422 protein-coding genes, 9 tRNA genes, 1 other RNA gene, 8 pseudogenes, 1 riboswitch and 1 other annotated feature (2 of these 442 running past the window's edge) are annotated in these 461,373 nt (G+C 54.0%); of the genes and pseudogenes, 231 read left to right on the plus strand and 209 right to left on the minus strand.

Translation table 11 applies throughout. The features are described from left to right. The 5 genes from rplK to rnhA form a co-directional block, all read left to right on the plus strand. Positions 1 to 327, plus strand: partial view of a 50S ribosomal protein L11 gene (gene rplK, locus TLL_RS01495; protein ID WP_011056150.1) — the 3' portion only. Its footprint begins 99 nt before the window's first position; 327 of the gene's 426 nt are visible here — the last part of the coding sequence; its start codon lies beyond the left edge, outside the window; its stop codon occupies positions 325 to 327. Between the two features lie 83 nt (positions 328 to 410). Further along, complete coding sequence (gene rplA, locus TLL_RS01500; RefSeq protein ID WP_164921086.1) at positions 411 to 1,127, plus strand: 50S ribosomal protein L1; 717 nt, start codon at positions 411 to 413, stop codon at positions 1,125 to 1,127. 27 nt (positions 1,128 to 1,154) lie between these two features. After that, positions 1,155 to 1,287, plus strand: a sequence feature (ribosomal protein L10 leader region). An 18-nt stretch (positions 1,288 to 1,305) separates the two neighbouring features. Beyond that, positions 1,306 to 1,833, plus strand: a complete 528-nt coding sequence (rplJ, locus tag TLL_RS01505) for a 50S ribosomal protein L10 (protein ID WP_011056152.1) — start codon at positions 1,306 to 1,308, stop codon at positions 1,831 to 1,833. 75 nt (positions 1,834 to 1,908) lie between these two features. Further along, positions 1,909 to 2,307 carry a 50S ribosomal protein L7/L12 gene (gene rplL / locus TLL_RS01510; protein ID WP_011056153.1) on the plus strand — a complete coding sequence of 133 codons (399 nt, stop codon included), beginning with the start codon at positions 1,909 to 1,911 and terminating at the stop codon, positions 2,305 to 2,307. A 73-nt stretch (positions 2,308 to 2,380) separates the two neighbouring features. Continuing rightward, entirely contained in the window at positions 2,381 to 2,860 is a 480-nt protein-coding gene (rnhA, locus tag TLL_RS01515; protein ID WP_011056154.1) for a ribonuclease HI, read from the plus strand. On the opposite strand, the gene TLL_RS01520 is transcribed toward rnhA, so the two are convergent. Beyond that, the gene (locus TLL_RS01520) at positions 2,793 to 3,590 is read right to left on the minus strand and encodes a TIGR01548 family HAD-type hydrolase (RefSeq protein WP_164920669.1); all 798 of its coding nucleotides are present in this window, start codon (positions 3,588 to 3,590) and stop codon (positions 2,793 to 2,795) included. The two genes, rnhA and TLL_RS01520, sit on opposite strands and share 68 nt — an antisense overlap. A 63-nt stretch (positions 3,591 to 3,653) precedes the next feature. Between TLL_RS01520 and TLL_RS01525 the strand changes: the two genes are divergently transcribed. Together TLL_RS01525 and TLL_RS01535 are read left to right on the plus strand one after the other, a co-directional pair. Then, the gene (locus TLL_RS01525) at positions 3,654 to 3,980 is read left to right on the plus strand and encodes a 30S ribosomal protein PSRP-3 (protein WP_011056156.1); all 327 of its coding nucleotides are present in this window, start codon (positions 3,654 to 3,656) and stop codon (positions 3,978 to 3,980) included. A gap of 199 nt (positions 3,981 to 4,179) precedes the next feature. After that, positions 4,180 to 5,256 (plus strand): isocitrate/isopropylmalate dehydrogenase family protein, encoded by a 1,077-nt coding sequence (locus tag TLL_RS01535; RefSeq protein WP_011056158.1) that lies wholly within the window; start codon positions 4,180 to 4,182, stop codon positions 5,254 to 5,256. On the opposite strand, the gene TLL_RS01540 is transcribed toward TLL_RS01535, so the two are convergent. After that, positions 5,253 to 6,614, minus strand: a complete 1,362-nt coding sequence (locus tag TLL_RS01540; RefSeq protein WP_164921087.1) for a TrkH family potassium uptake protein — start codon at positions 6,612 to 6,614, stop codon at positions 5,253 to 5,255. The genes TLL_RS01535 and TLL_RS01540 overlap by 4 nt on opposite strands. 84 nt (positions 6,615 to 6,698) lie before the next feature. Beyond that, positions 6,699 to 6,772 (minus strand) — tRNA-Pro (locus TLL_RS01545). A 103-nt stretch (positions 6,773 to 6,875) separates the two neighbouring features. Here TLL_RS01545 and lepA point away from each other — a divergent pair. Together lepA and TLL_RS01555 are read left to right on the plus strand one after the other, a co-directional pair. Further along, positions 6,876 to 8,687, plus strand: a complete 1,812-nt coding sequence (gene lepA, locus TLL_RS01550) for a translation elongation factor 4 (RefSeq protein WP_011056160.1) — start codon at positions 6,876 to 6,878, stop codon at positions 8,685 to 8,687. A 10-nt stretch (positions 8,688 to 8,697) separates the two neighbouring features. Further along, complete coding sequence (locus TLL_RS01555; RefSeq protein ID WP_011056161.1) at positions 8,698 to 8,853, plus strand: hypothetical protein; 156 nt, start codon at positions 8,698 to 8,700, stop codon at positions 8,851 to 8,853. 6 nt (positions 8,854 to 8,859) lie between these two features. Here the strand turns inward: TLL_RS01555 and TLL_RS01560 are convergent, their stop codons facing one another. Both TLL_RS01560 and TLL_RS01565 read right to left on the minus strand, forming a co-directional pair. Further along, a complete protein-coding gene (locus TLL_RS01560; RefSeq protein ID WP_011056162.1) occupies positions 8,860 to 10,581 on the minus strand; it encodes a transglutaminase domain-containing protein in 1,722 nt (573 codons plus the stop codon). A 14-nt stretch (positions 10,582 to 10,595) separates the two neighbouring features. Next, positions 10,596 to 13,070 (minus strand): ATP-dependent Clp protease ATP-binding subunit, encoded by a 2,475-nt coding sequence (locus TLL_RS01565; protein WP_011056163.1) that lies wholly within the window; start codon positions 13,068 to 13,070, stop codon positions 10,596 to 10,598. Positions 13,071 to 14,728: 1,658 nt separating this feature from the next. Here TLL_RS01565 and ltrA (TLL_RS01570) point away from each other — a divergent pair. From ltrA (TLL_RS01570) to TLL_RS01580, 4 genes are all read left to right on the plus strand, one after another. Next, entirely contained in the window at positions 14,729 to 16,423 is a 1,695-nt protein-coding gene (ltrA, locus tag TLL_RS01570; RefSeq protein ID WP_011056164.1) for a group II intron reverse transcriptase/maturase, read from the plus strand. A 62-nt stretch (positions 16,424 to 16,485) separates the two neighbouring features. Next, positions 16,486 to 16,617, plus strand: coding sequence for a hypothetical protein (locus TLL_RS12995; RefSeq protein WP_269441366.1), 132 nt, complete (start codon positions 16,486 to 16,488; stop codon positions 16,615 to 16,617). Between the two features lie 32 nt (positions 16,618 to 16,649). Next, entirely contained in the window at positions 16,650 to 17,342 is a 693-nt protein-coding gene (locus TLL_RS01575; protein ID WP_164920670.1) for an HAD family hydrolase, read from the plus strand. A gap of 47 nt (positions 17,343 to 17,389) precedes the next feature. Next, complete coding sequence (locus TLL_RS01580) at positions 17,390 to 18,028, plus strand: hypothetical protein (protein WP_011056166.1); 639 nt, start codon at positions 17,390 to 17,392, stop codon at positions 18,026 to 18,028. Here the strand turns inward: TLL_RS01580 and TLL_RS01585 are convergent. Continuing rightward, positions 18,009 to 20,333 carry an ATP-dependent helicase gene (locus TLL_RS01585; RefSeq protein ID WP_011056167.1) on the minus strand — a complete coding sequence of 775 codons (2,325 nt, stop codon included), beginning with the start codon at positions 20,331 to 20,333 and terminating at the stop codon, positions 18,009 to 18,011. The two genes, TLL_RS01580 and TLL_RS01585, sit on opposite strands and share 20 nt — an antisense overlap. 175 nt (positions 20,334 to 20,508) lie before the next feature. On the opposite strand from TLL_RS01585, the gene TLL_RS01590 reads away from it, so the two are divergent. After that, on the plus strand, positions 20,509 to 20,883 hold the full coding sequence (locus TLL_RS01590; protein ID WP_011056168.1) for a DUF4278 domain-containing protein: 375 nt from the start codon (positions 20,509 to 20,511) through the stop codon (positions 20,881 to 20,883). 99 nt (positions 20,884 to 20,982) lie between these two features. Here TLL_RS01590 and TLL_RS01595 read toward each other — a convergent pair whose 3' ends face one another. From TLL_RS01595 to TLL_RS01605, 3 genes are all read right to left on the minus strand, one after another. Further along, on the minus strand, positions 20,983 to 22,080 hold the full coding sequence (locus tag TLL_RS01595) for a glycosyltransferase family 2 protein (RefSeq protein ID WP_011056169.1): 1,098 nt from the start codon (positions 22,078 to 22,080) through the stop codon (positions 20,983 to 20,985). Then, complete coding sequence (locus TLL_RS01600) at positions 22,081 to 22,482, minus strand: DUF3110 domain-containing protein (protein ID WP_011056170.1); 402 nt, start codon at positions 22,480 to 22,482, stop codon at positions 22,081 to 22,083. A gap of 187 nt (positions 22,483 to 22,669) precedes the next feature. Further along, positions 22,670 to 23,329, minus strand: coding sequence for a MotA/TolQ/ExbB proton channel family protein (locus tag TLL_RS01605; RefSeq protein WP_164920671.1), 660 nt, complete (start codon positions 23,327 to 23,329; stop codon positions 22,670 to 22,672). A 158-nt stretch (positions 23,330 to 23,487) separates the two neighbouring features. Here TLL_RS01605 and TLL_RS01610 point away from each other — a divergent pair, with 158 nt between their 5' ends. The 5 genes from TLL_RS01610 (at position 23,488) to TLL_RS01630 (ending at position 28,281) form a co-directional block, all read left to right on the plus strand. Continuing rightward, positions 23,488 to 24,093 carry a sigma-70 family RNA polymerase sigma factor gene (locus TLL_RS01610; RefSeq protein ID WP_011056172.1) on the plus strand — a complete coding sequence of 202 codons (606 nt, stop codon included), beginning with the start codon at positions 23,488 to 23,490 and terminating at the stop codon, positions 24,091 to 24,093. Next, entirely contained in the window at positions 24,090 to 24,413 is a 324-nt protein-coding gene (locus TLL_RS01615; protein ID WP_011056173.1) for a hypothetical protein, read from the plus strand. Before TLL_RS01610 ends, TLL_RS01615 begins: the two co-directional genes overlap by 4 nt. A gap of 83 nt (positions 24,414 to 24,496) precedes the next feature. Further along, positions 24,497 to 24,925, plus strand: coding sequence for a Spy/CpxP family protein refolding chaperone (locus TLL_RS01620; RefSeq protein WP_011056174.1), 429 nt, complete (start codon positions 24,497 to 24,499; stop codon positions 24,923 to 24,925). 191 nt (positions 24,926 to 25,116) lie between these two features. After that, positions 25,117 to 27,765, plus strand: a complete 2,649-nt coding sequence (locus TLL_RS01625) for a dynamin family protein (protein WP_164920672.1) — start codon at positions 25,117 to 25,119, stop codon at positions 27,763 to 27,765. Positions 27,766 to 27,804: 39 nt separating this feature from the next. Beyond that, positions 27,805 to 28,281 carry a hypothetical protein gene (locus TLL_RS01630; protein WP_164920673.1) on the plus strand — a complete coding sequence of 159 codons (477 nt, stop codon included), beginning with the start codon at positions 27,805 to 27,807 and terminating at the stop codon, positions 28,279 to 28,281. A 203-nt stretch (positions 28,282 to 28,484) separates the two neighbouring features. On the opposite strand, the gene lpxB is transcribed toward TLL_RS01630, so the two are convergent. Beyond that, positions 28,485 to 29,648: a lipid-A-disaccharide synthase gene (gene lpxB / locus TLL_RS01635; protein ID WP_011056176.1), complete on the minus strand. Its 1,164-nt coding sequence runs from the start codon at positions 29,646 to 29,648 to the stop codon at positions 28,485 to 28,487. A gap of 2 nt (positions 29,649 to 29,650) precedes the next feature. After that, entirely contained in the window at positions 29,651 to 30,790 is a 1,140-nt protein-coding gene (gene gshA, locus TLL_RS01640) for a glutamate--cysteine ligase (RefSeq protein WP_011056177.1), read from the minus strand. A 168-nt stretch (positions 30,791 to 30,958) separates the two neighbouring features. On the opposite strand from gshA, the gene TLL_RS01645 reads away from it, so the two are divergent. From TLL_RS01645 to prmA, 4 genes are all read left to right on the plus strand, one after another. Further along, positions 30,959 to 31,429 (plus strand): hypothetical protein, encoded by a 471-nt coding sequence (locus TLL_RS01645; RefSeq protein ID WP_011056178.1) that lies wholly within the window; start codon positions 30,959 to 30,961, stop codon positions 31,427 to 31,429. A 734-nt stretch (positions 31,430 to 32,163) separates the two neighbouring features. Beyond that, positions 32,164 to 33,069, plus strand: a complete 906-nt coding sequence (locus tag TLL_RS01650) for a J domain-containing protein (RefSeq protein WP_011056179.1) — start codon at positions 32,164 to 32,166, stop codon at positions 33,067 to 33,069. A gap of 146 nt (positions 33,070 to 33,215) precedes the next feature. After that, positions 33,216 to 34,799 carry a phosphoglycerate dehydrogenase gene (gene serA / locus TLL_RS01655; protein ID WP_011056180.1) on the plus strand — a complete coding sequence of 528 codons (1,584 nt, stop codon included), beginning with the start codon at positions 33,216 to 33,218 and terminating at the stop codon, positions 34,797 to 34,799. A gap of 8 nt (positions 34,800 to 34,807) precedes the next feature. Then, a complete protein-coding gene (gene prmA / locus TLL_RS01660) occupies positions 34,808 to 35,707 on the plus strand; it encodes a 50S ribosomal protein L11 methyltransferase (protein ID WP_011056181.1) in 900 nt (299 codons plus the stop codon). A 6-nt stretch (positions 35,708 to 35,713) separates the two neighbouring features. Here the strand turns inward: prmA and TLL_RS01665 are convergent, their stop codons facing one another. Genes TLL_RS01665 through TLL_RS01690 form a run of 6 tightly spaced genes read right to left on the minus strand, consistent with a single transcriptional unit; the run spans position 35,714 to position 41,290 of the window. Continuing rightward, positions 35,714 to 36,877 (minus strand): glycosyltransferase family 4 protein, encoded by a 1,164-nt coding sequence (locus TLL_RS01665; RefSeq protein ID WP_011056182.1) that lies wholly within the window; start codon positions 36,875 to 36,877, stop codon positions 35,714 to 35,716. A 49-nt stretch (positions 36,878 to 36,926) separates the two neighbouring features. Beyond that, positions 36,927 to 37,724, minus strand: coding sequence for an ABC transporter ATP-binding protein (locus TLL_RS01670; protein WP_164920674.1), 798 nt, complete (start codon positions 37,722 to 37,724; stop codon positions 36,927 to 36,929). Positions 37,725 to 37,736: 12 nt separating this feature from the next. Then, on the minus strand, positions 37,737 to 38,492 hold the full coding sequence (locus tag TLL_RS01675) for a HEAT repeat domain-containing protein (protein WP_011056184.1): 756 nt from the start codon (positions 38,490 to 38,492) through the stop codon (positions 37,737 to 37,739). A 33-nt stretch (positions 38,493 to 38,525) separates the two neighbouring features. Then, on the minus strand, positions 38,526 to 38,831 hold the full coding sequence (locus TLL_RS01680) for an urease subunit beta (RefSeq protein WP_011056185.1): 306 nt from the start codon (positions 38,829 to 38,831) through the stop codon (positions 38,526 to 38,528). 39 nt (positions 38,832 to 38,870) lie between these two features. Beyond that, complete coding sequence (gene pdxH, locus TLL_RS01685; RefSeq protein WP_011056186.1) at positions 38,871 to 39,506, minus strand: pyridoxamine 5'-phosphate oxidase; 636 nt, start codon at positions 39,504 to 39,506, stop codon at positions 38,871 to 38,873. After that, a complete protein-coding gene (locus TLL_RS01690; RefSeq protein WP_011056187.1) occupies positions 39,503 to 41,290 on the minus strand; it encodes a DUF2339 domain-containing protein in 1,788 nt (595 codons plus the stop codon). Before TLL_RS01690 ends, pdxH begins: the two co-directional genes overlap by 4 nt. A 517-nt stretch (positions 41,291 to 41,807) precedes the next feature. Between TLL_RS01690 and TLL_RS13000 the strand changes: the two genes are divergently transcribed. The 3 genes from TLL_RS13000 to TLL_RS01705 all read left to right on the plus strand — a co-directional run bounded on the left by TLL_RS13000 (position 41,808) and on the right by TLL_RS01705 (position 45,262). Beyond that, positions 41,808 to 42,743 (plus strand): septal ring lytic transglycosylase RlpA family protein, encoded by a 936-nt coding sequence (locus tag TLL_RS13000; protein WP_011056188.1) that lies wholly within the window; start codon positions 41,808 to 41,810, stop codon positions 42,741 to 42,743. 33 nt (positions 42,744 to 42,776) lie between these two features. Further along, a riboswitch (TPP riboswitch) is annotated at positions 42,777 to 42,875 on the plus strand. An 11-nt stretch (positions 42,876 to 42,886) separates the two neighbouring features. Next, positions 42,887 to 44,269, plus strand: a complete 1,383-nt coding sequence (gene thiC, locus TLL_RS01700) for a phosphomethylpyrimidine synthase (protein ID WP_164921089.1) — start codon at positions 42,887 to 42,889, stop codon at positions 44,267 to 44,269. Between the two features lie 3 nt (positions 44,270 to 44,272). Further along, positions 44,273 to 45,262 (plus strand): inorganic phosphate transporter, encoded by a 990-nt coding sequence (locus TLL_RS01705; protein WP_011056190.1) that lies wholly within the window; start codon positions 44,273 to 44,275, stop codon positions 45,260 to 45,262. 7 nt (positions 45,263 to 45,269) lie between these two features. On the opposite strand, the gene TLL_RS01710 is transcribed toward TLL_RS01705, so the two are convergent. Together TLL_RS01710 and zds are read right to left on the minus strand one after the other, a co-directional pair. Beyond that, on the minus strand, positions 45,270 to 45,719 hold the full coding sequence (locus tag TLL_RS01710; protein WP_011056191.1) for an SRPBCC family protein: 450 nt from the start codon (positions 45,717 to 45,719) through the stop codon (positions 45,270 to 45,272). Next, complete coding sequence (gene zds, locus TLL_RS01715; RefSeq protein ID WP_011056192.1) at positions 45,716 to 47,155, minus strand: 9,9'-di-cis-zeta-carotene desaturase; 1,440 nt, start codon at positions 47,153 to 47,155, stop codon at positions 45,716 to 45,718. Before zds ends, TLL_RS01710 begins: the two co-directional genes overlap by 4 nt. Positions 47,156 to 47,313: 158 nt before the next feature. Here zds and TLL_RS12615 point away from each other — a divergent pair, with 158 nt between their 5' ends. From TLL_RS12615 to TLL_RS01725, 3 genes are all read left to right on the plus strand, one after another. Then, positions 47,314 to 47,484, plus strand: a complete 171-nt coding sequence (locus tag TLL_RS12615) for a hypothetical protein (RefSeq protein WP_165442172.1) — start codon at positions 47,314 to 47,316, stop codon at positions 47,482 to 47,484. Positions 47,485 to 47,593: 109 nt separating this feature from the next. After that, positions 47,594 to 49,510, plus strand: coding sequence for a sulfite reductase, ferredoxin dependent (sir, locus tag TLL_RS01720; protein WP_164920675.1), 1,917 nt, complete (start codon positions 47,594 to 47,596; stop codon positions 49,508 to 49,510). A 36-nt stretch (positions 49,511 to 49,546) separates the two neighbouring features. Continuing rightward, a tRNA-Cys gene (locus TLL_RS01725) sits at positions 49,547 to 49,618 on the plus strand. Between the two features lie 15 nt (positions 49,619 to 49,633). Here TLL_RS01725 and TLL_RS01730 read toward each other — a convergent pair. Next, positions 49,634 to 50,650 (minus strand): YheT family hydrolase, encoded by a 1,017-nt coding sequence (locus TLL_RS01730; RefSeq protein ID WP_011056195.1) that lies wholly within the window; start codon positions 50,648 to 50,650, stop codon positions 49,634 to 49,636. Positions 50,651 to 50,723: 73 nt separating this feature from the next. Here TLL_RS01730 and TLL_RS01735 point away from each other — a divergent pair, with 73 nt between their 5' ends. The 10 genes from TLL_RS01735 to TLL_RS01780 all read left to right on the plus strand — a co-directional run bounded on the left by TLL_RS01735 (position 50,724) and on the right by TLL_RS01780 (position 67,023). Beyond that, positions 50,724 to 51,551, plus strand: a complete 828-nt coding sequence (locus TLL_RS01735; RefSeq protein ID WP_011056196.1) for a hypothetical protein — start codon at positions 50,724 to 50,726, stop codon at positions 51,549 to 51,551. Positions 51,552 to 51,564: 13 nt separating this feature from the next. Next, positions 51,565 to 52,107, plus strand: coding sequence for a TIGR04376 family protein (locus TLL_RS01740; RefSeq protein ID WP_011056197.1), 543 nt, complete (start codon positions 51,565 to 51,567; stop codon positions 52,105 to 52,107). Between the two features lie 47 nt (positions 52,108 to 52,154). Further along, a complete protein-coding gene (gene aroA, locus TLL_RS01745) occupies positions 52,155 to 53,477 on the plus strand; it encodes a 3-phosphoshikimate 1-carboxyvinyltransferase (protein ID WP_011056198.1) in 1,323 nt (440 codons plus the stop codon). A gap of 312 nt (positions 53,478 to 53,789) precedes the next feature. Next, positions 53,790 to 54,425, plus strand: a complete 636-nt coding sequence (locus tag TLL_RS01750) for a MerR family transcriptional regulator (RefSeq protein WP_011056199.1) — start codon at positions 53,790 to 53,792, stop codon at positions 54,423 to 54,425. 70 nt (positions 54,426 to 54,495) lie between these two features. Next, positions 54,496 to 55,686: a response regulator gene (locus TLL_RS01755; protein WP_011056200.1), complete on the plus strand. Its 1,191-nt coding sequence runs from the start codon at positions 54,496 to 54,498 to the stop codon at positions 55,684 to 55,686. 86 nt (positions 55,687 to 55,772) lie between these two features. Continuing rightward, positions 55,773 to 56,138, plus strand: coding sequence for a response regulator transcription factor (locus TLL_RS01760; protein WP_011056201.1), 366 nt, complete (start codon positions 55,773 to 55,775; stop codon positions 56,136 to 56,138). A gap of 5 nt (positions 56,139 to 56,143) precedes the next feature. Beyond that, positions 56,144 to 56,674 (plus strand): chemotaxis protein CheW, encoded by a 531-nt coding sequence (locus TLL_RS01765; protein ID WP_011056202.1) that lies wholly within the window; start codon positions 56,144 to 56,146, stop codon positions 56,672 to 56,674. Positions 56,675 to 56,872: 198 nt separating this feature from the next. Then, entirely contained in the window at positions 56,873 to 60,037 is a 3,165-nt protein-coding gene (locus TLL_RS01770; RefSeq protein ID WP_011056203.1) for a methyl-accepting chemotaxis protein, read from the plus strand. An 18-nt stretch (positions 60,038 to 60,055) separates the two neighbouring features. Further along, entirely contained in the window at positions 60,056 to 64,357 is a 4,302-nt protein-coding gene (locus TLL_RS01775; protein WP_011056204.1) for a response regulator, read from the plus strand. Further along, positions 64,354 to 67,023, plus strand: coding sequence for a DEAD/DEAH box helicase (locus TLL_RS01780; protein WP_011056205.1), 2,670 nt, complete (start codon positions 64,354 to 64,356; stop codon positions 67,021 to 67,023). Before TLL_RS01775 ends, TLL_RS01780 begins: the two co-directional genes overlap by 4 nt. 42 nt (positions 67,024 to 67,065) lie before the next feature. On the opposite strand, the gene TLL_RS01785 is transcribed toward TLL_RS01780, so the two are convergent. Then, positions 67,066 to 67,138, minus strand: a tRNA-Met gene (locus TLL_RS01785). A gap of 128 nt (positions 67,139 to 67,266) precedes the next feature. Here TLL_RS01785 and TLL_RS01790 point away from each other — a divergent pair. From TLL_RS01790 to TLL_RS01805, 4 genes are all read left to right on the plus strand, one after another. Next, positions 67,267 to 67,641: a DUF4346 domain-containing protein gene (locus TLL_RS01790; RefSeq protein WP_011056206.1), complete on the plus strand. Its 375-nt coding sequence runs from the start codon at positions 67,267 to 67,269 to the stop codon at positions 67,639 to 67,641. A 37-nt stretch (positions 67,642 to 67,678) separates the two neighbouring features. Further along, entirely contained in the window at positions 67,679 to 68,131 is a 453-nt protein-coding gene (locus tag TLL_RS01795; RefSeq protein ID WP_197524126.1) for a diheme cytochrome c, read from the plus strand. A gap of 81 nt (positions 68,132 to 68,212) precedes the next feature. After that, positions 68,213 to 68,953: a TIGR03943 family putative permease subunit gene (locus TLL_RS01800; protein WP_172597933.1), complete on the plus strand. Its 741-nt coding sequence runs from the start codon at positions 68,213 to 68,215 to the stop codon at positions 68,951 to 68,953. A gap of 4 nt (positions 68,954 to 68,957) precedes the next feature. After that, complete coding sequence (locus TLL_RS01805; RefSeq protein ID WP_011056209.1) at positions 68,958 to 69,665, plus strand: OB-fold-containig protein; 708 nt, start codon at positions 68,958 to 68,960, stop codon at positions 69,663 to 69,665. An 11-nt stretch (positions 69,666 to 69,676) separates the two neighbouring features. Here TLL_RS01805 and TLL_RS01810 read toward each other — a convergent pair. After that, positions 69,677 to 69,749 (minus strand) — tRNA-Val (locus TLL_RS01810). 185 nt (positions 69,750 to 69,934) lie between these two features. Here TLL_RS01810 and TLL_RS01815 point away from each other — a divergent pair. Next, positions 69,935 to 70,483, plus strand: a complete 549-nt coding sequence (locus TLL_RS01815; RefSeq protein WP_011056210.1) for a thioredoxin family protein — start codon at positions 69,935 to 69,937, stop codon at positions 70,481 to 70,483. A gap of 3 nt (positions 70,484 to 70,486) precedes the next feature. Next, positions 70,487 to 70,813 carry a hypothetical protein gene (locus TLL_RS01820; RefSeq protein ID WP_011056211.1) on the plus strand — a complete coding sequence of 109 codons (327 nt, stop codon included), beginning with the start codon at positions 70,487 to 70,489 and terminating at the stop codon, positions 70,811 to 70,813. On the opposite strand, the gene TLL_RS01825 is transcribed toward TLL_RS01820, so the two are convergent. After that, positions 70,794 to 71,282 (minus strand): GNAT family N-acetyltransferase, encoded by a 489-nt coding sequence (locus TLL_RS01825; protein ID WP_011056212.1) that lies wholly within the window; start codon positions 71,280 to 71,282, stop codon positions 70,794 to 70,796. The genes TLL_RS01820 and TLL_RS01825 overlap by 20 nt on opposite strands. 19 nt (positions 71,283 to 71,301) lie before the next feature. Further along, positions 71,302 to 72,333 (minus strand): 3-deoxy-7-phosphoheptulonate synthase, encoded by a 1,032-nt coding sequence (aroF, locus tag TLL_RS01830; protein ID WP_011056213.1) that lies wholly within the window; start codon positions 72,331 to 72,333, stop codon positions 71,302 to 71,304. A gap of 69 nt (positions 72,334 to 72,402) precedes the next feature. Here aroF and TLL_RS01835 point away from each other — a divergent pair, with 69 nt between their 5' ends. After that, positions 72,403 to 73,266, plus strand: a complete 864-nt coding sequence (locus TLL_RS01835; protein WP_011056214.1) for a peptidoglycan recognition protein family protein — start codon at positions 72,403 to 72,405, stop codon at positions 73,264 to 73,266. On the opposite strand, the gene TLL_RS01840 is transcribed toward TLL_RS01835, so the two are convergent. After that, the gene (locus tag TLL_RS01840) at positions 73,263 to 74,135 is read right to left on the minus strand and encodes an SDR family oxidoreductase (RefSeq protein ID WP_011056215.1); all 873 of its coding nucleotides are present in this window, start codon (positions 74,133 to 74,135) and stop codon (positions 73,263 to 73,265) included. The genes TLL_RS01835 and TLL_RS01840 overlap by 4 nt on opposite strands. Positions 74,136 to 74,751: 616 nt before the next feature. Between TLL_RS01840 and TLL_RS01845 the strand changes: the two genes are divergently transcribed. The 5 genes from TLL_RS01845 (at position 74,752) to TLL_RS01865 (ending at position 83,007) form a co-directional block, all read left to right on the plus strand. Beyond that, the gene (locus tag TLL_RS01845) at positions 74,752 to 77,400 is read left to right on the plus strand and encodes a dynamin family protein (protein WP_011056216.1); all 2,649 of its coding nucleotides are present in this window, start codon (positions 74,752 to 74,754) and stop codon (positions 77,398 to 77,400) included. A gap of 39 nt (positions 77,401 to 77,439) precedes the next feature. After that, complete coding sequence (locus TLL_RS01850) at positions 77,440 to 78,138, plus strand: hypothetical protein (protein WP_164920677.1); 699 nt, start codon at positions 77,440 to 77,442, stop codon at positions 78,136 to 78,138. A gap of 148 nt (positions 78,139 to 78,286) precedes the next feature. Beyond that, positions 78,287 to 80,872, plus strand: coding sequence for a dynamin family protein (locus TLL_RS01855; RefSeq protein ID WP_011056217.1), 2,586 nt, complete (start codon positions 78,287 to 78,289; stop codon positions 80,870 to 80,872). 96 nt (positions 80,873 to 80,968) lie between these two features. Continuing rightward, a complete protein-coding gene (locus tag TLL_RS01860; RefSeq protein ID WP_011056218.1) occupies positions 80,969 to 81,559 on the plus strand; it encodes a hypothetical protein in 591 nt (196 codons plus the stop codon). Positions 81,560 to 81,684: 125 nt separating this feature from the next. Continuing rightward, a complete protein-coding gene (locus tag TLL_RS01865; protein WP_011056219.1) occupies positions 81,685 to 83,007 on the plus strand; it encodes a TldD/PmbA family protein in 1,323 nt (440 codons plus the stop codon). A gap of 25 nt (positions 83,008 to 83,032) precedes the next feature. On the opposite strand, the gene TLL_RS01870 is transcribed toward TLL_RS01865, so the two are convergent. From TLL_RS01870 to murC, 8 genes are all read right to left on the minus strand, one after another. Next, complete coding sequence (locus tag TLL_RS01870; RefSeq protein ID WP_164920678.1) at positions 83,033 to 83,749, minus strand: heme oxygenase (biliverdin-producing); 717 nt, start codon at positions 83,747 to 83,749, stop codon at positions 83,033 to 83,035. A gap of 98 nt (positions 83,750 to 83,847) precedes the next feature. Further along, complete coding sequence (gene argH / locus TLL_RS01875; RefSeq protein WP_011056221.1) at positions 83,848 to 85,239, minus strand: argininosuccinate lyase; 1,392 nt, start codon at positions 85,237 to 85,239, stop codon at positions 83,848 to 83,850. 15 nt (positions 85,240 to 85,254) lie between these two features. Next, on the minus strand, positions 85,255 to 85,452 hold the full coding sequence (locus tag TLL_RS01880) for a hypothetical protein (protein WP_231833802.1): 198 nt from the start codon (positions 85,450 to 85,452) through the stop codon (positions 85,255 to 85,257). 103 nt (positions 85,453 to 85,555) lie between these two features. After that, on the minus strand, positions 85,556 to 85,810 hold the full coding sequence (locus tag TLL_RS01885; RefSeq protein ID WP_164920679.1) for a diguanylate cyclase domain-containing protein: 255 nt from the start codon (positions 85,808 to 85,810) through the stop codon (positions 85,556 to 85,558). Then, the gene (locus TLL_RS13235; RefSeq protein ID WP_231833850.1) at positions 85,767 to 85,880 is read right to left on the minus strand and encodes a hypothetical protein; all 114 of its coding nucleotides are present in this window, start codon (positions 85,878 to 85,880) and stop codon (positions 85,767 to 85,769) included. The genes TLL_RS01885 and TLL_RS13235 overlap by 44 nt, the downstream gene beginning before the upstream one ends. Positions 85,881 to 86,162: 282 nt before the next feature. Beyond that, positions 86,163 to 87,260, minus strand: coding sequence for a tetratricopeptide repeat-containing glycosyltransferase family 2 protein (locus TLL_RS01895; protein ID WP_011056224.1), 1,098 nt, complete (start codon positions 87,258 to 87,260; stop codon positions 86,163 to 86,165). A gap of 5 nt (positions 87,261 to 87,265) precedes the next feature. Continuing rightward, the gene (gene murB, locus TLL_RS01900; protein ID WP_011056225.1) at positions 87,266 to 88,171 is read right to left on the minus strand and encodes a UDP-N-acetylmuramate dehydrogenase; all 906 of its coding nucleotides are present in this window, start codon (positions 88,169 to 88,171) and stop codon (positions 87,266 to 87,268) included. After that, positions 88,168 to 89,592 (minus strand): UDP-N-acetylmuramate--L-alanine ligase, encoded by a 1,425-nt coding sequence (gene murC, locus TLL_RS01905; RefSeq protein WP_165442190.1) that lies wholly within the window; start codon positions 89,590 to 89,592, stop codon positions 88,168 to 88,170. The genes murB and murC overlap by 4 nt, the downstream gene beginning before the upstream one ends. A gap of 383 nt (positions 89,593 to 89,975) precedes the next feature. On the opposite strand from murC, the gene TLL_RS01910 reads away from it, so the two are divergent. The 5 genes from TLL_RS01910 to fba all read left to right on the plus strand — a co-directional run bounded on the left by TLL_RS01910 (position 89,976) and on the right by fba (position 94,726). Continuing rightward, positions 89,976 to 91,067, plus strand: coding sequence for a Ycf66 family protein (locus tag TLL_RS01910; protein WP_011056227.1), 1,092 nt, complete (start codon positions 89,976 to 89,978; stop codon positions 91,065 to 91,067). Positions 91,068 to 91,607: 540 nt separating this feature from the next. Continuing rightward, positions 91,608 to 91,811 carry a DUF2811 domain-containing protein gene (locus TLL_RS01915; RefSeq protein WP_011056228.1) on the plus strand — a complete coding sequence of 68 codons (204 nt, stop codon included), beginning with the start codon at positions 91,608 to 91,610 and terminating at the stop codon, positions 91,809 to 91,811. A 24-nt stretch (positions 91,812 to 91,835) separates the two neighbouring features. Next, positions 91,836 to 93,239 (plus strand): protoporphyrinogen oxidase, encoded by a 1,404-nt coding sequence (gene hemG, locus TLL_RS01920; RefSeq protein WP_011056229.1) that lies wholly within the window; start codon positions 91,836 to 91,838, stop codon positions 93,237 to 93,239. A gap of 2 nt (positions 93,240 to 93,241) precedes the next feature. Next, complete coding sequence (locus TLL_RS01925; RefSeq protein WP_011056230.1) at positions 93,242 to 93,487, plus strand: type II toxin-antitoxin system HicB family antitoxin; 246 nt, start codon at positions 93,242 to 93,244, stop codon at positions 93,485 to 93,487. Between the two features lie 159 nt (positions 93,488 to 93,646). Then, complete coding sequence (fba, locus tag TLL_RS01930; RefSeq protein WP_011056231.1) at positions 93,647 to 94,726, plus strand: class II fructose-bisphosphate aldolase; 1,080 nt, start codon at positions 93,647 to 93,649, stop codon at positions 94,724 to 94,726. A 139-nt stretch (positions 94,727 to 94,865) separates the two neighbouring features. On the opposite strand, the gene TLL_RS01935 is transcribed toward fba, so the two are convergent. Continuing rightward, positions 94,866 to 94,939: transfer RNA gene (locus TLL_RS01935), tRNA-Arg, on the minus strand. A 118-nt stretch (positions 94,940 to 95,057) separates the two neighbouring features. Between TLL_RS01935 and TLL_RS01940 the strand changes: the two genes are divergently transcribed. Next, the gene (locus tag TLL_RS01940) at positions 95,058 to 96,725 is read left to right on the plus strand and encodes a hypothetical protein (protein ID WP_164920681.1); all 1,668 of its coding nucleotides are present in this window, start codon (positions 95,058 to 95,060) and stop codon (positions 96,723 to 96,725) included. Between the two features lie 24 nt (positions 96,726 to 96,749). Further along, positions 96,750 to 96,831 (plus strand) — tRNA-Leu (locus TLL_RS01945). 4 nt (positions 96,832 to 96,835) lie between these two features. Here the strand turns inward: TLL_RS01945 and TLL_RS01950 are convergent. Next, positions 96,836 to 98,275 carry a TldD/PmbA family protein gene (locus TLL_RS01950; RefSeq protein WP_011056233.1) on the minus strand — a complete coding sequence of 480 codons (1,440 nt, stop codon included), beginning with the start codon at positions 98,273 to 98,275 and terminating at the stop codon, positions 96,836 to 96,838. 45 nt (positions 98,276 to 98,320) lie between these two features. On the opposite strand from TLL_RS01950, the gene TLL_RS01955 reads away from it, so the two are divergent. After that, positions 98,321 to 98,956, plus strand: coding sequence for a TMEM165/GDT1 family protein (locus TLL_RS01955; RefSeq protein ID WP_011056234.1), 636 nt, complete (start codon positions 98,321 to 98,323; stop codon positions 98,954 to 98,956). Positions 98,957 to 98,988: 32 nt separating this feature from the next. Here the strand turns inward: TLL_RS01955 and TLL_RS01960 are convergent, their stop codons facing one another. The 5 genes from TLL_RS01960 to TLL_RS01980 all read right to left on the minus strand — a co-directional run bounded on the left by TLL_RS01960 (position 98,989) and on the right by TLL_RS01980 (position 104,076). Then, on the minus strand, positions 98,989 to 100,686 hold the full coding sequence (locus TLL_RS01960; protein WP_011056235.1) for a hypothetical protein: 1,698 nt from the start codon (positions 100,684 to 100,686) through the stop codon (positions 98,989 to 98,991). A gap of 268 nt (positions 100,687 to 100,954) precedes the next feature. Next, positions 100,955 to 101,359, minus strand: coding sequence for a SpoIID/LytB domain-containing protein (locus tag TLL_RS01965; RefSeq protein ID WP_011056236.1), 405 nt, complete (start codon positions 101,357 to 101,359; stop codon positions 100,955 to 100,957). An 11-nt stretch (positions 101,360 to 101,370) separates the two neighbouring features. After that, positions 101,371 to 102,363, minus strand: a complete 993-nt coding sequence (locus TLL_RS01970; RefSeq protein WP_011056237.1) for an IS481-like element ISTel1 family transposase — start codon at positions 102,361 to 102,363, stop codon at positions 101,371 to 101,373. Next, positions 102,314 to 103,111: a hypothetical protein gene (locus TLL_RS01975; protein WP_011056238.1), complete on the minus strand. Its 798-nt coding sequence runs from the start codon at positions 103,109 to 103,111 to the stop codon at positions 102,314 to 102,316. The genes TLL_RS01970 and TLL_RS01975 overlap by 50 nt, the downstream gene beginning before the upstream one ends. A gap of 83 nt (positions 103,112 to 103,194) precedes the next feature. Then, on the minus strand, positions 103,195 to 104,076 hold the full coding sequence (locus tag TLL_RS01980; RefSeq protein ID WP_231833803.1) for a glycosyltransferase: 882 nt from the start codon (positions 104,074 to 104,076) through the stop codon (positions 103,195 to 103,197). On the opposite strand from TLL_RS01980, the gene TLL_RS12825 reads away from it, so the two are divergent. Continuing rightward, entirely contained in the window at positions 104,062 to 104,229 is a 168-nt protein-coding gene (locus tag TLL_RS12825; RefSeq protein ID WP_231833804.1) for a hypothetical protein, read from the plus strand. The genes TLL_RS01980 and TLL_RS12825 overlap by 15 nt on opposite strands. A gap of 46 nt (positions 104,230 to 104,275) precedes the next feature. Here TLL_RS12825 and TLL_RS01985 read toward each other — a convergent pair whose 3' ends face one another. From TLL_RS01985 to TLL_RS01995, 3 genes and pseudogenes are all read right to left on the minus strand, one after another. Then, positions 104,276 to 105,223 (minus strand): F0F1 ATP synthase subunit gamma, encoded by a 948-nt coding sequence (locus TLL_RS01985; RefSeq protein WP_011056240.1) that lies wholly within the window; start codon positions 105,221 to 105,223, stop codon positions 104,276 to 104,278. Positions 105,224 to 105,285: 62 nt separating this feature from the next. Then, positions 105,286 to 106,206, minus strand: a complete 921-nt coding sequence (locus TLL_RS01990) for a hypothetical protein (protein ID WP_011056241.1) — start codon at positions 106,204 to 106,206, stop codon at positions 105,286 to 105,288. Between the two features lie 195 nt (positions 106,207 to 106,401). After that, positions 106,402 to 107,572 (minus strand): annotated as a pseudogene (locus tag TLL_RS01995) (RNA-guided endonuclease InsQ/TnpB family protein). A 51-nt stretch (positions 107,573 to 107,623) separates the two neighbouring features. On the opposite strand from TLL_RS01995, the gene tnpA (TLL_RS02000) reads away from it, so the two are divergent. Then, entirely contained in the window at positions 107,624 to 108,016 is a 393-nt protein-coding gene (tnpA, locus tag TLL_RS02000) for an IS200/IS605-like element ISTel2 family transposase (protein ID WP_011056244.1), read from the plus strand. A gap of 29 nt (positions 108,017 to 108,045) precedes the next feature. Here the strand turns inward: tnpA (TLL_RS02000) and TLL_RS02005 are convergent. From TLL_RS02005 to TLL_RS02015, 3 genes and pseudogenes are all read right to left on the minus strand, one after another. Then, positions 108,046 to 108,420 (minus strand): annotated as a pseudogene (locus TLL_RS02005) (histidine phosphatase family protein); the annotation flags it as partial. 52 nt (positions 108,421 to 108,472) lie between these two features. Next, positions 108,473 to 109,642, minus strand: coding sequence for a SpoIID/LytB domain-containing protein (locus tag TLL_RS02010; RefSeq protein WP_011056246.1), 1,170 nt, complete (start codon positions 109,640 to 109,642; stop codon positions 108,473 to 108,475). Between the two features lie 37 nt (positions 109,643 to 109,679). Then, positions 109,680 to 110,408: an HpsJ family protein gene (locus tag TLL_RS02015; RefSeq protein ID WP_011056247.1), complete on the minus strand. Its 729-nt coding sequence runs from the start codon at positions 110,406 to 110,408 to the stop codon at positions 109,680 to 109,682. Positions 110,409 to 110,619: 211 nt separating this feature from the next. Between TLL_RS02015 and glmU the strand changes: the two genes are divergently transcribed. After that, a complete protein-coding gene (glmU, locus tag TLL_RS02020; RefSeq protein WP_164920683.1) occupies positions 110,620 to 111,969 on the plus strand; it encodes a bifunctional UDP-N-acetylglucosamine diphosphorylase/glucosamine-1-phosphate N-acetyltransferase GlmU in 1,350 nt (449 codons plus the stop codon). On the opposite strand, the gene TLL_RS02025 is transcribed toward glmU, so the two are convergent. From TLL_RS02025 to tnpA (TLL_RS02060), 8 genes are all read right to left on the minus strand, one after another. Then, positions 111,966 to 112,298, minus strand: coding sequence for a hypothetical protein (locus TLL_RS02025; RefSeq protein ID WP_011056249.1), 333 nt, complete (start codon positions 112,296 to 112,298; stop codon positions 111,966 to 111,968). The two genes, glmU and TLL_RS02025, sit on opposite strands and share 4 nt — an antisense overlap. A 71-nt stretch (positions 112,299 to 112,369) precedes the next feature. Then, positions 112,370 to 112,441: transfer RNA gene (locus TLL_RS02030), tRNA-Val, on the minus strand. A 50-nt stretch (positions 112,442 to 112,491) separates the two neighbouring features. Continuing rightward, positions 112,492 to 113,196, minus strand: a complete 705-nt coding sequence (gene pyrF, locus TLL_RS02035) for an orotidine-5'-phosphate decarboxylase (protein WP_164920684.1) — start codon at positions 113,194 to 113,196, stop codon at positions 112,492 to 112,494. 24 nt (positions 113,197 to 113,220) lie between these two features. Next, entirely contained in the window at positions 113,221 to 113,817 is a 597-nt protein-coding gene (locus TLL_RS02040; protein ID WP_011056251.1) for a DUF3611 family protein, read from the minus strand. Between the two features lie 30 nt (positions 113,818 to 113,847). Continuing rightward, positions 113,848 to 114,684, minus strand: coding sequence for a sulfurtransferase (locus TLL_RS02045; RefSeq protein WP_011056252.1), 837 nt, complete (start codon positions 114,682 to 114,684; stop codon positions 113,848 to 113,850). Between the two features lie 6 nt (positions 114,685 to 114,690). After that, entirely contained in the window at positions 114,691 to 115,842 is a 1,152-nt protein-coding gene (locus TLL_RS02050; RefSeq protein WP_011056253.1) for an NAD-dependent epimerase/dehydratase family protein, read from the minus strand. Positions 115,843 to 115,935: 93 nt separating this feature from the next. Next, the gene (locus TLL_RS02055) at positions 115,936 to 116,934 is read right to left on the minus strand and encodes a hypothetical protein (protein ID WP_011056254.1); all 999 of its coding nucleotides are present in this window, start codon (positions 116,932 to 116,934) and stop codon (positions 115,936 to 115,938) included. A 162-nt stretch (positions 116,935 to 117,096) separates the two neighbouring features. After that, positions 117,097 to 117,495: an IS200/IS605-like element ISTel2 family transposase gene (gene tnpA / locus TLL_RS02060; protein WP_011056255.1), complete on the minus strand. Its 399-nt coding sequence runs from the start codon at positions 117,493 to 117,495 to the stop codon at positions 117,097 to 117,099. Between the two features lie 51 nt (positions 117,496 to 117,546). On the opposite strand from tnpA (TLL_RS02060), the gene TLL_RS02065 reads away from it, so the two are divergent. After that, positions 117,547 to 118,725 (plus strand): RNA-guided endonuclease InsQ/TnpB family protein, encoded by a 1,179-nt coding sequence (locus TLL_RS02065; protein WP_011056256.1) that lies wholly within the window; start codon positions 117,547 to 117,549, stop codon positions 118,723 to 118,725. A gap of 503 nt (positions 118,726 to 119,228) precedes the next feature. Continuing rightward, positions 119,229 to 120,107 (plus strand): 4-hydroxybenzoate solanesyltransferase, encoded by an 879-nt coding sequence (locus TLL_RS02070; protein WP_232018134.1) that lies wholly within the window; start codon positions 119,229 to 119,231, stop codon positions 120,105 to 120,107. Here TLL_RS02070 and TLL_RS02075 read toward each other — a convergent pair. Next, a complete protein-coding gene (locus tag TLL_RS02075) occupies positions 120,097 to 120,831 on the minus strand; it encodes a 2-phosphosulfolactate phosphatase family protein (protein ID WP_011056258.1) in 735 nt (244 codons plus the stop codon). The genes TLL_RS02070 and TLL_RS02075 overlap by 11 nt on opposite strands. Positions 120,832 to 120,850: 19 nt before the next feature. Further along, positions 120,851 to 121,537 carry a photosystem II repair protein Psb32 gene (psb32, locus tag TLL_RS02080; protein WP_011056259.1) on the minus strand — a complete coding sequence of 229 codons (687 nt, stop codon included), beginning with the start codon at positions 121,535 to 121,537 and terminating at the stop codon, positions 120,851 to 120,853. A gap of 339 nt (positions 121,538 to 121,876) precedes the next feature. Here psb32 and lepB point away from each other — a divergent pair, with 339 nt between their 5' ends. From lepB to cruF, 10 genes are all read left to right on the plus strand, one after another. After that, positions 121,877 to 122,446 (plus strand): signal peptidase I, encoded by a 570-nt coding sequence (lepB, locus tag TLL_RS02085; RefSeq protein ID WP_011056260.1) that lies wholly within the window; start codon positions 121,877 to 121,879, stop codon positions 122,444 to 122,446. 823 nt (positions 122,447 to 123,269) lie between these two features. Continuing rightward, positions 123,270 to 124,442, plus strand: coding sequence for an RNA-guided endonuclease InsQ/TnpB family protein (locus tag TLL_RS02090; protein WP_011056261.1), 1,173 nt, complete (start codon positions 123,270 to 123,272; stop codon positions 124,440 to 124,442). 41 nt (positions 124,443 to 124,483) lie between these two features. Then, positions 124,484 to 125,317 carry a DUF975 family protein gene (locus tag TLL_RS02095; RefSeq protein WP_011056262.1) on the plus strand — a complete coding sequence of 278 codons (834 nt, stop codon included), beginning with the start codon at positions 124,484 to 124,486 and terminating at the stop codon, positions 125,315 to 125,317. A 4-nt stretch (positions 125,318 to 125,321) separates the two neighbouring features. Beyond that, positions 125,322 to 126,647: an aspartate aminotransferase family protein gene (locus tag TLL_RS02100; protein ID WP_164920685.1), complete on the plus strand. Its 1,326-nt coding sequence runs from the start codon at positions 125,322 to 125,324 to the stop codon at positions 126,645 to 126,647. Between the two features lie 50 nt (positions 126,648 to 126,697). Further along, positions 126,698 to 127,012 (plus strand): hypothetical protein, encoded by a 315-nt coding sequence (locus TLL_RS02105; protein ID WP_011056264.1) that lies wholly within the window; start codon positions 126,698 to 126,700, stop codon positions 127,010 to 127,012. A gap of 107 nt (positions 127,013 to 127,119) precedes the next feature. After that, positions 127,120 to 127,587, plus strand: coding sequence for a VOC family protein (locus TLL_RS02110; RefSeq protein WP_011056265.1), 468 nt, complete (start codon positions 127,120 to 127,122; stop codon positions 127,585 to 127,587). Next, positions 127,584 to 127,862, plus strand: a complete 279-nt coding sequence (locus TLL_RS02115; RefSeq protein ID WP_011056266.1) for a glutaredoxin family protein — start codon at positions 127,584 to 127,586, stop codon at positions 127,860 to 127,862. Before TLL_RS02110 ends, TLL_RS02115 begins: the two co-directional genes overlap by 4 nt. Before the next feature lie 41 nt (positions 127,863 to 127,903). After that, positions 127,904 to 128,617, plus strand: coding sequence for a potassium channel family protein (locus TLL_RS02120; RefSeq protein WP_011056267.1), 714 nt, complete (start codon positions 127,904 to 127,906; stop codon positions 128,615 to 128,617). Between the two features lie 22 nt (positions 128,618 to 128,639). Further along, positions 128,640 to 129,335 carry an energy-coupling factor transporter transmembrane component T family protein gene (locus TLL_RS02125; RefSeq protein ID WP_164920686.1) on the plus strand — a complete coding sequence of 232 codons (696 nt, stop codon included), beginning with the start codon at positions 128,640 to 128,642 and terminating at the stop codon, positions 129,333 to 129,335. A 70-nt stretch (positions 129,336 to 129,405) separates the two neighbouring features. Further along, positions 129,406 to 130,320: a gamma-carotene 1'-hydroxylase CruF gene (gene cruF / locus TLL_RS02130; protein ID WP_011056269.1), complete on the plus strand. Its 915-nt coding sequence runs from the start codon at positions 129,406 to 129,408 to the stop codon at positions 130,318 to 130,320. Here the strand turns inward: cruF and priA are convergent. Continuing rightward, a complete protein-coding gene (priA, locus tag TLL_RS02135; RefSeq protein ID WP_164920687.1) occupies positions 130,276 to 132,756 on the minus strand; it encodes a primosomal protein N' in 2,481 nt (826 codons plus the stop codon). The genes cruF and priA overlap by 45 nt on opposite strands. A gap of 557 nt (positions 132,757 to 133,313) precedes the next feature. On the opposite strand from priA, the gene pruA reads away from it, so the two are divergent. Continuing rightward, positions 133,314 to 136,256, plus strand: coding sequence for an L-glutamate gamma-semialdehyde dehydrogenase (gene pruA, locus TLL_RS02140; RefSeq protein WP_011056271.1), 2,943 nt, complete (start codon positions 133,314 to 133,316; stop codon positions 136,254 to 136,256). Next, positions 136,256 to 137,413 (plus strand): class I SAM-dependent methyltransferase, encoded by a 1,158-nt coding sequence (locus TLL_RS02145; RefSeq protein WP_011056272.1) that lies wholly within the window; start codon positions 136,256 to 136,258, stop codon positions 137,411 to 137,413. Before pruA ends, TLL_RS02145 begins: the two co-directional genes overlap by 1 nt. Here the strand turns inward: TLL_RS02145 and TLL_RS02150 are convergent. Next, entirely contained in the window at positions 137,407 to 138,546 is a 1,140-nt protein-coding gene (locus TLL_RS02150) for a glycosyltransferase family 4 protein (RefSeq protein WP_011056273.1), read from the minus strand. The two genes, TLL_RS02145 and TLL_RS02150, sit on opposite strands and share 7 nt — an antisense overlap. Positions 138,547 to 138,652: 106 nt before the next feature. On the opposite strand from TLL_RS02150, the gene TLL_RS02155 reads away from it, so the two are divergent. The 3 genes from TLL_RS02155 to TLL_RS02165 all read left to right on the plus strand — a co-directional run bounded on the left by TLL_RS02155 (position 138,653) and on the right by TLL_RS02165 (position 140,947). Then, positions 138,653 to 139,234: a PAP/fibrillin family protein gene (locus TLL_RS02155; RefSeq protein WP_011056274.1), complete on the plus strand. Its 582-nt coding sequence runs from the start codon at positions 138,653 to 138,655 to the stop codon at positions 139,232 to 139,234. A 137-nt stretch (positions 139,235 to 139,371) separates the two neighbouring features. Continuing rightward, positions 139,372 to 140,328 (plus strand): hypothetical protein, encoded by a 957-nt coding sequence (locus TLL_RS02160; RefSeq protein ID WP_164920688.1) that lies wholly within the window; start codon positions 139,372 to 139,374, stop codon positions 140,326 to 140,328. A 70-nt stretch (positions 140,329 to 140,398) separates the two neighbouring features. Further along, complete coding sequence (locus tag TLL_RS02165) at positions 140,399 to 140,947, plus strand: NADPH-dependent FMN reductase (protein ID WP_011056276.1); 549 nt, start codon at positions 140,399 to 140,401, stop codon at positions 140,945 to 140,947. On the opposite strand, the gene hemB is transcribed toward TLL_RS02165, so the two are convergent. The 5 genes from hemB to TLL_RS02190 form a co-directional block, all read right to left on the minus strand. Then, a complete protein-coding gene (hemB, locus tag TLL_RS02170; protein ID WP_011056277.1) occupies positions 140,944 to 141,930 on the minus strand; it encodes a porphobilinogen synthase in 987 nt (328 codons plus the stop codon). The two genes, TLL_RS02165 and hemB, sit on opposite strands and share 4 nt — an antisense overlap. Before the next feature lie 167 nt (positions 141,931 to 142,097). Next, positions 142,098 to 142,646 carry an NUDIX hydrolase gene (locus TLL_RS02175; protein ID WP_011056278.1) on the minus strand — a complete coding sequence of 183 codons (549 nt, stop codon included), beginning with the start codon at positions 142,644 to 142,646 and terminating at the stop codon, positions 142,098 to 142,100. A gap of 5 nt (positions 142,647 to 142,651) precedes the next feature. Next, positions 142,652 to 143,476 (minus strand): type I methionyl aminopeptidase, encoded by an 825-nt coding sequence (gene map / locus TLL_RS02180; RefSeq protein ID WP_011056279.1) that lies wholly within the window; start codon positions 143,474 to 143,476, stop codon positions 142,652 to 142,654. 82 nt (positions 143,477 to 143,558) lie between these two features. Further along, positions 143,559 to 145,001 carry a deoxyribodipyrimidine photo-lyase, 8-HDF type gene (locus tag TLL_RS02185; RefSeq protein WP_011056280.1) on the minus strand — a complete coding sequence of 481 codons (1,443 nt, stop codon included), beginning with the start codon at positions 144,999 to 145,001 and terminating at the stop codon, positions 143,559 to 143,561. Positions 145,002 to 145,044: 43 nt separating this feature from the next. Next, positions 145,045 to 145,362 carry a hypothetical protein gene (locus TLL_RS02190; protein WP_011056281.1) on the minus strand — a complete coding sequence of 106 codons (318 nt, stop codon included), beginning with the start codon at positions 145,360 to 145,362 and terminating at the stop codon, positions 145,045 to 145,047. 141 nt (positions 145,363 to 145,503) lie between these two features. Here TLL_RS02190 and TLL_RS02195 point away from each other — a divergent pair, with 141 nt between their 5' ends. The 12 genes from TLL_RS02195 to TLL_RS02250 all read left to right on the plus strand — a co-directional run bounded on the left by TLL_RS02195 (position 145,504) and on the right by TLL_RS02250 (position 157,825). Beyond that, complete coding sequence (locus tag TLL_RS02195) at positions 145,504 to 145,917, plus strand: STAS domain-containing protein (protein ID WP_197524127.1); 414 nt, start codon at positions 145,504 to 145,506, stop codon at positions 145,915 to 145,917. A gap of 50 nt (positions 145,918 to 145,967) precedes the next feature. After that, positions 145,968 to 146,423, plus strand: coding sequence for a Mini-ribonuclease 3 (locus tag TLL_RS02200; protein ID WP_011056283.1), 456 nt, complete (start codon positions 145,968 to 145,970; stop codon positions 146,421 to 146,423). Between the two features lie 123 nt (positions 146,424 to 146,546). Then, on the plus strand, positions 146,547 to 146,894 hold the full coding sequence (locus TLL_RS02205; RefSeq protein WP_164920689.1) for an ATP synthase subunit I: 348 nt from the start codon (positions 146,547 to 146,549) through the stop codon (positions 146,892 to 146,894). A 41-nt stretch (positions 146,895 to 146,935) separates the two neighbouring features. Beyond that, complete coding sequence (gene atpB, locus TLL_RS02210; protein WP_011056285.1) at positions 146,936 to 147,694, plus strand: F0F1 ATP synthase subunit A; 759 nt, start codon at positions 146,936 to 146,938, stop codon at positions 147,692 to 147,694. Positions 147,695 to 147,777: 83 nt separating this feature from the next. Then, complete coding sequence (atpE, locus tag TLL_RS02215) at positions 147,778 to 148,026, plus strand: ATP synthase F0 subunit C (protein ID WP_024125083.1); 249 nt, start codon at positions 147,778 to 147,780, stop codon at positions 148,024 to 148,026. Positions 148,027 to 148,087: 61 nt separating this feature from the next. Continuing rightward, positions 148,088 to 148,504, plus strand: a complete 417-nt coding sequence (locus TLL_RS02220; protein WP_011056287.1) for a F0F1 ATP synthase subunit B' — start codon at positions 148,088 to 148,090, stop codon at positions 148,502 to 148,504. Positions 148,505 to 148,506: 2 nt separating this feature from the next. Further along, positions 148,507 to 149,046 (plus strand): F0F1 ATP synthase subunit B, encoded by a 540-nt coding sequence (locus tag TLL_RS02225; RefSeq protein WP_011056288.1) that lies wholly within the window; start codon positions 148,507 to 148,509, stop codon positions 149,044 to 149,046. Further along, positions 149,043 to 149,600 carry an ATP synthase F1 subunit delta gene (atpH, locus tag TLL_RS02230; RefSeq protein ID WP_011056289.1) on the plus strand — a complete coding sequence of 186 codons (558 nt, stop codon included), beginning with the start codon at positions 149,043 to 149,045 and terminating at the stop codon, positions 149,598 to 149,600. The genes TLL_RS02225 and atpH overlap by 4 nt, the downstream gene beginning before the upstream one ends. Positions 149,601 to 149,641: 41 nt before the next feature. Further along, positions 149,642 to 151,153, plus strand: a complete 1,512-nt coding sequence (atpA, locus tag TLL_RS02235) for a F0F1 ATP synthase subunit alpha (RefSeq protein ID WP_011056290.1) — start codon at positions 149,642 to 149,644, stop codon at positions 151,151 to 151,153. Positions 151,154 to 151,376: 223 nt separating this feature from the next. After that, on the plus strand, positions 151,377 to 153,908 hold the full coding sequence (locus TLL_RS02240) for a mannose-1-phosphate guanyltransferase (RefSeq protein WP_011056291.1): 2,532 nt from the start codon (positions 151,377 to 151,379) through the stop codon (positions 153,906 to 153,908). Between the two features lie 46 nt (positions 153,909 to 153,954). Beyond that, positions 153,955 to 155,913 carry a two-component system sensor histidine kinase NblS gene (nblS, locus tag TLL_RS02245; protein ID WP_011056292.1) on the plus strand — a complete coding sequence of 653 codons (1,959 nt, stop codon included), beginning with the start codon at positions 153,955 to 153,957 and terminating at the stop codon, positions 155,911 to 155,913. Between the two features lie 214 nt (positions 155,914 to 156,127). After that, complete coding sequence (locus TLL_RS02250; protein ID WP_231833806.1) at positions 156,128 to 157,825, plus strand: ShlB/FhaC/HecB family hemolysin secretion/activation protein; 1,698 nt, start codon at positions 156,128 to 156,130, stop codon at positions 157,823 to 157,825. On the opposite strand, the gene trpA is transcribed toward TLL_RS02250, so the two are convergent. Further along, on the minus strand, positions 157,822 to 158,616 hold the full coding sequence (gene trpA / locus TLL_RS02255) for a tryptophan synthase subunit alpha (RefSeq protein ID WP_164921095.1): 795 nt from the start codon (positions 158,614 to 158,616) through the stop codon (positions 157,822 to 157,824). The two genes, TLL_RS02250 and trpA, sit on opposite strands and share 4 nt — an antisense overlap. Before the next feature lie 149 nt (positions 158,617 to 158,765). Between trpA and TLL_RS02260 the strand changes: the two genes are divergently transcribed. Then, positions 158,766 to 159,995, plus strand: a complete 1,230-nt coding sequence (locus TLL_RS02260) for an FtsW/RodA/SpoVE family cell cycle protein (protein WP_164921096.1) — start codon at positions 158,766 to 158,768, stop codon at positions 159,993 to 159,995. 274 nt (positions 159,996 to 160,269) lie between these two features. Here TLL_RS02260 and TLL_RS13430 read toward each other — a convergent pair. From TLL_RS13430 to TLL_RS02275, 3 genes are all read right to left on the minus strand, one after another. After that, positions 160,270 to 161,036, minus strand: a protein-coding gene (locus TLL_RS13430) for an IS5-like element ISTel4 family transposase (RefSeq protein WP_164920657.1) whose coding sequence is annotated in 2 segments (ribosomal slippage) — positions 160,270 to 160,661 and positions 160,661 to 161,036 — 768 coding nt in all. Because the reading frame shifts where the segments join, the coding sequence is not laid out codon by codon here. Between the two features lie 86 nt (positions 161,037 to 161,122). Then, the gene (locus tag TLL_RS02270; protein ID WP_011056296.1) at positions 161,123 to 162,718 is read right to left on the minus strand and encodes a dipeptide ABC transporter ATP-binding protein; all 1,596 of its coding nucleotides are present in this window, start codon (positions 162,716 to 162,718) and stop codon (positions 161,123 to 161,125) included. 12 nt (positions 162,719 to 162,730) lie between these two features. Continuing rightward, the gene (locus TLL_RS02275) at positions 162,731 to 163,549 is read right to left on the minus strand and encodes a photosystem II manganese-stabilizing polypeptide (protein ID WP_011056297.1); all 819 of its coding nucleotides are present in this window, start codon (positions 163,547 to 163,549) and stop codon (positions 162,731 to 162,733) included. Positions 163,550 to 165,769: 2,220 nt separating this feature from the next. On the opposite strand from TLL_RS02275, the gene TLL_RS02280 reads away from it, so the two are divergent. Both TLL_RS02280 and TLL_RS02285 read left to right on the plus strand, forming a co-directional pair. Then, positions 165,770 to 167,317: a serine/threonine protein kinase gene (locus TLL_RS02280; RefSeq protein WP_011056298.1), complete on the plus strand. Its 1,548-nt coding sequence runs from the start codon at positions 165,770 to 165,772 to the stop codon at positions 167,315 to 167,317. 115 nt (positions 167,318 to 167,432) lie between these two features. Continuing rightward, the gene (locus tag TLL_RS02285; RefSeq protein WP_011056299.1) at positions 167,433 to 167,603 is read left to right on the plus strand and encodes a chlorophyll a/b-binding protein; all 171 of its coding nucleotides are present in this window, start codon (positions 167,433 to 167,435) and stop codon (positions 167,601 to 167,603) included. A 248-nt stretch (positions 167,604 to 167,851) separates the two neighbouring features. On the opposite strand, the gene ndhM is transcribed toward TLL_RS02285, so the two are convergent. Further along, on the minus strand, positions 167,852 to 168,187 hold the full coding sequence (ndhM, locus tag TLL_RS02290; protein WP_011056300.1) for a photosynthetic/respiratory NAD(P)H-quinone oxidoreductase subunit M: 336 nt from the start codon (positions 168,185 to 168,187) through the stop codon (positions 167,852 to 167,854). A gap of 633 nt (positions 168,188 to 168,820) precedes the next feature. After that, on the minus strand, positions 168,821 to 169,180 hold the full coding sequence (locus TLL_RS13435; RefSeq protein WP_164920691.1) for a sensor histidine kinase: 360 nt from the start codon (positions 169,178 to 169,180) through the stop codon (positions 168,821 to 168,823). A 309-nt stretch (positions 169,181 to 169,489) separates the two neighbouring features. Between TLL_RS13435 and TLL_RS02300 the strand changes: the two genes are divergently transcribed. Together TLL_RS02300 and trmFO are read left to right on the plus strand one after the other, a co-directional pair. Continuing rightward, on the plus strand, positions 169,490 to 170,875 hold the full coding sequence (locus TLL_RS02300; RefSeq protein WP_231833808.1) for a cation:proton antiporter: 1,386 nt from the start codon (positions 169,490 to 169,492) through the stop codon (positions 170,873 to 170,875). A gap of 2 nt (positions 170,876 to 170,877) precedes the next feature. Then, positions 170,878 to 172,251, plus strand: a complete 1,374-nt coding sequence (gene trmFO / locus TLL_RS02305; protein ID WP_011056303.1) for an FADH(2)-oxidizing methylenetetrahydrofolate--tRNA-(uracil(54)-C(5))-methyltransferase TrmFO — start codon at positions 170,878 to 170,880, stop codon at positions 172,249 to 172,251. Here the strand turns inward: trmFO and tsaE are convergent. Genes tsaE through TLL_RS02330 form a run of 5 tightly spaced genes read right to left on the minus strand, consistent with a single transcriptional unit; the run spans position 172,154 to position 175,712 of the window. Further along, a complete protein-coding gene (gene tsaE / locus TLL_RS02310; RefSeq protein ID WP_126987182.1) occupies positions 172,154 to 172,612 on the minus strand; it encodes a tRNA (adenosine(37)-N6)-threonylcarbamoyltransferase complex ATPase subunit type 1 TsaE in 459 nt (152 codons plus the stop codon). The genes trmFO and tsaE overlap by 98 nt on opposite strands. After that, positions 172,609 to 173,325, minus strand: coding sequence for a magnesium protoporphyrin IX methyltransferase (bchM, locus tag TLL_RS02315; protein WP_011056304.1), 717 nt, complete (start codon positions 173,323 to 173,325; stop codon positions 172,609 to 172,611). The genes tsaE and bchM overlap by 4 nt, the downstream gene beginning before the upstream one ends. Positions 173,326 to 173,333: 8 nt before the next feature. Further along, complete coding sequence (locus tag TLL_RS02320; protein ID WP_011056305.1) at positions 173,334 to 174,248, minus strand: cell division protein FtsX; 915 nt, start codon at positions 174,246 to 174,248, stop codon at positions 173,334 to 173,336. Further along, positions 174,217 to 174,939: a cell division ATP-binding protein FtsE gene (gene ftsE / locus TLL_RS02325; protein ID WP_164920692.1), complete on the minus strand. Its 723-nt coding sequence runs from the start codon at positions 174,937 to 174,939 to the stop codon at positions 174,217 to 174,219. The genes TLL_RS02320 and ftsE overlap by 32 nt, the downstream gene beginning before the upstream one ends. Beyond that, positions 174,936 to 175,712 carry a WecB/TagA/CpsF family glycosyltransferase gene (locus tag TLL_RS02330; protein WP_164920693.1) on the minus strand — a complete coding sequence of 259 codons (777 nt, stop codon included), beginning with the start codon at positions 175,710 to 175,712 and terminating at the stop codon, positions 174,936 to 174,938. Before TLL_RS02330 ends, ftsE begins: the two co-directional genes overlap by 4 nt. Positions 175,713 to 176,006: 294 nt before the next feature. On the opposite strand from TLL_RS02330, the gene psbD reads away from it, so the two are divergent. Further along, positions 176,007 to 177,065, plus strand: a complete 1,059-nt coding sequence (gene psbD / locus TLL_RS02335; protein WP_011056308.1) for a photosystem II D2 protein (photosystem q(a) protein) — start codon at positions 176,007 to 176,009, stop codon at positions 177,063 to 177,065. Positions 177,066 to 177,125: 60 nt separating this feature from the next. Here psbD and rfbC read toward each other — a convergent pair whose 3' ends face one another. The 3 genes from rfbC to rfbB are packed head-to-tail and all read right to left on the minus strand — an operon-like array spanning position 177,126 to position 179,630. After that, positions 177,126 to 177,674: a dTDP-4-dehydrorhamnose 3,5-epimerase gene (gene rfbC / locus TLL_RS02340; protein ID WP_011056309.1), complete on the minus strand. Its 549-nt coding sequence runs from the start codon at positions 177,672 to 177,674 to the stop codon at positions 177,126 to 177,128. Further along, a complete protein-coding gene (gene rfbA, locus TLL_RS02345; RefSeq protein WP_164920694.1) occupies positions 177,643 to 178,554 on the minus strand; it encodes a glucose-1-phosphate thymidylyltransferase RfbA in 912 nt (303 codons plus the stop codon). Before rfbA ends, rfbC begins: the two co-directional genes overlap by 32 nt. Beyond that, entirely contained in the window at positions 178,551 to 179,630 is a 1,080-nt protein-coding gene (gene rfbB / locus TLL_RS02350) for a dTDP-glucose 4,6-dehydratase (protein ID WP_011056311.1), read from the minus strand. Before rfbB ends, rfbA begins: the two co-directional genes overlap by 4 nt. 149 nt (positions 179,631 to 179,779) lie before the next feature. On the opposite strand from rfbB, the gene TLL_RS02355 reads away from it, so the two are divergent. Next, positions 179,780 to 180,229, plus strand: coding sequence for a nucleoside deaminase (locus TLL_RS02355; RefSeq protein ID WP_172598099.1), 450 nt, complete (start codon positions 179,780 to 179,782; stop codon positions 180,227 to 180,229). A gap of 6 nt (positions 180,230 to 180,235) precedes the next feature. Here TLL_RS02355 and alr read toward each other — a convergent pair whose 3' ends face one another. Next, positions 180,236 to 181,387, minus strand: a complete 1,152-nt coding sequence (gene alr / locus TLL_RS02360; RefSeq protein ID WP_011056313.1) for an alanine racemase — start codon at positions 181,385 to 181,387, stop codon at positions 180,236 to 180,238. 317 nt (positions 181,388 to 181,704) lie between these two features. Between alr and murI the strand changes: the two genes are divergently transcribed. Together murI and TLL_RS02370 are read left to right on the plus strand one after the other, a co-directional pair. After that, a complete protein-coding gene (gene murI, locus TLL_RS02365) occupies positions 181,705 to 182,598 on the plus strand; it encodes a glutamate racemase (RefSeq protein ID WP_011056314.1) in 894 nt (297 codons plus the stop codon). Between the two features lie 77 nt (positions 182,599 to 182,675). Further along, positions 182,676 to 183,398 carry a Bax inhibitor-1/YccA family protein gene (locus tag TLL_RS02370; protein WP_164920695.1) on the plus strand — a complete coding sequence of 241 codons (723 nt, stop codon included), beginning with the start codon at positions 182,676 to 182,678 and terminating at the stop codon, positions 183,396 to 183,398. Here the strand turns inward: TLL_RS02370 and aroC are convergent. From aroC to TLL_RS02400, 6 genes and pseudogenes are all read right to left on the minus strand, one after another. Further along, positions 183,395 to 184,486: a chorismate synthase gene (aroC, locus tag TLL_RS02375; protein ID WP_011056316.1), complete on the minus strand. Its 1,092-nt coding sequence runs from the start codon at positions 184,484 to 184,486 to the stop codon at positions 183,395 to 183,397. The two genes, TLL_RS02370 and aroC, sit on opposite strands and share 4 nt — an antisense overlap. A gap of 14 nt (positions 184,487 to 184,500) precedes the next feature. Beyond that, positions 184,501 to 184,839, minus strand: coding sequence for a HesB/IscA family protein (locus tag TLL_RS02380; RefSeq protein ID WP_011056317.1), 339 nt, complete (start codon positions 184,837 to 184,839; stop codon positions 184,501 to 184,503). Positions 184,840 to 184,850: 11 nt separating this feature from the next. After that, entirely contained in the window at positions 184,851 to 185,789 is a 939-nt protein-coding gene (locus tag TLL_RS02385; RefSeq protein ID WP_011056318.1) for a TIGR01777 family oxidoreductase, read from the minus strand. A gap of 17 nt (positions 185,790 to 185,806) precedes the next feature. Continuing rightward, entirely contained in the window at positions 185,807 to 186,283 is a 477-nt protein-coding gene (locus TLL_RS02390; RefSeq protein WP_011056319.1) for a ChuX/HutX family heme-like substrate-binding protein, read from the minus strand. A gap of 45 nt (positions 186,284 to 186,328) precedes the next feature. Next, positions 186,329 to 187,504, minus strand: a complete 1,176-nt coding sequence (locus TLL_RS02395; RefSeq protein ID WP_011056320.1) for a transaldolase — start codon at positions 187,502 to 187,504, stop codon at positions 186,329 to 186,331. Between the two features lie 100 nt (positions 187,505 to 187,604). Then, positions 187,605 to 188,775, minus strand: a pseudogene (locus tag TLL_RS02400) (RNA-guided endonuclease InsQ/TnpB family protein). 51 nt (positions 188,776 to 188,826) lie between these two features. On the opposite strand from TLL_RS02400, the gene tnpA (TLL_RS02405) reads away from it, so the two are divergent. Further along, on the plus strand, positions 188,827 to 189,219 hold the full coding sequence (gene tnpA / locus TLL_RS02405) for an IS200/IS605-like element ISTel2 family transposase (RefSeq protein ID WP_011056244.1): 393 nt from the start codon (positions 188,827 to 188,829) through the stop codon (positions 189,217 to 189,219). 55 nt (positions 189,220 to 189,274) lie between these two features. Here the strand turns inward: tnpA (TLL_RS02405) and rimI are convergent, their stop codons facing one another. Beyond that, entirely contained in the window at positions 189,275 to 189,817 is a 543-nt protein-coding gene (rimI, locus tag TLL_RS02410; protein WP_011056322.1) for a ribosomal protein S18-alanine N-acetyltransferase, read from the minus strand. Positions 189,818 to 189,857: 40 nt separating this feature from the next. Between rimI and TLL_RS02415 the strand changes: the two genes are divergently transcribed. The 3 genes from TLL_RS02415 (at position 189,858) to TLL_RS02425 (ending at position 191,190) form a co-directional block, all read left to right on the plus strand. Then, positions 189,858 to 190,256 (plus strand): DUF2996 domain-containing protein, encoded by a 399-nt coding sequence (locus TLL_RS02415; RefSeq protein WP_231833810.1) that lies wholly within the window; start codon positions 189,858 to 189,860, stop codon positions 190,254 to 190,256. A 3-nt stretch (positions 190,257 to 190,259) separates the two neighbouring features. After that, positions 190,260 to 190,718 carry a peroxiredoxin gene (locus TLL_RS02420; RefSeq protein WP_164920697.1) on the plus strand — a complete coding sequence of 153 codons (459 nt, stop codon included), beginning with the start codon at positions 190,260 to 190,262 and terminating at the stop codon, positions 190,716 to 190,718. A gap of 142 nt (positions 190,719 to 190,860) precedes the next feature. Continuing rightward, a complete protein-coding gene (locus tag TLL_RS02425; RefSeq protein ID WP_164920698.1) occupies positions 190,861 to 191,190 on the plus strand; it encodes a DUF928 domain-containing protein in 330 nt (109 codons plus the stop codon). Here TLL_RS02425 and TLL_RS02430 read toward each other — a convergent pair. From TLL_RS02430 to TLL_RS02445, 4 genes and pseudogenes are all read right to left on the minus strand, one after another. Next, positions 191,155 to 192,147, minus strand: coding sequence for an IS481-like element ISTel1 family transposase (locus tag TLL_RS02430; RefSeq protein ID WP_165442173.1), 993 nt, complete (start codon positions 192,145 to 192,147; stop codon positions 191,155 to 191,157). The genes TLL_RS02425 and TLL_RS02430 overlap by 36 nt on opposite strands. Positions 192,148 to 192,261: 114 nt before the next feature. Further along, positions 192,262 to 193,113, minus strand: coding sequence for a prepilin peptidase (locus TLL_RS02435; protein WP_164920699.1), 852 nt, complete (start codon positions 193,111 to 193,113; stop codon positions 192,262 to 192,264). Then, positions 193,059 to 193,295, minus strand: a complete 237-nt coding sequence (locus TLL_RS02440) for a hypothetical protein (protein ID WP_164920700.1) — start codon at positions 193,293 to 193,295, stop codon at positions 193,059 to 193,061. The genes TLL_RS02435 and TLL_RS02440 overlap by 55 nt, the downstream gene beginning before the upstream one ends. Before the next feature lie 205 nt (positions 193,296 to 193,500). Beyond that, a pseudogene (locus tag TLL_RS02445) lies at positions 193,501 to 194,136 on the minus strand (DDE-type integrase/transposase/recombinase); the annotation flags it as partial. 462 nt (positions 194,137 to 194,598) lie between these two features. Between TLL_RS02445 and hemL the strand changes: the two are divergent. After that, positions 194,599 to 195,834 carry a glutamate-1-semialdehyde 2,1-aminomutase gene (hemL, locus tag TLL_RS02450; RefSeq protein ID WP_231833851.1) on the plus strand — a complete coding sequence of 412 codons (1,236 nt, stop codon included), beginning with the start codon at positions 194,599 to 194,601 and terminating at the stop codon, positions 195,832 to 195,834. On the opposite strand, the gene TLL_RS02455 is transcribed toward hemL, so the two are convergent. Beyond that, on the minus strand, positions 195,825 to 197,957 hold the full coding sequence (locus TLL_RS02455) for a sensor histidine kinase (protein ID WP_011056331.1): 2,133 nt from the start codon (positions 197,955 to 197,957) through the stop codon (positions 195,825 to 195,827). The two genes, hemL and TLL_RS02455, sit on opposite strands and share 10 nt — an antisense overlap. 216 nt (positions 197,958 to 198,173) lie before the next feature. On the opposite strand from TLL_RS02455, the gene TLL_RS02460 reads away from it, so the two are divergent. The 5 genes from TLL_RS02460 (at position 198,174) to TLL_RS02480 (ending at position 203,588) form a co-directional block, all read left to right on the plus strand. Beyond that, positions 198,174 to 199,025: a circadian clock protein KaiA gene (locus tag TLL_RS02460; protein ID WP_011056332.1), complete on the plus strand. Its 852-nt coding sequence runs from the start codon at positions 198,174 to 198,176 to the stop codon at positions 199,023 to 199,025. A gap of 5 nt (positions 199,026 to 199,030) precedes the next feature. Further along, positions 199,031 to 199,357, plus strand: a complete 327-nt coding sequence (gene kaiB / locus TLL_RS02465) for a circadian clock protein KaiB (RefSeq protein WP_011056333.1) — start codon at positions 199,031 to 199,033, stop codon at positions 199,355 to 199,357. A gap of 75 nt (positions 199,358 to 199,432) precedes the next feature. Then, a complete protein-coding gene (kaiC, locus tag TLL_RS02470; RefSeq protein ID WP_011056334.1) occupies positions 199,433 to 200,989 on the plus strand; it encodes a circadian clock protein KaiC in 1,557 nt (518 codons plus the stop codon). A gap of 4 nt (positions 200,990 to 200,993) precedes the next feature. Further along, positions 200,994 to 201,914, plus strand: coding sequence for an NAD(+) kinase (locus TLL_RS02475; RefSeq protein ID WP_011056335.1), 921 nt, complete (start codon positions 200,994 to 200,996; stop codon positions 201,912 to 201,914). A gap of 60 nt (positions 201,915 to 201,974) precedes the next feature. Further along, positions 201,975 to 203,588 carry an HD family phosphohydrolase gene (locus tag TLL_RS02480; RefSeq protein WP_011056336.1) on the plus strand — a complete coding sequence of 538 codons (1,614 nt, stop codon included), beginning with the start codon at positions 201,975 to 201,977 and terminating at the stop codon, positions 203,586 to 203,588. Here TLL_RS02480 and TLL_RS02485 read toward each other — a convergent pair. From TLL_RS02485 to TLL_RS02495, 3 genes are read right to left on the minus strand one after another with little or no spacing between them, the layout of a single operon-like run. Then, positions 203,585 to 204,181 carry a CPBP family intramembrane glutamic endopeptidase gene (locus tag TLL_RS02485; RefSeq protein WP_011056337.1) on the minus strand — a complete coding sequence of 199 codons (597 nt, stop codon included), beginning with the start codon at positions 204,179 to 204,181 and terminating at the stop codon, positions 203,585 to 203,587. The two genes, TLL_RS02480 and TLL_RS02485, sit on opposite strands and share 4 nt — an antisense overlap. A 4-nt stretch (positions 204,182 to 204,185) precedes the next feature. After that, positions 204,186 to 204,512 carry a 2Fe-2S iron-sulfur cluster-binding protein gene (locus TLL_RS02490; RefSeq protein WP_011056338.1) on the minus strand — a complete coding sequence of 109 codons (327 nt, stop codon included), beginning with the start codon at positions 204,510 to 204,512 and terminating at the stop codon, positions 204,186 to 204,188. A gap of 42 nt (positions 204,513 to 204,554) precedes the next feature. After that, entirely contained in the window at positions 204,555 to 204,980 is a 426-nt protein-coding gene (locus tag TLL_RS02495) for an acyl-CoA thioesterase (RefSeq protein WP_165442191.1), read from the minus strand. 112 nt (positions 204,981 to 205,092) lie between these two features. Here TLL_RS02495 and TLL_RS02500 point away from each other — a divergent pair, with 112 nt between their 5' ends. Beyond that, complete coding sequence (locus tag TLL_RS02500) at positions 205,093 to 206,169, plus strand: WD40 repeat domain-containing protein (RefSeq protein WP_164920701.1); 1,077 nt, start codon at positions 205,093 to 205,095, stop codon at positions 206,167 to 206,169. Between the two features lie 85 nt (positions 206,170 to 206,254). On the opposite strand, the gene sufB is transcribed toward TLL_RS02500, so the two are convergent. Continuing rightward, a complete protein-coding gene (gene sufB / locus TLL_RS02505) occupies positions 206,255 to 207,691 on the minus strand; it encodes a Fe-S cluster assembly protein SufB (protein ID WP_011056341.1) in 1,437 nt (478 codons plus the stop codon). Between the two features lie 132 nt (positions 207,692 to 207,823). On the opposite strand from sufB, the gene sufR reads away from it, so the two are divergent. From sufR to aroQ, 5 genes are all read left to right on the plus strand, one after another. Next, positions 207,824 to 208,483, plus strand: a complete 660-nt coding sequence (sufR, locus tag TLL_RS02510) for an iron-sulfur cluster biosynthesis transcriptional regulator SufR (protein ID WP_011056342.1) — start codon at positions 207,824 to 207,826, stop codon at positions 208,481 to 208,483. Position 208,484: 1 nt separating this feature from the next. After that, the gene (locus TLL_RS02515; RefSeq protein ID WP_011056343.1) at positions 208,485 to 209,363 is read left to right on the plus strand and encodes an alpha/beta fold hydrolase; all 879 of its coding nucleotides are present in this window, start codon (positions 208,485 to 208,487) and stop codon (positions 209,361 to 209,363) included. A gap of 50 nt (positions 209,364 to 209,413) precedes the next feature. After that, on the plus strand, positions 209,414 to 209,755 hold the full coding sequence (psb28, locus tag TLL_RS02520) for a photosystem II reaction center protein Psb28 (protein WP_164920702.1): 342 nt from the start codon (positions 209,414 to 209,416) through the stop codon (positions 209,753 to 209,755). Between the two features lie 121 nt (positions 209,756 to 209,876). Next, the gene (locus TLL_RS13005; RefSeq protein ID WP_024125381.1) at positions 209,877 to 210,005 is read left to right on the plus strand and encodes a hypothetical protein; all 129 of its coding nucleotides are present in this window, start codon (positions 209,877 to 209,879) and stop codon (positions 210,003 to 210,005) included. Positions 210,006 to 210,053: 48 nt separating this feature from the next. Then, complete coding sequence (aroQ, locus tag TLL_RS02525) at positions 210,054 to 210,506, plus strand: type II 3-dehydroquinate dehydratase (RefSeq protein WP_164920703.1); 453 nt, start codon at positions 210,054 to 210,056, stop codon at positions 210,504 to 210,506. On the opposite strand, the gene TLL_RS02530 is transcribed toward aroQ, so the two are convergent. Next, entirely contained in the window at positions 210,496 to 211,035 is a 540-nt protein-coding gene (locus TLL_RS02530) for a YqeG family HAD IIIA-type phosphatase (RefSeq protein WP_011056346.1), read from the minus strand. The two genes, aroQ and TLL_RS02530, sit on opposite strands and share 11 nt — an antisense overlap. A gap of 143 nt (positions 211,036 to 211,178) precedes the next feature. On the opposite strand from TLL_RS02530, the gene TLL_RS02535 reads away from it, so the two are divergent. The 4 genes from TLL_RS02535 to TLL_RS02550 all read left to right on the plus strand — a co-directional run bounded on the left by TLL_RS02535 (position 211,179) and on the right by TLL_RS02550 (position 214,448). Further along, positions 211,179 to 211,676: an HNH endonuclease gene (locus TLL_RS02535; protein WP_011056347.1), complete on the plus strand. Its 498-nt coding sequence runs from the start codon at positions 211,179 to 211,181 to the stop codon at positions 211,674 to 211,676. A 183-nt stretch (positions 211,677 to 211,859) separates the two neighbouring features. Continuing rightward, a complete protein-coding gene (locus TLL_RS02540) occupies positions 211,860 to 212,570 on the plus strand; it encodes a Crp/Fnr family transcriptional regulator (protein ID WP_011056348.1) in 711 nt (236 codons plus the stop codon). Positions 212,571 to 212,620: 50 nt separating this feature from the next. Then, the gene (locus TLL_RS02545; RefSeq protein WP_197524130.1) at positions 212,621 to 213,223 is read left to right on the plus strand and encodes a hypothetical protein; all 603 of its coding nucleotides are present in this window, start codon (positions 212,621 to 212,623) and stop codon (positions 213,221 to 213,223) included. 112 nt (positions 213,224 to 213,335) lie between these two features. Next, entirely contained in the window at positions 213,336 to 214,448 is a 1,113-nt protein-coding gene (locus TLL_RS02550) for an RNA polymerase sigma factor, RpoD/SigA family (RefSeq protein ID WP_164920704.1), read from the plus strand. Here the strand turns inward: TLL_RS02550 and ispE are convergent. Further along, the gene (ispE, locus tag TLL_RS02555) at positions 214,445 to 215,380 is read right to left on the minus strand and encodes a 4-(cytidine 5'-diphospho)-2-C-methyl-D-erythritol kinase (protein ID WP_011056351.1); all 936 of its coding nucleotides are present in this window, start codon (positions 215,378 to 215,380) and stop codon (positions 214,445 to 214,447) included. The two genes, TLL_RS02550 and ispE, sit on opposite strands and share 4 nt — an antisense overlap. 83 nt (positions 215,381 to 215,463) lie before the next feature. Here ispE and TLL_RS02560 point away from each other — a divergent pair, with 83 nt between their 5' ends. Continuing rightward, the gene (locus TLL_RS02560; protein WP_011056352.1) at positions 215,464 to 216,318 is read left to right on the plus strand and encodes a metal ABC transporter permease; all 855 of its coding nucleotides are present in this window, start codon (positions 215,464 to 215,466) and stop codon (positions 216,316 to 216,318) included. Here the strand turns inward: TLL_RS02560 and tsaD are convergent. After that, positions 216,263 to 217,324 carry a tRNA (adenosine(37)-N6)-threonylcarbamoyltransferase complex transferase subunit TsaD gene (tsaD, locus tag TLL_RS02565; protein ID WP_011056353.1) on the minus strand — a complete coding sequence of 354 codons (1,062 nt, stop codon included), beginning with the start codon at positions 217,322 to 217,324 and terminating at the stop codon, positions 216,263 to 216,265. The genes TLL_RS02560 and tsaD overlap by 56 nt on opposite strands. A gap of 215 nt (positions 217,325 to 217,539) precedes the next feature. Here tsaD and TLL_RS02570 point away from each other — a divergent pair, with 215 nt between their 5' ends. From TLL_RS02570 to TLL_RS02580, 3 genes are all read left to right on the plus strand, one after another. Further along, a complete protein-coding gene (locus tag TLL_RS02570; protein ID WP_011056354.1) occupies positions 217,540 to 217,977 on the plus strand; it encodes an Rrf2 family transcriptional regulator in 438 nt (145 codons plus the stop codon). Between the two features lie 63 nt (positions 217,978 to 218,040). Then, positions 218,041 to 219,006: a cysteine synthase A gene (gene cysK, locus TLL_RS02575; protein ID WP_011056355.1), complete on the plus strand. Its 966-nt coding sequence runs from the start codon at positions 218,041 to 218,043 to the stop codon at positions 219,004 to 219,006. Between the two features lie 154 nt (positions 219,007 to 219,160). Beyond that, positions 219,161 to 219,700, plus strand: a complete 540-nt coding sequence (locus tag TLL_RS02580) for a pentapeptide repeat-containing protein (RefSeq protein WP_164920705.1) — start codon at positions 219,161 to 219,163, stop codon at positions 219,698 to 219,700. Here the strand turns inward: TLL_RS02580 and gltX are convergent. Both gltX and TLL_RS02590 read right to left on the minus strand, forming a co-directional pair. Next, the gene (gene gltX, locus TLL_RS02585; protein ID WP_011056357.1) at positions 219,697 to 221,154 is read right to left on the minus strand and encodes a glutamate--tRNA ligase; all 1,458 of its coding nucleotides are present in this window, start codon (positions 221,152 to 221,154) and stop codon (positions 219,697 to 219,699) included. The two genes, TLL_RS02580 and gltX, sit on opposite strands and share 4 nt — an antisense overlap. 58 nt (positions 221,155 to 221,212) lie before the next feature. Continuing rightward, positions 221,213 to 223,312, minus strand: coding sequence for a TIGR00300 family protein (locus TLL_RS02590; RefSeq protein WP_011056358.1), 2,100 nt, complete (start codon positions 223,310 to 223,312; stop codon positions 221,213 to 221,215). 270 nt (positions 223,313 to 223,582) lie between these two features. Here TLL_RS02590 and tig point away from each other — a divergent pair, with 270 nt between their 5' ends. The 3 genes from tig to clpX all read left to right on the plus strand — a co-directional run bounded on the left by tig (position 223,583) and on the right by clpX (position 227,162). After that, entirely contained in the window at positions 223,583 to 225,022 is a 1,440-nt protein-coding gene (gene tig / locus TLL_RS02595) for a trigger factor (RefSeq protein ID WP_231833852.1), read from the plus strand. A 95-nt stretch (positions 225,023 to 225,117) separates the two neighbouring features. Further along, entirely contained in the window at positions 225,118 to 225,807 is a 690-nt protein-coding gene (clpP, locus tag TLL_RS02600; protein ID WP_011056360.1) for an ATP-dependent Clp endopeptidase proteolytic subunit ClpP, read from the plus strand. A gap of 32 nt (positions 225,808 to 225,839) precedes the next feature. Further along, a complete protein-coding gene (gene clpX, locus TLL_RS02605) occupies positions 225,840 to 227,162 on the plus strand; it encodes an ATP-dependent protease ATP-binding subunit ClpX (protein WP_011056361.1) in 1,323 nt (440 codons plus the stop codon). A 17-nt stretch (positions 227,163 to 227,179) separates the two neighbouring features. Here clpX and TLL_RS02610 read toward each other — a convergent pair whose 3' ends face one another. From TLL_RS02610 to TLL_RS02630, 5 genes are all read right to left on the minus strand, one after another. Then, a complete protein-coding gene (locus TLL_RS02610; RefSeq protein WP_011056362.1) occupies positions 227,180 to 227,899 on the minus strand; it encodes an SDR family oxidoreductase in 720 nt (239 codons plus the stop codon). A gap of 199 nt (positions 227,900 to 228,098) precedes the next feature. Next, positions 228,099 to 229,271 carry an RNA-guided endonuclease InsQ/TnpB family protein gene (locus tag TLL_RS02615; protein WP_011056363.1) on the minus strand — a complete coding sequence of 391 codons (1,173 nt, stop codon included), beginning with the start codon at positions 229,269 to 229,271 and terminating at the stop codon, positions 228,099 to 228,101. Between the two features lie 138 nt (positions 229,272 to 229,409). Continuing rightward, positions 229,410 to 230,477: a Fe(3+) ABC transporter substrate-binding protein gene (locus TLL_RS02620; protein WP_011056364.1), complete on the minus strand. Its 1,068-nt coding sequence runs from the start codon at positions 230,475 to 230,477 to the stop codon at positions 229,410 to 229,412. An 80-nt stretch (positions 230,478 to 230,557) separates the two neighbouring features. Next, the gene (locus TLL_RS02625; protein ID WP_231833812.1) at positions 230,558 to 230,800 is read right to left on the minus strand and encodes a hypothetical protein; all 243 of its coding nucleotides are present in this window, start codon (positions 230,798 to 230,800) and stop codon (positions 230,558 to 230,560) included. Positions 230,801 to 230,958: 158 nt separating this feature from the next. Continuing rightward, a complete protein-coding gene (locus TLL_RS02630; RefSeq protein WP_011056366.1) occupies positions 230,959 to 231,291 on the minus strand; it encodes a hypothetical protein in 333 nt (110 codons plus the stop codon). Between the two features lie 391 nt (positions 231,292 to 231,682). On the opposite strand from TLL_RS02630, the gene TLL_RS02635 reads away from it, so the two are divergent. After that, positions 231,683 to 233,203 carry a pyruvate kinase gene (locus TLL_RS02635; protein ID WP_011056367.1) on the plus strand — a complete coding sequence of 507 codons (1,521 nt, stop codon included), beginning with the start codon at positions 231,683 to 231,685 and terminating at the stop codon, positions 233,201 to 233,203. Here TLL_RS02635 and TLL_RS02640 read toward each other — a convergent pair. The 5 genes from TLL_RS02640 to TLL_RS02660 all read right to left on the minus strand — a co-directional run bounded on the left by TLL_RS02640 (position 233,200) and on the right by TLL_RS02660 (position 239,337). Further along, positions 233,200 to 234,441, minus strand: coding sequence for an efflux RND transporter periplasmic adaptor subunit (locus tag TLL_RS02640; protein WP_164920707.1), 1,242 nt, complete (start codon positions 234,439 to 234,441; stop codon positions 233,200 to 233,202). The genes TLL_RS02635 and TLL_RS02640 overlap by 4 nt on opposite strands. A gap of 37 nt (positions 234,442 to 234,478) precedes the next feature. Next, a complete protein-coding gene (locus TLL_RS02645) occupies positions 234,479 to 235,414 on the minus strand; it encodes a DNA polymerase III subunit delta' (RefSeq protein WP_011056369.1) in 936 nt (311 codons plus the stop codon). Then, positions 235,411 to 238,134 carry a CBS domain-containing protein gene (locus tag TLL_RS02650; protein ID WP_011056370.1) on the minus strand — a complete coding sequence of 908 codons (2,724 nt, stop codon included), beginning with the start codon at positions 238,132 to 238,134 and terminating at the stop codon, positions 235,411 to 235,413. Before TLL_RS02650 ends, TLL_RS02645 begins: the two co-directional genes overlap by 4 nt. Before the next feature lie 91 nt (positions 238,135 to 238,225). Further along, entirely contained in the window at positions 238,226 to 238,720 is a 495-nt protein-coding gene (locus tag TLL_RS02655) for a methyltransferase family protein (RefSeq protein ID WP_011056371.1), read from the minus strand. Positions 238,721 to 238,788: 68 nt separating this feature from the next. After that, positions 238,789 to 239,337 carry a 4Fe-4S binding protein gene (locus tag TLL_RS02660; RefSeq protein ID WP_011056372.1) on the minus strand — a complete coding sequence of 183 codons (549 nt, stop codon included), beginning with the start codon at positions 239,335 to 239,337 and terminating at the stop codon, positions 238,789 to 238,791. 1,468 nt (positions 239,338 to 240,805) lie between these two features. Between TLL_RS02660 and ltrA (TLL_RS02665) the strand changes: the two genes are divergently transcribed. Continuing rightward, on the plus strand, positions 240,806 to 242,500 hold the full coding sequence (gene ltrA, locus TLL_RS02665; protein WP_011056164.1) for a group II intron reverse transcriptase/maturase: 1,695 nt from the start codon (positions 240,806 to 240,808) through the stop codon (positions 242,498 to 242,500). 156 nt (positions 242,501 to 242,656) lie between these two features. Here ltrA (TLL_RS02665) and TLL_RS02670 read toward each other — a convergent pair whose 3' ends face one another. Further along, entirely contained in the window at positions 242,657 to 243,688 is a 1,032-nt protein-coding gene (locus tag TLL_RS02670; RefSeq protein ID WP_011056373.1) for a D-alanine--D-alanine ligase family protein, read from the minus strand. Positions 243,689 to 243,760: 72 nt separating this feature from the next. Here TLL_RS02670 and TLL_RS02675 point away from each other — a divergent pair, with 72 nt between their 5' ends. From TLL_RS02675 to atpC, 3 genes are all read left to right on the plus strand, one after another. Beyond that, the gene (locus tag TLL_RS02675; RefSeq protein ID WP_011056374.1) at positions 243,761 to 243,955 is read left to right on the plus strand and encodes a cytochrome b6f subunit PetP; all 195 of its coding nucleotides are present in this window, start codon (positions 243,761 to 243,763) and stop codon (positions 243,953 to 243,955) included. A gap of 226 nt (positions 243,956 to 244,181) precedes the next feature. After that, on the plus strand, positions 244,182 to 245,630 hold the full coding sequence (gene atpD, locus TLL_RS02680) for a F0F1 ATP synthase subunit beta (protein WP_011056375.1): 1,449 nt from the start codon (positions 244,182 to 244,184) through the stop codon (positions 245,628 to 245,630). Positions 245,631 to 245,697: 67 nt separating this feature from the next. Further along, a complete protein-coding gene (atpC, locus tag TLL_RS02685; protein ID WP_011056376.1) occupies positions 245,698 to 246,114 on the plus strand; it encodes an ATP synthase F1 subunit epsilon in 417 nt (138 codons plus the stop codon). 69 nt (positions 246,115 to 246,183) lie between these two features. Here the strand turns inward: atpC and prfB are convergent. Then, positions 246,184 to 247,294, minus strand: a protein-coding gene (gene prfB, locus TLL_RS02690) for a peptide chain release factor 2 (protein WP_126988096.1) whose coding sequence is annotated in 2 segments (ribosomal slippage) — positions 246,184 to 247,218 and positions 247,220 to 247,294 — 1,110 coding nt in all. Because the reading frame shifts where the segments join, the coding sequence is not laid out codon by codon here. 206 nt (positions 247,295 to 247,500) lie between these two features. On the opposite strand from prfB, the gene ftsH4 reads away from it, so the two are divergent. Further along, the gene (gene ftsH4 / locus TLL_RS02695) at positions 247,501 to 249,360 is read left to right on the plus strand and encodes an ATP-dependent zinc metalloprotease FtsH (RefSeq protein WP_011056378.1); all 1,860 of its coding nucleotides are present in this window, start codon (positions 247,501 to 247,503) and stop codon (positions 249,358 to 249,360) included. 237 nt (positions 249,361 to 249,597) lie between these two features. Here the strand turns inward: ftsH4 and TLL_RS02700 are convergent, their stop codons facing one another. From TLL_RS02700 to TLL_RS02710, 3 genes are read right to left on the minus strand one after another with little or no spacing between them, the layout of a single operon-like run. Then, positions 249,598 to 251,064, minus strand: a complete 1,467-nt coding sequence (locus TLL_RS02700; RefSeq protein ID WP_011056379.1) for a TldD/PmbA family protein — start codon at positions 251,062 to 251,064, stop codon at positions 249,598 to 249,600. A gap of 51 nt (positions 251,065 to 251,115) precedes the next feature. Next, positions 251,116 to 251,421: a 50S ribosomal protein L25 gene (gene rplY, locus TLL_RS02705; RefSeq protein WP_011056380.1), complete on the minus strand. Its 306-nt coding sequence runs from the start codon at positions 251,419 to 251,421 to the stop codon at positions 251,116 to 251,118. 14 nt (positions 251,422 to 251,435) lie between these two features. After that, positions 251,436 to 252,779, minus strand: coding sequence for an adenylosuccinate synthase (locus TLL_RS02710; RefSeq protein ID WP_011056381.1), 1,344 nt, complete (start codon positions 252,777 to 252,779; stop codon positions 251,436 to 251,438). A gap of 142 nt (positions 252,780 to 252,921) precedes the next feature. On the opposite strand from TLL_RS02710, the gene TLL_RS02715 reads away from it, so the two are divergent. Beyond that, positions 252,922 to 252,993: transfer RNA gene (locus TLL_RS02715), tRNA-Thr, on the plus strand. A 41-nt stretch (positions 252,994 to 253,034) separates the two neighbouring features. Then, positions 253,035 to 253,667: a Holliday junction branch migration protein RuvA gene (gene ruvA / locus TLL_RS02720; RefSeq protein WP_011056382.1), complete on the plus strand. Its 633-nt coding sequence runs from the start codon at positions 253,035 to 253,037 to the stop codon at positions 253,665 to 253,667. A gap of 87 nt (positions 253,668 to 253,754) precedes the next feature. Here ruvA and TLL_RS02725 read toward each other — a convergent pair whose 3' ends face one another. Continuing rightward, a complete protein-coding gene (locus TLL_RS02725) occupies positions 253,755 to 254,567 on the minus strand; it encodes a hypothetical protein (protein WP_011056383.1) in 813 nt (270 codons plus the stop codon). Between the two features lie 292 nt (positions 254,568 to 254,859). On the opposite strand from TLL_RS02725, the gene TLL_RS02730 reads away from it, so the two are divergent. From TLL_RS02730 to TLL_RS02745, 4 genes are read left to right on the plus strand one after another with little or no spacing between them, the layout of a single operon-like run. Continuing rightward, positions 254,860 to 255,150, plus strand: a complete 291-nt coding sequence (locus TLL_RS02730) for a YggT family protein (protein WP_011056384.1) — start codon at positions 254,860 to 254,862, stop codon at positions 255,148 to 255,150. 31 nt (positions 255,151 to 255,181) lie between these two features. Continuing rightward, positions 255,182 to 257,095 (plus strand): tRNA uridine-5-carboxymethylaminomethyl(34) synthesis enzyme MnmG, encoded by a 1,914-nt coding sequence (mnmG, locus tag TLL_RS02735; RefSeq protein ID WP_011056385.1) that lies wholly within the window; start codon positions 255,182 to 255,184, stop codon positions 257,093 to 257,095. Positions 257,096 to 257,101: 6 nt separating this feature from the next. Then, a complete protein-coding gene (locus TLL_RS02740; RefSeq protein WP_011056386.1) occupies positions 257,102 to 257,926 on the plus strand; it encodes an urease accessory protein UreD in 825 nt (274 codons plus the stop codon). Beyond that, a complete protein-coding gene (locus TLL_RS02745; protein WP_164920708.1) occupies positions 257,923 to 258,768 on the plus strand; it encodes an EcsC family protein in 846 nt (281 codons plus the stop codon). The genes TLL_RS02740 and TLL_RS02745 overlap by 4 nt, the downstream gene beginning before the upstream one ends. On the opposite strand, the gene TLL_RS02750 is transcribed toward TLL_RS02745, so the two are convergent. From TLL_RS02750 to TLL_RS02785, 8 genes are all read right to left on the minus strand, one after another. After that, positions 258,732 to 260,981 carry a cation:proton antiporter gene (locus TLL_RS02750; protein ID WP_011056388.1) on the minus strand — a complete coding sequence of 750 codons (2,250 nt, stop codon included), beginning with the start codon at positions 260,979 to 260,981 and terminating at the stop codon, positions 258,732 to 258,734. The genes TLL_RS02745 and TLL_RS02750 overlap by 37 nt on opposite strands. A gap of 11 nt (positions 260,982 to 260,992) precedes the next feature. Further along, positions 260,993 to 262,339: a glucose-6-phosphate dehydrogenase assembly protein OpcA gene (gene opcA / locus TLL_RS02755; protein ID WP_011056389.1), complete on the minus strand. Its 1,347-nt coding sequence runs from the start codon at positions 262,337 to 262,339 to the stop codon at positions 260,993 to 260,995. A 69-nt stretch (positions 262,340 to 262,408) separates the two neighbouring features. Next, positions 262,409 to 263,938 (minus strand): glucose-6-phosphate dehydrogenase, encoded by a 1,530-nt coding sequence (zwf, locus tag TLL_RS02760; protein ID WP_011056390.1) that lies wholly within the window; start codon positions 263,936 to 263,938, stop codon positions 262,409 to 262,411. 3 nt (positions 263,939 to 263,941) lie between these two features. Beyond that, positions 263,942 to 264,988 (minus strand): class 1 fructose-bisphosphatase, encoded by a 1,047-nt coding sequence (gene fbp, locus TLL_RS02765; protein WP_011056391.1) that lies wholly within the window; start codon positions 264,986 to 264,988, stop codon positions 263,942 to 263,944. A gap of 77 nt (positions 264,989 to 265,065) precedes the next feature. Beyond that, complete coding sequence (locus TLL_RS02770; protein WP_164920709.1) at positions 265,066 to 265,341, minus strand: hypothetical protein; 276 nt, start codon at positions 265,339 to 265,341, stop codon at positions 265,066 to 265,068. Between the two features lie 4 nt (positions 265,342 to 265,345). Further along, positions 265,346 to 265,615 carry a hypothetical protein gene (locus tag TLL_RS02775; RefSeq protein WP_164920710.1) on the minus strand — a complete coding sequence of 90 codons (270 nt, stop codon included), beginning with the start codon at positions 265,613 to 265,615 and terminating at the stop codon, positions 265,346 to 265,348. Between the two features lie 268 nt (positions 265,616 to 265,883). Then, a protein-coding gene (locus tag TLL_RS13440; RefSeq protein WP_164920657.1) for an IS5-like element ISTel4 family transposase occupies positions 265,884 to 266,650 on the minus strand; the annotation gives its coding sequence in 2 pieces (ribosomal slippage) (positions 265,884 to 266,275 and positions 266,275 to 266,650; 768 coding nt in all). A gap of 41 nt (positions 266,651 to 266,691) precedes the next feature. Beyond that, positions 266,692 to 266,925: a hypothetical protein gene (locus TLL_RS02785; protein WP_011056394.1), complete on the minus strand. Its 234-nt coding sequence runs from the start codon at positions 266,923 to 266,925 to the stop codon at positions 266,692 to 266,694. A gap of 221 nt (positions 266,926 to 267,146) precedes the next feature. Here TLL_RS02785 and TLL_RS02790 point away from each other — a divergent pair, with 221 nt between their 5' ends. Genes TLL_RS02790 through TLL_RS02810 form a run of 5 tightly spaced genes read left to right on the plus strand, consistent with a single transcriptional unit; the run spans position 267,147 to position 270,787 of the window. Beyond that, positions 267,147 to 267,755 carry a hypothetical protein gene (locus TLL_RS02790; RefSeq protein WP_011056395.1) on the plus strand — a complete coding sequence of 203 codons (609 nt, stop codon included), beginning with the start codon at positions 267,147 to 267,149 and terminating at the stop codon, positions 267,753 to 267,755. A 48-nt stretch (positions 267,756 to 267,803) separates the two neighbouring features. Further along, positions 267,804 to 269,045, plus strand: a complete 1,242-nt coding sequence (locus tag TLL_RS02795; protein WP_164920711.1) for a hypothetical protein — start codon at positions 267,804 to 267,806, stop codon at positions 269,043 to 269,045. A 14-nt stretch (positions 269,046 to 269,059) separates the two neighbouring features. Further along, complete coding sequence (locus tag TLL_RS02800; protein WP_011056397.1) at positions 269,060 to 269,356, plus strand: hypothetical protein; 297 nt, start codon at positions 269,060 to 269,062, stop codon at positions 269,354 to 269,356. Between the two features lie 8 nt (positions 269,357 to 269,364). After that, positions 269,365 to 270,309 (plus strand): branched-chain amino acid ABC transporter permease, encoded by a 945-nt coding sequence (locus tag TLL_RS02805; protein WP_011056398.1) that lies wholly within the window; start codon positions 269,365 to 269,367, stop codon positions 270,307 to 270,309. Between the two features lie 40 nt (positions 270,310 to 270,349). Next, positions 270,350 to 270,787 carry an ATP-binding protein gene (locus tag TLL_RS02810; protein WP_011056399.1) on the plus strand — a complete coding sequence of 146 codons (438 nt, stop codon included), beginning with the start codon at positions 270,350 to 270,352 and terminating at the stop codon, positions 270,785 to 270,787. A 2-nt stretch (positions 270,788 to 270,789) separates the two neighbouring features. On the opposite strand, the gene TLL_RS02815 is transcribed toward TLL_RS02810, so the two are convergent. The 4 genes from TLL_RS02815 to TLL_RS02830 form a co-directional block, all read right to left on the minus strand. Beyond that, a complete protein-coding gene (locus TLL_RS02815) occupies positions 270,790 to 271,617 on the minus strand; it encodes an FAD-binding domain-containing protein (protein WP_164920712.1) in 828 nt (275 codons plus the stop codon). A 4-nt stretch (positions 271,618 to 271,621) separates the two neighbouring features. Further along, positions 271,622 to 272,350, minus strand: coding sequence for a circadian clock KaiB family protein (locus TLL_RS02820; RefSeq protein ID WP_164920713.1), 729 nt, complete (start codon positions 272,348 to 272,350; stop codon positions 271,622 to 271,624). 4 nt (positions 272,351 to 272,354) lie between these two features. Continuing rightward, a complete protein-coding gene (locus TLL_RS02825) occupies positions 272,355 to 273,695 on the minus strand; it encodes a type IV pilus twitching motility protein PilT (RefSeq protein WP_011056402.1) in 1,341 nt (446 codons plus the stop codon). A gap of 83 nt (positions 273,696 to 273,778) precedes the next feature. Then, on the minus strand, positions 273,779 to 274,762 hold the full coding sequence (locus TLL_RS02830; RefSeq protein ID WP_011056403.1) for an AEC family transporter: 984 nt from the start codon (positions 274,760 to 274,762) through the stop codon (positions 273,779 to 273,781). Between the two features lie 45 nt (positions 274,763 to 274,807). On the opposite strand from TLL_RS02830, the pseudogene TLL_RS13445 reads away from it, so the two are divergent. Continuing rightward, positions 274,808 to 275,998: pseudogene (locus tag TLL_RS13445) on the plus strand (MFS transporter). Here the strand turns inward: TLL_RS13445 and TLL_RS02840 are convergent. Continuing rightward, a complete protein-coding gene (locus TLL_RS02840) occupies positions 275,964 to 277,778 on the minus strand; it encodes an ABC transporter ATP-binding protein (RefSeq protein WP_011056407.1) in 1,815 nt (604 codons plus the stop codon). The pseudogene TLL_RS13445 and the gene TLL_RS02840 sit on opposite strands and share 35 nt — an antisense overlap. Before the next feature lie 447 nt (positions 277,779 to 278,225). On the opposite strand from TLL_RS02840, the gene TLL_RS02845 reads away from it, so the two are divergent. Beyond that, positions 278,226 to 279,830 (plus strand): hypothetical protein, encoded by a 1,605-nt coding sequence (locus TLL_RS02845; RefSeq protein WP_011056408.1) that lies wholly within the window; start codon positions 278,226 to 278,228, stop codon positions 279,828 to 279,830. Positions 279,831 to 279,841: 11 nt separating this feature from the next. Here the strand turns inward: TLL_RS02845 and TLL_RS02850 are convergent, their stop codons facing one another. Together TLL_RS02850 and TLL_RS02855 are read right to left on the minus strand one after the other, a co-directional pair. Next, a complete protein-coding gene (locus tag TLL_RS02850) occupies positions 279,842 to 280,408 on the minus strand; it encodes a hypothetical protein (protein ID WP_011056409.1) in 567 nt (188 codons plus the stop codon). Between the two features lie 12 nt (positions 280,409 to 280,420). After that, on the minus strand, positions 280,421 to 281,020 hold the full coding sequence (locus TLL_RS02855; RefSeq protein WP_164920714.1) for a DJ-1/PfpI family protein: 600 nt from the start codon (positions 281,018 to 281,020) through the stop codon (positions 280,421 to 280,423). A 98-nt stretch (positions 281,021 to 281,118) separates the two neighbouring features. Here TLL_RS02855 and cobM point away from each other — a divergent pair, with 98 nt between their 5' ends. Continuing rightward, entirely contained in the window at positions 281,119 to 281,904 is a 786-nt protein-coding gene (gene cobM / locus TLL_RS02860) for a precorrin-4 C(11)-methyltransferase (protein WP_011056411.1), read from the plus strand. 42 nt (positions 281,905 to 281,946) lie between these two features. Further along, positions 281,947 to 282,219: a membrane protein insertion efficiency factor YidD gene (gene yidD, locus TLL_RS02865; protein ID WP_011056412.1), complete on the plus strand. Its 273-nt coding sequence runs from the start codon at positions 281,947 to 281,949 to the stop codon at positions 282,217 to 282,219. Positions 282,220 to 282,393: 174 nt separating this feature from the next. Here yidD and TLL_RS02870 read toward each other — a convergent pair whose 3' ends face one another. The 11 genes from TLL_RS02870 to lipA (TLL_RS02920) all read right to left on the minus strand — a co-directional run bounded on the left by TLL_RS02870 (position 282,394) and on the right by lipA (TLL_RS02920) (position 296,557). Then, positions 282,394 to 283,146: a histone deacetylase family protein gene (locus TLL_RS02870; RefSeq protein ID WP_011056413.1), complete on the minus strand. Its 753-nt coding sequence runs from the start codon at positions 283,144 to 283,146 to the stop codon at positions 282,394 to 282,396. Positions 283,147 to 283,163: 17 nt separating this feature from the next. After that, positions 283,164 to 284,156: an IS481-like element ISTel1 family transposase gene (locus TLL_RS02875; RefSeq protein WP_165442174.1), complete on the minus strand. Its 993-nt coding sequence runs from the start codon at positions 284,154 to 284,156 to the stop codon at positions 283,164 to 283,166. A gap of 791 nt (positions 284,157 to 284,947) precedes the next feature. Beyond that, on the minus strand, positions 284,948 to 285,055 hold the full coding sequence (locus tag TLL_RS13450) for a DUF29 family protein (protein ID WP_231833814.1): 108 nt from the start codon (positions 285,053 to 285,055) through the stop codon (positions 284,948 to 284,950). Positions 285,056 to 285,130: 75 nt separating this feature from the next. Continuing rightward, positions 285,131 to 285,628: a chemotaxis protein CheW gene (locus tag TLL_RS02885; RefSeq protein WP_011056415.1), complete on the minus strand. Its 498-nt coding sequence runs from the start codon at positions 285,626 to 285,628 to the stop codon at positions 285,131 to 285,133. Beyond that, positions 285,621 to 288,413, minus strand: a complete 2,793-nt coding sequence (locus TLL_RS02890) for a hybrid sensor histidine kinase/response regulator (RefSeq protein WP_011056416.1) — start codon at positions 288,411 to 288,413, stop codon at positions 285,621 to 285,623. Before TLL_RS02890 ends, TLL_RS02885 begins: the two co-directional genes overlap by 8 nt. A 2-nt stretch (positions 288,414 to 288,415) precedes the next feature. Beyond that, positions 288,416 to 291,229, minus strand: a complete 2,814-nt coding sequence (locus tag TLL_RS02895) for a methyl-accepting chemotaxis protein (RefSeq protein WP_164920715.1) — start codon at positions 291,227 to 291,229, stop codon at positions 288,416 to 288,418. Positions 291,230 to 291,262: 33 nt separating this feature from the next. Continuing rightward, positions 291,263 to 291,781 carry a chemotaxis protein CheW gene (locus TLL_RS02900; RefSeq protein ID WP_011056418.1) on the minus strand — a complete coding sequence of 173 codons (519 nt, stop codon included), beginning with the start codon at positions 291,779 to 291,781 and terminating at the stop codon, positions 291,263 to 291,265. A gap of 2 nt (positions 291,782 to 291,783) precedes the next feature. Next, positions 291,784 to 292,146 carry a response regulator gene (locus TLL_RS02905; protein WP_011056419.1) on the minus strand — a complete coding sequence of 121 codons (363 nt, stop codon included), beginning with the start codon at positions 292,144 to 292,146 and terminating at the stop codon, positions 291,784 to 291,786. Positions 292,147 to 292,212: 66 nt separating this feature from the next. Beyond that, complete coding sequence (locus TLL_RS02910; RefSeq protein ID WP_231833815.1) at positions 292,213 to 293,436, minus strand: response regulator; 1,224 nt, start codon at positions 293,434 to 293,436, stop codon at positions 292,213 to 292,215. A 283-nt stretch (positions 293,437 to 293,719) separates the two neighbouring features. Next, the gene (locus tag TLL_RS02915) at positions 293,720 to 295,495 is read right to left on the minus strand and encodes an iron uptake porin (RefSeq protein WP_164920716.1); all 1,776 of its coding nucleotides are present in this window, start codon (positions 295,493 to 295,495) and stop codon (positions 293,720 to 293,722) included. Positions 295,496 to 295,684: 189 nt separating this feature from the next. Beyond that, the gene (gene lipA / locus TLL_RS02920; protein ID WP_011056422.1) at positions 295,685 to 296,557 is read right to left on the minus strand and encodes a lipoyl synthase; all 873 of its coding nucleotides are present in this window, start codon (positions 296,555 to 296,557) and stop codon (positions 295,685 to 295,687) included. Between the two features lie 172 nt (positions 296,558 to 296,729). Between lipA (TLL_RS02920) and TLL_RS02925 the strand changes: the two genes are divergently transcribed. The 3 genes from TLL_RS02925 (at position 296,730) to TLL_RS02935 (ending at position 301,107) form a co-directional block, all read left to right on the plus strand. Beyond that, on the plus strand, positions 296,730 to 297,698 hold the full coding sequence (locus tag TLL_RS02925; RefSeq protein WP_011056423.1) for a protochlorophyllide reductase: 969 nt from the start codon (positions 296,730 to 296,732) through the stop codon (positions 297,696 to 297,698). A 79-nt stretch (positions 297,699 to 297,777) separates the two neighbouring features. After that, positions 297,778 to 299,220 (plus strand): NADP-dependent phosphogluconate dehydrogenase, encoded by a 1,443-nt coding sequence (gene gndA / locus TLL_RS02930; protein WP_011056424.1) that lies wholly within the window; start codon positions 297,778 to 297,780, stop codon positions 299,218 to 299,220. 78 nt (positions 299,221 to 299,298) lie between these two features. Then, on the plus strand, positions 299,299 to 301,107 hold the full coding sequence (locus tag TLL_RS02935; RefSeq protein WP_164921106.1) for an ABC transporter ATP-binding protein: 1,809 nt from the start codon (positions 299,299 to 299,301) through the stop codon (positions 301,105 to 301,107). Between the two features lie 11 nt (positions 301,108 to 301,118). Here TLL_RS02935 and glgB read toward each other — a convergent pair whose 3' ends face one another. The 4 genes from glgB to TLL_RS02955 all read right to left on the minus strand — a co-directional run bounded on the left by glgB (position 301,119) and on the right by TLL_RS02955 (position 305,998). Then, positions 301,119 to 303,419 carry a 1,4-alpha-glucan branching enzyme gene (gene glgB, locus TLL_RS02940; protein WP_011056426.1) on the minus strand — a complete coding sequence of 767 codons (2,301 nt, stop codon included), beginning with the start codon at positions 303,417 to 303,419 and terminating at the stop codon, positions 301,119 to 301,121. 83 nt (positions 303,420 to 303,502) lie between these two features. Further along, on the minus strand, positions 303,503 to 304,597 hold the full coding sequence (locus TLL_RS02945) for a quinone-dependent dihydroorotate dehydrogenase (protein WP_011056427.1): 1,095 nt from the start codon (positions 304,595 to 304,597) through the stop codon (positions 303,503 to 303,505). Positions 304,598 to 304,647: 50 nt separating this feature from the next. Then, entirely contained in the window at positions 304,648 to 305,214 is a 567-nt protein-coding gene (locus TLL_RS12735) for a hypothetical protein (RefSeq protein ID WP_011056428.1), read from the minus strand. 118 nt (positions 305,215 to 305,332) lie between these two features. Beyond that, complete coding sequence (locus TLL_RS02955) at positions 305,333 to 305,998, minus strand: energy-coupling factor ABC transporter ATP-binding protein (RefSeq protein ID WP_164920717.1); 666 nt, start codon at positions 305,996 to 305,998, stop codon at positions 305,333 to 305,335. 84 nt (positions 305,999 to 306,082) lie between these two features. On the opposite strand from TLL_RS02955, the gene TLL_RS02960 reads away from it, so the two are divergent. Further along, positions 306,083 to 308,233 carry an HAD-IIB family hydrolase gene (locus TLL_RS02960; RefSeq protein WP_011056430.1) on the plus strand — a complete coding sequence of 717 codons (2,151 nt, stop codon included), beginning with the start codon at positions 306,083 to 306,085 and terminating at the stop codon, positions 308,231 to 308,233. A 39-nt stretch (positions 308,234 to 308,272) separates the two neighbouring features. Here the strand turns inward: TLL_RS02960 and TLL_RS02965 are convergent, their stop codons facing one another. Together TLL_RS02965 and TLL_RS02970 are read right to left on the minus strand one after the other, a co-directional pair. Next, positions 308,273 to 310,312 carry a putative PEP-binding protein gene (locus TLL_RS02965; RefSeq protein WP_011056431.1) on the minus strand — a complete coding sequence of 680 codons (2,040 nt, stop codon included), beginning with the start codon at positions 310,310 to 310,312 and terminating at the stop codon, positions 308,273 to 308,275. Between the two features lie 74 nt (positions 310,313 to 310,386). Beyond that, positions 310,387 to 312,618: a RelA/SpoT family protein gene (locus TLL_RS02970; RefSeq protein WP_164920718.1), complete on the minus strand. Its 2,232-nt coding sequence runs from the start codon at positions 312,616 to 312,618 to the stop codon at positions 310,387 to 310,389. Between the two features lie 218 nt (positions 312,619 to 312,836). On the opposite strand from TLL_RS02970, the gene TLL_RS02975 reads away from it, so the two are divergent. After that, positions 312,837 to 313,511: a hypothetical protein gene (locus TLL_RS02975; RefSeq protein ID WP_164920719.1), complete on the plus strand. Its 675-nt coding sequence runs from the start codon at positions 312,837 to 312,839 to the stop codon at positions 313,509 to 313,511. On the opposite strand, the gene purE is transcribed toward TLL_RS02975, so the two are convergent. Then, positions 313,486 to 314,007 carry a 5-(carboxyamino)imidazole ribonucleotide mutase gene (gene purE / locus TLL_RS02980; RefSeq protein WP_011056434.1) on the minus strand — a complete coding sequence of 174 codons (522 nt, stop codon included), beginning with the start codon at positions 314,005 to 314,007 and terminating at the stop codon, positions 313,486 to 313,488. The two genes, TLL_RS02975 and purE, sit on opposite strands and share 26 nt — an antisense overlap. A 73-nt stretch (positions 314,008 to 314,080) precedes the next feature. Here purE and queG point away from each other — a divergent pair, with 73 nt between their 5' ends. Genes queG through TLL_RS02995 form a run of 3 tightly spaced genes read left to right on the plus strand, consistent with a single transcriptional unit; the run spans position 314,081 to position 316,788 of the window. Then, positions 314,081 to 315,019 (plus strand): tRNA epoxyqueuosine(34) reductase QueG, encoded by a 939-nt coding sequence (gene queG / locus TLL_RS02985; RefSeq protein ID WP_164920720.1) that lies wholly within the window; start codon positions 314,081 to 314,083, stop codon positions 315,017 to 315,019. A 43-nt stretch (positions 315,020 to 315,062) separates the two neighbouring features. Continuing rightward, a complete protein-coding gene (locus TLL_RS02990) occupies positions 315,063 to 315,962 on the plus strand; it encodes a vitamin K epoxide reductase family protein (protein ID WP_164920721.1) in 900 nt (299 codons plus the stop codon). 55 nt (positions 315,963 to 316,017) lie between these two features. Next, positions 316,018 to 316,788, plus strand: coding sequence for a response regulator transcription factor (locus tag TLL_RS02995; RefSeq protein WP_011056437.1), 771 nt, complete (start codon positions 316,018 to 316,020; stop codon positions 316,786 to 316,788). Here the strand turns inward: TLL_RS02995 and TLL_RS03000 are convergent. The 3 genes from TLL_RS03000 to TLL_RS03010 are packed head-to-tail and all read right to left on the minus strand — an operon-like array spanning position 316,754 to position 318,170. Further along, on the minus strand, positions 316,754 to 316,963 hold the full coding sequence (locus tag TLL_RS03000; RefSeq protein WP_164920722.1) for a hypothetical protein: 210 nt from the start codon (positions 316,961 to 316,963) through the stop codon (positions 316,754 to 316,756). The genes TLL_RS02995 and TLL_RS03000 overlap by 35 nt on opposite strands. Before the next feature lies 1 nt (position 316,964). Beyond that, positions 316,965 to 317,825, minus strand: a complete 861-nt coding sequence (locus tag TLL_RS03005; RefSeq protein WP_011056438.1) for a shikimate dehydrogenase — start codon at positions 317,823 to 317,825, stop codon at positions 316,965 to 316,967. Positions 317,826 to 317,831: 6 nt separating this feature from the next. After that, entirely contained in the window at positions 317,832 to 318,170 is a 339-nt protein-coding gene (locus tag TLL_RS03010) for a P-II family nitrogen regulator (RefSeq protein ID WP_011056439.1), read from the minus strand. 177 nt (positions 318,171 to 318,347) lie between these two features. Here TLL_RS03010 and rph point away from each other — a divergent pair, with 177 nt between their 5' ends. From rph to TLL_RS03030, 4 genes are all read left to right on the plus strand, one after another. After that, the gene (gene rph, locus TLL_RS03015) at positions 318,348 to 319,076 is read left to right on the plus strand and encodes a ribonuclease PH (protein WP_164920723.1); all 729 of its coding nucleotides are present in this window, start codon (positions 318,348 to 318,350) and stop codon (positions 319,074 to 319,076) included. After that, a complete protein-coding gene (locus TLL_RS03020; protein WP_011056441.1) occupies positions 319,069 to 319,680 on the plus strand; it encodes a hypothetical protein in 612 nt (203 codons plus the stop codon). Before rph ends, TLL_RS03020 begins: the two co-directional genes overlap by 8 nt. 171 nt (positions 319,681 to 319,851) lie before the next feature. Continuing rightward, positions 319,852 to 321,381: a YifB family Mg chelatase-like AAA ATPase gene (locus TLL_RS03025; protein ID WP_011056442.1), complete on the plus strand. Its 1,530-nt coding sequence runs from the start codon at positions 319,852 to 319,854 to the stop codon at positions 321,379 to 321,381. Continuing rightward, on the plus strand, positions 321,335 to 322,624 hold the full coding sequence (locus TLL_RS03030; protein ID WP_164920724.1) for an ABC transporter substrate-binding protein: 1,290 nt from the start codon (positions 321,335 to 321,337) through the stop codon (positions 322,622 to 322,624). Before TLL_RS03025 ends, TLL_RS03030 begins: the two co-directional genes overlap by 47 nt. Here the strand turns inward: TLL_RS03030 and hpnH are convergent. Continuing rightward, positions 322,621 to 323,631 carry an adenosyl-hopene transferase HpnH gene (gene hpnH / locus TLL_RS03035; protein ID WP_011056444.1) on the minus strand — a complete coding sequence of 337 codons (1,011 nt, stop codon included), beginning with the start codon at positions 323,629 to 323,631 and terminating at the stop codon, positions 322,621 to 322,623. The two genes, TLL_RS03030 and hpnH, sit on opposite strands and share 4 nt — an antisense overlap. Before the next feature lie 535 nt (positions 323,632 to 324,166). Between hpnH and TLL_RS03040 the strand changes: the two genes are divergently transcribed. Next, complete coding sequence (locus tag TLL_RS03040; protein WP_011056445.1) at positions 324,167 to 326,173, plus strand: Rne/Rng family ribonuclease; 2,007 nt, start codon at positions 324,167 to 324,169, stop codon at positions 326,171 to 326,173. An 8-nt stretch (positions 326,174 to 326,181) separates the two neighbouring features. Continuing rightward, positions 326,182 to 327,066, plus strand: a complete 885-nt coding sequence (locus TLL_RS03045) for a glutaminase (protein ID WP_011056446.1) — start codon at positions 326,182 to 326,184, stop codon at positions 327,064 to 327,066. Here TLL_RS03045 and TLL_RS03050 read toward each other — a convergent pair. The 5 genes and pseudogenes from TLL_RS03050 to rpmH all read right to left on the minus strand — a co-directional run bounded on the left by TLL_RS03050 (position 327,013) and on the right by rpmH (position 329,685). Beyond that, a complete protein-coding gene (locus TLL_RS03050; RefSeq protein ID WP_011056447.1) occupies positions 327,013 to 327,549 on the minus strand; it encodes a protein jag in 537 nt (178 codons plus the stop codon). The two genes, TLL_RS03045 and TLL_RS03050, sit on opposite strands and share 54 nt — an antisense overlap. Before the next feature lie 8 nt (positions 327,550 to 327,557). After that, positions 327,558 to 328,763: a membrane protein insertase YidC gene (yidC, locus tag TLL_RS03055; RefSeq protein ID WP_011056448.1), complete on the minus strand. Its 1,206-nt coding sequence runs from the start codon at positions 328,761 to 328,763 to the stop codon at positions 327,558 to 327,560. 47 nt (positions 328,764 to 328,810) lie between these two features. Next, positions 328,811 to 329,206, minus strand: a complete 396-nt coding sequence (locus tag TLL_RS13455; RefSeq protein ID WP_231833855.1) for a PH domain-containing protein — start codon at positions 329,204 to 329,206, stop codon at positions 328,811 to 328,813. Between the two features lie 24 nt (positions 329,207 to 329,230). Beyond that, positions 329,231 to 329,548 (minus strand): annotated as a pseudogene (rnpA, locus tag TLL_RS13460) (ribonuclease P protein component); the annotation flags it as partial. Next, positions 329,548 to 329,685, minus strand: a complete 138-nt coding sequence (gene rpmH, locus TLL_RS03065) for a 50S ribosomal protein L34 (protein ID WP_011056450.1) — start codon at positions 329,683 to 329,685, stop codon at positions 329,548 to 329,550. The pseudogene rnpA and the gene rpmH, both read right to left, overlap by 1 nt. A gap of 180 nt (positions 329,686 to 329,865) precedes the next feature. On the opposite strand from rpmH, the gene dnaA reads away from it, so the two are divergent. Beyond that, a complete protein-coding gene (gene dnaA, locus TLL_RS03070; RefSeq protein ID WP_011056451.1) occupies positions 329,866 to 331,227 on the plus strand; it encodes a chromosomal replication initiator protein DnaA in 1,362 nt (453 codons plus the stop codon). Between the two features lie 64 nt (positions 331,228 to 331,291). Here the strand turns inward: dnaA and TLL_RS03075 are convergent, their stop codons facing one another. After that, positions 331,292 to 332,464, minus strand: a complete 1,173-nt coding sequence (locus TLL_RS03075; protein WP_011056452.1) for an RNA-guided endonuclease InsQ/TnpB family protein — start codon at positions 332,462 to 332,464, stop codon at positions 331,292 to 331,294. 114 nt (positions 332,465 to 332,578) lie between these two features. Between TLL_RS03075 and ispD the strand changes: the two genes are divergently transcribed. After that, positions 332,579 to 333,283 carry a 2-C-methyl-D-erythritol 4-phosphate cytidylyltransferase gene (gene ispD / locus TLL_RS03080; protein ID WP_011056453.1) on the plus strand — a complete coding sequence of 235 codons (705 nt, stop codon included), beginning with the start codon at positions 332,579 to 332,581 and terminating at the stop codon, positions 333,281 to 333,283. On the opposite strand, the gene TLL_RS03085 is transcribed toward ispD, so the two are convergent. Both TLL_RS03085 and TLL_RS03090 read right to left on the minus strand, forming a co-directional pair. Further along, positions 333,275 to 333,664 carry a hypothetical protein gene (locus tag TLL_RS03085; RefSeq protein ID WP_011056454.1) on the minus strand — a complete coding sequence of 130 codons (390 nt, stop codon included), beginning with the start codon at positions 333,662 to 333,664 and terminating at the stop codon, positions 333,275 to 333,277. The two genes, ispD and TLL_RS03085, sit on opposite strands and share 9 nt — an antisense overlap. A gap of 99 nt (positions 333,665 to 333,763) precedes the next feature. Continuing rightward, entirely contained in the window at positions 333,764 to 334,945 is a 1,182-nt protein-coding gene (locus TLL_RS03090; RefSeq protein ID WP_164920725.1) for an aldo/keto reductase, read from the minus strand. 451 nt (positions 334,946 to 335,396) lie between these two features. On the opposite strand from TLL_RS03090, the gene TLL_RS13465 reads away from it, so the two are divergent. From TLL_RS13465 to lipA (TLL_RS03120), 7 genes are all read left to right on the plus strand, one after another. After that, positions 335,397 to 335,564: a hypothetical protein gene (locus tag TLL_RS13465; RefSeq protein WP_011056456.1), complete on the plus strand. Its 168-nt coding sequence runs from the start codon at positions 335,397 to 335,399 to the stop codon at positions 335,562 to 335,564. A 54-nt stretch (positions 335,565 to 335,618) separates the two neighbouring features. Then, positions 335,619 to 336,002 (plus strand): hypothetical protein, encoded by a 384-nt coding sequence (locus TLL_RS13470; protein ID WP_011056457.1) that lies wholly within the window; start codon positions 335,619 to 335,621, stop codon positions 336,000 to 336,002. A gap of 16 nt (positions 336,003 to 336,018) precedes the next feature. Beyond that, on the plus strand, positions 336,019 to 336,153 hold the full coding sequence (locus TLL_RS13010; protein WP_269441367.1) for a hypothetical protein: 135 nt from the start codon (positions 336,019 to 336,021) through the stop codon (positions 336,151 to 336,153). Between the two features lie 100 nt (positions 336,154 to 336,253). Continuing rightward, positions 336,254 to 336,952, plus strand: a complete 699-nt coding sequence (locus TLL_RS03105) for a helix-turn-helix domain-containing protein (RefSeq protein WP_011056458.1) — start codon at positions 336,254 to 336,256, stop codon at positions 336,950 to 336,952. A gap of 71 nt (positions 336,953 to 337,023) precedes the next feature. Beyond that, positions 337,024 to 338,169 carry a sugar phosphate nucleotidyltransferase gene (locus tag TLL_RS03110; protein WP_011056459.1) on the plus strand — a complete coding sequence of 382 codons (1,146 nt, stop codon included), beginning with the start codon at positions 337,024 to 337,026 and terminating at the stop codon, positions 338,167 to 338,169. Between the two features lie 16 nt (positions 338,170 to 338,185). Beyond that, positions 338,186 to 339,190, plus strand: coding sequence for a permease (locus tag TLL_RS03115; protein ID WP_011056460.1), 1,005 nt, complete (start codon positions 338,186 to 338,188; stop codon positions 339,188 to 339,190). 2 nt (positions 339,191 to 339,192) lie between these two features. After that, positions 339,193 to 340,089 (plus strand): lipoyl synthase, encoded by an 897-nt coding sequence (gene lipA / locus TLL_RS03120; protein ID WP_164921111.1) that lies wholly within the window; start codon positions 339,193 to 339,195, stop codon positions 340,087 to 340,089. Positions 340,090 to 340,223: 134 nt separating this feature from the next. On the opposite strand, the gene TLL_RS03125 is transcribed toward lipA (TLL_RS03120), so the two are convergent. Next, positions 340,224 to 340,754: a Dps family protein gene (locus TLL_RS03125; RefSeq protein WP_011056462.1), complete on the minus strand. Its 531-nt coding sequence runs from the start codon at positions 340,752 to 340,754 to the stop codon at positions 340,224 to 340,226. Between the two features lie 207 nt (positions 340,755 to 340,961). On the opposite strand from TLL_RS03125, the gene TLL_RS03130 reads away from it, so the two are divergent. Beyond that, positions 340,962 to 341,261, plus strand: a complete 300-nt coding sequence (locus TLL_RS03130) for an Asr1405/Asl0597 family protein (RefSeq protein WP_011056463.1) — start codon at positions 340,962 to 340,964, stop codon at positions 341,259 to 341,261. A gap of 414 nt (positions 341,262 to 341,675) precedes the next feature. Here TLL_RS03130 and TLL_RS03135 read toward each other — a convergent pair whose 3' ends face one another. From TLL_RS03135 to TLL_RS03150, 4 genes are all read right to left on the minus strand, one after another. Then, on the minus strand, positions 341,676 to 342,005 hold the full coding sequence (locus TLL_RS03135; protein WP_164920726.1) for a hypothetical protein: 330 nt from the start codon (positions 342,003 to 342,005) through the stop codon (positions 341,676 to 341,678). A gap of 10 nt (positions 342,006 to 342,015) precedes the next feature. Then, entirely contained in the window at positions 342,016 to 343,182 is a 1,167-nt protein-coding gene (gene rpoD, locus TLL_RS03140) for an RNA polymerase sigma factor RpoD (RefSeq protein ID WP_164920727.1), read from the minus strand. 555 nt (positions 343,183 to 343,737) lie between these two features. Further along, a complete protein-coding gene (locus TLL_RS03145) occupies positions 343,738 to 344,433 on the minus strand; it encodes a hypothetical protein (protein ID WP_011056466.1) in 696 nt (231 codons plus the stop codon). A gap of 9 nt (positions 344,434 to 344,442) precedes the next feature. Beyond that, on the minus strand, positions 344,443 to 344,631 hold the full coding sequence (locus tag TLL_RS03150; RefSeq protein ID WP_164920626.1) for a hypothetical protein: 189 nt from the start codon (positions 344,629 to 344,631) through the stop codon (positions 344,443 to 344,445). Here TLL_RS03150 and TLL_RS13475 point away from each other — a divergent pair. Then, a pseudogene (locus TLL_RS13475) lies at positions 344,602 to 344,826 on the plus strand (phosphate ABC transporter ATP-binding protein); the annotation flags it as partial. The gene TLL_RS03150 and the pseudogene TLL_RS13475 sit on opposite strands and share 30 nt — an antisense overlap. Positions 344,827 to 345,443: 617 nt before the next feature. Then, positions 345,444 to 347,132 (plus strand): group II intron reverse transcriptase/maturase, encoded by a 1,689-nt coding sequence (gene ltrA / locus TLL_RS03160; RefSeq protein WP_011056467.1) that lies wholly within the window; start codon positions 345,444 to 345,446, stop codon positions 347,130 to 347,132. 85 nt (positions 347,133 to 347,217) lie between these two features. Here the strand turns inward: ltrA (TLL_RS03160) and cutA are convergent, their stop codons facing one another. Continuing rightward, on the minus strand, positions 347,218 to 347,556 hold the full coding sequence (gene cutA / locus TLL_RS03165) for a divalent-cation tolerance protein CutA (protein ID WP_164920728.1): 339 nt from the start codon (positions 347,554 to 347,556) through the stop codon (positions 347,218 to 347,220). A 69-nt stretch (positions 347,557 to 347,625) separates the two neighbouring features. Between cutA and TLL_RS03170 the strand changes: the two genes are divergently transcribed. Further along, positions 347,626 to 348,720, plus strand: coding sequence for a beta-ketoacyl-ACP synthase (locus tag TLL_RS03170; protein ID WP_011056469.1), 1,095 nt, complete (start codon positions 347,626 to 347,628; stop codon positions 348,718 to 348,720). Here TLL_RS03170 and dxs read toward each other — a convergent pair. The 3 genes from dxs to TLL_RS03185 all read right to left on the minus strand — a co-directional run bounded on the left by dxs (position 348,717) and on the right by TLL_RS03185 (position 351,916). Continuing rightward, a complete protein-coding gene (dxs, locus tag TLL_RS03175) occupies positions 348,717 to 350,633 on the minus strand; it encodes a 1-deoxy-D-xylulose-5-phosphate synthase (protein WP_011056470.1) in 1,917 nt (638 codons plus the stop codon). The genes TLL_RS03170 and dxs overlap by 4 nt on opposite strands. Positions 350,634 to 350,737: 104 nt before the next feature. After that, positions 350,738 to 351,316 (minus strand): hypothetical protein, encoded by a 579-nt coding sequence (locus tag TLL_RS03180; RefSeq protein WP_164920729.1) that lies wholly within the window; start codon positions 351,314 to 351,316, stop codon positions 350,738 to 350,740. Between the two features lie 87 nt (positions 351,317 to 351,403). Then, on the minus strand, positions 351,404 to 351,916 hold the full coding sequence (locus TLL_RS03185) for a cofactor assembly of complex C subunit B (protein ID WP_011056472.1): 513 nt from the start codon (positions 351,914 to 351,916) through the stop codon (positions 351,404 to 351,406). Positions 351,917 to 352,059: 143 nt separating this feature from the next. On the opposite strand from TLL_RS03185, the gene TLL_RS03190 reads away from it, so the two are divergent. Continuing rightward, positions 352,060 to 353,478 carry a sugar transferase gene (locus tag TLL_RS03190; RefSeq protein WP_011056473.1) on the plus strand — a complete coding sequence of 473 codons (1,419 nt, stop codon included), beginning with the start codon at positions 352,060 to 352,062 and terminating at the stop codon, positions 353,476 to 353,478. On the opposite strand, the gene TLL_RS03195 is transcribed toward TLL_RS03190, so the two are convergent. Further along, on the minus strand, positions 353,422 to 356,016 hold the full coding sequence (locus TLL_RS03195; protein WP_231833818.1) for an EAL domain-containing protein: 2,595 nt from the start codon (positions 356,014 to 356,016) through the stop codon (positions 353,422 to 353,424). The two genes, TLL_RS03190 and TLL_RS03195, sit on opposite strands and share 57 nt — an antisense overlap. 223 nt (positions 356,017 to 356,239) lie before the next feature. Here TLL_RS03195 and TLL_RS03200 point away from each other — a divergent pair, with 223 nt between their 5' ends. The 4 genes from TLL_RS03200 to TLL_RS03215 all read left to right on the plus strand — a co-directional run bounded on the left by TLL_RS03200 (position 356,240) and on the right by TLL_RS03215 (position 358,915). Then, positions 356,240 to 357,691 carry a M16 family metallopeptidase gene (locus TLL_RS03200; RefSeq protein ID WP_011056475.1) on the plus strand — a complete coding sequence of 484 codons (1,452 nt, stop codon included), beginning with the start codon at positions 356,240 to 356,242 and terminating at the stop codon, positions 357,689 to 357,691. A 145-nt stretch (positions 357,692 to 357,836) separates the two neighbouring features. Next, positions 357,837 to 358,010: a hypothetical protein gene (locus TLL_RS03205; RefSeq protein ID WP_011056476.1), complete on the plus strand. Its 174-nt coding sequence runs from the start codon at positions 357,837 to 357,839 to the stop codon at positions 358,008 to 358,010. Positions 358,011 to 358,039: 29 nt separating this feature from the next. Continuing rightward, positions 358,040 to 358,462 (plus strand): hypothetical protein, encoded by a 423-nt coding sequence (locus TLL_RS03210; protein WP_011056477.1) that lies wholly within the window; start codon positions 358,040 to 358,042, stop codon positions 358,460 to 358,462. Between the two features lie 9 nt (positions 358,463 to 358,471). After that, on the plus strand, positions 358,472 to 358,915 hold the full coding sequence (locus TLL_RS03215) for a hypothetical protein (RefSeq protein ID WP_011056478.1): 444 nt from the start codon (positions 358,472 to 358,474) through the stop codon (positions 358,913 to 358,915). 28 nt (positions 358,916 to 358,943) lie between these two features. On the opposite strand, the gene TLL_RS03220 is transcribed toward TLL_RS03215, so the two are convergent. The 4 genes from TLL_RS03220 to TLL_RS03235 are packed head-to-tail and all read right to left on the minus strand — an operon-like array spanning position 358,944 to position 363,111. Continuing rightward, the gene (locus tag TLL_RS03220) at positions 358,944 to 359,330 is read right to left on the minus strand and encodes a GxxExxY protein (RefSeq protein WP_011056479.1); all 387 of its coding nucleotides are present in this window, start codon (positions 359,328 to 359,330) and stop codon (positions 358,944 to 358,946) included. Further along, entirely contained in the window at positions 359,327 to 360,268 is a 942-nt protein-coding gene (locus TLL_RS03225) for a GDP-L-fucose synthase family protein (protein WP_011056480.1), read from the minus strand. Before TLL_RS03225 ends, TLL_RS03220 begins: the two co-directional genes overlap by 4 nt. Positions 360,269 to 360,270: 2 nt before the next feature. Then, positions 360,271 to 361,350: a GDP-mannose 4,6-dehydratase gene (gene gmd / locus TLL_RS03230; RefSeq protein WP_011056481.1), complete on the minus strand. Its 1,080-nt coding sequence runs from the start codon at positions 361,348 to 361,350 to the stop codon at positions 360,271 to 360,273. 3 nt (positions 361,351 to 361,353) lie between these two features. Continuing rightward, on the minus strand, positions 361,354 to 363,111 hold the full coding sequence (locus tag TLL_RS03235; protein ID WP_011056482.1) for a TolC family protein: 1,758 nt from the start codon (positions 363,109 to 363,111) through the stop codon (positions 361,354 to 361,356). A 233-nt stretch (positions 363,112 to 363,344) separates the two neighbouring features. Here TLL_RS03235 and TLL_RS03240 point away from each other — a divergent pair. From TLL_RS03240 to TLL_RS03250, 3 genes are all read left to right on the plus strand, one after another. After that, positions 363,345 to 363,436 (plus strand) — tRNA-Ser (locus tag TLL_RS03240). 11 nt (positions 363,437 to 363,447) lie between these two features. Beyond that, positions 363,448 to 363,780: a photosynthetic/respiratory NAD(P)H-quinone oxidoreductase subunit S gene (gene ndhS / locus TLL_RS12675; RefSeq protein WP_011056483.1), complete on the plus strand. Its 333-nt coding sequence runs from the start codon at positions 363,448 to 363,450 to the stop codon at positions 363,778 to 363,780. A gap of 3 nt (positions 363,781 to 363,783) precedes the next feature. Continuing rightward, positions 363,784 to 364,386 (plus strand): HAS-barrel domain-containing protein, encoded by a 603-nt coding sequence (locus TLL_RS03250; RefSeq protein WP_011056484.1) that lies wholly within the window; start codon positions 363,784 to 363,786, stop codon positions 364,384 to 364,386. Here TLL_RS03250 and TLL_RS03255 read toward each other — a convergent pair. The 11 genes from TLL_RS03255 to gyrB form a co-directional block, all read right to left on the minus strand. Beyond that, positions 364,370 to 365,035, minus strand: coding sequence for a cytochrome b/b6 domain-containing protein (locus TLL_RS03255; protein WP_011056485.1), 666 nt, complete (start codon positions 365,033 to 365,035; stop codon positions 364,370 to 364,372). The genes TLL_RS03250 and TLL_RS03255 overlap by 17 nt on opposite strands. A gap of 2 nt (positions 365,036 to 365,037) precedes the next feature. Continuing rightward, a complete protein-coding gene (locus tag TLL_RS03260; protein WP_011056486.1) occupies positions 365,038 to 365,868 on the minus strand; it encodes a M48 family metallopeptidase in 831 nt (276 codons plus the stop codon). A 197-nt stretch (positions 365,869 to 366,065) separates the two neighbouring features. After that, the gene (locus TLL_RS03265) at positions 366,066 to 370,040 is read right to left on the minus strand and encodes a DNA-directed RNA polymerase subunit beta'' (protein ID WP_011056487.1); all 3,975 of its coding nucleotides are present in this window, start codon (positions 370,038 to 370,040) and stop codon (positions 366,066 to 366,068) included. Positions 370,041 to 370,059: 19 nt separating this feature from the next. Then, positions 370,060 to 371,928 (minus strand): DNA-directed RNA polymerase subunit gamma, encoded by a 1,869-nt coding sequence (locus TLL_RS13015; protein ID WP_011056488.1) that lies wholly within the window; start codon positions 371,926 to 371,928, stop codon positions 370,060 to 370,062. Positions 371,929 to 372,003: 75 nt separating this feature from the next. Then, on the minus strand, positions 372,004 to 375,330 hold the full coding sequence (gene rpoB, locus TLL_RS03275; protein ID WP_011056489.1) for a DNA-directed RNA polymerase subunit beta: 3,327 nt from the start codon (positions 375,328 to 375,330) through the stop codon (positions 372,004 to 372,006). Positions 375,331 to 375,727: 397 nt separating this feature from the next. After that, positions 375,728 to 376,423: a DevA family ABC transporter ATP-binding protein gene (locus TLL_RS03280; protein WP_011056490.1), complete on the minus strand. Its 696-nt coding sequence runs from the start codon at positions 376,421 to 376,423 to the stop codon at positions 375,728 to 375,730. An 8-nt stretch (positions 376,424 to 376,431) separates the two neighbouring features. Then, the gene (gene devC / locus TLL_RS03285; protein WP_011056491.1) at positions 376,432 to 377,586 is read right to left on the minus strand and encodes an ABC transporter permease DevC; all 1,155 of its coding nucleotides are present in this window, start codon (positions 377,584 to 377,586) and stop codon (positions 376,432 to 376,434) included. A 9-nt stretch (positions 377,587 to 377,595) separates the two neighbouring features. Next, on the minus strand, positions 377,596 to 378,759 hold the full coding sequence (locus TLL_RS03290) for an ABC exporter membrane fusion protein (RefSeq protein ID WP_011056492.1): 1,164 nt from the start codon (positions 378,757 to 378,759) through the stop codon (positions 377,596 to 377,598). An 88-nt stretch (positions 378,760 to 378,847) separates the two neighbouring features. Next, positions 378,848 to 379,435 (minus strand): pseudouridine synthase, encoded by a 588-nt coding sequence (locus TLL_RS03295; RefSeq protein WP_011056493.1) that lies wholly within the window; start codon positions 379,433 to 379,435, stop codon positions 378,848 to 378,850. A 10-nt stretch (positions 379,436 to 379,445) separates the two neighbouring features. Next, positions 379,446 to 379,632, minus strand: a non-coding RNA gene (gene ssrS / locus TLL_RS03300) — 6S RNA. Between the two features lie 37 nt (positions 379,633 to 379,669). Further along, a complete protein-coding gene (gene gyrB, locus TLL_RS03305) occupies positions 379,670 to 381,592 on the minus strand; it encodes a DNA topoisomerase (ATP-hydrolyzing) subunit B (RefSeq protein WP_011056494.1) in 1,923 nt (640 codons plus the stop codon). Positions 381,593 to 381,718: 126 nt separating this feature from the next. Between gyrB and miaA the strand changes: the two genes are divergently transcribed. Next, a complete protein-coding gene (gene miaA / locus TLL_RS03310; protein WP_011056495.1) occupies positions 381,719 to 382,657 on the plus strand; it encodes a tRNA (adenosine(37)-N6)-dimethylallyltransferase MiaA in 939 nt (312 codons plus the stop codon). Here the strand turns inward: miaA and TLL_RS03315 are convergent. Both TLL_RS03315 and TLL_RS03320 read right to left on the minus strand, forming a co-directional pair. Continuing rightward, entirely contained in the window at positions 382,600 to 383,343 is a 744-nt protein-coding gene (locus TLL_RS03315) for a type 1 glutamine amidotransferase (protein ID WP_011056496.1), read from the minus strand. The genes miaA and TLL_RS03315 overlap by 58 nt on opposite strands. A gap of 6 nt (positions 383,344 to 383,349) precedes the next feature. Further along, positions 383,350 to 384,945, minus strand: a complete 1,596-nt coding sequence (locus tag TLL_RS03320; protein ID WP_011056497.1) for a DUF6930 domain-containing protein — start codon at positions 384,943 to 384,945, stop codon at positions 383,350 to 383,352. Between the two features lie 42 nt (positions 384,946 to 384,987). On the opposite strand from TLL_RS03320, the gene TLL_RS03325 reads away from it, so the two are divergent. From TLL_RS03325 to TLL_RS03345, 5 genes are read left to right on the plus strand one after another with little or no spacing between them, the layout of a single operon-like run. Continuing rightward, positions 384,988 to 385,419, plus strand: coding sequence for a Holliday junction resolvase RuvX (locus TLL_RS03325; protein WP_011056498.1), 432 nt, complete (start codon positions 384,988 to 384,990; stop codon positions 385,417 to 385,419). A 38-nt stretch (positions 385,420 to 385,457) separates the two neighbouring features. After that, positions 385,458 to 387,482, plus strand: a complete 2,025-nt coding sequence (locus tag TLL_RS03330) for a ribonuclease catalytic domain-containing protein (protein WP_011056499.1) — start codon at positions 385,458 to 385,460, stop codon at positions 387,480 to 387,482. 10 nt (positions 387,483 to 387,492) lie between these two features. Further along, entirely contained in the window at positions 387,493 to 387,882 is a 390-nt protein-coding gene (locus TLL_RS03335) for a YkgJ family cysteine cluster protein (protein ID WP_011056500.1), read from the plus strand. Between the two features lie 45 nt (positions 387,883 to 387,927). Further along, a complete protein-coding gene (locus TLL_RS03340; RefSeq protein WP_011056501.1) occupies positions 387,928 to 388,281 on the plus strand; it encodes a hypothetical protein in 354 nt (117 codons plus the stop codon). Between the two features lie 27 nt (positions 388,282 to 388,308). Continuing rightward, on the plus strand, positions 388,309 to 390,078 hold the full coding sequence (locus tag TLL_RS03345; protein WP_011056502.1) for an ABC transporter ATP-binding protein: 1,770 nt from the start codon (positions 388,309 to 388,311) through the stop codon (positions 390,076 to 390,078). A gap of 76 nt (positions 390,079 to 390,154) precedes the next feature. Here TLL_RS03345 and TLL_RS12620 read toward each other — a convergent pair whose 3' ends face one another. Continuing rightward, positions 390,155 to 390,292 carry a hypothetical protein gene (locus TLL_RS12620; RefSeq protein WP_165442175.1) on the minus strand — a complete coding sequence of 46 codons (138 nt, stop codon included), beginning with the start codon at positions 390,290 to 390,292 and terminating at the stop codon, positions 390,155 to 390,157. 154 nt (positions 390,293 to 390,446) lie between these two features. Between TLL_RS12620 and TLL_RS03350 the strand changes: the two genes are divergently transcribed. Further along, positions 390,447 to 391,199, plus strand: coding sequence for a pseudouridine synthase (locus TLL_RS03350; RefSeq protein WP_011056503.1), 753 nt, complete (start codon positions 390,447 to 390,449; stop codon positions 391,197 to 391,199). On the opposite strand, the gene TLL_RS03355 is transcribed toward TLL_RS03350, so the two are convergent. Beyond that, positions 391,186 to 393,495, minus strand: a complete 2,310-nt coding sequence (locus TLL_RS03355; protein ID WP_011056504.1) for a heavy metal translocating P-type ATPase — start codon at positions 393,493 to 393,495, stop codon at positions 391,186 to 391,188. The genes TLL_RS03350 and TLL_RS03355 overlap by 14 nt on opposite strands. 227 nt (positions 393,496 to 393,722) lie before the next feature. On the opposite strand from TLL_RS03355, the gene eno reads away from it, so the two are divergent. Beyond that, on the plus strand, positions 393,723 to 395,003 hold the full coding sequence (gene eno, locus TLL_RS03360; protein WP_011056505.1) for a phosphopyruvate hydratase: 1,281 nt from the start codon (positions 393,723 to 393,725) through the stop codon (positions 395,001 to 395,003). A gap of 3 nt (positions 395,004 to 395,006) precedes the next feature. Beyond that, a complete protein-coding gene (gene rsmA / locus TLL_RS03365; protein ID WP_164921114.1) occupies positions 395,007 to 395,801 on the plus strand; it encodes a 16S rRNA (adenine(1518)-N(6)/adenine(1519)-N(6))-dimethyltransferase RsmA in 795 nt (264 codons plus the stop codon). On the opposite strand, the gene TLL_RS03370 is transcribed toward rsmA, so the two are convergent. From TLL_RS03370 to TLL_RS03400, 7 genes are all read right to left on the minus strand, one after another. Then, positions 395,787 to 396,551 (minus strand): E3 ubiquitin ligase family protein, encoded by a 765-nt coding sequence (locus tag TLL_RS03370; protein WP_011056507.1) that lies wholly within the window; start codon positions 396,549 to 396,551, stop codon positions 395,787 to 395,789. The two genes, rsmA and TLL_RS03370, sit on opposite strands and share 15 nt — an antisense overlap. 185 nt (positions 396,552 to 396,736) lie before the next feature. Beyond that, positions 396,737 to 397,744, minus strand: coding sequence for a biotin synthase BioB (bioB, locus tag TLL_RS03375; RefSeq protein WP_164920732.1), 1,008 nt, complete (start codon positions 397,742 to 397,744; stop codon positions 396,737 to 396,739). Between the two features lie 10 nt (positions 397,745 to 397,754). Next, positions 397,755 to 400,220: a phenylalanine--tRNA ligase subunit beta gene (pheT, locus tag TLL_RS03380; protein WP_164920733.1), complete on the minus strand. Its 2,466-nt coding sequence runs from the start codon at positions 400,218 to 400,220 to the stop codon at positions 397,755 to 397,757. 40 nt (positions 400,221 to 400,260) lie between these two features. After that, positions 400,261 to 400,905: a ribonuclease HII gene (locus tag TLL_RS03385; RefSeq protein ID WP_011056510.1), complete on the minus strand. Its 645-nt coding sequence runs from the start codon at positions 400,903 to 400,905 to the stop codon at positions 400,261 to 400,263. Positions 400,906 to 400,907: 2 nt separating this feature from the next. Then, the gene (locus tag TLL_RS03390; protein ID WP_011056511.1) at positions 400,908 to 402,287 is read right to left on the minus strand and encodes a UDP-glucose dehydrogenase family protein; all 1,380 of its coding nucleotides are present in this window, start codon (positions 402,285 to 402,287) and stop codon (positions 400,908 to 400,910) included. 14 nt (positions 402,288 to 402,301) lie between these two features. Next, on the minus strand, positions 402,302 to 403,258 hold the full coding sequence (locus TLL_RS03395; protein ID WP_011056512.1) for a UDP-glucuronic acid decarboxylase family protein: 957 nt from the start codon (positions 403,256 to 403,258) through the stop codon (positions 402,302 to 402,304). A gap of 525 nt (positions 403,259 to 403,783) precedes the next feature. Next, a complete protein-coding gene (locus TLL_RS03400; RefSeq protein ID WP_011056513.1) occupies positions 403,784 to 405,097 on the minus strand; it encodes a dihydroorotase in 1,314 nt (437 codons plus the stop codon). Positions 405,098 to 405,287: 190 nt separating this feature from the next. Here TLL_RS03400 and nuoH point away from each other — a divergent pair, with 190 nt between their 5' ends. From nuoH to TLL_RS03480, 16 genes are all read left to right on the plus strand, one after another. Then, on the plus strand, positions 405,288 to 406,406 hold the full coding sequence (gene nuoH / locus TLL_RS03405) for an NADH-quinone oxidoreductase subunit NuoH (protein ID WP_126985484.1): 1,119 nt from the start codon (positions 405,288 to 405,290) through the stop codon (positions 406,404 to 406,406). A gap of 29 nt (positions 406,407 to 406,435) precedes the next feature. After that, positions 406,436 to 407,026: an NAD(P)H-quinone oxidoreductase subunit I gene (gene ndhI / locus TLL_RS03410; protein WP_011056515.1), complete on the plus strand. Its 591-nt coding sequence runs from the start codon at positions 406,436 to 406,438 to the stop codon at positions 407,024 to 407,026. A gap of 11 nt (positions 407,027 to 407,037) precedes the next feature. Further along, positions 407,038 to 407,640, plus strand: coding sequence for an NADH-quinone oxidoreductase subunit J (locus TLL_RS03415; protein WP_011056516.1), 603 nt, complete (start codon positions 407,038 to 407,040; stop codon positions 407,638 to 407,640). A 9-nt stretch (positions 407,641 to 407,649) separates the two neighbouring features. After that, the gene (nuoK, locus tag TLL_RS03420; RefSeq protein ID WP_011056517.1) at positions 407,650 to 407,955 is read left to right on the plus strand and encodes an NADH-quinone oxidoreductase subunit NuoK; all 306 of its coding nucleotides are present in this window, start codon (positions 407,650 to 407,652) and stop codon (positions 407,953 to 407,955) included. Between the two features lie 73 nt (positions 407,956 to 408,028). Continuing rightward, positions 408,029 to 409,198 carry an HhoA/HhoB/HtrA family serine endopeptidase gene (locus TLL_RS03425; RefSeq protein WP_011056518.1) on the plus strand — a complete coding sequence of 390 codons (1,170 nt, stop codon included), beginning with the start codon at positions 408,029 to 408,031 and terminating at the stop codon, positions 409,196 to 409,198. A 1-nt stretch (position 409,199) separates the two neighbouring features. Next, positions 409,200 to 410,213: a DUF3326 domain-containing protein gene (locus tag TLL_RS03430; RefSeq protein ID WP_011056519.1), complete on the plus strand. Its 1,014-nt coding sequence runs from the start codon at positions 409,200 to 409,202 to the stop codon at positions 410,211 to 410,213. A 23-nt stretch (positions 410,214 to 410,236) separates the two neighbouring features. Beyond that, positions 410,237 to 410,686 carry a DUF4351 domain-containing protein gene (locus TLL_RS03435; RefSeq protein WP_011056520.1) on the plus strand — a complete coding sequence of 150 codons (450 nt, stop codon included), beginning with the start codon at positions 410,237 to 410,239 and terminating at the stop codon, positions 410,684 to 410,686. Between the two features lie 7 nt (positions 410,687 to 410,693). Beyond that, entirely contained in the window at positions 410,694 to 411,623 is a 930-nt protein-coding gene (locus TLL_RS03440; protein ID WP_011056521.1) for an Rpn family recombination-promoting nuclease/putative transposase, read from the plus strand. A 7-nt stretch (positions 411,624 to 411,630) separates the two neighbouring features. Then, the gene (locus tag TLL_RS03445; RefSeq protein ID WP_011056522.1) at positions 411,631 to 412,536 is read left to right on the plus strand and encodes an Rpn family recombination-promoting nuclease/putative transposase; all 906 of its coding nucleotides are present in this window, start codon (positions 411,631 to 411,633) and stop codon (positions 412,534 to 412,536) included. Between the two features lie 7 nt (positions 412,537 to 412,543). Beyond that, positions 412,544 to 413,437, plus strand: coding sequence for an Rpn family recombination-promoting nuclease/putative transposase (locus TLL_RS03450; RefSeq protein ID WP_011056523.1), 894 nt, complete (start codon positions 412,544 to 412,546; stop codon positions 413,435 to 413,437). Positions 413,438 to 413,444: 7 nt separating this feature from the next. Continuing rightward, positions 413,445 to 414,398 carry an Rpn family recombination-promoting nuclease/putative transposase gene (locus TLL_RS03455; protein WP_011056524.1) on the plus strand — a complete coding sequence of 318 codons (954 nt, stop codon included), beginning with the start codon at positions 413,445 to 413,447 and terminating at the stop codon, positions 414,396 to 414,398. A gap of 299 nt (positions 414,399 to 414,697) precedes the next feature. Continuing rightward, positions 414,698 to 419,806, plus strand: coding sequence for a hormogonium polysaccharide biosynthesis protein HpsA (gene hpsA / locus TLL_RS03460; protein ID WP_011056525.1), 5,109 nt, complete (start codon positions 414,698 to 414,700; stop codon positions 419,804 to 419,806). Positions 419,807 to 419,826: 20 nt separating this feature from the next. Then, positions 419,827 to 420,468, plus strand: a complete 642-nt coding sequence (locus TLL_RS03465; RefSeq protein ID WP_011056526.1) for a hypothetical protein — start codon at positions 419,827 to 419,829, stop codon at positions 420,466 to 420,468. Positions 420,469 to 420,525: 57 nt separating this feature from the next. Next, a complete protein-coding gene (locus tag TLL_RS03470) occupies positions 420,526 to 421,605 on the plus strand; it encodes a PulJ/GspJ family protein (protein ID WP_164920734.1) in 1,080 nt (359 codons plus the stop codon). A gap of 18 nt (positions 421,606 to 421,623) precedes the next feature. After that, complete coding sequence (locus TLL_RS03475; protein ID WP_164920735.1) at positions 421,624 to 422,238, plus strand: prepilin-type N-terminal cleavage/methylation domain-containing protein; 615 nt, start codon at positions 421,624 to 421,626, stop codon at positions 422,236 to 422,238. A 62-nt stretch (positions 422,239 to 422,300) separates the two neighbouring features. Further along, positions 422,301 to 422,903, plus strand: a complete 603-nt coding sequence (locus TLL_RS03480; RefSeq protein WP_011056529.1) for a type IV pilin-like G/H family protein — start codon at positions 422,301 to 422,303, stop codon at positions 422,901 to 422,903. A gap of 85 nt (positions 422,904 to 422,988) precedes the next feature. Here TLL_RS03480 and TLL_RS03485 read toward each other — a convergent pair whose 3' ends face one another. The 3 genes from TLL_RS03485 to TLL_RS03495 are packed head-to-tail and all read right to left on the minus strand — an operon-like array spanning position 422,989 to position 426,081. Then, positions 422,989 to 424,317 (minus strand): cytochrome c biogenesis protein, encoded by a 1,329-nt coding sequence (locus TLL_RS03485; RefSeq protein WP_011056530.1) that lies wholly within the window; start codon positions 424,315 to 424,317, stop codon positions 422,989 to 422,991. Positions 424,318 to 424,362: 45 nt separating this feature from the next. Next, positions 424,363 to 425,379, minus strand: coding sequence for an oxygen-dependent coproporphyrinogen oxidase (gene hemF, locus TLL_RS03490; RefSeq protein ID WP_164920736.1), 1,017 nt, complete (start codon positions 425,377 to 425,379; stop codon positions 424,363 to 424,365). 60 nt (positions 425,380 to 425,439) lie between these two features. Further along, positions 425,440 to 426,081 carry a cofactor assembly of complex C subunit B gene (locus TLL_RS03495; RefSeq protein WP_011056532.1) on the minus strand — a complete coding sequence of 214 codons (642 nt, stop codon included), beginning with the start codon at positions 426,079 to 426,081 and terminating at the stop codon, positions 425,440 to 425,442. A gap of 87 nt (positions 426,082 to 426,168) precedes the next feature. Between TLL_RS03495 and TLL_RS03500 the strand changes: the two genes are divergently transcribed. Continuing rightward, positions 426,169 to 426,429, plus strand: a complete 261-nt coding sequence (locus TLL_RS03500; protein WP_231833819.1) for a L,D-transpeptidase — start codon at positions 426,169 to 426,171, stop codon at positions 426,427 to 426,429. Positions 426,430 to 426,448: 19 nt separating this feature from the next. On the opposite strand, the gene TLL_RS03505 is transcribed toward TLL_RS03500, so the two are convergent. Beyond that, positions 426,449 to 427,621 (minus strand): RNA-guided endonuclease InsQ/TnpB family protein, encoded by a 1,173-nt coding sequence (locus TLL_RS03505; protein ID WP_164920737.1) that lies wholly within the window; start codon positions 427,619 to 427,621, stop codon positions 426,449 to 426,451. Between the two features lie 110 nt (positions 427,622 to 427,731). Between TLL_RS03505 and TLL_RS03510 the strand changes: the two genes are divergently transcribed. After that, positions 427,732 to 427,986 carry a L,D-transpeptidase gene (locus tag TLL_RS03510; RefSeq protein ID WP_011056535.1) on the plus strand — a complete coding sequence of 85 codons (255 nt, stop codon included), beginning with the start codon at positions 427,732 to 427,734 and terminating at the stop codon, positions 427,984 to 427,986. On the opposite strand, the gene TLL_RS03515 is transcribed toward TLL_RS03510, so the two are convergent. Further along, positions 427,983 to 429,320 carry a type II CAAX prenyl endopeptidase Rce1 family protein gene (locus TLL_RS03515; protein ID WP_164920738.1) on the minus strand — a complete coding sequence of 446 codons (1,338 nt, stop codon included), beginning with the start codon at positions 429,318 to 429,320 and terminating at the stop codon, positions 427,983 to 427,985. The two genes, TLL_RS03510 and TLL_RS03515, sit on opposite strands and share 4 nt — an antisense overlap. Positions 429,321 to 429,452: 132 nt before the next feature. On the opposite strand from TLL_RS03515, the gene pheS reads away from it, so the two are divergent. From pheS to TLL_RS03550, 7 genes are all read left to right on the plus strand, one after another. Continuing rightward, complete coding sequence (gene pheS / locus TLL_RS03520) at positions 429,453 to 430,463, plus strand: phenylalanine--tRNA ligase subunit alpha (protein WP_011056537.1); 1,011 nt, start codon at positions 429,453 to 429,455, stop codon at positions 430,461 to 430,463. A gap of 11 nt (positions 430,464 to 430,474) precedes the next feature. Continuing rightward, positions 430,475 to 431,110, plus strand: coding sequence for a ParA family protein (locus TLL_RS03525; protein WP_164920739.1), 636 nt, complete (start codon positions 430,475 to 430,477; stop codon positions 431,108 to 431,110). Between the two features lie 131 nt (positions 431,111 to 431,241). Further along, positions 431,242 to 431,550, plus strand: a complete 309-nt coding sequence (locus TLL_RS03530) for a hypothetical protein (protein ID WP_164920740.1) — start codon at positions 431,242 to 431,244, stop codon at positions 431,548 to 431,550. A 53-nt stretch (positions 431,551 to 431,603) separates the two neighbouring features. Continuing rightward, positions 431,604 to 434,243 carry a bifunctional aconitate hydratase 2/2-methylisocitrate dehydratase gene (gene acnB, locus TLL_RS03535; RefSeq protein ID WP_231833820.1) on the plus strand — a complete coding sequence of 880 codons (2,640 nt, stop codon included), beginning with the start codon at positions 431,604 to 431,606 and terminating at the stop codon, positions 434,241 to 434,243. A gap of 939 nt (positions 434,244 to 435,182) precedes the next feature. Further along, entirely contained in the window at positions 435,183 to 436,337 is a 1,155-nt protein-coding gene (locus TLL_RS03540) for a Re/Si-specific NAD(P)(+) transhydrogenase subunit alpha (protein ID WP_011056541.1), read from the plus strand. Between the two features lie 24 nt (positions 436,338 to 436,361). Beyond that, positions 436,362 to 436,640, plus strand: a complete 279-nt coding sequence (locus TLL_RS03545; protein WP_164920741.1) for an NAD(P) transhydrogenase subunit alpha — start codon at positions 436,362 to 436,364, stop codon at positions 436,638 to 436,640. 5 nt (positions 436,641 to 436,645) lie between these two features. Then, the gene (locus tag TLL_RS03550; protein WP_011056543.1) at positions 436,646 to 438,046 is read left to right on the plus strand and encodes an NAD(P)(+) transhydrogenase (Re/Si-specific) subunit beta; all 1,401 of its coding nucleotides are present in this window, start codon (positions 436,646 to 436,648) and stop codon (positions 438,044 to 438,046) included. On the opposite strand, the gene TLL_RS03555 is transcribed toward TLL_RS03550, so the two are convergent. Together TLL_RS03555 and trpC are read right to left on the minus strand one after the other, a co-directional pair. Further along, the gene (locus TLL_RS03555) at positions 438,021 to 438,755 is read right to left on the minus strand and encodes an HAD family hydrolase (protein WP_011056544.1); all 735 of its coding nucleotides are present in this window, start codon (positions 438,753 to 438,755) and stop codon (positions 438,021 to 438,023) included. The genes TLL_RS03550 and TLL_RS03555 overlap by 26 nt on opposite strands. Positions 438,756 to 438,757: 2 nt before the next feature. After that, positions 438,758 to 439,681, minus strand: coding sequence for an indole-3-glycerol phosphate synthase TrpC (gene trpC, locus TLL_RS03560; RefSeq protein ID WP_011056545.1), 924 nt, complete (start codon positions 439,679 to 439,681; stop codon positions 438,758 to 438,760). 117 nt (positions 439,682 to 439,798) lie between these two features. Here trpC and TLL_RS03565 point away from each other — a divergent pair, with 117 nt between their 5' ends. From TLL_RS03565 to malQ, 8 genes and pseudogenes are all read left to right on the plus strand, one after another. Next, on the plus strand, positions 439,799 to 440,428 hold the full coding sequence (locus TLL_RS03565; RefSeq protein ID WP_011056546.1) for a cryptochrome/photolyase family protein: 630 nt from the start codon (positions 439,799 to 439,801) through the stop codon (positions 440,426 to 440,428). A gap of 186 nt (positions 440,429 to 440,614) precedes the next feature. After that, positions 440,615 to 441,486 (plus strand): annotated as a pseudogene (locus TLL_RS13480) (cryptochrome/photolyase family protein); the annotation flags it as partial. A 261-nt stretch (positions 441,487 to 441,747) separates the two neighbouring features. Further along, a complete protein-coding gene (locus TLL_RS03575) occupies positions 441,748 to 442,923 on the plus strand; it encodes a hypothetical protein (RefSeq protein ID WP_011056550.1) in 1,176 nt (391 codons plus the stop codon). 70 nt (positions 442,924 to 442,993) lie between these two features. Beyond that, positions 442,994 to 443,920, plus strand: coding sequence for an isoaspartyl peptidase/L-asparaginase (locus TLL_RS03580; RefSeq protein WP_011056551.1), 927 nt, complete (start codon positions 442,994 to 442,996; stop codon positions 443,918 to 443,920). 120 nt (positions 443,921 to 444,040) lie between these two features. Further along, on the plus strand, positions 444,041 to 444,754 hold the full coding sequence (ndhK, locus tag TLL_RS03585) for a photosynthetic/respiratory NAD(P)H-quinone oxidoreductase subunit K (RefSeq protein ID WP_011056552.1): 714 nt from the start codon (positions 444,041 to 444,043) through the stop codon (positions 444,752 to 444,754). A 38-nt stretch (positions 444,755 to 444,792) separates the two neighbouring features. Then, positions 444,793 to 445,023: a photosynthetic/respiratory NAD(P)H-quinone oxidoreductase subunit L gene (gene ndhL, locus TLL_RS03590; protein ID WP_011056553.1), complete on the plus strand. Its 231-nt coding sequence runs from the start codon at positions 444,793 to 444,795 to the stop codon at positions 445,021 to 445,023. Positions 445,024 to 445,028: 5 nt separating this feature from the next. Beyond that, positions 445,029 to 445,361 carry a DUF3007 family protein gene (locus TLL_RS03595; RefSeq protein ID WP_011056554.1) on the plus strand — a complete coding sequence of 111 codons (333 nt, stop codon included), beginning with the start codon at positions 445,029 to 445,031 and terminating at the stop codon, positions 445,359 to 445,361. 25 nt (positions 445,362 to 445,386) lie between these two features. Then, positions 445,387 to 446,943 carry a 4-alpha-glucanotransferase gene (malQ, locus tag TLL_RS03600; RefSeq protein ID WP_011056555.1) on the plus strand — a complete coding sequence of 519 codons (1,557 nt, stop codon included), beginning with the start codon at positions 445,387 to 445,389 and terminating at the stop codon, positions 446,941 to 446,943. Here malQ and TLL_RS03605 read toward each other — a convergent pair. Then, complete coding sequence (locus TLL_RS03605; RefSeq protein ID WP_011056556.1) at positions 446,940 to 448,289, minus strand: pentapeptide repeat-containing protein; 1,350 nt, start codon at positions 448,287 to 448,289, stop codon at positions 446,940 to 446,942. The two genes, malQ and TLL_RS03605, sit on opposite strands and share 4 nt — an antisense overlap. 228 nt (positions 448,290 to 448,517) lie before the next feature. Here TLL_RS03605 and TLL_RS03610 point away from each other — a divergent pair, with 228 nt between their 5' ends. The 3 genes from TLL_RS03610 (at position 448,518) to TLL_RS03620 (ending at position 452,245) form a co-directional block, all read left to right on the plus strand. Further along, a complete protein-coding gene (locus TLL_RS03610; RefSeq protein ID WP_322785184.1) occupies positions 448,518 to 449,702 on the plus strand; it encodes a DegT/DnrJ/EryC1/StrS family aminotransferase in 1,185 nt (394 codons plus the stop codon). Between the two features lie 234 nt (positions 449,703 to 449,936). Continuing rightward, entirely contained in the window at positions 449,937 to 450,941 is a 1,005-nt protein-coding gene (locus TLL_RS03615; RefSeq protein ID WP_011056558.1) for a 2-hydroxyacid dehydrogenase, read from the plus strand. Positions 450,942 to 451,039: 98 nt separating this feature from the next. Further along, positions 451,040 to 452,245 carry an argininosuccinate synthase gene (locus TLL_RS03620; RefSeq protein WP_011056559.1) on the plus strand — a complete coding sequence of 402 codons (1,206 nt, stop codon included), beginning with the start codon at positions 451,040 to 451,042 and terminating at the stop codon, positions 452,243 to 452,245. Here the strand turns inward: TLL_RS03620 and TLL_RS03625 are convergent. After that, entirely contained in the window at positions 452,242 to 452,514 is a 273-nt protein-coding gene (locus TLL_RS03625) for a YciI family protein (RefSeq protein WP_164920742.1), read from the minus strand. The two genes, TLL_RS03620 and TLL_RS03625, sit on opposite strands and share 4 nt — an antisense overlap. A gap of 105 nt (positions 452,515 to 452,619) precedes the next feature. Here TLL_RS03625 and TLL_RS03630 point away from each other — a divergent pair, with 105 nt between their 5' ends. Both TLL_RS03630 and TLL_RS03635 read left to right on the plus strand, forming a co-directional pair. Next, positions 452,620 to 453,927, plus strand: coding sequence for a pentapeptide repeat-containing protein (locus TLL_RS03630; protein WP_164920743.1), 1,308 nt, complete (start codon positions 452,620 to 452,622; stop codon positions 453,925 to 453,927). Beyond that, positions 453,927 to 455,207 (plus strand): CCA tRNA nucleotidyltransferase, encoded by a 1,281-nt coding sequence (locus TLL_RS03635; protein ID WP_011056562.1) that lies wholly within the window; start codon positions 453,927 to 453,929, stop codon positions 455,205 to 455,207. The genes TLL_RS03630 and TLL_RS03635 overlap by 1 nt, the downstream gene beginning before the upstream one ends. On the opposite strand, the gene TLL_RS03640 is transcribed toward TLL_RS03635, so the two are convergent. Further along, a complete protein-coding gene (locus tag TLL_RS03640) occupies positions 455,204 to 456,262 on the minus strand; it encodes an extracellular solute-binding protein (RefSeq protein ID WP_011056563.1) in 1,059 nt (352 codons plus the stop codon). The two genes, TLL_RS03635 and TLL_RS03640, sit on opposite strands and share 4 nt — an antisense overlap. Beyond that, positions 456,250 to 457,839 (minus strand): glucose-6-phosphate isomerase, encoded by a 1,590-nt coding sequence (locus tag TLL_RS03645; RefSeq protein WP_011056564.1) that lies wholly within the window; start codon positions 457,837 to 457,839, stop codon positions 456,250 to 456,252. Before TLL_RS03645 ends, TLL_RS03640 begins: the two co-directional genes overlap by 13 nt. Before the next feature lie 374 nt (positions 457,840 to 458,213). Here TLL_RS03645 and TLL_RS03650 point away from each other — a divergent pair, with 374 nt between their 5' ends. Beyond that, the gene (locus TLL_RS03650) at positions 458,214 to 458,624 is read left to right on the plus strand and encodes a hypothetical protein (protein WP_011056565.1); all 411 of its coding nucleotides are present in this window, start codon (positions 458,214 to 458,216) and stop codon (positions 458,622 to 458,624) included. Positions 458,625 to 458,683: 59 nt separating this feature from the next. On the opposite strand, the gene ndhD1 is transcribed toward TLL_RS03650, so the two are convergent. Both ndhD1 and TLL_RS03660 read right to left on the minus strand, forming a co-directional pair. Next, positions 458,684 to 460,273: a photosynthetic/respiratory NAD(P)H-quinone oxidoreductase subunit D1 gene (gene ndhD1 / locus TLL_RS03655; protein WP_011056566.1), complete on the minus strand. Its 1,590-nt coding sequence runs from the start codon at positions 460,271 to 460,273 to the stop codon at positions 458,684 to 458,686. A gap of 48 nt (positions 460,274 to 460,321) precedes the next feature. Then, positions 460,322 to 461,373, minus strand: partial view of an NAD(P)H-quinone oxidoreductase subunit 5 gene (locus TLL_RS03660; RefSeq protein ID WP_011056567.1) — the 3' portion only. The gene runs 919 nt beyond the window's last position; the window shows 1,052 of its 1,971 coding nt (coding positions 920-1,971); its start codon lies beyond the right edge, outside the window; the stop codon is at positions 460,322 to 460,324.

Genomic DNA, 461,373 nt, shown 5'->3' on the forward strand with positions numbered 1-461,373 from the left:
AACATCATGATGTTCTGTAAAGAGTACAATGCGCGCACCGCCGATCAAGTGGGGATGGTGGTTCCCGTTGAAATTTCGGTCTATGAAGATCGCAGTTTCACCTTTGTTCTCAAAACGCCGCCCGCTTCCGTACTGATCCAAAAAGCTGCTGGCATTGAAAAGGGCTCCGGCGAACCCAATAAGAAAAAAGTGGGCAGCATCACCCGTGCCCAACTGCGGGAAATTGCTGAGAAGAAAATGCCGGATCTGAATGCTAACGATATTGAAGCGGCCATGCGCATTATCGAGGGCACGGCCCGCAATATGGGTGTGACCATTACCGACTAAAGCTTTTTGAGTGTGTGCCTGTTGAGTCCTTTGTTGTGTTGGGGGAGAAACGTTGTTTCGTTGGTACCCCGTGGAGGTAAATTCTGATGCGTAAACTCTCGCGACGACTGCGCGAACTCTATGCCAAGGTGGAGGATCGTCCCTACGCTCCCCTTGAGGCCCTACAACTGCTCAAGGAAACGGCCACCGCTAAATTTCCTGAATCGGCGGAGGCCCACATCCGCTTGGGCATTGATCCAAAATATACCGATCAACAATTGCGTACTACCGTGGCGCTCCCCAAGGGCACCGGTCAAACCATTCGCGTGGCGGTGATTGCCCGTGGTGAAAAAGTGACCGAAGCGAGTGCCGCCGGCGCCGATGTTGTCGGTTCAGAGGAGCTGATTGACGAAATTCAAAAGGGGCGGATGGACTTTGACCTCCTCATTGCCACCCCCGATATGATGCCCCAAGTGGCCAAAGTGGGTCGGATTCTGGGGCCACGGGGACTCATGCCATCCCCTAAAGCCGGTACGGTGACTTTTGACTTGCCCCAAGCCATTCAGGAGTTCAAAGCGGGGAAAGTGGAATTCCGCGCCGATCGCAGCGGGATTGTCCATGTGCTCTTTGGCAAAGCCAGCTTCAGCGCCGAGGACCTGCTCGTTAACCTCAAGGCACTGCAAGAAAGTATTGACCGCAACCGCCCGAGTGGTGCCAAGGGGCGCTACTGGCGCAGTGTCTATGTGGCTGCGACCATGGGGCCGAGCATTCAGGTGGACATTAACGCTCTGCGGGAGCTCAAACTGGCCGAAGCCGCCTAAGGAGGACTTGCCTATTGCCCAATCATTGACAACTCAAGACTAAAACCGAAGACCGCAGGGGTCTGGCTGAGACATAATCTTCCTGCCGAGGTTTGCGAAGTCCATCCGTTGCGATTGGGCGATCGCCCCGGCACCCTTGCTGGGGTTTTTCTTTCACTGACTAGAGGAGGTGATGCGCGTGGGACGCACGCTAGCAAACAAAAAAGAAATTGTGGCGGAGCTCAAGGAGCGCTTGAGGGAGTCACAGATGGCACTGGTGATTGACTACCAGGGTCTCAGCGATGCTGAGATGAAGGATTTGCGGCAACGCTTGCGCAAGTGCAATGCCAGTTGCAAGGTTACTAAAAATACGCTGATGGAATTGGCGGTCAAAGAAAGTGACACTTGGCAACCCATAACCCAATTCCTCAAGGGACCGTCAGCGTTCCTCTTGCTCAAGGATGACATTGGAGGCGCAATTAAGGCCTACCAAGAATTCCAAAAGGCCACGAAAAAAACCACCCTCCGCGGTGGGGTCATGGAGGGACGTGCCCTTGACGAAGCGCAAGTGAAGGCCATTGGTGATCTGCCCTCAAAAGAACAACTCATGGCGCAGATTGCCGGTGCCCTCAACGCCGTCACAGCGAAGATTGCCATTGGCATCAAGGAAGTTCCTGCTTCCTTGGCGCGGGCAACGCAGGCGATCGCCGACAAAGGTGCGGCATAGATCGATCCTGTTTTCGGTTTCCCTTGGGAAGCCACCTGTTCTTGTTTGCCAACTTTGAAACGATAGGAGTTTACAATGTCTGCTGCAACCGATGAAATTCTCGAAAAGTTGAAATCCTTGACCCTCTTGGAAGCGGCCGAGCTGGTCAAGCAAATTGAAGAGACCTTTGGCGTCAGTGCCGCTGCCCCTGTTGGTGGGATGATGGTGGCCGCGCCCGTGGCCGGTGCTGCGGCTGCTCCCGCAGAAGAAGTCGAAGAGAAAACCGCCTTCGATGTCATTCTTGAAGAAGTCCCCGCTGACAAGAAGATTGCTGTGCTCAAAGTGGTGCGCTCTTTGACTGGCTTGGGTCTCAAGGAAGCCAAGGAAGTGGTGGAATCCACACCCAAACCCGTGAAAGAAGGTGCCAGCAAAGAAGACGCCGAAGCCGCCAAGAAAGAACTCGAGGAAGCCGGCGCCAAAGTGAGCATCAAGTAATCTTTGGTATTGATTTGTTTCGAGGGTGGTGTTCTGGCCACCCTTTTTTAGTATTTGGAGAGTATAGAGACCCATGACCCATATTCGTGCCATCTATACCGATGGTGCCTGTGAAGGCAATCCCGGACCGGGGGGGTGGGGCGTGGTTATTTACTTTACCGATGGCTCTGTGCACGAGCTCGGGGGACACCACCCGGCCACGACGAATAATCGCATGGAATTACAGGCTGCGATTGAAGCTCTCAAGGCATGGCGCCAACTGGCCCCTGGGAGCGCGATCGCCCTTTACACCGACAGCGAGTATGTCCTCAGGGGAATTACTGAGTGGATTCACCACTGGAAACGGCGGGGCTGGAAAACAGCCGCCAAAAAGCCGGTTCTCAACCAAGACCTCTGGCAGGAGTTAGATGCCCTCAATGATCCCTTAGTCCAATGGCACCATGTCCGCGGCCATAGGGGAGATGTCGGCAATGAACGCTGCGATCTTATTGCCCGCCGTTTGAGTCGTGGGCAGCCAATTGCCCTAAGAACGCTGCCACCACCGCTGGGGTAATGTCGCAGGTGCGTTCAAAAACTGCACTGGCGCCCGCGGCGCGTAGGCGATCGCCATAGAGTTGCCGATCCTCAGGCTTGACATGGGGAGGAATCACTCCGAGGGCAATCCACGGCGTTGTTGCTTGTTCTTTGCGAGCATTGGCAACAGTTTGCATATCCGCCACGGTGTCCCCCACATAAAAGGCGGGAATGGTTTCTTGATCAGTGACCTGACGGTAGGCCATGCGGAGTCCTGTGGGGTCAGGCTTGCCGGGGGCATCTTCCATGGCGATCAACAGGGGCTGAGCCAGCCCCAAACGGTGTTTCAGGACATATTCTGCCGAGTCCCGCGGGGCACCACTGACAAACCCCCAGTGGATCTGCGCTTGATCGAGGGTCTGAAAATAGGCAACATCCACGAGTAGGGGCTCATCTTGGATATAGCCTGACCAATCTTTGCCACTATAGCGCTCCTCAAAAAAGATCACTAAGCGTTTGTAGTCCAAGGGCACTTGGGAACGGGGGCTTCCTTGGCGTTCAAAGTAGCGATAAATGAGTTCGCGGGCTCCTTCCCAGTCATTATTCCAGCAGCCTTCCGCCTTGAGGTCGTCAATTTCCTTTTGACTGGGACGATAGGCACCCCCCGTAAAATGCTCAACGGTATCCGCTAGGGCACGGCGATAGGAACGACTGACGTCGCGAATCACCCCATCAATATCAAAAAAGACACAGGCACAGGGGGTCCTCAACTGTAGCCCTCCAGAAACTTGTATGCAGTTGGCCTGATTGGTTATTATAAGGGATGGTCTTTTGTGAAAATAAGTTTTAGGAGGTTAGAGTTGTCCCGCTTTACCCTAAGAGTGCTTTGGTTAGAGAAAGACGTGGCGATCGCTGTCGATCAAATTGTTGGCAAAGGGACAAGCCCCCTCACCTCCTACTTCTTTTGGCCGCGCACCGATGCTTGGGAACTCCTCAAGGCGGAGTTAGAGAAGAAATCTTGGATTACGGAAGCCGAGCGCATTGAACTCCTCAACCGTGCCACCGAAATCATTAACTACTGGCAAGAGGAGGGCAAAAATCATCCCGTCAGTGAAGCACAAAAACGATTCAGTGATGTTAGTTTTGTAGGCACAGCCTAGGGTCCTCTCAATCCCAGGGTGAATGATTGCAAGTTGAGGAGAAACAAAATGGGAGTTGTTTTGTACTTTGTCATTGTTGCGGGCGCGATCGCCCTGGCGACGATTTTGTTTCACACCCTACGTACCGTGAAGCTCATTTAGCTGCATCCTACCCTCCGGGTATCTCTGTATTGAAATTCTGTATAGGGAGAGAAAATTCATGTCCCACGCTGTCACCTTAATTCGCGGCGACGGTATTGGTCCTGAGGTTGCCGCGGCAGCTCGCACCGCCATTGATGCCACAGGCGTCAAAATTGACTGGGTGGTGGTGGATGCCGGCGTGGCCATGATGGAGCGCTACGGTACCCCCTTGCCCGAAGAGGTTATCGATGCCATCAAAAGTACGAAAACTGCCATCAAAGGCCCAATTACCACCCCCGTGGGGACAGGCTTTCGTTCTGTCAATGTCGAGATCCGCAAGCGGCTCAATCTCTATGCGAACCTACGGCCTGCTAAATCCATTGTTGGGGTGAAAAGCTATTTTCAAAACATTGACCTCGTCATTGTTCGCGAGAATACCGAAGACCTCTACGCCGGGATTGAGTTTGCATACACCAGTCCCGAAGCAGCTAAAGCTCGCGCCTTTTTGAGTGATCTATCGGGCAAGCCGATTCGGGAGGATGCAGCCATTGGTGTTAAGCCCATTTCTGTCCTAGGGAGCGATCGCATCCTGGAGTTTGCCTTCAAATATGCCAAGGCTAACGGCCGCAAAAAAGTGACAGCCGTTCACAAGGCCAACATCATGAAATTTACCGATGGCCTCTTCCTTGAACGTGCCCGCGAAATTGCCAGCCGTTACCCCGATATTGTCTTTGAAGATCGCATTGTCGATAACATGTGCATGCAGTTGATGCAGAAGCCCGAACTCTACGATGTGATGGTGATGCCAAACCTCTACGGCGATATTCTGTCAGACCTTTGTGCAGGGATGATTGGTGGTCTAGGGGTGGCTCCCGGCGCCAATATTGGCGATGAATGTGCGGTTTTTGAGGCGATTCACGGTTCAGCCCCCAAATATGCAGGTCAAAACAAAGCCAATCCCACGGCCTTGATTCTCTCAGGGGTTTTGATGCTGCAACACCTGGGTGAAATGGAGGCGGCACAGCGTCTGCAAGCGGCTGTCGAAAAAGTAATTGCTGAGGGGCGCTTTGTCACCTACGATTTGGCGGCGCCGGGCAAAGAACCCGTAGGTACCCAAGAGATGGCTGCGGCGATTGCCGAGTACGCCGCCCCCTAACCCACTAGCAGATTCTCCTCGGGATATTGAACGTTAGAAGGCTGGGGATCACCGATAATTGCAGCCATTAGCAGCAGGATACCCACCCGTCCAGCATACATCGTTACAATCAAGACCAACTTGGAAAAGATGCTGAGATCACTGGTAATACCAGTGGAAAGCCCAACGGTGGCAAAGGCGGAAACCGTTTCAAAGAGGATATTGATGAAATTCTCTTCCGGGTCGGCGATCGCAATCAGAGTGGTTGAAACCAGCACCGTAAACATTGAGCCAAAGGCAACGGCGACGGCCTTCATGATCAGGGAGGGGGGCACTTGCCGGCGGTAGAGCAGTACCACCTCTTTCCCTTGGAGCGCCGACTTGGTAATCCCTGCCAGAATCCGTAACGTGGTTGTTTTAATGCCCCCTGCCGTGCCACCGGGGCTGCCGCCAATAAACATTAGGGCAATCATAATAAATAGCCCGCTATTATTGAATTCACCAATGTTGACGGTATTAAAGCCCGCTGTGCGCGCCGTAACCGACTGAAACCACGCCAAGAGGAGCTTCTGATCCCAAGAAAAAAGACCAAATCGCGCGGGCGATCGCATCTCCGTCAGGAACAGCATGACTGTTCCCAAAATGAGGAGAGTCGCTGTTGTACTTGTTACAATTTTGAAATTGAGGCTAAACGTCATCTGGCTGGCCTTGCGGATCAAGTAGGCGGGTTTGCCCCAGTAGCGCAGATGCTCCCGTAGCCAAAGGTAAAACTCAAAGATGACCTCATAGCCAATGCCACCAAAAATAATCAGTAGGGAAATCACCAAATTCAAAGGCACTGAGGTTTGATACCCCATTAAACTGTTGCTAAAGAGACTAAACCCGGCATTATTCCAAGCACTGATACTGTGAAACACCGCAAGCCACAGGGCCTGTGGATCCCTAAAGTCTTGGCGAAAAATGAGCCACAGCAAAAAGGTACCCGTCAATTCAAAGAGAAAGGTCAAGCCCAAAATTGAGCGCACCAGTTGCCGTGCCCCCTCAATGCCCCGCCGATCCAAGGCCTGCTGTAACGCTATTTTTTGCCGTAGGTTAAACTTCCGTCCTAGTAAAATAATTAAAAATGTCGTGGCCGTCATGTACCCCAGACCACCCACTTGAATCAAGAGCAGAATCACCAATTGGCCAAAGGGGGAAAAATGGGTGGCCGTATCAACAATGATGTGACCTGTGACACAAACCGCGGAAGTGGCTGTAAATAGGGCAATAACGAAGGGATTCCAATGCCCATTACTGGTGGACCAAGGCAGCCAGAGTAGGCACGTCCCCACCATGATCACTGCTAAAAATCCCAGGCAAATTGTTCGTGGAACCGTCAACATCAATGAATGCGTATGCAAAAGCCCTGAGGCTAATCTATCGCAGGATTGGATTGGCAACAATCTTTTGGTTTACGGTTCTGATCGGGATGACAGGATTTGAACCTGCGACCCTCTGCTCCCAAAGCAGATGCGCTACCAAGCTGCGCTACATCCCGGCAGTTCATTTCTATCCTACCACTGAATTCTCAGCACAATAGGACAGGGACCCTTAGAATCAAGAAAGGAGTTTTTCATTTTGTTAAGGTTGCCCTCGCTGGTATGACCGACGTCCCTGTTTCCCACATTCGCAATTTCTCGATCATTGCCCACATTGATCACGGCAAATCGACCCTTGCCGATCGCCTGCTGCAGTTGACGGGCACGGTGGATCCCCGTGAAATGAAGGAACAGTTTCTCGACAACATGGAACTGGAGCGGGAGCGGGGAATTACAATTAAGCTGCAGGCAGCCCGCATGACCTACACCAGTCGCGATGGTGAAACGTACATCTTGAATTTGATTGACACCCCCGGCCACGTGGATTTTTCCTATGAGGTGTCGCGATCGCTGGCGGCCTGTGAGGGGGCGCTGTTGGTAGTGGATGCCTCCCAAGGGGTAGAAGCGCAAACACTGGCCAATGTCTATCTGGCGTTGGAGCACAATTTAGAGATTATTCCTGTTCTCAATAAAATTGATCTGCCGGGAGCTGAACCGGATCGCGTGAAGGCGGAAATTGAAGAGATTATTGGTCTCGACTGCTCCCAAGCAGTTCTAGCCTCTGCTAAGGAGGGGATTGGCATTGAGGAGATTCTGGAATCCATTGTGCATTTGGTGCCACCCCCGCGCGATACGGTGGACCAACCCCTGCGGGCGTTGATTTTTGATAGCTACTACGATGCCTACCGCGGGGTGATTGTCTATTTTCGGGTCATGGATGGCATTGTCCGCAGGGGCGATCGCATTCGCTTGATGGCCTCCGGCAAAGAGTACGAAATTGATGAACTAGGTGTCCTTGCCCCCAACCAAAAACCCGTGGAGAGTCTCCATGCCGGGGAAGTCGGCTACCTCGCCGCCGCCATTAAAGCCGTTGGCGATGCCCGTGTCGGCGACACGATTACATTGGCACACAATCCAGCCAAAGAGCCTCTTCCGGGTTACACTGAGGCCAAACCCATGGTCTTTTGTGGTCTCTTTCCCACGGATGCGGATCAGTTTGAGGATCTGCGGGAGGCCCTGGAAAAATTGAAGCTCAACGATGCCTCGCTCCACTACGAGCCGGAAACCTCCAGTGCCATGGGCTTTGGGTTCCGCTGTGGCTTTTTGGGACTGCTGCATATGGAAATTATCCAAGAGCGGCTAGAGCGGGAATACAATCTGGATTTAATCATTACTGCTCCTTCGGTGGTTTATCGCGTCACCACGGTCAAAGGGGAAGTGCTGATGATTGATAACCCCAGCCTCCTGCCGGAACCCCAATACCGCGAAAAAATTGAGGAACCCTACGTACAACTGGAGATGATTACCCCCGAAACCTATGTGGGTACCCTCATGGAGTTGGCGCAGTCGCGACGGGGCATCTTTAAGGATATGCGCTACCTCACCCAGGGGCGGACGACCTTGGTCTATGAAATGCCCTTGGCGGAAATTGTGACGGACTTTTTCGATGAAATGAAGTCGCGATCGCGGGGCTATGCCAGTATGGAGTATCACCTCATTGGCTACCGTGCCAACGACTTAGTGAAACTGGATATCCTGATCAATAACGACCCTGTGGATTCCCTGGCGGCTATTGTCCACCGCGATAAGGCCTACCATGTGGGGCGAGCCCTTGTTAGCAAACTCAAGGATTTGATCCCACGCCACCAGTTTAAAATTCCCATTCAAGCGGCCATTGGCTCACGGGTAATTGCCAGTGAAAGCATTCCCGCTTTGCGCAAGGATGTCTTGGCCAAGTGCTATGGTGGCGACGTCACCCGCAAACGCAAGCTCCTGGAAAAACAAAAAGCGGGTAAAAAACGGATGAAGGCGATTGGGCGGGTGGATGTGCCCCAAGAGGCCTTTATGGCAGTATTGCGACTCAAGAATGAATAGGAGGCTGAGAATGTCTCAACGGTCATCGGGCAAATGGGTGGCGATCGTTACCGGTGCAATTTCCCTGCTATTGGGCATTGGCTACTTGGTGTTAGTACAGCTTTTGGATTGGCGCGGCGATTGGCAGCCGGCTCCCTTGGGACTACTGCCCTTGCTCCTGCCTTAGAACTGTTTAGAGAAGCGGGGGCAGTTCACTGTGAATGGTAAAGCGCACATGGTTGAGGGCTAAATCGCCAAGGCGTACCCCGCGATCGCGATAATTTGTGGTCTCAAAGCGAATGCCTTTGCCCACTTCCACGTGGTACCAAGGCAGTGCCATAAAGAACCGCGTTGGGTAGGGACCACGCTCCACAACATCATCGGGATTAGACTCCATGGGCACCCAGCCAACTCCCGGCACATAAAACTCCAACCAAACATGGTTATAGGTAGGCTGGAGGGGAATACCGCGCTTTTGGGGATAGGGGGGGCATTTGTAGCGACCCACCGTACGGCAGGCAATGCCATTCAATCGCGCCAAGGCAAGGAGCACCCCCACGTACTCACCACAGGACCCAGTCCCCCGTTTCAAAACTACATCAGGGGTTTCAATGGTGGGGCGCATGGCATAGCTGAGGCGATCGTACACATAGTTACGAATTTTGAGCATCTTGCGCAGGATATTGGTCTCTGTGCCCACCGCTTCCCGCGCCGCTTCTTGGACAATGGGTTGATCCATTGCCAACTCATCGTTATCGACGAGATACTGTGCTGCAAATTCCGAGGGCAGCGGTTGCGTCTCGTCAATATTGTCAAAACTAAGATGGTACTTCATGCCCCTCACTTCTAGCCAAGCACGCCAGCCAAAAAGGCGAGCTTCGTAGGGACGCAGCTCAGGAAAATCAAACACCGCCACCTGCTGATCCGCCACCGTTTCCAAGCGAAAGGGAGTACCCACGGGTTCGACCCGCAGTAGTTTTTGGCGCGGGGAATTGGCCGGCAGAGCAATCCGCCACTCTAAGTTATCTAGGTGCAAGGCATCAAGGGGAGACAGTTCCTCCACGTAGGCCATCTCAATCAGATAGCCATTGGAGAGGGTGTAATGCTGCTCCCTATGGGTGTGGTAGAGCAGCGGATGAATCAGGCAAATATCACGATAATCAATTTCGAGGGGGGCTTCGCGGTTGTTGGGGTTATCCCGCAGATAGGCTTCTTCACCGCCATAGGCCACCCACAACTGTCCTGTCGCATCAAACGTGAACGCTGTTGGCTGGGCAAAGGGGGTCAAGGCCACCCATTCAACATGGCCACTGTGGCGATCGAGACAATAAATGGATTGCTCTAGGCGATCGCTCACCCACAAATAGCCATCCTTGAGGGCTAAATTTTCACAGCCAATACCCGGGGCACTGAGGCGATACTGCTCTCGACCGGTCTCATCAAAACAGTGGATGTAACCGGATTTTTGACAGGCCACATAGATGCCTGTCTCATCCACCGCCACACCGTAAATGGGATAGCGGCACTCCAGCATCTTTTCTACATGCCAGTCAGGGAGATGACAACGATAGAGCCATGTGTCCCGACAAAACCAGAGGGTCTCGCGATAGAGACAGAGGCCATTGGCATCAAGAAATGGCTCTAGATCGTAGGGATTGAGAATCTCGCTGTGGTCATTTTCACCGTTAATGAGCAAAATAAAGCCCCGCACCCGATCCAAGGCCAAAAAGCTGGCGCCAAGGGTTGCTTGGCAAAAGGGTAAACGAGGCAATTGACGTAACCACAGGGCCTGGGGATCGACCCATGCCAGACCGGAGAGTTGGTAAGCCCCTAGGGGATAAATAGTGCGCCAGTTGTGATCCAGCGCTAGGGAGCTGAGGGTGTTCCCATAACCCTCTGCCGGTGTATCTGGCATAGGCAGCAAATACCCTACTCAACCGCCTGGGGCAATAGCTCACGCCGAGGTTGAGCTTGGATCTTCACTTGACCGGATTCATCCACATCAATGAGGGCAGTGTCGCCTTCGCGGATGCGGCCAGAGAGCATTTCCTCAGCCAAGGTGTCCTCCAAAAGGCGCATAATTGCCCGCCGCAGGGGCCGCGCTCCATAGCTGGGGTTGTAGCCCTCATCAATGAGCCGTTCCTTGAAGCGTTCGGTCACCTCCAAGGTGATGCCTTTTTCTGTGAGGCGCGAGAACACTTCCTTAAGGAGAATGTCGGCAATTTGCTTGACTTCGTCCTTCGTCAATTGACGGAAGACAATAATCTCATCAAGGCGGTTGAGGAATTCAGGGCGGAAGTATTGCTTCAGTTCCTCATTCACCAAGGAGCGAATGCGGTTGTATTGGGATTCGGCGGCATCCTCAGTGCCAAACTCAAAGCCAAGGCCCGCCGCCCCCTTCTCAATCACCTTGGAGCCAATGTTCGAGGTCATGATCAAGAGGGTATTCTTGAAGTCAACGGTACGTCCCTTGGAGTCAGTAAGACGGCCATCCTCAAGGATTTGCAGTAGCAGGTTAAAGACATCGGGGTGAGCTTTCTCGATTTCATCGAAGAGCACCACCGTATAGGGACGCCGCCGCACGGCTTCGGTGAGCTGACCGCCCTCGTTGTAGCCAACATAGCCGGGGGGCGAACCGATGAGCTTGGAGACGGTATGCCGCTCCATGTATTCGGACATATCCAAGCGGATCATCGCCTCTTCCGAGCCAAAGAAGTAGGCCGCCAAGGCTTTCGTTAACTCGGTTTTACCGACACCGGTTGGCCCCGAGAAGATAAAGCTGGCAATGGGACGATTGGGATTTTTGAGACCGACACGGGCACGGCGAATGGCGCGGGAGATCGCTTTCACCGCTTCATCTTGGCCAATGACCCGCTGGTGCAAGGTCTCCTCCATGTGCAGCAGTTTTTCCGACTCGCTTTCGGTGAGCTTGCTAACGGGCACACCCGTCCACGAGGCGACAATGTGGGCAATGTCCTCTTCGGTGACGACGGGGGTCTCCTCTTCACCGTTGGCGATTTCGGCTTTTTTCTGCTGGGCAATGGCACGGATTTGTGCTTTCAGTTCCATCTCGCGATCGCGCAGTTCACCCGCTTTGTCAAAGTTTTGGGCCCGCACGGCATCGTCTTTTTCTTTGAGCACTTGCCGCAATTCGCGATCCAGTTCCTTGGCCGCAGGGGGTAGTTGCGAGTTAATCAGGCGCACCCGTGAGCCTGCTTCGTCAATGAGGTCAATGGCCTTGTCCGGTAGATAGCGATCGCTAATGTAGCGATCGGACAGCTTCGCTGCCGCCTCAAGGGCTTCATCGGAAATTTTCAGTTTGTGGTGCTTCTCATAGCGTTCCCGCAGGCCGTAGAGGATCTCAATGGTTTCCTCAACGGAGGGCTCACCCACCATCACCGGTTGGAAGCGCCGCTCCAAGGCGGCATCCCGCTCAATGTGTTTGCGGTACTCATCCAAAGTAGTGGCACCAATGCACTGCAACTCCCCACGAGCCAGGGCGGGTTTGAGGATATTGGCTGCATCAATAGCACCCTCCGCCGCCCCAGCCCCAATTAACGTGTGCACCTCGTCAATCACCAAGATCACGTTACCGGCTTGGCGGATTTCATCCATGATCTTTTTCAGCCGCTCTTCAAATTCACCCCGGTACTTCGTGCCTGCCACCAAGAGGCCGATATCGAGGGTGACCACCCGCTTGTCTTCAAGAATGTCGGGAACATCTTTGTTGGCAATGCGCTGGGCCAGGCCTTCAGCAATCGCGGTTTTACCCACCCCCGGTTCACCGATCAGCACGGGGTTATTTTTGGTGCGACGGCCCAGAATTTGAATCACCCGCTCAATTTCTTTTTGCCGACCCACCACGGGATCTAGCTTGCCCTCAATAGCCAGCTGGGTGAGGTTGACACCAAATTCGTCCAGCGTCGGCGTTTTGGTACGTCCTTGGCTAGCGCCAGCGGTCACTTCTGCGGTTTCACCCAGCATCCGAATGACTTGGGTGCGCACTTTCGATAGATCAACACCCAAATTTTCAAGGACGCGGGCGGCCACCCCTTCCCCTTCGCGGATCAGTCCCAGCAGGAGGTGTTCAGTACCAATGTAGTTGTGACCCAGTTGACGAGCTTCTTCAAGGGAGAGTTCTAACACTCGCTTGGCACGGGGGGTAAAGGGAATCTCCACCGCGACAAAACCAGATCCACGGCCAATAATTTTTTCCACTTCGATGCGGGCATCCTTGAGGTTCACGCCCATAGAACGTAGAACCTTGGCGGCCACACCGGTACCTTCACCAATCAGTCCGAGGAGAATTTGTTCGGTACCGACAAAGTTGTGGCCGAGGCGGCGAGCCTCTTCCTGTGCCAGCATGATGACTTTAATGGCTTTTTCTGTAAAGCGTTCAAACATGACCCTTCCCCTAATGGCTCCTGCGTGCTGGTAACACTCATCTTAACACGTCCACTTTGGCGTGTTTTTGTATGCCAATTTACAGCCCTTTTTCCAAAATATGGAACAGACTTAGAAGCGTCAAATCCACCCTCAAACGGGATGAACGTCCCTTGACCTACCCTATGGCATCGTCTAGATGCAGGGCTGTACTCTTACTATAGATGTTGACGTGCGACGCGAAAGCTAGCCAGATGATTGTCCCACTAGCCCAACAAGCTAGAACGGGACCGGTTGTTCCCCCAACCGTAGCCTAGGGAGGCATGCGCGACTGGTAACGGTCAGGTATGAAGCCCTCCCGACAACGGAGCCCGAACCGAAAGGTTGAAGCCGAATCCGTGAGGAGGAAGCAACTTTGCCAGCGTCAGGCGATAGGGAGCTAGGCTTGAGGGTATGGTGAACGCAAGTGAAGTGACGCCAGAAGCCTCGTTACTATAAACAGGCCAAAGACGCCGATAGGCCTGAGCCAAAATGGCAAACGGACTGGTTTCACTGCTGTCATCTCAGTGGACGGGGACAATAGTTCCGTCGGGGTAAAGTCACCACCTAACCCCTCGCGTCATCTGGTTGGAACGCGGTAAGCCCGTATCTTCGCCTTGAACATTCAAGGCAGGCAAACCGTAAGGAATGCTGATGAGGGTGCGGGTATGGGATGCAGGAGAAAGCGAATGCTGGTCTGTAACGGACCGGATAGGGGTTGAGGAAACAATCCAACATCACCCCGCCCGAAAGGGAGCAGACTTCCTGCTGGTCTCCCTTTGCGAGATAACCTGTAGAACCTCTTGAATGGAGACAAGGCAGTGCGACGCGAAAGCTAGCCAGATGATTGTCCCACTAGCCCAACAAGCTAGAACGGGACCGGTTGTTCCCCCAACCGTAGCCTAAGGAGGCATGCGTGACTGGTAACGGTCAGGTATGAAGCCCTCCCGACAATGAAGCCCGAACCGGAAGGTTGGAGCCGAATCCGTGAGGAGGAAGCAACTTCACCAGCGTCAGGTGATAGGGAGCTAGGCTTGAGGGTATGGTGAACGCAAGTGAAGTGACGCTAGAAGCCTCGTTACTCCAAGCAGGCCAAAGATGCTGATAGGCCTGAGCCAAAATGGCAAAGCGGATTGGATTCACTGCTTGCTTTTCAGTGAACGGGGACAGCAACTCCGCCGGGGTATAGTCACCACCTAACCCCTCGTGTCATCTGGTTGGAACGCGGTAAGCCCGTATCTTCGCCTTGAACATTCAAGGCAGGCAAACCGTAAGGAATGCTGATGGGGGTGCGGGTAGAGGAGGTGGGAAAAAGCGAATGCTAGCCTGTAATGGGCTAGATAGGGATTGAGAATGCTGGCAGGACATTCAACATCATCCCACTCGAAAGAGGGCAGACTTCCCGCCGGTCCCCCCTTACGAGAAAGTCTATAGAACCTTCCTAATGGTGACAATGCAAATGGCGGTGATCTTGAGTCACTGGTGCGGTCACCAACCTGCTCAAAAGGTAGAGAGGCTGTAGATGAGTATCGTAAAGGTTGCATGCACAACCGGTTCCTCTTAAATGAGGGGTCCTGGGGGGCTCGAGCCGGATGCGGGGAAACTTGCACGTCCGGTTCCTAGGGGGCTAGGGGGCAGCGATGCCCCCCTGCTACCCGACAATGACGGTGGACCAAACCACTGGTGCGGTCACCAACCAAACGGAAACAAGCTGGCACAGCATAAACTGGACCAAAGCCAACCGTGAGGTAAAGAGGCTGCAAGTGCGTATCGCAAAGGCTGTGAAGGAAGGACGCTGGGGCAAAGTGAAAGCTTTGCAATGGCTCCTGACCCACTCGTTCTACGGCAAAGCCCTCGCCGTGAAACGGGTAACTGACAACTCAGGCAGTAGAACACCTGGTGTGGACGGGATAACCTGGTCCACACAAGAGCAGAAAACCCAAGCCATAAAGTCCCTCAGGAGAAGAGGCTATAAACCCCAACCCCTGAGGCGGGTATACATCCCGAAAGCAAACGGCAAACAGCGCCCGCTAGGAATCCCGACAATGAAGGACAGGGCAATGCAGGCACTATATGCCCTAGCCCTAGAACCAGTCGCGGAAACCACAGCGGACCGGAACTCCTATGGGTTCCGCCGAGGGCGATGTACGGCAGATGCGGCAGGACAATGCTTCCTTGCTCTGGCAAAAGCCAAGTCGGCTGAACACGTCCTTGACGCTGACATATCCGGATGCTTTGATAACATCAGCCATGAGTGGCTACTAGCCAACACTCCACTGGACAAAGGGATCTTACGGAAATGGCTTAAATCTGGGTTCGTCTGGAAACAGCAACTCTTCCCCACCCATGCTGGGACACCTCAGGGAGGGGTAATCTCCCCAGTTCTTGCCAATATAACCCTAGATGGGATGGAAGAACTGTTGGCCAAACACCTCAGAGGTCAAAAAGTCAACCTCATCCGATATGCTGACGATTTTGTCGTGACGGGAAAAGATGAGGAAACCCTGGAGAAAGCCAGAAACCTAATCCAGGAGTTCCTAAAAGAACGGGGCTTGACCCTGTCCCCCGAGAAGACAAAAATCGTCCATATTGAGGAAGGCTTCGACTTTCTCGGATGGAACATTCGCAAGTACAACGGGGTTCTTCTCATCAAACCCGCGAAGAAGAACGTGAAAGCGTTCCTCAAGAAAATCCGAGACACTCTAAGGGAACTTAGGACAGCAACCCAGGAAATCGTGATAGACACACTCAACCCAATCATTAGAGGTTGGGCCAACTATCACAAAGGACAAGTCTCTAAGGAAACCTTCAACCGAGTGGACTTCGCCACCTGGCACAAATTGTGGCGATGGGCAAGGCGCCGGCACCCAAACAAACCTGCCCAATGGGTGAAGGACAAATACTTCATCAAAAACGGAAGCAGAGACTGGGTGTTCGGTATGGTGATGAAAGACAAGAACGGGGAACTGAGGACCAAACGCCTAATCAAAACCTCTGACACCCGAATCCAACGCCACGTCAAAATCAAGGCAGACGCCAATCCGTTTCTCCCAGAGTGGGCAGAATACTTTGAGAAACGCAAGAAACTCAAAAAAGCCCCTGCTCAATATCGGCGCATCCGCCGAGAACTATGGAAGAAACAGGGTGGTATCTGTCCAGTATGCGGGGGTGAAATTGAGCAAGACATGCTCACTGACATCCACCACATATTGCCCAAACACAAGGGTGGTTCTGACGACCTGGATAATCTTGTCTTAATCCACGCCAACTGCCACAAACAGGTGCACAGCCGAGATGGTCAGCACAGCCGGTCCCTCTTGAAAGAGGGGCTTTGAGAGGCCTGAGCCGGATGCTGGGAAACTAGCACGTCCGGTTCTTAGGGGGCTAGGGGGCAGTAATGCCCCCCGCTACCCGACTCATTATTTTTGCAGGTGTGGTTGCCCGTATTTTAATTGAGATTTTGTGGGCTGTCCTGTGGCAAGATTCCATTGATGAATTGGCCAGCCTCCTTAGGCGCAAAAGGCGATAGACTACAGTTGCTGATGCCCAAATTTTTCCGCAATGGCTAATTCTTCTGAGTTTTTTGCCGTTGACCCCTCCCAGCGTGCCCTGATTTTCGACATGGATGGGGTCATCTGCCATACGATGCCCTATCACCTGGAAGCTTGGTGCATCTATGTCGATCGCACCCCTGAACTGCGGCAGCACATCAACTTGGAGCACCTGCGGCACATGGGGGGCAAACGCAACGCAGAACTCCTGCCGGAACTTTTAGGGCGATCGCTGAGCGCAGCGGAAATAGAGCGTTGGGGCGCGGGCAAAGAGGCGGTTTTTCGGGAACTGCTGGCACCCCATTTGGAACTGTTACCGGGGTTATTGCCCTTTCTCAAAAGTGCCAAGGAAAAAGGCTATCGCTTGGGCTTAGGCACCTCCGCCTGTGCCGCCAATGTGGAACTAGTGCTCTCCTGTGAAGGGGTGGGTCACTTTTTCGATACGGTGGTGATGGAGCAGGATGTGCAGCGGGGCAAGCCCGATCCAGAATGCTATCTACTAGTGGCGGAGCGGTTACAGGTGGTGCCGCAGTATTGTCTTGTCTTTGAGGATGCCGTGGCGGGGGTTATGGCAGCGGTGCAGGCAGGAATGCTCTGCTGGGGAGTGTTGACAACCCAATCGGCAATGACCCTTCAAGCCGCAGGGGCAGAGGTCTGTATTGAGGACTTTACCGATCCACGCCTTCAACGGCTATTGTCCTAGGGAATTTTCGGCGATGATGGGTACTGGCGCGTTAGGAATCCACCACATTGGGCGTTGATCTGCGCAGTTATGTCTATCTCGATTCTATCCAGCCGCAACACGCGGCCTATTTGGGGACTGTGGCCCAAGGGTTTTTGCCGTTGCCGGGGGACTGCTCCCTTTGGGTGGAGATTTCACCGGGGATTGATGTGAACCGCCTTTTGGATATTGCCCTGAAGTCTGCGGTGGTGCGGCCGGGAGTCCTATTTATTGAGCGACTCTACGGACTACTGGAGGTGCATTCGGGCAATCAGGGGGAAGTGCGGGCAGCGGGACAGGCAATTTTAGATGCCATTGGCGCTCGGGTCCAGGATTGCATGCGGCCACGGGTGATTTCGAGTCAAGTGATTCGCAACATTGATGCCCACCACACGCAACTGATTAACCGCTCCCGTCGGGGCAACATGATTCTAGCGGGACAAACCCTCTATGTCTTTGAGGTGGAACCGGCAGCCTATGCGGCACTGGCAGCTAATGAGGCTGAAAAGGCAGCCCTCATTAATATCCTGCAGATTTCTGCGGTGGGCAGCTTTGGCCGTCTCTTTTTGGGGGGCGCGGAGCGGGATATTCTGGCGGCGGAACGGGCAGTCTTGGCGGCCATGGAACGCTTACCGGGGCGCGATAGTTTTAGCGATCGCCGGGAGTAGGTGCTGCATGGGCCTTTAACTGTCTCTCAAGGTCTTTGATAAAAGGACAAGGGGGACTGTCGTGCAGTTGCAGTTGATCAAACCCTCGCCAATTAAAGTTTTGCCAGTTAAAGGGAGCTTGCTGGGCAGCCGCTAGCCACAGGAGGCGCTTGGCACGGGTCATGGCGACGTAGAGTAGGCGATATTCCTCGGCGATTTTGGCGGCTGTGGCTTTTTTGGAGGCCGTTTGCCAGTTGGGCAGGGGCTGGTGATGGCCATAGGCCCGCAGTTGCGATCGCACCACGTCTATAAAATCCACCTCAGGACTGAGGAACTTAGCATTGGCAGCAACCCAACTCTGACCGGGGAGGGTTCTTTCCTCCAAAAAGGGGACAAAAACCGCATCCCAATCTAGGCCCTTGGCGCGATGCATCGTCATAATGGTCACCTGGCCCGATCGCACTAGGCGGCTATGGAGATCTTCCATCTCCACCGCTTGAAAGCGATCCGCGGCCACCAATTCTTGCCAACGGGGATAGATACGCTCCCACAGTTGCGTCGGTTCCTGCTGGCTCAATTCCCAGATCAGGCGATCAACAGTGGCCAATTCAGCGGCGTCATAGCCCAATTCCTGAGCGCAGTAGGTGATCAAGGGAAATAGAGACAGCTCTAGGCGGGCGTTGAGGAGACAGTGGCAGTAGTGGCGTGCCTTGAGCACCGGTTCTTCGTCAGGGGGGTCTAAAGGCCCGGGGTAGAGGAAGACCTCCGGCTGAGCCGCCAAGCGATCCAAATTTTGGGGTGGAATGCGTTTGCGCTCCTGAAGCACCGTTAGGGCTGCCTTGACCGCTGCAGGAGAATAGGGGCAGTGGAGAAAGTAGAGAATGTCCAGCAATTCCTTGGGCACCTGCGATCGCCGTTCGATGCCGGCCACATCCAGCAGTGGAATGCCTTGAGCACAAAGGTCACTATCAAGGTTGAAGTCAGTGGGCGATCGCAAGACATCGGCAACAAATTCAGCCTGGCGGTTAGTGCGCACCAGCACCGCCACTGAAGCCTCTGGATGCGCCGCCAGCACCTGAGAAATGCGCTGCGCCAGATGTTTAACCGTCTCAACAACCGTTTTTGGTCGGGCAATTTCTACCCCTTGTCCCCAGGGGGCTGGGTTGGCCCCCGATTCTAAACCCGTCGGCGACACACAGTCAATGAATTGCTCACGGAAGGGGGGTTCTTGATCTTTGAGGGCGTAATTGGCCCAGCGCACCAAATAGTTAGCAGCGCGAATGATCAAAGGGGTCGATCGCCCCGCTTGGGTCATTTCATAAAAGGCCTGCTGCTGAGCACATTTGTCACAGAATTCATTAAAGAAGAGAGGGTCTGCTGCCGTAAAAGTGGAGTTAATGGCTTGGTTGGGATCCCCCACCCGCACAAAATTCACTTGCCCGGTGGTGTGGTCTGCCGCTAGAAGGTGTAGTAACTGCGATTGCAGGGGGGTCGAGTCTTGCGCTTCATCCTCAAAGACGGCATACACTCGCTGTTGCCATTCGTGGCGGTACTGGCGATCGCCCTCTAGAAGTCGAACGGCTGCCAAAATCATTTCATCGTAGTCAATTTGCTCCCCCTGTGCCAGATGGTGCTGGTACAGTTCCAAAAGGTCAGCACCAATCTCTAAAAAAGGGTAGGGTTCCGCTTCGGCTGCCCCTGGGGAGCGCAACTGCTGGGACAACTGCCGCAGATCATGGGGCGTCAAAGCCATACTGCGGGCACTGCTAATAACGGTCTGTGCCAACTTCACCAAAATGTCGGTCAACAGTGCACTTTTGCGGCCCTCGTGTTCAACGTTGCTCAGGGGACTGGTATCGCGGCCTTGAATGAGTCGCTCGAGGAGGTTGGGGTGCGATCGCGCCCACTCCTTAACACAGGTGACACAGAGGCGGCGCTGCTCATGCTCACTCATTAAATTTTCACCCCTCGAACGCAGACCCGCTGTGGGGTGACTGGTGGCAATTTTCAAGGCCAAACTGTGGAGCGTCTGCACACTAAAACCATTGCGGGGCAGCCCCATTTCTCGTAGGTACTGGCGGATGCGCACCTTGATATTGGCGGCAGCTGAACGACTGTAGGTGACGACCACCAGTTGCCGCTGTTGATGGAGCTTTTCGCGAGCGATGGCGATCGCTGCCCCTACCGCCATGCCGTGGGATTTGCCCGCTCCCGGCACTGCCGACACCGCCAGCATTCCCCCCTGCCATTCACTGATTTCCCGTTGACCCGGACGTAGGGTGCTTAGGAGGTGACTCACCGTCGGGGAGAGGGGCAACAAGTTCATAGGAGGACTCTTGGGAGAGCAAAAGATTTATTACAACAACTGGCGTTTACCGTATGAATATTGGAAAATCGTATAATAGAATACAGAAAGTTAGGGACAAATGGTCCCTTGAGATACACCACCTACATGCCTAAAGACAAGCCAATAGTATTCACCTAGGAGCCTTGATTTAATTATGCAACTAATCTATCGCGGCGCTAAATACAAAACTTCGGAGCAGCACATTCCCCTCGTTGAATCGGGAGCCAAGGGTCTCTACCGCGGCGCCCCATGGGTGGGGCACAAGCCGGCTGAAACGGTTCCTCAACCCAATCATGTTCTCTGCTGGCGGGGGGTCACCTACCAAACCAACGGGCAGCCAGTGGCCACAACGGCTCCCAGGGTGAGTGCTGCCCCTTCTGTCGTGCCCCAGCGTAAGCGCGACTCCTGGGTCGAAGCCCATCGCCGCGCGATTCTCGAAACGCTGGAGCGGCGGCTGCAAGTGGCCCGCAGTCAGGGCAACCAGGAGCTCATCAGTCTGCTAGAAGAAGAGTGGCAGCAATTTGCCTAAGGTTGGATCACCGAAACCCAAACTGGGGTGCCGTTGGTTACAGCGGCACTTTTTATTTTTTAACTTTTTTATTTTATTTTTTAACTTTTTTATTGGTTTTTATTGAGGATGCGCCTTCCCTTGGCGCAAGGCTGCTGCTTGGGCAAAGGCCGCCGCCGCCCGCTCGCGATCGCCCAGGGCTTCATAGGCACGCCCCAATTGTTCCGCAGCAATTTCGCGCACATAACCCAAAGGAAAAATCATCTGTTTGCTGTAGCCATTGGTGCGCCCCAGTTCAAGGCAATACTCAAAGTAGGCCGTTGCCCCCAAAGGAAATCCCAAGGTCATCAGCCAGCGACCAGCCAAATCATTGAGGGGAGGATAGGTGGGAAACCAAGCCAAACCTTGCTGACACAGGAGTTGCAAGGTATCGTGATCCCCTGTGGCCAAGAGGCGCCGTCCCAGTTGATTGAGGATTTCCGGCAGGGCACCGGGGGCATTCTCAGGCAGTTGGCCGCTGAGGAGGTGGGGCAGCAGGCGGTCAAAGAGTTCCTGGTAGCAGTTCTCCGCTTCAACGGGATTATTCACCGCCTGGTACATATCTGCCAAGGCAAAGAGGAGATGCAAAGGCAGACCTTCGCTGGCACGGATGCGCTCCAAAATCGGGATGTTGCGATCGCGCATCTTGGCTTGAATTTGGGCGGGTTGATAGCCATAGTGATCGATGCGCAGCGTTTCCAGAGTACCAATGGTCAGGGGTGCTGCGGCTGTGGAAACCAACTGTTCATGGAAGCGCCCCTGATAGCGCAGCGTCGGCAGATTGCGAAAGAGCCGCACAATGGCAAAGTCGGAAAATTGCTCCCCCGTGCCGATTTCCCGCCGTAGGAGTTGGTAGGCAGTGAAGGGACTGCCCGCCAGTTGTTGGCCCAGGGGCACCGGCGGCTCCTGCAATGTCACGAGCACCTCATCGGCATCTATCACTAAAATCCAATCGCCCGTCGCCTGTTCTAGGGAGTAATTGCGAGCGGCGGCAAAATCATCCTGCCAAGGAAAGGTAAAGAGGCGCTCCGTAAACTGGCGAGCGATCGCCGGCGTCTCATCTGTGGAGCCAGTGTCAACAACAACAATGTCATCTACCCAGGGCTGAACACTGCCCAGACAGCGTGCCAAATGGGCAGCTTCATTTTTCACAATCAGACAGGCACAAACCCGCACCATCTATAGGAGCTTTTCAAATTGTTGGCGCAGACGATTTAGCTCACTTTCGGAGAACTCACTCTCCGCAGCGGGCGGCACGCGATTTTCCCGTTCCCAGTCGGTTTCTTCAACATTGCGTTCGGGGGGCGCCAAAAAGAGACGCTCAGCCTCATTTGTTGGCACAAATCCCTCGGGAACCAAGTGACAGCTATAGCCTGAGGATTCACAAAAGTCCTCAACTTCCTTGGCATCAATGGCAACGACGCTGGGGGCATGAAAATCCTGGGCCTCTAGGAGCATGGCGTAGCGATTGGCATCGTCTTCGCTTTCAAACATCAGAATAAGGTTGCGATCGCCCAGTTGCAGAGAGTGAATGCCCTCATTTTCAGTTCCCGGGTTATAGAGCAACACGTAAACGCGCATGATGCCTCGCCCATCAAATCTCAACAGCGATTATAACGATTTTAGTTCACCCTACCCGTGGGATTTTTGCGTGGCGGGTCATCGCTGGCGATCGGCACCCCTACTGACTACCCTTACCGCCTACGAACGCCTCTGGGAACGCCTTGACCCAAATGCAAAAATAGATTTTAAGTGAGAACAATGTTTTTTAGAACAAGGTTTTTTCGGCTTCCCCTTTGATCCGCTGCTCAAGCCATGCTTGGCGATAGGTGAGTTCTAATTCATTGCCAGTGCGACGAAAAATTTGTGCCTGCTGCAAGAGAAAAGCTTGAAAGAGCCGCTGAAAGGCAAGGGCAATAATCGCGATCACCAAGCCAGATGCGGTACTAATTAAGGCCTCACTAATGCCCAGACCCACGCCCAGGGTTGCGGGTGTGCCAATATCTCCCAAGCGAATAGAACTGAGGGCACTAATTAGACCGAGCACCGTTCCCAACAAACCCAGGAGAGGTGCCATTGTAATCGTTGCCTCTAGGACCTTTTCGCCTCGCCGCATGGCACTCAGTTCCTCATCAGCCGCAGCCTCTAGAGCCAAGCGAAAGATTTCTGGGTTGGTGTCAATCAGTTGTAAAGGAGTGTAGAGGAAGCGCCCAATGGGTTGATCACAGGCATTGGCTGCTAGCTCAAGCGCTTCTTGCCAATCGTGGCGAGCGGCATCCAGAATTTGCTCTGCCAGTTTGGTTTCTCCTCGGAGAACCATGCCCCAAAACCAAAGCCGCTCAAAAATGGTGCCTAAGGTCAAGATCGAGAGGATCAGTAGTGGCCACATGGCCAGGCCACCACGGTTAAAAATTTCAGCGATATTCACGATCGATTCCCTGTTAGAGCATCCGAGGTTTAGTATAGTCCAGCCCGTAGCAGTAATTGTTTCCCAAATTCTGGCAAAGCGCACTGCCAAGGGTCTTGAACCATTGTCTTTGCTGCCCTGTCTAAATAGGTGATTACGTTCATGGAGCGATACCTCGCATGAGTGTATCTTTATCCCTATCAGCGGCAACCGCATCAACGGCTATCGTCACCCAATCCCCAGTGAACGATCCCGATCGCCCCCTGATTGAGCAGTGCCTTGCCGGGCATCCCAAGGGCTTTCGGGAGCTGTATCAACGCCATCAGCAACGGGTGCGATCGCTCCTCTTTCAACTGTGCGGCGCGGTTGCCCTTGATGATTTGGTGCAGGAGGTTTTCCTGCGGGCATGGAAAGGGCTAAAGGGTCTCAAACACGAGGCCAAGTTTTCCACATGGCTCTATCGCATTGCCTGGAATGTGGCGTGTGACTATCGCCGCCAACTGGCAACGCGTAAATCCCGACATCAGCAATACCTTGACCAACAGCAGCCATTCACCACTGCACCTGATCTGCGGCAATTGCACTATGAAGATTTGGTACAGCGAGGGTTGGCGACATTGCCCCTAGAGTATCGCAGCATTTTGGTCATGCACGATCTCCAGGGCTTACCCCAAAAAGAAATTGCTGAAATTCTGAACATTCCAGTGGGTACTGTAAAATCCCGCCTCTTTCGCGCCCGTGGTAGCTTGCGGACGTTCTTTACTGAAGCCGGAGTCAGCCTATGAAACGTGAACCGCCACCTACCGAGGATACAAATTTGGTTAAGTTTTTGCAGACCTATGCGGGCACGCCCCCGCCACCCCCTCCCGATTTGCAGGAGCGCATTATCAAAGCAGCAGTGCAACAGCACAATTGGCACAAACGCTGTTGGCGACTAGGCTATTTCCTTGGCGTGGGAGCGATCGCCACCACTGCCGCCAGTGTGTGGTTCCTCAAACCCACTGCTCAAGTGGCGGAGCAGAGACCGGCCGATGGCCTAGAAACCTTCATTGCCAGCAACTGGCAAGACCTCTTTGAGAGTGCGGAACCTGCCCTTTTCGAGTAAATCCTCTTGGACTGATTGACTGTATTTTTTGTTTTTTTCTGTTTTTTATTCTTTTGTAAACTTTTGACAGAGGAGAACCAGCCATGTTGAAACAATCCCTTGCTACCCTTTTGCTCTGTAGCACCCTCAGTCCCTTGGCGGTTGTCTTGCCCACCTTGGCCGGTCCGGGTGACGGTGGCATGGGGTGGGGCGCCAAAGTAGAGAATCTCAATCTCACCCCTGAACAACGCCAAAACCTACAGGCGATACGGCAGCGATATCAAAGCCAAATCGAGGAAACCCGCACCCAACTGCGCACTGCTAAAGATGAACTGCGGCGGCTAATGGCCAGCAATGCCAGCGATGAGCAAATCCGCGCCAAACATGCCCAAGTGCAACAGCTGCAGCAGAAACTAGCCACATTGCGGTTTGAAAGCATGCTGGCCACACGGAAAATTTTGACTCCTGAGCAGCGCCAAGCCCTGGCAGAACGCATGCAAAACCGTCAGGGTCAACGGCGACTAGAGCGCTAGGCAACTGTTTTATAGGGCTTTGAGCCCTATTGGCGGTCAGGGCATCAGGCTCTGGCCGTTTTATTTTGATTGTTTTGATTAGTCAAAATCTATGATTGCCTTAATAAAAATTAAAAAATACCAAAATCAACTATTCTGTACTTTGTGTAATAGTGAGTTTAAATCAGTCGAAAAAAACTGCTCAAGGGACTATGGAAGCGCCAAATCTCGTCTACCGGAAATTTCAGGCTGCGAGAGACATCGCCCAAGGGTTCAAAGGTCAGTGGCAGCAATTCTCGGAGCGGTTTATCGATTGCCTTGAGCAGACCCACAAGGCGGGGCAGGTGGAGGCAGGCTTTCTCCAGCAATGCAAAGCTGACATTGCAGCACTTCACTCAAGTTTAGAAGAGGCGTTACAGGCACTCAACGCAAGGCTAGACAGCCCCCTACTCACCCTTGCCACCACCGGTACGACTAGCAGCGGCAAAAGTACCCTTGTCAACTTCCTCTGTGGTGCTGAACTTCTCCCTGTTGCCGTCAGTGAAATGAGCGCCGGCACCGTTACCCTTGAGGATGGCGACGTCCCCTCCCTGACCATTGCAGCCACACCGGGGGCCCTTTGGGAATGCGGCACTTGGGAAAACATTAGTGCAGCCACCATCTATGACAAGCTAGAGGAGGCAATGCAACAGTACCTAGACACCAAGGACAGGAACCCTTCCCTAGCGCCCCCCAAAGCCAACATCACCTACCCCATCCAGTTTCTGCGGCAGCATCGGCACCAGTTGGGCCTGCCCCCTCAAACTCGTGTTCAGCTCCTTGACCTGCCCGGCTTTGCCTATGTGGGGGATGAGCGGAATGCCCAGATTATCCGTGAGCAATGTCGGCAGGCGCTATGCCTTGTCACCTACAACAGCGCTGAAACGGACGCCAAGAAAACCGAACAACTCCTTGAGGAAGTGGTGATCCAAGTCAAAAACCTAGGGGGGTCCCCGGCACGGATGCTCTTTGTCCTCAATCGCATTGATGTGTTTCAGGAGGATAAAGACCCCCAGAAGTCGGAACAGCGCTTTGTGAGCAAGACCGTTGGCCAGATCAAAGATAAGCTTAAAGAGAAGTTGCCGGAGCATGAGGAGGCGATTGAGACGCTGAAGGTGCTGAAGCTGAGTGCCCGGGCGGCTTTGTATAGTCAACTCATCCAGCAAAGCGTAGGGGAAGAACGAGCAAAGATTTGTGAGCGAGTGGACCAACAGCACCAAGTGTTAATTGGCAAAGGCATTTTAGAAGACTTGCCCCGTAATCCAGCGAAATGGACTGATCACGATTGCCAGCGGGTGGCAGAGAGTCTGTGGGAAAATTCCTATGGTCAAGAACTCTTTAAGGAACTGGTTGAGCAAGTTCAACAGCACTTTCCCGAGCTCGTCATTCCCCAAATTGTGGCGGACTTCAACGAGGGTGCAGTAAATAAGGTTCTAGAGTGGTGTACCCAAGAGGTCCATGCCATCTGCAACAGTATAGAAGAGAAGTATCGCCAAGAGTGTGAGAGGCTAGAGGAGACTGGGGTTCAACTTTCAGAGAAACTACGACGAGCAGGGGAAAACCTGAAGGTACCTTTTGAGGAGATGAAAGAGCTCATTACCAGCCATTCACCCATTACCAACCATTCGATTGTGTTATTAGAACCTATTATGCTCGAATTTATTGGAAATAAAGAACAAACTGAGTGCGAACCCGAAGTTGATGATAATGATGATGATGAGTGGTCGGATAAAATACGGCAATGGCGCGATAAAATACAGCAATGGCATAGTCAGGTTGATGATGAGTGGAGGGATAAAATAAAGCTAGATGAAGAAATATTACCTCTGATATACACTTGGAGACGTGAGGTATTCAGCTCAATTGACAAACTACTAGAGCAAGTTTACCTTTCTATACAAGATGGCAAGGTCGATTTTTCAGCGGATGTGAACCTTAAGCAGTTGCCACCCCCTGACCAGAAATACGTGCAGGAACTTGAGGAAAAATTAAGAGAGTTCATTGAATTCATCAACGCTATAGATTGTAACTGTGCAGACGTCGCTGAACAAGGAATGACCATTCGGCAAGAGCCCCAGAAAGATACCAAAATTATCCACTTTCAGTCCATCATCCAAGATATCCAAAAGCGTCTTAGTGAGGTTGTCAAAGTTCTTGTCAAAAGTGTCCTAGCTCGTGAGCAGGGTCGTATTTACGACGCCCTGAGCCTCTTATTTAGAAACCATTTAGAATACCTACAGGAGAGTGCTCAGAGAATTGCCCCAGAGCTTGGGATTCAGTTCCCGATGAGTACTTTAAGTCAAGTTCAGAAAGAACTCAATTGGGGCATCTCTCTAGAAAAAGCCTTTTCTCCAGAAGCAAAAGAGGCGACATGGACCGCTACTGAAAGAAGGAAAACAAGACCTTGGTGGCTGCTCTGGTTGTTCGAAATAGAAACAAAAGTAACTGTACAAAAGTCTGGCTTAGAGCTTGAAGTTCCCAGCATGGCAAAGCTCTGTGAAGACTGGAGCGCTGCCTGTAAAAATCGGGTGTATGAGTGCTTATGGCCTGCATATCTTGATTGGTTTGTAGAGCAAACCAATTTGCTCACAGAACAAGCGAATGAATATCAGCAAGCGGTACTAGAGCGCTATCGCTCTAAATTAAGCGAATGCCACCAAGCGCTCAGCATAGATTATGAAACCCGCAAGCAGTTTTGGGAGCTAATGCACACAAGTGTGGCCGAGCTAGAACAAGAGCGACCTTCTTGGGATAAGATTAAGCAGTCTGAAAATGCTGGAGTAACGTCCGTTGAGCTAAACGCTGAAACTAGCTCAGTATAGGAAATACTCGTTAATCAAAAGTGGCAGGAGGATTATTACATGTCAAAACCTTGGGGGGAGCCCCTTTGTAAACTCCTGAGATGTCAACTCCTGAGACCAAGAGCAGGTCTTTTAGGGTCTTCTAAAGTTCAGGCTTCTATTGCTTTAATTCTCCAAGCAAAGTATGCACCTTCTCTTAAGGAAAATCGAACCATTCATGAACTAAAACTAGATGAACTTTTAGGATACATTGACAAGGCAGCCTACTATTTGGTTGTGAGAACTCAAGAGATAGATAACATCGAGAAAAATTTAAATTTATCTCTTGGGAAATTGGATGATAAGGTATATGAACAAGATATTTACCTGCGCATAGACATCGATCGAGTTCCTGAGGAAATATGCAATGCAAAGAGTAAGCTAGCCATCAAATCCTTCCTTCGAAAGCATGAAAATCAATTGAAATTTAAGAATTTTAAGGTGTCCCGTTTGAAGTTAAGCCTGAGTAGCAGAGGCTTAGAAAAATTCAGTTGTTAACAGCTAGTGGCAGCGCTATGGCATCGCCCCTGGGGAGACTGCAGAAACTAGACCTGGCCGCCCCTCCCATGCCTCTTTTTTGCAGAAAGATGGTCATGGTGGACTACGCTATTAAAACTGGTTGCTGACCTGTTTGACAACCTCTCTGATCTTCAATTGGATAGATCTTAGATTGGATACAAGAGTCCCTCAGCAACCTGAAATTAGCCATTTTGGGGGATTAGATTCAGAATCTCTGTAGCGGCGCGATCGACGACGCCGGCAGTTCCCATGGCCGCTCGCATTTCCGCGTAGCCCGCCTGCATGGCCAATCGTTTTTCCGGGTGATCCAATAGGGCAAAAGCTGCCGCGGTGATGTTGTCAATGGTGGCGCGATCCTGTAGGAGCTCAGGGACAATTTCTCTGCCAACCAGTAGGTTTGGAGGCGATACAAACTGGAGATTGAATTTGAGGAAGCGCTGATAAAGCCACAAACTCAGGGGATGCACACGGTAGATGACCACTTGGGGCACATTCAAAAGCGCTGTTTCTAAATTCACTGTGCCCGATTTGGCGATCGCCAGATCCGCTGCCGCCAGCACTTGCAGTGAGTCTTCCGCAAGGGTGACGCAAATGGGATATTGCTTGAGAACTGCTTCAATGGCTGGGCGATACTGCTGCAGAGACAACGGTAACCAAAAGCGGGCTTGAGGATAGGCCTTAGCGATATTCGTGGCAGCCCCTAAAATCAGTGGCAAGAGGGATTGAATTTCCTGTTTGCGCGAAAGGGGCAATAGGGCGATCGCCAGCTCATCGGCAGCAATCCCCAGACTTTGGCGTGCCACCTCACGACTAGGGGCGGCGGCAATACGATCCAACAGCGGATGCCCGACCCACACCACATTGGCCCCGTGACGGCGATAATAGCTGGCCTCCTCCGGAAAAATGGCTAGCAGGCGATCGCTGAGGGCAACAATCTGCTGGGTGGTCTTGAGGCCATGGGACCAGACCCACTCTTGGGGGGCAATGTAATAGACGATTGGGATGGCAAAGTGCCGCCGAATAAACTGCCCCATGGCAACATTGCCGCCAATGTAATCAATCAAAACCACCAAGTCCGGCGGATGCTGCTGTAGGTAGCGGCGAGCCTTCAGTTGCAGGGCGATCGTGGGTTTGATGAGGGGCAGGGCTTCTAGAAGTCCCACCGAGCCAATGCTCCCCGTATTAAAGAGCACCTTTGCCCCTGCGGCGGCCATGCGATCGCCCCCAAGGGCAGAAATTTCTAAGGGCATTCCCCGCTCTGCCGCCAAGCGATAGAGCGCCTTCACCAGCAGGGCACCCTGCAAATCCCCAGAGACTTCCCCCGTACTAATGAAAAGATGTGCCATACTTAGCCTTGAACCGTTGCCAGCGGCGGACAGAGTTGGTCAGCAAATTCCTGTTCATTGGCAGCCATCTCCTGCACCGCTTGGGCCATGATCTCAGGAATGGTCTGCCCCGCTGCGTATTGTGCCAACCATTGTTGAGCTGTATTCCCTTGGCGCAGAATTTTTTTGATCGGTACCAGAAAGCAGCTAAATCCTTGGGCTTTGGCGATCGGCCACACCTCTTCATAGAGTTCTGCAATCCAAGCGGCGGCTGTGAGTTGCCGGCGATCGCGCCAGTGGGTCAACACCGCCTCAAGGCTACGTTTTGCCGCAAGCTGCTCATTCTCATCTGCCAGTTGGGCCAAGGTCTCGCGATCGCCCCAGCGCAAAGGATCCAGGTCAGGGGTATCGAGCAATTGCAGCAGCCGCGCCTCCAGGAGAGCCGTAATGGCCAGTAGGGCAATGGGATCCGTCACCAAATCACAAATGCGCAGTTCCAGACGGTTTAGATCGTAGGGCCGGCGATCGCCATTAGGACGCACGGCACTCCAGAGATGCCGCACATTTTGCATCGTGCCCTGTTGAAGTTGCGCCTCCGTCCACTCAATAAAGTGGGCATGGCTAGTAAATAGGGGCACTTGGGGGGGCGTTTTGGGAAAGATGGCCCAGCGGGTGGAGTGATAGCCCGTCACCTGACCATCGAGAAACGGTGAAGCAGCACTGAGGGCTAGAAACAGGGGTGCCTCCAGCCGCACAAGCCGACAGGCACGCATCAATGCCTCTGGCTCCCGCAAACCAATATTGATGTGGACACTGGCTGTCACCACCCGGGTGCCGTAGGTTTGCTCAATGTAGGTGTGATAAGGATTCTGGGGGTCAGAACGATAAAAGCGTTGAGTGTCACCAAGACTGAGGGTGCTGCCCGGAACCAGCGTTAAGTCCCCCAAGGATTGCAGATAGGCCCGCAGCCGAAAGCGGGGGCGCAGCAAGTCACAGAGGGCCTGATCATAGAGATACACAGGGGGCGTAGTAAATTCCACATTGCGGCTATCGGGTTCACGCACAAACCCCGGCAAGTCTTTCACAATGCGATCCGACAATCCCACAATCTCGCCTGTGGGTTTACCCGTGTAGAGTTCAACCTCAAAGCCCTTTGACAGCATGGCAGCCCCTTAACTGAGTTGGGTGAGCGGGCAACCCCGCGTAGATGGGGAGTTTTTAGCTACTTAGTCACCATACCACGCTCTCGCCCTTGCCGCATATATGAACATTCGTGAAACTGCCACTGTAAGCATAACAATAAGCACAACAATCTGATACGATAACCTGTAATGCAAACTACACTGGCCAGTAGGGGTTTTCGCATGTTTGGTCAGCGGCGAGTCCAAGCGGATGTGCGTGTCGCGCGTCTCTTAGATCAATTGGGGATCCGTTACCGAGTAGATGAGGATGGCGATTACCGTGTTATTTTTGATCTGGGTAACGGGCGATCGCAACAAGCCTTTATTGACTCGCAGACCCAACAACTGGGCAGCTACGAGATTCGCGATGTCTGGTCAATTGGCTACATCTCCGACGGCCATCTGGACCAAGAGATAGCTAACTATCTCTTAATTGAAAATGCTACTAAGAAAATTGGCGCTTGGGAACTACGCCCCCTTGCTAACAATAAATACATTGCTGTCTTCTGTAACAAAGTCGCCGCTGATTGCGATGCAGAAGCCCTCGATATGAGTATCCGTATTGTTTTACAGGTGGCCGACGAATTAGAGAAAATTCTTGAGGCGGGCGATCGCCTCTAGTTTTGAGTTGTTCTAGCCCATCCTCAGCAATGGTCGCCATCTAGGATGACTCCAGAGGCGAGCTACTGGCTGACTCAAGCCCCCGCCGCCACACCTCAAGGGTGGGTAAATCATTTCAAAGATGGAAAAAGACTTTTTGGTGTGCCCCTGCTCCATATTCCGACTCACGGCCTTGGAACAAGCGCACAAGGAGCCGGTATGCTTCGAAGAGTGTAGCACGACTTCTGGGAATATAATGATGCAGGACCTGACACCTTTTGGGAACTTCCCGATAGCCTCCAGAAATTCAAGAAAAAATTTCGAAATCAACTGCGTAAATTCTATCAAGCCCTAAATGGGCTGAGTAACTGCAACATTGACCCCAATCAACCTAAACTACGGAGCATTGGCACTGTAACCCGTAACCAATGGAAGGAAATAGTTGACCAAAACTGCCGTATCGTTGTGTGCAATGGCAAAGGACAGTTTTGTAAACCTTTTGCGTTGGCAATCCTACACGATCATCAATTGATGAATACTAATAATACTAATCGACAAGGCCAAAGACAGTATGACCAAAATCTGTGTGGGGAAGTTGGTCAGCCCTCGCCGGTTTGGGTTGCTAATTTAGACAGTGATCGAGTCAATTACCAGGTGGTGACTGTTTTTGGCGCAACTGTTGATCCTCGCAAGCGTTAGTTGAATTTACTACAATAGCAAGCCGGAGGTTACGTTCAGATTTTCCCCTAGTAGTCATGAGTCACTACTACAAAATTCTTGGTTTGCAGCCGGGTGCTTCCAAAGCAGACATCAAAGCAGCCTATCGTCGCCTTTGCCAGGAGTGCCATCCCGATAAACTGCCCCCTGAAACTCCGACAAGGGCGCGGCAAGTTGTCGAGGAGCACTTCAAGCAAATCAACGAAGCCTATCACTATCTCATGGAGCATGGCGACTGTCCCTCCTCATCTGTTGAACCAGAACCAGTCAGAGATGTCGGGGCGGTGCGCCCCATTTTTGATCCGGTGCGCATGGAAGCGGTAGCGCAAAAACTAGAGCAAGAGCGATGGGCCATTGAAAGGGAATATGAACGAGCAATCAATGCCATTAACAACCAGCAACAGAAGGAGCTAGCCTACCATGGCCTCAAGCTTGATGATTTAGATGCGATCAGCTCGGCAAGGAAATGGGGCGATCTTATCCAGAGCAGCATTCTATTCTTGGTTGGTCTGTTGGTTGGTAGGATCGGAGGTTTTCTCGGCTTTCTGGGGTATGTATGGGCTTTTTTCTGTTTCTTGTACATGCTGGCAGCGATAGGGACAAAAGCAGTCAGTCCCCGCAAGTACATGATTATGTGCGAAATTAAACGGAAAACTGAGGCAGCCAAAACCGACGCTCTCCAGAAGAAAGAACGACGATTACACCAGCAATCAGCATATATTGATCGCCGTATTGAGCATTTCAAAAATCTGCCCTTAGAGATGCTTTCAGAATCCTTTGTTCAAAATCTCAGTGACGAAGATCAGTTTTTCCTGCTTTTGGCAATGAAACAAAAAGAAAAAGATGATCAATGGCAGCATCTCGTTGGGGCCGGTCTCGGAATTGCTGCAGCAGCGGGAGTGGTCCTACTGCTATCTCAGCTCTTTTTGGGTAAATCATCTTAATTTGCAGGGTGAAGCGCGATCAGGAAGAAAAAGCATATACCACCCTTTTTAGGGGGAGACTATCCCCAAAACGCATCCTACCCCTACCTTGAGCGGAATAAAATGTGATAGCATATCTGCTCTGGCATTATAGATAGTGTTTAGCTATGCCCAAAGTTCTGGTTTCCGATCCCATTGAACAGGTGGGGCTTGATTTGCTTGCCCAAGTGGCACAAGTAGATGTCAAAATCGGCCTCTCAGAGGAAGAACTGATCAAAATTATTCCCGAATACGATGCCCTGATGATTCGATCGGGAACCAAGGTCACGAAAGATGTGATTGAGGCTGCCAACCAACTGAAAATTATTGGCCGTGCTGGGGTGGGTGTAGATAACGTCGATGTGCCTGCCGCCACTCGCAAAGGGATCATAGTGGTCAATTCTCCGGAGGGCAATACCATTGCTGCTGCGGAGCACACCTTAGCGATGATGCTCTCCCTTGCCCGTCATATTCCCGATGCAAATGCTGCGGTTAAAGCGGGTCAGTGGGATCGCAAACGCTTCACAGGGGTAGAAATTTACAAGAAAACCCTTGGCATTATTGGCTTGGGTAAAATTGGCTCCCATGTGGCCACGGTTGCCCGGGCCATGGGGATGAAACTCCTTGCCTATGACCCCTATCTTTCAACGGAGCGAGCTGAACAACTGGGCTGCCGTCTTGTGGAGTTGGATGTTCTCTTTGCGGAGTCAGACTTTATTACACTGCACTTGCCGAAAACTCCCGAAACGCAGCATTTAATTAACGCCAAAACCATTGCCAAGATGAAGCCCACGGCCCGGATTATTAACTGTGCGCGGGGCGGCATTATTGATGAGGTAGCCCTTGTGGAAGCGCTCAAAAGCGGTAGGCTGGCGGGGGCGGCCCTCGATGTTTTTGAAAATGAACCCCTTGAGGCCGATTCTCCCCTGCGGAGTCTGGGAATGGAAGCGATCTTAACTCCCCACCTGGGAGCTTCCACTGAAGAAGCACAGGTGAATGTGGCTATTGATGTCGCTGAGCAAATTCGCGATGTCCTCCTGGGATTGCCGGCGCGATCGGCGGTGAATATTCCCGGCCTGCGCCCAGATGTCCTAGAAAAACTAGCGCCCTATATGCAGTTGGCAGAAACCCTTGGTAACTTGGTGGGGCAGTTGGCTGGTGGTCGGGTCGAGTCTCTGGAAGTCCGTCTGCAAGGGGAGCTGGCCACTAATGAGAGTCAACCCATTGTGATTGCTGCGCTGAAGGGGTTGCTCTCTCCAGCCTTGCGGGAGCGGGTCAACTATGTCAATGCTGGGTTAGAAGCCAAGGAGCGGGGAATTCGCGTGGTTGAGACTCGCGATGAATCGCAGCGGGACTATGCCGGCTCCCTGACGTTGATTGCTAAAAGCCCATCGATGACGCGATCGGTGTCTGGCGCTTTGCTCTCCCACAATGAATTGCGCATCACCAGTATTGATGACTTTCCCATTAGTGTGGCGCCAACCCGCTATATGCTGCTCACACTGCACCGTGATATGCCCGGCATTATTGGCAAGATTGGCACCCAGTTGGGAAGTTTCAATGTCAACATTGCCAGTATGCAGGTGGGACGCAAGATGGTGCGTGGCAATGCGGTGATGGTGATTAGCTTGGACGATCCCCTGCCCGAAGGACTCTTGGAGGAAATCCTCAAGGTCCCCGGTATTCGTGATGCCTATATCGTGAATTTGTAGGCACGGTTGTGGTGCAGCGTTGGTGGGAAATTACCGTCACTTGTCAAGCTGAGGCGGAAGAGCTGGTCTACTGGCGCCTTCAATCCTTTGGCTGTCAAGGAACGGCAACTCAACTACAGCAGGGACGAGTGTTGATCCAAGGCTATGTGCCGCAGCAGCGGGTGAGCTTACTGGACATTGCTGCCCTAGGGGTTTGGATTGAGCAGGATGTGGTGGCGCAAGGTTATCTCTCGCCAAAACTCCACTGGCAATTGGTGAACGAGCAGGATTGGGCCCATAGTTGGCAAGCCTATTGGCATCCGATACCCGTGGGCGATCGCTTGCTGATTTGTCCCGCTTGGGAAATGCCACCCCTTGATAACACTCGCTTGGTGATCAAACTGGATCCCGGCATGGCCTTTGGCACAGGCACCCACGAAACCACCCAGCTTTGCCTTGAAGCCCTAGAGATGCAACTGGATCAAACCTTTGAGCCGCTGCCGCCGACAGTGATTGCCGATATTGGTTGTGGTAGCGGTATTCTGGCGATCGCCAGCCTCTTGCTGGGGGCCCAAAAAGCCTATGCCGTGGATACCTCGGATCTTGCTGTCACCGCCACTCAACGGAATGCAGAACTAAATGGCATTAGAGCCGACCAGTTGATTGTCCACCAAGGAAGTTGGGAGCAAGTTCTGGAGCTCGTCGATGGGGTCGTCTGTAACATCTTGGCGCCCGTCATTATTGAGATTCTGCCCCACTTGCCCGCAATTGTGAAACCCAAGGGCTGGGGTATCTTTAGTGGCATTCTCTTGGATCAAGCAGATCGTGTTGCCGAACAACTGAAACGGCAAGGCTGGAGCTTGGGTAGTGTTTGGCGACGGAACGAGTGGTGTTGTCTCAATGCTCGCTTTGAACGTTTGCCAGATTAGGGGGAGCTAGCTTTTCACCTTGGCTGCAGGTCGCACCAAAGAATAGGCAGTCATCAGTTCTTGATAACAGGCCTCTAGGCGATCCAAGTTGTGACTAAGGCTATAGCGCTCCAGCACTCGTTGACGGGCTTTGTTTCCCAGCAGGCGAATCATTTCCGGATGTTGATAAAAAATGGGCAGCAGCGCTTGCAACTGGGTTTTCACATACTGGGGATTCAAGACAATGCCGGCACCGGTTAGCACTTCACCATCCGCACCGACATCGGTGGCCAAGCAGGCCAAGCCACAGGCCATTGCCTCTAGGAGCGAAAGGGATAACCCCTCAATTTGTGAGGGCAGGATGAAGACATCACAGCCACGTAAAATTTGCAGCCGTTCTTGATCATTGACGATCGCGCCAAGCCAGAGAATATTTTGCTCGGGGCCATAATTCGCCATCAGTGAGGGCATCAGGGCACCCCCCCCCACCATGAGCAACTTACAATCCGAGGGCATTTCTGCTGCACACCAAGCGCGCAGGAGGGCTTCAACATTCTTCTCAATCGCCATCCGCCCTTGGTAAACATAGAGGTAGCGCGCCTTAAAGTCCTCTTTGGCCGTAGAAGGTCCTGGGGTATATTTGCGCGTATCTACCCCATTGGGAATCACTCGCAGAGTCTCAGGGCCGACCCCAAGACGAATCAGCAGTTCCTTTTGTGATTGGGAAAAGACAATCACGCGGTCATAGCGGGCTAAAAAGGGGGCATAGAGCTGGTAAGTCATCAAGGCGGTGCCCGCCGTTAGGGTACGATATTTTTCGCTATAGGCAGGATGAAATGTGGCAACTAGGGGAATCTTTAACTCTTCGCAGATGTCGGGAAGAAAGAAATCAAGGGGAGACAGGGTCAAGGAGGCGTGGACAATATCAGGTTTGAGTTTCTTGAGGGATTCAACCAGAACTTTGTTGGCTCGTAGGGAGGGCAGGGTATAGACTTGCGATTTATAGAGGCAAGGGAGCGTTACATCTGGCATCTCACCTTCGCCCTCAGCTTCCTGTTCATCCTCTTGGGCAAAATGCAGAAAGCTCACCTGATAACCGCGATCCAATAGGCCATTGGTAATTTCACGACTATAGGTGACATTGCCACAGGGGGGAGATTTTTTGCCTAGCCACGCGATATGTAAAGCCACAATTATTGATTCCTTTTTATGTCTTTTATAGGTTATCCATGGGACCTATTTATAAAGCAGCAGTACCCACTTGATCAATGATGCGCATGGGACCATTGACATCGCCGCTGAGAAACTGCCGCAAATAGGGATTATCTGTTGTCTGAATTTCCCTTTGGGTTCCCTCCCAACAAATACGCCCTTGATAGAGCAGAATCAAGCGATCGCCCGTGCGGTCAATCGTACTCTTTTGGTGGGTCACAACAACGTAGGCATGACCGGTTTTCTCCTGTAATTCCCGAATCAGATCCTCAATCACTGTCGAGGCAATGGGATCTAGCCCTGCCGTTGGCTCATCGTAAAGCAGGAGATAGGGATCATCATCGGGGTCTTCCGGATTATCGACAATGGCACGGGCAAAACTGACTCGCTTGCGCATCCCCCCAGACAACTGCGCTGGGTAGAGGTCTTCCATGCCAGAGAGGCCAACCATCGCCAGTTTTTCACTCACAATTTCACGAATGCGGGCTTCGGGCAAACGGGTGTGCTGATACAAATAAAAGCCAACATTCTCAGCAACCGTGAGAGAGTCAAAGAGGGCAGATTGCTGAAAGACCATGCCCATGCGCAGCCGGCACAGACCATCCTGGCGCAAGCCTTGGCGGCGTTCACCGGCCACATAAACTTCGCCCCGATCAGGAGCAAGCAACCCAGCAATAATCCGCAGAATCGTTGACTTGCCAGTCCCAGAAGGTCCCAGAATCACAAGGGCATCCTGGGGATAAATGACTAAATCCACATCACTGAGGACAGGCTTATTGCCAAAGGCTTTGCAGACACCGCGCAGCTCTACTAGTGGTTCGGCCATGTGACCCATCCCTTAGCCAAAGGCTTCTAGTTGTAGATCTTCGATCGCTTGCAGTCCCCGGGCATCCCCCAGCTTAAACAGCGCTGCTTTAGCATCTTCTTGGACGCCCATATCACTGTCTTGGAGGGCAGCAATCAGTTGATCAATAGCTTGGGTGTAAAGGGGCCCAAGGGGAATTTTGCGACAGGCATGACCTAAGGCCCAAGCACAGTTACTGCGCACAGCGGCGATCGCGTCCTGAGCCAAGGCAAGGGCAAGGGCAGGAATGGCAACTGTCGCCGCCTCTTCACTCGCTTCTGCCACCTGACCCAAGGAACTAGCCGCCCATAGGCGCACAGCAGAAATATCCGTTTGCAGGGCGTGAATCAAGGGGTCGAGGGTTCGGCGATAAATTTCTGGCAAGGGAAAGCGGACACCACAGTTACCCAAAGCCCAAACAATGCCTTTGCGGACATAGCCATTCCAGTCTCGCTCCAATTGCTGAATGAGGGCATCCACCGCTGCCAAACTGGGGTTACGGCCAAGGGCATAGGCAGCACTAACGCGAACAAGAGGACAGGGTTCTTGCAGGAGATGGATGAGATAGGGTGTGGCGCGTTCATCCTGCAATTCGCAAAAGGCGCGAGCCGCCAACATCCGCTCTGTGACATCGGCAGAGGTGAGCAGGGGCAGCATGGCTTCAGGATCGGGACGAGCGCTCTCCTCATTCGGTAGCGCCGCTAGTGCATCCTCAGAACTGTCCAGAAGGGGGAAATCATTGTCATCCATACTGTTTAATCTACAGGATGCTTGGAATCCCGACTAGAGCGCACCGTTGACTTCCCCCCGAAAGCCATAGATTTGACGAGTGCCACCCAAGGCCACTAGTTGCACCACCCGCTCGTCCCCCGGCTCAAAGCGAATGGCTGTGCCAGCAGGGATATCTAAGCGCATTCCCCGCGCTTGTTCACGCTCAAACTGGAGAGCCGGATTGACTTCGTAAAAGTGGTAGTGAGATCCCACCTGAATTGGGCGATCGCCGGTATTGGCGACCGTTAAAGTCACCGTTGGCCGGCCAGCATTGAGTTCAATGGTTCCCTCTGCGGGGATCAGTTCACCGGGAATCATCGGGGTCTCAGCCCATCTTTACGAGGTATCCCCCCTATCCTAGGGGTAGAGGCGCACCCGCTGCCAGTGGTCTCCTTGGCGACGATAGCACAGGCGATCGTGGAGGCGATTGGGTCGCCCTTGCCAAAATTCAATGAGGGTCGGCAGCACACGATAGCCTCCCCAATGCTCTGGCCGAGGGACATTTTCGCCGTAGTGGGCTTCCACTGCCGCGAGGCGGGCTTCCAGCTCGGCGTAGGACGCTAAAACCTCACTCTGCTGGGATGCCCATGCCCCCCAACGGCTGCCAAGGGGACGACTTTGAAAGTAAGCATCAGACTCCGCTGCACTAATTTGCTCAACATTGCCCTCAATGCGCACCTGCCGTTCTAGCTCTGCCCACCAAAACACAAGGGCGGCCTTGGGATGGGCGGCTAATTCCCGACCTTTGCGACTGCGATAGTTCGTGAAAAAGACAAACCCGCGATCGTCTACTTCTTTGAGCAACACCAGTCGGGCAGCGGGCATCCCATCAAGGCCAACTGTGGCCAGTGTCATCGCATTGGGTTCCGGTAACTCCGCGTTGACAGCATCTGTCAACCAGAGGCGAAATTGTTCGATGGGATCCTCGGCAGCGTCGCTTTCGAGGAGACGTTGACGACGGTAATCACGGCGTAGATCAGCAATGCGGGTCATGGGTTTTCTTCGGACTTGTTGCTTGGGGATTCTTCACTGATCCTAGAGGATTCCCCGGGCGATCGCCGCCAGAGGGCGCGCAAAAAATAGCTCAGCAGCAAAAAAATCAAACCAAACCCCATAAATAGGAGGACTCGCCACAGGGGCGCAAGCTGGATGAGATCAACAAAGAAAAGCCGCCCTAAAGTAATGATGAGGGTGATTAAAGCCACCGTGCGCACCGCAGCGCTGTCCCGTTGCAAGCCATCGATAAGCAGTCCGACGCCAAAGAGTCCCCAGACAAGGGTGGCTGCCCCCGTACCGAAGGGGGCGAGTTCGTGCTGAATCCAAATCATCGTTACCCCATAGCCCAAGATCCAGTACAGAGGGCGGGTGGGTGGGGGCAAAAAACGCGTACTGACTGCTGCAGCGCCAAGCACCACCAAATGGGTGACAAAAGCCAGATTCAACAGCGGCGGGCGATCGGCGCTGGTAAAAAGCAGTTGACCAACGAAGCTAAGGCTGAGTAGTCCCCACCAAAGATGGGCAATCACCTGCAGGGGTCGCGAGGAATAGCGTTGGCTCAGATAATGCAAAATCAGCCCCTCGATCGCCAGGGGTGCGAGGATAAAGCGATTGCTGGAGTAACGAACAACAATGCCAAAGGCAATCAGCACCAGTCCCGTCAAGCTATAGACCCAGCGCCAAGGTTGCGGCAGGCGTCGCCAGAGCAGACTGGTTCCGAGGTAGAGTACCCCAAAAAGGATAGACACCCCCCCTGTTATCGTTGCTGACCACTCCCAGAGGGCAGCACTCAGGCTGAGGGCAATCACTGGGTTAAAAGGGCCGATCGTTTGACCGTAGGGTTGGGGGGAAGTCTTTTGGGAGCGATATCGCTCCGCTGCGCTGTCGCGATCGCGCCACTGATACCAAGGGGGCAACACCGTGAAGCCCAACCAAGTCAACGCCAGAATCCCCTGTAACACCCCCACCTGATCAACGGGCTGAGGAGTCATTGACAGCCTTAACATCACCCATCCCAGCCAAAAGGCTGACAGCAGGAGCGATCGCCAGCCCTTCACTGCATAAATTGCCCAACTGCCTAAGAGGATTAAAAAGGTGTAACTGGCCAATGCCAAAGGACGACTCATCTCTGGGTTGTAGAGCAACAAGGGGGTCCCTAGGCCGCCAAGGACACCAATCACTGCAAAAATGGCTCGATTTTGGCGCAACGCCATGAAAAACGCCCCTAGGGTCACCAACACCATCAATGGGAAGGCCACCCCCCAAGGCATGACGCTCAAAAACTGATAGGCAGCAAAGATCGTGAGGTAATAGGTTGCCAGGCCACCCCCCTGCAAAAACTGGCTAAAGATAGCTCGCCGCTGCAACCGCCAGCTCAACCCCATCAAGGCAGTGCCGATCACAAAACCCATGGCAACGAGAACCGCATCGGTAATCCAGCCCAATTCAACGCCATAGCGAAAGAGGAAACCCATCCCCAACAGCAGCAGGCCAATGCCGAGACGGTTGAGCCACAGTTCCCAATTTTGCAGCCCGTCAGCCGGGGAAGGCGTTACTGGGCGTAGGGGTGCCAGCGATGGCAACTCAGGTGCTGGGCGCTGGGCCTTGATCGCAGCCGGTTCCTGGGGCGGTGTTGATTGTGTTGAAGGGTCTGGGATTCCAGCAGAGGAGAGGTCTTCACGGAAAATAGCGGTTTGCAGAATCTCAAGCGATCGCTGGAGAGCAGCCACAGCGGCTTCTAAGTTTTCCAGACGACGCCGCAACTCATCCTTGTCTTCCATTATCTGGCTCCTTATGGACGATATCCCCGTTTTATGCGCTGCAGGGGAGGGCAATTCCTTGGGCAATGCACTCTAGAAGTGGCTGGAGAAGCGTGCCAACAGGCGTAAAAGGGAAACAAAATTGGGTCAGAAATCGTCCTGTAACACACAGAAAAGGTTACAAAAAGCAAATTTTATCCTTTAGAATAATTTTTATTTTCGGTGATCTGAGTCACAAAAACATTCGAAAATTAAAAACAGTTTATTAAAAGTTTATAAAATTTTCTTATTTTCTTTCATCAACTGTAAATTCCGTCAATGTGCCAGTCTGCGTCGGTTTCACCGACTTCAGTGCTTTTTTATTCTCTTTCAAAATGTTTGCCACGAACAAAATGCCCGTGATGCTGGATTCTAGGCCTTCGTGGTAGGTTGAGACAGTTCCGCGATGAGAGCGAACACGGCACCAGTAGGGGTTATCCCTGTGTGATGTTGGTGCCCTACTGTCCAGCCGTATGGATGCCCTTTTTAACGGACGCCTATGAAAAAAACGCTTTATGTGGGTCTGACAACAACCACGTTGGCTGTGTTGGGACTGCTTTCCAGTAGTCGTGCAACCACAACCACGCCAGCCCCAGAATCTGTTTCAGCCCCAGCCGCGCCGGCCGTTGCCACCAAAGTTGGGGAACGCCAAGCCACTACTGCAGCGACAACGCGAGCGATCGCCAGTCTCCATCGCCACCAACAGCAAGGCCGCGAAGCCGTAACCGTCTATTTGCGGGGGATTCCTGTACTCACCTTTTTGGGGCAGCAGGTAACAGCCACGGCGGGCGTCAAAGTAGCTGCCGCTAATGGCGCTGGCATGCCAGAGCAAACCACCCTCTCAGAGGCAGCCCAACAGGCAACCCTTCTCACCGCTCGCCTCAATCAGCTCCACGAACAGGGCTTTGACGCCAACCTGGTGCGTGTGCGTTGGGATGCCCAACAACAAAACTATCGCATCTACGCCGATCAAGAACCGCTCCTAACCCTGAACAATCAGGTCATGCTCCCGAATGGTTCACAACGCAGCGATGAAAACGCCCTGCGAATTGCCAACCTGATCCGACGCCAGTTGGGCAATGCCCCTGCTTTAACCAGCGTAGAGGGCAGCCCCAATAGGGTGGTGGCCATGGGGCCAATTCGGATGCAGTTTACGGGCCTTGCCTCCTGGTATGGTCCCGGCTTCCATGGTGCCCGCACCGCTAATGGTGAGCGATTTGATCAAGATGCCCTGACAGCGGCCCATCGCACACTGCCCTTTGGTAAACGGGTACGGGTGACCAATCTCCAAAATGGCCGCTCAGTGGTGGTGCGGATTAACGATCGCGGGCCTTTTACCGGGGGACGGGAAATTGACCTCTCGCGGGGGGCGGCGGCTGCCATTGGCCTCATTGGTGCCGGTGTCGGATATGTACGCATTGACGTTTTGGACTAACCCCCACCCCCTAAGGGCAAAGTGATAGAATGAACGACATGCTAGGGGTGTCTGCGGTCACAGCAGGCTGAGAGCAAACCCTTAGAACCTGAACCAGATCATGCTGGCGCAGGGAAGCTGTCTAGAGAGGATTCCATACAATGGTGCGTAGCGAATGGATTGCTGCCCGCAAAGGGCACGACAATGTCACCCAAATGCATTATGCCCGACAAGGGATTATTACCGAAGAAATGCACTATGTGGCGCAGCGGGAAAACTTGCCCCCTGAATTGATTCGCGATGAAGTTGCCCGCGGCCGGATGATTATTCCCGCCAATATTAATCACCCCAACCTCGAACCGATGGCGATCGGGATTGCCGCCAAGTGTAAAGTCAATGCCAACATTGGTGCCTCTCCCAATTCCTCGAACCTTGAGGAAGAATTGGCGAAGCTGCGTCTAGCAGTGAAGTATGGTGCCGATACGGTGATGGATCTCTCCACAGGGGGAGGTGACCTTGACGCCATTCGCACCGCCATTATTAATGCCTCACCGGTACCCATCGGCACAGTGCCTGTCTATCAAGCCCTTGAAAGTGTTCACGGCAGTGTTGAACGGCTCACCCCTGATGATTTTCTCCATGTGATTGAAAAGCACGCTCAGCAGGGGGTGGACTACATGACAATCCATGCAGGGCTTCTCATTGAATACCTGCCTTTGGTAAAAAACCGCATCACAGGGATTGTGTCTCGTGGCGGCGGCATTCTTGCTAAGTGGATGCTCTATCACCACAAACAAAATCCTCTTTATACCCACTTCCGTGACATTATTGAGATCTTTAAAAAATATGATGTCTCCTTCTCTTTGGGGGACTCGCTGCGGCCGGGGTGTTTGCATGATGCCTCCGATGAAGCCCAACTGGCGGAATTGAAAACCCTCGGTCAACTCACCCGCAAGGCTTGGGAACACGATGTCCAAGTGATGGTGGAAGGCCCTGGCCATGTGCCCATGGATCAAATTGAATTTAATGTGCGCAAGCAGATGGAGGAATGCTCTGAAGCGCCCTTCTATGTCCTTGGTCCTCTGGTCACTGACATTGCCCCCGGCTATGATCACATTACCAGTGCTATTGGCGCTGCCTTGGCGGGTTGGTACGGTACGGCCATGCTTTGCTATGTGACCCCCAAAGAGCACCTGGGCTTACCCAATGCCGAAGATGTGCGCAATGGCTTGATTGCCTACAAAATTGCGGCTCACGCGGCAGACATTGCCCGTCACCGTCCGGGGGCGCGCGATCGCGATGATGAACTGTCGCGGGCACGGTACAACTTTGACTGGAACCGCCAGTTTGAACTGGCCCTTGATCCGGAGCGAGCCCGGGAATACCACGACGAAACCCTACCGGCGGATATCTATAAAACCGCTGAGTTCTGCTCCATGTGTGGACCCAAATTCTGCCCCATGCAAACGAAGGTAGATGCCGAGGCCCTTGCCGAGCTGGAGAAATTCCTCGCCAAGGACAAAGATCAAGTGAGTGCCTCTGCCTAGGGCATGGCCATTGATTTCAAGGGGGGGCTGATGGCGATCGCCCTCCTTTTTGATGTCACCAATGGCTTCCATGATGCCGCCAATGCCATTGCAACGGTGGTGGCCACCCGTGCCCTTTCCCTACGCTCGGCGCTCCTCCTTGCTGCTGTGGCTAATTTTGGTGGGGCTTTCTTGAGTACGCGGGTGGCGCTCACCATTGAAGCAGGCATTCTCCACAGCAGTGCCTTGGGTGGCCATTGGTTTGGCGTGATTAGTGCTGCACTCCTGGGGGCCATGGCCTGGAATTTGCTCACTTGGTATTGGGGTTTGCCCAGCAGTTCGTCCCACGCCCTCATTGGTGGCTTGGTGGGAGCAGCCCTCTTTCAAGTGTCACCCCAGATCATCTATTGGCACGGGATTGTTGGATCGGTGGTCATTCCCATGGTCGTGTCCCCCTTGGTGGCGATCGCGGTCGGCCTGAGTTTCATGACGCTTGTCGAGAAATGGCTGCAATGGCGAGACATTCCCCCAGAACACTGGCAACGGTTGCAGATTCTCTCGGGAATGTTGATGGCAGTGGCCCACGGTGCCAATGATGCTCAGAAAACAATGGGGGTAATGACCCTTGCCCTTGTGAGTTGGGGGAAACTGTCTCCGGATGCCGGTGTACCCTTCTGGGTGATGGCTGCCTGTGCCTTGGCGATCGCCATCGGTACCTATGGCGGCGGCGAGCGCATTATCCACACCACGGGGGAGAAAATTACATCCCTTGACCCTGTCAGTGGCTGCTTAGCTAACCTGAGTGCTGCCTTGACCGTGGCAGCCGCTAGTCTAGTGGGCTTTCCCGTCAGTACCACACAAGTCGTAGTGGGGGCGATCACCGGTGCCGGCTATCGCCAGCAAGGGGAAGTGAACTGGCACGTGTGGGGCCAAATTTTCATGGCCTGGGTGCTGACACTTCCCGGTGCCGCCCTGCTGGCGATGGCAATCTCTTTTTGTCTAGGGCAACTTTAAGCCAAGCTCAGGAAACCTGTGTGGGTTGCATCCGTTGGGCATACTCCCGAAAGCGTTCGAGATCCGCTTGCAGTGTACTTTCAACCACGCGACCCAAGAACAGGCGATCCATAATTTGTCCCAAGACCCCCGGAATTGCATAGGCGACCGAGAGCTTAACAATTGTGCTGCCCTGGCGATCGTAAAAGCGAATTGCCCCCCGATTGGGTAGGCCATCCACGGATTCCCACTGAATAATTTGGTGCTTGACCTGGCGACAAATGCGCGATCGCCAGCTAAAGTGCCAGTTTCCCGTGGCCAACGTCCAGCGGGATAGCGTGGGGTCCTCGGGGGTGATGACCACCGATTCAATCCACTTCATCCACAGGGGCATTTTCTCGAGATCGGACCACAGTGCCCAGACGCGATCGACAGCGGCGGCCACTTCAATCTGGACCGTATGCTCTAACCAACTCATGGGTGACCTCCTGCCAAAATCGCTTGGGCGGCTTGTCGTCCGGACATTGTCGCCCCCTCCATACTGTCAATGTAGTCCTGCTGCGTGTAGCTGCCCGCCAAGTAAAAGTTAGGAACAGGCGTCTTTTGGGGTGGACGATAGGGATCCATGCCGGGGGCCTCGCGATAGAGGGACTGCGCTAATTTGACGACACTGTACCATGTCATGTTGAGATGGCGCGACGAGGGGAACAGTTCATGGACTTGGCGCAGGACGTGTTGGGCAATCTCTTCATTGCTGGCCTTAATGAAGGGATCACCGGGGGTGAGCACCACTTGGAGCAGGGAGCCTTGGCCTTCGCGATAGTAGTCCGCTGGGCTAGTGAGAGCCAAATCGGCAAAGCAGGAAAAATCGGCATCGGCGGTGTACAGCAGGTTATCAATACCCGTTGCTGCCACCTGTTTTTGTTTACGGGGGTCCTGCAATTCCGTAACCCAGCCATCAAATCGCAGTTGCACCGTGGCCACAGGCACGGCCTCGAGCTTAAAGATGTTGTCGAAGGTTGGGTGCGATCGCCACGCCTCTGGAATCAGGCGTTGAATCCCCGGCACATCACAGGCACACAGATAGGCATCCGCCGTCACGGTTTCTAGCGCTTCCCCACGGGGAATGACTAAGCCTTCCACCCGCCAAGTGCTGGCATCCTCGCCGCGAAACAGAATTTCCTTGACTCGTCGCCGCAGATGAATTTTAGCCCCCCGCGCTTCAATATAGTTGACCAAGGGCTTGAGCAGGTATTCCGCTGGTGATCCTTTGAGCATATTCAGCCGTGAGGCAGTTGTTTTGGCGGCAAACATCATAAAGATTGTCAGCATACAGCGAGCGGACATGTGCTCGGTATCAATGAAACCCAAGGCGTAGGAAATGGGATTCCAGAGGCGTTTGAGGCTATTTTCTGAACCGCCATGCCGCCGAAACCACTCCGCAAAACTCATGCAATCTAAGGCGCGAATTTGGCGCATCGCCCCCTCATAGTCCACAAGACCGCGCACCACAGGACTGGTGCCAAGGGCAATAGCATTAAAAAACTTATCGGCAGCGGAGAGTTGACGGGTGGTGAAGAAGGCCTTGAGACCGTTGAAGGGGGCGCCCAAGGGAAAGCGAAAATCCAGTTCCCCCACCTGACCCCCACGATTAATAAAGGTGTGGGTATGTTCTTTGGGCAGGAGGTTGGCGATCGCCCCCACCTTGGTCATCAATTCAAAGAGATTGGCGTAGTTGTAAAAGAAAACATGCAGCCCCATCTCAATGTGGTTGCCATCGGCATCTTGCCAACTGCTGACTTTGCCCCCCACAAAGGGACGGGATTCGTAGATTTCAACCCTGTGACCGGCATCCACCAAATCCACTGCGGCGGCTAAGCCGGCCAATCCTGCACCAACAATGACAACCCGCATCGGTGATCCCAGAAAACTTTACAGATTTTAACATTTTTCGTCCCCCGAGCGGTTTGCCGCGCGTTAAGAAACTTGGCAGAGCCCCTTGGTCCCCAGAACCCTCGTCTATGATCGAGGTAAGTTGAAGTTTTTGAATCGCTCACACTTACGGTGTGCTTATGGCTACGCGTCGTGTCCTTGCCTTTCCCCTCTGGCAGTATTTGAACCAACGCCTATTTACTCCGGGCTTTACCCTGAATCCCAAGCGGTTCTGGCGGCAGTATTACGATGCTTACCTCGAACGCTGCTGGCAAAAGGACTGTGCCTCCAAGGAAGAACCCTCCTGTTAATCATTCCCCAGGTTCGCTAAAATGAGATAGCTCAGTTTCCCGATCAAGATTAGGGACTTTTAGCTGTCGTCATTTTGGTTACCTTCGCCTGGTGGAAGACAAAAATACTATGGTTGCTTCGCCCCCCTCTGCCGATGCCGCACTGAAACGCTCAAAAATTGAGGCTCTTAAGGAACGGAGCCAACACCTGCGAGAACCGGTTGCCACAGAATTACTAGAACCAACGAATCGTTTTAGTGAAGAGGGTGCGCAGATCCTCAAGTTCCATGGCTCCTATCAGCAGGATAATCGCGATAACCGCGTCAAAGGGCAGGAAAAAGACTACCAGTTCATGCTGCGCACCCGCAGTCCGGCTGGCTATATTCCGCCGCAGCTCTATTTAACCTTGGATCGCTTGGCAGAGGAGTATGGCAACCGCACCCTGCGGGCGACAACACGGCAGGGATTTCAACTCCATGGTATTCTCAAGAAGAATCTAAAAGCAGCGATCGCTGCCATTGTCCGCAGTATGGGATCCACCTTGGGCGCCTGCGGTGATCTGAACCGCAATGTTATGGCGCCCCCTGCCCCCTTTCGCGATCGCCCAGAATATACCCTTGCCTATGAGTATGCCCACCGCATTGCCGATCTCCTAACACCCCAAACGGGTGCCTACTACGAGATTTGGCTCGATGGCGAAAAGGTGATCTCCGCCGAAGAGCACCCCGATGTCAAGGCGGCACGGCAGCGTAATGGCAATGGCACCATTTTCCCGAATAATGAAGAGCCAATCTACGGCGATCATTATATGCCCCGCAAATTTAAGTGCTGCGTCACGGTGCCGGGGGACAATTCTGTGGATCTTTTCTCCCAAGATTTGACCCTAGTGGTGATCACCAACCCCCAGGGGCAGCTCGAGGGGTTTAACATCTATGCCGGTGGTGGCTTGGGGCGCACCCACAACAAAGAAGAGACCTTTGCCCGCCTGGCCGATGAAATTGGCTTTGTGCGAGCAGCCGATGTCTACGATGCAGTGAAGGCCATTGTGGCGACGCAGCGGGACTATGGCGATCGCTATAATCGGCGCCACGCCCGCTTGAAATACCTGATCCATGACTGGGGGGTGGAAAAATTCAAGGCCAAGGTGGAGGAATACTTTGGCAAACCCCTCGAACCCTTCCGCCCCCTGCCGCCGTGGCGCTATCAGGACTTTTTGGGCTGGCACCCCCAAGGGGATGGCAAATTCTTCTATGGTTTGTCCATTGCCAATGGCCGCATCCTGGATCAGGGCAACTTCAAACTCAAGTCGGCCCTCAAGAAGATCGTTGAGGACTTTCATCTCCCCCTGCGGGTGACGCCCCACCAAAATCTGCTGCTGTGCGATATCTCTCCCGAGCAACAGGATGCCATTCAGCACCTCCTTGAGGAGCACGGCGTTCGGGATGTCAGTGCCATTGATCCCCTTGAACGCTATAGCATGGCCTGCCCAGCATTGCCCACCTGTGGCTTGGCCATTACCGAGTCGGAACGGGCGATTCCGGGGGTACTGGAGCGGATTCGTCGCCTCATGGATCGGCTGGGGCTAAAGGACGAACATTTTGTGATTCGGATGACGGGGTGTCCCAATGGCTGTGCCCGTCCCTACTTGGCGGAATTGGGCTTTGTTGGCATTGTCCCTGGCGCTTATCAAACGTGGTTGGGGGGGAGTCCCGATCAAACCCGCTTGGCGGAGGTCTACATTGAGCGCTTACCTATTGCTGAACTGGAAACGGTCCTAGAGCCATTGCTGGTCTTTTATCGCGATCGCCGGCAGCAGGGAGAATCCTTTGGGGATTTTTGCCATCGGGTTGGTTTTGCCGCCTTGCGGCAGTTTGCGGCAAATTACGTTCCCACTGCCCCACCAAAGCGCTATCGCGTGGATGTGCGCGCTGATCAATACCAACAACTCAAGGAATTGGCAGCAGCCGAGGGCAGGTCCCTAGCGGCGGTGACCCGTGAAGCAATTCAGCATTACCTTGAGCAATCCCGGCAAAACAAGCAAGGATAGGATGCCTATCGGCTATAATGAGGAATCGCCAAAGAGGGCGGCATAGCCAAGTGGTAAGGCAGAGGTCTGCAAAACCTTTATTCCCCGGTTCGAATCCGGGTGCCGCCTTCCCCATTCCATTGGTTATCCAGCTCGCTGCTCCAGCCAATCTAAGAGTCGATGGATACCCCAGCAGTAGTCTGGATCACCCCAAAGGCGTTGGCACTTGCGATCGCTGGTAAAACCCACGTGACCTCCCTGTTCGCTCAGCAGCAGGGTAAGGGCAGGATTGCCCTCGGCAATCGTGAGCAGTTCGGGCACAAGGGAGGGATCAAATAGGGGATCATCGGCGGCATAGAGAATCCAGAGGGGTATTCTCAATTGGGGCAGCAGCGGCAAGGGACTACTGGCAGCGTAATACTCAGCTACACTGCTAAAGCCCAGGCGATCAATGACGAGGGCGGCGTCAAAACCGGCAATGGTGTCAATCTTGGCAACGGTGTTGAGATCAAAGAGCTGAGGATAAAGGCGATGAAGGTGGCGAGCCAAGTGTTGGAGTTGACGGCTGATGGCGCCTTCAAATTGCCGCCCCCAAAACGTTGTGCCTAGGTAGGCAAGGGAACGATTGGAGTCAAGGTTGGGGCAGATCACCGCCGCACCGCCAATCTCTGTTTTTCCTTGCTGTTGGGCATACCAGGCACCCCAAAGGGCTAGCTGCCCCCCCAAGGAATAACCAACCAACCAATAGGGAGGAGTATAGCCAAGGGCTTGACACTGCTGGGCGATCGCCACAAAGTCTTGCCCTTCATAGAGACCATCACTGGTTAACACTGGAGACAGTTCTGCACTGCGGCCATGGGCACGCCAATCGAAAAGGAGGACATCAAAGCCGCGGGCGATCGCCCAATGGGCAAGGGTATGCAAGTACCATTGATTCTTGAGATCACCCGTAATGCCGTAGGTGGCAATGAGGGTGCCGCGGGCTTGGCCAACCCGATACCCCTCACCGTACAGGGGCACGCCCTCAGCTCCCTGGAAAACATGGCTGGTGTGGGGTTGCCAAGGGTAGAGACATCCCCAGCGTTGGACATAGGCCGTAAAAACGGTGTGGATCACGCCAGAGTGCAGCGGCACTGGTGGCCAATAGGATAGGGATTGCATAGAATTTAGTCATCCATCGTAGGCAAACTGGGCAAAGTTGGGCGTTTGTGGTGATCATTGTGAGGCATAGGCGATGACACAGAGCAATGGTCCAAAGCGGACAGAGCCCTACACCATAGAAACTTGTCTGACGGATGTCCAAGCCAATCGCTTGCTGGATGAAGTCTTTGCCGCCCTGGAGACCAACCCCAATGAGCCCGAATCCCTCGCAGCGGTTTTAGAGCCTAAGCCTTCCCTCCCCGTCCCTTTTGAACCGACGACTCCCCCTTCGGAGCCTTCTCGCTGGCTGCACCGTCCAGAGCCGCCGCCAACATTTTCTTGGGGCGATCGCTTTTTGATGGGGGTAGGCATTGCCTCCTTTGTCCTGGGGGTTGGCCTCTGGATCAGCCTGAATCGCCAACCGGTCGCAGTTGCCCCTGACCCTGGGGTGACCACAACCCCTAGCCCCGCCGACATGGCCTTCGCTGAGTATCTGCAAAGGTCCCTTCAACTCCTGAGCCAGCAGGCCGCCACCCCGACCCCTTCACCCCCCGCGATCGCCAGCAATTCTATGCCCAGCCCCACCACCTCTGCGCCAACCGTTGAGCGCATCTACGTTCCCGTTTACCAAGCCCCCCCAACACCCACGGTGACCCTGCCCAATTTACCAACGGTGACCCCCCCTGAGCCAACAGCAACCCCTGCGCCGCCGCCGGCGCCCCCTCAACATACCCTAGTTGGCATCCTCGAACTGGGGGATCGCTCAGTGGCGCTTTTTCAAAGCCATGGCCAAACGCTGCGCTTGAGTGTGGGCGATACAATTGGCAACGACGGCTGGCAACTGGTGCAGATTCAAAATCAGCGGGCCGTGCTACGACGTCAAGGGGAAGTGCGCTCCCTCACCGTCGGTCAAAGTTTTTAGGGAGGGGGCAGCCATGAGTTTTTTTCGGGACTTGAATGCATTCCTAGAGCAAAAACTCGAGGACTTTATCCGTGCCAATCCTCAGCTTGAACTGAATCTGCTGCTCCTTGAGCTAGACGATCAAGAACGGCAAACCCAAGAGCGCCTATTACGGTTGCAACAGGAAGTCAATACCTGTGAACAGCAGATTTTAGGCCTTGTTTCTGAGATTCGCCGCTGGCGCGATCGCATCCAAACGGCGATGGCCGCTCAGCGCCCCGACCTGGTGGAATTGGCACAGCAACGGGAGGCTGAATTACGCCGACGTGGAGAGCAATTGTGGACCCAGCGGCTCAATGCCCTCCATCAAATTCCCCTTACCCAGCAACTTTTGCAAAAGATTCGCGATCGCCGTCAGGAAGTGATGAACCGCGTTCCTACTACCAGTGCACCGCCACCCCCGCCCCCACCCCCGCCGCGCATCAGCAGTGACCTCAATGATCCAATTGAAGCTGAGTTTCGTCGCCTGGAGCTGCAAACTGCCCTTGAGGAACTGAAACGCTCGATGGGGTTATAGGGCAACAGACGTGGGACAATCGAGAACGCGGTTTTATCAAATGTCCCATGGCGGTTATTCAGATTACATCCGACGACACTTGGCAGATTCAGGCCGATGGCCATCCCCTGCGGGGCACCCTCCAAGTACCGGGAGATAAATCCATTTCCCACCGTGCCCTGATGTTGGGGGCCATGGCAGAGGGCACCACCCAGATCACAGGATTGCTCGTGGGTGAAGATACCTGTAGTACCGCCTCCTGTTTCCGTGCCCTTGGTGCGGAGATTTCGCCTCTCAATGCCACGGCAGTAACGGTGCAAGGCTTGGGAATGGGCCGCCTTCAGGAGCCTGGGGATGTGATGAATGCCGGCAACTCCGGTACAACGATGCGGCTATTGTTGGGGGTATTGGCAGCGCAAACGGGTCGCTTTTTTACGCTGACTGGGGATGCCTCGTTGCGATCGCGACCGATGGCACGGGTTGTCACACCCCTCCTACAGATGGGTGCCCAGATTTGGGGCCGTCAACACCACAGTCGCGCTCCCCTGGCTATTTTGGGACAGCCCCTCGAGCCCATCACCTACTACAGTCCCATTGCCTCCGCTCAGGTAAAATCAGCGCTATTGCTGGCCGCCCTCCACACCGAAGGCACCACCCTTATTCGCGAACCCCACCGCTCGCGGGATCATAGTGAACGGATGCTTCAGGCCTTTGGGGCCCGTTTGAGCGTGGATGAGGCCACCTGTACAGTCAGTTTGGAAGGGCCGGCGGTCTTAAAGGGTCAGAAGGTCATTGTCCCTGGGGACATCAGTTCGGCTGCCTTTTGGTTGGTGGCAGCCTCCATTATCCCTGATTCAGAACTGCTGCTGACCAATGTGGGGGTCAACCCCACCCGCACCGGTATTCTCGATGTTCTTTGGGCAATGGGAGCAGAGATTACCCTTGAAAATGAGCGGCTGGTTACGGGAGAACCGGTGGCAGATCTGCGGGTGCGATCGGCGAGGCTGAAGAGCACCCGTATTGGCGGTGAATTGATTCCTCGCTTGATTGATGAGATTCCCATTTTGGCCGTGGCGGCTGCCTTTGCCGAGGGGGTCACCGAAATTCGCGATGCCGCAGAACTGCGGGTAAAGGAGAGCGATCGCCTCAAGGCCGTGGCCACAGAATTGCAAAAAATGGGCGCTAAGGTCACTGAACTCAGTGATGGCCTCGATATTCAAGGGGGCGGGCCCTTGCAAGGGACCCATTTGGAAACCTACGGCGATCATCGGATGGCCATGAGTCTGGCGATCGCTGCCCTCAATGCCAAGGGAACCAGTGAAATTCACAACGCCAGTGCAGCAGCCGTCTCCTATCCAGAATTTGTAACAGTTCTGCAACAAATTGCTTGATAGCACAAAAATCCCAGTAATTCTTGGGCGACGTTCACTCAACACTAAACGCTGTATGCTAGCATCAAATAAATTGTTTTGGCGTCACCATCGGGGCTGGCCCGATGTTGAACTCTGCCTACCCCTGGGTAGTGGCGTCTTGGTGTTCCCGGCAATCCCTCGACTCAACTGAGCGCCGAAATGATACACAGTCAATAAAATACGGTACCATAATTTTACCTCTACCCTAGGAGCACTGCTGCCTTTAACCTAGGCTTCGGAAACTTCCCTGACTCTCTGTTTTGATTCAAAAAAAGGTTGAGTTTGTTCATTATGGCAACAATTCAAGACTTTGTTCATGTTCAGGATCAATGGTCATTAGATGAGTTGGTGGAAATCGCCAACGAACTCTTGCCCCAGCACCTCCCCCAGGAGGACTCCAAAAACCGTGTTTTGGAAGAGGTCAACCCGCGGCTGGTGCGCCATTACACCTCCTGCAAATTGATTGACCGTCCTGCTCGCATTGGCCGCGAAGGTCGCTACGGCTATCGCCACCTTGTGCAATTGCTGGTGGTGCGACGGCTGTTGATGGAGGGCTATACCGCAGGTGCCATTTACAAACTGGTGTATCGCATGAGCACCCCAGAACTGCGGGCCCTCCTTGAGCAGGGGGTTCATCTTCAGTTGAATCCCCCCCCGATCAACCCAGCTTTGGCCTTTTTGCAGCAGGTACAGGAGCGCTCCGAGCATCGCTATGGGGAGCCCATGCGCGTCAGCCCCCCTATCAGCCGTCGCGAGGTACCGCCCCCGAGCCATTCACCGCAACCCGAGTCTTGGAAGCGCATTGAGGTGGCCCCCGGCTTTGAAGTTCATATTCGCGATGACTTTAACTTTCCCCAAATCAATCGCGATCAGGAAGCCCTGGTGAAGCAACTGGTGCAATTGCTCTCTAGCTATACCCAGCGCTAACGGAGAGCGTTCACTGAGACGAAATATCCTGGGTCGCGGTGAGCCCGCCGGCGATCGCTATAATAGCGCCATGGAAGGATGCCTCAACGATACGGATATTTACACGCTGTGCCAAACCCTTGCCCTTGGCCAGCGCACCGGGGAACTATACCTCGAAGATGATGCCGGTCGTACGTGGCTTCTCTTTTTGAATCATGGTTATTTGGTTTACATTGCCGATCGCCACAGCCACAGCTTAGAGCGGTTGCAGGATCTGCTCTATGGACAGGGCATTCCTTGGCCGAGCCCCGATAGCCTCATCGAAAGTAAAGCCGGTGCCAGTTGGGTGGAATACGAATGCCTGTGGTGGCTCCTTGATCACTGCAAGCTCAGTCAAATCCATAGCGTGTGGCGTGCTCTGCTGCGGGAGAGTCTCTTTGACGTTGTTAGCCTCAATCGCGCCTGGTTCAAGTTTTATAGTGCGAGTCCCCTCACTCCCCAATGGCACAACCTCTCCCTAACGGCGCTGCTGAATGACAGCCTGAGTCATCTGCGGGAATGGAAAAAACTGCATCCAGAATTGCGTTCCCTGGATCAATCCCTTCAACTGACGGATATTAAACCCACCGGTAACGACCCAGCGGATCAGTGGTTTCGTCAACTGGAGCCCTTCGTGCGCGAGCCAATCACCTTGCGCCGCCTGAGTCGACAACTGGGACGCGATGCCGTGACTGTGGGCAAACTCCTGCTGCCCTATCTCCATCAAGGGTACTTACAAGTCAGTTCTTGGGCAACCAATGGCCACACCCGTACATTTCCACCCTCTTCTTGGCGGCAGTCGCCCCGGGTCGTGTGTGTGGATGATGCCGCCACCGTGCGCCAAGTGGTTGAGTCCACTCTGCAGGCGGCAGGTTATGAGGCCACGGCGATCGCCCACCCGCTGACCGCCTTGAGTCTCATTTTCCAACTCAACCCCGATCTGATTTTCCTCGATATTGCCATGCCCGAATTGGATGGCTACGAATTTTGCACCCTCCTGCGGCACACGCCTCGCTTCCGCTATACGCCCATTATTATGCTGACTAGCCTCGTCGGTTGGAGCGATCGCCTGCGAGCCAAGGTGGCTGGTGCCACCGATTACCTCAGTAAGCCCTTTTCAACCCAAGAATTATTAACAATTACGCATCATTACATTGGCGCCGCCCCGCCTGTAACCTCCTTAACAGACGAGTACTTTGGCGACGTGCTAGAAGCAGAGTCAGGCCTCGAGACCTCCCGTTAACCCCCCCAGGTGAACTGTTATGAAGCTGTCATACTCTTGGGCTTTTAGAATATAAAGCAAAACCTTAATTCTACGTGTAACCCCCTATGACCAAAGTCTTAGTTGTCGAAGATAGTCCACCCCAGCGGGAAATGATTAGCGAATTGCTGGCAAAAACAGGCTTTGAGGTGACGGTTGCCACCGATGGGGTGGAGGCAATGGAGCAATTGCAGCAGAGTACCCCAGATGTGGTTGTCCTCGACATTGTCATGCCCCGTATGAATGGGTATGAAGTCTGCCGCCAAATTAAGTCCGACCCTCGCACCCAATCCATTCCCGTGGTTATGTGTAGCTCCAAAGGTGAGGAGTTTGATCGCTATTGGGGCATGAAACAGGGGGCTGATGCGTACATTACCAAGCCCTTTGATCCCAAAGAACTCGTTGGCACCATCAAGCAACTCTTGCGAGGCTAAAACAGATGTTTAGTAGCTCAGATCTACTGGCCACCAATGCTCCCATCGAAAGTGGCAGTATCGATGACCTTAGAACTCCCGAGGGAGATTTACATATCCTCTTTACAATTCCTAGCGGTGATACCTTGGCGCTACCGGCTATTGGGGTGCGTGAAGTCGTGGCCGTGAGTCCCGATCGCATTACCCCAGTGCCCAATACCTCCAATCTCCTCCTGGGGATTTTGAACTTGCGGGGCCAGGTGATTTGGGTAGCGGATACGGGTAAGTTTCTCGGGGACGACACCCCCTTGAATACCGATCGCTCTGAGCTATCGATTATTGCCATTGAGGATGATGAGTCAATGGTAGGGCTAGCCGTTCATCAGGTTCGGGGCATGGAGTGGCTCAACAATGACACCATTAAGCCTGCCACCCATGTCAGCGATCAGATGGCCCCCTTCGTGCGTGGCGAGTGGGTCTTTGATGGGGAGCAACAGGACATCGTAAAGCTTTTGGATCCCCTCGCCATTTTACGGAGTGCTCGCTGGGGACTCTAAACTAGAAAACGTAGAATCTCAACCGAGACTCGCGCTCAAGCCTCACCGTGGAACTCATCAAAACCAGTCACTTTAGGAAAATTAACACACCCATGATATCTTTCCCAGGGATTGGCGCATACTTTGTAATTAAAGGTTCCTTGATTTCGTTCTGACACTTATCTGCCTCTTTTGATCCTCCATTCTGGGAGTAAGCCCATGGCATCCAGCAGCACCCAACACACCCAAGAATATCAAAAAGCGGTTGCCGCTTATGTACAAGGCAACTACGAAGAAGCGGCAAAAATCACTGATCAATTAGTGGGTACCCGACCGGGCGATCCAAACCTACGGCTGCTGCGGGGGCACATTTACTGCTGCCAACAACGTTACAGCGAGGCTCAAGAGCAGTACCATGCGGTTCTCAATGCCACAACTGATCCAGAATTGATTAATTTGGCCAACGAGAGCCTTGCCAAGATTAGGGATTTGATTCCTGCTGCTGAACCTGCCAGGCACGGGGGCGAAGAATACGCCACCCCCCTGCAAGGAGATGACACCCAGCTTCAGGGGGACAATACCTTTTTGCAAACGACCCCACCCATTGGGGAACCTCAAGCCACAAGCCCCTCAGAGGAATTGAGTCTTGAGCACTTTGAGGACTTTGGCAGCGATCTAGGGACGCGTAACCCCTTTGACGATCTCGAGGTTGCTGGCATTGAGGAAGAGTTTGGCGCCAGTTTAGAACAGGTTACCTTTAATCCCTTCGACGAAGATGCAGCGGTTCAGGATCCCTTTAGCAGTTTTTCGGCTGACCCCTTGGAAGAGCCAGTCGCAGACATTCCAGAAATTCCCATTGGTGAATCGGTGCAGCCTCTAGGGGTTGAAGCCACTGGAGATGATGATATCACGATGCTCATGGGAAGTTCTCCTTTGACCCGGTCCGCACCACCCAGCCCTAGTCCTACTTTTGATGGTGAGGCAGCAGCAAGTACGGCGGATCCTTTTCAAGAAATGACGCCGCCCTCCCTAGAAACATTTGATAATCCCTTTGCTGCTGAAGTAGCCGTCTCTGAAGAGAGCCCCTTTGGGGGGCTGACAGAATCGGGAGCAGCCAATGCTTCTGAAGAGAGTCTTTTTCCAGCTTTTGAGGACTCTCCAGCAGTCAATATCTCGGCAGAAAGTCTCTTTGGTGAGATTGAGGAAGCCCCAGCAGCTAGCATTTCTGAGGAGAGCCCCTTGCCAAATCTCAGGGAATCCCCTCAGGCCAATGTTCCTGAAGTCTCCACCTCTGCCGCTGGTATCAGTGATTTGTTCACTAATGAAGAACCAGACGCCATTGAGTTGTTGCCGCAGCCGGAATTAAGTTCTTCTGATGCTGCCGAGGAAGAAGATGATCTCTTTGGGGACTTCCTAGCGTCCCTTGATGAAGCTCCAGAGAGTGCGGCACAGCCCCTGTCTCCTCAGGCCTTTGATCCCGCTACCTTTGAGGATGAGCAAACGATCGCTATGTCTGAGTTTCCTGCACCTGAAGCCCTGAGGGGGCCGGCAGGATCAGCGATCCCTGAAGGGGAAGCTAGCGCTAGCGGTGCTGAACCTGTTGAATCCATTGCCGGCTTTGATCTAGAAGATCTTTCCTTTGGCAGTGCAGATCTTGGCGATGCTGGATTTGATGATGAAATGACCATTGCCCATCCCCAAGGCCATGGCATGGGTGCCGCTGGCTCAGAGGCCACAGTGATGACCGATGCTGGTACTGAGACCTTTGCGGTTTTACCGGATGAATTTGATCTGAGCCAGCAAAGTCTTGAGGAGTTGGCTGATTTTAACCTCGATCCCAGTCAAAGCACAAGTCGTGCTGAAGCACCTGCCTCCAAAGAAAAGCAGCATCTCTCAACCTTTACTGAGCAAGTGTCGGTTGCCGCTCTCGCTGCCTCACCGCCTACGGCTTCACCCGCGGTTGAGACCAGAGCAACCTCTACCCCAGCAGCACCCACCGGCTCCCTAGAGCAACAAACCATTACCTCAGCGGTGTTAACAGGTATTTGTTCGGCCTTAGCCGCCGGAGCTGTCAGTGTGGGTTTTCGCACACCGTTGCCTGTTCCTGTCATCAGTACTGTTGCTACCGGTCTGATTGCCGGTGGGGCAGCCTATGGCCTAGGACGGCGCAGTGTCAGTCGCATCAAACACTTCTGTACAGATTTGCAGGCTCAGTGTAACGCCGTGATTGCCGGTGACATGACAGCCCGAATGCCTGTGGGCAGTGATGACGAGCTAGGACTTCTCGCCCAAAGCTTTAACCAGATGACCGACACAATCCAGCAAATTACCGCTGAAGCTCAGAAAAAAGCTGAGGAAATCGAGCGGCAGCGGGATGATTTGCAGCGCCAAGTGATCCGACTCCTGGATGATGTGGAGGGTGCAGCCCGCGGGGACCTGACCGTACAGGCGGAAGTGACGGCGGACGTACTGGGAGCAGTGGCGGACTCCTTTAACCTAACCATTCACAACCTGCGGACGATTGTGCAACAGGTGAAAATTGCTGCCCAGCAGGTGAGTCGTGGTGCCGCAGAAAACGAAACCTTTGCCCGCAGTCTCTCAGCAGATGCCCTGCGGCAAGCGGAGGAGCTAGCCGTCACCCTCAACTCGGTGCAGATGATGACCAATGCCATTCAGCGGGTGGCCGAAAGTGCCCAGGAAGCCAATGAGGTGGCCCGCAATGCCTCAGAAACAGCCCTCCGTGGTGGTGAGGCGGTGGAGCGCACGGTGGCGGGTATTTTGCAGATTCGGGAAACGGTAGCGGAGACCACCCGCAAGGTGAAGCGGCTAGCGGAATCTTCCCAAGAAATCGCCAAGATTGTGGGTGTGATCTCGTCGATCGCCAACCGCACAAACCTGTTGGCGCTAAACGCCAGTATTGAGGCCGCGCGGGCCGGGGAAGCAGGTCGGGGGTTTGCGGTGGTGGCCGATGAGGTGCGGCAACTGGCAGACCGAGCAGCTAAAGCTTCGAAGGAAATTGAGCAAATTGTCTTGCAAATTCAAAGCGAAACTGGCGCGGTAATGACCGCTATGGAAGAAGGAACGCAGCAGGTGATTGAGGGGACGAAGCGGGCAGAGCAGGCCAAGCACGCCCTTGAGGACATCATCCAAGTGTCGTCGCAAATTGATACCCTGGTGCGCTCGATTACCAACGCCACGGTGGAACAAACCGAATCAGCGCGAGCAATGGCTCAGGTGATGCAATCCATTGAGTTGACAGCGCAGGCCACTTCTCAGGAGGCACAGCGGGTGTCCGACTCATTGCAAGGTCTAGTGAGTGTGGCACGCAACTTGCAGGCATCGGTGGAACGGTTCCGTGTTGAAAATACTGAAGATCAAGCCTAAGCAATCCGGGAGGGGGCTATGCAAAGCGATCAACAAAAGCGCATTCTGGGCTACTTCATTGAGGAAGCGCAGGAACACCTGACCACCATTGAAGATAGTTTGATGAATCTCCAGCAGGTGGTCAATGACCCCGAGGCGATGAGTGAAATGTTTCGGGCAGCCCACTCCGTCAAAGGGGGAGCGGCCATGCTCGGACTCCACAGTATTCAGCACACTGCCCACAAGCTGGAGGACTACTTCAAAATCCTGCGGGAGCATCCCGTCACCGTGGATGAAACCCTAGAGCAACTGTTTTTGCAAGCCTTTGATGCCCTGCGGGAACTCCTCGATGAATTGCAAGGCCCCTTTGGTTTGACGGAGGAGACCGCAACCGCAACCCTGAATCGGGTGGAGCCAGTCTTTAATCAACTGCAAGCTCACTTGAGCTACCTGACCCAAGGAGGAGAGGCACAGCCCCCTGTGACTGCTCCTGCTCCCGCCGTGGCTGAACCCCTTCAGCCAGGGGTACAACCCGTTGCTGATTCAAGCTACCGCCTAGTCTTTCAAACGGAGGTCCCCGATCGCCTGCGGGCAATGTTGCAACTCTTCAAGCAGCCGGATTCGCCCCAAGTGCGGCAAGAATTGGCGGCGGCCTGTTCTAATTTGGGTCAATTGGGGGAAACCTTTGCTCTGCCCCAGTGGGTTGAATTGCTGGCGATCGCCCAACAGGCGGTGAGTAACACAGCTCAACCCCTCACGGCCTTGGCACCAGTGGTGATCAAAGAGATTATGGCGGCTCGCGACTTGGTGCTTAGTGGTCAAGGCAGTGGGATTCGTCCCAGTGATAGTTTAGTGGCGCTGCAACCCCCTGTGATTGAGGAAACTGCGGCTGTTGTGCCCGAAGAGCCAGAGCCTGCGGTCTTGGCATCAGCCCCCGTGACCCTTGAGGAACCAGCGGCACCCCCTGAGGTGACTCCTCGAGAGGTGGCTGGGCCTGAGGAAGTTGAGATTTCCGAGCCAATGAGCGACGGCCAGGGGGTCACTGTTTTTGACGAGGAAAGTGGCACTGATTTCCAAGAATTGAGTGACATTTTTAGTGATCCAACGGCGCTGCCGCCGGAGTGGCTGGAGGAGACCCTTGGGGAGGATTTGGCCAGTTTGGAACTGGGCAATGAAGCGGCCGTTGATGAGGAGATTTCCGACTTTTTGAAGATGACGACTGAGGAGTTGCCTGAGGCAGAGTCCAGCCTTGAGGCCCTCCTCGATGAAATTCAGGAGCTCTCTGATGAGCCGGTCCCTTCAGAAGGGGTGGAGGCATTCCTTGATAATCTCACGCCGCTAGCGGCTGAAACCATGGCTGAGGATTTGGAGGCGACCTTGACACCTGAGGGTTCTGTTGAGGAAAGTGCAGCCGCAGAATCCTCTGAACTCGGTCTGGAAGCATTCCTTGCACAATTCACCGAGGAACCCCCCTCAGAGACGGCAGCCCTTGATGAGGCAGTTGCTTCCCTAGAAGATTTTTGGGGGGAGGTGGAAACCCCTGAAGCTCCCGATCTGCTTCCCCGAGAAGAGGATTTTGAGATCCCTGCCCTGAGTGATGTTGCTGAGGATGTGGCTGAGTTCCTCGAAGAGGTGCCGGGTCTCAATGATGTCCTAGACAACTTGGTCGTAGATAATGGCGCAGAAGAGGCCCTCGCAGAATTGATTACCCCGCCAAGCACTGACGATCCTTGGGCAGAAGCGCCCTCCTCCTTGGAAGCGCCAGCGATCGCTGAGCCAGGGATGCCTGAGGTCACAGCGGCCAATAGGACTGAACCCGAAGCACTGCTGGAGGAAGTTGTCCCCGGCGCTGAGGCGGCAGACATTGCCGAGCTAGAATCTCCCTTGGAGGCGTCTGTACCCGCTGCTGAGACGACGAGCATTGCTGAGTCTGAAGCCCTGGTAGAGGAATCCCTAGCCGCTCCTGGAGCGACGGGCATTACGGAATCCGAAGGGGGGGCACAGGAATCTGCTCTCTCCCCTGAAACTGCCAGCATGGCTGAACTGGAGGCACTGGTGAATGACGCCGCTGGGCCTGCCACCCCCGAAAGCGTCTTCGAGGAATTGGAGGGGTTGATTGAGCAAAGGACAACTCCTACACCCCCACCCGAGGCTGCCCCATTCAGCGAATTGGATCAGCTTTTAGAGGCGGCGGCGCCACCGACCGCGACCTTTGAGGATTTAGAACAGCTCTTGGGGCAAGCCACCCCGGCGGCACCCCCTCCACCCCCCGCCACAGCAGCGCCTGCCGCCGCTGATGATAGTTTTGCCGATTTAGAGAAATTAATTCCCCAACCCGCAGGGAGTAGTGCAAAGGCAGCCACCCCTCGGCGAACAGGCGCAGGGGCAAAAGGTGGCTCCTTGGTGGAACAAACCATGCGTGTACCGGTGCGCCACCTCGATACCCTCAGTAACCTCGTTGGGGAGTTGGTAGTCAACCGCAATAGCCTCGAAGATGCCCAAGAACGTCTGCGGCAGTTTCTCGATAACTTGCTCTACCAAGTCCAACAACTGGGGGATGTCAGCCAACAAATGCAGGACCTCTACGAGCGATCGCTCCTTGAAAGTTCACTCTTGGGTGTGACAACAGCGCGGGCAGCCAATGGCCAAAGAGAGCAGAGCACCCACGCCACGGGTGTCGAGTTTGATGCCTTGGAAATGGATCGCTTTACCGGCTTCCATACCCTCTCTCAGGAGGTGATTGAGCGGATTGTGCGGGTGCGGGAGGCAGCGGATGACATCCAGTACGTCATTGATGAAGTGGAGCAGGTGGCCCGGCAGTTTCGTCAAGTCACTACCCAAGTCCAAGAGGGCTTGAGCCGCTCACGAATGGTCCCCTTCCGTGAAATGTCTTCCCGCTTACCGGGAGCCGTGCGCCGCGTTGCCAGTACCATCGGCAAACAGGTAGAACTCAAGATTGAGGGAGAAGATACCCTCATTGACAAGGGGATCCTTGAAAAACTCTTTGACCCGATGACCCACCTGATCAATAACGCTGTCTATCACGGGATTGAAACGCCCGAGGAGCGACGACGACTGGGCAAACCGGAAAAAGGCCTGATTCGCGTCCGGGCGTTCTATCAAGGTAGTCAAGCGATTATCTCCGTCAGTGACGATGGGGCGGGGATTGACCCAGAACGGGTAAAACGCAAGGCGATCGAGAAGGGTCTCCTCAAGGAGGCCGATGCCCCCAACCTTTCCCGCCAAGAGGTCTATGCCTTCCTCTTCCAATCGGGCTTTAGCACCAAAGATCAAGCGGATACCCTTGCGGGTCGCGGTGTGGGTATGGATGTGGTGCGCAAAAATCTGGAGGACATTCGCGGCACGATTAACATTGACTCTACGGTAGGCAAAGGCACCACATTTACCATTCGCTTGCCCCTGACCCTGAGCATTACCAAAGCCCTCTGTTGCATTGATAACCACTGCCGCATTGCCTTCCCCATTGACGGCGTCGAAGATATGCTGGATATTCCCCAAGAGCGCATCCAAACCCTAGAGGATGGTCAGCGCCTCCTCTCGTGGCGCGATCGCCAGCTGCCGGTGCGTAAACTCGGGGATTTGCTGAAATACAGCCGCCACATCAGCCGTGGCAATGTCTATGGCGGTAGCCCCCAAGATGAGGGCATGGTCTCGATGGTGGTGCTGCGCAGTGGCGACGATCTCGTGGCCATGGAGGTGGATCAGGTCATCGGTGAACAGGAAATCGTGATCAAGCAGTTGTCGGGGCCGGTACCGAAGCCGCTGGGTGTTGCTGGGGTCACTGTCCAAGGGGATGGCCGCGCGATGGCGATCGCTGACGTGCTGGAAATTGTTGACCTGTCCCTAGGACGCATGGATCGCGAGTGGCGTGGGTTTGGCCACACCACGGAGGTCACCGAGCCCGAGGACGCCTCCGAGCCCCTCGTGCTGATCATCGACGACTCAATTACGGTGCGGGAGTTGCTCTCAATGACCTTTACGCGGGCAGGCTACCGCGTCGAGCAGGCGCGGGATGGTCAAGATGCGTGGGAAAAACTGCGCTCTGGCTTGCCCTGTGACTTGGTCTTCTGTGATATTGAGATGCCACGCATGGATGGTTTGGAGTTGCTGTCGCGAATTCAAAAGGATCCTAAACTCAACCATCTGCCGATCGCTATGCTCACCTCCCGGGGTGCCGATCGCCACCGCAAGATGGCCGCGCAACTAGGGGCACGGGGCTACTTTACCAAGCCCTACCTGGAGGAGCAATTACTGGATGCAGCAGCGCGTCTCCTCAGGGGTGAAGTTCTTGTGCAGCAGGAGCCAACACCGACCTCATGAGTGAGCGATCGCCCGCCCTAGCAGACTTCCTTGCCCAACTCCCCTTTGAACTGGATGCCTTTCAGGCGGCCGCAATCGCTGCCCTTGATGCAGGTCGCTCTGTGGTAGTCTGTGCCCCTACGGGCTCAGGCAAAACCCTCATTGGTGAGTATGCAATTCACCGGGCCCTAACGCGGCAGCAACGGGTGTTTTACACCACCCCCCTCAAGGCGCTCTCCAACCAGAAGTGGCGTGACTTTCAGCAGCAGTTTGGCGCCGCGCAGGTGGGCCTTTTAACCGGGGATATCTCAATTAACCGTGATGCTCCGATTCTCGTGATGACAACGGAAATTTTCCGCAATATGCTCTATGGCACCCCCATTGGCGAAGTGGGCACCTCCCTTGCAGGGGTAGAAGTGGTGGTGCTAGATGAATGCCATTACATGAACGATCGCCAGCGGGGCACCGTCTGGGAGGAATCCATCATCTACTGTCCCAAGGAAATTCAACTGGTGGCTCTCTCCGCCACGATTGCCAACGGCGAACAACTCACCGACTGGATTCAATCCGTCCATGGGGATGCCGAACTTATCTACTCCGACTGGCGACCCATTCCCCTGCACTTTTACTTTTGCAACGGCAAGGGACTCTTTCCCCTTTTAGACGGCCAACGCAAACGCCTCAACCCGAAGCTCCACGGCCAGCCTGAACTGCGGCGACGCGGCAGCAAGCGGGACTTTTTGAGCATTCGCTACGTGGTTAGTCAACTGCAACAGCGGGACATGCTACCGGCAATTTACTTTATCTTTAGTCGCCGCGGCTGTGACCAAGCGGTTCAAGAGGTCTTGGGCATGAATCTCCTCACCAAGGCGGAACAGCAGGCACTGGCGGAACGGGTCGAGGCCTTTTTGGCACAGCATCAGGACATTGTTGCCCCTGAAATGATTGCCCCCCTCTACCAAGGGATTGCCGCTCACCATGCCGGGGTGCTGCCGGTGGTGAAGACCCTTGTGGAAACGCTCTTTCAGGAGGGCCTGATCAAACTCGTCTTTGCCACAGAAACGCTGGCTGCAGGGATCAATATGCCGGCGCGCACCACGGTGATTTCTACGCTCTCGAAGCGCACTGACAGTGGTCATCGGCTCTTGACAGCCTCGGAGTTTCTGCAAATGGCCGGACGCGCTGGCCGCCGGGGCATGGATACGGTGGGTCATGTAGTGACCTTGCAAACCCCCTTTGAGGGCGCCCATGAAGCAGCATTTTTGGCCACTGCCGCTCCGGATCCCCTGATGAGCCAATTTACCCCCAGCTATGGCATGGTCTTGAACCTACTCCAACGCCACACCCTTGAAGAAGCGCGGGAACTGGTGGAGCGCAGTTTTGGGCAATATTTGGCCACATTGCAACTGACACCGCAGCGGCAGGCGATCGCCCAACTGGAAATGGAACTGCAAACCGTGCAACAACGCCTTGCAGGCATTGATCGCCAGCAACTAGCGCAGTATCAAAAGCTGCGGGAACGGCTACGGCAGGATCAACGCCTCCTGAAAATCCTCGAACAGCAGGCGGAGCAGGAACGGACCCAAGCACTACTGCCGTTGATGATGGCAGTGCCACCGGGGACGTGGCTCCATATCAAATCCCCCCTACGGGAGCATCCCCCCTTAGCGGCTGTCCTCTGTCAACCCGTTGCCGGTTCGGGCCAGTTGCCCCACTGGCTGTGCCTTGCTGCCGATGGTCGTTTGCGGGTTGTTGGCATTGATGACATTTTGGGGGTCTATCCCGATCGCCCCCCCTGTGATCCTCTGCCGCCGCTCCCAGAGGCAATGAAACTGCGCCGCGGGGAAAGTTATCCCTGCCATGGCGCGGATCACTACCTTGGTTGCCTCCCGAATCTCCCCCCCGTCCTAGCTGCGCCGGAAGTGGCTGCCCAAGCGGCCAAAATCGCCGACCTAGAGGCCAAACTCAGCCAACTGCAAGGGAGTCTGCCGCAAAATGTCCATTCGCTGCTGCGCTTAGTTCGTCGGGAAGAACGGCTACAAACAGAACTGCGCGATCGCCAGCAGAAGCTCCATCAACAGTCCCAACGCCACTGGGAGCAATTTCTTGCCCTCATTGCTGCCCTGCAAGACTTTGGTGGCCTCAATGATCTGACCCCCACTCCCCTTGGGGAAATGGCCGCTGCCCTGCGGGGAGAGAACGAACTCTGGTTGGCCTTGGCCTTGGCCTCGGGTGAACTGAATGACTTGCCCCCCCACCTCTTGGCGGCAGCGGTTGCCGCTTTAGTGACTGAAACACCCCGCTCCGATAGTTGGTGCAACTACCCCATTCCCAGTGAAGTGGAAGAACGCCTTGCCGCCCTGAGTCCGATTCGCCGGCGGCTCTTTCAGGTGCAGCGCCGCTATCAGATTATTTTTCCCCTCTGGTACGAGTGGGATCTCATTGGCTTGGTGGAGCAGTGGGCCTTGGGCACGCCGTGGCATGAATTGTGCGCTCAAACCAATCTTGATGCCGGCGATATTGTGCGCTTGCTGCGGCGCACCCTGGATTTTCTGTCCCAAATTCCCCATGCGCCCCACACCAGTCCCCAACTGCGCCAAAGTGCCCAGCAGGCCCGCTATCTCCTCGATCGCTTCCCCGTGAATGACCTGCTGGAAGGGGTGGAGCTAGAGGTAGCGACTCTATAGTCTGAGATAGAGCGCCTGAGATAACTGGAGTCATCAAAGGAGTGGCTCAGGCGGGATTCGAACCTGCGACCTTGGGCTTATGAGTCCCCTGCTCTAACCACTGAGCTACTGAGCCGGATTTTTTGCACAATCCCCATTATAACGCGACTGTCTCAAAACTCAAGGCTCTGGCCAGCAGATTCAAGGCAAGTTCACCCTACAATTTACAATTAAAGAGTGCATCCATTAGAGGAAGGATAGGCGTTGGGCAAAGCAGAACGCACCGCTCTTGACAACAAGCTGTCACAGCGATTTATTCATCTGGATCCGGCAGGGTATTTCATTATCTACATTGACCCTGAGCAACAACTGATCTGGATGAAACACTATCCCAATGACATCAACGAGAAGGGCTTAGCGGTGGATCCCGATACCGGGGAACCGATTCCCACCAAAGGCAAAGTCACGCGGGAACCCGATCTGGTACTGAGCGGTCGTACCGCAAAGGAGTTATGTATTGAACTCTTTGAAAAGGATCGCCAACTGGTGACGATGTTTGACCACGCGGCCTATCTCGGTCGTGAGCTGATGCGGGCACAGTTTTGTTTGGATGAAGGGATTGAGTATATCCAAGATTAGACCACCCCGGCGCTGGGGGATAGGGACAGTCCTTTTGATGCTCTGTGCCCTAGTGGGTACTGCCCTATCAGCGATCGCCACCCCAGACTTCAGCGGTACCGTCGATGTTGTGCCCTTGAATACCCAGTTGGGAGCGCAAATCTATCTACAGCGCTGTGGCAGTTGTCATCTTGCGGTGCCCCCGGAAACATTGCCCACTCAGGCATGGCAGGTGCTGATTCAAGAGACCAATCACTATGGTGCCGCCCTCGAACCCATTTCCCGCCCAGAGTTAGGGCCCCTGTGGAACTATTTGCGCACCTATTCTCGACCGCTTCCTGAGGATAGCCAAATTCCCTTTCGCGTTGGGCGATCGCCCTTCTTTCGCATCCTCCATCCCCGTGTGCAAGTGCCCCAGCCCGTCACCCTCAATGGTTGTGCCCAGTGTCATCCCAAGGCTACCCTCTTTAACTTTCGTGAGCTCAGTCCGCAGTGGTTGGATTCCCCCTAGAATGTTTAGGGATGGTGAATTCTCCACCGCCCCATGGGTTCTGGCTCCTCCAATCGCTCTTCTTTGCGTCTTCAACGGATAATGCTGCGCCGGCGCTGGCTACAGCAGGAGTGGTGGACGGTTGTGGCCCTCCTCCTCTGGGGAATTTTGTTTCTCCAGTATGGATGGCAGGGGCGACTTGGGTTACTGATTCACCCCAACTACTTTGGACTGGCGATCGCCAGTGGTTTGCTTTTAGTGGCTGTGAGTGGTTGGCAAGGGTGGCGGTTGTGGCGGGGGCGAGTGACCCCTGCGCAGCATGTTGCGCTTCTACCGACCCGTTGGACCCTCACTCTCCTCATTTTCGCCGCCGGGGCGGGGTTGGTGATTACGCCCCGTTCTTTCAATAGTGCAACGGCGATCCATCGCGGTCTTGAAGAGGGCTTGACAGTGACACGCAATACGCCAGTGGCTTTTCGCCTCAGTCAACGGCCGCAGGACCGCACGCTCATTGACTGGATTCGCACCCTTGACGTCTATCCCGAACCCGATGCCTATAGTGGCCTACCCGCTCGCATTGAGGGATTTGCTGTCCATAGTCCGCAACTGCCAGAGACCTATCTCACCCTCAGCCGCTTTGTGATGACCTGTTGTGCAGCGGATGCCTATCCAGTGGGACTGCCCGTGAAATTGGGGCGATCGCGCCAAGCCTATCCCCAAGATCAATGGTTTCGGGTTGAAGGTCGGATGACCACAGAAACCCTCAACAACCGCCGTCAATTGGTACTCGTTGCTGAGACAATAACGCCAATTCCTGAACCGGAAAATCCCTTTATGTACTGAGGCAATGCTTTTTCACCTGATTCATACTCCCTACTGGATTGTCTTGGGTATGGGGATCCTACTCTTTTTGACGGTGATCTTTGGGGAGGTGGGGGATGACGAGGTCGAGCTAGAGGGAGATGCCGATCCCTCGGAAATGGCGGTCGATGTCGAGGAGGGTATCTCATTTCTGGCGATGCTCCATTGGTTGGGGGTGGGGAGAGCGCCCCTCATCCTTTTGCTGGCCTTGGACTTTAGCCTTTTGGGCGTGCTGGGCTGGTTTTTGAATGTCCTCTTTTACACCTTGAGTGGCACTTGGCCAGGGGTGGTGTGGTCTGGCGTGATTGCGATCGCTGCACTCCTTTTGGCACTGACCATTGGCGGTCTGTGTTCACGGCCTTTGGGACAGATTTTTGCTCAGTTTAGTGAAGATACCCGTCGCGATCGCCTACTGGGGTGCAGTGGCCACGTCAGTTCTGCCCATATTCCCCGCAGCGGGACGGGCATTGGTCAAGTGAGTGTTTTGGATGCCAATGGCAATCGGCTGCTTGTGCCGGCAGTGCTGCCCCCTTGGGCAACGGTTACCCCCCAGCAGGGTCAGGAAGTTTTAATTATCGATCGCCAAGGGAATGAGTACATTGTTGTAACCAAAGACAGCTGGGATGAAGCCGCCTGGTTACGCCAGCACGGACACTCTCAGATGCCTCCGATCAAGGAGAGGGAAGACGCCTAGGAAATCCTGAATGGGCGGTGAGGGACTCGAACCCCCGACAGCCTCGGTGTAAACGAGATACTCTACCAACTGAGTTAACCGCCCACGTTCCAGAGGATCTATCATAGCAAAGGTATCGCCCATTTCTAAAATATCCCTCAGGGGGCCTAGCCTGCTCTCCAGGAGTTGAAGCAAGCCTGGGCAGGGAAAAGTGCTGTAGGTCAATAGAGTCATCTCGTGCAAAGAAAATCCGCTAGGATCAACCTGTTGAGATCTGCAAGGAAGACCCTATGGGAGCAGCAACGGCAGCCAGTGGTCAGCGGTTACGGAATTTTGTGATTGCTGTTGTCGCCATTCTCATTAGTTTTGCCCTATTGGCTGGTTTAGGCAGTGACAATCAACCCCTCACCCTTGCCGAGCAAGCCAAACACGCTACCCCTTGGGAGGAGGCTCAAGTGAATGGCAAGCCGACACTTTTGGAGTTTTATGCCAACTGGTGCAGCACCTGTCGTTCGATGGCCAAGGATTTAGGGGAATTAAAGGCGCAATATCGCGATCGCGTGAACTTTGTCATGCTGAATGTGGACAACAGCAAGTGGCTACCGGAAATTGAGCAATTTAATGTGGATGGGATTCCCCACTTTGTCTTTCTGAATCGGCAATTGGAACCCCAAGCGGTGGCGATCGGCCTCCAACCCAAGGAAGTGATGGCCAAAAATCTTGAAGCCCTCAGCAATGACCTCCCCTTGCCCTATGGTCAACTGACGGGTGAGATGTCGCAACTCCCCAGTCCCCTTGCCCGTCAACGCAGTGATGATCCCCGTAGTCATGGGGGCTAGACGGTGGAACCCCAAGATGAGGTGCGCCAAGTCTATGAAGAGACCCAGGCGCGGATCAACCAGCTTTACCGCGAGTATGAGCACATCAAAGCCACCCAAGCCCGGTTGCAAGAACGTAACCCGGCTGCCCTCGATCAAGAGCGCGATCGCCTGCAACAGGAACTGCGGCAACTAGAGGCGGAGTTTGGCCTCACCCTGCTTTTTCATTTAGGAGAGGCGGCCCAGGAACGTTGGCAAGAAATCCTCGCTCAAGAAAACTTTTGGCAATTTGTGCGCTTTGCCGGTTTGGGGTTTATCCTTGGCCTCCTTGTTAAGAGCCTGATGGGCTGATCCTTAGGGCCGTTTGCCAGAGGCCAGGGCGAGAATCGGGAATGGGCACCGCGCCAACGGTCTTTGCATAAAACGCCTCTGAGGAGACCCAACCAATGACGGCATAGCCATAGCCGGCACTGCGCATTTGAGCCAAGGTTAACTGCAGGAGAAGGCGACCAATTCCCCGTCCGCGGTGAGGTTCTGCCACAGCCATGGGTCCAAACAGTCCTAGGGCAGCGGCATCATAGCAGGCAAAGCCAAGCAGTTCACCCCCTTGAACGGCAATCAGTCCCCGTGGGGGGCGCTGGCTGAAGGCGATCGCCACCTCACTCCGCCAACCGGCACTAAAGCGATCGCCCACCCACTGCACAATCCAATCCACTTCTGATCCCAAGGGCTGCCGATAGTGAACCCCCTGCTGTTGCTGTGCCATCACCGCAGGCCAATCCACCACCAGATCGTAGAGCCTGACCAGCATATCGGTCATTGGCTTTTTCCTACCTTTCCTAGCGGCTCAAACTGACAAGGGGACGTTGCAGCGTCTGCATCAACTCGTCAAACTGATCGGGGGTAAGGGATTGAGCACCATCGGAGAGGGCTTTTGCGGGGTTGGGGTGTACCTCAATCATCAGAGCATCAGCGCCTGCCGCCACCGCGGCTTTGGCCATTGCCGGCACAAATTCTGCCCAGCCGGTACCATGGCTAGGGTCAATCATAATCGGTAGATGGGTTAGCTTGCGCAGCACAGGAATTGCCGCTAAATCCAAGGTATTGCGGGTATATTCGCGGTCAAAGGTACGAATGCCCCGTTCACAGAGAATCACATTGGGATTTCCTGCCGCCAGAATGTACTCCGCAGCCATCAACCATTCCTCAATAGTGGCGGACATGCCCCGTTTGAGGAGGACCGGCTTGGGTTGGGCACCCACCCGCTTTAGGAGCGAAAAATTTTGCATATTGCGGGCACCAATTTGCAGCACATCAGCCACTTCAGCAATTTTGTCTAGATCCGCTGCATCCATGACTTCCGTAATGATGCCTAAACCGGTTGCTGCTTTTGCTGCCGCCAACAGTTCAAGGGCACTTTCGCCATGTCCCTGGAAGGCATAGGGGGAGGTACGGGGTTTGTAGGCACCGCCGCGCAGGAATTTGGCCCCCGCTGCTTTCACCCGCTGTGCGGTTTCAATGATCATGGTCTCATTCTCAACCGAGCAAGGCCCCGCCACCACCACCACATCATGTCCTTCGCCGAAAATAACCTCGCCATTGGGCGTGGGCACCACCACTTCACTGGGTTCACCGTGGCGATACTCGCGGCTGGCGCGCTTGAAGGGCTGCTCAACCCGCAAGACGTGTTCAATCCAAGGGCTAATTTCTTGAATCCGTAGGGGATCAAGTTCTGCTGTTTCGCCAACAAGGCCGATCACTACCTTGTGCTTACCCACAATTTTTTCAGGGGTCAATCCCCAACTTTGCATTTCACTGCTGACCCGCTCAATTTCTTCACTGGGGGTGCCACTTCTTAGAACGATAATCATCGGCTTGCTGATCCCAACTTTTCCGCTTAGGGTTTGATTGTATTGTGCCAAATTGGTTGGATTCTGCCTATGTCGGCTCGTTCCCAAGGCCTGCGGTTTCTGATTTCCCTAGCGATCGCCACCGTGGTTGTGCTCTCCCTTTGGAAGGTAATGATTGGCTCTATTCCCCAGGGGAATCTACCCCTCGATCTCAGCCAGGCCGTATCGATTGATGATCCAGAATTTGATAGGCCAACGGAATCCTTGCCTGCGTCTGCACCCGAGAATCCGCTGCTGCCTCTGCAGCGCAGTGACGGCGCCGCCTACGATCGCCTCTTTGCTCAAGTGCGCCAAGTTCATCAACAGTGTGCGACTACTCCCCCTTGGTACAGTGTGCCTATCGATCCCACCAATTTTGGCGATCGCTACCGTACCGATCTTCGGGGTCAACTGCTGGATCATGAACCCCTGATTGTTTTACATGAAACGGTGGACTCTGCCGCATCAGCCCTCAACTTTTTCCAAACGCCGCATCTGCGCGATGAAGAACAGGCGAGCTACCATGAATTGATTACCCTCAACGGTTGGCTGCTGCACTTAGTGCCTTGGTCGAAGCGCGCCTATGGTGCCGGCAATTCCGCCTTTGGCAAGGAAGCGGCGCAAACAAATCCCCGCCTTGCCCCTTCGGTGAATAATTTTGCCCTCCACTTTTCCCTAGAAACACCCCCCCAGGGGCGCCACAATGGCCCTAGCCATACTGGCTACACCGATGCCCAATACCGCACCTTGGCGTGGCTAGTGGCGCAAACGGGTATTGATCGCCAACGGGTGACCACCCATGCAGCGGTCGATCGCTCCGGGGAACGCATGGATCCGCGCAGCTTTGATTGGGTTAAATTTAATCGCTATTGGCAGCTCTATCGCGATCGCGCCTGTGGCGATTCCCTTCCCTAGAAGTAGCGACCTAAGAATGTCTCTAGGGATTCAAAGGAAAGTTGAAAATAAGTTTGGGCACGCTCAATTTCACTGGCAGGGCAAAGACTTTCATAGGCCAACAGCGTCCGCAGCGTTCCAAGACTGGCGTCCAAATCGCGACTCATGACGCCGAGGAACTGGCGAGCACCATCAATGACACTCAGGGGCACTGTCATGACAAAGGGGCGCCTATTGAAAAAGCGACCAAGGCGATCAGCAATCTCTTGGCGGGTGAAAACCTCTGGATGCGCCATGCTAAAAATCGCTGGCTGACTGGCTTGACTGGCAATGAGAATACAGCGGGCTAAATCGTCGGGACTGAGCAGTTGCAGCCGATGCTGCGGATCCCCAAGGACAATGTAAACCCCCGTCTGCTGAAAGCGCTCCGCAAGGGGAAGCAAACTTGACATTAGGGTAGGACAGCGAAAAATGCTGTAGTTGAGGCCACTGCTGATGAGCACCTGCTCAACTTCGTACTTGGCCTTGAGAAAGGGGGACTGCTGGCGATCGCCCGTCACCGCCAGAGGAGAAATCAGCGTTAGATAGCGCACCCCCTGCTCCTGAGCTGCCTGAATCACATCCAACGTGGCACGGTAATCAATGGCCTGGATGGCACGGCTCAGTAACTGACTGCCATGGCAGCAAATGACCGCTTCCACGCCCTTCATGGCCGCCTGAATATCGCGGGGCTGTTGCAGATCGCCGATAAAAATCTCAGCCCCCCATTCCTTGAGAAGCTCGTATTGGCTCGTTAGGCGCACAAATGCCCGTACAGGTAAACCCAACGTGATACAGCGGCGCACCACCCGCAAACCCAGTTGTCCTGTGGCACCCGTAACCAAGTACATGAAGCGCAACCATCAAAGGATTCTTGTCTCAGCGTGCCCTAGGGGGAGCCACAATGCAAGACTCTTCATTGACTACCAGGATGATTTTTGGTTGGATTGTCTTTTTATTGTCGGTTTTGGCGGAGGGGTTGTGAACCCACTGTTTGCTTTGGATAGGGGTAAAAGTGGCTGCCCCAAGCCCAACCTTCAAGATAAGGCAAGATAAGGCGAGTGCCTTGGCAGAGGATTCAGCAAACATGACCGTGAAAAGCGTATCTGCCAAATAGCCTTGGCCTTTAAGAATGGCTAGGGCATTGAACAAAGGACAGTCCTATCCGGCAATAAAACTCGGAGCAAAAAGAAAAATCTTGCTTGGGGGAAGCGCACAGATCTAGCCAGCTTTGATTGGGTTCAATTTAGGCGCTGTTGGCAGCGCTATGGCATCGCCCCTGGGGAGACTGCAGAAACTAGACTTGGCCGCTCTGAGCACTAAACAACAATCTATATCTTTAATCTATATCTTTGGCACAAAACTTCAATCGGTGGAAGGAACGAGTGATAACGTTGAAATCAACTTTGCCTATATTCCCTGCAATAGTATAGGATAAGGAAAACCGTAAAAACTGCTCAAGGGACTATGCAAGCGCCAAATCTCGTCTATCGGAAATTTCAGGCTGCGAGAGACGCGGCCCAAGGGTTCAAAGGTCAGTGGCAGCAATTCTCAAAGCGGTTCATTGATTGTCTTGAGCAGACCCAAAAGGCGGGGCAGGTGAAGGCGGACTTTCTCCAGCAATGCAAAGCTGACATTGCAGCACTTCACTCAAGTTTAGAGGAGGCGTTACAGGCACTCAACGCAAGGCTAGACAGCCCCCTACTCACCCTTGCCACCACCGGTACGACTAGCAGCGGCAAAAGTACCCTTGTCAACTTCCTCTGTGGTGCTGAACTTGTCCCTGTTGCCGTCAGTGAAATGAGCGCCGGCACCGTTACCCTTGAGGATGGCGACGTCCCCTCCCTGACCATTGAAGCCACACCGGGGGCCCTTTGGGAATGCGGCACTTGGGAAAACATTAGTGCAGCCACCATCTATGACAAGCTAGAGGAGGCAATGGTACAGTACCTAGACACCAAGGACACAAACCCTTCCCTAGCGCCCCCCAAAGCCAACATCACCTACCCCATCCAGTTTCTGCGGCAGCATCGGCACCAGTTGGGCCTGCCCTTTGGGACTCGTGTTCAGCTCCTTGACCTGCCCGGCTTTGCCTATGTGGGGGATGAGCGGAATGCCCAGATTATCCGTGAGCAATGTCGGCAGGCGCTATGCCTTGTCACCTACAACAGCGCTGAAACGGACGCCAAGAAAACCGAACAACTCCTTGAGGAAGTGGTGATCCAAGTCAAAAACCTAGGGGGGTCACCGGCACGGATGCTCTTTGTCCTCAATCGCATTGATGTGTTTCAGGAGGATAGAGACCCCCAGAAGTCGGAGCAGCGCTTTGTGAGCAAGACCGTTGGCCAGATCAAAGCTAAGCTTAAAGAGAAGTTGCCGGAGCATGAGGAGGCCATTGAGACGCTGAAGGTGCTGAAGCTGAGTGCCCGGGCGGCTTTGTATAGTCAACTCATCCAGCAAAGCGTAGGGGAAGAACGGGCAAAGATTTGTGAGCGGGCGGAGGAACAGCACAAAGCGTTAATTGGCGAAGACCTTTTAGAAGAGTTGCCCCGTAATCCAGCGAAATGGACTGATCACGATTGCCAGCGGGTGGCAGAGAGTCTGTGGGCAAATTCCTATGGTCAAGAACTCTTTAAGGAACTGGTTGAGCAAATTCAACAGCATTTTGCCGAGCTCGTCATTCCCCAAATTGTGGTGGACTTCAACAAGGGTGCAGCAAATAAGGTTCTAGAGTGGTGTACCCAAGAGGTCGATGCCATCTGCAACAGTATAGAAGAGAAGTATCGCCAAGAGTGTGAGAGGCTAGAGGAGACTGGGGTTCAACTTTCAGAGAAACTACAACAAGCGGGGAAAAACCTGAAGGTACCTTTTGAGGAGATGAAAGAGCTCATTACCAGCCATTCACCCATTACCAACCATTCGATTGTGTTATTAGAATCTATTATGTTCGAATTTATTGGAAATAAAGAACAAACTGAGTGCGAACCCGAAGTTGATGATAATGATGATGATGAGTGGTCGGATAAAATACGGCAATGGCGCGATAAAATACAGCAATGGCATAGTCAGGTTGATGATGAGTGGAGGGATAAAATAAAGCTAGATGATGAAATATTACCTCTGATATACACTTGGAGACGTGAAGTATTCATCTCAATTGAGCAACTACTAGAGCAAGTTTACCTTTCTATACAAGGTGGCAAGGTCGATTTTTCAGCGGATGTGAACCTTAAGCAGTTGCCACCCCCTGACCAGAAATACGTGCAGGAACTTGAGGAAACATTAAGAGAGTTCATTGAATTCATCAAGGCTATAGGTTATAACTGTGCAGACGTTGCTAAACAAGGAATGACCATTCGGCAAGAGACCCAGGGAGATTTCAAAATTATCTACTTTCAGTCCATCATCAAAAATATCCAAAAGCGTCTTAGTGAGGTTATTGAAGTTCTTGTCAAAAGTGTTCTAGCTCGTGAGCAGGGTCCTATTTACGACGTCGTGAGCCTCTTATTTAGAAACCATTTAGAATACCTACAGGAGAGTGCTCAGAGGATTGCCCCAGAGCTTGGGATTCAGTTCCCGATGAGTACTTTAAGTCAAGTTCAGAAAGAACTCAATTGGGACATCTCCCTAGAAAAAGCCTTTTCTCCAGAAGCAAAAGAGGCGACATGGACCGCTATTGAAACAAGGAAAACAAGACCTTGGTGGCTGCTCCGGTTGATTGAAATAGAAACAAAAGTAACTGTACAAAAGTCTGGCTTAGAGCTTGAAGTTCCCAGCATGGAAAAGCTCTGTGAAGACTGGATCGCTGCCTGTAAAGAGCGGGTGGAGGAGTACTTAGTGCCCGCATATCTTGATTGGTTTATAGAGCAAACCGATTTGCTCACAGAACAAGCGAATGAATATCAGCAAGCGGTACTAGAGCGCTATCGCTCTAAATTAAGCGAATGCCGCCAAGCGCTCAGCATAGATTATGAAACCCGCAAGCAGTTTTGGGAGCCAATGCGCACAAGTGTGGCTGAGCTAGAACAAGAGCGACCTTCTTGGGATAAGATTAAGCAGTCTGAAAATGCTGGAGTAACGTCCATTGATCTAAACGCTGAAACTAGCTCAGTATAGGAAATACTCGTTAATCAAAAGTGGCAGGAGGATTATTACATGTCAAAAGAAACAAGACAAGAAACAACAATAAAATTTCCTGCGTTGGGTATAGAGTTGCTTAAGTTCGATGGACAAAAAGTGGAGTTTTTCGGGAAAGAAGTTCTTAAGTTCGATGGACAAAAAGTAGAAGTTTTGGGGGGAGAAGTTCTTAAGTTCGATGGACAAAAAGTGGAAGTTTTCAGGCAAGAAGTTCTTAAGTTCAATGAAGATGATTGTCTAACTAGACCTCTGCCTGATCCATCAGGCAACTGCGATCTTCAGACTCCCAGGGAATCGGAAGAGCAGAGCCATCAGCCAGAACCAGTTAGAGTTCAGGCTTCTATTGCTTTAATTCTCCAAGCAAAGTATGCACCTTCTCTTAAGGAAAAGGATGTCATTCAACTAAATGACCTTTTAAGATACATTGACAAGGCAGCCTACTATTTGGTTGTGAGAACTCAAGAGATAGATAACATCGAGAAAAATTTATCTCTTGGGGAATTGGATGATAAGGCATATGAACAAGATATTTACCTGCGCATAGACATCCATCCAGCAATTCCTGAGGAAATATGCAATGCAAAGAGTAAGCTAGCCATCACATCCTTCCTTCAAAAGCATAGAAATGAATTGGAATTTAAGAATTTTAAGAATTTTAAGGTGTCCCCTTTGAAGTTACGCCTGAGTAGCAGAGGCTTAGAACAATTCAGGTCTTAACAGCTAGTGGCTAGTGGTAGCGCTATGGCATCGCCCCTGGGGAGACTGCAGAAACTAGACCTGGCCGCCCTGAGCACTAAACAACAATCTATATCTTTGTCGCAAAACTTATAGGATAAGGAAAACCGCAAAAACTGCTCAAGGGACTATGCAAGCGCCAAATCTCGTCTATCGGAAATTTCAGGCTGCGAGAGACGCGGCCCAAGGGTTCAAAGGTCAGTGGCAGCAATTCTCAAAGCGGTTCATTGATTGCCTTGAGCAGACCCAAAAGGCGGGGCAGGTGAAGGCGGACTTTCTCCAGCAATGCAAAGCTGACATTGCAGCACTTCACTCAAGTTTAGAAGAGGCGTTACAGGCACTCAACGCAAGGCTAGACAGCCCCCTACTCACCCTTGCCACCACCGGTACGACTAGCAGCGGCAAAAGTACCCTTGTCAACTTCCTCTGTGGTGCTGAACTTGTCCCTGTTGCCGTCAGTGAAATGAGCGCCGGCACCGTTACCCTTGAGGATGGCGACGTCCCCTCCCTGACCATTGAAGCTACACCGGGGGCCCTTTGGGAATGCGGCACTTGGGAAAACATTAGTGCAGCCACCATCTATGACAAGCTAGAGGAGGCAATGGTACAGTACCTAGACACCAAGGACACAAACCCTTCCCTAGCGCCCCCCAAAGCCAACATCACCTACCCCATCCAGTTTCTGCGGCAGCATCGGCACCAGTTGGGCCTGCCCTTTGGGACTCGTGTTCAGCTCCTTGACCTGCCCGGCTTTGCCTATGTGGGGGATGAGCGGAATGCCCAGATTATCCGTGAGCAATGTCGGCAGGCGCTATGCCTTGTCACCTACAACAGCGCTGAAACGGACGCCAAGAAAACCGAACAACTCCTTGAGGAAGTGGTGATCCAAGTCAAAAACCTAGGGGGGTCACCGGCACGGATGCTCTTTGTCCTCAATCGCATTGATGTGTTTCAGGAGGATAGAGACCCCCAGAAGTCGGAGCAGCGCTTTGTGAGCAAGACCGTTGGCCAGATCAAAGCTAAGCTTAAAGAGAAGTTGCCGGAGCATGAGGAGGCCATTGAGACGCTGAAGGTGCTGAAGCTGAGTGCCCGGGCGGCTTTGTATAGTCAACTCATCCAGCAAAGCGTAGGGGAAGAACGGGCAAAGATTTGTGAGCGGGCGGAGGAACAGCACAAAGCGTTAATTGGCGAAGACCTTTTAGAAGAGTTGCCCCGTAATCCAGCGAAATGGACTGATCACGATTGCCAGCGGGTGGCAGAGAGTCTGTGGGCAAATTCCTATGGTCAAGAACTCTTTAAGGAACTGGTTGAGCAAATTCAACAGCATTTTGCCGAGCTCGTCATTCCCCAAATTGTGGTGGACTTCAACAAGGGTGCAGCAAATAAGGTTCTAGAGTGGTGTACCCAAGAGGTCGATGCCATCTGCAACAGTATAGAAGAGAAGTATCGCCAAGAGTGTGAGAGGCTAGAGGAGACTGGGGTTCAACTTTCAGAGAAACTACAACAAGCGGGGAAAAACCTGAAGGTACCTTTTGAGGAGATGAAAGAGCTCATTACCAGCCATTCACCCATTACCAACCATTCGATTGTGTTATTAGAATCTATTATGTTCGAATTTATTGGAAATAAAGAACAAACTGAGTGCGAACCCGAAGTTGATGATAATGATGATGATGAGTGGTCGGATAAAATACGGCAATGGCGCGATAAAATACAGCAATGGCATAGTCAGGTTGATGATGAGTGGAGGGATAAAATAAAGCTAGATGATGAAATATTACCTCTGATATACACTTGGAGACGTGAAGTATTCATCTCAATTGAGCAACTACTAGAGCAAGTTTACCTTTCTATACAAGGTGGCAAGGTCGATTTTTCAGCGGATGTGAACCTTAAGCAGTTGCCACCCCCTGACCAGAAATACGTGCAGGAACTTGAGGAAACATTAAGAGAGTTCATTGAATTCATCAAGGCTATAGGTTATAACTGTGCAGACGTTGCTAAACAAGGAATGACCATTCGGCAAGAGACCCAGGGAGATTTCAAAATTATCTACTTTCAGTCCATCATCAAAAATATCCAAAAGCGTCTTAGTGAGGTTATTGAAGTTCTTGTCAAAAGTGTTCTAGCTCGTGAGCAGGGTCCTATTTACGACGTCGTGAGCCTCTTATTTAGAAACCATTTAGAATACCTACAGGAGAGTGCTCAGAGGATTGCCCCAGAGCTTGGGATTCAGTTCCCGATGAGTACTTTAAGTCAAGTTCAGAAAGAACTCAATTGGGACATTTTCGTAGAAAAAGCCTTTTCTCCAAAAAAGGCGACATGGACCACTACTGAAAGAAGGAAAGCAGGACCTCGGTCGCTGCTCTGCTTGATTGAAATAGAAACAAAAGTAAATGTAAAAAAGTCTGGTTTCGTGCTTGAAGTTCCCAGCATGGTAAAGCTCTGTGAAGACTGGAGCGCTGCCTGTAAAGAGTGGGTGGATGAGTACTTAGTGCCCGCATATCTTGATTGGCTTCTAGAGCAAACCGATTTACTCACAGAAAAAGCGAATGAATATCAGCAAGCGGTACTAGAGCGCTATCGCTCTAAATTAAGCGAATGCCACCAAGCGCTGAGCATAGATTATGAAACCCACAAGCAGTTTTGGGAGCTAATGCGCACAAGTGTGGCCGAGCTAGAACAAGCCCGACCTTCTTGGGATAAGATTAAGTAGTCTGAAAATGCTGGAGTAATCTCCGTTGATCTAAACGCTGAAACTAGCTCAGTATAGGACATACTCATTAATCAAAAGTGGCAGGAGGATTATTACATGTTAAAAGAAACAAGACAAGAAACAATAATAGAAATTCCTTGGTCGCTTCTTGAGTTCGGTGGAGAAAAAATTCTTTTTGGTTTGGGTTTTTTGGTTCTTTTGATTTTGGTTTTTTGGGTTTTTTGGAGAGCGTTGCTTAACAGCAATCCTCAGACTCCCAGGAAATCGGAAGAGCAGAGCTATAAGCCAGAACCATTTAAAGTTAACGCTTCTATTGCTTTAATTCTCCAAGCAAAGGATGCACCTTCTCTTAAGGAAAAGGACACCATTGAACTAAATGAACTTTTAGAATACATTGACAAGGCAGCCTACTATTTGGTTGCGACAACTCAAGAGATAGATAACATCGAGAAAAATTTATCTCTTGGGAAATTGGATCATAAGGCATATGAACAAGATATTTACCTGCGCATAGATATTTACCTGCGCATAGACATCCCTCCAGCAATTCCTGAGGAAATATGCAATGCAAAGACTAAGCTAGCCATCAAATCCTTCCTTCGAAAGCATGGAAATGAATTGCAATTTGAGGTGTCCCGTTTGGCGTTACGCCTGAGTAGCAGAGGCTTAGAAAACCTCAGGTCTTAACAGCTAGTGGCTAGGCGCTGAATCTGGCCAGGTTGCCACACGCAACTGCCTTTGGCTGATCCCTGGCAAAGGGAATGGGGTACCCTAAGAAAGGCTTTGCACATTGAACGAGGAACACAGCCCGAATGACCCTTGAGTTTCGCGCAGCTCAGCATCTGAGCCATGAGCTTTTTGCTGCCTTAAAGCCGGGGGAAGCGCTCTTTGTTGAAATTGCCAGTGAATCCAGCCAGTTTATTCGCTTTAATCGGGCGCGGGTACGTCAAATTGGCACGGTAGAGGATACACAGGTCACCCTGCGGTTGCAACTGCAGCAACGGACGGCGAGCACTTCCTTTCCCTATAGGGGAACGGCGGATTTGGCGGCGGCCCTAGAGTATTTGGCGCAATTGCGCTCAGAAACGGTTCAGCTCCCTGTGGATCCCTACTTAGTGCCACCAACGGATACGGGCTCTATTCAAGACACCTACCTTGGCCGCCTACCTGATCCTGACTCGGTTGTAGAAACCATCCTCAAACCTGTGCAAGACCTTGATTTTGTCGGCATTTATAGTGGCGGCACCATCGCTCGCGGTAGCTTTAACTCCGCAGGCCAGGAGCATTGGTTTGCCACGGAAACCTTTTGCTTAGATTATTCCCTCTTTACAGACACGGGCAAAGCCGTCAAAAATAGCTACGCCAGTACCCATTGGGACACTGCCACCTACGAAACCCAAATTGCCAGCGATCGCCAGCAGTTAGCCCAGTTGGCACAGCCGCCACGCCAGTTGCCGCCAGGACGCTATCGCACCTACTTTGCCCCCGCTGCTGTCGCTGAACTCGTGGGGATGCTCTCCTGGGGCGCCGTCAGTGAGGCCGCCTATCGTCAAGGGGGCAGTGCCCTCGCCAAGTTACGGGAAGGGGTGACTCTATCTCCCCTTTTCAGTTTGCAGGAGGACTTTACCAGCGGCACGGTGCCCCGCTTCAATAGCGATGGCGATATTGCTCCTCCCTACCTCTCTTTAATTGAGCGCGGCCAATTGCAAACGCTGCTCATTAGTCGGCGCACAGCTCAGGAATACAACCTTGTGGCCAATGGTGCCAACCGGCAAGAAAGCTTGCGATCGCCCCTCGTGCTGGCCGGTACTCTGCCAGCGGTGGATGTGCTTGCTGCCCTCGATACGGGGCTGTACGTCGGCAATTTGCACTACCTCAACTGGAGCGATCGTCCCAATGGACGCATAACGGGCATGACCCGCTACGCCTGTTTTTGGGTAGAGCAGGGCAAAATCGTTGGCCCCATTAGCGATCTGCGGTTTGATGACAGTTTGTATGACTTTTGGGGCAACAACCTAGAAGCCTTGACCGACACCCCCATGTGGATCGCCAACACCGATACCTACGAACGCCGCTCCCTTGGGGGCATTACGGTGCCGGGGATGCTAGTCAAGGCCTTTCAGTTTACGCTCTAGGTTACTCCCAAGTTACTCAGCTAAGTTAGTCGGCGGTGGCCAGTTCAGTGCTGCCCCGCTGTTTGCGACGAGTCAGCGTATTAAAGAGCAACTGCCCAATGGCCCTGATCAGGTTGCCCTCCAGTTCCTGGAAGATCTTCATGTTCATGCCAAAGGCGGCATTGGCCTCATCCACAATCCGGTCTGCCGTGGCCTCATCCACCGGCAGTTCATCGAGGCGTTGGCGATAGAGTTGCTTAAAGGCCTTTTCGTCACTAATGGACTCAAACCGATAAAACGCTGTGCCTTCGCCATCCTGCAAATTCATCGCCCGCTCAGCAATCCCCTTGAGGATTTGGCCGCCCGAAAGATCCCCTAGGTAGCGGGTGTAGGAGTGCGCCACCAACAGTTCCGGGGCAGTATTGGCCACCTCATGGATGCGGGCAACATAGGCCTGCGTCGCTGGCGAAGGGGGAATTTCCTCGCGCCAATTGGAACCAAAGTAATAGGTGAGATCTCGCTCAAGGCTACTTTTGCGGTTCAGCTCCGGAAAGTAAATTTTGCCAACAATGGGATGATCTTTGAGCCGCTCCATCTCCTGTTCCATGGCGCTGTAAACGTGATAGAGGCTGGCAACGAGCTTGCGGTAGGAGCTTTTTTCTACGGTGCCTTTGAGGAAGCAGCGCACAAAGCCAACGTTCTCGGCCATGGTATGGGCTTTTTTGGTGCCTTCGCGCAATTTCGTCGCTAGAGACGTTGTCATCACAGGATCCTTCTTGAAATTTTGCAACGTTTTATTTCTAAAAGTGACTGTTAGTGCAGTCTATCTTTCAGGCTAAGGGCAAATGACACCCTTTTTCATTAAAAATCATTAAGGCGATCGCGGGCCGCAGCCAGGGCCTGGCGCACCTGATCAAACCCTGTCCCACCATAGCTATTGCGGGCAGCCACCACTTGGCGGGGGGCAATCCGTTGATAAATATCCGGCCCAAAGGCGGGATGCAGGGCTTGCCATTCCTCAAGGGTGAGGTCTTTGAGGAGCTTCTGCTGAGCAACACAGGTTTTCACCACTTGCCCCACCAAGTTATAGGCCTCGCGGAAGGGCACCCCTTTGCTGGCCAAGTAGTCGGCCACATCCGTAGCATTGGCAAAATCACTCTCCACCGCCGCTGCCAAGCGTTGGGTTTGAAACACCAGCCCCTCGGCCATCAGGATCGTCATTGCCTCTAGGCAGGCACGCACCGTATCGACGGCATCGAAAAGGGCTTCTTTATCCTCTTGGAGATCCTTGTTATAGGCCAAGGGTAGCCCCTTCATCATCACCAAGAGGGCCTGCAAGTGGCCAAAGACGCGGCCGCTTTTCCCCCGCACCAATTCCGGCACATCGGGATTTTTCTTTTGGGGCATGATACTAGAGCCGGTGGCACAGGTATCGGTGAGCTGCACAAAGGCAAACTCCTCAGAGGCCCAGAGAATAATCTCCTCCGAGAGCCGCGATAGATGCACCATGATCAAGCTAGCGGCACAGAGAAATTCAATGACAAAATCGCGATCGCTGACGGCATCGAGGCTATTGCGATAGGGTTCCCGAAAGCCCAACAATTCCGCTGTGTAGTGGCGATCGATGGGGAACGTTGTGCCCGCCAGGGCCCCAGCCCCTAAGGGAGAGATATTCACCCGCTCGCGAATTTGCCGCAGTCGCTCAATGTCCCGCTGCGCCATTTCCACATAGGCGAGGAGATGGTGAGCCAAGCTCAGGGGTTGTGCCCGTTGCAGGTGGGTGTAACCAGGGATGAGGGTTTCTACATGGGATTGCGCCAGATCCAGCAGGGTGCGCTGCCACTGCCGCAGTTGTTGAAGAATGTGATCAATTTCGGAGCGTAAATAGAGGCGCACATCGGTGCCTACCTGATCGTTGCGCGATCGCGCCGTGTGCAGTTTCTTACCCACCTCCCCCACCAATTCTGTGAGGCGGCGTTCAACGGCAAAGTGAACATCCTCCGCCTCAATGCCGGGGGTAAACTGACCGGCACGGTATTCTTGGCGAATTTGCTCTAGGCCTTGGATCAGTGTTTCTGCTTCCTCTGGGCTAATGATCCCTGTTTTTGCCAGCATGCGGGCATGGGCCTGGGAGCCGCTGAGATCGTATTCAATGAGGCGAATGTCAAAACCAATACTGGCGTTAAAGCGGGCGATCGCCGGATGGAGGGCCTGTTCAAAGCGCTGGCTCCAAGGCTGAGGTGGGGCACTCACGGGCAGTTCTCAGGGCTAAAAGTTCAGGAGCTTGCCAAAGATCCAGCCAATGGCCAAACCAATAATCAGTGCCCACAGTTGACCCGAATCGACAAAGTTTGCCCACGCCTTAGAAACGTCTTCCCCCAACGTGTCTTTGAATTTTTGGGCCACGATAATTTGCGGCTCAATCGTCACTTGGCTAGCAATAAGGTAGTTCGATCCAGGATTCATAGCCATTGGCGAAAACGCAACTCAAATTTATCCTAGCGGAGGCGGGGGCGATCGCCAACTGGTATGCCAACACTGAGGCGGAGGGACAGCCTTTTGCAACCATTCAAGAGAAATAGTCAAGAAGAATAGAGCGATCGCGCCCCTGTTTTTTGGCCTGATCAACAGCAGCATCAGCAATGGCAAGGATCTCAGTTAAGGTGCTCTGACGTTCCCCGGCAGTGACAAAGTATGACCCAGCACTAACTGTGATGTAGCGATGGTAGGCCGTGTCTCCTTGGCGGATTTTCAGTTCCCGCATGTGATGGGCCATCCGTTTAACGATTTGTTGAGCCGCCCCAAACATCATAGGGGAGTACAAGGGCAAACTCCTCACCCCCATAACGGGCAATGACATCGTTGCAGCAATGGACCCTAAGGGTTTGAGGCACCAAGTGTAGGGCGCGATCGCCCGCCAAATGTTTGTCAAATGTTTGTCACAGTTGAGCCGCCGGTCTTGGCAGCCTCTACACCCAAAACCCGACGACTGTTCTCTACCTTAGGGCCCAATTTGTTAGGGCCAAATTTGTCAATGTATTGCCCCCCTGCGGCAATGGGATTCTGTGCTTAGTGGTCACAGACGCCTGATTGAGGGCCTGTCGTTGACCCGTCAAGAACCGTGGGAGGAGGAAATTCGGCAACTGGTACGGACAACGACCTTCGTCCAAAACGCTTTATGAACTCTTCTCGCTGGGTGAGAGGAGTCCCATTGCTTGGAGTTCTTGGGTGAGGCGCTGGGCCTCCGCTGGATTTTGATCCCGCAGCAGGGCAATGGCTTGACGTAGTTTGGCAAGGCCAGCACTGACCTGTCCTAGACGCAGCAGCAGTGCCCCCTGATTTTGATAGGCTAAGGCACAGGTTGGATCCAACCTTTGCAGGCGATCGTAGGTGGCCAGGGCATGGCCCCAGCGTTTTAATTGCTTTTGGGCTTCCGCCAGCCGCAGATAGGTAGCAAGATGCATCACCTCAGGGGTGGGCGTCCCTAGGGCCATTTCATAGGCGGCAATTGCCGCTTGCCACTCCCCGCGCTCAGCGTAGAGATTCCCTTGCTGATAGTAAAGTTCCTGGGCGATCGCTGGCGGAAGGGTATCAGTCTTTAACCCCTCTTCTAAACACCGCTGAGCCTGCTCCCAGTTGCCCCTGGCCAGATATACACCGGCTAATTTACTCCACAGGTAGGCGTCCTCAGGGTGCTGCTCAAGGTGGCGACGCATAATGCGCTCAGCCCGTTCCTGCTTTTGCTGCCGCTGGTCGCCCAGATAGCCCCTGTGGACAATGGCAACACCACTGACATGACCAATTTGCCAATGGGGTTCCCGCTGTTGGAGCGCCAAAACGCTGTCATCAATGGTTTCGTGGTAGGGCCGCTGAAAGGAGATGGCCGGATGACGGCGAAAGAGCCGCGCTACGGGCGTATAGGGGGGAATAACACCCAGTTCCTGCCGCAGCAAGATGACCACCAGCCAGTTGGGGTGCTGGCAAATTTGAGGCAGCAAAGCAGCAAAGGCAGGGGTGAGGGTTTCATCAGCATCGAGAACTAAGACCCACTCAGTGGTCACATACCCTAGAGCAACATTGCGGGCAGCGGCAAAATCATCTTGCCAAGGAATTTCATAGACCCGTGCCCCCCAATCGCGGGCGATCGCCACCGTTTCATCCTGCGACCCCGTATCCACAATCACCGCTTCATCAACAACGCCGGCAACACTGGCTAGGCACTGGGGTAAGCGTGTCGCCTCATCCCGCACAATCATGCAGAGGGTAATGGCCATAGACCCTAGGCAAAGTTACCAATGAGCTTTACTTCTGGGTGCAACCACACCGCCCAGCGATCGGCCACAGCAGTTTGCACATAGCGGATCAGATGATAAACATCCATGGCCGTTGCACCGCCACAGTTGAGGATAAAGTTGGCGTGTTTTTCCGAAACTTGGGCATGGCCAATCTGGTAGCCCTTCAGGCCCGTTTGCTCAATGAGCCACCCCGCAGTCCACCCTTGGGGATTGCGGAAGACACTGCCACAGTTGGGGAAACCGTAGGGCTGCGTCCGCAGGCGATCGCTCAGATGTTTTTGGGTCTCTGCTTTCACTTGGGCGGGATCATGGCCGGGTTCCAACTGCCATGTGGCCTGCAGTACCAAGCGCTGCGTCTCCTGAAGATTTGATGTGCGGTAGGCATAGCCCAACTCCCGTGCCGCCACCACTGCCAACGTGCCATCGGGTTCTAAAATCACCGCTGACACCAGCCGCTGCGCTGTACAGCTGCCATGGGCACCGGCATTCATCACCACTGCTCCTCCGACGGTGCCGGGGATGCCAACAACCCACTCCAGACCGCGCCAGCCGAGTTTGGCGGTATGGTGAGCCAACTTCGGCAAGGGATAGCCTGCACCCACCGTGAGTTGTCCCGTCTCTAGATCAGTTGTGAGATAGCGCAGATGCTTCGTGGAGATCACCAGCCCCGGCACACCGCGATCGCTCACCAACAGATTAGATCCTGCCCCCAAAACCGTAATCGGCAGTCCCTCCTCCTGTGCCCAAATATAGGCCGCTTGCAGTTCAGGAATGGTACGCGGTTCCACCAACCACTCCGCACAGCCCCCCACATTCAGGGTCGTGAACTTCGCAAGGGAGACTTGCCGTTGTAGGGGGCACTGGGTTTGGGGCAAGCAGGCCAGGGTCATAGGGCGATCGCCTCAGTGAGGGAAGAGACACTGAATTGTTCCTGATCCGCCATAACAGAGGGAATCAGTTGATTGAGGTTGCCAGCCCCAAGGAAGATGACCAAGTCCCCCGGCTGCAGCAGATGCGCCAAGCGAGTTTGCACCGCTTCAAGGGTGGGGCAGTAATCCACTGAAGCATGGTACTGACGGGCACAGGTGGCAACATCGGCACCACTAATTGTGCCGGGATCGGGTTCGCCGGCACTATAGATATCCGTAAAGATCACGTGATCCGCTGCGGTGAAGCACTGACCAAAGGCCTTGAGCAAGGTTTGGGTACGGCTATAGCGGTGGGGTTGAAACACCGCCACGATTCGTTGCCAAGGGGTTTGAGTACCCACTTGGAGGCGGGCTGCCTCTAGGGTAGCCATAATTTCACTGGGATGGTGGGCATAGTCATCAATGAAGCGAATGCCATTCACCTGTCCCCGTTCTTCAAAGCGGCGGCGGGCACCGCGAAACTCTAAAAGGGCAGCAGCAATGGTGGCAAAGTCAATGCCGAGATAGCGTCCCACGGCAATCACTGCCAGGGCATTTTGCAGGTTGTGGGCACCCAAAACATTCAGTTGCAAAATTCCAAGGGACGTGCCCCGCTCCCAAACCCGCGCCGTTGTGCCCTCAGCGGTGTATTGAATATGATCTACACAGTAGTCCACCGCTGCTTGCCGTTGCAGGCTATAGGTCAACAGGCGGGGATGATGCAGGCGATCGCGGATATTCGGACAATCGGCACAAGCAATAACAATCTCTGCTTGATCCGCAAACTGCTGAAACGTGGCCACCACCTCTTCAAGGGAATTGTAGTGATCGGGGTGGTCAAGTTCGATATTCGTAATAACGCCAATATGGGGATGGAATTTGCGCAGAGAGCCATCGGACTCATCGGCTTCAGCCACCAGGTAACGACTTTGACCCACACGGGCATTGCCCTGCCATGCCGCCACTTCACCCCCGACAATAATTGTTGGATCCAGCCCAGCCTGTAACAGCAAATAGGCAATCATACTGCTGGTGGTTGTCTTACCGTGGGTACCGGCAACGGCAATACTTTGGCTGCGGTGCATCAGTGCCGCGAGTACATCGGAACGGTGAAAGATTGGACAGCCTAAGTGTTGAGCCGCTAGATATTCAGGGTTATCGCTGCGAATGGCGCTGGAGCAAATGACCTGAGGCAGTGGAGTAAAGGGATACCTTTCAAGGTTAGCAGCACTCTGGCCAATAAAAATCTGCACGCCTAACTCAGCCAGTTGCTCGGTCAAACGATTGGGACGCAAATCGGATCCAGACACCCTCAAGCCCTTTTTGGCCAGAATGTAGGCAAGGGCTGACATCCCAATACCGCCAATGCCAATGAAGTGGAATGGACGCTCGTTAAACTCCATCACTGGCCGATTTGCCACAAGCAACTCCTTTACTCCGCCAAAAGAAAATTTTTAGAAGCAAAATAATAGTATCGATAGACTCAAGTCAATGAATTGAATATTAGCTTAGGGATGGACTAGGTATAAATTCTTAGGCTCATCATAGCAGGTTACCTTGAAGCTCCATGGGCTAATACTGGCAGATCTGGGGTGAATATGTCACCTTGAGCGAAAAAAATTTTTTGCAGGCAGTTTATTGACCATAGCTCAGCCTAGGGTTGATTCCAGCAGTGGATCAGGAGTTCGACAAAGAATAAACTCTGGCAGAGATAAATTCAGCGGGGTGTAAGGTAGAAGGTTGATACCGCCTTGTCGGTGTGCCGTTATCTTGCTGAGGACTGGGAATGCTGACGAACTTGCTAGCTTGGAGTATGGCGATCGCCAGTTTAGGCTTGTATCTGTTGGGCTTCTTCCTGCCGGAACTGTACCGTAGGTTTGATCTGGTGGCCAGTGGCGCGGGATTGTTCTTTGCTTTGACCCTGTGGATCTATGGCGATCGCATTGGCGGTGGCTTGCTCCTAGGAACAACAGCCGCAGTGGCTTTAATCCTTTGGTTTGGCGGGCAGACCCTCAGCTATCGCTGGCAACTCACCCACCCCGGCGATCGCACCGATACCCAAAAGGCCCAAGCTCTCTGGCAAAGGGTGAAGTCTCTCCTGCCTGAAGCCGCCCTCGCCAAAGTCAGTGAGCTACTGAAGGGCCTGGTGAGTCCTGTGGCCAGTCGCTTCCAAAAGCAGCCCGATCGCCCCCAGCCCGCCGTGGATATCCCGCCACCGCCGATGGATACTGGCAACATCAAAGAAGATCTGTGGACAGCAAGCACCCCCAGTCCCGTTGCTGAACAACCCACCCCAGCCACTGAGGAAGCTGCCGCAGTCCCAGCAGAATCTGCCGAACCTGAACCAACGGCCAGCCCAACTGCAGACACACCAGCTGATCACGAAGGGGGTGCCGAAATGACTGCCCCAGAAGAGTCAAACGTTGAAACGCTACAGCCACCAACGGCTACGACCCCGGAAGAGCCGGAACCAGGAACGGTTACGGCTTCAGAAGAAGCTTCAGAAGAAGCGGTGACCCCCTCGGAAGCGCCAGCCGCTCCTGAAACAGGGGTTGAGGCTCCAGAAGCCACAGTGACCGCCACAGCACCAGCGGAACCCGCATCTCCTGAAACAGTCGTCAATGCTCCAGAACCCACGGCAACCCCTGAGCCAGGGGCAGAACCGCTTTTGGCCTCTGAACCTGCTCCCGCTGCTCAACCCGCAGAAACGATGCCTCCAGTTCCAGAATCGCGCACCTCTGCTGCCGATCTCCTAGGGGAGATTCCTGAAAATAGTGATGTTGAGGACGAGGCAATGGCAGCGGAGATAACCATTGAAAATCCAGAACCTGTTCCCCCTCAGGACAGTGACTGGCCCCCTCCCGAAGCTCGTCTGTAACATCTCATTGCGGGTACAGGGCCGGACTAATCCCGGCAAAAGTTAATAAAGTCAGGAATTCATAACTTTTGCGGCTTTTATTTTCTCTGAAGCAAGCCTTAATAGAACCTTAATTTTCCCCTCACTTTCCCCAAAAATTCCCCAATTTTCCCAAGGTTTTCCACAGATTGGGGCAGAGTTTTCCACAGGTCTTTACGGTATGACTAGGTTTCAAGACATTTCTGGGGATAACTGTCGCTGGCGCCCTGGGGAAAACCTGAGGAGGGCCAAAAGTCTGGAAATGCCTATTTTGTCGTGGATTGCGATCGCCAAGATGGGTGAAAACAAGGATTGACAGTCCCTAGGACAACCCAGACAATGGAGTTCCACGGATAGAGATTCACTTGCTCTGAAACCTTGGGAGGGTAGGGCTAAATCCCACTCTGAGTCAGGGGTTTGGGGATTTGGTCAGAACTGTTATGGGAGTTTTCCACAGGTTTAGCCAGGGCGAGCTGATTGTGCCTGCAATTTTATCTTGGTTTTATTGAGGTAACTCACGGTATGAACGCTCAAGCCACGATTAGTATTCTTGCCGAGATTCCAGAGGAGCTACACGAAACCCTGAAATACTACCTCGAGCGGCATCCCGATTGGGATCAGGATCGCGTCTTTGTGGCTGCCCTGTCACTCTTTTTGCTGCAAAATGGAGAATGCGATCGCCGCACGGCACGGGTCTATCTCGACTCGTTGTTTAAGCGATCCTAAAGACTTTGGAGGGTAGGAAAACGGGTGATTGAGGTAGATGTTGCAATTGTTGGGGGTGGTCTCAGTGGCCTCAGTGTTGCTTGGCGGTTGCAGCGGAGCGCCCCTCACTACAGTGGCGTTCTTTTAGAGGCCAGCGATCGCCTGGGGGGCAATATCACGACCCAAGCGGCGGAGGGCTTTGTCTGGGAACTGGGTCCCAATAGCTTTGCCCCCACCCCTGCCCTCCTACAACTCATTGCCGAGGTGGGCTTGCACTCAGAGCTCATTCGGGGCGATCGCCACCTACCGCGCTACATCTACTGGCGGGGGGAACTCTACCCCCTCGAACCCACCCGTCCCCTGGCCTTGGCCACTTCAAATTTGCTCAGCCCTTGGGGAAAAGTACGGGCAGCCCTTGGTGCCTTGGGGTTTGTGCCTCCCTATCTGGGCAGTGGGGACGAGTCAGTTGATTCATTTTTCCGTCGCCATTTGGGGCAAGAGGTTGCTGAACGACTGGTGGCCCCCTTTGTCTCTGGGGTTTATGCCGGTGATCCGCAACAATTGAGTGCCGCTGCTGCTTTTCGTCGTATTGCCCAACTGGAAAAACTAGGGGGTAGCCTCATTGCCGGGGCTCTGCGCCTGCGGCGTCAACAACCCCCTCAACCAAAACCCCCTGCACAGGTGCAAATGCGACCAGGGGAGCTTGGCTCCTTTAGGGAAGGTTTGGCTGCTCTGCCGCGGGCGATCGCCCAACAATTGAAGGCACCCCTTCACCTGCAAACCCCTGTTGAAGCGATCACCCCAGAACCCAAGGGTGGCTACCTGCTGCGCAGTGGTGAGCAAACGTGGCATGCCCGCAGTGTGGTCTTGGCAACGCCTGCCTATCAAACCGCAGAGTTAGTCGCTCCCTTCCAGCCAGCGATCGCCCGTGCTTTGGCGACCATCCCCTATCCCACCGTGGCCTGTGTGGTCTTGGCCTACCCTGCCGGACTGGGACGCAGTGTACGCCCCGGATTTGGAGTACTGGTTCCTCGTGGTCAGGGCATCCGTACCCTGGGCACCATTTGGTCGTCCTGTCTTTTTCCCCAACGCACCCCCGCCGGTTGGCAAGTCTTCACCAGTTTTATTGGCGGTGCTACGGATCCCGATTTGGCTAGCCTTAGGGAAGAAGCGATTGTCGAGCAAGTGCAGCAGGATTTGACCCGCCTCCTTGATTTACCCGCAGCCAAGGCACGATTACTCGGTATGAAAGTTTGGCGACGGGCGATTCCCCAATATATTGTGGGCTACCCTCAGCAGTGGCAGCAGGTGACCCATGCCCTCACCCAAACCCCTGGGCTTTTCCTGTGTAGTAACTATGCTGAGGGTGTGGCCTTGGGCGATCGCGTCGAACACGGCAATCGAACCGCTGCTGCCGTGGCTGCCTATCTTGCAGGAGGCCAGTCCTAGGGATGTCGCTGTCGGACTATATGAATGCGGCTCTGGAGCGGGCGGTTTATCACTTCAATGCAGAGGATGGCCTGATTTACGGTGAAATTCCTGACCTTGAGGGGCTCAAGACCAATGGCAAGACAGTGCTTGAATGCCGCGAGCGTCTTTCCGAACTCTTGGAGGATTGGATCTATTTCCATGTCTCGCGCGGGATTCCGGTACCGGTGATTAACGGCATTGAAGTTCCCATACGCGAGATTTTCTGAGCCTTGCCCCCTTTGGATACCCCTTATCTATAGAAAAGGGTTGTATTCTCAATAGGCCAGCGATCGCTGCCCTGTAACATAAACGAGCAAACATAGCCTAAGATTATCGGTAAGGTTAACGAAGCGATACATCCGCTCTACTAAGGAGGATAGAACCCTATGGCACTCGTACCCATGCGCTTGCTGCTGGATCACGCAGCCGAAAATGGTTACGGCATTCCCGCCTTCAACGTCAACAACATGGAGCAAATCCAAGCCATCATGCAGGCGGCCCACGAAACCGACAGTCCCGTGATTTTGCAAGCATCGCGGGGTGCCCGTAAGTATGCTGGGGAAAACTTCCTGCGTCACCTGATTTTGGCTGCGGTGGAAACCTACCCCCACATTCCCATTGTGATGCACCAAGACCATGGTAACGAGCCTGCCACCTGCTACTCCGCCATTCGCAATGGCTTTACCAGTGTGATGATGGATGGCTCCCTCGAAGCCGACGCCAAAACCCCCGCTAGCTACGAGTACAATGTGGCTGTCACTAGTGAAGTGGTAAAAGTCGCTCACTCCATTGGTGTTTCTGTGGAAGGTGAGCTGGGCTGCCTTGGTTCCTTGGAAACTGGTAAAGGGGAAGCTGAAGATGGTCACGGGTTTGAAGGTGCCCTCGATCACTCGATGCTCCTCACTGACCCCGATCAGGCTGTGGACTTCGTTGAGCGCACCCAAGTGGATGCCCTTGCGGTCGCCATTGGAACGAGCCACGGTGCCTACAAATTTAGCCGCAAACCCACCGGTGAAATCCTCGCCATCAGCCGCGTGGAAGAAATCCACCGCCGCTTGCCCAACACCCACTTGGTGATGCACGGCTCTAGCTCGGTGCCCCAAGAATTGATTGACATCATCAACCAGTACGGCGGTACAATTCCCGAAACCTACGGGGTGCCTGTGGAAGAAATCCAAAAAGGCATTAAGAGCGGTGTGCGCAAAATCAACATTGACACCGACAATCGCCTAGCCATTACCGCTGCAGTGCGCGAAGCTCTGGCTTTGGCACCCAAGGAATTTGACCCCCGTCACTTCCTCAAGCCATCGATTAAATACATGCAAAAAGTGTGTGCCGATCGCTATCAGCAATTTGGTACCGCTGGTAACGCTAGCAAAATCAAGCAACTCAGCCTCGATGACTATGCCGCCAAATACGCCAAGGGTGAACTGAAGCAAGTCACTCAAAAAACCGTGGTGGTATAGGAACTCTGCGATCCCTGAGAAACGATAAGTAATGTAACAGAGGGTGGCTCCGGTCACCCTTTTTCCTTTGAATATGAATAAAAACGGTACTTCTATAACTTCTCTCGTCTTATTCGGTATTCAGCATCGTTGTGCTCAACGGGCTTGGAGGGACTCGAACCCCCGACCTGCTGATCCGTAGTCAGCCGCTCTAATCCACTAAGCTACAAGCCCAAGTCAGGAACACTATACTAGCATGAATTTCCAGAAATCTCAAAGGGGGAACAAAAAATTTGCCCACCGGTGTGCCATAGTCGGGGGCGGAGGCCATTGACCCAACCCCAATAGACAGATGCTGAAGCAATTCCACCGCTGGTGCTTGACCACGCCTCATCTGCCGCGATCGCTCGTGGCCTTTGCTGTCAGTCTGGTCACCCTTGCCCTTTTAGATAGCGGCGCTCAGGTTGTCGTCGCTCACCTCAAACCCACTGCTCCAACCCTCTTTCCTTGGCCAGTTGCGGGCACCTTTGACACCAGTTTTGCCCCAGAGGTGTGGCTGGCCGTCATCGGCCTCACCCTTGGCACGTTGATTATTGTGATTTCCATTGCCGCCCAAAACATTCCCAAGATTACTGAACTGTACATGCAGGACTGGATCAGCCTGATCTATGTCTGGAGCCTAGTTTTGGGAGGTGCCCATATCTTCTACATCAAGGTTTTGCAGGACTTGGGCAGACAGCCCGTTGGCAGCATTCTCTTGAATTTGTATGGACTGTTGCCCTTGGCTATTCTGACGGCGCTGCCCTACATCTTCTATATCCTTCAGTCCATCCAACCGGAAAGTGTGGTGCAGCAAATTTACCGCCACCAGTCTCGCTACATGCGTCAACTGGCCGTCATCCTCAAGGAGGGATTCTCCTATCAACCCTGGTTCCTGCGCCGTAGTCAAGCCTACCTGATTGCCGGCCTAAACCAATTGGACGATTTGCTGGCCTATGTGGCATTTCGTGGGACGCAAGCAGAAATTATTAGTGCTGTCAGTGAACTACTTCAAGACTATATCAGTTGCAAGCCGAACTATCCAGCCTATTTCTTTCGCTTGAGTGGTGCGGTGAAGGGGGATATTGCCTTCAAGACCATGTTTGATCAATTTAGCCAGATTGAAGAGAACCATACCTTCTACGAGCAAAAGTGTTTTCGGCTCCTAGGGAATGCCTATGTGCGCTTTTTGGAAGAGGGTCAGTTTCCCCTAGCGTCGTTGTGCGGCTCTGAGATGTGCGCGATCGCCCACCGCATTCTCAGTAGGGGCGATGACATTTTGTTGGACTTAATCATTATTCGCTTCAATACGATGATGCGCTTTGCTATTAAACACGGCAGTCGGCACAATGAGGCACGCAACCTCTATAACTTAGCCTTTCACTATCGGCGGTTTATTGAGAGTCTGGTGCATTACCAGCGCCCCCACCTCACCCAAAAATGTGTGCATCATCTGCGTACTTACGGCAATGAAGTGTATGAATTAGCCCAAAGTAGTCCTGCCCTTTATTTCATTGTGGATGTCTTTGCCGCTGAGCTAAAAAAGGTCTTAATCCTCGTGAATGAGCAGCAGTGGGAGGAACAACTGCAACTGGAACTCCTGGAGGAAATGCTTCGCTTGGATAATCCGCCGGAACTGCGCCACCCCCAAAATGGCGATCGCCCCTATGGCAAAAGTACAGGGGTGCGCCTACTGCAAATGGGACTCGCTCTCTTTTACTTGGCACGGCAGCAACCCCAGTTTGCCCAGCGGATTGTTGCGGATATAGTGGAGGATGCAGCGGTTTTGGGTCTGTCGGAATTCAAGCGCCTCTTTCATCAAAATTGCGATCGCCTGCGCCAAGCGGAGCCCAGGTTTTGGGAGGACACCGATCGCGGCAATGCAAACCTCTACTACTCAGAGCACACTGAGCAACTAGGTGACCTACAGACCCTTGTGGATCGCGCTTGTCAGGCTCTGGAGATCGCTCAGTCGTCCTAAAGCATGGTATAGTAATAACTCTGAGGGCGAGTGGCGAAATGGTAGACGCACTACACTCAAAATGTAGCGGGGTTTCCCCATGTCAGTTCGAGTCTGACCTCGCCCATTCACTAACCACCCCCAAAGACTTGGATATTGGCAAAGGCACATACCGGTGAAGCATGGCCGACACGAATGGCTTGATTGGGTTCGCCCTTGCCACAAAACGGCGTACCAAAGATGCCCCAGGTGGAGGCATCTCCCACAGCAATCAAACTCTGCCAAAATTCTGGCGTCGTGCCGCGATAGTTGGGATTGCGCAGTGTACGGGTCAGGCGGCCATTTTCAATCAACTTGGCATATTCACAGCCAAACTGAAATTTGAGGCGATAATCGTCAATTGACCAAGAGCGATTGGATTCCATGTACACGCCTGCCTCGATGTTGCCGATAATCTCATCAAAGGATTGTGTCCCCGGCTCGATATTCAAGTTGGCCATCCGATCAATGGGGGGACGATTCCAAGAACAGGCACGGGCATTGGCCACACCATCTACCCCTGCTCGCTGCTGACTTTCAAGGCTCCCTAGACCCCGCAGCAGGCGTCCTTCCTTGATCAGATAGAGGCGTTTAGCCGGCGCCCCCAAGTCATCAAAGGCATAGCTGGCCAGTTCACCGCTAACGGTCGGATCAAACGTCACATTCAGGAGGGGGGAACCATACTGCCGCTGCCCAAAGTCCTCAAGGCGAATAAAGCTACCGCCGGCGTAGTTGCGCTCATCCCCCAAGATGCGGTCCAGTTCTAGGGGATGACCAATGCTCTCATGGATTTGCAGCATCATTTGGTCGGGGGCAAGGACCAGGGTGGTGGTTGTTTCTGGGCACTCTTGGGCACTGAGGAGTTCAAGGGCCTGCTCGCCAATGTGACGGGCGCGATCGCTCAACTGATCAGCACTCAGCCACTCTAGCCCCCCTTGATAGCAGCGAGCTAACCAACCGTGATCGGTCCGTTGCTGCACGACCCCTGCCCCCTGAGCCGTGGCCCTCATATCCGTGAGCACTTGATAAAATTGCTGTTCAATTTGACTGCCATCACTGCTGAACCACTGGCTAGTGGTCTCTACGGTTTGCACAAAGGCACAGGTTTGGACAATCTCATCACCGACTTTGAGGCTATGGCAAATATCCTGAAGTAGGTGATTTAACTCCGCCGCTGAAAGCTGATTAAAGGGTTGCTGTTGGGGCGATCGGTAGTGTCCCCTGCCCTGGCCCCGTGCTGCTGGTGTAAAGTTAAAGACTTGCCAAGGGGCAGCCGTTTTCGCCTGTTGATAGGCCTGCTGAATCGCCCCATGGATGGCACTGGGGTGCAAATCTGGGGTTGCTGTATAGGCAAATTGACCATTGACAAGCACCTCCACCATGACCCCCCGCTGGCGCGATCGCTGGTTCATTTCAGGATGGCCGTCGCGGGCACTGCGAGTGGTGACAATTTCCTCAACATAACGCAGCCCCAACCAATCAAGGGGTAAATCCACCTGATTCAAAATAGCAGTAAAGTTGGGTGCAGTCATGGCAGTATGGTACCTTGAGGTAGGGTAAAGTTTGAGTCTTTTCCTATGCTAACGGCTTTTACTGCAGGGCTGACCCTGATCACCATTTCTGAGCTGGGGGACAAGACATTCTTTATTGCGATGATTTTGGCAACTCGCCATAGCAAGCGGTGGGTCTTCCTGGGGGCATGGTCAGCTTTAATGACGATGACACTGCTGTCAGTGGCCGTGGGCAAGGTCTTTCAACTTTTACCGCAAGAATTCACCTTCTACGCTGCGATTTTGCTCTTCACCATTTTTGGCCTCAGGATGTTGATTCAAGGCTGGCGGATGGGGAATAAACCCTGTGAGGACGAGTGTGAAGCAGCAGTGGAAACAGTGGAAAAAGCGGAAGCCAATCTCAGCCGTTGGGGCAGTAATCCTGCTTGGGCAGCATTTGTAGAAGCCTTTAGTTTGACCTTGATGGCCGAATGGGGCGATCGCACCCAAATTGCCACAATTACCCTTGCTGCCGCTAGCCAGGCTTTCGGCGTTGCCCTCGGTGCCATTGCTGGCCACGGGATTTGTACTGCGATTGCCGTCTTGGGTGGCGGCTTGATAGCTGGGCGCATCTCAGAACGAACACTGACCTTGAGCGGTGGGGCTTTATTTTTAATCTTCGCGATTGTCACCGCCTTACAAGGGATGCCCAAGCTGTCTTAAGTTCGACCTATCTTGCTCTCCAGCAAACGTACCTAGAGGAGGCGGCCAGAGGTGGCAAACTCCTGCACCACAGCCCAAATAAACTCCTCAAGGGAGCGCACCCCCGCCTGATCCTCAAACACCTTTGGCAGATTGTTTTGGATTTTGGCGCGAATCCACTGGCGATAGTCAGCATGTTGACCCAGTTCAATCGCTTTTTGAACATACGCAGATGCATCTGGAGCAATCAACTCCGGTATTTCCAACAGGGTCAGAATAGCAGCTGTATGCCGCCCCCGCATAAAGCGCCCCGGTGTGGTCACCATCGGTACTTGGGCATAGTAGAGCGCTTCTAGGGTTGAATTGCCCCCTGACCATTCTAAACTGTCTAAGAAAATATCCAGACAGTGCAACATTGAGGTGAAGCCATAGAAGTTTAAGGGGCGAGAGAAAAAGCAGTACTCCCTATAGTCAAGATTTTTGGCAGCAAAGGCCCGTTCGAGGCGCTGTTCAAACCGGCGGCGGCTCTTTTTAGTCATAAAGTGGGTAATAAAGACAAATTGGCAATTCCCCACCGCTGCAGCAATTTCTGGATAGATATGGTCAAACTGTGGCAGGTACTTAAAGACACTCTGGAGGCAGCCGTAGATCACCGCATCACTTTTGAGGCCAAATTCCTCGCGGGTAATGGGCGATCGCGAGTCTGGCGGCATCGGACTAAAGGCAATTCCCAAATTTTTTAGCCTGATGAGTTTTTCAGCGTAATACTTTTGGCCATCGGCTGGTTCCATCAGCTCACTACTGAGGAAATAATCAATTGTGGGCAGGCCAGAGGTGTCGGGATGCCCCCAAGACATACATTGAATCGGCGCTAATCTTAAAGCAGCAATTTGAATCAGTTGTAAATCCATCCCCAGTTCGGGAAAAATCACTAAATGCAATTGATCAGCGCGGATCTGCTCAAACCATTCTTGGGGGGACTTGCTGCCCATCACAAAGCGATGACAGTAGGTTTTTGCTTGTTCGGTGCAGCGATCGCCCCAATCCTGCACATAGTAGCCATAGAGCTGAAACTTTTCTCTATCGAGATGTTTGAGCCAACCGTGGAGCATCAGTTTCCAAACCGTATGCTCAAAAAAGTGACCGCAGACCAATCCAATCCGCAGTGGCTCATTGGCCTTCACGGCTGGCATCGGTGGCCGCTCTGAGGCACTGGGAATCATACTCATCATGATTTCATGGACAATCTGGCCATATTTTTGTTGCAGATCGCGGGTTTCATCCCCCTGATAGGGCAGTAAAAATGTCCCCACGTTCCCGAGCCACTGATACAGATATTTTTTCTGATCCAAAGGGAAGCTTTGAAACCGTTGATAGAAATCGGATATCGATTCCCTAATTTTTTGGCGACATTCATTGAGCTCTTCTACATCTTTATAGACATAGAGGAGATAACTCAGGGATTTGAGAAAATCAATGCCAATTTGCCAGTCGGGTCTGAGTTCAATGGCTTTTTCGTAGGCCCTAAGGCGCTGTTGCAAATCACTATCAGCGGCACTGAGCAGTGCCAAACGATACCAAGATTCTGCTAAGTTAGAATCTATTGCTAGCGCATGATTGAGAGCGGAGATGGCTGCCTGATGGTTTTTGTCCTTCCATTTATTCAGCGCCAGTTTTTGCCATCCCTGGACAAAGGCAGGATGGGTTTTTTGCTCAGCAGTCTGTTGAATAAATTCCTCGATGCACCCCATAATTGAGAACCTAGCAATGACGACGGTATCGGTCCAGATTTAGGAAGACTCTCCCTTGCTTGGGAACAACAATCTCACTCTGGTTGTAGATTTTTGCCTAAGTGCTTTACAGCTTGCCACACTGCACACCCACTCCAGTCACTATTCTATGTGTGTCTATGCGTGTTGCCTTGTGCTGCCACAGGAGTAGGCCCCCTGGCGATCGCCCGACTTGGCACCGTCCTGAGGGGCATTCAGAACAGGGATCCCCTACTGCGGTGCAAAAGCGCTATTGGGTTCGGATTTGGGACAAACCTGCCCCTGGATAGTAGGTGCCTAAGATTTGCAGATAGTTGTAGCCGCGCTTGCCCAACTCATAGGCGCCTGTCTGACTCATGCCCCGCCCGCCAAAGACGTCCCGCACAATATCGTCGGTAGCGGCATACATCGAAATCATGATGCGGCCGCTTTTGGTGAGAACAATTCCCCGCGTCGCTTGCACTGCCGCTTGAGTAGTGTTCCACTCCGTCTCAATACCGCGATACACTTGCCAGCGTTCGTCGTTCCCCAGATCAAAAAAGCGGCTAGCGGGCTGGAACATGTGGGCAAGGGCATAGGAACGGGCGGCGATCGCCTGGGCCTTCAGGGTCTCCATTGGCCAGTCGGGATACACCTCTGAACCGACCACACTCACTAAGTACTCTTCTAAGTGTCAAGACCCGTGACATTATCTACCCTTGAAACGAAGAGGTCTGGTCGCTCAGTTTGCCACCATCGCAGTTTCTCAATGGGAGTCATGTGGCCCAAAACGCGTTGGGGAATGCGGTGATTGTACGCCCAAAGGTATCGCGTGAGCGTCTCTTGCAAGTCGGCTGCCGAGACAAAGCGTTCAGCGCGCAGAATCTCCGCAATGCGGCCGTTGAAGCGTTCCACCATCCCGTTGGTTTGCGGATGGCGGGGTTGGATGAGCCGATGGGTGATGCGCTTTTCACGACAGAGCTGATCAAACGGATGGTGTCCCGTGGGTTGGCGTTCGCCTGCGGAGGAGAAACGGTCGGTAAACTCCTTGCCGTTATCAGTCAGCACCGTACGCACCACGAAAGGAGCGTTGGCAAGGACATTTGCAAGAAAGCGCGTTGCCGATTCTGCGCTCTTCTCCTCGTGGATTGCCAAATAGACCCAGCGCGTTGCCCGATCAATCGCGACAAAGAGGTAGCGGCGCTGCTCCTCATCCGGCATTTGTGGCAGGTATTTGACGTCGATGTGGATGAACCCAGGTGCGTACGCTTTGAACTGCCGCGTGGTGCTTTTGGGACTGCCTTCGAGGCTTTCGCGTTCCTTTTGCAGTATCCTGAGGTTCGAGACTCCGTGGCGACGCAGGCAGCGATCCAGCGCTGAGCGGCTCAGATTGGGGTTGAGGAACGTCCGGGCAAGAACGAGAAGGTCATCAAGAGGCAGCAAAAGGAGCTTACGCACCTCAACGATCACAAGCTCTTGCGCTTCCGTAAGCGTCGTTTGCAGGCGGTGCGGGCGGGTGCTTTTGTCTTCAACGGTTGCGCGCTTACGCCATTTCGCTACCGTGTGCCGGTGGATCCCGTAACGTCTGGCAAGCTCGCGATGACTGATCGAAGCCGGTGCTTGTTGGATTTCACGGCGAATTCGGGGTGTCGTTCGGGCGTTGGCATGAATACGTGGCATGGTGATACTCCATCGTTGAACGCTTTCCGACCTTGGAACAAGCACTCAAGGAGCCGGTACGCTTCGAAGAGTTTAGCACGACTTCTGGGAATATAATGATGCGGGACCTGACATCTAAGTCCACTTGATTGACAGCCGTGATGGCATTGCCCTGGGCAATGAGGCGAACACTACCGCGATACCATTTATCGCCAACAAAGGTGAGTTGATTCCTGGGGCAAAGCCATAGGGAGGGGGCAAGGGGTTGACCATTCCAGAGCAGCATACCCTCGCGGGCCGTCACCACCACTCCCTGGGAAGGAGCCAGCTGCGCGATCGCCTGCTGTTGATCATTGGTGACGGTAGTGGCGACGGCAGTGCCAACAATGAGTTGACTTTGATCGCGGGCGATCGCCACCCGTACGTGAGGGGCAGGGCCTTGGCTCGGAGGCACGGGTTGCAGGGCAGGAGAGGCCACAGCGGGCAACATTGCCTGGGCGGGGGCTGAGGCAGCCACGGGGGGCTGAGGAGCTTTCTTGGGGACGGTTGCCAGGAGGGGATCGCGGCCATCCAAAATCCGCCGGGGCAAAGGTCGTTCGGGCTTAAGGGCATTTGGTAAAGGAATTGGCTCTGACAGAGCCATAGGTGTGGGTGATAAGCTCCGCAAAAACCAGACTCCTAGACCCCCACTGGCGATCGTGGCCATCGTAAAGGAAATGAGCAAGGGTGAGCGTCCCCCTTTTGTCCCTTGGAACAGAACCCAGCTCATTCAGGTGTCATCTCCGCTCGCACCTTGCCTATTGTATAGGGGAGCAGGGAATTTGCCATGCAACCTCTGTTGATTTAGCTGATTTAGGACGGCAAGGAAGCGGCGATCTGCTGTAGCCATTGCTCCACCGTATCCCCATAAACAGCTAAGCTATACTCCTGTTCTGCCTGTTGCCGACAGGCGGCCCGATCAATTTGATCGATCTTGCCAATGGCGGCAATGAGAGCCTCAACAGAATCTGGGGTAATGAGAAACCCCGTTTGGCCATCGCGGACAATTTCCCTTGGCCCACCACGATTGTAGGCAATGACGGGAACACCACAGGCAAGGCTCTCAATGACCACATTGCCAAAGGCTTCAACCCAACGGGAGGTGAGCAGGAGGGCACGACACCGCCGCAAGCGGGACTGCATTTCCCGAGTGGGGAAAAATCCTAGATATTCAATGGGGGCATCGGGGTAGTCAGCTTGGATCCGCTGCCAATAATCGATATCCTGCAACTGCCCCATGATTTTTAAGGGGGTGCGAGTGACATTAACAGCGGCAACCGCATCTTCAAGTCCCTTTTCAGGCGCAATCCGCCCCAGCCAGCAAAGGGCATCCTCTGGTTCTGCACAAAAGTCATAGAGCGAAAGATCAAGGCCACTGCCTAAACACACACAGCGATCGCCAAAGGGGAAGGTGGCCGCTTGGGTACGGGTATAGACACCAATGGTTCCCGGATACTTGTCAATGACACTGGCGATCGCCTGATCCATGACGTCGGAGATTGAGGCCATACTCACCAGATGGCCCACCGGACGGCTTAAAAACGGCGTCAGGTAAAAGGGCAACCAATCGTAGGCAAAGTTGACAATGACATCAAAGTCCTGTTGAAGCTGCCGCACCCGTGCCCACATATTGGCTAAGACACTATTGGGCGGCAGTGTAATTGGTTGATCGCGGGTTTGATGCTGCGCTGGCACCTGCAGATGTCCCGCCACTGGTTCAATGGTAGCCGCCACTGGCAAGTGGGAACCCTCGGGGGCAAGGATGTGTATAGTGTGCTGGCGATCGCCCAAGGCCTGAGCCATATTGAGGATCGTCAATTCAACGCCACCCCCTTTGCCTGTGCCTAGGGGGCCAACCGAAGTGGAAACAAACAGGAGTTTCAGAGGTCAACTCCTAGCGCAGAGCCTCAGCCCCCGCCACCACTTCAAGAATTTCTTGGGTAATGGCGGCTTGACGGGCTTTGTTGTAGGAGAGGGTCAGAGTACCAATCAGGGCTTGAGCATTATCACTGGCGTTGTTCATTGCCGTCATCCGTGCCGCCAATTCTGAGGCAGCAGCCTCCTGCAGTGCTCGTAGCAACTGGTTATTCAAGTACAGGGGCAGTAGGGCATCGAGAATTTGCAGCGGATCCTGCTCAAAAATCATATCGGAGGGCAGAGCGGGCAGCGTCGAGGTTACTTTCTCGCGGTTGACTTCCAAATGAGAGCCACGGGTTGTCAGGCGGAAAATTTCATCATCGGCGGTTTCCAGCCCTTGGGGATCGAGGGGGAGCAGGGTTTGGACAACGGGCTTTGAGCTAATGAGGGAAACAAATTTGGTGTAGATGAGCTCCACCCGATCCACCGTTTCCGAAAGGAAGAGGGAGAGCAGTTCACTGGCAATTTGACCGGCTTCACTGGCGGAGGGGATCTGCTCTAGGCCAGAATAGACTGCATCAATGGGATAGTCACGGCGCTGGAAATATTGAGCTGCCTTGCGACCCACAATCACTAGGGTGTATTTGAGGCCCTCGGCTTCGAGTTCTTGGAGACGTTCCTTAGCTCGGCGAATGACATTAGTGTTGTAACCGCCACACAGCCCGCGATCGCCTGTTACCACCAGCAGCGCCACCGTCTTCACCGGGCGCTTTGCCAACAGCGGCAAATCCACGTCCTCGAAACGCAGTCGAGTCTGCAAGCTGTAGAGCACCTGGGCCAAGCGATCGGCAAAGGGACGACTCGCCATGACTTGCTCTTGGGCACGGCGAACTTTTGCTGCCGCCACAAGGCGCATAGCTTCAGTGATCTTGCGGGTATCTTTAATCGTTTTGATGCGATCGCGAATAGCTTTGAGATTGGCCACGGTAATTTAAACTCCTAAGCAAAGCGTCCCTGCCCTAAAATTTTAGCCCAGAGGGGGATCGCCTAAGCAGTGTTTTCCCTGGGGGTTGACCCACCCCTACCCGCCAGCGTTGTGATCACAGGAACCGCTAAGGCAGCAGCAGGGGGAAGGATGCGGCCAAGGGGTTGAGGGAGATTGAAGCTGAGGCCCAAGGCAGAAACCACGGTTGCGGCAATGCCAGTTATCCAAAGCACTGTGTCGCGTTGCCGTTGTTGTCGCTTCAGACGGTGATTTTCCTGGGCAGCAAGGGTGAGTTCGGTGGGCACAACGGTTGAGGATTGATTGCGCAATCCTTCTAAATCCTGCTGTAGGCTTTGCAGTTCGTTTTGGACTTGAGAAAGTTCCTCTTGCAGGCGATCGCGCTCCTTTTCCACTTGAGTGAGTTGCCGTGTCACCTCCGCCAAGCGTTGAGCAAGGTCTGGATCGGGGGACTTCGCTAGAAGTGCTGTATCCTCCAAAGGCGCCCCTGGGGCAGCAGCCAGGAGAGTTTGCACTTGCTCTTCTAGAGCGGCCTTTTCGGTTTGCAGGGCAGTTAGCTGAGCTTGCAGTTCCTGTACTTGGGAGGCTTGAAGTTGCAAGGTCGCGAGTTGCTGCTGAAGTTCGTCCTGCTGAATGAGAGCCTGGGCCAGTTCCTGTTCCAGATTTTGCCGCAGGCCCCTCAAGGTGTCATTTTCTTCGCGCAGGCGCTCAAGGTCTTGGCTCAGGTGATCTCGCTGCTGTTGAACGTTGTTGAGTTCTGCGGTGAGCTGGCTAATTTGCGCCTCTAGGGATTGGTTCTGGGCGATCGCCCGCTGTTGTGCGGTGAGGGTGAGGGACTCTAGCTCAGCCGTCAGGGAGTTTAGATCAATATCCTGTGGAAGGGACGCCTCCAACTCACCCAAATCACTGATGATGTTCTCTAGTAGGTCGTCGGGTTGGTTGCTAGGGGATTCTGGACTGGCCATGGTCCGGATACCTGCGGGAGTGCTAAGAATTGCTCCAATTATAGCGATCGCCGTCCCTATCCTCTAGGCTAGAAGGCGTTCCTTAGGTCTCAAACTCACCTCGATGCTCAAACGCGAACTGGGACTTTGGGGCGCGATTTTAACGGGTCTAGGCTCAATGATTGGTACGGGGCTGTTTTTGACATACTCACCGCCCTAAAGTGCGATGATTCTTGACGCTTCACTGGGTGATGCTACCGAAGTAGTCTTACTCCCCCTCTGCGTCCATTTATAGTCGTGGCAATGCCCTATCCCGACTTTCTCTATGTTTCTTGCGGCATTTTCGTCTCTATCGTGCTCTGTACCACAATTTAGACATACAACAGAGCGGACAGATAGATCGATTTTGCCCCATTTAAAACCGCATGTTGAGCAAGTCCGACTGGTTGGCTCCCATCGGTCAATGACAATAAACTCACGGTTTAGTTTGTTGCACTTAGCCTCAACTAAAACCCTGAATTCTCGCCAACCTTGCAAGCTAATTGCTCTAGCGAGTTTGCGGTTCTTCACCATTCCAGAGACATTCAAGTCTTCCAGCGTGATCACTTGGTTCTCGATAACCACGCGGGTAGACACTTTATGCAAGAAATCCCTGCGAATGTCTGAAATCCGACTATGAAGCTTAGCGATTTGCAGTCTTGTTTTCTCCCGCCGTTGGCTTCCTTTAACTTGACGGGCAAGTTTGCGTTGTTTTCGCCTGATCTTTCTATCTAACTTGGAATACTCAGGGCCATCAATCTTTTCGCCCGTACTTAAAGTAGCAAAGGCTTTAATTCCCAAATCAATGCCGATAGAAGGATTACTTGCAGGTTGATCAACTGGGTCGATCTCGACGACAAAACTGAGAAAATATCGATTTGCAGCATCTTTAATCACCGTCACTGAGCTTGGTTTAGAAGGAAGCTTTCTTGACCAAATTGGTCTGACGTTACCAATCTTCGCTAGATAAACTTCTTCGCCTTTAATTGAAAATCCATAGGTAGTAAATCTGGCGGATTGTCTTTCTGTCAAATCTAGGAGGGTTGACCTTTTTGCCTTTTCGCCGACCTTTAATTTAATCGAAGAAGTTTTTATAGGCAACTCCTAAATCGGCAACGGACTGCTGTAACGGGACATTAGAAACATCAGACAACCATTGCCGCTCTGGTGTTTTCTTCCCTTGGGTAATTACTAGCTTTTGCAATTCACTAGTTTTTGGCAATTTATCAGATTTCTTGCAGATTTCCAGGGCATCGTTCCATACCACACGGACACACCCAAACAACTGAGCTAGGCGTTGTCGTTGTTGGTCTGTGGGATAGAAACGATACCTATATCTAGCTTTCATTGGTCGTGATATAGTTGGTCTGTAGCTAGATTATAGGTTGGTCTACAGGCAATGTCAAGTCATCTTCGTAAAGGGAGACATAGTGTTACGGACCTGAAGATTCATTTGGTATGCGTGACTAAGTATTGCCGGCCAGTCCTTAGCGCTGAGGGATTAGAGCTGATCGAGAAATCGTTTCGAGAAGTCGCCAAGAAGATGGATTTCCAGATTCTTGAATTTAACGGCGAGGAAGACCATGTCCATGCGCTAATCGAGTACCCTCCTAAACTTTCTCTTTCGCAGATCGTAAATGCGCTTAAAGGCGTATCTAGTCGTCGATATGGAAAAGCTGCACTACCAAAACCCCATGAAGAATCACTTTGGAGCCCTAGTTATTTTGCGGCATCTGTTGGAGGAGCACTGTTAGAGGTGCTTAAGGAATACATGAGAAATCAAAAGTCCTAAAAGGACGGGGCTTGTATCCCATTTCATTGGTCAATTCCCCGTTCACCCCCGGTGGGGGCATTCCAGCCCGGATCCGCCAGCCAGCGCACATAGTCATCGTGGAACTTGGCATTCACCTCTTCCGGGGAGAGGCCTTCCCACTGACCATAGTGAATTTCCCGCAGACCGTCGCGGATCTGCATCTGGAGACCCAGGCGATCGCACAGGGGTTGTGCCGTGGTTCGAGCTCGCACCATTGGGCTGACAAAGACTGCCTGCCAAGATAACTGGGCATAGTGCTCAGCAAAAGCTTCAGCCATCGCCAGGCCAGCATCCGTCAAGGGTGGATCCAACTCTCCACAGTAGGCATTGGCGCGACTAAAACTCGTTTGCCCGTGGCGCAAGAAATAGAGTGTTAAGACCACAACCTTCACTCTCTACCGCTAGGGGCAGCATAGTTGAAAGGCGCAAAGCTCGTCAACGCTGAGTTGTGTCCAATACACTCAATGTAACGCCTTGGTAATAATGCCCCAAAATTTGGTCGTAGGTGTAACCCTGCAATGCCATACCATAGGCTCCCCATTGACTCAAGCCCAGGCCATGGCCGTGACCCCGTCCAGTAATTGTAAAAGCCACTGGCACACTTTGAGCCCGTTGACTGGCCACATTGCCATACTCTGGTGTAATCGTTAGTAGGGTACTGCGCAGTCCCAAAACCCGCCGTAGTTCACTGGCTGAAATTGTGCGGCGACCCGCAGTGCCCACTACCTGCACTGACATGACTCGCCCTTGGGGTGTCAATTGTAAGGGGCGAAAGCCAAGAATCATCCCTATCCCAGGGAAGCGCTGTTGCAGTTGGGCGGCGGTAAAACGAACCGTCCACTGAAAGTGGGGGGAAACTTGGTCAAAGTCAGGGCTACCGCGCAGGTAAGGAACCACAGTTTGCCAAACGTGTTCCGAATTTTCGGTATGCCCCCCTGAGGAGGCATGGAAGACCGCTTCAATGATTTGGCCGTTGTAGGTGAGCACTTGACCGCGTGTGGCGGCAACGGCGGCCAGGGTACTGGCGGTTTCTGAACTGACCCCCGGATATACCTGATGAGTGACGGTGGCCCCTACATCAAAAAGACTGCCGGGACGACGGCGTTCGCGATCGCGCCGAAAGAGAACAAAGGAACGGGAAGCCACTGCTTGGGCTTTGAGGGCTTCTAGGGGCCAAGAGGGATACATTTCCTTGCCCACCACACTGGGCAGATACTCCTCTAAATCCACAAGATTGATGGCGAGAATCCCCTCAGGGGTACTCACCAATTGCAACCGGCCGCGATACCAGCGATCGCCCACTCGCACGAGTCCATTGTCTCGAGGTTCGAGGAAAACTTGCCGCCCACCCACGCCCCCTACTTGTACCCTAGCCCCTGTGAGGACAGCGGTAATATGCTGCTGCGGTGCCACTGTCAGGACCCGGCCCACCTCATCCCGTAATTGCGCTGCGGTGGAGCTACTAATTGTGACTTGACGCACCCGATCTAAAACTGCAACTCGCAATTCCACTGCTGTGGCCGTCAATTGTAGGAGCAAGCTGAGCATGCAGCCAAGACCCAGCGACTGCGACAGAAAGCGCCAAGGCACAATGAGGTAAACCATACTTCACTCCTCAGGTAGGTAGCAATGGTAACAATGCCTAGCGGTGCTCGCGCAGACCACTCCAACCAATGGTAATAAAGCCCACTGCCAATAGAAAACTACGAATGCCTACCCTTAGACGATTCAAAAAAGCTTCCTGTTGCGCCCGATTGACCGCTTCCTGTTGTTGAGTGCGGATGCGCTCCCGTGCCTGACCCGCTTGTTTGTCGAGGGCTTGGGGATCCTTTTGCAACTGCTCAAGAATCGCCCGTTGATCGGGGGGCAGTTGATTGCTTTTCAGGAGTTGCTGCAGTTGACCGCTACTGGCCAGTTGTTTGATTTGCTGCTGTTCCTGCTCCACCCGAATTTCTGCCTGTGCCGCCTCTTGATTGATTTGGTTGACCGCCTGTTCCGTGATTTGGCCTGTAATGGATAGGTGGAGAGGAATCCCCAGCAGGCACAGTAGCCCCAGCAAACTCGAGAGAACAAAGACCCAAAATCGCCAATCCTTGAGGGCAGGTTCCCCTGGCTGCGGTTGCGTAGCACTCCCAGAGACCGCTTGAATCCAAAAGCCTGTGTAGATAAAGACAAACCCAATCAAGGGGGTAGCGCCGCGCTCAATGAATTGGTTGACAACCGTGAGTTGCCACTGGCTGTTATTGAACTGGGGAGTAATAAAGAGAATACCCCACTCAACCAAAAAGGTGAGGACTAGGATCATTCCCACCAGTTTTAGGAACTGAGCCGCCAAGGGGACAGGTCGCTTGGTTGATTGCGAAGCGGTCATGGACTGTGAGTGACTCGTCAACTACTGCATCAACCTTACTGGATTTTGGTGTGGTTGATTCATCTTGGGGGCATTAACTCACCCGTGGGGTTGCTATCTTTGGCTACCGCAACCTTGGTATACTCCAATTGTGCATGGCGCTGATGCTGGGCTGCTTTCCCCCAGGAGTGCTAGTTCGCCATCCCTTTGCTCATTGAGGCAGAACAAATTCATGGTCATTGTGGCAGTCTTAGCGGCAGGACGAGGCACCAGGATGAAATCCTCGCTGCCAAAAGTTCTCCATCCCCTAGGTGGGCGATCGCTGGTGGGCTGGGTTTTGCACCAAGTTCAATCTCTGCAACCGCAACGGCAGTTTGTGATCATTGGCTATGGGGGAGATGCTGTCCGTGCCGCTTTAGCCGATCAGCCGCAGCTGGAATTTGTCGAGCAGCGGCAACAGTTGGGAACAGGTCATGCTGTGCAGCAGCTTTTACCCTACCTCAAGGACTATGAAGGCCATCTTTTGGTGCTCAATGGCGATGTGCCCCTATTGCGTGGCCAAACCCTGGCCCACTTGATCGAAGTTCACCAGAACCACAACAATGCGGCCACCATTTTAACAGCACAAATTCCCAACCCCCAAGGCTATGGCCGCGTGATTTGCGACAGTCAGAATATGCTGAAGCAAATTATTGAGGATCGTGACTGCACCACAGCCCAAAAGCAAAACTGCCGCATTAATGCTGGAGTGTATTGTTTCCATTGGCCCCAACTTGCCGCTGTGCTGCCCCATCTCCAGTCCAATAATGATCAGCAGGAATACTACCTCACCGATGCCGTCAATGCCCTAAGTCCCGTGATGGCGGTGGACGTGGAAGACTATGAGGAGATTTTGGGCGTCAACGATCGCGTGCAGTTGGCGGCAGCCTATCAAGTGCTGCAAAATCGAATCAAAAAAGCTTGGATGCAAGCGGGGGTGACCCTAATTGATCCCGCCAGTATCACGATTGAGGATACCGTTGAGCTAGCACCGGATGTGGTGATTGAACCCCAAACTCACCTGCGTGGCCAAACCCGTATTGGCAGTGGTAGCATTATTGGCCCTGGCACTTTGATTGAAAATAGTGTCATTGGCGAACGGGTGACCGCTCGCTATGCCGTGATTACCGACAGCGAGATTGGCGAGGATACCCAAGTGGGGCCTTTTGCCCACATCCGCCAGCAAAGCGTGGTTGCCGATCACTGCCGCATTGGCAACTTTGTAGAGCTGAAAAAAGCACGGTTGGGCAGTGACACTAAGGCCTCCCATTTGTCCTACCTGGGAGATGCCACCTTGGGCGATCGCGTCAACATTGGGGCAGGGACCATCACCGCCAACTACGACGGTGTCCGCAAACACCCCACCCATATTGGTAGCGGCACTAAGACAGGGGCTAACAGTGTTTTAGTGGCCCCAGTGACCCTTGGCAATAATGTCACAGTAGCGGCGGGTTCAACAGTCACAGCAGATGTACCGGATAATGCCCTTGTCATTGCCCGCTGTCGTCAAGTCGTCAAACCCAACTGGGAACCCGAAGCTTAGCCCGCCCCACAGCAGGGTTCAATGCCCAGTCGCCGCAGGAGCAGATCACTCACCGCATTGGCGACCGCAAACTCGCTATAGAAGCTTTGGGAAAAATCAAACTCTTGCAACTCCGTAACCAAGGCCAAGAGAATGCCCCCAAGATCGTGTTCCCCTTCTAACCGTTGACGGCGGTACACTTGAGCCGCCCGCTGGGCGATCGCCAAATTCACGGCTTCCGGTAAATACTCGGTATTGAGCCAATTCAGAAGGGCTGCCTCCAGCCATTCCGCCTCCGCAGTGTAGTCACCACAGGGGGGAAGCTGAATTGGCGGAATTGGGGTACCCATGGCAGAGTCCTAAGGTCGTCTAATGAAGTTCAATGCAGTGGATCGTATAACTTGTAACTGGCAACCAGCAATGGGCGATACTGGATTCGAACCAGTGACCCCTTCCGTGTGAAGGAAGTGCGCTACCACTGTGCTAATCGCCCTAGTTCAGTAAGTTTTAATCATATCTTGGTTTGCAGGCTTTTGTAAATCCTTAAACAAGGCTAGAGCAAAGGTCATCAAAGGCGGCGGCGGGATCCGCTGCTTGTAAAATCGGGCGGCCAATGACAAGGTAAGAGGCACCAGCAGCAAAGGCAGCATTAGGCGTCAGCGATCGCGCTTGATCTCCCGTTGCGCTGCCAAGGGGGCGAATCCCCGGACAAATTCTCAAGAAATTCTCTCCCCAGCGTTGTTTCACCCGTGCGGCTTCCTGGGGTGAGCAGACAATGCCCGCCAGTCCTGCTTGATGGGCAAGATTAGCCATGCATTCAACATAGGTAGCCGGATCAAGGGGAATTTGGAGTTCCTGCTGCAGGGTGTCTGCGCCAATACTGGTGAGCAATGTGACACCGATGAGTTGAGTGGCGCTTTCCCCGAGGGCTGCCTGAGCAGTTTTGAGACCGGTTAAACCAGTGGCAGTGTGGATGGTGACAAAGTCCACGCCATAGGGGGCGATCGCTCGTGCTGCGGCTGCTACCGTATTGGGAATATCATGAAGCTTCAAATCGAGAAAGATGCGCTTCCCCTGATCCTTGAGGACATCAAGAATCATCGGCCCACTGGCGCAAAAGAGTTCTAGCCCCACTTTCCAAAATTGCACTTGGGGCAGCCGATGGATAGTGGCGATCGCCACCTCCAAATTGGGTACATCCAAGGCCACAATAATTTTGCTGGCAACAGCCGCTTGAGAATTAAACAAGTCTCGTCACTCTCCTCAGACAATTCACACTGGACGGCGCACACAGCGCAACAGCCACAGCGCCACAATAATACCCGTCAACTGAGCGGCAATGGTGTTCACCTTCGCCTGAATCACAAAAATCTCCAGCGGCTCAATCAATACATTGGTGGCATAGACCGCTGCCCCTTGGGGAATCGACAACACCTTGAGCAATAACATCCCCACATTCCACTCTGCGGCAGCCACAGTAAAAATCATGCCAGCGATATTGACCCAAAGACCAATATTCAAGCTCCGGATCACGTGCTCCTTGGTCGGGCGTTTTTCTGGTTGATCCAAGCGTCGCCCCAGTTGCGGATAGCGATAGCAGCAGTAAATACTCACACCTAAAAACACTAGGCCAATAATCGCCAACACTAAGCCCAGTGTGGGGCTGTTCATGCCGTTTTGGGGACGATTGATATTAAATTGGCGACTAAAGATAACAATAATAATAATTAACAGCGAAACAAAGCCAAGGACGACCTGGATCCAAAAGCCAATCCAGCCAAAGCGTTGCAGTTCACGCCCAAGACGGTGAAGCGGTTGGGTAGTACCTCGATGGGATGGCGGCGGCGCATTACCGGGAAGACGTTCCATGGTCGGGTGCGGAAGAGGGCTTAGGCTAGATCATAGCGAACGGTTGTCAGATGCCGTCAAATAGGAACACCAATCGCTCCAACTGCCTGCATAGAGCTTGGTTTGGTGCAGGCCAGCGATCGCCAGCCCCAAAATATCCACACAGGCCGTTACGCCCGATCCACAATAGACAATAATTTGTTCAGTCCCAGCCAAGGGCTGCCAATAGGCTTGCAGTTCCGCAACTGATTTGAGTCGCCCCTGCTCATTGGAGATGGCCTGCCATGGATAGTTCACCGCTCCGGGAATATGACCCGCTATCGGATCAATGGGTTCAATTTCACCGCGATAGCGACGGGGTTCGCGGGCATCCACAATTACCGTCTGGGGGTTGCCCTGAGCCGCAATCACAGCAGCACGATCCACTACCCACTCAGGACGAGGCTGGGGCTTGAAGTTTCCCTGCCGAGGCGGCGGCACAAGGCTGGTGATGGCATGGCCCGCTGCCACGTAGGTGTGATAGCCACCATCGAGCACCGCTACGCGATCGTGCCCCAACCAGCGCAAGAGCCACCAGCAGCGAGCAGCATAGGCAAATCGCGAATCATCATAGGCCACCACTAGCGTTTCTGGCGTGACCCCCATTTGGTTAAGCCGTGCTGCTAATTTTTCCGGATCGGGCAAAGGGTGACGCCCGCCATGTTTTTGCCGGGGGCTAGAGAGATCCTGCTCTAGGTCGAGATAATACGCCCCTGGCAGGTGTCCTTGGGCATACTCCCGTTGCCCCCGCCTTGTGTCCATCAGGTCAAAGCGGCAGTCCACGATCACAACGGTTGGATCTGCCAAATGCTCGGCCAACCAAGACGCCGCTACCGCATAGGGAGTCATTGCAGCTTAGGCGCGCCACTTCACTTTCGGGAGAATGTGGTTAACATCCACGCGGTGTTTATATTTGATGGCAAAGTTCAAGAGTGAGTCCAGGAGGGAATCGGACAGATAGTGGGGTTGTAGTCCCAAATCCAGCAGTTTGGTGTTTTTGGCGTTGAAGTAGTGCTCTTCTTTTTCAACACGGGGGTTTTCGAGGTGTTGGATTTCCACCTTGAGGCCGAGGGCTTTACCCGCTTCTTGGACTTTGTGGGCAAGGTCACCGACACTAAACTGTTCGGTGAATTGGTTAAGGACGCGGAATTCACCCGGCGCTGCTGGATTGTTAACGGCCAACTCAATACAACGCACCGTATCGCGAATATCCAAGAAACCGCGAGTTTGCCCCCCCTTGCCATAAACCGTCAGCGGATGGCCAATGGCAGCTTGAATGCAGAAGCGATTGAGGGCGGTGCCAAAGATACCGTCGTAGTCAAGGCGGTTAATCAACAGTTCATCCATGCCCGTTTCTTCGGTGAGGACGCCATAAACCACCCCTTGGTTCAAATCGGTGGCTCGCAAGCCCCAAATGCGGCAGGCGAAGTGGATATTGTGACTATCGTGAACCTTACTGAGGTGATAGAAGCTACCGGGCTGCTTGGGATAGGGCAATGTATCTTTGCGACCATTGTGTTCGATGGTGATGTAGCCCTCTTCAATGTCAATGTTGGGGGTGCCGTATTCACCCATCGTGCCCAGTTTGACAAGATGGCAGTCGGGGTTGTGGGTATGGATGGCGTACAGCAGGTTGAGGGTGCCGACAACGTTATTGACTTGGGTGAAGACGGCGTGTTCACGATCAATCATGGAGTAAGGGGCGGAGCGCTGTTCACCAAAGTGGACGATGGCCTCAGGCTGAAACTCGAGCATGGCGCGCTCAAGGAAGTGATAGTTACAAATATCGCCAATATAAAGGCCAATCCTTTTGCCAGTGAGATCCTGCCAGCGTTGCAGACGGTGCTGAATGGGGGCGATCGGCGTGAGGGTTTCCACACAAAGTTCCGCATCCCAATGCCGCCGAATTAGGCTATCCAAAATTGCAACATCATGACCCCGATTGGAAAGGTACAGGGCTGTCGCCCAGCCACAATAGCCATCACCGCCAATTACAAGGACTCTCATGCTAACCGTGCTCAAATCAATAACTACTCCGCCAGCCATCATATGGCTTCCATACCACGTTACCAGTAATGGGGACTTCGGTGATCCACTGGCTTAGAATTCAGGGGGAGGTTCACCCTCAGAAAAGATATGTACCTTAACGGTTTGTCCCGCCAGGTCAATTTGCACAATATCCCCAAAGAGAACATCCAAGGCCTCCAATAGCGCCTGTAATTGGGGCGTGCTGGCACCCGATTCTTGGTAGAGGCGATCGCTCAAATGGCGGAGGCGCTGCCAGGTGATATAAAGCCGAGCAATGGTACTTTCCAGTTGCGCGGCCTGCTGCAGGAGATCAACAACGGTTTGTCGTTGCTCAAGGCGCTGGGCTTCGATGAGGACCTGCTCCAGATCCACAGGGTGAGCGTTGAGGGCTTGAATTTGGGGGGCGGCCTCAAGATAGCGGCTGAGTTGGCGAGCTGTCGCTGTGATTTCCTTAACGGTTTCGACGCTGGGGTCCCTAGCCAGAGCTTGGGAGAGTTCCTGCTGTTGCTGGGGGGGAAGCTTTTCTAAGGCTTTGACCAAGGGGGCGACGTAGCGGGGGGCAAGGGTGCGATCGCTGGCCTTTTGGCGTACCACGGGCGGGAGGAGATCAGAGTGCAGGGCAGTCCATTCCTCTTGCAGTTGACGCACTTCGCGGTGGGTAATGCGATCGCCCGCGGCGGCGGCTTGGGTAATCAGGGCTTGCACCTCGGGATCCGCTGCGGCCGTTTCCAAAAAGGCGCGTTTACTAAAACGAGCAATGGCTTCGGGGGGTAGGGGGCGTTCCTGGAGCAATTCATCGGCGCGATCGGCCAACTGAATCAAATCATAGGCACGGCGTTTACTAATCTCCTGTTCCTGGAGCCACTGCTGAAAGCCAATACCGCGCTCGTCCCCTTGATGGCGATAGCGATCGCGCACTGTCCGTAGAATTTGCCCCCGCCAGATCTCCGTTTGCAGGTCAAAGCGCTCACACACCTGCCACGCTTGGCGCACCTGTTGAAGAAATTCCTCCTCAGAGAGGGGGGTATCCGCAGCCGGAATCGGCAAAACAAAGTCAGGCGTTGGCTCCATCGGTCGGAGAAAAGCACAGCTTCAGCAGTATAGCCTATTGCCCACAGGGGCGATAACCACCCTAGCTTCTGAAGGCTGAGGATGAGAAACCATGATGGCTCTAGAGATCAGGCATCTCACCGCTGCCCCTGACCAATGAAATGGGATACAAGCCCCGTCCTTTTAGGACGGCTTTTTTTGATTTCTCATGTATTCCTTAAGCACCTCTAACGGTGCTCCTCCAACAGATGCCGCAAAATAACTAGGGCTCCAAAGTGATTCTTCATGGGGTTTTGGTAGTGCAGCTTTTCCATATCGACGACTAGATACGCCTTTAAGCGCATTTACGATCTGCGAAAGAGAAAGTTTAGGAGGGTACTCGATTAGCGCATGGACATGGTCTTCCTCGCCGTTAAATTCAAGAATCTGGAAATCCATCTTCTTGGCGACTTCTCGAAACGATTTCTCGATCAGCTCTAATCCCTCAGCGCTAAGGACTGGCCGGCAATACTTAGTCACGCATACCAAATGAATCTTCAGGTCCGTAACACTATGTCTCCCTTTACGAAGATGACTTGACATTGCCTGTAGACCAACCTATAATCTAGCTACAGACCAACTATATCACGACCAATGAAAGCTAGATATAGGTATCGTTTCTATCCCACAGACCAACAACGACAACGCCTAGCTCAGTTGTTTGGCTGTGTCCGTGTGGTATGGAACGACGCACTGGCAATTTGTAAACAATCTGATTCATTGCCAAAAACTAGTGAATTGCAAAAGCTAGTAATTACCCAAGGGAAGAAAACACCAGAGCGGCAATGGTTGTCTGATGTTTCTAATGTCCCGTTACAGCAGTCCGTTGCCGATTTAGGAGTTGCCTATAAAAACTTCTTCGATTCAATTAAAGGTCGGCGAAAAGGCAAGAAGATCAACCCTCCTAGATTTAAAAAGAAGACAGAAAGACAATCCGCCAGATTTACTACCTATGGTTTTTCAATTAAAGGCGAAGAAGTTTATCTAGCGAAGATTGGTAATGTCAGACCAATTTGGTCAAGAAAGCTTCCTTCTAAACCAAGCTCAGTTACGGTGATTAAAGATGCTGCAAATCGATATTTTCTCAGTTTTGTCGTCGAGATCGACCCAGTTCATCAACCTGCAAGTAATCCTTCTATCGGCATTGATTTGGGAATTAAAGCGTTTGCTACTTTAAGTACGGGCGAAAAGATTGATGGCCCTGATTATTCCAAGTTAGACAAAAAGATCAGGCGAAAACAACGCAAACTGGCCCGTCAAGTTAAAGGAAGCCAACGGCGGGAGAAAACAAGACTGCAAATCGCTAAGCTTCATAGTCGGATTTCAGACATTCGCAGGGATTTCTTGCATAAAGTGTCTACCCGCGTGGTTATCGAGAACCAAGTGATCACGCTGGAAGACTTGAATGTCTCTGGAATGGTGAAGAACCGCAAACTCGCTAGAGCAATTAGCTTGCAAGGTTGGCGAGAATTCAGGGTTTTAGTTGAGGCTAAGTGCAACAAACTAAACCGTGAGTTTATTGTCATTGACCGATGGGAGCCAACCAGTCAGACTTGCTCAAAATGCGGTTTTAAATGGGGCAAAGTCGATCTATCCGTTCGCTCGGTCGTATGTCTAAATTGTGGTACAGAGCACGATAGAGACGAAAATGCTGCAAGAAACATAGAAAAAGTCGGGATAGGGCATTGCCACGACTATAAATGGACGCAGAGGGGGAGTAAGACTACTTCGGTAGCATCACCCAGTGAAGCGTCAAGAATCATCGCACTTTAGGCCGGTGAGTATGTCAAAATGTCTTCAAGAACAAGGGGATGCAGTTGAAACACTTGATCGAGGCGCCGCATCCCATCTTCATCGCCAATCCCTTGAACATCAATCCAACTGATAGACGGACTCCTGAGGTAGGGGCCACATTCTTCCGGAGTTTCTCAAAGGCGATGGCTGGCCTGATCCGGCGGATAGTCAATGAGAATAATGGTCGGTGGTGGAGCATCAGCCTCAATACTGAGGGTACCCGGCATGGCTGCGGGTTTCTCAAAGAAGTAATCTTCGAGATAGTTATCTTCTTCCTCGGCAGGGGATGGGGGGCACTACGGAAAACGTGAAAGGGTTTTCTGGCCACAAAGGGGGCATAGACGGAGTGCAGACCGGCTACTAGAAACCTAGGGCAAATTGAGCGGCAACCTCCCAAAACCGCCTGAAAAGTTAAGATTTTTAAGTGTAGTGGCATTCACGGTGGGAGCGGTGCGGTGAATTCTCAAGTTTCGAGAACCTCAGTGTCAACTTGGGTCGCGATCGCCCAACTGTTGCGGTGGCATAAGCCTGCGGGTCGTTTGATTCTCCTCATTCCTGCCCTCTGGTCTTTGACATTAGCCAGTGAAGGTTTGCCGTCGTTGAAGTTGCTACTAATTATCACGATGGGAGCGATCGCCACGAGTGCTGCGGGCTGCATTGTCAATGACTGCTGGGATCGCAATATTGACCCCCATGTGCAGCGGACTCAAAACCGCCCCCTAGCCAGTCGCCGCCTCTCCCTTGGTGTGGCCTTGGGCTTGATGGTAATTGCTTTACTCTGCGCCTGGGGATTGACGTTCTACCTCACTCCCTTGGGGTATTGGCTGGCGGTGGCCGCAGTGCCGGTGATTCTCCTCTATCCCTTGGCGAAGCGAGTGTTGCCAATTCCACAACTGGTCTTAGCAGTGGCCTGGGGGTTTGCTGTGCTCATTCCCTGGGCAGCAGTACAGGGACGCTTAACCTTAACCACAGCGGGGTTGTGGGCAGCAGTGGTGATGTGGACCTTGGCCTTTGATACGGTGTATGCCATGCCCGATCGCCCCGATGATCGCCGCCTGGGGGTCAATTCCAGTGCCTTATTTTTCGGTGCCTATGCGCCCTTGGCGATCGCGCTATTTTATGCGCTGACGGTGGTCTTCCTCATGATGGTTGGCGTGAGGGCAGGACTCACTTGGCGATTTTGGCTGGCTTTGGCAGTCACCACCTACTTTTGGCTGCGCCAATCCCTGCAAATTTATACCCATGAGCGCCGTGATACCCAAACAACAACCCTCCCCATTCAGACCTATGGTCGTTATTTCAATGAAAATGTCTGGTTGGGCTTTTTGCTCTGGGTGGGGATGTGGTGTCCTAGGCCTTAGTCAAGAGCTTGGGAGAAACCTGCCACGGCACGATTGCCAGAATATCCACTTGGGCACAGTATTTGAGATCGGCTTCATTGCCCAGATTAAGGAGGCGCTGCCCGTGGCTGGAATGGTGAAAGAGGGTCAATAGATCATCTTGGTAGTAGCGATACAGAGCAGTGGCAGCAATGGTTTCGTCATTGCCAGCAAGGGTTTCGAGGGGGGCATCCTGCTGACCCCAGAGGTAATGAATCAGTGCCCCAGCACAAACGGTATCTTCGAGGGAATAGCTGCCTTCCCAACCCGAACCAACAATCCAAACGGTTTCCGGTTGATGTTTTTGGACAAATTCAGCCACGGCAGCACGGTTGACAAGGGCAGCAGCGAGAACAAGGGGACTTGCCTGAATTCGCTCAAGGGAACGGGTGCCATTGGTGGTGCTCATGAAGAGGCGACATCCTCTCACCCGCTCCGGCAAGCATTCAGCAGGAGAGTTGCCCATGTCAAAGCCAGCAACTTTTTTCCCACCCCGTTCACCAACACGAATCCGCTTGGCGGCCGGCCACTGCTGACTGACTTGCTCGAGTTCTGTCAGATCACTAAAGACTTGAACGGCTTCTGCTCCAGCGGCTAGGGCAGTGGCAATCGTGGTGGTTGCCCGCAGGACATCAACAGCAATGGCACAGTCAGGTTGCCAGTCAGCTGGTACACGCTCTGGTGTGTGGTATGTATAGATTTTCATAAATGAAAGGAGAGCTTGGCTACGATGATCCTTGATACATAAAGTATGTCACCATTGGGATCACTGTAGCGGCGATGAGCAGGGCAACTACAATAATTGTGGCGGAGCGATCGTCCGTTTCCTCTTTGCTTTTGTAGGTTTTCTCGACAACCACTTCGCGTACCACTGGGGGTCCCGGATCCGGTTCGCCTTTAAGGACTTTGCCAAGGCGATCAACGGTGTCAAGTACCGCTTGATTGTAGTTGCCCTCCCGCAGGGGCACCCGCATCGTTTCTTGGACAATACTTTCGGCGGTCTCAGGATTCAAGCGCTCGGCCACGGCGTCGCCGTAATGAATCGCTGTGCCATTGGTGACGGTATCGAGGGCAATGATCACTTGATTGGCCTGGGACTCAGGATCGGGAAACCACTGGCTAAAGAGGTCATCCACAAAGCTCTGGGGGGTTTCGCCATAGTCAAGGCGGTGCAGTGTAACAACATGAACATTAATGCCCGTTGCCTCGGAGAGGTCTTGGAGCGATCGCCCAACACTGCCTTGGGTGACGGCACTGAGCACATTGCCCTCATCAATGACCCCGGTCGCTGTTCCCGGAAAGGGGATATCGATTGCACTGGTTGCCCAGACAGGGGTGACCCATAACGTACTAGCGAGTAGTGTGAGCAAAAGGTAGCGAATGCCGTTTTTCCAAGCCACTTGCCAATGCATCTGTGCGGAATCCTGTATCTCTCAAGGCAATTTTCTCAGATATTGCTTGCAAAAATAAATTTCCTTCTAATAAATCTTAAAACGTTTTCCAGCAACCTGTCCGACCAAGGAGCACCCACAAGCGTAAACCTTGCCTAAAAATAAGCTAGTTGCCTACTAGTCAAGGATTTGAGTCAAGGATTTGAAAGTAACTGGGTTTATAAACCTAACCCATAGCAATGGTACAGCTCTCTTCCCATAGAGTACACTTAACACTGCGAAGGTCACTGTAGGGTAGCATCTCATTGCCTTCGTTTATTCTATATCTAGAGAAACCTCCATATTTTAGAAAAAAGCGGCATGTCTGCTTCGGCAACCCATTCCTCTTCTCGTTGGCGATTGCTACGCAATCATGCCCTGTTGATTGGGGTGGCTGTGCTAATCACACTCCTGATTCGCGTTTTTGTAGCGGAGTCGCGTTTTATTCCCTCAGAGTCTATGGAGCCAACACTTTGGCCGGGCGATCGCATTGTGGTGGAAAAGATCACCTATCGCCAGCGATCGCCCCAGCGGGGGGACATTGTTGTTTTCTATACCCCACCCCTCCTGCAGACTCTTGGCTATCGTGCTGATCAAGCCCTCATTAAGCGGGTGATTGCAACAGCGGGAGATACAGTTGCCGTGCATGATGGCCGAGTTTGGGTCAACAATCGCCCCCTTGAAGAGCCGTACATTGCTGAGCCACCCATTTATACCCTCTCCCCGGTGACAGTGCCGGAGAATATGCTGTTTGTCATGGGGGATAATCGCAACCACAGCAACGACTCCCACATCTGGGGATTTTTGCCCCTTGAGAATGTCATTGGTCGGGCGATCGCCTGCTATTGGCCCCTCAACCATGCAGGTAAAATTTCATCTCCGGCTACCTGAGCGGCCGCATCATTGTTAGGTGAGCAGCACCCACCCGTCCCATTCAACTGGCAGGGGTACCCCGCAGGGTTTCTTTTGCCTGGAAGCAGGCTGATGGCAAGCTATAGTTCCCATTTCGCAGACTTGAAGGCTGGGCAGGTCAGCTCACCTGACAGATTTTCAGGGCTGTTGCTGCCACCTGTCCCATGCTGTAGGTTGAGCTCTAGGCCAAGGGTGTCTAAGGAAACGCTGCTAACAATCTCAAGCGATCCTAGGGACCAGAGACTGGTGCCAAAAGCGTATGCTCAACATACTTCCTCGGTTTTGTCTTGATCGAGAAATCATTGACAAAATAAACTATAAAGACTCCTTAGATTGCCTTCTCCGCTTTTAGAAGTCTGAGGCTTTGAGGCTTGAACGCTGAAGGCTAAGGTATTAACAGAAAAGAAGCCATAGGAACAATGTGAAGATTTATTTAGATTTGGGAGGTGAATCAGTCGCCTTTTTCATATAGTGGTCTTTATAACCCAGTCTTGTTTCGATCCTGTACACAGGTGCCTGCTTAAATCTCCAATACAGGCTTTGTCCCATGGATTGAACACACTCAACATGTTGAAAATGACTACAGGAAAGACTTGTATCCCATGTTTTAGAAAGGTGAAAAAGTGACACATTGACAATTGGCGCAGCCCCAGGCAATCACTAGGCTAAAGGCAGACCCTCGGAACCGTTATCTTTACCTCCGAGAGACCCCCTCCTTTAGGGAGGGGAGGGATAGGAGCGGCAGTCTGTGACTGCCAAGTATAGTTGTGTTACTCACAGAATAATCGCTATAATTTAAAGCATGCAAAAGGCTTTCAGTTACCGCTTCTACCCAACAACTGAGCAGGAATCCCTGCTTCGGAGAACATTGGGCTGTGTTCGGTTGGTTTATAATCGAGCACTGGCAGCGAGAACAGAAGCCTGGTATGAACGAAAAGAGAGACTTGACTACGTTCAAACCTCTGCCTTGCTTACTCAGTGGAAAAAGCAAGATGACCTTCAGTTTTTGAATGAGGTTAGCTCTGTCCCCTTGCAGCAGGCATTGAGACATCTGCAATCTGCTTTCACTAACTTTTTTGCAGGTCGGGCAAAATATCCCAACTTCAAAAAGAAACGCAATGGCGGTAGCGCAGAATTCACCAAGTCTGCTTTTAGGTGGAAAGACGGAAAAGTATTCTTGGCAAAGTGCAACGAACCGCTGAATATTCGCTGGTCGAGACGGCTTCCAGATGGTGTTGAACCATCCACCGTGACCATCAGGCTTAACCCTGCTGGACAGTGGTACATCAGTCTGAGGTTTGATGACCCCAGAGAGTTGACACTGCAGCCCGTCGACCCGTCGGTTGGTTTGGACGTAGGGATTAGCAGCCTCATTACCCTGAGTACAGGGGAAAAGATTGCCAACCCCAAGCACTTTAACCGCTACTACAAACGACTCCGTAAGGCGCAGCGGTCTTTGAGTCGCAAACAAAAAGGCTCTCGCAATTGGGATAAGGCGCGGTTGAAAGTTGCCAAGATTCACCAGAAAATCTCTGATTCCAGAAAAGACCATTTGCACCAGTTGACGACTCGATTGATACGTGAAAACCAAACGATCGTAATCGAGTCGTTGGCTGTGAAAAACATGGTCAAGAACCGTCAGCTTGCCCGATCCATCAGTGATGCTGGATGGGGTGAACTGGTACGGCAATTGGAATACAAAGCCCAGTGGTATGGTCGGACACTGGTGAAGATTGACCGATGGTTTCCCAGTTCTAAACGCTGTGGACAGTGTGGTCACATTGTTGAGCGGTTGCCATTGAGCGTCCGAGAATGGGACTGTCCTAAGTGTGGGGCGCACCATGACCGGGATATAAATGCCGCTGGGAATATTTTGGCCGTGGGACACACGGTTACAGTCTGTGGAGCGGGTGTAAGACCTGATAGGCATACGTCTGGAGGGCAACTGCGAAGAAGCAGAAAGTCCCAAAAGTGATTTTGGGAATCCCCCTGCTTTAGCGGGGGGAGGATGTCAACATGTACCGCGAGTCAGAACATACTCCCCAAGCGATCGCCAACCGGCATTATCAGGTTCGAAGTGGTCAATACCTCAAGGAGGGCTGGCAAATTTTCAGCACCCAACCCGCCGCCTACATCGGCTTCCTGGTTCTGGCGACGATTACCAATACTCTACTCAGAAGTATTCCAGGGCTGGGCCCAATTGCGGGCGGGGTTTCGTCAAGTCTCTTCGCCGCAGGCTACTACTTTTTTAGCTTTCGCATTGTCCACAACCAAAGACCCGCATTTAGCGAATTTTTTAATGCGTTCAAAAACAACTACTTTTTGCCCATTTTTTTGACGAACCTAGTCATCGGCTTTATTACGAATGTGTTTGTGATCAGTGCCAGCATTCTATTTATGATTGCGGGGCTACCCTTGCTTCAAAGCATATTGGAGCGGGCGGCAGCCGAAGCAGCGGAACCCGATGCCGACTTAGAAGAACTGCTAGCGTTACTGGAGCAGCTTCCCCCTGTACCGTACGAACTGATCCCCGTTTTAATCTTTGCAGGTGTCCTCCTGCTGCTGCCGGGGGTTTACTTTGGGGTAGCTTATATGTTTGCTGTCCCTTTAGTGGTAGAACACCAGTTTGACGTGTGGCCAGCCCTAGAAACAAGTCGACGCTTGGTCTCTCGTAATTGGTGGAGCTTCTTTTTCCTCAATGTGTCAATTATTTTCTGGAATATTTTGGGCCTTTGTCTCTGCTGTGTGGGGCTGCTAGTGAGTATTCCCTGGAGTAGTTGTGTCATTGTGGCGGCCTACCGCGATATTATTGGCCTCAGACCTACCACTGATACCCCCAACCCGTCTTAGAGCAATGACGCTGCCCACCTTTGTGGATCTCAATCTTGACCCCTTTTGGATGCCCTTTACGGCAAACCGCCAGTTCAAGCAAAGTCCTCGGCTACTCGTTTCGGCAGCGGGGATGTACTACAGGAGTATCGATGGCCGTGAGATTCTCGATGGCACGGCTGGGTTGTGGTGTGTTAATGCCGGGCACTGCCGTCCGGAAATTATCAGCGCGATCGCTCAACAGGCAGCAACACTGGATTTTGCCCCCACATTTCAGATGGGACATCCAGGACCCTTTCAGGTGGCCGATCGCCTACGCAGGATTACGCCTGACCCTCTCAACCATGTCTTTTTTGCCAACTCTGGCTCTGAGGCGGTGGATACAGCCTTAAAAATTGCCCTAGCTTATCATCGACTGCGGGGAGAGGGGACGCGGCAACGGCTCATTGGGCGGGAGCGGGGCTATCACGGGGTTGGCTTTGGTGGGATTTCAGTGGGGGGAATTGCCCCCAATCGCAAGTTCTTTGGTTCTCTCTTGGCGGGGGTAGATCATTTGCCCCACACCCACAACTTGGAACACAACGCCTTCAGCAAGGGGCAACCCACTTGGGGGGCACATTTAGCCGATGAGCTAGAACGCCTAGTGGCGCTCCATGATGCCTCAACAATTGCAGCGGTCATTGTCGAACCTCTCGCTGGCTCTACGGGAGTATTGATTCCGCCTCAGGGATATTTGGAACGCCTCCGTGCCATTTGCGATCGCTACGGCATCTTGCTGATCTTTGATGAAGTGATCACGGGCTTTGGCCGTCTTGGTGCCCCCTTTGCCAGCCAGTACTTTGGCGTCACGCCAGATCTCATCACTGTGGCTAAGGGTCTCACCAATGCTGCTGTGCCAATGGGAGCAGTCATTGTCCGCGATGAGATTTACGAGACCTTTATGCAAGGACCAGCGGGGCAGATTGAGTTTTTCCATGGCTACACCTATTCGGGACATCCCCTTGCCTGTGCCGCTGCCTTAGCCACCCTAGAGATTTACGAGAAAGAGGCCTTATTTGAGCGGGCGGCTTCCCTGGCACCCTATTGGCAGGAGGCCATCCACAGTCTACGGGGTCTTCCCCATGTCATTGATATTCGCAATTTGGGTTTGGTGGCCGGCATTGAATTGGCTCCCCGGGAGGGTCAAGGAGGCCCACGGGGCTATGATGCCCTCTGTCGGGCCTTTGAAGCGGGACTATTGATTCGTGTCACGGGGGACATTATTGCCCTCTCGCCGCCATTGATTGTGGAGCGATCGCACATTGATCAAATGGTGGACATTTTGAGTCGCGTTCTACAGGAACTTCCCTAGGCACCACAGCGTCAAGTCTAAAAGATCACTCTCTCTCCTTGGAGGCTTGTATGTTACGCTTCCTCCCAGTGGCGATCAGTAGCTTAGTGACACTGTTGGCGATCGCTCCTCCTAGTCGTGCTGCCTATCCCCTCTTTCCCAATCAGCCGGGGGTCGATATCTTTTTCCCGGGGCTAGGGTCTTTTGGGCGACCACGGACACCGTCATATGATCCCTACCATCCCATCATTTACCGTCCGCCGGGCCAATCAGGAACTTACATTATTGTGCCCGTGCCCTATCCACCCCGGCCGGTGATTTACCAGCCCCCCTATTCACCGGTGAACTACCCCTATTACCCCCGTTATCCATTCCCTTGCCGATAGGCAACAATACAGGAACTGAGACTAGACTCGGCTTGGGCAGCAGATCGAGAGCCGGTTCTCCTGCTACAATAGCAGCGAATTTAGCTATTTTCCTTCAAGAGAAACCTATGGCTCAGTTGGCGATCGCTCCTGTGCTATTTCACCTGGCCTTTCCGGTCAATAATCTCGCCGACACCAAGGCCTACTACATTGATGGTTTGGGGTGTGAACCGGGGCGCGAAAATCCCCACTGCTTGATCATGAAGCTCTATGGCCACCAGTTGGTGGCCCATGTCACCGATGAACCCTTGGTACCCCCGAAAGGAATCTATCCGCGCCACTTTGGCCTAATTTTCTTGGGACAAGCCGACTGGCAAAACCTCTGCGATCGCGCGATCCACAAGGGGCTGACCTTTTACCAACCACCCCGTACCCGCTTTGCCAATACCCCCTTAGAGCACCAAACCTTTTTTCTTGCAGACCCCTTCCACAACTTGATTGAAATCAAACACTACCGCCACCCAGAAGCTATTTTTGGTCTGCGGGATTACCGTAAGATTGGGGATACTCCCCTCGTTTCTGCACCGCAACCGTGAGTCATCTGATTCTCTACAGCAAACCCGGCTGTCACCTCTGTGAAGGACTGCAAGAAAAGCTGGCCACCCTCAAGGAATTTACCCTTGAGGTACGGGACATCACCCGCCGTGAAGATTGGTGGCAGGCCTACCAGTACGAGATTCCTGTCCTCTACCTAGGAATTGGGGCGCAAGTGATTCCTGTGCCGCGACTTTCCCCCCGTGCCTCGGTGGCGCACATTCGTCAACGCCTCCAGGAATTGGCCAAGGGAACTGGATCAGCAGCAGCCAATTAAGGGGCATAATCGGCATAGCAAAACCAAGAAGGAACTCACGCATGGTGAATCTGGGAGCGATGCTCTTTCGTGGCCGTGGTGTTAAGCTCTCGCAGCAGTTTGCGGTCATTGGCCTAGGACGGTTTGGCCGCGGGGTGTGTGAAACCCTGCATGGGATGGGCTATGAGGTACTTGGCAGTGATAATCAGGAGCGCCTAGTGAATCAAGTCCTCCAAGATCACATTGTGGATCATGCGATTCAATTGGATGCCACCGATCCCCAAGCCCTGAAGGAGGCAGGAATTTTTGAGTTTGAAACGGTGATTGTGGCCATTGGTAATCACTTAGATGCCAGTATTATTACCACACTCAACCTCAAGGAAGCCGGCGTTCCCAAGGTGATTGCTAAGGCCTCATCGGAAGTTCACAAGAAATTGTTAGAGCGGGTAGGAGCTGACCGGGTTGTCTTTCCAGAATACGAGGCAGGTTGTGAACTGGCGCGATCGCTCACTCGACCCGCGATTTTAGACTGCCTTAACCTCGATCCGCAAAAGAGTATTGTGGAAGTGAAAGTCCCCGAAGCATTTCACGGCCGTACCGTTGCCGAAGTGGAACTCCGCAGTCGCTATGGCTTGAACCTGATTGCCCTGCGCTTTGATGATAAGTTTGAAATCAATCCCAGTCCGAGCCAGAAGCTGCATCAAGGGGACATCATGGTAGTGATTGGTGACAATAACGATATTGAGCGCTTTTTGCGTAGTCAGCACGTTCACTGAGATAAGACCCAGGTCTAGGCTGTTGAGCTTCCGTCACTGGTCGCCCCCCGCACGGGTATTGGCTATTTTTCTATGGATTCTTTGTATTAGCAGTTTGCAGCGATGGCATAGCCTGGCGATCGCTACCCTGCTAGTGGTGCTGCTCTACACCCTAAGCCACCTCCCCTGGAAGCGCCTGGGCAAACGTCTACGGCAGATGTGGCTCTTTTTTCTAGGGCTGTGGGCACTTTTGGCACTAACCCCGTGGCCAATGCCATTACTGCTCCCTTGGCGCTTGCTGCTGTGTCTGGCTCTGGGGGTGGTCTTGCTCGACACCCTCACCTTTAGCGAGTGGATGCGCGTCTGTCGCTGGTGGGGGCTACCGCCCCTGTTGGTGGATACCCTGGCATTGACCTATCGCTACCTTTTTGAGCTGGAGGCACAGCTGGCCCAAATGCGGCAGGCTCTGTTTCTGCGAGGATTTCAGTTGAGTTGGCGGCGTCTTCGCCCTTGGGGACAAGTGATTGGCAGCTTTCTAATTCGCGCCGAAGAACGATCCCAGCAGATTTACCTAGCAATGCGGCTACGGGGCTATGGGCAAGGTCTCCAGCGTCGTCCCCAATTTTCTGAGGGCGCACCGTGGAGTTGGGGGCTAACGCTGATTGCTGCCGTAGGGGCAGGGCTGTTGGCAACCTATGACACCCTTGGGGAAATTCAACTGCCTTTTTGGGGTGAATAGCTAATGGTGGAAACAGTGATACATTAACATATTAACATTTGTAAACGGTTGCCCCTTTGAGATTGCCCCTATGAAACCCAAGAACGCGCTTTTCGTTGCGGAGCAGGTGTGCCTCATTGGCCATATTGCGGCGATGGCCTTTGGCTTAGCGGGGTTGCTCCTCGTCGTGCCTCATCCTGAGTTTATTCTGGCATTGCCCGTGTGGGGTCAGCAACTTTTTCAATGGAGTATGGAGAGTGGGGGCGTAGTTTATATTGTCCTAGGTGCGCTGGCGATCGCCCTTCATACCTACCGCAACTTTGGCCTTGCCAAACTCCTTAGCTTTTTACTGCCAGCCGTAGGCATTTCCCTCACCAGTGAACTGTTGGGGACGAGTACCGGCTTTCCCTTTGGCCATTACGGTTACCTCAGTGGCTTGGGCTACAAAATTGCTGGGTTGGTGCCCTTCACAATTCCCCTGTCCTGGTTTTATATGGGGCTCGTCACGTTTCTTTTGGCCTATAGTGGCTTCATTAGTCGTCCCCTGCGGGAAGGCAAAGGCGCGGGGTTGGGGGCAGCTTTGATCACGGTAGGATTGGGAGCGCTCTTTTTAACGGCCTGGGATTTTGTCCTTGATCCGGCCATGAGTCAAACCACCATTCCTTTTTGGCAATTTCAGGAGGTTGGCGAGTTCTTTGGTATGCCCTACCGCAATATTCTGGGCTGGACGGGCACAGGAGCCGTATTTATGGGACTGGCGATGATCACGTGGTGGCCAAAGCCAATGGTCGTCAACCGTGGGCAACTGATTACCCCCTTGGTGGTGTATCTGGTAAATTTCGCCTTTGGAGCAATAATTACGCTCACATCCTTGGATCAGCGCTTTTGGATTCCGGCAACGTTGGGATTTGTGTTGGGGGTCGTGCCGGTCACGGCCCTGTGGTGGTTTGCTGAAGCCCCCCTAGAGAAAGTTCAGGGGGTCAACATCAATACTGAGGCGGGTTGAGCGGGGACATTCCGCCTTGAGATGGATCAGGGCTTGGCTGAGTCCACAAGTTTGCAGTGATTGGCCCTTGAGTAAAATTTGCCAGCGGTAGCGGCCAGCAATTTTGGCGATCGCGGCGGGGGCAGGGCCAAGGACTTCCCAGTCTCCCTGAGAAACCGCATCTAACCTCTGGAGGTGCTGGGCGATCGCCTGTGCCGTTGCGGCCACGTCCTCAGGATCGGGACTACTCAAGCGCAGCAGGACCAGTTGGGCATAGGGGGGATAGCCCAAGGGGGCGCGGCTACTTAGCTCCCGGGTAGCAAAGCTGTCCCAGTCATAGGCTTTGACTGCTGTAATCACTGGATGATCCGGCACATAGGTTTGGAGAATGACCTGACCGGGATGGGCCCCTCGGCCCGATCGCCCCGCCACTTGGGTGAGAATTTGAAACGTGCGTTCTGCCGCCTGATAATCGGGCAAGTGCAGGAGACTATCGGCAGCCAAAATTCCCACGAGGGCAACCTGGGGCAGATCAATTCCCTTAGTCAGCATTTGCGTCCCCACCATCACATCGGCTTCGCCGGCTGCAAATTGCGTCAATAACTGGCGATGGGCACCCTTGCGTTGGGTGGTATCACTGTCAAAGCGCAGGACTCGCAACTGGGGAAAGAGGCGATTCAGTTCCCTCACTACCCGCTGCGTTCCGCCACCGAAGGGCTTGAGATAGGGGGAGCCACAACTAGGACAGCGCTGCGGCACCCTCTGAGTGTAGTTGCAGTAATGACAGCGCAGCACTTCCATCTCTTCGCCAAAGAGGTGCCCAGTAAGAGACACACTGCAATGGGGACAGTAGATCACTGTGCCACAACTGCGACAGGAGACAAACGTGCTGTGACCCCGCCGCGGCACAAAGAGAATCGCCTGCTGTCCCTGCAGATTCTCCAGCGCTTCTTGCAGCGGACGACTGAGCATCGAACGGTTGCCCCGGTGCAATTCTTGGCGCATATCCACGATCGTGATGGGGGGTAAGGGGGCGGCATGAATGCGCTGCGGTAGGGAAAGGAGGTGAATCTGTCCCTCCTGGGCAGCCTGCCAAGTGCTGAGGGCAGGGGTGGCGGTTCCCAAAATCAGGGGACACTGTTGCTGGCGCGATCGCCATTGGGCAACGGTGCGGGCATGGTAGCAGGGCTGAGGTTGATCCTGTTTGTAGCCGCTGTCGTGCTCTTCATCGAGAATGATCAAACCCAAGCCCACTAAAGGCAGTAGTACCGCCGAGCGCGTGCCAATGATCACTCGCGGCTCCGGCATCAAAGTCAATCGCCAAGTATCGTAGCGCTCTCCCTCACTGAGACCGCTGTGATAAACCAACAGGCGTTCACCAAAGCGGGCTCGCACTCGATCCGTGAGTTGGGGTGTTAAGCCAATCTCGGGCACCAGCAACAGGGCCGATCGCCCCCGCCCTAGACACTGAGCAATGACTTGTAGATAAACTTCCGTTTTGCCCGAGCCCGTGACGCCGTGTAGGAGAAAGGTTTGGGCGCAGTCTAGGTGTTTTGAAATGACGTGCAGGGCAGTGGCTTGGGCCGGCGTCAGCGTTTTTGGCCGATCGGGTGTCACCGCTATCCCCTGTTCAGTGCGGCAGTGCTGCTGCTGCACAATGGCAATGTATCCCTTGGCAGCGAGGCGGTGGAGGGTTTGGGGGGTCGTGCCCGTGGCCTTGAGCACCTCCTGGAGCCAGCAATCGCGACCCTGTTGCTGCAAGTAGCGGAGGATTTGGCGCTGCCGCTGTGTTAAGGTCTTCCCTTCACTATTGAGGAGTACCACCGCCTGTTGCCGTTTTGGCTGCTGACTGGCGGCGGCCGCTAAGTAGGTTTCCACTAAGCCAAGGCGTTCCAGTTCTTTGAGGGCCCGCTGAACCTTGGGCAGCTGTTGCTGGAGGTAGCGCACACTGTAGTCCCCACTGCCTTTGGTCTGGAGAAAGCGCAGTAGATGTTGCCCTTGTTCCGAAAGGGGGGGAATTCCCTGGGGTGGCCGCAGGCGTACCCGCCGTTGCGATCGCCCCAAAACCCCCGGCGGCAACGCAGTGCGTACCACTTGGATCAAAGGCGTGCAGTAGTAGGTGGCAATCTGCTCTAACAGGGCCCAATAGTCCTTGGGAAAAAGCTGCTGGTCAACCACCTCAAGGAGCGATCGCAACCCCTGGGGATCGACCGATGGCGGCAATACCGCCAACACCTCTAGGACAATCCCCCGCACCACCTGAGAGCCAAAGGGCACTTCCACCACGTCCCCTCCCTGCACCCGCCAACCCCTAGGAATTTGGTAGGTATAGGCTGCGGTTGCCCCCGGACAGTCCACAAGCACACTGGCGAAGGCAGGGCCTTCATCGTATTCTGCGCTGGAGACCTCCGCCTTCAGGCAGGGGAGGAAGGCGCGGCCGCCGTTGAGTTGTTGCATGTTACAAACTCCTTTAGTAAAACCCAAAGGATGAAGTTGCGTTGACTGTGACCTTAACGCGGCCATCAACATTTTGGCGGCCGGGCAGGCCGTGACCGCACGTGGAGATGGTGCTAGACCTGTTCAAGCTTCGGCTTGTTCGGGCGACTGTCGGTGAAGCGTGAACCATCCTGATGCCTCTGGTGTCAGGAATCCGCCGCCTTGAGGCGAGGGAAGATGTCAAGGCGACTATATCACCTCCTCGGGTCGTGGTTGATCCCGAGGGGCATCGTCTCAACTGTCGCTGCTTGGAGAAGCTGCCGCAGGCCTGGTAGGCGCCCCAGGTCTTGCTGGCCAGTGGTGCGCCGCTTTGCCAAGGGGACAGTCCTAGGAACAAGTATCACAGCCGCCGGCTTTGCCCCGATCAGGGATCGTCGGGGTTGCCTTGGCTAAGGTGTTGGAGCGCCTTTGCTTGATGGGAGTAAGCCGCCAATTGATTCGTCCGCACTGAGAATTCGGTTGTTTGTTGAAGAGGACATGGGAAAATAGGAAAAACTGCTCCTCACCTCAAATTCTCCATGACCGGTCTTTACGAAGCAGAAACGATCGCGATCGCCCGGCAACTGTGGGCGGCCAGCCAAGAGTCCCGCAACTTTTTTAGCCAACTGCGGGAGCAAATGCGCATTGAAGATAAGCTCCTCGGCTGGGCCATGGAACATCCGGGTCTACGGGTACAACTCTTTCGCCTCATTGACTGTCTGCCCAGTCTGCGCAGTCAAACCGAGGTGGCACGCCACCTGCAGGAGTACCTCAGTGATCCCAGTGTGGAGTTGCCGCCCGGGCTGAAAAAACTCTTGAACTTTGCCCAGCCGGATTCCCTGCCGGCCCAAGCAGCGGCAACCACCTTCACAACAGCAGTGCAAGCCCTGGCCCACAAGTACATTGCCGGTGAAACCACCGAGCAGGTGCTAAAAACCATTGGCCGTCTGCGCAAGCAGGGCATGCTGGTGACGATGGATATTCTTGGGGAAGCGGTGATTACGGAGGCAGAGGCACAGCAGTATTGCGATCGCTACCTTGACTTGATGGAGCACCTCAGTCCCTTGGGCCAACGGGAGGGCGTGAATCCAGTCCAGGTCTCCGTAAAGCTGACGGCCTTTTACTCCCAGTTTGATCCTTTGGATGTTTCTGGCTGCCGTGCCAAGGTGGGAGAGCCGATTCGCCGGCTGTTGCATCGTGCCCAAGAATTGGGGGTGGCAGTGCACTTTGATATGGAGCAGTATGCCTACAAAGACATTACCTTGGCGATCCTCAAGGATATTTTGCTAGAGCCAGAGTTTCGCGATCGCGCCGATATTGGGCTAACACTGCAGGCCTATTTGCGGGATAGCTACCAAGATGCCCAAGACCTCATTACTTGGGTACAACAGCGGGGCACCCCCATCACTGTGCGGGTGGTCAAGGGCGCCTACTGGGATCAGGAACTCATTAAGGCAGTGCAACATCATTGGCCGTTGCCCGTCTATCAACACAAACAGAACACGGATGCCAACTTTGAGCGCATCATTGAACTGCTCCTGAGTCACCATACGGTGTTGCGCACAGCGATCGCGAGCCATAATGTGCGTTCCCAAGCGCGGGCGATCGCAATTGCTCAACGGCAGCACATTCCGCCCACGGCCATGGAATGCCAAGTTCTCTACGGCATGGCCGATAAACTGGCCAAGGCATTGGTGGAGGCAGGGCAAACGGTGCGGGTCTATTGTCCCTATGGCGATCTCATTCCGGGGATGGCCTACCTGATTCGGCGACTCCTGGAAAATACCGCCAATAGTTCCTTTTTACGCCAACAGTTGGGGGCTGTGGCCATCGAGGAATTACTGGCCCCACCGGAACCAACGGCGGACTTTGAAGCCGTGAACGTTCATCTGACCACGGGCAAGACTTCAACCTTTGTCAATGCTGCCAATAGTGACTATGCCCGAGCCAGCCAGCGGGAAGCCATTCAAGCGGCCTTAATCCATGTCCATCGCCAACTGGGGCAAACCTATACTCCCATCATCAATGGCGATCGCGTCAATCCCCGCGAATACAGTGAGTCCCTGAACCCTTCGCAGCCGGAGGAAATCGTCGGTCGGGTTGGCTTGGCCACCATTGAGGATGCCGAGCATGCGATCCGGGCTGCCAAAGCCGCTCAAGCCCAATGGCAACAGACCTCCGTGGCTGAACGGGCAACCCTGCTCCGGCGGGCAGCAGACCTCCTAGAGGCACAGCGCCATGAACTGGTGGCTTGGATGTGCTACGAAGTGGGCAAGGTGGTGGCAGAAGGGGATGCCGAAGTCTCCGAAGCCGTTGATTTTTGCCGCTACTACGCCGATGAAATGGAGCGCCTCAGCAGCGGCTATGACCGCAACTTTCCCGGTGAAACCAACCATTACCACTACCAAGGGCGGGGCCTTGCGGTTGTGATTTCTCCTTGGAACTTTCCCTTGGCGATTCCCACCGGTATGACCGCGGCCGCCCTAGTGACAGGTAACTGCACGATTCTCAAACCTGCGGATCCCGCCGCCGTCGTTGCTGCCAAACTAGCGGAGATCCTGATGGCCGCCGGTTTTCCGCCGGGGGTGTTTCAGTTTCTCCCCGGACGTGGCTCCGTGATTGGCCCCTATTTAACCCAACATCCCGATGTACATCTCATCGCCTTTACTGGCTCCCAAGAGGTGGGTTGCCGCATTATTGCTGAGGCAGCAGTGTTACAGCGGGGACAAAGCCACATCAAGCGGGTGATTGCCGAGATGGGGGGCAAAAACGCCATCATCATTGACGAAAGTGCCGACTTAGATCAGGCAGTGGCGGGGGTTGTGCAGTCCGCCTTTGGCTACAGCGGCCAAAAATGCTCCGCCTGTTCGCGGGTGATTGTCCTTGAGTCCATCTACAAACCCTTTGTGGAGCGCTTAGTGGCGGCCACCCAGTCCCTGAATATTGGGCCAGCCCACTTGCCCAGTACCCGTGTCGGACCGGTGGTGACAGCCGCTGCCCGCGATCGCATTCAGGAATACATTGCCAAAGGACAGCAAGAGGCGGAACTCCTCTTGAGCGTACCGGTACCGGAGATGGGCTATTTTGTCTCGCCCACGATCTTTACCAACGTGCCCCCCACGGCCACGATCGCCCAAGAGGAAATTTTTGGCCCGGTGCTGGCCGTCCTACGGGCAGAAACCTTCACCCAAGCCCTTGCAATTGCCAATGCCACCGCCTATGCCCTGACAGGGGGGCTGTATTCGCGGACGCCCTCCCATATTCAGCAGGCCAAAGCCCAATTTGCTGTAGGGAACCTGTACATCAATCGGGGGATTACAGGGGCGATCGTGGATCGGCAGCCCTTTGGCGGCTTTAAGCTGTCGGGGATTGGCTCCAAAGCCGGTGGACGCGATTACCTGCTGCAATTCCTTGAACCGCGGGTCATTACCGAGAATGTCCAACGTCAAGGGTTTGCCCCCATTGCCGGAGTCGATGATTGATGCCAAAAGGGACTCAGCTATTGGCCGCCCTTCAGGAGCGCATCAGGGCAGCGGGCGCCATTTCCTTCTGTGAGTTTATGGCCTTGGCGCTCTATGCACCCCAGTGGGGCTATTACAATCGTCCCCAACTGCAAATTGGTCGGCGCGGCGACTTTATCACCTCCAGCAGTCTCACGAGGGATTTTGCGGAACTGCTCACTGAGGCTTTTGTGCAGATGTGGCATGCCTTGGAGCGACCGCAGCGATTTACTCTCCTAGAGATGGGTGCCGGTGAAGGCCAATTTGCTGAGGGGGTCTTGGGCTATAGCCAAGCCACCTATCCCGATTTCTTTGCCGCCCTTGAGTACCAAATTCAAGAGCCATCCCCCAGTTTACGGGAACGGCAACGGCAACGCTTGGCACCGTGGGGCGATCGCCTGCGCTGGCGAGACTTGGACACCGCCTGTGAACCCATTGTTGGCTGCATCTTTAGCAATGAGCTGGTAGATGCCTTTCCCGTCCATCGGCTGCAATGGCAGGGGGATAATTGGCAGGAAATTTATGTCAGCCTCAATGCCCAGGGAGCGTTTCAGGAGGTCTTGGGTCCCCTCAGCGACGATCGCATTCACGAGTACTTTGCCACCGTTGGCATTGATCCGCAGCAGCAGGGCTACAGCGACGGCTACCGTACTGAGGTTAATTTGAACCTGATCCCATGGCTCAAGGATCTAAGTGAGCACCTAAAGCGGGGCTTTGTTCTTACCATTGACTATGGTTATCCCGCCCAGCAATACTATCATCCCGCCCGCTGTGAGGGCACGTTGCAGTGCTACTACCAACACCGCTGCCACAACAATCCTTACTGCTTTGTTGGCGAGCAGGACATTACGGCCCATGTGGATGTGACGGCTTTGACATGCTATGGTGAGCAATTTGGTCTTGCAACCCTCTATGTCACCCGCCAGAGTTTATTTCTCATGGCTTTGGGCCTAGGCGATCGCCTAGTGGCACAACAACAGAGTAATGGCAATCTCCTGCAAGCCCTCAACCGCCATCAAGCCCTCCACCAACTCATTGATCCCCTTGGCCTCGGGGGCTTTTACGTCGTTCTCCAAGGGAAGCAAGCCCGCCTCAATCTACCGCAACTCGAGGAAGCGGTTCAGGGATTCGCTCAATGACTCAGAGCCACATCCCGCTGGGGAACTGGCAAAACCGACCGGTAGTACTGCTCTAGTTGCTGCGTGGCTGCCGCCCAGCTCCAGCGTTCCGCTTCTTGGCGAGCATTTTGGCGTAGGGTCTCGCGATCGTCCGGAGAGTCAAAGAGGCGCTGACAAGCGGTAATGGCTCCTGTAGGGTCTGCTGGATCAAACAAAAACCCATTCACCCCATCAGTGACAATATCGGGAATTCCCCCACTATTGGCAGCCACCACAGGACAGCCCGCTGCCATTGCTTCTAAGAGAACCAAGCCAAGGGTTTCCGTGCGCGAGGGAAAGATAAAGACATCGGCAGAGGCAAAGGCCCCTGCTAAGCGTTCACCTCGCAGGTAGCCGACAAAATGGGTGGGTGTCCCAGCAAAGTGTTTTTCCAGGGCCTCGCGATGGGGGCCATTGCCCACTAGAGCCAGCCGTGCCTGGGGAATCTGCTCCAGAATTGGCTTAATTTGCTCAATTTCCTTTTCAGCAGAGAGACGACCGACGTAGAGCAGCAAGGGGGCTTCTGGGTGCCCTTGGCTGAGAAAATGGCGCATTTCTTGACTTTGGCGTTGCGGATGAAACAATTCCACATCCACCCCCCGCTGCCAGAGATCCAGATGGCGGATCCCATGGGCTTTAAGCTCTGCCACCATGGCCGTTGAAGTACAGAGGTTGAGTTGGGCGCAGTTATGACCCCAGCGCAAGAGGAACCAGAGAAGCTCCTCCAGAAAACCCAAGCCATAGTACTTCAGATATTGGGGCAAGTGGGTGTGGTAAGAGGCTACCAAGGGCAATTGGAATTTCTGCGCATAGTACAGACCGGCCAAGCCCAAGACAGCTGGGTTGGCCACATGGATCAGATCGGGTTCAAAGGCCGCTAGGGCTTTGCCAATGGCGGGTCGCGGCAGGGCTAATTTGAGTTCAGGATACAATGGGAGGGGAAAACCGGAGACACCATAGATGCGCGCGCCTTCGTAATGGTCTAACCCACCGTCGGGAGCCACCACGAGCACCTGATGGCCATTCCGTTGCAGATGTCGGACAGTTTGACATAAACGGGTAACGATGCCATCAATTTTGGGCAGAAATGTCTCGGTAAATAGTGCGATCCGCATTTCGCTAACCTGAATGGGAGGGGGATTTTTCCCATTCTCAAATCAGGGGGGTCTTGATGCAACCCATCGGGGCGAAAAAATTCCTTGAATTCAGGAGGGCTAAACTGTGGCAAAAGCAGAGCTATTGATGGCGATCGCTGGCCTGAATCGAGGCATTTTAGCCACACCGCGCGATCGCAAACAGGTGGCTGCCCTTGCCGCGTCCCTTGAAGGCATGAATCCCACTTTGGAGCCCCTGAATGCCCCTGAAAAACTAGCTGGGGATTGGCGACTGATCTACACTAGCAGTCAGGCGCTTCTTGCCTTAGATCGCTCTCCCCTCGTGAAGCTGGGGCAAATTTATCAGTGCATTCGTCCGCAGCAGCAGCGCATCTACAATATTGCTGAACTCTATGGGTTGCCCTTCCTGGAGGGGATTATCAGTGTGTTGGCGCGGTTCGAACCCCTGACCCAACAGCGGGTACAGGTGTACTTTGAACGCTCCATTGTTGGCCTGCGCCAGTGGCTGAATTACTACTCCCCCTCCCAATTCATTCCCCAACTCGACAGCCGTCAGCCGCTGCTGGCCCTAGATGTGTCCCTCAACAGCAATGATCAACAGGGCTGGCTTGACATTACCTACCTCGATGAAGATTTGCGCATTAGCCGCGGCAATGAAGGCAGCCTCTTTGTCTTGACCCGGGTTTAGTCCCGATTCCCTGTACCCTTAGACTAAGGAAGATTGGCACCATTCTCCCATCCCCTGCAATGGAAACACAGCCTCCCAAGCAACTTAGTTTTCCATGGAATCCAACTATCTCTGAGCCTCTGACGGAAAGCTCACTGGTGACTGATGCAGAGGGCGAAAATAGCCAACAGCGCATCCAGCATTTAGAGCAAGCCATTGACCAGTGTCAACACTACATTGATGAACTAAAGCAACAACTGCGCAATCAAGCGTTTCTCGAGGATCTACTGGCCCGTACCGAGGAAACGGCTCAGATTCAACAACAGGCGATCGTTGCCCTTCAAGAACAATTGCGCCGCCAAGCCACCTGTGCCCAGGAACTGGCGGAAATGAGCCACCATCGCCAATCCTTGGAAACCATTCTTCAGCAATCGCAAACGGAAATTGAGCACCTCCATCAGGAGGTGGAGCGGCTACTCAAGGCTCAAGATGCCCTTGAAGCTCAATTGGTGGATAGCCATCGTCTCCTGCGGCAACGGGAACAGGACTGCCAACTCCTGGAATCGCAACTGCGCCAAGTCCAAGAGGAAAAAGCGCTGCTGCAAACTCGCCTTGAACAAGCCCGCTCAGAGTTGAGCGATCGCCAAGCCCAAGTGGATGATCTGAACCGTCGCCTCACCCAAGCCAACCATTTGATTGAAACCCAAGCACGGGTCATTCGGGCGCTGCAACAGGCTCAAGGATCAGAGGCCAGCAAAAACAGTGTTATTCAGGGACTGAGTAAAACCCTACTCAAAACCCAAACCAAGCTACAGGAATTGGAACGGGACTATCAGCAGCAGCGCCTGCAATATATGACCACCCAGCACTACAACCAAGAACTGGAAGCCCGCACTCGCCAACAGCAGGAACGCCTACAAGATCTAGAAGCCCAAATTGCTGAACTTCAAGAGCAAATTCTCCATCAAGCGCAGCAGGCCCGGGAGCAGGAAACCGCTGTTCAACACTGGAAGGATCGCTACACTGAAGCCGAGCGATCGCTAGCGCAGTTACAACGAGTCATTGCGCAAATGGCCACGGGCGGCCCCATTTCCCTCAGTGAAGTTTCTTCTTAGGGAGGATGTCTTCACAAATCTAAATTTTCTAAATTTCGTATAATAAGCCATAGTCATTACGAGTTTGTTTATGGTCAAATTTATTGGTTGGGCAGGAAGTTTGCGGGATAGCTCCTACTCCCAAAGGGCATTAGATGTTGCCATTGCCAAAGCAGCCACCCGAGGCGTTAGCGTTGAACGTCTTGATCTACGGCAGATGAGGCTTCCCTTTTGTACGGGTGCTGAGAGCTACCCCGACTACCCCGATGTGGCCACCTTTCAAGCCAAGGTCAAGGAAGCCGATGGCATTTTGCTGGTGACACCGGAGTACCATGGCAGTGTGAGCGGTGTGCTAAAGAACTCCTTGGATCTCCTGAGCTTTGAACATCTCAGCGGCAAAGTAGTCGCCATGATGAGTGTCCTCGGTGGCCAAACCAACAGCAACGCCCTCAACGATCTACGGGTGATTCTGCGCTGGGTGCATGCTTGGGTGATTCCGGAACAGGTGGCCATTGGTCAGGCTTGGCAAGCCTTCACACCCGAGGGGCAATTGAGCGATCCCAAGCTGGCTGAGCGAGTGGACAAACTGGTTGCCAGTTGGATTCAAACCACCCGTCAACTCCGAGAAGCAAGTGCCTAGTTCAATCCCTCTTGCAGCCACTGCGCCACCTGCTTGGCATGGTAGGTGAGAATGACATCAGCACCTGCGCGCTTAAAGCCCAGTAGGGTTTCTAGCACCACTTTTTTCTCATCGATCCAGCCATTGCGGGCGGCGGCTTTCACCATTGCGTATTCGCCAGAAACATTGTAGGCGGCCACGGGAACATTGCTCACCTGCTTTAGCTGCGCAATGACATCCATGTAGGCAAGGGCAGGTTTCACCATAACCATATCTGCCCCCTCCTCAATGTCGAAGCTCACTTCCCGCACTGCTTCGCGGACATTGGCCGGATCCATTTGGTAGGTCTTTTTATCGCCAAACTTGGGGGCTGAATCTAAGGCATCACGGAAAGGACCATAGTAGGCGGAAGCGTATTTTGCAGAGTAGGCAAGAATCCCCACATGGGTATAGCCTGCGGCATCGAGACCTGCCCGAATGGCACCGACACGGCCATCCATCATATCCGACGGGGCAACAAAATCAGCCCCCGCCGCCGCTTGACTCACTGCCTGTTTGACCAGCACCTCCACAGTTTCGTCATTGAGAATTTCGCCATCTTTGACAATGCCATCGTGGCCTTCGCTGCTGTAGGGATCAAGGGCCACATCCGTAAAGATGAGCAAATCAGGCAAGACTTCCTTAATTGCTCGTACCGATCGCTGGACCAGCCCCTCGGGATTGTAGCTTTCGGTGCCAGCATTGTCCTTGAGATGCTCAGGCACAAGGGGAAATAGGGCGATCGCCCCAATTCCCAAGGCATCGACCTCCTTCAGCTCTAAAATGAGGCGATCCAGGGTATAGCGATAGCAGTCGGGCATCGAGGGGACTTCCTGCGCCTGATCTTCCCCCTCCATAACAAAGACCGGATAGATCAAATCCGCCGTGGTTAGGGTATGCTCGCGCACCAGGCGACGAATTTGAGCCGTGCGGCGTAAACGGCGAGGCCGATGGGTTAGCTCCATAATTCAACAATCAAAATTCAACAATCAAAAACTCACTCATGTCCCAGTTCAAACGGCTGTGGATGAGCACGTAGAACCTTTGGATTATTTCCGCATTATCTCACCTTCAGGGATCAAGACGATGGGCAGTTCAGGATGCTGACGGACGTTGACAAAAACCTCAGTGCTCAAGCGAGCGGAAGATAGGGCAAAGCCAGATAGAAACTAGTGACAGTCTTGGCATCTTTTACTTGACCCCTATGAATCGCGGCGGCCAAGTCAGATGGAGAAAACTCGACAACTTCAATGTGCTCATCAGTATCCTGAGGTGGGGGTACCTCTAGTTTCTCCAGTTGGGTCGCCAAATAGGCATAGATCACTTCATCGGAATAGCCGGGGGCAATGTAAAACTCCCCCAGTTTTTGCCAATGGTGGGCGCGGTAACCTGTTTCCTCTTCAATTTCCCGCTCAATCGTGGCAAAAGGGTTTTCATGATCCTCAACGGTGCCTGCTGGAAACTCCAGTAGATACTCCTCAGTGGCAAAGCGATATTGTTTGACAAGGATCAGGTTTCCCTCCGGGTTGACAGGGACGGCAAGGGCTCCCCCGGGATGCCGCACAGTTCCCAAGATCGAGACAGACCCATGGGGCAGGCGGTATTGATTGACCTCGAAGGTAAACTTGCGGCTGCGACAAAAGCAGTGGCGCTCGAGGACTTCGGGGGGGATTTTAGTCATAGGGGTTAGACCAGCGTGCGATCGGTGAGGATTTCATAGCCAGTTTTGGTGACCAAGACGGTGTGCTCAAATTGGGCAGAGAGAGAATTATCCACTGTGACGGCCGTCCAGCGATCGCGCAAGATACGCACCTGTTTTGACCCCGCATTCACAATGGGTTCAATGGCCAAGGTCATTCCCGCCCGTAGCCGCACATTCTTCAGGTCATGGGTGCGAAAGTTAAATACCGAGGGCTCCTCGTGGAGATTACGACCCACACCATGGCCGGTAAAGTCCTCCACCACCACAAAGCCATTGGCTTCCACATAATCTTGAATGGCGCCGGCTAAATCCATCAGGTAATTCCCTTCCTTAACCTGCTCAATGCCCCGGTAAAGGGCTTCCTCAGCCACTTTCACCAGCTTGGCGGCTTCCTCGGAGATTTCCCCCACCGGAATCGTAATGCAAGAGTCGCCATGAAAGCCGTTGTAATAGGCACCGGTGTCAATTTTTACAATGTCGCCATTGCGAATCACCTTGCGAGGGCTAGGAATGCCGTGAACCACTTCATTGTTGATGCAGGCGCAAATGGATGCAGGAAAGCCCTGATAGCCCTTGAAGCTGGGGGTTGCCCCCATTTCCCGAATACGTTTCTCGGCATAGGCATCCAGATCTGCCGTTGTCATCCCTGGCTCAATGATCTGGGAGATTTCCTTGAGCACCGTCGCCACAATGCGCGACGCCTGCCGCATAATCTCAATTTCTCGCTTGGACTTAATTTCAATACCACGGCGGGGACGGGTTTGGACAGGGGTGGGGGAGGGAGTGAGCAAACTACCAAGGATATTCATGGGCGCGATGCAACCGCAAAAATCTTTCTTTTTCAGGATAACGCTGTTGCGCTGATCAGGGGAATGTAAATTTGATTTCTGTTTATTCTTGAGGGATGGGTGACCGAAAATGCTCTTGATAGAGCTGCTTAAATCGCTGCTGTTGCTGCCTGTGATCCACAATCGGCAAAGGATAACCACAGCGATGTCGCTCTAGGGGGGAAATATTGCCCGTGACCAAATCGATAGTGTCTAGCGATCGCACTTCTGGGAGCCAACGGCGAATATATTCTGCTTCCGGGTCAAATTTTTGCGCCTGACTGGCGGGGTTAAAAATCCGCAGGGGTTTTGGATCCATGCCACTGGAGGCACTCCACTGCCAACCCCCATTATTGGCTGCCAAGTCCCCATCAATGAGTTTCTGCATAAAGTAGCGCTCACCCCACTGGGGATTGATGATCAAATCCTTGGTGAGGAAACTGGCCACAATCATGCGGCAGCGGTTGTGCATCCAGCCTGTTTCATTGAGCTGTCGCATGGCAGCATCCACAATTGGGTAACCTGTGCGACCTTCACACCAAGCCGCAAAGTGGGCTTCGTTATTCAGCCAAGGAAAGGTGGCAAATCCTTCGCGATGGGGACGCTCCGCCAAGTGGGGAAACCAGTAGAGGGCGTGCTGATAAAACTCTCGCCAAGCCAATTCCTGCTGCCACGTGCGAATACTCCTTTGGGCCTCTTCACTGCGGGCGGCGGCCATAGCGGCTTGAGTGGCTGTCCAGACACGGCGAATACCAATGACACCGAACTTGAGGGCAGGGCTTAAGAGGGAAGTTCCGGGCTGGGCCGGATAGTTGCGCTGCTCCCCATAGTCTTGAATGTGCTGGTCAATAAATGTCTCCAGTTGTGCTTGGGCAGCGGCTTCACCGGGAGCAAGGATCAGGTCCCCCGACCAATGAAATCCCAAGTCCTTAGCGGTGGGGAGACAAATTGCCCCCAGGGTGCCCGCCGTTGCCTGTTCTATTTCGGTGAGAGGCTCGAGATGGCGGGGGGCGGAGACAGGCTCTGGTTTAGCTAGGCTTGACCAGTTGCGCCAAAAGGGGGAATAGACGGTGTAGGGCTGTCCCTGTTTTGTTTGTATAGCCTCTGGGGGATGCAGGAGTTGATCCCAAGCGGTTTCCACAGCAATACCTTTTTCTTTGAGGGCAGCCGCCACTGCGCGATCGCGCTCCCGTCCATAGGGTTCCACATCCTCATGCCAGTGCACCGCCACTGCCCCTAAACCCTTGGCCACTTGGGGCAGAATTTGACGCGGGTCACCCCGAAAAATCAAAAAGCTCCCCCCAAGTCGCCGATAGGCCTCCTGTAGAGCCTGTAGGCAACCAACCAGGTAGGCGACCCGCACTGCGGCAATATCTGAGGCACTGAGAATCGCAGGGTCAAAACAGAAAAGACCAACCACTTTGGGGGTACGGGTGTAGGCAGCCGCCAAGCCCAGGTTGTCATTGAGACGCAGATCGCGACGATGCCAGAACAGGCGTAGGCTCATGGTCAGTCAATCCCAAAAACAGGATTTAAAAATCCTAGAAAATTTAGAAGATAGCGCCGATGCAGGCGTTGGTTGCGGCCTTAAGCTCTGGAGGTTCATTGTCCGGGGTCATTTGCTGAAATTGCTCATAGGTCATTTTTTCTTGGAGGCGGTTAATGAGGCAAGTGCAGTAGCGATCGCCGCGATCGCTAAAACCGGCAGGGGCTTGCGCCGCAAATTTGGCCTGACACTCCTGCATAAAGACTGCGATCGCCTCTGGGGGATAAGTCGCCGCTGGCGTTTCTTGGGCAAGGAGCGGCAAACCCAGGGCGCCAAGCGCCTTGATGCCCACAAAAGCAACTAATAGTTTGGAAAGGGCCATGGCGGCAACTCCTGCAAGTCATCACTATGCCAATTCTGGCAAACCACTTCCTGTTGTCGCTGCTCCTTCAAAGTTTTGTTGAGTTGCGCATCAAGCCATAGACAAGAATGCCAGCTTTTCCTATACTTGTGTTCTATCGTTTTGCGTGTCCAGTCATCGGCAAAGGAGGCTCTCATTTCTGAACCACTTGCCCTCACCCAAAGCCTAAGGGGAACCCGTGAGATTCGCGATAACTATCAAGTTTTTCGCCTAACGGGTCTCATTGATGCATTTTCAGAGTCGGCCTTTCGCAAGGTGATTAGTAAGTGTTTTGACGATGGGCCTGCCAACGTCATCCTCGATCTTTCAAAAATTGAATTTATTGACAGCTCTGGCCTTGGCATCCTAGTCCAACTGGCCAAAAAAGCCCAGGAGCGTCAGGGGCAACTACAAATTGTCACCAATCCCCGTGTGACCCAAACCGTTAAACTGGTTCGCCTAGAAAATTTCCTGTCTCTTCAACCGGATCTGGCGACAGCGATCGCCAAAATCAGCGGCGAATCCCCCTCCCAATAAACCTGTGCTGGGCGTGGTAAAACCAAGGGGGGTGCCCGTATTCAACGATCATGCTTGACTTTGGTGAACTGTTACCCCTGCAACCACCCACAATTCCTGCCCACCAGCTCCCCCCAGCGGCTTTGGCCTACTTCGGCGACGCGGTTTATGAACTCTTTATTCGCCTACTTTTTCTGACTCCCCCCCAACGCATTAACGCCTACCACCGCCAAGTGGTGGCTCACGTGCGTGCCGAAAGCCAAGCCCGTTACATGGACTTTCTTTGGGAATATTGCACAGAAACTGAACGCTCCATTTTCCGCCAAGGTCGTAATGCCGCTGCCGATGGCCCCAAGCGAGTCGCCGCAAAAATTTACCGTCAAGCCACTGGCTTTGAAGCCCTACTGGGGTACCTTTACCTCACCAATCCCCAACGCCTACAGGAAATTTTTCAACTCCTTGCCGGGCACATCCGCAGTGAAGTCGAAAACAAGACACACGCAGCAGAATCGCCCAGTGAAATGTAACCACTGCATGATAGGATGCTTAGTGGCCAGTTTAAGGCATCCTCGGATGCTCCATATTCTGCTGTGACCGTTCCTGACCCCGTAGCTCCAACCGTTTCCCCCTCCTCAAAAAAGGGTGGATCAATGGAGGAGTTTTACCAACTCTGTCGTGAACTATTTACGACAACCCTCGTCCTCATGGCGATCGCCTTTGGAGCGGTGTGGCTAATTTATGGCCTTAACACAGCGTTGAATTACCTTTTGGGGGCAAGTGCCGGCCTAATCTATTTGCGGCTCTTAGCCCGTAGCGTGGAGCGCCTAGGAAGCGACCAGAAAAAGCTGGGAAAAGCGCAGCTCCTTGTCGTCGTGGTTGTGATTATTGTGGCAGTCCGCTGGCAAGAGCTACAGATTATTCCAGTCTTCTTGGGGTTCTTAACCTACAAAGCTGCCCTTCTGGTTCATTTGTTGCGGGGGATTTTGCCCTCTCCTTAACACTGGCCCACTGTAGTGCTTAAACAAGCGAGCGCGGAGGCATGATGCCTTTGATAGACCTTTGGACAGCTCTTCCCCTTGCCAAGCTGGAGGTGGGACATCACTTCTACTGGTACATTGGCAATTTAAGAGTTCACGGCCAAGTCTTCATTACCACTTGGTTTGTGATGGCTCTTCTCATCGCGGTGGCCTTTGTGGCCTCGCGGAACATTCAGCGGGTACCCAGTGGTATCCAAAACCTGATGGAATACGCACTGGAATTTATCCGTGACTTGACCAAGAGCCAAATGGGTGAGCACGAGTACCGAGCTTGGGTTCCCTTCGTGGGGACATTGTTCCTGTTCATTTTTGTTTGTAACTGGTCAGGGGCACTGGTACCGTGGAAACTCATTGAACTGCCAGAAGGGGAGCTAGCAGCACCCACCAATGACATCAATACCACCGTGGCCTTGGCGTTGCTGGTCTCCTTGGCCTATTTCTATGCCGGGCTCCGCAAGCGGGGGCTGAAGTATTTCACCAAGTACATTGAGCCAACGCCCGTCTTACTTCCCATCGCCATTTTGGAAGACTTCACAAAACCTCTTTCCCTAAGCTTCCGTCTTTTTGGCAACATCTTAGCGGACGAACTGGTGGTGAGTGTCTTGGTGTTGCTGGTACCGTTGTTTGTACCCTTGCCTGTGATGGTTTTGGGTCTGTTTACCAGTGCCATTCAGGCTCTTGTGTTTGCGACCCTCGCAGCTACCTACATTGGGGAGGCGATGGAGGGTCATGGGGGTGATCACGAAGCGGCCCATTCCTAAAAACTCCTAAAAGGGGTCCATCCCCTGCTATTGTGATCTCTGGAAATTTTGTTTTGTCCTACTACGTCTCGAGGAAATCAACTATGAATCCCTTAATTGCTTCTGCTTCCGTTTTGGCTGCTGCTTTGGCAATTGGTTTGGCATCACTGGGTCCTGGGCTTGCCCAAGGGAATGCCTCGGGTCAGGCTCTAGAAGGCATTGCACGCCAACCAGAAGCAGAAGGTAAAATTCGCGGTACCTTGCTGCTGAGTTTAGCCTTCATGGAGTCCCTGACCATCTACGGTCTGGTCATTGCGCTGGTGCTTCTGTTTGCCAACCCCTTTGCATCCTAATTAACCCCAGTGGGGGAGGCTTCGATGAGCTTTCCCCCGATCCCCCGTTCTGGAGAGGCTGATGTTTGATTTTGATGCCACCCTACCCCTGATGGCTGTGCAATTCTTAATCTTGACCGTTATTTTGAATGCGCTGCTGTACAAGCCCTTGGGTCAGGCGCTGGACAATCGGGATGAGTATATCCGAACCAACTTGCAGCAGGCCAAGGAGCGGTTGCAGCAGGCCACTGAACTGGCTCAGCAATATGAGCAGGAACTGGCCAGTACCCGTCGCCAAGCCCAAGCCCTGATTGAAGAGGCCAGAGTGGAGGCACAGAAAATTGCCACCGCCGAAATTGCCGAAGCACAGCAGGCTGTACAAGCAGAGTTACTCAAGATTCAAGCAGAGATTGATCAGCAAAAGCAGGCGACGCTGCAGGCGCTGGAGGGCCAAGTTGCCAGCTTGAGTGAGCAGTTATTAGCGAAGTTAATGGCCTAGGAGTGTCGGTCATGGACGCACTATTTTTATTGGCAACGGAAGAGGTGGGGCATTTTGGCATTAACACCAATTTGCTCGAAACTAATGTGATCAACCTTGCCATCCTTATTGGGGTATTGGTGTATTTTGGCCGCGGCGTACTTGGCAAAACCTTGGGCGATCGCCAGAAACAAATTGCCACAGCCATTGCTGAGGCAGAAGAACGCCAGAAAGTGGCGGCAGCCCGTCTCGCCGAAGCGCAGCAAAAACTGACTCAGGCTAAACAGGAGGCACAACGCATTCGCGAGGATGCTCTTACCCGTGCAAAGGCAGTCAAGGAAGAAATCATTGCCCAAGCCAAGCGGGAAATTGAGCGCTTGCAGGAAACGGCTTCCCAAGATACTAGTGCCGCCACTGAGCGGGCGATCGCCGAAATTCGTGAGCGAATTGCCGCTATGGCACTGGCAGAGGCAGAAAACCAACTGAAAGCGCGTTTGAGTCAAAATCCAGACCTTCAGCGCACTCTTATTGATCGCAGTATTGCCCTACTAGGAGGCAAATGATGCAGACCACCGTCCGTGGTGAAGTTGTTGAACCCTATGCCGAGGCACTGCTGTCGTTGGCACAAACCCACAACCTCATTGATCAGTTTCAGCAGGACACGCAATTGATGGTGGAACTTGTTGCCAGTTCCGGTGAATTGCAACAGTTTCTCGCGAATCCCCTGATCAAGCCTGAGGCCAAAAAGAATGTGCTGCGGCAGTTGACAGTGGATAAGGTGCACGGCTATTTCCTCAACTTCCTCATGTTGCTCGTGGATCGGCGGCGAATTAACTTTCTCAGTTCCATTTGTGAGCATTACCGTGCCCTTGTGCGCAAACTCCGCAATGTGGCCTTGGCAGAAGTGACCAGTGCCGTTGAACTCAACGACGATCAACGCCGTGCCGTGGTCGAAAAGGTCAAAACGATGACCGGTGCTGCCGATGTGGAACTTGTGACTGCCTGTGATCCTGAACTGATTGGTGGCGTGGTCATTAAAGTTGGCTCCCAAATCTTTGATGCCAGCCTGCGGGGTCAACTCCGCCGCCTCAGTGTCACCTTGGCGCAAGCCACCTAACACCCTCTTTGTAAACTGTTCAACCCTTGAGAGCGACTTCTATGGTAAGTATCCGACCCGACGAAATCAGTAGCATTATTCGCCAGCAAATCGAGCAGTACGAACAGTCGATCAAAGTCGATAATGTCGGTACTGTCTTGCAGGTGGGCGATGGTATTGCCCGTGTCTATGGCCTCGATAAGGTGATGGCCTCCGAGTTGGTGGAATTTGAAGACGGCACCGTGGGGATTGCCCTCAACCTCGAAGAGGATAATGTGGGGGTGGTGCTGATGGGTGATGGCCTCAGTATTGAAGAAGGCAGTACTGTGCGTGCCACTGGGAAAATTGCCTCGATTCCCGTGGGTGAAGCGGCCATTGGTCGGGTTGTGGATGCGCTGATGCGCCCCATTGATGGCAAAGGGGAAATTCACACGACGCAAAGTCGCCTGATTGAATCCCCTGCACCTGGTATTGTCCAGCGCAAATCTGTGTGTGAGCCATTGCAAACGGGAATTACGGCCATTGACGCCATGATTCCCATTGGTCGCGGTCAGCGGGAACTGATCATTGGCGATCGCCAGACAGGGAAAACAGCTGTTGCCATTGACACAATCTTGAACCAAAAGGGCCAAGACGTGATTTGCGTGTATGTGGCCATTGGTCAAAAAGCCTCCAGTGTCGCCCAAGTGGTGAACGTGCTGCGGGAGCGGGGGGCCCTGGACTACACCATTGTCATTGCCGCCAACGCCAGTGATCCAGCGGCTTTGCAGTATCTTGCCCCCTACACCGGTGCCACGGTTGCTGAGTACTTCATGTACCAAGGTAAGCACACCCTCGTTGTCTATGACGACCTCTCCAAACAGGCTCAAGCCTATCGGCAAATGTCGCTACTCCTGCGTCGTCCCCCCGGCCGCGAAGCCTATCCTGGGGATGTCTTCTATCTCCACTCCCGCTTGCTAGAGCGTGCAGCCAAACTCAACGATGCCCTCGGTGGTGGCAGCATGACTGCGCTGCCGGTGGTTGAAACCCAAGCCGGTGACGTGTCTGCCTACATTCCCACCAACGTCATTTCCATTACCGACGGTCAAATTTTCCTCTCCTCTGACCTCTTCAACGCTGGCTTGCGTCCTGCCATCAACGCGGGGATTTCCGTGTCGCGGGTCGGTTCCGCTGCTCAAATCAAAGCCATGAAGCAGGTGGCCGGGAAACTGAAGCTGGAATTGGCGCAATTTGATGAACTGCAGGCCTTTGCCCAGTTTGCCTCCGACCTGGATAAAGCCACCCAAAACCAACTGGCCCGCGGTCAGCGCCTGCGGGAAATCCTTAAGCAGCCTCAATATTCTCCCATTCCGGTGGAATACCAAGTGGCAACCATCTATGCGGGTACCAATGGCTACCTTGACGACATCCCCGTTGAGGCAGTGGCCAAGTTTGTTGCTGGTCTGCGCGATTACCTGCGCACCAATAAGCCAGAATACGGTGAGATTATCCGCACGACGCAAAAACTGGATGAAAAAGCTGAAGCCCTGCTGAAGGAGGCGATCGCTGAGTACAAAGCTACCTTCACTGCCTAAGCATCACCTGACTTAGATCAAAATCAACAGCTCAACAATGACTTGAACCTGCCCGCCACCAAGGGTAGGTTTTTTGTCAATCGCCAACGTAGCGCTAGCTGGTAGCGGGTTAGAGACAAAGGAGTGTCAAAAATCATTGCAGTTTCCTTAATGAGGGCCCCTAGCTTTGTATTCTCTCCTACACTGAGGATCCAAGGGCGAGCCTTTATCAAGGAGTTCTGTAGTGCGTGTCGTTGTCATGGCCGGTGGGAGTGGCACTCGCTTACGCCCCCTAACCTGCGATCTACCCAAACCCATGGTGCCGGTGGTCAATCGTCCCATTGCCGAGCATATTCTCAATCTCCTGCGCCGCCATAACCTTGATGATGTGGTCATGACATTGCATTATCTCCCCGATGTGGTGCGGGACTATTTTGGGGATGGGAATGAATTTGGGGTGCACCTGAGCTATGTCGTTGAGGAAGAGCAGCCCCTTGGCACGGCAGGTTCGGTAAAAAACATTGTCAATCTGCTAACGGATCCGTTTTTGGTGGTCAGTGGCGATAGCATTACCGATGTCGATTTAACCGATGCCCTGCGTTTTCACCAACAGCACGGTGCTCCCGTAACCCTGATCCTTGCCCGTGTGCCCCAACCGAAGGAGTTTGGCATTGTCTTTACCGATAGCGATGGCCGCGTGCGGCGGTTTCTCGAGAAGCCTTCAGCAGCGGAAGTCTTTACGGACACAGTCAATACGGGCATCTACATCCTCAACCCCACGGTTATGGATTACCTGAATAGCGGCATTGAGCGGGATTTTTCGCGGGATCTGTTCCCATTGCTGTTGCAGGCGGATGTGCCGATGTATGGCTATATCACCGATGCTTACTGGTGCGATGTCGGCAGTCTCCAAACCTATCAACAGGTGCAACAGGATGCCCTCTATGGTCGGGTTCACTTGGAAATTCAGGGGCACGAAGTTCAGCCGCAAATTTGGGTAGGGCACAACACCCCATTGCCGCCAACGGTTCAGCTACAGGCACCGCTCGTCTTGGGCAATAACTGCCGCTTGGGTGCGGGGGTCACCCTTGGGCCGGGGACAGTCTTGGGGGATAACGTGATGATTGGCAATGGCAGTCGGTTGCGTTCAGTGGTGGCTTGGAATGGCTGCTTTATTGGGGATGACAGTGAATTGGAGCATTGCATCTTAGCTCGCCATGTCCATGTCGATCGCCATGTGACACTACAGGAAGGGGTGATTATTGGCAGTCGCTGTGTGGTGAGGGAGGAAGCCAGCCTGAGTCAGGGAGTGCGCATCTGGCCAGGAAAACGCATTGAAGCCGGTGCAATTGTCAATCAAAGCCTGATCTGGGGCACAACAGGGCAGCGCTATCTCTTTGGGCAGCGGGGAGTGGCCGGTGTGGCCAATGTGGACATTACACCGGAGTTTGCTGTGCGGCTGGCGGCAGCCTATGCCTCAATTCTTGAGCCCGGAACCAGTGTGCTTGTGTCGCGAGATCAGCGAAATGTATCGCGGATGGTGTCCCATGCCCTGATGTCGGGTTTGATGTCGGTGGGGATTCATGTCCTCAATTTGGAGGCGATCGCCCTGCCCATTGCCCGCTTTGCCGCCCAAACCCTTTCAGTCAGTGGGGGGATTCATGTGCGTGCCCATCCCGATCGCGCCGATCAGCTTTTGATTGAGTTTTTTGACCACAAAGGCATCAACCTCAGTAGAGCCAAAGAGCGGCAAATTGAAACTGCCTACTTCCGTGAAGAGATTCGCCGTGCCCTACTGACGGATGTCGGTGTCATGACCCATCCCAACAACTGCGTGGCCGCCTATGCCCAAGGCTTTGAAAAGTGGCTGAATACGCAACTGTTTTATGGTAGCCCCGCCAAAATTGTTATTGACTATGCCTATGCCGTTTCTGGGGTCGTCTTGCCCCAGATCCTCAGTAAGTTTGGCTGCGATGCCGTTGTTCTCAATGCCACCCTCCACCCAACGCCTCTAAATATTCTCGAGCGACAGCGACTCCTGCGGGAACTGGGACAGGTGGTGACCGCACTTTCTGCGAGTTTGGGGGTGCAAGTCTCCGCCAATGGCGAACGGTTGACCTTGGTGGACAATGCCGGTCAGGTTTTCAGTGATCAAGAACTCACGGCCTTAATGACCTACTTAACCCTCTTGACTCATCCGGGGGGCACCGTCGTGGTGCCGGTCACAACCTCTAGTGCTGTGGAGGCGATCGCCCGCCAGCAGGGAGGACACATTATCCGCAGTCGTACCAACCCGACTGATCTCATGGAAGCCTGCCAACACCAGAGCGGCGTTGTCCTAGGGGGGTCCGCAGAAACCGGTTTCATCTTCCCGCAACTGCATCCTGGATTTGATGCCATGTTTACGATCGCCACACTGATCGAACTGCTGGCACTGATTGGCAAGCCCCTCACAGTGATCCGCCAAGAACTGCCCCGCGTCCACTACTATCACCGCCCGATTCGCTGTCCTTGGCTGGCTAAAGGGTCATTGATGCGCCACTTAGTGGAAACCCATCCCCGCAACCATTTAAGTCTCATTGATGGCGTCAAAATTGGTGAACCCAATACTGACCATTGGGTACTGATTCTGCCCGATGCCAGTGAGCCACTGGTACACCTCTACGTGAATAGCCCTGATGCCCTTTGGAGTCAGCAGATGCTGCAACGCTATAGCCGCCGCATTGAAGCGTTTGCCCGCTTGGAACCCCTCTCAGATGCCACAATAAAGATGTAACCCAAATCCCGTAGAATCAGAGAAAATTTTTCGTACATTAGGCACAATGGTGGTTTTGAAAACGGAGACAACCCAAGGGAGTTGGAGTGATAAATTGCGGGGAATTGCCCGTTGGTGGTCAGAATTCAAGATTCAAACCCGCCTCATGGCCACAGCAACCCTCGTGGTCTCCATCATCATGAGTGGCCTCACCTTCTGGGCGGTGAACACAATTCAAACCAATGCCCACCTCAATGACACCCGCTATGGTCGCGATTTAGGGTTACTCCTCGCTGCTGATGTAGCACCCCTTGTGGCCAAAGGGGATACCGCCGCTGTTGCTGAATTTTCCCGTAAATTCTATGAGCGCAGTGCCAGTATTCGCTACATCCTCTATGCGGATCCCGACGGGGAAATTTACTATGGCCTACCCTACTCTGCCCCCCAAGTGGAAAGCGCCCTGACCCTGCGCCGCCGTATTCAACTGCCAGAGACCTACCATGCTAGCCAAGAACCCCTCGTGCGCCAACATCAAACCCCCAATGGTTTAGTTGCCGACGTCTTTGTTCCCCTAACCTTCAATGGCGAAAACTTAGGGGTTGTTGCCCTGGGAATTAACCCGAACCCAACATTGATTGCTTCTGCCAATCTCACGCGGGATCTAACGATCGCTGTTTTTGTCTCCCTTTGGATCATGGTGATCTTGGGGGGAGTCTTCAATGCCCTCACGATTACCCAACCCATTAAAGAATTAGTGCAGGGGGTGAAAAACATTGCAGCGGGGAATTTTAAGCAACGCATTAACCTGCCCTTTGGCGGTGAACTGGGGGAGTTGATCACCAGCTTTAATGACATGGCTGAGCGCCTCGCTTCCTACGAGGCCCAAAACATTGAAGAACTCCAAGCCGAGAAAGCTAAACTGGATACCTTGGTCTCGACGATTGCGGATGGAGCCATTCTCTTAGATACCGACATGCGGATTATTCTTGTCAACCCCACAGCGCAGCGTCTTTTCAATTGGGAAGGGATGAACGTTATTGGCCAAAATGCCCTGGACTGCTTTCCAGCCCCGGTGTGCGAAAAACTCACCTGTCCCCTTTACAAGGCCTCTCGCGGCGAGTCAGAAGGGGGAGAATTTCGGGTGACGCTGCAAGAACCTAGCTCGCGATCAGTACGGATTCTGCTGACAACGGTTATGGATGTGCAGCGGGAAAAACCTAAAGGCATTGCAATTACCATTCAGGACATTACCCGCGAAGTGGAACTCAACGAAGCCAAAGCGCAATTGATTAGCAATGTTTCCCATGAGTTGCGTACACCTCTATTCAATATCAAATCAATCATCGAAACGATTCAAGAGTACGGCAGCAGCCTCAGTGAAAAAGAGCAACAGGAGTTCCTAGAAACCGCTAACCACGAGACCGATCGCCTAACTCGCCTTGTCAATGATTTTCTCGATATTTCTCGCCTCGAATCGGGTCGACCCTATCAGTTTGGCTCCGTACAGATGGCGCAGGTGATTGATCAGATCATGCGCACCTACCAACTCAATGCTGCCAATAAGTCCATTACCCTAACTGCCGAGGTGGAAAACCCCCTGCCACCGGTTTGGGGCAATTACGATCTGCTCATTGGTGCCCTCACTAACTTGGTGGGCAATGCCTTGAAGTTTACACCCGAAAATGGACGGGTCACGATTCGTGCCTATGTCTGGCATCCCTCCAGTGATCCAGAGCAGGAACGGGTCCGCATTGAAGTGGCCGACACGGGTATGGGGATTGCCCCCGAGGATCAACCCCGTGTTTTTGAACGCTTTTTCCGCGTCGAGAATCGCGTGCATACCCTAGAGGGGACGGGGCTGGGGTTGGCCATTGTCCAAGATATTATCCACAAGCACAACACGCAAATTCATTTAATTAGTGAATTGGGGGTCGGTAGTACCTTTTGGTTTGATTTGGCCATTGATGAATCCGCCCTCGTTGATAACCCTGATGGCAGAGCTGAAACGGCGCTGCCCCCCGCTTAAAACAGGTGGATAGGGGGTCGCCCCCTGGGCAACAGCGACAAATCATCCGCTAAAATTTGGAGGCAAGAATTAATCACTCCTCACCCTAATGACCGCTTGGGCTTGGCCCTTAGGAAAAAAATACACGTTTTTGCATTTATTTTGCTGCTCTATTTAAAACTCAGTGTTAAACATTGGGGTTAAGGACGTGAAAACAAACTTGCTTACACCCGTTGTGACTCTATCTATTTTCGGCAGTACGGGGGCGGTGTTGCCTGCTTTAGCGATTCCGGTGATCACTCCCACCCAACAGGATATTCAGCCAGCCCTACCGGAGCCAAGCCCTCTACCACCCACCTCACCGCCAGTTCTTGAACCGCCCCCCTCACCCCCTAGTCCAGCTCCTGAGTCAGAAAATGTTTTAATACCTGTACAAAAAATTATTGTTGAAGGCAGTACTCTCTTTGGTCCAGCGGAATTTGATCCGATTCTCAAGCCCCTCGAAGGGCAGCAAGTGACCCTTGCGGAGCTACAGAGAGCCACCGATGCAATTACAAAACTCTATCTAGAGGGGGGCTATTTGACCTCTCGCGCCGTTTTGAACGAGCAGGTGGTACGGGATGGGGTAATCAGGATTCAAGTTCTTGAAGGCCGCCTAGAGGACATTCGTATTGAAGGGAATAAAGGGATTATCCAGCGGTATATTCGCAGCCGTATTGCCCTTGGTGCAGGCGTGCCCCTCAACGGCAATCGCCTTGAAGAGCAGTTGCGTCTGTTGCGAACGGATCCCCTTTTTGCCAATCTTTCTGCGAGTTTGCGACCCGGCACGACACCCCAGGAGAGTGTTTTGGTGGTACGGGTGGTACCTGCCCGCTGGTTGAATGCTGCTTTTGGTCTGGATAACCATACGTCGCCAGCGATCGCCCCGAATCGGGCCACGGCCTTTTTGGGATACAACAACCTCAGTGGTCGCGGCGATAGTGTCTACGGCTCCTACGCCATCGGTAATAACCTCGGCACATTTGATTGGGGCGCATCCAACACGGTGGAGTTTGGCTACAGCCTCCCCCTCAATGCCATGAATGGTACACTCACCATTCGCACCCTGCAAGCGGACAGCGAAATTACCCGCCCCCCCGCCCTTGCGGCCTTTAATATTCGCAGTGAATCTTCTATTTACCAAGCCAGTTTTCGCCAACCCGTGATTCGCACTATCCGCGAGGAACTGGCCTTTGGCATTGGCTTCCTGATGCAGTCGGCGCAGACCTTTGTCCTCGGGGTGCCCGCCCCCATTTCCCCTGGTGCTAATGCCTCCGGCTACAGTGCTTCCCGTGTGCTAGAATTCACCCAAGAATATACTCGCCGCGACACCCAAGGGGCATGGGTCTTTCGCTCGCAGTTTAACTTTGGTCTGCCGATTTTTGGCGCCACAGAAAACCCCAGTCCAATACCCGATGGCAACTTCTTTAGCTGGCTGGGACAGGGGCAGCGACTGCAACTCCTCTGGGCTGATAACCTCTTGATTTTACGCACCGATGTTCAACTCACTCCCAATAGCCTGCTCCCCTTTCACCAATTTGTGATTGGTGGACCGCTGTCGGTGCGCGGTTACTCAACCAATGCGCTCTCTGGGGATAATGGCCTGCGGTTTTCTGGAGAAGCCCGCTTCCCGGTGCTGCGAACTGCCAATCGTCGCCCGATTATTTCTATTGGGCCGCTGTTCGATCTGGGGGTCGTCTGGAATCATAGCCGTAACCCTGCGGGTGCGGTGCCCAATAATGTCATTGCCGGCCTAGGCATGGGACTGTTGGTGCAACCGACGCCCAACCTAGATCTTCAGTTGCAATATGCAGCACCGTTAATTGATCTGCCGGGTCAAACCCGTAGTTTGCAGTCCGATGGCATTTACTTTTCCTTGACGGTGCGGCCCTAGGGCGTATCGAGGGCGGTGCGGAGTGACTGACAAAACTCAGCAACAGCGGCAAGCCCCTGATCCGGTTCCGCCAGACGTTTAACAAAGGCACTGCCGACAATGGCGGCATCAGCGCCCCAGTCACGCACCTGGCGGGCATGCTCTGGACTGGCAATGCCAAACCCAACACCAATGGGCTTGGGGGTGATCTGCCGTAGGGTGTGCAACAGTTCCTGAACGCGGCTGGCCATTTCTTGACGCATGCCAGTGACGCCAGTGGTGCTGACAAGGTAAATAAATCCCTGAGAAGCGGTGGCGATCGCCCGCATCCGTTCGGGCGAGGTGGTGGGCGCAATCAGCAGTGTCAATTCCAAGCCCAAATTGGCCGTCTCCGCGAGAACCGGTTCTGCTTCCTCAAGGGGCAAATCAGGAATCACTAACCCCTTGATCCCGGCTTGGGCAACCGCTTTGAGAAATGAAGAGACCCCCCGATGGTAGATGGGATTGTAGTAGCTAAAAAGAATGAGCGGCGCCGTCAGTTGCTGGTGCAAGTCCGTTGTCATTTCTAAGACGGCTTCAAGGCGGGTTCCCCGTTGCAGAGCGCGGGTGGCAGCTGCCTGAATCACTGGACCATCGGCCAAGGGATCTGAATAGGGCATCCCCAGTTCAATCAAATCTGCGCCGTGGTCATCTAGGATCTTGAGGGCAGCAACTGTCGTTTCTAAATCTGGGTCTCCGGCGGTCAAAAAGGGAATGAGGGCACAGCGCTGGCGAGCACGACAGTGCTCAAAGCGTTCAGAAATTTTAGGCACAATCACGGGCAGTGGCTCTCAAAGATGCATCATTATTGTGCCAGATTAGATACAGCCCTTTTCTAGAATATGAGATACCTATAGTGGCAGGTGGCAGTGAGGGGCATCTCAGCGTGAGTTGGTGGCGTTTTCTCCCCTTTGGCGATCGCCTGCGGGGCAGCGAAGCAGTTGGCGGCCGGCGGCAGTGGACCCTGGAGGCGCGATTGCTCCACTGGTTGACCCTTGTGTGGATTGGCCTTGGTTTGGTCGTTCTCTTTTCCGCTAGTTTTCCTGTGGGCCTGGCTGAAACAGGGGATGGACTGTACTACTTTAGCCGCCAGCTGCTGTGGCTTGCCCTTGGCTGGGCAGGGTTTCAACTGTTTCTGCGGCTACCTTTGCAGCGATCGCTCCAGATGGCGATTCCGGGCTTCTTTTTGTTTTTGCTACTCATCTGGGCAACGCGACTACCGGGGGTTGGGACAACGGTCATGGGCGCCACCCGCTGGATTAGTATTGGCTCCTTTCAACTCCAGCCCTCGGAGATGATGAAGCCTTTTTTAGTCCTGCAAGCCGCTTGGGTGTTTAGCTCTTGGCGGCGGCTGCACCTAAAGGCCCGCTGTTTTTGGTTAACGGCCTTTGCCCTGACGCTCCTGGGGATTTTAATTCAACCGAACCTCAGTACCACCGCCCTCTGTGGCATTACCTTGTGGCTCATTGCCCTCGGTGCAGGTTTACCTTTGGCCCCCCTGCTGTTAACGGCCATGAGTGGCTTGGGCTTAGCGGTTCTCAGCATCAGCATGAATGATTACCAACGGCGGCGGGTCATGTCCTTTCTGAACCCCTGGGCCGATGCGATGGGGGATGGCTATCAGCTAGTCCAGAGTCTATTGGCGGTTGCCTCAGGGGGCGTTTTGGGTGCCGGGTATGGCTTTTCCCAGCAAAAGCTCTCCTACTTACCGATTCAGCACACTGACTTTATTTTTGCGGTTTATGCGGAAGAAACAGGGTTAGTGGGCTGTCTACTGCTGTTGGCACTGTTGATGGCCTACGGTTGGCTGGGAATGCGAGTGGTGAATCGGGCGCGGGATGCCCTAATCCAGCTCACTGCTTTGGGGGCAACGGTGATGATGCTCCTCCAAGCCCTGATTAATATCAGTGTAGCCATTGGTCTGTTGCCAACAACGGGATTACCCTTTCCCTTCTTTAGCTATGGGGGTAGCTCAATGATGGCCAGTATGGCGATCGCTGGCCTGTTGATTCGCTGTGCCCGCGAAGGGCAGCAGGCAGAGGTGATTGCCTTCCCTGGTGCGACAAAAGCTCGCTCCAGAACCTCCAGAAGCACCCGCCGCCGTGCTGTTCCCGTGGTCCCCTTGCGTCCCGAAGGAATCAATAAACCCTAGGCTGACACTTCACGGCCATCTTGACACCACACGGCAATGACCGCAGGCCGAGGCACCACGACTTGGTCACCATAGGGCCAGCGTGTTCACAGGTCAAACCCGCAGCGCCAAAAAGAGGGCTGTTTTCAAAACAGCGCGGCGGCTCAAGGCACGGGATAGCAGATCACCAAAATACTCGCCCATGGGTAGCCGAAAATCTCTTTACTCTAGGTACCAGTTCATAGGTTAGGGAAACGTGGCGGAAATTAGGTTAGGTGGAGCCTAGATACTGTCGTCACGAGATTGATGCCCAAATGGCGATACAACGGATGTGCACAGCAGCAAGGAAAGAAGCCGTATTTTTGGCGTATCGCGTGGCAATACCTCGCCAACGCTTGAGATGCAAAAAAGCATTCTCAACCAGATGACGAAGCCGATACAACTGCTTGTCGCATTCACGTCGCTGTCTGCGATGTCTGCGCGAAGGGATGACAGGCTGCATCCCATGCTCTTTGGCTTGGGCGATGAGGGCATCACTGTCGTAGCCTTTGTCCGCCAACAGGTACTTTGCATCGATTCCTTCGATCAAGGTTGCAGCTTGGCGACAATCCGCAGTGGTACCTGCTGTGATAACCATTCGCAGCGGCATACCATGCGCATCCACGGCCAGATGTATCTTGGTATTGAGCCCCCTTTTGTACGGCCCATGTCTTGGTTGCCGCCTTTGGCCCCTGTGGCATGAGGGTGGACTTTGACATGAGTAGCATCGATGATCAACCATTCGTAATCGGGCTCGTCGATCAACTGCTCAAGGACCTTTTCCCACACGCCTTTGTCTCGCCAGCGGCAGAACCTTCGATGCACGTTCTTCCAATCTCCGTACTCCGGGGGTAAATCCCGCCAAGGGGCGCCGGTGCGCAGTATCCAGAACACCGCATTGATGAACTGCCGGTTGTCTTTCGCCACACCCCCCCAGCTCCCTCGGCGTCCAGGTAGATGCGGTTCCAACCGCTCCCAAACCCGGTCGGAAATATCGTGGCGACGGTAGTCAGGTGTCCTCATGGCACGGTCCTATAATACAGTCCAGACACACGCTCAGTATCTCATAAACTCGTGACGGCACTATCTAAGAAACGGGAAAAAACCTGTTAAGACAAGGCAGCGGCTAGGAGTTTTTGCGTGTAGGGATGCTGCGGATGAGCAAAGAGCTGTGCCGTGGGGGCGAGTTCGACAATTTTGCCACGATACATGACCGCAACGCGATCGCAAAAACGACGGGCGATCGCCAGATCGTGGGTGATAAAGAGATAGGTCAGTTGCAACTGTTCCTTTAACTCCTGCATTAGCGCCAGCACCTGGGCTTGAATATGGGCATCGAGCATACTCACCGGTTCATCACAGATCACCAGTTGGGGGTGGGTAATTAGGGCACGGGCGATCGCCACCCGCTGGCGTTGTCCCCCCGACAGGGCATGAGGATAGCGATGCAGGTAGGCTTCAGCCGGGGTCAATTCCACCTGCATCAACATCTCACGCACCCGTTCCTGGGCCGCCCGTTTCGCCATCAGCCGATGAATGAGCAGTGGCTCCAGCAAATTTTGCGCCACGGTCATTTTGGGGTTTAGGCAGGCATGGGGGTCTTGGAAAATCATTTGCAGATCGCGGCGGGTTCGGCGCAGTTGGGCCGCTGACAATTGAGTTAAACTGCGCCCCAAAAAGACCACGTCACCGGCATTGGCGGGAATCAGTTGCAGAATTAAGCGCGAAAGTGTACTTTTGCCACAGCCAGACTCACCCACAAGGCCAAGGGTTTCGCCCCGCCGCAGCGTGAGGTCAACGCCATCCACCGCCCGAATCGTGGTTTGCGGTTGTAACCATCCCCCCAAGCGGTAGTGCCGCTGTAGATTCTCAACCCGCAGCAGTTCCGGAGCAGTGTCTAAGGGTGGAGGCTGTGGAGAGGTGAGTTGGGTAGCCGCAAGTAAGGATTGGGTATAAGGGTGCTGTGGCCGTTGCAGCACTTGGTGAGCCGCTCCCAGTTCCATAATTTTGCCTTGGTGCATGACCGCCAGGCGATCGCAATACTTGGCCATCAATGCCAGATCATGGGAAATGAGTAACAGTCCCCGCTGCTCCTGTTGGCACAGGCGCGTGAGTTCCTCCAGAATTTCTGCGGCGACGGTCACATCCAGCGCCGTTGTCGGTTCATCGGCAATGATCAGGGGTGGGTTCAATAACAAGGCAAGGGCGATCGCCACCCGTTGACGCATCCCCCCACTCAACTCATGGGGGTATTGATGGAGGCGATTGGCAGGAATTTTCACCCGCTCCAGCACCTCAATGATGCGCTGCCGCCGTTGGGGACGACTCCAAGAAAACCAATGACTCCGCAATAGCTCATCGCAGTGGTCATAGATGCTCATCAGCGGATTGAGGCGCGTCATCGGATCCTGAAAGACCAAGCCAATTTGCTCGCCCCGCAGTCGCTGCAATTGGGAAGCACTCAGCCCCAAAAGGGATTGCCCCTGAAGTGCGATCTGGCCAAAGATCTGCGACCCTGGCGGCAATAACCGCAAAATGGCCTTGCCAATGGTGGACTTGCCACAACCCGACGCCCCCACCAAGCCAAACCGCTCCCCTGCAGCCACACAAAAAGAAACACCATCCACTACGAATGTTGCAGCAGATGATGTCTCCATTCTAGGGTAGGCGACCCGCAGTTCCCTGAGTTCTAAAAGAGTCGCCATAGGCTGGTGATCCTAGGCAGGTTCGATGCTGGCGTAAAAGACCCCTTGAATTTTTACTTCGTGAGGTTCGTGGGCACCCATATCATCATCGGAGAGTTGCTCACTTTCAAAGGTGCCAGCAATTTCACCGGTGCGGCCATCCACTTTCGCCACATTCAGAGAAATTTGACCCTTCGTGAGGGAGAAGCGTTTGACATTGGCGCGAGCCAGTTCTTCTTCTTTAGCTTGGGGAAGGGCGATCGCCGAGTCATAACCGGAGGCCAAGCCCCGTCCTTTGGGATCGAGGAAGTTGGCGGTGCGGTAGGAAGGAACGTTGAATTCCCCCTTGAAATCCGTTGAAGTAGTGATGCTGGTAACGTTGGGCTGAGTACTCGCCACCAAGTTTTTCACTGTAAACAGCAGTGGGATGCGCTCACCACCCGCCATTTGCACTGTCACTGGTTGGAAATCAATCCCATCCTCTTCCACAAACGTCAGACTGCCATCGCTGTTGACCTTGAGTTCCCCTTGAATTTGATCCAAGCTCGTGGTTTCGCGGGTCACCAGTTTGGTGGGCACAAATTCGGCCTCTTGGCGTTTGTTCTTAGGCTCTTCCTTGACCAAAAATGTCGTCGGCTGCAAGCACAGTCGAGCAATGCGATAGGTTTGGGAACTATCAATGGGATAGGCACCACGGGCCGTATCATCCAGGGTGGGGCACTTGTTGGCCAGACCTGTACCGACAATATCGTCATAGGTTAAAGTCTGTTTTGCGGCAAAGGCGGGGGCGCTCAAGGAAAAAATCCCTAGACATACCGCCAGCAGAGTCGCCATTAAAATGCGATATTTCATGGTTAACCTCAGAAGTCAAAGCATCTCAAAGCAATCAGAGTGTGGGAGATACCCCTGCGTAAGAGTCCAGTGAAGGCAGCCATGCAACTACCTTATCAATCCATGATTATACGGAGGTTTGCGATCGCCTCAGAAAGGAAATTTTCGCAATATTTTAATTCCAAAAAAGTAAAAATGATGGGCGTTTCCTCCCTGGTCGGGCAAAGCCAGCGAACTATCTAAAGGATGAACAAACTAGAATCGGGAGTTGAGCGCAGGATAACAGCGGATGGTGAGTGGTTTCCATGAGTAACAATGGCCAATGGATGAGGTCCAAATGCGTACTGCTAAAGGCTGACGATTGGTAGGGGCAATTTCCTGCAACAAAAGTTTCTGCAGAGAAGGGGCGCGATCGCCCCCATGGATTAAAGGGAGCAAACAGAACCCAAAGATTCCAGAGATAATAGAGATAATTAGGGTGCGACGCGAAAGCTAGCCAGATGATTGTCCCACTAGCCCAACAAGCTAGAACGGGACCGGTTGTGCCCCCAACCGTAGCCTAGGGAGGCATGCGTGACTGGTAACGGTCAGGTATGAAGCCCTCCCGACAACGTAGCCCGAACCGCAAGGTTGAAGCCGAATCCGTGAGGAGGAAGCAACTTCACCAGCGTCAGGTGATAGGGAGCTAGGCTTGAGGGTATGGTGAACGTAAGTGAAGTGACGCCAGAAGCCTCGTTACTCTCAGCAGGCCAAAGACGCTGACAGGCCTGGGCCAAAATGGCAAGTGGACGGCTACACCTCTCCTAATTAGGTGTACGGGGACATTAGCTCCACCGGGGTAAAGTCACCACCTAACCCCTCGCGTCATCTGGTTGGAACGCGGTAAGCCCGTACTTCCGCCTTGATAGGCCAAGCACAAGGCAAGTGGACTGCGAGGAACACCCATGGAAGTGCGGGTAGAGGAGACGGGAAAAAGCGAATGCTAGCCTGTAATGGGTTAGATAGGGATTGAGAATGCTGGCAGGACATTCAACATCATCCCACTCGAAAGAGGGCAGACTTCCCGTCGGTTCCCCATTACGAGAAAATCTATAGAACCTCCCTAATGGTGACAAAGCAGTGCGACGCGAAAGCTAGCCAGATGATTGTCCCACTAGCCCAACAAGCTAGAACGGGACCGGTTGTTCCCCCAACCGTAGCCTAAGGAGGCATGCGTGACTGGTAACGGTCAGGTATGAAGCCCTCCCGACAATGAAGCCCGAACCGGAAGGTTGGAGCCGAATCCGTGAGGAGGAAGCAACTTCACCAGCGTCAGGTGATAGGGAGCTAGGCTTGAGGGTATGGTGAACGCAAGTGAAGTGACGCTAGAAGCCTCGTTACTCCAAGCAGGCCAAAGATGCTGATAGGCCTGAGCCAAAATGGCAAAGCGGATTGGATTCACTGCTTGCTTTTCAGTGAACGGGGACAGCAACTCCGCCGGGGTATAGTCACCACCTAACCCCTCGTGTCATCTGGTTGGAACGCGGTAAGCCCGTATCTTCGCCTTGAACATTCAAGGCAGGCAAACCGTAAGGAATGCTGATGGGGGTGCGGGTAGAGGAGGTGGGAAAAAGCGAATGCTAGCCTGTAATGGGCTAGATAGGGATTGAGAATGCTGGCAGGACATTCAACATCATCCCACTCGAAAGAGGGCAGACTTCCCGCCGGTCCCCCCTTACGAGAAAGTCTATAGAACCTTCCTAATGGTGACAATGCAAATGGCGGTGATCTTGAGTCACTGGTGCGGTCACCAACCTGCTCAAAAGGTAGAGAGGCTGTAGATGAGTATCGTAAAGGTTGCATGCACAACCGGTTCCTCTTAAATGAGGGGTCCTGGGGGGCTCGAGCCGGATGCGGGGAAACTTGCACGTCCGGTTCCTAGGGGGCTAGGGGGCAGCGATGCCCCCCTGCTACCCGACAATGGCGGTGACCTTGAGTCACTGGTGCGGTCACCAACCCTCCCACCAAGGGTAGGCAGGCTGTAGATGAGTATCGTAAAGGTTGTACACACAACCGGTTCCTCTTAAATGAGGGGTTTTGGGGGGCCTGAGCCGGATGCGAGGAAACTTGCACGTCCGGTTCTTAGGGGGCTAGGGGGCAGTAATGCCCCCCTGCTACCCGACTAACTTAGGAGTAACAACCAAGCAACGTCAGCCTTGCCTGCTTGGAATCTCGCCAGCCAATTTCCCTCCGAGGCAACATATGTCAGAACCCCACCGCGACACCAAGATTGGCCAAGTGCTCATGAACCGGTATCAGCTCACGGAGTTAATTGGCAAAGGCTCAATGGGGCGGGTCTATCGCGCAGAAGATATTCTCCTTGGGGGTGTTCCCGTTGCCGTTAAATTCCTGTCGCAAACCCTGCTCAACGATCGCATGAAAACCCGCTTTGCCCAAGAGGCGCGGGCGGGTGCGCTCCTTGGCCAGAAAAGTATGCACGTGGTGCGGGTGCTCGACTACGGCATGAATAACGAGGAAATTCCCTTCTACGTCATGGAATTTTTAGAGGGAGAAAACCTCAGTGATTTGCTCCTAGAAGAACCCCTGCCCTTAAGCCGATTTCTGCGCATTGCACGGCACATGTGCCTTGGTCTTCAGGTAGCCCATGAAGGAATTATCATCGAAGGCCAAAAATGCCCGATTATTCACCGGGACATCAAACCCAGTAATGTCCTTGTGATTCAGGATGGCACGATGGGGGAACTTGCCAAGCTATTAGATTTTGGGATTGCCAAATTTTTGGGGGATGTCCCTGAAAAGGGTCAAACCTCGTCGTTTATGGGCACTTTGGCCTATTGTTCGCCAGAACAGATTGAAGGGCGGGAATTGGATCACCGCTCGGACATCTACAGTCTTGGCATCACCATGTATGAGTTACTCACAGGCAAGATGCCCATTCAAGCGGAAAGCCACTCCATCGGTAGTTGGTTTAAGGCGCACCACTTCCAAAAGCCCATTCCCTTCAATGTGGCCAGTCCGGGGCTGCATCTTCCCCCTGCCCTTGAGGAACTGATCATGGCCTGTATGGCCAAATCCCCCAGCGATCGCCCCCAAAATGTTGCGGAAATTATCAAAGTTCTCACGGCCCTTGAGGACCAGTTTGGCAGTACTCGAGTCACTCAGCCGGGGGTAGAGGTGGGCGCAAAAGTATCTCAACCCTTAGAACGCCAATCTCAACCGCCTGTTGCCCTGGCAACGGTTGAGGAAGTCTGCTGGCAAAGTGTTTGGCCTGCGGATAAACCCGTAGCGGAAATTGTCTTTCCCATGCCCTTGTATGCCCAACGGGAATCAGCGGCGTCGCTGTGGGTGATGTTGCCTCGGTCAGAGATTGATCGGCGCATGCTGAATCTTCGCTACAACCAGTTTCTCTTCACCACCAGTCCCCACCCGATGATCCTCTGGATTACCGCCATCTATGATCCCCAGCAAGGTCCCCGCTGGTTGCCCTGTTATTTGGATATGAAACTGCCACGCAATCAGGAGCTCTGCCTTTTACTCTCGGAAACAGGTTATTACCCGCTGCTCTTTTTCTCCCTTGAGGATCCACAACACTGCATCAATGTCCGCACGTTTACGATCGCGACCTTTCAGCGGCAACTCCTACGGGACTGGCTGCAAACCAGTAAAAACTTACCCAGTTCGGCCCCAGCGGTTGTGAGCCGTAATCTCCTTAAGGCAGAATTTGAAAACTACAAGCCCCAAATCCTGGCCAAGCTAGAGAACGTGAAGATGGCTACAGTCATTGATTAGGGATACCGCGATCGCTCTCTAGGGCAGCAATAGAGAAAAATATATTAAGACTTGTTGCGGAATTGGTAAAGAATTGTTACAGTGAGGGTACAGGGTTCGATCAGGAGTCAAAACCATGGAAGATACCAAAACCATTAAAGCTGAAGACCGGAATGCATGGGTGTTTGGATTTACCCCCCAAGCTGAAATTTGGAACGGTCGCCTGGCCATGATTGGCTTTGTGGCGGCGCTGCTCACAGAACTGATCACCAAACAAGGTGTGCTTCACTTCTGGGGTCTCCTCTAGACCTTAACTCTCTCCCAATTTTCAGCGGTCAAAGTGTCATTTTGAGGTCAGTAATGGCCTCTTTTTTTGGGCCAATTGAGGGCTTAACACCACTTTTTCCCCAAAGAGAGCACACAGATCAAACACGAAAGACTAGGTAAAGGAGAGGATGGCTCTCCCTTCATAACATGCCAATGCTAAGAACGGTAGCGGGAAGCTCCGCGGTCAAAGCACCTATTGAAGGATCTTGTAATTGAGAGTTTGTGAATCTAGGAGTGATTTACCCGGGGAATCCCTAGACTGTAGTTGCGCACACGACTATTGAGGTTGTAGCCAATTTCCCCTTGCATAAGTAAGGAGCGAATAAAGTGCTCCAAGTCTGAGCCAATCCGCCGCAAATTGTATTCCGTCAAGTCTTCCCCTGCGGCATTGGCCACCAATTCCCGAAACTTGGCTTCTACTTTTGCAAGGGCGGCTTCGTTCCACTCCAATTCGTTATCGGGATCCACATTCAGCGTCAGCGTTTCGGTATCAGGATGAACTTCACCATCTACCACATGGCCGGCATAGATGTGAACGTGGCGTGTTGTGGACTTCAATAGCATGGCTAACCCAATGATGAGTGGACAGTAGTTGGTAAACGCTTCTACTATACCAAGAATCTTTTCAAGGAAAGTTTAGCAAAACTGATGCCTGAGCCCAAGAATCAATAATGCAACTGATCTAGTTTCTATAGGGCTTTTGGCGAGCGATCGCTGAACATAAAAGATACAAGGGGCAATTGCCCCCTCTATCAATCCAGATTTTAGGTGCCTCGCAAAATTTCCCATTTGCGGATGGAGTAGGCTGGCTGATTCTTGCCTGCCCGTGGTTGCTACCAGCGCCGCCACCCACCCGCCCAAGGGAGAGGGCCACTGGGGGGACGAATGTTCATCACCCCACCATTGGCGCAAGTCATACTAAAGGCGTCAAAATCGCGCTTACCCTATTTGCCCACAACTGTAAGGTTTCACTCGGCTGAATTGATGAAACCAAAGTAGCCCCGCATCCACAATCGCTTGGCCAGTATCCTCATCGAGGATAAAGTTATTGCTAACGACGCTGCGAACTTGCCGCGAATTGTTATCCCCTGAAAGTTAGTCAAATGGCAATCAGCGTTACCGACTGGCCAAAGCTGCCGGCCATTGGTGAAAGAATGCCCCCGTGATACTGATGAAAAGAGGAAGCGCAAACCTCGATCAACTTTCACAAACATTTTTCCTAAACGTTTTGGCTAAGGAGGCAGGAGACAAATTGACAAAAGGCAAGCAAATAACCACACTTGTTCCTTGACCCAGACAACTGCGAATTTCGCGTTGTCCTCGATGGGCATCGACAATTTGCTTGACGCTCCCTAGCCCGAAACCAATTCCCTGCAGTGGTTCCTGACCTTGGTAAAGGCGATCAAAGCACCCGCAGCCATGGGGAAGTGTGGCTTCTGGAATACCGCTCCCCCTATTCACGACAGCAATTTGAACATCGCAATCCGCAACTGTCGAGCAAAAGGCTGACCATTCGCCAGCTGTCCTTGGAGCCAAAAATAAAAAATAAAAGGTCACTGACTAGGGGTGCAGCCATTTGAGAAATGTTGGTTAGATTTTGCTCCACTGTTATCAGAGATTCAAGAGCCGTTGCTTGATCTGAAGTGCCATGTGAATGGGCTGTCGCTGATGGGGATCATGAATACACATTCCTAAAGGCGGGGGCGATCGCCGGTATAAAAAACTATGGTAACCATGTTGAAATCCCATTGTAATTAGACAATAAAGAGCCAAGTTCAGTTCAGTGTAAGTTTAGGGTTGAGCAGAAGGGGAAGGCGTGCTTAACTGAGTAAAGAGTTTTTAACACTTGCTGCTATGCCCTTGATAATGTCACTTTTGCAACCTTTGCTTGCCGATGTGGCAGCAGAATCAGTGAACCTAGCGGAAGCGGGTCCATTGATCTTGGCAGCTGTTCTGCTGAGTCTAGTGGTGATCTACTTTGCCAGCAAAGTCGGCGGTGAAATTTGTGCCCGCATTAACTTTCCACCCGTACTGGGGGAATTGGTAGGGGGTGTGGTCGTTGGTATTTCCGTCTTGCACCTGTTGGTGTTTTCTGAAGGGGGAACAACGGAACCCTCGCTTCTGACGACCTTTATCCAACAGACGGCAGGCATGGATGGCGCTGTCGCTGCAGTAGTTGCCAATACCGCCAGCGAAGTCATTTCCGTCCTCTCGGAAATTGGCGTCATGATCCTGCTCTTTGAGATTGGCTTGGAGTCGGATTTAGAGGGCCTGCTCAAGGTGGGTCCGCAAGCGGCTGTCGTTGCCGTCGTAGGGGTGATCGCTCCCTTTGTTGCCGGCACCCTTGGCCTTGTGACGCTGTTTCATGTGGACTTGGTACCCGCCATTTTTGCCGGGGCGGCTCTCACGGCAACCAGTATCGGAATCACGGCCAAAGTCCTTGCGGAGATTCAACGGCTAACTTCCCCGGAAGGTCAAATTATCATTGGGGCAGCGGTTCTGGATGACATTCTTGGCATTATTGTGCTGGCAGTGGTGGCGAGTCTAGCCAAAACCGGCACAGTCGAGATCAGCAATGTAATCTATCTGATGATTAGCTCCGTCGTGTTTTTGGTGGGTTCTGTGGTGGTGGGGCGGCTGCTGAGTCCTTTCTTTTTGGGGATGGTCGATCGCCTGAGCACACGCGGTAACTTGCTGGTTCCCTCCTTGATCTTTGCCTTTGTTCTGGGTTATATCGCTGTGATTCTGCAACTGGAAGCGATTCTTGGTGCGTTTACCGCTGGCTTAGTCCTTGGGGAAACGGAAAAACGGCGGGAGCTAGAGGAGCAGATTTTGCCCATTGCCGATATGTTGGTGCCGGTGTTCTTTGTCTGTGTTGGCGCCCGCACCGATATCAGTGTTTTGAATCCCCTAGAACCGGCCAATCGTGCGGGTCTGATCATTGCCTCTTTCCTCGTGCTGGTGGCCATTGTTGGTAAGGTGGTAACAGGAGCAACGGTCTTTGGTCAGCCGGGAATTAACCGATGGGCGATCGGCATTGGCATGGTGCCACGCGGCGAAGTGGGATTGATTTTTGCCGCTGTCGGGTCTGTCAGTGGTGTCCTCTCGAAGGCTTTAGATGCCGGCATTATCGTGATGGTGATTGTGACCACGTTCGTTGCGCCACCTCTGTTGCGTTTGGTCTTTAAGCCAGGGGCCACAGAGGCGTTACCAACCTCGGATGTTGCAGTGGAGTCTCCCCCAGAAGGATAGCAATGGAGCCGATTACGGTCATTGGTGGTGGTTTAGCCGGTACAGAAGCGGCTTGGCAAATTGCCCGTGCCGGTCTGCCGGTGGTCCTCTATGAAATGCGGCCGCAAGTGGCTAGTCCAGCCCACCATACGGCGGAGTTGGCAGAGTTGGTGTGCAGTAATTCCTTTGGTGCTAAGGCGAGCGATCGCGCCACGGGGCTATTACACCATGAACTGCGTGCCCTGGGGTCGTTGATTATTGCCACTGCCGATCGCCATCAAGTGCCTGCCGGAGGCGCCCTAGCGGTGGATCGCGCCCACTTTAGTCGTGAGTTGACTGAAACCCTTGAAAATCATCCCCTTGTGACAGTGCGGCGCGAAGAACTGCCCCACCTTCCAGAAAGCGGGATTGTGGTCTTAGCCACCGGCCCCCTGACCAGTGAAGCCCTGAGTGCCGATCTGCAATGCTTTACCGGACTGGACTACCTGAGTTTTTTTGATGCCGCCAGCCCAATTGTGGTCGGAGAGTCCATTAACCGCGAGGTGGCCTTTTTGGCTTCCCGCTATGACCGCGGCGAAGCGGCTTATCTCAACTGTCCCTTCAGTGCTGAAGAATACCAGCGGTTTTGGCAGGCGCTCTGTGAAGCCAAACAGGCGCCCCTAAAGGACTTTGAGCGCGAGAATGCCCAATTTTTTGAGGCTTGCCTACCCGTAGAGGAATTGGCGCGGCGAGGGGTGGATACGCTGCGGTTTGGCCCTTTGAAACCTGTGGGCTTGCGGGATCCACGTACGGGGGAGCGTCCCTATGCGGTGGCACAACTGCGCCAGGAGGATCGCCATGGCCAACTATGGAACTTGGTGGGTTTTCAAACCAATCTGCGCTGGGGGGAGCAGCAGCGGGTCTTTCGTATGATCCCCGGCTTAGAGCAGGCGGAGTTTGTGCGCATGGGGGTGATGCACCGCAATACCTTCTTAAATGCACCGAAGTTGTTGAAGGCCAGTCTTCAGTTTCGCGATCGCCCCACCCTCTTGGCAGCGGGTCAAATTACCGGTACCGAAGGTTATACGGCGGCAGCAGCAGGGGGCTGGTTAGCGGGAACGAACGCGGCTCGCTTGGCACGGGGACTTGCACCCTTGGTATTGCCCCCAACAACAATGGCTGGTGCCCTCTTTCACTACATCAGTACGGCTGAGAGCAAAACCTTCCAGCCCATGCCCCCCAACTTTGGCATTTTGCCCCCCCTAGAACAACCAGTGCGTCAAAAGGCATTGCGCTATGCCGCCTATCGCGATCGCGCCCTCAAAGATTTAAGCACCTGGGCAACAGCGATGTCGCTGCCCCTACAGCCTCTAGCGTTAGATGGGTGCGATCCTGCTGCCGTTGAAGCTGGAGCCTAAGATAAGCTGGCGGCAAGGTTGGCAAGCGATCGGGCCACTCAATGGCAACAATCCCCGGATCCATTTCTTCGCCGAGCCAATAGCGTTCCGGTGCCAAGGCTGCCACTTCAGCAGGCGTCAGGCGATAGAGATCAAAGTGATAGAGGGGTACACGCCCTTCGGGGTATTCCTGAATCAGCGTGAAGGTGGGGCTTTGAATGACATCCTCAATGTTCAATCCCTCCCCCAAGGCTTGCACAAACGTGGTTTTTCCTGCCCCAAGCTCTCCCGCCAACAGGAGCACTGTCCCCGGCGGCAGCCATGTCCCCCACTGACGCCCTAAGGCTTGCAGTTCTGCCAAACTCAGGTTGAGGTTCCTCATTTAGCTGGCACTGCTTCTAGGAGTCGCGAAAAGTAAAAGCGAGTTTTGGTCATGGCATTGCGCTCAATCCGCCAACCCAAGTTCCCCAAAATCTCCACAATAAATTCCTCACTGTGGAGATAGGCACGGGTGGCCTTGCTGGCGCCAGGGAAGAATTCACCGATCTTCTTCAGCAGCGTATATTTTGGGGTTTTGGGGGCAAAGCTGAGGATCAGCCGCTCCATGGCCAAAGAACTCAAGTGGGCTAGCATCCCTGCCATTTGGTTGTCGGGATAGTGGATGAGGACATCGAGGCAGATGACAATATGGTATTGTCCCCGCAGGGCTTCAAGATCACTGACACTGAGGATGAGTTCATGGTGGCCATTCAACTGAGCAGCGGCGCGATCGCGGGCTTCGGCCACCATCTTTTCGGAAATGTCGCTGGCATAGACCCGTGCCCCTAGCTGGGCAAGGGGAATACTTAGACTGCCGACACCGCAGCCAGCATCACAAATGAGTTTACCTTTGAGGGAGGCATCAGCTTTGAGCCATGCCAGGACGGTATCAATGGTTTGTTGGTGCCCCTTGCGGATATCCGCCTGCACCTTGCTGACCTGGTCCGTGCCATAGATACGTCGCCAGCGATCGAACCCAGTGGTGTTGAAGTAGTTTTGAACAATTGCCTTTTCGTCAGCCGTAGATTGCGTCATACGTTCCCGATCAATCGTCATTGCCCCAATTATTGTGGCACAGGGGCTGTGGTTTGCAGTGCCAATCGGGTACTCACCAGCCCCAAGATAACGCCAATGATGATCAGCAACACACCCAAGCCCGCTGACCATTCCAGGGAAACATTGCTGGCAAGGGCGCGAAAGCTGGCCTGTTGGGCTAACCACTGCTGAAGCTGTTGACTGCTTCCCCAGCCAGCCAGCCACGCCAAGGCACCGCCACCACCACCTAGGCTGGCCGCTTGAATAAATAGGGGGGTATAAATCCAAGTTTGGGTCGCACCCACGAGGGTCATGATCTCAATTTCGGGCTGGCGCACAAGGATAATCAACCGCAAAATAGCACTCACCAGAGCAACTACCGTTAAACTCAGTAGCAGCACCAAAATGAACGTGACGCCCCGCACCACTCGCTGCACACTTTGCAGGCCTGTTAGAGCGCGCTCAAGGTACTGCACGGACTCAATACCTTCTTTTTGGACAATTTGGTTAGCTAAGGGAGCCACCTGTTCGAGGCTTTGGGCGCGGATCTTGATTTCATCGCTGAGGGGATTGGTATCAAAGAGATCTAAGCCGCCCTGTTCACTTTTGAGGCCCAAATCAGCTTGCAATTCTGCCCAAGCGCGATCGCGATCAATCCAAGTGAAATCGGCTACCCCCGGTAATGCTGCCAACTGTTGCCTAAGGCTGGCTACTTTGGCCGCGGGAAGTTCAGGGGACACATAGGCAGTAATTTCCAAGCGATTGCCAAGGGACTCGACACTGGCACCGAGGAGGTGGGACACTTGCCAGCCCCAACCAAAAATAAACAGGGTCACGGCAACAGCAATCACAGCGGCGCCATTGAGCCAACCACCGCGCCAGAGACTGCGGCGTACTTCCGGAAGCAAAAAGTCAAGGGTGGGTAAGGGACTCAAGTTTGCCATGGTGCAAATGGAGAATCCGATGGGGGACTAGGCGGGTTAAGGCTAAGTCATGGGTAGTAAAGAGGACTGTTAACCCATGTTGATGCAGACGATGGAGCAGAGCAAGAATTTGCTGGCTGGTTTGGGAATCCAGATTACCGGTAGGTTCATCCGCTAGTAATAGCTCAGGACTACCGACAATGGCACGGGCAATGCTCACTCGCTGCTGCTCTCCCCCTGATAACGATTGGGGCTTGGCATTGGCTTTGTGGCTCAGTCCCACCAGTTTGAGTGCCGTTTGCACCCGCTGCTGAATTTCGGTTTTGGGAATACCGCGCACCAGTAGCGCAAAAGCCACGTTTTCCGCAACTGAGCGATCGCCCAAGAGCTTAAAGTCCTGAAAAATGACTCCTAAGCGCCGCCGCAACTGTGCCATCCGCCGATCCTGGTGGGGATTGACCTCCTCACCAAACAGGCGAACGATGCCCTGATCTGGTTGGAGTTGACCGCAGAGGAGTTTTAAGAGGGTGGATTTACCCGACCCCGAGGCACCCGTGAGAAAATAAAAGTCTCCCCGTCGCAGTTGCAAACTGACGCGATGTAAGCAGGGCACCGCCCCACCAAAGGACTTCGTGACTTGGTACAGTTCTGCAATGATGGCCCCCTGAGAGGTTGGTTCGCAGGGGGGTACCACGGGGGTTACTGCTGTCATCGGAATGAGAGACGCTGTCGCCCATGCAAACGACTCAGGAGTGCTTTCCATGCAAATTGGGGTAGCGCTAGCATGCGCCGCCAACGCCAGGGTTCCTGGTAAAGACGGTAGAGCCACTCCAAATGGAGTTTTTGCATCAGTTTGGGGGCCCGCTTTTTAACCCCTGCCCAGACATCAAAACTACCGCCAACACCGACCCAAATCGCTTGGGGACAAATATGGCGGTGGCGATCGATCCAATATTCCTGACGCGGTACACCCAAAGCAACGAGGATAATATGGGGTTGTGTTTCCTGCAGCTTTTGAATGAGGGCAGCTTCCGTATCCGCATCGTGGTAGCCCGACTGCACGCCAACAATCTTTAAGTTCGGCAGTTCTCGATGCCAGCGCTCAGCCACTTTTTCTGCTACCCCCGGTGCTGCCCCATAGAAGAAGACCCGTTTGGGCTGCGGAGAGTCATTGGCCAATCGCAAGAGGGCTTCAGCAAATTCAATCCCTGGCAGCCGGCGCACAGAGAGGCCATGTAACCTCAGGTAGAGAATGACCCCCGACCCATCGGGAATCACCAAATCAGCACGGCGTAAAACGTCAGCAAACTCTGGTGTGCGCTCCGCCAGCATCACCATCTCTGAATTGAGCGTGATCACATGTTGGCCATGACCATCTCGCTGTTGCATCAATAGCCACTCAGGGGCATTATTCACCAAATGGAGGGGAAATCCCAAAACTGAGACTTTTGCGGGAATGGTGGGTACTACAAGGGGGTAACCCATAGGAAAGTTAAGCACAAGAGACACCGAGTATCTTACAGCCCTTCTCACCGCAAGTGAACACTCTGAGGAAAACAGCGTGATAGCCAGAAGAAGGCTTCCGTTGTCTACTCCTATCCTCTGGAAAAGGGCTATATGCATATACAGGGTCAGCACCATGGGATATGCTTTGTTGAAATCCACAAAACGGGTTTGCTAGATTAGAGTCGTTATTAAGATTCGTAAACCTGGCTCTTATCGTTCCATTGAGCTACCTCACGAATCTGTCTTTATCACTGCCCTTCGGAGTTGAATTTTATGACGATCGCGATTGGACGAGCGCCAGCGGAACGGGGATGGTTTGACATCCTCGACGACTGGCTCAAACGGGACAGATTTGTCTTTGTCGGCTGGTCAGGCATCCTGCTTTTCCCCTGCGCCTACCTGGCGCTGGGGGGCTGGCTGACCGGTACCACCTTTGTGACCTCCTGGTACACCCACGGCCTGGCCTCCAGCTACCTAGAAGGGTGCAACTTCCTCACCGTTGCCGTTTCCACCCCCGCCAACAGCATGGGGCACTCCCTGCTCCTCCTGTGGGGACCCGAAGCCCAAGGGGACTTTACCCGCTGGTGCCAACTGGGTGGTCTGTGGACCTTTATCGCCCTCCACGGCGCCTTCGGTCTCATTGGGTTCATGCTGCGGCAGTTTGAAATTGCCCGCTTGGTGGGCGTCCGTCCCTACAACGCCATTGCCTTCAGTGCCCCCATTGCCGTCTTTGTCAGCGTCTTCTTGATCTATCCCTTGGGGCAATCCAGCTGGTTCTTTGCCCCCAGCTTTGGCGTCGCCGCCATCTTCCGTTTCCTGCTCTTTTTCCAAGGGTTCCACAACTGGACCTTGAACCCCTTCCACATGATGGGGGTAGCCGGTGTGCTAGGGGGTGCCCTGTTGTGTGCCATCCACGGCGCCACGGTGGAAAATACCCTCTTCCAAGATGGAGAAGGGGCGAGCACCTTCCGTGCCTTCAATCCCACCCAAGCGGAAGAGACCTACTCGATGGTGACGGCGAACCGTTTTTGGAGCCAAATTTTTGGGATTGCCTTCTCGAACAAGCGCTGGTTGCACTTTTTCATGTTGTTTGTGCCGGTGACGGGGCTGTGGATGAGTGCGATTGGCGTGGTGGGTCTAGCGTTGAACCTGCGGTCCTATGACTTCATTTCGCAGGAGATTCGGGCTGCGGAAGACCCTGAATTTGAGACGTTCTACACGAAGAACCTGCTGTTGAACGAGGGCATCCGTGCTTGGATGGCGCCCCAAGACCAACCCCATGAAAACTTTGTCTTCCCAGAAGAGGTACTCCCCCGTGGTAACGCTCTGTAGGGCGTAAGAAACCTTATCCTTGTCTGAGTGTCCCTCTCCAAGTGGGGAGGGATTTTTTGGTCAGGCGAATAGGGGAAGTTCGTTAAAAGATTTGCCCTGTTGATCCTTGGCAGAAAGGAGGGGTTCGCTGTCGATGGGCCATTGAATGCCAACGGTTGGGTCATTCCAGAGTAGGGTATGTTCATCCCCTGGATGGTAGTAGTCTGTTGTTTTGTAGAGGACTTGGGCGGTGGCTGATTGCACCCAGAAGCCGTGGGCAAAGCCAGGGGGAATCCACAATTGCTGGAAGTTTTCAGCACTCAACCAAGTTCCCACCCATTGGCCACAGGTGGGTGAAGAGCGCCGCAAATCAACAGCGACATCAAAAATTTTTCCTTCAATAACGCGAATCAGTTTACCTTGGGGGTGTTGGTGCTGGTAGTGGAGTCCTCGCAAAACCCCCTGCTGGGAGGCGGAGTGATTATCTTGGACAAAGGTCACTGCCAAGCCTGTGGCAGCCATAAAGGCTCGTTGATTATAGCTTTCTAGGAAAAAGCCCCGCTGATCGCGAAAGACCTGCAGTTCCAAGAGCAGAACGTCAGCGATCGCCAGCGGTTGTACCTTGACCATGCATTCCTCCTGTCACTTCTGCCCAAACTTGCAAGAGATATTGGCCGTAGCTACTTTTGCGCAGGGGCTGTGCCAGTTCATAGAGTTGCTGCGGTGTGATGTAACCCCGGTGCAGGGCAATTTCCTCTAGACAGCCAATTTTCAGCCCTTGCCGTTCCTCTAGGGTACGAATAAAGCTACTGGCCTGTTGCAGTAGATCATGGGTACCCGTATCCAGCCACGCATAGCCCCGTCCAAGCAATTCCACCCGCAGTTGCCCCTTTTCCAGGTAAAGGCGGTTGAGGTCGGTAATTTCCAGTTCTCCCCGCGCTGAAGGTTGCAGTTGAGCTGCCAAATCACACACCTGATGGTCATAAAAATATATCCCCGGCACGGCATAGTTGGACTTGGGCACTGCTGGCTTTTCCTCGATACCGAGAACGCGACCGCTGGCATCGAATTCGAGAACGCCGTACTGCTGCGGATTGGCCACCCGGTAGCCAAAGATCATTGCCCCTGCCGTCAGTTGAGCGGCCCGCTGCAACTTTTCCGAGAGATCATGACCGTAGAGAAGATTATCCCCAAGGGTCAGGCACACGGGTTCCCCTTGCAAAAATTCGCGCCCTAAAATAAAGGCTTCCGCTAAACCGTTGGGCTGTGGCTGCACACAATAGCTCAGGGATAAGCCCCACTGATGACCATCCCCCAGAAGTTTCTCAAAAAGATAGAGGTGCTCTGGGGTAGAAATAATGAGAATCTCCCGAATCCCCGCCAACATCAAAACTGAGAGGGGATAATAAATCATCGGCTTATCGTAGATGGGCATCAGTTGTTTACTGATCACCTGGGTTAGGGGATAGAGACGCGTACCTGAGCCACCAGCGAGAATAATTCCTCTCATGGGCGATGAGTGAGAACGCTGCCGTAGTGGGTGACCAGCCAAGCACTGTAGTCGGCGGTGCGCGCTGCTTCCACCCAGTCTTGATGGGCAAGATACCACTGCACCGTTTTTTCTAAGCCACTACTAAAGGTTTCTCGGGGCTGCCACCCTAGTTCCCGCTGAATTTTAGTCGCATCAATGGCGTAGCGGCGATCGTGACCGGGGCGATCGCTCACAAAGGTAATTAAGCTGCGGTAATTCAAATGAGGCCGGGGCAGAAGAGTTTGCAGCAGATCACAGAGGGTTTGCACGACCTCAAGGTTAGGCTTTTCGCAATTGCCGCCAATGTTGTAGGTTTGGCCCACCTGCCCCTTTTGCCAGACGGTGTAGAGGGCGCGGCAGTGATCCTCAACGTAGAGCCAATCCCGCACGTTTTGACCATCCCCATATATTGGCAGCGGTTGCCCCGCCAAGGCTTGGCAGATCATCAGGGGGATGAGTTTTTCCGGAAACTGGTAGGGGCCGTAGTTGTTGGAGCAATTGGTTGTCAGGGTGGGCAGGCCGTAGGTGTGGTGGTAGGCACGCACCAGGTGATCTGAGGCAGCCTTTGAGGCAGCATAGGGACTGTTGGGGGCATAGGGGGTGTCTTCCCGAAAGGGGGGATCCTCAGGACCAAGACTGCCATAGACTTCATCGGTGGAAATGTGAATGAAGCGGAACCTCTCCTGGGCCCCAGGGGGTAACTGTTGCCAGTAGGTTTTGACTTCCTCTAGGAGATTGGCGGTCCCAACCACATTGGTTTGGATGAAGTCTTGGGGACTATTGATCGAGCGATCGACATGGCTCTCAGCCGCAAAGTGAATCACAGCGTCGGGCTGGAAGCTTTGCAACAGATCCTGGACAAGGGGGCGATCGCCCACATCTCCCCTGACAAATTGGTAATTGGGCAGTTGCTCCAGCATGGCTAGGGTAGCGGGGTGACAGGCATAGGTCACCTTATCAAGGTTGAGGACTGTACCCCAGCCCTCTGTCAGGGCAAGCCGCACAAAGTTGGCGCCAATAAACCCGCCACCGCCAGTCACCAAAAACTTCATCATGGATATTTTTGGAGATTGTGCTACCAGATTCTAGATGGCATCGTACCAAGACTAGACACCCAACCTACATCAACTTAACATACATTGAAAAAAAGCGGTTTACTAGAAATCAAAGAAATCAAAATCAATATTCGCTGAGGGAAATAACGATGGATGAATTTATGGCGGCGGCGATCGCCGAAGCAGAACAGGGACTGCAAGAAGGCGGCATTCCCATTGGTTCCGTCTTGGTGCGCCATGGCCAAATCATTGGTCGTGGTCACAACCAGCGGGTACAGCGGGGCAGTCCGATTCTGCATGCTGAGATTGACTGTCTGGCCAATGCAGGTCGCATCGGTCGCTATGATGATACGGTGTTGTACTCCACACTGATGCCCTGCTATCTCTGTGCTGGTGCTGTGGTGCAGTTTGGCATCAAAAAGGTGATTGCTGGTGAATCCCAGACCTTTGCGGGAGCACGGGAGTTTATGGAAGCCCACGGCGTTGAGGTGATTGACCTGAACTTGGAGCGATGCCAGCAGCTAATGCGCGACTTTATTGCCCAGTATCCCCAGCTCTGGTTTGAGGACATTGGCAAACTCACATCCAAAGAAGCGTAGCAAAATTTAGGAGACAGGAATACGCGGCAAGCGGTTCTTGAAGCCGCAGAGAATTTCCCAGGTAATTGTGCCGAGGGCTTCCGCCCAAGTCTCCACCGTCAGGCAGTCGCCGCCATCTTCCCCAAGGAGGGTGACCACATCTCCCTCCTGTAAGCCATCCATATCACTGACATCAATCATGAGTTGATCCATCGTAATTGCCCCCACTTGGCGCAGCCGTTTTCCCTGGACTAGGACTTCGAGCTTGTTGGAAAGAAGACGCGGCACCCCATCGGCATAGCCAATGCCAACAACGGCAATTTTCATCGGCTGAGGGGCAATAAATTGATGACCGTAGCTAATGCCTGTCCCAGCGGGAATCTCTTTCAAGAGGGTAATGCGCGATCGCACCTGCATGACTGGTCGCAGGGGCACGACACCCCGTAAATGGGACGCAGGATACACGCCGTAGAGGCTCAAACCAATGCGCACCATGTCGTAGTGACTACTGCGGTTGGCCAATGTTGCTGCCGAATTGGCCATGTGACGGCGCACAGGGCCTAAACCCAGGGCGGAAATTTGTTCCCATACCTGTTCAAAGTAGGCCTGCTGCTGCCGCATCAAACTGGCATCCGGATCATCGGCACTGGCAAAGTGGGAGTAAATCCCCTGAATGCGCAGGTGAGGTAGCCGCTGCACAAACTGCACAAAACCCACCGCATCCTGCCAGGGACAGCCCAAGCGAGACATACCCGTATCAATCATCAAATGGACATCAAGGGGTTCGCGCAGGCGATCGGCGTAGTCGGAGAAAATCAGGGCTTGCTTGGGTGTAGAGAGGGTAGGCTGAAGCTGCCACTGGGCCATCATCTGGACTTGGACGGGCAAATTGACGGATCCCAAGACCAAAATAGGCGCTGTAATCCCTGCCTGCCGTAGAGCAATCCCTTCCGGAATCGTTGCCACCCCTAGCCACGTCGCACCGTGGGCTAAAACCGTCTGTGCCACAGTGAGCGCACCATGACCATAGGCATCTGCCTTCACCACGGCTAAAAGTTCCGTTGTCGGTGCTAGCCACTGACGCAAGCTGCGCGTATTAGCGGCCAATGCTGCCAAATCAATTTCAATCCATGCCCGCTCACACTCATGGGAACTGGTGAGCTGTTCTTGACTGAGCATTGTTGTTTCTATCCTCACACCATAACTCCCGCGTAGGGAATGACTAACCCTACAGCCACTGAGAGTCTGTGATTCAATGTATATCACTCTATGTTCAGTCCTAGGGTCAACATTCGGTTCTTGGTAAAACCTGCTAGAGTGGCACTACAGCCCTTTCCAAGATATACAGTCCATCCAGGGGAGGTCTTTCTTCCCCAGAGGGCCTCTGGCGGTTTTGAGCGGGTTTCATTTCCGTAAAAAGGGCGGTAGATTGACTGTGGTTGCCCTCTTTCTGAACGGGGCAAGGCCATTTTTGTTGGTGTGAGGTCGAGGGTCGAGTGAACAACTGGCACAAGATATCCCTAGGGCTCAATCCCCTGGGAGCGATTGGTGTGTTTGACAGTGGGGTGGGGGGCCTAACGGTTTTACAGGCACTCCAAAGTCGTTTACCCCAAGAATCGTTTCTCTACTTTGGTGATACAGCACGGTTGCCCTATGGGACTCGCCGCCGCAGCGAAATCCTCCAATATGTGCGGGAGATTCTCAGGTGGATGCATGCCCAGGGTGTCAAGATGGCAGTGATGGCCTGCAACACCAGTTCAGCCCTTGCCTTGACACAGGTGCGCAGTGAGTTTTGCTTTCCGATCCTGGGTTTGATTGTCCCCACTGCCAAAATAGCGGTCACGCTGGGAAAGCGCATTGGTGTGATTGCCACGCCCGCAACCGTTAAAAGTGGTGCCTATGCACGGGCACTTCAGGAATTCTCCCCCACGGTGGCGATCGCCCAAGTGGCGTGTCCTGAGTTTGTCCCCCTTGTGGAAAGCAATTGCCTAGAGGGCGATCGCGTCCATCGCATTGTGCGTCAGACCCTAAGCCCGCTAGTGGAATTTGACCCCGATGTCCTCATTTATGGTTGCACCCATTACCCCCACCTGCGCCATGTGATTGAGCAGTATGTGCCCACAACGGTTCATCACCTTGATCCTGCCCATGCAGTTGCCCGTGCCGCCGTGCGCAAATTAGAGGCCATGAATTTGGCAACTCCCTGCCCCCAAGGCCAAGTGCAATTTTATGTCAGTGGGATACCCGAACAATTTGCCCAGTTAGCTAGTCAGTGGCTGGGATACTACCCAACGGTGGAACATTTGCCCTTAAGTGTCTTAACCCAATGCGATTCGCCCCTAGGGATCACCGTACCGCCACCAAAGCCCTCTGCCGTTGTTGCCAGCTAGGCGCCCTGGGGAATTTTGGCACAATAGAACTATGCCATCTGGCCGTGTTGTCTATTCACCCCCCTTGGAGGATTCCCGTGAGTAGTACCAGTAATTTTCAAGAGGCAATTCGCGAAGCGCGCCGTAGTGCGCTTGTCGGCCCTAATGTTATTCGCAATGCCTTACCCTTTTTGGGTGGGGGTCTTATCCTTACCGCCATCGGCAGCTGGGGTGGTCTTGGGGTTCTAAGTGCCGCCCCCCAACTGTTCATGCCCACTTTCATTGGGGCAATGATTGCTGAGCTGGTGCTCTTTTTTGTGGCGCAGGGAGCAGCTAGCAAAGGGAATAATGGGCTGGCACTGCCCCTGTTGGCCACCTACAGCCTGCTGTCGGGCTATACCCTTTCTGGTTTGATTGCGGTTGCCCTCAGTACAGTGGGCATTACGGGCATTATCATTGCCGCTGCAGGCTGTGGCATCACCTTTATGGCCGCTAGCCCTATTGGCTCAAATCTGTCGGAGCGGGATGGCTTTGCCCTTGCCAAAACGGTACAACTGGGGATCATTGCCCTGCTGGTGGTGCTGCTTCTCCAGTTAGTCTTCAGCTTCTTTGGTGTCTTTACGCCTACGTTTTTGGAAATTGCGATTTCTGGCATCGGCGTGGTGCTCTTTGTGGGGGCTGCGGTGGTGGACTTTTTTGTCCTGCCCCGTACCTACCGCGACGATCAGTATCTTTCTGCCGCCCTTTCGATGTACTTGACCTACATCAACCTCTTTATCTTTATCCTGCGGTTACTGATTGCCCTCAATCGCAGCCGCTAGAAGTTTAGGTGACACTGGGCATGATCCCGCAGTAGATGGTCACAGAGAACCAGAGCCACCATTGCCTCAACCATTGGCACCGCCCGCGGCAGCACACAGGGATCATGCCGCCCTTTTGCGGCTAAAATCGTCTCTTCACCCGCTCGGTTCACCGTCTTCTGCGCTTGACCAATGGTCGCCGTAGGCTTAAAGGCTACCCGTAAAATAATGTTTTCGCCATTGGAGATGCCCCCCTGAACCCCCCCGGAGCGATTGGTGCGGGTCCGAATTCGCCCCTGTGCATCGGTGTAGAACTCATCGTTGTGCTCTTGACCTGTGAGCAGGGTACCGGCAAAGCCAGAGCCAATCTCAAAGCCCTTACTCGCAGGCAGGGACATGACTCCTTTGGCAAGATCCGCTTCCAGTTTGTCAAAAACCGGTGAGCCCAAGCCCACAGGGACATTGCGAACCACACACTCAATGACACCGCCAATGGAGTTGGCCTGCCGCCGTACTTCGTCCACCAGGGCAATCATTTTTTCGGCGGTGGCGGCATCGGGACAGCGCATGATGTTGGCCTCAACGGCAGCGGCGGCAACGGTATCGGGATCCACAACCGCCTCAATATCCTTAACTCGCTTGACGTAGGCAATAATTTCCGTACCCGCCACCTGGGTAAGAATTTTGCGGGCGATCGCCCCCGCTGCAACCCGGCCAATGGTTTCCCGTGCCGAGGAACGCCCACCCCCTTGCCAGTTGCGAATGCCGTACTTGGCATCATAGGTGGCATCCGCATGGGAGGGGCGATAGACCTGCGCCATTTCAGCATAATCTTCAGGGCGAGTGTCCTTGTTGCGCACCAGAATGGCAATGGGGGTGCCCAGGGTTTTGCCCTCAAAGACGCCGGAGAGAATTTCACAGCGATCGCTCTCTTGGCGAGGGGTCGTGAGACGACTTTGACCGGGGCGGCGGCGATCCAGTTCCTTTTGAATATCGACTTCCGAGAGTTCTAGCCGGGGAGGGCAGCCATCCACGACAACCCCCACCCCACCCCCGTGGGATTCACCAAAGGTGGTGACGCGAAAGAGATGCCCAAAGGTATTGCCCATACTGATCCTCAACCCTACGATCTGCTTACCCGAAAGGCCATACCACAGCCACAGGTTTGACTGGCATTGGGATTGTGGAAGCGAAAGGCGCCCCCCATTAAGTCTTCAATGTAATCCACCCGCAAACCCCGCAATAGCTCAGCCGCTTCCGCCGCGATCGCGATCGTCCAGCCCTGGGACTGGGTAAGCAAATCCGTCGGCTTGGGTTCGGCCACAAGCGCCAGATCATAGCGCCAGTCACCGCACTCACTGGGTTGCACCTGAATCCGCAAAATGGCTGCCTGGCCTCGACGAACGCCGTGGGTTTGGAGACGTTCCAACTCTTGAATCGCCGCGGGGGTCAATTCCACCATCTTGCACAAAACTAGCGGGAACCCTCAGTATATCGTGGTTTGAGGAGGTTGGTTAAAGCCGTCTTGGCGTTGGGGTAGTGAAATTCAAAGCCCGTAGCCAGCGTCCGCTCCGGCAAGACCCGCTGCCCCTTGAGGACCACATCAGCCCCTTCCCCAAGTAGCAGTTGCAGCACTGGGGCGGGCACAGGCAACCAAGAGGGGCGTTGCATCACCTCTGCTAATATACGGCAAAAGTCTGCCATCCTCAGTGGCTCCGGGGCGGTGGCATTGTAAACCCCCTGCATTCCCACCTGATCCACAGCAGTTAGAATGAGGCGCACTAAGTCCTGCTGATGGATCCAGGAAAACCACTGCTGACCAGAACCCAGCGGCCCTCCCAGATACAACTGAAAGGGCAATAGGAGCTTGGCCAGTGCTCCCTGCTCCCCGAGGACAATGCCAAAACGGAGAATCACTAACCGCACTCCTAGCTCCGTGACCCCTTGGGCAGCGGCTTCCCAGTCTCCACAGACCTTGGCGAGAAAATCATTTCCCGCCGCATGGGTTTCCACAAAGGTTTCTGTATCGCTGGTGCCGTAGTAGCCAATGGCAGAGGTGGAGACCAACACCCGCGGTCGCTGTTGACATTGAGCGATCGCCTGCACTAACTGCTGTGTCCCTACCACGCGACTGTCGTAGATCTCCTGCTTGCGCTGAGGGGTCCAGCGTCCATTGGCAAGGGGTTCCCCTGCCAAGTGAATGACTGCATCCGCCCCCTCAAGGGCAGAGAACCAATCCCCGGCTGCCTTGGGGGTGTAGCCCAGCCATTCCACACGGGGCACGCCGGCAAATTGTTTAGCGGCTTTCCCAGGGGAGCGGACTAGGGCAACCACTTGATCGCCGCGATCGCTGAGGGCTTTGACCACCTGTTGCCCCACAAATCCAGTAGCGCCGGTTACAACTACTCTCATAAATCTCTCATCACTGTCTATCCATGGGTTGCGCTGGAGGTTGTTGCCTCAAGGGCTGCCACGACGGGTTGCCACTCTGTGCCGTAGCGCTGGCGTAGGGCTTGCCAAGCGGCCACCTGGCCTTCAGCATACTCGCCGGGTTTGCCCCACTGCAAAAAGGCACTGAGGACAGACTTTTCATTGCCATCGAGAAAACGAATGGCATAGGTGGGAAAATTCCCCCGTTTGGCTTGCCCCTCCTCAAAGCGAATTTTGGCCACCTGATCCATATTCAGGTGAAACTCAAAGTCCTCGGTGTGCATATTGGCATAGCGCCCCTTGGGCAGCTCGGCATAGAAGACCTTGGCAAGGGGCGATCGCACCTCCAAAACCGCAACATCGTTGGTGACGACAAGGCGCAGTAGCCCCAGTTGCTCACAATCCCTGAGGAATTGCTGGAAGGAGGGAGAAGCATTGGACATCGTTGGTGCATCAGCTATGAACGCTTCTTCCACTGTGACGCACAGGGGATGCCGATGCAAGCCCGCCGAGTAAGCTCTCTATTTTGCCTGAGCCAAGTGCAGCACAACTCCCAGACCCGCGCCCATATCCTCTGGCGTGACCTTACCATCGTGGTTGGCATCGAGGGCATCAAAGACGGCATCAGTGCCCAGCCACTCTTCGCGGGTAATAATGCCATCGCCGTCAAGGTCATAGACATGGAAGAGTTCTTCGGCAGCGTGGGTGAGGGTTGCTTCCCCTTCGATACGGGCCAGGTGCCGCCTCAGGAGATCTTCAAGGGTTTCTAGAGCCTTGGTAAAGCCTTTAATCCCCTCCTCGAGTTTTTCACTGGCCATCTCATCAGCCGCGTGCATCTTGCGGAAAGTGGCCTCATCCATGGCCACTTTTTCAATGTCAAGGGTGGCAGCGATCGCCGGATCCAGCTTGCGCTTTAGCTCGCCCGTCGTGTTTTGCAGCTCTTGCAGGAGCGCCGGTGAAATCGTCAGCAGATCACAACCTGCCAGTTCAATAATTTCGCCAATGTTGCGGAAGCTAGCACCCATCACTTCGGTGGGATAGCCAAATTTCTTGTAGTAGTTGTAGATTTTGGTGACGGAGATCACCCCCGGATCCTCAGGCCCCGGATACTCAGCACGACCCGTTTTTTTCTTGTACCAGTCGAGAATGCGACCCACAAAGGGGGAAATCAGTGTCACACCCGCCTCGGCGCAGGCAACCGCCTGATGGAAGCCAAACAGCAGGGTTAAATTGCAGTGAATGCCCTCTTTTTCGAGAATTTCAGCCGCACGGATGCCTTCCCAGGTGGCGGCAATTTTAATGAGCACGCGATCGCGCCCCACGCCTGCGGCTTCGTATTGGCTAATCAACTCCCGCGCCTTTTGCACCGTCGCTGCTGTGTCGTAGGAGAGCCGCGCATCCACTTCCGTGGAGACCCGACCGGGGATAATCTGCAAAATTTTCAAGCCAAAGGCCACCGCCAAGCGATCCACCGCCAGGGAGACAATCTCACGGGAAGTGGCACCAGACCCCAAATCCGCTTTGGCTTGGCGCAGGGTTTCATCCACAATGGACTGGTACTCCTTCATTTGGGCAGCAGCGGTAATCAAGGAGGGATTCGTGGTGGCATCGCGGGGGGTGAATTTTTGGATGGCGAGGATGTCTCCAGTATCAGCGACCACAACGGTCATTTGTCGCAACTGTTCCAGCAAGTTCATGGGACAGCTCTCCCAAACGTGTCCCTTTCATTATGGTTCGCCCGCCCAAGGGTGGGGAAAAGCGCTGTAACAAAGCGCAATATTTGACATACTCACCGGCCTAAAGTGCGATGATTCTTGACGCTTCACTGGGTGATGCTACCGAAGTAGTCTTACTCTCCCTCTGCGTCCATTTATAGTCGTGGCAATGCCCTATCCCGACTTTCTCTATGTTTCTTGCGGCATTTTCGTCTCTATCGTGCTCTGTACCACAATTTAGACATACAACAGAGCGGACAGATAGATCGATTTTGCCCCATTTAAAACCGCATTTTGAGCAAGTCTGACTGGTTGGCTCCCATCGGTCAATGACAATGAACTCACGGTTTAGTCTTTTGCACTTAGCCTCAACTAAAACCCTGAATTCTCGCCAACCTTGCAAGCTAATTGCTCTAGCGAGTTTGCGGTTCTTCACCATTCCAGAGACATTCAAGTCTTCCAGCGTGATCACTTGGTTCTCGATAACCACGCGGGTAGACACTTTATGCAAGAAATCCCTGCGAATGTCTGAAATCCGACTATGAAGCTTAGCGATTTGCAGTCTTGTTTTCTCCCGCCGTTGGCTTCCTTTAACTTGACGGGCAAGTTTGCGTTGTTTTCGCCTGATCTTTCTATCTAACTTGGAATACTCAGGGCCATCAATCTTTTCGCCCGTACTTAAAGTAGCAAAGGCTTTAATTCCCAAATCAATGCCGATAGAAGGATTACTTGCAGGTTGATCAACTGGGTCGATCTCGACGACAAAACTGAGAAAATATCGATTTGCAGCATCTTTAATCACCGTCACTGAGCTTGGTTTAGAAGGAAGCTTTCTTGACCAAATTGGTCTGACGTTACCAATCTTCGCTAGATAAACTTCTTCGCCTTTAATTGAAAATCCATAGGTAGTAAATCTGGCGGATTGTCTTTCTGTCAAATCTAGGAGGGTTGACCTTTTTGCCTTTTCGCCGACCTTTAATTTAATCGAAGAAGTTTTTATAGGCAACTCCTAAATCGGCAACGGACTGCTGTAACGGGACATTAGAAACATCAGACAACCATTGCCGCTCTGGTGTTTTCTTCCCTTGGGTAATTACTAGCTTTTGCAATTCACTAGTTTTTGGCAATTTATCAGATTTCTTGCAGATTTCCAGGGCATCGTTCCATACCACACGGACACACCCAAACAACTGAGCTAGGCGTTGTCGTTGTTGGTCTGTGGGATAGAAACGATACCTATATCTAGCTTTCATTGGTCGTGATATAGTTGGTCTGTAGCTAGATTATAGGTTGGTCTACAGGCAATGTCAAGTCATCTTCGTAAAGGGAGACATAGTGTTACGGACCTGAAGATTCATTTGGTATGCGTGACTAAGTATTGCCGGCCAGTCCTTAGCGCTGAGGGATTAGAGCTGATCGAGAAATCGTTTCGAGAAGTCGCCAAGAAGATGGATTTCCAGATTCTTGAATTTAACGGCGAGGAAGACCATGTCCATGCGCTAATCGAGTACCCTCCTAAACTTTCTCTTTCGCAGATCGTAAATGCGCTTAAAGGCGTATCTAGTCGTCGATATGGAAAAGCTGCACTACCAAAACCCCATGAAGAATCACTTTGGAGCCCTAGTTATTTTGCGGCATCTGTTGGAGGAGCACTGTTAGAGGTGCTTAAGGAATACATGAGAAATCAAAAGTCCTAAAAGGACGGGGCTTGTATCCCATTTCATTGGTGATCTTTAAGCTCCCTAGAGGTCCCTAGGTGCGATCGCTGAGGGACCACCCTTGGGCCTCCACCCGCGATCGCCAATGCTGCCAGTGCTGCTGAAGTTCCTGACCGGTTTCCGGAGTATTGAGGTGATTGCGCCAAAGAATCAGGGCATCCTCTGGGGGGTTGTCGTAGTAGTGGGGACGCCGTCCAACCAGTTCAAAGCCAAAGTGCTGATAGAGGCGTTGGGCCGCTTCATTGCTGGCCCGTACTTCCAAAGTTGCCCACTGGCGATCGCCCCCCTGATGCCCCAGTTGCAAGAGTCGACACAGCAGTAAGCCCGCCAAACCCTGTCGCCGGTACTGCGGATGCACCATCAACAACACCAGGTGCAACTCATCGGCAATCCCCCAACTCACACCACAGCCCCACACCTGATCAAGGGTGGCCACCACCAGCAGCGTATGGTGGGAATTCTCCAATTCACGGGCATAGCCTTGGTGGGACCAAAAGCCCCCCAGACACACCTGATCCAGTTGAACGATGCTATCTAAATCCTTAATCGTTGGGCGTCGTAATTCTAATTGCCCCATGGCCGTTGCCTGCAAGGGAGAGTGCTATCATGCAGAGGAAATGGTACCGTGTCGTAGCGCTATGGCAGAAGAAACGCCCACCCAAGCCCCAAAGAAAGAAAAGCCGCCCGCCATTGAGGATAAACCCTTTGCTGAGTTTATTAACGAGGCTTTTTTACCTGCGCTTAAGAACGCCCTCAGCGCCAAGGTGGGGGATGTGACCCTGCGCCTAGAGGGCAATACCGTGATGGGTGAGTGGGGCAAGGGAATGTATCAGTTTCGCCTCTACTTCCTAGAGGGAAATATCCAAGGGCCAAAGGTCTTTGTGTGTAGCAGCGGCGGCATTGCCCCCAGCACCCTTGAACCCTTTTTGGGGGATGAGCGCAAAGTAACGCTCGATCTCCTGGTCTTTGGCGTTATGCAGCGCCTGAATGGCCAAAAGTGGCTGGGAGGAAATTAGGCGGTGGCAACTGCTGTTCGTGTGGGCGATCGCGCCCCTGACTTTGAACTCACGGCTGCCGATGGCCGCAGGGTAAAGCTCTCCGACTTTCATGGCAAAAAGAACGTTGTCCTCTACTTTTACCCGGCTTCAGAAACCCCCGGCTGCACCATTCAAGCCTGTGCCTTTCGCGATGCCTACAGCACCTTTCAAGAACTGGGGGCCGAAGTCATTGGCATTAGTGGCGATTCTGTGGCGCGACAGCAGGGCTTCCAGAAAAATCACCAACTCCCCTTTCTGATCCTCAGTGATCCTGACAACAAGGTTCGCCAGCGGTATGGTGCCTCTTCTTTGTTTGGCCTCTTTCCCGGCCGGGTCACTTATGTCATCGACAAGGAGGGCGTGGTGCGCTACGTTTTTGACTCCATGCTCAACTTCAAAGCCCACGTGGACGAGGCACTCAAGATTTTACGCCAGTTGTGAAAAAAGGAGCGATCGCCATCACAACCCAAGGATAACCGTGTCCACTGCCCAGGCCTACTCCCTGGGGCTACGGTAGAGCCATGATTCTTAGGAGTTTGGCCATGCGCTCTTGCCTTGCCCTTGTGCCTGCGTGACCTTCTTTTTGTTGCCCCTTCGTTTTCTCAGCCTTGCCCAGGGAACGCCCCCTGGGGTTAATCAACAGTCCACTCTTGTGGCGGGGCTGCGGGGGAATTTGCCGAACCGGAGTGTTCCTGGCAGTCGCTTTGGTGGAGCAACCCGTGGTGCCTGTGTCACGGGGAATGAACGTTTAACCGCCCTGCTTCCCGAGACTCATTTTGGCCAAACCGCTGTGGCTGCCCCCACGCTCTTTGTTTTTCTGCCCAAGAGCAAAGCCACCCAAGGAGAAGTGACGACTGCGGATGCTGAGCAGCGTCCCCTAGCTGTCAAGACCCGTGACATTATCTACCCTTGAAACGAAGAGGTCTGGTCGCTCAGTTTGCCACCATCGCAGTTTCTCAATGGGAGTCATGTGGCCCAAAACGCGTTGGGGAATGCGGTGATTGTACGCCCAAAGGTATCGCGTGAGCGTCTCTTGCAAGTCGGCTGCCGAGACAAAGCGTTCAGCGCGCAGAATCTCGGCAATGCGGCCGTTGAAGCGTTCCACCATCCCGTTAGTTTGCGGATGGCGGGGTTGGATGAGCCGATGGGCGATGCGCTTTTCACGACAGAGCTGATCAAACGGATGACGTCCCGTGGGTTGGCGTTCGCCTGCGGAGGAGAAACGGTCGGTAAACTCCTTGCCGTTATCGGTCAGCACCGTACGCACCACGAAAGGAGCGTTGGCAAGGACATTTGCAAGAAAGCGCGTTGCCGATTCTGCGCTCTTATTCTCGTGGATTGCCAAATAGACCCAGCGCGTTGCCCGATCAATCGCGACAAAGAGGTAGCGGCGCTGCTCCTCATCCGGCATTTGTGGCAGGTATTTGACGTCGATGGGGATGAACCCGGGTGCGTACGCTTTGAACTGCCGCGTGGTGCTTTTGGGACTGCCTTCGAGGCTTTCGCGTTCCTTTTGCAGTATCCTGAGGTTCGAGACCCCGTGGCGACGCAGGCAGCGATCCAGCGCTGAGCGGCTCAGATTGGGGTTGAGGAACGTCCGGGCAAGAACGAGAAGGTCATCAAGAGGCAGCAAAAGGAGCTTACGCACCTCAACGATCACAAGCTCTTGCGCTTCCGTAAGCGTCGTTTGCAGGCGGTGCGGGCGGGTGCTTTTGTCTTCAACGCTTGCGCGCTTACGCCATTTCGCTACTGTGTGCCGGTGGATTCCGTAACGCCTGGCAAGCTCGCGGTGACTGATCGAAGCCGGTGCTTGTTGAATCTCACGGCGAATTCGGGGTGTCGTTCGGGCGTTGGCATGAATACGTGGCATGGCTACGCTCCATCGTTCAATGCTTTCCGACCTTGGAACAAGCACTCAAGGAGCCGGTACGCTTCAAAGAGTTTAGCACGACTTCTGGGAATATAATGATGCGGGACCTGACAACTAGGGAACAAACACGCCGGGTAAAAAGGTTTCCAGGTAAAGATGAATCAATTGGCGGCCAAAGAGACCACTAAAGATGGCAGCCACTGCTAAAAAAGGGCCAAAGGGAATGGGTTGGCGGCGCTGAATCCAACCCAGGGCAATACCGAATCCCCCCATGAGGCCACCCAGGGCACAGGCCAAAAAAAACGTAACCAGCAACCCCTGCCAACCTAGCCAAGCCCCAATCATCGCCGCTAGTTTACCGTCTCCGCCGCCCATCACCTCTTGATTAAAAGCGATCGCTCCCCCCCAGCGGATCAAATCAAAGAGCCAAATGCCAATCACGGCGGCAATGATCCCCTCTGTAATTCCCCCTAGACCCGTTGTTAGCCCTCGCGCGAGCAACCCAGTGATCAATCCCCACTTCGTCAGGGGATGGGGCAGCGTCATCGTATCGAGATCAATCAAGGCCAAGGCCAAGAGCCACGCACTCAGCAGCCACAGCACCAGAGTTTGCCCCTGCCAACCACTGACAGCCACAATCAGGACATAAAGCAGTGCCGTCAACAGCTCAATCGCAGGGTACCGCCACGAAATCGGCGCATGGCAATATCGACATTGCCCCCGGAGGAATAGCCAGCCCAAAATTGGGATATTGTCCCGGGGCTTGAGTCTTGTCAAACAGATCGGGCAGCGAGACGGTGGATAAAGGAGCGATCGCCCCCTTGGCACACGGTAGATCACAACATTGAGAAAGCTTCCCACCGCTGCCCCAAGGCCAAAGACAAGGCAGTAGCTGGCAAAGGTCAAAAAAGTTAATGGATTGATAGGCGTGTCACTTCCGGCAGATGATCGTAGGGAATAAAGCATTCTTGGGGCAGCAGCACTGGCTGGCGAGTAAACAGCACATAACCCCGCAGGGTTTGCCGATTAATCGCAACACCGGCAGGCACCGTTTTTGCCCCATGAACCTGCTGGTAGAGATTATAGATGGATTGAGCAGCGGCTAATAGGGGGGTATCAACGGTTTCCATGGTTTGCAAAACTGGCATCTGCCCCACTCCTCAGCAATCGAACAATGAGAAAGGTTATGTTGGGTTTTGAGTCAACCATTTACTTCTCACCAGGTGCTCCGCCTATGCAAAAGCAGATCTGAAATCCACCGCCTGAAAATTAATGATCTTCTAATGATCTTCCCTTCGCCAAGCAATAGCATAGAGCTACCACAGAGCTAGGACATCTTCTCTGTGACATTACCTAAGTGTCAAGACCCGTGACATTATCTACCCTTGAAACGAAGAGGTCTGGTCGCTCAGTTTGCCACCATCGCAGTTTCTCAATGGGAGTCATGTGGCCCAAAACGCGTTGGGGAATGCGGTGATTGTACGCCCAAAGGTATCGCGTGAGCGTCTCTTGCAAGTCGGCTGCCGAGACAAAGCGTTCAGCGCGCAGAATCTGGGCAATGCGGCCGTTGAAGCGTTCCACCATCCCGTTGGTTTGCGGATGGCGGGGTTGGATGAGCCGATGGGCGATGCGCTTTTCACGACAGAGCTGATCAAACGGATGACGTCCCGTGGGTTGGCGTTCGCCTGCGGAGGAGAAACGGTCGGTAAACTCCTTGCCGTTATCGGTCAGCACCGTACGCACCACGAAAGGAGCGTTGGCAAGGACATTTGCAAGAAAGCGCGTTGCCGATTCTGCGCTCTTATTCTCGTGGATTGCCAAATAGACCCAGCGCGTTGCCCGATCAATCGCGACAAAGAGGTAGCGGCGCTGCTCCTCATCCGGCATTTGTGGCAGGTATTTGACGTCGATGGGGATGAACCCGGGTGCGTACGCTTTGAACTGCCGCGTGGTGCTTTTGGGACTGCCTCCGAGGCTTTCGCGTTCCTGTTTAGTTACGCTCCATTGTTCAATGCTTTCCGGCCTTGGAACAAGCACTCAAGGAGCCGGTACGCTTCGAGGAGTTTAGCACGGCTTCTGGGAATATAATGATGCGGGACCTGACACTCCCCTGGTTGCAGCAATGTGTAAGCATGAATGACGCAGTTGCCACGGTGGAGGAGGAATTGAGTGGGAAAGGATGGAGACCCTTGGCAGAAGTGGCGTAAACGACAATCGACCTCTTGTAGAGGTAGCCCTTCTGTGGCTAAAAATCCAGTTTGATTCTCCTAAAAGCCACAAATGAACCGCCAAGACCGTAAAGAATTGCAACATGTGCCCTTGTAGGGTTAAGGGACAGAAGAATTGCCTATAATACTGTGAGCACGCCAATGCTTGAGGGAGTTGACGTTGACCACGACTGTTTTTCAAACCACAAAATCCCAAGAAATTTTTGCCGCTGCCCAAAAACTCATGCCCGGTGGCGTCAGTTCACCCGTGCGTGCCTTCAAGTCCGTCGGCGGCCAGCCCATTGTCTTTGATCACGTCAAGGGTGCCCACATTTGGGATGTGGACGGCAATCAATACATTGACTATGTGGGGTCTTGGGGACCCGCGATCGTTGGCCATGCCCATCCTGAAGTCATTGATGCCCTCCATGCCGCCCTTGAAAAGGGAACTAGCTTTGGTGCCCCCTGCCTGCTTGAGAATATCTTGGCGGAAATGGTGATTGCCGCCGTTCCTAGCGTCGAGATGGTGCGCTTTGTCAATTCCGGAACCGAAGCCTGTATGGCAGTGCTGCGGCTAATGCGTGCCTATACCCAGCGGGAAAAAGTGATCAAGTTTGAAGGCTGCTACCACGGCCATGCTGATATGTTCTTGGTCAAGGCGGGCTCAGGCGTCGCCACCTTGGGTTTACCCGATTCCCCCGGCGTGCCGAAAGCAACCACCGCCGCCACATTAACGGCCCCCTACAACGATCTCGAAGCGGTCAGTCGCCTCTTTGAACAGTATCCCAATGACATCGCGGGTGTGATCCTTGAACCCGTGGTTGGCAATGCTGGCTTTATTCCCCCCGATGCGGGCTTTCTGGAAGGACTGCGGGAGCTGACAAAACAATATGGTGCCCTCTTGGTCTTTGACGAAGTGATGACCGGCTTTCGCATTGCCTATGGCGGTGCCCAAGAAAAATTTGGTGTCACACCGGATCTGACTACCCTCGGAAAAGTGATTGGCGGTGGTCTGCCTGTGGGTGCCTATGGTGGTCGCGCTGAGATTATGAAGATGGTGGCGCCTGCAGGGCCTGTATATCAAGCGGGTACCCTCTCTGGCAATCCCTTGGCAATGACAGCGGGCATTAAAACCCTGGAAATTCTCAGCCGCCCCGGCAGCTATGAGCACTTGGATCGGATCACGGGCAAGCTGGTACAGGGACTGTTAGATGCTGCACGGGAGTTTGGCCACGAGGTGTGTGGTGGGCACATCAGTGGCATGTTCGGCCTCTTTTTCACCGCTGGTCCAGTGACCAACTATGAGCAAGCCAAGCAGTCGGATTTGAAAAAGTTTGCTGCTTTCCACCGCGGCATGTTAGAGCAGGGGATTTACCTTGCGCCATCCCAGTTTGAAGCGGGCTTTACCTCCCTTGCCCATACGGAGGCGGATATTGAGCGCACCATTGCGGCGGCGCGGACAGTGCTGAGTCAGCTTTGAGCCTTTACCGTTGCGGCAAGGAGCACCACATCCATTAAGTCCTCAAGGTTGAGGCAGGGAAAGACCATGACATCTCCCAGTTGATGAATGGCTCGGCTGCTATCTTCTGCCAAGGTAATCACGGGGAGTTTTCGCAGTTTGGGGTGATTCTCCAGATGGGGGACTTCCGCAGCCGGTAAGTCCCAAATCAGAACGTCAGGCTGCCAAATATCCACCAAGAGATGGGCCTGTTCGAGATCTTCTGCTTCGAGAAGCCGCAGGTGGGGCAGGCTAATTTCATGGAGTAAGCCGAGGCGGAGTACTGTTTGATTTGGGGGGGGACTTTCAAAGGTCGGTTTTTCCGTTGGAAACGTCAGTCGTGGAAAACACCAGCGATCCAGGACATCGATCAGCAAACTCGGATGACTACTCAAGGGCAGCCGTTGCACAAAACCCGTCAAGCCCAAGGGAGTGGCTTCATCGGAGAGGATGATCAACGGAACAGTCGCAGTGAGGGGACTGGTGGTAAGACTTTCAACCACATCAGCCAAAATGAGACTACCGGCGGGGCGGACCACAATTGCTGTGGGTTGCAGTTGCTCCAGCTTATCCAGCGCTTCAAGGGGATGGCGAGCGACGATATAGCCGTAATGGCTGCTTCGCAAGGCAGCAGTGGTGTTCATGATCCACGTGGCATCATTACTGATTAAAAGGATCAATTGAGCGGTAGTGGGTAATTCAGGGGGAGGTTCCTCCCTAAGGGGCAGCAGCACTGTCCACTCACTCCAGCTATCAGCTTCGGCAATAAAGGAAAGCTCACCATTGTGAAGACGACAGAGTTGGTGAGCTAGCATCAGCCCCATGGTTACTTCGGCGTAGTCCTCGAGGCATTCGTGTAGCAGGCGATCGTGATCCTGAAGAGGAATACCCTGTCCCTCCTCCCACAGTTGCAGCGCCAGCCAATTTTGCCAGCGACTCAAGCGCAGTCCATAGCGATCGCTGGGAAAGAGCATCAGCCACCCTAGGAGATGGGCAAGAATCTGCCGTAGGCGCAGCGCATCCCCCCAGAGGTACACATGACTCAAGGGCTGATCAATTTGCCACTGCCACTGCCAACTCGGCGGGGTCGGATTGTAGAGATGCTCCGCCAACTCCTGCGATCGCCACCACAAATCCGCCAGTTCTACGCTTTCCCATTGCAATTCCAACTCTCGCCAGAGGGCACGGGTGTAGTCTTGCCACGCCTGAATGAGGCGATTCATTTGCCAACCGCTACGCTGGATGAGGGCAAGGTAGTCCTGTTGCTCTGGTAGGGGGTGTTGCCACAGGAGTTGGGTCAGGCCGAGAATGGCCGTTAGGGGATTTTTGAGTTCATGTCCTAAGCTCAGCAGGAGGCGCTTTTGCTGGTGCAGTCGCAGTTGCTGCAAGCGGGTGGGGGTCGTTGGATCAGCCTCTTGACGCTGTTGGGCAAAAAATAACCAGTAGCGATCGCTCGCGATCGCCACACTGCTTTTGGCTTTCTCCCCGTCCAACGACCTTAAATTTAAGGGAAATGAGCACACCTGCCAAAGCGATCGCCCCTCTAGGGCCTGACAACTCATGCCCTCAAATTGAGGCTGTACCAGTGGCAAGCAGTCAGTTAAGTATTCTGACCAAGCATGATTTTGCCAAAGGACTCTCCCTTGAGCGTTTTGAATTTGGATCGGCAAAGGCAATTGTTCAATCACTTCCAGCCAAGGCAAAGGGGGCTGGCAGGCCCAGTGATAGAGCAAGCGTTGCTGATCCAGTAGTCCCACAAAGCACCCCTGTGCGTCCACAACCGCAATATCGGCGGGCATCTCCGCTTGAGTGCGCAGCCATCCCTGAAACTGCAATAGCGTCCACGCTGCCGGTACTTCCACCACCGGCGATCGCCAAGGAGCCGTCACACTGCCTACCGCGAAGTCAGCTAACGTTCCTTCCCGCTCCAAACTCAAGGCCAACCGCCAGCCCTGCACCACCCCCACGGGTTTTTGCCCCTCATCCACAATGACGATCACTTCTGGGAGGGTTTCTTGCCAACGCTGATACACCTCGCTGAGAGACAGACCGGCCCCCACCGTCATTGCCGGTTCAGTAAAGCTAGCTAGGGAGAGGGAAGTCATCGCTACAGCCCTTTTCTAAACTGGGGTACATCAAATAAGGAGATAGGATGCCCTTTTCCACTGGTTTTGCCATTGTTGAGTGGGTTTTGTACTTGTGAGCAGGGCTGTGGAGCTTAAACTTGTAATGGAATGGCAACAGGCCTCCCCAAGACACTGCCACCACCTGCGGGAAAGTGATAGGATGCTATCAGATGCAAACTCCAGTTCTGAAAGCACGTGGCGCAGTCAACCGCACTCACAATTTGTGGCTTAGTTTACTCGCCCGCGATTGGCCAAGAACTAGTTCGTTTGCACACCTCTGATATTGATGAGCTGGTTTACTTTTCAAGCGAGAGGGAGTTTTGTAACTATTTAGAGGCACGGCGCAATAGCATCGCCTGTCTAATTTTAGAATGGGGAGAGGGGACTCCGCAAATCATTACCTATCTTCACCACAGCGCCACCCTCTTGCCCGCCATCCTCATTTTTCCAGCCGCGCCAGCCCCCCCACCCGCCGGTCCCCACTATCACATTGCTGAAGTGATTTTGACAACCGATCAACTGGATCAGCTCAACCGTCAAATTGAGGAAGCCATCACGGGATTTGTCAAGCTCTGTCCAGGATGTGCAGTACCGCCCCACGTCCTGTTTCGCCTGCCAGCCCTCAAAGAGAGCAGTAATGTTGACCCCCAGCATCGTCTTTCCCAAAAATTGAAGGAGCGACTCGGCTACCTGGGGGTCTATTACAAACGAGATACAGCATTTTTTTTCCGACGGATGTCCCCTGCCGATAAACGCAAGCTGCTGGACGAACTGCGCTCAATTTATCGTACCATTGTCCTTGAATACTTTAACACCGATGCCAAAGTTAATGAGCGTATTGACGAGTTTGTTAGTAAAGCATTCTTCGCAGATATTTCTGTTTCCCAAGTGCTAGAGATTCACGTCGAACTCATGGATACCTTTTCCAAGCAACTCAAACTCGAAGGCCGCAGTGAGGACATTTTGCTCGACTATCGCCTCACACTGATTGATGTCATTGCCCATCTGTGCGAAATGTATCGTCGCTCCATTCCGCGGGAGGTGTAATGCCGATGGCCCCCTTGCGGAAAACCTATGTTCTCAAGCTATACGTTGCCGGTAACACACCCAACTCGGTGCGTGCCCTAAAAACTCTCAATAACATTCTTGAAAAAGAATTTAAGGGAGTCTATGCACTCAAAGTAATCGATGTCCTCAAAAATCCGCAACTGGCTGAGGAAGATAAAATTTTGGCCACGCCTACCCTTGCCAAAGTCCTACCGCCCCCTGTGCGCCGGATTATTGGGGACTTGTCGAATCGTGAGAAGGTGCTCATTGGCTTAGATCTCTTGTATGAAGAGATTGGTGACCAAGCCGAGGATGACTTAGGCTTGGAATAGGCACAGTCCTTAGAGACTCTCAGTTTAGAATAGCTTCTTGGAATTTTTGCGCAATACCGAATCTAAAAATCTTCTATGACAAACCTACCGGAACATCAGTCTAGTCCAACGGAGCAGTCCTCTGCGGAAGTCAAGAAAATCCCGACGATGATTGAGGGCTTTGACGATATCAGTCATGGGGGACTTCCCCAAGGACGCACCACCTTAGTCAGCGGCACTTCAGGCACAGGGAAGACCCTTTTTGCAGTTCAGTTTCTCTACAATGGCATTACCATTTTTAATGAGCCAGGTATATTTGTTACATTTGAAGAATCCCCCCAAGATATTATCAAAAACGCCCTCAGTTTTGGCTGGAACCTGCAAAGTCTGATTGATCAAGGCAAGCTATTTATCCTGGATGCTTCTCCGGATCCCGATGGCCAAGAGGTGGCTGGTGACTTTGACTTATCTGCTCTGATTGAGCGCATTCAGTATGCCATTCGCAAATACAAAGCAACCCGGGTCTCCATTGATTCGGTCACAGCAGTGTTCCAGCAATACGATGCGGCCTCCGTGGTGCGGCGGGAAATTTTTCGCTTGGCTTTTCGCCTCAAGCAACTGGGCGTGACCACGATTATGACCACTGAGCGGGTAGATGAATACGGCCCTGTGGCGCGTTTTGGTGTTGAGGAGTTTGTCTCCGACAATGTGGTCATTTTGCGGAATGTTCTCGAGGGAGAAAGGCGGCGGCGCACGGTCGAAATTCTCAAGCTGCGGGGCACCACCCACATGAAGGGGGAATATCCCTTTACGATCAACAATGGTATTAACATCTTCCCGTTGGGGGCCATGCGCTTGACTCAGCGCTCATCGAATGTGCGGGTGTCTTCAGGGGTCAAGACCCTCGACGAGATGTGTGGCGGTGGCTTCTTCAAGGATTCAATTATTTTGGCCACGGGCGCTACGGGTACTGGCAAGACGCTCTTGGTCAGTAAATTCTTGGAGACGGGCTGCCAACAGGGAGAACGAGCCCTGCTGTTTGCCTATGAAGAATCGCGGGCGCAGTTGTCGCGCAATGCCTCCTCTTGGGGTATTGATTTTGAGGAGTTAGAACGGCGCGGTTTGTTGCGGATTATTTGTGCCTATCCAGAGTCAGCGGGGCTTGAGGATCACCTGCAAATTATCAAGTCGGAGATTGCGGACTTTAAGCCCTCACGGGTGGCGATTGACTCTTTGTCTGCGTTGGCGCGGGGGGTGAGTAACAATGCCTTCCGGCAGTTTGTAATCGGGGTTACTGGATTTGCCAAACAGGAGGAAATCACTGGCTTTTTCACCAACACGACGGATCAGTTTATGGGGTCCAACTCGATTACCGAGTCCCATATCTCCACAATTACAGACACCATTTTGCTGTTGCAGTACGTGGAAATCCGCGGTGAGATGTCGCGGGCAATTAATGTCTTTAAGATGCGTGGCTCTTGGCACGACAAGGGGATTCGGGAGTATGTGATCACTGAGAAGGGGGCAGAAATCCGCGATTCCTTCCGCAACTTTGAGGGGATTATTAGCGGTACCCCCACCCGCATTTCCGTGGACGAAAAAACAGAGCTGGCGCGAATTGCCAAGGGGATGCAGGATCTAGAGAGCGAGTAGCCCCATGCAGTTAAACCAAGTTATTGTGGTGCACAAGGCGGGCGATCGCCAGAGCAAGGAATGGGCAGATCGTGCCTCCCGTCAACTACAACAGCGTGGCGCCAATGTGCTGGTAGGGCCTAGTGGGCCTAAGGACAACCCTTACCCCGTCTTTATGGCCTCTGTGACAGAGCCGATTGATCTCGCCGTTGTTCTGGGGGGCGATGGCACCTCCTTAGCAGCGGCACGCCATCTCGCAGCGGCTGGGGTTCCAATTTTAGCGGTGAATGTGGGGGGGCATTTGGGGTTTTTGACGGAGCCCTTGGAGTTGTTTCGCGATATGGAGGCGGTTTGGGATCGCCTGGAGCGGGATGAGTACGCGATGCAACAGCGGATGATGCTGCAAGCCCAGGTTTTTGAAGGGTCAAAGGCTCATCCGGAAGCGGTGGGCGATCGCTACTATGCCCTGAATGAAATGTGCATTAAGCCGGCCTCTGCTGATCGCATGATCACCGCCATCCTCGAGATGGAAATTGATGGCGATGTTGTGGATCAGTACCAAGGGGATGGGTTGCTGGTGGCCACGCCCACTGGCTCTACTTGCTATACGGTCGCCGCCAATGGCCCCATTTTGCATCCAGGGATGGAAGCCCTGGTGGTGACACCCATTTGTCCTTTGAGTCTCTCTAGCCGCCCCATTGTCTTGCCTGCGCGCTCCTCAGTCAGCATTTGGCCCTTGGAGGATCACAGTCTCAATACCAAGCTGTGGATGGATGGTGTCCTGGCCACCTCCATTTGGCCAGGACAGCGGGTACAGGTGACAATGGCCGATTGTCAAGCTCGCTTTATCATCCTGCGGGATCACTACTCCTTTTATCAAACCCTACGGGAGAAGTTAGCCTGGGCAGGGGCACGGATTCCCTATCACAACAATCACCGCAATTAGATCACAACCGCCCCTCCAGAAGGTCTTTATAATTGGGGCATTCCTCACTAAACCCTTGCTATGATTCTCAGTCCCTTTGAACGCGCCGTTCTTGGCCAAGAGGCGGAAGCCCTGGTTGATCAGTTGTTAGAAATTGGGATTTCCCTCTCTGCCAGTCAATCCCTAGAGGAATTGCTGCATCTGATTCTCACGAAAAGTCGCCAAATCACTGCTAGCGATGCTGGCACGATTTTTCTAGTTCAGCGGGAACGGGCAGTGCTGGAATTCAAGGCAGCTCAAAACGATAGCGTCACCCTTCCTGAGCAAGTGCAGGACTATACCATACCCCTCACCGCCGATAGCTTGGTGGGCTATGCCGCTCTCACGGGGGAATCCCTAAATATTGCCGATGTGTATGCCCTCAAGGGGAGCGAGATGTACCAGTTCAATCGCTCTTTTGATGAAGCCCTCCACTATCGAACCTGTTCGGTGCTGGTGGTGCCGATGCAAAATATTAGCGGTGAGGTGATTGGCGTTCTGCAACTGATTAACCGCAAGCGATCGCCCGATACCCGGCTGAGACCAGAAACCAGTGTGGCCCTCACCCAGCCCTATAGTCCTTGGGAAGAACATATTGTGCGATCGCTGGCCAGCCAAGCGGCGGTGATTATTGAGCGCAATCATCTGCTCGAGAGTATTGAACAGCTCTTTGAGGGATTTATTACCGCTTCAGTTCAAGCCATTGAGACGCGAGATCCAGTCACCGCAGGGCATTCGGAACGGGTGGCAGCGCTGACGGTGCGCCTTGCTGAGATCACCAATGCCACCTCTAGGGGAGTCTTTCGCGATGTTTTCTTTAGCGATCGCCAGCTCCAGGAAATCCGCTATGCTGCTCTGCTCCACGATTTTGGCAAGGTGGGCGTGCCGGAGGCAATTCTCAACAAGCAAAAGAAATTCTACCCCGAACAGCTAGAGGTGATTCGCCAGCGCTTTGCCCTCGTCCGCCGCACCCTTGAAATGGAAACGGCTCAAGCCAAAGTCAATTATTTACTCTCCCATCCCCATCAGCCCCATACCCCACAACAGCGGTGTCAGTCCTGTACTTTTTTACGAGACCTCGATCAGCAACTCCAGCAACAACTGCACACCCTAGAGGCCTACTGGCAGCTAATTGAGCAGGCCAATGAGCCGCAAATTCTTGAGGAGGAACCCCTGGCTCAGCTTCAGGAATTGACCCAGTTTTATTACCGCGGCACTGATGGGGAACTCCATCCCCTGATCACGGCCAGCGAACTGGAGCAACTCTTGGTGCGGCGGGGCAATCTCACCCAAGGGGAGCGGCGCATGATTGAAGCCCACGTCACCTATACCTACGAGTTTCTCTCGCGCATTCCTTGGACACCCCACCTGAAGAATGTGCCGATCATTGCCTATGGTCACCATGAGCGCTTAAATGGCAGTGGCTACCCCCGCGGTATTGGTGCCGCCGAAATTCCCCTACAAACCCAAATGCTGGCGATCGCGGATATTTACGATGCCCTGACCGCCAAGGATCGCCCCTACAAAAAGAGCCTACCTGTGGATAGGGCCCTAGGGATTTTGTGGCAGGAGGCTAGGGAATTTAAGATTAATCCTGATCTGGTGGAACTCTTTGAGCAGCAGGAGGTCTTTCGGGTGCTGGGGCACCAGCGCTAGGGTGGATCGGCGGACGATTGCAAAAACGAGAGTTTCCACAGCGTAGCTGCCAGCCAATTGGTACAGGTATGGGCAACGATCGCTAAGAGTAAATTATTCGTTGCCACAGCACTATAGGCAAAGAATCCGCCCACAAAGGTAGCCCACAGGGCATAGGGCCACTGCTGCCGCGATCCAGCGTGCAAAATGCCAAAGCACGCAGAACTGCCAATAATCCCTGCCCAGTTGAGCCCCAAACTCGGTAGGAGCACCCCGCGAAAGAGCAGCTCTTCACTAAGGCCGGGCAGAATGCCAATCCAAAATAGATCAGGCCACAGCAGTGGTGAAAGCACAAGTTTCAGGTAGGTATCTGAGGCGTGGCGGTAGGCCGGCCAGAGGCGATACAAAATGGCGCCAATGCCGGTAATTCCTAGGCAGAGGGCAATGCCTAAAACCACTGCCCAGACATCCCAGCGCAGCGGCAGCAGTCCCCCAGAAAAGGGGGTAAATAACCACACCCGCGCCAAAATCAGCCACAGGATGGCCGTTAACGCCATGGCCACTAAGACCTGTGTACGACTCAGAGGCTCATCGGGTAGGGGGGACTCCTCCATAGGTCTACGCTTTCTGGAACTGACCAAATTGGAAGTTATAGACCTCCTCCTCTTTTTCAGAGATCAATTTCAAATCTGAGCAAGGGCGGGCCACACAGAGGAGGACATAGCCTTTTTCCCGCAGTTCGGGACTCAGCCCCATTGCATCTCCGTGATCCACGGTACCCTCCTGAATTTGGGCCGCACAGGTGGTACATACCCCGGCATTGCAGGAACTCGGAAGATCAATTCCGGCAGCGGTGGCCGATCGCAGGAGGGGTTTATCGGCACTGGCTTCAAAAGTGTAGGTTTGTCCTTGGTGCAGAATCTCAACACGAAAGGTTTGGGTCATTCTGGCAGTGAGCTATGACGCAACATCTTCCCTATTATCCCCCTAATCCTCGCGATCGCTGGCTTCCTCGGGGGCAGACTTCAACCATGCCGGCAAAGGATCAGGAATCGGCACACGCTGGCGGTGGGGCAGTTGCAGGCACATGTGTTGCGTCTGGGCAATGGCTACCCGATCCCCCCCTTCGTTGTAGAGAGTATAGGTCAGTTGAAAACGGCTAGTATCCAGTCTTTGGGGGTCAATGGTCACCCGCAGGCGATCGCCACAGTAGAGGGGTTTCAAAAACCGTATCTGCGCCTCCGTAATCGGCACAATGAGGCCACTGTTGCTGAAAAATTGCCGCAGATCTACCCCCAATTGGGCAAGGGCATCCTCATAGGCCTCATGGCAAAACCGCAGCAGATTGGCAAAGTAGACTACCCCAGCCGCATCGGTATCGGCAAAATGAACTGTGCGCTGATAGTCGCGCAGGGGTGTTGGATTCATCTATCGTCCTTCCATTGCCATCCCATAGGGTTGTCCAACACAAGCCATGGGCAAAAACGCGCCACAGCATTTGTTGTTAATATAGGATACAGCTCTTTTGCAACCAATTCCCATCCCTAAACCGATGAGTAACAAAGGCAGTTCTGATCTGCGACTTCTTTTAAGCACGCTGGTGATCAGTGGCTTAGTCGCAGGACTGGCCTATTGGCAACTCAGTCAACACTGGACCCGCTCCCCCGATCAAAACGCTGGCTCCCCCCTCCACACCCCAACCTCAAAGTGGCAAAAAATTGCCCTCGCGATGACCCTGCGGGGCCATGAAGATGAGGTGAACGCGATCGCCCTGAGTCCCGATGGCAATTTCCTCGTCAGTGCTGGCGACGATCGCAGGCTGTACTTCTGGAACTTGGCTACGGGAACTGCCCTAGGACAAGCCAAAGGTCACACCGACTGGATCTATGCCCTGGTGATGACTCCCGATGGTCAGACGGTGATTAGCGGCAGTAAAGACAAAACCATCAAACTATGGGGGGTGGGCGATCGCCAACTCCAAGCCACCCTCAGTGGCCACCAAGATTTTGTGAATGGCTTAGCCCTCAGTCCCGACGGTCGCACCCTTGCCAGTGCCAGCTATGATCACACCGTCAAACTGTGGAATGTTCCCAGCCGTCAGGAAATTACTACGCTCAAAGCAAATGAGGGCATCATGCTCAGCGTCGCCATTAGTCGAGATGGGCGTTTTTTAGCCACGGGTGGCGTGGATAAACTCATCCGCATTTGGGATTTGCCCTCCCGCCGACTCCTGCGCACCCTGGAAGGACACACCAGTGATGTCAATAGCCTCGCCTTCACCCCCGACAGCAGCCAACTGGTCAGTGGCAGTGACAAAGATGGTATAAAACTTTGGAACCTGACCACAGGAGAACTGCAGCAACAGTTTGGCACTGAGGGCGGGCAGGTCTTTAGTGTGGCAGTGAGTCCCGACGGCAGCACCCTTGCCAGTGGTCACGGCGATCAAACTGTCAAACTTTGGTCCCTCTCTGGTCAGTTATTGCGGAACCTCAAGGGACACTCTGGCGCTGTCTACAGTGTCGTCTTTGGTCAGGATCAACTGATCTCCGCCAGTGAAGACAAAACCATCAAAGTGTGGCGTCTTTTTCCCGAAACCCCATAGAGAACTCGCGGGCCTCACCTACGGCACAAAAAACGGCTAAGATCCCCAAGAATCTTAGCCACTGAGAACAACGGCTGGAATTTTTTTAGCCCACACTTCCCTCTAGCTTCAGGCTCAGCAGGCGATCGGCCTCGACTGCAAATTCCATCGGCAATTGATTAAAGACATCGCGACAGAAGCCACTAATCATCATTGAGACGGCATCTTCAGCGGAAATTCCCCGCTGGGCAAAGTAGAAGAGTTGATCTTCACCAATTTTCGATGTCGAAGCCTCATGCTCCACCTGGGCAGTGGGGTTTTGCACCTGAATATAGGGGAAGGTATTGGCAGCGGCCGTATCCCCAATGAGCATCGAATCGCATTGGGAGTAGTTGCGTGCCCCTGTGGCCTTGGGGCCAATTTTCACCAGACCGCGATAGCTATTTTGGGAGTGGCCGGCCGAAATGCCCTTAGAGACAATCCTGCTGCGGGTATTTTTCCCAATGTGGATCATCTTCGTGCCCGTGTCCGCCTGTTGGTAGTGATTGGTGAGGGCAACGGAGTAAAATTCTCCCACGGAGTTATCCCCCACCAAGACACAACTGGGGTATTTCCAAGTAATGGCAGAACCCGTCTCCACCTGTGTCCAGGAAATCTTGGAATTGCGGCCGAGGCAGAGTCCCCGCTTCGTCACAAAGTTGTAAATGCCCCCTTTGCCATTTTCATCGCCGGCATACCAGTTTTGCACAGTGGAGTATTTGATTTCGGCATTGTCCAGAGCCACCAGCTCCACCACTGCCGCATGGAGTTGATTGGTGTCAAACATGGGAGCAGTACAACCCTCAAGATAGCTCACGTAGCTCCCGGCATCGGCAATGATCAGGGTGCGCTCAAACTGACCCGACTCACCGTTATTGATGCGGAAATAGGTGGATAGCTCCATTGGACAGCGGGTATTCTTGGGAACATAGACGAAGGAGCCATCGGAAAAAACTGCGGAGTTCAAGGCAGCATAGAAATTATCGCCAATGGGAACAACACTGCCTAAGTATTTCTGCACTAACTCGGGATAGTCCTGGAGCGCTTCAGAAATGGAGCAAAAAATGATCCCCTGCTTGGCCAACTCCTCGCGGAAGGTGGTGGCCACTGACACACTATCGAAAATGGCATCTACGGCTACATTGGTGAGCCGCTTTTGCTCTGAAAGGGGAATCCCTAGTTTTTCAAAGGTTTCCAGCAGAACGGGATCTACTTCATCCAAGCTTTTTAGCTTTTCCTTCTGTTTCGGAGCTGAGTAATAGACGATGTCTTGATAATTGATGGGGGGATAGCTCACCCGTGGCCATTGGGGCTCGCTCATCTTCAGCCATTGACGATAGGCACGCAGGCGAAACTCCAGCATGAACTCTGGCTCGTTCTTCTTGGCGGAGATGAGGCGAATAATGTCCTCGTTGAGACCTTTGGGAATGGTTTCCGTCTCAATGGGGGTGACAAAGCCGTATTTGTAGGGCTGATTGACGAGGGATTGTACCGTTGCCGACATCGAGTGTTCTCTTGGGTGAAGGAATGGCCAAAATTTAGCAAAATTTAGAGTATATTAAGCAACGAGATGGTTGCTTTATCTCTTAGGACTAATTTAGCAACAAAACGGTTGTTTTAGTCAAGGGGGCGTTGTGTGACGCTCACATCGGATACTAAACAGGACATCTTACACTGCCTTCTCCGCGACGGTCACCTCAGTGCTCAGGAGTTGGCGGCTCAACTGGCAATTAGTCCCCAGGCGGTGCGCCGGCATCTCAAGGATCTAGAGGCGGAGCAACTAGTGACCTATAAAGTCCTGTCGGGTACGGTGGGCCGTCCCCAATACCGTTACACGATTAGTGAGGCGGGACGCGAAGAGCTGCGGCAACTGCAACTGCGCCAACAGGCCACTCATCCCAAGGGTTTTGCCCTTGAACTCTTGGAATCCGTAGCAGCAACCCTTGGTCCAGAGCAGATGCAGGATGTATTGCAGGCAGCTTGGCAACGCAAGGCACTCGCCTATCGCGAGCAAATGGGCAGCGGCACGTTGGCGGAACGCTTAGCGCGGCTGGTGGCACTGCGGCAACAGGAAGGCTATATGGCCGAGTTTTACCCCGTGAGTGAGCCGAAAGGTGCCTATTTGTTGACGGAGTACAATTGTGCGATTTCCGCCGTTGCGCAGTCTTTTCCCACGGTCTGTCATCATGAGTTAGAGATGTTTGCGATCGCCCTCGGGGATTGTGCTGTCGAGCGCACCCATTGGCTGGTGGATGGTGAACATCGTTGCGGTTATCTTATTCGTCCCTTGAAGTAGCATGGCTTTTTGTCCCCCCACTTTTGTCCAGCAGAGCCTCACTACAGCAATGGGCCGTATGGTCTATTACACCCCCAGCGATCGCTACTGGGGTCCGGTGCAATCGCGACCTCCCCTCGTCTTTCTCCACAGTTTGGGGGGTGGCTCTAGCCACTATGAATGGTCGCAGGTGTATCCTGCCTTTGCACCGCATTACCGCGTTATTGCCCCGGATCTCATTGGTTGGGGGGAGTCCGATCATCCTGCCCGCGACTACACCAGCAGCGACTACTGGTTAATGATTGCGGAACTGCTGCGAATGCTGGGAACGCCCGTTACCGTTGTCGCCTCCTCCTTGACGGCAGGGATTGTTGTCCGGTTGGCGATTCAGCAACCCCATCTCTTTGGGCGTTTGTGTCTGGTCTGCCCCAGTGGGTTCAATGACTTTGGGGAAAACCAAGGACAGGCGATCGCCAATGCCCTCCTGAGTGTACCGATCCTGGATCGCCTCATCTACACCCTGGCTGCCGCTAACCCCTTGGCGGTGCGCAACTTCCTCACCCAGTTTATTTTTGCTGATCCGCAACGGCTGCGCTCGGAAACCGTTGAAGCCTACCTGGATGCCGCCTGTCGTCCCAATGCCGAATGGGCAGCTCTGGCGACCCTGAAGGGAAATCTCTCCTTTGATCTTAGCCAGTATTTACCCCAATTAACTATCCCTACGGTCATTCTCTGGGGAGAAAAGGCAAAGCTCACGCCCCTCTCCCTTGGTGAGCGACTCTATGCCACCGCCCGCGATCGCCTGCAACAGTTTCGAATCATCCCCAAGGCAGGGGTCTTACCCCATCTGGAGCAACCCGAATGGATGATTTACAGCCTGCGGCGCGATTTCTTGGTTTGAGCGGTCCCCGATACAGGTATCCTAGAAGTATTGCTTGAAATGTGGGTGCAATGGCAGAAATTCAATTTATCCGTGGCATTAATGAAGAAGTCGTGCCTGATGTCCGTTTGACACGGGCACGGGATGGCAGCAGTGGTCAGGCCATGTTTTACTTCGATAACCCCAAAATTGTCCAAGAGGGCAATCTGGAGGTCACGGGGATGTACATGGTGGACGAAGAAGGGGAAATTGTGACCCGTGATGTCAATGCCAAGTTCATTAACGGCCAGCCCGTTGCCATTGAGGCCACCTATACTATGCGTAGTCCCCAAGAGTGGGATCGCTTTATTCGCTTTATGGATCGCTACGCCGCCAGCCATGGCCTTGGCTTTCAGAAGTCTGAGAACTCTTGATCGCCACTGGATCGGGTGCCGATTCAAAAAGATTGTGCTAGCTTAAAATTACGATGCTTTTTGGTCTTTATTCAGGACACAGCGCATCGACAAGTTCTATAGCGATACAGTAGGGACATCAATGGATTATCTAGAGAGCCTGCTTGACACCCTCAAATCGTGGTTAAAAAAATTATTGGAACTGTTAGGTGGTGCTGAACCCACCCCTGAACTGGAGCCGATTCCGATTCCCGTGCGCGATCGCCAATAAAGCAACGGTACTCAACAGCATGGAGTTGCTGGAACGGTTAGGTGAAGCTTGGCCTCTCATATTCTGGTGCTTCATGGCCCCAACTTGAACCTATTAGGGCAACGGGAGCCGGGGATCTATGGGACTGTAACCCTCGCGAGCATCAACCAATCCTTGGAAGCCTTGGCGCAGGAGTTGGGGGTCACTATTGAGTGCCTCCAGTCCAATCATGAAGGGGTTTTAGTAGATGCGATTCAGGGGGCCCTGGGACGTGCCCAAGGCATTTTAATTAACCCCGCAGCCTATACCCACACCAGCGTTGCTTTGCGAGATGCAATTGCTGCGGTTGCCCTCCCAACCGTTGAGGTTCACCTGAGTAATATTCATCAGCGGGAAGCGTTTCGCCATCATTCCTACATTGCCCCGGTGGCAATCGGTCAAATTGCTGGCTTTGGTGCCGACAGTTATCTTTTAGGTCTGCGGGCACTGGTGAATTATTTACAGCAAAAGGCTAATTCTTAGCAGGGGGCGCGATCGCCAGCGGCGTTCCCAACTGTCGTGCCAGCCAAAACTCCATATTGCGTACCCACGACTTACCATCAAGGCGCTTGACGACAACAGGTTGCACCAAAATCGTGAACATCCCCAAGCGATTGCCGGCGAGAATATCCGTAAACAGGCGATCGCCCACCATGGCCACCTGATCGTAGGGTAAATTCATCGCTTGCACCGCCTGCCGAATCTTGCGCCGAGAGGGCTTACCCGCCCCCACCAAAAAGGGTAACTCCACCTGCTGGGCAATGCGTTCAATGCGGCGATGGTTCCAGTTATTGCTCACTAGCCAGATCGGCATTTCATGCTTGATTTCCAGTAGCCACGCCAGAATGTGTGGCGGTAGAGCCGCATCCCAGGTGGGGAGCAGCGTATCATCTACATCCAGCACCATGCCCCGCAGGTGATATGTTGCCAACAGACTGGGGCGCAACTGTTCAATGGTGGTTTCAAGAATTAAATCCGGTTGCAGCAGTGCTGCCAGAGACCCAGCGGCCATTGAAAACGCAAATCATGAACAAGAAACTTCTGACAGACTATCACGATTCTAGGGAAGAGTGGGCACTACAAAAATCTTCTCCGCTGTTACTCCAACAATAAAGAATATGTTACCATCTGAGAGAATGCCGCGCGTCAACGGATATGGCGAAGGTTCTGGTACTCAATGCCTCCTATGAACCACTCAATATTACGAGTTGGCAGCGAGCAGTTGTCCTTTTAATCAAGGGCAAGGCAGAGCAAGTGGAGCACAATGGCAAGATGGTTTACAACAATTTCCCCTTGCCAACGGTTATTCGTCTGCGGCATTACGTCGTTACTCCCTACAAAGAAATTCCCCTCACCCGCCGTAACATCCTCCACCGAGATGGTCACTCCTGCCAGTACTGTGGTTACACCGGTGATGAACTGACTCTGGATCATGTTATTCCCAAATCCCGCGGTGGCGGTGAAACCTGGGAAAACATCGTGACTGCCTGTGTTCGCTGTAACGTCAAGAAAGGGAATCGCACCCCCAAAGAAGCGAACATGCCCCTACGCCAAACACCGCGTCGTCCCATTAGTAGTTTGTACTTTGAAGTTACAAAACACGTGCGCACGGGTACTCACCAAGAGTGGCGCAAATACGTCATCGGTGCCTAGTCTTAGCTGTGGGATTGAAAGCCGTGGCGAAAATTTAGGGTGTCCCCCCTGCAACCGGTTACCAATAGTTGGGGGAATCCTCTGAGCGGGTAACTCTTAAGCACGGCTCGGGGCGATCGCGTATTTTAGTCTAGTATCGTAGAGGAGAACCTTTTACCTTGGGAAACTCAAACTCAGGTCGTTATGTCAGGTATTGAGATAGAAAACTTTAGTCAGCTCTTTCCGCTTTTTGGTGCCAGTTCCCAAGAAGCACTTTCCTCGATGCTCTCAGTGGCCTGGCATAACACCTACCCGGCAGGGCGTGCCATTCTCATCGAAGATGCATGGGGCAACGCAGTTTACTTTATCCTCTCAGGCTGGGTAAAGGTACGACGCCTGCTGGCCAATGGAGATTTCCTGACGCTGGCGATTCTGGGGCCAGGGGACTTTTTTGGCGAAATGGCAATTCTTGACCAGTCTCCCCGCTCAACGGATGTAGTGGCCCTGTGTCCAGCGGAAGTTCTGTCGGTGCCGGCGCAAAAATTTGTCTATGTCCTGCGCCACGACCCAGACTTACACTATCGGATGCTGCAATTGATGGCACAGCGACTACGCCTGACCAATGCTCGTATTGAACTGTTGCACAAACCGCCTGCCGTCAAACTCGCCCATCTCTTGGTGAATTTGGCACGGCGCTATGGTCAACCTCTGGGGCGTAATGCCAACACCGCTGTCATTTTCAATGTGCCCCTCAAGGATTTAGCAGATGTAGCCAACATTAGCCCTGATGAGGCACAGCAACTGCTGGATAAAATGGTGGCGAAAAACTGGATCAACATTGATGTTACCAAGCAACAACTACAAATGCTCAATTTGCCGCAGCTAGAGCAATTAGCGCAGCAAGGGCTGAATTAAAGTTCTGTTGTCTTGTTCAGGAGCAGTAACCTCGCCTAGGATAGCAATAGTTGCAAGCTCTTTCTGCTATGGCGATCGCCCCCAACCTCTACGAACACACCTTGGTTCGTTACACCGATCCGCTCCACGCGACAGAACTTTTGCGGCAATATCGCCCGTACCTCGAAATGATTCCCAGTCTGCGGCGACCTCAAGAAAGTTTAATTCCAATTCCGCTGCCGATCGCCCATCTTCAGATCCCCGCGGCTACAACGACCAACCAACGTCCCCAAGTGAAGTCGGTGATGGTGCCCTGTGATTTAGTCTTTGTCATGTGCGATCCCGAGTGGAAAGTGAAAACTGACATTGAACTACTGGTTTTTATTCATCGTCCGGGGGAAAGCTTTACGGAACTGCTGACCCGCTGGCGCCAATCCCAAGTGCTCCTCAGTCGCAGTTATAGCTGGGATATGCCCTTGCTGCATCGGAATGTCTTTAGTGAGGGCGCGAATCGTCAATTTCCCCTCTTTGTTCTCTTTCAAGAAACCCTTGCCGTCATCAAGCGGGGTCTCAAAGCTGCTCATTTGCCCTACGTAGTTGATACCACGATTCTCAAGGAGCAGCCGTCTTCAGGCACAAAGCTCATGACGGGTTCATCAGAAAGTACAGAATAGGTTGATCGATATCACAACCTCAGCACCGGATTTATCACTGCCGCCGCCTTTGCCCAGGACAGAGAATACCACTATCGAGCTGAATTCTCGATGTTGTGTGTTGAGTTGTCCTATGGTGGCTATCCCCATTCAACCCTTGTCCGAGCGTCCATTGACAACGGATTTAGTACGGCAGTATTTGCAGGAAATTGGCCGTGTGCCCTTGCTCACCCCTAGCGAAGAACTGCGCCTTGCCGAACAGGTTCAGCAGTACCAAGCCCTGCTTGCAGTGCGAGATCAGTCGGATGATCCCCAGCTCAAACGCTACGTGGCGGCTGTTAGGGAGCGCGATCGCCTGCGGCCGCTGTTGGGGCGTCCCCTGAGCCGTGCCCAATGGGCTGCAGGACTCAAAATGAGTGTGGCTGAATTGCAAACCTGTGTGCAGGCGGGGCGTCAAGCTTGGGCAAAGGCAGCGAATATTACCCTCAGTGAACTTCAGCACATTGAGCGTCAAGGACAGCGGGCAAAAAACCAACTGCTGCAAGCTAACCTGCGCTTGGTGGTGAACATTGCCAAAAAATATCAACATCACGGCGTGGAATTTTTAGATTTGATCCAAGAGGGGAGTTTGGGTCTAGAACGTGCCGTTGAAAAATTCGATCCGACCAAGGGATTTCGCTTTAGCACCTATGCCTATTGGTGGATTCGCCAAAGTATCACCCGTGCCGTTGCTAGCCAAAGCCGTACAATCCGCCTACCCATTCACATGGTGGAAAAGCTCAATAAAATTAAGCGTGCCCAACGGCGTCTTGCGGCTCAACGGGGAGCGATGCCCAGTCTAGCGGACATTGCCCAAGAACTGAATCTTGAGGTGTCGCAGGTACGGCAGGTGCTGATGGCCGTTCCCAAATCCGTGGCCCTGGAACAGCGGGTTGGTTCCGACCAAGAAACGGAGTTGCAGGAGTTGATTGAATCCCCTGCCCCTACCCCCGATGAGGTGATCATGCGCGAATCCCTACGGACCACTTTGAAGCAACTGCTGAGTGATCTATCCCCCCGTGAGCGCCAAGTGATGGAACTGCGTTATGGCCTAGGGGAACAGCCGGCCCTTGAGCTAGCGGAAGTTGCGGTACTGCTGGGACTGAGTCGGGAGCGGATTCGCCAAATTGAGCACCGCGCCCTGCAAAAATTGCGGCAACCCCAACGGCGGCGGGAAATTCAAGACTATCTGGAGGAGTTTGCCTAGGACGTCTCCAACTGAATGCCGTGGGGACAGCACTCACAGACCCATAGATCAAGATCGGGGTCTGGTAGGGCGCGCCGTACCCGTTGCATGATCCTGTAGCCCTCATCGGCAGAGGGCGCTAGGGCAAAAACCGTTGGCCCAGATCCGGACATCATGCTGGCGATCGCTCCCGCAGCCAGGAATTGCTCCTTTAACTCTGCCACCAAGGGATAGCGGGGCAACACCACTTTCTCTAGATCATTACGGAGGTTGGCCGCCAATGGGGCAATATCATGCTGCTGAATGGCCTGTAGCAGGATTGCGGATCCCCCCTCTTGGCGGGCTTTTTCCTGTTCGCTGGGGGTTTGGGCATAGGTGGCGGCAAATTCCTGGCGATAGGTTTGATAGGCCCAAGGGGTGGCCACACTAAGGGAGCGATACTTCCCTAGGATCACCGTTAACCCCTGTAGATCCGCCAGGGGAGTCAACTGTTCGCCGCGCCCTAAAGCCAAGGCAGTCCCTCCCTGCAAACAGAAGGGAACATCGGCCCCCAATTGCGCTGCCAAGGTTTGCAATTCCCCTTGGGTCAGCCCCAACTGCCACAGGAGATCTAAGCCCACGAGTACCGCTGCGGCATTGGTTGACCCTCCCGCCAAGCCCGCCCCCAGAGGAATCCGTTTTTCGATGAAAATTTCAACACCATCGCGATCCGGAAAATGCTGCTGGAGCAGTGCTGCGGCTTTGTAGGCCAGATTTCGCTGATCGCAGGGAACGGCAGGGTTCGTGCAATGAACCTTAATCTCGCGATCGCGCCGAGGAATCAGTTCGAGGCGATCCATGAGGGAAACCGCCTGCATGACCATTACTAGCTCGTGGTAACCACTGCCATCCAAACAGTTGCCAATAATTTGTAAAAAGAGATTAATTTTGGCAGGCGCCAGCAGACGATACACGTCGCCCCATCCTCACAACCACCTTGTTCAATAGCATATTATTCTTCTATGACCTCTTTGGCAGGCGCCAACGAGAATTCCCCATGGTGTTGGAACGGATCCTTGAGCTGTTGCAGTTGCCTTTTATGCAGCGAGCCCTGTGGGCAGGGATTTTTACGGGAGGGATGGCGGGTGCCCTCGGTAGCTTTACCATCCTGCGGCAACTGTCCTTTTTTAGTGATGCTTTGGGGCATTCGGCACTACTGGGAATCAGTTTAGGGATAATTCTGGGGCTGAATCCGTCGCTGATGTTGCTGCCCTTTGCGGTGGTTTTTGCCCTCGGCGTCACCTATTTACTCGAGCATACCCGGCTGTGGACTGATGCCCTCTTGAATATCATCTACTCAGGATCGTTAGCGCTAGCGGTGGTACTGCTCAGTTTGAGCGATCGCTACCAAGGGGGGTTGAATAACCTACTCTTTGGCGATATTTTGGCGGTGCGCCCAGCCGATCTGGTCATGAGTGGCACCCTCTGCACCCTTGTTGGCCTTTTCCTCCTGCTCACGTTGCGGGTGCAATTGTTAATCACGGTGAATGAGGCCTTGGCCGTGGCCCAGGGGGCGGCAGTGAGAAGGCAGCGTTTGCTCTTTATTACCCTATTAGCGTTGGTGGTGGCAGTCTCCATTAAGACAGTAGGGGTACTCCTGATCAGTGCCTTTGTCGTCATTCCCGCCTGTGGTGCCCGCCTTTGGAGTCGGCAATTTTCGCAGTACGTGGTCTTGGCAGCCCTCGTGGGGGTGGGCAGTGCCATTGTCGGCATGCTCGTGTCAGCAGGAATGAATTGGCCCTCTGGTCCCAGTATTGTTGTCTGTCAACTGGCGTTCTTTTTAATCTCAGTTGCGCTTAACTTACTGCCAGGGGCGTGGGTCCATAGAGGGCAGAAATCTCCAACAAGCTGAGGCGTGAACGCGCAGTTAAGTCCAAGGGGGAGCGATCGCCCCGCTGGAAGTGATCGGCCGCGGCACAGCCAATCATGGCCGCATTATCGGTACACAGCCGCAGGGGCGGAAAAATTAACCGTAGTCCCAAGGGTTCAGCAGCCGCAGTGAGGTGTTGTCGCAGGCCAGAATTTGCCGCTACTCCTCCCCCAATGGCTAGGGTTTTGAAGCCATGATCCACCGCTGCCGCGATCGCCCGCTTGGTCAGGGCCTGTGCCACAGCCTTCTGAAAACTGGCCGCGAGGTCAGCCACCGGCAACTCAGGATGGGTTTGACGTAGCTCCGCCACCAGCCGTGCCACTGCGGTTTTCAGTCCACTAAAACTGGCATCGTAGGGATGCACCTTGCCATCTGGGAGGCGGATATTTCCCTCTGGTAGATCAAAAGCCTCTGGATTCCCCTGCTGCGCCCAGCGATCGAGCAGTGGTCCCCCTGGATACCCCAAGCCCATTAGCCGTGCGACCTTATCGTAGGCTTCACCTGCTGCATCATCCCGCGTTTGCCCAAAAAGCTGGTACTCGCCACAGCCATAAACGCCAATGAGACTGGTATGCCCACCAGAGACCAAAAGGCAGAGAAACGGTGGTTCAAGGGTTGGCTCCGCTAAGTAGGAGGCATAGAGGTGGCCTTCAAGGTGGTGAATGCCCAAGAGGGGCTTTTGGTGCACAAGGGCAAGGGTTTTTGCGGCCGTAACCCCAATGAGCAGCGACCCTACCAAGCCGGGGGCACAGGTGACGGCAATGGCATCAATGGCAGACCAATCGCAACCGGCCTCACTGATGGCTGCGGTGATGACCCCATTAATGTTTTCTAAGTGGGCACGGGAGGCAACCTCCGGCACCACACCGCCAAAGGGTTGATGGGCGCACACTTGCGAGGCAATCACATTACTTTCAATGGCGCGATCGCGCACTACGGCAGCCGCCGTTTCATCGCAACTGGTTTCAATGGCCAGAATTCTTACCATCGAGCAGACTTGGGCACCGACCTAGAGCCTTCCTTAAGTCTAACCTATTTTTCAAATAAACTTGTTGAAGGGCATGTCCTCAATGCAGTGAATTCTTGAGGTTGCAACCCGCGCTCCGGTGAAGATTCCTAAGAATCTCCTAAATCCCGATCAAGAAGTAGGGTATACTATAGGTTGGGCAATCTGCTCAATGTCGTGCCTGGGCCAAATGTCTTGTGGAACTGTCTGCCAAAAGTGAGTACGCCCTCTTAGCGCTCTTGGAAATGTCAGCGGCCTATGAACAGGGGGAGCCGCTACAAATTCGCCAAATTGCTGCCATGCACAACATTCCCGATCGCTACCTGGAGCAACTGATGGCAACCCTCCGCCGCAAGGGTCTCATTCGCAGTCAGCGGGGTGCGCGGGGTGGCTACGTGCTCGCAAAAGCCCCTTGGCAAATCTCAATTTTAGATGTGCTCAACTGTATTGAGGGGATCGAGTCCAAGCTCGCGCAAAAGCCGCCCGACAACGGTGATCTGGAACGTAGCCTGATCCGCTCAGTGTGGCTTGAGGCCTGTAAAGCGGCCAATGATGTCTTGAAAAAGTACACCCTTCAGGATTTGTGCGATCGCCGCCAGGCTTACCAGCAGGTGGATGTCATGTACTACATCTAGGCTGGGGCTGGCATGCAGCGGATTTTCCTAACCTTTTTGTCTTGAGTTGGAGATTGATACCCCATGAATATTGCCCCCGATATTACTGCCCTCATTGGTCGGACGCCCCTTGTACGCCTGAACCGCATTCCCCAAGCGGAGGGCTGCGTTGCCGAAATTGTCGTCAAGCTAGAGAGCATGAATCCTGCGGCCTCAGTTAAGGATCGCATTGGCCTAAGTATGATTCAGGAGGCAGAAGCAGCGGGTCTCATTACCCCTGGTAAAACGGTTTTGGTGGAGCCGACATCGGGAAATACTGGGATTGCCTTGGCCATGGTCGCGGCGGCAAAGGGCTATCGGCTGATTCTCACCATGCCAGAAACCATGAGTGCAGAGCGCCGAGCCATGCTGCGTGCCTATGGCGCAGAGCTGGATTTGACCCCCGGCACCGAGGGGATGAGTGGCGCCATTCGTCGTGCTGAAGAGATTGCTGCCTCCCTTGAAGATGCTTTCATGTTGCAGCAGTTCAAAAATCCCGCCAATCCAAAGATTCACCGTGAAACCACTGCGCTTGAAATTTGGCAAGATACAGACGGTCAAGTTGATATTTTGGTGGCTGGCGTTGGTACGGGGGGCACGATTACGGGGGTAGCAGAAGTGATCAAAGCAAAGAAGCCTACCTTTCAAGCGATCGCCGTCGAACCCAGCAATAGTCCAGTCCTTTCAGGAGGCAAACCGGGACCCCACAAAATTCAAGGCATTGGTGCTGGCTTTGTGCCCCCCGTTCTCAAACGAGAACTCATTGATGAAGTCATCCCTGTCTCCGATGATCAAGCCATCCATTTTGGTCGCCGCTTAGCCCGTGAAGAAGGCCTGCTCTCAGGTATTTCCAGTGGGGCTGCCCTTTGTGCTGCCATTCAGGTGGCTCAACGTCCTGAAAATGCCGGCAAGTTAATTGTCATGGTGCAGCCCAGTTTTGGCGAACGCTACTTGAGCACCCCCCTCTTCCAAGAGGCCCTGCCCTTGGTGCCAAGCTACTTGCAAACTTAGGCACAATGGCGTTCACAGTCCCAGGGCGTCAGGATCGCCCTTGAACACCAAATTGGCGTTTGGGGAACTGGGCAATCATCAGCTGAGCTGAGGAAAAGCCACCTCTCCCCCTGTGGTGATGGCCTTGGGAAATATAGCTATTGCAGTAAAGACAATGCAACGCTCAACAGAACCCAACTTTTTAGTGAAACTCCGAGCAGGAGTATTCTCCCTAGCCCTTTTTTCATTAGTTGTACCAGCGGTTGCCAACGCTGAAAATCCTGCCCATGTGCGACAACTCTTGGAAACACGCCAATGTCCCAACTGTGATCTGCGGGGCGCGAACCTGATGGATGCCAATTTGTTTAAGGCAAACTTAGCAGGCGCCAATTTAGAGGGGGCCTATCTGGCGGGTGCGAATCTCTTTGGTGCCAATTTGGCAAGAGCAAACTTGAGCCGTGCCAGTCTATACCTAGCGATTTTGGTCAATGCCAATTTGACAGGAGCACAACTGGTGGGAGCACGCCTCACCCTCAGCAACCTTGTCAATGCCAACCTCAGCAGGGCCAATCTGGAGAATGCGGTCATGAAAGGGGCAAATATGATTGATGTGAATTTGACGGCGGCAAACCTGAAGGGGGCCGATCTCGATCGCGCCAATTTAAGTGGGGCTAATTTAAGTCAAACAATCTTCGATCGCCCCGCCAACCCCTAAGAAGTCGTTTGGGCCTGCTTTAGGGCTGCCGCCAGTCGCGGTTCATCCCAACCCCGTTGGTGGAGAATTTGCCATGCGGCCATGAGATCAGGACCATGGACAGCACCGGTGAGGGCCGCCCGTAGGGTTCGCATTGTTGCTCCCTTTTTCACCCCTGCCGCTTTGGCGGCCTGTTGAATCAATTGTTGCCCCATCGCCACAGTCAGGGCGGGCTCTGCGGGTAAATGCTCTAGTAGGTAGGCCAAAATGGTCGCACTTTGGGGCTGGCCCAGTTGAGCCATTGCTTCAGAATCAAAGGTGACGCTGGGTATAAAGAAAACGGCCCCTTGATCAATGGCCTCCCTCAGGGTGTTGAGACCAGGTTGGAGGAGTTGGGCAAGGTCAAACAACCAAGGGCGATCGCGCTCCTCATCAAAGGCATAGCCTGCCCCCTGCCACAGGGGGATGAGTTCCGCCAAAAATTCTTCTGGCTCTAGTTGCTGAATGTACTGGCGATTGAGCCAATTGAGCTTGTCCCAGTCAAAGCGGGCGCCTGCTTTGTTAATCCGCTCAAAACTAAAGTGCTTCGCCGCCAGATCAAGGGTAAAGAGTTCTCCCACCCCTTCGGGGGGTGACCAACCCAAAAGCGTCATGTAGTTGGCCAAAGCAGGAGCTAAATACCCCATTGCCCGAAAGTCAGAAATGGAGGTAACCCCATCCCGCTTTGAGAGTTTTTGTCCTGTTGAGTTGAGAATTAAAGGCGTATGGGCAAAGTTGGGGGGCGTGGCTCCAAGGGCCTCGTAGAGCAAAATTTGTTTTGGCGTGTTACCAATGTGATCTTCGCCGCGAATGACATCGGTAATGCCCATGGCAATGTCATCCACCACAACCACCAAATTATAGAGGGGATAGCCAATTTCACCGCGGGGTGCGGCCCGGGCAATGACCATGTCACCCCCTAGATCAGCCCCCTGCCAGCTGACTCGACCGCGCACCAAGTCCTGCCACTCAATCTGGCGATCGTCCTCAATTTTGAATCGAATCACAGGGGTTCGTCCCGCTGCCTCAAAGGCGGCTTGCTCCTCTGGGGTCAAATGGCGGTGACGGTTGTCGTAGCGAGGTGCTTGCCCCTTGGCTTTTTGTTCAGCTCGCAGCGCCTCCAGTTCTTCGGGGGTGCAGTAGCAGTAGTAGGCTAGTCCCTTGTCTAAGAGGGTTTGAATTGCTTGGCGGTACAGATCAAGGCGATCGCTCTGGAAGTAGGGGCCTTCATCCCAGGTCAGCCCCAGCCATTGCAGGCCCTCCAGAATATTCTCGGTGTACTCAGGCCGAGACCGCTCGCGATCGGTGTCCTCAATCCGCAGAATGAACTTCCCTCCCCGGTGACGGGCATAGAGCCAGTTGAATACAGCGGTACGGGCAGTCCCAATGTGCAGATTCCCTGTCGGACTCGGCGCTAAACGAACACGAACTGTCACTGCTGACCTCGAATACAAAAATTGCCCTTTCGATCCTACCGCATTGGTTACAGGCCTTCTAGGCAAGGGTATAGGGACGATTCAGCCGCTCCAACTGCTGCACCATCAGGCTGAGGAACAGTCCCACATCCGTGACGACGCCCACGGATTCCACAGAACCCCGATCCGCCAGTTTTGTTACGACCGCTGGGTTAATATCCACACAGACTAACTTCACCCCAGCAGGGGTCATATTGCCCACGCCAATGGAGTGCAGCATCGACGCGAGCATCAAAATCATGTTTGCACCCCGAATCAGGCGAGCATACTCCCGCTGCGCCACCATTAAGTCCATGAGGGTATCCGGCAGGGGGCCATCATCGCGGATTGACCCCGCCAGGACAAAGGGCACATTATTCTTGACACACTCATACATCACGCCACTGGTGAGAATGCCCTGAGCCACAGCGTTGGCAATACTGCCACAGCGACGAATGGTATTGATCACTTTCAGGTGGTGACGGTGACCGCCCCGCACCGGGACGCCCCGCTTCATATCCACCCCCAAGGAGGTGCCCATGATGGCCTGCTCCATATCGTGCACAGCGATCGCGTTGCCGCCGAGGAGTCCCTGGACATAGCCTTCACGGATTAGCTTGGCTAAATGCTCACCCCCACCCGTGTGGATAACCACTGGACCAGCCACCACAATCGCTTTGCCCCCCTGATCGCGGATGCGCCGCAGTTCCCAAGCAATCTGTTCCACCACCAGTTCAACGCGGCGTTCACTGGAGACCCCCGATCCCATGAATGTGAACTCTTGGTTGTTGCGCTGGCTTTCCGTTTTCCGAATGGTGCGGATGCCTTCAACGCCCACGACCACGCGATCGCCCACCTGCAAATCCCGCAGAATGCGACACTCCGCTACTGTTCCTTCTGGGGTTGAGCGCACCACAATCGCCCCATCCATGCGTTGGTTTTGAACCCGAACCCACTCGCCCGCCACCCGCACCTCTGTGGGGTAAATTGTTGTCACATAGAAGTCATCTGGGGCAACCCCCGCTTGGGTAACGGTTTCGAGGGTAGCATCGCAGACCTCCGAGGGCGGCAAAATCGCGCCGAGGGTGATCAACTGCGCCATGATCGCCTCCATGACCTCGGCATCGGGGGCCATGACACGAATATCCGCTTGGGAAGGACTTTGCCGCTGTTCGCCAAGGTTAAATTGTAGGACTTGGAAACTGCCGCCATTTTCGACAATTGTGTCGAGGACACGGTTCATCAGACCAGAGTCGAGGAGGTGTCCCTCCAGATGAACGACCCGATTGGGAAGGGTGACGGGGGCATGGAGTTCTTCACGCACCGGTTCAGTCACCCGCAAGGTCAAACACTTAGCCGCACCTCCCGCCTTAAGAAATTCCGTTAGGGGCGTCTCCACCACCTCAAAGCCCACTTGGGCAAGGGCCGACTTCAATTCTTGGCTAGCACAGTTGAGAATCACCGTGCGATCAATATTGACGGCATTGCAGGCAAAGTTAACGGCATCAGTCTCTTTAACGGCAATTCGTTTATCCGCGGGTACCCGCAGTTCAATGAGACGGTTGGAATAGGCATCAAACGCGGGAGGATAGTAAAGTAAGTAGCCATCGGTCAGCGGACAAAAACAGGTGTCAAGGTGATAGAAGCGCTCATCCATCAATCGCAGGGAAAGGACTTCAATATCCAGCCACTTTGCTAAGTAGGCATGGGAATCCAATTCTGACCGGAAGCCATACCCCGCCCACAGCCAGCGACCCTCGCGATCCAAGAGGGCATCCCCTGCCCCCTCAAAGGGTACTTGTTTGGGTAGCTCAAAAACTTGATACCCCTGAGATTCAAACCACCCTTTGAAATAGGGTTCCTCTCCCTGACGTTCTGGGTGATAAAAGCGACTGAGCACTACGCGATCGCCCAACACTAAACCCGCATTCGCCGTAAACACCATATCGGGCCAGCCCGGCTGCGGCTCAATGAGCTCGACAGTCGCCCGAGCATGGATCATTTCGTAGAGCTTTTGCCACTGCTGCTGGGCGCGATCGCGGGAGGACTTATGGATATTTCCCTCCATCCAAGGATTGATCACATAGTCCACCTCATAATAGGTGGGAGGGCACATGAGGAATCGCAGGGTTGAACTCATAGGGATTGTTTAGAAATCGTTGAAATACGTGGAAACGGTATGAGGTGGGCTCCACAGCACCCAGCGCAAGCTTTAAATCATTCTATAGGCAGTGGGGATTCTGACGATTACTTTTGTCATCAAATCCTGACATTAGCCCCCTTGCGCTTAGGAGCAGTTCCATTTGCAAAGAGCAGGGGAAATCTGCGCTAAAATTATAATTTGTGCGATCGCGCACAGCCAACGAACACTAACGGACACCATCTGCGAAGGGGAATGACCTTGACTGACGTGACTGACATCATTTCCATGACAACTGAACCCCGTTCCAATAGCCAGCTCCTCGCCACAATTGAGGTTTCGGGGACCCACTCTCAACAGGTGTATAACCAAGTGGTCAATGATCTCCTTCGCCACACCCAAGTGCCGGGATTTCGCAAGGGCAAAGCCCCCCGGCAGCTTGTATTGCAGCAGCTTGGCCGAGAGCGTCTGCGCTATCTTGCCATGGAAAAACTCATTGAGGATGCGGTCAAAACCGCCGTTGAAAAGAACAATATCCCCTACCTAGGCAACCTCGAACTCGCAGGGGGCATTACAGAGCTCCTGGATCAATTTCATCCCGGCGAAAACTTTTCTTTCAGCGTCACCTTTGATGTTGAACCAGAAGTTACAGTCACAGCCTATAAAGGGCTAACCATTGAGTACAATCCCGTCACCTACAATCCCGCAACCGTCGAGAAGCTCTTGCAGCAGCACCAACGGCAGCACGCCACTCTCATTCCCGTGGAAGACCGGCCCGCTCAGTGGGGCGATGATGTCACCCTGAAACTACTGACCAAAGATGAGAATGGGGAAGTGGTGAAGGAACTCTCAGCAGATGAATTGCCCCTCTCCCTCGATGAAGATCAACCCTTTTTGCTCCAAGAAATTCCTGCTGCTGTTGTCGGCATGGCTATTGGTGAGGCGAAAACGGTGACGGTGTCTGTTGCCGAGGAAGCAGAGGCTCCCAGACAGTTGACCGCTGAGATTGAACTTTTGGGAATTAAAGTCCCGGAACTGCCCCCCTTAGATGATGCCTTTGCCGCTGAGCACAGTGAATTTAGCACGATGGCAGAATTGCGGGCTTATTTAGAGCAAAATCACCAGGAGCGCGCTAAACATCAAGACAAGCAAGCCAAAGAAGCGGCCCTCATTGATACCCTCATTGCCCAAAATCCCGTTGAATTGCCAAAAACCCTGATCCGCAAAGAAGCGGATGTCAAGGTGCGGACAACTCTAATGCAGATTCAGTCCCAAGGGGTTGATCTCCACAAGATCATGACCGAGGAACTCTACGAAAGAATGCGTCAAGAGGCAGAGCCGGCGGCAACTAAGGAGGTGCACTCCCGTTTGCTGTTGAAGGCGATCGCTCGCCAAGAGGGCATTGAACCCACTCCAGAAGCAGTGGAGGAACGGCTGAACCGCTATAAAGAGATGCTGGGGAACAAAACGGCGAAGAATCTGGAACAACTCCGCAAATTGGCCCACGATGAAGTGCAGCAGGAGCAGACCCTCAGCTGGCTCCTAGAGCAAAATACATTTCAGCCGGTGCAGTCCGACGTAGCCACTGCCGAGCCCACAGCCACTGCTGAAGCACCAACAGAGATCCAGACGGAGGCTGTTGCTCAAACCCCATCTCAGCCGCAAAAACGGTCTGGGAAAAAAGCAAGTTCTGCCCCATCCCAGGAATAGTTCGGCATAATGAAAGTGATGATCCCCACGGGGATAAACCGCTCGTTACAATCTAGTTACAATTAATTACAAACCAACCGTCATTTTAGGCAACTATGCTGCAATCGCGTTACGACCATCCCCTGAGTGCCATTCTGCGCTCTCCCGCCCTCAACCTGCCGCCGACCCATGCCAACATTGTGCCGATGGTGGTTGAGCAGTCGGGGCGGGGGGAACGAGCCTTTGACATCTACTCGCGGCTCCTGCGCGAGCGGATCATCTTTCTAGGTGGGGGGGCCGGCGATCGCCGGGGCATTGACGATGCGGTTGCTGACTCCATCGTGGCCCAGCTTCTATTTCTTGATGCCGAGGATCCGGAAAAAGACATATACCTGTATATCAACTCACCGGGTGGCTCGGTCACAGCCGGCATGGCCATCTACGATACGATGAAGCACATTCGCCCTGATGTGTGTACCCTCTGCTTTGGCTTGGCGGCAAGTATGGGTGCCTTCTTACTCTCCGGCGGTACTCCTGGCAAACGGATGGCGCTGCCCAATGCTCGGATCATGATTCACCAGCCCCTCGGAGGTGCCCAGGGTCAGGCCGTGGATATTGAGATCCAAGCGCGGGAAATTCTCTACCACAAGCGCAAGCTCAACGAACTCTTGTCACAGCACACGGGGCAGCCCATCGAGCGCATTGAAGCCGATACGGAGCGGGATTTCTTTATGTCCGCTGAAGAGGCCAAGGCCTATGGTCTGATTGATCAGGTGGTGACGCGGCAGACTCTTCTTAGTCCCTAAGTACACCCTACGTGCACCCCTAGAGGTTCCCTATGGCCAAATATGACACCCACCTCAAGTGCTCCTTTTGTGGTAAGTCACAGGAACAGGTGCGCAAGCTGATCGCGGGCCCTGGGGTCTATATCTGTGATGAGTGCGTAGAGCTGTGTAATGAAATCCTCGATGAGGAATTGGCCACCGTTCCCAATGCAGCAGCTCCCCGTCGAGAATCCACACCGTCGCGATCGCCCCGCAGCACACCCCGTAGTCGCCCCCTCAGTCAAGTCCCCAAGCCTCGGCAAATCAAGGAATTTCTTGATAAGCACGTGGTCGGGCAGCACGAAGCCAAGAAAATCCTCGCGGTTGCGGTCTATAACCACTACAAGCGCCTGAGTCTGCTAGATAGCGATCAGCGGGGCGATGACAACGTCGAACTGCAAAAGTCCAATATCCTGCTCATTGGCCCCACGGGTTCCGGCAAGACTCTCTCGGCCCAGACGTTAGCGAAGCTCCTCGATGTTCCCTTTGCGGTTGCCGATGCCACCACCCTCACGGAAGCAGGTTATGTGGGGGAAGATGTGGAAAATATCCTGCTGCGGTTGCTGCAAAATGCCAATATGGATGTGGAGGAAGCACAGCGGGGGATTATCTACATTGACGAGATTGATAAAATTGCCCGCAAAAGTGAAAACCCCTCAATTACCCGGGATGTTTCGGGGGAAGGGGTACAGCAGGCGCTCCTAAAGATACTGGAGGGGACGATCGCCAATGTACCACCCCAGGGGGGGCGCAAGCATCCCTACCAAGACTGCATTCAAATTGACACGACAAATATCCTCTTTATCTGCGGCGGTGCCTTTGTGGGTTTAGAAAAGACCATTGAGCAGCGGGTGGGCAAAAAAGCGATGGGCTTTGTCCGTGATGGCGAACCCCTGCCTAAGGAAAAACGCTCTGCAGATATTCTCAAGCAACTGGAACCCCACGATCTGGTGAAGTACGGCATGATTCCAGAGTTCATTGGCCGTATTCCTGTGGTTGCTGTGCTAGAGCCGCTGGATGTGGCTGCCTTGGCAGACATTCTCACCCAACCTCAAAACGCGCTCCTGAAGCAGTACCAAAAACTGATGCGCATGGACAGTGTGGAGTTGCGCTTTGAACCGGCGGCGGTGGAGGCGATCGCCCAAGAGGCTTACCGTCGCAAAACCGGTGCCCGTGCCCTGCGCGCCATTGTTGAAGAGATTATGTTGGATGTGATGTACGAACTGCCCTCGCGCAAAGATCTGCGGGAATGTACCATCACGCCCGAGATGGTGGAAAAACGCTCCACGGCTGAACTGCTCCTGCATCCTTCTTCGCTGCCGACCCTATCGGCATAGGGTGATAGCACCGGGGACTAGAAGAAAACGTGGCTCTCGGGCATCAAGCTCAACTCAAGGGGAACCGCATGGGGATCCGTCTCTAGGGTTGCGCGAATCAAACTGGCAACGGTGGCCGGCCGCAGGAGTTTCTGGCGATCAATTTTGAGGCTGACGGCATCCCAAAAGGGGGTATCCACACCGCCAAAGTAGAACAGACTAAAGCGGATGCCATAGCGCTTGAGTTCTTCGGCCATACACTTGCTAAAGCCGACTACCCCAAATTTCGCAGCACAGTAGGCTGACCCCATTGCCATTGAATGTTTACCGAGAATGCCGACAATGGTGCAGATGTGGCCCTGCTGCTGCTCTTTCATGAGTTCGGCAGCCTGTTGGGTGGTGTAAAAGCACCCCTTGAGGTTGAGGTCTAACATTTGATCGAGTTCAGCTGCAGTAATCTTTTGATAGGGCTTGAGGAGGCCAGCCCCCGCGGCGTTGATCAATACATCGAGTCGTCCCTGTTGACTGCGGATCCCTTGCATCAATTCGCTGACTTGCTCCGGTTGGGTGATGTCACAGGGCTGAATTTGTACCGTTACTGAGGCGGGAAGTTGCTCTGCTAAGGTCTGCAGGCGATCGCGCGATCGCGCCGCTAAGACCAACGTGGCACCCGTTTCTTGGAGTTGTTCGACAACGGCTTGACCAATACCCCCTGTGGCACCCACCACTAACACCACGCGATCGGCTAAGACACTCATTTTGTTACATTTCTTTATGTTTACCCTTTTATCCTAGCGTTTCTTGAATTCCCGAGAACCTGCCAATGGCTTAGGCGATCAAATTTTAGAAAGACACGCCTTCGCTGTGCGTATTAGGATGGAGCCGTTAGGCTTCTCGCCTAGGTGTACGGAGTTGTCTTGACATCCTCCCCCCGCTAAAGCAGGGGGATTCCCAAAATCACTTTTGAGACTTTCTGTTTCTTCGCAGTTGCCCTCCAGACGTATGTCTATCAGGTCTTACACCCGCTCCACAGACTGTAACCGTGTGTCCCACGGCCAAAATATTCCCAGCGGCATTTATATCCCGATCATGGTGCGCCCCACACTTAGGACAGTCCCATTCTCGGACGCTCAATGGCAACCGCTCAACAATGTGACCACACTGTCCACAGCGTTTAGAACTGGGAAACCATCGGTCAATCTTCACCAGTGTCCGACCATACCACTGGGCCTTGTATTCCAATTGCCGTACCAGTTCACCCCATCCAGCATCACTGATGGATCGGGCAAGCTGACGGTTCTTGACCATATTCTTCACAGCCAACGACTCGATTATGATCGTTTGGTTTTCACGTATCAATCGAGTCGTCAACTGGTGCAAATGGTCTTTTCTGGAATCAGAGATTTTCTGGTGAATCTTGGCAACTTTCAACCGCGCCTTATCCCAATTGCGAGAGCCTTTTTGTTTGCGACTCAAAGACCGCTGCGCCTTACGGAGTCGTTTGTAGTAGCGGTTAAAGTGCTTGGGGTTGGCAATCTTTTCCCCTGTACTCAGGGTAATGAGACTGCTCATCCCTACGTCCAAACCAACCGACGGGTCGACGGGCTGCAGTGTCAAATCTCTGGGGTCATCAAACCTCAGACTGATGTACCACTGTCCAGCAGGGTTAAGCCTGATGGTCACCGTGGATGGTTCAACACCATCTGGAAGCCGTCTCGACCAGAGAATATTCGGCGGTTCGTTGCACTTTGCCAAGAATACTTTTCCGTCTTTCCACCTAAAAGCAGACTTGGTGAATTCTGCGCTACCGCCATTGCGTTTCTTTTTGAAGTTGGGATATTTTGCCCGACCTGCAAAAAAGTTAGTGAAAGCAGATTGCAGATGTCTCAATGCCTGCTGCAAGGGAACACAGCTAACCTCATTCAAAAACTGAAGGTCATCTTGCTTCTTCCACTGAGTAAGCAAGGCAGAGGTTTGAACGTAGTCAAGTCTCTCTTTTCGTTCATACCAGGCTTCTGTTCTGGCTGCCAGTGCTCGGTTATAAACCAACCGAACACAGCCCAATGTTCTCCGAAGCAGGGATTCCTGCTCGGTCGTTGGGTAGAAGCGGTAACTGAAAGCCTTTTGCATGCTTTAAATTATAGCGATTATTCTGTGAGTAACACAACTATACTTGGCAGTCACAGACTGCCGCTCCTATCCCTCCCCTCCCTAAAGGAGGGGGTCTCTCGGAGGTAAAGATGAGTGGCGATCGCTCATTTTAGGACGTTAGCGCCACCCCGCTCGATCCATAATCCGCAGCGCCTCGGCATTGTTGCGGCCAAAAACGGCTGCGTTGACGTTTTGCCCTCGAAAATTGCCAAATTGCTTTACAATCGGATGCACCGGTACGCCGGCGCGCACTGGATACTCAAAGTTGGCCATGGCAAACATTTCCTGCGCCTTGGGACTCACGAGGTATTCAAGAAAACGAATCGCTCCTTGCCGATTGGGGGCACCGGCTACGACGCCAGCACCAGAGATGTTGACATGGGCACCGCGATCGCGCTGATTTGGAAAGAACAAGCCCACCTTTGCAGCAACTGCACGATCTTGTTCTTTATCGGAGGCGATCAACCGTGCTAGATAGTAGTGATTTGCAATTGCCACACTGCCCACACCCTCGGCACAGGCACGAATTTGTGCTGTATCATTTCCCTCTGGTGGGCGGGCAAAGTTTTGTACGAGTCCCCGCGCCCACTGTTCCGTTTTCTGGGCACCATGAATGGCCAACAAGGATCCAGTGAGGGATTGATTATAGATATTGCTAGAACTGCGAGTGAGAATCTGGCGCCGCCACTTGGGATTGGCTAAGTCTTCATAGGTGGAGAGTTGGCTTGGATTGACCCTTGACTTGTTGTAAATCAGCACCCGCACCCGCCGTGAAAGTCCAAACCAGTGGCCTTGGGGTTCCCGCAGGTTGGCCGGCACAACGCTGTTGAGAACTCTGGACTGAATAGGCTGCAAAATGCCTGCCTCCTGTGCCCGCCAGAGTCGGCCGGCATCCACCGTAATCAGGACATCGGCGGGGGTGCGACTCCCTTCACTGCGAATCCGCTCAATCAGAGCATCCGCTTCAGCCTCAATAATGTTGACGCGAATCCCCGTCTGCTGCGTAAAAGTGTTGTAGAGGGCTTTATCTGTGTCGTAGTGCCGTGCCGAATAAACATTGATCACACCGCCTGAGGACTGTTGGGCATAGCTTGATTCAGCGTTTTGGTTCCAGAGGTGGTGGGTTACATAAGCTGTTGCTGCGGCGCCCATGCCCAGGAATACACGGCGACCTACTTTCTCCATAGTTGAGAATCTCTCCTAAAATTAATCCGAAGAATATTCTAGGATTAGAGAGGTATTTTTGCAATTCTTTCGCAATAATTTTAGCTTTTGCCGTACCACCACTGGCGATCGCTCGCAGGCAGCTCTACCCAATAGAGGGTTATGACCATCATGGTGTTTGTTTCAATGTGGCGTACCCAATAGCTGGGATGTCGCTTTGTAGCACTGTCGACGACAAGCCGCCGGCCAATGCGTCGCCAACTGGGTTCTTTGCTGCGCCAAGCAATGCGACAACAGGGCCACGGTAGCTGTTCCCGATCGAAAAGGCGACAACAGGGCCCCACTACCTCATAGCTAAAGGAATACCCTGGACTGTGAAAACGCGTGCCGGCAGGCCAAAGGGGTGAGCATTCTCTAGTTATCGAGGAGGCCATCAAGGAAATACACCAGGGTGCAGACCAGGTCTCCAGTGTATCAGCAGATCAGGCATTGATCTTAGGGCTTAGGGTTCCTGGGCTGCAATCAAGAGTGCACAGCAGCTAAAGCCGATGACAAGTGGAAACAAAGACTGAAGCCAGCCACTCAAGCCCGTGGTGACTAGAGCGATCGCCAGTGCCCACATTTGTAGGCGTCGTTGCTGCGGCGAGAGGGCAACCGGCAGTTCAATGAGTTGCAACCCCTCAGTGGGCAAGGGTAGGGGCATCACTCCCCCCGGCGGAAACGCCCAATACTGGTACTGCTCAATGAAGAGATCGGTCCAGCCATGTTCTTGGCACCAGGCCACTGCGGACTGATAGGAGTATTTGAGTAGCTGCAACGAAGGATGGCGATCCATAGGGGCACTGGTAAGGGCAAGACAATCAACCTCTCTATTGAGAACATAACAGAACTGGGAAATCTCTTTAGAACGCTTGTAGTAACTCTTAATCCTTTTGCTTGGGAGAAAATTAAGGTTTCCCGAATGAAGCCGGCGGATATACTGAAAGATAGATAGAGTTTTGTCAAGAAGGACTAGAGTTCATAGACAAAGTTCATAGACAACGGATGGTTGCCGTCCATTGATGTAAAGAAATGTTTATTTGTGTTTTACGCTGAAGGGTATTGTTAAGCCATTCGTTCATGGTTTTCAACGATGATTAAATTTCTCCCAAATGCCCATGAAATCTTGATTTGCCATGAATCTAACCTAAGCATCAAATCCCTTAAAAATTATCGAGGAGGCGGTCATGTTGCTAGAGGCACCAACTGTACCCATTTCACCTGCTGCCTTGCTCCATAGCCTGTTAGAACTGCGGCAGGAAATTACTAAGGAGGGGGAAGCCCGTTTTCAAGAGTGGCAATTAAAAATTAAGCGATCCGAATTTATACCTAGTGCGCGTAATCTTGCCTACTATTTGGCCTTGCGCTGGCGGGATCTACGGGCAATGCAAATGGCCTTGATGCCTTGGGGGTTATCGTCCCTAGGACGGATTGAGTCACGGGTGCTCCCCAATTTGGATGCGGTGATCAATACCTTGGGCGCCCTTTGCCATACCCATGGGTCACTGCCGCCGCGCCCACCCCTGGATGCTTTTTTTGCGGGCGATCGCCAACTGCGCCGCCAAACGGAGGAACTCTTTGGCCCGATTCGTGGCAAACGCCATGTGCGGATTATGGTGACACTCCCCACGGAAGCCGCCACTGACCGGCAATGGAGTATTACGCTCCTGCGCAAGGGAATGAACTGTGCCCGCGTCAACTGTGCCCACGATGACCCTGCGACTTGGGAAGCGATGATTGAGCATCTGCGCGCGGCAAGTCACATTACGGGTCAACCCTGCAAAATTCTCATGGACTTGGGGGGGCCGAAACCCCGCATTGCCGACATTTTTCCGGAAACGGTGCGCGTCCACAGCGGCGATCGCCTGCGACTGACAACGGAAATTTGCCCTGAGGGTGGCGAAATACCGCAATTCACCTGCTCCTTGCCAGAAATTGTGCCCCAATTAGAGGTGGGGCAGCGGGTTTGGATTGATGATGGCCGCACTGGCGGTCGCATTGTCAGCAAAGATGCCCAAGGGGTAGAACTCACGATTACCCACTGCAAGGAAGGGCAGCGGCTGAAGGTGGCCAAGGGCTTGAACTTCCCCGACAGTGATTTGCGCCTGTGCCCTTTGACTGCGAGCGATCGCGAGCATCTTGCCTTTGCTTGCCGCTATGCTGACATCATTGGCTACTCCTATGTTCAGTCCGCTGAGGATATTGCCCTACTGCAACGGGAACTGGCGCATTGTTGTGGCGATTGCGCCGACCAGATGGGCATCATTGCCAAAATTGAGACCCCGAAAGCGATTCGGGCACTGCCAGAAATGATCATCCAAGCGGCGGGTCGCCAACCCTTTGGTGTCATGATTGCCCGAGGCGATCTCGCTGTTGAAATTGGCTATCAACGCTTGGCGGAAATGCAGGAGGAAATCCTCTGGCTCTGTGAAGCTGCCCATGTCCCGGTGGTGTGGGCCACCCAAGTCCTTGAAAACTTAGTGAAAAAAGGCGTGCCCTCCCGTGCCGAAATCACCGATGCAGCCATGGCGGAGCGAGCAGAGTGTGTCATGCTCAACAAAGGCCCCTATGTAGGGTTAGCAGTGGATATTCTCGATGATGTCCTTGCCCGCATGGAAGCACACCAGCAGAAGAAAACGCCGCAACTACGGGCACTGCACTCATGGCACCCCGACAAGACCATTGGGCGGCCATCAATCTGTGATTAACCCTCAGAGAAAATGCTGGGGCGAATTTTATCCCCGTCCCGCAGGGGACGACTTGAACGGACAACATAGCGATCGCCGGCCTTGAGGCCCCTGAGGATTTCCACTTGGCCCTGCCGCCATTCGCCAAGGGTGACCTGCTGCTCCCGCACGCGATCGCCAACAACCACAAAAACGCTCCCCTGCCGTGAGGAGAGTTGCCCCTCCTCAAAGCCCCTCAGGGCAGATTGGGGAATCATCAAGCGCGGCGCCTTCGCTCCTTGGAAAGCCACCCGTGCCAGTAAACCACTGCCTAAGCGTTCATCGGCATTGTCAATCACCACTTCCACAGGAATCAGACGGGCAGCGGCAGCGGCCGGTGAAATTCGGGTAATCCGTCCTTCATAGGTGCGGTTGGGCACAGCATCAAACGTGACTATCGCCCCTTGGCCGGGCGCAAGTCTAGCCAATTCCCGTTCCGAGACTTCCACGACAACCTTGAGTTGGCGAATATCCCCAAGGCGGAGCACTTCCCCCCCAGGTTGCAGTAGGTTGCCCACTTCCGTGAGTCGCTCTAGCACCACGCCATGGAGGGGCGATCGCAGGAGAGCTTGATTCAACCGTGCCCGCGCCTGCTGGACAAGGGCGGTTTGGGCTTGTACCCGACCCTGGGCAACGGCTACCCCCTGTTGAGCCGTCACTACCTCTGCTTCGCGGGAACGTAGTACCTGCCGTGCTGTTTGCGCCGTTGTGCGTGCCTGCTCTGCTGCCTGTGCTGAAACGGCACCATCCCGGAGCAGGGCTTCAAAGCGGCGGGCATTGCTTTCCGCCTGTTGGAGGGTGAGACGGGCTTCTTCCACAGCCGTACGGGCACGATTGACGGCGGCTTGGGCTTGGATCACTTCGTTGCGGCGGGCGGCCAGTTCTGCCTCTGCTTCAAAGACAGCGTTTTTGAGGACAATGGGATCCACTGCCGCCAGCAGTTGCCCCGATTGCACGCGATCGCCCACATCCACGCCTAATTGAATCACTTGACCTTCCACCTGCGATCGCAGCATCACCTCACGGTAGGGGCGAGTGGTGCCCGTGAGGGTTGTATCGGCCTCTAACTGTGCCAAGCGTGCCACAGCCACATCCGCAGCAACCCCGTCACTTTCTGGGCGCGCAACCGCTGGCGATTCTAAGCGACCCATGGCCGGCTGGCACCCCCCCAACAGCACTGCGATCGCGATCGCCCCCAACCATTGTTGCTTCGCCATCATCTGTTTCATCATCTTGCCAACTGCTGCCGATAGCCTATCACACTGTCCCCAACTGCATCAGTAACACCTCCCAAACAAGGCGGGGTTGAACGTACTGCTGCAAATACTGACGGGCCCGCTCCAATTGCTGAAGCACCAGGACACACCGAGGGAGGTCTCTTTTCTGCCAAATTTGCTGCTGCATTAGACTGAGGAGCCAGAGCTGCCGTTCGACATCGAGGGATTGGCTAATGTCCCGTGCCAATTCCAAAGCCGTTTGCAGAGGGAGGGGGGCGGTCAACTGTTCACCGAGGTGGCGAAACGCCTCAGGAATTTCTTGCCATGTTTGCCACGCCTGCAGAATGGCCCCCGGAGACCCTGCTCCCAAGTCCAGGAGGGCGGGAGTGACCTGATGCCAAAAGTCAGGGGGGGCCACCTGTCGCAGTACCTGTTCGACCGCCTGACGACTCAGGGGATAGAAGGGAATTTTCTGACAGCGGGAAACAATTGTATTCAAGAGTGCCGACGGGCTAGGGGCAATCAGAATCAAGGTGGCACGCCCCGGTTCTTCAAGGGTTTTCAGCAGGGCATTGGCGGCGGCTTCGTTCATGGTTTCAGCCTGGGTCAAGACCACCAGGGATCGCGGTGCACGCATCGGTGGTTGGCTGAGGTGACGGCTAAGCTGGCGAATTTGCTCTAGACGAATCTGGGGGGCACTGCGGGGAATTTCCTTGTCAGCTGCCAGCAGTTGGCGACGGGTGTAGAGGGTTCCTTGGACACTGTAGGTGGGCTCCATCCAGAGGACGTCGGGGTGGTTGCTCAGATCCTTTGCCTCGTTGAGAATTGCTTGGAGAAAACAGCGGGCAGTGAGGGCACGGCCGACCCCTTCGGGTCCAACAAAGAGATAGGCGGGGGCAATTTGCCGGCGATCGAGGGCATAGGTCAAGAGTTGAATGGCGGTTGGTTGACCAATGACGGGACGAAACCAATTCATGGCTTGGGGAAATGGGCTTCAACATAGGCAATGGCACTGGGGCGATCGCTGACAAGGCCATCGAGCATCGCCGATCGCAGGGCAAGCAGAATTTGCCGCAACTGCGGTCCACGGGGGTAGCCCAACTGCTGCAGATCATGGCCATTCAAGGGCAGCTTCTGCACGCGCCACTGCCAGAGATACTCCCGCAGGAGGGTGACCTCTGCTAGGGCTGGCGCACGACCCTCTGCCTGCAGCACCGCTGCCAACAGCACAATCAGCGGTAGGGGGTGGCTCTCCAAAAACGCCCAGTAGTGGCTGCGCTGTGGCGTTGTCTGCCGCAATGTCTGCCATTCCTGCTGGAATTGAGGAAAAGTGTCGAGCCACTCACACAGGTGCTCCCCCAGTTGCAGTTGACGGGCGATCGCCCCCGCTGTGGGCACGGTCACAATCAAGGCCAAGAGTTCCAGCTCCCAGAGGGGAAAGGTTTGCCATTCCCGCCGCTCAGGAATCTCTGGCCACCACTGCCAAACCAACTGCAAGCGCACCTTGGCCCCCTCATCAAAGGTGACTTGGCGATCCAAACACTCAAGGGCACCCAACTCCGCGAGTAACGTCAAGGCCCGCTCACCGCCAAAGTGTTCGTTTGGGGCAAGGGGCAGTTCAAGGAGGTGGCGCAGTTCATTGCGCAGCCGACTTTGGAGGGAAGGCCGTTTTGAGGTGGGGCGATCGCGGGTCACAAAGACACCACTGGTGAGGGCATATTCAATGTACTGGCGGCTTTGCGGCTCCACCTCAAACCCCAAACGCACAGCAAAACGCACCGCTCGAAAAATCCGCGTTGGGTCTTCAATAAAACTATTGGGGTGGAGAACCCGAATCAGTCCCCGCTCTAAATCCTCCTGCCCACCAAAAAAATCCAGAACCTCGCCGTGGCGCGGTGGGGTAAGGCGCATGGCGAGGGCGTTGATGGTAAAGTCGCGGCGGTAGAGATCTTGGCGAATGGAACTGGCGGCCACTTCTGGATGTGCGGCCGGATAGGGATAAAACTCACTGCGGGCAGTGGCAATATCCACGGCAAACCCCGCCAAGGGGGATGCCTTCGGCCAATGGAGGGCCGCTGTTTGAAACTGACCGTAAATCTGTAAATCGGTCTCTGGGTAAAGCGCGTGGAGTGCTTGCGCCAAATGCACCCCGGCGGCCTCCTCCTGCTGCACCCCATCTACCACTAAGTCAAATTCCCGTGTGGGTAAGTGGTGATTCCCCTGGGCGATCGCCAAGAGCAGATCTCGCACCGCTCCGCCCACGAGGTACAGTTGCCAGCCACGCTCCCTGGCGATCGCGGATGCTCGTTGCAGCAGTGTCCACAGTTGCTCCGGCAGCCGCTGTTGCAGTGCCTCGTAAAGGTTTAGGGTGGGCAGCGGGCACACTGTTTCCCGGTCGCGGTTGAGGGCATAGAGGTGGCGTAGGACATCGGTACGAGTGACAATCCCGACGAGGTCGCCTTGATCGTTCACCACGGGTAACCGCCCAATATCGTACTGCACCATTAGGGCTTGAATCTCCGGCAGCGGTGTGGTGGGGGAAATGGTGCGCACCGGCGCTTTCATATAGCCTTTGACGGGCGCATGGGCAAATCCATGGTGCAGGGCCACATCCAAATCCCGCCGTGAAATAATCCCCAGAAGCTCCCCTTCAGCACTCACGACCGACAGGCCAGAGTGGCCATAGCGCAGTAGCACCCGGTGGGCATCGGCAATAGGGGTTTCTGGACGGACTGTGCGTACGGGTGAGGACATCAGTTCGGCAGCAGTGGGAGGATGGGGAATCTGTTCCCTAAGGCGAGTCAATAGTTCCTGGAGCAGTGCCTCTGGCGCCTCTGTGCTCACCGTCACAGCTGCGGCTTGGGCATGACCGCCGCCGCCCAGGGGAGCAAGCAAATGGGCAACATTGACGTTGGGAATGTGACTGCGGGCAATAATGGCGAGATGATGTTGGCGATAGGCGTGCCCAAGGAGAATGGCATCGCACTCACTGAGATCCGCCAATTGGGTGATTAGCCGAGAGAGACCAGGGAGATACTCCGCCGTACGTAGCAATACCCAGCCCAGCCGATAGCCCTGATGAACCACTTGCTGGAGATTGGCCCAGGCCTGCCGCAGCAGGGGCTGTAAATTTTCGCTCAAACCTTCCTCGCAATAGGTGGCGATCGCCCGCTGATTTGCCCCTTGGCTCAACAGCCATGCCAAGGCCTGCACATCCCGCACCGTGGTTTGCTCAAAGGTTAGGGAACCCGTATCGGCGTGAATCCCCAGGGCCAGGACAGTCGCTTCGGTGGGCCTAAGGCTAATCTCTGCCGCCTGCAACTGTTCGCAAATGAGGGTGCTAGTGGCGCCAACAGGGGCTAACCATTGCTGCTGCGAGACAATGTCCCCCCTCATCTCCAGATGGTGATCGTACAGACCAATTTGTACTTGGGGTTGATCCAGCCATGCTGCCGCTTGCCCCAACTGGCGACGCCACTGCGTATCCACCACCCAAATCTGCCGCAATTGGCTGGGGTCAACGGCCCTTGCTTCAAGGAGGGGGTATTCATCGCGATGGTAGGCCAAAAACTCCCCCACCTTGGGATGGGTACCCCCAGTCAAGACGATTTTTGTCCCCGGATAAAGGCGCGTCAGACCAACCGCTGCCCCAAGGGTGTCAAAATCAGCAATTTGATGACAAAGAACAACATCCATCAGAACTTCTCGGGGCAGTAGCGATAGTTGTCAGCTGCAATTACCCTGTATTCAGTCTGCGGCAAGTTGTGTTCACGCAAAATGATAAACGCTAGTAGAAAAGCGGAATGAGTTTTTTCACCGACTGCCGGTAGGTTGGGTAGTCCTTAAACTTCGCCGATAGCCACTGTTCCTCTTGAGCTGCCTTGCGGTCAAAAAAGATAAAAAGAGCGATCGCCCCCAGACCATGGGAAAGGCTCATGTGCCATACGCTATAGGCCAACGCTAAAAAAATGACACTGCTATAGATGGGATGGCGCACCCAAGCATAAACCCCCGTGGTCACTAACTGACTCTCCTCCTTGGGATGGGGTAAGGGCGTCAAGTTGTTCCCTAGGTGAAACACACCAGCCATGCCTAGCCCCAGGCCCATCAGCCCCAAGCCAAGGGTCAGACCTAGACGCACTGCAAAAGGTAGGTGAACTATTTGTACCACCGGCAAGAGAATAAAGCCGATACTGAGCACGGTTTGCCCAAGCACCCAAAACTCTCCCCGCTGGTTGCGCCACCAGTCTTTGCTGAAGCCCCACTCTTGCAGTTTATTCACCTTGGTTGCCTTGGTTGCCGCTATTGGTGGATATTTCAAATTGTAGCGATCCTCTAGCGATCGCGTGGTTACTCCACAGGGGGCAATAGTTTTGTAGCTTTAGCAGCAGCTTTTTTCGCCTTTGTTTGGCCACTTCCCAGTTTGCCGAGGGATTCTTGGAGCGTTCCCATCGGACAAATCGCACACCACGCCCGCTGATTAAAGATCACCCCCAAGAGAATGGCAACCATGGAGGTAACAACGCACATATTGACAAAGAGACCCCCCACGGCCATCCAGTGGCCCCATGCCAACGTCATGCGAATGGCAAAAATGGTCATGATAAAGCTAAACACCGCCCAACGAAAACTCTGTTTTTTGAAGAGTTTGGGATAGGGACGGTGGGGACTAAAGTGATAGAGGACAATGTCTAGGAATGCGCCACGCGGGCAGAGGTTGCCACACCAATAGCGGCTTCGAAAATAGGCCAGGGCAGGAATACCCAGCATCATTGCCAGCATGAGGTACCCCAACCACGGATACCAGAGGCCCCCAATCGCAATTAAAAAGAACAACCAAATAGTTACCCATTGACTGGGCTTGCCCCGCAACGCTCGCTTCATAACATGTCTAGCCATACAGTTTTATATATTTATGACGTGCGACGCGAAAGCTAGCCAGATGATTGTCCCACTAGCCCAACAAGCTAGAACGGGACCGGTTGTTCCCCCAACCGTAGCCTAGGGAGGCATGCGCGACTGGTAACGGTCAGGTATGAAGCCCTCCCGACAACGGAGCCCGAACCGAAAGGTTGAAGCCGAATCCGTGAGGAGGAAGCAACTTTGCCAGCGTCAGGCGATAGGGAGCTAGGCTTGAGGGTATGGTGAACGCAAGTGAAGTGACGCCAGAAGCCTCGTTACTATAAACAGGCCAAAGACGCCGATAGGCCTGAGCCAAAATGGCAAACGGACTGGTTTCACTGCTGTCATCTCAGTGGACGGGGACAATAGTTCCGTCGGGGTAAAGTCACCACCTAACCCCTCGCGTCATCTGGTTGGAACGCGGTAAGCCCGTATCTTCGCCTTGAACATTCAAGGCAGGCAAACCGTAAGGAATGCTGATGAGGGTGCGGGTATGGGATGCAGGAGAAAGCGAATGCTGGTCTGTAACGGACCGGATAGGGGTTGAGGAAACAATCCAACATCACCCCGCCCGAAAGGGAGCAGACTTCCTGCTGGTCTCCCTTTGCGAGATAACCTGTAGAACCTCTTGAATGGAGACAAGGCAGTGCGACGCGAAAGCTAGCCAGATGATTGTCCCACTAGCCCAACAAGCTAGAACGGGACCGGTTGTTCCCCCAACCGTAGCCTAAGGAGGCATGCGTGACTGGTAACGGTCAGGTATGAAGCCCTCCCGACAATGAAGCCCGAACCGGAAGGTTGGAGCCGAATCCGTGAGGAGGAAGCAACTTCACCAGCGTCAGGTGATAGGGAGCTAGGCTTGAGGGTATGGTGAACGCAAGTGAAGTGACGCTAGAAGCCTCGTTACTCCAAGCAGGCCAAAGATGCTGATAGGCCTGAGCCAAAATGGCAAAGCGGATTGGATTCACTGCTTGCTTTTCAGTGAACGGGGACAGCAACTCCGCCGGGGTATAGTCACCACCTAACCCCTCGTGTCATCTGGTTGGAACGCGGTAAGCCCGTATCTTCGCCTTGAACATTCAAGGCAGGCAAACCGTAAGGAATGCTGATGGGGGTGCGGGTAGAGGAGGTGGGAAAAAGCGAATGCTAGCCTGTAATGGGCTAGATAGGGATTGAGAATGCTGGCAGGACATTCAACATCATCCCACTCGAAAGAGGGCAGACTTCCCGCCGGTCCCCCCTTACGAGAAAGTCTATAGAACCTTCCTAATGGTGACAATGCAAATGGCGGTGATCTTGAGTCACTGGTGCGGTCACCAACCTGCTCAAAAGGTAGAGAGGCTGTAGATGAGTATCGTAAAGGTTGCATGCACAACCGGTTCCTCTTAAATGAGGGGTCCTGGGGGGCTCGAGCCGGATGCGGGGAAACTTGCACGTCCGGTTCCTAGGGGGCTAGGGGGCAGCGATGCCCCCCTGCTACCCGACAATGACGGTGGACCAAACCACTGGTGCGGTCACCAACCAAACGGAAACAAGCTGGCACAGCATAAACTGGACCAAAGCCAACCGTGAGGTAAAGAGGCTGCAAGTGCGTATCGCAAAGGCTGTGAAGGAAGGACGCTGGGGCAAAGTGAAAGCTTTGCAATGGCTCCTGACCCACTCGTTCTACGGCAAAGCCCTCGCCGTGAAACGGGTAACTGACAACTCAGGCAGTAGAACACCTGGTGTGGACGGGATAACCTGGTCCACACAAGAGCAGAAAACCCAAGCCATAAAGTCCCTCAGGAGAAGAGGCTATAAACCCCAACCCCTGAGGCGGGTATACATCCCGAAAGCAAACGGCAAACAGCGCCCGCTAGGAATCCCGACAATGAAGGACAGGGCAATGCAGGCACTATATGCCCTAGCCCTAGAACCAGTCGCGGAAACCACAGCGGACCGGAACTCCTATGGGTTCCGCCGAGGGCGATGTACGGCAGATGCGGCAGGACAATGCTTCCTTGCTCTGGCAAAAGCCAAGTCGGCTGAACACGTCCTTGACGCTGACATATCCGGATGCTTTGATAACATCAGCCATGAGTGGCTACTAGCCAACACTCCACTGGACAAAGGGATCTTACGGAAATGGCTTAAATCTGGGTTCGTCTGGAAACAGCAACTCTTCCCCACCCATGCTGGGACACCTCAGGGAGGGGTAATCTCCCCAGTTCTTGCCAATATAACCCTAGATGGGATGGAAGAACTGTTGGCCAAACACCTCAGAGGTCAAAAAGTCAACCTCATCCGATATGCTGACGATTTTGTCGTGACGGGAAAAGATGAGGAAACCCTGGAGAAAGCCAGAAACCTAATCCAGGAGTTCCTAAAAGAACGGGGCTTGACCCTGTCCCCCGAGAAGACAAAAATCGTCCATATTGAGGAAGGCTTCGACTTTCTCGGATGGAACATTCGCAAGTACAACGGGGTTCTTCTCATCAAACCCGCGAAGAAGAACGTGAAAGCGTTCCTCAAGAAAATCCGAGACACTCTAAGGGAACTTAGGACAGCAACCCAGGAAATCGTGATAGACACACTCAACCCAATCATTAGAGGTTGGGCCAACTATCACAAAGGACAAGTCTCTAAGGAAACCTTCAACCGAGTGGACTTCGCCACCTGGCACAAATTGTGGCGATGGGCAAGGCGCCGGCACCCAAACAAACCTGCCCAATGGGTGAAGGACAAATACTTCATCAAAAACGGAAGCAGAGACTGGGTGTTCGGTATGGTGATGAAAGACAAGAACGGGGAACTGAGGACCAAACGCCTAATCAAAACCTCTGACACCCGAATCCAACGCCACGTCAAAATCAAGGCAGACGCCAATCCGTTTCTCCCAGAGTGGGCAGAATACTTTGAGAAACGCAAGAAACTCAAAAAAGCCCCTGCTCAATATCGGCGCATCCGCCGAGAACTATGGAAGAAACAGGGTGGTATCTGTCCAGTATGCGGGGGTGAAATTGAGCAAGACATGCTCACTGACATCCACCACATATTGCCCAAACACAAGGGTGGTTCTGACGACCTGGATAATCTTGTCTTAATCCACGCCAACTGCCACAAACAGGTGCACAGCCGAGATGGTCAGCACAGCCGGTCCCTCTTGAAAGAGGGGCTTTGAGAGGCCTGAGCCGGATGCTGGGAAACTAGCACGTCCGGTTCTTAGGGGGCTAGGGGGCAGTAATGCCCCCCGCTACCCGACTATAGAGTTATCTAGTAAAAATATCAAGGCCTTGAGGCAGTGCCTTCATGACTTTTTACGTAGTGAGGCCAATAGCTATGCGTGCCACTCTAATGCCAATTGCACCAAGCGATGGACCAATTCCGGGAAGGACAGGCCACTCGCCGCCCACAGTTGCGGGTACATGCTCAGGGCGGTAAACCCCGGCAGCGTATTCACTTCATTGATCAGCACTTCCCCAGTGCTTGGTACATAGAAAAAATCAAAGCGAGCCAAGCCAGCGGCACCGAGGGCCTGAAAGGCTTGCAGAGACAGGCTGCGAATTTGCTCACTCACCGCTGGGGGAATCTCCGCAGGGATATGGAGCTGAGCGCGGCCATCGGTGTATTTGGTTTCGTAGTCGTAAAACTCACTGCTGTAGGTAATCTCCCCCACTACCGAAGCTTGGGGTTTATCATTGCCGAGCACAGCACACTCGAGCTCACGGGCAACCACACCCGCTTCCACAATGATGCGGCGATCCAGTTCGGCAGCGACCTCAAGGGCAGTTGTCAGTTGTTGGCGATTTTTGGCTTTGGAGATGCCCACCGAGGAGCCAAGGTTAGCGGGCTTAACAAAGCAGGGATAACCCAATTCAGTTTCAATGCGATCGCACAAATGGTTGTAACGACAGGGATCTGACCACAGGTCACTGCGCTGAAGTGCCACATAAGGCACTTGGGGTAAGCCGATTGCCCCAAAGACTGTTTTCATCAGAATTTTGTCCATACCAATGGCAGAGGCAGCTACCCCTGACCCCACATAGGGGCGCTGCATCAATTCCAGGAGTCCCTGAATCGTCCCATCTTCGCCATTGGGGCCATGGACAATAGGAAACCAGACATCAATGGTGTCGACCACTGCCGGAAACTGCCACAGGGAGCTCTCTGGTGCCGTGCCTTCAGGGATGCCAACCCGCTCCGTGTGGCGCCAGCGACCATCTTTTTCGATGTAGATGGGAATCACCTCATAGCGATCGCCATTGTCCCCTGCCGCAAAGGCTTGGGCGATCGCTGCCGCCGAGACCACCGAAACTTCATGCTCCCGTGAGCGACCGCCAAACAATAGCCCAACCCGCAGACGACCCATAGGACAAACCCGTGTGAATGTGACGGTTTCTTGGTAGGATTTTCAAGGATTATACAAAGTTTGGGAGTTGCTATGGACGTGGGGCAAAAAGTGCGCGTCTGTCGAATTCGCGATCGCGTCGCCCAAGACATCATTCAAAAACTCGGCCAAGTGGGTCAAATTACTGGTTTTAAGATGACCGATGGCAGTGGCGTTGGCGTCATTGTCACCTTTGACGATCGCTCCAGCACTTGGTTTTTTGAGGATGAAGTTGAAGTCGTTGGCTAAGTCCTGCCCTGCCGCCTTTTTCACAGCAACTGAGCTGGGTCAATCGGACCTCAGACAGGATCCCACTGAATCCGAGAGAAAAAGGTTGCATTAGTGGTACGTTGTATTGTGGTGCGCTTGCACCAACAGCTGCACTTTACTTTCAGTCCTGATCGCTGTGCCTCCTAGGGAGCGATCGCCCTCTGAAAAACGCAAATGAATTTACCTAGACAGTAGGCAAACGTCCATGGTCATATCAGCAGAACGAACCAATGTAGGCTTTATCACTCAGGTCATTGGACCTGTCGTTGACATTGAATTTCCCAGCGGCAAAATGCCCGCCATTTACAACGCCCTGCGGATTCAAGGCAAAAACGCGGCCGGCTTAGACGTGGCTGTAACCTGCGAAGTGCAACAACTCCTTGGCGATAACCGCGTCCGTGCTGTTGCCATGAGCAGCACCGATGGCTTAGTGCGGGGGATGGAAGTCGTAGATACCGGTGCCCCCATCAGCGTGCCCGTAGGAACAGCCACCCTGGGTCGCATCTTCAACGTGCTGGGTGAACCCGTGGACGAAAAAGGTGCTGTCAATGCCACCGAAACCCTGCCCATTCACCGGCCTGCCCCCAGCTTTACCCAACTGGAAACTAAGCCCTCGGTCTTTGAAACGGGCATCAAGGTGATTGACCTGCTCACCCCCTATCGCCGTGGCGGCAAAATTGGCCTCTTTGGCGGTGCTGGCGTCGGCAAAACCGTGATCATGATGGAACTCATCAACAACATTGCCACCCAACATGGTGGGGTCTCGGTGTTTGCTGGCGTAGGTGAACGGACCCGCGAAGGCAATGACCTCTACAACGAAATGATTGAATCGGGGGTTATTGATAAAGACGATCCCAGTAAGTCCAAAATCGCCCTTGTCTATGGTCAAATGAATGAACCCCCCGGGGCACGGATGCGCGTCGGCCTCTCCGGGCTGACGATGGCTGAATACTTCCGCGATGTCAACAAGCAGGATGTGCTGCTGTTTATTGATAACATCTTCCGTTTTGTCCAAGCCGGTTCTGAGGTGTCGGCGCTCCTCGGTCGGATGCCCTCTGCGGTGGGATACCAACCCACCCTTGGGACGGATGTGGGGGCTCTGCAAGAGCGGATTACCTCAACCACCGAAGGTTCGATTACCTCGATTCAAGCAGTTTATGTGCCTGCGGATGACTTGACTGACCCTGCTCCCGCAACGACCTTTGCTCACTTGGATGGGACAACGGTGCTCTCCCGTAGTCTAGCCGCAAAAGGGATTTACCCCGCCGTGGATCCCCTCGGCTCCACCTCCAATATGTTGCAGCCGGACATTGTGGGTGAAGAGCACTATCAAACGGCACGGGCAGTCCAAGCTACCCTTCAGCGCTACAAAGAGCTTCAGGACATTATCGCTATTTTGGGTCTTGATGAACTCTCTGAGGAAGACCGCCTGACAGTGGCGCGGGCACGCAAAATTGAGCGCTTCTTATCTCAGCCTTTCTTTGTGGCGGAAGTGTTCACTGGTGCCCCCGGCAAATACGTCACCCTCGAAGAAACCATCAAAGGCTTCCAGATGATCCTCAGCGGTGAGCTGGATGATCTACCAGAGCAAGCCTTCTACATGGTGGGTAATATTGAGGAAGCCAAAGCTAAGGCTGAAAAACTGAAAGCATAGGTTTTACAGGTGTCAATACAGGGTGGGGCAACCCGCCCTTTGATCATTGAGTGGCAAGGGAAGCGTTATGGTGATGACTGTCCGGGTAATTGCGCCCGATAAAACCGTTTGGGATGCCCCCGCTGAGGAAGTGATTTTGCCCAGCACAACCGGGCAATTGGGGATTCTCTCAAATCATGCCCCCCTCTTAACTGCCTTGGAAACGGGTGTGATGCGGGTGCGCCAAGACCGCGAATGGGTGGCGATCGCTCTCATGGGGGGCTTTGCCGAAGTTGAAAACAACGAAGTGACGATTCTCGTCAACGGTGCCGAGCGCGGGGACACAATTGACCTTGAAAAAGCCAAGGCGGAGTTTGCCGCCGCACAGGCTGCCCTCGCTCAAGCCGAACAGGGGGAATCCAAACAGGCTAAAATTCAAGCCACCCAAGCCTTTCGTCGCGCCCGTGCTCGCTTGCAGGCCGCAGGGGGTGTGGTCGAGATTTAGCTTTTTCTCATTTTTTCTCATTTGATGAAGTTCAAAGCCTCCCCAACTGCTGACTGGGAGGTTTTTTATTTAGCTGGCCGCCGTTTGCTGCCGCAGGTAGGCTTGGATAAAGGGATCAAGGTTACCATCCATCACATCCTGAATGGCTGTCGTTTCCACCTCTGTGCGCAGGTCCTTGACCAGTTGATAGGGGTGAAAGACATAGTTGCGAATTTGGTTGCCCCAAGCCGCCTCAACGGCCTCGCCACGAATATCGGCAATTTCCTTGGCCTTTTGCTCTTGGGCAATCACCAATAGCTTCGCCTTGAGAATGGCAAGGGCCTTTTCCTTATTTTGCAGTTGCGATCGCTCCTGCGTGCAGCGGACAGCTAAGCCCGTTGGTTTATGGACAATGCGCACTGCCGTTTCCACCTTGTTGACGTTTTGCCCCCCCTTGCCACCACTGCGGGAAGTGGTAATTTCTAAATCGCTTTCGGGAATCTCAACGGTAACGGATTGATCCAGTTCGGGCATCACATCCACTCCAGCGAAGCTCGTTTGCCGTTTGCCATTGGCATTGAAGGGAGAAATGCGCACTAGCCGATGGGTACCCTTTTCAGAACGCAGATAGCCATAGGCGTAGCGACCGCGAATTTCCAAGGTTGCCGACTTAATACCTGCCTCTTCCCCTTCTGAAAGTTCTGCCAGATGGGTTTGGTAACCGTGGCGCTCTGCCCAGCGGGTGTACATCCGCAGCAACATTTCTGCCCAATCCTGGGCATCAGTCCCGCCCGCCCCAGCATTGATCGTGACAATAGCGTTGTTTTTGTCGTAGGGGCCACTGAGGAGTTGTTCCAGTTCCCAGCGATTCAACTGGGTGTCTAACTCCTTTAGCAGCGTAGTTGCCTCTGTCAGCAACCCTTCATCCAGTTCTAACTCCAGCAGTTCCAGGGCTGTTTCCACGTGTTCAATTGTTTTTTGCCACTGTTGGAGCTGGCTGAGGCTATCCTTAGCTTCAGTGAGTTGTTGCAGCGTGGCTTGAGCCGTGGCCTGATCAGTCCAGAAATCTGGCTGAGCGGCGGTGTGCTCAAGGTCATGAATCTTGGCCTTCAGTGCCGCTGGGTCAAAGACAGTCCTGGGTATGACCCAGGCGATCGCGCAACAGAGAAAAATCGCGTTTAAGGGTGCTTAAATCAGTCATTTTGGGATGCAAAGAATAGAGGGATTCTGTTGCCATTTTACCAAAGCAGATTCCCTGCAAAAGCTGTTGCTATTGGCTATTTCTAGGGCGGTCGAGGACTTCCAGGCAATAACTTCCAGGCAATAAATGTTAAAAGTTTCGCCCTTGCCCTAGGCCCCCTGCAAGTGTCACCATAATCCCTAGGTGAACTCTGGGGAATCTGACCCATGGCCATCAAAAACTCGCCCGAAGTCCCACGCAATCGTTGGATTGGTAATGCCTTACTCTTCCTCGGCTTGGGGTTTTTGCTCCTGAACCTCTTCTTTCCCCAACTCTTTGCACCGCGCCCGCCTCAGGTTCCCTACAGTATGTTTATCCATCAGGTGCAAGAGGGAGATGTCGCTCGCGTCTATCTGGGTCAAAATGAGATTCTCTATCAACTGAAGCCCCAAGGGGATAAACCGCCTCAAGTTTTAGCAACCACGCCGATCTTTGATCTTGAGTTACCCAAGCGCCTCGAGGAAAAGGGAGTGGAATTTGCAGCTGCTCCGCCCCCCCGCAATAGCTGGTTGTTAAATATCTTGGGTTGGGTGATTCCACCAATTGTTTTTGTCTTGATTCTTCAGTTCTTTGCCAATCGCCAAGCAGGCGGTGGTCCCCAGGGGGTACTCTCCATCAGTAAAAGCCGGGCGAAGGTCTATGTGGAGGGAGCAAACACCGGCATTCGCTTTGATGATGTGGCTGGGGTTGAGGAAGCTAAGGCAGAACTGGTGGAGATTGTGGATTTCCTAAAAAATCCCCAACGCTACATTCAAATTGGTGCCCGCATTCCCAAGGGGGTGCTGCTGGTGGGGCCACCGGGAACAGGGAAAACCCTGCTGGCCAAGGCCGTTGCCGGCGAAGCCAATGTCCCTTTTTTCTCCATTTCGGGTTCGGAGTTTGTCGAGCTATTTGTGGGCGTGGGGTCTGCCCGTGTACGGGATCTCTTTGAGCAGGCGAAAAAGCAAGCCCCCTGTATTGTCTTTATTGATGAATTGGATGCCATTGGTAAGTCCCGTTCTAGTGCGGGTTTCTATGGCGGCAATGATGAACGGGAGCAAACCCTGAACCAACTGCTCACAGAAATGGATGGCTTTGATGCCACGGGGGCAACGGTGATTGTCCTTGCTGCAACCAACCGCCCAGAAACCCTTGATCCGGCATTGCTGCGCCCCGGACGCTTTGATCGTCAAGTCTTAGTGGATCGCCCTGATTTGAGTGGTCGTGAAGCCATTTTGAAAATCCATGCCAAAAAGGTGAAACTAGCCCCTGAGGTAGATCTGCACGCGATCGCTGCCCGTACGCCCGGGTTTGCCGGTGCCGATTTGGCCAACTTGGTCAATGAAGCAGCCCTCCTAGCAGCTCGTCATCAGCGGGAAATGGTGACCCAGCAGGACTTTGCCGAAGCAATTGAACGCATTGTGGCAGGTCTGGAGAAGAAAAGCCGTGTCCTCAACGACAAAGAGAAGAAAATTGTCGCTTACCACGAAGTCGGTCATGCCCTTGTGGGCTGTGCGCTGCCGGGCAGTGGTCGGGTAGAAAAGATCTCCATTGTGCCCCGCGGCATGGCGGCTCTTGGTTACACATTGCAGTTGCCGACGGAGGACCGCTTCCTCCTTGATGAGCGGGAGCTGCGTGCCCAAATTGCCACGCTGCTGGGGGGGCGATCGGCGGAGGAGATTGTCTTTGGCACAATCACTACTGGAGCCGCCAATGATTTGCAACGGGCAACCGATTTGGCAGAGCGGATGGTGCGCAGCTACGGTATGAGCAAAGTTCTTGGCCCCCTTGCCTTTGAGCAACAACAGTCCAGCTTTTTGACAAACACTGGCATGATGCTACGGGCCGTGAGTGAGGAAACCGCTCAAGCCATCGACCGTGAAGTAAAGGAAATTGTTGAGTCAGCTCACCAGCAGGCGCTCAGTATCCTCCAAGAAAACCGTGACCTTCTTGAGGCGATCGCCCAAAAACTCTTGGAAAAAGAAGTGATTGAGGGTGAAGAACTTCAGGAGCTACTGGCTCAGGTGAAAACTCCCGCCGCTGCCTAACCAAGGGAGCCGCAAAAACGCAAAAAAAAGACCAGCGGCTAACTGGTCATTCAGTCCAATGTTTCTGTCTCAAAGGAGAAGTCAAGGCGCCCATAAAACATGCAGGGGAGCCAAAAACGGCACTGCCTTAGCTTCCCTTCTCTTTCTATGATAATGGAGCCAGAGTCACAAAAATTCACATATATAAATAAAATCTTTAGGTATTTCTACTCAAACCCATAACCGCAGGTAATCAGTTTAGCGGCCACCGACGGTAATGGCATCCACTTTGATGTGGGGCTGACCCACGGTGACGTAGATACTACCGCTAATCGAGCCACAGAAACCGGGAGCAAGGGCAAGATCATTGGCGGACATGGAAATTCGCTGCATGATTTCTTTGGCTTCGCCAATCAGTGTGGCTCCTTTGAGGGGGTGTTTGATTTGGCCGTTGTCAATCCAGTAGGCCTCCTCAACGGCAAAGTTAAATTGACCCGTGGCACCGACACTACCACCTCCCATGCGTTTACAGTAAATGCCGCGATCAATGGAGGCAATTAGATCCTCAACAGTGTACTTGCCGGGGGCAATGTAGGTGTTGCGCATCCGCGAAGCGGCAGCATAGGTATAGCTTTGGCGTCGGCCACTGCCAGTGCGGGGGTGGCCCGTGCGCATGGAGCCTGCGCGATCGCTCAGGAAGTTCTTGAGGATACCATTTTCAATCAGCAACGTCCGCTGTGTCGGCATCCCCTCATCGTCCATATCTAGACTGCCAAAGGCACCGCTGGTAATTCCCTCATCCCAAGCGGTCAAGTTTTCATGGGCAATTTTCTCGCCTTTTTTATCGGCAAACGGGGTCGTACCCCGTTCAATTTGAGTCGTTTCCAAAAGATGACCACAGGCTTCATGGAAGATCACACCCCCAAATTGGTTAGCCATGATCACTGGGTAAGTGCCCGATTCCACGTAGTCGGCATAGAGCATTTTGCCGGCCGCTTCGGCAACGGTATCGGCCAAGGTGATGTAGTCCCACTGGCGCAAAAAATCTGGATTGCTGGTATCGCCACTGCGCTCACCAATGGCAGCACGGTGCTCGCCATCCGTACAGAGAACAGAGGCCACTGCCGACTGGGTAAGGCGAATGTCACGGCCAAAAGTGCCATCACTGGCGGCCACCATCACCTCTTGCCAATCGCGGAAATAACTGAGGCGACGAGATTGGAGATGGGGGGTTCTCTGGCGCAGGCGATCGCTCCCCGCTAGGAGAATATCGGCCACTTCAGCAATGGAACTACAGGTGGCCCGCCAGCCTTCCTTACGGCCTTGGGCATAGTCCCGCAGCAATTCAAGGTGAATTTCAGGTACGTAGGCTTGGGGACTGGGTAAGAGCAACCCCATTAGGCCCAGGGCTTTTTCAAGGGCGGTGCGGAGGCCGCTGAAGCTGAGGTCATTGGTGCTCACGTAGCAGTCACGAGTACCACGAAAAACACGAATACCCGCCCCTAAGCTCAAGCGAGGGGAGACACTCGTCAGGCGATCCTCCTCGACAAGGGTACTGAGGTAATGACTGCGCTCAAGGAAAATCTCGACAAAATCAGCGCCAGCCGCCCGTCCAAGGCCAAGGAGTGTGGCAAGGGGAGCTTCCCAAGAGCCATCAAAGCGATCGCCTTCGGGGGAGTAGCTAAGGTGGGCAAGATCCGCAGAACGAAGTAGCGTGGCTGGCATTGTTAACAATCACTTAACATATCCCCACTATAGCAAATTCCCCCTTGCCGCCTAGTTTTCAGCTTTGGCCAAAAAGGAGAGGTGGTAAAGGGTATCCTTGGCGGGGTGGGCTTGCACCTCTTGGAGCACCACCGTTCCCTGCCACGGCAAATCCGGGATCGAAAGCTGAATCGGAGTTTTCTGGGGACGGGCATCCCGTACCAACAATTCGGCGGCACGGGTATCCACCACCAGGGAAATCGAAGACTCGATGGTGGGGCCGTAGAGGACGGCAGGGATTTTGCCATTACGCCGCAGGGCATTGGGCTTGGCATCGGCAGGGCGTAGTTGCCCCTCAATTGCTAAGGAACGAGACATCGCTGCAACTCCAATTAAGATAAAATCGGGTGGACTTGGGTGCCATCATCCTTGAGGAGTGCCCGTTTGGGGCCATGGATCGGATCCTCAACAATGATGGTTTGGCTGCGCTCTGCCCCCAGGGAAACAATGGCAATGGGAACAGACATAATTTCAGCCAAAAACTTAAGATAGTTCAATGCTGCCTTGGGCAGATCATCAAGGGAGCGACAATGACGGGTAGATTGCTGCCACCCCGGTAGGGTTTCATAGATGGGACGGCAGCGGGCAAATTTGAGGGCATTGCTGGGGAAGTGTTCGCACCGCTCACCGTCAATATCGTAGGCCACACAAACTTTGATCTCTGGCAATTCATCCAAGACATCGAGCTTGGTAATTGCCAAGCAATCCAGACCATTAATGCGCACCGCGTAGCGGCCAATCACAGCATCAAACCAGCCACAGCGGCGGCGCCGTCCGGTGGTGGTACCAAATTCGGCACCGCGATCGCCCAAGAGTTCCCCCACCTCGTCCAACAGTTCCGTTGGAAAAGGCCCTTCACCGACCCGGGTCGTATAGGCCTTGGCGACCCCAATGACGCGGTCAATCATCGTCGGACCAATACCAGCTCCAACACAGGCACCCCCGGCCACAGGGTTTGAGGAGGTGACGTAGGGATAGGTGCCGTGATCAAGGTCTAAGAGGGTACCTTGGGCCCCTTCAAAGAGAATGTTACGCCGACGGCGGATGGCATCATCGAGGACGAGGGAACCGTCGACAATGTGCGATCGCAGGCGCTCACCGTAGGCAGAGTATTCTTCAATGATCGGCTGCGGTTCCAGGGGAGCGAGTCCGTAGAGCTTTTCGAGGATCAAATTCTTTTGGGCGATCGCCCACTCCAGCTTGGCAGCCAATTGATCTCGATCCAGCAGGTCCAGCATGCGGATCCCTGTCCGCTCCGATTTATCGGCATAGGTGGGGCCAATGCCGCGTCCTGTGGTACCAATGCGCCGCGACCCCCGCCGTTCCTCAGCAGCAATATCCAACTGGCGATGGTAGGGCATCGTCACATGGGCTGTTTCGGCAATCAGCAAATTCTCAGTGCTGACCCCCAACTGTTCCAGTTGTTCGAGTTCCTCAAGGAGCACCTTGGGATCCACCACCGTTCCTGCCCCAATGATGCACTGGGTATCGGGGTAGAGAATCCCTGACGGGATCAGGTGCAATTTCAGGGTCTGGTCTTTGACAACAATGGTGTGACCGGCATTGACACCGCCCTGATAGCGGACTACCACATCGGCAGACTTGCTCAGGAGATCGGTGATTTTACCCTTGCCTTCATCGCCCCACTGGGCACCAACAACGACGACGTTTGCCAAGTGATTTTCTTAACTCGTTAATTAACACAATCGTCTATTGTAACCCTTGGGGCAGATGCACACAAGCGCGCGATCGCAAAAATTTTCTCAGTGCCCTGACTGTCCTAGGGGCGATCGTGCTACCATAAAAGGTGCTTTGGATGCCGATGTAGCTCAGTGGTAGAGCACTCGATTCGTAATCGAGCGGTCGTGAGTTCGAATCTCATCATCGGCTTGGTTGAGCTGTTTACAGCCGTCTGATCGCGGGAACAGACTGTGTTTGTCTACCTCAGAGGAACCGTTGTTGGCCATCAATCGGAGGGTGGCCATCGCTGTGCCCTGATCCTAGAGGTCAATGGGGTCGGCTATCGCCTACTGGTGACGTCCCATCTGTTGCAGCAATATCCGCCGCGTCCTGAAGTGGTGCAGATTTTTACCCACCTTAGTATCCGTGAGGATCAGATGCTCCTCTATGGCTTTGCCTCGGCAGCCGAGCGGGATCTCTTTCTCCGTTTGATCCGTGTCAATGGGGTTGGGCCGCAGATGGCGCTATCGCTGCTGGATACACTGCCCTTGCCAGAGCTGGTCCAGGCGATTGTTAGTGGCAATACTCGGCGTCTTAGCCGGGCACCGGGGGTGGGTCATAAAACCGCTGAGCGCATTGCCTTGGAACTCAAGGCCGCCCTGAGTGCTTGGCGACAGGAAATGGGATTCACAACGGCTTCCTCTGGCCTACCCTCAGAGGCGGTTCGTGAAGAACTGGAGTTAACCCTCTTGGCCTTGGGCTATAGCGATCGCGAGATTGCAGCCGCCCTCACTGCCGTCGGGCAAACGACCACTCTCCCTAACAATAGCGATCCAGAGGCATGGCTACGGGAAGCCATTGCATGGCTAAGTGCCAATACATAGCTATCCCTGAGCCAATACCCCCCTTTAGAGTAGCTGTAAAAAAGGGGGCAAGCAGCCCCCGATGAGTTGGATGAAAGATATTGATTTTTAGGAAAACATTGGCAGGTGAGAATAGAGGGCTGCCCACAGGGGACTCCAAGGCCCAAGGTTGAGTACTAGAGCCGCAATCGCCACGCTACTGCTGAGCCATGTCAGCCATTGGGAGTAGATATTTGCCCTTGGCTTCTGGGTTTGCAGGTGTTCAACGGTTTGCTGAAGCTGCTCGACTTCTTGGTTGAGACCTGCAATCTCATGGTGTAGCCCCTCAATTTCACGATCGCGATCGCTCACCGTGGCCTGGCAAGCCGCCAGTTCTGCTTCTTTTTCGCGACAGGTGGCTTCAATCGTGGTTAAGGAAGCGGTTAATGTGGCCGTTTGTCTGGCATATTCCTCTTCAAGGCTACTACTGCGCTGGTAGGCGGTTTCTAGCTCTTGGCGGTAGCGATCGCAATTCTCCCGCAGGACTTCATTGTCGGCTTGGCTACTGTTGAGGGCATTCGTCAATTCTGCCACCTGCTGGCGATAGTCCCTGACTTGAGTTTGCAGTTGCTGTTGCTGGTTTTCTAACTCTTGGCAGCGGTTTTGCAGCCATTCCACCTCTGAGCGCAATTGCTCAATTTCTTGGCGCTGGCGATCGCGCTCCTGTTCACTACGGGCAACCAATTCCTTTAGCCCTTCGATACGCTGGGCTTGTTCGCCAACCATTCTGTGCAGGCGATCGCACTCTTCCTTCAACCGTTGGACAGACCCCTTGTACTGCCGCTGTACCCAAGCCCGCAAAAACGATAGACCAGAGATGGTAAATCCAATTAGGGCATAGGTGCCCACCAGTATATGACCCGTGGCCGACATCTGTAACATATTAAACCCCTGAACTTGAGTTGAATGTCAACGAAAACGCCGCAATCCAGAATACAGCCCTTTTCCCAAGGAGGGAACTCGCCCAAAACAGCCAAAGCTGCTGTCGGAGAGGGCTCTCGACTTTTTATCCTTTGGCGATCGCTCCCCTATGCAGGCCCAGAGCGATAACTTTTGGGAATCAATGCAGAAACCTGTATTTTCTAGTCTAGCGAGGGAGAATGACTACTGGGGTTAGCTGCTTGATAGCCTTGGTACAATAGGGGATGCACTTGAATTTGCAAGGGGAAGACCAATGACTGAGGCAGCTGTATTGCCCATTCTGTTGATGGGGATTGCGAACTTTTTGCAAATCTACTTAATTATTCTGCTGATTCGCGTCCTTCTGTCGTGGTTTCCTAATATCAACTGGTATAATCCGCCCTTCTCGATTCTGAGTCAGTTAACGGATCCCTACCTGAACATCTTTCGCGGTCTGATTCCCCCCATCGGTGGTCTTGACTTTTCGCCGATCATTGCCTTCTTCCTCTTGCAATTCATTGTTCAACTGTTGGCGGGGTTCTCCAGTAGCGCCACGTTCTTCTAAACCACTGCTGGCTCGTTAGGGGGCAATCGCCATGTCAACACTGCCTGCGTTCCAAGATGAATTTGATGTTATTGTTGTCGGTGCCGGTCATGCGGGCTGTGAAGCCGCCTTGGCAACGGCGCGGTTGGGCTGTCGTACCCTCCTGCTGACCCTCAACCTCGATAAAATTGCTTGGCAGCCCTGTAATCCGGCAGTGGGTGGTCCTGCCAAATCGCAACTCGTGCACGAAGTGGATGCCCTCGGAGGGGAAATTGGCCGTGTCAGCGATCGCACCTATGTGCAAAAGCGTCTCCTGAATGCCTCACGGGGTCCAGCGGTCTGGGCGCTGCGGGCGCAAACGGATAAGCGCGAATACAGCGCCGTCATGAAACAGGTGGTGGAAAATCAGCCCAACTTGCTCGTCCGCGAGGGCATGGTCACGGATTTAGTCCTTGATGCCAATGACACGGTGATTGGGGTTGAAACCTACTTTGGCGTCGCCTTTCGCTGTCAAGCGGTGATTCTGACAACGGGAACCTTCCTCGGTGGCCGTATCTGGGTAGGGAATAAATCGATGCCCGCTGGTCGTGCTGGCGAATTTGCCGCAGAGGGTCTCTCCCAAACCTTAGCCCGCCTCGGCTTTGAGGTGGATCGTCTGAAAACAGGAACCCCTGCGCGGGTGGACCGGCGATCGGTGGACTACAGCAAGATGGAGCCCCAGCCCCCGGATGAGCAAGTGCGCTGGTTTAGCTTTGATCCTACAGTATGGGTGGAAAGGCCCCAAATGAACTGCTACTTGACCCGCACCACCCCTGAAACCCACCGGCTCATCCGTGAGCATCTCCACCTCACTCCTGTGTATGGTGGTTGGGTTGATGCCAAAGGCCCCCGCTACTGCCCCAGCATTGAGGATAAAATTGTCCGCTTTGCCGATAAAGAAAGCCATCAAATTTTCATTGAACCCGAAGGCCGCAATACGCCTGAACTCTACATCCAAGGCTTTTCTACGGGACTGCCAGAACCACTGCAACTGCAACTATTGCGCACGCTGCCGGGGCTAGAAAACTGCATCATGCTGCGTCCGGCCTATGCGGTGGAGTATGACTACTTGCCGGCAACCCAGTGCTTTCCCACCCTCATGACCAAGAAAATTCAGGGGCTATTTTGTGCCGGACAAATTAACGGCACCACTGGCTATGAGGAAGCAGCCGCCCAGGGAATTGTGGCCGGGATTAATGCCGCTCGCTTTGTTCAGAGGAAACCCATGATCACCTTCCCGCGGCAAGAGAGCTACATCGGTACCCTTATTGATGATCTGTGTACGAAGGAACTGCGGGAACCCTACCGCATGCTCACTAGCCGCTCGGAATATCGCTTGGTGTTGCGATCGGACAATGCCGACCAGCGGCTTACCCCCTTGGGGTATGAGATTGGTTTGGTGAGCGAAGCCCAGTGGCAGGTGTTTCAAGCCAAGCAACGCCGTCTTGCCGCGGAGACGCAACGCCTTCAGACAACCCGCATTAAAGCCCATGAACCGGTGGGTGAAGCGATTGTCACTGCCACAGGTCAAGCGATTAAGAGTGCTATTGCCCTGGAGGAGCTGCTGCGGCGATCGGGGGTACATTACGAGCTATTGGATCGCCACGGCCTTGGCAATCCCGACTTGACGCCCCAAGAGAAAGAGGCGGTTGAAATTGCCATTAAGTACGCCGGCTACATTGAGCGGCAACAACGGGAAATTGAACAGATTGCCCGCCAAGAACAGCGTCCTCTGCCTGTGGATTTGGATTACTTTGCCATTCCTACCCTGTCAATGGAGGCACGGGAGAAACTCAGTGCCATCCGCCCCCTCACCATTGGTCAAGCGAGTCGTATTGGGGGGGTCAATCCGGCGGATATCAATGCTCTATTGGTCTATCTACAGGTGCAACAGCAGCGGCAATCCCTGACGGCAGTGGGGGGCTAAGACAAAGTGGCCGGCTGGTTAGGTGAATTGGAGCTGGTCTATGCTTGGCGGCGGGGGCAAACGATTCCAGTGCGGGCTTATGCCTCGGCACCCCTGAAGCTGCAACGGTCGTTTTATCCCGAGGGAAAACCGATCTGCCACAGTGTGATCCTGCATACGGCGGGGGGCTATGTGGGGGGCGATCGCCTGCACCAAAAGATTACCCTTGAACCCCAGTGCCGTGTCCTGTTGACAACGCCTGCCGCTACCAAGGTCTATGGTCGTGCTCAAATCCCTGTGGAGCAAACGCTCCACTGTCATGTTGCCGATGAGGCGGTTTTAGAATGGCTCCCCCAAGAAACGATTATCTTTGCGGGTGCTCAATTTCACCAACGCCTGCGCATTGATCTTGCCCCTCAAGCACAGGTGGGCCTTTGGGAGATGACCCGCTTTGGCCGCACGGCTCGCGGTGAAGTCTTTAATCGTGGCTATTGGCGTTACCACACGGAGGTATGGCAGGGGGGCGTCCCCCTGTGGATTGATCGCCAGCGGATTGAGGGTACGAAAATGATGCTGACAGCAATGAATGCTTTGCAGGGGTGTCCCCTCATGGGCACATTGGCTTGGGTCGGTAGGGAAGTGAGCAGCGAACAGATCCAACGGCTGCGGGATTTAGCGATGGGGATCCAGGGGGAGATGGGTGTCAGTACCCTGATTCGTGGGGTGGTTTGTCGCTATCGCGGTCATTCCATGGCGGAATTACGGCGCTGGTTTGTGGCGGCTTGGCAGTTGCTGCGGCCGGGGCAAGGTTCTCATCCTTTGGTTTGCTATCCCCGGGTGTGGCCCCGATGAACCGCAGGCGTGCTCTTACGGATTACGAGCGGCAACAAATTAGAAACATCAGTGCTTGGCTGCGAGAGGAAACGACCCCTCTGCAACAGGCGGTGCAATGCGTCAATGCCGCAGTTGAGCGTCATATCTGTGGGATGTTGTCCCCTGAACACCTAGCAACTCTGCGTAAGGCGGGGGAGCTCCTGCTCGCCAATAGTGATCACGCTTGGCAACACTTGAAACAGCGATTGGGCAGCGGTCAGATTCCAGTCGAGCACTGGCAGGATATGAAGGATCAACCCCTCGAGGTGTGCGATCGCCTGCAAGGGAGCGTTGCCGGTGCAGCCTTGACCAAAGCGGCCGTTGCAGCCCTAATCACTGCTCCCCTTGACTTTCTTGGTGAATTGGTGGATGTGGGGTTTGCTTTGCTGCTGGGTCTCAAAATCATTCAAGAGGTGGGCTTGTGCTATGGCTTTGGCAGTGAGACCTCAGTTGAACGGCATATCCTATGGGGCACGTTGCGGATCAGTTTTGCCGCCACTGGCAAGGAACGTCAGCATCTATTGTTGAGTTTGCTGCATCCTTCTGAGGAAAACGAACGGGGGGCGATCGCCGGCCTCTTGGAGGATAGTGCCTTTGAGGTCTTTAGCGACAACACGGCGGAGGCGGTGTTGAGTCGTGCATTAGTGACGTTGAGCGAAGAATTGAGCGGCGAGTTGATCCCCATGATTGGCATTGCGTTGGGGGTTCTCGAAAGCGAAACATTTGCCTGCCAGGTGGCAACGACGGCGCGATATGTTAATCAGTTGCGTTGGCTCCTGCGTGCTCACGGTGGCAGCGGCGTCGATCTCGCTTGCAGTTGATCGCCAATGCGGCGTAGGGCATCCATAGGTCCGGTGAGGAGGAGGCGATCGCCCGCCATTAAAGGACAATCGCTGCTAGGTTCAGAAAGAAGTGTCCCTTCTCGCCGCAGGGCACGAATCGTCACAGTCTCAGGCAGATGTAGATCCGCAATGGTGCAATGTTTTTCGCCAATCTCTTGGGGTAGCAGGATCCAAAGAAAGAAGGTTTCCCCTTGGGGCACACTGACACGGCCATGGATCAGGGCTTCACAAGCCTCAAACTCCGCTGGCTCGCCCACAATCAAGAGGCGATCGCCCCCTTGGAGGCGGGTTTGACCGCTGGGATAATCCACCTCAGTACCATCCGCCCGCACAATTGCCAAGAGCGTCACCCCCGTCAACTGTCGCAGTTGGATCTCTGCTAAGCTCATGCCGCGAATGGGGGAATCCTCAGGGACACTCAGCCAGCGACTATTCATATCCTGAGCCGCTTGCCGTAGGAGACGGGCGGTGCCCTCCGGTAGGGCATCACCCCGCAAATTGGCGTAATGGCTGTCGCGCACCTGCTGTACCTGCTGTTGAATATGGCGCTCGCCCATGCCTAGGCTAAAGAAGAGATGGGCAGCCAACTCTAAGCTGGCTTCAAACTCTGGTTGTACCACCTCCCGCGCCCCCAGTTGATAAAGCAATTCAATGTCGCGATCGCTATTGGCGCGAACAATGACATCCAGTTCTGGGGCAAACTCAAGGGCGCGCTTGAGACAGAGGCGGGTACTCATACTATCGGAGAGAGCGATCGCCATGCCAAGAGCTTGATCGACGCCTGCTTTGGCGAGAATTGTTTGACTGGCGGCATTGCCATAGATGTAGGGCAGTTGAGCATCGCGTACTTCATTAATGACCGTTTCACTTTGCTCAATGACCAACACAGGATAGTTTTGTTTTTGGAGGAGTTTGACCACACTCTTGCCGACACGACCATAGCCACAGACAATGACATGGTTTCGCTTCGGCAATCCCGTTAAATCCATGTCCAGGATTTCATCTTCCTTGAGGAGGCGGCGCAGTAGGGGCAGTTCCAAGAGCACCGGCACTAGCTTTAACAAAAAGGGCGTCACTAGCAAAGTGACTGCTGTGGTACCGAGGGTGAGCAGGTAAACTTGTTGGGACACCAACCCCAAACCTCGCCCTGCCGTCAGCAGTACAAAGGAAAATTCGCCAATCTGGGCAAGGCCGATCCCCACCAGCAACGACGTTTTCCAGGAGTAGCCAAAGAACTTAACAATGGGGGTGGTGATCAGGAACTTACCGAGAATAACGAGGCTCACCAATTCAATAATGCGATCTAAGTGCTCCCACAGAAAGACTGGGTCAATGAGCATGCCAATGGAGGCAAAAAAGAGCGTTGTAAAGATATCACGGATCGATTCCACGTAATCGAGGGTTTGATCGGCATACTCCACCTCAGAGATCATCAGACCCGCAATAAAGGCACCAATCTCAATTGAAAGCCCCAAATACTGGGTTAGCAGAGCAATTCCCAAGCAGAGGGCAACAACGCCTAAAAGGAAAATCTCACGACTTTCGGTTTTAGCCAGTAGCCGTAGCAGGGGGGGCAGCAACCACATACCAGCCGCGATCGCCCCCAGAGCAATTAAGGCAATGGTCAATACTGCTTGTCCGAGGGCGAGGCCCAACTCCTCTGGGGGTTTGTTCAGAGCTGGTAAGACGGCAATCATCAAGCCCACCGCCAAATCCTGCACGACCAAGATGCCCAGCATAATTTGCCCTTGGATCGACTCCAACTCATTGCGATCCATGAGGCTGCGCAGCACCACTGCCGTTGAAGAGAGGGAGAGGACAGCACCGAGGAAAATCCCCTGATTGGGGGAACTCACCCAGCCAACCCCAACGGCAATCAGCGTTGTGACTGCAATGGTCAGCAGAATTTGCAGGGCACTGCCCCCCAAGCTAACCCCTTGGACTTTTCGAATCTCACCGAGGGAGAAACTCACCCCCAGGGCAAAGAGCAAAAAGGCTACCCCCAGTTGTGCCAAACCTTCCACTTGAGGCACTTCCTTGAGGAGTCCCAAGCCTGTGGGCCCCACCAACATACCAGCCAAAAGGTAGCCCAGCAGGATGGGTTGTCGCAGCAAAGCTGCCAACAGACCTCCCACTGCCGCTGCCCCCAGCACCACACTGAGGTCAATGACAAGGCGAAAATCTTCCGTCATGGGATCTAATGCTAAGGCATTAGAGCCAGCAGCTGGGAAACAACGGCAAAGCTCTCACGGTAAAGAAAGTCCGGTCCCCAGCGCTGCAGCTCCTGACTGAGGAGGATCTCAGCGGTTTGATCGCTCAGGGGTGTAACGTGGTAAGTACGACACAACTGAGCACTGCCACCGGCTTCCATGCGCATGCAGCCGCGGGTTTCAGAGCAGATGATTGTACAGCAATCTGCCTCTAGGTTGGTGGAGGTGAGCTTCAAGTCAATGAGATCCCCGAGAACCTGTCCTGGATCCCCTGTGGGTACCCCCGCCAGTTCGGCGCGAATGCAGCGCTGATCAGCACTGACGAGTTCCACCTGGTAGAGGTCATAATCGCCGCTTTGATAGACAACTTGACGGGGCTGCCACTGGAGACGGGAGGCCAACCAGCCAAGGTACATGAAAGCTTGGGCAGGATTACCTTTTTCGTAGTCAATGACCACTTGATCAATTTCCTGAATGGCCAAGCGGCGTTCGGGGGGATCAAAGGCTTCAGCAGCCAGTTCTTGCCATGCCCCAAGGCGGCGCCAGTTCAAATCCGCTAGGGGCAGGTTCTGTTCCAGAAGGGGGGCGATCGCCCGTAGGCCCCGCAGCGGATCAAGAAATTCACTGGAGTCCACAATCACACGGCTAAATTGGGGGGCAAGGGCCTGAAACAGGTCAACGTTATTGAACAAATCCCCCTTCCACCACAAAAAGCGAGGTAACTCTTGAATGATCAGGGATTTCAAGAGGGGTTGGACCCGCTGAAAAGCCTCATGGGTGCCCCTGAGGGTAATGTACTCACAGCAGACCAATGAACTGCGCAGCTTTTTGTTGATGGGACAGTAGGCGGCCACTTGAGCTGTAATCCCTGTATCTTCGCCAAGGGTAGGACACAGAGCAATCACCCGACAGGGATTTTGGCTGGCGATCGCATCGGCAATACCACTCCCACGCATATCCACTGGCTGGCGATCGCTGCGAGACTTACCCTGGGATTGCTGCTGGGCATACTCCTGTTGCAGAGCTTCTCGTAATTGGGGCGTCACCCGACCGGTCAAGGGCAAATTGTGTTTTTTCTCAGCAGTGCGGATTGCCGACTGCATCCATGGACCGAGAATGCCATCCAGCGGCCCCGTATAGTAGCCTAGGGCAGCCAGCAATTGCTGCGTATCATCCGCCTCATAGACGACGAGGGTAAACGTCGTTGCTCGCACTGCCGCCGGTGCCGTGCCATCCCCCCCATGACTGAGCCAAATTTGCCGCAGACTCTGTTCAATGTCATCGAGGGAAACATCCACTGGGTCTTGGAGTGCTACAAGGGGAGTTGAGTCAGTTGCCATACTAGGTACCCAATACTGTTATGGAAGGTTATGCAAGCGTGCCGCCTTAATTCCCATGATGGGTAAACATCAAAGTCGCCGCCAGCGCCGGCCATCGGCATTAATCATCACTTCTGCCGCATCGGGCCCCCAAGTCCCCGCGTCATAGGTGGGTATGGCCTCTGGATCTGTGGGGGCGTCCCAAGCCGTTAAAACCGGCATCACCACCCGCCAAGCCGCCTCTACCTCATCTGCGCGCGTAAACAGGGTTTGGTCCCCCAACATGCAGTCCAGTAATAACCGCGCATAGGCATCCGCTGTGGCCATTCCAAAGGAGGAGCCGTAGCTAAAGTCCATTTCCACCGTGCGTGTGCGCAGATCTGCACCCGGCATTTTTGCCTCAAAGCGCAGAGCAATCCCTTCATTGGGTTGAATGCGCATCGTCAGGATATTGGGATTGGTTTGGCGGGCGGCCGACTGGAAAATCAGTAAAGGCACCCCACGAAACTGAATTGAGATTTCTGTGACCTTTTTTGCCAAGCGTTTACCCGTGCGCACATAGAAGGGCACCCCCTGCCACCGCCAGTTATCAATCCCTAGTTTTAGGGCCGCATAGGTGGGAGTGGTGGAGGTAGGACTCACCCCCGGCTCCTGACGATAGCCCACAACAGGTTTGCCCTTCATCCAGCCGGCTCGGTATTGGCCGCGGACAGCACAGGCATCGAGATTATCAAGATCCGCTAAACGGGTAGCTTGGAGGACTTTCACCTTTTCGCTACGCAGACTATCGGCATCGAGGGCATTGGGGGGTTCCATCGCGGTCAGAGCCAGCAACTGGAGAATGTGGTTTTGCACCATGTCCCGCAGGGCACCCGCAGTTTCATAGTAGCCCGCGCGATCTTCCACCCCGACGGTTTCAGCAACAGTAATCTGCACATGATCCACGTACTGGCGGTTCCAGAGGGGTTCAAAAATGGCATTGGCAAAGCGAAACACCATCAGGTTTTGCACCGTCTCTTTACCGAGGTAGTGGTCAATGCGGTAAACTTGCTCCTCCTTGCACACCGACTGCACCACCTCATTGAGGGCTTGGGCAGAGGTGAGATCACGGCCAAAGGGCTTTTCAATCACAAGACGATGTTTTTGGGGATCACTCAATAGCCCCGCTGCCCCCAGTTGCTGAATGGCCTCAACGAAAAAGCTCGGTGAGACCGCAAGGTAAAAGACGCGATTGCTGCGAGTTTGGCGTTTTTCATCTAGCTCAGCTAGCAGTGTTTTCAGCTGGGTGTAGGCGGCGGGATCATCGATATTGCCAGAGCAATAAAACAAACCTTGGGCAAATTCCTGCCACAGGGGTTCCGCCTGAATGCCGCCACCAAACTCCTCGACCCCTTGACGGAGGTGCTTGCGAAAATAGTCATGACTCCAGTTGCGCCGCGCCACGCCAACAATGGTCAGTTCGGGGGGCAGACGGCGTTCGAGTCTCAGTTGATAAATCGAGGGAATCAGCTTGCGCTGAGTAAGGTCGCCACTGGCACCAAAAATGACTAAAATCAGCGGCTCTGGGGTTCGCTCTTGGCGTAGTCCAACCCGCAGGGGATTTTCAAATAGGGTTACCATGGGTTACACCTGTGTCACGGTTGGTTGGGCAGGGGTTTGCTGGATAAAGGATTCCACGAGGGCTACATTCTCAGGACTGCCAACAATCAGTGGTGTACGCATGTGCAGATGATCGGGCACAACATCGAGGAGCGGTTGGGTACCGGTACTGGCTTTACCCCCTGCTTGTTCCACCAGGAAGGCAATTGGAGCCGCTTCGTAGAGGAGCCGCAACTTACCGGCGGGGTTCTTTTGGGTACCCGGATAGAGAAAGACGCCCCCCTCCATGAGAATACGGTGAATATCAGCCACCAGGGCACCACTGTAGCGGGCGCTATAGCCGGGCTGACGATGGACATGGCGGACGTAGTTACGAATCGGTTCTTCCCACGCCCAGAAGTTGCCTTCGTTCACACTGTAAATGGCACCACTGGCAGGAATTTGCAGGTTCTCGATCGCCAGAATAAACTCACCGAGGCTGGGGTCAAGGACAAACACATGGGTACCCTTGCCCAGGGAATAGACCAGCATCGTACTGGGGCCATAGAGAATATAGCCAGCGGCAATTTGCTGGTGACCATCTTGCAGGAGATCGGCAGCGGTGCTGTCTAGATCAGTCCCCTCCTGCTGGCGAATGGCAAAAATCGATCCCACATTCAGGTTAATGTCCACATTGGAGGAACCATCGAGGGGGTCGTAGAGGAGGGTGTAGCGGCCGATGGGGCAATTTTCAGGAATATAGTAGGGCTGCGCCATTTCCTCGGAGGCAAGGCGACACACCAAGCCACTCTGCTTAAAGGCCGCAATAAAGACCTCGTTGGCATAGACATCCATTTTTTTGACATCTTCGCCTTGGATATTTACAGCTCCCGTAAAACCCAAGACCCCCTCCATCAGACCTGCTCGACTCAAACGGCGGGCAATAAGCTTGCCAGCAAGGGCAATGCGATTCATCAGGGCACTGAGGTCTTGGGCAGCGGCGTCAAAGCTTTGGAGTTGTTGGAGAACGTGGCGAGATAGGGTCAAACAATCGCGATCGAGAGCCTGTTGGTGGGCTGCATAGTCAGTCATTGCCCCTCCTTAGTGAGGATGCATCTAGTCCTGATCCTAAACTGTCTCTCTTCAGAAGTGGTGAGTCTTTAGAACAACTAAAGATTCAGAGGGGCAGTCATGGTCGTCGTAATGCGGTGCATGCCGGCAGCGGCAAACTCGGCAAAGGCTGCATTGGCAGCTTTGCTAAAGTCCACGACCCCTGGCACCACCACAGGGGACATACAGTCCTCAAGGAGATAGACGCGTTGAGCCAGTTGGGGATCTCGCTGTTGAATTTCCCTGAGGAGGTCGGCCACTGTCCAAGCAACACAGTGGCTTTTGGCCTGACCGGCAATGATCAGGCGATCGCCCGCCAGCAGATGCCCAATCAAAGCCCTATTCACTGCCACTATAAGGATGGCCTTGGGGATCATGGCTCACCTCTGGACGGAGCACTGAGTAATTTGCCGTCAGGGGATGGCTACCCTTGAGTTCCATGCGAGTTTGCTGTTGTCGCGTCACCGTATGAAAGAAACAGGCTTCCTCAACAGCGGAAACAAGGGCATGACTAATGCCGCCCAGCATGGAGTGGTAGGGCCAAATGCTCAAGGGAAATTTCCCTTGGGCCGCCAACTGGGCAACATAGTGCCGAGTATAGGCCTGCAAACTCTGTTGATCCGTTATTCCAAGGGAGGCCAGTAGATGGGGATTGGGTTGACAGCGCCCGCGCTCAACATCCTCAACGGTAATGGGGGTGAGGGGTGGCGGCGGTTCCCCGGCAGCATCTATCCCTAAAGAGGGGATGAAAAATTTGACTCGCTATGTGGGTATCAAGGGTAACAATGATCTCACTCATCTGGACAAGGTGGGGGTAAATAAAGCGGCATAGGCGTTGATTATCCGCAACCGCACCGGGGAGAACTAGATACTGTCGTCACGAGATTGATGCCCAAATGGCGATACAACGGATGTGCACAGCAGCAAGGAAAGAAGCCGTATTTTTGGCGTATCGCGTGGCAATACCTCGCCAACGCTTGAGATGCAAAAAAGCATTCTCAACCAGATGACGAAGCCGATACAACTGCTTGTCGCATTCACGTCGCTGTCTGCGATGTCTGCGCGAAGGGATGACAGGCTGCATCCCATGCTCTTTGGCTTGGGCGATGAGGGCATCACTGTCGTAGCCTTTGTCCGCCAACAGGTACTTTGCATCGATTCCTTCGATCAAGGTTGCAGCTTGGCGACAATCCGCAGTGGTACCTGCTGTGATAACCATTCGCAGCGGCATACCATGCGCATCCACGGCCAGATGTATCTTGGTATTGAGCCCCCTTTTGTACGGCCCATGTCTTGGTTGCCGCCTTTGGCCCCTGTGGCATGAGGGTGGACTTTGACATGAGTAGCATCGATGATCAACCATTCGTAATCGGGCTCGTCGATCAACTGCTCAAGGACCTTTTCCCACACGCCTTTGTCTCGCCAGCGGCAGAACCTTCGATGCACGTTCTTCCAATCTCCGTACTCCGGGGGTAAATCCCGCCAAGGGGCGCCGGTGCGCAGTATCCAGAACACCGCATTGATGAACTGCCGGTTGTCTTTCGCCACACCCCCCCAGCTCCCTCGGCGTCCAGGTAGATGCGGTTCCAACCGCTCCCAAACCCGGTCGGAAATATCGTGGCGACGGTAGTCAGGTGTCCTCATGGCACGGTCCTATAATACAGTCCAGACACACGCTCAGTATCTCATAAACTCGTGACGGCACTATCTAACTCAAAGTCGGGTAGGCAAAAGGTATTTTGGACATCAATTAGCAAAAGAAGCGTGCGCTGCACCTCTTCGCTTACCGGCGGCATCTGGTACTGCTGTGCCCATTGGCGAGCCTCTGCTGCCCGCTGCTGATAAGGGAGACGCCACACCTGGTCAACCTTGGTGGCATCAAAGAATTCAGGAGTGGGCAGTTCTGTTGCCGTCGCCATTAGTTTGCTCCATGCACTCAAAGGGGCTGCGCTGTAAAATCCTAGTTCCTGATATGAATGCTAATTTTTAACAAATTTTTAACAAATTCCAATCAATCACCCAACAATCCGTAAAGTTACGGATGTATCGCCGTATACAAACTTTCCGTATACAAACTTTATAGAATAGTCAATAAAACCAAAACTTAAGCAAAGCTTGCCGATAACTAGGAGAACACAAAATGTTGGTGCGCACACTCAAGAGTGTTCTGGAGCAACACATTGCCGGAGTTCCCGGCGTGTTAGCTGTGTTGATTGGCCGCATGACAGATGGGGCAACGATTGCCGAAATTAACTACAGTGGCAACAGCTTTGAAAAGGATTCCCTGAGTTCTCTGGGGGCCTATGCTAGCGATCTACTGCGAGCCAATAACCGCGTGTGTCAAGTGGTGGATCCTGCTTCAGAGGCAGACTATTTACTAGCGGGTTCGGCAGAGGTGCGGCTGGTGATCAAAGCCTTCAGCAAAACTCCCTACTTTGTCCTGTTTCTCACCAAGGGGAGCACGAACCTGAAGCTGGTCTTTGAGCGAATTAAGGCCATCTTGGCGGATGGGAAGCCCCTGCTGCCGCCAGTGCAGGACAACACCACCTCAGTTGCCCAACTGCTCCTGAGCTATGCCCGTCGCTATGCCCCGGATCCCAATTTTGTGGCGCTGCGGCTGTCGTTGAAAACGGGCTTGGACCGCGAGCGCCTAGAAAAAGGCCAATTGGATGAGCGGGAAGTGCGCATTCTCTACAAGGGGGTGGCTGATATTTTGGGTATGGAACGTCTCCCCGTTGCACTTCCCTAGTGCTGTTGGATTATCCCTCATTGGAAACCCAAGAAAAGATTTGTGCCTATGTTTGAGCATCTCCACATCGATCGCCCCCGAAAGCTGGTGGCTTTTTTTAACGAGCCAGTGATTTTCCACTGCCACCACTACAACCTGTTTCTGCAACAGACAATTGAGGATCCAGATTGGATTGATGGGGTCAGTATTTTGCAGACCTCAGCCCAGGAAATTTTCTATAGCCTGCTCTCAAATGCCTTTAACACATTGGGGGCACACACCCCAGGGGAACGCCTTGCCACTGCCGCAGAAATCTTTAGTTTCTTGGGGTTTGGCTGTCTCAATTTTGAGGTGAGTGAACAGGGGGGGCAGGTAGAGTTGACCCACTCCCACTATGCCGAGGGTTGGTTAGGGAAATATGGCGAGCAGGTGAGCCGCAAAAAACCGATGGATCACTTGGCGGTGGGCTATGTGGCTGCAACCCTAGATGCAACCTTTGCTGAGTTGGGCACCTATGTGGCCGAAGAAACCAGTTGCATGGCGGTGACGCGGCAGGATCACTGTAGGATTCATGTTGCAAAGGCAGCGATACGCCGCTCCTTAACCCCGAGTCCGCAAATGGGCAAACTGATTGAGCACCCTGCCCCCCTGCCCAAGCCAGACACAAGTGTGGACTATGATGCAGTGAATGAAGCCCTTTGGGGGTTGCCCCTCGCCGGAGATGAGCGGGGTCAAATCCGCGCCTTCAATGTGCTCCTGACCCGCATGCCCGCCAACTATTACAACCGCATTCAGTACCGCTTCCTAGATGAGCTACAAAAGGTAGATCCGCAGCTGCTCGAGGTTGGGCAAGCCTTGATTCGTGAATCCGGTCATGTTTGTGTCTTTTACACCTTTGGCAATATCATGGAATCCTTGGAGTGGGAAACGGTGGTTGGCCCGATGCTGAAGACCGACACCGATTGGATTCATGGGGGCTATGCCGTTGCCAGTAGCTTGGGCTGGGGGCGCTGGCAAGCCCTAGAAGTGGTCAGGAACGAATCCTCTCGAGTGGCTATTGATGGTAACTACGAAACCAACTACTTCTTGGCGTCCTATCCCCATGCGGCCCAACCAGCCTGCTATTTTGCCCAAGGGGCGGTGCCTGCAATGATGAACATTGTCTATAACGGGCGCATTCAACAGAAACCCGTCTTGGATGAGGCTTTTTACAATCGGCTTTTTCAGCGGGGTGGTGTCTTTCAGGGGGCAGAGGTGAAGGCACGGGAAAAGGGCGATCCGTGGTGTGAATTCTATGCCCAACGCCTGTAGATCAGTTCTAAGGAATGTCCATTCAACTTTCTAAACGTCGAGAATGCGGCGGTACATGGGTCGTTGATGTCGATCTGGGGCGATCGCCCACAGCAGAGGAACTCGCCACCCTTGCCCAACGCTATGGTGGCCGCTGTCGCCAGTTTCAACAGTTGGTCTGGTTAGATTTGCCCAGCGGTCGGATTACGGCCTCACTGCGGCTGTCGCGTCTGACGATGCGCCTTGGGGATAAGACCCTGGAAGCCGCAATAATTGCGGACCTGCAGCAACTTGCTGAGGGGGCTGTGGTCACTTGTGGGATGGATGTCTAGCACTGGTTATGGCGGGCTGGCTGGGCACCTACGATTTCCTGCTGGTTTCGATGACCCTGGGGGCGATGCTGGCACTATCGCTCTATTTGCCTCTGATGAGTGGTCAACTTTCCCTGGCGAGTCCAGCCTTTTATGCCATTGGTGGCTATATTGCTGCTTTGCTCTCCACCCGTGTTTTTGCAGGACTGAACCCCTATCCCCTGCCCTTGGTGCTGGGGGAAATGGTTGTGGCGGCTCTTGTCTGTGGCTTGCTGGGATGGGGCTTGGGGGTGCCGGTGCTGCGGTTGCGGGGCATTTATTTTGCCATTGCCACCATCGCTTTCTCTGAGGTGCTGCGGGTGTTGGCACTCAATCTGGAGGTTACGGGGGGAGCAGTCGGTATCTTTGGCATTCCCCAACCCTTTAGTACGCCCTTGGGCTATCTGTGGCTGACGCTACCCTTGCTAATCCTGGTGGCGATCGCCATCGGTCGCTTGGAACAGACCCGTGCCGGCAAGGCCATGCAGGCCATTCGTGGCGATGAATTGGTGGCCCAGACCCTCGGCATTGATACCACTCGCTACAAGGTTTTGGGCTTTGCCTTGGGGGCTATTCTGGCGGGGGTGGCTGGGGTTTTGGCGGCCCATCTCTTGAATACTTGGAATCCCCGTCAGGGCACGTTTGATACGGGGGTGTTGGCCCTGACGGCCGTGCTGGTGGGGGGCAATCGGACGTTTGTGGGGGCGATCGCTGGCGGTATGCTCTTTACAGCCTTACCAGAACTCCTAAGGGGACTCGCCGATCAAGCCTATTTGCCACCAGCAGTGGCCAATTTTTGCCGCGATGGGCGTCTTATGCTCTATGGCTTGCTGATTATCCTTGGCACGCGGTTTTTTCCAAGGGGCTTGTGCCAGCCTCCCCGCTGGCGATCGCTCTGGAGCATCCTATTGGGTCCTCAACCACGGAAAATGTAGCTAGTCTTGACCTCGCAACGGCCCCCCTACAACTGAACCTATGACCTCTCCCCCCGTGACTGTTTCCCTGACCTTGCCCAGTGACTTAACCCAGCTGGAGGCACTGTTGGCATGGTTTAATCAGTACCGCCCACCTACGCTGCCCCTTGAGGAGTGGTTGAAATTGGAACTGGCGCTCGCCGAGGGGTTTACCAACGCCGTTCGCCATGCCCATCGCGATCGCCCCCCCGATACTCCGATTCGCATTGATCTGTACATCGCCGCAACCCACATTGAATTGCGCATTTGGGATCGGGGTGACCCCTTTGACCTGAAGGCAAAGTTGCAAACACTGCCGCCGCAAATTGCCATCGATGCCGAAGGAGGACGGGGCCTACGCCTTTTGGCAACGATTATGGATGAACTGGCCTATCAAGCCATAGAGGAGGGGGGCAACTGTTTGATTCTGCGCAAAACCCTGAAGCCGACCCCCCAATAACGCTATGTCTTGTGGGGGAAAAGGCGGGCTGCCAATTCCTCGTAGGTGGCATCAAAGGGACAGCGATCGCTCATTGGGCACTGCCGACAGTATTTGCCATCACTATAGCGTTCCAGGTTTTGGCGGTTAAAAAAGTAGGGCTTGTGGCTAAAGGTACTGGCCACCCACTGCCACGAGAGGTTATTACTCGCCGGATCGCCATCGAGGAGATGCTGCAAAAACCAGGCGGCGCCCGCCTGCCAGCGCACCCGACACCAATGCACCACGTAGGCCGCCAGCCATAACCGCGCATGGTTATGGAGATAGCCCGTTCGTTGCAGATCCGAACTAAAGGCATCCATACAGGCCAGCCCCGTTTCCGCAGCGACGAGTGCGGCGGGTAAGTCGGTTGCATAATCTACTGCTGACCAACCTGTCTTATAGGGTTCAATGTCCTGCCACAGGCGATCGCCCCAATGGGCATAGAGGCGCTGCCAATAGTCTCGCCATGCCAATTGTTGGAGTAGTGCCTCCGCTTCAGAGGGGTCATCTACCAATTGCCGCACGCGATCCCGCACCGCCGCCAAACTGATGACCCCATGGCGCAAATAGGCCGAAAGTCCCGTCACTTCCCCTGTCAAAAAGTTGCGACGTTTGCCATAGCGTAGGGGCTGAATGTTGGCCAAACGCTCTTGGGCTGCTCCTAGGCCACCATAGGTTTCACTCACAGTGTCATCTTCCCCCACGACGTCGGCAAACACTTGTCGCAAATAGGGCACATAGGCATCACGGTTTCCCAACCTGCGCTCCACAGCGGCAGCCGCGAGAAGGTCTTTGGCAGAATCAGTCATCACTCTAAGGGCTTAGCAAATGTTGCAGGCGATAGCGATGATCCAACTGTCCCACAAGGCGGCGCACTGGCTGGGGATACACCCGCACCAATGTTGGCGTGGCTTGGACCTGATCCTTCTCCGCCAGATCCGGTTGCTTAGTGACATCCACCACTTTGAGGGTATAGGGCACCTTGAGGGCGGAACTGAGCAAATCATGGAGATTTTTGAGGGCAACCTCAGCCGCATGGGTTTCCCCGCGCACATAAAGGCGAAAGACATAGCGATCGGGTTGCGACGGCCGCGGTGTAAAAGTACTTGGGGGCGTGGCTTCCTGCAAATCATAGATCAGTTGGTGGTGCTCCCACAGTTGGGGAAAGCTGCTGCGGTAAGCCTCTAGGGCTTGGGCATCGCAGGGGTGCTGCGGATCCTGTACCAACTGCCACGGCAAGGTGGGCTGATGAGCAGGGGCAAAGAGGGCATTCAATAGGGGGCGATGGGGCCATGCCAAAGGATAAACCTCTGCCGCCACCCGCAGGCAGTGTTGTTCTTCATCAAACCAGTAATCGACGGCCGCCGTATAACAGGGAGAGAGAAAAAGGGGCGGCTCCTCTAAATCCAAGAGTTGTTGCAGGGCTTGGCAGAGGGACTGATGCCAATGTCCCTGCTTCGATGGGTCACGGCAAAAGACCACGTCCTCCCCCGGCGTAAAGAGGGCCAACCCCTTGTATAGGATAGGCTTGAGGCCAACCATTGCCCTAGATACGTCCCCGCAGGATTTGCGCCATTTCGTTGGGTTTGGGGGAGTTTTCGATGGCGGTTTCCTCATCAATGCGCCCCGCCTCATAGAGCTCGTAGAGGCACTGGTTCATCGTGCACATACCATCGTAGGTACACTGAGGAATAATCGCCTCAATTTCCTCCACTTCACCCCGCAAAATGTAGTCCTTGATGGCATCGGTGTTGATCATGATCTCGTGAATGGCCGCCCGCTTGCCATCGGTCGTGCGCACAAGGGCTTGGGCAATGACCGCCACCAGCGATTCCGCCACCTGCATCCGCATGGGCCCTTGTTCATCGGGGTTGTAGAGGTTGAGGATGCGCTCAATCGTTTTCACGGCACTGTTGGTGTGCAGGGTACCAAAGACCAAGTGACCCGTTTGCGCTGCTTTGAGGGCTGTATTCACTGTCTCGCGATCGCGCATCTCCCCAATCAGAATAATGTCGGGGTCTTCCCGCAGTGACGCCTTGAGGGCATTGTCAAATTTAAGGGTGTGGATGCCCACCTCCCGCTGGCGGATCAGGGAACGGCGGCTTTGGTGCACAAACTCAATCGGATCCTCGATGGAGATAATGTGCTTTTGCATTTCGGTGTTGATGTAGTCCACCATGGCAGCAAGGGTTGTGGACTTCCCAGAGCCCGTTGGACCCGTCACTAGAATCAGACCCTTGTGGTAGTGGCAAAGATCCTTGAACACGGGCGGCAAATTCAACTGCTCCAGCGTCAGGATCTTCACGGGAATCAACCGCAGCACCATGGCGGGGCCTTTTAGGGCGACAAAGATGTTGATCCGTACCCGACACAGTCCTTCATACTGGTAGGCGCCATCGTATTCCAGGTGGGTGCGAAACTGCTCAATTTGTTGGGGAGTGAGCAGTTCATTGAGCCAGTAGTTAAAAGTTTCTTCATCAGTAACGGGATAGTTGGTAATCTCTAAACGTCCGCGATCGCGAAAGCGTGGTGCTTCGCCAACGCCCACATGAATATCGGAGTAGCCGTGCTCAAAGGCCTCCCGCACCAGTTGCTCCATCGTGGGGCCAGAAATGCGAGCAGCCGGTGTCGGCATCGGTTGGGTTGCCACCACCTGCTGGGGCATTGCCGGCTGCGGCGGCATGGGGCGTGGGGGCATCCCCGGTTGGGGGGGCATGGGACGGGGAGGCATCCCCTGGGGAGGCGGGGGGGGTGCAGGACGGGGGGGCGCCATTCCCGGTTGGGGAGGCATGGGCGGAACCGCCGCACCCATTGGCGGACGGGGGGGCATCGGGGGTGAATGAGGAACACGGGGCGGTGGAGGAGGTGAACTTTGGGGATTAGTCATAGGGAAATCTCGTTAGAGGGCTACGAATGGGTCAGGTATTTCCAGTGTGCCACTGTTCTAGGAAAACCATCCCGTCGTTAGCCCTATGTTAAAACTTGACGGCAAAGGAAAACCCAAAAGGGGAACACCGCTACGAAACTCAGGGTACTCAGGGCAATGACCGCAGGGGGCAAGTCGGTATTGAGCTCGTATTCCTCCGCCAAAATCAAGGCGGCAAAGGCCGTAGGTGTGCCAGTCATAATGGCGATCGCCAGCAATGGGTCCCCCCGCAATCCCAACCCATAGGCGATCGCCATCATCGTCAATGGCAGCAATAACGTCTTGATCAGCATAGGCAGCAACGCCATACGAAAGCTCTGCCAACCGGGGAGCCGACTGAGGCGAATTCCTGTGAGCACAAAGGCAAAGGGAATCACCAAGTGAATATCTATCTCACACAACCGTTCGATCGTCGCGGGAAACGCAAGATCATGGGTAGCAAATCCCGCCATTGATGCCCAAAGGGTCGGTACAGTTGGAATCACTGCCAAAGCTCGCCACCAAGGTTGATCATTCCCTTTGCCGTAGTACTGACCAAGGAATGAACCCAAGCCGTAGGTACCGAGGGCATTTTGGGTAATCGCATAGAAGGCCGCCCAGGGCAATGCCGTCGTACTCAGGAGAGGAATGGCAACCCCCAACCCGACAAAGCCCGTGTTGCCGAGAATGCTGGCAATGAGATAGCTCCCCTGAAAGCGGCGACTTTCTCCTTCGGGAACTGTACTGGTGAGCAAGGGAGGGGTGTATTGGAGCCACTGGGGTTGAAAGTGGCGTTTCTGCAAATCGTAGAGGCTTTGGGCAAGGATATAGCCGACAATGAGCGCCACAAAGGCCAGCACCGGTGCCAACCAAATGAGTCCTGCGAAGTTGGTCTGGTGCACCAAGGCAAAAATTTGAATGGGTACCCCGACCCAATAGAGGCCCCGTCCCAACCAGTGGGGAATCACTGCCGGCAACCAACGGCCACAGATGAACCCCAGACTTGTCCAAATGACTAAGGGGCTAGCTGCACTGAGTGCATCCGCCATCGCGATCGCCCGTTAACGATTCCTCATCACTATACTGTGAACATTCTGGCAAGGAGAAGTTCAGCATGTTGGCAGGATAGCCCTGAGTTTGTGGTGCGATTGGGAGTCGTCTCCCTGTGTGCCGATGCCACCGACGAAGGCCCACGCAGTCTCCCAGGGGTCTATTTAGGGGTTTTAGGCGCCAGTGGTACCGTTGTCGGCTTAGGGGCTGGCTTGGGGGAATTCATTGGCTACGGTCTGCGCCTTGGGATTGGCGATGCGAGCGATCGCCCCCGTGCCTATTGGCGCATTAGCACCCTAGGTTACCCCCTCAATACCATCGCTGTGCCCCCGGCCAATCGTTGGGACGTCCTAGGGGGATTGATGATGGCTGAGCGCACTGGCAAAGCGATTCGTGCCCCCCCGCAATGTTTTGCTCTCCGATGGTGCTAGCCAAGTGGGTCGTGGCTTTGGCCGCCATGAAGCGATGGATCAAATTAGTGCCGTTGTTTTAGTGCCGTTGTTGGACCACTGATGGTGGCTGGGGTCTTTGCCCTCACCCAGCACTATCAATGGAGTTTTGCTGTCCTTGCCATCCCTGCTCTGATTGGTTGGGTCGTTGTGCTAGTGACGCAGCGGCAGTACCCAGCGCCACAGAATTTAGAAACAGTGATTCAGGATCTCGATCCCAAAAGACGACCCACACTGTTTTGGATGTCTTTATTGGCCGCGGCCTTTCTGGGTGGGGGTTATGTTGACTTCCCCTGAATTGCCGTTTACTTACAGCAGGGAAACCGTCTGCAAACCAGTCAAATTCCGCTGCTCTATGGCCTGGGGATGGGGGTTGATGCGGTGGCGGCCCTGCTCTTTGGGCACTTCCTGGATCATATTGGCTGGATCGTACTGGCATCATGGCCTTGATCCTTGGGGTGGTGCTGTCAGTGGGCTTTGCTCCCTTGAGTTTCCTCAGTTCTGCAGTAATTTGGGGCATGGTGGGATGGGTGCCCAAGAATCCATTGGGCGAGCGATCGTCGCCTAGCTCATCCCCCCAGAAGGTGGGGGTCGGCCTATGGCCTCTTCAGCACTGGCCATGGCTTAGGGCGGTTTCTAGAAAGTTGCCTCATGGGGGTACCCTACGATCGCTCCTTGGGGCGGGTGGTACTGGTGGCGGCGGTGCTGCAACTGCTAGGGCTGACGCTGTTATTGTGGGTGAGGCAAGGGTTTAGGCATCCTGTTGAGGGGCTACGTCTTTGGTGAGTGCCTGCAACCGGTAGAGATGGGCGTACACGCCATTGCGAGCCAACAGTTCACTGTGGCTGCCCTGCTCCACCAGTTGTCCCCGTTTGAGCACAAAAATGCGATCCACATGGCGGATTGTGGCGAGGCGGTGGGCAATAATCATTGCGGTTCGATTCACCAAGAGACGGTTCAAGGCCTCCTGAATCAGTGCCTCGGTGCCCACATCCAAATTGGCCGTTGCCTCATCAAGGACAAGAATTTCTGGATTGCGAATGGCGACCCGCGCAAAGGCCAAAAGTTGTCGCTGCCCCGCCGAGAGGTTTGTGCCCCGCTGCCGCAGGGCTGTGTCATAGCCTTGGGGCAACTGCTCAATGAACTCAGCAATGTTCATTTCTGCGGCCACTCGCTGAATTTCGGCAAGGGTGTAGTTGTCGCCAAGGGCAATGTTGCCTTTGACATCCCCAGAGAAGAGAAAGCTCTCCTGTAAAATCACACCAATGTGCTGCCGCAGTTCTGCTTGGGTAAAGTCGCGCACATTGCGACCACCAATGAGGACTTCACCGCGCGTTGGCTCATAAAGACGACAGAGCAAGCGAATAATCGAACTTTTGCCTGCACCCGTGGGGCCAACAATGGCCACCTTCTCGCCAGCATGAATTTGAAAGGAAAGCTGCTTGAGGACATAGTCATCGTCTTTGTAGGCCAGCCAGACATCACGAAACTCAACGGCAGGGGCTGTATTTTCTATCTGGGGCAAACGCAAAAAGGTGCGATCGGGATCGTGAATTTCAATGGGTTCTGAGAGCAGATCATGGATGCGCTCAATGGCGGTTAAGCCCGCTTGCACTGTGGTAAATTTCTCCGCCAACTGCCGCAGTGGATCAAAGACGCGCTGTGAAAAGAGGATAAACGTGGCTAAGGTGCCAAAGTCAATCGTGCGCTGCTGCACTAAGGCGCCGCCGAGCCAGAGAACCCCCGCGATCGCCACAAAGGCAATCCACTCTAAGGTCGCTGATACCGCTGAATCATAGAAAATCGTCCGATCGACCTCTTTGATGTAGCGCTGATTGCGCCGCCGAAACAGTTGACTATTGAAGGCCTCACGGCGAAACAATTGCACCACCGTAATACCAACAATGTTTTCCTGAAGATCGGCATTCAGTAGCGACAGCTCCTCGCGGGACTTGTAGTTGGCGACGCGATAGCAATGTTGAAAATAGATAATCAGGGCAGCGATCGGCAGAACCAAGGCCAGCAGCAGTGTTGCCAACAGGCGGTCAATGAAAAACATCGTCAGGATGACCACCAGCATCGAGAAGACATCACTGAGAACCCCCACAGCGCCAGTGGCAAACACATCCCCTAAGGCATCCACATCACTGGTCAAGCGGGTAATGAGCTTACCGACGGGAGTGCGGTCAAAGAAGCGGGAGGATAACCGCAGCACGTGGTCAAATAAGTCATGGCGAAGATCGGCAGTAATGTTTTGACCAATTTTTTGAATCCAGTACCCCTGGGCTGCCTGCACCCCAAAGCGCAGCACCACGGTTACCAACAGCGCCATGCTCAGTAGATCAATCCCTTGGGTCAGCGTTAAGGTTTTCAAAAAGCCGTAGGTACTCTCTTCCCCCTTCAGGAGGGCGATCGCCTGCCCAATGATGATCGGTTGTAATGCTGCGGCTGCCGCCAAGGGAATCAAAAGCAAGCCACTTCCCACCAGTCCCCAGCGATAGGGCTTGAGGTAAGGAAGCAGTCGTTGCAAAAGTTGCCAATCCGTGGAGCGTGTTGCTGCTGTCATGCCCTGCTGAAACTTGTGAACCTCTTTTTCCCAGTCTAGTGCGCACTCGTAATGGTTTGTAACAATTTACACACCTTAGTGAGTTGTCATTTAGCCATCCCTGAGCTAAGCTAATAGGTGCTTCAGGCTGTTCAATCCCCCGTACAGCCCTACTCAAATCCCCGATAAAGGTAAGTTACGCCGAAAGGGTAACGCACAAATCAAGGATCCTGTAGCCGCCGCTTCAGAAAAGGGTATGGACGTCCTTGATGCCGAAGGGATTTTTTCCAAGCTTCGCAGCCGCTCCAGATTTAAGGTGTGTATTTTTAAGGTGTACAGTGGACTGCTCTTTAGTGGATAGGTTAGTGGATAGGAGAGTGAAGCGATCGCGAGCAGTTAGTCATCACTTTTTGGAAATCGCAGTAGGCTAGAACTAGCGGCACCCCATTTCATTTCATTCATCCGTTTATGAGTGACTCCCGTTTGCTCGATATGGCGCGGCAGGGTAACCCCCGAGCCATTGGTACGCTGCTGAATGCCGTCCTCCTGCCCAAGCGGGTAAAGGCCACCGTGGTGCGTCAGGCGGAGGAGCTAATGATTACCCTACATTCAGAAAAAATGCTCAATCAAGCGGCAGCTGCAACCCTGATCCGCACCGCCTTAGAAAAGTTGCACTTGCCAGAGATTCAACGGGTTTTCATTGAGTCACGGGTCTTGGGCGTCCCCCTCTGGGAAAGTCATTTTGCCTTACAGGTCCTGCCCCCTGTTCAGCCCCCACCGCCAGCGATCGTCGATCCATGGGCCACGGCAACAGCACCACCTGAGCCATCCCCGCCTCAACCGACACTGCGGGATTTGATGTCCGCTTTTATGGCCGCCGAGGCAACTGCCACAGCTGAAAGTCAGGATGTCGGGGCGCGATCGCCCCAGGAAGCGGAACAGCCCATTCCCCTAGAGACGACACCGGAATATGGGGATAGGGTTGCCCCTAAAGCAGCTGCTCCCCTCGGGCAAGTTGCTGAAAGTGCTGAGGATGGGACAGTGGCAGAAGCAATCAGTGAGCCCCAAGAGAGTTTCCTAGATGAAGTCCCAGAAAGTGATCCTGAGGAGGACATTAGCTTGGCAGATTTAGCTGCCGCCTTTGACCCAAACTCACCCTCAGAATCCCCAGATGCCAATTTTGAGAGTGAAGAACTGACATCCGCCATTGAGCTGCCCTCCCTCCAAGGAGAATGCACTGAATCCGACACCCTTAATGGATTCTCGGGGGAATTACCAGGCCTGGAGGTGGCTCCTGAACCAGCCGCAGAAGCCCCTGAGTCCGTAGAAGAGAGCATTACGACACCAGAAGCCCAAGACAATCCTGCGGAAATACCCGAACCAACACTGGCATTCTCTACCCTAGAGCAATCGACCCTTGAGGCCTACGACGCCCCTCAACCGACGCCTGCGGACATTGCCGCCCGAGAAGCCTTAGAGACTAAGATGAGCCCATCAACTGCGATCGCCCCTGAGATAGCCGCTGAAGCTGAATCCTCGCCTGAGGAGGCGATCGCCCCAGACACTGCCCCCGTCCTTGAGGATCCTTGGGCTGCCCCAGATACTTTACCCCCTGCACCCACAGCCCCCCAACCTCAAGAACCCGTTAGCTATCCTCCTCTAGGGGATCCTTGGTTAGAGGCTGAGCCTGCCTCCGAAGTTAAGGCAGATAAGACACCAGAACCTCCACCACTCCCTGAAACCGCCCCAGACCCCCCACCGGCCGCCTCTGCAGAGGAAGTTTATACCACTCCAAGAATTGAAAAGGTGCCCCGCGATGATCAGTCGAAGGTGGCAGGTATTGCTGGGATGGTCATGGGGTTAGGCTTTTGTGCGACGGGGTTAGGCATGATTATTGGCTTGCCGATGGTTGTGGGCGGTATGTGGATGCTTGGGGATGAGGAAGTGTGGAGGGGTGAGTGCCCCCATTGTCATCACCCTCTAAAAATTCCGGTGGGTCAGCTGTGGCGCTTTAGTTGTGAGAAGTGTCAGGGATTGATTGAAGTAAAGCAGGGCCGCTTCTACGCACGCTAGGCTTGTGGGTCTTAACCCAAATCTAAATCTATCTGACCGCGTTGGCGGCGAGCTTCAAGGGCCTGGGCGATGAGATCCAATAGCCCCGGTACCTCTTCCTGAATCGTCAGCAGTATGCGTTCACCCATGGCTAGATGCGCATCTGGAGGGAAAGGGTCTTGTTGAACCAACTGCCGCAGCCGAGGCACCGTATTGTCAACGATTTCGACGAGTGCCCCCAAGCAGCGAAAAAATTGCCGTTCGGTAAGGGTGCTGTCCTCAATGGGGAATTCAATCATCGCACGCACTTCACCCCCATTGGGATCGTACTCCCACTGCAGCATTTTTGTCTGCCACGAAATGCACAGCAGGGTTTGTAAAATAGCCTCTCGAAAGGGGTGGTTTTTAATGCCCGGCAAGAGATTGGGGGCATAGAGCTTAAAGAACTCGCCCCCCTCATCTAGCTCAATGACAACGATAAATCGCTCAAGGTGATCACCATTGACGCCGGTAATAATTTGGTGGTTGGGCGCATTCAACCGATACTTCAGTTGGTGCCGCTGGAGATAGTGGGCAATTTGGCTGAGGGCGATCGCCATGCCACAGTCATCCTAAAGCGCTGCCGAGGGCTGATGGCTAATCTTGGTGCCTAAAACCTCCAAAAATGCTGCCAACCACTGCGGATGGGCAGGCCAAGCCGGTGCCGTAACCAGATTGCCATCCACCACCACCGCATCCACCGCCACATTGGTAAACTTGCCGCCGGCACTGACGACCTCAGGACCACAGGCAGGATAGGCCGTACAGGTTTTGCCAGCCAGCACCCCCGCTGCTGCCAAAAGTTGCAGCCCGTGACAAATGGCGGCAATGGGTTTTTGGGTCTCGCCAAAGTGCTTGGTGATTTCCAGTACCCGTGAATTGAGGCGCAAGTATTCTGGGGCACGCCCTCCCGGCACCACTAGGGCATCGTAGGTGGTGGGGTCAATCTCTGTAAAGGTGGCATTGAGTGTAAAATTATGCCCCCGTTTTTCACTGTAGGTTTGATCCCGTTCAAAATCGTGAACGGCTGTGCGCACACTGTCGCCAGCGACTTTATCCGGACAGACGGCATGTACGGTATGACCCACCATTTGCAGGGCTTGGAAGGGGACCATCACCTCGTAGTCTTCGACGTAGTCGCCCACGAGCATCAGAATGCGTTTGCCACTCATGACTTTTACTTCTCCCATTGACCTATGTTTGATCCTGACATAACGCTGCCCCCTGCAACAGTTAATCTGAGTAAGGGGAATGATTTCGGTGCACTGTCGTGATCAGTAGGAATACGGCTGCTGGGGTTTACTTTGTGGGTGCTGGCCCCGGTGATCCAGAATTGCTTACCCTCAAGGGGCAACGGCTCCTGCAAGAGGCCGATGTGATTCTCTATGCCGATTCCTTGGTGCCGACTGGGATTTTGCAGTTTGCACCGCCGAGTACTCTCTGTATTCCCACAGCTGCACTGACCTTGGAAGAAATCATTCCACTGATGGTTGAGGCTGTGCAGGCGGGGAAGAAAGTGGTGCGGTTGCAATCGGGCGATCCCAGCCTCTACAGTGCCATTCATGAGCAGATCTGCCGCCTAGCGGAAGCAGGCATTGCCGTTGAAGTTGTCCCCGGCATTAGTGCCTATCAATTGGCTGCTGCTCGCCTCAAGGTCGAACTCACCCTGCCTGAATTGGTACAGACAATTATCCTCACCCGTGCCAGTGGCCGTACGCGAGTTCCGCCAACAGAAGAATTAGCCAGTCTAGCCGCTCACAAAGCCAGCTTGTGTCTTTATCTGAGTGCCAATTGTATCCAGCGCGCCCAGCGAGATCTGCTCCAGCACTATCCCCCAGAGACTCTGGTTGCGGTCGGCTACCGCTTGGGATGGCCCGATGAGCAGTTGTGGCTGGTTCCCCTGAGGGACATAGCAGCGTTTAGTCAGCAACAGCGATTGACCCGCACGACCCTCTACCTGATCAGTCCAGCCTTGGCGGTGCAACAGCAGGGCAGTGATGCCTGGCGCTCCTGTCTCTATAGTCCAGAACACCATCACCTGTTTCGCCCTCATTAAGGCTGTGTACAATTTACTGTAAGAACGCTGTCGGTAAACACGGTGGGTAACGGGCTCAGTAAAGCACTGATCGTTTTGATTCGCATTTATCAGCGTTGGATTTCGCCTTTATTTTTGCCCACCTGTCGCTATACGCCCAGTTGTTCTGCCTATGCGGTTGAGGCGATCGCCCGCTATGGAGCCGTTAAAGGGACCTATCTAGCCATTCGCCGTATTTTGCGCTGCCACCCCTTTGCGGTGGGGGGCTATGATCCTGTGCCAACCACTTGCCCTGATCCCTGCAATGAATCTTCACCCCCTAATCCCCCTTGTTAGAGTTCCCCTAGGGTGGGATCAAAGTTAATATCTGCCTCACAAGGAGGAAGGTAGGATTGTCAAACTGGGGGCTGGATAAAGTCCCCCAGGCTGGCATCTTGAGCCACAGGCCTCCGGTTGAATGAGGGGAATCCTCTCTGCTTGGTCGACGACCTGCTTCTACCTGAGGGATCGTCAATTCTGAGGCAGTTCTAGAGGGGCATCGTCAACAACAGTTGCTTGCACAGTAGCCACTAGCGATCGCCCTAAGGCCTCGAGGTCATACCCCCCCTCTAAACCAACCACAATGCGTTGAGTGATCCGTAAGCACTGCTGCATCATCCAGGCATAATCGCCCTCCTCTAGTTCAATGCTGGAAAGGGGATCGTTGCGGTGGGCATCATAGCCGGCACTGATGATCAGTAAATCTGGGTTAAATTGCCGCAAAAAGGGTATGACTTGATCTTGAAAAGCGGCTCGATAGGCTTCTCCATTGGCACCTGTGGGCATGGGTAAGTTGAGGACGTTGTTGTAGGGCCCGCGATCGCCCCCATCACCTGTGTAGGGATAGGCGGGAAACTCATGGAGCGAACAATAGGCGATCTGAGGATTGTCTTGAACCAGTGCTTGGGTACCATTGCCGTGGTGGACATCCCAATCCAGAATGGCCACTCGCTTGATCCCCGGTAAACTGAGCGCATAATGGCCAGCGATCGCCCCATTCGCCAACAGACAAAATCCCATTCCCCGCTCCCGGAGGGCATGGTGGCCGGGGGGACGGGCCAAGACAAAAATTGCTTGCTGTCGCTGTAGGGCCAGATCTACCCCATCGAGCCAAGCCTGTACAGCTAACCGTGCCACGCGATCGCTCTGGTCATTGAGGTAGGTATCTGGATCTAGCCAGCCGCCGCCCTCGGCTGCAATGCGCCTCAATTGCTCTAAGTACACCCGACGATGTACCTTTTCTAGCTGTCAAGACCCGTGACATTATCTACCCTTGAAACGAAGAGGTCTGGTCGCTCAGTTTGCCACCATCGCAGTTTCTCAATGGGAGTCATGTGGCCCAAAACGCGTTGGGGAATGCGGTGATTGTACGCCCAAAGGTATCGCGTGAGCGTCTCTTGCAAGTCGGCTGCCGAGACAAAGCGTTCAGCGCGCAGAATCTCCGCAATGCGGCCGTTGAAGCGTTCCACCATCCCGTTGGTTTGCGGATGGCGGGGTTGGATGAGCCGATGGGTGATGCGCTTTTCACGACAGAGCTGATCAAACGGATGGTGTCCCGTGGGTTGGCGTTCGCCTGCGGAGGAGAAACGGTCGGTAAACTCCTTGCCGTTATCAGTCAGCACCGTACGCACCACGAAAGGAGCGTTGGCAAGGACATTTGCAAGAAAGCGCGTTGCCGATTCTGCGCTCTTCTCCTCGTGGATTGCCAAATAGACCCAGCGCGTTGCCCGATCAATCGCGACAAAGAGGTAGCGGCGCTGCTCCTCATCCGGCATTTGTGGCAGGTATTTGACGTCGATGTGGATGAACCCAGGTGCGTACGCTTTGAACTGCCGCGTGGTGCTTTTGGGACTGCCTTCGAGGCTTTCGCGTTCCTTTTGCAGTATCCTGAGGTTCGAGACTCCGTGGCGACGCAGGCAGCGATCCAGCGCTGAGCGGCTCAGATTGGGGTTGAGGAACGTCCGGGCAAGAACGAGAAGGTCATCAAGAGGCAGCAAAAGGAGCTTACGCACCTCAACGATCACAAGCTCTTGCGCTTCCGTAAGCGTCGTTTGCAGGCGGTGCGGGCGGGTGCTTTTGTCTTCAACGGTTGCGCGCTTACGCCATTTCGCTACCGTGTGCCGGTGGATCCCGTAACGTCTGGCAAGCTCGCGATGACTGATCGAAGCCGGTGCTTGTTGGATTTCACGGCGAATTCGGGGTGTCGTTCGGGCGTTGGCATGAATACGTGGCATGGTGATACTCCATCGTTGAACGCTTTCCGACCTTGGAACAAGCACTCAAGGAGCCGGTACGCTTCGAAGAGTTTAGCACGACTTCTGGGAATATAATGATGCGGGACCTGACATCTAGCCAAGGGGTTAAGCCTTCTCCGACAGGCGTGGGCTCGCGCCACTCTGCTGCTGGAAATGCAGCTTGCAAATGCCGACAAATGGCTAACAGGCGCTCGGGTCGCTCAAAGTGAAACTGGCGACAACGGTGTTCGAGAAAGCGATCGCTATAGATAAAGACAGAGGAAAACATCATTTAACCCCTCCAGATTTGGCCGTGCCTTACTGGTAAGAGCTGGACACGGCTGTTGCATCCATAAAAATCTCTATTGCAAAGGGCAGAGTGATTCATAAAGCAAGGGAAACTCTCCTGCAATGCTAACGCACCCATGAAAACTGCAATGATTCCCGCACCGCTAGTGGAATCAAGCGATTGAGCGGGGTATAGAGCATATTGGCTGCGCCTAGAGGTGAAGCGGTTCCTCAAAAATTTGCGCTTCCGCAAAGGGACAGTTGGGGCAAGTTTCAGGGTCAAGGGCAGTTTCGTCACTGATGGCAATGGCCTCTGGTAGGTAGGGCTTGAGGCTGGGGGTTTCTTGGAGGTAATGTGCCGTCGGATGCTGTTGCCTACGAAGGGTCTAAATCCAGCTTTTTGAACCCTTTTCAGGCTGGTAGTACCACTGAATTCAATGAGTCAGTGGGACTTCAAGGCGGCTGCCCAGTTCCCCTTTCTCTGATTTGCTTAAAGACTGAGTCTACTCACTCAAGTTCTCAAGCTGGAGCAGTTCAAGTTTGCCTTGGCGGAGGTATGCGGCTTGCTCTTGTGTCCAAGCATAAGAGTCGGTTTCATACAGGGTACCCATGGCTGGTTCACCTCCAGTACATCTAGCACCGCTACATCTAGCACATCTACTAGCACATCTAGGAATGCAGTCAGGCTATCGGGTTTTTAGGGTATGCAGAACCTGCTCAACATCCACGATAAAGATGGGAGGTCGCTCCTGATCCTCTTGATGAGTGACCATAAGGGAGCTAACGTTGTGAATGCTTCCCCAGTGGAGATAGTTCCTGGGAATGGCATGAATGGCTGCCTGGGAAATGCGCTCAATCACGGGGGGGTCGGTGAGGGGCAGGCCAAGCCACTCCTGCTCTAATCGCGGCTGGAGAATGAGCAAAAATTTCAGGGTTTGGGTTTCTGAGCTTGAGAGGGGGTCATCAAAGAGACAGCGGCCAATATCAATGACTAGAATTTCGCGATTTTCATAGGTGACAAGGCCAATACCCCGCTGCTGCGGATCCCCATGAACAGAAGGTAAAGGAATCACCCGATAGGCCTGCGCCATAGGCACGGCAAAGTACTCTTGGCGCACGGTAAATGTCAGGAACTGCTCTAAAACAACGGGTTGGCTCTGGCGACGGCGACGGCTTTTAAGCATGGTGGATCAATTGATCAAGGGTGGCCAAGAGCTCACTTTCGCGGAAGGGCTTGCTAAAGTAGGCGGCTGCCCCTAGGCGTTCTGCCAGCTGGCGATGTTTTTGACCTGTGCGGGAGGTCAGCATTAGTACAGGGGTGTTTTGGCATTGGGGAATGCGGCGAATTTGAGTGAGGACGCCAAACCCATCGAGGCGGGGCATTTCAATGTCGCAGATCAGAGCGTTGACGGCGAGTCCCCCTTGGAGTTTATCAATGGCTTCCTGACCATCTTTGGCCTGCTCAACCCGATAGCCGGCCTTTTCGAGGGTGTTGGCGAGGAAACGCCGCACGTTCACTGAATCATCAACCACAAGGACGGTGTCTTGGCTAGGGGCAACGGAGCTGGTCACCGCGGCAGGGGGAGGCTCCTGTTGTGACCAATCAAAGAAGGAGAGGGGATCTAATAGGGGAACAATGCGGCCATTTCCTAAAATTGTGCAGCCACTAAAGCCCTTGGGTAGGGCTAATTCTCCTTCGACTTGGCGAATGGTGACTTCCTGCTCGCCCCAATAGCGATCGACCCGCAGGGCAAGGGCACTCTCCCCTTGACTCACAATCATCAGGGTTGGTTCGTTAATGGCGGGTGCTCCCTCCATTTCTACGGGACGATAGGGACGCTGAAAGTGAAAAATCTGGGTCAGCTCAATCAAGGGGATAAGATAGCCTTCCCAGTCAATGAGGGTTGAGCCAAGGGTTGCGATCGCCGGATAGCGATCGGCAAGTACCATTTCTTCAATGTCTTCGGTTGGCACTGCCAAAAGCATGCCGGCAGCTTCTACTAACAGCACCCGTACAACTGAGAGAGTGTAGGGAATCGTAATCGTAAATCGCGTCCCTTGGCCGGGAGTACTCTGGATCTGGATGTCCCCGCGAATTTGCCGCAAATTGGTGCGCACGATATCCATGCCGACACCGCGCCCGGAGAGGCTACTCACCTGGGCGGCCGTGGAAAAGCCCGGCTCAAAAATCAGTTGCCAGAGGTCGCGATCGCTAGCAGTTTCCAACCAATCTGGGGCTAAGCCCATTCGCCGTGCCGTTTCGCGAATTTTCTCCGGATTGAGACCTCGGCCATCATCCGCCACAGTAATCACGGTTCGGTTGCCGCGGTAGGCTGCCTTTAGAGTAATGGTTCCCACGGCGGGTTTACCAAGGGCTTGGCGTTCCTCTGGGGGTTCAATGCCATGGTCAAAGGCATTACGGACAAGGTGCAAGAGGGGATCCGCCAACACACTCAACACCGTGCGGTCAATGAGAACGTGACTGCCCTCAACTTCTAAGTTGACATTTTTACCATGCTGGTGGCTCAATTCGCGGATGAGGCGCGGATAGCGGTTGGCCAAATCGGCAAAGGGGCGCATTCGCACCTGGGTAAATCGAGCTTGGAGTTGCTTGACGGTGCGGTTGAGATCGCGGTCTGTGCGTTCGGTGTCCTCTAGGCTCAGTTCCAAATCGCTAGTGATTTCCTGCACTTGGACAATAGTTTCCATCACCTCTTGGGAGAGCAGGTGCACATCGGTGTAGCGATCGAACTCGAGGACATCGAACCCATGTTGATTTTGGAGGTTAAAGTGGTGGGGGGCGCTGACACGGTCATACTCTGTGCGCAGGCGAAAGTTGGCACGCTCAAGGGCACCCACTTTTTGCTTGAGACCGGTTAGGAGGCTGTGGAGGCGTTCCCGTTGTAACTCTAGAGCATTACACTCAATGAGCAACTCCCCCATCAGATCGCTCAGCTCCTCCAACTGATGCGCTGGCACCCGCACGGTTGTTTCCTTGGGTTCCTCGGCTTGTGGCTTTGGAATCTCGGTTTCCTGCGGGGGTGTTGCTGGCAGCTTGGGGGGGGTGGGTGGGGGGGACAATAAATCCCCCAGGGAGAAAGCCTCCACTTCGGCACTGGCAAAGTCCTCGACCCCTAATTCTTGATTCAGGTTTGCCAGCGGTAAATCCACTGCATCAATTGAATCAATAATGGTTTGATCCTCATCATCGGTTTCAGGGGTTTCGAAGCGGGTGGGCAAAGCCGCCACTTGCCCAGTGATCACAAGGGCTTGGCAGCGCCGCCATTGCTGAATAATGCTGGCACCAGCTTGGCTGACATCACAGTTGGGCTGCTCAAGATAGGCACTGACAGAGGCACAAAAGTCGGCAAATGGGGGCAGCTCCAGCATTTGCCCGAGGCCTGCCAGTTCTTGGGCAGCGATCGCCAACTCCTCCTTAAGGCAGGGTTGCCCGGGGGTTTGCAGAACGGTTTCTAAGCGTTGGAGGCAGGCCTCCACCTCAGTTTCAAAAAGAGCCACCCGCATCTGGTGGCCATCATCCCCACTGAGAAGCGCTAGATCATCCTCCGCTGTCGGCTCCCCCAGCCGTCTGTGCAACTGATCCAAAATTGGCTCCACTTGGGTGCGCCACCAGCCCTCATTGGGTTGAACCCCTTGACGGTGGAGGGTAATGACCGCTTGCAGTTGATCTACCGCCTTGAGCAGGAGGTGCTGTACTTCTACGTCATCGCAGGGACGGGATTTCAAAACCTTAAAGAAATCCTCAAGGCGATGGGCCAGTTCACTGAGGGACATAAAGCCCATCATTGCCGCACCACCTTTAATCGAGTGAGCCGCCCGCAGTACGGCATCAATCACCCCCGGCCGCTGAGAGAGTTCGAGTACCCCCGCTTCAATGGTTGCCAGATAGTCCTGCGCCTCCTCCAAAAACTGGAGGCGGATCGTTTCCTCAATGCCGGGTTCGGGCATGGCTATCCCTCAGCAGTCACCTTAAAGATGTTGACGGAGTTTTGTAGTTCCTGAGCCATGTCCACGGTGGCTTGGAGAGACTCAGAAATCTGTTTGGAGGTTGCCGACATGCCCTCTGAGACCTTAGCGAAATCGCGCATTAGTGTACTGACCGTATTAGATGTGCGGGTTTGGGAGACGGTGGCTTGGGAAATGGACTGCACCAGCTCGTCAATGTGCTGCGACACCTGGACGATTTCTGCAAGACTCTGCTTGGTAGCTTCCACAAGGCGGGTGCCTTCCACCACCTGAGCAGTTCCTGCTTCCATGGCACTGACCACCTCTTGGGTTTCCTGCTGAATGCTCTCGACGATTTGCTCAATTTCACGGGTGGCCGCCGCCGATCGCGCCGCCAGCTCACCGACTTCTTCGGCCACCACAGCAAAGCCTCGGCCTTCTTCGCCCGCACGGGCCGCCTCAATACTGGCATTAATGGCCAAGAGGTTGGTTTGCAAGGCAATTTGATTAATCAGGGAGATCACCTTGGAAATCTGTTGCGACGACTCCCCTAAGCGCTTCACTTTTTTGGCGGTTTCCGCCACAGTTTGCCGCAGTTGAAGGATACTTTCGACAGTAGTATCCATCGTTTCACCGCTAGTGACCGCTCGCTCTGAGGCCTGGCGCGCCACGGCTGCCGCCTCGTTGGCACTATTGGCCACGGATTCAATTGAGCTGGCCATGGCCTCAACAGCATCCAGCATCCGCTTTACCTTCTTGGCTTGACGCAGGGATTCTGTCGCTAACTCGGTCATCGCTGCCTCATCCGCCAAGAGGGCGGTGTTCACTTTTTCCGTTGTTGCTTTCACTTGCACCACCACATCCCGCAGACTTTCAATGAGGGCGTTGAAGATATCAGCAACAGTGCCAATTTCATCGGCAGTGATGTCTGCCCGTACCGTCAGATCTCCCTGGGAAGCGGCCTCCACCTCTGTGAGCAGCTTGATTAACTGCATTTGGATATGTTCAGTACGCTGCTGTTGCTCCTGGGCAAGGCGCTCTGCTGCCTGTTGAGCGGCAATGGTCTGCTCAAGGAAATGGAGACGCTCCAGGACAAGGCTGCCGGTGCTCGCCAGTTCACTGAATTGGTCAATCTCGATCTCCTGCCACTGGCGTGGTTCACTGCACTGGTGGGCAATCAGGAGACCAAAAAGTTGGTCGTCGATCACCATCGGCACGACAAGATTTGCCCGAACCTTGAGGGGCCGGAGTTGATTCAGGTGACACTCCGTTAGCCCTGCCTTGAAAATATCCGTCGTGGCTTGAATGCGGCCCTGGCGGTAGGCCTCTACCCAGTGTTCGCGGAAACAGGGATCCTCAATTACCTGATCTCGAGCTTGTGGCCAACCCTCTGCCACCGACTCGGCTACGACTGTTCCCACATAGTTGTCATCAAAGGCATAGACAATGACACGATCGCAGGCCAATAGTTCACGGCCCTTTGCCACAAGGGTCTCAAAAATGGCTTGGCGATCGCGCAACTCACTTAACTGCACCGCAGCCTGACGTAAGCAATCTGCACATTTGGCTGCCTGCTCAATTTGGGTGAAGGATTGTTGTAACCGTGTAACCATTTCATTGATGGTTTGCCCTAGGGTGGCCAGCTCATCCTTGGTTTCAATGGGGACACGGGTGTCGAGGTTGCCGGCGCCGATGGCTTCCACGGCAGCAATGGTGCGGAAAATAGGACGGAGTCCTCGCTGTGTTGCGTAGAGGGCGATCGCCCCCACTGCCCCTGTGGCAATGACCATCCCCCCGAACAATGTCCATGTCAGCGTTCTGAGGGGCGCAAGCGCCTGGTTGCGATCAACCCCCAGCACAATTGCCCTAAAGGGGCTAGGCACTTGCCTATAACTGAGAATCTGATCCTCAAAAGTCGCGTCGGTTTTGATCACCCCGCTGCGGGCCCGCTGGAGTTGCTCGGCTAATTTAGGAAACACCTCTTGGAGGGGTTTTCCCTGTATCGCCTCTTCCCGCTGGGTGGTTGCAAAGATCGTGCCGCCACTGTCGATGAGGTAAAAGGTATGGGACTGCTTGCGAGTGTAGGTTATGAAGAGCTCTGCAATAGTCGCTCGGGGAATCCGCAACCGAGCTACTGCTAAAATTTGCCCATTTTGGGGATTGATCACGGGCACTGCCAAAAACATCCCTAGGGGGCGATCGGGCAGTGACAGCGTTGGCTCAACCGTTAGAACCGGGTTGCGAGTTTGAATTGCTAGCTTAAAGTACTGCTGATTTTGGAGAATATTGTTGGCAAGACGGTTCCCCTCCGAAGACTGGGCAATGACCGTTCCTTGGCCATCATTGGCAATGATGCCCGCACTGTCGTAGTCTGAGTAGGCATTAAGCCATTGATCCAGAATCGCTTGCAGTTGGGGGCGATCGCGCCGCTGAATCTTATCGCTGTAGCGGCTACTCAACAGAGACCCTAAGGTTCGGGCATCCCCGAGGCGATTGCGAAGATAATTCTCAAACTGAAGTGCTACACTATTTGCTTGCTGTTGCTGGAAGTCTAAGACCAACTGCACCAAGTTTTGGCGTACCACTTCATTCCCTACTAAGCCCACCCCCAACAGAGGCAGCGTTGCCAGAGCAATGGCACTGGTAATGAGTTTTGGACGGAGCCCCCAAAATTTGCGGCGGGGCGGTGTTGGCGGCAACGGCTGTCCATGGGATTGACCATTGGTGGTTGCTTTGTTCTCCTCTACAGAAGGCAGTTGGTAGTTCAAAACCGAGGGTGGTAAGGGGGGAATATCAATAGGGGGCTTGGCAGTCGTCATTGTTGGCACATCCTAAGAGTATTCATCGTCATCCTATCCAACATCAACAGTAAGAACACTTGAGCAAGCTCTCTCGGCAATTGCTGCCCCATCGAGGATAAAAAATATCTCCTCTGCCAAACGACAGCACCCTTTGAGATAGGGAACCAGCGCCGCGCTCACCGTACCCACTGGCGATTGAATCGCCCCTTCAGGAAGACGGGCAATCCCACGGACCTCCTTTAGGGCCAATCCTAAATAGCCCTTGGGGGTATCCAGCAGCGCGATCGTCACCAGCGGCATCTCTGCATCCAGTGGTTCGAGGTTGAACAAGTGGGCTAAATCCAACACCCAAACAATGCGGTTACGAACGTTCAGCAATCCCATGACTATGGCAGGCATATTGGGAATTGCCGTGAGTTGCTGCGGTGGCAGCACCAACACCTGCTGAATCTCAGTCATCGGCAGTAGTGCGGTGCATTGCTCGTGCACCACTAAGCGCAGGTAGGGTAACCCTTGGGGGCGATCGCCTACCCCTTCGCCACCATTCAACCAAGGTGCTGCCCCAATCATCCCTACACCACCACTGACTTCAGTGCCCGTACCAAATCTTCACGGCTAAAGGGCTTGGTCACATAGGCATCTGCCCCCTGCTTCATCGCCCAAAGACGGTCTAACTCCTGGTTTTTGGAGGTGCAGACAACAATAGGCAGTTTTTCAGTCTCAGGATTTTTCTTGAGACTGCGGCAAAGTTCGAAGCCGCTCATCCCCGGCATCACCACATCTGTGACGACGACGTCGGGCTTATACTGGGCTACTTTCTCCAGTGCCTCCTTGGCATCGGTGGCCGTAATCACGGCGTAGCCAGACTCCTGAAGAAACGAGCTGATCAATGCCATTTCCGAGGGGATATCTTCCACCACTAAAACCTTTGTCATGTCATCTCCCAAATGCCAATTCAAACAATCGATTACTGTCAATATACCCCTGATAGGTTGCCTGTACTACGTCAAGTACTGAAACACCATTTTTAACAGTTCTGCCTGGGTAAAGGGCTTAGTCATGTAATCCGTTGCCCCCACAAAACGAGCCTTAGCGCGGTCAATGAGCCCGGTGTTACCCGTCACCATAATGATGGGGACTGACTTAAAGCGTTCATGGTTGCGAATCACTTTACAAAACTTATAGCCGTCAATATTGGGCATCCCCACATCCAAAAGAATCAGATCGGGATTGAGACGCATCACCTCCATCAGGGCCTTTACAGAATCGTTGAGGGCAATGACCTCAAAGGCATCATCCGCCAAAAACCGCTTCATTTCATTGAGGATCGTTGGACTATCGTCAATGCAGACAATCCGATAGGTGCGATTGGGAACCTGGGAGGTAAAAAAGCCACTCCCTGAGTCGCCACTGTCCTCTACAAGAGCGGGTGTGGTTTCCTGCCACAAACTGAGATCAAAATTGGGCAGTAAGTCAAAGGGATGTTGCGGTTCTCGAACGACGACAGCGCCTTTCTCAATCAAAGGCAGAAGGCTACGCACTAAGGTAATTTCATTTTGGTTCAGTAGCACCGCCAAGTGCCGAAAGCTAAAGCCCCGCAACAGAGACCCCAAACGCTGCTGCTGCTCAGGGGTTAAATTCACTTGGGCATGACTAAAAAAGTAAGGGCGCTGAAAGGGGGAGACAATTTTGTGACCAAGGCTCAACCACTGCTGAATTCGGGACTTACACTTCTCAATGAGGGAAGCAGCGTCAAAGCGGCGGGCGATCGCAACCTCAACGTAGGGCACCAACTGGTGCTGACCAGTCTTAAGATACAAAAACGACTCGAGAACTTCGAGAATCAGCCCCTCTACCAATTGATAAAATTGCTCTGCTGTGATCAGGCCTTGGGTGAGCAACCAGCGCAGACTCTCATATTCATAGATTGGGGTGGGGGTATTGGCCTGCTCCCATTGCTGTCGCACTTTGGCCCGTAGGTGGCGATCGAGGGCAGGAACACTGTGGCTGAGTTGCCGCAGGTGTCGTTCAAAGCGATCGCCCGGCTCAATAGTATGGGTCGCATAGATAATGTCCCCCCGATCAAAGTAAAGAAACCACTGCTGCCCCTCAACAACCACCTTGAAGCAACCGGTACCCCCTGAAGTGCTCAGCTGGCGCAGCAAGCCTTCGGGCTGAAGTGCTTCTGTTCCCCCGACCCTAGAACTCTGCTCAGATGTCATCATATCGATCCCTAACTCGCTTTCCCCACCGCGGTTCCCTTGAATCCCAGCAGGAAACAACCAAATGAGCTGGTTTTCTGAAATCACCCCTAGGTAAAGTGGGCTTGAAAACCCAGATGTGATGATTATATTAAGCAGTTCCTCGGAAAAGATGAAGGAAAACTTCAGAAAAGTTAATGATTTTCACAACGGAAAGTAAACACCCTTGCTCTTTAGAAAACATAAGGCATAAAAAAATCCCCCTCCATAGAGGAGAGGGAGAAGCAGCGAAATAAATTCAGCCACCTTAGAACGTAAAGGTCGTCCGAATCACCCCTTGCAGAATTGGCTGACCGGAGATGGCGCCGGCACCATTGGTATTGTTGGGATTGATGATCGCCGTGAAGATCGGCGTGATGCTGATGTTGTCGCTAATGGGGAACTTATAGAAGGCCTCCACATTCACCTGGTTGGCATTGTTGATAGGAGGCACAGCAGGAGCACTGTTAATAAATGGTGCACCCGCCGCGACAGCCAGTACCGAACCCGGCACTAGCAAGTCTTTATAGCCGATCCCTGCCATAAAGTTGTAGGCCATCATGCCAGCGGCAGGAAAAGGACCGATAGAGAAGGGTAGGGGCGACACCCCAGGGAAGTAGGTACTGGGAATCCCCGCAACACCGGCACGGCCAAAGATCCCTAGGCGACCAAGGTTGAGCTCGAAGTTAACACCTCCCGCTTGAGCTTCAATGCCATAGGTTTTGGAGTAGGTGCCTTGAAGCTTGACGGCATAGCTGTTACGGCCATTGCCAAAAGTGTTGGCGTACTCCAGCTCAAGGGAAGCCTGGAAGGGATCACCGGCAAAGCCACCTCCCGGATTAGGCGGAGCAATTCCAGCGGCTGCGGTACCCGCTCCCGCCGCAATATACAGCGCCCGCACGGTAAAGGGACCTTCCTTAGGATTCCATTGAATGGCAGCACCGGCACCTCCCAGGTAATTCATTGCATAGGGCACAATGAAGGGGTTGTTGATAAAGAAGTAGCTGCCAAAATCGCTAGCGGGGGAGTTTGCCCAGCTATTGGTGTCGATAATGTCACTGGGATAGAACTGAGGACCGGCGGTAATAGTAATGTCTTTAGTGGGTTTGAAACTGTAGGCTAGGCGGTACAGAGTCACACCAGGACCGAAATTAGACCAGTAGTACTGGCTCGGGCTAAAGTAGGGTAGTGGTGCTGTAAAGGCATCGCCAGTCCCAAGGGTTGAGATAATTTGCGACCCTAAGCCATAGGTGCTAATGGCATCAAGGCCACCGTTACCGGTGGAAAGGGTCGTTTGCAGCAAGTCAGTGCCCGTAAAGCTTGTATTGAGGTTGAGCAGAACGCCAGCAATAACTGTTGGATTTGTACGCCCAGGCGCTAGAGGTAAAGGAACTCCCGTGATAGGGTCGTTAGGACGAACAGAGGGAAGCGGAGAACTGGGACGACCGCCAAACTGGACGGACATTACCGCTGTCCCCGTGAGCTTGGTGGTGGTAGAAAACTGAGTAGCTTCGAGGGCAGCAGTGCGGGCTTCGAGCTTGTCCACACGACCGCGCAGGGTGGCGAGTTCTGCCTTGAACTCATCCATGAGCTTTTGCAGCGTCGCCAGGTCTTCCTTGGTGGCAAAGCGATCGCTAATCACATCGAGGCAGGCGTTCAACGCTGCTGCCATCTCATAGCGGGTCGCTGCCCGATTCCCCCGGAAGGTACCATCAGGGTAACCAGCAATACAACCGTACTTCTCTACCAGGGAAGCCAGGGCTTGGTAGGCCCAGTCGGTGGGGCGGACATCAGAAAGCTGCGAGACGGAGGTCACCTGCCCCATGGATTCTTCGTTGGCCAGAAGCTCATTAACAGAGCGAATGGTGCTAGAGGCGTCTGCGACAGTGTTGGGAGCAGGCAGTGCCTCAGAAACTTGGAGATTTTGCGGTTCAGCAGCACTCAGGTTTTCAAGCTTGACAGGTTCATTGGCGGTAGCAATATTAGCCCCTGCGACCACCCCCAGTAGGCCTAAGCTACTTGCTAACAAATAAGTCTTTTTCACAATGTTACTCCTCACTCACGAGCATCTGGGTTCAGCAGAGCAATCAACTCATTCCACTGTCCCCTAGTACCTAGCTTACACAATATGGCTTAAATCTGCCGCAAGCCAATTATGCAAGTTGCGACAGATCCTAAGGGCTTGCCTTGCAATTTGTCAAATACTTTGTTTCGATTTGTTGACACGGGACATTTAGCCGCCCTCAGCCGCATGGTAGGAGCTGCGTACAAGGGGGCCCGATCGCACATGGGAAAAGCCCAATTCCCGTGCAATATTGCCCAAGGTGTTAAATTCTTCAGGGGTCCAATACTTGACCACTGGTAAATGACTCAAGGAAGGGGGCAGATATTGTCCCAAGGTCAGGCGATCGCACCCCACCCTGCGTAGATCCTTCAAGGTCTCAATGATCTCTGCTTCCGTTTCCCCTAGGCCCAACATGAGTCCCGACTTTGTGGGTATGTCAGGATTGAGTTCTTTAACAGTGGCTAAGACGCGCAGTGAGCTCTCATAGGTGGCACCCCGTCGCACAGGGCCCTGTAAGCGCCGTACTGTTTCCAGGTTGTGGTTGTAGCAGGCGGGCTGTGCCGCCACAATTTGGGCAATGCAGTCCCGTTGGGAGAGCCGACCCCGATCCATGCGAAAGTCGGGGCTGAGGACTTCAATTTCGGTGCCGGGGCAGCGTTGGCGAATCGCCGCCATGGTGGCTACAAATTGACCCGCCCCTTGATCCGGCAAGTCATCGCGAGCCACAGAGGTTAAAACCACATAGCGCAAGCCTAACGTCGCCACAGCGGCGGCAATTTTAGTGGGCTCCTCTGGATCCACGGCGGCGGGAGCGTGACCCTTCTCCACTTGGCAAAAGGCACAGGCACGGGTACAGGTGGGCCCCAAAAGTAAAAAGGTGGCGGTTTTTTGGCCATAGCATTCCCCGCGATTGGGACACCGCCCCTCCTCGCAGATGGTGTGAATTCCATACTGGCGCACTAAGCGCTGAACGGTAGAGATCTCACTGGCTTTACCAAGGGGTTTGCGCAGCCACGACGGCAGGGGTCGGGAGAGGGCCATAGAGTCGGGTTAATCCTAAAAATAGGCAAAAGGCAGGCTAGATACAAAACTTGATTAACTATCGAGTCTATTTATTAAGTAACTGTAAATGATTGCCCCTCCTGTGCCTAGGGGGCGATCGCTTCTATGGCAGGATCAATAGCGACGTTACCGCAGCGATGCCACAAAACCTATGAGTGATCAGCCACGCCCAACGGTCATTATTACGGGTGCATCCTCTGGAGTCGGATTGTATGCTACCAAGGCCTTAGCCAATCGGGGCTGGCACGTTATAATGGCCTGCCGCAATCTTGAAAAAGCAGAGCAAGCCGCCAAAAACTTGCAGATTCCGCCGGAGGCCTACACGATTTTGCACTTGGACTTGTCCTCCTTGGCCAGTGTGCGCGGCTTTGTTGAATCATTTCGGGCATTGAATCGCCCCTTGCGTGCCCTTGTCTGCAATGCCGCTGTCTATTATCCCCTGCTCAAGGAACCTATCTACAGTGTGGATGGCTATGAAATCACTGTGGCCACCAACCATTTGGGGCATTTTCTTTTGATCAACCTGCTGCTAGAAGACTTGAAAAATTCTCCCGAAAGCGATAAGCGCTTGGTGATTCTCGGCACAGTGACAGCCAACCGCAAAGAACTCGGCGGTAAAATTCCCATTCCTGCTCCCCCTGATTTGGGCAACCTCGAAGGCTTTGAAAAAGGCTTCAAGAAGCCGATTGCCATGATTAACGGTAAGCCCTTCAAGTCGGGCAAGGCCTACAAAGACAGCAAGCTCTGCAATATGCTGACGGCACGGGAACTGCATCGCCGCTTTCACGAGAGCACCGGAATTGTTTTTAATTCCCTTTACCCCGGTTGTGTGGCCGACACACCCCTGTTTCGCCACCACTTCCCCCTGTTTCAGAAACTCTTCCCCCTCTTCCAGAAAAAGATTACTGGGGGCTATGTCAGCCAAGAACTGGCGGGTGAGCGCGTCGCGATGGTGGTCGCAGACCCAGAGTTTCGCCAGTCGGGGGTCCACTGGAGCTGGGGTAATCGCCAAAAAGAAGGCCGCAAAGCCTTTGTCCAAGAACTATCGGCAGAGGCAAGTGATGAGCAAAAAGCCCGCCGTCTTTGGGAGCTGAGTGAAAAACTGGTGGGATTGGCCTAAAAGTTAATACCTTTTTCCATTCCTCTTGCCGAGCTTGCCGCTATGGTGGAAGTGATCCTTGCTATTGCAGGACGGATGTATGTCACAGCAAGATTTCGGCGTCATTGGCCTCGCCGTCATGGGGGAAAACCTTGCCCTCAACGTAGAGCGAAATGGATTTTCCGTGGCGGTTTATAATCGCACACCTGCCCGCACCGAAGCGTTCATGGCCGAACGAGCCGCAGGCCGTCGCTTCAAGGCCACCTATACTCTTGAGGAATTGGTTGCCTCCCTGTCACGTCCTCGCCGCATTTTGGCAATGGTCAAAGCAGGGCAACCTGTGGATGATCTGATCCAGCAGCTCAAGCCCCTCCTTGAACCCGGTGATATCCTCATTGATGGGGGCAACTCCCTCTATACCGATACGGAACGCCGCGTTGCCGAAATGGAGTCAGCAGGACTTTGCTTCTTTGGTATGGGGGTCAGCGGTGGTGAAGAAGGTGCCCTTAATGGCCCAAGTCTGATGCCGGGCGGTAGTCGTGAAGCCTACCAAGCCCTCGAACCCATTCTCACCAAAATTGCAGCACAAGTGGATGATGGCCCCTGTGTCACCTACATTGGACCGGGGGGCTCGGGGCACTTTGTTAAGATGGTGCACAACGGTATTGAGTATGGCGATATGCAACTCATTGCCGAGGCCTATGACCTCCTAAAAAACCTCCTTGGTCTCAATCACCAGCAACTCCATGAAGTCTTCAAGAGCTGGAATGAAACCCCCGAACTCAACTCATTTTTGATTGAAATTACTAGCCAGATTTTCACCTATATTGACCCAGAAACCCATCTGCCCCTGGTGGATGTCATTGTGGATGCGGCAGGTCAAAAGGGAACTGGTCGCTGGACGGTGGAAAGTGCTCTTGAGATGGGGGTGGCGATTCCAACAATTACCGCTGCCGTGAATGCTCGCATAATGTCCTCCATCAAAGCCGAACGGATGGCGGCTGCCCAAGTGCTCCCTGGTCCTGCGGCTCACTTTAGCGGCAATACCGAAGAATTCATTGGCAAAATTCGCGATGCCCTCTACTGCTCGAAAATCTGCTCCTATGCTCAAGGCATGGCCCTGATTGCCAAAGGCTCCCAAGAGCTCTTTGATCACCAACTGAACCTGAGTGAGATTGCCCGCATCTGGAAAGGGGGCTGCATTATTCGGGCTGGCTTCCTCAATAAGATCAAGCAGGCCTACAGCGAAAATCCTCAATTGGCCAATTTGCTGCTGGCGCCGGAGTTTCGCCAGACCATCCTGGATAAGCAGGCGGCGTGGCGGGAGGTTTTGGTGGAAGCGACCCGTGCAGGAATTGCTGTACCCGCCTTTGGTGCCTCCCTAGAATACTTCGATAGCTATCGGCGCGATCGCCTACCGCAGAATCTCACCCAAGCGCAGCGGGACTTCTTTGGTGCCCACACCTATGAGCGAATCGACAAACCGGGAACCTTCCATACGGAGTGGGTACCGATTCAGGAGGCGGGCAAAGCCTCTGTTTGAGAGGCAGGCAGTAGAGTTCCAGAGGGAGTCCCCCCAGTGGGCAGTTCTTTAGCCTATCTTAAGAATGAGGCGAGTTATCTGCTTGCCGCCGATTATCCTGCACTTTGGGGAGACCAAGAAGCCTTGCATCCGTTTCTACGACTCCTACACCACAGCCAACGCTACCAACGCCAAGTGGGGTTTGCTTCCCTTTACTCTATCCTGAATAAAATTTTTGATCTGGCTCCCCCTGTTCTAATTGGCATTGCGGTGGATTTGGTGGTGAAGCGGCAGGATTCCCTCTTTGCCCGCTGGGGGCTAGCAAGTTTTGAGCAGCAACTCTTGGCTTTAGCGAGTCTGTCGTTTGTGATTTGGAGCTTGGAGTCGCTCTTTGAGTATGCCTATGCCCGCAGTTGGCGCAATTTAGCCCAGCAGATCCAACACGACCTGCGCCTTGAGGCCTATGCCCATATCCAAGAAATGGATTTGGCCTTTTTTGAGGAGCGCAGCAGCGGTGTTTTGCTCTCGATTCTCAACGATGACATTAACCAACTGGAGCGATTTTTGGATGGCGGTGCCAATGAAGTGTTGCAAGTTACAACCACCGTCGTTGTTATTGGTGGCATTTTCTTTTATTTGGCCCCCAATGTCGCAATCTGGGGAATGCTGCCCATGCCCTTTATTCTCTGGGGGTCGGTGATCTTTCAGCGGCGACTTGCACCTCGCTATCGGGATGTGCGGGAAAAGGCGGGACTCCTCAATGAACGCTTGGCCAACAATATTACGGGCATTCAAACGATCAAGAGCTTTACGGCTGAGCCCTACGAACTGGAGCGCCTGCGCTGGGACAGTGAAGCCTACCAACAGAGTAATCGCCGCGCCATTCGCCTCAGTGCTGCCTACGTTCCATTGATCCGCTTTCTGATTTTATTTGGTTTTACGGGAACCTTGGTGCTGGGCGGCTTGGCAGCTTTTCAGGGGCGCTTGGATGTGGGTGCCTATAGCACGATGGTCTATCTGATTCAACGCTTGCTCTGGCCGCTGACCCGTTTGGGGGAAACCCTAGATCAGTATCAGCGAGCCATGGCCTCAACGCAGCGGGTGCTGAATTTGCTGGAAACACCGATCGCGATTGGTACGGGCGATCGCCCCCTGGATCCGTGCCATGTTCAAGGGGAAGTGCGCTTTGAAGCCGTTAGCTTTGCCTATGCTGGCCGTGCCCCTGTACTGAAAAATGTGACTTTACATGTCCCTGCGGGTCAGACGATCGCCATTGTCGGCTCCACCGGATCCGGCAAAAGTACCCTTGTGAAATTGTTACTGCGATTCTATGAGGTTCAAGAGGGGCGCATCCTCATTGATGGCGTAGATATTCGCGAGTATTGCCTGCGGGATTTGCGTAGAGCCATTGGCTGGGTGAGCCAAGATGTCTTTCTCTTCCACGGCACCGTCTTTGAGAACATTGCCTATGGCAGTCCGGGGGCAACCCTTGCTGATGTCATCCACGCTGCAAAACTGGCTGAAGCCCATGATTTTATTGAGCAACTGCCCCAGGGCTATGACACGGTGGTGGGGGAACGGGGTCAAAAACTCTCTGGTGGTCAGCGGCAACGGCTGGCGATCGCCCGCGCGATTCTCAAAGACCCGCCGATTCTTGTTCTCGATGAAGCCACATCCGCTGTGGATAACGAAACCGAAGCCGCCATCCAGCGATCGCTGGCCCAGATTACCGCCCATCGCACCACGATTGCCATTGCCCACCGCCTCTCCACCATTCGCCATGCCAACTGCATCTATGTTCTTGAGGGCGGTGAAATTGTCGAGCAAGGGAACCACGAGGCACTCCTGGCTCAGCAGGGAGTCTATTACGGCCTTTGGCAAGTTCAAGCGGGAATTCTGGCGACTTAGGACTTAAAATTTTAGGACTGAAGGTTATAGCGTGCCCGCTCTGCCACTGTTTTCTCCCGATCCAGTTTCAAAATGAGCACTGCCAAGGGGGGTAAGCACAGATCAAGGGAATAGCGACGCTGGTGATAGGGCCACTCATCTGCCCACTTGCCGCCTAAGTTGCCCATATTGCTGCCGCCGTACTCGCGGGCATCACTGTTAAACAGTTCCCTATAGAAGCCATGCTCAGGCACCCCGATACGGTAGTGGCTATGGGGCTGTGGTGTAAAGTTACAGACGACAACTACAAAATCTTGGTAGTCCTTGTCCCAGCGGATAAAGGACACAACGCTGTGGCGGTTATCGCTACAGTCAATCCACTCAAAGCCCTCCTGTTTGAAATCTTGGCTATAGAGTGCGGGTTGGGAACGGTAGAGGTGATTCAGATCCCCAAAGAAGCGTTTGATTTGCTGGTGGGGTTCGTATTGCAGCAGGTGCCACTCTAGATCGCTCCAGACATTCCACTCGCTCCATTGGGCAAACTCCATGCCCATGAACATTGTTTTCTTACCGGGGTGGGTGAACATATAGGCAAATAAACAGCGCAGGTTCGCAAATTTTTGCCAGCGATCGCCCGGCATTTTGCCAATGATGTGACTCTTGCCGTGAACCACCTCATCGTGGGAAAGTGCCAGCATGAAGTTCTCGCTGTGGTGGTACCACATACTGAAGGTGACATTGTTGTGATGGAACTGGCGGAACCACGGATCCATGCTGAAGTAGTCAAGCATATCGTGCATCCAACCCATGTTCCACTTCAGGTTAAAGCCCAATCCCCCCATGTAGGTCGGCCAGGAGACCATCGGCCAGGCGGTTGACTCCTCGGCGATCGAGAGAATCCCCGGAAAGTAGCTAAAGATAACATGGTTGACTTGGCGCAGGAAGTTGGCCGCCTCTAAATTCTCCCGTCCACCGTATTCATTGGGTATCCACTCTCCCTCTTTGCGGCCATAGTCGAGATAGAGCATTGAGGCGACGGCATCCACGCGAATACCGTCAATGTGGTACTTGTCAAACCAAAACAGGGCATTGGCGACGAGAAAATTGCGCACTTCGTGGCGACCATAGTTAAAGACAAGGGTGCCCCATTCCTTATGTTCACCCTTGCGGGGATCCGCGTGTTCGTAGAGGTGGGTGCCATCAAAGAACGCCAGCCCATGGCCGTCCTTGGGAAAGTGCCCCGGTACCCAATCGACAATGACGCCAATGCCGTTTTGGTGGCACTGATCCACAAAATACATAAAGTCGTGGGGACTGCCATAGCGGGATGTGGGGGCATAGTAGCCAGTCACTTGATAGCCCCAAGAGCCATCGAAGGGATGCTCAGCAACAGGCAAAAGTTCAATGTGGGTGTAGCCCAATTCCTTGACGTAGGGAATGAGTTTGGCTGCCAATTCACGATAGGTCAGGAAGCGTGCCCAGGGCTTGAGTTCTGCCGCCTGTACGGGTTCTTGGGGTTGGCCATCGGCACCAATGGGGGGATCCTCCATCGAGGCATGGAGCCAAGATCCTAGGTGCACCTCATAGACAGAAATCGGTTGGTTGAGGGGGTCGGTGTGGCGCCGTTTTTCTAGCCAGTCGCTGTCCCCCCATTCGTAGCTATTGAGGTCGGTGACAATGGAAGCAGTCTTGGGACGCGGTTCTTGGTAGAAGCCGTAGGGATCTGATTTTTCGTAGATGTGGCCCTCTTGGTTCTTGATTTCGTACTTATAGCGCTCGCCGACGCTCAAGCCGGGAATAAACAGTTCCCAGATGCCATTGCCCCGTCGTGCCATTTGATGTTTGCGGCCGTCCCAGTGGTTAAAGTCACCAATGACAGAAACATTGCGGGCATTGGGTGCCCAGACGGCAAAATAGACCCCCTCTACCCCATCCACTGTCAGCAGATGAGCCCCCAGTTTTTCGTAGATGCGGTGATGATTGCCCTCGGCAAAAAGGTGAATATCAAAGTCGGTCAACTTGGGGGAGCGAAAGGCATAAGGGTCATAGATAACCCGCTCGTGGCCATTTTCGTAGATTTTCAGTTGATAGTTATTGAGTTCCGCTACGGGAATGTGGCACTCAAAAAAGTGAGGGTGGTGCACCGGTGTCATTGGATATTCTTGCCGCTGCTCCGGACAGAGGACACTCACCCGCTCGGCATTGGGTAAGTAGGCACGTACCGCCCAAACGGATTGGCCATTTTGCTGAATCTGATGACACCCTAAAATTTCAAAGGGATCGTGGTGCTGGTTGGAAACAATGCGGTCAATCTGCTCAGGCGAAACGGTCATATTTTTATACTTTCGTAAAATATAGGGACAATACTATAGAAAAGTTAACAGTCAGAATACTCCCCTTGACAAGGGCATAGGGGCTATTTCTCGGGTGTCTCTTGATCGGCGGCGGCTAAGAGTCCTTTGAGTAGCTCCCGCAATAGGCTTGGTCCTTGGTAAATCCAACCGGTGTAGAGTTGCACCAGTGTTGCGCCGGCCGCGAGTTTTTCAATCACATCCTCTGGTGTGAAAATCCCCCCCACCCCAATAATTGGCAGAGTGCCTTGGGTCTGTTCGTGGATAAAGCGAATCACGGCGGTGGCCCGCTGCCGTAAAGGCGCCCCACTGAGACCGCCGGCCTCCTCTGCGGGCGATCGCCCCGTCTGAGGAATAGTCTGGCTTTTCAGCCCCTCCCGTGCCACGGTGGTATTGGTGGCTACAATCCCAGCAAGTTCATAGGCCTGAACAAGATCAAGAATGGCAGCAATTTGTTCCCAACTCAAATCGGGGGCAATTTTCAGGAGGAGGGGCTTGCGGGGGTGATTGGCACTTTGTAGCGTTTCCAAAATGGGTGCCAGTTGTTCCTTGGCTTGCAGGTCCCGCAGCCCCGGCGTGTTGGGCGAACTCACATTAATCACGAAATAATCCCCCAGGGGATGGAGGCGGCGAAAACTGGCTAAGTAATCTTCCTTCGCGGCGGCCAAAGGGGTAATTTTTGATTTGCCTAGGTTAATGCCGATGGGAATACTGGCTGGGGGCGATCGCTCTAAGGAGGCAGCCATCGCCTCTGCCCCAGCGTTATTAAACCCCATGCGATTGATGACCGCGCGATCGCTCCCTAGGCGAAAGAGGCGCGGCCGAGGATTGCCCGGCTGCGGATGCCACGTGACGGTGCCCAATTCGGCAAAGCCAAAACCAAAGGCCGACCAGACACTGCGGGCAACCCCATTCTTATCAAAGCCCGCTGCCAAGCCAATGGGATTCGGAAAGCGCAATCCCCACACCTGCCGCTCTAGGCGAGGGTCTGAAAGGGCATACCATTGCTGGAGTTGTTGCCGTAGCCAAGTGCACAGGGAACGATCTTGATTGAGCCACCCACAGAGAGAGAGAAACTGCTGGTGCAGAAGTTCTGGATCCGCCTGCAACCCCGAAAAAAGCAGTGGCCGCAGCAGGTGCCGATAGGGATCAATGGCCATCCAGACTGCTACTGCCTCATCTAAAAGGGCGAATTGGCAACACGGTCACCCTAGTCCAGGTAGCCCATGAGGACAGGGGAATCATCAATGATATTCGAAGCGATGGGACGCTCTCCAGCGGAATAGTAGGTTTCAGCAATCTGTAGGCCACTGGTGGTAATCGGACGAATGCCCATCCAATTCACTGTCTCGACAATTTCAAAGTCAGCCGCCGCCACTGGCCGCACCCCCATGATGTTAAGGGTTTCAACCACTCGGAAATTGCTCGCCACAATGGGGCGGATACCGGCAGAGTTGATGCTGTCGTAGATTTGCAGGCCACTGCTGAGCACAGGCCGCTCGCCGGCATCTTTGATCATGTGCACCACTTGCACCGGACTGGCCTCAATGGGACGTAGGCCGGCGCTATTAAAGGTTTGCCAGACCACAATGTCACTGGCTTTGGTGGTGCCTGCGGGGGCAAGCGCCGTTTTTTCGGCCAGGGAGACCATTTGACCGCTATTTTCCTTGGCGGGGGGATTGCTGCGACGGGCGGGACGACCGGCTTTGGCTGTGGGTTCTTCGGGGGGTGGGGTTTGGGGGGATTCAGTCATGGCGATCGCTCCTAATGCAATCATTCAATCCTACAGGGGAATTCCTATGCAGGTATTCTATATCTTTAATCTTTGATCATAGCAGCCAAAGAGGGGGCCAGCGGTTTGCAAAATTCCTTTTGGTGAAGGAACGGTTGGCTCTTCAAGCATGCAGCAGAGGAATCATATCAGTAGGTGCCCCTTGGCCAATCACTTTGCCGCGATCAAGAACAATGGCACCATCCGCTTGGGCCAGTTCATCGAGGCGATGGGTGACCCACAGCGCCGTCATCCCTTGAGTGTCGACCAGTTGGCGCACATAGCCCAAAAGTTCCCGCTGGCTATCGGGGTCAAGGAGTGCCGTGGGTTCATCGAGCAACAGCACGCGGCAATGGCGAGCGATCGCCCCGGCAATAGCTACCCGCTGCTTTTGGCCCCCACTGAGGGCATAGATGGGACGGCGTTCTAACCCCTGTAAATTGACCGCTTGCAGAGCAGCACTGACGCGCTCGCGCACCTGCCAATAGTTGAGCGCTTCACCATTGAGACTAAAGGCAATATCGGCACCCACACTGGGCATCACCAGTTGGTGATCGGGGTTCTGGAAGACAAAACCAAGGGGCTGCTCGACATAGACTTCACCACTTTGGGGCGGCAACAGACCCCCCAAAATACGCACCAGTGTTGACTTACCACTACCATTGCGGCCTAGGAGCATCCACAGTTGCCCCCGCGGGATTTCTAACGATACCTGATCCAGCACTAAAACCTCTGGAGACCAGCCAAAGGAAACCTCTTTGAGATGAATTGCCGGGGGGATTGCCGCCATGGGTTTTTGGACAATGCTCATGTTTTTGAGTAGGGTGATGATGACCCCCAATTGGGTTGTTGGGCATCAAGTCAGGGAGCCGCTATGCAAGAGGGATTATACATTGTCCTCATCAGTATTCATGGTTTGATTCGGGGCGATCGCCTTGAACTGGGGCGAGATGCCGATACAGGAGGACAAACGCGCTATGTGGTCGAACTGGCAAAAACCCTTGCAGCTCATCCCCGTGTGGCACAAGTGGATTTGGTCACTCGTCTGATTCCCGATGCCAAGGTCAGTCCCGACTATGCCCAGCCCATTGAGCGAATTGGCGATCGCGCCCGCATTGTTCGTCTTGCCTGTGGCCCTCGCCGCTATTTGCGCAAAGAAGTGCTTTGGCCCTATCTAGATGTCTTTGCTGATGAACTGTTACGCTATCTCCGCCAAAGTGGGCGCATGCCCGATGTGATCCACAGCCACTATGCCGATGCGGGTTATGTGGGCTGCCGTGTGGCTGGCTGGTTGGGGGTTCCCCTTGTTCATACGGGGCATTCCCTCGGACGGGTCAAGCGACAGCGACTCCTGGCCCAAGGCAGTAAACCCGATGCCATTGAAGAGCAGTTTCACTTGACAACTCGCATCGAAGCCGAGGAGCAAACCCTTGCCAGTGCGGCACTGATTATTGCGAGTACCCACCAGGAAGTCGAAGAGCAGTATCGCCTCTACGATCAATACGACCCAGCACGGATGGCCGTGATTCCGCCGGGGGTAGATACCAGCCGCTTCTACCCCGCCCCTGTTCCAGCGGATTTACCGTTTCGCCAGGAATTGCGTCGCTTTTTGGTGGAACCAGAAAAGCCCTTTATCTTTTGCCTCTCTCGACCGGTACCGCGTAAGAATGTGGCTGCCCTGCTCAATGTCTATGGCAGCGATCGCTTTTTGCAGGCGCGAGCGAATCTCGTTTTAGTTCTCGGCAATCGCACCGATATTAGCAAGATGGAGGCCAGCCCTCGCCAAGTCTTGATGGAACTCTTTTTGCTGGTGGATCGCTATGATCTCTATGGCAAAGTCGCCTATCCGAAAACCCACAGGAGCGATGAAGTCCCCGATCTGTACCGTTTAGCCGCGCAGCAACGGGGGGTTTTTATCAATCCTGCGCTGACCGAACCCTTTGGCCTGACGCTCATTGAAGCGGCTGCCTGTGGATTGCCGATTTTGGCCACGGCGGATGGCGGGCCCCAGGAGATTATCCGCCACTGTCGCAATGGTTTGCTCTTTGATGCCCTTGATCTAGAAGCAATTCGCAGCGCTCTGCATCAAGCCTTTCAAAGCGATAGTCAGTGGCAGACTTGGGCAGACAATGGCCTTAAGGGGGTACAGGCCCACTACTCTTGGCACAGTCATGTGGAGATGTATTTGCAAGCCCTGGATCAACTGGCGGAAAAATCCGTGTTGCCGGTGTTGAGTGTGCAACGGCAACCGCTTCAGTGCCAGACTCATCCACTGCCAACCACCCTGACACGGAACCGCCTGCTGACCCTCGAACGGCTGTTGATTAGTGATATTGACCATACCTTGATTGGCGATCGCGCCGCCCTTGAGCGACTATTAACCCTTCTCCAACGCCGTCCCGAAATGGGTTTTGGGGTGGCAACGGGGCGTCACCTAGAAATGACCCTAGAGGTGCTCCATGAATGGGGCGTGCCCATCCCCGATGTTTTAATTACGTCCGTGGGCAGTGAAATTTACTATGGCCCTCACCTCGTTCCCGATACCAGTTGGCAGCAGCACATTAGCTATCGCTGGGAACCGCAGCGGGTCCGCGACACCCTTGCTGATGTGGCCGGCCTAAGGTTGCAACCCCCTGAGAATCAACGCTCCCACAAAATTAGCTACAACGTTGACACCACCGTTCTCCCCAGCATTACACCGGTGTTGCGTCTGCTGCGGCAGCAGAAACTCCATTGTCGGCCTATTTTCTCTCACAATCAGTTCTTAGATATTCTGCCCCTGCGTGCCTCGAAAGGCGACGCCCTGCGCTATCTTGCCCTGAAGTGGGGCTATCCGCTGCAAAAACTATTGGTGGCTGGGGATTCTGGCAATGATGAGCAAATGCTGACAGGGAATACCCTTGCTGTTGTTGTGGGCAATCACAGTCCGGAATTGGAAAAGTTGCGCGATCGCCCCCACATTTACTTTGCCAAGGGTCACTATGCCCAAGGAATTCTCGAAGCCATTGAGCACTACGGCTTCTAAGCAGCCATCCCGTCAGATTCCCTGGGGGGCAGAGGGGCACTAGAGGTGACTCAACACTTGGCTGACCACTTCTGGGCTCACGGAAATACTGTCAAGGCCCAAGTCAATTAACCAGGGCAGCCAATGGGGATAGCGGGCGGGGGCTTCCCCACAAAGACTACAGCCTAAATGATGCCCTTTGGCTCCTTGAATCAGTTGGGCGATCGCCCCCCTAACGGCAGGATGGTCTTCATTGAATTCGGGTAGTGCCGTTTCGCGATCAATGCCCAAGAGTAGTTGGGTGAGATCATTGGTGCCAATTGTGATTCCCGCAACGCCAAGATGGGCTAGATCAGCCAGCAAAAATAGAATAGCCGGCACCTCCGCCATCACCCACAATTCCACACCCGCATTGAGGGTAAAGCCATGCTCGGCCAGTGCTTGTTGACAGTAGGTTACTTCACGGACACTGCGCACAAAGGGCAGAACAATGCGTAAAGGGCAGGTTTCTAAACGGTGGGCGATCGCCAGCGCCGACAGCTCTAAGTGAAATAGTTCCGGACAATGGGAATAGCGACTCACCCCCCGCAGCCCCCAATCTGTTTCCGGTTCAAAGCGATGCCCCCCCAAGAGTTGCCGATAATCTGCTGGCCGTAAATCCAAGGTGCGGTAAAAGAGGGGACGGGGGGCGATCGCCCGCATAAATTCACACAGGTGCTGCACCCAGCGATCGCGCAACTCCTCAGCTTCCCCCTGCTCCAACCAATGACAGGGATGGCGATGCTCCAAAAAAGCCAGTAACATCAGCTCTGAGCGCAACAGGCCAATGCCATCACAGGGGAGCGATCGCAATAGCCGTAGGGCACTGACTTGACTCACATTGACCATGACCTGCAGGGGCAATTGCTTAACCGCCGGGGGTGAGGGCGTTTGCGGAGGGGGAGTAGCCAGCAGCGGCAATGGCTCTGGGGGCAGTTGATAGATCGCTCCCCGGTGACCATCAAGAAACAGCGTCATTCCCGAACGAATCTGCTGTGTGGCATTGGCCACCCCCACCACCGCCGGCCGGCCCAATTCCCGTGCCAGAATTGCCCCATGGCTCGTTAGCCCTCCCTGCTCACAAATCACACCAACGGCAGCATTCACGAGGGGCAACCAGTGGGGAGGAATACTTTTGGTCACCAAAATCCGTCCAGCCACAGCAGCCGGGGCACAGGGGTCGGTGACCACAATGGCAGGGGCGATCGCCTGCCCTCCAGCAGCGGGAATTCCTTTTGCAAGTAGAGTATGCTCTACCGCCGGCGGCAAGGGGGCAACCGGCAGAGGCTCCGGCAAACACTGTCCCCACCAAACCTGTGTCTGGCTGCGATGCCAAAGCCAGAGATGGGACAGTGCCCCGCGACAGGCCTGCTGCAGGCGCTGCTCCTCGGCGGGCGTCAGCTCAATTCCCCTTGGGGGCAGGGGAATGCCTTGATGGGGTAGAGCCACACCGCTGGCGATCGCCTTCAACCTTGACTCCCTCCCTGTCCACCAGCCTGAAGCAACAATGGTACTGAGGGGGTAAAGCAAGATCAGCGCCTTGAGCTGACAAAAATCCCATCCCTGCTGCCAATAGGTATAGAGATTCTTGGCTTGAACAAGGGCAGCAAAGGCAGCTTCGATCTCCTGATGACATAGGGGCAAACTGGGATCATTTAAGACTGTGCCACGACCCAGCCCCCAAGGTAAGTCCACAGCACCCTGCCAAAGATAGGTGGTGAGAACCAGATGACAGTCGCCCCCCTGTTGTTGCCAAAAGCGATGACACTCAGCAAAAACGGTTTCTAACTCTCCCCCATCCAAGGGCGGTAATTGATGGGTCATCTCCAAAGCCAGTGCCTTGAAATCCGCCGCAGTGGGCGGTCGCTCCTGCCAGCGATCGCAGGCTGCTTGCCACAGGGGAATGACGCCAGAGCGCAACTGTTGCCAGACACTGGTAGAAACCAACCACACAGGATGAGGCGGTGGCAAGACTGTTTGCGTCTTTTGCAGGGCAGCCAACGTTGGGGCAAGAGCTTCTGCTGGGTACTGCTGTAGGGGTTCCAGAAGGAGTGATGTCACAAACGCATTTCCTTAATCGTCTCCTTAATCGTCCTTAGGGGGCTGGGAGCCGACGATCCTACCTAGGGAGATACCTAGGGAGAACTGCCTTCCGTTGACTGACGGCGGCGAATGTTGAGGACATCAGTGATTTTTCTAATTTGCACCAAGAGCCGATCCAACTGCTTGGCATTCACGATATCAATACACAAATCAATCGTTGCCGTGCCCGTCGGATGCGTGTGGACATTGGCTCGCCGCACATTAATTTGATGATCGGTTAAACGGGTCAAAATATCCTTAAGAATACCGACGCGATCAATTACCTCAATTTGCACATCCACAGGGTAGGTTTGGGGACGGTGTTGATTGACTTTGGTATTCCAACTAACCGGAATCAGGCGATCGCTCGACACCGACTCTAGGCTGCTACAGCCCTGACGATGAATAGAAATACCCCGACTGCCCAGCGTCACCACGCCAATAATCGGCTCATCGGGCACAGGACAACAACAGCCAGCAATGTGATACACCAAGCCCTCCACCCCTAGAATCGGAGAATCACTGGGTTTTGTGGTCGCTGGTACCCGGTTAACAGGAGCAGATTCCGAAGGCAGTTCCGGTGGAGTTGCCTCTGGACGTGCCAGGGTCATGGCCCGCAGCCGATTTACCACTAAATTCAGCGTAATTTCACCATAGCCCAGGGCGGCCACGAGGTCATCCACGCTTTGGTAGTTGCTGCGCTCTGCCACCTGCTGCATTTGCGGTGACTTCAGGAGGGCTTCCAAACCGGCTTTACCCAGTTCTTTCTCTAGTAATTCCCGTCCCCGTTGCAGATTTTCATCGCGGCGCGATCGCTTGTACCACTGCCGAATACGATTGCGGGCCGTTGTTGTTTTAACAAAGTTCAACCAATCCAAACTGGGGTGAGCTGTTTTTTGAGTGAGCACTTCGACAATGTCGCCATTGCGCAGGGGGGTATCTAAGGGCACCATCCGACCATTCACCCGTGCCCCAGCACAGTGATTCCCGACATCGGTGTGAATACGGTAGGCAAAGTCAAGGGGAGTTGCCCCCTGCGGCAGGGCAAGGACATCCCCCTGGGGCGTAAAAACATAGACCTCCTTATCAAAGAGATCATCGCGAATGCTGTCAAGATATTCCTGGGCATCCTTGAGGTCATTTTGCCAATCCAGCAGTTGCCGTAGCCACGTAAATTTTTGATCTTGGACACTCCACTGCTGCGGCAAGGAGTGACCCGTTTCTTTGTACTTCCAGTGGGCAGCAATTCCATACTCAGAGACATGGTGCATCGCCAAGGTGCGAATTTGTACCTCCAAGGGGCGGCCACCAAGACCAATCACGACGGTGTGCAGCGATTGATACTGGTTGGGTTTGGGTAGGCTAATGTAGTCCTTGAACCGCCCCGGCACCGAAAGAAAACAGTCATGGACAACCGCCAGGGCACGGTAGCACTCATCCTTTGTGGCCACAAGGATGCGAATGCCCGCTATATCATAGATTTCATGGAATTCTTTCTGCTGCCGCATCATTTTTTGGTAGATGCTGTAGAGGTGCTTGGGACGGCCACTAATTTCTAGGTAGCCAAAGCCCATCCCCGATAACCGCTCCTGAAGAATTTGAATTGCCTGCTGCAGTTGGGCCTCGCGATTGGCGCGCTTTTCGGCCACCAATTCTTGAATGCGGCGGTAGGCCTCTGGCTCCAGGTACTTAAAGGCCAAATCCTCGAGTTCCCACTTGATCCGCCAAATCCCCAAGCGGTTGGCCAGGGGAGCAAAGACATCACGGGTTTCTTGGGCAATAGCACGGCGGCGATCTTCCGGCAGATACTCAAGGGTGCGCATATTATGCAGGCGATCGGCCAGCTTGACGACGATGACACGAATATCCTGGGCCATCGCCAAAAACATGCGCCGGAAACTTTCCGCTTGCCGCTCCGTTTTACTAGAGAAGTTAAACTTCGAGAGCTTGGTGACCCCCTCCACCAGTTGCCGCACCTCAGCTCCAAAATTGGCTGCTAGCTCCTCTGCGGTAACAGCAGTATCCTCAATCACATCGTGGAGCAACCCCGCCGCCAAGAGGGCTGGCCCACCCCCTAAATCCCGCAAAATACTGGCCACTGCCACAGGATGGGCAATGTAGGGTTCCCCTGAGGCCCGCCGCTGTCCTTGGTGCAAGTCATAGGCAAATTGAAACGCTCGACAGACCAAATCATCCCCATTCTCAGGATTTGGATTTTGCAGGCACGTCGCTAACCAATTGGGTAATTCAATATCCGTCGGCAAGCTAGGTGCAAAAGCGTTCATGGCGGCAGGCGATCGGGAAAGCAGCACAGTGAATTCGAGTATGTATATTCTAATTCAATTTCATCCCCTGCGCGGGGGTTCACTAGAGCGCCAACGCTTCTTGCTCTCCTAATTTTTGGAGTCACGGGTTGATAAGTTCCTGATCTTCCCTAACATGGCAACTAAGCCCGTGAATCCCTCAGAGAAAGACAAGAACTATGGGAACCCCACTGACACCAATGACTCGGCATTACATCCTACGTTTGCTCAATCAAGGCAGCGATCCATTGGCGTGGCTAGAGCAGAATTTGGCAAAAGCAGCGCAGCATCAGGAGCAGGATATTCTTTCTCGCCTTGAATCTTTAGCTCCTTCAGAATTGGCAGCAGTGGAAATGATTGTGCGGCTGCACCGCTCCCTCAGTCGCACCGCTGCGGGGAATCTCGATGCCTCTGTGCAGCTAAAAAGTCTAGAACAAAAACTATTCCATATCTTGGGGGTGACACCACCACCAGAGGGTGCTCCCTCTGGGATGACCGCCGCTTCTGCTGCTCAGGCGCCGCTGCAACTGGCTCAGTTACTGGGGCACTTGAATCGCGTTAGCAAAGTAGCTCAAAAGTATCTAGGCAGCAGAATTGTTGCCAATTACTGGCGAGCCTCACGCCCCCCTAGTAGCTGGTGTGCTGATTTCCTTGTCAGCGATGACGGTTCCATTACCTACCACGGTCCTCTACCGCCTCAGGAGGTTTTGGTCAACTCAAGCCAACAGCAGCAATTGGAAACGTGGTTAGTGAGTTTTGTCGATCAATGTCACCGCATTCTCCCCCTCTTCAGACAGGATCTGCAAAAGGCAAGGCTTTCGGATTCTTCCCTAGGACCTGATGCAGAGATTACTGCTGTTGCAGATAAGCGCTAGCCCCCAGTGTTTGCAGTTTTTGATTCTTGGCGCTCACGGTGGCTGCTAATTCTTGACGATAGGCAATCACTTGCTCCAGCAAGGTTGGATCATGACTGGCCAACAGTTGGACGGCCAATAGACCTGCATTTTGGGCATTGCCAATGGCAACCGTTGCGACAGGAATCCCAGCCGGCATCTGCACAATTGAGTAGAGGGAGTCCACCCCCTGCAAATGGCGGCTCGGCACGGGGACGCCAATCACGGGTAGGGGGGTCAGGGAAGCTATCATGCCCGGCAAGTGAGCAGCACCGCCGGCACCGGCAATAATGACTTTTAGGCCCCGCTGATGGGCATGCTGAGCAAATTCTGCCATTGCCAGGGGAGTGCGGTGAGCTGAGAGGATAGCGACTTCATGGGGAATGCGAAAGCGTTCACAGATGGCGATCGCCCCCTGCATGGTGGGCAAATCGGAATCACTGCCCATGACAATGGCAACCAGTGGTGTCTCTGACATTCCGCTACTCCCTCCGCAAACGGTGCAACCTGATCCTACAGCCCTTTCCCCAGGAGCAAGATATTATTTCTCTATGGTTACTGCTGCTGCGATTAAGGAGTTTGCCCATCAGTTGGGGTTCCATCGGGTGGGGATTGTGGATTTGCGCACCTATACTGATGACCATCCTTCTGGGGTAGCTGCCCTACAACGTTGGTTAGCCCAAGGCTTCCAAGGGGAGATGGCGTGGATGGCGAACCCGCGGCGACAGAAGATTCAAGCTGTCCTACCGGGAGCAAAATCGGTGATTTCTGTTGCCCTCAATTACTATCAGCCCGATCCACAGCCGCCTCCGAAGGTGAAAATTGCCCGCTATGCCTGGGGGCGAGATTACCACCGGGTCTTGGGAAAACGCTTGCAAGTACTGGGGCAATGGCTTCAGTCCCAGGTACCTGAGATGGATTACCGCTGGTATGTGGATACAGGCCCTGTGCAGGACAAAGTTTGGGCAGAGCAAGCTGGAATTGGTTGGATTGGCAAGCACAGTAATGTCATTTCGCGGCAGTATGGTTCCTGGATTCTCTTGGGAGAATTAATCACCACCTTGGAGTTAACGGGCGATCGCCCCCACACCAACCACTGCGGCACCTGTACCCGTTGCTTGGCCGCCTGTCCCACCGGTGCCATCGTCGAACCCTATGTGGTGGATGCCAACCGCTGCATTGCCTACCACACGATCGAAAGCCGTGCCCCCGAACTCCCCGCCGCCATTGCTGCTCACTTAGAGGGCTGGGTTGCCGGCTGCGACATTTGTCAAGAGGTGTGCCCGTGGAATCAACGCTTTGCTCAACCTACGGATGTGGAGGACTTTGCGGCGCGATCGCCCCTCTTGCAGACTTCCCTAGAGGAACTGGCGACCCTCAGCGATGCCGCATGGGATGAACTGACCCGTGGTTCTGCCCTACGGCGAATTAAATCAGCCCAATGGCGGCGTAATGCCCAAGCGGTGCTGTCGAGCAATCCGTATGATTAAAAATCTCGTATGATTAAAAGTGATTGAACGCGGAGGCTCACCTATGGTTCGACGACGCTCCACCCCTTGGATTCATCGTTGGTCGCGGTGGTTAATTGGCGGGGTTGCCCTTGCTGGCATGATGGTAACTGCCTACCTGACGATCACTAAGATCACTAATGCAGAGGTAGCCTGCCCCACATCGGGCTGCGATGTGGTCCTCAATAGCCCTTGGGCAACTGTGTTTGGCCTCCCCCTCTCCCTGATTGGGTTTGTTGCCTACACGGGGATGCTGTCCTTGGCGGCCTTGCCCCTGTTGTTGAACCAGCCGCAGCAAAAAGAACTCCGCCGCACTGCTGAAAACACCACTTGGCTTTTGCTCTTTCTTGGGGCAACGGCCATGGCCAGCTTCAGCAGTTATCTAATGTATATCTTGTTCACAGAGATTAAGGCCACTTGTCCCTATTGCATTGCCTCCGCCATCTTTAGCTTGACATTTTTGATCTTGACAATTCTTGGTCGGGAATGGAGCGATCGCGGTCAACTCTTTTTTAACGGTGTCATTGTTGCTGTGATTACCTTGGTGGGGGTATTTGGCATTTACAACAGCCGCATGGCCAACCCTGACGGCCCCGGCATCCCCATTGTCAATACCTCAGGTGCTGCGGAAGTTGCCCTCGCTCGCCATCTCACCCAAGTGGGAGCGGTCATGTATGGTGCCTATTGGTGTAGCCACTGTCACGCTCAAAAGGAACTCTTTGGCAAGCAAGCGGTACGAGAACTCAACTATGTGGAATGTGACCCCAATGGTGCCAATCCCCAAGTGGAACGCTGCCGCGCTAAGGGAATTCAGGCCTATCCCACATGGGAAATTAATGATCAACTTTATTCCGGCACGCGATCGCTGAGTGAACTGAGCCGGCTCAGTAACTATAAGGGTCCAATGAACTTTAAGAACGAATAGGGACAGCAGATCTCGGTGATAGAATAAAGCCAACCAAGCACTATGACGGTTTTCTATGCTCTCTACTGAGACCGTTGCCGAACCCCCGGAGACTGCTGGTGTCCTACCAGCCGCAGTTGCCAACATTTTAGTGATTGAAGATGAAGATCTGATTCGGGAAACCGTTGTTCTGGCTTTGCAGGAGGAAGGCTACCATACCCTTGTGGCCAGCGATGGCTATGAAGCCCTCAATCTCATTCATACCTATCTGTTGAGGGAGACTTCTCCTGAACAGGGAGAGGTGTGTTTGATCATCCTAGATGTCATGCTACCGGGCATCAATGGCTTGGATCTGTGCCGACTAATTCGCCGTCAAGGCTGCACAGTTCCCATCCTCATGATCAGCGCCAAAGGCAGTGAAATTGATCGAGTGGTTGGCCTTGAAATTGGTGCCGATGACTACTTGGCTAAGCCCTTTGGCATGCGGGAGATGCTGGCCCGCTGCCGCGCCCTCTTGCGGCGGACACGAATTCAACAGGCTACCCTACCACCGGTTCTGCGCTTTCGCGATCTGTGTCTTTATCCCCAAGAATGCCGCGCCACCCTGCGGGGCGAGGAGCTCAATCTCTCCCCCAAAGAATACAAACTGCTCGAGCTGTTTATGCGTCACCCCCGCCGTGTGTGGCCACGGGAGCAGTTATTGGATCAGGTGTGGGGTCCTGACTTTGTTGGCGACAGCAAAACGGTTGATGTCCACATCCGCTGGCTGCGGGAGAAAATTGAAACCGACCCCAGTCATCCCCAGTACATTCTTACGGTGCGGGGTTTTGGCTATCGCTTTGGTTGAGGATCAGTAAAACCATTGCCATCAACATTGCCGGTAAAAGGAGTAGCAAGGCAATCACACCAAAACTTGGCGGCAAGGGATAGAGGGGTGCAGCAAATTTAATCCCTAGGGAAATAAGGAGCGACACCAGCAACACCACGGATAACCACAGCAGTTCTGAGGGCCAAGGTACCATGTTATTTCTCCGTCCCTAGGGCAGTTTCAAGGGCAGTGGCCATGATGGCAGTGGGGGCGGGTTGGCCAAGCCAGTACTCCAAGGCTGCCGCTCCTTGATGGAGAAGCATGGCAAGGCCGTCGAAGGTTTGCAGTCCCCGTGCCATCGCCAATTGCAAAAGCAGGGTGGGGCGAGGCTTGTAGATGAGGTCATAGACAATGGCAGTGGCGGGTAATTTTGCCAAGTCTTCGGCTGTTAGGGGGGTGGCGCCCGTATGGGGACTCATACCAATGGGAGTGGTATTGACCACAAGGCTGATTTTTGCCAAACAGGTGGCTCGCTCTGACCATAAAAGGGGATGGAGGGTGATCTGTGGCCAACTGGCAACAAAGGCCCCTAGCCGTTCCCTTTGGCGACCACTGATATAGATCTGCCGGCAGCCCAAGTCATAACAGGCGGTGACCACGGCTCGCGCCGCACCGCCATAGCCCAAGACTAAAACAGCAATTTCCGACCAGAGGCAGGATTGTTGCCGCAGGGGTGCCAAGAAGCCATGCACATCGGTATTAGTACCCACCCATCCTTTTTCACTGCGATAGACGGTGTTGACTGCTCCCACCTGCTGGGCGAGGTCGCTGACATCCGCTAAATAGGGAAGAATGGTTTCCTTGTGGGGAATGGTGACATTAAAGCCAACGACGTTCAGGGCCTCTAGGCCAGCGATCGCCACCCCCAACTGCTGTGGCTTGACCCAAAAGGGCACATAGACATAGTTCAACCCCAAATACTCCAGCGCGGCATTGTGCATTGCCGGTGAGAGGGTGTGTTCAATCGGGTCACCAATGACTCCCAGAAGCTGGGTTTGGCCAGAGATCTTCGGCATCCACCCCTAGACCGCCTCGTGATCTTTTTCACTGGTACGAATGCGAATGACCTGCTCTACGGGGGTGACGAAAATCTTACCGTCGCCAATTTCGCCTGTGCGGGCAGCTTCAATAATTTTCGCCACGACCATGTCCACTTGATTGTCTTCGACAACAATCTCAACTTTTAACTTTTGTAAAAACTCCACCGTGTATTCCGAGCCACGATACCGTTCCGTTTGCCCCTTTTGCCGCCCAAAGCCGCGCACTTCGGAGACGGTCATGCCGACAATACCTGCATTGACAAGGGCGATCTTAACTTCATCGAGTTTGAAGGGACGAATAATGGCTTCTACCTTTTTCAATGTCAAACTCCTTCGTGATGGCAACAGGCTAATCTTTATTTAGCATTGGCAAAAGAGTATAGCGTGTAGCAATAGCTACATTATCTCTGATCGGCGAGCGATCGCCCAAGGGGAGGGTCTGGCGTCAACTCGACAAAATAAGGTCTAATAGGGAAGGTGATTGGGAGGGGATCAACCATGGGCTGGCAGCGACCCGATGGCCGTCAACCACAGGAATTGCGATCGCACCAGTTTCAGCGGCACTTTACCCAATTTGCCTTAGGATCGGTGCTCGCCCAAGCGGGGCAAACTCAAGTGCTGTGCACCGTCAGTTTCAAAGAGGGGGTACCCAAGTTTTTAGAAGGCACGGGCCAAGGCTGGCTCACCGCAGAGTACCGTATGCTGCCAAGTGCAACCCGGCCACGCCAAGAGCGAGAATTCCTCAAACTCTCTGGGCGCACCCAAGAAATTCAGCGCCTCATTGGTCGCAGTTTACGCTCCGCGGTGGACTTATCCTTGCTGGGGGAGTGCACACTCATTGTGGATGCCGATGTGCTTCAAGCCGATGCAGGCACGCGATCGCTGGCGATTACGGGTGGCTACATTGCCCTTGTGGATGCCCTTAGTGCCCTTCTTCAGCAGGGGGTCCTCCGCAAATCTCCCCTGCGTCATCAAGTGGCGGCAGTCTCCGTGGGTCTGATTGATGATGAACCCTATCTGGATTTGAGCTACGCTGAGGATGTGGCGGCCAGTGTAGACTTCAATGTGGTGATGACAGGCAGTGGTCAATTCATTGAGGTTCAGGGCACAGCGGAGATGGGTTCCTTCGACCGGGGAACCCTCGATCGCCTTCTCGATGTCGCCCGCCAAGGTATTCAAGAACTCATTGAGATTCAACAGCGTGTCTTAGCCCCAAGCCATGAGTGAGCAGGCCATCTACCTCGGACACATCGTCAAGTCCAACGCCCACTGCGATTATGTAGCACAACTGGTGGATCGCTTGGATGTGCCCCACCCCCCCGCCCCAGAAGACTATGGCTTTGGTCGTTTTGTCAAGCTTGAGGATGAGCAGCGCCACTGGGCGGTCGGGGTCATTTATAACTCTCAACTGTTGAATCCCCAGTTCCATCAGCTCAGCCCTCGCCTCACCAGCAGTGCCGACACCTTTCTCAGTCCCGATTTAGTCAGTGAAACCCGCACACTCCTCTGGATTGCCCTGATTGGTCATTTGGTTACTGGGGCGGGGGGAACCTACGGCCAGCAGGGGATGCCCACTCTTGTGGTGCCCGTCAATACACCCGTGTGGCAATTGACGACTGCGGAGGTGCTGGCCTTTCATCGCAATGCCGAAGGTCAAGCCCAGTTTCGCTACTATGCCCATTTGTTACGCTCAACGGGGAACTATGCAGCACCGCTGTTAGCCCAAATTCTCGAAACCATTACACCCCTGTTCACGGGTACTGAGCAGCGATCGCTCGAAATTATCAGCAAAGAGTTGGCTTGGCGGCACACCTTGGGCAGCCTCCGCTAAAACTGGAGGCAGAAATTGGGCTTTTGCAAATCAACTTCATGAAGTTCCTATGCAGGGGTGACAAATCGAGGATTTTTCTGCTAAGGTCATTAAGTGTGTGAGGAGCGAACCAGTTAAGGGCACCGAGACGAAACACGGCCAGTCGTCGGTGCTCTTTCTGATTTTAAGGCTATGCTGGCGCGGGTTTGGAGTGCTGCTGTTGTAGGAATTGACGCAATTCCCGTCGGCGTCGAAGTGGATGTTTCCGGCGGCCTACCGAGGACGGTGGTGGTGGGTCTGCCGGATGCTGGCGTTCAAGAGGCACGGGAGCGCGTTAGGGCGGCCATTCGTAACGCTGGTTTTAGCTTCCCAATGGGGCAAATTCTCGTCAATCTCACCCCCGCCGATTTACGCAAAGAAGGCCCCAGCTTTGATCTCCCCATTAGTATTGGCATCTTGGCCGCTTCAGGACAGGTGGCAACGGATTTACTCGGCGACCATCTTTTTCTCGGGGAACTGTCCCTCGATGGGACTTTGCAACCCGTGGCAGGGGTACTGGCGATCGCCCTGGCAGCCCAGGCCCAAGGCATCACCGGCCTCGTGGTGCCCACAGCCAATGCCACGGAAGCAGCCCTCGTGGGGGGGCTAAAGGTCTATGGTTGCCACACTCTCGCTGAAGTTGTAGCCTTTTTGCATGACCCTAGCTCGCGATCGCCGGCTACCCCCTCCCCCTGTTGGGCTGCCGCTGCCTCACCGCAATTTACCGTTGATCTCAAGGATGTTAAGGGGCAGTATCAGGCCCGGCGTGCCCTAGAAATTGCCGCCGCCGGTGGGCACAATTTGATCTTTGTCGGGCCACCGGGGAGTGGCAAAACAATGTTGGCGCGGCGGTTACCAACAATCTTGCCCCCCTTGACCTTTGCAGAAGCCCTTGAAGTCACGAAAATTCATTCCGTTGCTGGCTTGCTCAAAGAACGAGGGCAATTGCTCCAGGAGCCCCCCTTTCGTAGTCCTCACCATTCTGCCTCCGGTGCTGCCCTGGTGGGGGGTGGCAGTTATCCGCGGCCCGGGGAAATCTCCCTGGCCCATCGGGGGGTGCTCTTTCTCGATGAATTGACGGAATTCAAGCGGGATGTCTTGGAGCTGCTGCGGCAGCCCCTTGAGGATGGCCAAGTCAGCATTGCGCGCGCCCGCCAATCGGTGGTTTTTCCGGCTCAATTTACCCTAGTGGCCAGTACAAATCCCTGCCCCTGTGGCTACTATGGTGATCCAGTGCAACCCTGTACCTGCTCACCGCGCCAGCGACAGCAGTATTGGGCAAAGCTCTCTGGCCCCCTGTTGGATCGCATTGATTTACAAGTGAGTGTCAGCCGCCTCAAACCAGAGGAAATGACCCGCCAACCCCTAGGGGAAGATTCAGCCACAGTGCGGCAGCGAGTTTTGGCAGCGCGATCGCGAGCACAACAGCGGTTTGCCGAGGAGCCCAATGTGCACTGCAATGCCCAAATGCAAAGTCACCATCTGCGCCAGTGGTGTTCCTTGGATGACGCTTCGATCCATCTCCTAGAGAGGGCGATCGCCCAACTGGGGCTATCGGCGCGAGCCACAGACCGTATCCTAAAAGTAGCCCGTACCATTGCTGATCTGGCCGACTGTGAAACAATTACCTCTGCCCATGTGGCGGAAGCCATTCAATACCGCACAATTGACCGTCTGCAATAGACGCGGCTGGTTTGCACTCCTGCTGGGTTTCCTAGCCCTAGTGCTCATCGGTTGCACAACAGCGACCCAATCCGAGCAGCCAATTGAACTGATGTTCTGGCATGGGGTCAACCCACCCCCTAACCGTGTCGTACTCCAGCGCCTTGTGGATCGCTTCAATGCCCGCCATCCCCAGATTCATGTCCAAGCCCTCTACGTTGGCCAACCCGACCAGCAGTTGCCGAAAATTCTAGCAGCAGTCGTGGGCAATGCCGCCCCAGATCTGCTCTGGTATAACCCCACGATCACGGGACAATTTGTTGAGCTGGGGGCCCTGCGTCCCCTGGATGACTGGTGGCAAGCTTCCCCCTACCGTGACCAAGTCAGTCCTGCCCTGATACCAACCATGCGCTACGGTAACCATTACTGGTCAATTCCCTTTGCCACCAACAACCTTGGAATTTTTTATCGTCCGAGTTTATTCGCTGCTGCTGGCATTAAAACACTACCCAGCACATGGCAAGAACTAGAGCAGGTGAGCCAAACCCTAAAGGCCCAGGGCATCACCCCACTGCTCCTTCCCCTTGGCCAGGGAGAATTTGCCGTCTTTAGTTGGTTGCCCTTCTTTTGGAGTGCCGGGGGCAGTCTCGGAGAAACCCCAGAAACCGCCCACATTGACACACCAGCCGCGATGGCCGCCCTTGAGTTTTGGCAACGCCTGCGACAGCGGGGCCTAGCGATACTCTCCGCTCCGGAACGGGGCTATGAACTGGATCAATTTATCCGTGGTGAGGTGGCGATGCAGATTACAGGGCCTTGGACCCTGGGGCAATTACAACAGTCGGGGGTGGATTTTGGCGTCCTCCCCATGCCTGCCCTCAAGACCCCTGCCACCGCCCTGGGGGGCGAAAATCTCTTTGTCTTTCGCTCAACGCCCCAACGGGAAGAGGCAGCTCTAGCCTTCTTGAACTACGTTCTCAGTGAAGAATTTCAAACGGAGTGGGCTTTGGGCACAGGGTATTTACCCATCAATGAACGGGTGCGTACCAACGATCGCTATCGAGCCTTTGTGGCACAGCAACCTGCCCTCCGTGTCTTTTTGGATCAGATGGCAGCGGCTCAAGCACGCCCCAACTTTCGTGGCTATGCCCGCTTTTCCCAAACCCTTGGGCGAGCGCTCGAAAGCGTTCTCCTGGGAAAATCAACCCCGAAAGCCGCCGTCACAACTGCAGAGCAACGTTGGCAACTGATGCGCCCGCGTTAGAAAAGACTGCTCGCCGCCTTGACCATATTGGCTGGATTAAAGGCATCCATGGCAGCCGTGGCCTCATAACCACAGTGCACCATGCAGTCACGGCACTTGGGATTGCCACTTTTGTGGCCATACTTATCCCAATCGGTATTTTCAATCAGTTCCTGCCAAGTCTTGTAGTGTCCCTCATTGAGGAGATAGCAGGGTTTCTGCCAACCGAGCACACTATAGCTGGGCATGCCCCAAGGGGTACATTCGTAGTCCTTTTCACCCACAAGGAAATCAAGGAACAGGGGATTGTGGTTGAAATTCCACTTCTTCTGACCTGCACGGTAGGGGGCAAGAATTTCACGGAAGAGGGCACGGGTTTGCTCCCGCTTGAGGAAGTGCTCCTGATCCGGTGCCCATTCGTAGGCATAGCCGGGGGAGATCATCATGCCGTCTACCCCCAGGGAACTGACAAAATCAAAGAATTCCTGGATTTCCTTGGGATCCACCCCTTCAAAAATCGTCGTGTTGGTGGTAACACGGAAGCCCTTGGCCTTAGCCGCTTTGATTGCTTTTACAGCCGTGTCAAAGACCCCTTTACGAGCCACGCATTTGTCGTGCCACTCCCGCAGACCATCGAGGTGAACGCTGAAGCTAAAGTAGGGGGAGGGCTTGAACTTATGGAGATTTTCCTCTAGGAGAATACCATTGGTACACAAGTAAACAAACTTCCGCCGCGCCACCAAGCCACTGACAATTTCATCAATTTGTGGGTGCAGCAGGGGTTCCCCGCCGGGAATGGCGACAATTGGCGCACCACATTCCTCAACCGCCCGGAAGCACTCCTCCGGGGTGAGATATTTGCGCAGGACTTCAAGGGGATGCTGAATTTTACCGCAACCCGAACAGGCCAGATTACAGCGAAAGAGAGGCTCAAGCATCAAGGTGAGGGGAAAGCGCTTTTTGCCCTGTAGGCGTTGTGAGATGATATAGGTTGCGACTTCCACTGCCTGCTTGATGTGGACTCCCATGGGCAATTCTCCTGAATGTGGCTAATTTTCTAGCCAAAACGCTTAATAACAGATGCCTATAGTTGTAGCAGCTTTGTGGGCGATCGCCAAAGTGTCCTATCAGGTTTGCAAAGTGGCACACTCTGCTTGTGCTCAAAAGGGTTAGGGGCAGCGAGGGTGAAAATCTTTGCAAGATTCCCTAGCCAATCTTGACAGAGACCCCTATAATCAGGGAACATTAAAAGTACTGTAGAAAATCCCTTTTGCTTAACCTCTATAGCTTAAGAGACCCAAGGTTAAGCATAGACCTTTGTAAAGGCTGGCATGGGGTGACATCTTTCCTTTCTGCAGATCGTGCAGAATTTTTTAGGTATCACCACAGCTGCATTTTGCGTTCCAATGCCAACCCGCCTCTACAGGAACCTTTTTCCCAACCATCTTAAAGCCAAACTTGCACACGTCCCTTACAGGGGCAAGAGTGGCTAAGCACTGTGCGAGATGCCTTTAGCCAATTCATGCTGACGTTTATTTTGTTAAGAAATTCTAAGGATCATGGATGCCTAAGCAAATTATTATTGCCGAGGAACATCGGCTAGCGGCAGTCTTTGCCGAAGATCAAATCCAAGAATTAATCGTAGCCACGGGAACCCATCAGGTGGGGGACATCTACCTTGGCGTTGTTGAAAATGTCCTGCCGGGCATTGATGCTGCTTTTGTTAACTTGGGGGATGCCTCCCGCAATGGCTTCATCCATGTCAGTGACCTTGGCCCATTGCGCCTGAAGCGAACTGCTGGGGCAATCACAGAATTGCTGGCACCACAGCAAAAAGTACTGGTTCAGGTGATGAAGGAACCCACGGGCACTAAGGGGCCGCGGCTGACAGGAAATATATCGTTGCCCGGACGCTATCTTGTGCTGATGCCCTACGGTCGGGGGGTGAATCTATCGCGACGGATTACCAATGAGGCGGAACGGCATCGGCTACGCGCCTTGGGTATTTTGGTCAAGCCCGCTGGCATGGGACTACTGGTGCGCACAGAGGCCGAGGGGGTCTCCGAAGAGGCCATTCTTGAAGATCTTGAACTCCTGCAACGGCAGTGGGAAACGATTCAACAGCAAGCGGCCGCCAGCCGTCCGCCCCAGCTTTTGGGGCGGGATGATGACTTTATCCAAAAAGTGCTGCGGGATGTCTATAGCAGCGATGTCAACCGCATTGTGGTGGATACTCCAGATGGGGTCAAACGGGTCAAACAGCACCTGAAAAATTGGAATGTCAATAGACCGGTGGGGGTTCTCATTGACTATCACCAAGAACCCATTCCCATTTTGGATTACTTCCGGGTGAATGCTGCTATCCGTGAAGCCCTTAAACCCCGTGTGGATTTGCCCTCCGGTGGCTATATCATCATTCAACCGACAGAGGCATTGACGGTCATTGATGTTAACTCCGGTTCTTTCACCAGCTCAGCCACCTCCCGGGAAACAGTACTGTGGACGAACTGCGAAGCGGCTACGGAAATTGCTCGCCAACTGCGACTGCGTAATATTGCTGGCGTGATCATTGTTGATTTTATTGACATGGATTCCCGCCGCGATCAGTTGCTACTGCTGGAGCACTTTAGTAAAGCCCTGCGGGCGGATAAAGCCCGTCCCCAAATTGCTCAACTGTCTGAACTGGGGCTGGTGGAGCTGACCCGCAAACGCCAAGGGCAAAATATCTATGAACTCTTTGGTCGTCCCTGTAGTGCCTGCGGTGGCTTGGGTCACTTGGTGCATTTACCCGGTGAACCGGAGGATAGCCCCGGCGAAATTGTTGAGCGATCGCCGATACCGCGTCCACCAGAACCACGCCGCAGTTTAGAACCTCGCACTGAGCCCAACGGCTTTGCCAGTAGCAGCCTTGAAACCCAACTCATTAACCACCCTGACTATCAAGCGGTGGGGGGTATTCGCCCGCGTTCTTCCCGCAGTAGTCATCCCCCAACCCCACGCAGCCCTCGCCGTACCCCTGAAAATGGCAATGGCCGCAAGGTGGTTACCACACCGCCAGAAGCAGCCCCGCCGCCAGTGGTTAAAGTGGAGAGCCGGCCGGTGCGCCCTGCCCGTCCGAGCCGCTCTGAACCGGCGGAAGTGATTACCGTAACAATGACGGATCAAGAGCAGGCGGTCTATGCGGAGATGGGGATTTCCCCCTTGGTTCTCTATGGTGAGGAGGTGAAAAATCCGCGGGGAACAATTGTTATGGTGGCACGCCCCGGCCAAGACCCCCTGCCCCTACCCCAGAAAACAGGGCGGCCGGTTAGTGAGGGAGGACCAGAGGAGGCCCCAGAGACTGCTGATGAGCTGCCCTCCCCTGAGGTGAGCACGATGAATGTGGAGCCAATTCCTGCCACTGGGCTGCTCAATACCAGTGAGTCACTCAAGACCAGTGAGCCAGAAGTGACTACTGAGGCTGAATCTGTGGGCGAAGCATCTACCCCAGAGGCCTCTGTGCCCATAGGTCGGCGGCGGCGGCGACGGGTGACCAGTAGTGAGCAACTCTCCCTTGATGCCAATGCTTAGGCGCAGTCATGTTGGGGCAACTCCACCCTGACCTCATCCAAGAGTGGCTCGAGGCGGCTGCCACAGAAATTCCCAGGGGGGAACCGCTGCAGCGCCTACCAAAGGTGGGGTCTGAGGCCTTTGCCTTTGCAGTGGTTACACCGGAGCAAGAGTTTACCCTTGGGCGTTCCCGTTTGCGCTTTCCCTTGATGAGTGCGATTAAGCCCTTCTTACTGCTGTATGCCTTGACGCTGTGGCAGGAGCAGGTGTGGACGTGGGTGGGGCAGCGCCCCTCAGATTACCCCTATAACTCGGTATTGCAATTAACCCTCGATCAGGGCTGGCCGCGCAATCCCATGATCAATAGTGGGGCGATCGCCCTCGCTGGCCAGTTGGCTTATGTTGGTGGTGCCACGGCCTTTCAAACTTGGCTTAATGAGTGTGCTGGTACACAATTCGAGGTGGACCAGGAGGTCTTAGGGGCAGTCCATCGCCATCCCAACTGGCAAAATCGCACCCTTGCCCACTTTTTAGTGGAGTCTGGACGCATTGCCGATGCAGAGGTTGCCCTTGAGATCTACAATCAGGTGTGCTGTTTCCAAGGAACCGTTGAGGAAGTGGCTCGCTTGGGTCTCCTCTTAGCACTGCCCCAGGCTAAGGTGAGCGATCGCCATCGTCAGCAGGTGAATGTGCTCATGCTCACCTGTGGCCTCTACGAGGACTCCCCCCGCTATGGCCTCGAAATTGGCTTGCCTATGAAATCGGGTGTCAGTGGTGTGATGTTGGCCATTGTGCCGCGACAGGGGGCGATCGCCTGCTATAGCCCACCCCTCGACAAGAGCGGCAACTCCATTTTGGGTCTATACTTGCTCCAGCGCATCAGCCGTCACCTCGGCCTCAGTCCCTTGGGCTAACTGCACCACCAAGCGGCGATCGGGTTCTTCACCGTGGCTAAAGGTTTCCAGGCGATCGCTCTCTAGCCTAATGAGACTATGAACAACACGCCGCTCTGCTGCTGAAAGGGAGCGAATTTCAACGGGTTTACCAGTGTCGAGGACCCGAGCCGCCACCCGATGGGCAATCTTTTGCAACTGGCGATAACGGGCACGGCGATAGCCCGCCAGTTCCAAGGTAAAAGCCGTTTGCTCCTCCCGCGATCGCCCCAAATTCAACGTCGCATTAAGCAGATATTGCAGCGCATCGAGGGCTTGGGCGTTGTTGGCCAGCAGTGACTCAATTTGCGCCGTACTCAGGGACTGGCGATCGATTTCTAGCCAGTGCCCCGGCACCACACCTGCCAAAGGCGACTCCACCACGGCAACGGTTGTCTTGAAGCCTGCTAAAGCAAGTGCCTGTTCCAGCCATGCACACCCCGCAGCAATTGGATCAGCGGTCATGCCTCCCCTCAACTTGATGGATTACCCTTGGCTTTAGTGGCCTTAGCACCTTTAGCCCCCTTACCCTCAAAGGGAAGAGGAGCACGATTTTTGATGGCTTCAGCCCGTTCCTGCTCCTCCACGAGCTTTTGTAGATTCTCTGGCAGCGGCTCCCGTTGGAGAATAAAGGTTTGCACCGTCTGGAAGATGTTAGCTATGAGCATATAGAGCAGCACCCCGGCCGGCAGCGGGAAAAAGAGAAACATCCCGGAAAAGATGATCGGTGTTAATTGATTAACCGTTTGCTGCTGCGGGTTGTTACTGCTGCCTTGGCCAGAGAGCAACTGGTTGACGTAGAGACTGACGCCAAAGCCAAGGATCATGACGAGAATATCCCAGTGGATTGCGCCCCAATTAAACTGGCGAGCACCATCGGGTAGGGTGATGAAGAGTTCCCCTTGATCAATCACACCCACATGACCAAGGGCAGAGATAAAGAGGAAACCTTTATCAGCAGCAATCCCCGGGATTGTTCCCTGAACTGTTACCTCACCGGGTTGCAGGGCCTGTAGATGACCTTCCCTATCAATGGTGGCCCGCTCTTGACCGCGAATAATTTGCCACTTTGGTTGCAAGTGACTATTGGGATAGGCAGCCACCAGTTCACTAAAGGGTTTGCCCTCCTTGGTTTGGAACTGCAGATCCACCATTTGACCGACTGGAATTCTGGTACCACTGGGAACCACCGCTTGAATCGGGAAGTGTACCCCCTCGTCAACGTAGATATTTTGCGGTTTGGTGGCAAAGGGCTGGGCTAAGACCGGTTGATCCGGGGGAACAATTTGCAGGTTGATCTGGTAATTCACATCGGCAAAGGGTGAGCCGCGCAGCGTTGCAAAGAGGGCAAAGAGAATCGGCAACTGCAATAGCAGCGGGAAGCAGCCCGCCAAGGGATTGCCAAACTCCCTATAGACTTCTGCCATTGCCTTTTGCTGTTCCGCAGGATTGTCCTTGTATTTCTGTTGAATTTCCTGCATCCGTTTTTGCATGATCGGCTGGACAACCTTCATGCGCCGCATATTGCGAATTGACCCGGCACTCAGGGGATAGACGGCAAAGCGCACCACCAGTGTCAGAGCCACAATAGCAAGGCCATAGCTGGGCACAATCCCATAGAAAAAATCAAGGATTGGCAGCATGACATTGTTGGAGAGGAAACCGATACCAAAATCCATGGAATCCTGCAATTAGGGGTGAACAGTTAACAGAACTATCTTAGGTCTTAAGAACCAATCGCGCCACTGACACTTTTGGCAGCGGGACTCAATTTGGTAGAAATGTAGTCGTAAATTTCACGGAAGCGGGGGACAGCGCGCATTTCTAAGCGGCTACCATCTTTGAGGGTGACAACCATATCGCCGTAGGCACCCCAGCCGCGCGGAACGGTGACGACTTTAGTGATTTCGTTATAAATGACATCGGAGCGATCGCGCCCCATCCAGCCGCCAATGACCGTAATCCGGCGATTCGTAATGCGGTACCGCAGCCAGAGAGCACGGACAATGGCACCAACGGTCAGGGGCAGACAGATCACCGTTAGCCCCAAGAGCAAGTTGATTACCAGGTCACCCCAGTGGGGACCGCCTTCGTAGAAAACATCTTCAGAAATTCCCGGCATCGTCAGTACCCCTGCTTTGGCCATTAACTGCGTCAATTCAGTGCGACAGTCCTCGTCACTCACGTGCAGTGCCGCCTGGCGCACTACCACAATCATATCCCACCCTGCCGCCATCTGCGGTAGGAGGGGGCGAATCACCCGCCGCCATTGCCGCTTCAAACGGTTGCGATCAACGGCTCGCTTACTGACCTTTTTACTGACCACAATCGCCAGCCGTGGGGCTTCCCTGGAGGATTGGGGCGCCAGCCAAAGAACGGCCAGTTTGCCGTGGTGGGCAGTTTTGTGTTGATAGACGCGGTCAAAATCATGGCGATCGCGCAGGCGATGTTGACGCGGCAACACTAGACGGTAAGCCGTGCCCGTCCTTTACGCCGCCGTGCCTTAATGACGTTTTGACCCGATTTGGTACGCATGCGCGCGCGGAACCCAGAGGTGCGTTTACGTTTGCGGACAGTGCCGCCCAGTGTACGTTGCGTCATGGCTGTTGCAGTTATGATGGTTGATTAGAAAAGAACACTGCCCCAGAGGGCACGCCCTAGTCAGTCGTTAGAGCGATCTACAATCGTACCACTTCCCCTGAGGCAGCGGTAGTCCTGTGGACCTATTGCTGTCTTCGTCCTGTTGCCTATCATTGCTCACATCCTACGGACGAGGTTTGCGTGATTAGCTCTGCCGAAGATCTCTGGCACCAAATTTTGGAGCGGTTGCAACTGTTGCTCAGTCGCCCGACCTTCGAAACTTGGATTAAGACGGCAACGGTGCAGTCCTTTGATGGCCAGACCCTCACCATTTGCACCCCCAATCCCTTTGCCCGCAATTGGCTGCAAAAGTACTATTTGAAAACCATTGCCGATGTCGCACGGGAAATTGTTGGCAAGCCCGTGGAGATTGAGCTGGCGATCGCCCAAGGGGCAGAGCACGATACCAGCATTCGCCCCACCAGTCGTGGGGAAGTAGAGGCCACCCCCCCTGCGGCTCGCCATCGCGGCAGTGAACTGAATCCCAAGTATGTCTTTTCGCGCTATGTTGTTGGCCCCAATAACCGCATGGCCCATGCCGCCTGCTTGGCGGTGGCAGAATCACCAGGGCGGGAGTTTAATCCCCTCTTTCTCTGTGGCGGTGTTGGCTTGGGCAAGACCCATCTTATGCAGGCGATCGGTCACTATCGCTTAGAAATTGACCCCAATGCCAAGATTTTCTACGTCTCCACCGAGCAGTTTACGAATGATTTGATTGCTGCCATCCGCAAAGACAGTATGCAGAGCTTTCGCGAGCACTATCGGGCGGTGGATGTGATGCTCGTGGACGACATTCAATTTATTGAGGGCAAGGAATACACCCAAGAGGAGTTTTTCCACACCTTCAACACCCTGCACGAAGCTGGTAAGCAGGTGGTCTTGGCCAGCGATCGCCCCCCCAGTCAAATTCCCCGCCTGCAGGAGCGCCTGTGCTCCCGCTTTTCCATGGGGCTTATTGCCGATATTCAACCCCCGGACCTGGAAACCCGCATGGCCATTCTCCAGAAAAAGGCAGAGTACGAGAATATCCGCCTGCCGCGGGAGGTGATTGAGTATATTGCCGCCAGCTACACCTCCAACATCCGGGAACTAGAGGGGGCACTGATTCGAGCGGTGGCCTACATTTCCATTTCTGGGTTGCCGATGACCGTGGAAAACATTGCCCCCGTCCTGAGTCCGACAGTGCGCAAAATTGAGACCTCCCCAGAGATTATCCTGAAGGTGGTCTCTGAAGCCCTAAACGTCCCCATCAGTGATCTCAAGGGCAACTCCCGCCGCCGCGAAATTAGCATGGCCCGTCAGGTGGGGATGTATCTGATGCGCCAATACACGGGCCTGAGTCTGCCGAAAATTGGTGAAGAGTTTGGCGGCAAAGATCACACCACCGTCATGTATAGCTGCGACAAGGTGGCTGAACTACAACGGACCGACCCAGAAATGGGCAGCCTGCTCCGGCAACTCAGCGATCGCATTAATTTAGCCAGCCGTTCCACAGAGCCATAGTGCCTAGAGCCTTCCTATGTCAAGTTGACATCCTCCCCCCGCTAAAGCAGGGGGATTCCCAAAATCACTTTTGAGACTTTCTGCTTCTTCGCAGTTGCCCTCCAGACGTATGTCTATCAGGTCTTACACCCGCTCCACAGACTGTAACCGTGTGTCCCACGGCCAAAATATTCCGAGCGGCATTTATATCCCGATCATGGTGCGCCCCACACTTAGGACAGTCCCATTCTCGGACGCTCAATGGCAACCGCTCAACAATGTGACCACACTGTCCACAGCGTTTAGAACTGGGAAACCATCGGTCAATCTTCACCAGTGTCCGACCATACCACTGGGCCTTGTATTCCAATTGCCGTACCAGTTCACCCCATCCAGCATCACTGATGGATCGGGCAAGCTGACGGTTCTTGACCATATTCTTCACAGCCAACGACTCGATTATGATCGCTTGGTTTTCACGTATCAATCGAGTCGTCAACTTGTGCAAATGGTCTTTTCTGGAATCAGAGATTTTCTGGTGAATCTTGGCAACTTTCAACCGCGCCTTATCCCAATTGCGAGAGCCTTTTTGTTTGCGACTCAAAGACCGCTGCGCCTTACGGAGTCGTTTGTAGTAGCGGTTAAAGTGCTTGGGGTTGGCAATCTTTTCCCCTGTACTCAGGGTAATGAGGCTGCTCATCCCTACGTCCAAACCAACCGACGGGTCGACGGGCTGCAGTTTCAACTCTCTGGGGTCATCAAACCTCAGACTGATGTACCACTGTCCAGCAGGGTTAAGCCTGATGGTCACCGTGGATGGTTCAACACCATCTGGAAGCCGTCTCGACCAGCGAATATTCAGCGGTTCGTTGCACTTTGCCAAGAATACTTTTGCGTCTTTCCACCTAAAAGCAGACTTGGTGAATTCTGCGCTGCCACCATTGCGTTTCTTTTTGAAGTTGGGATATTTTGCCCGACCTGCAAAGAAGTTACTGAAAGCAGATTGCAGATGTCTCAATGCCTGCTGCAAGGGGACAGAGCTAACCTCATTCAAAAACTGAAGGTCATCTTGCTTCTTCCACTTAGTAAGCAAGGCAGAGGTTTGAACGTAGTCAAGTCTCTCTTTTCGTTCATACCAGGCTTCTGTTCTCACTGCCAGTGCTCGATTATAAACCAACCGAACACAGCCCAATGTTCTCCGAAGCAGGGATTCTTGCTCGGTCGTTGGGTAGAAGCGGTAACTGAAAGCCTTTTGCATGCTTTAAATTATAGCGATTATTCTGTGAGTAACACAACTATACTTGGCAGTCACAGACTGCCGCTCCTATCCCTCCCCTCCCTAAAGGAAGGGGTCTCTCGGAGGTAAAGATGAATGCACATCCTCATTCCCGCCGCCGGCATGGGTAAACGCATGGGGGCAAGCCACAATAAACTGCGGTTGCAACTCTTGGGTAAACCCCTTTTGGCATGGACCTTGGCAGCGGTGGCGGCTGCCGAAGCGATTGAATGGATTGGGGTCATTGGCCAGCCAGAGGACTTTCCCATTTGGGAAGCTCTCCTGGAGGACTTGAACCTACGGCAGCCCGTCCATCTCATCACCGGGGGTGAGACCCGTCAAGCATCGGTGTTTCATGGGTTACAGGCCCTTCCCAAAACGGCTGAGCAGGTGCTGATCCATGATGGTGCCCGGTGTCTTGCCACCCCCGATCTGATTAATCGTTGTGCCCAAGCCCTAGGGACCTATGCAGGCCTGATTGCAGCGGTGCCCGTCAAAGATACGATTAAAATTGTCAATCGTGAAGGTGTTGTTGTCCAAACCCCAGAGCGAGACTCCCTTTGGGCCGCCCAAACTCCCCAAGGCTTTCGCGTCGAGCCCTTGCGTATTGCCCATGAAATGGCTGTGGCTAAGGGCTGGGAAGTCACAGACGATGCTGCCCTCTTTGAACGCCTAGGCTATGCCGTCCATATTGTTTTAGGGGAGGAGACAAATCTCAAGATAACCACTCCCAGCGACCTACCCCTTGCAGAACGCATCTTGCAGCATCGCCGGGAGCAAGAACAGGATACCCTAGGCTAAAGTTTCCGGACAGTAGCCCAAGCCCTGAATAAACTGTTTGCGAAATGCCTCAATGTCATCGTAGTTGGGATAGCCGTGGGAGACAATCGCCACTTGGTAACGGCGCATAACATCCACCATTGATTGGCCGGTTTCCAGGGCCCAGAATGCCATTTTGAGGGCGATCCCCGGTGTGTAGGGGAATCCCAACTCGTTCAAGAAGGCGCGGAAATCCCCTGCCTCTTTGTCGCTGAGGGGCGAATGCATTTTAATGCGGATGACCCACCCATCCACTTGATGAATCACGGTAACAAACTGAACTGGTAGCTTGGCGTATTCATGCAAGAACTGCACAACCCGCAGGGTAAGGCTGGCATTGCTAAGGTGATAAATGAAATCCATGGTGTTGACCTCTTACCCTTGATACCTTCATTGTCCGTGGCCCAGGGGGCGATCGCCTAGGGGAATTGTCCGCAATTTGCTGGGGGAACCTCCCTATTCTTAGGATTGAGATAATCGCTGCCGGGGAGTGCCACTTAGGAGATCATGGGCCGCTTGTAAAATCCTTGGAATCTTTTGCCGATGGGGACTGTGCCGTAAACAGGGGCCTAAATCCAAGTCTTTGATCCGTGCAGCATTTGCTCCCGGAAACCAGTGGCCACCGTTGCCCAGCAGGTTATAGCGCATACGGGCATAGTCCAGCAAATCGTAGGCCTGCACTAGGTTCCACAGCCAGAGAATGACGGGGATATTCACTTCACCGGGGGTGTGCCGGTAGTCTGGCAATCCCTCATGCCAAGTGTGGTACCAGTCTTCCCCCAAGCGGTCAATGGCGGCTTGCTCCAGCCGTGCCAAGATCGGCGGTAGAATCTCACCTGCCTGATCCAGCAGCTCGAGGGCCTTGAGATGTTCATCAAAGTCACTGGGACGAGCCGCACCGATACTCAGGGTGTGCACCTGGGGATGGGAGAGGCAAAAGAGATCGTTAAAGACCATTGGGCTTAAGGGGGCACAGAGTTCCACAAGGCGTTGGGGTGGTTTGTAGAGCATTCCCCCCTTGTCTGCCGGGCTAATGATAAAAACCCCCATATCACGGGCTTGAGCATCGAGGATGGCAGGCCAATTCTGTTGATTGATGTAGTACCAGTGCAGATTAACGTAATCAAAGACATCGCTGGCGATCGCCTGGCGAATCACCTCTAAGCTGCCATGGGTAGAAAAACCAATGAAGCGAATCTTACCTGATGCTTGCCATTCCCGCGCTACATCTAAGCATCCCCCCGGCCGCAGTACCTGCTCTAAATGCTCCGGCAGGTTCAGGCCATGGATAGCGAGTAAGTCAATGTAGTCTAACTGGAGGTTCCGCAGTGAGGTTTCGAGGGTTTCCCGAAACTCCTTGGCAGTGGGTCGCGGCCCCACCTTGGTTTGGACAATGAGCTTTTCGCGGGGCAGCCGAGGCAGAATTTTCCCCAACTGAATTTCGGAGGTGCCATAGCCGCGCGCCGTTTCAATGTGGGTGATGCCCAAGGCCAGAGCACGCCGAATAGTCGCCTCTAGGTTGCGTTGATTTTCTGCGGGAATGGTACTGGGATTGACATCCTGCCAGGAAAACTGATAGCGCATGCCGCCACAGGAAAAGACAGGCATTGGCAGTTCGGTACGACCAAAGCGACGGTAGCGCATACTGCACTCAACGAGGGTTCCTTCACTATTTTGTCGGAATTGGCGGCCCCTGGTCATTGGTGCCTAACTCAGCAGTCAACACCCGCTACTCCCCTGAGCTAGGCTAGAAGAAATCACCGAATTCTTTTGTAGGTCCTAAAAAGCCATTCTCTCCTGCCCCTTCTCCTTTCCCTGCTGGCTACCCTCCGACTTCTGAGCATGGCTGGGTGCTGGTGCTTCACCGCATCAATAACGGCGGAGCCATTGCTAATGGCGGTTTCAATTTAGGAGTCAAGGGTCAATCCACCTTTACCCAGGTGAAGAATGCCCCCAGCGGTCTTTATTAATTAATTAGGGCGGTAGCCGCACTTGGACACCCCTTCGCCGCAATGTCGATCCGCTGCTGCAAGCGGCTTGGCCCAATTTTCAACTGCGCTACGTAGCCCCACCGGGATCGGGCAGTGGCATCGGCATGCTATCGAATAATCAACTGTCTTTCTCACAATCTTCCGGTTCCCTCAACGAGGAAGAGTTAACCAAGGGGGCGGCTCAGGGCATGAAATTAACTGCCATTCCCGTTGCCATCGATGGGCTGGCGATCGCCCTCAATCCAAGGCTAAACATTCCTCACCTGAACTGACGGTGCAACAAGTGGTGGATATTTATTAGGGGCAAAATAAGCAATTGGCAGCAGGTGGGTGGCCCCAACCCAAGGATTATCCCCGTCTCTCGCTGTCCGCAAGAGGGTGGCAGCGTTGAATACTTTAGCCAAGCAGTGATCGGGAAGCAGCCCGTTGGTCGCAATGTGGTGAGGGTTCAGGATACTACCGATGGCCTACGGCGGGTTGCTGCGACACTGGGGGGCATCGACGATGCCTCTGCTCCAGAGGTGGTGGGTCACTGCAGTATCCACCCGCTTCCCCTCGGCCGCCCAGTCAATCAACGAGTCAATCAGAATCAATCTGTGCCCCCCTACCAAGACCCCTACGTTCCTGTGGGGCGTTGCCCCCAAGAGCGCAACCAACTGAATCATCCTGCATTTCAACAACAGGGGACTTATCCAATTAAGTCCAATTAAGCGCCGTCTATTTGCGATGGCCAAGGCAGACAATAGCCTCGATGCCAAAGTAGGCCGTGCCTATGCTGAGCTCTTACTGACTGATCAAGTCTTACTAACTGATCAAGGGCAAGCAGCCATTGAAAAAGCAGCGTTTGTCCGCCTGCGCTAGGGGAGCGATCGCCCCCTGAATCGGCTTTTGGACAAAATCAACATTCTGGCACCGCCACCCCAGATAATAGATCTGGCCACCTGCTTCTCAATCTGGAGCCATGACCTACAAGCGACTCAGTGACAGCGAACGCCAGCGTGTCTTTCAACAGTACACTGCCGGAGAAACGATCAAAGCTCTGGCAGGGGAATTTGGTGTTAGTGAAAACACCATTCGGCGTGTGATCAAACAAATGGAAGAGGAAGCGGCTGCCCCTGAAGCCCCTCTACTGGCTGCAGCAACGACGGATGACATGCCAGAGGAAGAGGATCTAGAAGATGTAGAGACGGCAGAGGCTGTTGTTCTCGATGAGGATGACTACAGCGATGCAGCGGACGATGATCTCGAAGATGAAGAAGAACTGGAGGGTGACATTCCTCTTCCCGATCTCACCGATGTGGAAGTGGTGCAGTCTGTGGAGGTCATTCCCCTTTCAGAAGCGGTGCTGCCCCGTCCCTGCTACGTTGTCGTTGATCGGCGGGCGGAACTGCTCACCCGCCCCCTAGAAGCCTTTCGCGGTTTAGGTGCCCTCTCCAGTGAGGAAGCACAACAAAGTACCCTACCCATTTTCGATAGCCGCCCTGTGGCTCTGCGCTATTCCCAACAAAACCAACGCCTCTATAAGGCCAGTGATGTCCAGTGGCGCAAGACCGTTGTTAAGGTACCTGATGGTGAAATGCTGCGGAAAGTGCGCAGCTATCTTCAGTCCAAAGGGATTACCCGCTTGCTGTACCATGGGCGGGTGTATGCCCTCGATTGAGGTAAGCTAGGGGCATTGACGAAGAGTGGGGGCAATTGCCCCAGACGTTTAAGGAGATTGGTAAAAGTTTTATGAAAGCAATGATCTTGGCGGCTGGAAAGGGCACGCGGGTACGCCCGATTACATACACCATTCCGAAGCCAATGATCCCAATTCTGCAAAAGCCCGTGATGGAATTTCTAGTGGAACTCCTGCGTCAGCATGGGTTTAACCAGATTATGGTAAATGTGAGCCACCTCGCCCATGAAATTGAAAGCTACTTTCAGGATGGGCAGCGGTTTGGGGTGGAGATTGCTTATTCCTTTGAGGGCTATATCAAGGATGGTGAACTCGTTGGTAAAGCCCTAGGGTCTGCGGGCGGGATCAAGCGGATTCAGGATTTTAACCCCTTTTTTGATGACACCTTTGTGGTGCTGTGTGGTGATGCCCTCATTGACTTGGATTTGACAGCGGCCGTGGCTTGGCACCGCCAAAAGGGGGCGATCGCCACCGTGGTTATGAAAACAGTGCCCAGAGAGGATGTCTCAAGCTATGGCGTTGTTGTTACTGACAAGAGCGATCGCATTGTTGCCTTCCAAGAAAAACCCAGTGTTGAAGAAGCCCTGAGCAACCATATCAACACGGGGATTTATATTTTTGAGCCAGAAGTGATCGACTATATCCCCTCCAATCAGGAATACGACATTGGCAGCCAGCTTTTCCCCAAACTGGTGGAAATGGGTGCCCCCTTCTATGGCTTGGCGATGGACTTTGAATGGATTGACATTGGTAAAGTCCCCGACTACTGGCAAGCGGTGCGCGGCGTTCTTAATGGCACGATTAAAAATGTTTCGATTCCCGGCCATGAGCAGTTTCCCGGCATTTATACGGGGCTAAATGTGGCCGTCAACTGGGATAAGGTCACGATCCAGGGACCGGTCTACATTGGCGGCATGACGAAGATTGAAGATGGAGCAACAATTATTGGACCGACGATGATTGGCCCCAATTGCCACATTTGCAGCGGTGCGGTCGTCGATAACTGTGTCATTTTTGAATATTCTCGCCTTGGTTCTGACGTTCGTCTTGTGGATAAGTTGGTTTTTGGTCGCTACTGTGTTGATAAAACAGGTACAACCATTGACCTGAAGGCCGCTGCCCTCGATTGGTTGATTACCGATTCACGGCAAACGGATATTCAACTGAGTCCCCTCGAGTTGAAGGAGATGATGTCCTAGACCCCGCTCTACGCCCATGACATTTACGAATCAGTTGCAAAGTGGTTTTACCCTTTTTCTGAGCCTACTGGTGGAGGCACTGCCATTTCTGCTACTGGGCATTTTGCTTTCTAGCGTGCTGCTGCTATTTGTGGATGAGCAGGCACTGATTCGTCGCTTACCGCGATCGCCCCTGCTGGGGGCTTTGGTGGGCAGTTGCATCGGTTTTCTTTTTCCCGTGTGTGAGTGTGGCAATGTGCCGGTGGCGCGGCGATTGCTGGTGCAAGGACTGCCTACATCCGTGGCTATTGGTTTTTTGTTGGCGGCACCCACAATCAACCCGATTGTGATTTGGGCAACCTGGACGGCCTTTCGCGATCAACCGGAGATTGTTGTCTTTCGTGTCCTTTTTTCGCTGGCGATCGCCACCATGATTGGCTGGGTTTTTAGTTTCCAAAAGGATCTAACCCCCTTTTTGCAGCCCACGGTAACCCGCCTAATGCGCCGCCGCCAACCCCAGGCAACTGTTGTCCCTGCCCTGCTTCAGTCGGGCACCTACCTGTTGGGAACCCCCGGTCAACCCCTGGCCATGGAAACCCTAACGCTTTCGCCACTGACTGCAACGATTCCTTGGCAGCAGCGTCTGCCCCAAGTCCTAGAGAATGTGGTGCAGGAATTTCGTGAATTGGGGGGGATTCTAGTCCTCGGCAGTCTAGGGGCGACAATGATTCAGGTGGCTGCCCCACGGGAACTCATCCTCAGCCTTGGCCAAGGGCCAGTGGTCTCGATTGTAGCAATGATGATCCTGGGCACCGTGATTTCCATTTGCTCAACTGTTGATGCCTTTTTTGCCCTTGCCTTTGCTGCCACGTTTACGCCGGGGTCAATCCTTGCGTTTCTGGTCCTCGGGCCGATGGTTGATCTCAAGGGACTAGGGTTATTGCTGACAATTTTTCGTCCCCGCGCCCTGATGTACATCTTTCTGTTGGTGGCACAATTGACGTTTTCTCTTTGTTTGTTTTTGAATTTGCAATGGAGTTAGCCGTGGTTGTTAAGCCAGAGTGGTTACGGGTCAAAGCACCCCAGTGGCAGCGGGTGGGTTCCGTCAAGGAACTGTTGCGGGACTTAAACCTCAATACTGTTTGCGAAGAGGCCTCTTGCCCCAATATTGGTGAATGTTTCTATCAGGGAACGGCCACATTTTTAATGATGGGTCCAGCTTGCACCCGGGCTTGCCCCTACTGCGATATTGATTTTGAGAAAAAGCCATTGCCTCTGGATCCCACTGAACCCCAGCGACTAGCTGAAGCAGTGGTGCGGATGCGTCTCAATCACGTTGTCATTACCTCGGTGAATCGGGATGATTTGGCCGACGGGGGTGCCTCTCAGTTTGTCGCCACGATTGAGGCTGTGCGGCAGCGATCGCCCCAAACAACAATTGAAGTCCTGATTCCCGATCTCTGCGGCAACTGGCAGGCCTTGGATCAAATTCTTGCTGCCGGTCCGGAAGTACTCAACCACAACACCGAGACCGTGCCCCGTCTCTATCGGCGGGTGCGTCCCCAAGGCAACTATCAGCGCAGTCTGGAACTGCTGCAGCGGGTGCGCGATCGCGCCCCTTGGATTTACTCAAAATCGGGCATTATGGTGGGTCTAGGGGAAACCAGCGAGGAAGTGGTGGCCCTCATGCAGGATTTGCGCCAAGTGGGTTGTGACATTCTCACCATTGGTCAGTATCTGCAACCCAGTCCCAAACATCTAGCGGTACAGGCCTTTATTCCACCAGAGCAATTTGAGGAATGGCGCCGCCTGGGGGAATCGATGGGCTTTTTGCAGGTGGTTTCCTCTCCCCTCACCCGTAGTTCCTACCATGCTGAGCAGGTGCGGGCTCTGATGCAACAGTACCCACGTCAGCGTCCTGCCCCAAGTCCTCTTGGATAGGGTTATTGCAATTTAGTTGCAACTAGGCTACGCTAAGCAATAGGAAAAATCTGCATTAAGAAACCCCCAAATGGGGGGATTCTATGAACAACCATCAACTTATCTTAGGATTCGTTAACTCAGACGACACAAAACTACACCTTGAGGCTGTCATTGGCCAGAAAATGACCAATATGGTAAGCACGCTCCTCCGTTTTCAAGAGGATTTGATCGTAGAGGTAGGCCGTGGCGCGATCGCCCAAACTCTCAGCTTGGGTTGCCTGTTGGCGCAGAACACCGATAATGGCCTGCTCCGCTTGCAAATCATTGCTGAGCATTTGCCGGCAGTTGAAGGCCCCTTCGGGTTCAGGGGTAAAGCAACAAAGAGCCGCCAACTGTTGGAAACCCGCCACAGGTACGCCCCCCAGACCATTCAGGCGCTCTCCCAAAGCATGGACGTGGTCTTGCACCTGTTCATAGCAGTCTTGGAAAAACTGGTGCAGTGGATAAAACTCTGCCCCCTCAACAACAAAATGATGCTTCTGGTACTGCAAATACAGGGCTTGGAAACTGGCCAAGAGGCGATTCATCCCCTCACAGATCGGGGTAGTGGTGGCTTTCTCCAGCAAGATAACTGTATCAGCCATTTCGCCAAAGGCTTGGCGTGGCAATGCACTGGTCGTCATAGGACGATACTCCTTTGCGGACAGAATAATGAAGCATCCCAGTTACAGCTTTTTACACAGCTATGGAGGCCGGTTAGCCCACCCTTAAAAGCCCCTCTAGGAGGATCAACGATGTAGGCATACCCAAAACTCAGAAAAGAGCTGTAACTTGAACAAGCTGATCTTAAACTATCCATCGCTGTATTTCAATAAGGGAGGACTTATTGAATGTCTATAAACCCCCAGGTTATTGCAGTTCAGTGGCAATTGCGCTGGCCAATTTATCAGCGGTTGACTGAGCTAGAGGTGCCCTGTGAGTACCTCCCCTATCAACCCCTCACTGTTGAGGTCAACTCCCCCTTAGCGGCATTGCAGGTGTGGTCAGTGGTACGGCAAATGTCTGCTTCCCGTGACACCCTAGTCGCTTGGTTAGAACAGTGCTGGAAGTGCAACATCACAGCAATAGTGCAATACCCCGCCGTTACTGATGAAGCGAATGGTTCCACAGGGCTGGATTCGAGATCCTGAAATTTCGACTGCGGAAGATTGAGCACTAGAGGCACTGCTGAATCCTAAAATCAGGCCCAAGCCAAGTAGGCAGCTTTCTAGAGGCTTTCCCCAAGAACGCCTATAGACTCCTTAACACCGAAGTTGGTAGTTGCCGGTAATGTCTAACTGCCTTTTGTTCCTAAGCCTAGATAAGAGTATCAGTTTGCATTTGAGAATGGACTTTGAGAATGGACAAAGAACTGCTTAGCTGAACGTTAAGGAATTAGAGACAACGCCTAACTATCTTGGGCACTATCTGGGGGAACCGGTAGGTGGCCATCGGGGAGATCTCAATAAAAGTAACGGGGTATTCGACTGCACAATGGGACTACAGCCTAGGAATACCCCGATCGCCCCCATGGGGGGAGGAATTTGACGAGTAAAAATGGATAACTAAGTAATGGGCGTCATATCTTCAGAACGCTCTGTACCTTCAGACTCCGGCAGGACCACCGGCAGTTCCAAAGAAGCAGCACCAGAAGCAGAGGTCGGGGCATCCGTTTGCGGCCGCCGTTGCCAGAGGGTCACCCCCACTGCGCCTGCGGTAATCGCACCCACCCCCAGTCCAAGGGCGATCGGTAGCTTGCTGCTATGGAAGAACGCAGGATTGCTCAGACTGTCACTGAACCCTTTATAGGCACAGGCCTGGGCGGAACTGGCTTGCGCCATTGCCACCAGAGTGGCAGACAGACCAACGGTCAGGGCAATGAGGGGACGCAACATAAACAACTCCTTAACGAATGTATTCTTTGAGGACACTGTTGCGGTTGGGATGGCGCAGTTTCCGCAAGGCCTTGGCCTCAATTTGGCGAATGCGCTCACGGGTTACGTTAAAGAGTTGACCAATTTCCTCCAACGTTTTCATGCGACCATCGTCCAAGCCATACCGCAGTTTTAACACATCTCGCTCGCGGGGGCTAAGGGTGCACAATACTGTTTCTAAATCTTCGCGCAGCAGGTGCTTCGACACTTGATCTTCAGGGGTTTCACCGTCGGATTCAATAAAGTCTCCGAGACGAGAATCCTCTTCTTTGCCAATGGGGGTTTCTAGGGAGATGGGGAGTTGTGCCGATTTGGCAATGAAGCGCAGTTTTTCAATCGTCATTTCCATGCGATCGGCAATTTCCTCTTCCGTGGGTTTGCGCCCCATTTCCTGGGAGAGGAGTTTGGTGGTTTTCTTAATCCGCGAAATGGTTTCATACAGGTGCACGGGCAGACGAATGGTGCGGGACTGATCGGCAATGGCGCGGGTAATGGCTTGGCGAATCCACCATGTCGCGTAGGTGGAAAATTTATAGCCCTTTTCGTGATCAAATTTCTCAGCAGCGCGGATGAGCCCTAGGCTGCCCTCTTGAATCAAGTCTTGAAACGATAGGCCCCGGTTCATGTATTTTTTGGCGATCGAGACCACCAGGCGCAGGTTGGACTGCACCATTTTTTCCTTGGCTTTGCGACCGACAAAAAGACGATGGCGAAATGCCGGCACCGTCATCCCCAGTTCTTTGGCCCAAGGTTCAGGATTCCGCTCCAGTTCTTCAGCCGTACAGCCCAGTTCTTGGCACAGGCGATCGCGCACCCGCTCCATTTCTAGGAGATCGGCAATTTTACGAGCCAGTTCAATTTCCTCATCGGCACGCAACAGACGAATGCGGCCAATTTCTTGCAAATAGAGGCGAATCGAGTCCTCGGTGTAATGTTTCTTCTTGACTTGTGTCCGTCGTCGGCTGGCACGACCTTTTGTAGGCTTGCCGTCGAGATCATCGCTCACCTCCTCAAAGTCTTCGCTCTCCTCTTCCTCGATCTCTACCGCATCAAGGCCATAGTCACTGAGCAGAGCCACCTCATCTTCAAGGGGGGCTGTTGCGGGGTCGTAAACGTCAAGTACATTCGCTTGGGTCATGCCGTTGTCCTCGTAAAGTCTCCCTAAATGTGTATTGTCAGTGTATTGTCGGCAACCGTTGCCTTCAGTGACGCTAGAATCGTCAGCCACATTTCAATCATGGAATGCAGCTAAGGAAAGCGGTTGGACGGGGGAATAGGCTCTAGATTCCACATCCTCAGGCTCTCTGCCGCTAGATCATCTTGAAAAAGTTCCTGTGTGACCCACGGGGTCAGGGAGCAGGCAGTTGCGAGCGGTTGAGACTGTGCAGGAATCTTTTGAGTAATTTTAACTAAAACCTCATTGATTGTAGCCTTTCTAACAGAAATCGCCCATAGGAAAGGGATAAAATTTTTCAGGATTCAGGTCTAGCGATCGCTCGTGTCACGATCTGCTAACAAATTCTAATTTATTGCTGCCAGATAAAATTCATATCCCTGCCGCGGGAAATTTCTTGCTTCTAGCCTAGCTCATTTATCCCCGTTTTGCCGCCGCTGTTACGTTTGATCAGGGAATGCCCGAATCGTGGCTTGGAGTGCTTGAGTGCGTCTGACTTGTCATAGCACCGCAGGGGGATCACCCGCCCATTGTGCAATTCCAGAGCCAAGGGAGCCGACCGTCTGCCCCTGTTGCCACGGGAGAGTTGCACGATGACGTCCTTGAGGTCATGCCAAGGGACGGTTTTCTTTTCTGTCCTGAGAAGGCTGCTATATTGCAGCGATACCACACCTGCGGTTTTATCAAAAACCGGCACCAGCACCTTGGCACCGAATCAAGATCAGGGGTAACCCTAGACCCCAGCCGATGGCCAAAATCAAAAACCCCCACCAGCGGTTGTCTTCTACTAATGTTAAAGGGGGATGTTGGGGCTGCTGTAAAAAATGATGAATGATGGATACGTTCGGCAATGGCTTCTCGACTCTGGCGATCGCGCGTGAATTGACCAAAGGCAATGGACCCCCCTGTAGTTTGTAGGTGCACCTGATAAACACGGTAGCGTCGTCCGCGACTAGAGCGCCACTGCTCGATAATGTCCACCCCTTGGAGCCGATTCAGGGGAACTTGGGTGATCTGTACCCCCGTTGCCCCAGAGCGCACCCAGCGACAGCGACTATCAATAATGCGAACCTGATGGTGACACACTAGCTCATAGCGGGCTGCAAACCCAATCGGTACAGCACTACCCCCACAGAAAATCAGATCCGCTAGCCACACCCCCCAGAGGCGACTGCGCAAAATCAGCCGCCGCGGAGATTCCTCGATAATTTCCATGCCCCTATTCTAGGGGGTCGGATGATTGGCATGAGCCTCTTGAAAGATAACCGGACGCCGCAGAACCGCTTCAATGGTCACATTGGGTTCGGGCACCCCCCTGACGGCAGTTCCCACCTCTAGACGAGTAAACTGAGTGCCTGAGGCTCCCCCTCGGAGGGGAATTGAGACGAACTGGTAGAAACCTCGCTGCGGCAAGCGGCGTTTTGGGATGACGTCAAGGACAAGCTCAAAGACAGTGGCCTGTCTCTATGGGGTAGAGAACAACAACGCCTCTGCATTCCACGGGCGATCGCCACCAAACCCGGGGTCATCCCCATGGATGAACCCTATTCTGCCCTTAAGCCGATTTCTACCCTCAAGGTGGAAGAACTGATCCATAAATTGAAGCAGAACGTGCGACGCGAAAGCTAGCCAGATGATTGTCCCACTAGCCTAACAAGCTAGAACGGGACCGGTTGTTCCCCCAGCTGTAGCCTAGGGAGGCATGCGTGACTGGTAACGGTCAGGTATGAAGCCCTCCCGACAATGTAGCCCAAACCGTAAGGTTGAAGCCGAATCCGTGAGGAGGAAGCAACTTCACCAGTGTCAGGTGATAGGGAACTAGGCTTGAGGGTATGGTGAGCACATGCGAAGTGATGTCAGAAGCCTCGTCACAGACCAACAGGCCAAAGACACTGATAGGCCTGAGCCAAAACGGCAAATGGATAGGCTACATCGCCCGCTCGTCGGTGTACGGGGACGTCAATCCATCGGGGCACAGTCACCACCTAACCCCTCGTGTCATCTGGTTGGAACGCGGTAAGCCCGTATCCTCGCCTTGAACACTCAAGGCAGGCAAACCGTAAGGAATGCTGATGGGGGTGCGGGTATGGGATGCAGGAGAAAGCGAATGCCGGTCTGTAATGGACCGGATAGGGGTTGAGGAGACAATCCAACATCACCCCGCCCGAAAGGGAGCAGACTTCCTGCTGGTCTCTCTTTGCGAGATAGCCTGTAGAACCTCTTGAATGGAGACAAGGCAAATGGCAGTGGAACAAACCACTGGTGCGGTCACCAACCAAACGGAAACAAGCTGGCACAGCATAGACTGGGCCAAAGCCAACCGTGAGGTAAAGAGGCTGCAAGTGCGTATCGCAAAGGCTGTGAAGGAAGGACGCTGGGGCAAAGTGAAAGCTTTGCAATGGCTCCTGACCCACTCGTTCTACGGCAAAGCCCTCGCCGTGAAACGGGTAACTGACAACTCGGGCAGCAAAACACCTGGTGTGGACGGGATAACCTGGTCCACACAAGAGCAGAAAGCCCAAGCCATAAAGTCCCTCAGGAGAAGAGGCTATAAACCCCAACCCCTGAGGCGGGTATACATCCCGAAAGCAAACGGCAAACAGCGCCCGCTAGGAATCCCGACAATGAAGGACAGGGCAATGCAGGCACTATATGCCCTAGCCCTAGAACCAGTCGCGGAAACCACAGCAGACCGGAACTCCTATGGGTTCCGGCGAGGACGATGCATAGCCGATGCAGCGACGCAGTGTCACATCACGCTAGCCAAAACAGACCGTGCACAATACGTTCTCGACGCCGATATTGCTGGGTGCTTTGACAACATCAGCCATGAGTGGCTACTAGCTAACATTCCACTAGACAAAAGAATTCTACGGAAATGGCTTAAATCTGGGTTTGTCTGGAAGCAGCAACTCTTCCCCATCCATGCTGGAACACCTCAGGGAGGGGTAATCTCCCCGATGCTTGCCAACATGACACTGGATGGGATGGAAGAATTGTTAAACAAGTTTCCCAGGGCGCACAAGGTCAAACTCATCCGATATGCCGACGACTTCGTCGTAACCGGTGAAACGAAGGAAGTGCTCTATATTGCCGGTGCGGTAATACAAGCATTCCTCAAGGAAAGGGGCCTTACCCTATCAAAGGAAAAGACGAAGATCGTACACATTGAAGAAGGGTTTGACTTTCTCGGATGGAACATTCGCAAATATGATGGGAAACTGCTCATCAAACCTGCGAAGAAGAACGTTAAAGCGTTCCTCAAGAAAATCCGAGACACCTTAAGAGAACTTAGGACAGCACCCCAGGAGATTGTGATAGACACACTCAACCCAATCATCAGAGGTTGGACTAACTATCACAAAAATCAGGCATCCAAAGAAACCTTCGTCGGAGTGGACCACCTCATATGGCAAAAATTATGGCGATGGGCAAGGCGCCGACACCCAAGCAAATCTGTCCGATGGGTGAAGAGTAAGTACTTCATCCAAATCGGGAACAGAAAATGGATGTTCGGAATATGGACGAAAGACAAAAACGGAGACCCGTGGGCCAAGCATTTAATCAAAGCCTCGGAAATCCGAATCCAACGTCGCGGTAAAATCAAGGCAGACGCCAACCCGTTTCTCCCAGAATGGGCAGAATACTTTGAGCAGCGCAAGAAACTCAAAGAGGCCCCTGCCCAATACCGGCGCACCCGTCGGGAATTGTGGAAGAAACAAGGCGGCATCTGTCCAGTATGTGGGGGAGAAATTGAGCAAGACATGCTCACCGAAATCCACCACATACTGCCCAAACACAAGGGTGGTACTGACGACCTGGACAATCTTGTCCTAATCCACACTAACTGCCACAAACAGGTGCACAACCGAGATGGTCAGCACAGCCGGTTCCTCTTGAAAGAGGGGCTTTGAGAGGCTTGAGCCGGATGCTGGGCAACTTGCACGTCCGGTTCTTAGGAGGCTAGGGGGCAGTAATGCCCCCCCGCTACCCGACTTCTTAACCTCTAGATGGCTTGTGAGTTTGCTCTTTGATCCAATTCAAATAGGCAGGAGAACCAGCAATGATTGGCAGGGCAATGATCTCTGGCACTTCATAACTGTGTAATGCCAACAGGCGATCGCGCACTGGCTCAAATAAAGCGATGGGAGTTTTAATGAGCAATTGCCATTCTGGATCGCGATGCACTGCTCCTTGCCAACGGTATATTGATTGAATAGGTAGAATCTGCACACAGGCAGCCAGGTGCTCCGCCACTAGGTGATCCGCCAAGGAAAGTGCCTCAGCTTCCGTAGCTGTGGTAACAATCACTACACAGTACTCTGCTGCCGTTTCCAAACCTGCTGTCCTCACGTCACGATGTCGATTACGTTGATTGCGTCGATCATATCTTGAATTGATTGGGCAGTGAATGTTGTTATTACTGGGATTGGTCTATGGACAGCGCTGGGGGACACGGCGATCGCCACATGGCAGCGGTACTGTCAGGGCAAGACAGCACTCATCGCCACCCCTCAAGGACTGGTGGGTGCAACCACCTTGCCTATCGAGAAAATTATTGAAACGACGACAACTCAAGCGCTCAACGATGCAAAATTAACGGCTCCCCTAGGCAGTGCCGGGGTAGTGGTCGGCTCCAGTCGCGGCTTTCAAGCCCAGTGGGAAACATGGTTACGACAGCCTTCTCTGTCGCGAGAAAGATGGTTACAAACCTTGCCAGCAACTGTCTCACAACAGGTAGCCCAAATCGCGGGCATTCAGGGAATCGTGCTCAATCCCACCGCCGCCTGTGCCACAGGACTGTGGGCGATCGCCCAAGGGGCACTGTTGATTGCGCAGGGATATTGTGATTTGGTGTTGGCTGGAGGCGTTGAATCCGCCATCTCCCCCTTAACCTTGGCTGGCTTTCGCCAGTTGGGGGTCTTGGCTCCGGAGCGGGCAGCTCCCTTTGATCGCCAGCGGCAGGGATTTGGCTTAGCGGCCGGCGGTGCCCTCCTCGTCTTGGAATCCCCAGAACGGGCGCGATCGCGGGGTATTGAACCCTATGCCCGAATTGCTGGGGTGGGTCTAAGTGCCGATGCTGAGAATATGGCTGCGCCCAGTGTCAACCAAACGGGTGCTCTCCTAGCGATTCAAAAGGCCTTGGCTCAGGCCGAGCTAACACCGCCCCAGATTGACTATATCCATAGTCACGGTACCGGCACGCGGCGTAACGATGCCGCCGAAGCCGCTTGGATTGAAACCCTTTTTGGTCACAGGGTTGCCGTCACCAGTCATAAAGGTGCCCTTGGACATACCCTAGGTGCTGCTGGCGCGATCGCGATCGCCCTCTCCTGCCTGTCGTTGCGGGAACAACAGATTCCCCCCTGTGTTGGCTGTCAAACCCCCAACTTTGAGCTGGATATTGTCCAACAGACACGTTCTGCTCCCCTAGAGCACATTCTCTGCTGTAGTTATGGCTTTGGGGGTCAAAATGCAGTTGTTGTCCTCGCCCATGCCTAGGAGGCTGTAACGACGGTTGCCCGTTGAGGAACCCCAAACTTTTGCATAATGGTTTCCGCCATTTGGGGGGGCGTCAGTCCCAAGTCGGCCTTTGATTCATCGGGGCTGGCGTGCTCCACCAAGATATCCGGTACCCCCAAACGCAGTACCGGCACCAGAATATCTGCCTCCTGCAGGGCCTCAAGTACTGCCGAGCCAAAGCCTCCCATCAAGCAGCCCTCCTCCAGGGTGACCACACGGCCAATTTGTTTTGCCAAGGGCAGAATCAACTCCGTATCCAACGGCTTAGCAAAGCGAGCATTGATCACGGCGGCACTCATGCCGTGTTCCTTGAGGATTTCCGCCACCTGCATCGCCGGATAGACCATTGAGCCGTAGGCCACTAGGAGAAGATCTTCACCGGAGCGCAACAGCTCTCCTTTGCCAATTTCAAGGGGTTCCCAGCCTTCCTCCATCAGGGCGACACCATAGCCATTGCCGCGGGGATAGCGCAGGGCGATCGGTCCATCGGTGTAGTTGATGCCCGTTACAATCATCCGTTGCAGTTCTGCCTCATCCTTGGGTGCCATCAGCACCATATTGGGTAGGCAGCGCAAATAGGCAATGTCATACATCCCTTGGTGGGTAGGGCCATCGGCACCGACAATCCCCGCCCGATCCATGCAGAAGAAGACCGGTAGCTTTTGGATGCAGACATCATGGACAATTTGGTCATAGGCGCGCTGTAGGAACGTGGAGTAAATTGCCGCTACGGGGCGCATTCCCTGGGTGGCCATCCCCGCCGCCATTGTTACCGCATGCTGCTCGGCAATCCCGACATCAATGTATTGTTTTGGCACCCGTTTTTGAAGAATATCTAGCCCTGTACCCGTGGCCATCGCCGCTGTAATACCCACAATGCGCGGATCATTTTCTGCCAGTTTCGTCAGGGTTTCGCCAAAGACCTTGGAGTAGCTGGGGGGCTTGGGTTTGCTGGAGGGTTTGGCCTTACCGGTGACCAGATCAAAGGGATTTTGGGCATGGTAGCCCACTTGATCTTTTTCGGCGATCGCGTAGCCTTTGCCCTTCACGGTTGCCACATGAACTAGCACTGGGCCGGGAATGGTGTGGGCATGCTGGAATGTGGCAATCAGTTCCTCCAAATTATGGCCATCCACAGGGCCTACATAGGTAAAGCCCAACTCCTCAAAGACAGCGCCCACCTTAGGAACCGCAAGGCGCTTCATTCCCTCCTTGAGGCGCTGCATCTCCGGGGTCAGGTTTTCACCAAAGAAGGGGATATGTTTGAACTGCTCTTCAAGGTTATCGGTAATAAATTGCACCTGCGGTGAGAGGCGAATTTTATTCAGATAGCGGGGAATCGCCCCCACATTGGGGGAAATAGACATTTCATTGTCGTTGAGGACCACCATCAGGTTGGTGTGGGGCAGGTGGCCGGCATGGTTAATTGCCTCTAGGGCCATGCCCCCCGTCAGGGCGCCATCGCCAATAATGGCCACGACCTTGAAGTTTTCCCCCTTGAGATCGCGGGCGATCGCCATCCCCAAAGCCGCCGAAATACTTGTGGAGGCATGACCCGCCCCAAAGTGATCAAAGGGACTTTCCCGTCGGTTTAAGTAGCCCGCAATCCCCCCTTTTTGGCGCAGGGTGTGGAAGTTGTTGTAGCGACCGGTCAACATTTTATGGGGATAGGCTTGGTGCCCCACATCCCAGACGACGCGATCCTTCTCTAAATCAAGGGTTTGGTAGAGTGCGAGGGTGAGTTCCACAACACCCAAGCCCGGACCGAGATGGCCACCGGTCGCCGCCACGGTTTCCAGGTGTTTGTCGCGAATTTGGGCGGCAATTTGAGTCAATTGGGCAATGGACAACCCATGCAACTGGTTGGGATGGGTGAGTTCACTTAGGTGCATAAAAACCCGACCTCGCAAAATACCTAGGAGCGATAGCCTACCGCTGACCACAGAAAAACTATCTGTTGACTGATTCTAGCAAAGTCCCCCGCTGAAGTTGGGGATTATTTCGCCCCTAGACGCGGTGAAAAGCTGCAATAATCACGAAACAGTTGATCATAAATTTCTAACGCTGTTTCATAGATTTTGCTCAATTTACGAATTTCTGCCGTCGATTCATTGGTGTAATTTTCCACCAACCAAATCACCCATTGGTAAAACCGTTCCCGCCCCCACTGTTGCCAATAGTTGGCGAGAATTCCCCGCGCCAGATCCGTTCCCAACCGCTTGGGGTAGCCGTGGCTTCTGGCCAAGTCTTGCAGATCCCCCAGAAAGCGTTCGCTCATCGCACTGAGGTGACTCAGGGACATCTGGGCGCACTGGGCGGCTCGCTTGAAGGAGGCATTCATTTCAAGGGAACTGGGCTTGACCGTTTCAGCAATCAAGCGACCCTCACTGTCGGTGTGCCGCTCAACACCACAGTAGGACACGGTTGTCAAGGGATAGCCCCTACAGGCCAAATACACCCGAAATTTACCCTCTAAGCGGTCCACCTCTTGGGGACTGAGGTAAATATCAAGGTCTAGGAGGAGTTGGGCAAATGTGCGTTGGTCGGTGACGGTGGTCGTCGGGGAGTCGGTCATTCAACTTCTATTCCAGGGGGTCAAAAAATTATCCTGTGCTGTTTTTGGGGTTATGCGCCTGATCTGAAGAATACCCCCGACTTTTTCCTAGGCCCTCAGCACCGTGTCCTCAAGGGTGATTAGCTCATCGCGGTGTCCCTCTAGGGTGACTTGGGTTCCGATCCCATGGGGTTGCAAGGAGAGCTTGACGGTTTCGAGCCGCTGGGCACCGCGCCAGTAGAACCAGGGGGCAATGGGGGTGAGGCCAATGAGCCCAAAGGCCAAGATACCCCAGTTGGGAAAGAGCGCAGTCAACACCAAGGCAATGGCTGTGGTAGCGGCGACAGCTAGGGCAAAGAGGAATGCAGCCATCCAGGGACTGGCGGCAACCTGTCCCCGAAAGGTCACTTCAGTGCCATCGGCACTGACGGCGTGGAGCCGATAGCCCCGCTGCTGGAAATATTGCTTGAGCCGGGGAGCAAGTTCAGCAAGGGGCTGGGTAATGAACCATTCTTTGGTTTCAATGCGTTCTTTGGTGGAGGCACGAATAAAAAAGACAAACCCAATGGCCAAGAGGCTAGTGAGCAAGAGGGTGGAAGGGTAAATCAAATCACTGGACATGGCGTTTTTCAGGGGGGTTATGGGCTATCTCTCCCCATTCTCAAGCATCTATTGGGGTCTGCAAAGAGATCTTGCACTGCGATCGCCCCCAGGGGTTCTGCGGAATACTAAACCCTAACCATGGTTGTTGTCTTGCTGCGATAATGCGTTCCCAAGCTTTCCCCCGTGATCTTCGGGCACCCCGCTGCCGTCGGCTGGGGCTGCGCCCAGAAACGGTCGTTGCCCTACTGCTATTGACCAGTGACTTAGGGGGGTTGGTGTTGGCGTGGAAATTGGGCCTAGAGCTCAATCGCTTCTATGCGCCCTTGCCCCCTGATTTGGCAGCGTGGTATTGGTGGGGATTGCCCAGTGTCTTTTGGCTCTTTGCAGCGGGTCTGTTGTTTTTGATTGCTGTGAGTGGGCTGTACCATCCGCGCGGCCATTGGAAAAATTATTTGCGCCTAGCCAAGGTATTGAGCTTGGGCTACCTGTTGGCGCTGGCGATCGCCTACTTCTATGACCCCAAAGTGGATTTGCCGCGCTCACTGTTTTTTAGTGCTTGGGGTCTAAGTGTTGTGCTGGCAGTGATCTTGCGCCTAGGGGTCAGTTTGGGCTTCAGAATTTTCACCCTGCGGCGACCCATACGGGCGTTTCTCGTGGCCCCCCTAGAGCGGCAGGAGTATCTCAGCGCCCTGCTGGAACAACGCGCCAACTACAAAATTGTCGGCAGTGCGATCGCTACGATGGCTAACGAACCACAAACCTTAACGGAGATTCTCAACTGCCAAGCCCAAGAGGTGATCGTAGAAGGCCTACCCCCTGCCCACCTCGCCTCAGCACTCTATTGGCAACTGCGCCAAGAGGGCATTTCCCTACGGTTGATCCCCTCCAGCTTGGAAATGCTTTACCGACGGGGCACCCCGGAAATTGTAGCGGCTTTGCCTACCCTGCGGGTAGATATGACGTATCTCAATGGCTGCGAGTATCGCCTGAAACGCTATTTGGACGTGATGTTGGCCCTCATTGGCATTGTGGTGCTAGCGCCCCTATTTGTGGTGGTGGCGATCGCCATCAAACTCACCTCCCCAGGGCCTGTCTTTTTTCGCCAAGAGCGAGTGGGACTCCATGGACAAGTCTTTCAGATGTGGAAATTTCGCACCATGCGGGCCGATGCACCGCAACTCCAAGCCCATTTGGAGGCACAAAACGAATCTGCCGATGGCATTCTCTTCAAGGTAAAGAATGACCCCCGTCGCACCCGCCTCGGCAGTTTCCTGCGCAAAACCAGCATTGATGAGCTGCCCCAACTGTTTAACGTCCTCTGGGGAGAGATGAGCTTAGTGGGACCGCGTCCCCTACCCCTGCGGGATGTTGCCCGTTTCCATTCTTGGCATCATATTCGCCATCAGGTGATGCCTGGCATTACAGGGCTGTGGCAAATTTCTGGCCGCTCTCGGATTAGCAATTTTGATGAAGCGGCCCGCCTTGACCTTTACTACATTGACAACTGGTCCCTAAATCTGGATTTAGAAATCCTTGTGGAGACCGTGCGTATTGTCCTCTTCGGTACTGGGGCGTACTAGGGGCGGCAAAGATTGTCTCGCCAATAATTTTTCCACCTGCCGCGCTGAGAGGGGGCGAGCAAAGAAATAACCTTGGCCATAGTTGCACCCTAGGGCTTGGAGCGCACGATACTGTTCGCGGGTTTCAATGCCCTCCGCCACCACCTGCAGCCGCAAAGAATGCGCCAGCATAAGAATGGCATGCACAATTGTCGCTGAAGATTCCTCACTATTGAGGGCAGAAATGAACGTGCGATCAATTTTAAGCGTGTCAATGGGAAAGCGGTGCAAATAGCTCAGGGAAGAATACCCCGTGCCAAAATCATCCATGGACACGCCAATGCCCATGGCACGAATTTCCTCAAGGGTGGCGATCGCCACCTCCTTGTTATCAATGAGAATCCCTTCAGTCACCTCAAGGCAGAGTCGCTGTGCTGGAAATCCCGTTTCCGCCAAAATAGACCTTAAATTGGGCAGCAAATCCGCCTGTTGAAAATGACGTCCACTGAGGTTGACACCAATCCTGAGTTTGCGACTGCGGGGAAAGATCACTGCCCAGCGCTGCATTTGGCGGCAAGCCTCTGCCATAACCCACCAACTGATGGGTAGGATCAACCCCGTCTCTTCGGCCACCGCCATGAATTCCCCAGGGGAAATGATGCCCCGTTCGGGATGTTGCCAACGCAGCAGCGTCTCAAAACCCACCATCTTGAGCGTTGCTAGATCGACAATCGGCTGATAGTACACCAAAAATTCCTCACGCTCTGCCGCCCGTCGCAGCTCCGTTTCCATTTGCATGAGGGCTATCGTCTGGGCACGCATCGTCATACTAAAGACCTCATAGCGAGCTTTACCAAGGGATTTGGCGCGGTACATGGCAGTATCGGCATCCCGCAGTAGGTCCTCAGCGGTCTGACTGTCCTCCCACGGAAAGGCAATGCCAATACTGGCAGTGGTAAAGATTTCATGGCCTTCCAGAAGGAAGGGGCGGCCCAAGACCATCAAAATTCGTTCTGCTACTTTCATTGCCTGGGCTGGGTCGCTTAGGTCCTCTAGCAGAATGGCAAATTCGTCGCCACCAAGGCGGGCGATCGTATCCTCAGGGCGGGTACAAGCCCTCAGGCGCTGGCCAATGCCAATCAGGAGTTGATCTCCCGCTAAGTGCCCTAGGCTATCGTTAATCACCTTAAAGCGATCCACATCCAAAAACAGCACCGCAAAGAGGGAGTTAGGACGTCGCTGGCGGCGAGCAATGGCCTGGGTGAGACGGTCTATCAAGAGAACGCGGTTGGCCAGACCGGTCATGGCATCGTGGAGGGCATCGTGAAGAATTTTCTCCTGAATCAGGTGATATTCCGTGACATCGGTCATGGAACCTCCCATGCGGTAGGGCTGACCCTTCTGGTTGCGCAGGGCTTTTCCCCGCGATCGCATCCAGCGGTAACTGCCGTCGCGATGCCTTATCCGAAATTCACAATCAAAGCAAGGACGGCTGCCGAAGAGGTGCTCCTTTATGTTCTGGCGCAACTGCTCTAGGTCATCGGGGTGGACTCGCCGCCACCATTCCTCAATGGTGGGTTGGAGGCTACCGGGGGGCTCCCCAATGAGCAGCTCCCAGCGGGGAGAATAGTACACGGAGCGATTGCCAATGTGCCAATCCCAAAGGCCATCATTGGCCGCTTCAGCGGCCAGAGCATAGCGTTCCTCACTAATGCGCAGAGCCAGTTCTGAACGTTTGCGCTCAGTAATGTCGGTGAGGTAGCAGCGAATTAATTGGCTCTCCTGCAACAGATGGATTGTCACTTCGTAGGTGCGATCGCCAACATTGATTTCCTCGACGGCAAATCGCTTTTCCTGCAAGAACCAGCTTTTGAGGCGCGATAGCAGCGGATGTTGCCCATCCAGTTCCCCTAGATCGGGAAATTCCTGAATTGCCGCTGGATTGAGGTAGGTGAGTTGACCATTGGCAGCCAGTTCAATAATGGGATAGGGACTTAACTCTGGAAACGAAGATAACCGCAGCAGTTGAATTTCCGTCGCCTCTGACATTTCACTGCTGCTGAAGGCAGTTCCCCAGGAGGCCACCGCTTGATCCGGCAGGCTACATCTTTCCAGGGCGCGGGTGTAGCGATCGAGCCCTGAGTCAGAAATGTCAGCGATCGCGTGGTAGCGGGCGCGCACATCACCGCCAAAGACAATGACATCCCCATGCTGAAGAATATGGGACTGGCAGGGCTTGCCATTCACCGTTAAACCGTTGATGCTGCGTCTTCCTTGGAGGTCACCATCAATGAGGCGAAAGAAAAAGTTGCCACTGCCGGGATCCAACATCCGTAGCAAAACCGCGTGCTGACGGGAAATCATTGGCGACTTAAGCACAATCCTATTGCTGGGGTGCCGCCCAATGGTATAGGTGCTCGCTTCCAAGTGAATGGTATGCCGCCCTTCTCGATCTTGAATGACCAGGAGATGGCGCCACCTCTTCGGCAGATCAGACTTCACATCAATGGCCTCGGCAAGGAGTACTTGAGGGAATCGTTTTTGCTTAAAGCCTACCAAATCAAACCCGCTTTGGTGACAGACCCAATACTGCCATTCCTATTCTAGGGCTTGAAGTTTTATCCTATTTCCAGAAAATTTCCCTGATTTCGATGCAATCTTTTCTTGACACTGCCGAGAATGAGTTAACCATTCTTGAAATTTTTAGAGTCATTTTTGCCGACTGTATTGGTACTGAGTGGGCTTTACTCAAGTATGTTGTTCTTACCCGCTGCTGATTCCCATGATGGCTACTTGTCTACAACTGTGCTGCTTATTTTGGCGATCGCTCTACCTTGGTGTTTTATCTGCTCTGCTGCTATGGTTGATCCCACCCTCCCCGGCAATGGCCATGACCCCGAAGCACTACACCGAATTGACCTTTGCGCCGTTACCAGAAATTCAAGTACCGGCCTATGAGCGCCGTCAGTTGAGCAATGGCATGGTGGTCTATCTCCTTGAGGATCACGAGTGGCCTCTAGTGCGGGGCACCTTGATCTTTCGGGCCGGTAGTCGCTGGGATCCACCGGCACAGGTGGGTTTGGCAGAAATCAGCGGCGATCTGATTCGCACAGGGGGCACCCAAGCCCACCGAGCTGCCGAAATTGACGAATGGCTGGAGGATCGGGCGGCCTCTATTGAATCCGGCGTTGGCAAAAGTTTAGGACGGATTAATTTCAACAGCCTCAAGGAGCACAGCGAGGCAGTACTGAACCTACTGGCGGAAATGCTCCAAGCCCCAGCAGTAGAACCAGAGCGCTTTGAATTGGCGATTCGGCGCCGCCAGGGAATCATTCAACGCCGGGATGATCAACCCAATGCCCAAGCAGAACGGGAATTTTACAAGCTGATTTATGGCCCTGAGAGTCCCTACGCCCGCACTCAAGAGCTAGACACACTGGCCAATATTACCCCTGCCGATGTGCAGCAATTTTACCGGACCTATCTGGCTCCCTCCCGCTGCATTTTGGGCTTGGTGGGCGATTTTGATGCCCCGGCAATGGGCGATCGCCTGGAGGCAATTTTTGGTCCATGGCAGGATCCGCCGCACTTACCACCACTTCCTCCCTTGCCGCCAGTGACGGCCGATACCTCCCCAGTAACGGTGGTGATTGATCGCCCCCATCTTTCCCAAAGCTACATCTATACCGGCCAATTGGGGGGAAGCCTCAAGGATCCGGATGTGTTTACCCTCTATGTGCTCAATGGGGTTCTCAATGGCTTTGGCGGGCGTCTTTTCAATGAAGTGCGATCGCGCCAAGGGTTGGCCTATAGTGTCTATGCCGCTTGGAGTCCGGAGTTTGACTATCCGGGGGTGTTTTATGGTGTCGGCCAAACCCAAACAGAGACCACAGCCAAATTTCTCAGCGCCCTCCGCCAGGAAATTGAGCGATTGCAACAGGAACCTGTTGGCTCAGCAGAACTGAATTATGCCAAGGACAGCATTCTGAATTCATTTGTTTTTAATTTTCGCGATCGCCTGCAAATTCTAAATCGCCTCCTGCGCTACGAATACTATGATTTGCCGCAGGATTTTATCTTCCGCTATCAGCAAGCTGTCAAAGCAGCAACTGCGGCGGATCTGCAACGGGTGGCACAAAGGCGCTTAAAGCCAGATCAATGGCGTACCCTGATTGTGGGCGATCGCGTCCCCTGTCCGACAACCAATTGCCAGCAACGACAACATCCAGCCTAAGGGCACAACAAGCTTTGGCATTCAGAATAGGGTGCAGGTCCCTCAAGTGAAGCAATCATCGTTAGACTAGCGGTACAGACCTTTTCCAAAAATCCGGTACTCTACCGTTGCGAAAAGGGTCGTAACTTGCGTTATTCGTCCTCAAGTGAGCATTTGTCTGGAAGCCAGCCGCGATAATGGCTCGCTGCCCCCTCCTGTACTGGAATTTACTGAGGAAGAAAGTCACACCGCGATCGCGCTGTTTGGTTGTCATTGTCCCCTGTGCCTGAATGTCTTGCGGCAAATGCGTGGCCAGCCTCCCCTCAATCAACTGTGCTAATACTGGATAGAAGGGAGTAGGATGCGAGTATGAGCCGCTGGATTAATCTGCTTTCCCTGCTTCCCAACACACTCCTTACGATTTTAGTCATCAGTATTGCCTTTCTGAGATTTTATGACCAGACCGACTTCACCCTCCTCGGATACCTTGCCCACCCCCGCACCTGGAGTAACCGACTCACCGTGGCGGCCCTCTTGGTGGCAGTGGTTAATCTCGGCGTTGAGTGGAACCGTCGAAATCGAGAAACAGATCGCTTGGTACAAGCAGAGGCTCAAAGAATTGCAGAAGAGCAACGCCGAATTGCAGAAGCAGAACGAGCAACTCGCCGAGCTAGAATCGAAGCTGAACGCGATCTTGCACTCCTAAACTTTCTAGTTGACCCCTCGCCCCACAATCGAGAGGTGCTAATGCAGGTGATTACCCTACTGGCTCAGTATCGGCAGAATCTTTAGGATAAAGATATGAGCCGCTGGATTAATCTGCTTTCCCTGCTTCCCAACACACTCCTTACGATTTTAGTCATCAGTATTGCCTTTCTGAGATTTTATGACCAGACCGACTTCACCCTCCTCGGATACCTTGCCCACCCCCGCACCTGGAGTAACCGACTCACCGTGGCGGCCCTCTTGGTGGCAGTGGTTAATCTCAGCGTTGAGTGGAACCGTCGAAACCGAGAAACAGATCGCTTGGTACAAGCAGAGGCTCAAAGAATTGCAGAAGAGCAACGAAGAATTATTGAGGAACAACGCCGAATTGCAGAAGCAGAACGAGCAACTCGCCGAGCTAGAATCGAAGCTGAACGCGATCTTGCACTCCTAAACTTTTTAGTTGACCCCTCGCCTCACAATCGAGAGGTGCTAATGCAGGTGATTACCCTACTAGCTCAGTATCGGCAGAGCCTTTAGGATAGGGGGATTTTGAACAATTGAACAATTAAGAGCTTAGGTTTACCTCAATAATCTGTGGCCGATCTGCTGCTGTGGCAGCAGGAAAATTGATGACAACCCCCACAGGAATCTTCAGGGTCTCCATGTACTTCTTGACTTGCTTGACTTCTTTATCGCCAATATTCTGAACGGCTTTGAGTTCAACCACAACAACCGCTTGGTCATTGTCACGGATAATCAGATCGGGAATAGCTTCCCCCACAAAATAACCGTGAAAGAAAATCGGTACCTTGCGTTGTTCTTCGTACTCAATTTGCCGTTCCCGCAGGGCAACCTCAAAAGCTTTTTGGTAGATCGCCTCGCTAAAACCACTTCCTAACTCTTGAAAGATGTCTTCGGCAATCTCCTGAATAATCCGGAGCCAGTCTCTCATAGGGATGTAGCGTGCTGACGGTACCAACAAATTGTACGTTTTAAGCCTTCTTTAAGGGAAATTTGGGCACGAAAACCAAAGGCTTCTCTTGCCTTAGTGGTATCGAGGCAGCGGCGGGGTTGACCATTGGGCTTATCCGTTTGCCACTCAATTTGGCCTTGAAACCCCATCAGTTCACAGATGAGAGCCACCAGATTCTGAATGGTGATCTCCTCACCGGTGCCAAGGTTCACAGGATCGGGATGATCGTAGGCTTGGGTAGCCATGACAATGCCGCGGGCAGCCTCCTCCACATAAAGGAATTCACGGCTAGGAGTGCCATCGCCCCATACGGCAATCCGAGGATCCCCCTGTTGCTGGGCAGTATGCACTTTGCGAATCAAGGCAGGAATTACGTGGGAACTCTGAGGATCAAAGTTATCTCCAGGGCCATAGAGGTTTACCGGCAGGAGATAAATGCCATTAAAGCCATACTGCTGCCGATAGGCCTGCAATTGCACAAGAAGGGCTTTTTTAGCAATGCCGTAGGGAGCGTTAGTTTCTTCGGGGTAACCGTTCCAAAGATCACTTTCTTTGAAGGGAACAGGAGTGAATTTAGGATAGGCACAAATCGTGCCCACACAGACGAATTTTTCCACGCCAGCGCGATAGGCACAATCAATGAGTTGTGCCCCCATGAGCAAATTGTCATAAAACAGCTCGGCGGGCTTGGCTTGATTGAGACCAATCCCTCCCACATGGGCAGCAAGGTGAATGACAATATCTTGACCTTGAACCACAGCTTGACAAGCAGACAGTTGCCGTAGATCGTAGTCGCGCGATCGCACCACCGTAATTTGCTCAGGGACTGCTCCAGCTACCTGTAACTGTGCCACCACGTGGCGTCCCAAAAATCCTGCTCCCCCTGTAACGAGAATTCTTTTTTGACTCAAATCCATGGCTAGTCTGCCTTACTGATCAACTGTCGCTGGGCAATGAGATCCAGCACGGTGTCGGAAGTGGTTTTGGGAGTAGTTCCTTGAATTCCCACGGCATGGAGATCTGCTTCCACCATTAGGGCCACTAGTTCAGGAAATGTAACCGAGGGCTGCCAACCCAATACCGTTTTTGCCTTAGTGGGATCCCCCAAGAGTAGATCCACCTCCGTGGGACGCAGATAGCGGGGGTCAAATTCCACGTAATCCTCCCAGTTCAGATCCACATAGCCAAAGGCCAGCTCGAGAAATTCCCGCACAGAGTGGGTTTCCCCCGTGGCCACCACATAGTCATCGGGTTGCTCCTGTTGCAGCATTAACCACATGGCACGTACATAGTCCTTGGCGTAGCCCCAGTCCCGTTTGGCGTCTAAGTTGCCCAAATAGAGCTTGTTTTGCTGGCCAGCCACAATGCGGGCAACGGCACGGGTAATTTTGCGGGTCACGAATGTTTCACCCCGCCGCGGGCTTTCGTGGTTAAAGAGAATGCCATTACAGGCAAAAAGGTTATAGGCCTCGCGATAATTGACCGTTTGCCAATGGGCATAGACCTTAGCACAGGCATAGGGACTGCGGGGATAAAAGGGCGTGGTTTCCCGCTGCGGTACCTCCTGCACGAGGCCAAACATCTCCGAGGAACCCGCCTGGTAAAACTTCACCTGTTTGCCGGTGCGCTCTTGGTATTCGCGAATGGCCTCTAGGAGCCGCAGGGTTCCCATGGCAACAGTGTCAACGGTATATTGGGGAGCATCAAAGCTTACCCGCACGTGGGATTGCGCCCCCAGATTATAAATTTCATCGGGCTGGCTAAGTTCGATAATGCGCCGCAGGGTGCTGCCATCGGTGAGATCACCATAGTGTAGGCGCAGAGTAGCCCCCTCTTGGTGGGGGTCAACGTAAATGTGGTCAATGCGATCAGTATTAAATGTGGAGGTGCGGCGAATAATGCCATGCACTTCATAGCCTTTCTCCAAGAGCAGCTCACTGAGGTAGGAGCCATCTTGGCCAGTGATGCCCGTGATCAATGCCCGCTTGCGATCGCCCATCCGTTATTGCCTTCCTCCTAAACCTGTGCTTTCTGGATAACCCACCGCCCGCTTTAACGCTGCTAAGGAGCGATTGTAGTTCAAAATAGCTGCCAGCAGATTGCCTTGGGCTTGGGTCAAATTAGCTTCGGCGTTAGTCACTTCCTGTTGAGTCCCCACCCCCGCTTGGAAGCGCAACCGCGCTAGGCGCAGTCCTTCAGTGGCTTGGGTAGCAGCAGTTTGGGCAGTGGCAATGTTTTTCTCATTGGCTTTGAGATTGATGTAGGCTGTTTCCACCTCAAGGCGAATGCTGTTCTTTTGGTTGGCATACTGTTCCTCGGCACTGGCTGCAAGGGCTTCTTGACGAGCTGCACTCGCCCGGGCATTGCCACCCTCAAAGAGGGCTAGTTGCATTTGCAGCCCTACCCCATAGCCAAAGCGAGGGCCTAGATCATCGGTGACTTTGTCCAGCATATTGCCACTGGCAAAGAGGCTGAGTTGAGGGCGGGTAGTAGCTAAGGCCACTTGACGATTGCTCAGGGCAATGCGCCGCCGCAGGAGTTGCTGCTCTAACTCCACACGGTTCTGATAGGCAAGGAGAATACTGTCCTCAAGGGAAAGGGGCCATTCCTCAGCGGGTTTAACGCCCTCAGCGATCGCCACATCCACCCTCTGATTGACATTCAATCGCTGTGACAATTGTCGCCGGGTCGTGATTTCCAAATTGCGCGCTTGATTCAAGTTTTGCTGAGCATTGGCAAGGTTCACCTCAGCAGTTCGTACATCCAATAGCGTCCCAATCCCTGCTTGCTCAAAGGCGGTCGCATCCCGCAGGGTCACCTGGGCATTGGCTACTGCTGCTTCAGCGATTTGTACCTGTACCTTGGCCTGTTGCGCCAAATAGTAATCGTTTGTTACATCAAGGATCAGTTGTTGGCGTTGGCGTTGTACCTCCAGTTCACTGAGGCGCACTTGGTCGCGAGCCGCTTGAATCGCCGCCGATCGCCCGCCCCCCGCAAACAACCTATAGTTCATCACTAGGGCGACATTGGCAGTTGCCCCACTCGTCGCCCCAAAAAGATTGGTGAGAAAATTCGTAGGGTTGAGTTGGTTGACTGGGGCAAGGGTAATCGGCGTGAAGTTGGAGGGCGTGGCAGCCTGGCTGGCACTATTTTGCAGTTGTTGCAGTTGCTGTTGCAGCTCAAGGTTTTGCTGATCTGAAAATGTTCTTAGCTGGGGGCCTTGAAATCGCTGTTGGAGCCGTTGCACCTGAGTATTCAAAAGACTGCTGGCAGCCAGTTGCTGAGCGAGAAGCTGTTGCTGAGCCTGTTGCTGTTGCTGCTGTTGTAAAGAGAGCTGCTGCTGAAAGTTGAGGGGGAGGTAGGCAGGCTGGCCGCCGGGGGTAGTATTTTGGCCAATGCTGGCTTGAAAGGTCAGGGTGGGATAAAGCTGGGCTTCCACCTGTCGCAGTTGGGCCCGTGCCTGCTGTAGTTGTAGCTCACTAATTTGGAGGCCAATGTTGTTGCGAATGGCCACCTGAATCGCTTGCTCTAGGGTAAGGGGTTGATTGAGATCGATGTTGAGCCTCTCAGGAAGCGCCAGTCTATCGGGATTGGGGTTAAGAGGCGCCAGGGCATCCGACGCTGGGGCTTGAGAAGACGGCGGTGCCCCTGGGCTAGGTGTGGGTGTGGCCTGCGCGAGGCTAGGCAGCGTCACAGGGGCGATCGCCACGAGTCCCGACAGCAGCATTTTTGGGGGGTTCAGGGCAAAATCATGCAACATGGAAACTTAGATGTGCAACCTGCTCAACTGAGCCACGGCAGAACTGCGCTTAAGCACTGGTGAAGATTGCCAGCATCCAGCCATTTGCTTCCCTCCCACAACACACCCATTCTGCAAAACTCTAGCATGGATTCTCGGTTGCGATCGCCCCCTAGGGCAACAGGGGCAGATACGCAGACCACAAGGATTGAAAACGAGGAGAAAACTGATCTAGAATAAAGAACCCTCAAGAAGGAGAGGTGGCTGAGTGGTCGAAAGCGGCAGATTGCTAATCTGTTGATAGGCAGGTAACTCCTATCCGAGGGTTCGAATCCCTCCCTCTCCGTTAAAGAAAATATGATCAGGCCAATAGCTGATACTTATCCTTTGCTACCCCTCAGCAAAGCCCAAATGGGTCAAAGGCAGGAGATAATAAACTCCCATAAACGGCTTTGGGATAAAACGATGGCCACTGACTTAATCATGACGATTCTCCCCGGTATGACCGTGAAGGTTACCAATCCCAACGATACTTACTACCAATTTCAGGGGATTGTGCAGCGGATCACAGACGGCAAAGTAGCAGTGCTCTTTGAGGGAGGGAACTGGGATAAACTGGTGACTTTTCAGGCCAGCGAGCTAGAACCAGTGGTGGTCACGCCCAAGGAAAAAGCGAAAGCGAAAAAGTAAACGATGGCGCGGCGATCGCCTCCCCCCCAGCCCTTTGCTGAAATTATCCAGACGGCAACGGATCACTGCATTGCCCAGTGCCACGAGCCCCCTGGCCTTGATTTTCCGGTAGTGCCAGCCCTAGGTAGTTGGGTGCGGATTCCCGAAGGTGATCGCGTCATTTATGGTGTTGTCGCCTACGTAGTGACGGCTCCCATTGACACAATTCACCGTGCCACTGCCTTGGGGCTCTCCCTAGAGCAACTACGAGAAGAGCAGCCCCATATTTTCGCTATGTTGAAAACCGAGGTCACAATCGCTATAGCTGGCTTTCAGGAAAGGGAGCACTTTTATCACCATTTGCCCCCCCACCCACCCCAGATGCACCAGCAGGTCTATGGGTGTCCCCCGGAGGAGGTGATTGCCTTCAGTGGCACATTGACCTTTTTGCGAACACTGTTGACCCTACGCTATGGTCCCGGAGATGCCCTGGTGGCCGCAACCCTCCGTTCCTTGTATCAACTCCGACAGCGCGATCGCCAGTGGCTGGTGCAAGCAGCCCAATACCTGAACCGACTCCTCAAGGATGACTACGATCGCCTGCGGGGCATTATTGAGCAGCTATAACAGCCGGCAAGACAAAAGCCGCCCCAATCCCCAGCAAAACACTGATTTCTAGACCAAGCAACAGTTGACTAGAAGGTTTAAGCCTACCCCCACGCCACCAGTTCTGGAGCCGCCGATCCTCTGGGCGGATTGCAAAACTGATCATTGACGCCAAAAGGGCCCGCCCCCCTGCCTTTGCCCCCAGAATCAGGTGAGACAGCAAGCCCAGGAGCACCCCACTCCAAGCGCCTAAATGCGCTAAATACCAGCCTCGATTGAGATCGCCTGCGGGCAACCACTCCTCTTTCATCATCCGCCCCGTGATCAGGGCAAAGGTGACAGCCACCAGCATTAGGGTATTTGCCAACCGCTGCCAAGCAGGCCAATTCCCTTGGGAAAGTTGTGCCAAGGATTTTTTGTGCAACAGCCGGCGATCGCCCCAATGGAAACAGTAAAGAGCAAAGAGGGGAAACAGCAACAGCAGCACAAGGGCAATTGTCCCGTGGAGACCTTGGATATCGGGAATCTGGGGTAGGGGCAGGGATCCCCAGCGGCCGTCGTAGGTGTTATAGACCCAAAACCCTGACAGAAGAGCAAGTAGCACCAGAATCGCGATCGCCCCATGGGTAAGGCGCAGCAAAAGGGGTTGATAGGGAGCCGGCTTGGCCATCGTTATTGACGAGTGGGGTGTAACTGCTTCAGGAGGCGATCGTACTGCTGAGTTTCCGCCCAATCAAGAATCTCCCGGGCCCGCAGAACCGGTAGGGGGTGGGTGAGTTGACTGGCCTGCAATTCCTTGAAAAGATAGTACCAACCCCGATCGGCAGCCTCATATTCCCGGGCTTGGGCAATAAAGGCGTCGAGATTGAGGCGATCGCTCCACTGCGGAGAGCCACCACAGAGTTTCATGAGTACCGAGGCCACAATCCGTGGGTCTTGGGTTACCAACAATGCCGCGCGATCGCAGGTGAGTTCAGCACAGCGCAGCCAGTGGAGCAATTGCGTTTGCAGCCCCTGGGCCAAGAGCAAGCCCCAAGGGGAAAGTTGGCTAGCGGCAAAAAGCAGCAGGTTGGCGATCGTCAGATACACGCCATGCTCACACTTTAGATGTCCCAACTCGTGCGCCAGGACTGCCTGCAACTCTTGGGGGGTCAGTAGCTCAACTAGGGCCGAGTGTAGTACCACAAAGGGCTGCTTACCCCGCATGGCAAAGGTATAGGCATTGGGGACGGGATGTTGCTTGAGATAGAGTTGGGGGGGCTCTAGGCCTAAAATACGGCAAGCCTCAGTGTGGAGATGGTAAATATCTGGAAGTTGCTGTTCACTAAGGCGCAGACTACTGCCAATGTTTTCCAGGTAAAAGGCCTGCTCTGCCACTGAGCCTAGGAGCGATCGCACAAGAAGATTTAACCCCGGCAGTTGTTGGAGCGCTTGGGTGGCCTCGCGATCGCGGGGATGACGAAACTGATCAGCCCTGAGGCTGGAAGATGCTGAAACAGGCATGAAAGAGTAATTTTTACTTTGACCCCTCCACTGCAATTTTAGAGTATGGCACAGGCTTCTTGCATCCCTGCACCAACCTTCTGCGCTGGTAGGCTCTTCTTGCCCGAGAACCAAAAAGCTACGGCAAGTGACCGACCCCTACTGTTGGATTGGGTGCCAACGCCTACCGTAGCCTTCTTGAATCAAGGGAATTTTAGTTAGAAGGCGTCCTCCTCCTCTTCATCCCCATAGTCATCGTCCTCCTCTGTGAGTTCGTCCTCCTCAACATCACTACTGGCGAATTCAAAATCGCGAGCCCCTCCCGTAATCTTTTCAATCACGTGGGGTGCCGTTTCGTCATCAATGAGAACATCTTCACCGAGGTCAGCCGTCACATTGACCGTCATCTTTGGTGATTCGGGTTCAGGGCTGATAACGTGGGTTTGGCCCAAGCGATCTTCACCCTCTTCCCACTCTTCGTCACCGTTGCTACTTTCCTCGTAGCTGTTGAAGCCGGTGCCGGCTGGGATGAGACGGCCAATGATCACGTTTTCCTTGAGTCCCCGCAGCCAATCCGACTTGCCTTCAATGGCTGCTTCAGTAAGTACCCGTGTCGTCTCTTGGAAACTGGCGGCTGAAATGAAGCTGTCGGTATTCAGCGAGGCCTTGGTAATCCCCAACAGAACAGGGGTATATTGGGCGGGTGCACCACCGGTCAGCGCCATGGGTTCGTTGGCTTGTTCCGCCTGCCGCAGAGTCATGAGTTCACCGGAGAGCAGGATGGTATCGCCCGCATCGTCAATCCGCACCTTGGAGGTCATCTGGCGGACAATCACCTCAATGTGTTTATCGGCAATCTCAATACCTTGACTGAGATACACCGACTGCACCTCATTGACCAAGAAGGATTGCACCTTCTCAAGGCTAGTTTGGGCAGCTTTGAGCAACCCTTGGGGTTTGTAGTACTCAAAGTAAATTGAGAGGATGTCGTGGGGATCCACAGGACCATCGGTGAGGGGGTCAGCAAGATTGACCTTTTGACCATCCACCACCAAGGGGTTTTGACCCGGCAGGACAGGGTATTCCTGAATTGTGCCATCCTCTTCAATGACTTTGATCTCTACGCTGTCGTCACTGTTGTAGGTGACTTGACAGGTGCCGGGGCGCACCGCCAGCACGCATTTTTCCTTGGGATGGCGAGCTTCAAGGAGTTCTTCAATCCGAGGTAACCCCTGAATGATGTCACCCGTTTTCGCCCGCTCAAATACCAACAGGGCGAGGTTATCCCCCCGTTGCACAAGGTCGCCCTCCTCAATTTGCAGCACTGCCCCCGGCGAGACCAGGTAGGGACGGGCTAAGCGCAGGATCACGTGGTCATCGGCCACTGCCATAACAGCGGCGGTTTCAGGAGCAGTGACCCCCTTGGCCAGTTCATCGCCGGGACGCACCAGATCACCAACTTTGACGGTGGGCTTGGCACCATTGGTCTCTACCCGCAGGCGATCGCTATCGGTAACAACCAGAATGCGGCGAACGGATTCGCCACTGCGCACAATTCCCTGCACCTCCCCCGCTTGCTTGGCTTTGATGTCGGTGCGGGCAATGACAGCACCGGGGCCAATGTGATCACCATCTTTGACCAGAAGGGAGGTAAAGGTGCTCCCTTGGGTTTGATCCGCAGCAATGTCACGGCGAATAATCAAGGACTCAAGAATCACCAGTTGGAGGCGCTGGGCTTCTGGATCTACCTCATCCGTGACAATTTCAATGTCAGCGGCAAGTTGTGGGGCTTCGCTGCCAATTTCAAGGACTAACTGCGTCCGCAGCAGATCAACGCCATCAACGGATTTGACCCGCTCATCGTGTTTGTAGGGCAACCGCTGTACGGCCCGCAGGCGAATCGACTGCCCTGAACCATCACTGGAGTCTTGGCTGGGTACCGATGGCTCATCAGGAACGCTAAATTCTTGAACAGGGCGCAGAAGAATCGCTGGTCCTTCGGGGGTGTCCTCCAGGTAATCCACTTGCGAGAGGGTGTCGACCACAAGGCCGGGGAGGACTTCTTCCCCGGGACGGGCCAATGTGCCATGCTTCAGCCGTGCTGCTTCCGGATCATCCACAAGGTGAAGTTCGCCAGGCTTGATAATAATTTCCCGCAGGATGTCGTTTTTCTGGATGACTTCGACAACACCACTGTTTTGGCAAAAGATGTCCTTGACAACCTCAGTCCCCGCTTCGACGTATTGGTTGTCCTCCACCATCAGCAGGGAAATATCCTTGTTCACCTCGTGGGTTTCTTCGGGAATCCATAGGAGGGTCCCCCCCTTGAGGACTTCATAGCCCTGCTTGGCTTTGCCTTTTTTGGCCACTTCGATGTCAGCGTATTTGAGGATACCGCCCGTCGTGGTGTGGTAGCGATCGTCAATCAGCTCAGCTACCACTTGACCATTGGCCACCTTGGTGCCGGGGGCGGCCTTCAGGGAAAAGCGCTGGCCAGTGGCGGTTTCAATAATGTAGTGCTCGCGTCCCTGCTGTGTTTCCTTGAGCACCTTTGCTTTATCCAGCATCACCGAAGCGGTAATAATTTCCACCTCGCGACCGCCTTTGCTGTCCTGTTGTTCAGGGAGACGCACCACCCCCCCATGCTCGGTTTTCACAGTGGTTTCTGCCAGGACGGCTCCCGCTTCAATGCGATCGCCATTTTTAACAACCGGCTCAGCACCAGGGGGCAGATTGTACACTTCCCCCGACAGCACCCAAATCAACCCACCTTTGGGGGCAATGCGGGTTGTAGTGCCTTGGCGATCGCGCTTCTCCTCCGCGTCTAGGTTGACGAACTTCACTTGACCCGCCAAATCCGAGGCCACATCCTTTGTGACTTTCTCCGTGGCCTTGCGGACACTGCGGGCGGCCTGTGCCACCTCCGCCAATAATTGACCCGCTGCAACGGTTTCACCATCCGCCACTAGAACAATTGACCCTTGGGAGAGGTCAAATTCTTGACGTTGCTGACCGCCTTTGACGACGAGCTTGCCAGCGGTTTCGACAATAAAAGCATCATCACCGTGGCGAGTGCGGTAGGGACGTACCCGTAATTTCTTGCCGTACTCCACCGTGCCGGCAAAGGGAGCGCGTTCTTGGCGGGCCACTTCCCCAGTAAACACCCCACCGGTGTGGAACGTGCGCATCGTCAACTGCGTGCCGGGTTCGCCAATGGACTGAGCAGCAATAATGCCGACCGCTTCTCCCATATCCACCAGTCGGGCATGGGCAAGGCTCCAGCCGTAGCACAAACGACACACAGAGCCAGTGGCCTCGCAGGTGAGGGGCGATCGCACCACCACTTCTTCAATACCGGCATCAACAATTTTCTTAGCCAAATCAGCGGAGATGGCTTGATTTTTGGCCACCAGCACTTCGCCCGTTTGCGGATGGCGGACATCATTGAGCACCACCCGGCCCAAAAGGCGATCCTGTAGGGCCAATACCTTATCCCCCACGGTCATACTGCGCAGCGTAATGCCTCGCTCTGTTTCACAATCCTCTTCGCGGATAATCACATCTTGGGAGACATCCACCAAGCGCCGGGTCAAGTAACCGGAGTCTGCGGTCCGCAATGCCGTATCCACTAGTCCTTTGCGCGCACCGTAGGAGGAGATAATGTACTCCGTCACCGTCAGACCTTCGCGGAAGTTGGTTTTAATCGGCAGGTCAATGATTTCCCCTTGGGGATTAGCCATCAAACCGCGCATGCCCACTAACTGGCGCACCTGCGAGAGGTTCCCCCGCGCCCCGGAGAAGGCCATCATGTACACGGAGTTGAGGACATCAGTATTGCGGAAGTGCCGCACCACCTCGTTTTTCAATTCTTCGTTTGTGCTGTTCCAAGTATCAATCACCTTTTGGAAGCGTTCCACCTCCGTGATTTCACCCCGGGAGTAGCGCTCCTGGGCGGTTTTAATTTCCTTTTCTGCCGCTTCAAGGAGTTCCTGTTTTTTGGGGGGCACAAGCAGATCATCGACACTGATGGAGACACCGGCGCGGGTGGCATAATGAAAGCCCAGGTCTTTGATTTTGTCAGCCATTTCCGCTGTGCGGGCAGTGCCAAAGTTGCTAAAGGACCAGGCAATCAGGTCCCGCAAGCCTTTTTTGTCAATGATGCGGTTAAAGAAAATAGGCTTTTTCTCTGTCATGGTGTTGGGGTCTCCCAAATTAACTGGCTAGGGCTTCTTGAATCGTTTGGTTGTAGATAATGCGACCGGGTGTTGTGCGGATGTATTGGGAAATCCGTTGACCGTTGGCATCCTCCTTGACCCGACGCAGGGCATACTCCAGCAAACGGGAACCATCTTCATAGGTCGTAATCTGGGGTTCACTGGTGTCACCATCGTCCACTTCACCGTCGTAGCGCACCCAAACAAAGGCATGGAGAGGCAAGTGCCCTTGTTCGTAGGCCATGACCACGTCCTGGAAGTTGGCATAGTAGCGATCGCTATAATCTGGCAGCTTTGGATTTTCTGCCGTCAAGTAATAGCAGCCCAAAACCATATCTTGGCTGGGGGTAATAATTGGCTTACCCGTGGCCGGCGACAGGATATTATTCGAGGCGAGCATCAGCATCCGCGCCTCCGCCTGTGCCTCAATCGAAAGGGGCACGTGCACCGCCATTTGGTCACCGTCAAAGTCGGCGTTGAAGGCAGGACACACCAAGGGGTGCAGTTGAATTGCCCGCCCTTCCACTAGAATCGGCTCAAAGGCCTGAATCCCCAAACGGTGGAGTGTTGGCGCACGGTTGAGCAGCACGGGGTGACCCTCAATGACCTCCTCCAGCACATCCCAAATTTGAGGATCATTGCGCTGGATCATGCGCTTGGCCGCCTTAATGTTGTTGACAATTTGTTGGCGAATCAAGCGGTGAATCACAAAGGGCTGAAAAAGTTCAATGGCCATTTCCCGAGGCAGGCCACACTGGTGCATTTGCAGTTTTGGCCCCACCACAATCACCGACCGACCGGAGTAGTCCACCCGTTTCCCAAGGAGGTTTTGGCGGAAGCGTCCCTGTTTCCCCTCAATAATGTCGGACAGGGACTTCAGAGGACGGTTATTGGCCCCCACCACCGTGCGACCGCGACGACCATTATCAATCAGGGCATCCACCGCCTCTTGCAGCATCCGCTTCTCATTGCGGACAATAATCTCGGGCGCCAGAATCTCTTGCAGGCGGGCCAGGCGGTTGTTGCGGTTAATGACACGGCGGTATAAGTCATTAAGGTCAGAGGTGGCAAAGCGCCCGCCATCTAACTGCACCATTGGCCGCAGATCCGGTGGAATCACGGGAATCACGGTCAAGACCATCCATTCCGGCTTGGCGCCAGTGGCAATAAAGTTATCAATGACCCGCAGGCGTTTGATGAGCTTGGCGCGTTTTTGCCCTTTGGAGTTAAGGATTTCCTGCCGCAGTTGGTCGGCCTCCGCTTGCAAGTCCAAATCCCGTAGCAGGCGTTGAATGGCTTCAGCCCCAATGCCCACCTCCACACCTTCTAGCTCCGAGTCCTCCCGATAGATCTCCTCTTCGATGTCCTGCCACTGATCTTCACTCAGGAGCTGCTTGTAGCTGAGGCCAGGGTGATTGCCCGGATCCAGGACGACGTAGGAGTTGAAATAGACGATTTGCTCTACATCCCGCAGGGGCATATCCAGCAGGATTGCCATGTAGCTGGGAATCCCCTTCAGATACCAGACATGGGTCACTGGGGCAGCCAACTTAATGTAGCCCATGCGATGGCGGCGCACCCGTGATTCGGTGACTTCAACGCCGCAGCGCTCGCAGACAATACCGCGATGGCGCACCCGCTTGTATTTACCGCAGTGGCACTCCCAATCCTTGGCAGGGCCAAAAATCCGTTCGCAGAAGAGGCCATCCATCTCCGGCTTGAGGGTGCGATAGTTAATCGTTTCTGGCTTGGTGACCTCGCCCACCACTTGACCGTTGGGGAGGGTGCGCTGTCCCCACTGAATGATGCGCTCGGGTGAGGCCAGAGACACTTTTACATAATCAAAGCGTTGCTCGAGTCTGGGCATAAGCTCACAAATCCTTTGGCAGTAAATGGCTCAGGGGGCGATCGCCCCCAAACAAGCTGACTCAGTTCTGAGGGTTTAGAAGGTCGTTGCCCCTTCTTTGTCGTCCGTGTCGTCTAGGGCACTGTAGTCAATAGTGGGTCGTGCCGGCGTACGGCGAGGGCTGACATCCACCATCAAATCCACCTCGGGGTCAGGTTTCATTTCGCCATCGTCATCAAAGCTGGGGATACTGGCCTTGCGCACGGAAATATCTAAGCACAGGGATTGCAGCTCCCGCATCAGTACCTTAAAGGACTCTGGCGTGCCCGGTCGTGGAATGGATTGCCCCTTAACAATCGCATTGAGGGCTTCATTGCGTCCTTGCATATCATCGGACTTGACCGTCAGTAACTCTTGGAGAATATAGGCAGCGCCATAGGCCTCCAGTGCCCACACCTCCATTTCGCCAAAGCGCTGACCACCCTGCTGGGCTTTACCGCCGAGGGGCTGTTGGGTCACCAAGGAGTAGGGACCGGTGGAGCGGGCGTGGATCTTATCGTCCACCAAGTGCACTAGCTTCAGCATATAGGCCATCCCCACCGTCACTGGTCGGTCAAAGGGTTCACCCGTGCGGCCATCATAGACGACCATTTTGCCTGGATTCTCAGGGTTAAAGACCCAATCTTGACCCGTGACGTCTCTGGCCTCTTGCAGTTTGGCATGGACCGTTTCGCGCGATTTTTCCTTGCCGTGCATTTCATCAAAGGGGGTAATTTTGAAGCGACGACCCAGACATGCTCCAGCCCAGCCCAGGAGACACTCATAGACTTGCCCCACATTCATCCGTGAGGGCACCCCCAAGGGATTGAGGACAATATCCACAGGCCGACCGTCGGGCAGGAAGGGCATATCCTCCACCGGCAGAATGCGGGAAATAATCCCCTTGTTGCCGTGGCGACCAGCCATTTTATCCCCCACTTGGATTTTGCGCTTCTGGGCCACATAGACCCGCACCACCATATTGGCGCCGGGGGGTAGCTCATCCCCTTGCTCGCGGGTAAAAACGCGCACATCGACAACGCGGCCTTTTTCACCATTGGGCACCCGCAGGGAGTTATCGCGCACATCCCGCGCTTTTTCACCAAAGATGGCCCGCAGGAGTTTTTCTTCAGGGGGCTGATCCGATTCCCCTTTGGGGGTGACTTTACCGACGAGAATATCCCCTGCCTCTACAAAAGCACCAATGCGGATAATGCCGTTTTCATCCAATTGCCGCAGGGCTTCTTCAGAGACGTTGGGCACTTCGCGGGTAATTTCCTCAGGACCGAGTTTGGTTTGCCGCGCCTCAATTTCGTACTTCTCAATGTGGATAGAGGTATAGACATCCTCTTGTACCAGCCGTTCGCTAATCAGGATGGCGTCTTCGTAGTTATAGCCCTCCCAAGGCATGTAGGCTACAAGGATGTTCTGGCCAAGGGCAAGTTCACCCCCTTCGGTGGCGGAGCCATCGGCAATCACTTGTCCTGCTTGCACGCGATCGCCCACAAAGACAATCGGCCGTTGATTCAAGCAGGTATCTTGGTTGGAGCGCTGGTATTTTTGCAGCGTGTAGGTAATCTCAGGGCCATTATCAGTTTTGACGCGAATTTGATTGGCATCCACATAGCTAACCACGCCATTGGTCTGGCTGAGAATCACCATGCCAGAGTCCCGGGCTGCTTGGGCTTCTAGGCCTGTACCCACCAAGGGGCGCTGCGGGCGCAACAGGGGAACGGCCTGCCGCTGCATATTAGAGCCCATCAGGGCACGGTTGGCGTCATCGTGCTCTAGGAAGGGAATCAGGGATGTGGCCACAGAGATAATCTGCACTGGCGAAACCGCCACGTAGTCCACCTGATCGGGGGTTGTGGTGGTGAAATCTTGACGATAGCGCACAGGTACCACATCCCCAAGGATGTAACCGTTTTCATCGGTGGGCACATCCCCCGGCGCCACCCGTTTATCATCCTCTTCGTCGGCGGTCATGTAAATCGGCGGCTGATCCTTAAGGACGCGACCATCTTTCACGGGATAGAAAGGCGTCTCAATAAAGCCATATTCATTGACGCGGGCATGGGTAGCCAGGGAGCCAATCAACCCCGCGTTGGGGCCTTCAGGGGTTTCAATGGGGCAAATGCGGCCATAGTGGCTAGGGTGAATATCCCGCACCGCAAAGCCTGCCCGCTCCCGAGTGAGACCACCGGGGCCTAGGGCGCTTAAGCGCCGTTTGTGGGTCAGTTCTGCGAGGGGGTTGGTTTGATCCATGAACTGGGAAAGCTGGCTAGAGCCAAAGAATTCCTTAATGGCTGCCACCAAGGGCTTGGGATTCACCAGTGAAGTGGGTGTCAAAGAATCCGTGTCAGACACCGTCATCCGCTCGCGAATAATGCGCTCTAGGCGATTGAGGCCAACGCGCACTTGGTTTTGCAGCAGTTCACCGACAGAACGGACACGGCGGTTGCCCAAGTGGTCAATGTCATCAATCGTTCCCAAGTCAAACTCTAGGTTAATGAGATAATCAATGGCCGCAAGAATATCCTCGGGGGTGAGGATGCGCACCGAGTCAGGAATATTTAACTGCAACTTGCGGTTGAGCTTGTAGCGACCCACCCGGCCAAGGTCGTAGCGTTTGGGGTCAAAGAAGCGCGACTCTAGCAGCTGTTGTCCCCCTGAGACCGTGGGCGGCTCCCCTGGACGCAGTTTTTTGTACAGTTCAATGAGGGCCTCTTCCTCAGAGAATTTGCCTTCTTTTTCAACGGTTTTTTGGTAGTACTCGGGGTGACGCAGCCGCTCTAGGATTTCGCTATCGGTTAATCCCAAGGCCTTGAGGAGAACGTGCGCCGAGAGCTTACGGGTTTTGTCAATGCGTACCCACAGGAGATCGTTTTTGTCAGTTTCAAATTTTAGCCAAGCGCCGCGGTTGGGAATCAGGCTAGCATTGTAGGTGCGGCGACCATTTTTGTCGGTTTCTGATTTGTAGTAAACACCAGGACTGCGAACAATCTGGTTGACAATGACGCGCTCCGCGCCATTGATAATAAACGTCCCGCGATCGGTCATCAGGGGTAGATCCCCAATGAACACATCCTGGTCAATGATATTGCCGTTTTCTTTGTTAATGAGGCGAGTGGGGACATACATTTGCATTGAGTAGGTGGCATCCCGCCGCTTGGCCTCATCGACGCTATACTTCGGCTCCTTGAGGCGGTAGTCTTTGGCCAAAAAGTGCAACTCAATTTTGCCGGTATAATCGGTAATGGGGGAGAAACTCTCTAGCTCTTCAATGAGTCCTTCTTCAAGAAACCATCGGAAGCTGGCCCGCTGAATCTCGACAAGGTCTGGCAAGGTAAAGGCGGGTGGCGTGTAAATCTGATTACTAGCCATGTATATCCTCTAGAGGGTATCGCTAAAACGCGGATCTTGCATCTTAAATGAAGAGGCGTCGCCCTGTCAAGGACATCAAAAGCTACCCCTACAGCAAAAGGTGCTGCCAGAGGTCCCCGGCAGGATGAAGCGGTTGAAAAGGAGCAAAGTTGACAAGGGGCACTGCCGCGCTTGCAAGCCGCTACCTACGACGATAACACAGAGTTGCTAGGTTTCAGCACTAGAACACTGGGAGGAATTGGAGTTGCTATCCCTGAGTCCAGTTTTTAGGGTTGGCGAGTGGTTCGACAGCTTACTGTTTTCCCTTGGGTCTATAAAGCGCGATGGGGGCTCTCGGTTGGGAACCTAAGGATCATCGGCAAGTTTCACCGGTGGAGCCTAGCCTGGGATGGCGTTCTTAGGCAGAAATCCCAAGGGTGGTTTCTGAGAGGTGGCCATCTTCCATGTGAATAATGCGATCGGCAACATCGAGAATACGGTTATCGTGGGTCACAATTAAAATGGTGCACCCCTGTTCACGGGCAAGGGTGCGCATGATTTCCACGACATCGCGACCGGATTTTTTATCGAGGGCAGCCGTGGGTTCATCGGCAAGCACAATTTTGGGATGTCCCACTAGAGCACGGGCGATCGCTACCCGTTGCTTTTGCCCCCCCGACAGTTCATGGGGATAGTAGTCCAGGTGCTTTCCAAGGCCAACGGCACAGAGCATGGCGTCCACTCGTTCTCGAACTTCCTGTTGACTCAGGTGGGGCTGCAAATCCAGTGCCATCTGCACATTTTGGCGAGCTGTCAAGGCATGGAGAAGATTGTGGGCTTGGAAGATATAGCCGGTTTGCCGCCGAATTTGAATCAGCTGCTCCTTGGTGGCATGGCGAAGTTCCTGGCCAAGCACCCGCAGACTCCCTTCCTGAGCTGAGCGTAGGGCACCAATCAGCGTCAAAAGTGTGGTTTTGCCTGATCCGGAAGGCCCCGTCATGATCACGATTTCGCCCGCCTCAATCCGAGCATGCAGATCAAAGAGAATTTGCTTGCGCAGTTGCCCCTGACCAAAGTAGTGATTGAGGCCTTGAATGTGGATTACTGGCTCCATAGACCACCCTAGAAAATATCGGCAGGATCAGCCGCTTGAATCCGCCGCATGGCGATCGCCCCCGACAGGGTACACATCAGTACCGTCAGTGTAAAGACCAAACTGGCTCGTTCTACGGTCATCCCAACGGGTAGGGATGTGGCATTAGCAATAACGATATACAGTAAAAACGAAACGATAAAGCCGGGCACATAGCCCATACAGGAGAGAATTAAGGACTCCTGCATCACTACGCCATAGAAGAAGACATCGCGATAGCCCATGGCCTTGAGAGTGGCATACTCCGCTAGGTGATCTGTGACATCTGTGTAGAGAATTTGATAGACAATGACTGAGCCAACAATAAACCCCATCAGGGCACCCAGGGAGAAAATGAAGCCAATGGAGGTACTTTTTTGCCAGTAGTTGCGCTCAAATGCAGCAAACTCCTCCTTGGTCATCACTAGCACGTCATTCCCTAGGGCAGCATTCATCCGCCGGGCCAGTGCCTTTGTATTGACCCCGGGCTGTACCCGCACTAGCCCCACGTCAATCAGGCCGGGATTGCGTTCGGGGAATAGCCGTAAAAAGTTCAAATCGCTAGTGAGCAAATTACCATCGGCGCCAAAGTTAGCTCCCATGCGAAACAAGCCGGCTACGGTAATTTTGCGACCAGAGACTTCGGTTGTGACTTCCTGTCCTTGGCGGTATAGCTCAGGAATCGGGCCAAACTCAGCGCGGGATTGAGCATCAAAAAGAACGTGATCTGGGAGCTTAATGGCATCCTGCCAGCGGGGGGTATCGGACACAGCAATGGAGACCACCATCGGATCCACCCCAATGACCATCAGTTGGCGAGTCCTTTTGTTAATGGGATTGCGCCAGAGACCAAAATTCAGGTAAAGGGGAGAAACAGACTCGACCCCTTCAAAGCCCGCTGCTTGGTAGAGTCGCCGCCGCGGAAAGCTGCGCATAGCAATCAGCGCTGTGGATTGCGGGCTAATGAGGACAATATCGGTGTTTAAGCTTTCGTGAAAGCGGACTGCGGCCTTAAAGAGGGCATCGCGAAAGCCAAACTGCATCAGCATGAGTACCACCGCAAAGGCAATGCCCGCGATCGCCACCAAGAGCCGAATCCGCTCCCGAATCAGCTGCAACCAAGCAAGGGGAATCGCAAAAATCATCGGTGCACCTCAACCGGGATCAATAGCCACTTCCACCTGCATATTGGTCAGACCGGCCACTGGTTCACTGTTATCTAAACGAATTTTGACTTCCACGACCCGCGCATCTGTTTTTGCCGCTGGATCGGTATCGGTCACGTCATTCTTGGCCACCACCAGCCCCACCTGAGCGACACGGCCACTAAGGGGCGCCCTGAGGGCACTACTGCGAATTTCAGCCCGCTGACCCACACGCACCCGGGGTACATCGGTTTCATACACCTCAGCAACGGCATACATTTGGTCGGTATTGCCCAGTTCGAGAATGCCCTTTTCGTTAATGTTTTCGCCAGCACGGGTGTGAATGCGCAGAATGCGGCCCCCTCGCGGTGCCCGAATAATTGTCCGTTGCAGGCGGGCTTCCGCCAGTTGTAGATTACGCTCTGCTGAGAGGAGTTGCACTTGGGTTTGTACCCGTCCTAGGTTTGCTTGGGCAGCGTCCACTTCAGCATTAGCAGTGGCCACTTCTGTGCGGCGCTGTTGCTGCAAGCGAACTAGGTTGGCTTGGGCGTTGTGCAGTTCTTCCTGTAAGCTGCGCACACGGACAGTGCGATTATCGAGATCCTGTTGCGACACTGCTCCAGCGGCAAAGAGTTGGGCAAAGCGCTGATATTCCCGATGGGCGGTTTCGAGTTCCGCTTGGATACGTTGAATGGTGGCCTGCTGGGCAGCAATGGCGGCAATAGCGGGTTCATTGGCCCGATCGCGCCGCCGCTCGGCTTCGGCAATTTGAGCAAGGGCTAAGCGGGTTTCAGCCTCATAGCGTAGACGGGCTTCCTGCAACTGACTGGCAGCCAAGTCGCGTTCGGCTCTGCGCTCCGGATAGGTATCTAAATAGGCAAGGGGTTGGCCGGCAACCACACGATCGCCTTCGCGTACCAACAACTGTCCCAATCGCTCCGTCATTGAGGGGGCACTGACCGCCACCACTTCCCCTTCCGGCTCGAGGCGACCAAGGGCGGTAATGCGATCGCTGATGGGATTGGCTAGGGCAGCTTGAATGGCTTGTTCCTCACGGGTTCGCTGAAGCTGCTGCCAATAGTTCCAACTGAGGAGTAGGCTTCCCAATCCGATGGCGATCGCCCCCCCGATCAGCCATGGACGACCAATTTTGCTGAGAAACGGCTGTCCCATGGGACGACCTCGATCAATAAGTGCAGGGCAGTCAAGGTTAATAATGATTACTTATCTTAATATAGAGTTAGGAGGTTATGAAGAAATGCTAAGGTCGCCGACCGCAGGATTGCCACAGGACTTGCCGTTCTAAAGGCAGAATTTCCCGCCACTGTCCAGGGGCAAGGTTGCCCAATTGCAAGTTGGCGATCGCCACCCGTACCAAACGCAGTGTGGGAAATCCTACGGCAGCTGTCATGCGGCGGACTTGGCGATTACGGCCCTCCCGTAGGGTCAGGCTTAGCCACTGACTGGGGATATGGCGGCGATAGCGAATCGGGGGATACCTTGGTGGCAAGGGGGGGTCTTGATCGAGTACCTCTACACGAGCGGGTCGCGTGCGATAGCCTTGGATCACTACCCCCGCTGCTAACTGGCTCAGGGCTGCTGTATCGGGTTTGCCTTCCACCTGTACCCAGTAAGTGCGCGGATGACCATAGCGAGGATCCGTCAAGCGGTGTTGCAACCAGCCATCATTGGTGAGGAGAACCAACCCCTCACTGTCGTAGTCTAGGCGGCCAGCGGGATAAACATCCGGGATAGGAACGTAATCCTTAAGGGTTGATCGCCCCTTTTGATCTTGAAACTGGCAGAGAACCCGATAGGGTTTATACAAGAGAATATAGCGATAATTCATGGTTAGAAAGAGTCTAACCGCGACGCCGTTTTACCTCAGTTTATGACCTAGTAAAAACTAGGGGGGAATACTAACTGCAGACTTAGAAGTTTCTGGCTCAAAGACCAGTTTACTGCCGCCCACAGTATTGATTCCCAAATGTTTTGCAAGTGTAGATCACAAAACAATATTGGCAGTCACCAACGTCGCAGCTAAACTAAAGCTACTATAGCACATCTACTCTGGGCTCTAGCTTTAGATATCGAGGTTCTCTAGCGCCAACTGTGGGCCATAGGTCTCGATAAATTCGCGGCGAGGTGCCACGCGATCGCCCATGAGGATTGTAAAAATGCGATCGGCTTCAGCGGCATCTTCAATCTCCACCCGTTTGAGAATGCGGGTTTCTGGGTTCATCGTCGTTTCCCACAATTGCTCTGGCATCATCTCCCCTAGACCCTTAAAGCGTTGGATGGTGTAGTTGGCATTTTCCGGGAAGGAGGCAATCTGCTGTTGCAGCTCGCGATCGCTATAGCAGTAGAAGTGCTGGCGACCCCGTTCCACTTTGTATAGCGGCGGGCAAGCAATATAGACAAACCCTTGGTTTACCAACTCCTGCTGATAGCGGTAGAAAAAGGTCAGCAACAACGTGCGGATATGGGAGCCATCGACGTCAGCATCTGTCATGAGAATAATCTTGTGATAGCGCAACTTGGCGGGGTCAAATTCCTCGCCCTTCACCCCCAAGCCAAGGGCAGTAATTAAAGACTGCACCTCATTATTCTTGTAAATTTTAGCATCATCGGTTTTTTCAATGTTGAGAATCTTGCCCCGCAGTGGCAAAATCGCTTGGAATCGGCGATCGCGCCCCTGTTTAGCACTTCCACCGGCAGAATCACCTTCCACAATAAAAATTTCCGAAACAGCCGGATCCCGTGAACTGCAATCCGCTAATTTCCCCGGCAGCGTTGAAGACTCCAACACCGACTTGCGCCGTACCATTTCCCGTGCCCGCCGCGCTGCTTCAGCCGCATTAAAAGCTTGGATGGCTTTTTCCAAAATTGTGTCGGTGACATTGGGATGAAAGTCAAGGTACTCCGTGAGGGCTGCACCTACAATGGCATCGACAATGCCGCGGACTTCTGTATTGCCCAGCTTTGTTTTTGTTTGCCCTTCAAATTCAGGGTTGGGCACCTTGACCGAAATAATCGCTGTGAGGCCCTCGCGAATGTTTTCCCCGGCAAGGTTGGCATTGTTTTCTTTGAGTTTGTTGCGCTTGCGGCCAAGGGCATTGAGGGTCCGCGTCAGCACTGCCTTCAGCCCTTCCATGTGGGTACCGCCATCAATGGTGCGGATATTATTAGCAAAGCCTAGGAGGTTTTCACTATAGGCATCGGCACACCACTGTAGGGCTGCCTCCACCTGCACATCGTCTTTTTCCCCTTGAATATAGATAATCTCCGGATGCAGCGGTTCCTTTTCCTGCACCATGTAGCGGACGTATTCACGGATACCGCCTTCATAGCAATAGGTTTCACTCAGGGGGGGAGTAACACGCAAATCTTTAAATTCAATGCGAATGCCGGCATTGAGGTAGGCGAGTTCCCGCAGCCGTGTCATCAGTACCTTGGCATCAAATTCAATCGTTTCGGTGAAAATCTGGCGATCGGGAAAAAAGGTCACTGAGGTGCCGCGGCGTTCCTCAGTATCGGGGGTCTTTTCCAGGGGAGTCGTGGGAACCCCCCGTTCGTAGCGCTGATGATGGACAAAACCATTGCGCCACACCGTCACCTCTAACCATTCCGAGAGGGCATTAACCACAGAGACACCCACCCCGTGCAACCCCCCGGAGACTTTGTAGCCCCCATCGCCAAACTTGCCCCCCGCATGGAGCACGGTCATTACGGTTTCAACTCCGGAGACGCCGGTATCGGGGTGAATATCCGTGGGAATGCCGCGGCCATCGTCGGTGACGGTGACGGAGCCATCGGCATTGATCTGGACTAAAATGGTGGAGCAGTAACCGGCAAGGGCTTCATCAACGGAGTTGTCCACGACTTCATAGACCAAGTGGTGCAGGCCCTTGGGGCCAGTGCTGCCGATGTACATCCCCGGTCGTGTCCGCACGGGTTCAAGGCCTTTGAGCACCCGCAACTGGGCAGAGGAATACTCGGCGGTCATGGCAACTCCCTAACTGCTATAGAATCGAGGCAAATGGGTTTTCACTTGCCTAAATGTCAAATCTGACCTAAATTTTAGCACATAAGGGTTATAGGCGATTCTAGGAAATTTTCAGGCTGTATTTGAGTGGGGGATGCAGGGCTAATTGTTATTGGGGGGGCAACGGCTACAGGCAAAACGGCGCTAGCGATCGCCCTTGCCCAACAATTGAATAGTGTCATTTTGAGTGCCGACTCCCGCCAAGTCTACCGCGGCTTTGATATTGGCACAGCCAAGCCCACTCCAGCCCAGCAACAGCAGGTGCGCCATCACCTCATCGATATTTGTGACCCCCGCGAGACGCTGACCCTAGCAATTTACCAAGCCAAGGCTCAAGCCCTGATTGCCCACTACCACGCCCAAGGGATCACGCCCCTCTTGGTGGGGGGGACAGGATTGTATATCCGCAGCATTACCCAAGGGCTAACAATGCCCCAAGTCCCACCGCAACCCCATCTACGGGCTCAATTGATGGCTCTGGGTCAGCAGGAATGCTATCAGTGGCTTCAGCAGGTGGATCCTGTGGCGGCGCAACGGATCCATGCCCACGATCAAGTGCGTACCCTGCGAGCCTTGGAGGTCTATTACACCACTGGGGTGCCCCTCAGCCAGCAGCAACGGCGCGAACCGCCTCCCTACCGGATTTGGTACTTTGCCCTCACGGGGGGCGATCGCCAGCAAGAGCGCTGCCGTATTGAAGCCCGCACTCAGGAGATGCTAGCCATGGGCTGGCTCGATGAAATTCAGCAACTGCAAAGGCAGTACGGCGAGGATTTGCCCCTCCTAGACACCTTGGGCTATCGGGAAATGCGCCAATATCTGCGGGGAGAAGTCACCCTCGCGGAGGCTATTGCCCTCACAGTGCAGCACACCCAACAATTTGCCAAACGGCAGCGGACATGGTTCCGGGCAGAACCTGACATCCATTGGCTGCAAGCCACCACCCTAGAGGCGCAACTGGCAGAGATTCAAGCACAATTCACTCTCTGTCCCAAGACCACTGCAACAAAGCGGCGGATGAGCTGATTGGCATAGGGGGTGGGGCGAGCGGTTTGCTTGAGTTGTTCCAGGTCTGCAGTGCTCAATTGATAGCGATCGCAATAGCGACGAATGCGGGCCAGGAGGTCGCGATCGTCCACCTCGGGATGAAACTGAAAGGCGTAGAAGGGTTTCCCCTCCAAGCGAAAAGCATGGTAGGGACACAACTCACTGTAGGCCAGTAAGGTTGCTCCCGCTGGCAGGGTCAAGGCGCGTTCCTGATGTCCAGAAATGGCCAAAAAGGGATTCGGAAAGCCAGCAAACAGGGGATCGGTAACCCCCGCTGGAGTGAGATACAGAGGGTAGGTGCCCATTTCCATGGCCTCGCGATCCACAATCACCTGAGCGCCCAAGGCCTGCACTGCCAATTGAAAGCCAAAGCAGGAGGCCAACACGGGTATCTCCTGCTCAATACAGGCCAAAATTAAGTCCATGGCTGGTGGCACAAAGCGATAGCGGTCTGGCTTGAGCACTGTGGCATCACTGGAGCCGCCAATAAAAAGTGCATCAAAGCCTTGAATACAGTCGGCGGTAAAGTCGTCACAGGCAAAGCCATTGAGCACTGTAAATTGCTCGGCCGCCAGACCACTCAAGCGAATAAATTCCGCTAGTTCCTCTTGCTGGGTGACGCGATCGCCCCGTGCCTGAAGCAGTAGAATTCTTAGGGACTTCACGGTTTTCTAGGGTTTAGAAATCTCAATGGGCTGAGGGGTTGGCGGGCGCTGGGTGTCCACAAAACTAAACACAAGGGACGTTTCAAAGAGTCCCACGATTTGCTTGAGGGTTGGCTGCCTCCGGGTTTTGCCCGTCACGCCATAGGCCACAGCGAGGCCACAGGCGCCGTCAAGGTCATTGACCTCCTTGATCCAGTCGAGGAGCAGCGAACCACTTTCGGCGTCAAAGGTATCCAAAAGCCACAGATGATTGGCGTTGGTTTGAGCCAGGAGCATGACGATTTGCTCAGGGCCTGAGAGGGGAAAGACTGTCAGATGGTGGATGCCACCCTCCTCGGCAATTTTGGCGGCGATCGCCGCCGCCGCTGATTTTTTGGTTTGAATCGTCAACACAGGATAGCCCTTAAACTCCTCGGGAATCTCTCCCCGTTGATGGTAAGCAACCGCTGCTTGCAATTCCCCGAGCTCCTTAGGAGGAAACCGCTTAAAGAGAATATAGGCCTCCTCAGGAATTGCTTCGGTATCAATGGGAATCTGGCACAGTGATTGGCTCTCCTCAGTGTCCTCATCAATGCCCGGCATCATCTCTGGCGCTGTTGCCACTTGCACCTGATAACTAAGGGCGCAATGGCAGGGTGAGGGAATCTGGAACCTCAGATTCAGTTCAGGGTACGCTTCCTGCTCAAACTGTTTCTTTGTCTTTTTCCAGAATTTGATCAGACTCGCGATCGCCACATAGACCATCTCAGCCTCTTCAGGGGCATAGAAGTGACGTATCCCCTCCAAAGGATGGACGACCCCCACTTCAATGGTGTAAGCATGCCCCCTCAAAACAAAAGAGAGATCGTTGTCTAAATCCGCCTCATCAACCTCGGAAACATTTAAGAAGAGACAATCGTTGCGCAAAACCGTTTCCTCGAGGCGGTCATCGTCCTCTTCATCAAGGTAGGGATCCTCTTGATCAATCTGCTGCCAAAAGTTGCGCAGGGCCTCCTCCCCGCGGTGGAGCATCAGACCAAAGTCACGGCTCGCGCCTTGGGGATTCACCAGTACCGCAAAAAGGGTAGGGCAGTCCCAAGAGCTGCAGTGGAGTTTAAAGGGAGTAACATGGTTGAGGCGCCGCCAGATATCCAGCTGGGCCAATTCCCTAATTTTGCGTTTATAGAGGGGAACGTATTCCCGGGGGAGTCCCTCGAGATCTGGATCATCGCTGGTGACTTCCGCCGCCATCAATTCAAAAAAATCATCGAGAAGGGGAACGCGGGCTTGATATTCCACCTGGATGTCCAGGGGAGCAACCACACCGCGCAGGAAAAATTGCAACTCACGGTCATCAACGATGATGGCGTGGGGACGGCAGGGCTGAGCTTGGGGATGATGGGGAGATTCGATCGCCTGCACTAACAGCCGCATCAGTTGCTCTGGGGTGGGTGGAAACTGACGGATCTCCATAGTGCGTACCAGCTGCTCCTTGGGATCGAGCCAAGCGGCACAGAAGACCTCATCGTTGTCACTGTTGAGACTGCGGCCGCCACCCACCCAAATGTCGGCAACTTGGGGTAGATTCAACAGACGACGGATGGTTGCAGTGGGTAGCCTCACAGGGCGATCGCTCCCAATTCGATCACCTCTCCACTCTAGCAAATGATGGCAATGGGTCGCACGAAGTATTTTTTGGGGTTTGATCCAGGACAGGACAAGTGTGGTCTAGCCCTTGCCCTTGGTCAAGAAGTGGTGCGCCATGAAGTGGTGGCCAGCGATCGCGCGATCGCCTGTGTGCAGGAGTGGCACCAAGCCTACCCATTTGAACAGGTGATTATAGGCAATCAAACCACCTCCCGCCGGTGGCAGCAGCAACTGCAAGCAGCTTTAGCGGTGGAAATTATTCCGGTGGATGAGCGCCATAGTACCTTAGAGGCCCGCGATCGCTATTGGCAACTCTTTCCGCCCCGCGGTTGGCAACGGCTCATTCCCAAGGGGTTGCGCGTGCCCCCCCGCCCCATTGACGACATTGTGGCGATTGTGTTGTTGGAACGCTACTGTGGCTATCCCCTGCTGCTCAGTCAGAGGCAATAAACTTTATAATTGTCAGGTTATAGTACAGCACGGCAGCCGTGGAGAAAGGCACCCTCATTGAATTTCGGGTCAATAACCAGCGTCGCTTGGCGGTCATCGATCGCCCGGAAGGTAAAAAGCATTGGATTGCCATTGATGAGCATCTGCAAACCCATACCATTCATCCGCGCCAACTCACATTTACGGTGCCTGAGGAGCGGTTTCGCCCCCAAGAGATTGCCACATTTTGGCAGCAGGTGCAGCCCCTCCTGGATGCCGACAGTTTAGAAGTGGCTTGGGAGATTATCCGCGAGGAAAACCGCACTATTACACCAGCGGATCTAGCGGAGCTGCTTTTTTCGGAGCGATCAGCGGTGGCCTGCTATGCCGCCTACTATCTCCTCAGCGAGGATCGCTTCTATTTCAAGCTCAAGGGAGAAACCTACGAGCCTCGGCCAGCGGCTCAAGTGGCAGAACTCAAACATCAAAGCGAGCGGGAAGCCCAACGCCTGGCGGAGGAAGTCAGCTTTCGCGAACATTTAGGGCAAGCCCTGAGGGGCGAAGCCGTGGAGTGGTCTGCCAGCGATCGCAAGCGCCTGGAGCAGTTAGAACGCTATGCTATAGCCATTGAATCCAGTGCCCAGCACCAAGCTGCCATTGATCTCCTCAGTGAGTTAAAGCGTCCTACGCAACCCCTAGGGGCATTCCAACTGCTGGTGGATCTCGGCCTTTGGTCAGAGCACGAAAATCTCTTCCTGCGCCGTAGTCAAATTGACGTTGAATTTTCTGCCAAGGTACTTGCTGTGGCCCATGAACGCCTCACCTCACCCCCTACAGACATTGACGCTCCCCTGCGCCGCGATCTCACCCATCTCAAGGTCTATACCATTGACGACGAAAGCACCCAAGAAATTGATGATGGCCTTAGCCTAGAGGTCATTGGCGATCGCCAAAAGCTCTGGATTCACATTGCGGATCCCACCCGCTGGGTCATGGTGGATGATCTCTTGGATCAGGAGGCTCGCCGCCGCGCCACAACGGTCTATCTGCCGACGGGGATGATTCCCATGTTTCCCACGGAATTAGCCACCGGGCCGATGAGTTTAGTTGCGGGACAAACCTGTTGTGCCCTGAGTTTTGGCATTCTTTTGGCGGACAGTGGCGAGGTTTTAGAGTACGAAATTTGCCCCAGTTGGATTCGCCCGACCTATCGTCTTAGCTATGACGATGTGGACATGATTTTAGAGCAGGGGGTAACCGGGGAAGCAGATCTGCTGGCGATCGCCCAATGGGGACAGCGGCGCAGTGAGTGGCGACGGCAACGGGGAGCGATTCGCATCAATATCCCTGAACCCAACATTAAAGTGGCGGGTGAAGAGGTGGAAATCTCGCCCCTCCATGATTCACCCGCCCGCCAGCTAGTGGCAGAAATGATGATTCTTGCCGGTGAAGTGGCCGCCCATTTTGGCGCCCGTGAGGGCATTCCCCTGCCCTTTCGCTGTCAATCCCCCCCAGAACTGCCCTCAGAGGAGGAATTACTGCAACTACCCGCTGGCATAGTGCGCGACTGCGCCATTCGTCGCTGTATGCCCCGCAGTGAAATGAGTACCCAACCCAATCCCCATGCTAGCCTAGGCCTTGATGCCTACTGCCAAGTGACGTCCCCCATTCGCCGCTATACGGATCTGCTGGCGCACCGTCAGATTAAAGCCCACCTGCGGGGGGAAACCCCACCCCTCACACCCGAGCAACTGAATGAAATTCTACTGGGGCTGGTGTCTTCCCTTCAGGAGTCTTCCCTTGTGGAGCGGCAAACCAACCGCTATTGGTGCTTAGAGTATCTACGGCGGCATCGGGAAGAGGTGTGGCGGGGCATCTTACTGCGTTGGTTGCGTCCTGAGGAGGGGCTGGGGCTGGTTCTCTTGGAGGATTTGGCGGTGGAACTGGCGATGCGCTTTCAACGGCAGGCCAAGTTGGGAGAGTGTGTGCTGGTACGCGTCAGTCGTGTGGATCCCCGCAGTGATCAAATTTGGCTGGAGGAGGTGCCTGCCGAGACATCCATACCCGCAGAAACCGTTGCATGATCCTAAAAGCATGAAAAAGTGGCAGTGTATGCAAGGGTGTGGGGCCTGCTGTTACCTTGACTTGAGCGATCGTCCAGAGGTGCCCACCATTCTCAATGACGAGGAATTTGCCCTCTACCAATCTCTCATTGGTGCCGATGGCTGGTGTATTCACTTTGACCCCCTGAGTCGCCGCTGTCGTATCTATGAGAATCGCCCCCGTTTTTGCCGCGTCACCCCAGAGGTTTTTGAGGACCTGTACGGCATCCTGCCCGAGGAACTGGATGAGTTTGCGGTTCAGTGTTGCTGTGAACACATTAGCGATCGCTACGGTGAGCGGAGTTTTGAACTGCTGCGCTATGAATATCTCGTCGGGCAGAGCGTAGATTCTCCCCAAGGGGATCCCCCACCTTTTCACTGAGAAGATGCCCCCTATAATAACAGCAGGTGTGTTCAGCCAGAGCCCATGAGTGAGCAGCGGATGCGGGTTAACTTGGTAGAAGGTGCGGTCAATTTTTGCTTTTCCCGCCCAGCAGCAGAGGCTCTACGGCAGGAGATTCAAGCTTTAATGGAGCGGATGCGGGCGATCGCCAGAGCCAAAGCCAGCGGTACGCCTTTGTCCGCGCAAGCGGCGATGGAATACCAGCACGTCGGTGAAGTCTTTCTTGAAGTGTTTTGTAATCCGAATATCTGGCCGAACCCCTACGCTGCTAAAGTTCTTTTGACGGTACGCGATGACCGCATTCGTTTAACGACCGAGGCAGAACTCAATCGTCTTGTGGAAGACCTCAACCAGTTTCTCGAAAGCGCTACCCCCTAGGGGGGCAATATCTGTTACGTTGAGGATATGCTGACTCTTCCTAAAGCTGGCCGCTCTGGCCGTTTTCGTCGCCTGCTGGCCTATCTGCGTCCTCACCAAACAAAAATCTGGGGGGGCATTGCAGCGCTTTTCATTGTCAATCTCCTAGGGACCTATTTGCCCCTGTTGATCGGCACCGCCGTTGATGAGTTGCAGACCAAGTTTGACTTTCAACGGGTGGTGTTCTACGCCCTGCTGCTGATTGGGCTAGCCTCCTTAATGTGGCTGATTCGCATGGCCTCGCGCCTGTGGATCTTTGGTGCCGGACGATTGGTGGAATTTGACCTCAAGCAACGGCTGTTTGAGCATCTCCTGCGTTTAGAACCCAGTTACTTTGCGGAAAATACCCCTGGGGATCTCATTAGCCGCGCCACCAGTGATGTGGATAACATTCGGCGGCTAGTGGGCTTTGCTCTTTTAAGTGCTGCCAACACCGTCTTTGCCTACGGTATGACACTGCCGGTGATGCTGGCAATTCATCCGGGGTTGAGTTTAGGAGCGATCGCCGTCTATCCAGCCGTTCTCTTTATTGTCCAAACTTTTAGCGATCGCCTGCGGGCAGAGCAGCTAGATGTGCAACAAAGCCTCTCAGAACTCAGCGATCTCATCCAAGAGGACATGAGTGGCATTGCCCTCATTAAAATCTATGGCCAAGAAGCCAACGAGCAGCGCCAATTTCAGCAGTTAAATCAAGACCTACTCCGCAATAACTTGGTACTGGCCAAAACCCGCAACATTCTCTTTCCGCTCTTGGGGGGGATGGTCAGCTTTAGTCTATTGATTTTACTGTGGTTTGGCAGCCGCATGATTGCTGCTCATACAATTCAAGTGGGGGATTTTATTGCCCTGTTGCTGTACATTGAGCGGCTAATTTTTCCGACGGCCCTTTTGGGCTTTACAATTACTACCTACCAACGGGGGGAGGTGAGCATTGACCGTATTGAAGCGATTTTGAGTGTCGAACCGCGCATCAAGGATGCCCCCGATGCCATTGCCCTCCCCCGCGATCGCGTTCAGGGACACCTGTGTTGTCAGGACTTGACCTTTACCTACCCAAATCGCAGCACTCCCGCTCTCAATCACCTCAGTTTTGAAATTCAAGCGGGGGAAATGGTGGCGATCGTTGGCCCCATTGGCTGTGGCAAATCCACGTTGGCCAGTGCCCTACCTCGTTTGCTGGAGATTGCTCCCAATCAAATTTTCCTTGATGGCATTGACATTACACGGTTGCGCCTTGCCGATCTGCGGGGAGCGATCGCCTACGTGCCCCAAGAAAGCTTTCTCTTTAGCACCACCATCAAAAACAACATTCGCTACGGCGAACCTGACGCCACAGAACTCAAGGTCATTGCTGCTGCCAGCCAAGCCCAAATTCACAAGGAAGTTCTCAACTTTCCCCAGCAGTACGAAACCCTTGTGGGGGAGCGGGGCATCACCCTCTCTGGGGGACAGCGACAACGAACCGCTTTGGCCCGTGCCCTGCTGGTAGAAGCGCCCATCCTGGTTTTAGATGACGCCCTTGCCAGTGTTGATAACCAAACTGCCAGCCAAATTTTGCAGGCACTACGGGAGCAACGGCGCACGCGTACAGTGCTGTTTATTTCCCATCAACTATCGGCAGCAGCAACCTGCGATCGCATTCTTGTCATGGATAAAGGGCGGATTGTTCAACAGGGAACCCACAATGAACTGGTGGCCACCGCGGGACTCTATCAATCCCTTTGGGAGCAGTATCAACTGGAAAGCTCCCTGGCATAGGGGAGCTACCGCCGCCATTGTCCCTCAAGTGAATCGGCAACTCCTACGGCTACCTGTGGGTAAGGGTGAAGGGGAACTACTGCCCTGGGGTTTGCGGACTGGGAGATTCCGTTGGGGTTTGGTTATTGGTCGTACCGCCGCCACAGGCAACCAGTGTTGTAGAAAAACCAACTAAAATGAGGCCCAAAGCAGCAAGCTTATAAAGAGACTTCATAGAACTCCTCACAACAGATAATAGATAACAGGTAAGGATTAAACAGTTCTTTTCTATCAAGTTTGCTGCGGGATTGGCAACTGCGGGTCAACCATCGAGCATAGAGATCTCCCTCAAAAGTACCACCGAAGCCTAGAGAGCAACTATACCCCCTATGACCACTGAGCGATTACAAAAAGTCCTTGCCCATTGGGGAGTGGCCTCACGACGCCATGCGGAAACCCTCATTCGCAGCGGTCAAGTCTTTGTCAATGGTCAGCGGGCAAAGTTGGGGGACAAAGTAGATCCGGCGCGCGATCGCATTGAATACAAGGGAGAGCGCCTGAACCCACCCCGCCCACCCCAACGGCTCTATCTACTCCTCCATAAACCCAAGGGGGTCCTCTGTACCTGTCACGATCCCCAAGGTCGAACTACAGTTCTGGACCTATTGCCCCCAATGTATCAGCGCGTGGGGGGCTTGCATCCTGTGGGTCGCTTAGATGCTGACTCCAGTGGTGCCCTACTGCTGACCAATGATGGGGCCTTCACCTACTATCTCAGTCATCCCCGCCATCACATCCCCAAAACCTACCGTGTTTGGGTGCAGGGACAGCCGCCCGAAAACGTGTTGCAAAGATGGCGACAGGGCATTCCCTTGGATGGTGTGATGACCTTACCGGCAACGGTGAAGCGCCTTCGCAGTGAGGGCGATCGCGCCCTCTTGGAAATCATTCTCCACGAAGGCCGCAACCGTCAGATTCGGCGTGTGGCCGATCAGCTTGGCTATCCTGTTTTGGCCTTGCAACGGATCGCGATCGGCCCAGTTCACCTGGGGCATCTTCGCCCCAGAGCCGTTCGTCCCCTGAGCCGCCATGAATTGGCCGCCCTGCAGCCAACTACGAAGACCCAGCCTAAGAGCCAGTGACTTTTGGTGGCCTATGCTGCACCGGGTGATCTGGGTGGGTCGCTTCCCATTCCGCAAGAAATTCCTTCGTATCTTTGACCGCAGGTAAGGGCAACGGACCACCGGGACCTGCCAAGGGGCGCAACCCATTCAACTCCGCTAAGATGGCTGTGCCATTGTTAATGACCACTGCCAAAATCGGGTCAAGGGCAAAGAACACCCCCGACAGCAGCGCACCAATATTGGGAATCGCAACGATCGCCGTATTTTGCCAGACGATCTCCATCGCCTGCTTGGCAATGCGAATGGCAAGGGTCAGCCCGCGCAAATCATCCTCCATGAGCACCACATCTGCAGTTTCACGGGCAATATCGGTCGCCCCAGCAAAGGAAATAGAGACATCCGCATAGGCAAGAGCTGCGGAGTCATTGATACCGTCGCCACAGAAGGCCACCACTTTACCGCTGTCATGGAGGGCACGCACCACCTCCACTTTCTTTTCTGGGAAGGCTTCGGCATAGATATTGTTGGGAGCAATTCCTAAGTCTTTGGCCACCGCACGGGCAACGCGGCCAATGTCACCGGTCAGCATGTGGGGAGTAATGCCTGCCCCCTTGAGTTCACGGATGACTTCGGGGCTTTCGTTGCGGATTGGGTCGCTGTAGAGAATCACGCCAATCAAATGGCCATCCCCAGCCACATAGACAATCGAAGCCTGCCCTGAATCAAGGTCAGGAAAGCGTCTATTCAGATCAATCAGGCAAATGTTTTCCTGCTCCATCATGCGGCGGCTGCCCACCCGCAGGTCTACACCCCGCACTTTTGTGGCCACCCCGAGGCCAACACGGTATTCCCAGTCTTCACAGTCAAAGAGGGGCTGATGGGTTTCGCGGGCATGGCGGACAATGGCCTCGGCTACGGGGTGGGTGAGTCCCTGCTCAGCACTGGCGGCCATACTGAGGATGTCATCGGCGCTGAAGCGAGGATCGATGGCTTTAATCGCCGTTACACCAGCATGACCTTGGGTAAGGGTGCCTGTTTTATCAAAAACAATCGTGTCAATTTGAGCCAGTTTTTCAATCGCCCGCCCACTGCGAATGAGAACGCCATGTTGGGCCGCATAGGTGAGGGCTGACAAAATCGTGGTCGGCACAGAGACCCGAATCCCCGTACCGAGGTCAAGGGTCAGTAGGGCGATCGCCCGGTTCAAATCCCCCGAAAGTAACCCCACGCCGGTGCCAATCGCCAAGGTCGGAACCACCATTTGGTTGGCGACAGCAGCAGCATAGTTTTCAATGCGTGTGTCATGCACTGGTGCCGACTGCATTAAGCCAACAATGACACCCGCCCGCGTATTGTTGCCCACCCGCTCCGCCAAGATCACCAATTGGCCATCCACCAGGAGCGTCGAAGCAAAAACCTCCATCCCCTCAGTCCGGGTTACGGGGACTGACTCACCCGTGAGTTTGCACTGATCAATCAGGCCTGTGCCCCGCAAAATGAGGCCATCAACGGGAATTTGATCCCCTGGATAGACGACAACGCGATCGCCCTCCACGAGATCCTTGACTTCCACCTCCACCTCAACGCCGTCCCTCTCCACAAAGGCGGTTTTGCCGAGACAGTCAAGCAAATCAAGGTTCGCCCGTTCCGATCTCCGTGCCGTGAGGTCACGGATCACTTCCCCCCCCTCGATCAGACCCAGCATAAAGGAGGGGGCAAAATAGTGCCCTTGCGTCGTGTGCAGGAAAATGGCCAACCCATCGAGGAAGTCAATCGTTAACTGTTTCTCCTCTTGAATCGCCTCCCAGGCTCGCTGAAACACTGGCATGGCTCCAGCAATGACCACCGCAGCAATCACATAGCCGGGAATGGGTACCCCCATCAGGGAGGCCACACTCAAACCCAAACCCAGAGCTGGTAAGCCCAGGCGTTCCCAATAGTTAATTGGGTGAGCTTCAACGGCAGGGGTGGCCTTTTCAGCACTCAGGGCAGGAAGGTCTGGATTGGCGGCTACTTGAATTGACTCAAAAATTTGCCCCTGAATCATTGCTAGGGCTTCACCAAAAAGCTTGGGGTTATATTCCACCACAAGGGAGCAAGCCGGGGGGTTAATGCGTGCCGCCGTCACTGCGGGTAAACTGCCAACAGCGTAGAGCAGCCGTGCCCCATACTCAGCATCAAAGCCCAACCGCGGAATACGAATCCGAAAGCGGCCCCTAATCCAATGCACAACCTGATAGTGAACAGTTTCTGTGGTGATAGGCCGCTCAGCTATTTCAGGCTGTGGGGAACGACTGCGGGCAATAGTAGTCATGATGGATTCCTACGAATGGTCGGGCAAATGAAGCTAACTAAAGGTCTAGGTAGTTATTAGTCCCGACTTTGTGGATAATCTACACCAAAGTTGACTCACAATTAAACCCGTCTTAGACAAAAGAGGCAATGCCCTACAGGACGCTTTATAGCCTAGGTTATCCTCAAACTATTTCAGTTTTATGGGGCATCTATCGTACAATCTAGCTGCATATTGAGGATAAGCAGATGATGGATACGGCGATCGCAACCATTCGTGCCCGCGAAATTCTCGACTCGCGGGGTCGCCCCACGGTAGAAGCAGAAGTTGAACTGGAGTGTGGCATTGTCGGACTGGCTCAGGTTCCTAGTGGTGCCTCAACAGGGAGTTTTGAGGCCCATGAATTGCGGGACGGTGATCCCAAGCGCTATGGTGGCAAAGGCGTCCTCAGCGCCGTTGAAAACATTGAAACCAGGATTCTCAGTGCCCTTGTCGATCTCAACGCCCTGGATCAAACGGTGATTGACCAGTGCCTCTTGGAACTGGATGGCAGTGAGAATAAATCCAACCTCGGTGCCAATGCCATTCTGGCGGTTTCCCTTGCCACGGCTAAAGCCGCCGCTGAATATCTTGGTCAACCCCTCTACCGCTACTTGGGGGGGCCTCTGGCCAATGTCCTACCCGTGCCCATGATGAATGTGATCAATGGCGGGGCCCACGCGGCCAACAACATTGATTTTCAGGAATTCATGATCATGCCCATTGGTGCCCCTAGTTTTCGGGAGGGTTTGCGCTGGGGGGCAGAGGTTTTTGCTGCTCTGAGTAAGGTGCTGGCTGATAAGGGTTTACTGACTGGTGTGGGGGATGAAGGGGGGTTTGCGCCCAACCTAGACTCCAACCAAGCAGCTTTGGATATTTTGCTGCAGGCGATTGAAACAGCGGGTTACAGACCCGGCACTGACGTGGCCCTAGCCCTCGATGTTGCCGCCAATGAGTTTTATGAAGACGGCAAATATGTGTTTGATAATACCAGCCGTACGGCCTCTGAGTTAATCCGCTACTACGACCAATTGGTAAGCACCTATCCCATTATTTCCATTGAGGATGGGCTGCAGGAGGAGGACTGGGACAACTGGGCACTCTTGACGGAAACCCTGGGGAGTCGCATTCAACTAGTGGGGGATGATCTGTTTGTCACCAATCCCAAGCGTTTGCAACGGGGAATTGACAATGGCGTGGCCAATGCCATCTTGATTAAGCTTAACCAGATTGGTTCGTTAACTGAAACTCTGCAAACCATTGATCTGGCAACCCGCAAGGGTTACCGCGCCGTGATTAGCCACCGCTCTGGGGAAACAGAAGATACTACGATTGCGGATTTAGCTGTAGCTACCCGTGCGGGTCAAATTAAAACGGGTTCCCTGTGTCGGAGTGAACGGGTGGCCAAGTACAATCGCCTGCTGCGCATTGAAGCAGAACTGGGGGATCAGGCGGTCTATGCCCCCAAGGTGGGCTTGGGGCCGCGCTAGGTGATTCGCGCCCGCAAACGGTTTGGCCAGCATTGGCTGCGCAGTGAAGCCATTTTAGCTCAGATCATTGCAGCTGCTGAACTGCACCCGGGCGATCGCGTCCTAGAAATTGGTCCTGGTCGGGGTGCCCTCACTCGACCCCTGTTAGTTAGCGGTGCTGAAGTGGTTGCCGTTGAACTGGATCGGGATCTCTGTGGCCAGTTGCGGCGGCAGTTTGACAGTGAGCGGTTCCAGTTGATTGAGGGGGATATTCTGCGGCTGGACTTAGCCCCCTTGGGGTGTAACAAAGTAGTGGCCAATATCCCCTACAACATCACGGGACCATTGCTGGGGCATTTGCTTGGCAGTATCGCCCGACCGCGTCGCCCGGCCTTTGAGCGGTTGATTCTACTCGTGCAAAAAGAAATAGGCGATCGCCTGATGGCCTCACCCGGCAGCAAGGCCTACGGTGCCCTCTCCGTACGGGTGCAATTTCTGGCCACCTGTGAGAAGGTGTGTGCCGTGCCCCCCCGTGCCTTTCAGCCGCCGCCTAAGGTGGATTCGGTGGTGGTTTGTCTGCGGCCCCACAGGACACTGCCAAGGGTAGGATCGCCCCAATGGCTAGAAACTCTACTAAAACAAGGGTTTGCCACTCGTCGCAAGATGCTGGCCAATGCCCTTAAGTCCCTCGTGGAGCCGGAGCAGGTGCGCCAAGCACTGCTTCAATTGGGGCGAGATGCCAATAGCCGTGCTGAAGCCCTCAGCCTAGAGGATTGGCTAGCCCTCAGTGAGGTCCTACGACAACTACAGCAGAATTAGCAGGATCCCCAAGCCGCTAAAGACGCCGGCAGCAATGATGGAGGCACGGGCATACTGCCTCACTTTTTTGGTGAGGTTTTCTTCTGATTCAAGGGAAATAAAGAATAGTTGCCCCTTCTGGTGAGGACGCCTAATGCGCAGCTTTCCCCGCTCATCACTGGCAGTGCCCACCACGAACACCTGCTGATTCACTGGCAAAATCCACTCTTCATAGCGATACCCAACTGTATCGCTGTGCTTGGGCAGACTGCTCAAGTCCATCTGAAACCGACCGAAGGCCAAGTGGGTAGTGTTGTTGTCCTCTTGAAATTCATTGAGAACCTGAACCGTCTCAATTTCTGCGCCGCGGGGATCGACGTAGATTTCCATATCACCATCGCGCAGGCGGAAGGGAATGGTCTGCGTATTACTACTGAGGATCTCGTGACGATATTTGGTTTCCGAGGAGCCATCCTCGTGACTCTCTGTTGTTTTGTATACGCGACTCACACACAGCCGATAGTGGACGCAGGGCAGTCGCTTTAACTCTGAAACCAAAGGCCGATCCGCCACAATTTGACCAGAGATCTTCACATATTCCTGCAGGTAGCCCCCACCAATTTCTTGAGCCACTCGCCGTTGCAGCTCATGTAATTGTGCTGGGGTTGAAGAGACGGCCAAGTTAAGGGCGCGTACCTTTAAGCGATAATCCCACCAACCACAAAGCACAAGGACTGCGATGACCAGCAAGATGCCACCGAGAACACCCATGGAAGCCTGCGCAAAGCCACCTGGGTTCAGTGTAGCATGGGGTCAATTGGAAGACGCAGTTGGATGACGGGCGCCTGAGGATGGGCAAATTGTAACGCTACCTTACAGCCGCGCCTGGGAATTGTCAGCAGTCCCTAGGACAACCAATTCTGGTGGGGTGAGTTGGGGGTGCAAGGAGTGGCGCTTCACGGGGCGATCGCCCGCCCTTCGGGGTCTTCAAGCACAAAGCCGGCATCGGCAATCATTTGCCAATCTTGGTGGGGAGCTTGCCCGGGGGTGGTCAGATAGTCGCCAATAAACATAGAGTTGGCGGCGTAGAGGCCAAGGGGTTGGAGCGATCGCAGGTGCACTTCGCGGCCACCGGCAATGCGGATCTCTTGGCGCGGCAAGAGGAAACGAAACAGCACGAGAATGCGTAAACAGTGGCGCGGATTGAGGGTGTGCTGTTCGCCAAGGGGCGTCCCCGGAATGGGAATCAAAAAGTTCACTGGTACACTGGTGACCTGACGCTGCCGCAGGAAGAGGGCAAGATCAATCACATCGTCATCGGATTCCCCCATGCCTAAGATGCCCCCAGAGCAGGTTGTAATTCCAGCGGCTTGGATATTGGCTAAGGTCTGGTCGCGATCCCTAAAGGTGTGGGTGGTACAAATTTCACTGTAGAAGTTTTCCGAGGTATTCAGGTTGTGATTGACGCGATCTACACCCGCTGCCGCCAGCCGTGCCGTTTGCTCAGGGGTGAGTAAGCCCAAGCAGGCACAAATTTTCAGGGGATAGCGTTCCTTGACCGCTCGAATAGCGGCGAGCACTTGCTCAAAGACCTTTTCACTGGGCGATCGCCCGGAAATCACCATGCAAAATGTACCGGCCTTGAGGTGGGCAGCGCGATCAGCAGCAGCAAGGATTTTTTCCTGGGAGAGGAGGGGATACTTTTCAATCTCAGCCGTCGAAATTTTGGACTGGGAGCAGTAGTGACAGTCTTCCGGACACAGACCACTTTGGGCATTCAGGAGATAGTGCAGCCGTACCCGATTGCCCCAGTAGTGGTAGCGGACCCGATAGGCTGCCGCCAGTTGATTCAGGAGTTCTGTATCGGGGGCTTGGAGCACCGCTCGCGCCTGATCGCGGCTGAGGCACTCATCGGCAAGGGCCAAATTGGCAAGGTGCTGCCAGTCGGTCGTCAAAGTACTCATGGGGTAGCTCTTAACTACGAAGGGTAACGGCGTATTTTTCCACAAGACTATCGCGGATGCGCTGATGGAGTTCATTCACCTCGGCTTCGGTGAGGGTGCGATCGCTGGCGCGGTACGTGAGGCGAAAGGCCAAACTGCGCTGCCCTGCGGGGACACCGCTGCCACTGTACTCATCAAAGAGTTCGACACTCTCTAGGAAAGAGTCACGCCCCCCCGCTGCTTTCCAAATGGTGCGACTGAGTTCCGCTACCGTGAGTGCCGTGGGTGCAAAGAAGGCAAGGTCGCGATCGCTGGCGGGATAGGTTGAAAAGGGCTGAAAGACGATCTGGCGATAGCGCTCCTCCAGGCGACTTAAGAGCACCTCCAGATCCAGTTCAAAGACATAGATTGCCGCGGGAATCTCGAGAGTGGCCGCATACTGGGGATGTAACTGGCCAAAGATACCGAGGCGCTCTCCCTGTAAACAGAGAACCGCTGTGCGCCCCGGATGTAACCGTTCATCGTGGCGATCGCTCTGATATTCCACATTTAAACCAAAGCGCTGAAAAACGCTCTCAAGAATCCCCTTGGCTTCGTACCATGTCAGGGGCTGAGGCTGTTGCGAGCGGCGCACCCATTTACCCTGCCATGGATCACCCCCGATGATGCCCCCCAGGCGATCGTTTTCCCAAAGACCCTCCTCATCTTGACCAAAGACACGGCCAATTTCAAAACCATTGAGGGGCGGATTCCCCTGTTCGTGGTTGTAGCGGAAGGCCTGCACGAGACCCGTAATGAGATCTGTCCGCAGTGAAGAAAACTCAGCGACTAGAGGATTCACAACCGTGACTTGATTCGGCTGCCCCCCCTTGACCCAGGAATAGTGCATTAATTCCGTCAGGCCTGCCCCACGAAAGGCTGCCCGTACCTCCCGCAGTAGGGTGAGTTCTAGGGGCAATGCCCCCACCTCCGTCTGGGCTGGCAAGGTTTCCTCAAAGCGATCGTAGCCGTAGAGTCGCGCAATCTCCTCAATGAGATCTACCTCCCGCTCAATATCACGGAAGCGGTAGGGGGGTACCGTTACCGACCACACCACTAACTCGTCCTCAAGGGTTTCTTGACGGCTGAGGTGAAAGCCAAGGCGGCTGAGTAGCTCTTCAACGGTCTCTGGGTCCAAATAGGCGGGTTCATCGCTGTCCTCTGCCTCAGACACCACGGCCCCTAAAAGCCGATGCACCTGTTCCAGCCGCAGGGTGAGGGTACGTTCGAGGGGCGGACGCTGATCCGCCAGCGTGGTATCGCTGACTGTTCCTTGGGCAATTTCTTTTAGGAGGGCGATCGCCTCAGCGGTGGCTGCCTCGAGTTCTGCTGGGTTAACCCCCCGTTCATAGCGCGCTGAAGCTTCCGTGCGCAATCCCTGGGCACGAGCCGATCGCCGGATCACTGGACTGGCAAAGAGGGCCGCCTCAAGAAAGACGTTCTGAGTCCCTGGGTGCACCTCGGTCTCTTCGCCCCCCATCACCCCTGCTAGGGCAACGGGCACATCGCCGGCGGTAATCAGCAGATTCTCCGAACTCAGGCGGCGCTCCTGACCATCCAAGGTTTTCAACGTTTCTCCCGCCTTGGCAAAGCGCACACCAACGCTAACCGGCGTTTGGGCAGCAACTTTTTGCAACCGATCCCAATCAAAGGCATGGAGGGGTTGCCCCCACTTCAGCAGGATGTAGTTAGTAATGTCCACCACGTTGTTAATGGCTCGCAAACCCGCAGCCTCTAACCGTTGCTGCAGCCACAGGGGTGAAGGGGCAATCTGGACATGGGTGATCAGTGTGCCACAGTAGGCAGGACAGGCCTGAGGGTCAGCGATCGCCAGTTGTACAGGCCCTTTAGCGCCGGACTTTTTGGGGGCGATCGCCCTTGGGGTTGGCAGCGTCAAGGGGGCACCGGTTAATGCCGCCACTTCACGGGCAATCCCCACCATACTCAGGGCATCGGCGCGGTTGGCGGTGGAGGTGAGGTGCAAAATCACATCATCCAAGCCCAACAGGGGACGTACATCTTCGCCTACGGTGACTGCATCAGTGAATGTATGAATGCCCTCAGACTCTTTGGTTAGCCCCAATTCAGCAAGGGAGCAGATCATGCCTTCGGACTTTACCCCCCGCAGTTTGGCTGGTCGAATTTTCAGATCAATCTTTGCCAGATAGGCCCCCGGTAGGGCCACGGGGACATACAAGCCGGCGGCGGCATTGGGTGCCCCACAGACAATGGTACGGGGTTCCCCTTGACCCACATCGACTTGGCAGACCCGTAATTTTTGGGCATTGGGATGGGGTTCACAGGCCAGAATATACCCCACCACAACCCCTTCAGCCCATGTGCGCCGATCTTCAATGTCTTCGACTTCAAACCCCGCCATCGTCAGGCGATCGGCCAACATCGTTACATCGAGATCAACGGCCACCAGTTCCCGTAGCCAGCGAAGGGAAACCCGCATGGAATCCTCAAAATAACGTCGTACTTTGCCATTCTTCAGCCTACTCTGCTGGGATGGCATTACACAAGTGTGCCTCGGAAGGAAGCAAGGATTTCAGGAACGATCGCCGATGCCAAGGGGTAAGGCCATACTGGTCAAGGGCTTGGCGGTGTTCGGGGGTGCCGTAGCCCACATTGCGTTCCCAGCCATACTGGGGATAACGACGAGCTAAGCGTGCCATGAAGCGATCGCGCCGTACTTTGGCAATAATCGAGGCACAGGCAATACTATAGCTGTGGCGATCGCCCCCGATAATGGCCGTTACCCTTTCAAAGGGCGCTGTTTTTGTTAGTTTGCCGTCAATCAGGGCATGGTCCCAGGGGGCAACCCGCCCTAGGGCACGGGCCATCGCTCGATAGGTGGCTTGCAGGATATTCACCTGATCAATTTCCGCCACACTGGCACTGCCAATGCCAATGGCGATCGCTTGGTGATAAATCTGCGCAAAGAGGCGCGATCGCTGGCGGGCAGTCAACTGCTTAGAATCCCGCACCTCTGGAAGGGGGACACAGTCCACAGGCAAAATCACGGCTGCCGCCACCACTGGCCCTGCCAAGCAACCCCGCCCCACTTCATCCACACCGACGACGCGAGAATAGCCCTGTTGCCAGTAGGCCTGCTCATAAATCAGGCTGAGGGGTTCCATACCTAGTGGCCCATCCCCACATAGCGAAAGCCCAGTGACTCTAGCCCCTTGCGATCTAAAAAATTGCGGCCATCAATGATCACCGGTTGGTGCATCACCTTGGCCAATTCCCCATAATCCACCTCTTGGAATTGTGGCCAGTCGGTCACCAGCACCAGAGCATCGCAGCCATCAGCAAGGTGCAGCAGATCTGTTTCCACAATCACATGGGAGAGCCCCGATCGCAGGCCCGACTGGGACACAAGGGGGTCATAGGCTTTGACCTTGGCACCCAAGCGATGCAGTTCCTCAATCAGATTCAGGGCAGGGGCATCCCGCAAATCATCGGTGTTGGGCTTAAACGTCAACCCCAAAAGGCCAATGGTTTTACCCTTGAGGATCTTCAGCACCTGTTGCAGTTTTTCAATGACAATAAAGCGTTGCCGCTGGTTCACTTGAACCGCTGCTTTAAGCAACTGGGCATCGTAGCCGTAGTCTGCCGCCGTGTGGATGAGGGCCGAAACATCCTTGGGAAAACAGGACCCCCCCCAGCCTAAGCCCGCTTGCAGAAATTTCTCGCCAATACGGGAATCTAAACCCATTCCCTTGGCCACTTGCACCACATCCGCACCCACGCGATCGCAAATATTGGCAATTTCATTAATAAAGCTGATTTTAGTCGCCAAAAAGGCATTGGCCGCGTACTTGATCATTTCCGCCGAACTCAGATCCGTCACCAAAACCGGTACGGGAGGCAAGGTGGGATCAGCCGCATATTTGCGCTCAATAATCGGCCCATAGAGTTCCTGCATGATTTGAATCGCTCTGCGGCTACTGCTGCCCAAGACAATGCGATCGGGGTTAAACGTGTCATAGACCGCTGAACCTTCCCGCAGAAATTCAGGGTTGCTGACCACATCAAAATCTAGGGGCGGATGGGTCCCCCCTCCTTTGAGGGCATCGGCCAAATCGGGCTCTCGCTCAACCACACCATCGAGAATAATCATCCGTACCCAGTCCCCTGAGCCAATGGGCACTGTGGATTTATTGACAATGACTTTGTATCCCAGATGCAAATGGGCGCCAATGCCGCGGGCAACGGCTTCCACATAGCGGGTATCGGTTTCACCATTGGGCAGTGCAGGCGTACCGACAGCAATAAAGAGCACTTCACCAAACTCAACCCCAGTGCCCAGATCGCTACTGAAGCGAATGTGACCACTGGCAATGCAACCCCGGAGTAACTCCGTTAGACCCGGTTCATAAATGGGGGATTCCCCCTGTTGCAGCAGCTTGACTTTATCAATATTGTTGTCAATGCAAATGACTTCATGGCCAATATGTGCCAGGCACACTCCCGTCACCAAACCCACATAGCCGGTGCCAATTACACAGACCCGCATTCCCCGTGGCCTCCCTAAACTTCCACCATCATAGGCGTATAGGGTATGCCCAGCCGCTCAGCAAAGTCAGGAATCGTCCGCTGCAACCCCTCGAGGAGGGAAATGGTTGGTTGCCAGCCCAACACCGTGCGAGCGAGGGTAATGTCGGGACGACGGCGCTGGGGATCGTCACTGGGTAGGGGCTTAAACTGGATTTCTACCCCTGGATTAATCAGGGCCTGGATTTTTTGGGCTAGCTCTAGCACCGTGTATTCATCGGGGTTGCCAAGGTTCACAGGGCCAATGTGATCGCTATTCATCAGCTGAATCAACCCTTCCACCAAATCGCTGACATAGCAAAAGCTACGGGTTTGGGAGCCGTCCCCATAAACCGTGAGGGGAATGCCCTGCAACGCTTGGACAATAAAGTTGCTGACTACGCGGCCATCGTTGACCTGCATTTTCGGGCCATAGGTGTTAAAAATCCGGGCCACGCGAACCTCCACATTGTTTTGGCGGTGGTAGTCAAAGGTCAGCGTTTCTGCCACTCGCTTGCCTTCGTCATAGCAGGAACGGATACCAATGGGGTTGACATTCCCCCAGTAGGACTCAGGTTGGGGATGCACCAACGGGTCACCATAGACTTCCGAAGTTGAGGCCAGGAGAAATCGTGCCTTCACGCGTTTGGCCAACCCCAGCATGTGAAGGGTACCCATAACATTGGTTTTAATGGTTTTGACGGGGTTGTACTGGTAGTGAACCGGCGAGGCGGGGCAGGCCAAGTGATAAATTTGATCCACCTCAAGGCGAATTGGATCGGTGACATCATGGCGGATGAGTTCAAAGTTAGGATGACCTATCCAGCGCAAAATGTTGCGCTTTGTACCAGTGAAGTAGTTGTCTAGGCAAATGACCTCATGACCCGCTTCCATCAGCCGATCCACTAGATGGGAACCAATAAACCCAGCGCCGCCTGTAACCAGAATACGCATTGTGTTATCTAAAAAATTATGAGTGACGTTCTGTCTTTGCCTTAGATTAGCATGAGTTTATCAGAGGCCAGCAATGTCTGATTCTGGTCCGCTTCTAGTGCGCGATCGCTCCCCCTGGCAGTGACCTGTACCCGCCGGCGCTAGCCCCCAAGGACAGCAGGCCCAACCCCTAGAGAACACCCTACAAAACATCATGAACATCATTGAAGGGCTGATCCATGCTCCTAGGGATCAATAGGGCTAGGGAGATTGCATTACCGCCATTGATGCTGGCCAGCAGCAGTATTCAGTGGAAATCCTCTTTGTACAACGATTGACAAGGGCTGCCCCCTACCCTGTCAATTTCTGGCACCCGTGATTGACTCCTCAGTGATACCATTCGCTGACAACAGAAACCGCAACAGTCTAGCGTTGTTATTGAGGTTAGTTGTTTGAGGGAATGTCCCACGCGGATTATCCGTATCATTGGCAACCGCCGAATCAGAGGAAGTTTTTGTAGATTTAACCGGTATTTGGCCAATTCCCCTAGCCCAAGCCAAACTTGAGAGCACGTCCACGCACACTGGTATTCACCCGCCCTTGGCTAAACACAACCTCACCATTGACAAAGGTGTAAACTGGCCACCCCGTCAATGACCAGCCCTCAAAGGGACTCCAGCCACACTTGGTGAGAAGTTCCTCACGGCGCACTGGGCGATAGGTGTGCAAATCCACCAGCACCAGATCCGCATCGTAACCGGGGGCAATTTTCCCTTTGTTGGGAATTTCATAGGCGGCAGCAACCGCAGTGGACATCCAACGCACCACTTGGGGCACAGTACAGCGGCCTGCCATCGCTTGGGTCAGCATCAGCGGCAAGGAGGTTTCTACCCCCGGCATACCAGAGGGGCTTTGGGGATAGGGCTGCGCCTTTTCCTCTAGGGTGTGGGGGGCATGATCGGTGGCAATAAAGTCAATCACCCCATCCAATAGTCCTTGCCAGAGCTTTTTATTATCTACTGCTGTGCGCAGGGGTGGGTTCATTTGCGCAAGGGAACCGATTTTGGCGTAAGCCTCTGTGGTTAGTAGCAGGTGTTGGGGGGTGACTTCTACTGTGATCCAAGGACGCTTGTGCTCGCGCAGAAAGTCCACTTCAATCCCTGTGGAAAGATGGAGAATGTGCAGGCGGCGTTCGTATTTACGGGAGAGGGTCACTGCTAACTGGGTGGCGTTGAGGGCAGCAATCTCATCTTGAATTTGCGAGTGTATGGCCACATCGGTAATGCCCGCAAATTGTTCGCGGCGGGCACGGATGCGACCCTGATCTTCGGCATGGACAGCAATGAGGCGCTTGCCCTCACTAAAGATACGGTCTAAAATTGGCTCCTCATCCACCAAGAGGGGTCCGTGCATTGACCCCATGAAAATCTTGATGCCACAGACGGGGTGGACGGTGTTGAGAACGGCCAGGTTATCCTTGGTGGCGCCAATAAAAAAACCATAATTAACGACACATTTGGCAGCAGCACGAGCCAGTTTGTTCTCTAGGCTAGCCTGATCAATGGTCAGGGGACGGGTATTGGGCATCTCCAAAAAGCTGGTGACCCCCCCCTTGGCACAGGCACAACTGGCGGTGAATAAATCCTCTTTGTGCTCTAAGCCCGGTTCGCGAAAATGCACCTGCGGATCAATCACCCCCGGCAGTAGGGTTAAGCCTGTTGCATCAATCACGGTATCGCTGGGGTTCACAGTGACAGTCTCTGCCACTTCTGCAATGCGATCGCCCTCAAGGCGCACCTGTTGCTGTCGCAGTTCTCCCTCTGGGGTACAAATCACTGCATTTTGGATCGCGATCGCCACCCTGTGCTCCTTAAAAATTGGCCCTCTCGCTTTATCCTACTGACATCTAAGAGCCAAAGAGACAAGATATAAACTATAAATATCTATAATACCTGTGGTGATAAAAATTTGCCCCAGATCTATCTTCCCAACGGAAATAAAACCCTTATACTGTAGAGCGTGTCTGTAGGTGGGGCGCGATCGAATCGCTATGGAATCTGGTATTGACTTACAGGGGCAGTTTATTAGTGCGTTGCAATCCCTTGGCCTCTCCCATGATCTGGCCAAGCTACTATGGCTACCCCTGCCAATGTTAATGATGCTAATTGTGGCTACGGTGGGCGTCCTGGTGGCCGTTTGGCTAGAACGGAAAATTTCTGCTGCTGTGCAACAGCGGATTGGTCCTGAATACATTGGCCCATTGGGAATTTTGGCACCCTTGGCCGACGGCCTAAAACTGATCTTTAAGGAAGATGTTCTCCCCGCAAATAGCGATCGCTGGCTGTTTACCCTTGGTCCAGCAGTGGTCGTGATTCCCGTCTTTTTGTCTTACATCATTGTCCCCTTTGGCCAAAACCTACTGATCTCGAACTTGGCAATGGGGGTCTTCCTCTGGATTGCCCTGTCAAGTATTGCACCCATTGGCCTGCTGATGGCGGGCTATGCCTCCAACAACAAATACTCCCTGCTGGGGGGACTGCGGGCAGCGGCCCAATCCATTAGCTATGAAATTCCCCTTGCCTTGGCAGTGTTGGCAGTGGCCATGATGTCCAATGGCTTGGGCACGGTGGAAATTGTTGAGCAGCAGTCGCAATACGGCATCCTCAGTTGGAATGTCTGGCGGCAGCCCATCGGCTTTTTGGTCTTTTGGATTGCCGCTCTGGCAGAGTGTGAGCGCCTCCCCTTTGACCTGCCGGAAGCCGAGGAAGAACTCGTGGCTGGCTACCAAACGGAGTACGCTGGCATGAAATTTGCCCTCTTTTACCTGGGTGCCTACGTTAACCTTGTGCTTTCAGCACTCTTGGTCAGTGTTCTCTACTTCGGCGGTTGGAGCTTCCCCATTCCCCTAGAAACCATTGCCAATCTCCTCGGGGTGAGTGAAACCAATCCCTTTTTGCAGATTGCCTTTGCAGTGCTGGGCATCACAATGACCCTGATTAAGGCCTACTTCTTCGTCTTTTTGGCGATTCTGCTGCGCTGGACGGTGCCCCGTGTGCGTATTGACCAACTCCTAGACCTTGGCTGGAAATTCCTATTACCAGTGGGTCTAGTGAATTTGCTGCTGACCGCTGGCTTAAAGCTCGCTTTTCCCGTAGCCTTTGGCGGTTAAGAAACTCCCGATTTCTACGAGGTGACACCATGAAATTCCTCAATCAGATTACCAACTATGCCAAGGAGGCAGTGCAGTCTGCTAAGTATATTGGTCAAGGCCTCTCCGTGACCTTCGATCACATGCGGCGGCGGCCGATAACAGTGCAGTATCCCTACGAAAAGCTCATCCCTTCAGAACGGTTCCGGGGACGGATTCACTTTGAGTTTGACAAGTGCATTGCCTGTGAAGTGTGTGTGCGCGTTTGCCCCATTAACCTGCCTGTGGTGGATTGGGTCTTCAATAAAGAGCTCAAGAAGAAAGAACTGAAGCACTACAGCATTGATTTCGGCGTGTGCATCTTCTGTGCCAACTGTGTCGAATACTGTCCCACCAATTGCCTTTCGGTAACAGAAGAATACGAACTGGCCACCTACGATCGCCATGAGCTGAATTACGACAGTGTTGCAATGGGACGCATTCCCTACAAAGTCACCCAAGACCCAATGGTGACTCCAATCCGTGAGTTTGCCTACCTGCCAGCTGGGGTGATGTCTGGCCATGATTTGCCTGCGGGTGCCCAACGGGCGGGAGAGCGTCCCGAGGCGATCGCCAACACTGCTAAATCCTCTGAGAACTAGGAGTTGTTGTTGTGGACTTAGCCACCCTGACCCAAACGATTACCTTCTTTGCCCTTGCTGCTGCAGTCATCATTGCTGCTCTTGGCGTTGTGCTTCTAGACAATGTTGTCTATTCTGCCTTTTTGCTGGGGGGAGTGTTCCTGAGCATCGCTGGGCTGTATATCCTTATGAATGCTGATTTTGTCTCAGCGGCGCAAATTCTCATCTATGTTGGTGCCGTAAACGTTCTCATCCTGTTTGCCATCATGCTCGTCAATAAGCGCGAGACCTATACCCCAGTGCCAGGGCGTTGGCTACGGCAAGGGGGTGCCGCAGTGGTCTCCCTTGGGGTCTTTGCCTTGCTGACAAAAATGATTTTGCAAACCCCTTGGCAACTCAGCTCCGTGCCCCCCACGCCTGACAGCATCACCACCATTGGCCAGCACTTTTTCAGCGATTTCCTCTTGCCCTTTGAGTTGGCCTCGGTCTTACTGCTGATGGCTTTGATTGGGGCAGTGGTTCTTGCACGCCGCGAACTGGTCCTGGAACCGGAACCCATCCTAGGGGAAGAGGTGGTTCCCCCCTTGGAGTTACCGGAACGTCCCCGTGAACCTGTCGCTTTGTCTGAAAAATAGGGAAAGACGATGCAGTTAACCTATGTTTTGATCTTGGCAGCACTGCTGTTTTGTATTGGCATCTATGGTTTGGTTACCAGTCGCAATGCCGTGCGTGTCCTCATGTCCATTGAGTTGCTTCTGAATGCGGTTAACCTCAACCTGATTGGTTTTGCCAACTATCTGGATGGCCAGCAAATCAAGGGGCAAGTCTTTGCAGTATTTGTGATTACTGTGGCAGCCGCTGAAGCCGCCGTGGGTTTAGCGATTATTTTGGCCATCTATCGCAACCGCGACACTGTTGATATGGAGAAATTTAACCTCCTGAAGTGGTAGGCTAGGAGCTGGAACTTGCTTCCCTCAATTGCCGTCTATCTTCAAGAGCCAGTGTCAGCAAAAGGGCAAACCTATGACAGTGCGTCTTGGTAAATCGGTCACCTACCTCTCGTTCATGGCATTGGGGGCAGCCGCTGCAATGTTTGTCACCCACTTGATGCCAGCGTCAACGCCCTTGGTGACCCCCAGCTTGGCACAGTTACCGGCACCGCTGCCAGCGGGAAATGACACTAACTTTATTGCCCGTGCTGTTGAACAGGTGGGGCCTGCCGTGGTGCGGATTGATGCTTCCCGTACGGTGCAGACCCGTGTGCCAGCTATTTTTAATGACCCTTTCTTTCAGGAATTTTTTGGGCCAATGATGCCCCCCCGCAGCCGTGAAGAACGGGGTCTAGGGTCTGGTTTTATCATTAGTAGCGATGGCCTGATCCTGACAAATGCCCACGTGGTAGATGGTGCTAACCGGGTGCGAGTAACCCTCAAAGATGGCCGCACCTTTGAGGGTCAGGTGCTTGGTCAAGACCGTCTGACTGATGTGGCGGTGGTCAAGGTGAATGCGAGCAATTTACCGGTGGTGCGTCTGGGTAATTCTGATCATTTGCGCCCTGGGGAGTGGGCGATCGCCATCGGTAATCCGTTGGGTCTCGATAATACGGTGACCGCAGGCATTATCAGTGCAACCGGACGCTCGAGCGGCGATATTGGTGTGCCTGATAAACGAGTGGGCTTTATTCAAACCGATGCAGCTATTAACCCCGGTAACTCTGGCGGCCCCCTGTTGAACCAGCGGGGAGAGGTGATTGGCATGAATACTGCGATCATTGGCGGTGCCCAGGGCTTGGGATTTGCCATTCCCATCAACACAGCCCAGCGAATTGCCAATCAACTGATTGCCAATGGTCGCGTAGATCACCCCTTCTTGGGTATTCGCATGACCAATCTTACCCCTGAGGTGCAGCAACGCCTCAACACCAACCCCAATAGTCCTGTGCGCGTGGAGGAAAGTTCGGGTGTGTTGATTTTTGAAGTGCTACCCAACTCTCCCGCTGCCCGTGCGGGTCTGCAACCTGGAGATGTGATCCGTCGTATCAATGGCCAAACCATCACTAAAGCAGATCAAGTGCAGCAAATCGTGGAAAGCACAGGCATTGGTCGCACAATGGAACTGGAAGTGCGCCGTCGTGGCCAGACGGTGATCGTGGCTGTCCAGCCGGCTCCCCTCCCAGCCCAGGCCATTCGCTAACGTGCTGACGGCAGTTCTGATCATTCCAACGGGCATTGGGGCTGCCATTGGCGGGTATGCAGGGGATGCGATTCCCGTTGTTCGTGCCTTGGCCCAGGTGTGCGATCGCCTGATTACTCACCCCAACGTTCTGAATGGGGCGATGCTCTATTGGCCACTGCCCAATGTTTGGTATGTCGAGGGCTATGCCCTTGATGAGTTTGCCGTTGGCCATTGGGGATTGCTGCCACCCCGCCCGAATCGTGTTGGTCTGTTGCTAGATGCCGCGATGGAAGCGGATCTCCAACTTCGCCATCGTCAAGCAGCGGCGGCCTGTTCTGCTACCTTGGGTTTAACCATTACTGAACCGGTGATTACCGATGAACCGTTGGGGGTACAGTTACAAACCGCTGCCTCCGGCACAACATGGGGCACTGTGGCGAACCCCGCCAGTTTATTGCGGTCGGCAGAAAAACTGATTCAAGGGGCTCAGGCGGAGGCGATCGCGATCGTGACTCGCTTTCCTGATGATCCAGGTACAGAAGCATTGCACCACTACCGTAGTGGCCAAGGCGTCGATCCCCTGGCAGGGGCAGAAGCAGTCATTAGTCATTTGGTTGTCCAGCACTTTCAAATCCCAGCAGCCCATGCCCCAGCCCTGCAACCATTACCCCTAGAGGAGAGTGTACATCCCCGTGCCCTTGCCGAAGAAATTGGCTATACCTTTTTACCCTCCGTGCTGGTGGGGTTGAGTCGTGCTCCCCGCTATAGCTTCAGTGCCCCGCAAGCCCTGTGGCGACAGGACGTAGATGCAGTGATTGTACCCGCCACTGCACTTGGTGGACGGGGAATCCTGGCTTTTGCTCATCAAGGTATCCCCATCATAACGGTAGCTAACAATACCACAACCCTCAATGTTACAGGTGCCGATTTGGGGATAGAAACAATTCCTTGCCAATCCTATGCTGAGGCTATTGGCGTACTGAGTGCGATGAAGGCGGGAGTCTCTTGGCAAACAGTTGTCACAGCAACCTAAAGTTGCCATTGAGCCTGGCCCTGATGCCGCTCACGGTGTTATCCGCAGCAGAGATGCCGAGAGTGGCGAGGTTATTGGCTGAGCGCACTCACACAGAGGCGGTGCCAAGGCCAGAAGTCATAATAGAGTTAATCACGACGATTGTGCTGTACAAGTTCACGGAGCTGAGTCGGGAGGAGGTGTTGCGGATGCTGGGGTTTACCACTGAGGAATTGAAGCGGACACGGTTTTATCGGGAGGTGTATGCGGAGGCACGGGAGGAAGGATTACAAGAAGGACTGGAGCAGGGATTACAGCAGGGAGAAGCACTTGTGATTTTGCGCCTGCTGAGGCGGCGATTTGGGAGTGTGCCTAGTGAGCTGGAGGAGCGGATTCAGCAGCTCTCTGCTCCTCAGATTGAGGCTTTGGCGGAAGCGCTGCTTGACTTCAGGGAGCTGGAGGAAGTGGCAGCATGGCTAGAGCAGACCTCCTAACTCACCCATGCGCCGCGACTCTCTCTTTTATCAACTCTTTGCCCAACTACCCCAGACCCTCTTTGACCTCTTGGGCATAGACACCCCTGAGGGGTATCGTTTTGACTCAGTTGAGCTGAAGCAAACCGCCTTTCGCATCGATGGCGTCTTTGTGCCCCCTGACCCTGCAGGCACGGTTTATTTCTGTGAGGTGCAGTTTCAGCGGGATAACACTTTCTATGAACGCTTCTTTGCGGAGATTTTTCTCTATCTGCGCCTGTATCGCTCCACCTTTGCAGATTGGCAAGCGGTGGTGATTTATCCGAATCGGCAAACGGAGCAAGAGTCTTTTGCCCCCTATGACCTGTTGGTCCATAGTCCCCGCCTGCGGCGAGTGTATCTGAATGAGTTGGGGTCACCAGAGAGCTTGCCATTGAGCCTGGCCCTGATGCAGCTTACGGCGTTATCCGCAGCAGAGATGCCCACAGTGGCGAGGTTACTAGCTGAGCGCACTCACACAGAGGCGGTGCCAAGGCCAGAAGTCATAATAGAGTTAATTACGACGATTGTGCTGTACAAGTTCACGGAGCTGAGTCGGGAGGAGGTGTTGCGGATGCTGGGGTTTACCACTGAGGAACTGAAGCGGACACGATTTTATCGGGAGGTGTATGCGGAGGCACGGGAGGAAGGATTACAAGAAGGACTGGAGCAGGGATTACAACAGGGACTGCAACAAGGACTGGAGCAGGGATTACAGCAGGGATTACAGCAGGGATTACAGCAGGGAGAAGCACTTGTGATTTTGCGCCTGCTGAGGCGGCGATTTGGGAGTGTGCCTAGTGAGCTGGAGGAGCGGATTCAGCAGCTCTCTGCTCCTCAGATTGAGGCTTTGGCGGAGGCGCTGCTTGACTTCAGGGAGCTGGGGGAAGTAGCAGCATGGCTAGAGCAGACTTCCTAACTCACCCATGCGCCGCGACTCCCTCTTCTATCAACTCTTTGCTCAGCTACCCCAGACCCTCTTTGACCTCTTGGGCATAGACACCCCTGAGGGGTATCGTTTTGACTCAGTTGAGCTGAAGCAAACCGCCTTTCGCATCGATGGCGTCTTTGTGCCCCCTGACCCTGCAGGCACGGTTTATTTCTGTGAGGTGCAGTTTCAGCGGGATAACACCTTCTATGAACGCTTCTTTGCGGAGATTTTTCTCTATCTGCGCCTGTATCGCTCCACCTTTGCAGATTGGCAAGCGGTGGTGATTTATCCGAATCGGCAAACGGAGCAAGAGTCTTTTGCTCCCTATGACCTGTTGGTCCATAGTCCCCGCCTGCGGCGAGTGTATCTGAATGAGTTGGGGTCACCAGAGAGCTTGCCATTGAGCCTGGCCCTGATGCAGCTTACGGCATTATCCGCAGCAGAGATGCCGAGAGTGGCGAGGTTACTGGCTGAGCGCACTCAAACAGAGGCGGTGCCAAGGCCAGAAGTCATAATAGAGTTAATCACGACGATTGTGCTGTACAAGTTCACGGAGCTGAGTCGGGAGGAGGTGTTGCGGATGCTGGGGTTTACCACTGAGGAACTGAAGCGGACACGATTTTATCGGGAGGTGTATGCGGAGGCACGGGAGGAAGGGTTACAAGAGGGGCGACTGGCGGGAAGACAAGAAGGACTTCAGGAAGGCTTGCAGCAGGGATTACAGCAGGGAGAAGCACTTGTGATTTTGCGCCTGCTGAGGCGGCGATTTGGGAGTGTGCCTAGCGAGCTGGAGGAGCGGATTCGGCGGCTCTCTGTTTCACAGATTGAAGCTTTGGCGGAGGCGCTGCTTGACTTCAGGGAGCTGGGGGAAGTGGCAGCATGGCTAGAGCAGACTTCTTAACTAACCCATGCGCCGCGACTCTCTCTTTTATCAACTCTTTGCCCAGCTACCCCAGACCCTCTTTGACCTCTTGGGCATAGACACCCCTGAGGGGTATCGCTTTGACTCAGTTGAGCTGAAGCAAACCGCCTTCCGCATCGATGGCGTCTTTGTCCCCCCTGACCCTGCAGGCACGGTTTATTTCTGTGAGGTGCAGTTTCAGCGGGATAACACCTTCTATGAACGCTTCTTTGCGGAGATTTTTCTGTATCTACGCCTGTATCGCTCCACCTTTGCAGATTGGCAAGCGGTGGTGATTTATCCGAATCGGCAAACGGAGCAAGAGTCTTTTGCTCCCTATGATCTGTTGGTCCATAGTCCCCGCCTGCGGCGAGTGTATCTGAATGAGTTGGGGTCGCCAGAGAGGTTGCCATTGAGCCTGGCCCTAATGCAGCTTACGGCGTTATCCGCAGCAGAGATGCCGAGAGTGGCGAGGTTACTGGCTGAGCGCACTCACACAGAGGCGGTGCCAAGGCCAGAAGTCATAATAGAGTTAATCACGACGATTGTGCTGTATAAGTTCACGGAGCTGAGTCGGGAGGAGGTGTTGCGGATGCTGGGGTTTACCACTGAGGAACTGAAGCGGACACGGTTTTATCGGGAGGTGTATGCGGAGGCACGGGAGGAAGGATTACACGAAGGATTGCAACAGGGACTGCAACAAGGACTGGAGCAGGGATTACAGCAGGGAGAAGCACTTGTGATTTTGCGCCAGTTAAGGCGGCGATTTGGGAGTGTGCCTAGTGAGCTGGAGGAGCAAATCTGGCGGCTCTCTGTTTCACAGATTGAGGCTTTGGCGGAGGCGCTGCTTGACTTCAGGGAGCTGGAGGAAGTGGCAGCATGGCTAGAGCAGACTTCCTAACTCACCCATGCGCCGCGACTCTCTCTTTTATCAACTCTTTGCCCTCTTGGGCATAGACACCCCTGAGGGGTATCGTTTTGACTCAGTTGAGCTGAAGCAAACCGCCTTTCGCATCGATGGCGTCTTTGTGCCCCCTGACCCTGCAGGCACGGTTTATTTCTGTGAGGTGCAGTTTCAGCGGGATAACACCTTCTATGAACGCTTCTTTGCGGAGATTTTTCTCTATCTGCGCCTGTATCGCTCCACCTTTGCAGATTGGCAAGCGGTGGTGATTTATCCGAATCGGCAAACGGAGCAAGAGTCTTTTGCTCCCTATGACCTGTTGGTCCATAGTCCCCGCCTGCGGCGAGTGTATCTGAATGAGTTGGGGTCACCGGACAACTTGCCATTGAGCCTGGCCCTGATGCAGCTTACGGTGTTATCCGAAGCAGAGATGCCCACAGTGGCAAGGTTACTGGCTGAGCGCACTCACACAGAGGCGGTGCCAAGGCCAGAAGTCATAATAGAGTTAATCACGACGATTGTGCTGTACAAGTTCACGGAGCTGAGTCGGGAGGAGGTGTTGCGGATGCTGGGGTTTACCACTGAGGAACTGAAGCGGACACGATTTTATCGGGAGGTGTATGCGGAGGCACGGGAGGAAGGATTACACGAAGGATTGCAACAGGGATTGCAACAAGGATTACAGCAGGGATTACAGCAAGGAAGACAACAGGGATTGCAACAGGGACTGCAACAAGGACTGGAGCAGGGACTGCAACAAGGATTACAGCAGGGATTACAGCAGGGAGAAGCACTTGTGATTTTGCGGCAGTTAAGGCGGCGATTTGGGAGTGTGCCTAGTGAGCTGGAGGAGCGAATCTGGCGGCTCTCTGTTTCACAGATTGAGGCTTTGGCGGAAGCGTTGCTTGACTTCAGGGAGCTGGAGGAAGTGGCAGCATGGCTAGGGCGCTTTGCTTGAGTGGTGCTGCGGGTCAGGGGGGAAGGGGTCTTGGTCGGGTGACGGTGGTGGCATAGAGGTTAAAAGTTTAAGTGGTATTGCTATTGCTTAATTAAGCTTAATTAAGAAGTGTTGCTATTGCTGAACTAGTGGCAATCATCTGCAGGGGTTGGGAAATTTTTCGGGAATGTTGCTGCGAGATGAAATTTTTTATTAAGGGAAAACCATACTAAGTTTATGGAGCCTGTGGGGTGTGGATACCCTAAGGTGTGGCTTGCGGATGGCAGGTTGGCTTTCTGGTGCGTTGATTAGGTGCGGCTATGAAAGAGCATTATCGCTCCCTTGGACTTTCGAAGCGACAGTATCGCAAACTGATGCGGTCTATCCGTCATCTGTTTTTCCAGTTACAGCGGTGGGTGCGGCGGCGGCTGGCACCCCTAGGACTGCAACAACGGCGACAGGGACGGTTGCGCTGGGGGCGAGCAGGGTTTGTGCTGCCAACGGTGGTGATTGTCTTGGTGGTGGTGACGCTGACGGTGGCGGCTTTGATGATCCGCACGCTGAACCGCACTGCTGAGGTGAGTGGTCAACGTCAAGAAATTCAAGTGATGAATGCGACGGCACCGGCCATTGACCGGGCGCGGGCCAAGTTGGAGTATTTCTTTACGCAAGACCCTTTGCGGCCCAATGGCGTACCAGGGGAAGATGTGATTAACCAAATTATTGGGAACCAAGGGAGTGCGGCGCGCGATCCTGATCCTTACACCTTGGCGGATGAGCAACGCATTGACTTCGATGGGGACGGCAACCTAGATAATGCCTGGGCCTTTCAACCCACGCCAACTTCCATTGTGGCCTACTCGATTTTGATGAAACGGCCCAATGATACGCAGCTTAACCAGAGTGACGCCGACAAAGCAAGGCAGCTCATTACCCGCAGTCGGCCCATGGGGATTACGGAACTGGGGAATCAGTGTGGGGACGTGGGCAATCTTGCCGGCCAACAAACGGAGGTCGGCTGGGATGAGGTGACCAGTGCCATTCTGCGGAAGAACTTTCAGATCAATGCCTTTGTTTATGAAAACCGCAACGGCGGTCAAGCCCTCTCGACGGTTGAGTTTGTGCAAGAGCGGCAAATGGAGCGGGGCAATAAGTGGGGGGCGTGGTTCCGTAATGACTTGGAGATTTTCCCGGGGCCAGACTTTCGCTGGAATGGGGCGATGCACACAGAAGGCAGCATTTTCATGACCAGTGGCAATGGTTTTACTGCTTACCTTGTGAGCTCGCCAAAATCCTGCATTTACACGCGATCGGCCTCAGAAATCACGGCAACGGAGGTGGTGGACAGCAACACGGGCCAAACGCTCTTCCAAGGGCAGTTTGTAGCTGGGAGCCTGCGGGATAACAACACCAATGCGCCAAATGTACAGATTCACTCCTACAGCGAACCTCCGAGTGCTCCTTACACCACCGGTGATGCCGATCCACCGGCGCAAAACGTTAAACTGACCGACAAACGAGACTCGGTGAAAGATGGCATAGAGCCTGCTATGGTTGCTCTGAACCCAGTGGCTATCTTAACTGAGGATCGGAGCAAGGCTCGCGGCAGTGACCCGACGAATTTGAGCGTGCGGGATGAGAACTGGCCTCTACAGTTTTATGTGCAACAGGGGCGCTTTGCCAATAAGACCCAGCCCAAGCCCTACGTGGATGACACCTACCGCGCTGATGATCGCTACGGACCAAAGCCGGTTTATGACACCACGATTCCCTCCTCTGACCCAAGGAAGCAAATTCCTGTTGGTAAGAAAGTGGGCGACCCAATTGATGGCACCGTCCCAGGGGCTAGGGACCTGCTGACCCGCAACGTGGCTCCACCGGGCAGCCCAAACAAACGGGAAGACTTAGGACTGGATGGCTATTGGGAGCGGCGAGCCCGCCAAGAAGGCTTGCGGATTATCGTCGGGGAACGTTTGGAACTGGGTAAACCCCTGGATCCACCAGAAGGAAACCCAGCCGATTCTAGTCGCCGCAATGAATTCTATCAGCATCGCACCCTGCGGGACGACCTTGCGGCTGTGCAAGCAGCAGTTGTTTATCACTACAAAGCGCGGGGGACAACCATTGACCCCTCCATTCCCGATCCCTTTACCACTCCCTATCCGGGGCAAAATGAAGGGGGCTATGAGCCTGTGGCCTGCTTGGCCGCCACCTACCACCACGGGACGCCGCAAACCGCCCTGCGGAGCATCATGTTCAACCAGTACAACGGCGTTTCAGGCTTGGGCCAATTCTTTGATTTCTTTACGGGGCGGGGCACCAATGGCTGGGAGTTTGAACCGCCTGACTTTAACAGCCAAGACATGCGGAACGCCCTACAAAATCTTGCGAACGCATACGGCGATCCCCAGGGCGCTTTCCCACCAACACAGGGAACCACGGTTCACCCTGACCCAACCACAACCAAGGCGGGGAACTTCTCCAATCTGAGGCGTGCCATGGAAGCGTGGGAGAACGCAGGCTGGAACCTCAGAGCCCTTAGCCTTGCGGATCAGAGCACCATCCACACCGCTGGCTGCGCCCTAGGAATGCTCGCCTATAGCGTGCATAAGCTGCAAACACTCAGTCTGCCTGGGGCTCTTGGGACGACGCTGGACAACCAGATTAACATTCTCAGGACTACTGGTGGTACTAGTACTACTGGTCCTCAAGTGCAGATAGACGGACAACGAGTAGACCAAAGCCCACCACCATACCCACCAGGGACAACAAGTGGGGTTGTCACAGTCATTCGCAATGGTTTCCCTTCTAGTCGTCCCCTTTCCTATCGCGGGGGCTATCTGGATGCCAATGCCTACATCACTGCCCTGATCTCTGACACTAGCTGGGGTCAGCGACCGCTCCAAGAGACTAGTGCCGACGTTAATGCTCGCCTTGCGCGGCTAATTGCCCTCAGGGAGCAAGTTGTGCATGACCTGAATCCCGGTGGGTACCAATGTTCCATTACCGATAATTATCCCAATTTAAAGAAGGCTTTTTGCCTAGACGAGCAATCATCAAACCCTTCACAGCTTTCGAAGCGGGGCTTTGTGCTTGGTCAGGACTTCCTGATGCCTAGCCGCGGTGGGGACACTCCTTATCTAAGGGTTGAGGATGCCCCCAGCTATAACTTTGACCTGGATCCTAATCGAGATAGAGATAAGTATGTCTATGTAAGTGGCGCAGGACTAATGCAGTTGACACGCATTACAACAGATGAGCAAGGCAAAATACTCACCGTAAAACTGAAAAACGTGGGTGCTTCATATAATGCGCCACAGAACAGACAGATTCCAGCAGGTGCCTCCGCTTCCCTTTTGACTGAGACAGGTCAAATTAATGTTGCCGTTGGATTTCCAAATAATCCAATTGTGAATAGTACTACTGTAGATATCAACTACACAGGGCTAAGCCAACCCCTCCAGGTGGGAGATATTATCGAGATTCGCCGTCCTCCTACTGGGGTTGGAGTCCTTGGTCGGGTAGAAGGGGTCTTTGAGGTGGTGCCGAGCACAAGCACACTACCACTACCACCAAACACAGCCAGAGTACGTTACATTGGTGGCACAGAACGCAGTGGTTCTGGCAGTGCCAATATTGCTGTAGGCTCCGAAGTGGTTGTCCTTTGGCGGAAGAACAGTTCCCCTGGTCCTCTGGGGACATTCAATACCGTCATCAAATATCCTGCCCTGCAGCGTATCTTTAATGGTGTGACTCCAGACAGGATTGTGGCTACACCACGACCCAACACTAGCGCTTTCCTCACCCCCACTGAGACTGCCACTGGCAACACTAGCGGCTTTCCCAACCGCCTGAATCAAATCATTGACTTTAATGGCAACGCCGTCAATGTTGCCTTCCTCGATAACGCCCTCTTTAATGGCCGTGAAGAGATGGTGGTGCGGGAAATGGATATTGACCTAGACCTGTTGCGGCGCAAGACCATTGGCGGGGATACGTGGCTGCCGATGGGGGGCATTGTCTATGCCTTCCGTGAAGACGCCGTGCGGGAGGATGGCATTGCCCGTCCGGCGGTCAGTGGTCAAAACTGGATGAATACAGATCCCAACAGTCCCCACGATCCCCCCTTGGCTGCTAACGGGATTTCGACCAAGCCGGTGGACTTCTTTGCCGATCCCATGCGGCGCCCCAATGGCTTCCGCCTCTGGAATGGGGCACGCCTTGACCGCGAAGGGATTCCCGACGACAAAAATATTGCTGGTTTGTCCTTTATCAGTGATAACCCCGTTTATATTCAGGGGGACTTTAACCTGCACAGTAGCGATGGCACAACTAGCAACCTCATTGAGGAGTTTACAGACAAACTGGCAGATGACTGGAGCAACTTCTACGATCGCAGCAAGCTAGATCCTCGCTTTGCGCGTCCGAAGGAAGATAAGTGGCGACCCACAGAAATTCTGGCGGATGCGGTCACGATTCTCTCCAGTAACTTCTGCAATGGGTCTGCCAATGACTACTTTGCTGAAGCCTACAATAATACTGTTCGAGCTTTGAACAACTCCCCAGAAAATCTGGCCACTAATTTTCCCGACAATACAGGAGCGGATGCGCGGGTCGACAACAGTAATCGCATTTATCCTACCTGCGCGGGTATTGCCAAACTGCGCACCTCTTTCCTGAATGCCAACCGCCCCAGCGCTGATCTCCCCAACGATACAGTTTGGCTGCGGGAAAGCCCCTTTGACCCCAGCTCACCGATTTATGTGGATCGCAATGGCACCCCCTGGGCCATCAACTATACGACTGGTGAGCGGGTGGATCGCAATGGTACACGGTTGACCCAGTATCCCGGTGGCAACGGAGCAGACCCGAGCCCGAACAACCCCTACAATGCTTATTACAGTTTTGACGACGCTCGTGCCCGAAATACAGCGCAAGAGACCCGCGTCAATGCCGTGATCGTGAGTGGCACCGTGCCCTCGCGGCGTACCCAATCCTATGGGGGGATGCACAACTTCCCGCGGTTCCTGGAGGCCTGGGGAACCCTCCGGATTCAGGGTTCCTTTATTCAACTGAACTTCTCGACCCAAGCCACGGCCCCCTTCGACCAAGACCAGTGGGAAATTCCCAACGACCCTAGCTGCCAAAATGTCAATACGGCCTTTAACTGCTCGGCCAAGACTTGGGAGCGGATTCAGTACTACGGTGCTCCCCAACGCCGCTGGGGCTACGATGTGGCTCTGCAACTGGCACCCGCAGGACCCGTTGCACGGCGGTTTATTACCCCAGGGCGGCAGCGCACAGAGTACTACACTGAACTGCGGGCCGATGACCCCTATATCCTGCGGCTGCGCTGTGCCAGGCGACCTGCGGGCATGGGCGGGGGCAGGATTGATCCGAATCTTGACGATGCCCAGTGCGATGCCTAACCCAGGGAGGTGATTGACCGATGACTTGCCCGACGGCTCACCGTGGCCTCACCCTTGTGGAATGTGTCATTGCCATTCTGGTGGTGAACTTGGCCTTGGCCATGTTGGCCGCACCCTTGGCCCTGATTGCCGCTACCCGCTTGCGCAATGACCGCATTAATCAGGCCACAGAAATTGCGCGGGGAGAAGTTGACCGGCTGCGGGTGATGATGGAGCAGGGGATCAACATTCACAGTAGCTCCACCTCACTCCTGCCCCCTGCAAGCTCAGTGGGCGCAACCTTAGGGAATGCGGCAGCTCTCTCCACCCAACTGCCACCGACGGGAGCAACCCCCATTCTCGACTGCATTTTACCCCCAAACGCAACCACCGCCTGTGAACGGCAACTGAACAATACCCGCTTTGGGGTGCAGATCTATCGGGGCAGCTTGGTCACCAATAGCAGTGGGTTGGTTTTGGGCTATCCAGTGCAGGTGCGCGTCTATAGTGCCGAGTCCCTGCCGGTGCCAATCGATGCCGTCAGTATTGGCCAACCCATTGAGCCGGCAACCGCAATGATCACCAGCGGTGGACCAGAAAGTGAAAGGCGACCCCTGGCGGTCTTGACCACGGAGATTGTGCGTGCTGACGCCGCTGAAGCCCTGTCTTATCTCAGGCGTTGATGCCGAAAAATGCACCCCATGACCCAAGAACATGAGCACTGCAAAGGAGGAATCACAATGAAATGGCGAGGCTGGCGGTGGTGGCGAGGGAAGGGCTTTACCTTGACGGAGATCTTGGTCTCTTTGGTCATTGCCGGCATTCTTATGGCGAGCTTGGGCAGCATCTTGATTGACATGCTGCAGACCGAACGCCGCGAGGCCTCCTTGAATCAACTGCGGCAAGACCTCAAGGCAGCGATGGATGTCATTAGCAATGACTTGGCGCAGGCGGTCTTTGTCTATAACGGCAACTGCCTTGCCGGCAACGGGCAGCAGTGCGGCGATACCAGCCGTAGCGATCCCTTAACGAATTACCTGCCGGAGTTTCCCTCAACCATGACGCCCGTGCTGGCGATGTGGATTTTGGAGCCGTTTCCCTACGATCAAAACCAGTTGGGGTATGCCGTCTTTAAGATGCCGCGGGATTGCGAGAAAGTATGGTCGAACGATGAACCCAGAACAAAACAACACTGCCGCGAGCTGCAACATGGCCGCCGCACCTACACCCTAGTGGTCTACTACATCGATACGGCAGCCACTTCCTTCTGGGCACCCGAGTCCCCCTGGCAGGGGAGAGCACGGCTGGTGCGCTATCAACTGCGCAAGTATCAGGTGGCTAATGTGGCTGAGAACCGCGATTATGACTACTTGGGGATTAATCGAGGTTATGTGGAACCAGTGGGGGAGACTAACTTTGCCCGCTGGCCCATGAAAGTCGGTGGTTCAGCCACTGAAAATCTGCAGCAGACTCGAGCGGGTGGTCGTCCTCTAGCCGACATTAAGGATTACCTGCGCGTGACCGATTTGGTGGTCGTTACTGATTTTATTGACACGGATACCACTTTTGCCGCCGCCGACTGCCCACAGACACCTGCGGGGGCAACGCCCTTTGTGCGCACGCCCCGCGACAGCACCCCTGCGGGCTTTTTTGCCTGTGTGCAGGATCGCGGCTCTAGCTTTAATGGGGCTACCTATGTTTATTTGCGGGGGAATCCAGAGGGGCTGCCGGGCATTCGCCCCCAAGATCTGGAAAATCGCCCTGTGATCACCACAACGGTTTTAAGCCGTTCTGTGGAAGGAAAAACGCCCACCTACTAAGCCGGGAGGATGCGAGGCATGGAACGCCGCCAGCGGGGATATACGATGACAGAGGTGTTGGTGGTGATCGTTGTGATCGCCATTGTGGTGGGGATTGGCACAATGAGCCTGTTTCCACTGCTGCAACGGCAACGGGTACGGGCGGCAGCCAATAATGCCCGCAATGTGCTGCGCCTGGCGCAGGCCACTGCTAAAAAACAAAAGCTGCCTTGGATTGCTGCCTTTCGCAATACCGACTTGGGGCCGCAGTGGTCGATTAATCCTGTGGGGAGCGATCGGGAGCGGTGGCAATGGCAGCCCCTGGTGGACGATGATGAGCAACTGGTAATGGTGATGTGGGGGACGGATTTTTACTCCCCTCTGACCAATGAGGACAATCAACACTCCCCTCTGACCAATGAGGACAATCAACGCTTAGAATGCTGGCAACCGGCAGCACAGGCATCGCCAATGCAGCAATGTGAGCTGGCCTTTGACTACCAAGGGCGGGTGATTACACCGGTGACGCCGCGGCGCATTAGCTTTAGCATCTATGCCTATGAGAGTGCTTACCTGCAATGTGTGCGGGTGTCGACGATTCTCGGGGGTATGCGCATTGAGGAGGGCAAGAGCTGCGGTGAGTATCGAGAGTAAGATCCATAGAGGGGTGGGCACGACCCAATTGCCATAAAGCACTTGAACACTGGGGGTTAACCATGAAACCGAAGGGAACGTTCTACATTAACCTGCTGTTTTTTCTGCAACAACGCCGGCAACAGCAGCGCAGTGGCAACGGGGGGTTAACCCTGCCGGAGGTGTTGGTGGTGATCTTGATTTTGGGGGTGATTGCCCTGATGGCCTTGCCCTCTTTGATGAACCAGCGCCTTAAGGCGCAATTGGCCGGTGCTAAATCCGCCGTGGGGGCAGTTAACCGTGCCCAGGAGGCCTACCGCGTGCGCCATAAAACGTTTGCCACCAAGCTGGTCTATTTGGGGATCTACAACACTAGCAACGGCGGCTATCGGGTGGATGGCTATTATCCCCTGGTCCTCACCTACGACCAAGTGAGAGACAAAGAGAGCGGGCGTATTCTCCATGGCGGGGGCAATCCTTGGTATGCTGCGGTCCATGCCCAGGCCATTGATCCCGCCGGCAAAGGGGTGTCGGGTTGCGTCTGGGCCAAGGAGGAAAACTATGGGGTAACAACGGCCTCGGTGAGGGAGGGGACAACGAACGCTCCCCCCGGTGACTGCTGGGGTCCGATTGAAGGAGGGGGTACGCAACCACTGGAGTATCTGCCCATCCAAACAACGGAATAGTTCTGAATCCTTTGGAGGGGGCACCGCTGAGATTGCGCCAAGGCGAGTCTGGGCTGCGATTGGCGGGGGCCGGCTGGCTAAGGGGCTAAAGGTCTACTGCGGTGGTTTGGCTTGGGGGGGCTAATTCGCGGGCGATCGCCACCAATTCCTGCTCAAAGGCCAACTGGGCCCGATTGGTGCGTCCGCCAAGGTAGAGGCGCTGGTTTTCCTGAAGCCCCCAGACCTGAGAATGGGAAACATAGCTCATGATCACCCCGGCCATCAACAGGGCAAAGCCGGCATAAAACAGGGGAATCCCCGGATCGGCTTTAATTTGTAGCCCCGTACTGCCCACCAGCTCCACCAAGGTCAGGGTAACGCCGTTCACTTCCGTACTCATGCCGGTGCGCAGGCTGGTGAGAAACTCCCCCTTGGGGCCATAGAGGAGCACGGTGCCCTGGAGATCGCGGGCAATGAGGGAGACCCCCGCCGAGAGATCGGGGCGGGTGGGCAGCCAGGTGCCCCAGAGGCGACCCTTGCCGCCGGTGTCCAGTGGTGCCATGGGCAGTTGCAGTACCGGACTCCTGTTGAGGCGAAAGCGAATGGCGGCAATCCCCCAGTCCGCCTGATAGAGGCTGACCCCACCATACCTCAAGGGCCGGTTGACATGGATGGTGCCCCGCTTCACCTCCTGCCCTTTGGCATCCTGGATTGAGAGATCCGAGTAGAACTGGTCAATCTCACCGGCATCGGTGTAGTCAATCCAAAAGCGATTCACCTTCACTGACCAGTCCTGGGGAATGCGCGCCAAGGGACCCGCCTCCACAATGTGCTGCAGATGAACGGTTTCGCCACTGGGAATGAGTTCCTGAGCCATGAAGCCGGTGAGGGCACCTAAAATGCCCCCCAGGAGAATGAGAAGCATGCTGGCGTGCACCACAATGGGGCCAAGGCGACCCACCAGCCCCTTGCGGGCATAGAGCTGCGTATCGGTTTGCCAGACGCGGTAGCCCTTTGCCCTGAGGGCGGTGGCCAGTGCCGTGAGGGAGCCTTGGGGAATCGTCGTGCTCAGGGCCAGCTTGGTGAATTGACGCGGTTCTTGGTAATAGTGCCAGCGTTGGGCAGTGGTGAGGGCAGGGACCTGACGCGTGAGGGTACAGGCGGTGAGACTGGCGCCAAAGAGGACCAACAGCGTGAGATACCAAGGGGTGCGATAGACATGATCCAACCCCAGGGCCAGCAGGACCCGCCAACTGAGAAAGCCAAATAGGGCGGGGTTTTCGGGATAGTTGGCTTGATAGAAGCTGAGGGATTGCCCCTGTTCAATGACCGTGCCGGCCATGCTGGCGATGGCAATCACAAGCAACAGGAGAATGGCTAGGCGCAGATCGCCAAGGAGAGCAAGCACACGGCGAAACACAGGGGCATTGATCATGGAGCCTAGGGGGAGAGGATTGGGCGGTGGTGTCTTAGGGGGGCTTTAGACTGGCCAATTGACCCAGTCTTGGGGCTTGAGAAAGGTGCTATAGAGTTCCGCTTCGCGGCTGTTGGGTTCGGGGGTATAGCCATATTCCCAGCGCACCAGGGGGGGCAAAGACATCAAAATGGACTCGGTGCGGCCATTGGTTTGGAGGCCAAAGATGGTGCCGCGGTCATAGACAAGGTTGAATTCCACATAGCGCCCGCGGCGATAGAGCTGAAACTGCCGCTCGCGATCGCCATAGGTTAGGTGACGCCGCCGTTCCACAATGGGTAGGTAGGCCTCGAGGAAGGCTTGGCCACAGCTTTGAATGAAGGCAAAGAGGTCTTCCCAGGACCGACTGCCAATCGAACCTACCCTTTGGCTATAGCGAGCCGCTTCGCCATCGGGATTGGGACCGCGGTATAGCTCGCGATCGCTGCCATCTTGGTAGTCAAAGAAAATACCGCCGACGCCGCGGGTTTCGCCGCGGTGCTTTAGGTAAAAGTATTCATCACACCAGCGCTTAAACACGGGATAGTATTCGCGGTGGTGGCGATCGCAGGCCGCCTGATGCACCTGATGGAAATGTTTGGCATCCTCGGCAAAGGGGTAGTAGGGGGTTAGATCTGCCCCACCGCCAAACCACCACACCGGTCCGGCTTCAAAGTAGCGGTAGTTCAAATGCACCGTTGGCACATAGGGGTTGCGGGGATGGAGCACCATGGAGGTACCCGTGGCATAGAAGCCGTACCCTGCCGCCTCAGGACGCTGCGCCAAGATCGAAGGCGGCAACTGCTCCCCCCACACTTCCGAGAAATTCACGCCCCCCTGCTCCAGAAGCTGGCCATTTTTCATCACCCGCGATCGCCCGCCGCCCCCTTCCGGACGCTGCCAAGTGTCTTCTTGAAACTGGGCACCGCCATCGGCAGCCTCTAGGCCCTGACAAATCTGATCCTGTAGATCCTTGAGAAAGGTGGCCACCCGTTGGCGGGAGTCACTGGGCACAGCGGTGCTCGCAGAAGTTGCAACAGTCATAGTCAATAGCGGAATCCTAATAAACGGTCTTTTAGTGTCCACCGTCGCTTGCAAGCGGGTCTAGGTTTTATTGTACTGTTGTGCCAGCACCTGAGCGAACTTTGCCGCCAGGGCCGCCACCCACCGCTCATCCTGCTGCGTATAGCTGCGGGGGGCATTGGTGCCCAAAATCATGACGGTTTGCTCATCCACGGGTTGGCAGATCACCCCTTGGGTATTGGGGGGCAAATACTCAAATTCAATGCGTCCGGGGTAAAGGGCCAAATTCACTAAATAGATGGGGCGTTGGGTTTGCAGGGCTCGCTGCACAATGGCGCCAGGGGTGGTCATTGGTTGGGGCCCCAGAATACCGCGGCGCAGGAGGGGGCGATCGTGCCGCCAAATGACAATGGACTTTGTGGGCGTATTCTTCAACAACGTGTAGGAGAGCCAGGCAAGTTCTGTTTTCAGCGCCGGCGAGAGATCAGCCGCCAGCTCAAATCCTTCTTCCCCTTCAAGGATTACCGCTTCTGGAGGACGGGGCTGTACCCGCTGCCAAATCAGGGTTGTCAAGATCAAGACCGCTGCCAGGAGTACCCCCACCACATCGGCGCGGGCCTGGGCAGGGGTGAGCATGGGGGTGAAAAGACGATTGATAAACAGCAGTGTGCCCCCCAACACCCCCGTGGTGAGGGGCAAATAGCGCAGGAGTTGGTCATTCATCTAAAGTTCTAAAAACTTTGCAGTCGTCACGTAGCTATCTATATATTTACCAATGCCCCGATCACGGTGCTAGGAGTGGCTGCAGGATTGAAAAGAAAAGGATTCCTCAAAGCTGGCCAGCGATCGCTAGGGGTTGTTGCCCTGCTGAGTTGGAGTTTTTGGGGTTGTTTTCCCTTTGCCCTGGCCACGGTGCCCCTCCGCCTAGAAATCAGCCTCTCGCGGCGGCAATTGACCCTCTACCAAGGACACACTCCCCTGCGCCGGTATCCAGTGGCCGTGGGTCGCCCAGGATGGGAAACCCCTATCGGTCAATTTCAAGTTCGCCAGTTGACATCCTCCCCCCGCTAAAGCAGGGAGATTCCCAAAATCACTTTTGGGACTTTCTGCTTCTTCGCAGTTGCCCTCCAGACGTATGTCTATCAGGTCTTACACCCGCTCCACAGACTGTAACCGTGTGTCCCACGGCCAAAATATTCCGAGCGGCATTTATATCCCGATCATGGTGCGCCCCACACTTAGGACAGTCCCATTCTCGGACGCTCAATGGCAACCGCTCAACAATGTGACCACACTGTCCACAGCGTTTAGAACTGGGAAACCATCGGTCAATCTTCACCAGTGTCCGACCATACCACTGGGCCTTGTATTCCAATTGCCGTACCAGTTCACCCCATCCAGCATCACTGATGGATCGGGCAAGCTGACGGTTCTTGACCATATTCTTCACAGCCAACGACTCGATTATGATCGTTTGGTTTTCACGTATCAATCGAGTCGTCAACTGGTGCAAATGGTCTTTTCTGGAATCAGAGATTTTCTGGTGAATCTTGGCAACTTTCAACCGCGCCTTATCCCAATTGCGAGAGCCTTTTTGTTTGCGACTCAAAGACCGCTGCGCCTTACGGAGTCGTTTGTAGTAGCGGTTAAAGTGCTTGGGGTTGGCAATCTTTTCCCCTGTACTCAGGGTAATGAGGCTGCTCATCCCTACGTCCAAACCAACCGACGGGTCGACGGGCTGCAGTTTCAACTCTCTGGGGTCATCAAACCTCAGACTGATGTACCACTGTCCAGCAGGGTTAAGCCTGATGGTCACCGTGGATGGTTCAACACCATCTGGAAGCCGTCTCGACCAGCGAATATTCAGCGGTTCGTTGCACTTTGCCAAGAATACTTTTCCGTCTTTCCACCTAAAAGCAGACTTGGTGAATTCTGCGCTGCCACCATTGCGTTTCTTTTTGAAGTTGGGATATTTTGCCCGACCTGCAAAGAAGTTACTGAAAGCAGATTGCAGATGTCTCAATGCCTGCTGCAAGGGGACAGAGCTAACCTCATTCAAAAACTGAAGGTCATCTTGCTTCTTCCACTGAGTAAGCAAGGCAGAGGTTTGAACGTAGTCAAGTCTCTCTTTTCGTTCATACCAGGCTTCTGTTCTCACTGCCAGTGCTCGATTATAAACCAACCGAACACAGCCCAATGTTCTCCGAAGCAGGGATTCTTGCTCGGTCGTTGGGTAGAAGCGGTAACTGAAAGCCTTTTGCATGCCTCGCATTATAGCGATTATTCTGTGAGTAACACAACTATACTTGGCAGTCACAGACTGCCGCTCCTATCCCTCCCCTCCCTAAAGGAGGGGGTCTCTCGGAGGTAAAGATGATTCGCGATCCCGCTTGGAAAAATCCCTTTACGGGGGCAGTGATTGCCGGCGGCCATCCCCAAAACCCCTTGGGACGGCGTTGGATTGGCTTTTGGAGCGATGGCACCAATTGGGTTGGCTTGCATGGTACCCCCAATCCTGATTCCATTGGTCATGCGGTTTCCCACGGGTGCGTGCGCATGTACAACCGCGACATTGAAGAGCTTTTTGAGAAGGTGCAACTTGGAGTGCCCGTGATTGTGGTGCCCTAGAAAGGGGCGACAAGGGCAGCCCCAAAAAAGACGACGGCGATCGCATCCACGAGGCCATGGAGCAGGACCCCTGTCCAGAGGCGCTGTGTGCAGGCAAACGCCAAGCAGTAAAAGATAGAGGCGAGGGTTGCCATGAGCATATAAACCCCTCGGTAGGCGATGAGGGACAGTTGCACATCGGCATTGGGCTCGTTCCCGCCATGGAGGAGGCCAAAAAGGAGCGCACCCAGGAGAATTGCCCCCCAAGTGGTGACGACCGGCGGCTGGCGATCGCCCCCATAGTGGCGCAGCAGGTCCCGCAGGAAAACCATCAAACCACTGCGAAAGATCACCTCCTCAAAAATGCCCACCCGCATTGCAAAGAGCGTTACATAGACAAATACCCGCAGCGGCGAGGGGGTCCAGTTGAAGGCCGCCAAGGGCAAAAAGCCCAATAGACTCCCCAAGGACACCAGGGGTACCAAGGCCACCAGGAACATTGCCGCCAGTAAACGGGCATCCCGCCAGCGGGGTTCAAAGCTATAGCCAAAGTGCGATCGCCCCAAACCGCTGCCCAAAATAATCACCAGGATAAAGAGTTGCAAGGCAACAAGGGGGCCAAAACGAAAGTAGGGGGTCGAGAACCAGTAGAGGCTAAAAAGCGAAAGGGCAATCAAGGGAATGTCCTGCACTCCCAAGCCGGTGGGGGTGGCGCGGAGACGGTGGCGCCGCTGCCAATCGCCCCAAGCACATAGGAGCAGATAGACAGGGGTAATGATCAATCCTTCGGTGTAGGCCTGGGGGAAGGCTGGGGCAATTAGCCCACGATGGCTGAGGAACAAATAGAGGGCTGCGCCACTGATCCATGCCCACAGCACCGGCGTTGGCGTCTTTTTGTCTCGCAACAGGAAAATAACACGCACCATTGCCCAGACGCCCCCGAGAAAAATCAGCCCATTCAGGCCCGCCCGATCGCTCAAGATCAAGCTCGTGAGCCTCTGGTGCCAGGGAAAGTGGGTTGCTCCCGGCAGGGCTAAGCCAATGGCAATGTACAGTCCGAGACTCAGGAGTAACCGTCTCTGCCACCGTTGAGCAATCTTGTCAAAATCAGGTGTACCCCTTGCCCACCACAGCACTGGGAACCCACCAATGATGACAACGGCGGCGGCCTCCACCAGACTTTCTAGCCACGGCCAAGGGTTTGGGGATAAATAGTGCAAATAGAGGAATTGTGCCCAAAACCACAGTCCACAGGCAGCGATCGCCATCTGTTGCTCGCGGCTGCTGCAAAATTGGGGTGAGCGAAGAAAGGCTTGGGGGGCTGTGGCCAACCAGTGACTAACCGCGTTTTGCACCTGGCTGATTTGTTTGCAAATTGGCATTCTAGAACCATCGCGATCGCAACTGCGGGCAGAGCGTTATAATCAAGGCTTGTTCCTAGCCTATGGGCATAGATCGAGACCCCTACCCCGCAACCGCATTTTGCCATGACCAGCCCTATTCTTGATCGCGATCGCCTCAGCCAACAGCTCCAAGATTTGCAAGCGAAAGCCCTGCAGGCGATCGCCACCGCCAGTACCCTCGATGCCCTAGAGCAACTGCGTGTGGCCTATCTTGGCAAAAAGGGCGAACTCTCGCAAATTCTGGCCCTAATGGGGAAATTGCCCGCGGGCGATCGCCCCACCATCGGTACCCTCGCCAACACCCTCAAGGAAAAACTCCTCCAAGAACTAGAAGCACGCCGAGCAACCCTGCAAGCGGAAAAAATTGCCGCTCAACTGGCGGCTGAAAGCCTTGATGTCACAATGCCGGGGGTCTATCGTCCCCAAGGGCACATTCATCCTCTCCATAGCACCATTGACCGTATTCTGGATATTTTTGTCGGTCTGGGCTATACCGTTGCCAATGGCCCAGAAATGGAAACCGAGTACTACAACTTTGAGGCCCTGAATACACCCGCAGATCACCCGGCTCGCGATATGCAGGATACCTTTTACCTGCCCGATGGCAATCTCCTGCGCACCCACACCTCCTCGGTGCAGATTCGCTACATGGAACTCTATGAGCCCCCCATTCGTATTGTTGCCCCCGGCCGCTGTTACCGCCGCGATACCGAGGATGCCACCCACGCGGCTGTGTTCCATCAGATTGAGATTTTAGCGGTCGATGAGGGGCTGACCTTTACCGATCTCAAGGGCACCGTCACGACCTTTTTGGCTGAACTCTTTGGTGACGTTCCCATTCGCTTCCGTGCCAGCTATTTCCCCTTTACCGAACCCTCCGCTGAAGTGGATGTGCAGTGGCAGGGACGCTGGCTAGAGGTGATGGGCTGCGGCATGGTGGATCCGGCGGTTCTCAAAAATGTCGGCTACGACCCAGAGGTCTATACAGGCTTTGCCGCTGGGTTTGGCGTAGAGCGGTTTGCCATGGTGCTGCATCAAATTGATGATATTCGCCGCTTCTACACCAGTGATCTGCGCTTTCTGCGGCAGTTTTAGGAGGGGTCAGCTTGGCAACACCCCGTTTGCTGGTGGTTCTCAATGGCAAAGGCGGCGTGGGCAAAACCACAACAGCAATTAATCTGGCGGCCACCTATGGACAGCAGTACAAGGTGCTGTTGGTGGATAGCGACCCCCAGGGGTCAGCGACCTGGTGGTTTCAGCGCAGTGGTCAATCCATGGGCTTTGATTTGGCTCAGGAGGTCAACCCCAAACTTCTCAGTCACGTGCGCAAGCTCTCTGACTATGACCTGATTGTTGTCGATACACCCCCGGCCTTAACCTCCAGTGCCCTAGGGGCAGTCGTCCCGATCGCCGACTATCTGGTCCTGCCCACCCCCCCTGCCCCCATTGACCTTGCCGCCCTCATTGAAACCGTGAAGCAAGTGGTGGAACCCTCGAAAGTGCCCCACCGCGTCCTGCTCACCCGCGTTGATCCCCGCTGTGTCAATGAAGCCCTCGAAGCCCAAAATACGCTCCTGCAGTTGGGGGTAGCCGCCTGTCATTCCTTTATTCGCGCCTACAAAGCCCATGAACGGGCCGCCCTCGATGGGGTTCCCATTACCCAATGGAAAGGCAAACACGCTAAAGAGGCTCAAGCCGATTACCGCCGCGCTGCTGAAGAGTTACAGCGGGACTGGCATTGAGCCACGCCCCCACCTCAAGCCAGTGGGCATTCTCGCTCCTAGCCAAATCCTGTAAAATCAAAAAGACAAAATCGGCAATCAAAACTGAGGGCAGGGTGCCATGGGTCGCCTTTTCGGTCTAGCTTTGTTTTTTGGCGGCTTTTATTTCATCGGCCAAAACATCGTGTTTTCCTACTCGCTGTTCTTCCGGCTTCTGGGCAAATCTCAGCGCCTCTGGAACGGTTCTACTCGTCCTAATCGGCCTTTTGATGATTCTCTTTGGCAACTCGAGCACAAAAAAGTTTGGCTACGTCGCCCTGGCATTGGGGGCCTTCCTCGTCTTTCTCAATGGATATGTTTTCCTGCTGCCCGTCAGCCTTATTCAGTTTACCCTTGGCTTCGCTGCCATGGCCCTGGGCTGGCGCCTGTTTAGCGGTAATCGGCCAGCCGGTTTTTTGTAAGATTCAAGATACCCCCAAGAGTCTATTTTGGACTGACTTGTTTTTGAATTAGTTTGAATGAAGGTCAACAGCACGTGGATACAACCGTTCTCAGCCAATACCGTCAGCAAACCCAAGAACGTGCCGCGTTGGGCATTCCCCCCTTGCCCTTAACGGCAGCCGAAACCTCCGCAGTCTGTGATCTGCTGCAACAGCCACCGGCGGGGGAAGAAGAATACCTGCTGCACCTGATTCGCGATCGCGTGCCGCCCGGGGTCGATGAAGCCGCCTATATTAAAGCAGGCTTTTTGACAGCGATCGCCAAGGGAGAACTCAGCAGCCCCCTGATTACCCCTGTGACAGCGGTGGAGCTCCTAGGGACCATGCTGGGGGGCTACAATGTCCACTCCCTGATTGACCTGCTGCGCCATGGGAACCCTGAACTGGCCACTACAGCAGCCAAGGCCCTGAGCCATACCCTCCTGGTGTATGACGCCTTTCACGATGTCCAAGACCTCATGCACCAAGGGAATCCCTATGCCCGCCAAGTGATGGAATCCTGGGCCAATGGCGACTGGTTTACCTGCCGTGAACCGCTGCCAGAGGCTATTACCGTCACCGTTTTTAAAGTGGCGGGTGAAACCAACACCGATGATCTCTCCCCTGCGCCCCATGCCACCACGCGTCCCGATATTCCCCTGCACGCTACAGTCATGCTGGAAAGCCGCTTGCCGGGGGCACTGCAAATCATTGCTGAACTGAAGCAAAAGGGCTACCCCCTTGCCTATGTGGGGGATGTTGTCGGCACCGGTTCCTCCCGCAAGTCCGCCACCAACTCTGTGATTTGGCACATTGGCCGGGACATTCCCTACGTCCCCAATAAGCGCACAGGGGGTGTCTGCCTTGGTGGTAAAATTGCCCCCATTTTCTTCAACACGATGGAGGACTCAGGCGCGCTGCCCATCGAGTGCGACGTCAGCCAAATGACGATGGGGGATGTGATCACGATTTACCCCTACCGCGGCGAAATTACCAATGAAGCGGGGGACGTGATCAGCCGGTTTACCCTCAAGCCCGATACCCTCTTGGATGAAGTGCGAGCGGGTGGGCGTATTCTGCTGCTCATTGGTCGTACCCTCACCGACAAAGCGCGCTCAGCCCTTGGTCTCGAACCCAGTCCCCTCTTTACCCGTCCCAAGCCTCCCGTTGACAGCAGCAAGGGCTATACCCTGGCGCAAAAGATTGTCGGCAAAGCCTGTGGCCTCCCTGGGGTCCGCCCCGGCACCTACTGCGAACCGGTGATGACAACGGTTGGCTCGCAGGATACAACAGGTCCCATGACCCGCGATGAGCTCAAGGAATTGGCCTGCCTGGGCTTTGGTGCGGATTTAGTGTTGCAAAGTTTCTGTCATACGGCGGCCTATCCAAAGCCCGTTGACATTAAAACCCACAAAGAACTGCCGGACTTTATCACCTCGCGGGGCGGGGTCTCCCTGCGACCGGGAGATGGCATCATTCACTCGTGGCTCAACCGCATGCTGCTGCCTGATACCGTGGGGACGGGGGGCGATTCCCACACGCGGTTTCCCTTGGGCATTTCCTTCCCTGCTGGCTCTGGCTTAGTGGCCTTTGCGGCCGCCTTGGGGGTGATGCCTTTGGATATGCCGGAGTCGGTGCTGGTGCGCTTCAAAGGTTCCTTGCAACCGGGGGTGACGCTGCGGGACATTGTCAACGCCATTCCCTACGTGGCCATTCAGCAGGGTAAGCTGACGGTTGCTAAGGAAAACAAGAAAAACGTCTTTTCAGGACGCATTATTGAAATGGAGGGGCTGCCGGATTTGCAGTTGGAGCAGGCCTTTGAACTGACCGATGCCACAGCGGAGCGATCGGCGGCCGGCTGCACAATTAAACTTAGCGAAGAGACGGTGGCCACATACCTGCGCTCCAATGTGGTGTTGCTCAAAAACATGGTAGCTCGGGGCTATGGCGATGCGCGGACAATCCTGCGGCGCATCAAAAAAATGGAGGCATGGCTGGCCAATCCCAGTCTTCTCGCTGCGGATGCCGATGCTGAGTATGCTGATGTGATTGAGGTCGATCTCGATCAGATCAAGGAACCCCTGGTGGCTGCCCCCAACGATCCCGACAATATCAAAACTCTCTCGGAATGTGCCGGCGATCCGGTGCAGGAGGTCTTTATTGGCTCCTGTATGACCAATATTGGCCACTACCGTGCCGCTGCCAAGGTGCTGGAAGGGGAAGGAACGGTGCAGGTTCGTCTCTGGATTGCCCCGCCCACCCGTATGGATGAGCAGCAGTTGCGCGAAGAGGGCTACTACAGTATTTTTGCCGCTGCTGGGGCACGGATGGAGATGCCGGGCTGCTCTCTGTGTATGGGTAACCAAGCCCGCGTTGCGGATAACACCACGGTTTTCTCCACCTCCACACGGAACTTCAATAACCGCATGGGCAAGGGGGCACGGGTCTATCTGGGATCTGCAGAGCTGGCGGCTGTCTGTGCCCTGCTGGGGCGCATTCCTACCCGCGAAGAGTACCTAGAAATTGTGACGCGGAAAATCGATCCCTTTGCAGCGGATCTCTATCGCTACCTCTACTTTGATCAAATTCCTGACTACGAAAACCAAGGCCGTCTCATTTCCTGGGAGGAGGAAGCGAAACTACTAGCCAGTATTGGCGACTTGCCCCTGGCCTAAACCCAGCGGGAGAAAGCAACACCGGCTTCCACACAAAGAAACCCTAGGATAGGGGTGCTGAGCCAATAGAGCCACGCCAGCCAGGGATAGCCTTCGCGGCGGAGGCTGGATACCTCTAGGATAAACGTGGAAAAGGTGGTCAGGTCCTGGGCTACTGCATGGCGTAAATGACGATATTTATCTTGGCTGAGATTGGCTAGAGCTCCTGGGAGAGACTGCGGATGCTCTGCTACTGCGCGGCGACCATGCCAAAAATCCCAAAGGTCTGAATTGGTTAATTCCTAAAACCTTTGGTCTGTTCAATTCAAATCCCTGCTTCTATTGAGAAGTTCATACATTCTCCTAATGAGGTCAACTTTTTGCGCTTGAATGTCTATTGTCCTCCCCTTTTCTTGGGAACGCCTACTATCCTATCTACCTACCCTCTAGGAACACTTGACTTTGCCGCTTGAAGTCCTGTTTGCCCCTTTAGTTATCCCCAGGGCGATTTTTGCTGGTTGAGGAAACTGCTGCTGCATCCCATTGCCATAAAGCACTCTTAACCCTGTCTCAGTGACTGTTGCCAATTGCCATCACCTTTCAAGTGGACATTTAACTGTTAGGGGCTCTGGAAGTGATCAGTTGGGCATGGATTGAGAATAAATTCAGATAAAAGTAAATTCATTTCTATTGGGGTCAAATCCTATTTGAGTAAAAGTACTCAGGGATAATATCAACATTTGTTACAAATGTTACTGGGGATCATAAGAGTTGTAGAGAATCCCCATGAAACGCTGACATTTCCTCCCATTCCCGAGGGGATCGCAGTAGCTTGAGAATCAGTACAGAACAGTATGTGAATGTGTTGTGACGGTTTCGGGCTGTTATAAAACAGATGCCCTGATGACTACACCAAGGAATTGTTCTGTAAAGACTGCAAACCCTATCTATAGAGTGCCTATGAAAGTTGGGGTCGTTAAGGAACGCGAAGTGGGGGAACAGCGGGTTGCCCTGATTCCTGAAGTTGTTGCCAAGCTGGTGCAGCAGGGGTATCACCTCTGGGTGGAGTCCGGTGCAGGGGATATGGCTCACTTCAGCGATGATGACTACCGTGCCGCAGGGGCGGAAATTGGTTACTCGATTGAAGAGGTCTGGGGCAGTGTTGATGTGCTGCTCAAGGTTGCGCCGCTGCGCGATCGCGAGGTGGAGTGGATTCGCCCTGGCACCACCCTCATGAGTTTTCTCAATCCCCTAGGGAATCCGTGGCAAATGCAACACTTGGCAGAGCGGCACATTACTGCCTTTGCCCTCGAGTGTATTCCCCGCACCAGTCGTGCCCAGAGTATGGATGCCCTCTCTTCCCAAGCGGCAGTGGCGGGCTATGCGGCAGTGTTATTGGCCGCTTCCCATTTGCCGCGCTTTTTCCCCATGTTGACGACAGCCGCGGGTACAATTCCCCCCGCCAAGGTGTTTGTGATTGGGGCAGGAGTGGCTGGCTTGCAGGCGATCGCGACCGCTCGGCGTCTAGGCGCGGTTGTTGAAGCCTTTGATATTCGCCCAGCGGTCAAAGAAGAAGTGCAAAGCCTCGGTGCCAAATTTGTGGAAGTCAACCTTGAGGAGGAGACGGGGGCTGCTGGCAGCTATGCCAAAGAGGTTTCTGAGGCCGCAAAGCACAAAACCCAAGAGGCGATCGCTGCCCATGTCCACAGCGCCGATGTGATCATTACCACGGCCCAAGTTCCTGGTAAACCGGCTCCCCTGTTAATTACAGAACGTATGGTGGCCAGCATGAAACCGGGTTCAGTCATTGTGGATTTAGCCGCTGAACAGGGGGGCAACTGTGCCTGCACAGAACCAGGGCGCTCCATTTGTCATCAGCGGGTTACCATTATTGGCCCGATTAATCTGCCCTCCACGATGGCGGTGCATGCCAGTCAAATGTATGCCAAAAACATTTCAACGCTCCTGAAGTACGTTGCTCCCAAGGGGGAATTGGTGTTGAACTTTGGCGATGACATTGTGGATGCCGCCTGTGTCACCCATGAAGGGCAGGTCCGCAACCCACGGGTGCTGCAACTCCTGCATCCTGCCCAAACCTTGGCACCCATGCTTTAGTTCTTTGCTCAGGGGGTGAGTTCAATGACAGATTCTGTGCTTGTTGGTCTGATGATTTTTGTCTTGGCTAGTTTCATTGGCTTTGAGGTGATTAACAAAGTCCCCCCCACGCTACATACTCCCCTCATGTCTGGCTCCAATGCCATTTCTGGTATTGCTGTGATTGGTGCCCTGCTGATGGCGGGGAGTGGGCGCACAACCTTAACGGTCGTCTTGGGATTCATTGCGACGGTGCTAGCCACGATTAACGTGGTGGGCGGTTTTTTGGTCACGGATCGCATGTTGCAGATGTTTAAGCGGTAGGAACCATGGATTGGCTAACACGCATTGAAGAATTGAGCTATCTGGGTGCGGCAGCGCTCTTTATCCTCGGTTTGAAAAAACTGGGGTCTCCAGCCACGGCACGTCAAGGAAATTGCCTTGCTGCGTTGGGGATGTTGATTGCGATTGTGGTCACGCTCCTCGATCGCCAGATGATGAGCTACACGGGTGTCCTAGCGGCCATTGGCCTCGGCAGTGTCATTGGCGCGATCGCTGCCTACAAAGTGGAAATGACGGCCATGCCTCAGATGGTGGGGTTACTCAATGGCTTAGGAGGGGCGGCCTCTGCCCTGGTGGGTATCGGTGAATTTTGCCGCAGCGTGACCCTGGGTGAACCACTGACCCCCAGCACACTGATCACCATTATTTTGGGGGTGCTCATTGGCGGGGTCACCCTCACTGGTAGCCTTGTTGCCTTTGGCAAACTTCAGGGACTGATGTCAGGAACCCCGATCATTTTCCCAATGCAGCAGGCCATTAACCTCGGCTTACTGGTGGCTTTCTTGGTTGCCAGTGGGTGGGTGTGGTTGGATCCGAGTCAGCTGCTGCTGTTCTGGGGCTTGGTGGCGATCGCCAGCGTTTTAGGGGTGCTCTTTGTCCTGCCCATTGGGGGTGCCGATATGCCGGTCGTCATTTCCCTCTTGAACTCCCTCTCAGGGCTGGCTGCCAGTGCCGCTGGTTTTATTGTTGGCAACAGTATATTGATTATTGCGGGTGCCTTGGTGGGGGCTTCAGGGCTGATTTTAACCCAGATTATGTGCAAAGCCATGAATCGCTCCTTGGCCAATGTCCTCTTTAGTGGTTTTGGCAGTACGACAACCGGCAACGGAGCAGTGACAGCGCATGCCACGGCGAAGTCAGTGCGCACCATTGACCCTGAAGAAAGTGCAATGATGCTCGGCTATGCCAAGTCGGTGGTCATTGTCCCCGGCTACGGCATGGCGGTGGCTCAAGCGCAGCACAGCGTCAAAGAACTAGCGGATCAATTGGAGCGGCTGGGGGTCGATGTCAAATACGCGATTCACCCCGTTGCCGGTCGCATGCCGGGACACATGAATGTGCTGCTTGCTGAGGCGAACGTCCCCTACCCCCAACTCAAGGACATGGAGGACATCAATCCAGAATTTGAGAATGTGGATATAGCACTGGTGATTGGCGCCAATGATGTTGTCAATCCCGCTGCCCGCACCAACCCCGGCAGCCCCGTGTATGGGATGCCCATTCTCGATGTGGATCGGGCCCGGCACACGATTGTGATCAAGCGCAGCCTCAATCCAGGTTTTGCCGGTATTGACAATGAGTTGTTCTACAAAGAGAAAACGCTGATGCTCTTTGGCAATGCCAAGGAAGTGCTCAATCAACTCATTGCCGAGGTGAAACACCTCTAGGAGGGGTGACGGCCACACTGCGGTCAAACACTGGGGCAATTGCCTCAAGGTCAAACTGATCCAGGCGATCGAGGGCCCAATGACAGCGACGCTGAAGCATATGGAAGGGATAGGTGTGGGCTACCCCCAAGACTTTGACGCCGGCTTCGCGGGCGGATTGAATGCCCACCAAGGTGTCCTCGATCGCCAGACAATCAGCGGCTGTGAGATCACTCCCTAGGGCTTGCAAGGCTTCAACGGCACGTAGATAGGGGTCAGGATAAGGTTTGCTGCGTTCCACACTTTCGGCACTGATAATGCAGTCGACCATCGAGTGGAGGTGTCCCCGCTCAAGGGCTAAGTCCACATCGGATCGCACCGCACCGGTGACAATGGCGATTTTCAATCGGGCAGCATGGAGTTTTTGCAGCAGGGCGATCGCCCCCGCAAAGAAGGGAAACGGTTCGATACTGGCCAAGCGGGCTCGGTAGGCGGCGGCCTTTTGAGCCACCAGTTTATCCAAATAGGCCGGGGTCACTGCCCGTCCGCGGCGACTGAGGAGGTTATCCAAACAGGCCCGATCGCTCCGTCCCAGGCAAAAAAGGTCGTACTCCCCCCGCTGCGGCCGCAAATTTTCTTGCAGCAAGATCTCCTCAATGAGGGCAGCATGGATGGCCTCATCATCGAGGATCACGCCATTGAAGTCAAACAAAACTGCCTTCAGGGGCATACCTAGTGGGCTAACTCTGGAAATAACTGCTGAATCCGCGCTCGGAGTTCCTCCGCCTCGCTGAAGTGTGCCATCGCCGCTGGGGGGCGCATTAGGGATTCTCCGACTAAAATGGCTTGGGCGCCGGCTTGTGCCATCCGTTCGACATCGGCGCGCTGATGAATGCCCGATTCGCTGACCACAAGGATGTTGCGATCGCGCAGTTGCGCCCCATAGTTGGCCAAAAGTTTTTCAGTAGTGGCCAGATCAACACTAAAGTCCATCAGGTTGCGATTGTTGATCCCCACAAGCTGCACGTCCTCTAGTGCCAGCACCCGTTCCATCTCCTCGGCGGTGTGCACCTCCACAAGGGCGGTTAGACCCAACCCATGGGCAATCCGCAGAAAATAGCGCAAATCCTTGTCCGAGAGGATAGCCGCGATGAGTAGCACTGCGTCGGCGCCCCGCACCCTTGCCAGAAACATCTGGTAGGGATAGAGGATAAAGTCCTTGCACAACAGCGGCACCGCCACCTCTTGGCGAATTTGAGCGAGGTACTCAAAGCTGCCCTGGAAAAACTCACTGTCCGTTAGGACGGAAAGGCAGGTTGCACCCGCGGCAACGTAGGCTTGGGCGATCGCCACCGGGTCGAAATTGGGGCGAATAATGCCTTTACTGGGGGAGGCCTTCTTGACCTCAGCAATCAGCGCTGGTTGGGTGACAGGGTTTTGCACAGCCGCCAAAAAAGAACGCACCGGTGGCGCCTCCAGCACCTGACGCTGTAAATCAGCCAAGGGCAGGACTTCCCGCAGTTGCTCCACCTCCTGTTCCTTGTGCCAAACAATCTTCTCAAGAATGTTGCGAGGGGCATCATCGGCCACCGGTACTTGGTAGTGGAGGTTGCGAACAGTGACAGCGGGATTGGGGGGACGGCGGCGAATTTGCATAGTCAGCTTCGTAGGGAGTTGCAATCGTTGACCATAAGAATAAACCACAAGGACAACCCTTAACCACCCTCTCTAACCCTGCTATGGTGTCAAAGGAGCAGTAGGAAACCACTGTTGATGGCCATTGGCGTTTGGGTTTTAGGGGATCAACTGTCGCTACAGCAGGCCGCGCTGCAAAGTTGCGCCCATCCTGTCCCCGTCATCCTCATTGAGTCCCACCAGTGGGTCAAACAACGCCGCTACCATGCCCAAAAACTGGTGCTGGTGTGGTCGGCTATGCGGCACTTTGCCCAAGAGCTCGAAGCGGCCGGTTGGCCAGTAACCTACGCGATCGCCCCCGACTTTGTCACCCCGCTGCGGCAGTGGATTAGCGCCCACAACATCCACGAAGTGCGGCTCATGCAACCTAGCGATCGCCCCTTTCGTGACTTCATTGCCACCCTTGACCTGCCCTGTGCCATTAAATTGCTGCCAAACAATCACTTTCTCTGGTCAGAAGCGGACTTTCAGCAGTGGGCAGCCGGTTGCAAAACCCTTGTTCTGGAACACTTTTACCGTGCAGGGCGCCAGCGGTTTCAAATCCTGATGGAGGGCAAATCTCCTGCCGGCGGCAAATGGAACTACGATGCTGAGAACCGCCAAGTGCCCCCTGCTAACCTCAAACCCCCACCACCGCTGCGCTTTTGCCCCGATAGGATGACCCAAGAAGTCATTGAAACAGTGCGCCAAGGAAACTTTGACCAATGAAATGGGATACAAGCCCCGTCCTTGTAGGACGGCTTTTGTGATATTTGTGCTAGAATGAGGGAGTCGCCATAGGACATTGGGAGACTTTAAATGGACGTGGAGAAACCGTAAGACTACCTCGGTAGCAGGTTTCTGTGAAGCGTCAAGGAATCCTCGCTCCTTTGGGACGAGGAGGTATGTCAAACCTACGGTCACATCGAACCCTTTTACTGGGGGGTCACCCGCGCTCAAGCCCTGCAAGTCTTGGAAAACTTTATTGAATACCGCTTGCCCCAGTTTGGCCCCTACCAAGATGCCATGGTGGTGGAAGAACAGACCCTGTGGCACAGCCTCCTTTCCCCCTATTTGAATTTAGGCCTACTGCATCCCCAAGAAGTGATTGATGCGGCCTTAGGGGCCTACAGTGAAGGGCAACTCCCCCTCAATAGCGTTGAGGGGTTTATTCGCCAAATTCTTGGCTGGCGCGAGTATATGTATGGCCTTTATCACTACCTCGGTGCCGACTACTGTCAGCAAAACTTCTTGCAGCACCACCAACCTCTGCCGGCTTTCTTTTGGCAGAGCGATCGCGCTACAATGAGCTGCCTGCGCCACGTTCTCAAGCAAATTGAGTGCACTGGCTATGCCCATCACATTCAGCGGCTGATGATCCTGGCCAACTTTGCTCTCATCACTGGCTTAGCGCCTCAGGAGGTGGAAAACTGGTTCCACAGTGTCTTTATTGACGCCTATGATTGGTAATGCAAACCAATGTCTTGGGAATGGGCTTATTTGCCGATGGCGGACGCTTGGCCTCCAAACCCTATGCCGCCTCCGCTAACTACATTCAGCGCATGAGTAATTATTGCCAAGGATGTGCCTATGATCCAAAGCAACGCGTGGGCGATCGCGCTTGCCCCTTTAACTTTTTTTATTGGCATTTTCTAGCACGCCATCGCACAGTCCTGAGTCAGCAAGGACGCATGGCCATTGCCCTTAAAAATCTGGAGAAATTGAGTCCCTTGGAAATCGCCGCCATTCAACGGGAGGTAGAGCGGTGGTATTTTGAAAATTCATAGATCGGGAAAATGTCAACTGTATTTCAGATTACAATTACTGGTAAAACCCACCTTTTCCGAGTCATTCAGGCATCCGCTGATGCCCTCATTGAAATCTAAGGCATTTTTTAAATCCATCATGGCAAACCTTAACCAAAAGATAACCAAAAAATAATACTCTCCTAGGCTGAATTCGACATAATTAGACAGGTGCATCAAGCGTAAGTACACTTGCCGCTCTCAAGCAATTCAATTCGATGCTCATTCCGGGGGGACACGCAAATGAATGAGACCCTGAAGGCGACATCTAACCTTCAGCTTGCCGCAGCCACCACCTTAGCAGACCTGCCCTATTTTTCTTATCAGGTTTCGCCGGAGACCATTGCTAAAGACGTTGCCGATCAATTTCAACGTGACCCTGACCTACCAGGGGTGTTGGTGGTGGCAGGCGATCGCGTCATCGGCATGATCTCCAAGGTCAAGTTTTTTGAGCGCATGAGTCAGCAATTTGGCCGAGATCTATACTTGCCGCGCCCGATTAAGTTATTGCCGGAAATTGCCAACCCCAAAGTTCCTCCCCTTGTCTTGATGGCACGCACTCCCGTCGAAGAAGCCGTGGAGCAGGCCTTGAATCGCCCCCCTGCCTTTGTCTATGAACCCATTGTCGTGCGCAGGGGTAAGCAACTGGTGTTGGTGGATATGCGGGTCGTCCTCATTGCCCAGGCTCAAGTCCTGAGTAGGAAAAATCTTTTTATTCAGCAGCAGCACCTCCACACCCAGCACATCCTTGAGAGCCTAAAACTGGAAAAAGAGCGCAACCAGGACTACGCCAAGCGCCTGGAAAGCCAGCTCACCCGCGCCCAGCAGATGAATGAAGCCCTAGAGCAGCAGGAGCGCTCTGTCCGTGAGCAAGCAGAGCGGATTGCTCAACTGAACCAACGGTTCATCTCCATCAGCCAAGTGCTCTCAGAGCGTGGCCAAAAAGCCTTTCAGGAAACCTTCACGGGAGTTAACCAAATTAGCCGCCACACCGCGGAGGTATATCGTCTCAGCGAACGCCTGAAACAGGACGTGGAAATTATTGACCAAGCCACCCATCAAATTGCTGAGATTACCCGTCAGGTGAAGCACATTGCGGTGCAAGCGGGGTTGATTGCCAGTCGCAGTGGCCAGCGGACGCCGGGCTTCGATATTATTGTCGAGGCCATTAACAAACTGGCCAACCAAGTGGTTGTTGCCAACCAGCAGGTGGAGGAAATGGCCAATCATTTTCGCCATCACATCCGCGAAGTGGTGCAGTCCACCGCCTCTGGCGAAAAAATCGCGCGATCGCTCCTCAGTCAAGTAGAAACTACCCAGCAAGCTATCCAAGAACTACAAACCCTCCTGAATGCTGAAGATACAGCAGCTGCGGCAACCGAGGAGGAGGAGGTTCTGGCAACTGCTGTGGTGGCTTAAAGCAGTAGATTCAGGCTATTGCCACAGGGTATCCTGGAGCTAGAACACTACTGAATTTCTAGGATTGAGGATGCCCCAACCCACTGTTATTCTCCATGGCGGCGCTGGCAGTTCACTCCAAGACAAAGGTGGTCTCATTCCTGTCCGCCAATCCCTCCATGGCATTGTTACCCAAGTGGTTCAGGCCCTCAAAGAAGGGGCAACGGCGATTGAGGCAGTGGTTTTGGGGTGTCGGCTCCTAGAGGATGAACCGCGCTTTAATGCCGGCACAGGCTCGGTGCTGCAGTCCGATGGGCAGATTCGCATGAGCGCCTCTCTAATGGATGGGCAGCGGCAGTGCTTTAGTGGTGTCATCAACGTCTCGCGGGTAAAAAATCCCATTGATCTGGCCCACTGGCTACAACAGTGCCCCGATCGCGTTCTGTCGGATGTGGGGGCAGCAGAGTTGGCCCGTGAATTGCAGCTGCCTGTGTATCAACCCCTAACGGATCAGCGACTCTACGAGTGGCTCGAGGAACGCAAGGGCAATTTCTCAAAATCAATGGCGAGGGTGGTGGCCGAAGGGGCAAGACGGGGCACGGTTGGTGTGGTGGTTTTAGATCAGCAGGGACACTTGGCTGTGGGGACTTCCACTGGCGGCAAAGGTTTTGAGCGTATTGGGCGGGTGAGTGACTCTGCAACCCCAGCGGGAAACTATGCCAACAGCTTAGCAGCGGTCAGTTGTACAGGCATTGGTGAAGACATTCTCGATGAGGCGCTGGCCGCGCGGATTGTGGTGCGAGTAACCGATGGCCTGTCCCTAGAGGCGGCCTTTGAAAAATCCTTCCGGGAAGCTGCCCGTCGGCAACGGGATTTTGGCGCCATTGGCTTGGATCGTCAGGGGGCGATCGCCTGGGGTAAGACCTGTGATGTTCTCCTTGCGGCCTACTGGAATGGCACGGCCATTGGCGATACCTTGGAGTTACCACCGGGGCTACAGGTGGGCAGTCAAAAATAATTTATCCTTGATGTCAAGTTTTTTTATTGCTCGCCACATTCAATTAGGTGCATCCGCTGGAGCAAACGCCTATAATCTTAAGTGTTTTTACATTTGGCCGATGTCCCTTGAGGGAACCCTATGACCAATACGACCTCGCCTGCCATTCTTAATCCCATCGCCCGTCCTGAAGTTCCCCAAGAACTTGCTGAGAATATCATCCTCACATCCCTCAACGATGTCTATGACTGGGCACGGCTATCGAGCCTCTGGCCGCTTATGTATGGCACTGCCTGTTGCTTCATTGAGTTTGCTGCCATGATTGGCTCGCGCTTCGATTTCGATCGCTTTGGCTTGGTGCCCCGCAACAGTCCCCGGCAGGCAGATTTGATCATCACCTCCGGCACAATCACGATGAAGATGGCACCGGCTCTGGTCCGCCTTTACGAGCAAATGCCCAGCCCCAAGTACGTCATTGCCATGGGTGCCTGCACGATCACAGGGGGCATGTTTAGCTCTGATTCTTATTCCGCTGTGCGTGGTGTGGACAAGCTGATTCCCGTAGATGTCTATTTGCCTGGCTGCCCACCCCGTCCAGAGGCAATCATGGATGCCATCGTCAAGCTGCGCAAGAAAATTGCCAACGAACATATCAATGAGCGGGGTAACCTTGCCCAAACCCACCGCCTCTTTACCGCCAAGCACAAAATGAAACCCGTGCCGCCCATTCTCACTGGCCAATATCTCAATGCGCCTAGTCGGCAAGCGCCTCCCCCTGCCCTTGCGGCAGCCATGGGAATAGCCGTTCCTGCCCTTGGAGAAGCGGTGAGCGAAACCACCAGTGTTGCAGAATAATTCCAATTCAGTCCTTCTTGGTAAAGAGGTAGCAAGCAATGGCAGTTTCAACAGAGCTTTTAGTTCTTGGTGTCTATGGGGCCTTGGCAGGGCTGTATCTGCTGGTGGTGCCAGCGATTGTCTATGCCTATTTGAATGCGCGCTGGTATGTGGCTAGCTCCTTTGAGCGGGCATTTATGTACTTTCTAGTAACTTTCTTTTTTCCGGGATTACTGCTGCTTGCACCCTTTATTAACTTTCGTCCACAGCCGCGCTCCCTCAATTCCTAGGTGCTATGCGCCGCATTGATGTTCTAGGAATTGGTGTTGGTGTTTTCTTTGGTGGTGGCTTGGTCTACCTCCTGTTGCGGATGGTTGGGCTTGAGCCACTGCAGGCGGGGGTTTGGAGTCAGGCGATTTTTGTCTTGGGGATTCTTGGCTGGCTCTCCACTTACCTACTGCGGGTTTTTACGGGTCGGATGACCTATCACCAACAACTCAAAGACTATGAAGAGGCACTTCTGCGCGATCGCTTAGCACGGATGTCACCGGAGGAGCTAGCGGCCCTCGAAGCTGAAATTCTCGCGGAAACCAACGCTACGGCTGATCCGGAATTGGGGGATAATTAGCTCCAGTTTCCCCGATGGCTTGACAATGCACTTTCCCCGCTCCTGTGGTTTACTGCTCCATCCCACCTCCCTTCCCGGCGGTCACGGCATTGGTGAGTTGGGTACCGCTGCCCGTGAGTTCTTGGAATTTTTAGTGGCCAGTGATCAGCAGTACTGGCAGGTGCTGCCCCTAGGCCCCACCGGCTTTGGCAATTCCCCCTATATGTGCTATTCGGCTATGGCGGGTAACCCACTGCTGATTAGCTTGGAGGAAGTCGCAAAAGCGGGTTGGTTAACGGAGGCGGATCTAGGGCAGATTACCCTTGAGAATCGCGATCGCGTGGATTTCGACGCTGTGATTAGCCAGAAGCTGCCGCTCCTACGCCTGGCGGCGCAACGTTTCCAGAGTCAGGCTACCCCAGGAGACTGGCAGGCCTTCCGGGACTTCCAAGCCCTTGCCCACTACTGGCTGCCCAACTATGCCCTCTTTATGGCAATTAAGGACCACCACCAGGGACAGCCGTGGTATGAATGGCCCGCTCCTTTGCGCGATCGCGAGCCCACCGCCCTTGCCGCTATCCAAGTGGTTCTCAAAGACCGCATTTTTGAGTACGAATTTCAGCAATTTCTCTTTTACCAGCAGTGGCACGCCCTCAAGGAGGCCGCCAACCAACAGGGGATTCAAATTATCGGTGATATTCCCATTTACGTTGCCCACGACAGTGTAGATGTTTGGGCCTTTCCCCAATTTTTTGAGCTGAATCCAGAAACCGGTGCCGCTGCCCTGATGGCCGGTGTGCCCCCGGATTACTTCAGTGCTACAGGACAACTCTGGGGCAATCCCATTTACAACTGGAAAGCCCTTGCGGCCGATGGCTACTCTTGGTGGATTGAGCGCTTCCGTGCCCTCCTCGCCTATGTGGACATTATCCGTGTCGATCACTTTCGTGGCTTTCAGGCCTACTGGCAAGTGCCGGAAGGGGAGAAAACAGCTGTCAACGGCCAATGGCAACCAGGTCCTGGTGCTGCCTTCTTCGAAGCTTTGCAAGCGGCCTTGGGACGACTGCCTATTCTAGCGGAGGATTTGGGGGATATTACCCCCGATGTCATTGCCCTGCGGGATCAGTTTCAGTTTCCGGGGATGAAAATTCTCCAGTTTGCCTTTGGCGGTGGTTCGGATAATCCGTTTTTGCCCTTTAATCAAGAGCGCAACTGTGTGGTGTATACCGGCACCCACGACAACGACACAACTGTGGGCTGGTATCGTAACCTCAGTAACTGGGAACGGCAGCGTTTTATTGACTATTTGGGCTATACCCCCAGCGAGCCCCACTGGGCCTTGATTCGCATGGCCTTGGGAACCGTTGCCAACCAAGCCATTATTCCCGTTCAAGACCTGCTCGGCCTCGATAGCCATGCCCGCATGAATTTTCCCGGTACTGACCAAGGCAACTGGGCGTGGCGGCTGACTCCTGGGCAACTCACCCCTGAACTTGCCGCTCATTTGAGGCACCTGGTGCACCTCTTTGGCCGTCAAGCGCCCCCCAGACCTCAGCCTGGTGAAGCCGAGGCAGGAACCCTCGGAATGGAGAAGCAGCCCTAAGATCGCCGTCGGCCATCGGGCATAATCGTGCCCCGCAAATCCACTTCACTCAGATTGGCACCACTCATATCCGCAGCAGTCAGGTTGGCTCGCGTCAAATCGGCTCGCGACAGGTTAGAGCCTGAGAGGTTAGCATCCCCTAAGTCTGCCCCACTCAAGTTAACACCGCTGAGATCTACGGTTCCCAGGAAGGTGCCGCTAAAGGTTGCCCGGCTCAGGTTGGCTCCCACCAAGCGGGCGCGGCTCAGGTTTGCTTCGGAGAGGGTCGCCCGACTCAGGTTGGCTCCCACCAAGCGGGCGCGGCTGAGATTGGCTTCTACCAAGTCAGCACGGCTAAAGTTAGCTTCCGTTAACTCCACCTCGCGGAGATTGGCACCGCTGAGATTAGCCCCCCGCAACTTCACCCCATTAAAGACTAGGCCACTGAGATTGGCACTGCGTAGATCCGTTTGACTCAAATCCGCATGATCCAGCAATGCCCCCTGCAAATTTGCCCCTTCGAGATTCGCTCCCCGCAGATTGGTGCCCACCAGTTTGGCATGGCTGAGGTTGGCGCCCCGCAAATTTGCCCCACTGAGATCCGCACGGCTCAGGTTGGTATGACTCAGGTTCGCGCCACTAAGATTGGCACCACTGAGGTTGACATCCGATAGCTCTAGGGACGACAAATCCGCCTTTGCCAGTTCGGCGCCGACAAGGTTGGCCTGAGCAAGGTTGGCTGCGGTGAGCTTGACTTCCGTGAGATCAACGCGACTGAGATTGGCACCGGTAAGATTTGCCGCTGTTAAATTAGCACCACTCAGATTGGCACCGCTGAGGTTCGCGCCACTGAGATTGGCATTGCTAACATCGGCCTGAATTAAATCCACACGGGTCAGGTTTGCCTGCTTTAGCTCTGTTCCATGTAAATTGGCGCCCTGTAAATTTGCTCCTGAAAGGTTAACGCCGTCCAGGGGCAATCCCCGCAGATCCGCATTGGCTAAATCCACACGGGAAAGGTTTGCCCCCTGAAGGACTGTTCCCCGCAGTGTAGTTTCACTCAATTCAGCGCGGCTGAGATTAGCTCGTGTCAGGTTTGCCCAACTAAGATCGCTACGACTCAAGTTTGCGCCAGCGAGGTTGGCATCCACCAATTCTGCTTTGATGAGCATGGCATTGATGATTTCTGCGCCACACAGCACGGCGCCACTGAGATTTGCACCGCTCAGGTTGACCCACTCCATGTCGGCACGGGAGAGAATAATCCCCCGTAGATCAGCGTTGATAAACTCGCCATTTGTCAAACTGGCACGGTTAAAGTCCCGTTCACCGCTGGCGTAGCGCTTTAACAACTCTTGGGGATTCATCAAAAAAAACGGGTCTGAAACCCCGCCCTTGAGAGCGGCTTTACACTCTAAGCCTATCTTAATTCCTCAGGATCAAACTACCCTTGATTGCACGCCTGAACATTGTCTTTACAGTCCTTTTCTCGGCGATTCAGTGCTCCTTGTCCCCTCAATCATCGCCAAACCCGGTCTATCCGAGGCTTGTCTGAGCAAAAACTGTTTCAAGGAACAGTGACCTATGGCAGACTCATGATGGAAACCTCTGCGCCCGATGCTGTTATGGACATCATTCCCATTCTGGACCTCAAAGCCCAATATCAATCCCTCCAACCAGACATCGATCGCGCAGTTGCCCGGGTACTCGCATCAGGTCAGTTCATTCTAGGGCCAGAGGTACAGGCCTTTGAGGAAGAGGTGGCCGCCTATTTAGGGGTGCGCCATGCGGTAGCAGTTAATTCAGGAACAGATGCACTGGTGATTTCCCTGCGCAGTTTGGGGGTGGGGCCTGGGGATGAGGTGATTACAACCCCCTTTTCGTTTTTTGCCACAGCGGAGGCAATTAGTTTGGTGGGTGCCCGCCCCGTTTTTGTAGATGTGGAATTGGACTCCTTTAACCTTGATCCCAGTAAAGTTGCTGCAGCGATTACCCCTCGCACTAAGGTGATTTTGCCTGTGCATTTATTTGGCCGACCGGCAGCGATGGGAGGAATGATGGAACTTGCTCAGGCCCATGGGTTAGCGATCCTTGAGGATTGTGCCCAGTCCTTTGGGGCCCGCTATTGCCCGCCCTGTAAAAATTGTCCCTGTGAAAGGGCAACTCAAGAAGCCTTGGCCCATCGGTTCACGGGCGCGATCGGTACCATGGGTGCCTTTTCCTTTTTCCCCACCAAGAATTTGGGTGCCTATGGTGATGGCGGTCTAATTACCACCAATGATGAGGAGTTAGCAGAGCGATCGCGGATGCTGCGGGTTCACGGCTCCCGTCAACGCTACCACCACGAAATGATTGGCTATAATTCCCGTTTGGATAGCCTCCAGGCAGCAATTCTACGGGTGAAGCTGCCCCATATCGATCGCTGGAATCAACAGCGACGGCGAGTTGCCCAAACCTATAACCAAGCCTTGGCGGGTCTTGAGGCAGTGGTGACCCCAGCCGTGTCTGCGGGGCATGTGTTTCACCAATATACGATTCGGGTGCTCAATGGCCAGCGGGATGCGCTGGCGGCTTACCTAAAGGAGGCTGGCATTAGTTCCATGATTTACTACCCGATTCCCCAAGATCACTGTCCAATGTACAAGGGGCAATCTCCTCCCAATCCTGTGAGCGATCGCCTTGCCAGCGAGGTTCTTAGCCTACCCATTTGGCCTGAATTAAGCGATGCCACCATTGAGTATATTGCGGCAACCATTCGTCAGTTTTTTCACCGGTCCTGAGGACTTTCGCTGAGTATCCCTTCAGGCGTTGCCTGAGCATCTGCTCTAAGGCAGTCTTTGCCCCGCCTTAACAGAATCTTAAACTGAGACTCGCTAGGCTAGCTACAGCTCTTTGCCAAGATGGGGCGTTACAAACACAAGATGGGACGTGGTGTCCTCCATTAGCTTGCTGTATGGGCTGGGTTTACCCCCTCTGGAAAGGGCTATCCTGTTGCTTCCCCGAGGAGATCCCCCATGAAGGTTGCGGTGTTTAGTGCGAAATCCTACGATCGCCAGTTTTTGGATGCTGCCAATGCGGCTCAAGGGCATCCCCATCTCCTGACCTATTACGATGTGCTGTTGCGCCCTAAAACGGCTGCCCTAGTCGAGGGGCACGATGCAATCTGCGCCTTTGTCAATGACGATCTTGGGGCACAGACCCTAGAACGACTAGCAGAGTTGGGGGTGCGTCTGGTCACCCTGCGCTGTACGGGCTTTAACAATGTGGATTTGGCCACGGCGGCCCGCTTAGGCATAACGGTCACCCGCGTCAGTGTCTATTCCCCTTATTCCGTGGCTGAACATACGGTGGGACTGATGCTGATGCTCAACCGCAAACTCCACCGTGCCTACAACCGGGTGCGCGATGATAACTTTTCCCTAGAGGGACTAATGGGCTTTGACCTCCATGGTTGTACCGTTGGCATTATTGGCACAGGTAAAATTGGCCAAATTGTTGCCCAGATTCTGCATGGTTTTGGCTGCCACCTCTACGGTTACGATCCCTATCCCAGTCAAGCTTTTAGGGAGATCGGTACCTACACAACCTTAGAGACACTGCTGGCGGCATCCGAGATTATTACTCTCCATTGCCCCTTACTTCCCGAAAATGAACACCTGATCAATGCCACTACGATCGCCCAAATGAAGCGGGGCGTCATGTTAATCAATACCAGTCGCGGCAAACTGGTGGACACCAAAGCCGTGATTGAGGGCATTAAAAGCGGCCAAATTGGTTATCTGGGCATCGATGTCTATGAAGAGGAAGATTCCCTCTTTTTCCAAGACCTCTCGGACACCGTCATCCAAGACGACACCTTCCAACTCCTGCAATCCTTCCCCAATGTGGTGATTACTGCCCACCAAGCCTTCTTTACCCGCAATGCTCTCACGGATATTGCCCGTACCACGATTGAAAATTTGACCTGTTTTGAGCAAGGCCTGCCCCTAGCAAACGAAGTGAAACAGGCTTCACCCTGAGGCTCAACAAACTCAACGGGGGGACGAATAACTTTTCAGGCAAAGAGATCCGCTATAGTAGCGATCGCGTTTGTTTCAGAAAAGTTAGGTAAAGACCCATGGGGCGTGCAGAAAAAGTCATTTTGGCCTACTCGGGGGGGGTGGATACCTCCGTGTGTATTCCCTATCTCCAGCACGAGTGGGGAGTCAAGGAAGTGATTACCCTGGCAGTGGATTTAGGACAGGGGGATGAACTGGAACCCATTCGCCAAAAGGCCCTTGATGCAGGTGCCAGCGCCTCGTTAGTGGCTGATGCCAAAGCTGAGTTCATCCGCAACTATGCCTTTCCAGCCATTCAAGCCAACGCCCTCTACGAAAATCGCTATCCCCTCTCGACGGCCCTTGCTCGCCCCTTGATTGCCAAGCTCTTAGTGGAGGCGGCTACCCAATACGGTGCTGATGCTGTTGCCCACGGCTGTACTGGGAAAGGGAATGATCAAGTCCGCTTTGATGTGGCGATTGCTGCCCTCAATCCCAATCTCAAGGTCTTAGCACCCGCGCGTGAATGGGGCATGAGCCGTGAAGAAACCATTGCCTACGGCGAACGCTTTGGCATTCCTGCTCCTGTGAAGAAATCTTCCCCCTACAGCATTGACCGCAATCTTTTGGGACGCAGTATTGAGGCCGGCCCCCTTGAGGATCCGTGGATGGAACCCCTTGAGGAGGTCTATTGGATGACCCAAGCCATTGAACACACCCCCAACTCCCCGGAGTATGTGGATATTGGCTTTGAAGCAGGGGTTCCCGTCAGCCTCGATGGTCGCCCCCTGGATCCCGTGACATTGGTCAGTGAACTCAACGAGCGAGTGGGTCGCCACGGCTTTGGCCGCATTGATATGATTGAAAATCGCCTAGTCGGCATTAAATCCCGTGAAATTTACGAAGCCCCTGGTCTGCTGGTGCTCATTGACGCCCACCGCGATTTGGAAAGTTTGACTCTGACGGCTGATGTGATGCACTATAAGCGAGGTATTGAGGAGACCTACAGCCGCTTGGTTTATAACGGCCTCTGGTACAGCCCCCTCAAGGAAGCCCTTGATGCCTTTATTCAACAGACCCAGCAGCGGGTCACAGGTACCGTGCGCGTCAAGCTCTTTAAGGGAACTGCGCGGGTGGTGGGACGACAATCTCCCTACTCCCTTTATACGCCGGATTTGGCCACCTATGGCGCTGAGGATCAATTCGACCACAGGGCAGCCGAGGGCTTTATCTATGTGTGGGGGCTACCCACCCGTGTCTGGGCAGAAAAACTGCGCCAAGGCTAATCCGGTGCTTCGACAATACACCACTCATGGAGTTCGTAGTGAACGCACTGGTGTTGGACGAGGGGATCACGGGCAACAATTTCCTCAGCCGTCTTGCGGGAATCGGCATGAAACAACAGCATGCCACCCCCTCGCTCAGCCCAGTATCCCGTGCGGGCTTGATGTCCGGCGGCAATGAGGGAGCGCACATAGGCCCGATGGGCAGGAACATAGCAATCAAAGGTTGCTTTGTCCACAATGCCGCGCTCAATTTTGACAAACCATGGCATTGGTGATTGGCTCCTGTGGATTTGCATCAAGACCTAGAATAGCTATAAGCAGTGTGCCTGAGTAACTCTGCTATGCCCTGATTGTGAGCGGCTATGAGCAAAGCCATGACCCTTGAAACCTTGTTAAGTGAATTTGCCCGTGGAGTGCGGAATTTCCGTGGTGTTAATTTGGCAGGCAGTGTGTTTCCTTTAGTACAACTTAGCCATATTGATCTGGCGGGAGCCAATCTGCAGGGCATTAATTGGAGTGGAGCGGATTTGATTAAGGCTAACCTTGCCAATGCCAATCTGCGGGGAGCTAACTTGATTGGGGCAGATCTCAGTGGGGCTAACCTTACCGATGCGAACCTGCAGGACGCAATCCTAAGTGGTGCTGTTTTGGTGGGCGCCTACCTCTCCCGAGCCAATTTGCAGCGTGCAGTCCTAAGCGGTGCCATCCTCAAGGGGGCAGTTCTCCATGACAGTAATCTCAAGGATACGAATGTGGTGGGAGCGGATTTATCGGAGGCGGATTTGACGGGGGCGATCGCCCGCCGCCAAGACTTGGAGGAGGCCAAGCTCTCAGGCACCATCCTACCCAACGGTGAAGTGGTTTTTGATCAAGGGGAAGGGGAGGAGGTACCATTGCCAACCCCTACCGCAACTCCTCAGCCAATGGCGACTGCTAACGAAACCACGCTCATTGAGTGGACGAATGAGCAGGTGATTCAAATGCTGATCCTGCAACAGCACCCCTTGCCCAGTACCTATCAAAGTGCCGATTTAAAAGTGGTGGATTTAGGCAATCACTGTTATCAACTGCGCACTGTCACTGACACGGTCGTTGCAGTGGTGGAGGGAGCCAGTGTGGCCGATGAAAAAGTGACCCTTTTTACCGAGGCACCCTTTGCAGATTTAGTGGCCAGTGTACTCCAAGCCCATTCATTTTTGCCCACCCAATACGTCAGTGAACCGCTGCCCGCATGGCAGTACGAGCAGCTAGCGATTCCCCAGGGGGGCGAGGTGCGTTTGGGAACGGCGCGGCAACTCTGGAAGACTTGGTGGCTGCTGCTGAAGTCGGCTGCTGCTGAGCAAGAGCAGTCGCAATTGCAACTCTTGGTGGGTAAGGAGTGGCAGCCCATTCGCGAGATTGCCTTTTCACCCGCGGCAGCGGGGGGGCTGATCATTAAGACAGCGGGGGGCGATCGCCACTATCCTGGGGATGCCTCACTGATTTGGCTAGAAAAAATGCCCGCGGCATCCCTGGCAACGAGTACCCCAGCGCCAACTCTGACTGTCCCTCCGTGGAAGGGGCTACTGAAATTTGACAATAACCGTTTGACGATTCAAACCGTAGCTGGACCAGTCTGTGTTGAGGGGGAAAATCTGACGGTGATCATTGGTGGGCAAACGATTGATCTCAACCAGCTCTGATGGTCGTCGTTCAACCCTTTGATTTTAGCCGCTGGCCCATTGCTGTCAGTGATTTACCCGCCGATACGTACCTTGTGGGGGGGGCGGTGCGGGATGCTCTCCTCGGTCGGACCACGTTGTACCCTGACTTGGATTTTATTGTGCCGAGGGATGCCATTGGCCTGAGCAAAAAATTGGCGGATAAGTACAAGGCTGGATGGGTTCTTTTGGATCGCGATCGCGGGATTGCCCGCTTAGTCTTTCCCCAGACGACGGTGGATATTGCGCAGCGGCATGGTGAGACGCTCTTAAACGATTTGAGCGATCGCGATTTTCGGATCAATGCCATTGCCTACGACATTCACCACCACCACATTGTCGATCCCCTCGGTGGCCTCTTAGATGTACAACGCCGCCAAATCCACTATGTGGCGCCAGAAAATCTTGCCGCTGATCCATTGCGACTCCTACGCGCCTATCGCCAAGCCGCTCAACTCCAATTGACGATTACGCCCGAAACACGGCAGGTGATCCAAACCCTGGCCCCCCAACTGCGACGAGTGGCAGCGGAACGGGTACGGGTAGAACTCAGTTATCTCCTCAGTGCTGTTGAGGGTGCGGCTCAAGTGACCCTCGCCTTTCGCGATGGGGTATTGGCGGTGTGGTTGCCTTCGGTAACTGAGGAGCGGATGACCCACTACCATGCCCTTGAATCCACCCTGGCCAATTTCCCTTTCCCTGCCCTGTGGCCGGCGCTGACGAAATCCATTGCCGCAACGAATGCCCCCGGCGAACCCCAACGGCGAACCCTAGCGGCTTTGGCCAAGCTCACCTGCCTCGTGAATGCCAGCGATCGCCAAGCTGCGGAGGAATTGACTGCCCTCACCTACACCACTGATGAAATTCGCATTGTCCAAGTTCTGTGCCGACTCCTCAGCCACTGGTTAGTCCCCCTCCAACAGCCCCTGAACCGTGAGCAAGCCTTCTATCTATTCCGCGCCGCAGGCCGCTATTTTCCAGCCTTTGTTGCTCTTGCCCTTAGCCGTGGTATCCCCAAAGGGCATCTGGTCCCCCTGGTCAAAGGGTGGTTAGACCCTCAGGATGCCATTGCCCATCCTCCCCAGTTGGTGCGAGGTGCTGATCTGGTGGAAGTGTTTCACGTCTCGCCGGGGCCGCGTGTGGGTGAATTGTTGCAAGCGGTGGAAGCCGCCCAAGCGCGGGGAGAAATTAGCGATCGCCCCCAAGCCCTCGCCTATGTCGCCCAACTCCTCAAGGGGTCAACCAAACCAAAGCCGAGTTAGGAACTCGTTAGAAAAATCTCTTGCCAAAGGGTGTCATAGGCCTTTTGGGTCGCCCCATCGAGGGGAAGCAGAACTTCACTCTTGGCAAAGGCCGTCGGCGTTGCAAAGGGAATATACCGACTCAACAGGGTTTCCCTGAGATTCCTCACAAGGGGTGAAGGAGCAGGGCTAAACTGACTCAGTCGTTCAGCAACCTGGGGCTGCCACCAGTAGTTCAACCAAGCCAGGGCTGCGGCATTGGGTTCCCGAGGACAGACCCACAGGTCCACCCAAAGGGCTGTGCCACTGGCTGGAAACACGGCCCCGTAGGTCTGGGGATCTTGCTGCAGGAGCGGCAGTAGATCCGTTGACCAACCCACTGCCAATTGCGTGCTACCGAGCATCAGGGGCTGCAAGTAGGCGTCAGAACTCAAGAAACGACAGCCTTGGCGCAGGTGCTGCAAGCGTTCCCGTAATTCCGGGTGGGGGGCTGGGCTGTTGTAGGATAGCCCCAAGGATTTCAGGGTTAAGCCAATCACTTCGCGGGGGGTATTCAAGAGGCTGTAGTGCCCCTGCACTGCGGGGTGCCATAGGACATCCCAATCAGTGGGTTCCCAGCCCAAGTCAGCAAAGAAATCGCGGCGATAAATGAGGGCGGTTGCCCCCCAGCGATAGGGAAGCCCCCACAAGGTGTCCCCTTGGCTGATGGCTTGGAGAAGCGGCTGCCACGGTTCAGCCCAGTCAAATCGGTTTTGAATTCGGGTTTTGGGAATAGGGGCGATCTGGTGTTGGCTCATCGCCTGATTTAGCCAAGCGTCCCCGAGACTGAGGACGGCTGACCCTAGGTTGCCTGCTGCAAGGGTATCCGCTAAGGCTTGGGGGGTTTCCTGCAGGCGCAGATGAATCCCCACCCCTGCCTGTTGACGAAATCGCTGAATTAGTTGAGGCGGTAAGGATTTGCGCAGCAGATGAACGGTGAGCCCCCCATGGGCACTTGCTTGGCAACCGCTGAGGGCGATCGCCCCCAAGGCAAACAACCCCTGACAAAAGTGCCGCCGCTGCATCAGCGTTGCCACCGAAACTGCAATTGACTCGGCTGAGCGGGATCCCCCAGTTGCTCAATACCGCGATCGTTGGCCGCCAGGTGCCGCAGAATCAGGTAAATCCGCTCCAGTTGATCGGGAGCATTGATAGCGCCGGCGATCGCCCCCAAGTCGAGGGGCTCATCACTTTGTTCTAAGACTTTGACAATCTGGCGTTGCAGCGCCAAGTTTGCCGCTGCTGCTTTTTTCCCAGCTTCCACCCCCGGCTGATGGTAGGCATTGATATTCACCAAGAAGCCATAGAGACCCACCGCTCGCTCGTAGAGGGCAATCAGGGCACCCACGGTTTTGGGGGTCACCTCTGGAATGGTGACCGTCAGCGAGGGGCGATTCTTTTCATAGAGAGCTTGGCGGGTGCCGAGGAGCAGGCCACTGAGGTAATCCCCCGCCGTGATTCCCGGCTCCACCTCAATGCTGGGTTCTTGACCATCCCGCAACACTTCAATAAAGGTAACAAAAAAGTTAGGTAGGCCATCCCGTAACTGCTGTACATAGGCGTGTTGATCGGTGGTTCCCTTGTTGCCATAGACGGCAATCCCTTGGTGGACAATGTTGCCGTTGAGATCGGTTTCCTTGCCGAGGGACTCCATCACCAACTGCTGCAAGTAGCGGCTAAACAGCAGCAGACTGTCTTTGTACGGCAGGATAACCATATCTTTTTCCCCCCGACCCTTGCCTGCATGGTGCCAAGCTAGGGCGAGGAGGGCGGCGGGATTTTGGCGGATATTCGGCACACGCGTTGCCTGATCCATCAATTTTGCTCCCATGAGCAGGTCATCAATGTCAATCCCTTGCAGGGCTGCGGGCAATAGGCCCACCGTTGAGAGTTCGGAGGTGCGTCCCCCCACCCAGTCAAACATTGGGAAAATGGCAAGCCAACCGTTTGACTCCGCCACTTGGGCAAGGCCACTGCCGGGCAGGGTGACGGCCACGGCGTGATCGGCAAAGGCCAGACCGGCGCGTTGGAAGCGGGCTTGGGCTTCTAGCATGCCGTTGCGGGTTTCCGGTGTCCCCCCCGATTTGGAAATGACAAGCACGAGAGTGGTGCGCAGGCGATCGCCCAATTCCGCAAAGACCCGTTCAAAGCCTGCCGGATCCGTGTTGTCCAAAAAATGAATGTTCAGGGGAGGATGGACGGGCGCGAGGGCAGCGGCGACAAACTGCGGACCCAGGGCAGAGCCACCAATGCCAATTGAGAGAATTTCTGTAAAGTGACCCCCTTGGGGTGGGGCAATGGCCCCACTGTGGACTTGCTGGCTAAACTGCTTTACTTGGGCGATCGCATCGCGGATTTGCGAGCGCAACTCCGGACTAGGGGCTAAGTCTGGATCCCGCAGCCAGTAATGACCCACCATGCGCCCTTCATCGGGGTTGGCGATCGCCCCCGCCTCCAATTCCTTCATCTGCTCAAAGGCGCGCTCAAAGGCTGGCTCTAGGCGATGGACAACTTCTGGAGTCAGCCCCATGCGACTAACATCCACATAGAACTCCAGTTCGGGGTGATAGTACAACCAGTCTTGGTAATGCTGCCACAGAGCCAAAGCATCCATAGAAAATACTCTCGCGCTACAATCTCAGCCTACCGCAACAACCGTCCCTGATAATCTCAGCCGTGCGGGTCACTCTGAACATCACCCCCTATCTAGGGGCGCAGTTATCGGGTTGGCCGGTCTATCCTATGACTTGGCCACAGGCGCAGTATCGGGGCAGCACCGCCCATTGCCCGATCTAGCCCACGCTCAAGCCGATTCGCACCAAACATCTCCTCTGCAGTTTACCAGGGACACTCGCCAGTCTGGAGTAGCGAGGTTTGGCCAGAAAAAAGCGATTGCTTTTGCAGCGTTCATCGCCCCCACCAAGACTCTGCCCTACCCCCTCATCGAAGAGGACAACCGCCGAACAACCTACCCTCAGCGATGTCGCTGTGGAAAAGTTCACTGTGTCAGTGCATAACGCAATGCGGGGAGCGCGCGAGCTGATCGAGGCGTGCCAGAAAATCACAACCCCTGAAGAGTGCAAAGCCATTATCGAGCAGGCGCACAAAAAAACAAGCAGTGGCCATGGCAGCCTTCGAGAGACTCCGGCGTTGCTGTGGGTTCGAAACATGGGCACTCCGCAAAACCTTGACCCTGCCCAGCGCGAAATGGGGCGCATGGTTTTGGACTTCAAAGGAGCAAATCGGGGTATGACTCCCGCCCAGCTTTTAAGGAGCCACCGGCTGGATCAGGCGAGGGGACTTCTCCCCATCAAGGCGCTCTTTGGTAACCTGGGCCAGCTGCTTGCTCTGGCGGAGGAAGCGAAGAGTAATGAAAGCACGCTACCCTCAACTGCTTGATGGCTTGATCGCACCCCTGCGACAGGCGGCCAAAGGGAAAAGCCCCAAGCACAGCCAACTTACTGGGCATTGGCCTTGAGTTGCGGTGCCACCATCGGCAGAATCCCCAGGGGCTGCTCCGTCTGCTGAGCCAGGGTCGGTAGCACCTCCCGTGCCCGCGCAATCACCTGACCGGTCGTGGCATCGTAAATTTGCGTCAATAGCTTGGGATAGAGGCCAATGCCAATAATCGGCACCAACAGACAGGCAATGATAAACACTTCACGGGGTTCAGCATCCACAAGGGCCTCATGCTCAACCAGTTCCTTGTTTTCGGGGCCGTAGAAAATTTCCCGCAGCATCGAGAGCAGATAAATCGGTGTCAGGATGACCCCCACCGCTGCCAAAAAGACCACAATCACACGGAAGGGCAAAGAATAGGCATCACTGGTGGCAAAGCCAATAAAGACCATCAGCTCAGCCACAAAGCCACTCATCCCCGGCAAAGCAAGGGAGGCCAAGGAGCAGGCGGTAAACATGGCAAAAATTTTCTTCATTTTCTGGCCAACACCGCCCATTTCCTCCAGAATCAGTGTGTGGGTACGGTCATAGGTAGCCCCCACCAAGAAGAAGAGGCTCGCGCCAATCAACCCGTGGGAGACCATTTGCAGTACCGCCCCACTCATACCCAAGTTGGTAAAGGAGGCAATTCCAATCAGGACAAAGCCTATGTGGGAAATCGAAGAGTAGGCAATTTTGCGCTTGAGATTCCGCTGAGCATAGGAGGTCAACGCCGCATAGATGATATTCACAACCCCCAAAATCACCAAAACGGGGGCAAACTTGGCATGGGCTGCCGGCAGCATATCCACATTCATGCGAATTAGGGCATAGCCTCCCATCTTCAGGAGAATCCCCGCCAGGAGCATGTGCACTGGCGCTGTTGCTTCACCGTGGGCATCCGGCAGCCATGTATGTAGGGGGACAATCGGCAGCTTGACGCCATAGGCCACCAAAAACCCTGCATAGACCAGCAGTTGAAAACCAAGGGCATAGTCCTTGGCCGCCAAGGTTTGCATATCAAAGCTGACGGTGTCGCCATAGAAGGCCATCGCCAAGCCCGCCACCAAAATAAAAAGGGAACTACCGGCGGTGTAGAGAATAAACTTTGTTGCCGCGTATTGACGCTTGTGGCCGCCCCAAATTGCCAAGAGCAGGTACACGGGAATGAGTTCCAGTTCCCACGCCAGGAAAAACACCAGCATATCCTGGACGGCAAAAACAGCAATCTGGCCACCGTACATCGCCAGCATCAAAAAGTAAAACAGTCGCGGTTTCAGGGTGACTGGCCAAGCCGCCAAAATCGCCAGCGTCGTAATAAAGCCCGTGAGTAAAATCAGGGGCATTGAGAGCCCATCGGCCCCCACTGACCAGCGCAGGCCAATTTCGGGAATCCAGTCATAGCTTTCCCACAGTTGCATGCCGGGGGTGTTTAGGTCATAGAAATTGGTGAAGGCATAGACAATCAAGGCAAAGTCAATCAACCCCACCGCCAGGGCATACCAGCGGATGGGGCGGCCTTTGCCCGTAGGATCTGGAATGAAGGGAATCGCCAAGGCAGCCACAATGGGAAACAGGATAATTGTTGTCAGCCAAGGAAACGTACTCATGGCAGTTGTATTACTCCTCCAGCAGTTGGGAAAGCAGCATCAGCAGGGTTAGGTTTGCACTGAGAAGATGACAAATCCCAACACCGCCAGCAGCACAATGAGGGCGTAGAATTGGGCACGGCCATTTTGCAAGTATTTCAGCCCTTCACCGGTGACCATCGTGACAAAACCCGTGAGGTTAACCACGCCATCAACGACGTTGTAGTCCACTTCCAAAACCTGACGTGCCAAGCGCCGACAGCCTTTGATAAAGACCGCTTCATAGAGTTCATCAAAATACCACTTATGCAGTGAGAACTGGTACAGCGGTTGAATGGCTTTGGCGATCGCCTGCGGACTGGGGGTGCCCTTGAGGTACATCAGGTAGGCCACAGTGATGCCCATCAGACCAATCCCCACAGAGCTACCCCCAAGGATAAGGAACTCCGTCAAATCCACCGCGTGCTCCGCCACCTTCTCCTCACCAGGGGCATGGATAAAGACTTCAAAGAGATTGTTGAAGGGAGTGCCCACAAAACCAATCAAGGTTGAGGGAATCGCTAGAACCACCAAAGGCAGTGTCATCGTCCAAGGAGATTCATGGGGTACGGCAGCGTGGTGGCTATGGTGATCATGATGCTCCTGTCGCTCTGGGGGCACATTGCGGAACTTGCCCTCAAAGGTCATGAAGTACATGCGGAACATGTAAAAAGCGGTTAAGCCAGCCGTGAGCCACGTCAGCAGCCACATTGCTGGGTTGGCATGAAAGACGGCACCTAAAATTTCATCCTTCGACCAAAAGCCGGCAAAGGGAGGCACGCCAGAAATCGCCAAGCACCCCACTAGAAACGTTGCCCCCGTAATCGGCATATACTTGCGCAGACCGCCCATATAGCGCATATCCTGGGCCAAGTCTGGGTTATGGCCAACCACCCCTTCCATGCTGTGAATCACTGACCCCGATCCAAGGAAGAGCATCGCTTTGAAGTAGGCATGGGTCATCAGGTGAAAGAGGCCAGCACTGTAAGCACCTACCCCCATCCCCATAACCATGTACCCCAGTTGGGAAATGGTGGAATAGGCCAAGCTCTTTTTGATGTCGTTTTGGGTGATGGCAATCG

Source organism: Thermosynechococcus vestitus BP-1 (assembly GCF_000011345.1).
Taxonomy (GTDB): domain Bacteria; phylum Cyanobacteriota; class Cyanobacteriia; order Thermosynechococcales; family Thermosynechococcaceae; genus Thermosynechococcus; species Thermosynechococcus vestitus.

Coding starts and splice junctions, on each gene's coding strand:
- TLL_RS02675 (WP_011056374.1), top strand. CDS start 243,761: ATGGACGTGGGGCAAAAAGTGCGCGTCTGTCGAATTCGCGATCGCGTC.
- purE (WP_011056434.1), bottom strand. CDS start 314,007: ATGTCAGAGACACCACTGGTTGCCATTGTCATGGGCAGTGATTCCGAT.
- TLL_RS03480 (WP_011056529.1), top strand. CDS start 422,301: ATGAAACCGAAGGGAACGTTCTACATTAACCTGCTGTTTTTTCTGCAA.
- fbp (WP_011056391.1), bottom strand. CDS start 264,988: ATGACTGACTATGCAGCCCACCAACAGGCTCTCGATCGCGATTGTTTG.
- devC (WP_011056491.1), bottom strand. CDS start 377,586: ATGATTTTTGCGATTCCCCTTGCTTGGTTGCAGCTGATTCGGGAGCGG.
- TLL_RS03280 (WP_011056490.1), bottom strand. CDS start 376,423: ATGGAGCCAGTAATCCACATTCAAGGCCTCAATCACTACTTTGGTCAG.
- TLL_RS02480 (WP_011056336.1), top strand. CDS start 201,975: ATGATTCTCAGTCCCTTTGAACGCGCCGTTCTTGGCCAAGAGGCGGAA.
- TLL_RS03295 (WP_011056493.1), bottom strand. CDS start 379,435: ATGAATTATCGCTATATTCTCTTGTATAAACCCTATCGGGTTCTCTGC.
- TLL_RS02025 (WP_011056249.1), bottom strand. CDS start 112,298: ATGGGTACCCCAATTCCGCCAATTCAGCTTCCCCCCTGTGGTGACTAC.
- nblS (WP_011056292.1), top strand. CDS start 153,955: ATGGTGGTTTTGAAAACGGAGACAACCCAAGGGAGTTGGAGTGATAAA.
- TLL_RS01795 (WP_197524126.1), top strand. CDS start 67,679: ATGCTCTGTGCCCTAGTGGGTACTGCCCTATCAGCGATCGCCACCCCA.
- TLL_RS03110 (WP_011056459.1), top strand. CDS start 337,024: ATGAAAGCAATGATCTTGGCGGCTGGAAAGGGCACGCGGGTACGCCCG.
- pruA (WP_011056271.1), top strand. CDS start 133,314: ATGACCGGTCTTTACGAAGCAGAAACGATCGCGATCGCCCGGCAACTG.
- pheT (WP_164920733.1), bottom strand. CDS start 400,220: ATGCGGGTTTCCCTTCGCTGGCTACGGGAACTGGTGGCCGTTGATCTC.
- TLL_RS03260 (WP_011056486.1), bottom strand. CDS start 365,868: ATGCCTGTTTCAGCATCTTCCAGCCTCAGGGCTGATCAGTTTCGTCAT.
- TLL_RS03125 (WP_011056462.1), bottom strand. CDS start 340,754: ATGACGACCAGTGCATTGCCACGCCAAGCCTTTGGCGAAATGGCTGAT.
- TLL_RS03505 (WP_164920737.1), bottom strand. CDS start 427,621: ATGCAAAAGGCTTTCAGTTACCGCTTCTACCCAACGACCGAGCAAGAA.
- ndhD1 (WP_011056566.1), bottom strand. CDS start 460,273: ATGAGTACGTTTCCTTGGCTGACAACAATTATCCTGTTTCCCATTGTG.
- TLL_RS03135 (WP_164920726.1), bottom strand. CDS start 342,005: ATGTTGCGTCCCCTCATTGCCCTGACCGTTGGTCTGTCTGCCACTCTG.
- lipA (WP_011056422.1), bottom strand. CDS start 296,557: ATGGCCCTCTCCCGACCCCTGCCGTCGTGGCTGCGCAAACCCCTTGGT.
- TLL_RS03290 (WP_011056492.1), bottom strand. CDS start 378,759: ATGGGACAGCCGTTTCTCAGCAAAATTGGTCGTCCATGGCTGATCGGG.
- TLL_RS12615 (WP_165442172.1), top strand. CDS start 47,314: ATGGCTACGCGTCGTGTCCTTGCCTTTCCCCTCTGGCAGTATTTGAAC.
- TLL_RS03385 (WP_011056510.1), bottom strand. CDS start 400,905: ATGGAACCCCTCAGCCTGATTTATGAGCAGGCCTACTGGCAACAGGGC.
- TLL_RS03130 (WP_011056463.1), top strand. CDS start 340,962: ATGTCTATAAACCCCCAGGTTATTGCAGTTCAGTGGCAATTGCGCTGG.
- TLL_RS03485 (WP_011056530.1), bottom strand. CDS start 424,317: ATGATCAATGCCCCTGTGTTTCGCCGTGTGCTTGCTCTCCTTGGCGAT.
- TLL_RS03575 (WP_011056550.1), top strand. CDS start 441,748: ATGAATGAGACCCTGAAGGCGACATCTAACCTTCAGCTTGCCGCAGCC.
- TLL_RS01840 (WP_011056215.1), bottom strand. CDS start 74,135: ATGTACTTGGTTACGGGTGCCACAGGACAACTGGGTTTGCGGGTGGTG.
- tnpA (WP_011056255.1), bottom strand. CDS start 117,495: ATGTCAAGTCATCTTCGTAAAGGGAGACATAGTGTTACGGACCTGAAG.
- TLL_RS01770 (WP_011056203.1), top strand. CDS start 56,873: ATGGCATCCAGCAGCACCCAACACACCCAAGAATATCAAAAAGCGGTT.
- ftsH4 (WP_011056378.1), top strand. CDS start 247,501: ATGGCCATCAAAAACTCGCCCGAAGTCCCACGCAATCGTTGGATTGGT.
- TLL_RS02790 (WP_011056395.1), top strand. CDS start 267,147: ATGTTGGTGCGCACACTCAAGAGTGTTCTGGAGCAACACATTGCCGGA.
- ftsE (WP_164920692.1), bottom strand. CDS start 174,939: ATGACAGCAGTAACCCCCGTGGTACCCCCCTGCGAACCAACCTCTCAG.
- ndhL (WP_011056553.1), top strand. CDS start 444,793: ATGGCAGTTTCAACAGAGCTTTTAGTTCTTGGTGTCTATGGGGCCTTG.
- ndhK (WP_011056552.1), top strand. CDS start 444,041: ATGACCAATACGACCTCGCCTGCCATTCTTAATCCCATCGCCCGTCCT.
- TLL_RS02995 (WP_011056437.1), top strand. CDS start 316,018: ATGCTCTCTACTGAGACCGTTGCCGAACCCCCGGAGACTGCTGGTGTC.
- TLL_RS03345 (WP_011056502.1), top strand. CDS start 388,309: ATGCTGACTCTTCCTAAAGCTGGCCGCTCTGGCCGTTTTCGTCGCCTG.
- hemB (WP_011056277.1), bottom strand. CDS start 141,930: ATGGAGCTAACCCATCGGCCTCGCCGTTTACGCCGCACGGCTCAAATT.
- ndhS (WP_011056483.1), top strand. CDS start 363,448: ATGATCAGGCCAATAGCTGATACTTATCCTTTGCTACCCCTCAGCAAA.
- TLL_RS01610 (WP_011056172.1), top strand. CDS start 23,488: ATGAGTGTATCTTTATCCCTATCAGCGGCAACCGCATCAACGGCTATC.
- TLL_RS03180 (WP_164920729.1), bottom strand. CDS start 351,316: ATGACCGACTCCCCGACGACCACCGTCACCGACCAACGCACATTTGCC.
- TLL_RS01990 (WP_011056241.1), bottom strand. CDS start 106,206: ATGGCCAGTCCAGAATCCCCTAGCAACCAACCCGACGACCTACTAGAG.
- TLL_RS03495 (WP_011056532.1), bottom strand. CDS start 426,081: ATGAATGACCAACTCCTGCGCTATTTGCCCCTCACCACGGGGGTGTTG.
- TLL_RS02820 (WP_164920713.1), bottom strand. CDS start 272,350: ATGGTTGGCCTCAAGCCTATCCTATACAAGGGGTTGGCCCTCTTTACG.
- TLL_RS13000 (WP_011056188.1), top strand. CDS start 41,808: ATGAAAAAAACGCTTTATGTGGGTCTGACAACAACCACGTTGGCTGTG.
- TLL_RS01595 (WP_011056169.1), bottom strand. CDS start 22,080: ATGGTGCGGGTTTGTGCCTGTCTGATTGTGAAAAATGAAGCTGCCCAT.
- TLL_RS01805 (WP_011056209.1), top strand. CDS start 68,958: ATGCTTTTTCACCTGATTCATACTCCCTACTGGATTGTCTTGGGTATG.
- TLL_RS02815 (WP_164920712.1), bottom strand. CDS start 271,617: ATGACTGATTCTGCCAAAGACCTTCTCGCGGCTGCCGCTGTGGAGCGC.
- TLL_RS02385 (WP_011056318.1), bottom strand. CDS start 185,789: ATGAGAGTAGTTGTAACCGGCGCTACTGGATTTGTGGGGCAACAGGTG.
- TLL_RS03580 (WP_011056551.1), top strand. CDS start 442,994: ATGCCCCAACCCACTGTTATTCTCCATGGCGGCGCTGGCAGTTCACTC.
- TLL_RS02165 (WP_011056276.1), top strand. CDS start 140,399: ATGGTCAAATTTATTGGTTGGGCAGGAAGTTTGCGGGATAGCTCCTAC.
- TLL_RS01895 (WP_011056224.1), bottom strand. CDS start 87,260: ATGGCCATTACCCTCTGCATGATTGTGCGGGATGAGGCGACACGCTTA.
- TLL_RS01560 (WP_011056162.1), bottom strand. CDS start 10,581: ATGCCAGATACACCGGCAGAGGGTTATGGGAACACCCTCAGCTCCCTA.
- malQ (WP_011056555.1), top strand. CDS start 445,387: ATGCACTTTCCCCGCTCCTGTGGTTTACTGCTCCATCCCACCTCCCTT.
- TLL_RS13010 (WP_269441367.1), top strand. CDS start 336,019: ATGGCCAAGGCAGACAATAGCCTCGATGCCAAAGTAGGCCGTGCCTAT.
- aroC (WP_011056316.1), bottom strand. CDS start 184,486: ATGGGCAATACCTTTGGGCATCTCTTTCGCGTCACCACCTTTGGTGAA.
- TLL_RS02610 (WP_011056362.1), bottom strand. CDS start 227,899: ATGAGTGTCTTAGCCGATCGCGTGGTGTTAGTGGTGGGTGCCACAGGG.
- TLL_RS02095 (WP_011056262.1), top strand. CDS start 124,484: ATGTACCGCGAGTCAGAACATACTCCCCAAGCGATCGCCAACCGGCAT.
- TLL_RS01585 (WP_011056167.1), bottom strand. CDS start 20,333: ATGAACTTGTTGCCCCTCTCCCCGACGGTGAGTCACCTCCTAAGCACC.
- TLL_RS02200 (WP_011056283.1), top strand. CDS start 145,968: ATGCTTGACTTTGGTGAACTGTTACCCCTGCAACCACCCACAATTCCT.
- tsaE (WP_126987182.1), bottom strand. CDS start 172,612: ATGAGGAACCTCAACCTGAGTTTGGCAGAACTGCAAGCCTTAGGGCGT.
- TLL_RS01710 (WP_011056191.1), bottom strand. CDS start 45,719: ATGAGTTGGTTAGAGCATACGGTCCAGATTGAAGTGGCCGCCGCTGTC.
- TLL_RS01815 (WP_011056210.1), top strand. CDS start 69,935: ATGGGAGCAGCAACGGCAGCCAGTGGTCAGCGGTTACGGAATTTTGTG.
- atpA (WP_011056290.1), top strand. CDS start 149,642: ATGGTAAGTATCCGACCCGACGAAATCAGTAGCATTATTCGCCAGCAA.
- TLL_RS01880 (WP_231833802.1), bottom strand. CDS start 85,452: ATGAATCCTGGATCGAACTACCTTATTGCTAGCCAAGTGACGATTGAG.
- TLL_RS03025 (WP_011056442.1), top strand. CDS start 319,852: ATGCTGGCGCGGGTTTGGAGTGCTGCTGTTGTAGGAATTGACGCAATT.
- TLL_RS01950 (WP_011056233.1), bottom strand. CDS start 98,275: ATGACTGCACCCAACTTTACTGCTATTTTGAATCAGGTGGATTTACCC.
- rpoD (WP_164920727.1), bottom strand. CDS start 343,182: ATGACCCAAGCGAATGTACTTGACGTTTACGACCCCGCAACAGCCCCC.
- TLL_RS02805 (WP_011056398.1), top strand. CDS start 269,365: ATGGCGGGCTGGCTGGGCACCTACGATTTCCTGCTGGTTTCGATGACC.
- TLL_RS13005 (WP_024125381.1), top strand. CDS start 209,877: ATGGATTATCTAGAGAGCCTGCTTGACACCCTCAAATCGTGGTTAAAA.
- TLL_RS02630 (WP_011056366.1), bottom strand. CDS start 231,291: ATGGATCGCCATCCTTCGTTGCAGCTACTCAAATACTCCTATCAGTCC.
- TLL_RS02580 (WP_164920705.1), top strand. CDS start 219,161: ATGCAACGCTCAACAGAACCCAACTTTTTAGTGAAACTCCGAGCAGGA.
- TLL_RS02045 (WP_011056252.1), bottom strand. CDS start 114,684: ATGACTCCCTATGCGGTAGCGGCGTCTTGGTTGGCCGAGCATTTGGCA.
- TLL_RS02050 (WP_011056253.1), bottom strand. CDS start 115,842: ATGAGAGTCCTTGTAATTGGCGGTGATGGCTATTGTGGCTGGGCGACA.
- TLL_RS03510 (WP_011056535.1), top strand. CDS start 427,732: ATGATTCGCGATCCCGCTTGGAAAAATCCCTTTACGGGGGCAGTGATT.
- TLL_RS02750 (WP_011056388.1), bottom strand. CDS start 260,981: ATGACGGAAGATTTTCGCCTTGTCATTGACCTCAGTGTGGTGCTGGGG.
- priA (WP_164920687.1), bottom strand. CDS start 132,756: ATGCAACAACTCAACGGCGGCCGCGCCTTCCTCCCCTGCCTGAAGGCG.
- eno (WP_011056505.1), top strand. CDS start 393,723: ATGATGGATACGGCGATCGCAACCATTCGTGCCCGCGAAATTCTCGAC.
- TLL_RS03005 (WP_011056438.1), bottom strand. CDS start 317,825: ATGCCGAAGATCTCTGGCCAAACCCAGCTTCTGGGAGTCATTGGTGAC.
- TLL_RS01590 (WP_011056168.1), top strand. CDS start 20,509: ATGCAACTAATCTATCGCGGCGCTAAATACAAAACTTCGGAGCAGCAC.
- TLL_RS03605 (WP_011056556.1), bottom strand. CDS start 448,289: ATGAATCCCCAAGAGTTGTTAAAGCGCTACGCCAGCGGTGAACGGGAC.
- TLL_RS02090 (WP_011056261.1), top strand. CDS start 123,270: ATGCAAAAGGCTTTCAGTTACCGCTTCTACCCAACAACTGAGCAGGAA.
- TLL_RS01910 (WP_011056227.1), top strand. CDS start 89,976: ATGCTGACGAACTTGCTAGCTTGGAGTATGGCGATCGCCAGTTTAGGC.
- TLL_RS01775 (WP_011056204.1), top strand. CDS start 60,056: ATGCAAAGCGATCAACAAAAGCGCATTCTGGGCTACTTCATTGAGGAA.
- TLL_RS02830 (WP_011056403.1), bottom strand. CDS start 274,762: ATGGCGGATGCACTCAGTGCAGCTAGCCCCTTAGTCATTTGGACAAGT.
- TLL_RS02890 (WP_011056416.1), bottom strand. CDS start 288,413: ATGCCCGAACCCGGCATTGAGGAAACGATCCGCCTCCAGTTTTTGGAG.
- TLL_RS03145 (WP_011056466.1), bottom strand. CDS start 344,433: ATGGAAATTATCGAGGAATCTCCGCGGCGGCTGATTTTGCGCAGTCGC.
- psb32 (WP_011056259.1), bottom strand. CDS start 121,537: ATGCATTGGCAAGTGGCTTGGAAAAACGGCATTCGCTACCTTTTGCTC.
- TLL_RS03465 (WP_011056526.1), top strand. CDS start 419,827: ATGACTTGCCCGACGGCTCACCGTGGCCTCACCCTTGTGGAATGTGTC.
- TLL_RS02040 (WP_011056251.1), bottom strand. CDS start 113,817: ATGGAACGTCTTCCCGGTAATGCGCCGCCGCCATCCCATCGAGGTACT.
- hpsA (WP_011056525.1), top strand. CDS start 414,698: ATGAAAGAGCATTATCGCTCCCTTGGACTTTCGAAGCGACAGTATCGC.
- TLL_RS02925 (WP_011056423.1), top strand. CDS start 296,730: ATGAGTGATCAGCCACGCCCAACGGTCATTATTACGGGTGCATCCTCT.
- TLL_RS02730 (WP_011056384.1), top strand. CDS start 254,860: ATGACTGAGGCAGCTGTATTGCCCATTCTGTTGATGGGGATTGCGAAC.
- gyrB (WP_011056494.1), bottom strand. CDS start 381,592: ATGACCGCCGAGTATTCCTCTGCCCAGTTGCGGGTGCTCAAAGGCCTT.
- TLL_RS02285 (WP_011056299.1), top strand. CDS start 167,433: ATGGAAGATACCAAAACCATTAAAGCTGAAGACCGGAATGCATGGGTG.
- TLL_RS03440 (WP_011056521.1), top strand. CDS start 410,694: ATGCGCCGCGACTCTCTCTTTTATCAACTCTTTGCCCAACTACCCCAG.
- TLL_RS02620 (WP_011056364.1), bottom strand. CDS start 230,477: ATGGAGAAAGTAGGTCGCCGTGTATTCCTGGGCATGGGCGCCGCAGCA.
- TLL_RS03050 (WP_011056447.1), bottom strand. CDS start 327,549: ATGACCGCTGATCCAATTGCTGCGGGGTGTGCATGGCTGGAACAGGCA.
- TLL_RS02300 (WP_231833808.1), top strand. CDS start 169,490: ATGTCACTTTTGCAACCTTTGCTTGCCGATGTGGCAGCAGAATCAGTG.
- TLL_RS12735 (WP_011056428.1), bottom strand. CDS start 305,214: ATGATTGCATTAGGAGCGATCGCCATGACTGAATCCCCCCAAACCCCA.
- TLL_RS01835 (WP_011056214.1), top strand. CDS start 72,403: ATGTCGGCTCGTTCCCAAGGCCTGCGGTTTCTGATTTCCCTAGCGATC.
- TLL_RS01870 (WP_164920678.1), bottom strand. CDS start 83,749: ATGACAACGTCTCTAGCGACGAAATTGCGCGAAGGCACCAAAAAAGCC.
- kaiB (WP_011056333.1), top strand. CDS start 199,031: ATGGCCCCCTTGCGGAAAACCTATGTTCTCAAGCTATACGTTGCCGGT.
- aroF (WP_011056213.1), bottom strand. CDS start 72,333: ATGATTATCGTTCTAAGAAGTGGCACCCCCAGTGAAGAAATTGAGCGG.
- ispD (WP_011056453.1), top strand. CDS start 332,579: ATGCACATCCTCATTCCCGCCGCCGGCATGGGTAAACGCATGGGGGCA.
- TLL_RS02550 (WP_164920704.1), top strand. CDS start 213,336: ATGGTGGCTATCCCCATTCAACCCTTGTCCGAGCGTCCATTGACAACG.
- TLL_RS02100 (WP_164920685.1), top strand. CDS start 125,322: ATGACGCTGCCCACCTTTGTGGATCTCAATCTTGACCCCTTTTGGATG.
- TLL_RS02015 (WP_011056247.1), bottom strand. CDS start 110,408: ATGACCGCTTCGCAATCAACCAAGCGACCTGTCCCCTTGGCGGCTCAG.
- TLL_RS02205 (WP_164920689.1), top strand. CDS start 146,547: ATGGAGGAGTTTTACCAACTCTGTCGTGAACTATTTACGACAACCCTC.
- TLL_RS03565 (WP_011056546.1), top strand. CDS start 439,799: ATGGCCATTGGCGTTTGGGTTTTAGGGGATCAACTGTCGCTACAGCAG.
- TLL_RS01615 (WP_011056173.1), top strand. CDS start 24,090: ATGAAACGTGAACCGCCACCTACCGAGGATACAAATTTGGTTAAGTTT.
- TLL_RS03395 (WP_011056512.1), bottom strand. CDS start 403,258: ATGCGTATTCTGGTTACAGGCGGCGCTGGGTTTATTGGTTCCCATCTA.
- tnpA (WP_011056244.1), top strand. CDS start 188,827: ATGTCAAGTCATCTTCGTAAAGGGAGACATAGTGTTACGGACCTGAAG.
- TLL_RS03210 (WP_011056477.1), top strand. CDS start 358,040: ATGAGCCGCTGGATTAATCTGCTTTCCCTGCTTCCCAACACACTCCTT.
- TLL_RS03250 (WP_011056484.1), top strand. CDS start 363,784: ATGGCGCGGCGATCGCCTCCCCCCCAGCCCTTTGCTGAAATTATCCAG.
- TLL_RS02900 (WP_011056418.1), bottom strand. CDS start 291,781: ATGATTGGGGCAGCACCTTGGTTGAATGGTGGCGAAGGGGTAGGCGAT.
- TLL_RS03595 (WP_011056554.1), top strand. CDS start 445,029: ATGCGCCGCATTGATGTTCTAGGAATTGGTGTTGGTGTTTTCTTTGGT.
- TLL_RS02430 (WP_165442173.1), bottom strand. CDS start 192,147: ATGCCACGTATTCATGCCAACGCCCGAACGACACCCCGAATTCGCCGT.
- TLL_RS03045 (WP_011056446.1), top strand. CDS start 326,182: ATGTTGGGGCAACTCCACCCTGACCTCATCCAAGAGTGGCTCGAGGCG.
- gshA (WP_011056177.1), bottom strand. CDS start 30,790: ATGCTGTCAAAGGGCTTTGAGGTTGAACTCTACACGGGTAAACCCACA.
- bchM (WP_011056304.1), bottom strand. CDS start 173,325: ATGACGATTGATCGGGAACGTATGACGCAATCTACGGCTGACGAAAAG.
- rph (WP_164920723.1), top strand. CDS start 318,348: ATGGGCTGGCAGCGACCCGATGGCCGTCAACCACAGGAATTGCGATCG.
- TLL_RS02590 (WP_011056358.1), bottom strand. CDS start 223,312: ATGAGTTCAACCCTGCGATTCCTCATGTGCCCTCCCACCTATTATGAG.
- TLL_RS01855 (WP_011056217.1), top strand. CDS start 78,287: ATGCAAGCGCCAAATCTCGTCTATCGGAAATTTCAGGCTGCGAGAGAC.
- TLL_RS02190 (WP_011056281.1), bottom strand. CDS start 145,362: ATGGCCCTTTCCAAACTATTAGTTGCTTTTGTGGGCATCAAGGCGCTT.
- TLL_RS03220 (WP_011056479.1), bottom strand. CDS start 359,330: ATGAGAGACTGGCTCCGGATTATTCAGGAGATTGCCGAAGACATCTTT.
- TLL_RS01675 (WP_011056184.1), bottom strand. CDS start 38,492: ATGGATGACAATGATTTCCCCCTTCTGGACAGTTCTGAGGATGCACTA.
- TLL_RS02635 (WP_011056367.1), top strand. CDS start 231,683: ATGTTGCTAGAGGCACCAACTGTACCCATTTCACCTGCTGCCTTGCTC.
- TLL_RS01650 (WP_011056179.1), top strand. CDS start 32,164: ATGAGTCACTACTACAAAATTCTTGGTTTGCAGCCGGGTGCTTCCAAA.
- TLL_RS02825 (WP_011056402.1), bottom strand. CDS start 273,695: ATGACTAATCCCCAAAGTTCACCTCCTCCACCGCCCCGTGTTCCTCAT.
- TLL_RS03350 (WP_011056503.1), top strand. CDS start 390,447: ATGACCACTGAGCGATTACAAAAAGTCCTTGCCCATTGGGGAGTGGCC.
- trpC (WP_011056545.1), bottom strand. CDS start 439,681: ATGCAAATTCGCCGCCGTCCCCCCAATCCCGCTGTCACTGTTCGCAAC.
- TLL_RS02110 (WP_011056265.1), top strand. CDS start 127,120: ATGGCTCAGTTGGCGATCGCTCCTGTGCTATTTCACCTGGCCTTTCCG.
- TLL_RS02220 (WP_011056287.1), top strand. CDS start 148,088: ATGTTTGATTTTGATGCCACCCTACCCCTGATGGCTGTGCAATTCTTA.
- TLL_RS02960 (WP_011056430.1), top strand. CDS start 306,083: ATGCAAGAGGGATTATACATTGTCCTCATCAGTATTCATGGTTTGATT.
- sufB (WP_011056341.1), bottom strand. CDS start 207,691: ATGTCGGCAACGGTACAATCCCTCGTCAATCAGCCCTACAAATACGGC.
- rfbA (WP_164920694.1), bottom strand. CDS start 178,554: ATGAGAGGAATTATTCTCGCTGGTGGCTCAGGTACGCGTCTCTATCCC.
- TLL_RS03450 (WP_011056523.1), top strand. CDS start 412,544: ATGCGCCGCGACTCTCTCTTTTATCAACTCTTTGCCCAGCTACCCCAG.
- rfbB (WP_011056311.1), bottom strand. CDS start 179,630: ATGATGAAGTTTTTGGTGACTGGCGGTGGCGGGTTTATTGGCGCCAAC.
- TLL_RS02615 (WP_011056363.1), bottom strand. CDS start 229,271: ATGCAAAAGGCTTTCAGTTACCGCTTCTACCCAACGACCGAGCAGGAA.
- TLL_RS01535 (WP_011056158.1), top strand. CDS start 4,180: ATGTCCCACGCTGTCACCTTAATTCGCGGCGACGGTATTGGTCCTGAG.
- TLL_RS01600 (WP_011056170.1), bottom strand. CDS start 22,482: ATGCGCGTTTACGTGTTGCTCTATAACCCGGGAACTGAAAATGAGGGC.
- TLL_RS02895 (WP_164920715.1), bottom strand. CDS start 291,229: ATGACGACTGCCAAGCCCCCTATTGATATTCCCCCCTTACCACCCTCG.
- TLL_RS01955 (WP_011056234.1), top strand. CDS start 98,321: ATGCTAACGGCTTTTACTGCAGGGCTGACCCTGATCACCATTTCTGAG.
- TLL_RS12825 (WP_231833804.1), top strand. CDS start 104,062: ATGCTGCGCTGGCACCTGCAGATGTCCCGCCACTGGTTCAATGGTAGC.
- TLL_RS03540 (WP_011056541.1), top strand. CDS start 435,183: ATGAAAGTTGGGGTCGTTAAGGAACGCGAAGTGGGGGAACAGCGGGTT.
- trmFO (WP_011056303.1), top strand. CDS start 170,878: ATGGAGCCGATTACGGTCATTGGTGGTGGTTTAGCCGGTACAGAAGCG.
- TLL_RS02355 (WP_172598099.1), top strand. CDS start 179,780: ATGGATGAATTTATGGCGGCGGCGATCGCCGAAGCAGAACAGGGACTG.
- TLL_RS03630 (WP_164920743.1), top strand. CDS start 452,620: ATGACCCTTGAAACCTTGTTAAGTGAATTTGCCCGTGGAGTGCGGAAT.
- glgB (WP_011056426.1), bottom strand. CDS start 303,419: ATGACCGTTTCGCCTGAGCAGATTGACCGCATTGTTTCCAACCAGCAC.
- TLL_RS02475 (WP_011056335.1), top strand. CDS start 200,994: ATGCAGTTAAACCAAGTTATTGTGGTGCACAAGGCGGGCGATCGCCAG.
- TLL_RS01555 (WP_011056161.1), top strand. CDS start 8,698: ATGTCTCAACGGTCATCGGGCAAATGGGTGGCGATCGTTACCGGTGCA.
- TLL_RS01940 (WP_164920681.1), top strand. CDS start 95,058: ATGCTGAAGCAATTCCACCGCTGGTGCTTGACCACGCCTCATCTGCCG.
- TLL_RS02945 (WP_011056427.1), bottom strand. CDS start 304,597: ATGGCCATTGATCCCTATCGGCACCTGCTGCGGCCACTGCTTTTTTCG.
- TLL_RS02700 (WP_011056379.1), bottom strand. CDS start 251,064: ATGCCAGCCACGCTACTTCGTTCTGCGGATCTTGCCCACCTTAGCTAC.
- rplY (WP_011056380.1), bottom strand. CDS start 251,421: ATGTCTCGTTCCTTAGCAATTGAGGGGCAACTACGCCCTGCCGATGCC.
- map (WP_011056279.1), bottom strand. CDS start 143,476: ATGAATATCCTTGGTAGTTTGCTCACTCCCTCCCCCACCCCTGTCCAA.
- TLL_RS01915 (WP_011056228.1), top strand. CDS start 91,608: ATGAACGCTCAAGCCACGATTAGTATTCTTGCCGAGATTCCAGAGGAG.
- TLL_RS03255 (WP_011056485.1), bottom strand. CDS start 365,035: ATGGCCAAGCCGGCTCCCTATCAACCCCTTTTGCTGCGCCTTACCCAT.
- bioB (WP_164920732.1), bottom strand. CDS start 397,744: ATGAGTACTTTGACGACCGACTGGCAGCACCTTGCCAATTTGGCCCTT.
- TLL_RS02455 (WP_011056331.1), bottom strand. CDS start 197,957: ATGACTTCCCTCTCCCTAGCTAGCTTTACTGAACCGGCAATGACGGTG.
- TLL_RS02280 (WP_011056298.1), top strand. CDS start 165,770: ATGTCAGAACCCCACCGCGACACCAAGATTGGCCAAGTGCTCATGAAC.
- TLL_RS02795 (WP_164920711.1), top strand. CDS start 267,804: ATGTTTGAGCATCTCCACATCGATCGCCCCCGAAAGCTGGTGGCTTTT.
- rpmH (WP_011056450.1), bottom strand. CDS start 329,685: ATGACGCAACGTACACTGGGCGGCACTGTCCGCAAACGTAAACGCACC.
- TLL_RS02845 (WP_011056408.1), top strand. CDS start 278,226: ATGAGTGACTCCCGTTTGCTCGATATGGCGCGGCAGGGTAACCCCCGA.
- TLL_RS03545 (WP_164920741.1), top strand. CDS start 436,362: ATGACAGATTCTGTGCTTGTTGGTCTGATGATTTTTGTCTTGGCTAGT.
- TLL_RS01670 (WP_164920674.1), bottom strand. CDS start 37,724: ATGGCCGAACCACTAGTAGAGCTGCGCGGTGTCTGCAAAGCCTTTGGC.
- TLL_RS01680 (WP_011056185.1), bottom strand. CDS start 38,831: ATGATTCCCGGTGAACTGATCCCCGCAGAGGGAACCATTGAACTCAAT.
- TLL_RS03625 (WP_164920742.1), bottom strand. CDS start 452,514: ATGCCATGGTTTGTCAAAATTGAGCGCGGCATTGTGGACAAAGCAACC.
- kaiC (WP_011056334.1), top strand. CDS start 199,433: ATGACAAACCTACCGGAACATCAGTCTAGTCCAACGGAGCAGTCCTCT.
- TLL_RS01755 (WP_011056200.1), top strand. CDS start 54,496: ATGGAAGGATGCCTCAACGATACGGATATTTACACGCTGTGCCAAACC.
- mnmG (WP_011056385.1), top strand. CDS start 255,182: ATGTCAACACTGCCTGCGTTCCAAGATGAATTTGATGTTATTGTTGTC.
- TLL_RS03470 (WP_164920734.1), top strand. CDS start 420,526: ATGAAATGGCGAGGCTGGCGGTGGTGGCGAGGGAAGGGCTTTACCTTG.
- TLL_RS02875 (WP_165442174.1), bottom strand. CDS start 284,156: ATGCCACGTATTCATGCCAACGCCCGAACGACACCCCGAATTCGCCGT.
- TLL_RS03020 (WP_011056441.1), top strand. CDS start 319,069: ATGAGTGAGCAGGCCATCTACCTCGGACACATCGTCAAGTCCAACGCC.
- pheS (WP_011056537.1), top strand. CDS start 429,453: ATGACCAGCCCTATTCTTGATCGCGATCGCCTCAGCCAACAGCTCCAA.
- TLL_RS02840 (WP_011056407.1), bottom strand. CDS start 277,778: ATGACAGCAGCAACACGCTCCACGGATTGGCAACTTTTGCAACGACTG.
- TLL_RS02395 (WP_011056320.1), bottom strand. CDS start 187,504: ATGAACTTGCTGGAACAGTTGCGACAAATGACCGTTGTGGTCGCTGAT.
- TLL_RS01975 (WP_011056238.1), bottom strand. CDS start 103,111: ATGAGCTGGGTTCTGTTCCAAGGGACAAAAGGGGGACGCTCACCCTTG.
- TLL_RS03200 (WP_011056475.1), top strand. CDS start 356,240: ATGATGGCTACTTGTCTACAACTGTGCTGCTTATTTTGGCGATCGCTC.
- TLL_RS03425 (WP_011056518.1), top strand. CDS start 408,029: ATGACAGTGCGTCTTGGTAAATCGGTCACCTACCTCTCGTTCATGGCA.
- TLL_RS01735 (WP_011056196.1), top strand. CDS start 50,724: ATGACACAGAGCAATGGTCCAAAGCGGACAGAGCCCTACACCATAGAA.
- TLL_RS02175 (WP_011056278.1), bottom strand. CDS start 142,646: ATGACTAAAATCCCCCCCGAAGTCCTCGAGCGCCACTGCTTTTGTCGC.
- TLL_RS02725 (WP_011056383.1), bottom strand. CDS start 254,567: ATGTTACAGATGTCGGCCACGGGTCATATACTGGTGGGCACCTATGCC.
- TLL_RS13455 (WP_231833855.1), bottom strand. CDS start 329,206: ATGCCGGGAATTTCTGAAGATGTTTTCTACGAAGGCGGTCCCCACTGG.
- TLL_RS02075 (WP_011056258.1), bottom strand. CDS start 120,831: ATGAAAATCTATACATACCACACACCAGAGCGTGTACCAGCTGACTGG.
- clpX (WP_011056361.1), top strand. CDS start 225,840: ATGGCCAAATATGACACCCACCTCAAGTGCTCCTTTTGTGGTAAGTCA.
- TLL_RS01780 (WP_011056205.1), top strand. CDS start 64,354: ATGAGTGAGCGATCGCCCGCCCTAGCAGACTTCCTTGCCCAACTCCCC.
- TLL_RS01825 (WP_011056212.1), bottom strand. CDS start 71,282: ATGACCGATATGCTGGTCAGGCTCTACGATCTGGTGGTGGATTGGCCT.
- queG (WP_164920720.1), top strand. CDS start 314,081: ATGGTTACTGCTGCTGCGATTAAGGAGTTTGCCCATCAGTTGGGGTTC.
- TLL_RS02415 (WP_231833810.1), top strand. CDS start 189,858: ATGGTACCGTGTCGTAGCGCTATGGCAGAAGAAACGCCCACCCAAGCC.
- TLL_RS03390 (WP_011056511.1), bottom strand. CDS start 402,287: ATGCGGGTCTGTGTAATTGGCACCGGCTATGTGGGTTTGGTGACGGGA.
- TLL_RS02955 (WP_164920717.1), bottom strand. CDS start 305,998: ATGGCGGCAATCCCCCCGGCAATTCATCTCAAAGAGGTTTCCTTTGGC.
- rnhA (WP_011056154.1), top strand. CDS start 2,381: ATGACCCATATTCGTGCCATCTATACCGATGGTGCCTGTGAAGGCAAT.
- hemL (WP_231833851.1), top strand. CDS start 194,599: ATGCCCGGTGGCGTCAGTTCACCCGTGCGTGCCTTCAAGTCCGTCGGC.
- yidC (WP_011056448.1), bottom strand. CDS start 328,763: ATGGATTTTGGTATCGGTTTCCTCTCCAACAATGTCATGCTGCCAATC.
- TLL_RS03215 (WP_011056478.1), top strand. CDS start 358,472: ATGAGCCGCTGGATTAATCTGCTTTCCCTGCTTCCCAACACACTCCTT.
- TLL_RS01645 (WP_011056178.1), top strand. CDS start 30,959: ATGCAAACTACACTGGCCAGTAGGGGTTTTCGCATGTTTGGTCAGCGG.
- ltrA (WP_011056467.1), top strand. CDS start 345,444: ATGGAGACAAGGCAAATGGCAGTGGAACAAACCACTGGTGCGGTCACC.
- TLL_RS02670 (WP_011056373.1), bottom strand. CDS start 243,688: ATGGGTCGTCTGCGGGTTGGGCTATTGTTTGGCGGTCGCTCACGGGAG.
- TLL_RS03615 (WP_011056558.1), top strand. CDS start 449,937: ATGAAGGTTGCGGTGTTTAGTGCGAAATCCTACGATCGCCAGTTTTTG.
- tsaD (WP_011056353.1), bottom strand. CDS start 217,324: ATGGTAAGAATTCTGGCCATTGAAACCAGTTGCGATGAAACGGCGGCT.
- TLL_RS02380 (WP_011056317.1), bottom strand. CDS start 184,839: ATGGTGGAATTGACCCCCGCGGCGATTCAAGAGTTGGAACGTCTCCAA.
- TLL_RS01970 (WP_011056237.1), bottom strand. CDS start 102,363: ATGCCACGTATTCATGCCAACGCCCGAACGACACCCCGAATTCGCCGT.
- TLL_RS01925 (WP_011056230.1), top strand. CDS start 93,242: ATGTCGCTGTCGGACTATATGAATGCGGCTCTGGAGCGGGCGGTTTAT.
- TLL_RS01630 (WP_164920673.1), top strand. CDS start 27,805: ATGTCAAAACCTTGGGGGGAGCCCCTTTGTAAACTCCTGAGATGTCAA.
- atpD (WP_011056375.1), top strand. CDS start 244,182: ATGGTCATATCAGCAGAACGAACCAATGTAGGCTTTATCACTCAGGTC.
- lepB (WP_011056260.1), top strand. CDS start 121,877: ATGTCTGCTTCGGCAACCCATTCCTCTTCTCGTTGGCGATTGCTACGC.
- TLL_RS02055 (WP_011056254.1), bottom strand. CDS start 116,934: ATGGAGCCAACGCCTGACTTTGTTTTGCCGATTCCGGCTGCGGATACC.
- TLL_RS01850 (WP_164920677.1), top strand. CDS start 77,440: ATGTCAAAAGAAACAAGACAAGAAACAACAATAAAATTTCCTGCGTTG.
- ndhI (WP_011056515.1), top strand. CDS start 406,436: ATGAAATTCCTCAATCAGATTACCAACTATGCCAAGGAGGCAGTGCAG.
- TLL_RS01960 (WP_011056235.1), bottom strand. CDS start 100,686: ATGGGGTGCATCGAGGAATTTATTCAACAGACTGCTGAGCAAAAAACC.
- TLL_RS03455 (WP_011056524.1), top strand. CDS start 413,445: ATGCGCCGCGACTCTCTCTTTTATCAACTCTTTGCCCTCTTGGGCATA.
- TLL_RS01730 (WP_011056195.1), bottom strand. CDS start 50,650: ATGCAATCCCTATCCTATTGGCCACCAGTGCCGCTGCACTCTGGCGTG.
- TLL_RS03370 (WP_011056507.1), bottom strand. CDS start 396,551: ATGGGTGTTCTCGGTGGCATCTTGCTGGTCATCGCAGTCCTTGTGCTT.
- TLL_RS02530 (WP_011056346.1), bottom strand. CDS start 211,035: ATGGCCGCTGGGTCTCTGGCAGCACTGCTGCAACCGGATTTAATTCTT.
- TLL_RS03030 (WP_164920724.1), top strand. CDS start 321,335: ATGTGGCGGAAGCCATTCAATACCGCACAATTGACCGTCTGCAATAGA.
- TLL_RS02885 (WP_011056415.1), bottom strand. CDS start 285,628: ATGCTTAAAAGCCGTCGCCGTCGCCAGAGCCAACCCGTTGTTTTAGAG.
- TLL_RS01800 (WP_172597933.1), top strand. CDS start 68,213: ATGCTGCGCCGGCGCTGGCTACAGCAGGAGTGGTGGACGGTTGTGGCC.
- TLL_RS02535 (WP_011056347.1), top strand. CDS start 211,179: ATGGCGAAGGTTCTGGTACTCAATGCCTCCTATGAACCACTCAATATT.
- TLL_RS01575 (WP_164920670.1), top strand. CDS start 16,650: ATGGCTAATTCTTCTGAGTTTTTTGCCGTTGACCCCTCCCAGCGTGCC.
- gmd (WP_011056481.1), bottom strand. CDS start 361,350: ATGGGCGATCGCAAGCGGGCATTGATCACGGGCATCACTGGCCAAGAT.
- nuoH (WP_126985484.1), top strand. CDS start 405,288: ATGGAATCTGGTATTGACTTACAGGGGCAGTTTATTAGTGCGTTGCAA.
- sir (WP_164920675.1), top strand. CDS start 47,594: ATGGTTGCTTCGCCCCCCTCTGCCGATGCCGCACTGAAACGCTCAAAA.
- TLL_RS03265 (WP_011056487.1), bottom strand. CDS start 370,040: ATGACAGAGAAAAAGCCTATTTTCTTTAACCGCATCATTGACAAAAAA.
- TLL_RS02645 (WP_011056369.1), bottom strand. CDS start 235,414: ATGAATTGGTTTCGTCCCGTCATTGGTCAACCAACCGCCATTCAACTC.
- serA (WP_011056180.1), top strand. CDS start 33,216: ATGCCCAAAGTTCTGGTTTCCGATCCCATTGAACAGGTGGGGCTTGAT.
- rimI (WP_011056322.1), bottom strand. CDS start 189,817: ATGGGGCAATTAGAATTACGACGCCCAACGATTAAGGATTTAGATAGC.
- TLL_RS02490 (WP_011056338.1), bottom strand. CDS start 204,512: ATGACCCAAACCTTTCGTGTTGAGATTCTGCACCAAGGACAAACCTAC.
- TLL_RS03445 (WP_011056522.1), top strand. CDS start 411,631: ATGCGCCGCGACTCCCTCTTCTATCAACTCTTTGCTCAGCTACCCCAG.
- TLL_RS02660 (WP_011056372.1), bottom strand. CDS start 239,337: ATGGCTAGACATGTTATGAAGCGAGCGTTGCGGGGCAAGCCCAGTCAA.
- TLL_RS02435 (WP_164920699.1), bottom strand. CDS start 193,113: ATGCTTTATTCCCTACGATCATCTGCCGGAAGTGACACGCCTATCAAT.
- TLL_RS03225 (WP_011056480.1), bottom strand. CDS start 360,268: ATGGATTTGAGTCAAAAAAGAATTCTCGTTACAGGGGGAGCAGGATTT.
- atpE (WP_024125083.1), top strand. CDS start 147,778: ATGAATCCCTTAATTGCTTCTGCTTCCGTTTTGGCTGCTGCTTTGGCA.
- ndhM (WP_011056300.1), bottom strand. CDS start 168,187: ATGCTATTGAAGTCCACAACACGCCACGTTCACATCTATGCCGGCCAT.
- TLL_RS03185 (WP_011056472.1), bottom strand. CDS start 351,916: ATGTCCAGTGATTTGATTTACCCTTCCACCCTCTTGCTCACTAGCCTC.
- TLL_RS02785 (WP_011056394.1), bottom strand. CDS start 266,925: ATGGCGACGGCAACAGAACTGCCCACTCCTGAATTCTTTGATGCCACC.
- TLL_RS01760 (WP_011056201.1), top strand. CDS start 55,773: ATGACCAAAGTCTTAGTTGTCGAAGATAGTCCACCCCAGCGGGAAATG.
- TLL_RS03635 (WP_011056562.1), top strand. CDS start 453,927: ATGGTCGTCGTTCAACCCTTTGATTTTAGCCGCTGGCCCATTGCTGTC.
- TLL_RS02065 (WP_011056256.1), top strand. CDS start 117,547: ATGAAAGCTAGATATAGGTATCGTTTCTATCCCACAGACCAACAACGA.
- TLL_RS03620 (WP_011056559.1), top strand. CDS start 451,040: ATGGGGCGTGCAGAAAAAGTCATTTTGGCCTACTCGGGGGGGGTGGAT.
- atpH (WP_011056289.1), top strand. CDS start 149,043: ATGATGCAGACCACCGTCCGTGGTGAAGTTGTTGAACCCTATGCCGAG.
- TLL_RS02540 (WP_011056348.1), top strand. CDS start 211,860: ATGTCAGGTATTGAGATAGAAAACTTTAGTCAGCTCTTTCCGCTTTTT.
- TLL_RS01565 (WP_011056163.1), bottom strand. CDS start 13,070: ATGTTTGAACGCTTTACAGAAAAAGCCATTAAAGTCATCATGCTGGCA.
- TLL_RS01765 (WP_011056202.1), top strand. CDS start 56,144: ATGTTTAGTAGCTCAGATCTACTGGCCACCAATGCTCCCATCGAAAGT.
- TLL_RS02330 (WP_164920693.1), bottom strand. CDS start 175,712: ATGGGTTACCCCCTTGTAGTACCCACCATTCCCGCAAAAGTCTCAGTT.
- TLL_RS01625 (WP_164920672.1), top strand. CDS start 25,117: ATGGAAGCGCCAAATCTCGTCTACCGGAAATTTCAGGCTGCGAGAGAC.
- zwf (WP_011056390.1), bottom strand. CDS start 263,938: ATGGTAACCCTATTTGAAAATCCCCTGCGGGTTGGACTACGCCAAGAG.
- TLL_RS03355 (WP_011056504.1), bottom strand. CDS start 393,495: ATGACTACTATTGCCCGCAGTCGTTCCCCACAGCCTGAAATAGCTGAG.
- TLL_RS03550 (WP_011056543.1), top strand. CDS start 436,646: ATGGATTGGCTAACACGCATTGAAGAATTGAGCTATCTGGGTGCGGCA.
- dxs (WP_011056470.1), bottom strand. CDS start 350,633: ATGCACCTAAGTGAACTCACCCATCCCAACCAGTTGCATGGGTTGTCC.
- TLL_RS03435 (WP_011056520.1), top strand. CDS start 410,237: ATGCCGCTCACGGTGTTATCCGCAGCAGAGATGCCGAGAGTGGCGAGG.
- TLL_RS02145 (WP_011056272.1), top strand. CDS start 136,256: ATGCCAAAAGGGACTCAGCTATTGGCCGCCCTTCAGGAGCGCATCAGG.
- psbD (WP_011056308.1), top strand. CDS start 176,007: ATGACGATCGCGATTGGACGAGCGCCAGCGGAACGGGGATGGTTTGAC.
- fba (WP_011056231.1), top strand. CDS start 93,647: ATGGCACTCGTACCCATGCGCTTGCTGCTGGATCACGCAGCCGAAAAT.
- TLL_RS02810 (WP_011056399.1), top strand. CDS start 270,350: ATGACCTCTCCCCCCGTGACTGTTTCCCTGACCTTGCCCAGTGACTTA.
- hemF (WP_164920736.1), bottom strand. CDS start 425,379: ATGACTGTTGCAACTTCTGCGAGCACCGCTGTGCCCAGTGACTCCCGC.
- TLL_RS02800 (WP_011056397.1), top strand. CDS start 269,060: ATGTCCATTCAACTTTCTAAACGTCGAGAATGCGGCGGTACATGGGTC.
- TLL_RS01865 (WP_011056219.1), top strand. CDS start 81,685: ATGACCCTTGAGTTTCGCGCAGCTCAGCATCTGAGCCATGAGCTTTTT.
- TLL_RS13450 (WP_231833814.1), bottom strand. CDS start 285,055: ATGGGTACCCTGTATGAAACCGACTCTTATGCTTGGACACAAGAGCAA.
- TLL_RS02560 (WP_011056352.1), top strand. CDS start 215,464: ATGGTGTTGGAACGGATCCTTGAGCTGTTGCAGTTGCCTTTTATGCAG.
- TLL_RS02640 (WP_164920707.1), bottom strand. CDS start 234,441: ATGATGGCGAAGCAACAATGGTTGGGGGCGATCGCGATCGCAGTGCTG.
- lpxB (WP_011056176.1), bottom strand. CDS start 29,648: ATGGCACATCTTTTCATTAGTACGGGGGAAGTCTCTGGGGATTTGCAG.
- TLL_RS03085 (WP_011056454.1), bottom strand. CDS start 333,664: ATGGATTTCATTTATCACCTTAGCAATGCCAGCCTTACCCTGCGGGTT.
- opcA (WP_011056389.1), bottom strand. CDS start 262,339: ATGGCAACTGACTCAACTCCCCTTGTAGCACTCCAAGACCCAGTGGAT.
- atpC (WP_011056376.1), top strand. CDS start 245,698: ATGGTGATGACTGTCCGGGTAATTGCGCCCGATAAAACCGTTTGGGAT.
- TLL_RS02850 (WP_011056409.1), bottom strand. CDS start 280,408: ATGGCGATCGCCCTCAGCCAAATTGCCCACTATCTCCAGCGGCACCAA.
- TLL_RS02440 (WP_164920700.1), bottom strand. CDS start 193,295: ATGCCAGTTTTGCAAACCATGGAAACCGTTGATACCCCCCTATTAGCC.
- TLL_RS02990 (WP_164920721.1), top strand. CDS start 315,063: ATGGTTCGACGACGCTCCACCCCTTGGATTCATCGTTGGTCGCGGTGG.
- TLL_RS03115 (WP_011056460.1), top strand. CDS start 338,186: ATGACATTTACGAATCAGTTGCAAAGTGGTTTTACCCTTTTTCTGAGC.
- TLL_RS02485 (WP_011056337.1), bottom strand. CDS start 204,181: ATGGAGGAGTCCCCCCTACCCGATGAGCCTCTGAGTCGTACACAGGTC.
- TLL_RS02975 (WP_164920719.1), top strand. CDS start 312,837: ATGACTCGGCATTACATCCTACGTTTGCTCAATCAAGGCAGCGATCCA.
- clpP (WP_011056360.1), top strand. CDS start 225,118: ATGCTGCAATCGCGTTACGACCATCCCCTGAGTGCCATTCTGCGCTCT.
- TLL_RS02515 (WP_011056343.1), top strand. CDS start 208,485: ATGGCTTTTTGTCCCCCCACTTTTGTCCAGCAGAGCCTCACTACAGCA.
- TLL_RS03105 (WP_011056458.1), top strand. CDS start 336,254: ATGACCTACAAGCGACTCAGTGACAGCGAACGCCAGCGTGTCTTTCAA.
- TLL_RS13465 (WP_011056456.1), top strand. CDS start 335,397: ATGCTATCGAATAATCAACTGTCTTTCTCACAATCTTCCGGTTCCCTC.
- TLL_RS02970 (WP_164920718.1), bottom strand. CDS start 312,618: ATGAACGCTTTTGCACCTAGCTTGCCGACGGATATTGAATTACCCAAT.
- TLL_RS03190 (WP_011056473.1), top strand. CDS start 352,060: ATGCGTTCCCAAGCTTTCCCCCGTGATCTTCGGGCACCCCGCTGCCGT.
- TLL_RS03645 (WP_011056564.1), bottom strand. CDS start 457,839: ATGGATGCTTTGGCTCTGTGGCAGCATTACCAAGACTGGTTGTACTAT.
- ltrA (WP_011056164.1), top strand. CDS start 240,806: ATGCCCCCCTGCTACCCGACAATGACGGTGGACCAAACCACTGGTGCG.
- alr (WP_011056313.1), bottom strand. CDS start 181,387: ATGCTCAGTCAAGAACAGCTCACCAGTTCCCATGAGTGTGAGCGGGCA.
- gndA (WP_011056424.1), top strand. CDS start 297,778: ATGTCACAGCAAGATTTCGGCGTCATTGGCCTCGCCGTCATGGGGGAA.
- TLL_RS03090 (WP_164920725.1), bottom strand. CDS start 334,945: ATGCGCTACCGTCGCTTTGGTCGTACCGAACTGCCAATGCCTGTCTTT.
- TLL_RS03335 (WP_011056500.1), top strand. CDS start 387,493: ATGAAAAAGTGGCAGTGTATGCAAGGGTGTGGGGCCTGCTGTTACCTT.
- TLL_RS02855 (WP_164920714.1), bottom strand. CDS start 281,020: ATGAGTGGCAAACGCATTCTGATGCTCGTGGGCGACTACGTCGAAGAC.
- rplL (WP_011056153.1), top strand. CDS start 1,909: ATGTCTGCTGCAACCGATGAAATTCTCGAAAAGTTGAAATCCTTGACC.
- TLL_RS02010 (WP_011056246.1), bottom strand. CDS start 109,642: ATGGTTTACCTCATTGTGCCTTGGCGCTTTCTGTCGCAGTCGCTGGGT.
- atpB (WP_011056285.1), top strand. CDS start 146,936: ATGATGCCTTTGATAGACCTTTGGACAGCTCTTCCCCTTGCCAAGCTG.
- cysK (WP_011056355.1), top strand. CDS start 218,041: ATGAATATTGCCCCCGATATTACTGCCCTCATTGGTCGGACGCCCCTT.
- glmU (WP_164920683.1), top strand. CDS start 110,620: ATGGTCATTGTGGCAGTCTTAGCGGCAGGACGAGGCACCAGGATGAAA.
- hpnH (WP_011056444.1), bottom strand. CDS start 323,631: ATGGGAGTCCACATCAAGCAGGCAGTGGAAGTCGCAACCTATATCATC.
- TLL_RS01740 (WP_011056197.1), top strand. CDS start 51,565: ATGAGTTTTTTTCGGGACTTGAATGCATTCCTAGAGCAAAAACTCGAG.
- TLL_RS01705 (WP_011056190.1), top strand. CDS start 44,273: ATGGCCATTGATTTCAAGGGGGGGCTGATGGCGATCGCCCTCCTTTTT.
- TLL_RS01860 (WP_011056218.1), top strand. CDS start 80,969: ATGTTAAAAGAAACAAGACAAGAAACAATAATAGAAATTCCTTGGTCG.
- TLL_RS02275 (WP_011056297.1), bottom strand. CDS start 163,549: ATGAAATATCGCATTTTAATGGCGACTCTGCTGGCGGTATGTCTAGGG.
- pdxH (WP_011056186.1), bottom strand. CDS start 39,506: ATGACCCGCATTGCTGATCTACGCCGTGATTACCGTCGTCAACGTCTC.
- TLL_RS12620 (WP_165442175.1), bottom strand. CDS start 390,292: ATGAAGTCTCTTTATAAGCTTGCTGCTTTGGGCCTCATTTTAGTTGGT.
- nuoK (WP_011056517.1), top strand. CDS start 407,650: ATGCAGTTAACCTATGTTTTGATCTTGGCAGCACTGCTGTTTTGTATT.
- TLL_RS02745 (WP_164920708.1), top strand. CDS start 257,923: ATGAACCGCAGGCGTGCTCTTACGGATTACGAGCGGCAACAAATTAGA.
- TLL_RS02105 (WP_011056264.1), top strand. CDS start 126,698: ATGTTACGCTTCCTCCCAGTGGCGATCAGTAGCTTAGTGACACTGTTG.
- TLL_RS02650 (WP_011056370.1), bottom strand. CDS start 238,134: ATGGATGTTGTTCTTTGTCATCAAATTGCTGATTTTGACACCCTTGGG.
- TLL_RS02320 (WP_011056305.1), bottom strand. CDS start 174,248: ATGGCAAACTTGAGTCCCTTACCCACCCTTGACTTTTTGCTTCCGGAA.
- zds (WP_011056192.1), bottom strand. CDS start 47,155: ATGCGGGTTGTCATTGTTGGTGCAGGATTGGCCGGCTTAGCCGCCGCA.
- TLL_RS03610 (WP_322785184.1), top strand. CDS start 448,518: ATGATGGAAACCTCTGCGCCCGATGCTGTTATGGACATCATTCCCATT.
- TLL_RS02120 (WP_011056267.1), top strand. CDS start 127,904: ATGGTGAATCTGGGAGCGATGCTCTTTCGTGGCCGTGGTGTTAAGCTC.
- TLL_RS12995 (WP_269441366.1), top strand. CDS start 16,486: ATGCCCCCCGCTACCCGACTCATTATTTTTGCAGGTGTGGTTGCCCGT.
- TLL_RS01620 (WP_011056174.1), top strand. CDS start 24,497: ATGTTGAAACAATCCCTTGCTACCCTTTTGCTCTGTAGCACCCTCAGT.
- TLL_RS03325 (WP_011056498.1), top strand. CDS start 384,988: ATGATGGCAATGGGTCGCACGAAGTATTTTTTGGGGTTTGATCCAGGA.
- TLL_RS03040 (WP_011056445.1), top strand. CDS start 324,167: ATGCCTAAGCAAATTATTATTGCCGAGGAACATCGGCTAGCGGCAGTC.
- murB (WP_011056225.1), bottom strand. CDS start 88,171: ATGACCCTGGCCTGCTTGCCCCAAACCCAGTGCCCCCTACAACGGCAA.
- TLL_RS03555 (WP_011056544.1), bottom strand. CDS start 438,755: ATGCCCCTGAAGGCAGTTTTGTTTGACTTCAATGGCGTGATCCTCGAT.
- TLL_RS03075 (WP_011056452.1), bottom strand. CDS start 332,464: ATGCAAAAGGCTTTCAGTTACCGCTTCTACCCAACGACCGAGCAAGAA.
- tnpA (WP_011056244.1), top strand. CDS start 107,624: ATGTCAAGTCATCTTCGTAAAGGGAGACATAGTGTTACGGACCTGAAG.
- TLL_RS01690 (WP_011056187.1), bottom strand. CDS start 41,290: ATGGAAGACAAGGATGAGTTGCGGCGTCGTCTGGAAAACTTAGAAGCC.
- rfbC (WP_011056309.1), bottom strand. CDS start 177,674: ATGGTCAAGGTACAACCGCTGGCGATCGCTGACGTTCTGCTCTTGGAA.
- murC (WP_165442190.1), bottom strand. CDS start 89,592: ATGGAGTTTAACGAGCGTCCATTCCACTTCATTGGCATTGGCGGTATT.
- TLL_RS01845 (WP_011056216.1), top strand. CDS start 74,752: ATGCAAGCGCCAAATCTCGTCTATCGGAAATTTCAGGCTGCGAGAGAC.
- aroA (WP_011056198.1), top strand. CDS start 52,155: ATGGCGGTTATTCAGATTACATCCGACGACACTTGGCAGATTCAGGCC.
- TLL_RS03340 (WP_011056501.1), top strand. CDS start 387,928: ATGAGTGAGCAGCGGATGCGGGTTAACTTGGTAGAAGGTGCGGTCAAT.
- TLL_RS02150 (WP_011056273.1), bottom strand. CDS start 138,546: ATGCGGATCGCACTATTTACCGAGACATTTCTGCCCAAAATTGATGGC.
- TLL_RS02185 (WP_011056280.1), bottom strand. CDS start 145,001: ATGAGCCTACGCCTGTTCTGGCATCGTCGCGATCTGCGTCTCAATGAC.
- rpoB (WP_011056489.1), bottom strand. CDS start 375,330: ATGGCTAGTAATCAGATTTACACGCCACCCGCCTTTACCTTGCCAGAC.
- psb28 (WP_164920702.1), top strand. CDS start 209,414: ATGGCAGAAATTCAATTTATCCGTGGCATTAATGAAGAAGTCGTGCCT.
- TLL_RS02905 (WP_011056419.1), bottom strand. CDS start 292,146: ATGACAAAGGTTTTAGTGGTGGAAGATATCCCCTCGGAAATGGCATTG.
- TLL_RS03235 (WP_011056482.1), bottom strand. CDS start 363,111: ATGTTGCATGATTTTGCCCTGAACCCCCCAAAAATGCTGCTGTCGGGA.
- TLL_RS03475 (WP_164920735.1), top strand. CDS start 421,624: ATGGAACGCCGCCAGCGGGGATATACGATGACAGAGGTGTTGGTGGTG.
- cruF (WP_011056269.1), top strand. CDS start 129,406: ATGAAACCCAAGAACGCGCTTTTCGTTGCGGAGCAGGTGTGCCTCATT.
- TLL_RS01750 (WP_011056199.1), top strand. CDS start 53,790: ATGGCAACAATTCAAGACTTTGTTCATGTTCAGGATCAATGGTCATTA.
- TLL_RS03000 (WP_164920722.1), bottom strand. CDS start 316,963: ATGGTACCTTGGCCCTCAGAACTGCTGTGGTTATCCGTGGTGTTGCTG.
- ltrA (WP_011056164.1), top strand. CDS start 14,729: ATGCCCCCCTGCTACCCGACAATGACGGTGGACCAAACCACTGGTGCG.
- TLL_RS02910 (WP_231833815.1), bottom strand. CDS start 293,436: ATGATGACATCTGAGCAGAGTTCTAGGGTCGGGGGAACAGAAGCACTT.
- TLL_RS13015 (WP_011056488.1), bottom strand. CDS start 371,928: ATGCCCAGACTCGAGCAACGCTTTGATTATGTAAAAGTGTCTCTGGCC.
- lepA (WP_011056160.1), top strand. CDS start 6,876: ATGACCGACGTCCCTGTTTCCCACATTCGCAATTTCTCGATCATTGCC.
- TLL_RS02270 (WP_011056296.1), bottom strand. CDS start 162,718: ATGGCGACTCTTTTAGAACTCAGGGAACTGCGGGTCGCCTACCCTAGA.